Origin of the sequence: Paenibacillus sp. FSL R5-0908, from assembly GCF_038006245.1 — a bacterium.
GTDB lineage: Bacteria > Bacillota > Bacilli > Paenibacillales > Paenibacillaceae > Paenibacillus_AQ > Paenibacillus_AQ odorifer.
This window is the reverse complement of sequence record NZ_JBBOUV010000001.1, coordinates 3,286,767-3,748,139: the sequence shown is the minus strand read 5'-3', so window position 1 is coordinate 3,748,139 and position 461,373 is coordinate 3,286,767. Positions and strand designations below refer to the sequence as shown.

Annotated in this window: 499 protein-coding genes, 2 pseudogenes and 1 riboswitch (2 of these 502 running past the window's edge); of the genes and pseudogenes, 83 read left to right on the top strand and 418 right to left on the bottom strand. The window is 43.2% G+C overall.

Annotated features, from left to right (window positions below):
• The 10 genes from MKZ09_RS17125 to MKZ09_RS17080 all read right to left on the bottom strand — a co-directional run.
• Positions 1-1,680 carry the 5' portion of an ABC transporter ATP-binding protein gene (locus tag MKZ09_RS17125; RefSeq protein WP_076203927.1) on the bottom strand. The gene continues 60 nt to the left of window position 1, outside the view, so only the first 1,680 of its 1,740 coding nucleotides appear in the window; its start codon is at positions 1,678-1,680; its stop codon lies off the left edge, out of view.
• A gap of 18 nt (positions 1,681-1,698) precedes the next feature.
• Positions 1,699-2,184, bottom strand: a complete 486-nt coding sequence (locus tag MKZ09_RS17120; protein WP_076203931.1) for a nitroreductase family protein — start codon at positions 2,182-2,184, stop codon at positions 1,699-1,701.
• On the bottom strand, positions 2,171-2,563 hold the full coding sequence (locus MKZ09_RS17115) for a hypothetical protein (protein WP_232061351.1): 393 nt from the start codon (positions 2,561-2,563) through the stop codon (positions 2,171-2,173). The genes MKZ09_RS17120 and MKZ09_RS17115 overlap by 14 nt, the downstream gene beginning before the upstream one ends.
• 202 nt (positions 2,564-2,765) lie before the next feature.
• On the bottom strand, positions 2,766-4,370 hold the full coding sequence (locus tag MKZ09_RS17110; RefSeq protein ID WP_076203940.1) for a response regulator: 1,605 nt from the start codon (positions 4,368-4,370) through the stop codon (positions 2,766-2,768).
• On the bottom strand, positions 4,360-6,126 hold the full coding sequence (locus MKZ09_RS17105) for a cache domain-containing sensor histidine kinase (RefSeq protein ID WP_076203943.1): 1,767 nt from the start codon (positions 6,124-6,126) through the stop codon (positions 4,360-4,362). Before MKZ09_RS17105 ends, MKZ09_RS17110 begins: the two co-directional genes overlap by 11 nt.
• Positions 6,127-6,230: 104 nt before the next feature.
• The gene (locus MKZ09_RS17100; protein ID WP_076125690.1) at positions 6,231-7,070 is read right to left on the bottom strand and encodes a carbohydrate ABC transporter permease; all 840 of its coding nucleotides are present in this window, start codon (positions 7,068-7,070) and stop codon (positions 6,231-6,233) included.
• Entirely contained in the window at positions 7,070-7,969 is a 900-nt protein-coding gene (locus tag MKZ09_RS17095) for a carbohydrate ABC transporter permease (protein ID WP_076133366.1), read from the bottom strand. The genes MKZ09_RS17100 and MKZ09_RS17095 overlap by 1 nt, the downstream gene beginning before the upstream one ends.
• Before the next feature lie 58 nt (positions 7,970-8,027).
• On the bottom strand, positions 8,028-9,383 hold the full coding sequence (locus tag MKZ09_RS17090) for an ABC transporter substrate-binding protein (RefSeq protein WP_076133368.1): 1,356 nt from the start codon (positions 9,381-9,383) through the stop codon (positions 8,028-8,030).
• A gap of 219 nt (positions 9,384-9,602) precedes the next feature.
• The gene (locus MKZ09_RS17085; RefSeq protein ID WP_232061350.1) at positions 9,603-9,932 is read right to left on the bottom strand and encodes a hypothetical protein; all 330 of its coding nucleotides are present in this window, start codon (positions 9,930-9,932) and stop codon (positions 9,603-9,605) included.
• 42 nt (positions 9,933-9,974) lie between these two features.
• Positions 9,975-10,610, bottom strand: coding sequence for a formylglycine-generating enzyme family protein (locus tag MKZ09_RS17080; RefSeq protein WP_179089549.1), 636 nt, complete (start codon positions 10,608-10,610; stop codon positions 9,975-9,977).
• Between the two features lie 190 nt (positions 10,611-10,800).
• On the opposite strand from MKZ09_RS17080, the gene MKZ09_RS17075 reads away from it, so the two are divergent.
• Positions 10,801-11,247 carry an OsmC family protein gene (locus MKZ09_RS17075; RefSeq protein ID WP_076133374.1) on the top strand — a complete coding sequence of 149 codons (447 nt, stop codon included), beginning with the start codon at positions 10,801-10,803 and terminating at the stop codon, positions 11,245-11,247.
• A gap of 133 nt (positions 11,248-11,380) precedes the next feature.
• Positions 11,381-13,273, top strand: coding sequence for a squalene--hopene cyclase (shc, locus tag MKZ09_RS17070; protein WP_076203952.1), 1,893 nt, complete (start codon positions 11,381-11,383; stop codon positions 13,271-13,273).
• A gap of 1,090 nt (positions 13,274-14,363) precedes the next feature.
• Here shc and spoVB read toward each other — a convergent pair.
• A complete protein-coding gene (gene spoVB / locus MKZ09_RS17065; protein ID WP_076203956.1) occupies positions 14,364-15,920 on the bottom strand; it encodes a stage V sporulation protein B in 1,557 nt (518 codons plus the stop codon).
• Between the two features lie 471 nt (positions 15,921-16,391).
• Here spoVB and MKZ09_RS17060 point away from each other — a divergent pair, with 471 nt between their 5' ends.
• On the top strand, positions 16,392-19,871 hold the full coding sequence (locus tag MKZ09_RS17060; RefSeq protein ID WP_076203960.1) for a glycoside hydrolase family 2: 3,480 nt from the start codon (positions 16,392-16,394) through the stop codon (positions 19,869-19,871).
• 91 nt (positions 19,872-19,962) lie between these two features.
• On the opposite strand, the gene MKZ09_RS17055 is transcribed toward MKZ09_RS17060, so the two are convergent.
• The 8 genes from MKZ09_RS17055 to MKZ09_RS17020 all read right to left on the bottom strand — a co-directional run bounded on the left by MKZ09_RS17055 (position 19,963) and on the right by MKZ09_RS17020 (position 31,097).
• Positions 19,963-22,752 (bottom strand): glycoside hydrolase family 3 C-terminal domain-containing protein, encoded by a 2,790-nt coding sequence (locus MKZ09_RS17055; protein ID WP_076203964.1) that lies wholly within the window; start codon positions 22,750-22,752, stop codon positions 19,963-19,965.
• Between the two features lie 178 nt (positions 22,753-22,930).
• Complete coding sequence (locus tag MKZ09_RS17050; RefSeq protein ID WP_076203967.1) at positions 22,931-24,412, bottom strand: Lsa family ABC-F type ribosomal protection protein; 1,482 nt, start codon at positions 24,410-24,412, stop codon at positions 22,931-22,933.
• Between the two features lie 300 nt (positions 24,413-24,712).
• The gene (locus tag MKZ09_RS17045) at positions 24,713-25,621 is read right to left on the bottom strand and encodes an NAD(P)/FAD-dependent oxidoreductase (protein ID WP_076203972.1); all 909 of its coding nucleotides are present in this window, start codon (positions 25,619-25,621) and stop codon (positions 24,713-24,715) included.
• 275 nt (positions 25,622-25,896) lie between these two features.
• The gene (locus tag MKZ09_RS17040) at positions 25,897-26,409 is read right to left on the bottom strand and encodes a DinB family protein (RefSeq protein ID WP_076133392.1); all 513 of its coding nucleotides are present in this window, start codon (positions 26,407-26,409) and stop codon (positions 25,897-25,899) included.
• 363 nt (positions 26,410-26,772) lie between these two features.
• On the bottom strand, positions 26,773-27,318 hold the full coding sequence (locus tag MKZ09_RS17035) for a CueP family metal-binding protein (RefSeq protein WP_076203976.1): 546 nt from the start codon (positions 27,316-27,318) through the stop codon (positions 26,773-26,775).
• Between the two features lie 212 nt (positions 27,319-27,530).
• Positions 27,531-28,397, bottom strand: coding sequence for an SDR family oxidoreductase (locus MKZ09_RS17030; RefSeq protein ID WP_076203981.1), 867 nt, complete (start codon positions 28,395-28,397; stop codon positions 27,531-27,533).
• Between the two features lie 196 nt (positions 28,398-28,593).
• Positions 28,594-30,345 (bottom strand): sensor histidine kinase, encoded by a 1,752-nt coding sequence (locus MKZ09_RS17025; protein ID WP_076133400.1) that lies wholly within the window; start codon positions 30,343-30,345, stop codon positions 28,594-28,596.
• Positions 30,342-31,097, bottom strand: coding sequence for a response regulator transcription factor (locus MKZ09_RS17020; RefSeq protein ID WP_076133402.1), 756 nt, complete (start codon positions 31,095-31,097; stop codon positions 30,342-30,344). The genes MKZ09_RS17025 and MKZ09_RS17020 overlap by 4 nt, the downstream gene beginning before the upstream one ends.
• A 191-nt stretch (positions 31,098-31,288) precedes the next feature.
• Between MKZ09_RS17020 and MKZ09_RS17015 the strand changes: the two genes are divergently transcribed.
• Together MKZ09_RS17015 and MKZ09_RS17010 are read left to right on the top strand one after the other, a co-directional pair.
• Positions 31,289-32,326: a peptidoglycan DD-metalloendopeptidase family protein gene (locus tag MKZ09_RS17015; protein ID WP_076203985.1), complete on the top strand. Its 1,038-nt coding sequence runs from the start codon at positions 31,289-31,291 to the stop codon at positions 32,324-32,326.
• 194 nt (positions 32,327-32,520) lie between these two features.
• Positions 32,521-33,396 (top strand): deoxyribonuclease IV, encoded by an 876-nt coding sequence (locus MKZ09_RS17010; RefSeq protein WP_076203990.1) that lies wholly within the window; start codon positions 32,521-32,523, stop codon positions 33,394-33,396.
• A gap of 504 nt (positions 33,397-33,900) precedes the next feature.
• Here MKZ09_RS17010 and MKZ09_RS17005 read toward each other — a convergent pair.
• The 13 genes from MKZ09_RS17005 to MKZ09_RS16945 all read right to left on the bottom strand — a co-directional run bounded on the left by MKZ09_RS17005 (position 33,901) and on the right by MKZ09_RS16945 (position 48,541).
• Entirely contained in the window at positions 33,901-34,176 is a 276-nt protein-coding gene (locus tag MKZ09_RS17005) for a hypothetical protein (protein ID WP_341041079.1), read from the bottom strand.
• A gap of 92 nt (positions 34,177-34,268) precedes the next feature.
• Positions 34,269-34,913: a pentapeptide repeat-containing protein gene (locus MKZ09_RS17000; protein WP_076133412.1), complete on the bottom strand. Its 645-nt coding sequence runs from the start codon at positions 34,911-34,913 to the stop codon at positions 34,269-34,271.
• Between the two features lie 13 nt (positions 34,914-34,926).
• Complete coding sequence (locus MKZ09_RS16995) at positions 34,927-36,993, bottom strand: hypothetical protein (RefSeq protein WP_179089548.1); 2,067 nt, start codon at positions 36,991-36,993, stop codon at positions 34,927-34,929.
• A gap of 309 nt (positions 36,994-37,302) precedes the next feature.
• A complete protein-coding gene (locus MKZ09_RS16990; protein WP_076134909.1) occupies positions 37,303-37,623 on the bottom strand; it encodes a hypothetical protein in 321 nt (106 codons plus the stop codon).
• An 84-nt stretch (positions 37,624-37,707) separates the two neighbouring features.
• A complete protein-coding gene (locus MKZ09_RS16985; protein WP_076134910.1) occupies positions 37,708-38,928 on the bottom strand; it encodes a GNAT family N-acetyltransferase in 1,221 nt (406 codons plus the stop codon).
• Positions 38,929-39,021: 93 nt separating this feature from the next.
• Positions 39,022-40,389 carry a Na+/H+ antiporter NhaC gene (gene nhaC, locus MKZ09_RS16980; RefSeq protein WP_076203995.1) on the bottom strand — a complete coding sequence of 456 codons (1,368 nt, stop codon included), beginning with the start codon at positions 40,387-40,389 and terminating at the stop codon, positions 39,022-39,024.
• A gap of 237 nt (positions 40,390-40,626) precedes the next feature.
• A complete protein-coding gene (locus tag MKZ09_RS16975) occupies positions 40,627-41,238 on the bottom strand; it encodes an HAD family hydrolase (RefSeq protein WP_256719187.1) in 612 nt (203 codons plus the stop codon).
• Between the two features lie 55 nt (positions 41,239-41,293).
• Positions 41,294-42,778 (bottom strand): DUF4179 domain-containing protein, encoded by a 1,485-nt coding sequence (locus tag MKZ09_RS16970; protein ID WP_076204000.1) that lies wholly within the window; start codon positions 42,776-42,778, stop codon positions 41,294-41,296.
• 17 nt (positions 42,779-42,795) lie between these two features.
• Positions 42,796-43,293, bottom strand: coding sequence for an RNA polymerase sigma factor (locus tag MKZ09_RS16965; protein ID WP_036678355.1), 498 nt, complete (start codon positions 43,291-43,293; stop codon positions 42,796-42,798).
• A 167-nt stretch (positions 43,294-43,460) separates the two neighbouring features.
• Positions 43,461-45,845 (bottom strand): polyprenyl synthetase family protein, encoded by a 2,385-nt coding sequence (locus MKZ09_RS16960; RefSeq protein ID WP_076204004.1) that lies wholly within the window; start codon positions 45,843-45,845, stop codon positions 43,461-43,463.
• A gap of 76 nt (positions 45,846-45,921) precedes the next feature.
• Positions 45,922-46,764, bottom strand: coding sequence for a flavodoxin family protein (locus MKZ09_RS16955; protein WP_256719188.1), 843 nt, complete (start codon positions 46,762-46,764; stop codon positions 45,922-45,924).
• A gap of 95 nt (positions 46,765-46,859) precedes the next feature.
• A complete protein-coding gene (gene cysC / locus MKZ09_RS16950) occupies positions 46,860-47,426 on the bottom strand; it encodes an adenylyl-sulfate kinase (protein WP_076134916.1) in 567 nt (188 codons plus the stop codon).
• A 35-nt stretch (positions 47,427-47,461) separates the two neighbouring features.
• Positions 47,462-48,541 carry a saccharopine dehydrogenase family protein gene (locus MKZ09_RS16945; RefSeq protein ID WP_076204028.1) on the bottom strand — a complete coding sequence of 360 codons (1,080 nt, stop codon included), beginning with the start codon at positions 48,539-48,541 and terminating at the stop codon, positions 47,462-47,464.
• 128 nt (positions 48,542-48,669) lie between these two features.
• Between MKZ09_RS16945 and MKZ09_RS16940 the strand changes: the two genes are divergently transcribed.
• Positions 48,670-49,755 carry a helix-turn-helix transcriptional regulator gene (locus MKZ09_RS16940; RefSeq protein WP_076204031.1) on the top strand — a complete coding sequence of 362 codons (1,086 nt, stop codon included), beginning with the start codon at positions 48,670-48,672 and terminating at the stop codon, positions 49,753-49,755.
• A gap of 78 nt (positions 49,756-49,833) precedes the next feature.
• On the opposite strand, the gene MKZ09_RS16935 is transcribed toward MKZ09_RS16940, so the two are convergent.
• On the bottom strand, positions 49,834-51,357 hold the full coding sequence (locus MKZ09_RS16935) for an MDR family MFS transporter (protein WP_076134921.1): 1,524 nt from the start codon (positions 51,355-51,357) through the stop codon (positions 49,834-49,836).
• 276 nt (positions 51,358-51,633) lie between these two features.
• Between MKZ09_RS16935 and MKZ09_RS16930 the strand changes: the two genes are divergently transcribed.
• Complete coding sequence (locus MKZ09_RS16930; protein WP_370511170.1) at positions 51,634-52,056, top strand: MarR family winged helix-turn-helix transcriptional regulator; 423 nt, start codon at positions 51,634-51,636, stop codon at positions 52,054-52,056.
• 80 nt (positions 52,057-52,136) lie between these two features.
• Here the strand turns inward: MKZ09_RS16930 and MKZ09_RS16925 are convergent, their stop codons facing one another.
• The 6 genes from MKZ09_RS16925 to MKZ09_RS16900 form a co-directional block, all read right to left on the bottom strand.
• Complete coding sequence (locus tag MKZ09_RS16925; protein ID WP_076134925.1) at positions 52,137-52,478, bottom strand: DUF1801 domain-containing protein; 342 nt, start codon at positions 52,476-52,478, stop codon at positions 52,137-52,139.
• Between the two features lie 291 nt (positions 52,479-52,769).
• On the bottom strand, positions 52,770-56,294 hold the full coding sequence (locus tag MKZ09_RS16920; protein WP_076204034.1) for a discoidin domain-containing protein: 3,525 nt from the start codon (positions 56,292-56,294) through the stop codon (positions 52,770-52,772).
• Between the two features lie 290 nt (positions 56,295-56,584).
• Positions 56,585-56,944 carry a DMT family transporter gene (locus tag MKZ09_RS16915; protein WP_076204037.1) on the bottom strand — a complete coding sequence of 120 codons (360 nt, stop codon included), beginning with the start codon at positions 56,942-56,944 and terminating at the stop codon, positions 56,585-56,587.
• A gap of 17 nt (positions 56,945-56,961) precedes the next feature.
• Positions 56,962-57,288, bottom strand: coding sequence for a DMT family transporter (locus MKZ09_RS16910; protein ID WP_036677974.1), 327 nt, complete (start codon positions 57,286-57,288; stop codon positions 56,962-56,964).
• A 13-nt stretch (positions 57,289-57,301) separates the two neighbouring features.
• Complete coding sequence (locus tag MKZ09_RS16905) at positions 57,302-57,835, bottom strand: TetR/AcrR family transcriptional regulator (protein WP_111504005.1); 534 nt, start codon at positions 57,833-57,835, stop codon at positions 57,302-57,304.
• Between the two features lie 116 nt (positions 57,836-57,951).
• Positions 57,952-58,428, bottom strand: coding sequence for a GNAT family N-acetyltransferase (locus tag MKZ09_RS16900; RefSeq protein WP_076204040.1), 477 nt, complete (start codon positions 58,426-58,428; stop codon positions 57,952-57,954).
• A gap of 123 nt (positions 58,429-58,551) precedes the next feature.
• On the opposite strand from MKZ09_RS16900, the gene MKZ09_RS16895 reads away from it, so the two are divergent.
• Entirely contained in the window at positions 58,552-60,219 is a 1,668-nt protein-coding gene (locus MKZ09_RS16895; protein ID WP_256719189.1) for a ribonuclease J, read from the top strand.
• A 61-nt stretch (positions 60,220-60,280) separates the two neighbouring features.
• Here the strand turns inward: MKZ09_RS16895 and MKZ09_RS16890 are convergent, their stop codons facing one another.
• The 3 genes from MKZ09_RS16890 to MKZ09_RS16880 all read right to left on the bottom strand — a co-directional run bounded on the left by MKZ09_RS16890 (position 60,281) and on the right by MKZ09_RS16880 (position 63,062).
• Positions 60,281-60,844, bottom strand: coding sequence for a phosphotransferase (locus tag MKZ09_RS16890; RefSeq protein ID WP_445323463.1), 564 nt, complete (start codon positions 60,842-60,844; stop codon positions 60,281-60,283).
• Positions 60,845-60,970: 126 nt separating this feature from the next.
• Positions 60,971-61,396: a hypothetical protein gene (locus MKZ09_RS16885; protein WP_076204047.1), complete on the bottom strand. Its 426-nt coding sequence runs from the start codon at positions 61,394-61,396 to the stop codon at positions 60,971-60,973.
• Between the two features lie 109 nt (positions 61,397-61,505).
• Positions 61,506-63,062, bottom strand: coding sequence for an ABC-F family ATP-binding cassette domain-containing protein (locus tag MKZ09_RS16880; RefSeq protein WP_036677991.1), 1,557 nt, complete (start codon positions 63,060-63,062; stop codon positions 61,506-61,508).
• Positions 63,063-63,293: 231 nt separating this feature from the next.
• Here MKZ09_RS16880 and MKZ09_RS16875 point away from each other — a divergent pair, with 231 nt between their 5' ends.
• Positions 63,294-63,878: an AAA family ATPase gene (locus MKZ09_RS16875; protein WP_076204050.1), complete on the top strand. Its 585-nt coding sequence runs from the start codon at positions 63,294-63,296 to the stop codon at positions 63,876-63,878.
• A 291-nt stretch (positions 63,879-64,169) separates the two neighbouring features.
• Here MKZ09_RS16875 and MKZ09_RS16870 read toward each other — a convergent pair whose 3' ends face one another.
• From MKZ09_RS16870 to MKZ09_RS16840, 7 genes are all read right to left on the bottom strand, one after another.
• Positions 64,170-65,057: a DUF3298 and DUF4163 domain-containing protein gene (locus tag MKZ09_RS16870; protein WP_076134938.1), complete on the bottom strand. Its 888-nt coding sequence runs from the start codon at positions 65,055-65,057 to the stop codon at positions 64,170-64,172.
• 1 nt (position 65,058) lies between these two features.
• Complete coding sequence (locus MKZ09_RS16865; RefSeq protein WP_076125785.1) at positions 65,059-65,565, bottom strand: RNA polymerase sigma factor; 507 nt, start codon at positions 65,563-65,565, stop codon at positions 65,059-65,061.
• A gap of 90 nt (positions 65,566-65,655) precedes the next feature.
• Positions 65,656-67,521 carry an acyltransferase family protein gene (locus MKZ09_RS16860; protein ID WP_076204054.1) on the bottom strand — a complete coding sequence of 622 codons (1,866 nt, stop codon included), beginning with the start codon at positions 67,519-67,521 and terminating at the stop codon, positions 65,656-65,658.
• Between the two features lie 171 nt (positions 67,522-67,692).
• Positions 67,693-68,763, bottom strand: coding sequence for a stalk domain-containing protein (locus MKZ09_RS16855; protein ID WP_076204059.1), 1,071 nt, complete (start codon positions 68,761-68,763; stop codon positions 67,693-67,695).
• Between the two features lie 72 nt (positions 68,764-68,835).
• Complete coding sequence (locus tag MKZ09_RS16850) at positions 68,836-69,297, bottom strand: NUDIX hydrolase (protein WP_076204148.1); 462 nt, start codon at positions 69,295-69,297, stop codon at positions 68,836-68,838.
• 36 nt (positions 69,298-69,333) lie between these two features.
• The gene (locus MKZ09_RS16845; RefSeq protein WP_076204063.1) at positions 69,334-71,133 is read right to left on the bottom strand and encodes a vWA domain-containing protein; all 1,800 of its coding nucleotides are present in this window, start codon (positions 71,131-71,133) and stop codon (positions 69,334-69,336) included.
• 2 nt (positions 71,134-71,135) lie between these two features.
• Positions 71,136-72,197, bottom strand: coding sequence for an AAA family ATPase (locus MKZ09_RS16840; protein ID WP_076204067.1), 1,062 nt, complete (start codon positions 72,195-72,197; stop codon positions 71,136-71,138).
• A 268-nt stretch (positions 72,198-72,465) separates the two neighbouring features.
• Between MKZ09_RS16840 and MKZ09_RS16835 the strand changes: the two genes are divergently transcribed.
• Together MKZ09_RS16835 and MKZ09_RS16830 are read left to right on the top strand one after the other, a co-directional pair.
• Positions 72,466-72,894: a MarR family winged helix-turn-helix transcriptional regulator gene (locus MKZ09_RS16835; protein ID WP_111503997.1), complete on the top strand. Its 429-nt coding sequence runs from the start codon at positions 72,466-72,468 to the stop codon at positions 72,892-72,894.
• Positions 72,895-72,923: 29 nt separating this feature from the next.
• The gene (locus tag MKZ09_RS16830; RefSeq protein ID WP_076204071.1) at positions 72,924-74,558 is read left to right on the top strand and encodes an MDR family MFS transporter; all 1,635 of its coding nucleotides are present in this window, start codon (positions 72,924-72,926) and stop codon (positions 74,556-74,558) included.
• Positions 74,559-74,649: 91 nt separating this feature from the next.
• On the opposite strand, the gene MKZ09_RS16825 is transcribed toward MKZ09_RS16830, so the two are convergent.
• A complete protein-coding gene (locus tag MKZ09_RS16825) occupies positions 74,650-75,201 on the bottom strand; it encodes a YdhK family protein (RefSeq protein WP_076134947.1) in 552 nt (183 codons plus the stop codon).
• 224 nt (positions 75,202-75,425) lie between these two features.
• On the opposite strand from MKZ09_RS16825, the gene sleB reads away from it, so the two are divergent.
• Positions 75,426-76,019, top strand: a complete 594-nt coding sequence (sleB, locus tag MKZ09_RS16820; RefSeq protein ID WP_256715111.1) for a spore cortex-lytic enzyme — start codon at positions 75,426-75,428, stop codon at positions 76,017-76,019.
• Positions 76,020-76,090: 71 nt separating this feature from the next.
• On the opposite strand, the gene MKZ09_RS16815 is transcribed toward sleB, so the two are convergent.
• Positions 76,091-76,936 (bottom strand): GNAT family N-acetyltransferase, encoded by an 846-nt coding sequence (locus MKZ09_RS16815; protein ID WP_076204078.1) that lies wholly within the window; start codon positions 76,934-76,936, stop codon positions 76,091-76,093.
• A 17-nt stretch (positions 76,937-76,953) separates the two neighbouring features.
• Positions 76,954-77,505: a GNAT family N-acetyltransferase gene (locus MKZ09_RS16810; RefSeq protein ID WP_076204081.1), complete on the bottom strand. Its 552-nt coding sequence runs from the start codon at positions 77,503-77,505 to the stop codon at positions 76,954-76,956.
• A gap of 340 nt (positions 77,506-77,845) precedes the next feature.
• Here MKZ09_RS16810 and MKZ09_RS16805 point away from each other — a divergent pair, with 340 nt between their 5' ends.
• Positions 77,846-77,986 carry a hypothetical protein gene (locus MKZ09_RS16805; protein ID WP_162636736.1) on the top strand — a complete coding sequence of 47 codons (141 nt, stop codon included), beginning with the start codon at positions 77,846-77,848 and terminating at the stop codon, positions 77,984-77,986.
• A gap of 70 nt (positions 77,987-78,056) precedes the next feature.
• Here the strand turns inward: MKZ09_RS16805 and MKZ09_RS16800 are convergent, their stop codons facing one another.
• The 8 genes from MKZ09_RS16800 to MKZ09_RS16765 form a co-directional block, all read right to left on the bottom strand.
• Complete coding sequence (locus tag MKZ09_RS16800; protein WP_076134954.1) at positions 78,057-78,323, bottom strand: CD3324 family protein; 267 nt, start codon at positions 78,321-78,323, stop codon at positions 78,057-78,059.
• A gap of 187 nt (positions 78,324-78,510) precedes the next feature.
• Positions 78,511-79,905 carry a protoporphyrinogen oxidase gene (locus MKZ09_RS16795; protein ID WP_076204083.1) on the bottom strand — a complete coding sequence of 465 codons (1,395 nt, stop codon included), beginning with the start codon at positions 79,903-79,905 and terminating at the stop codon, positions 78,511-78,513.
• Between the two features lie 144 nt (positions 79,906-80,049).
• Positions 80,050-82,653: an ABC transporter permease gene (locus tag MKZ09_RS16790; RefSeq protein ID WP_076204087.1), complete on the bottom strand. Its 2,604-nt coding sequence runs from the start codon at positions 82,651-82,653 to the stop codon at positions 80,050-80,052.
• Positions 82,650-83,333, bottom strand: a complete 684-nt coding sequence (locus MKZ09_RS16785) for an ABC transporter ATP-binding protein (protein WP_076125806.1) — start codon at positions 83,331-83,333, stop codon at positions 82,650-82,652. Before MKZ09_RS16785 ends, MKZ09_RS16790 begins: the two co-directional genes overlap by 4 nt.
• A gap of 95 nt (positions 83,334-83,428) precedes the next feature.
• The gene (locus MKZ09_RS16780) at positions 83,429-84,430 is read right to left on the bottom strand and encodes a sensor histidine kinase (RefSeq protein ID WP_076204089.1); all 1,002 of its coding nucleotides are present in this window, start codon (positions 84,428-84,430) and stop codon (positions 83,429-83,431) included.
• Complete coding sequence (locus MKZ09_RS16775) at positions 84,431-85,114, bottom strand: response regulator transcription factor (protein WP_076125811.1); 684 nt, start codon at positions 85,112-85,114, stop codon at positions 84,431-84,433.
• Between the two features lie 34 nt (positions 85,115-85,148).
• On the bottom strand, positions 85,149-85,949 hold the full coding sequence (locus tag MKZ09_RS16770) for a GNAT family N-acetyltransferase (protein ID WP_076134961.1): 801 nt from the start codon (positions 85,947-85,949) through the stop codon (positions 85,149-85,151).
• A 211-nt stretch (positions 85,950-86,160) separates the two neighbouring features.
• The gene (locus MKZ09_RS16765; RefSeq protein WP_076204091.1) at positions 86,161-86,928 is read right to left on the bottom strand and encodes an SDR family NAD(P)-dependent oxidoreductase; all 768 of its coding nucleotides are present in this window, start codon (positions 86,926-86,928) and stop codon (positions 86,161-86,163) included.
• 257 nt (positions 86,929-87,185) lie between these two features.
• Between MKZ09_RS16765 and MKZ09_RS16760 the strand changes: the two genes are divergently transcribed.
• Positions 87,186-87,794: a TetR/AcrR family transcriptional regulator gene (locus MKZ09_RS16760; RefSeq protein ID WP_076134965.1), complete on the top strand. Its 609-nt coding sequence runs from the start codon at positions 87,186-87,188 to the stop codon at positions 87,792-87,794.
• A 102-nt stretch (positions 87,795-87,896) separates the two neighbouring features.
• Here the strand turns inward: MKZ09_RS16760 and MKZ09_RS16755 are convergent, their stop codons facing one another.
• From MKZ09_RS16755 to MKZ09_RS16725, 7 genes are all read right to left on the bottom strand, one after another.
• Positions 87,897-88,214: an iron-sulfur cluster biosynthesis family protein gene (locus tag MKZ09_RS16755; protein WP_076134966.1), complete on the bottom strand. Its 318-nt coding sequence runs from the start codon at positions 88,212-88,214 to the stop codon at positions 87,897-87,899.
• 121 nt (positions 88,215-88,335) lie between these two features.
• Complete coding sequence (locus MKZ09_RS16750; RefSeq protein WP_076125820.1) at positions 88,336-88,794, bottom strand: DMT family transporter; 459 nt, start codon at positions 88,792-88,794, stop codon at positions 88,336-88,338.
• Between the two features lie 31 nt (positions 88,795-88,825).
• Positions 88,826-89,251 carry a DMT family transporter gene (locus MKZ09_RS16745; RefSeq protein WP_076134967.1) on the bottom strand — a complete coding sequence of 142 codons (426 nt, stop codon included), beginning with the start codon at positions 89,249-89,251 and terminating at the stop codon, positions 88,826-88,828.
• A gap of 190 nt (positions 89,252-89,441) precedes the next feature.
• Complete coding sequence (locus tag MKZ09_RS16740; RefSeq protein WP_076204093.1) at positions 89,442-89,843, bottom strand: NUDIX hydrolase; 402 nt, start codon at positions 89,841-89,843, stop codon at positions 89,442-89,444.
• A gap of 56 nt (positions 89,844-89,899) precedes the next feature.
• Positions 89,900-90,475 carry an MFS transporter gene (locus tag MKZ09_RS16735; RefSeq protein ID WP_076134971.1) on the bottom strand — a complete coding sequence of 192 codons (576 nt, stop codon included), beginning with the start codon at positions 90,473-90,475 and terminating at the stop codon, positions 89,900-89,902.
• A gap of 105 nt (positions 90,476-90,580) precedes the next feature.
• Complete coding sequence (locus MKZ09_RS16730) at positions 90,581-92,344, bottom strand: ATP-binding cassette domain-containing protein (protein WP_076204095.1); 1,764 nt, start codon at positions 92,342-92,344, stop codon at positions 90,581-90,583.
• Positions 92,337-93,878: an ABC transporter ATP-binding protein gene (locus tag MKZ09_RS16725; protein WP_076204098.1), complete on the bottom strand. Its 1,542-nt coding sequence runs from the start codon at positions 93,876-93,878 to the stop codon at positions 92,337-92,339. The genes MKZ09_RS16730 and MKZ09_RS16725 overlap by 8 nt, the downstream gene beginning before the upstream one ends.
• 330 nt (positions 93,879-94,208) lie before the next feature.
• On the opposite strand from MKZ09_RS16725, the gene MKZ09_RS16720 reads away from it, so the two are divergent.
• Complete coding sequence (locus MKZ09_RS16720; RefSeq protein WP_076125834.1) at positions 94,209-95,009, top strand: polysaccharide deacetylase family protein; 801 nt, start codon at positions 94,209-94,211, stop codon at positions 95,007-95,009.
• A 74-nt stretch (positions 95,010-95,083) separates the two neighbouring features.
• Here the strand turns inward: MKZ09_RS16720 and MKZ09_RS16715 are convergent, their stop codons facing one another.
• The 17 genes and pseudogenes from MKZ09_RS16715 to MKZ09_RS16635 all read right to left on the bottom strand — a co-directional run bounded on the left by MKZ09_RS16715 (position 95,084) and on the right by MKZ09_RS16635 (position 115,718).
• A complete protein-coding gene (locus MKZ09_RS16715) occupies positions 95,084-96,226 on the bottom strand; it encodes a copper amine oxidase N-terminal domain-containing protein (protein ID WP_076204100.1) in 1,143 nt (380 codons plus the stop codon).
• A 68-nt stretch (positions 96,227-96,294) separates the two neighbouring features.
• On the bottom strand, positions 96,295-97,455 hold the full coding sequence (locus MKZ09_RS16710) for an alanyl-tRNA editing protein (protein WP_076204102.1): 1,161 nt from the start codon (positions 97,453-97,455) through the stop codon (positions 96,295-96,297).
• Between the two features lie 129 nt (positions 97,456-97,584).
• Complete coding sequence (locus MKZ09_RS16705; protein ID WP_036678084.1) at positions 97,585-97,812, bottom strand: hypothetical protein; 228 nt, start codon at positions 97,810-97,812, stop codon at positions 97,585-97,587.
• Between the two features lie 89 nt (positions 97,813-97,901).
• On the bottom strand, positions 97,902-99,527 hold the full coding sequence (locus MKZ09_RS16700) for a DUF4179 domain-containing protein (RefSeq protein WP_076204105.1): 1,626 nt from the start codon (positions 99,525-99,527) through the stop codon (positions 97,902-97,904).
• Positions 99,505-100,095, bottom strand: a complete 591-nt coding sequence (locus tag MKZ09_RS16695) for an RNA polymerase sigma factor (protein WP_076204109.1) — start codon at positions 100,093-100,095, stop codon at positions 99,505-99,507. Before MKZ09_RS16695 ends, MKZ09_RS16700 begins: the two co-directional genes overlap by 23 nt.
• A 111-nt stretch (positions 100,096-100,206) precedes the next feature.
• Entirely contained in the window at positions 100,207-100,722 is a 516-nt protein-coding gene (locus MKZ09_RS16690) for a GNAT family N-acetyltransferase (RefSeq protein ID WP_341041068.1), read from the bottom strand.
• 31 nt (positions 100,723-100,753) lie between these two features.
• The gene (locus MKZ09_RS16685) at positions 100,754-102,043 is read right to left on the bottom strand and encodes an amidase family protein (protein ID WP_076204115.1); all 1,290 of its coding nucleotides are present in this window, start codon (positions 102,041-102,043) and stop codon (positions 100,754-100,756) included.
• 95 nt (positions 102,044-102,138) lie between these two features.
• Positions 102,139-103,704: pseudogene (locus MKZ09_RS16680) on the bottom strand (ABC-F family ATP-binding cassette domain-containing protein).
• Between the two features lie 446 nt (positions 103,705-104,150).
• Entirely contained in the window at positions 104,151-105,461 is a 1,311-nt protein-coding gene (locus MKZ09_RS16675; protein ID WP_076204119.1) for a voltage-gated chloride channel family protein, read from the bottom strand.
• Between the two features lie 67 nt (positions 105,462-105,528).
• Positions 105,529-105,591, bottom strand: a riboswitch (Fluoride riboswitch).
• 7 nt (positions 105,592-105,598) lie between these two features.
• Complete coding sequence (locus tag MKZ09_RS16670; RefSeq protein WP_036678376.1) at positions 105,599-106,321, bottom strand: YebC/PmpR family DNA-binding transcriptional regulator; 723 nt, start codon at positions 106,319-106,321, stop codon at positions 105,599-105,601.
• 165 nt (positions 106,322-106,486) lie between these two features.
• Positions 106,487-107,614, bottom strand: a complete 1,128-nt coding sequence (locus MKZ09_RS16665; RefSeq protein WP_076204122.1) for a 5-methyltetrahydropteroyltriglutamate--homocysteine S-methyltransferase — start codon at positions 107,612-107,614, stop codon at positions 106,487-106,489.
• Positions 107,615-107,753: 139 nt separating this feature from the next.
• Complete coding sequence (locus MKZ09_RS16660; RefSeq protein WP_076134991.1) at positions 107,754-108,863, bottom strand: 5-methyltetrahydropteroyltriglutamate--homocysteine S-methyltransferase; 1,110 nt, start codon at positions 108,861-108,863, stop codon at positions 107,754-107,756.
• A 16-nt stretch (positions 108,864-108,879) separates the two neighbouring features.
• On the bottom strand, positions 108,880-109,812 hold the full coding sequence (locus MKZ09_RS16655) for a LysR family transcriptional regulator (RefSeq protein WP_076204126.1): 933 nt from the start codon (positions 109,810-109,812) through the stop codon (positions 108,880-108,882).
• 120 nt (positions 109,813-109,932) lie between these two features.
• Positions 109,933-111,060 carry a phosphodiester glycosidase family protein gene (locus MKZ09_RS16650; protein ID WP_076134994.1) on the bottom strand — a complete coding sequence of 376 codons (1,128 nt, stop codon included), beginning with the start codon at positions 111,058-111,060 and terminating at the stop codon, positions 109,933-109,935.
• Between the two features lie 174 nt (positions 111,061-111,234).
• A complete protein-coding gene (locus MKZ09_RS16645; protein ID WP_076204129.1) occupies positions 111,235-112,776 on the bottom strand; it encodes a TPM domain-containing protein in 1,542 nt (513 codons plus the stop codon).
• 874 nt (positions 112,777-113,650) lie between these two features.
• Complete coding sequence (cysK, locus tag MKZ09_RS16640) at positions 113,651-114,583, bottom strand: cysteine synthase A (RefSeq protein ID WP_076129370.1); 933 nt, start codon at positions 114,581-114,583, stop codon at positions 113,651-113,653.
• Positions 114,584-114,695: 112 nt separating this feature from the next.
• Positions 114,696-115,718, bottom strand: coding sequence for a LacI family DNA-binding transcriptional regulator (locus tag MKZ09_RS16635; protein WP_076204132.1), 1,023 nt, complete (start codon positions 115,716-115,718; stop codon positions 114,696-114,698).
• Positions 115,719-116,033: 315 nt separating this feature from the next.
• Between MKZ09_RS16635 and MKZ09_RS16630 the strand changes: the two genes are divergently transcribed.
• Positions 116,034-117,086: a 2,3-butanediol dehydrogenase gene (locus tag MKZ09_RS16630; RefSeq protein ID WP_076129368.1), complete on the top strand. Its 1,053-nt coding sequence runs from the start codon at positions 116,034-116,036 to the stop codon at positions 117,084-117,086.
• A gap of 688 nt (positions 117,087-117,774) precedes the next feature.
• Here the strand turns inward: MKZ09_RS16630 and MKZ09_RS16625 are convergent.
• Together MKZ09_RS16625 and MKZ09_RS16620 are read right to left on the bottom strand one after the other, a co-directional pair.
• A complete protein-coding gene (locus MKZ09_RS16625; RefSeq protein ID WP_076205979.1) occupies positions 117,775-118,371 on the bottom strand; it encodes a GNAT family N-acetyltransferase in 597 nt (198 codons plus the stop codon).
• Positions 118,368-119,048 (bottom strand): HAD family hydrolase, encoded by a 681-nt coding sequence (locus MKZ09_RS16620; RefSeq protein WP_076205976.1) that lies wholly within the window; start codon positions 119,046-119,048, stop codon positions 118,368-118,370. The genes MKZ09_RS16625 and MKZ09_RS16620 overlap by 4 nt, the downstream gene beginning before the upstream one ends.
• Positions 119,049-119,177: 129 nt before the next feature.
• On the opposite strand from MKZ09_RS16620, the gene MKZ09_RS16615 reads away from it, so the two are divergent.
• The gene (locus tag MKZ09_RS16615; protein WP_076205973.1) at positions 119,178-119,672 is read left to right on the top strand and encodes a DUF6803 family protein; all 495 of its coding nucleotides are present in this window, start codon (positions 119,178-119,180) and stop codon (positions 119,670-119,672) included.
• A gap of 78 nt (positions 119,673-119,750) precedes the next feature.
• On the opposite strand, the gene MKZ09_RS16610 is transcribed toward MKZ09_RS16615, so the two are convergent.
• Positions 119,751-121,199: an MDR family MFS transporter gene (locus tag MKZ09_RS16610; RefSeq protein WP_076205971.1), complete on the bottom strand. Its 1,449-nt coding sequence runs from the start codon at positions 121,197-121,199 to the stop codon at positions 119,751-119,753.
• A 152-nt stretch (positions 121,200-121,351) separates the two neighbouring features.
• Between MKZ09_RS16610 and MKZ09_RS16605 the strand changes: the two genes are divergently transcribed.
• Positions 121,352-121,900, top strand: a complete 549-nt coding sequence (locus MKZ09_RS16605; RefSeq protein WP_076135017.1) for a PadR family transcriptional regulator — start codon at positions 121,352-121,354, stop codon at positions 121,898-121,900.
• 63 nt (positions 121,901-121,963) lie between these two features.
• Here MKZ09_RS16605 and MKZ09_RS16600 read toward each other — a convergent pair whose 3' ends face one another.
• The 4 genes from MKZ09_RS16600 to msrA all read right to left on the bottom strand — a co-directional run bounded on the left by MKZ09_RS16600 (position 121,964) and on the right by msrA (position 126,036).
• Positions 121,964-123,361, bottom strand: a complete 1,398-nt coding sequence (locus MKZ09_RS16600) for a sensor histidine kinase (RefSeq protein WP_076205969.1) — start codon at positions 123,359-123,361, stop codon at positions 121,964-121,966.
• On the bottom strand, positions 123,358-124,065 hold the full coding sequence (locus MKZ09_RS16595) for a response regulator transcription factor (RefSeq protein ID WP_179089579.1): 708 nt from the start codon (positions 124,063-124,065) through the stop codon (positions 123,358-123,360). Before MKZ09_RS16595 ends, MKZ09_RS16600 begins: the two co-directional genes overlap by 4 nt.
• A 97-nt stretch (positions 124,066-124,162) precedes the next feature.
• Positions 124,163-125,353 (bottom strand): ArsR family transcriptional regulator, encoded by a 1,191-nt coding sequence (locus MKZ09_RS16590; RefSeq protein ID WP_076205967.1) that lies wholly within the window; start codon positions 125,351-125,353, stop codon positions 124,163-124,165.
• 170 nt (positions 125,354-125,523) lie between these two features.
• Entirely contained in the window at positions 125,524-126,036 is a 513-nt protein-coding gene (msrA, locus tag MKZ09_RS16585) for a peptide-methionine (S)-S-oxide reductase MsrA (RefSeq protein WP_076205965.1), read from the bottom strand.
• Between the two features lie 161 nt (positions 126,037-126,197).
• Here msrA and MKZ09_RS16580 point away from each other — a divergent pair, with 161 nt between their 5' ends.
• Complete coding sequence (locus tag MKZ09_RS16580) at positions 126,198-127,106, top strand: aldo/keto reductase (RefSeq protein ID WP_076205963.1); 909 nt, start codon at positions 126,198-126,200, stop codon at positions 127,104-127,106.
• Positions 127,107-127,440: 334 nt separating this feature from the next.
• Here MKZ09_RS16580 and MKZ09_RS16575 read toward each other — a convergent pair whose 3' ends face one another.
• From MKZ09_RS16575 to MKZ09_RS16475, 21 genes are all read right to left on the bottom strand, one after another.
• Positions 127,441-128,043 carry a class I SAM-dependent methyltransferase gene (locus MKZ09_RS16575; RefSeq protein WP_256719230.1) on the bottom strand — a complete coding sequence of 201 codons (603 nt, stop codon included), beginning with the start codon at positions 128,041-128,043 and terminating at the stop codon, positions 127,441-127,443.
• Positions 128,044-128,241: 198 nt separating this feature from the next.
• Positions 128,242-128,640, bottom strand: a complete 399-nt coding sequence (locus MKZ09_RS16570) for an RrF2 family transcriptional regulator (protein ID WP_076135029.1) — start codon at positions 128,638-128,640, stop codon at positions 128,242-128,244.
• Positions 128,641-128,748: 108 nt separating this feature from the next.
• Complete coding sequence (locus MKZ09_RS16565; RefSeq protein ID WP_256719229.1) at positions 128,749-129,831, bottom strand: CHAP domain-containing protein; 1,083 nt, start codon at positions 129,829-129,831, stop codon at positions 128,749-128,751.
• A 75-nt stretch (positions 129,832-129,906) separates the two neighbouring features.
• Positions 129,907-130,596, bottom strand: a complete 690-nt coding sequence (locus MKZ09_RS16560) for a hypothetical protein (protein WP_076205961.1) — start codon at positions 130,594-130,596, stop codon at positions 129,907-129,909.
• A 1-nt stretch (position 130,597) separates the two neighbouring features.
• Positions 130,598-131,986 (bottom strand): serine hydrolase domain-containing protein, encoded by a 1,389-nt coding sequence (locus tag MKZ09_RS16555; protein WP_076205959.1) that lies wholly within the window; start codon positions 131,984-131,986, stop codon positions 130,598-130,600.
• Positions 131,987-132,104: 118 nt separating this feature from the next.
• Positions 132,105-132,341, bottom strand: coding sequence for a DUF3977 family protein (locus MKZ09_RS16550; RefSeq protein ID WP_076135035.1), 237 nt, complete (start codon positions 132,339-132,341; stop codon positions 132,105-132,107).
• A gap of 29 nt (positions 132,342-132,370) precedes the next feature.
• A complete protein-coding gene (locus MKZ09_RS16545) occupies positions 132,371-132,886 on the bottom strand; it encodes a GNAT family N-acetyltransferase (protein ID WP_076135037.1) in 516 nt (171 codons plus the stop codon).
• Positions 132,887-133,034: 148 nt separating this feature from the next.
• Positions 133,035-133,691: a CatB-related O-acetyltransferase gene (locus tag MKZ09_RS16540; RefSeq protein ID WP_076205957.1), complete on the bottom strand. Its 657-nt coding sequence runs from the start codon at positions 133,689-133,691 to the stop codon at positions 133,035-133,037.
• A 184-nt stretch (positions 133,692-133,875) separates the two neighbouring features.
• The gene (locus MKZ09_RS16535; RefSeq protein WP_076135041.1) at positions 133,876-134,652 is read right to left on the bottom strand and encodes a DUF817 domain-containing protein; all 777 of its coding nucleotides are present in this window, start codon (positions 134,650-134,652) and stop codon (positions 133,876-133,878) included.
• A gap of 2 nt (positions 134,653-134,654) precedes the next feature.
• Positions 134,655-134,870: a helix-turn-helix domain-containing protein gene (locus tag MKZ09_RS16530; protein WP_076129351.1), complete on the bottom strand. Its 216-nt coding sequence runs from the start codon at positions 134,868-134,870 to the stop codon at positions 134,655-134,657.
• Positions 134,871-134,880: 10 nt separating this feature from the next.
• Positions 134,881-135,363, bottom strand: coding sequence for a DUF2975 domain-containing protein (locus MKZ09_RS16525; protein ID WP_036678158.1), 483 nt, complete (start codon positions 135,361-135,363; stop codon positions 134,881-134,883).
• Between the two features lie 208 nt (positions 135,364-135,571).
• Entirely contained in the window at positions 135,572-136,786 is a 1,215-nt protein-coding gene (locus MKZ09_RS16520) for a hypothetical protein (RefSeq protein ID WP_076205955.1), read from the bottom strand.
• A gap of 24 nt (positions 136,787-136,810) precedes the next feature.
• Positions 136,811-137,656, bottom strand: a complete 846-nt coding sequence (locus tag MKZ09_RS16515; RefSeq protein ID WP_076205954.1) for a hypothetical protein — start codon at positions 137,654-137,656, stop codon at positions 136,811-136,813.
• Positions 137,653-138,339 (bottom strand): ATP-binding cassette domain-containing protein, encoded by a 687-nt coding sequence (locus MKZ09_RS16510; protein WP_076205952.1) that lies wholly within the window; start codon positions 138,337-138,339, stop codon positions 137,653-137,655. Before MKZ09_RS16510 ends, MKZ09_RS16515 begins: the two co-directional genes overlap by 4 nt.
• Positions 138,336-138,752 (bottom strand): GntR family transcriptional regulator, encoded by a 417-nt coding sequence (locus MKZ09_RS16505; protein WP_076205950.1) that lies wholly within the window; start codon positions 138,750-138,752, stop codon positions 138,336-138,338. Before MKZ09_RS16505 ends, MKZ09_RS16510 begins: the two co-directional genes overlap by 4 nt.
• Positions 138,753-138,890: 138 nt before the next feature.
• On the bottom strand, positions 138,891-140,399 hold the full coding sequence (locus tag MKZ09_RS16500; RefSeq protein WP_076205948.1) for a malate:quinone oxidoreductase: 1,509 nt from the start codon (positions 140,397-140,399) through the stop codon (positions 138,891-138,893).
• 215 nt (positions 140,400-140,614) lie between these two features.
• A complete protein-coding gene (locus MKZ09_RS16495) occupies positions 140,615-141,655 on the bottom strand; it encodes a hypothetical protein (RefSeq protein WP_076205946.1) in 1,041 nt (346 codons plus the stop codon).
• Positions 141,656-141,896: 241 nt separating this feature from the next.
• Positions 141,897-142,895, bottom strand: a complete 999-nt coding sequence (locus MKZ09_RS16490) for a Gfo/Idh/MocA family protein (protein WP_076205944.1) — start codon at positions 142,893-142,895, stop codon at positions 141,897-141,899.
• Between the two features lie 30 nt (positions 142,896-142,925).
• Entirely contained in the window at positions 142,926-144,014 is a 1,089-nt protein-coding gene (locus MKZ09_RS16485) for a Gfo/Idh/MocA family protein (RefSeq protein WP_076205942.1), read from the bottom strand.
• A 30-nt stretch (positions 144,015-144,044) separates the two neighbouring features.
• Positions 144,045-144,806 carry a sugar phosphate isomerase/epimerase family protein gene (locus MKZ09_RS16480; protein WP_076205940.1) on the bottom strand — a complete coding sequence of 254 codons (762 nt, stop codon included), beginning with the start codon at positions 144,804-144,806 and terminating at the stop codon, positions 144,045-144,047.
• Positions 144,807-144,831: 25 nt separating this feature from the next.
• On the bottom strand, positions 144,832-145,995 hold the full coding sequence (locus MKZ09_RS16475) for a Gfo/Idh/MocA family protein (RefSeq protein WP_076205938.1): 1,164 nt from the start codon (positions 145,993-145,995) through the stop codon (positions 144,832-144,834).
• 154 nt (positions 145,996-146,149) lie between these two features.
• Between MKZ09_RS16475 and MKZ09_RS16470 the strand changes: the two genes are divergently transcribed.
• The 5 genes from MKZ09_RS16470 to MKZ09_RS16450 all read left to right on the top strand — a co-directional run bounded on the left by MKZ09_RS16470 (position 146,150) and on the right by MKZ09_RS16450 (position 150,764).
• Positions 146,150-146,986, top strand: a complete 837-nt coding sequence (locus tag MKZ09_RS16470) for an AraC family transcriptional regulator (protein ID WP_305953559.1) — start codon at positions 146,150-146,152, stop codon at positions 146,984-146,986.
• A gap of 25 nt (positions 146,987-147,011) precedes the next feature.
• On the top strand, positions 147,012-147,491 hold the full coding sequence (locus MKZ09_RS16465; RefSeq protein ID WP_256719228.1) for a GNAT family N-acetyltransferase: 480 nt from the start codon (positions 147,012-147,014) through the stop codon (positions 147,489-147,491).
• Between the two features lie 34 nt (positions 147,492-147,525).
• Positions 147,526-148,380 carry an SDR family oxidoreductase gene (locus tag MKZ09_RS16460; RefSeq protein ID WP_076205936.1) on the top strand — a complete coding sequence of 285 codons (855 nt, stop codon included), beginning with the start codon at positions 147,526-147,528 and terminating at the stop codon, positions 148,378-148,380.
• Between the two features lie 22 nt (positions 148,381-148,402).
• Positions 148,403-149,293 (top strand): LysR family transcriptional regulator, encoded by an 891-nt coding sequence (locus MKZ09_RS16455; RefSeq protein WP_076205934.1) that lies wholly within the window; start codon positions 148,403-148,405, stop codon positions 149,291-149,293.
• A gap of 310 nt (positions 149,294-149,603) precedes the next feature.
• Complete coding sequence (locus MKZ09_RS16450) at positions 149,604-150,764, top strand: asparaginase (protein ID WP_076135068.1); 1,161 nt, start codon at positions 149,604-149,606, stop codon at positions 150,762-150,764.
• A 71-nt stretch (positions 150,765-150,835) separates the two neighbouring features.
• On the opposite strand, the gene MKZ09_RS16445 is transcribed toward MKZ09_RS16450, so the two are convergent.
• From MKZ09_RS16445 to MKZ09_RS16405, 9 genes are all read right to left on the bottom strand, one after another.
• Entirely contained in the window at positions 150,836-151,528 is a 693-nt protein-coding gene (locus MKZ09_RS16445; protein ID WP_076135070.1) for an ABC transporter ATP-binding protein, read from the bottom strand.
• On the bottom strand, positions 151,525-152,643 hold the full coding sequence (locus tag MKZ09_RS16440) for an ABC transporter permease (protein ID WP_076205932.1): 1,119 nt from the start codon (positions 152,641-152,643) through the stop codon (positions 151,525-151,527). Before MKZ09_RS16440 ends, MKZ09_RS16445 begins: the two co-directional genes overlap by 4 nt.
• 69 nt (positions 152,644-152,712) lie before the next feature.
• Positions 152,713-154,089 carry a sensor histidine kinase gene (locus tag MKZ09_RS16435; protein ID WP_076205930.1) on the bottom strand — a complete coding sequence of 459 codons (1,377 nt, stop codon included), beginning with the start codon at positions 154,087-154,089 and terminating at the stop codon, positions 152,713-152,715.
• A complete protein-coding gene (locus MKZ09_RS16430; protein WP_076105601.1) occupies positions 154,086-154,763 on the bottom strand; it encodes a response regulator transcription factor in 678 nt (225 codons plus the stop codon). Before MKZ09_RS16430 ends, MKZ09_RS16435 begins: the two co-directional genes overlap by 4 nt.
• Before the next feature lie 71 nt (positions 154,764-154,834).
• Positions 154,835-155,641, bottom strand: a complete 807-nt coding sequence (locus MKZ09_RS16425; protein ID WP_076105600.1) for an NmrA family NAD(P)-binding protein — start codon at positions 155,639-155,641, stop codon at positions 154,835-154,837.
• Positions 155,642-155,658: 17 nt separating this feature from the next.
• Positions 155,659-156,108, bottom strand: a complete 450-nt coding sequence (locus tag MKZ09_RS16420) for a MarR family winged helix-turn-helix transcriptional regulator (protein WP_076135077.1) — start codon at positions 156,106-156,108, stop codon at positions 155,659-155,661.
• A gap of 140 nt (positions 156,109-156,248) precedes the next feature.
• Positions 156,249-157,442, bottom strand: a complete 1,194-nt coding sequence (locus MKZ09_RS16415) for a metallophosphoesterase (protein ID WP_076205928.1) — start codon at positions 157,440-157,442, stop codon at positions 156,249-156,251.
• Positions 157,443-157,594: 152 nt separating this feature from the next.
• Positions 157,595-158,005, bottom strand: coding sequence for a bacteriohemerythrin (locus tag MKZ09_RS16410; protein WP_051491008.1), 411 nt, complete (start codon positions 158,003-158,005; stop codon positions 157,595-157,597).
• A 135-nt stretch (positions 158,006-158,140) separates the two neighbouring features.
• Entirely contained in the window at positions 158,141-159,010 is an 870-nt protein-coding gene (locus tag MKZ09_RS16405) for a cation diffusion facilitator family transporter (RefSeq protein ID WP_076129330.1), read from the bottom strand.
• A 249-nt stretch (positions 159,011-159,259) separates the two neighbouring features.
• Here MKZ09_RS16405 and MKZ09_RS16400 point away from each other — a divergent pair, with 249 nt between their 5' ends.
• Positions 159,260-160,618 (top strand): outer membrane protein assembly factor BamB family protein, encoded by a 1,359-nt coding sequence (locus tag MKZ09_RS16400; RefSeq protein WP_076135081.1) that lies wholly within the window; start codon positions 159,260-159,262, stop codon positions 160,616-160,618.
• Positions 160,619-160,655: 37 nt separating this feature from the next.
• Here MKZ09_RS16400 and MKZ09_RS16395 read toward each other — a convergent pair whose 3' ends face one another.
• The gene (locus MKZ09_RS16395) at positions 160,656-161,159 is read right to left on the bottom strand and encodes a ferritin (RefSeq protein WP_036678216.1); all 504 of its coding nucleotides are present in this window, start codon (positions 161,157-161,159) and stop codon (positions 160,656-160,658) included.
• Positions 161,160-161,286: 127 nt separating this feature from the next.
• Here MKZ09_RS16395 and nagZ point away from each other — a divergent pair, with 127 nt between their 5' ends.
• Complete coding sequence (gene nagZ, locus MKZ09_RS16390) at positions 161,287-162,585, top strand: beta-N-acetylhexosaminidase (protein WP_076205926.1); 1,299 nt, start codon at positions 161,287-161,289, stop codon at positions 162,583-162,585.
• A gap of 19 nt (positions 162,586-162,604) precedes the next feature.
• Here nagZ and MKZ09_RS16385 read toward each other — a convergent pair whose 3' ends face one another.
• The 12 genes from MKZ09_RS16385 to MKZ09_RS16330 all read right to left on the bottom strand — a co-directional run bounded on the left by MKZ09_RS16385 (position 162,605) and on the right by MKZ09_RS16330 (position 179,039).
• Positions 162,605-163,693 carry an efflux RND transporter periplasmic adaptor subunit gene (locus MKZ09_RS16385; RefSeq protein WP_076129326.1) on the bottom strand — a complete coding sequence of 363 codons (1,089 nt, stop codon included), beginning with the start codon at positions 163,691-163,693 and terminating at the stop codon, positions 162,605-162,607.
• A 30-nt stretch (positions 163,694-163,723) separates the two neighbouring features.
• A complete protein-coding gene (locus MKZ09_RS16380) occupies positions 163,724-165,112 on the bottom strand; it encodes an ABC transporter permease (RefSeq protein ID WP_076135085.1) in 1,389 nt (462 codons plus the stop codon).
• Positions 165,099-165,821: an ABC transporter ATP-binding protein gene (locus MKZ09_RS16375; protein ID WP_076135087.1), complete on the bottom strand. Its 723-nt coding sequence runs from the start codon at positions 165,819-165,821 to the stop codon at positions 165,099-165,101. The genes MKZ09_RS16380 and MKZ09_RS16375 overlap by 14 nt, the downstream gene beginning before the upstream one ends.
• Before the next feature lie 39 nt (positions 165,822-165,860).
• On the bottom strand, positions 165,861-168,458 hold the full coding sequence (locus MKZ09_RS16370) for a hypothetical protein (RefSeq protein WP_081394301.1): 2,598 nt from the start codon (positions 168,456-168,458) through the stop codon (positions 165,861-165,863).
• A 132-nt stretch (positions 168,459-168,590) separates the two neighbouring features.
• A complete protein-coding gene (locus MKZ09_RS16365; RefSeq protein WP_076205923.1) occupies positions 168,591-169,919 on the bottom strand; it encodes a hypothetical protein in 1,329 nt (442 codons plus the stop codon).
• Positions 169,916-171,004 (bottom strand): DUF58 domain-containing protein, encoded by a 1,089-nt coding sequence (locus MKZ09_RS16360; RefSeq protein ID WP_076205921.1) that lies wholly within the window; start codon positions 171,002-171,004, stop codon positions 169,916-169,918. Before MKZ09_RS16360 ends, MKZ09_RS16365 begins: the two co-directional genes overlap by 4 nt.
• A 3-nt stretch (positions 171,005-171,007) precedes the next feature.
• Positions 171,008-171,985, bottom strand: coding sequence for an AAA family ATPase (locus tag MKZ09_RS16355; protein ID WP_076205918.1), 978 nt, complete (start codon positions 171,983-171,985; stop codon positions 171,008-171,010).
• A gap of 132 nt (positions 171,986-172,117) precedes the next feature.
• Positions 172,118-173,206, bottom strand: a complete 1,089-nt coding sequence (locus MKZ09_RS16350) for a GerAB/ArcD/ProY family transporter (protein WP_076205916.1) — start codon at positions 173,204-173,206, stop codon at positions 172,118-172,120.
• 21 nt (positions 173,207-173,227) lie between these two features.
• Positions 173,228-174,379, bottom strand: a complete 1,152-nt coding sequence (locus MKZ09_RS16345) for a Ger(x)C family spore germination protein (RefSeq protein WP_076135097.1) — start codon at positions 174,377-174,379, stop codon at positions 173,228-173,230.
• Positions 174,376-175,818: a spore germination protein gene (locus MKZ09_RS16340; RefSeq protein WP_076135099.1), complete on the bottom strand. Its 1,443-nt coding sequence runs from the start codon at positions 175,816-175,818 to the stop codon at positions 174,376-174,378. The genes MKZ09_RS16345 and MKZ09_RS16340 overlap by 4 nt, the downstream gene beginning before the upstream one ends.
• Positions 175,819-176,017: 199 nt before the next feature.
• Complete coding sequence (locus tag MKZ09_RS16335) at positions 176,018-177,319, bottom strand: right-handed parallel beta-helix repeat-containing protein (protein ID WP_232061525.1); 1,302 nt, start codon at positions 177,317-177,319, stop codon at positions 176,018-176,020.
• An 859-nt stretch (positions 177,320-178,178) separates the two neighbouring features.
• Positions 178,179-179,039 carry a DUF421 domain-containing protein gene (locus tag MKZ09_RS16330; RefSeq protein ID WP_076135101.1) on the bottom strand — a complete coding sequence of 287 codons (861 nt, stop codon included), beginning with the start codon at positions 179,037-179,039 and terminating at the stop codon, positions 178,179-178,181.
• 207 nt (positions 179,040-179,246) lie between these two features.
• Here MKZ09_RS16330 and MKZ09_RS16325 point away from each other — a divergent pair, with 207 nt between their 5' ends.
• Entirely contained in the window at positions 179,247-179,453 is a 207-nt protein-coding gene (locus MKZ09_RS16325) for a DUF1657 domain-containing protein (RefSeq protein WP_036678243.1), read from the top strand.
• A 49-nt stretch (positions 179,454-179,502) separates the two neighbouring features.
• Here the strand turns inward: MKZ09_RS16325 and MKZ09_RS16320 are convergent, their stop codons facing one another.
• The 9 genes from MKZ09_RS16320 to MKZ09_RS16280 all read right to left on the bottom strand — a co-directional run bounded on the left by MKZ09_RS16320 (position 179,503) and on the right by MKZ09_RS16280 (position 189,821).
• Entirely contained in the window at positions 179,503-181,284 is a 1,782-nt protein-coding gene (locus tag MKZ09_RS16320) for a sensor histidine kinase (RefSeq protein WP_076205914.1), read from the bottom strand.
• 16 nt (positions 181,285-181,300) lie between these two features.
• Positions 181,301-182,881 (bottom strand): response regulator, encoded by a 1,581-nt coding sequence (locus tag MKZ09_RS16315; protein ID WP_076135105.1) that lies wholly within the window; start codon positions 182,879-182,881, stop codon positions 181,301-181,303.
• Positions 182,882-183,052: 171 nt separating this feature from the next.
• Positions 183,053-184,738: an extracellular solute-binding protein gene (locus MKZ09_RS16310; RefSeq protein WP_172628815.1), complete on the bottom strand. Its 1,686-nt coding sequence runs from the start codon at positions 184,736-184,738 to the stop codon at positions 183,053-183,055.
• 72 nt (positions 184,739-184,810) lie between these two features.
• On the bottom strand, positions 184,811-185,707 hold the full coding sequence (locus tag MKZ09_RS16305; protein ID WP_036678249.1) for a carbohydrate ABC transporter permease: 897 nt from the start codon (positions 185,705-185,707) through the stop codon (positions 184,811-184,813).
• A 29-nt stretch (positions 185,708-185,736) separates the two neighbouring features.
• Positions 185,737-186,705: an ABC transporter permease gene (locus MKZ09_RS16300; protein WP_076129315.1), complete on the bottom strand. Its 969-nt coding sequence runs from the start codon at positions 186,703-186,705 to the stop codon at positions 185,737-185,739.
• A 244-nt stretch (positions 186,706-186,949) separates the two neighbouring features.
• A complete protein-coding gene (locus MKZ09_RS16295; RefSeq protein ID WP_076205912.1) occupies positions 186,950-188,170 on the bottom strand; it encodes an FAD-dependent oxidoreductase in 1,221 nt (406 codons plus the stop codon).
• An 84-nt stretch (positions 188,171-188,254) separates the two neighbouring features.
• On the bottom strand, positions 188,255-188,815 hold the full coding sequence (locus MKZ09_RS16290) for a YeeE/YedE thiosulfate transporter family protein (RefSeq protein WP_256719226.1): 561 nt from the start codon (positions 188,813-188,815) through the stop codon (positions 188,255-188,257).
• A 22-nt stretch (positions 188,816-188,837) separates the two neighbouring features.
• On the bottom strand, positions 188,838-189,065 hold the full coding sequence (locus tag MKZ09_RS16285) for a sulfurtransferase TusA family protein (protein WP_076135112.1): 228 nt from the start codon (positions 189,063-189,065) through the stop codon (positions 188,838-188,840).
• Positions 189,066-189,131: 66 nt separating this feature from the next.
• The gene (locus MKZ09_RS16280; protein WP_076135115.1) at positions 189,132-189,821 is read right to left on the bottom strand and encodes a YeeE/YedE thiosulfate transporter family protein; all 690 of its coding nucleotides are present in this window, start codon (positions 189,819-189,821) and stop codon (positions 189,132-189,134) included.
• A gap of 173 nt (positions 189,822-189,994) precedes the next feature.
• Here MKZ09_RS16280 and MKZ09_RS16275 point away from each other — a divergent pair, with 173 nt between their 5' ends.
• Positions 189,995-190,879, top strand: a complete 885-nt coding sequence (locus tag MKZ09_RS16275; protein ID WP_076135116.1) for a LysR family transcriptional regulator — start codon at positions 189,995-189,997, stop codon at positions 190,877-190,879.
• A 2-nt stretch (positions 190,880-190,881) separates the two neighbouring features.
• On the opposite strand, the gene MKZ09_RS16270 is transcribed toward MKZ09_RS16275, so the two are convergent.
• From MKZ09_RS16270 to MKZ09_RS16230, 9 genes are all read right to left on the bottom strand, one after another.
• Entirely contained in the window at positions 190,882-191,097 is a 216-nt protein-coding gene (locus MKZ09_RS16270; RefSeq protein ID WP_076105587.1) for a sulfurtransferase TusA family protein, read from the bottom strand.
• A 257-nt stretch (positions 191,098-191,354) separates the two neighbouring features.
• Positions 191,355-192,248 carry a PhzF family phenazine biosynthesis protein gene (locus tag MKZ09_RS16265; RefSeq protein ID WP_076205909.1) on the bottom strand — a complete coding sequence of 298 codons (894 nt, stop codon included), beginning with the start codon at positions 192,246-192,248 and terminating at the stop codon, positions 191,355-191,357.
• Positions 192,249-192,291: 43 nt separating this feature from the next.
• Positions 192,292-193,023 (bottom strand): DUF5071 domain-containing protein, encoded by a 732-nt coding sequence (locus tag MKZ09_RS16260; RefSeq protein WP_076205906.1) that lies wholly within the window; start codon positions 193,021-193,023, stop codon positions 192,292-192,294.
• 44 nt (positions 193,024-193,067) lie between these two features.
• Positions 193,068-193,508: a hypothetical protein gene (locus MKZ09_RS16255; RefSeq protein ID WP_179088899.1), complete on the bottom strand. Its 441-nt coding sequence runs from the start codon at positions 193,506-193,508 to the stop codon at positions 193,068-193,070.
• A gap of 168 nt (positions 193,509-193,676) precedes the next feature.
• Complete coding sequence (locus MKZ09_RS16250) at positions 193,677-194,192, bottom strand: TlpA family protein disulfide reductase (protein ID WP_051491011.1); 516 nt, start codon at positions 194,190-194,192, stop codon at positions 193,677-193,679.
• Between the two features lie 15 nt (positions 194,193-194,207).
• Positions 194,208-194,735, bottom strand: a complete 528-nt coding sequence (locus MKZ09_RS16245) for a ClbS/DfsB family four-helix bundle protein (protein WP_076135120.1) — start codon at positions 194,733-194,735, stop codon at positions 194,208-194,210.
• Positions 194,736-194,762: 27 nt separating this feature from the next.
• Positions 194,763-194,888: a hypothetical protein gene (locus MKZ09_RS16240; RefSeq protein WP_256719225.1), complete on the bottom strand. Its 126-nt coding sequence runs from the start codon at positions 194,886-194,888 to the stop codon at positions 194,763-194,765.
• A 31-nt stretch (positions 194,889-194,919) separates the two neighbouring features.
• On the bottom strand, positions 194,920-195,492 hold the full coding sequence (locus tag MKZ09_RS16235) for a DJ-1/PfpI family protein (protein WP_076135123.1): 573 nt from the start codon (positions 195,490-195,492) through the stop codon (positions 194,920-194,922).
• 17 nt (positions 195,493-195,509) lie between these two features.
• Positions 195,510-196,376, bottom strand: a complete 867-nt coding sequence (locus tag MKZ09_RS16230) for a S66 family peptidase (RefSeq protein ID WP_076205993.1) — start codon at positions 196,374-196,376, stop codon at positions 195,510-195,512.
• Positions 196,377-196,546: 170 nt separating this feature from the next.
• Between MKZ09_RS16230 and MKZ09_RS16225 the strand changes: the two genes are divergently transcribed.
• On the top strand, positions 196,547-197,041 hold the full coding sequence (locus MKZ09_RS16225) for a hypothetical protein (protein ID WP_076205903.1): 495 nt from the start codon (positions 196,547-196,549) through the stop codon (positions 197,039-197,041).
• 62 nt (positions 197,042-197,103) lie between these two features.
• Here the strand turns inward: MKZ09_RS16225 and MKZ09_RS16220 are convergent, their stop codons facing one another.
• The 3 genes from MKZ09_RS16220 to MKZ09_RS16210 are packed head-to-tail and all read right to left on the bottom strand — an operon-like array spanning position 197,104 to position 199,556.
• Positions 197,104-197,577, bottom strand: a complete 474-nt coding sequence (locus MKZ09_RS16220; protein ID WP_076205991.1) for a GNAT family N-acetyltransferase — start codon at positions 197,575-197,577, stop codon at positions 197,104-197,106.
• A 41-nt stretch (positions 197,578-197,618) separates the two neighbouring features.
• Positions 197,619-198,650: a Gfo/Idh/MocA family protein gene (locus MKZ09_RS16215; protein ID WP_076205901.1), complete on the bottom strand. Its 1,032-nt coding sequence runs from the start codon at positions 198,648-198,650 to the stop codon at positions 197,619-197,621.
• Positions 198,651-198,668: 18 nt separating this feature from the next.
• Entirely contained in the window at positions 198,669-199,556 is an 888-nt protein-coding gene (locus MKZ09_RS16210) for a sugar phosphate isomerase/epimerase family protein (RefSeq protein WP_076129303.1), read from the bottom strand.
• Positions 199,557-199,680: 124 nt separating this feature from the next.
• On the opposite strand from MKZ09_RS16210, the gene MKZ09_RS16205 reads away from it, so the two are divergent.
• On the top strand, positions 199,681-200,565 hold the full coding sequence (locus tag MKZ09_RS16205) for a helix-turn-helix domain-containing protein (protein ID WP_076135128.1): 885 nt from the start codon (positions 199,681-199,683) through the stop codon (positions 200,563-200,565).
• A gap of 27 nt (positions 200,566-200,592) precedes the next feature.
• Complete coding sequence (locus tag MKZ09_RS16200; protein ID WP_076205898.1) at positions 200,593-201,414, top strand: DUF2785 domain-containing protein; 822 nt, start codon at positions 200,593-200,595, stop codon at positions 201,412-201,414.
• A gap of 92 nt (positions 201,415-201,506) precedes the next feature.
• Here MKZ09_RS16200 and MKZ09_RS16195 read toward each other — a convergent pair whose 3' ends face one another.
• The 7 genes from MKZ09_RS16195 to MKZ09_RS16165 form a co-directional block, all read right to left on the bottom strand.
• A complete protein-coding gene (locus tag MKZ09_RS16195) occupies positions 201,507-202,301 on the bottom strand; it encodes a hypothetical protein (RefSeq protein ID WP_076205896.1) in 795 nt (264 codons plus the stop codon).
• A 75-nt stretch (positions 202,302-202,376) separates the two neighbouring features.
• Positions 202,377-203,480 (bottom strand): Gfo/Idh/MocA family protein, encoded by a 1,104-nt coding sequence (locus tag MKZ09_RS16190; RefSeq protein ID WP_076205894.1) that lies wholly within the window; start codon positions 203,478-203,480, stop codon positions 202,377-202,379.
• A gap of 20 nt (positions 203,481-203,500) precedes the next feature.
• Positions 203,501-204,223, bottom strand: coding sequence for a ThuA domain-containing protein (locus tag MKZ09_RS16185; protein WP_076205891.1), 723 nt, complete (start codon positions 204,221-204,223; stop codon positions 203,501-203,503).
• Between the two features lie 25 nt (positions 204,224-204,248).
• On the bottom strand, positions 204,249-205,409 hold the full coding sequence (locus MKZ09_RS16180) for a Gfo/Idh/MocA family protein (protein ID WP_076135137.1): 1,161 nt from the start codon (positions 205,407-205,409) through the stop codon (positions 204,249-204,251).
• Positions 205,410-205,419: 10 nt separating this feature from the next.
• The gene (locus MKZ09_RS16175; RefSeq protein ID WP_076205889.1) at positions 205,420-206,463 is read right to left on the bottom strand and encodes a LacI family DNA-binding transcriptional regulator; all 1,044 of its coding nucleotides are present in this window, start codon (positions 206,461-206,463) and stop codon (positions 205,420-205,422) included.
• Positions 206,464-206,651: 188 nt separating this feature from the next.
• Complete coding sequence (locus tag MKZ09_RS16170; protein WP_076205886.1) at positions 206,652-207,401, bottom strand: sulfite exporter TauE/SafE family protein; 750 nt, start codon at positions 207,399-207,401, stop codon at positions 206,652-206,654.
• A gap of 359 nt (positions 207,402-207,760) precedes the next feature.
• Positions 207,761-208,636, bottom strand: coding sequence for a LysR family transcriptional regulator (locus MKZ09_RS16165; protein WP_076135142.1), 876 nt, complete (start codon positions 208,634-208,636; stop codon positions 207,761-207,763).
• Between the two features lie 128 nt (positions 208,637-208,764).
• On the opposite strand from MKZ09_RS16165, the gene MKZ09_RS16160 reads away from it, so the two are divergent.
• Positions 208,765-209,658 carry a DMT family transporter gene (locus MKZ09_RS16160; RefSeq protein ID WP_076205884.1) on the top strand — a complete coding sequence of 298 codons (894 nt, stop codon included), beginning with the start codon at positions 208,765-208,767 and terminating at the stop codon, positions 209,656-209,658.
• Positions 209,659-209,729: 71 nt separating this feature from the next.
• Here the strand turns inward: MKZ09_RS16160 and MKZ09_RS16155 are convergent, their stop codons facing one another.
• The 6 genes from MKZ09_RS16155 to MKZ09_RS16130 form a co-directional block, all read right to left on the bottom strand.
• Entirely contained in the window at positions 209,730-211,229 is a 1,500-nt protein-coding gene (locus MKZ09_RS16155; RefSeq protein ID WP_076205881.1) for an MDR family MFS transporter, read from the bottom strand.
• Between the two features lie 247 nt (positions 211,230-211,476).
• Positions 211,477-212,217 carry a copper amine oxidase N-terminal domain-containing protein gene (locus MKZ09_RS16150; RefSeq protein ID WP_076135147.1) on the bottom strand — a complete coding sequence of 247 codons (741 nt, stop codon included), beginning with the start codon at positions 212,215-212,217 and terminating at the stop codon, positions 211,477-211,479.
• 131 nt (positions 212,218-212,348) lie between these two features.
• Complete coding sequence (locus tag MKZ09_RS16145; protein WP_197740346.1) at positions 212,349-213,113, bottom strand: M15 family metallopeptidase; 765 nt, start codon at positions 213,111-213,113, stop codon at positions 212,349-212,351.
• A 14-nt stretch (positions 213,114-213,127) separates the two neighbouring features.
• Positions 213,128-214,039: a hypothetical protein gene (locus MKZ09_RS16140; protein ID WP_076135149.1), complete on the bottom strand. Its 912-nt coding sequence runs from the start codon at positions 214,037-214,039 to the stop codon at positions 213,128-213,130.
• A gap of 59 nt (positions 214,040-214,098) precedes the next feature.
• On the bottom strand, positions 214,099-215,424 hold the full coding sequence (locus tag MKZ09_RS16135) for an FtsW/RodA/SpoVE family cell cycle protein (protein WP_081394300.1): 1,326 nt from the start codon (positions 215,422-215,424) through the stop codon (positions 214,099-214,101).
• Positions 215,421-215,753 carry a PadR family transcriptional regulator gene (locus tag MKZ09_RS16130; RefSeq protein WP_076099345.1) on the bottom strand — a complete coding sequence of 111 codons (333 nt, stop codon included), beginning with the start codon at positions 215,751-215,753 and terminating at the stop codon, positions 215,421-215,423. Before MKZ09_RS16130 ends, MKZ09_RS16135 begins: the two co-directional genes overlap by 4 nt.
• An 81-nt stretch (positions 215,754-215,834) precedes the next feature.
• Between MKZ09_RS16130 and MKZ09_RS16125 the strand changes: the two genes are divergently transcribed.
• The 4 genes from MKZ09_RS16125 to MKZ09_RS16110 all read left to right on the top strand — a co-directional run bounded on the left by MKZ09_RS16125 (position 215,835) and on the right by MKZ09_RS16110 (position 218,437).
• Positions 215,835-216,158 (top strand): hypothetical protein, encoded by a 324-nt coding sequence (locus tag MKZ09_RS16125; RefSeq protein ID WP_076205877.1) that lies wholly within the window; start codon positions 215,835-215,837, stop codon positions 216,156-216,158.
• 108 nt (positions 216,159-216,266) lie between these two features.
• Positions 216,267-216,761, top strand: a complete 495-nt coding sequence (locus tag MKZ09_RS16120) for a hypothetical protein (protein ID WP_076205875.1) — start codon at positions 216,267-216,269, stop codon at positions 216,759-216,761.
• A gap of 265 nt (positions 216,762-217,026) precedes the next feature.
• On the top strand, positions 217,027-217,560 hold the full coding sequence (locus MKZ09_RS16115; RefSeq protein WP_081394299.1) for a PadR family transcriptional regulator: 534 nt from the start codon (positions 217,027-217,029) through the stop codon (positions 217,558-217,560).
• 58 nt (positions 217,561-217,618) lie between these two features.
• Complete coding sequence (locus MKZ09_RS16110) at positions 217,619-218,437, top strand: SDR family oxidoreductase (protein WP_076205873.1); 819 nt, start codon at positions 217,619-217,621, stop codon at positions 218,435-218,437.
• A gap of 195 nt (positions 218,438-218,632) precedes the next feature.
• On the opposite strand, the gene MKZ09_RS16105 is transcribed toward MKZ09_RS16110, so the two are convergent.
• Entirely contained in the window at positions 218,633-220,087 is a 1,455-nt protein-coding gene (locus tag MKZ09_RS16105) for a DHA2 family efflux MFS transporter permease subunit (RefSeq protein ID WP_076205987.1), read from the bottom strand.
• 50 nt (positions 220,088-220,137) lie between these two features.
• A complete protein-coding gene (locus tag MKZ09_RS16100) occupies positions 220,138-220,707 on the bottom strand; it encodes a TetR/AcrR family transcriptional regulator (RefSeq protein ID WP_076135158.1) in 570 nt (189 codons plus the stop codon).
• A 911-nt stretch (positions 220,708-221,618) separates the two neighbouring features.
• On the opposite strand from MKZ09_RS16100, the gene MKZ09_RS16095 reads away from it, so the two are divergent.
• Positions 221,619-222,053 (top strand): DUF4395 domain-containing protein, encoded by a 435-nt coding sequence (locus MKZ09_RS16095; protein ID WP_076126204.1) that lies wholly within the window; start codon positions 221,619-221,621, stop codon positions 222,051-222,053.
• Between the two features lie 11 nt (positions 222,054-222,064).
• Here MKZ09_RS16095 and MKZ09_RS16090 read toward each other — a convergent pair whose 3' ends face one another.
• From MKZ09_RS16090 to mraY, 14 genes are all read right to left on the bottom strand, one after another.
• Positions 222,065-222,598 carry a hypothetical protein gene (locus MKZ09_RS16090; RefSeq protein ID WP_076205871.1) on the bottom strand — a complete coding sequence of 178 codons (534 nt, stop codon included), beginning with the start codon at positions 222,596-222,598 and terminating at the stop codon, positions 222,065-222,067.
• A gap of 69 nt (positions 222,599-222,667) precedes the next feature.
• The gene (locus MKZ09_RS16085; RefSeq protein ID WP_076205869.1) at positions 222,668-223,108 is read right to left on the bottom strand and encodes an NUDIX hydrolase; all 441 of its coding nucleotides are present in this window, start codon (positions 223,106-223,108) and stop codon (positions 222,668-222,670) included.
• Positions 223,109-223,134: 26 nt separating this feature from the next.
• The gene (locus MKZ09_RS16080) at positions 223,135-224,010 is read right to left on the bottom strand and encodes a serine/threonine protein kinase (protein ID WP_076205867.1); all 876 of its coding nucleotides are present in this window, start codon (positions 224,008-224,010) and stop codon (positions 223,135-223,137) included.
• 46 nt (positions 224,011-224,056) lie between these two features.
• Entirely contained in the window at positions 224,057-224,326 is a 270-nt protein-coding gene (locus tag MKZ09_RS16075; protein WP_076126195.1) for a PQ-loop domain-containing transporter, read from the bottom strand.
• Positions 224,327-224,406: 80 nt separating this feature from the next.
• Positions 224,407-225,396 carry an ROK family protein gene (locus tag MKZ09_RS16070; RefSeq protein ID WP_076135164.1) on the bottom strand — a complete coding sequence of 330 codons (990 nt, stop codon included), beginning with the start codon at positions 225,394-225,396 and terminating at the stop codon, positions 224,407-224,409.
• Between the two features lie 36 nt (positions 225,397-225,432).
• The gene (gene pdxR / locus MKZ09_RS16065) at positions 225,433-226,932 is read right to left on the bottom strand and encodes a MocR-like pyridoxine biosynthesis transcription factor PdxR (RefSeq protein ID WP_076205865.1); all 1,500 of its coding nucleotides are present in this window, start codon (positions 226,930-226,932) and stop codon (positions 225,433-225,435) included.
• A 31-nt stretch (positions 226,933-226,963) separates the two neighbouring features.
• A complete protein-coding gene (locus MKZ09_RS16060; protein WP_076205863.1) occupies positions 226,964-227,275 on the bottom strand; it encodes an AzlD domain-containing protein in 312 nt (103 codons plus the stop codon).
• Positions 227,272-227,988 carry an AzlC family ABC transporter permease gene (locus MKZ09_RS16055; protein WP_076205861.1) on the bottom strand — a complete coding sequence of 239 codons (717 nt, stop codon included), beginning with the start codon at positions 227,986-227,988 and terminating at the stop codon, positions 227,272-227,274. Before MKZ09_RS16055 ends, MKZ09_RS16060 begins: the two co-directional genes overlap by 4 nt.
• 146 nt (positions 227,989-228,134) lie before the next feature.
• Complete coding sequence (locus tag MKZ09_RS16050; protein ID WP_076205859.1) at positions 228,135-229,238, bottom strand: PRK06851 family protein; 1,104 nt, start codon at positions 229,236-229,238, stop codon at positions 228,135-228,137.
• Between the two features lie 103 nt (positions 229,239-229,341).
• Positions 229,342-229,785: an NUDIX hydrolase gene (locus tag MKZ09_RS16045; RefSeq protein ID WP_076205984.1), complete on the bottom strand. Its 444-nt coding sequence runs from the start codon at positions 229,783-229,785 to the stop codon at positions 229,342-229,344.
• Positions 229,786-229,852: 67 nt separating this feature from the next.
• Positions 229,853-230,473, bottom strand: coding sequence for a thermonuclease family protein (locus MKZ09_RS16040; RefSeq protein WP_076205857.1), 621 nt, complete (start codon positions 230,471-230,473; stop codon positions 229,853-229,855).
• 151 nt (positions 230,474-230,624) lie between these two features.
• Positions 230,625-231,794: an MFS transporter gene (locus tag MKZ09_RS16035; protein ID WP_076205855.1), complete on the bottom strand. Its 1,170-nt coding sequence runs from the start codon at positions 231,792-231,794 to the stop codon at positions 230,625-230,627.
• A gap of 81 nt (positions 231,795-231,875) precedes the next feature.
• Positions 231,876-232,187 carry an ArsR/SmtB family transcription factor gene (locus tag MKZ09_RS16030; protein WP_076135242.1) on the bottom strand — a complete coding sequence of 104 codons (312 nt, stop codon included), beginning with the start codon at positions 232,185-232,187 and terminating at the stop codon, positions 231,876-231,878.
• Positions 232,188-232,293: 106 nt separating this feature from the next.
• Complete coding sequence (gene mraY, locus MKZ09_RS16025) at positions 232,294-233,247, bottom strand: phospho-N-acetylmuramoyl-pentapeptide-transferase (RefSeq protein ID WP_076205853.1); 954 nt, start codon at positions 233,245-233,247, stop codon at positions 232,294-232,296.
• A 297-nt stretch (positions 233,248-233,544) separates the two neighbouring features.
• Here mraY and MKZ09_RS16020 point away from each other — a divergent pair, with 297 nt between their 5' ends.
• Both MKZ09_RS16020 and MKZ09_RS16015 read left to right on the top strand, forming a co-directional pair.
• Entirely contained in the window at positions 233,545-234,165 is a 621-nt protein-coding gene (locus MKZ09_RS16020) for a TetR/AcrR family transcriptional regulator (RefSeq protein WP_076205851.1), read from the top strand.
• 47 nt (positions 234,166-234,212) lie between these two features.
• Positions 234,213-236,516 carry an MMPL family transporter gene (locus MKZ09_RS16015; protein ID WP_076205849.1) on the top strand — a complete coding sequence of 768 codons (2,304 nt, stop codon included), beginning with the start codon at positions 234,213-234,215 and terminating at the stop codon, positions 236,514-236,516.
• Between the two features lie 101 nt (positions 236,517-236,617).
• On the opposite strand, the gene MKZ09_RS16010 is transcribed toward MKZ09_RS16015, so the two are convergent.
• The 6 genes from MKZ09_RS16010 to MKZ09_RS15985 all read right to left on the bottom strand — a co-directional run bounded on the left by MKZ09_RS16010 (position 236,618) and on the right by MKZ09_RS15985 (position 242,113).
• Positions 236,618-237,748 carry a GNAT family N-acetyltransferase gene (locus MKZ09_RS16010; protein WP_081394297.1) on the bottom strand — a complete coding sequence of 377 codons (1,131 nt, stop codon included), beginning with the start codon at positions 237,746-237,748 and terminating at the stop codon, positions 236,618-236,620.
• A 36-nt stretch (positions 237,749-237,784) separates the two neighbouring features.
• A complete protein-coding gene (locus tag MKZ09_RS16005; protein WP_076205847.1) occupies positions 237,785-238,414 on the bottom strand; it encodes a hypothetical protein in 630 nt (209 codons plus the stop codon).
• Positions 238,415-238,527: 113 nt separating this feature from the next.
• Complete coding sequence (locus MKZ09_RS16000; protein WP_036686696.1) at positions 238,528-239,313, bottom strand: ABC transporter permease; 786 nt, start codon at positions 239,311-239,313, stop codon at positions 238,528-238,530.
• A 6-nt stretch (positions 239,314-239,319) separates the two neighbouring features.
• The gene (locus MKZ09_RS15995) at positions 239,320-240,069 is read right to left on the bottom strand and encodes an ABC transporter permease (RefSeq protein ID WP_051491475.1); all 750 of its coding nucleotides are present in this window, start codon (positions 240,067-240,069) and stop codon (positions 239,320-239,322) included.
• 127 nt (positions 240,070-240,196) lie between these two features.
• The gene (locus tag MKZ09_RS15990; RefSeq protein WP_076126169.1) at positions 240,197-241,252 is read right to left on the bottom strand and encodes an ABC transporter ATP-binding protein; all 1,056 of its coding nucleotides are present in this window, start codon (positions 241,250-241,252) and stop codon (positions 240,197-240,199) included.
• Positions 241,253-241,330: 78 nt separating this feature from the next.
• Positions 241,331-242,113 carry a GTP cyclohydrolase II gene (locus MKZ09_RS15985; RefSeq protein ID WP_076205845.1) on the bottom strand — a complete coding sequence of 261 codons (783 nt, stop codon included), beginning with the start codon at positions 242,111-242,113 and terminating at the stop codon, positions 241,331-241,333.
• 194 nt (positions 242,114-242,307) lie between these two features.
• On the opposite strand from MKZ09_RS15985, the gene MKZ09_RS15980 reads away from it, so the two are divergent.
• Positions 242,308-242,634, top strand: coding sequence for a winged helix-turn-helix transcriptional regulator (locus MKZ09_RS15980; RefSeq protein WP_036686688.1), 327 nt, complete (start codon positions 242,308-242,310; stop codon positions 242,632-242,634).
• A 77-nt stretch (positions 242,635-242,711) separates the two neighbouring features.
• Here MKZ09_RS15980 and MKZ09_RS15975 read toward each other — a convergent pair whose 3' ends face one another.
• The 11 genes from MKZ09_RS15975 to MKZ09_RS15925 form a co-directional block, all read right to left on the bottom strand.
• On the bottom strand, positions 242,712-243,596 hold the full coding sequence (locus MKZ09_RS15975) for an ABC transporter permease (RefSeq protein ID WP_076205843.1): 885 nt from the start codon (positions 243,594-243,596) through the stop codon (positions 242,712-242,714).
• Positions 243,593-244,585 (bottom strand): ABC transporter ATP-binding protein, encoded by a 993-nt coding sequence (locus tag MKZ09_RS15970; RefSeq protein ID WP_076135189.1) that lies wholly within the window; start codon positions 244,583-244,585, stop codon positions 243,593-243,595. The genes MKZ09_RS15975 and MKZ09_RS15970 overlap by 4 nt, the downstream gene beginning before the upstream one ends.
• Complete coding sequence (locus MKZ09_RS15965) at positions 244,585-245,670, bottom strand: DUF4179 domain-containing protein (protein WP_076135191.1); 1,086 nt, start codon at positions 245,668-245,670, stop codon at positions 244,585-244,587. The genes MKZ09_RS15970 and MKZ09_RS15965 overlap by 1 nt, the downstream gene beginning before the upstream one ends.
• Positions 245,671-245,716: 46 nt before the next feature.
• The gene (locus MKZ09_RS15960; RefSeq protein WP_076135192.1) at positions 245,717-246,235 is read right to left on the bottom strand and encodes a sigma-70 family RNA polymerase sigma factor; all 519 of its coding nucleotides are present in this window, start codon (positions 246,233-246,235) and stop codon (positions 245,717-245,719) included.
• A 120-nt stretch (positions 246,236-246,355) separates the two neighbouring features.
• Positions 246,356-246,673, bottom strand: coding sequence for a hypothetical protein (locus MKZ09_RS15955; RefSeq protein ID WP_076135194.1), 318 nt, complete (start codon positions 246,671-246,673; stop codon positions 246,356-246,358).
• A gap of 144 nt (positions 246,674-246,817) precedes the next feature.
• A complete protein-coding gene (gene nagE, locus MKZ09_RS15950) occupies positions 246,818-248,272 on the bottom strand; it encodes an N-acetylglucosamine-specific PTS transporter subunit IIBC (RefSeq protein WP_076135196.1) in 1,455 nt (484 codons plus the stop codon).
• A 47-nt stretch (positions 248,273-248,319) separates the two neighbouring features.
• Positions 248,320-248,826 (bottom strand): PTS sugar transporter subunit IIA, encoded by a 507-nt coding sequence (locus tag MKZ09_RS15945; RefSeq protein WP_076126158.1) that lies wholly within the window; start codon positions 248,824-248,826, stop codon positions 248,320-248,322.
• Between the two features lie 22 nt (positions 248,827-248,848).
• Complete coding sequence (locus tag MKZ09_RS15940; protein WP_076126156.1) at positions 248,849-249,721, bottom strand: PRD domain-containing protein; 873 nt, start codon at positions 249,719-249,721, stop codon at positions 248,849-248,851.
• A 213-nt stretch (positions 249,722-249,934) separates the two neighbouring features.
• Positions 249,935-250,318, bottom strand: a complete 384-nt coding sequence (locus MKZ09_RS15935) for a DivIVA domain-containing protein (RefSeq protein WP_076135198.1) — start codon at positions 250,316-250,318, stop codon at positions 249,935-249,937.
• Between the two features lie 93 nt (positions 250,319-250,411).
• Complete coding sequence (locus MKZ09_RS15930; RefSeq protein WP_036686667.1) at positions 250,412-250,771, bottom strand: helix-turn-helix transcriptional regulator; 360 nt, start codon at positions 250,769-250,771, stop codon at positions 250,412-250,414.
• A gap of 668 nt (positions 250,772-251,439) precedes the next feature.
• Positions 251,440-252,009, bottom strand: coding sequence for a GNAT family N-acetyltransferase (locus tag MKZ09_RS15925; protein WP_076135199.1), 570 nt, complete (start codon positions 252,007-252,009; stop codon positions 251,440-251,442).
• A gap of 157 nt (positions 252,010-252,166) precedes the next feature.
• Between MKZ09_RS15925 and MKZ09_RS15920 the strand changes: the two genes are divergently transcribed.
• Positions 252,167-253,057 carry a GNAT family N-acetyltransferase gene (locus MKZ09_RS15920; protein ID WP_076135201.1) on the top strand — a complete coding sequence of 297 codons (891 nt, stop codon included), beginning with the start codon at positions 252,167-252,169 and terminating at the stop codon, positions 253,055-253,057.
• Between the two features lie 36 nt (positions 253,058-253,093).
• Here MKZ09_RS15920 and MKZ09_RS15915 read toward each other — a convergent pair whose 3' ends face one another.
• The 6 genes from MKZ09_RS15915 to aroC form a co-directional block, all read right to left on the bottom strand.
• Positions 253,094-254,032, bottom strand: coding sequence for a GNAT family N-acetyltransferase (locus MKZ09_RS15915; RefSeq protein WP_076205841.1), 939 nt, complete (start codon positions 254,030-254,032; stop codon positions 253,094-253,096).
• Between the two features lie 100 nt (positions 254,033-254,132).
• A complete protein-coding gene (locus tag MKZ09_RS15910) occupies positions 254,133-254,723 on the bottom strand; it encodes a LuxR C-terminal-related transcriptional regulator (RefSeq protein ID WP_341041893.1) in 591 nt (196 codons plus the stop codon).
• A gap of 202 nt (positions 254,724-254,925) precedes the next feature.
• Positions 254,926-255,264: a hypothetical protein gene (locus MKZ09_RS15905; RefSeq protein WP_179089577.1), complete on the bottom strand. Its 339-nt coding sequence runs from the start codon at positions 255,262-255,264 to the stop codon at positions 254,926-254,928.
• A 61-nt stretch (positions 255,265-255,325) separates the two neighbouring features.
• Positions 255,326-255,520, bottom strand: coding sequence for a hypothetical protein (locus MKZ09_RS15900; protein WP_076135207.1), 195 nt, complete (start codon positions 255,518-255,520; stop codon positions 255,326-255,328).
• A gap of 33 nt (positions 255,521-255,553) precedes the next feature.
• Positions 255,554-256,411, bottom strand: coding sequence for an NAD-dependent epimerase/dehydratase family protein (locus MKZ09_RS15895; protein ID WP_076135208.1), 858 nt, complete (start codon positions 256,409-256,411; stop codon positions 255,554-255,556).
• A gap of 160 nt (positions 256,412-256,571) precedes the next feature.
• Positions 256,572-257,627 carry a chorismate synthase gene (gene aroC, locus MKZ09_RS15890; protein ID WP_076205839.1) on the bottom strand — a complete coding sequence of 352 codons (1,056 nt, stop codon included), beginning with the start codon at positions 257,625-257,627 and terminating at the stop codon, positions 256,572-256,574.
• A gap of 104 nt (positions 257,628-257,731) precedes the next feature.
• Here aroC and MKZ09_RS15885 point away from each other — a divergent pair, with 104 nt between their 5' ends.
• Complete coding sequence (locus MKZ09_RS15885) at positions 257,732-258,631, top strand: LysR family transcriptional regulator (protein WP_256715110.1); 900 nt, start codon at positions 257,732-257,734, stop codon at positions 258,629-258,631.
• Positions 258,632-259,295: 664 nt separating this feature from the next.
• On the opposite strand, the gene MKZ09_RS15880 is transcribed toward MKZ09_RS15885, so the two are convergent.
• On the bottom strand, positions 259,296-259,880 hold the full coding sequence (locus MKZ09_RS15880) for a general stress protein (protein WP_076205837.1): 585 nt from the start codon (positions 259,878-259,880) through the stop codon (positions 259,296-259,298).
• A gap of 98 nt (positions 259,881-259,978) precedes the next feature.
• The gene (gene hrpB / locus MKZ09_RS15875; RefSeq protein ID WP_076205835.1) at positions 259,979-262,471 is read right to left on the bottom strand and encodes an ATP-dependent helicase HrpB; all 2,493 of its coding nucleotides are present in this window, start codon (positions 262,469-262,471) and stop codon (positions 259,979-259,981) included.
• A 139-nt stretch (positions 262,472-262,610) separates the two neighbouring features.
• Between hrpB and MKZ09_RS15870 the strand changes: the two genes are divergently transcribed.
• Positions 262,611-263,033, top strand: coding sequence for a GNAT family N-acetyltransferase (locus MKZ09_RS15870; RefSeq protein ID WP_076135214.1), 423 nt, complete (start codon positions 262,611-262,613; stop codon positions 263,031-263,033).
• A gap of 138 nt (positions 263,034-263,171) precedes the next feature.
• Here the strand turns inward: MKZ09_RS15870 and MKZ09_RS15865 are convergent, their stop codons facing one another.
• Positions 263,172-263,570 carry a DnaJ family domain-containing protein gene (locus MKZ09_RS15865; protein WP_076135216.1) on the bottom strand — a complete coding sequence of 133 codons (399 nt, stop codon included), beginning with the start codon at positions 263,568-263,570 and terminating at the stop codon, positions 263,172-263,174.
• Between the two features lie 1,931 nt (positions 263,571-265,501).
• On the opposite strand from MKZ09_RS15865, the gene MKZ09_RS15860 reads away from it, so the two are divergent.
• A complete protein-coding gene (locus MKZ09_RS15860) occupies positions 265,502-265,978 on the top strand; it encodes an SRPBCC family protein (protein ID WP_076208538.1) in 477 nt (158 codons plus the stop codon).
• Here the strand turns inward: MKZ09_RS15860 and MKZ09_RS15855 are convergent.
• The 4 genes from MKZ09_RS15855 to MKZ09_RS15840 form a co-directional block, all read right to left on the bottom strand.
• Complete coding sequence (locus tag MKZ09_RS15855; RefSeq protein WP_076138626.1) at positions 265,970-266,779, bottom strand: SDR family oxidoreductase; 810 nt, start codon at positions 266,777-266,779, stop codon at positions 265,970-265,972. The two genes, MKZ09_RS15860 and MKZ09_RS15855, sit on opposite strands and share 9 nt — an antisense overlap.
• Positions 266,780-267,009: 230 nt before the next feature.
• Positions 267,010-267,876 carry a transglutaminase family protein gene (locus tag MKZ09_RS15850; RefSeq protein ID WP_076126126.1) on the bottom strand — a complete coding sequence of 289 codons (867 nt, stop codon included), beginning with the start codon at positions 267,874-267,876 and terminating at the stop codon, positions 267,010-267,012.
• A complete protein-coding gene (locus MKZ09_RS15845; protein WP_076104260.1) occupies positions 267,873-268,826 on the bottom strand; it encodes an alpha-E domain-containing protein in 954 nt (317 codons plus the stop codon). Before MKZ09_RS15845 ends, MKZ09_RS15850 begins: the two co-directional genes overlap by 4 nt.
• Before the next feature lie 75 nt (positions 268,827-268,901).
• Positions 268,902-270,365 carry a circularly permuted type 2 ATP-grasp protein gene (locus MKZ09_RS15840; RefSeq protein ID WP_036686502.1) on the bottom strand — a complete coding sequence of 488 codons (1,464 nt, stop codon included), beginning with the start codon at positions 270,363-270,365 and terminating at the stop codon, positions 268,902-268,904.
• 354 nt (positions 270,366-270,719) lie between these two features.
• Between MKZ09_RS15840 and MKZ09_RS15835 the strand changes: the two genes are divergently transcribed.
• On the top strand, positions 270,720-271,598 hold the full coding sequence (locus tag MKZ09_RS15835) for a DUF1835 domain-containing protein (protein WP_076138628.1): 879 nt from the start codon (positions 270,720-270,722) through the stop codon (positions 271,596-271,598).
• 125 nt (positions 271,599-271,723) lie between these two features.
• Here the strand turns inward: MKZ09_RS15835 and ftsY are convergent, their stop codons facing one another.
• From ftsY to MKZ09_RS15775, 12 genes are all read right to left on the bottom strand, one after another.
• The gene (gene ftsY / locus MKZ09_RS15830; RefSeq protein ID WP_076138629.1) at positions 271,724-272,731 is read right to left on the bottom strand and encodes a signal recognition particle-docking protein FtsY; all 1,008 of its coding nucleotides are present in this window, start codon (positions 272,729-272,731) and stop codon (positions 271,724-271,726) included.
• 36 nt (positions 272,732-272,767) lie between these two features.
• Complete coding sequence (gene smc, locus MKZ09_RS15825) at positions 272,768-276,337, bottom strand: chromosome segregation protein SMC (RefSeq protein WP_076208539.1); 3,570 nt, start codon at positions 276,335-276,337, stop codon at positions 272,768-272,770.
• 281 nt (positions 276,338-276,618) lie between these two features.
• Positions 276,619-277,323: a ribonuclease III gene (gene rnc / locus MKZ09_RS15820; protein WP_038570606.1), complete on the bottom strand. Its 705-nt coding sequence runs from the start codon at positions 277,321-277,323 to the stop codon at positions 276,619-276,621.
• Between the two features lie 15 nt (positions 277,324-277,338).
• Positions 277,339-278,574: a beta-ketoacyl-ACP synthase II gene (fabF, locus tag MKZ09_RS15815; protein ID WP_076208540.1), complete on the bottom strand. Its 1,236-nt coding sequence runs from the start codon at positions 278,572-278,574 to the stop codon at positions 277,339-277,341.
• A 218-nt stretch (positions 278,575-278,792) separates the two neighbouring features.
• Complete coding sequence (locus MKZ09_RS15810) at positions 278,793-279,026, bottom strand: acyl carrier protein (protein WP_036686493.1); 234 nt, start codon at positions 279,024-279,026, stop codon at positions 278,793-278,795.
• 125 nt (positions 279,027-279,151) lie between these two features.
• Positions 279,152-279,901, bottom strand: coding sequence for a 3-oxoacyl-[acyl-carrier-protein] reductase (gene fabG / locus MKZ09_RS15805; protein ID WP_076138631.1), 750 nt, complete (start codon positions 279,899-279,901; stop codon positions 279,152-279,154).
• Positions 279,902-279,955: 54 nt separating this feature from the next.
• Positions 279,956-280,879 (bottom strand): ACP S-malonyltransferase, encoded by a 924-nt coding sequence (gene fabD / locus MKZ09_RS15800; protein ID WP_076138632.1) that lies wholly within the window; start codon positions 280,877-280,879, stop codon positions 279,956-279,958.
• Between the two features lie 21 nt (positions 280,880-280,900).
• Positions 280,901-281,890: a beta-ketoacyl-ACP synthase III gene (locus MKZ09_RS15795; RefSeq protein ID WP_139329841.1), complete on the bottom strand. Its 990-nt coding sequence runs from the start codon at positions 281,888-281,890 to the stop codon at positions 280,901-280,903.
• Positions 281,891-281,898: 8 nt separating this feature from the next.
• Entirely contained in the window at positions 281,899-282,888 is a 990-nt protein-coding gene (plsX, locus tag MKZ09_RS15790) for a phosphate acyltransferase PlsX (protein ID WP_076138633.1), read from the bottom strand.
• Positions 282,872-283,468: a transcription factor FapR gene (fapR, locus tag MKZ09_RS15785; RefSeq protein ID WP_036686484.1), complete on the bottom strand. Its 597-nt coding sequence runs from the start codon at positions 283,466-283,468 to the stop codon at positions 282,872-282,874. The genes plsX and fapR overlap by 17 nt, the downstream gene beginning before the upstream one ends.
• Positions 283,469-283,825: 357 nt before the next feature.
• Entirely contained in the window at positions 283,826-283,999 is a 174-nt protein-coding gene (gene rpmF, locus MKZ09_RS15780) for a 50S ribosomal protein L32 (protein ID WP_019911234.1), read from the bottom strand.
• 69 nt (positions 284,000-284,068) lie between these two features.
• Positions 284,069-284,581, bottom strand: coding sequence for a YceD family protein (locus tag MKZ09_RS15775; protein ID WP_076138634.1), 513 nt, complete (start codon positions 284,579-284,581; stop codon positions 284,069-284,071).
• 209 nt (positions 284,582-284,790) lie between these two features.
• On the opposite strand from MKZ09_RS15775, the gene MKZ09_RS15770 reads away from it, so the two are divergent.
• Positions 284,791-286,029, top strand: coding sequence for a nucleotidyltransferase (locus MKZ09_RS15770; RefSeq protein WP_076208541.1), 1,239 nt, complete (start codon positions 284,791-284,793; stop codon positions 286,027-286,029).
• Here MKZ09_RS15770 and MKZ09_RS15765 read toward each other — a convergent pair.
• The gene (locus MKZ09_RS15765) at positions 286,019-287,056 is read right to left on the bottom strand and encodes a SepM family pheromone-processing serine protease (RefSeq protein ID WP_076138636.1); all 1,038 of its coding nucleotides are present in this window, start codon (positions 287,054-287,056) and stop codon (positions 286,019-286,021) included. The two genes, MKZ09_RS15770 and MKZ09_RS15765, sit on opposite strands and share 11 nt — an antisense overlap.
• A 152-nt stretch (positions 287,057-287,208) precedes the next feature.
• On the opposite strand from MKZ09_RS15765, the gene MKZ09_RS15760 reads away from it, so the two are divergent.
• Positions 287,209-288,435 (top strand): nucleoside recognition domain-containing protein, encoded by a 1,227-nt coding sequence (locus tag MKZ09_RS15760; RefSeq protein WP_076208542.1) that lies wholly within the window; start codon positions 287,209-287,211, stop codon positions 288,433-288,435.
• On the opposite strand, the gene coaD is transcribed toward MKZ09_RS15760, so the two are convergent.
• From coaD to MKZ09_RS15745, 3 genes are all read right to left on the bottom strand, one after another.
• Entirely contained in the window at positions 288,413-288,925 is a 513-nt protein-coding gene (gene coaD / locus MKZ09_RS15755; RefSeq protein ID WP_076138638.1) for a pantetheine-phosphate adenylyltransferase, read from the bottom strand. The two genes, MKZ09_RS15760 and coaD, sit on opposite strands and share 23 nt — an antisense overlap.
• Entirely contained in the window at positions 288,909-289,517 is a 609-nt protein-coding gene (gene rsmD / locus MKZ09_RS15750) for a 16S rRNA (guanine(966)-N(2))-methyltransferase RsmD (protein ID WP_076138639.1), read from the bottom strand. The genes coaD and rsmD overlap by 17 nt, the downstream gene beginning before the upstream one ends.
• A gap of 412 nt (positions 289,518-289,929) precedes the next feature.
• A complete protein-coding gene (locus MKZ09_RS15745; RefSeq protein WP_076138640.1) occupies positions 289,930-290,169 on the bottom strand; it encodes a hypothetical protein in 240 nt (79 codons plus the stop codon).
• 240 nt (positions 290,170-290,409) lie between these two features.
• Here MKZ09_RS15745 and MKZ09_RS34465 point away from each other — a divergent pair, with 240 nt between their 5' ends.
• Positions 290,410-290,643, top strand: coding sequence for a helix-turn-helix domain-containing protein (locus tag MKZ09_RS34465; RefSeq protein ID WP_076138641.1), 234 nt, complete (start codon positions 290,410-290,412; stop codon positions 290,641-290,643).
• A gap of 211 nt (positions 290,644-290,854) precedes the next feature.
• Here MKZ09_RS34465 and MKZ09_RS15740 read toward each other — a convergent pair whose 3' ends face one another.
• From MKZ09_RS15740 to MKZ09_RS15715, 7 genes are all read right to left on the bottom strand, one after another.
• The gene (locus MKZ09_RS15740; protein WP_076138651.1) at positions 290,855-291,253 is read right to left on the bottom strand and encodes a LytTR family transcriptional regulator DNA-binding domain-containing protein; all 399 of its coding nucleotides are present in this window, start codon (positions 291,251-291,253) and stop codon (positions 290,855-290,857) included.
• 17 nt (positions 291,254-291,270) lie between these two features.
• On the bottom strand, positions 291,271-291,414 hold the full coding sequence (locus MKZ09_RS15735; protein ID WP_081389185.1) for a cyclic lactone autoinducer peptide: 144 nt from the start codon (positions 291,412-291,414) through the stop codon (positions 291,271-291,273).
• Positions 291,411-291,938 carry an accessory gene regulator ArgB-like protein gene (locus MKZ09_RS15730; protein ID WP_076208543.1) on the bottom strand — a complete coding sequence of 176 codons (528 nt, stop codon included), beginning with the start codon at positions 291,936-291,938 and terminating at the stop codon, positions 291,411-291,413. The genes MKZ09_RS15735 and MKZ09_RS15730 overlap by 4 nt, the downstream gene beginning before the upstream one ends.
• A complete protein-coding gene (locus MKZ09_RS15725) occupies positions 291,935-292,564 on the bottom strand; it encodes a hypothetical protein (protein WP_081389186.1) in 630 nt (209 codons plus the stop codon). Before MKZ09_RS15725 ends, MKZ09_RS15730 begins: the two co-directional genes overlap by 4 nt.
• 112 nt (positions 292,565-292,676) lie before the next feature.
• Positions 292,677-292,922, bottom strand: a complete 246-nt coding sequence (locus MKZ09_RS34460) for a DUF7667 family protein (protein ID WP_076138644.1) — start codon at positions 292,920-292,922, stop codon at positions 292,677-292,679.
• 119 nt (positions 292,923-293,041) lie between these two features.
• Positions 293,042-293,242, bottom strand: a complete 201-nt coding sequence (locus MKZ09_RS15720; RefSeq protein WP_076138645.1) for a hypothetical protein — start codon at positions 293,240-293,242, stop codon at positions 293,042-293,044.
• 34 nt (positions 293,243-293,276) lie between these two features.
• On the bottom strand, positions 293,277-293,480 hold the full coding sequence (locus MKZ09_RS15715; RefSeq protein ID WP_076138646.1) for a hypothetical protein: 204 nt from the start codon (positions 293,478-293,480) through the stop codon (positions 293,277-293,279).
• A 158-nt stretch (positions 293,481-293,638) separates the two neighbouring features.
• Between MKZ09_RS15715 and MKZ09_RS15710 the strand changes: the two genes are divergently transcribed.
• The 3 genes from MKZ09_RS15710 to MKZ09_RS15700 all read left to right on the top strand — a co-directional run bounded on the left by MKZ09_RS15710 (position 293,639) and on the right by MKZ09_RS15700 (position 294,833).
• Complete coding sequence (locus MKZ09_RS15710) at positions 293,639-293,806, top strand: ribbon-helix-helix domain-containing protein (protein WP_076138647.1); 168 nt, start codon at positions 293,639-293,641, stop codon at positions 293,804-293,806.
• Positions 293,807-293,910: 104 nt separating this feature from the next.
• Complete coding sequence (locus tag MKZ09_RS15705; protein WP_076138648.1) at positions 293,911-294,324, top strand: DUF6941 family protein; 414 nt, start codon at positions 293,911-293,913, stop codon at positions 294,322-294,324.
• Between the two features lie 2 nt (positions 294,325-294,326).
• A complete protein-coding gene (locus tag MKZ09_RS15700) occupies positions 294,327-294,833 on the top strand; it encodes a hypothetical protein (RefSeq protein ID WP_076138649.1) in 507 nt (168 codons plus the stop codon).
• Positions 294,834-295,093: 260 nt separating this feature from the next.
• Here the strand turns inward: MKZ09_RS15700 and MKZ09_RS15695 are convergent, their stop codons facing one another.
• Positions 295,094-296,020: a LysR family transcriptional regulator gene (locus tag MKZ09_RS15695; RefSeq protein ID WP_076104557.1), complete on the bottom strand. Its 927-nt coding sequence runs from the start codon at positions 296,018-296,020 to the stop codon at positions 295,094-295,096.
• A 129-nt stretch (positions 296,021-296,149) separates the two neighbouring features.
• Between MKZ09_RS15695 and MKZ09_RS15690 the strand changes: the two genes are divergently transcribed.
• Together MKZ09_RS15690 and MKZ09_RS15685 are read left to right on the top strand one after the other, a co-directional pair.
• The gene (locus MKZ09_RS15690; protein WP_076104556.1) at positions 296,150-297,034 is read left to right on the top strand and encodes an alpha/beta hydrolase fold domain-containing protein; all 885 of its coding nucleotides are present in this window, start codon (positions 296,150-296,152) and stop codon (positions 297,032-297,034) included.
• Positions 297,035-297,673: 639 nt separating this feature from the next.
• Positions 297,674-298,546 (top strand): TIR domain-containing protein, encoded by an 873-nt coding sequence (locus MKZ09_RS15685; protein ID WP_076208763.1) that lies wholly within the window; start codon positions 297,674-297,676, stop codon positions 298,544-298,546.
• Here the strand turns inward: MKZ09_RS15685 and MKZ09_RS15680 are convergent.
• The 27 genes from MKZ09_RS15680 to MKZ09_RS15550 all read right to left on the bottom strand — a co-directional run bounded on the left by MKZ09_RS15680 (position 298,541) and on the right by MKZ09_RS15550 (position 322,811).
• The gene (locus tag MKZ09_RS15680; RefSeq protein WP_076208762.1) at positions 298,541-298,762 is read right to left on the bottom strand and encodes a hypothetical protein; all 222 of its coding nucleotides are present in this window, start codon (positions 298,760-298,762) and stop codon (positions 298,541-298,543) included. The two genes, MKZ09_RS15685 and MKZ09_RS15680, sit on opposite strands and share 6 nt — an antisense overlap.
• Positions 298,763-298,946: 184 nt before the next feature.
• The gene (locus tag MKZ09_RS15675; protein ID WP_076208761.1) at positions 298,947-299,681 is read right to left on the bottom strand and encodes an N-acetylmuramoyl-L-alanine amidase; all 735 of its coding nucleotides are present in this window, start codon (positions 299,679-299,681) and stop codon (positions 298,947-298,949) included.
• Complete coding sequence (locus MKZ09_RS15670) at positions 299,681-300,139, bottom strand: phage holin family protein (RefSeq protein ID WP_076208760.1); 459 nt, start codon at positions 300,137-300,139, stop codon at positions 299,681-299,683. Before MKZ09_RS15670 ends, MKZ09_RS15675 begins: the two co-directional genes overlap by 1 nt.
• A gap of 17 nt (positions 300,140-300,156) precedes the next feature.
• Positions 300,157-300,369 (bottom strand): hypothetical protein, encoded by a 213-nt coding sequence (locus MKZ09_RS15665; RefSeq protein ID WP_076138788.1) that lies wholly within the window; start codon positions 300,367-300,369, stop codon positions 300,157-300,159.
• Positions 300,370-300,463: 94 nt separating this feature from the next.
• Positions 300,464-300,907 carry a hypothetical protein gene (locus tag MKZ09_RS15660; RefSeq protein ID WP_076138789.1) on the bottom strand — a complete coding sequence of 148 codons (444 nt, stop codon included), beginning with the start codon at positions 300,905-300,907 and terminating at the stop codon, positions 300,464-300,466.
• The gene (locus tag MKZ09_RS15655) at positions 300,904-301,482 is read right to left on the bottom strand and encodes a hypothetical protein (RefSeq protein ID WP_076138790.1); all 579 of its coding nucleotides are present in this window, start codon (positions 301,480-301,482) and stop codon (positions 300,904-300,906) included. The genes MKZ09_RS15660 and MKZ09_RS15655 overlap by 4 nt, the downstream gene beginning before the upstream one ends.
• Positions 301,483-301,555: 73 nt before the next feature.
• Entirely contained in the window at positions 301,556-303,763 is a 2,208-nt protein-coding gene (locus MKZ09_RS15650) for a phage tail protein (RefSeq protein WP_341041009.1), read from the bottom strand.
• A gap of 13 nt (positions 303,764-303,776) precedes the next feature.
• Positions 303,777-304,295 carry a phage distal tail protein gene (locus MKZ09_RS15645; protein ID WP_341041008.1) on the bottom strand — a complete coding sequence of 173 codons (519 nt, stop codon included), beginning with the start codon at positions 304,293-304,295 and terminating at the stop codon, positions 303,777-303,779.
• Positions 304,296-304,381: 86 nt separating this feature from the next.
• Positions 304,382-304,525, bottom strand: coding sequence for a hypothetical protein (locus MKZ09_RS15640; RefSeq protein ID WP_162636801.1), 144 nt, complete (start codon positions 304,523-304,525; stop codon positions 304,382-304,384).
• Positions 304,526-304,593: 68 nt separating this feature from the next.
• On the bottom strand, positions 304,594-305,130 hold the full coding sequence (locus MKZ09_RS15635) for a hypothetical protein (RefSeq protein ID WP_341041007.1): 537 nt from the start codon (positions 305,128-305,130) through the stop codon (positions 304,594-304,596).
• Between the two features lie 14 nt (positions 305,131-305,144).
• Positions 305,145-307,901 (bottom strand): hypothetical protein, encoded by a 2,757-nt coding sequence (locus tag MKZ09_RS15630; protein ID WP_341041006.1) that lies wholly within the window; start codon positions 307,899-307,901, stop codon positions 305,145-305,147.
• A gap of 29 nt (positions 307,902-307,930) precedes the next feature.
• On the bottom strand, positions 307,931-308,326 hold the full coding sequence (locus MKZ09_RS15625) for a phage tail fiber protein (protein ID WP_081394474.1): 396 nt from the start codon (positions 308,324-308,326) through the stop codon (positions 307,931-307,933).
• 18 nt (positions 308,327-308,344) lie between these two features.
• Positions 308,345-308,896 carry a phage tail domain-containing protein gene (locus tag MKZ09_RS15620; RefSeq protein WP_076138795.1) on the bottom strand — a complete coding sequence of 184 codons (552 nt, stop codon included), beginning with the start codon at positions 308,894-308,896 and terminating at the stop codon, positions 308,345-308,347.
• Positions 308,897-314,101 carry a phage tail tape measure protein gene (locus MKZ09_RS15615; RefSeq protein WP_179089659.1) on the bottom strand — a complete coding sequence of 1,735 codons (5,205 nt, stop codon included), beginning with the start codon at positions 314,099-314,101 and terminating at the stop codon, positions 308,897-308,899.
• Positions 314,102-314,475: 374 nt separating this feature from the next.
• Positions 314,476-314,808, bottom strand: coding sequence for a hypothetical protein (locus MKZ09_RS15610; RefSeq protein ID WP_256719334.1), 333 nt, complete (start codon positions 314,806-314,808; stop codon positions 314,476-314,478).
• Positions 314,809-314,878: 70 nt separating this feature from the next.
• Complete coding sequence (locus MKZ09_RS15605) at positions 314,879-315,661, bottom strand: hypothetical protein (RefSeq protein ID WP_076208604.1); 783 nt, start codon at positions 315,659-315,661, stop codon at positions 314,879-314,881.
• Positions 315,662-315,703: 42 nt separating this feature from the next.
• Positions 315,704-315,892: a hypothetical protein gene (locus MKZ09_RS15600; RefSeq protein WP_076208605.1), complete on the bottom strand. Its 189-nt coding sequence runs from the start codon at positions 315,890-315,892 to the stop codon at positions 315,704-315,706.
• A 73-nt stretch (positions 315,893-315,965) separates the two neighbouring features.
• Positions 315,966-316,400, bottom strand: a complete 435-nt coding sequence (locus MKZ09_RS15595; protein ID WP_076208606.1) for a hypothetical protein — start codon at positions 316,398-316,400, stop codon at positions 315,966-315,968.
• Positions 316,397-316,975: a hypothetical protein gene (locus tag MKZ09_RS15590; RefSeq protein WP_076208607.1), complete on the bottom strand. Its 579-nt coding sequence runs from the start codon at positions 316,973-316,975 to the stop codon at positions 316,397-316,399. Before MKZ09_RS15590 ends, MKZ09_RS15595 begins: the two co-directional genes overlap by 4 nt.
• Positions 316,972-317,541, bottom strand: a complete 570-nt coding sequence (locus MKZ09_RS15585; protein WP_076208608.1) for a hypothetical protein — start codon at positions 317,539-317,541, stop codon at positions 316,972-316,974. The genes MKZ09_RS15590 and MKZ09_RS15585 overlap by 4 nt, the downstream gene beginning before the upstream one ends.
• Positions 317,541-317,975 carry a hypothetical protein gene (locus MKZ09_RS15580; protein ID WP_076208609.1) on the bottom strand — a complete coding sequence of 145 codons (435 nt, stop codon included), beginning with the start codon at positions 317,973-317,975 and terminating at the stop codon, positions 317,541-317,543. Before MKZ09_RS15580 ends, MKZ09_RS15585 begins: the two co-directional genes overlap by 1 nt.
• Positions 317,965-318,354 carry a hypothetical protein gene (locus MKZ09_RS15575; RefSeq protein ID WP_076208610.1) on the bottom strand — a complete coding sequence of 130 codons (390 nt, stop codon included), beginning with the start codon at positions 318,352-318,354 and terminating at the stop codon, positions 317,965-317,967. The genes MKZ09_RS15580 and MKZ09_RS15575 overlap by 11 nt, the downstream gene beginning before the upstream one ends.
• Before the next feature lie 14 nt (positions 318,355-318,368).
• Positions 318,369-319,382, bottom strand: coding sequence for a major capsid protein (locus MKZ09_RS15570; protein WP_076208611.1), 1,014 nt, complete (start codon positions 319,380-319,382; stop codon positions 318,369-318,371).
• 15 nt (positions 319,383-319,397) lie between these two features.
• Complete coding sequence (locus tag MKZ09_RS15565) at positions 319,398-319,766, bottom strand: head decoration protein (protein WP_076208612.1); 369 nt, start codon at positions 319,764-319,766, stop codon at positions 319,398-319,400.
• Position 319,767: 1 nt separating this feature from the next.
• Complete coding sequence (locus MKZ09_RS15560) at positions 319,768-321,057, bottom strand: hypothetical protein (protein ID WP_076208613.1); 1,290 nt, start codon at positions 321,055-321,057, stop codon at positions 319,768-319,770.
• Between the two features lie 75 nt (positions 321,058-321,132).
• Positions 321,133-321,345: a hypothetical protein gene (locus MKZ09_RS15555; RefSeq protein WP_076208614.1), complete on the bottom strand. Its 213-nt coding sequence runs from the start codon at positions 321,343-321,345 to the stop codon at positions 321,133-321,135.
• 5 nt (positions 321,346-321,350) lie between these two features.
• A complete protein-coding gene (locus tag MKZ09_RS15550; RefSeq protein WP_076208615.1) occupies positions 321,351-322,811 on the bottom strand; it encodes a hypothetical protein in 1,461 nt (486 codons plus the stop codon).
• 102 nt (positions 322,812-322,913) lie between these two features.
• Here MKZ09_RS15550 and MKZ09_RS15545 point away from each other — a divergent pair, with 102 nt between their 5' ends.
• Positions 322,914-323,150, top strand: a complete 237-nt coding sequence (locus tag MKZ09_RS15545) for a DUF2188 domain-containing protein (RefSeq protein WP_076208616.1) — start codon at positions 322,914-322,916, stop codon at positions 323,148-323,150.
• A gap of 151 nt (positions 323,151-323,301) precedes the next feature.
• Here MKZ09_RS15545 and MKZ09_RS15540 read toward each other — a convergent pair whose 3' ends face one another.
• The 31 genes from MKZ09_RS15540 to MKZ09_RS15390 all read right to left on the bottom strand — a co-directional run bounded on the left by MKZ09_RS15540 (position 323,302) and on the right by MKZ09_RS15390 (position 338,655).
• Positions 323,302-324,216, bottom strand: coding sequence for an AbiTii domain-containing protein (locus tag MKZ09_RS15540; RefSeq protein WP_076208617.1), 915 nt, complete (start codon positions 324,214-324,216; stop codon positions 323,302-323,304).
• 173 nt (positions 324,217-324,389) lie between these two features.
• Complete coding sequence (locus tag MKZ09_RS15535; protein WP_076208618.1) at positions 324,390-324,821, bottom strand: hypothetical protein; 432 nt, start codon at positions 324,819-324,821, stop codon at positions 324,390-324,392.
• Between the two features lie 61 nt (positions 324,822-324,882).
• A complete protein-coding gene (locus MKZ09_RS15530; RefSeq protein WP_076208619.1) occupies positions 324,883-326,694 on the bottom strand; it encodes a terminase large subunit domain-containing protein in 1,812 nt (603 codons plus the stop codon).
• A 2-nt stretch (positions 326,695-326,696) separates the two neighbouring features.
• The gene (locus MKZ09_RS15525) at positions 326,697-327,371 is read right to left on the bottom strand and encodes a hypothetical protein (protein ID WP_076138813.1); all 675 of its coding nucleotides are present in this window, start codon (positions 327,369-327,371) and stop codon (positions 326,697-326,699) included.
• A 238-nt stretch (positions 327,372-327,609) separates the two neighbouring features.
• Positions 327,610-327,933: a hypothetical protein gene (locus tag MKZ09_RS15520; protein WP_076208620.1), complete on the bottom strand. Its 324-nt coding sequence runs from the start codon at positions 327,931-327,933 to the stop codon at positions 327,610-327,612.
• A 161-nt stretch (positions 327,934-328,094) separates the two neighbouring features.
• A complete protein-coding gene (locus MKZ09_RS15515) occupies positions 328,095-328,481 on the bottom strand; it encodes a hypothetical protein (RefSeq protein WP_076208621.1) in 387 nt (128 codons plus the stop codon).
• 310 nt (positions 328,482-328,791) lie between these two features.
• The gene (locus tag MKZ09_RS15510; protein WP_179088971.1) at positions 328,792-328,956 is read right to left on the bottom strand and encodes a hypothetical protein; all 165 of its coding nucleotides are present in this window, start codon (positions 328,954-328,956) and stop codon (positions 328,792-328,794) included.
• 203 nt (positions 328,957-329,159) lie between these two features.
• Positions 329,160-329,330: a DUF3797 domain-containing protein gene (locus tag MKZ09_RS15505; protein WP_076138816.1), complete on the bottom strand. Its 171-nt coding sequence runs from the start codon at positions 329,328-329,330 to the stop codon at positions 329,160-329,162.
• A gap of 746 nt (positions 329,331-330,076) precedes the next feature.
• On the bottom strand, positions 330,077-330,733 hold the full coding sequence (locus tag MKZ09_RS15500) for a hypothetical protein (RefSeq protein ID WP_081394452.1): 657 nt from the start codon (positions 330,731-330,733) through the stop codon (positions 330,077-330,079).
• Between the two features lie 26 nt (positions 330,734-330,759).
• Positions 330,760-330,912, bottom strand: a complete 153-nt coding sequence (locus MKZ09_RS15495; protein ID WP_179087475.1) for a hypothetical protein — start codon at positions 330,910-330,912, stop codon at positions 330,760-330,762.
• Entirely contained in the window at positions 330,899-331,150 is a 252-nt protein-coding gene (locus MKZ09_RS15490) for a hypothetical protein (RefSeq protein ID WP_076208622.1), read from the bottom strand. The genes MKZ09_RS15495 and MKZ09_RS15490 overlap by 14 nt, the downstream gene beginning before the upstream one ends.
• A gap of 95 nt (positions 331,151-331,245) precedes the next feature.
• Complete coding sequence (locus MKZ09_RS15485) at positions 331,246-331,422, bottom strand: hypothetical protein (protein ID WP_179089660.1); 177 nt, start codon at positions 331,420-331,422, stop codon at positions 331,246-331,248.
• A 15-nt stretch (positions 331,423-331,437) separates the two neighbouring features.
• Complete coding sequence (locus MKZ09_RS15480; protein ID WP_256719336.1) at positions 331,438-331,827, bottom strand: YopX family protein; 390 nt, start codon at positions 331,825-331,827, stop codon at positions 331,438-331,440.
• 34 nt (positions 331,828-331,861) lie between these two features.
• Complete coding sequence (locus tag MKZ09_RS15475) at positions 331,862-332,155, bottom strand: hypothetical protein (protein ID WP_076104513.1); 294 nt, start codon at positions 332,153-332,155, stop codon at positions 331,862-331,864.
• Between the two features lie 56 nt (positions 332,156-332,211).
• Complete coding sequence (locus MKZ09_RS15470; protein ID WP_076208623.1) at positions 332,212-332,589, bottom strand: BC1872 family protein; 378 nt, start codon at positions 332,587-332,589, stop codon at positions 332,212-332,214.
• Positions 332,586-332,735 carry a hypothetical protein gene (locus MKZ09_RS15465; RefSeq protein ID WP_179089661.1) on the bottom strand — a complete coding sequence of 50 codons (150 nt, stop codon included), beginning with the start codon at positions 332,733-332,735 and terminating at the stop codon, positions 332,586-332,588. Before MKZ09_RS15465 ends, MKZ09_RS15470 begins: the two co-directional genes overlap by 4 nt.
• Before the next feature lie 21 nt (positions 332,736-332,756).
• A complete protein-coding gene (locus MKZ09_RS15460) occupies positions 332,757-333,053 on the bottom strand; it encodes a hypothetical protein (protein WP_076208624.1) in 297 nt (98 codons plus the stop codon).
• Between the two features lie 3 nt (positions 333,054-333,056).
• Entirely contained in the window at positions 333,057-333,590 is a 534-nt protein-coding gene (locus MKZ09_RS15455; RefSeq protein ID WP_341040998.1) for a hypothetical protein, read from the bottom strand.
• Positions 333,587-333,748: a hypothetical protein gene (locus tag MKZ09_RS15450; RefSeq protein WP_341040852.1), complete on the bottom strand. Its 162-nt coding sequence runs from the start codon at positions 333,746-333,748 to the stop codon at positions 333,587-333,589. Before MKZ09_RS15450 ends, MKZ09_RS15455 begins: the two co-directional genes overlap by 4 nt.
• A 64-nt stretch (positions 333,749-333,812) precedes the next feature.
• Positions 333,813-333,980, bottom strand: a complete 168-nt coding sequence (locus MKZ09_RS15445) for a hypothetical protein (RefSeq protein ID WP_179088780.1) — start codon at positions 333,978-333,980, stop codon at positions 333,813-333,815.
• Positions 333,958-334,368: a hypothetical protein gene (locus tag MKZ09_RS15440; protein ID WP_341040996.1), complete on the bottom strand. Its 411-nt coding sequence runs from the start codon at positions 334,366-334,368 to the stop codon at positions 333,958-333,960. The genes MKZ09_RS15445 and MKZ09_RS15440 overlap by 23 nt, the downstream gene beginning before the upstream one ends.
• A complete protein-coding gene (locus tag MKZ09_RS15435) occupies positions 334,365-334,553 on the bottom strand; it encodes a hypothetical protein (RefSeq protein ID WP_076208772.1) in 189 nt (62 codons plus the stop codon). Before MKZ09_RS15435 ends, MKZ09_RS15440 begins: the two co-directional genes overlap by 4 nt.
• Positions 334,550-335,056, bottom strand: coding sequence for a hypothetical protein (locus MKZ09_RS15430; RefSeq protein WP_076208771.1), 507 nt, complete (start codon positions 335,054-335,056; stop codon positions 334,550-334,552). The genes MKZ09_RS15435 and MKZ09_RS15430 overlap by 4 nt, the downstream gene beginning before the upstream one ends.
• A complete protein-coding gene (locus MKZ09_RS15425) occupies positions 335,049-335,318 on the bottom strand; it encodes a hypothetical protein (RefSeq protein WP_076208770.1) in 270 nt (89 codons plus the stop codon). Before MKZ09_RS15425 ends, MKZ09_RS15430 begins: the two co-directional genes overlap by 8 nt.
• A 1-nt stretch (position 335,319) precedes the next feature.
• On the bottom strand, positions 335,320-335,916 hold the full coding sequence (locus MKZ09_RS15420; protein WP_076104503.1) for a dUTP diphosphatase: 597 nt from the start codon (positions 335,914-335,916) through the stop codon (positions 335,320-335,322).
• A gap of 5 nt (positions 335,917-335,921) precedes the next feature.
• Positions 335,922-336,269: an alpha/beta fold hydrolase gene (locus tag MKZ09_RS15415; RefSeq protein ID WP_076208769.1), complete on the bottom strand. Its 348-nt coding sequence runs from the start codon at positions 336,267-336,269 to the stop codon at positions 335,922-335,924.
• A 32-nt stretch (positions 336,270-336,301) separates the two neighbouring features.
• Complete coding sequence (locus MKZ09_RS15410; protein WP_076208768.1) at positions 336,302-336,805, bottom strand: hypothetical protein; 504 nt, start codon at positions 336,803-336,805, stop codon at positions 336,302-336,304.
• A 37-nt stretch (positions 336,806-336,842) separates the two neighbouring features.
• Entirely contained in the window at positions 336,843-337,109 is a 267-nt protein-coding gene (locus MKZ09_RS15405; RefSeq protein WP_036684298.1) for a hypothetical protein, read from the bottom strand.
• A gap of 33 nt (positions 337,110-337,142) precedes the next feature.
• Positions 337,143-337,775: a sigma-70 family RNA polymerase sigma factor gene (locus MKZ09_RS15400; protein WP_341040995.1), complete on the bottom strand. Its 633-nt coding sequence runs from the start codon at positions 337,773-337,775 to the stop codon at positions 337,143-337,145.
• Entirely contained in the window at positions 337,747-338,418 is a 672-nt protein-coding gene (locus MKZ09_RS15395; RefSeq protein ID WP_341040994.1) for an HNH endonuclease, read from the bottom strand. The genes MKZ09_RS15400 and MKZ09_RS15395 overlap by 29 nt, the downstream gene beginning before the upstream one ends.
• A gap of 63 nt (positions 338,419-338,481) precedes the next feature.
• Entirely contained in the window at positions 338,482-338,655 is a 174-nt protein-coding gene (locus MKZ09_RS15390) for a hypothetical protein (protein ID WP_179087519.1), read from the bottom strand.
• Positions 338,656-338,831: 176 nt separating this feature from the next.
• On the opposite strand from MKZ09_RS15390, the gene MKZ09_RS15385 reads away from it, so the two are divergent.
• Positions 338,832-339,035: a helix-turn-helix domain-containing protein gene (locus MKZ09_RS15385; protein WP_076202818.1), complete on the top strand. Its 204-nt coding sequence runs from the start codon at positions 338,832-338,834 to the stop codon at positions 339,033-339,035.
• 62 nt (positions 339,036-339,097) lie between these two features.
• On the opposite strand, the gene MKZ09_RS15380 is transcribed toward MKZ09_RS15385, so the two are convergent.
• From MKZ09_RS15380 to MKZ09_RS15320, 13 genes are all read right to left on the bottom strand, one after another.
• Entirely contained in the window at positions 339,098-339,277 is a 180-nt protein-coding gene (locus MKZ09_RS15380) for a hypothetical protein (protein WP_076202814.1), read from the bottom strand.
• Between the two features lie 3 nt (positions 339,278-339,280).
• Positions 339,281-340,390: a DNA polymerase III subunit beta gene (dnaN, locus tag MKZ09_RS15375; RefSeq protein WP_076202810.1), complete on the bottom strand. Its 1,110-nt coding sequence runs from the start codon at positions 340,388-340,390 to the stop codon at positions 339,281-339,283.
• A complete protein-coding gene (locus tag MKZ09_RS15370) occupies positions 340,387-341,244 on the bottom strand; it encodes an ATP-binding protein (protein ID WP_256719169.1) in 858 nt (285 codons plus the stop codon). The genes dnaN and MKZ09_RS15370 overlap by 4 nt, the downstream gene beginning before the upstream one ends.
• 129 nt (positions 341,245-341,373) lie before the next feature.
• Positions 341,374-342,441: a replication protein gene (locus tag MKZ09_RS15365; RefSeq protein WP_076202804.1), complete on the bottom strand. Its 1,068-nt coding sequence runs from the start codon at positions 342,439-342,441 to the stop codon at positions 341,374-341,376.
• A gap of 5 nt (positions 342,442-342,446) precedes the next feature.
• Positions 342,447-342,869: a hypothetical protein gene (locus MKZ09_RS15360; protein WP_076202801.1), complete on the bottom strand. Its 423-nt coding sequence runs from the start codon at positions 342,867-342,869 to the stop codon at positions 342,447-342,449.
• 16 nt (positions 342,870-342,885) lie between these two features.
• Entirely contained in the window at positions 342,886-343,362 is a 477-nt protein-coding gene (ssb, locus tag MKZ09_RS15355) for a single-stranded DNA-binding protein (protein WP_076202798.1), read from the bottom strand.
• Positions 343,363-345,189: an ATP-dependent helicase gene (locus tag MKZ09_RS15350; protein ID WP_076202795.1), complete on the bottom strand. Its 1,827-nt coding sequence runs from the start codon at positions 345,187-345,189 to the stop codon at positions 343,363-343,365.
• Positions 345,182-347,314: a hypothetical protein gene (locus MKZ09_RS15345; RefSeq protein ID WP_076202792.1), complete on the bottom strand. Its 2,133-nt coding sequence runs from the start codon at positions 347,312-347,314 to the stop codon at positions 345,182-345,184. Before MKZ09_RS15345 ends, MKZ09_RS15350 begins: the two co-directional genes overlap by 8 nt.
• The gene (locus MKZ09_RS15340; protein WP_076202789.1) at positions 347,314-348,174 is read right to left on the bottom strand and encodes a hypothetical protein; all 861 of its coding nucleotides are present in this window, start codon (positions 348,172-348,174) and stop codon (positions 347,314-347,316) included. The genes MKZ09_RS15345 and MKZ09_RS15340 overlap by 1 nt, the downstream gene beginning before the upstream one ends.
• A gap of 72 nt (positions 348,175-348,246) precedes the next feature.
• Positions 348,247-348,453, bottom strand: a complete 207-nt coding sequence (locus MKZ09_RS15335) for a hypothetical protein (protein WP_076202786.1) — start codon at positions 348,451-348,453, stop codon at positions 348,247-348,249.
• Between the two features lie 292 nt (positions 348,454-348,745).
• A complete protein-coding gene (locus tag MKZ09_RS15330) occupies positions 348,746-348,979 on the bottom strand; it encodes a KTSC domain-containing protein (protein WP_076202782.1) in 234 nt (77 codons plus the stop codon).
• Complete coding sequence (locus MKZ09_RS15325) at positions 348,976-349,392, bottom strand: ORF6C domain-containing protein (protein WP_076202778.1); 417 nt, start codon at positions 349,390-349,392, stop codon at positions 348,976-348,978. Before MKZ09_RS15325 ends, MKZ09_RS15330 begins: the two co-directional genes overlap by 4 nt.
• Positions 349,393-349,395: 3 nt before the next feature.
• Positions 349,396-350,508, bottom strand: coding sequence for a ParB N-terminal domain-containing protein (locus tag MKZ09_RS15320; protein WP_076202775.1), 1,113 nt, complete (start codon positions 350,506-350,508; stop codon positions 349,396-349,398).
• Between the two features lie 91 nt (positions 350,509-350,599).
• Between MKZ09_RS15320 and MKZ09_RS15315 the strand changes: the two genes are divergently transcribed.
• Positions 350,600-350,950: a hypothetical protein gene (locus MKZ09_RS15315; RefSeq protein ID WP_076135699.1), complete on the top strand. Its 351-nt coding sequence runs from the start codon at positions 350,600-350,602 to the stop codon at positions 350,948-350,950.
• Here the strand turns inward: MKZ09_RS15315 and MKZ09_RS15310 are convergent.
• Positions 350,947-351,198 carry a hypothetical protein gene (locus tag MKZ09_RS15310; protein ID WP_076135696.1) on the bottom strand — a complete coding sequence of 84 codons (252 nt, stop codon included), beginning with the start codon at positions 351,196-351,198 and terminating at the stop codon, positions 350,947-350,949. The two genes, MKZ09_RS15315 and MKZ09_RS15310, sit on opposite strands and share 4 nt — an antisense overlap.
• Before the next feature lie 16 nt (positions 351,199-351,214).
• Positions 351,215-351,421, bottom strand: a complete 207-nt coding sequence (locus MKZ09_RS15305; RefSeq protein WP_076135694.1) for a hypothetical protein — start codon at positions 351,419-351,421, stop codon at positions 351,215-351,217.
• Between the two features lie 93 nt (positions 351,422-351,514).
• Here MKZ09_RS15305 and MKZ09_RS15300 point away from each other — a divergent pair, with 93 nt between their 5' ends.
• Positions 351,515-351,730 (top strand): hypothetical protein, encoded by a 216-nt coding sequence (locus MKZ09_RS15300; protein WP_076135692.1) that lies wholly within the window; start codon positions 351,515-351,517, stop codon positions 351,728-351,730.
• On the opposite strand, the gene MKZ09_RS15295 is transcribed toward MKZ09_RS15300, so the two are convergent.
• The 3 genes from MKZ09_RS15295 to MKZ09_RS15285 are packed head-to-tail and all read right to left on the bottom strand — an operon-like array spanning position 351,702 to position 352,858.
• Positions 351,702-352,232 (bottom strand): hypothetical protein, encoded by a 531-nt coding sequence (locus tag MKZ09_RS15295; protein WP_076135690.1) that lies wholly within the window; start codon positions 352,230-352,232, stop codon positions 351,702-351,704. The genes MKZ09_RS15300 and MKZ09_RS15295 overlap by 29 nt on opposite strands.
• Before the next feature lie 38 nt (positions 352,233-352,270).
• Complete coding sequence (locus MKZ09_RS15290) at positions 352,271-352,597, bottom strand: helix-turn-helix domain-containing protein (protein ID WP_076135688.1); 327 nt, start codon at positions 352,595-352,597, stop codon at positions 352,271-352,273.
• A gap of 15 nt (positions 352,598-352,612) precedes the next feature.
• The gene (locus MKZ09_RS15285; protein ID WP_256715129.1) at positions 352,613-352,858 is read right to left on the bottom strand and encodes a helix-turn-helix domain-containing protein; all 246 of its coding nucleotides are present in this window, start codon (positions 352,856-352,858) and stop codon (positions 352,613-352,615) included.
• 181 nt (positions 352,859-353,039) lie between these two features.
• Between MKZ09_RS15285 and MKZ09_RS15280 the strand changes: the two genes are divergently transcribed.
• Both MKZ09_RS15280 and MKZ09_RS15275 read left to right on the top strand, forming a co-directional pair.
• On the top strand, positions 353,040-353,651 hold the full coding sequence (locus tag MKZ09_RS15280; RefSeq protein ID WP_143766310.1) for a LexA family protein: 612 nt from the start codon (positions 353,040-353,042) through the stop codon (positions 353,649-353,651).
• 38 nt (positions 353,652-353,689) lie between these two features.
• Positions 353,690-354,880, top strand: a complete 1,191-nt coding sequence (locus MKZ09_RS15275) for a site-specific integrase (protein ID WP_076135684.1) — start codon at positions 353,690-353,692, stop codon at positions 354,878-354,880.
• Between the two features lie 246 nt (positions 354,881-355,126).
• On the opposite strand, the gene MKZ09_RS15270 is transcribed toward MKZ09_RS15275, so the two are convergent.
• The 7 genes from MKZ09_RS15270 to MKZ09_RS15240 form a co-directional block, all read right to left on the bottom strand.
• Positions 355,127-355,537, bottom strand: coding sequence for an alpha/beta hydrolase (locus MKZ09_RS15270; RefSeq protein WP_305953762.1), 411 nt, complete (start codon positions 355,535-355,537; stop codon positions 355,127-355,129).
• Entirely contained in the window at positions 355,537-356,085 is a 549-nt protein-coding gene (locus tag MKZ09_RS15265; RefSeq protein WP_305953761.1) for an alpha/beta hydrolase, read from the bottom strand. Before MKZ09_RS15265 ends, MKZ09_RS15270 begins: the two co-directional genes overlap by 1 nt.
• A 227-nt stretch (positions 356,086-356,312) precedes the next feature.
• Positions 356,313-356,417, bottom strand: coding sequence for a sporulation protein YjcZ (locus MKZ09_RS15260; RefSeq protein ID WP_111503812.1), 105 nt, complete (start codon positions 356,415-356,417; stop codon positions 356,313-356,315).
• 123 nt (positions 356,418-356,540) lie between these two features.
• A complete protein-coding gene (locus MKZ09_RS15255) occupies positions 356,541-356,963 on the bottom strand; it encodes a hypothetical protein (RefSeq protein ID WP_076126105.1) in 423 nt (140 codons plus the stop codon).
• 112 nt (positions 356,964-357,075) lie between these two features.
• Positions 357,076-357,360: a holin gene (locus tag MKZ09_RS15250; RefSeq protein ID WP_076101776.1), complete on the bottom strand. Its 285-nt coding sequence runs from the start codon at positions 357,358-357,360 to the stop codon at positions 357,076-357,078.
• Between the two features lie 20 nt (positions 357,361-357,380).
• Positions 357,381-358,190: a glycoside hydrolase family 73 protein gene (locus MKZ09_RS15245; protein WP_076135682.1), complete on the bottom strand. Its 810-nt coding sequence runs from the start codon at positions 358,188-358,190 to the stop codon at positions 357,381-357,383.
• Between the two features lie 988 nt (positions 358,191-359,178).
• Positions 359,179-359,787: a pentapeptide repeat-containing protein gene (locus tag MKZ09_RS15240; RefSeq protein WP_076126101.1), complete on the bottom strand. Its 609-nt coding sequence runs from the start codon at positions 359,785-359,787 to the stop codon at positions 359,179-359,181.
• A 123-nt stretch (positions 359,788-359,910) separates the two neighbouring features.
• Between MKZ09_RS15240 and MKZ09_RS15235 the strand changes: the two genes are divergently transcribed.
• On the top strand, positions 359,911-360,291 hold the full coding sequence (locus MKZ09_RS15235) for a PilZ domain-containing protein (RefSeq protein WP_076183697.1): 381 nt from the start codon (positions 359,911-359,913) through the stop codon (positions 360,289-360,291).
• Positions 360,292-360,405: 114 nt separating this feature from the next.
• Here the strand turns inward: MKZ09_RS15235 and MKZ09_RS15230 are convergent, their stop codons facing one another.
• From MKZ09_RS15230 to MKZ09_RS15210, 5 genes are read right to left on the bottom strand one after another with little or no spacing between them, the layout of a single operon-like run.
• The gene (locus MKZ09_RS15230; RefSeq protein ID WP_076135678.1) at positions 360,406-361,134 is read right to left on the bottom strand and encodes a hypothetical protein; all 729 of its coding nucleotides are present in this window, start codon (positions 361,132-361,134) and stop codon (positions 360,406-360,408) included.
• A complete protein-coding gene (locus MKZ09_RS15225) occupies positions 361,128-361,829 on the bottom strand; it encodes an ABC transporter ATP-binding protein (protein WP_076202770.1) in 702 nt (233 codons plus the stop codon). Before MKZ09_RS15225 ends, MKZ09_RS15230 begins: the two co-directional genes overlap by 7 nt.
• A 13-nt stretch (positions 361,830-361,842) precedes the next feature.
• Positions 361,843-362,217: a GntR family transcriptional regulator gene (locus MKZ09_RS15220; RefSeq protein WP_076135674.1), complete on the bottom strand. Its 375-nt coding sequence runs from the start codon at positions 362,215-362,217 to the stop codon at positions 361,843-361,845.
• Between the two features lie 2 nt (positions 362,218-362,219).
• On the bottom strand, positions 362,220-362,966 hold the full coding sequence (locus MKZ09_RS15215; protein WP_076135673.1) for an ABC transporter permease: 747 nt from the start codon (positions 362,964-362,966) through the stop codon (positions 362,220-362,222).
• A complete protein-coding gene (locus MKZ09_RS15210; RefSeq protein ID WP_076202765.1) occupies positions 362,959-363,915 on the bottom strand; it encodes an ABC transporter ATP-binding protein in 957 nt (318 codons plus the stop codon). Before MKZ09_RS15210 ends, MKZ09_RS15215 begins: the two co-directional genes overlap by 8 nt.
• Before the next feature lie 193 nt (positions 363,916-364,108).
• Between MKZ09_RS15210 and MKZ09_RS15205 the strand changes: the two genes are divergently transcribed.
• The 3 genes from MKZ09_RS15205 to MKZ09_RS15195 all read left to right on the top strand — a co-directional run bounded on the left by MKZ09_RS15205 (position 364,109) and on the right by MKZ09_RS15195 (position 365,933).
• Positions 364,109-364,480: a hypothetical protein gene (locus MKZ09_RS15205; RefSeq protein WP_076202760.1), complete on the top strand. Its 372-nt coding sequence runs from the start codon at positions 364,109-364,111 to the stop codon at positions 364,478-364,480.
• Positions 364,481-364,623: 143 nt separating this feature from the next.
• Complete coding sequence (locus tag MKZ09_RS15200) at positions 364,624-364,995, top strand: hypothetical protein (RefSeq protein ID WP_076135669.1); 372 nt, start codon at positions 364,624-364,626, stop codon at positions 364,993-364,995.
• A gap of 101 nt (positions 364,996-365,096) precedes the next feature.
• Positions 365,097-365,933 (top strand): sulfurtransferase, encoded by an 837-nt coding sequence (locus MKZ09_RS15195; protein ID WP_076202757.1) that lies wholly within the window; start codon positions 365,097-365,099, stop codon positions 365,931-365,933.
• Positions 365,934-366,543: 610 nt separating this feature from the next.
• On the opposite strand, the gene MKZ09_RS15190 is transcribed toward MKZ09_RS15195, so the two are convergent.
• Positions 366,544-367,668 carry an S-layer homology domain-containing protein gene (locus MKZ09_RS15190; RefSeq protein ID WP_341040991.1) on the bottom strand — a complete coding sequence of 375 codons (1,125 nt, stop codon included), beginning with the start codon at positions 367,666-367,668 and terminating at the stop codon, positions 366,544-366,546.
• 483 nt (positions 367,669-368,151) lie between these two features.
• Between MKZ09_RS15190 and MKZ09_RS15185 the strand changes: the two are divergent.
• Positions 368,152-368,244, top strand: a pseudogene (locus tag MKZ09_RS15185) (sulfurtransferase); the annotation flags it as partial.
• A 210-nt stretch (positions 368,245-368,454) separates the two neighbouring features.
• On the opposite strand, the gene MKZ09_RS15180 reads toward MKZ09_RS15185, so the two are convergent.
• Entirely contained in the window at positions 368,455-369,147 is a 693-nt protein-coding gene (locus tag MKZ09_RS15180) for a Crp/Fnr family transcriptional regulator (RefSeq protein WP_076135665.1), read from the bottom strand.
• A 172-nt stretch (positions 369,148-369,319) separates the two neighbouring features.
• Here MKZ09_RS15180 and MKZ09_RS15175 point away from each other — a divergent pair, with 172 nt between their 5' ends.
• From MKZ09_RS15175 to MKZ09_RS15165, 3 genes are read left to right on the top strand one after another with little or no spacing between them, the layout of a single operon-like run.
• Positions 369,320-369,658 carry a cupin domain-containing protein gene (locus tag MKZ09_RS15175; protein ID WP_076202754.1) on the top strand — a complete coding sequence of 113 codons (339 nt, stop codon included), beginning with the start codon at positions 369,320-369,322 and terminating at the stop codon, positions 369,656-369,658.
• A gap of 16 nt (positions 369,659-369,674) precedes the next feature.
• On the top strand, positions 369,675-370,022 hold the full coding sequence (locus MKZ09_RS15170; RefSeq protein ID WP_076135662.1) for a cupin domain-containing protein: 348 nt from the start codon (positions 369,675-369,677) through the stop codon (positions 370,020-370,022).
• A gap of 13 nt (positions 370,023-370,035) precedes the next feature.
• Positions 370,036-370,791 (top strand): class I SAM-dependent methyltransferase, encoded by a 756-nt coding sequence (locus MKZ09_RS15165; protein ID WP_076202751.1) that lies wholly within the window; start codon positions 370,036-370,038, stop codon positions 370,789-370,791.
• A 390-nt stretch (positions 370,792-371,181) separates the two neighbouring features.
• Here the strand turns inward: MKZ09_RS15165 and MKZ09_RS15160 are convergent, their stop codons facing one another.
• Positions 371,182-371,649, bottom strand: coding sequence for a hypothetical protein (locus MKZ09_RS15160; protein ID WP_076135658.1), 468 nt, complete (start codon positions 371,647-371,649; stop codon positions 371,182-371,184).
• 84 nt (positions 371,650-371,733) lie between these two features.
• On the opposite strand from MKZ09_RS15160, the gene MKZ09_RS15155 reads away from it, so the two are divergent.
• Complete coding sequence (locus MKZ09_RS15155; RefSeq protein WP_076202748.1) at positions 371,734-372,114, top strand: hypothetical protein; 381 nt, start codon at positions 371,734-371,736, stop codon at positions 372,112-372,114.
• Here MKZ09_RS15155 and MKZ09_RS15150 read toward each other — a convergent pair whose 3' ends face one another.
• Both MKZ09_RS15150 and MKZ09_RS15145 read right to left on the bottom strand, forming a co-directional pair.
• Positions 372,115-372,573, bottom strand: coding sequence for a hypothetical protein (locus MKZ09_RS15150; protein ID WP_076202744.1), 459 nt, complete (start codon positions 372,571-372,573; stop codon positions 372,115-372,117).
• A gap of 113 nt (positions 372,574-372,686) precedes the next feature.
• The gene (locus MKZ09_RS15145; protein ID WP_076135654.1) at positions 372,687-372,872 is read right to left on the bottom strand and encodes a hypothetical protein; all 186 of its coding nucleotides are present in this window, start codon (positions 372,870-372,872) and stop codon (positions 372,687-372,689) included.
• A gap of 527 nt (positions 372,873-373,399) precedes the next feature.
• Here MKZ09_RS15145 and MKZ09_RS15140 point away from each other — a divergent pair.
• Entirely contained in the window at positions 373,400-375,463 is a 2,064-nt protein-coding gene (locus tag MKZ09_RS15140; protein ID WP_076202741.1) for a methyl-accepting chemotaxis protein, read from the top strand.
• A 136-nt stretch (positions 375,464-375,599) separates the two neighbouring features.
• Here the strand turns inward: MKZ09_RS15140 and MKZ09_RS15135 are convergent, their stop codons facing one another.
• The 5 genes from MKZ09_RS15135 to MKZ09_RS15115 all read right to left on the bottom strand — a co-directional run bounded on the left by MKZ09_RS15135 (position 375,600) and on the right by MKZ09_RS15115 (position 382,017).
• Entirely contained in the window at positions 375,600-377,765 is a 2,166-nt protein-coding gene (locus tag MKZ09_RS15135) for an FtsX-like permease family protein (RefSeq protein WP_341041889.1), read from the bottom strand.
• 115 nt (positions 377,766-377,880) lie between these two features.
• Complete coding sequence (locus MKZ09_RS15130; RefSeq protein WP_076202733.1) at positions 377,881-378,579, bottom strand: ABC transporter ATP-binding protein; 699 nt, start codon at positions 378,577-378,579, stop codon at positions 377,881-377,883.
• A complete protein-coding gene (locus MKZ09_RS15125) occupies positions 378,557-379,168 on the bottom strand; it encodes a TetR/AcrR family transcriptional regulator (protein ID WP_076202729.1) in 612 nt (203 codons plus the stop codon). Before MKZ09_RS15125 ends, MKZ09_RS15130 begins: the two co-directional genes overlap by 23 nt.
• Before the next feature lie 201 nt (positions 379,169-379,369).
• Positions 379,370-381,634 (bottom strand): M56 family metallopeptidase, encoded by a 2,265-nt coding sequence (locus tag MKZ09_RS15120; RefSeq protein ID WP_076202726.1) that lies wholly within the window; start codon positions 381,632-381,634, stop codon positions 379,370-379,372.
• 5 nt (positions 381,635-381,639) lie between these two features.
• Complete coding sequence (locus tag MKZ09_RS15115; protein WP_076135642.1) at positions 381,640-382,017, bottom strand: BlaI/MecI/CopY family transcriptional regulator; 378 nt, start codon at positions 382,015-382,017, stop codon at positions 381,640-381,642.
• 204 nt (positions 382,018-382,221) lie between these two features.
• On the opposite strand from MKZ09_RS15115, the gene MKZ09_RS15110 reads away from it, so the two are divergent.
• The 3 genes from MKZ09_RS15110 to MKZ09_RS15100 all read left to right on the top strand — a co-directional run bounded on the left by MKZ09_RS15110 (position 382,222) and on the right by MKZ09_RS15100 (position 385,034).
• On the top strand, positions 382,222-383,712 hold the full coding sequence (locus MKZ09_RS15110; RefSeq protein ID WP_076202892.1) for a 4-hydroxyphenylacetate 3-hydroxylase family protein: 1,491 nt from the start codon (positions 382,222-382,224) through the stop codon (positions 383,710-383,712).
• Positions 383,713-383,926: 214 nt separating this feature from the next.
• Positions 383,927-384,586, top strand: a complete 660-nt coding sequence (locus MKZ09_RS15105; RefSeq protein WP_076135640.1) for a response regulator transcription factor — start codon at positions 383,927-383,929, stop codon at positions 384,584-384,586.
• Between the two features lies 1 nt (position 384,587).
• A complete protein-coding gene (locus MKZ09_RS15100) occupies positions 384,588-385,034 on the top strand; it encodes a hypothetical protein (protein WP_341040987.1) in 447 nt (148 codons plus the stop codon).
• 55 nt (positions 385,035-385,089) lie between these two features.
• Here the strand turns inward: MKZ09_RS15100 and MKZ09_RS15095 are convergent, their stop codons facing one another.
• The 30 genes from MKZ09_RS15095 to MKZ09_RS14950 form a co-directional block, all read right to left on the bottom strand.
• Positions 385,090-385,299 carry a hypothetical protein gene (locus MKZ09_RS15095; protein WP_341040986.1) on the bottom strand — a complete coding sequence of 70 codons (210 nt, stop codon included), beginning with the start codon at positions 385,297-385,299 and terminating at the stop codon, positions 385,090-385,092.
• Between the two features lie 4 nt (positions 385,300-385,303).
• Positions 385,304-385,687, bottom strand: coding sequence for a hypothetical protein (locus tag MKZ09_RS15090; protein ID WP_341040985.1), 384 nt, complete (start codon positions 385,685-385,687; stop codon positions 385,304-385,306).
• Positions 385,684-385,935, bottom strand: a complete 252-nt coding sequence (locus MKZ09_RS15085; RefSeq protein ID WP_341040984.1) for a hypothetical protein — start codon at positions 385,933-385,935, stop codon at positions 385,684-385,686. The genes MKZ09_RS15090 and MKZ09_RS15085 overlap by 4 nt, the downstream gene beginning before the upstream one ends.
• A 599-nt stretch (positions 385,936-386,534) precedes the next feature.
• Positions 386,535-386,882 (bottom strand): hypothetical protein, encoded by a 348-nt coding sequence (locus MKZ09_RS15080; RefSeq protein WP_341040983.1) that lies wholly within the window; start codon positions 386,880-386,882, stop codon positions 386,535-386,537.
• A gap of 204 nt (positions 386,883-387,086) precedes the next feature.
• Positions 387,087-387,326 (bottom strand): hypothetical protein, encoded by a 240-nt coding sequence (locus MKZ09_RS15075; protein ID WP_341040982.1) that lies wholly within the window; start codon positions 387,324-387,326, stop codon positions 387,087-387,089.
• A 15-nt stretch (positions 387,327-387,341) separates the two neighbouring features.
• Positions 387,342-387,479 (bottom strand): hypothetical protein, encoded by a 138-nt coding sequence (locus MKZ09_RS15070; protein WP_341040981.1) that lies wholly within the window; start codon positions 387,477-387,479, stop codon positions 387,342-387,344.
• On the bottom strand, positions 387,479-387,706 hold the full coding sequence (locus tag MKZ09_RS15065) for a hypothetical protein (protein WP_341040980.1): 228 nt from the start codon (positions 387,704-387,706) through the stop codon (positions 387,479-387,481). Before MKZ09_RS15065 ends, MKZ09_RS15070 begins: the two co-directional genes overlap by 1 nt.
• Positions 387,707-387,772: 66 nt before the next feature.
• Positions 387,773-388,258, bottom strand: coding sequence for a hypothetical protein (locus tag MKZ09_RS15060; RefSeq protein WP_341040979.1), 486 nt, complete (start codon positions 388,256-388,258; stop codon positions 387,773-387,775).
• The gene (locus MKZ09_RS15055; RefSeq protein WP_341040977.1) at positions 388,248-388,571 is read right to left on the bottom strand and encodes a hypothetical protein; all 324 of its coding nucleotides are present in this window, start codon (positions 388,569-388,571) and stop codon (positions 388,248-388,250) included. The genes MKZ09_RS15060 and MKZ09_RS15055 overlap by 11 nt, the downstream gene beginning before the upstream one ends.
• A gap of 218 nt (positions 388,572-388,789) precedes the next feature.
• Entirely contained in the window at positions 388,790-389,296 is a 507-nt protein-coding gene (locus tag MKZ09_RS15050) for a hypothetical protein (RefSeq protein ID WP_341040975.1), read from the bottom strand.
• The gene (locus MKZ09_RS15045; RefSeq protein ID WP_341040974.1) at positions 389,283-389,891 is read right to left on the bottom strand and encodes a hypothetical protein; all 609 of its coding nucleotides are present in this window, start codon (positions 389,889-389,891) and stop codon (positions 389,283-389,285) included. The genes MKZ09_RS15050 and MKZ09_RS15045 overlap by 14 nt, the downstream gene beginning before the upstream one ends.
• A 30-nt stretch (positions 389,892-389,921) precedes the next feature.
• Positions 389,922-390,353, bottom strand: coding sequence for a hypothetical protein (locus MKZ09_RS15040; protein WP_341040973.1), 432 nt, complete (start codon positions 390,351-390,353; stop codon positions 389,922-389,924).
• 24 nt (positions 390,354-390,377) lie between these two features.
• Positions 390,378-390,857 (bottom strand): hypothetical protein, encoded by a 480-nt coding sequence (locus MKZ09_RS15035; RefSeq protein WP_341040972.1) that lies wholly within the window; start codon positions 390,855-390,857, stop codon positions 390,378-390,380.
• 12 nt (positions 390,858-390,869) lie between these two features.
• Positions 390,870-391,427: a hypothetical protein gene (locus MKZ09_RS15030; protein ID WP_341040970.1), complete on the bottom strand. Its 558-nt coding sequence runs from the start codon at positions 391,425-391,427 to the stop codon at positions 390,870-390,872.
• Positions 391,388-391,810 (bottom strand): hypothetical protein, encoded by a 423-nt coding sequence (locus MKZ09_RS15025; RefSeq protein ID WP_341040969.1) that lies wholly within the window; start codon positions 391,808-391,810, stop codon positions 391,388-391,390. Before MKZ09_RS15025 ends, MKZ09_RS15030 begins: the two co-directional genes overlap by 40 nt.
• Before the next feature lie 2 nt (positions 391,811-391,812).
• Positions 391,813-394,512 carry a DNA polymerase gene (locus MKZ09_RS15020; RefSeq protein WP_341040968.1) on the bottom strand — a complete coding sequence of 900 codons (2,700 nt, stop codon included), beginning with the start codon at positions 394,510-394,512 and terminating at the stop codon, positions 391,813-391,815.
• Between the two features lie 54 nt (positions 394,513-394,566).
• Positions 394,567-397,656: a DNA primase small subunit domain-containing protein gene (locus MKZ09_RS15015; RefSeq protein WP_341040966.1), complete on the bottom strand. Its 3,090-nt coding sequence runs from the start codon at positions 397,654-397,656 to the stop codon at positions 394,567-394,569.
• A 91-nt stretch (positions 397,657-397,747) separates the two neighbouring features.
• Positions 397,748-398,515 carry a hypothetical protein gene (locus MKZ09_RS15010; RefSeq protein WP_341040965.1) on the bottom strand — a complete coding sequence of 256 codons (768 nt, stop codon included), beginning with the start codon at positions 398,513-398,515 and terminating at the stop codon, positions 397,748-397,750.
• A gap of 93 nt (positions 398,516-398,608) precedes the next feature.
• Positions 398,609-400,342, bottom strand: a complete 1,734-nt coding sequence (locus MKZ09_RS15005) for a DEAD/DEAH box helicase (RefSeq protein ID WP_341040963.1) — start codon at positions 400,340-400,342, stop codon at positions 398,609-398,611.
• Complete coding sequence (locus MKZ09_RS15000; protein ID WP_341040961.1) at positions 400,324-400,827, bottom strand: hypothetical protein; 504 nt, start codon at positions 400,825-400,827, stop codon at positions 400,324-400,326. Before MKZ09_RS15000 ends, MKZ09_RS15005 begins: the two co-directional genes overlap by 19 nt.
• A complete protein-coding gene (locus MKZ09_RS14995; RefSeq protein WP_341040960.1) occupies positions 400,827-401,084 on the bottom strand; it encodes a hypothetical protein in 258 nt (85 codons plus the stop codon). The genes MKZ09_RS15000 and MKZ09_RS14995 overlap by 1 nt, the downstream gene beginning before the upstream one ends.
• Positions 401,056-401,262 carry a hypothetical protein gene (locus MKZ09_RS14990; protein ID WP_341040959.1) on the bottom strand — a complete coding sequence of 69 codons (207 nt, stop codon included), beginning with the start codon at positions 401,260-401,262 and terminating at the stop codon, positions 401,056-401,058. Before MKZ09_RS14990 ends, MKZ09_RS14995 begins: the two co-directional genes overlap by 29 nt.
• 5 nt (positions 401,263-401,267) lie before the next feature.
• Positions 401,268-401,849 (bottom strand): hypothetical protein, encoded by a 582-nt coding sequence (locus MKZ09_RS14985; protein ID WP_341040958.1) that lies wholly within the window; start codon positions 401,847-401,849, stop codon positions 401,268-401,270.
• A gap of 195 nt (positions 401,850-402,044) precedes the next feature.
• Positions 402,045-402,227 (bottom strand): hypothetical protein, encoded by a 183-nt coding sequence (locus MKZ09_RS14980; protein ID WP_341040957.1) that lies wholly within the window; start codon positions 402,225-402,227, stop codon positions 402,045-402,047.
• A gap of 17 nt (positions 402,228-402,244) precedes the next feature.
• Positions 402,245-403,243, bottom strand: coding sequence for a metallophosphoesterase family protein (locus MKZ09_RS14975; RefSeq protein WP_341040955.1), 999 nt, complete (start codon positions 403,241-403,243; stop codon positions 402,245-402,247).
• Positions 403,240-403,881, bottom strand: coding sequence for a chromosome partitioning protein ParA (locus MKZ09_RS14970; RefSeq protein WP_341040954.1), 642 nt, complete (start codon positions 403,879-403,881; stop codon positions 403,240-403,242). Before MKZ09_RS14970 ends, MKZ09_RS14975 begins: the two co-directional genes overlap by 4 nt.
• 12 nt (positions 403,882-403,893) lie before the next feature.
• Entirely contained in the window at positions 403,894-404,127 is a 234-nt protein-coding gene (locus tag MKZ09_RS14965) for a hypothetical protein (RefSeq protein WP_341040952.1), read from the bottom strand.
• A 33-nt stretch (positions 404,128-404,160) separates the two neighbouring features.
• Positions 404,161-405,618: a hypothetical protein gene (locus MKZ09_RS14960; RefSeq protein ID WP_341040951.1), complete on the bottom strand. Its 1,458-nt coding sequence runs from the start codon at positions 405,616-405,618 to the stop codon at positions 404,161-404,163.
• Positions 405,606-405,794 carry a hypothetical protein gene (locus MKZ09_RS14955; protein WP_341040949.1) on the bottom strand — a complete coding sequence of 63 codons (189 nt, stop codon included), beginning with the start codon at positions 405,792-405,794 and terminating at the stop codon, positions 405,606-405,608. Before MKZ09_RS14955 ends, MKZ09_RS14960 begins: the two co-directional genes overlap by 13 nt.
• Before the next feature lie 34 nt (positions 405,795-405,828).
• The gene (locus MKZ09_RS14950; protein WP_341040947.1) at positions 405,829-406,101 is read right to left on the bottom strand and encodes a hypothetical protein; all 273 of its coding nucleotides are present in this window, start codon (positions 406,099-406,101) and stop codon (positions 405,829-405,831) included.
• A 219-nt stretch (positions 406,102-406,320) separates the two neighbouring features.
• On the opposite strand from MKZ09_RS14950, the gene MKZ09_RS14945 reads away from it, so the two are divergent.
• Positions 406,321-407,130 (top strand): helix-turn-helix domain-containing protein, encoded by an 810-nt coding sequence (locus MKZ09_RS14945; protein WP_341040946.1) that lies wholly within the window; start codon positions 406,321-406,323, stop codon positions 407,128-407,130.
• 12 nt (positions 407,131-407,142) lie between these two features.
• On the top strand, positions 407,143-408,741 hold the full coding sequence (locus tag MKZ09_RS14940; protein WP_341040944.1) for a recombinase family protein: 1,599 nt from the start codon (positions 407,143-407,145) through the stop codon (positions 408,739-408,741).
• Positions 408,742-408,784: 43 nt separating this feature from the next.
• Here the strand turns inward: MKZ09_RS14940 and MKZ09_RS14935 are convergent, their stop codons facing one another.
• From MKZ09_RS14935 to MKZ09_RS14910, 6 genes are all read right to left on the bottom strand, one after another.
• Positions 408,785-409,537, bottom strand: coding sequence for a phosphoadenosine phosphosulfate reductase domain-containing protein (locus MKZ09_RS14935; RefSeq protein WP_341040942.1), 753 nt, complete (start codon positions 409,535-409,537; stop codon positions 408,785-408,787).
• Between the two features lie 85 nt (positions 409,538-409,622).
• On the bottom strand, positions 409,623-409,808 hold the full coding sequence (locus MKZ09_RS14930; RefSeq protein WP_341040940.1) for a hypothetical protein: 186 nt from the start codon (positions 409,806-409,808) through the stop codon (positions 409,623-409,625).
• A 27-nt stretch (positions 409,809-409,835) separates the two neighbouring features.
• The gene (locus tag MKZ09_RS14925; protein WP_341040939.1) at positions 409,836-410,006 is read right to left on the bottom strand and encodes a hypothetical protein; all 171 of its coding nucleotides are present in this window, start codon (positions 410,004-410,006) and stop codon (positions 409,836-409,838) included.
• A 131-nt stretch (positions 410,007-410,137) separates the two neighbouring features.
• Entirely contained in the window at positions 410,138-410,620 is a 483-nt protein-coding gene (locus MKZ09_RS14920; RefSeq protein WP_341040938.1) for a hypothetical protein, read from the bottom strand.
• 299 nt (positions 410,621-410,919) lie between these two features.
• On the bottom strand, positions 410,920-411,342 hold the full coding sequence (locus MKZ09_RS14915) for a hypothetical protein (protein ID WP_341040937.1): 423 nt from the start codon (positions 411,340-411,342) through the stop codon (positions 410,920-410,922).
• Positions 411,343-411,557: 215 nt separating this feature from the next.
• A complete protein-coding gene (locus tag MKZ09_RS14910) occupies positions 411,558-411,773 on the bottom strand; it encodes a helix-turn-helix transcriptional regulator (protein WP_341040936.1) in 216 nt (71 codons plus the stop codon).
• Between the two features lie 79 nt (positions 411,774-411,852).
• On the opposite strand from MKZ09_RS14910, the gene MKZ09_RS14905 reads away from it, so the two are divergent.
• Positions 411,853-412,167 carry a LytTR family DNA-binding domain-containing protein gene (locus tag MKZ09_RS14905; protein WP_341040935.1) on the top strand — a complete coding sequence of 105 codons (315 nt, stop codon included), beginning with the start codon at positions 411,853-411,855 and terminating at the stop codon, positions 412,165-412,167.
• Positions 412,168-412,283: 116 nt separating this feature from the next.
• Positions 412,284-412,442 (top strand): hypothetical protein, encoded by a 159-nt coding sequence (locus MKZ09_RS14900; RefSeq protein WP_341040934.1) that lies wholly within the window; start codon positions 412,284-412,286, stop codon positions 412,440-412,442.
• A 71-nt stretch (positions 412,443-412,513) separates the two neighbouring features.
• Here MKZ09_RS14900 and MKZ09_RS14895 read toward each other — a convergent pair whose 3' ends face one another.
• From MKZ09_RS14895 to MKZ09_RS14745, 31 genes are all read right to left on the bottom strand, one after another.
• On the bottom strand, positions 412,514-412,771 hold the full coding sequence (locus tag MKZ09_RS14895; protein WP_341040933.1) for a hypothetical protein: 258 nt from the start codon (positions 412,769-412,771) through the stop codon (positions 412,514-412,516).
• Between the two features lie 12 nt (positions 412,772-412,783).
• A complete protein-coding gene (locus tag MKZ09_RS14890; protein ID WP_341040932.1) occupies positions 412,784-413,455 on the bottom strand; it encodes a M15 family metallopeptidase in 672 nt (223 codons plus the stop codon).
• A gap of 55 nt (positions 413,456-413,510) precedes the next feature.
• On the bottom strand, positions 413,511-413,945 hold the full coding sequence (locus MKZ09_RS14885) for a hypothetical protein (RefSeq protein ID WP_341040930.1): 435 nt from the start codon (positions 413,943-413,945) through the stop codon (positions 413,511-413,513).
• A gap of 72 nt (positions 413,946-414,017) precedes the next feature.
• Positions 414,018-414,821: a hypothetical protein gene (locus tag MKZ09_RS14880; RefSeq protein ID WP_341040928.1), complete on the bottom strand. Its 804-nt coding sequence runs from the start codon at positions 414,819-414,821 to the stop codon at positions 414,018-414,020.
• Between the two features lie 15 nt (positions 414,822-414,836).
• Positions 414,837-418,742, bottom strand: coding sequence for a hypothetical protein (locus tag MKZ09_RS14875; protein ID WP_341040926.1), 3,906 nt, complete (start codon positions 418,740-418,742; stop codon positions 414,837-414,839).
• A gap of 11 nt (positions 418,743-418,753) precedes the next feature.
• On the bottom strand, positions 418,754-419,050 hold the full coding sequence (locus MKZ09_RS14870) for a hypothetical protein (RefSeq protein ID WP_341040924.1): 297 nt from the start codon (positions 419,048-419,050) through the stop codon (positions 418,754-418,756).
• Positions 419,050-419,877 (bottom strand): putative phage tail protein, encoded by an 828-nt coding sequence (locus MKZ09_RS14865; RefSeq protein WP_341040923.1) that lies wholly within the window; start codon positions 419,875-419,877, stop codon positions 419,050-419,052. The genes MKZ09_RS14870 and MKZ09_RS14865 overlap by 1 nt, the downstream gene beginning before the upstream one ends.
• Positions 419,874-421,016 carry a baseplate J/gp47 family protein gene (locus tag MKZ09_RS14860; RefSeq protein WP_341040922.1) on the bottom strand — a complete coding sequence of 381 codons (1,143 nt, stop codon included), beginning with the start codon at positions 421,014-421,016 and terminating at the stop codon, positions 419,874-419,876. Before MKZ09_RS14860 ends, MKZ09_RS14865 begins: the two co-directional genes overlap by 4 nt.
• Positions 421,009-421,437 carry a DUF2634 domain-containing protein gene (locus MKZ09_RS14855; RefSeq protein WP_341040920.1) on the bottom strand — a complete coding sequence of 143 codons (429 nt, stop codon included), beginning with the start codon at positions 421,435-421,437 and terminating at the stop codon, positions 421,009-421,011. The genes MKZ09_RS14860 and MKZ09_RS14855 overlap by 8 nt, the downstream gene beginning before the upstream one ends.
• A gap of 11 nt (positions 421,438-421,448) precedes the next feature.
• On the bottom strand, positions 421,449-421,943 hold the full coding sequence (locus tag MKZ09_RS14850) for a hypothetical protein (RefSeq protein ID WP_341040918.1): 495 nt from the start codon (positions 421,941-421,943) through the stop codon (positions 421,449-421,451).
• A gap of 14 nt (positions 421,944-421,957) precedes the next feature.
• Positions 421,958-423,079, bottom strand: a complete 1,122-nt coding sequence (locus MKZ09_RS14845; RefSeq protein WP_341040917.1) for an XkdQ/YqbQ family protein — start codon at positions 423,077-423,079, stop codon at positions 421,958-421,960.
• Complete coding sequence (locus MKZ09_RS14840; RefSeq protein WP_341040916.1) at positions 423,076-423,786, bottom strand: LysM peptidoglycan-binding domain-containing protein; 711 nt, start codon at positions 423,784-423,786, stop codon at positions 423,076-423,078. The genes MKZ09_RS14845 and MKZ09_RS14840 overlap by 4 nt, the downstream gene beginning before the upstream one ends.
• Entirely contained in the window at positions 423,786-427,211 is a 3,426-nt protein-coding gene (locus MKZ09_RS14835; RefSeq protein WP_341040915.1) for a tape measure protein, read from the bottom strand. The genes MKZ09_RS14840 and MKZ09_RS14835 overlap by 1 nt, the downstream gene beginning before the upstream one ends.
• A 175-nt stretch (positions 427,212-427,386) precedes the next feature.
• The gene (locus MKZ09_RS14830; RefSeq protein WP_341040914.1) at positions 427,387-427,845 is read right to left on the bottom strand and encodes a phage tail assembly chaperone; all 459 of its coding nucleotides are present in this window, start codon (positions 427,843-427,845) and stop codon (positions 427,387-427,389) included.
• Positions 427,846-427,939: 94 nt separating this feature from the next.
• Positions 427,940-428,362: a phage tail tube protein gene (locus tag MKZ09_RS14825; RefSeq protein WP_341040913.1), complete on the bottom strand. Its 423-nt coding sequence runs from the start codon at positions 428,360-428,362 to the stop codon at positions 427,940-427,942.
• 31 nt (positions 428,363-428,393) lie between these two features.
• On the bottom strand, positions 428,394-429,806 hold the full coding sequence (locus MKZ09_RS14820; protein ID WP_341040911.1) for a phage tail sheath C-terminal domain-containing protein: 1,413 nt from the start codon (positions 429,804-429,806) through the stop codon (positions 428,394-428,396).
• On the bottom strand, positions 429,806-430,003 hold the full coding sequence (locus tag MKZ09_RS14815; protein ID WP_341040910.1) for a hypothetical protein: 198 nt from the start codon (positions 430,001-430,003) through the stop codon (positions 429,806-429,808). The genes MKZ09_RS14820 and MKZ09_RS14815 overlap by 1 nt, the downstream gene beginning before the upstream one ends.
• A gap of 15 nt (positions 430,004-430,018) precedes the next feature.
• The gene (locus MKZ09_RS14810; protein WP_341040909.1) at positions 430,019-430,510 is read right to left on the bottom strand and encodes a hypothetical protein; all 492 of its coding nucleotides are present in this window, start codon (positions 430,508-430,510) and stop codon (positions 430,019-430,021) included.
• A gap of 12 nt (positions 430,511-430,522) precedes the next feature.
• A complete protein-coding gene (locus MKZ09_RS14805) occupies positions 430,523-431,029 on the bottom strand; it encodes an HK97 gp10 family phage protein (RefSeq protein ID WP_341040907.1) in 507 nt (168 codons plus the stop codon).
• Positions 431,029-431,412 carry a hypothetical protein gene (locus MKZ09_RS14800; RefSeq protein WP_341040905.1) on the bottom strand — a complete coding sequence of 128 codons (384 nt, stop codon included), beginning with the start codon at positions 431,410-431,412 and terminating at the stop codon, positions 431,029-431,031. The genes MKZ09_RS14805 and MKZ09_RS14800 overlap by 1 nt, the downstream gene beginning before the upstream one ends.
• A gap of 13 nt (positions 431,413-431,425) precedes the next feature.
• A complete protein-coding gene (locus MKZ09_RS14795) occupies positions 431,426-431,641 on the bottom strand; it encodes a hypothetical protein (protein ID WP_341040904.1) in 216 nt (71 codons plus the stop codon).
• Positions 431,642-431,863: 222 nt separating this feature from the next.
• A complete protein-coding gene (locus MKZ09_RS14790) occupies positions 431,864-432,874 on the bottom strand; it encodes a major capsid protein (RefSeq protein WP_341040903.1) in 1,011 nt (336 codons plus the stop codon).
• 78 nt (positions 432,875-432,952) lie between these two features.
• Positions 432,953-433,357, bottom strand: coding sequence for a hypothetical protein (locus tag MKZ09_RS14785; protein WP_341040901.1), 405 nt, complete (start codon positions 433,355-433,357; stop codon positions 432,953-432,955).
• A 27-nt stretch (positions 433,358-433,384) separates the two neighbouring features.
• Positions 433,385-434,164, bottom strand: a complete 780-nt coding sequence (locus MKZ09_RS14780) for a hypothetical protein (protein ID WP_341040900.1) — start codon at positions 434,162-434,164, stop codon at positions 433,385-433,387.
• Positions 434,165-434,468: 304 nt separating this feature from the next.
• Positions 434,469-435,545, bottom strand: a complete 1,077-nt coding sequence (locus tag MKZ09_RS14775; RefSeq protein ID WP_341040899.1) for a phage minor head protein — start codon at positions 435,543-435,545, stop codon at positions 434,469-434,471.
• A gap of 11 nt (positions 435,546-435,556) precedes the next feature.
• Positions 435,557-437,176 carry a phage portal protein gene (locus tag MKZ09_RS14770; RefSeq protein ID WP_341040898.1) on the bottom strand — a complete coding sequence of 540 codons (1,620 nt, stop codon included), beginning with the start codon at positions 437,174-437,176 and terminating at the stop codon, positions 435,557-435,559.
• A gap of 15 nt (positions 437,177-437,191) precedes the next feature.
• Positions 437,192-437,395: a hypothetical protein gene (locus MKZ09_RS14765; RefSeq protein ID WP_341040897.1), complete on the bottom strand. Its 204-nt coding sequence runs from the start codon at positions 437,393-437,395 to the stop codon at positions 437,192-437,194.
• Positions 437,396-437,402: 7 nt separating this feature from the next.
• Positions 437,403-439,103 (bottom strand): terminase, encoded by a 1,701-nt coding sequence (locus MKZ09_RS14760; protein WP_341040896.1) that lies wholly within the window; start codon positions 439,101-439,103, stop codon positions 437,403-437,405.
• Between the two features lie 52 nt (positions 439,104-439,155).
• Entirely contained in the window at positions 439,156-439,482 is a 327-nt protein-coding gene (locus MKZ09_RS14755) for a hypothetical protein (RefSeq protein WP_341040895.1), read from the bottom strand.
• Between the two features lie 158 nt (positions 439,483-439,640).
• Positions 439,641-440,543: a hypothetical protein gene (locus tag MKZ09_RS14750; RefSeq protein ID WP_341040894.1), complete on the bottom strand. Its 903-nt coding sequence runs from the start codon at positions 440,541-440,543 to the stop codon at positions 439,641-439,643.
• A 222-nt stretch (positions 440,544-440,765) separates the two neighbouring features.
• Complete coding sequence (locus MKZ09_RS14745; protein ID WP_341040893.1) at positions 440,766-441,161, bottom strand: hypothetical protein; 396 nt, start codon at positions 441,159-441,161, stop codon at positions 440,766-440,768.
• A 401-nt stretch (positions 441,162-441,562) separates the two neighbouring features.
• Between MKZ09_RS14745 and MKZ09_RS14740 the strand changes: the two genes are divergently transcribed.
• The 4 genes from MKZ09_RS14740 (at position 441,563) to MKZ09_RS14725 (ending at position 445,417) form a co-directional block, all read left to right on the top strand.
• Positions 441,563-443,071, top strand: a complete 1,509-nt coding sequence (locus MKZ09_RS14740; RefSeq protein WP_341040892.1) for a recombinase family protein — start codon at positions 441,563-441,565, stop codon at positions 443,069-443,071.
• 99 nt (positions 443,072-443,170) lie between these two features.
• Positions 443,171-444,088, top strand: a complete 918-nt coding sequence (locus tag MKZ09_RS14735; RefSeq protein ID WP_341040891.1) for a sensor histidine kinase — start codon at positions 443,171-443,173, stop codon at positions 444,086-444,088.
• 61 nt (positions 444,089-444,149) lie between these two features.
• Positions 444,150-444,959 carry a hypothetical protein gene (locus tag MKZ09_RS14730; protein WP_076202716.1) on the top strand — a complete coding sequence of 270 codons (810 nt, stop codon included), beginning with the start codon at positions 444,150-444,152 and terminating at the stop codon, positions 444,957-444,959.
• A gap of 80 nt (positions 444,960-445,039) precedes the next feature.
• The gene (locus MKZ09_RS14725) at positions 445,040-445,417 is read left to right on the top strand and encodes a PilZ domain-containing protein (RefSeq protein WP_036686410.1); all 378 of its coding nucleotides are present in this window, start codon (positions 445,040-445,042) and stop codon (positions 445,415-445,417) included.
• Positions 445,418-445,551: 134 nt separating this feature from the next.
• On the opposite strand, the gene mnhG is transcribed toward MKZ09_RS14725, so the two are convergent.
• The 7 genes from mnhG to MKZ09_RS14690 form a co-directional block, all read right to left on the bottom strand.
• Positions 445,552-445,950: a monovalent cation/H(+) antiporter subunit G gene (mnhG, locus tag MKZ09_RS14720; protein ID WP_036686408.1), complete on the bottom strand. Its 399-nt coding sequence runs from the start codon at positions 445,948-445,950 to the stop codon at positions 445,552-445,554.
• The gene (locus MKZ09_RS14715; RefSeq protein ID WP_076135632.1) at positions 445,925-446,218 is read right to left on the bottom strand and encodes a Na(+)/H(+) antiporter subunit F1; all 294 of its coding nucleotides are present in this window, start codon (positions 446,216-446,218) and stop codon (positions 445,925-445,927) included. Before MKZ09_RS14715 ends, mnhG begins: the two co-directional genes overlap by 26 nt.
• A complete protein-coding gene (locus MKZ09_RS14710) occupies positions 446,218-446,691 on the bottom strand; it encodes a Na+/H+ antiporter subunit E (RefSeq protein WP_076126047.1) in 474 nt (157 codons plus the stop codon). Before MKZ09_RS14710 ends, MKZ09_RS14715 begins: the two co-directional genes overlap by 1 nt.
• Positions 446,692-446,695: 4 nt before the next feature.
• Positions 446,696-448,174: a Na+/H+ antiporter subunit D gene (locus tag MKZ09_RS14705; protein ID WP_076135630.1), complete on the bottom strand. Its 1,479-nt coding sequence runs from the start codon at positions 448,172-448,174 to the stop codon at positions 446,696-446,698.
• Entirely contained in the window at positions 448,171-448,506 is a 336-nt protein-coding gene (locus tag MKZ09_RS14700) for a Na(+)/H(+) antiporter subunit C (protein WP_036686402.1), read from the bottom strand. Before MKZ09_RS14700 ends, MKZ09_RS14705 begins: the two co-directional genes overlap by 4 nt.
• The gene (locus MKZ09_RS14695; RefSeq protein ID WP_076135776.1) at positions 448,506-451,370 is read right to left on the bottom strand and encodes a Na+/H+ antiporter subunit A; all 2,865 of its coding nucleotides are present in this window, start codon (positions 451,368-451,370) and stop codon (positions 448,506-448,508) included. The genes MKZ09_RS14700 and MKZ09_RS14695 overlap by 1 nt, the downstream gene beginning before the upstream one ends.
• Positions 451,371-451,497: 127 nt before the next feature.
• The gene (locus MKZ09_RS14690; protein ID WP_232061321.1) at positions 451,498-452,136 is read right to left on the bottom strand and encodes a universal stress protein; all 639 of its coding nucleotides are present in this window, start codon (positions 452,134-452,136) and stop codon (positions 451,498-451,500) included.
• Positions 452,137-452,481: 345 nt separating this feature from the next.
• On the opposite strand from MKZ09_RS14690, the gene MKZ09_RS14685 reads away from it, so the two are divergent.
• Positions 452,482-452,814, top strand: coding sequence for an ArsR/SmtB family transcription factor (locus tag MKZ09_RS14685; RefSeq protein ID WP_076202713.1), 333 nt, complete (start codon positions 452,482-452,484; stop codon positions 452,812-452,814).
• 14 nt (positions 452,815-452,828) lie between these two features.
• On the top strand, positions 452,829-453,365 hold the full coding sequence (locus tag MKZ09_RS14680) for an SRPBCC domain-containing protein (protein WP_076135626.1): 537 nt from the start codon (positions 452,829-452,831) through the stop codon (positions 453,363-453,365).
• 63 nt (positions 453,366-453,428) lie between these two features.
• On the opposite strand, the gene MKZ09_RS14675 is transcribed toward MKZ09_RS14680, so the two are convergent.
• The 7 genes from MKZ09_RS14675 to MKZ09_RS14645 all read right to left on the bottom strand — a co-directional run bounded on the left by MKZ09_RS14675 (position 453,429) and on the right by MKZ09_RS14645 (position 459,128).
• On the bottom strand, positions 453,429-454,181 hold the full coding sequence (locus tag MKZ09_RS14675; protein WP_081394207.1) for an alpha/beta hydrolase: 753 nt from the start codon (positions 454,179-454,181) through the stop codon (positions 453,429-453,431).
• A gap of 11 nt (positions 454,182-454,192) precedes the next feature.
• The gene (locus MKZ09_RS14670; protein ID WP_076202709.1) at positions 454,193-454,993 is read right to left on the bottom strand and encodes an alpha/beta hydrolase; all 801 of its coding nucleotides are present in this window, start codon (positions 454,991-454,993) and stop codon (positions 454,193-454,195) included.
• Between the two features lie 19 nt (positions 454,994-455,012).
• Positions 455,013-456,017 (bottom strand): FecCD family ABC transporter permease, encoded by a 1,005-nt coding sequence (locus MKZ09_RS14665; protein WP_076202888.1) that lies wholly within the window; start codon positions 456,015-456,017, stop codon positions 455,013-455,015.
• Positions 456,018-456,042: 25 nt separating this feature from the next.
• Positions 456,043-457,050 (bottom strand): FecCD family ABC transporter permease, encoded by a 1,008-nt coding sequence (locus MKZ09_RS14660; RefSeq protein WP_370511160.1) that lies wholly within the window; start codon positions 457,048-457,050, stop codon positions 456,043-456,045.
• A gap of 22 nt (positions 457,051-457,072) precedes the next feature.
• Positions 457,073-458,089, bottom strand: a complete 1,017-nt coding sequence (locus MKZ09_RS14655; RefSeq protein WP_076135619.1) for an ABC transporter substrate-binding protein — start codon at positions 458,087-458,089, stop codon at positions 457,073-457,075.
• A 220-nt stretch (positions 458,090-458,309) separates the two neighbouring features.
• On the bottom strand, positions 458,310-458,762 hold the full coding sequence (locus MKZ09_RS14650) for a hypothetical protein (RefSeq protein ID WP_081394206.1): 453 nt from the start codon (positions 458,760-458,762) through the stop codon (positions 458,310-458,312).
• Positions 458,763-458,789: 27 nt separating this feature from the next.
• Positions 458,790-459,128, bottom strand: a complete 339-nt coding sequence (locus tag MKZ09_RS14645; protein ID WP_076135615.1) for a winged helix-turn-helix transcriptional regulator — start codon at positions 459,126-459,128, stop codon at positions 458,790-458,792.
• Between the two features lie 165 nt (positions 459,129-459,293).
• Between MKZ09_RS14645 and MKZ09_RS14640 the strand changes: the two genes are divergently transcribed.
• Entirely contained in the window at positions 459,294-460,022 is a 729-nt protein-coding gene (locus MKZ09_RS14640) for an SDR family oxidoreductase (RefSeq protein ID WP_076202699.1), read from the top strand.
• Between the two features lie 170 nt (positions 460,023-460,192).
• Here MKZ09_RS14640 and MKZ09_RS14635 read toward each other — a convergent pair whose 3' ends face one another.
• On the bottom strand, positions 460,193-461,373 hold the 3' portion of the coding sequence (locus tag MKZ09_RS14635; RefSeq protein ID WP_076202696.1) for an alpha/beta hydrolase. Its footprint extends 211 nt past the window's final position; 1,181 of the gene's 1,392 nt are visible here — the last part of the coding sequence; its start codon lies off the right edge, out of view; its stop codon occupies positions 460,193-460,195.

The window sequence follows — 461,373 nt, the reverse complement described above, 5'->3', positions numbered from 1 at the left end:
TATTTCACTGCTGTTCATAAGCCCATCATGTGTACCTTGTACAGCAATTCGGCCGTTTTCTAATACCAGAATACGATCAGCATCAATTACAGAGGTGACACGCTGAGCTATCAAAATATTCGTGCTGCTGCGCAGCCGTGTTTTTAACATCTGCCGGATTCGTGACTCTGTCGCTGCATCGAGCGCACTAGTGCTGTCATCCATAATGAGGATTGTTGGCTGAATTAAAAGTGCCCGTGCAATCGAAAGCCGCTGCTTTTGCCCACCGGACAGGTTAATGCCACGCTGGCCGAGCTCTGTATCGTAACCCTGTGGAAGTTCTAAAATGAAATTGTGAGCTTCAGCGGCGATTGCTGCTTCTTCCACATCCTCATCTGTGGCATCCGGTCTGCCATATCGGATATTATCGCGGATAGTACCGCTGAACAGAATAGCCTGCTGCATAACATATCCGATTCTGCTACGCAAATCTTCCAGAGCAATCATACGAGTGTCGGAGCCATCAATAGTGATAGATCCAGAGGACACTTCGTAAAACCGGGGAATGAGGCTGACCAATGATGATTTACCAGTACCGGTGGCACCAAGAATGGCCACTGTTTCTCCTGGCTCCGCAGTGAAATTAATACCGTCTAACACTAGATTTTCATCCGTAGGATCATAAGCAAAAGATACATTGTCAAATACGATCCGACCGTTGTGTATGGCATCTTTTTTAGCGTTGGTAACTTCTGTAATCTCACTAATGGTGGAAAATACTTCATTCTCCCGATCGGCAGAAACCTTGGCTCGTGAGAAGAAGGTCAACATATTGCTTAACATCAGCATTGACATCAACAATTGGGTTATATAGTTAATAAAAGCGATCAGCTGACCAACTGGCAGCCCACCGTTCCAGCTTTGCACTCCCCCAAACCATAGTACAGCAACAATACTGGCATTTAGTACAAGCATCATTAGCGGCATATTTAATGACATTAACCGTACCGCTTTTATCGCAATTTCTGTATAATCCTTGTTAGCTGTATTAAAGCGTTTCTGTTCATGGTTAGCGCGGACGAATGCTTTGACTACACGGATGCCCGATAAATTTTCCTGCAACACTGTGTTCACACCGTCTAATTTGACCTGCATTTTCTGAAACAAAGGAAAAGAAAGCCGGATTAATCCATATAATATTAAACTCAAGAGTGGCACGGCAACGGCTAGGATGAGGGTCAGCATAGGACTAATCCGGATCGCCATCACCAAGCTTCCGACTAATAGCAATGGAGATCGAATACTCCGTAAAATCATTTGCACAAAGGTTTGCAGCTGCACCACATCATTTGTTAACCGCGTAATCAGTGAGCCCGTCTTCAATTGATCCAGGTTCTTGTTAGAAAATTTCTGAATATGTTCAAACAAGCTAATCCGTAAATCATTACCAAAGTTTTGAGAAGCAATACTCGAAAAAATAGTGCAGCCCACCCCACCAATTAGACCGATAAACGCTACACCGAGCATGATCAGTCCGGTCGAGAAAATATGAGACAAATCTTTTGTCATAACACCCTTATCCACAATGCTCGCCATGAGCGTGGGCTGTAGTAAATCCATAGTCACTTCGACCAGCATCAGCAATGGTGCCAACACACACCAAATCCAATATGGCCTCAAATAATGCTTAAGCTTCCACATTCCGCCACCTTCAATTGTTTAAGATAAATACGTGATTTTAGAACTAATCGGTGTTCTGGGTTTCGCATTCGGCACTTCCTCCGGATACCCCATTCCAAATATCCCTATAACATCGTAATTTTCTTGAACAGTAAGAAGCTCACGATTATGAGGCAAAGCCCCCAACGAAGCCCAATACGTACCTACACCTGCTTCATGTGCAGCTAATAGGAAATTTTGTACGAAACAAGCAGCAGCCATAACATTCTCATCGCGTTCAAACGCAGTTGCGGCAGGCTTAGACAGAACTGCAAAAACAACAGGTGCGTTGCCAAAATCCGTCTTATGTTTTAATTTCGCTCTAGTATTGGGTCCGATGAAAAGAAGCTCCCAAGGTTCGGTCATACGATGATTAGGAGCGTAACTTGCAGCCTCCAGCCATGAATGTAACTCCTCTTCACGAATTGGAGTCTGTTTGAATTGTTTTGTACTTCTGCGGGTTTTAATGAGCTCAGTTATTTTCATCTTTTTCTTTACTCTCCTCTTTTTTAACATTTGATGTTGTATCTTCTGGAGCGATCTCATGAATCTGAAAGATTTGTTTAAACTCTTCAATGATCGCTTCCGTTGCTTTTAATTCACCGCTAACCACTTGTTTAATCGATTCAAGCTCTGGCTGATTTAACTGCCGCTGTAATGTAGCCCGGTTAACCATAAGCTTATCTAAAAAAGCGATGGCTCTGCCACGGCGAAAAGTTTGAGCACTTTTAGGATGTTGATCCATTGATTCCGTCATCCCATGTTTCATAAAGCCACGATCTCTGTGTTCACCACGTCCCTCACGATCTCTGTGCTCTCCATGCTCTCTATGACCGCCACGTTTGCCGACATGTCCTTCACGCATTTTATTTCCTCCTTTTGTAATGTATACATTTGTATACGAGATCTTCATGTATACAAATGTATACGATATAAACCATTTCTGTCAAGATCATTTTTCCATTTTGTAACATCATTATTGCTTACTTTATATCTGGAAAAACAATAAAAAAACCCGCATATAGTGCGGGCTTAAAGAGAAAAATCATCAAATTCAACGGAGTGATTTATAGGGAAAAACTATTTTTCTTATACTCCTGAACGGACACTCCCATTACTTTTTTAAAACAGTTACTGAAGTAAAATGGATCTTTAATGCCTACCTTCTCAGCAATTTGATAAGCTTTCCAATCCGTTTCATTCAGAAGCTTCACCGCTTTTTCCATTCTGCACTTGAGAAGATACTCCGTAAAGCTAACCCCTGTGTCCTGCTTAAAGATCCGGCTAAAGTAACTGGAATTCATGTGGAATTTATTCGATACATAGGATAAAGACATCTCCGGAATGTGCATCTCCTGTTGAATAAAGTCTTTAACTTCATGGATAATGTTATTGGTTTTTTTGCTTCGTGCCCGGGTTACTTGAGAGGTTACCTTTTCTGTGAGTTCTAGCAATGTCTGTTGCATTTCTGGCAGGCTATCAAGCTCAAAAATCCTTTTATATGGCGAAATATCGAAAGAAAGATTATTATCTAGTTTAACTCCCATTTCAGCGAGTGAATTGATTAATGTGGAGACAAATTGAGCGGAAACCAACCTAGCTCTTTCCACAGAAAAAGCCTTGGACTTCTCCAAATCCTGAAACATTTTCTCGATGGATTGCATAGCCTTGTCTAAGATACCAGCTTTTACAAAAAACAAAATTTCCTCAATTTCATTCGTCTTAACTTCCCAGGATCGGCCCCCGAAATGAATTTCATCATTAAAAAAATAGATGGCGTTACTGCCCTTTAACTTACCATATCTAACTGCCTCCAGCGCCTCTTTATAGGATTCTTTGATCCTATTGAAATCCGTACAGGTACTACCTACGCCAATGGATGCTTTATATTCAAGCTTTTCATGGAGCGATTGGGCCAGCCACTCTCCAATCTTCGTAAGATTCTGATTATCTTTTCTATTAAGAAGGACAATCCGTTGACTGTTATCAAAAAAAACTTCAATTCCCTCATACTCTTCAAGCGCGTAATCAATAAACCTCTTACAACGCAAAGACTGCAGGATTCGTTGTTCCTCCCCTTCTTCTAAGGGAATTTGAAGTTCAATGAGCATGATTGAAAACAAGCTGTTCGCTGAGTCAGGAAAAAAGTAATGGAATCGGCTAACCAGCTGATCGGGGTCCCAGAGGCCTGAAAGCAAATCATTTAGAAATTTTTCTTTTAGTTGAACGGCGTTTTCTTTTAACTGTCGATTCAGCTCCTGATATTCGTTCCACCGCTCTGTCTCTTCCCGGATTTTCCCATGAAGATCTACCACAACTCTTCGTACTTCCTCGGCTTGAAGCGGCTTCAAGATAAAATTTTGCACTCCAATCTCCAGGCTTTTTTTTGCATATTCGAATTCGGGATGTGCAGTGATGATTACAATTTTGACTAGCGGATACCTTTCTTTTATCAACCGGCTTAATTCCAGTCCATCCATAAAAGGCATACTGATATCTGTAAATACTACATCCGGTTTCATGGTTTCGATCAGATCTAACGCTTCGCTTCCATTCGAGGCCTCACCTACGAATCTGTAACCAACCGCTTGCCAATCTATAATGATGGGAACAATTTTTCTCGCATTCATTTCATCATCTACAACAATGGCTCTGAGCAGTTCAAGCTCCATGACTATTCCCCTCCTCAAGCGGTAGTTCCAATTCAATCCGAGTTCCTTCTCCCGGTGCACTGACCAAACTACAATTCATGTCCGCCCCATAGTACAGCTTCAGACGCATCAAAGTACCGCGCAACCCAAAACTGGACTCATTTTGCCCATAGGGCTCAGCTTGCATTTCCCGGCGTTTGTCTTCATTCATCCCCACACCATCATCTTCCACGACTAGCTTCAGTCGATTCCCCTGAATTCGGGCAAGGATGCGAATCTTACCACACTCCCCTAAAGGGCGAATACCATGATAAAGCGCATTTTCTACAAGCGGCTGAAGCGTCAATTTAGGTATACGAACATACTTAGCTTCTTCCGGCACATCAATTTCACTGGTGAAAATTTCTGGATAGCGAATATTTTGTATACTCAAATAACTTTTAGTGATCTCTACTTCTTCTCTTAACGTTACTACATCACTGCCCTTACTAAGACTCTGACGATAGAAGGCTGCAAGCTCAGAAATAATCTGGTACGCCTCATTATTATTTCCTGACAAAGTTAAATAGCCAGCTGATTCTAACGTGTTATATAAAAAATGTGGTTTAATTTGCTGCTGCAAAATATCCAATTCGAGTTTCCGAATCAATTTCTGCTCTTCTTTCTCCCGCTTCAGCGCTTGCTCAATGGTCATAATCATATTGTTATACCTATCTTTCAACTGGTTCAGCTCATCAGTTCTAGCCTCGTACCGAACCAAACTGAAATCTCCAATCTCCACTTTTTTCATGGATCGCAGCATATGTAAAATAGGTGTAGTAATGAATCTAGAAATCCAGACGGAACCTAAAAATATAGAAATGAAATTAAACAACATAATCATTAACAGCATCAGATTAAATTGACGATAGGGGCTTTCCCATTCCCCCAGAGGCTGAGCGCTAGTAAACCTCCAACCACGATCCATTGAAACCAGAGAAGAGATCAGATAATTATGATCTTTGATCTTTACGATTTTGCTACTGCCGAGCGGCACATCAAGCATAGAAGAGTTTGTATAAGTCGATAATTCAGGCCGTGTAAAATCAAGGAGTGACTCATATCCAGTTTCGATCATTAAATCAGGTTTATTATCGTTGATCGAACGTTCATAGCTTTTTTTCAGTTCCTGAACAGTAATGTTCACGACTAATACTCCTATTTTCTTGGAAGTGTTCATGTCGTTTACGATGCGAATCAGAGAAATATATTGTGGATCCTGCTGGGGTTCCTTCGTCTCAAAATTGAAGATACCTCCGGCATTTTTCCTCCAAATTGCTTTTCCGTCCAAGGCGACCGCCTCGGAGTACCATTCCGCTGACTCGATCCCATCCGTTCTGATCGGTTTTGCAGACTGCAAATCAATCGCAAACTTACGTCCTGCATTATCGAATAGATAAACAGAAGAGATAGAAGGCTCTGCGAGCATAAAATCTGACAGAGCCACCTCTAGCTTGTAAGTTAAAATCCCGATGTCGTTACCCGCCAGATCACTGCCCAAAATTTCCTGAACCGTATTGTTCGACACGATCATCTTAGAATAATTATTCGTGCTGTCAAGAAGTGATTCGATTCCGGAATTCATGGCGTTTAAGGTTTGAAGCGATACCTCACCTACCTTTTCCACGGTGAATTTCTCATTGATTCGTTGGTACATAATACCGCTTGCAATCATCGAAACCACTAATAAGGCCAAGTAGTAAAAAACGATTTGTGATCGGATACGTGCAAACCTCATCGGTAACCTCCTGGCCGACAATTAAGCGAATACGGACTTTTATTTATAGCTACTTCAATACGACACTAGTATAGCATTTTTCGAAGGATTCCTACCCCATTGCTTTAGCCCTTAACTGCCCCGGCAATAATGCTTTTTTGGACTTGGTTACTTAGGAACAAGTAGATAATGATCATGGGTAGTGTAGCCACAACCATTCCAGCGAACATAGGTCCGAATTCTGTGGCATAGGCACTTTTAAACGAATTGATGGCGACGGTAATTGTTGCTAAGTCAGGATCATTAATGAACGTATTGGCAAACATCAGTTCGTTCCAAGCGGATAAAAAAGTAAAGATGGAAGTGGTTACGATAGCCGGCTTTACAAGCGGAAGCATAATACGGAAAAAAACCTGATAAATATTGCAGCCGTCTACAACGCTGGCTTCTTCCAACTCCCCTGGCAGCGCTCTAAAAAAACCAATCATGATAAAGATTGTAGTAGGAAGTGCACTAACGGTATAAGGAATGATTAAGGCCCACGGCGTATTCAGCAAGCTTGTCATTTTTAACATCTGAAAGACAGGTAGCAGCGTAGCATGAACGGGAATCATCAATCCCAGCATGAAGAAAGTAAGCACCACATTATTAAGCTTCCACTTCATTCTTGCGACAGCAAAAGAAACCATTGCCGATAACAGAGCAGAAATAATGACAGTTACCGTTGTATACATAAGGCTGTTCAAAAAGTTACGTGCGATATTCGCCTTAAAAAGTGCGTAGTCGTAGTTCGCCCACCGCCACTCATTAGGCAAGCCCATCACATTTGAGCCTGTAATTTCTATGTTTGTTTTAAAGGAGGAAAATACAAGCCACACGAGCGGATACAGTTGAATAACGGCGAAAATTAGAAACGCAATTTGCAAAACAACCTTTGGCCAGCGGCGGTTATGTGTTGTTGTCATTAGCTCTCCTCCTTATCATCGTAGGTTCTGATCAGTTTTTGTAGAACTAAGTAGAAAAAGAGACATTCCACAACCATAAACACGGCCATCGCGCTGCCGTACCCATACATATTGCGATTAAAAATCGACGAATACATCAATGTACTTGGAACACTAGTTTCCGGTGTAGGGTAGCCATTGGTCATAATGAAGACTAAATCGAAAAACTTCAAAGATCCCAAAACAGCAAATATGACGCATACCTTCAGTATCGGTGAAATAAGTGGAATAGTGATAGAGAAGGCGGTTCTTATACTTGATGCTCCGTCAATTTTTGCAGCCTCGTACAAATCTTCAGGAATCCCTTTGATTGCAGCGTACATTAGCAGCATATGGTAGCCGATATATTGCCAAACGATTGGAATCATAACACTAATTAGTGCTGTTCCGCTTTCCGTCAACCAATCATGTGTCCAGGAGGACAAGCCTAATTGATTGAGTATCGTATTCAGCAAGCCATATTCAGGCTGATAGATTTTCAGAAACATAACCCCGATGACAGAGGAGGATACCAAGACTGGAATGAAATACAAAGTACGATACAGCTTTTCCCCCCAGACCCCTCTGGCAAGAACCAGAGCGAGCACCAGAGCTATCGGAAGTTGCATGAAAACAGAAAGAACTGCCAGATACAACGTATTAAGTATCGAATGATTAAAATCCATGCCGAACGTATCTGTAAAAAATAAATTCTTATAAGAAGCTAAACCGATAAATTTAGCCGGTTGAATTCCGTCCCAGTCCAGCAGACTGTAATACATGGACTGAAGGATCGGGAAAAAACCAACAAGAATGTATAAAATCAAAGCAGGAACAACAAATACGGCGATAGCCTTTTTGTTTCCGAATACTTGATGCATGCTTCACTCCACCTTTAAATCGAACAGGCGGCGAACAATTCTCACCGCCTGACGCAGATTATTGACCTTGATTGACCTTGCTCTGTAGTTCTTTCGTGTAGTCTTCAGGTGTTGTTTTTCCGGCGACGAATTTCATCAGCGATCCGAACATAGATTCAGTGTCATTACCATTCAGCATTTGATCCCACCAGTAGGAGAAACCTGTTGCAGAAGAAGACAACTCACCAATTTGCAGAGCCAGTGGATTCATTTGAGAAGTGTCACCTACATCAACTTTCCATGCTGAGGAGCCTGAACCAGCCAGGAATACTTCTTTAGACATGGTCTCAATAAAGAACTTGTATACTTCCCATATTCTTTCCTTGTTTTTCAGATCGGCATTGAGCACGAATGTTTCACCCGAACCTCCGAACCACTCGTCAGCATTTCCTTTTCCCCCTGGAATGGTTGGAAATTTAATCGGTACTACTTTACCTTTGACCAGAGAGTTATCATCTTCAATCTGTCCGTTGACCCAAGCACCCATGAACATCATCGCTGCTTTGCCGGATAGGAACATATTTGTCGCGTCATCATAAGAAGTTCCAACAAAATGTTTGCCGAAGGCGTCCGCATCAATCAATTGTTTGTATTTCGCAGCAGCTTCTGTGAATTCAGGTGTATCGAATGATCCTGTTTTCGTTAAAGCGGCATTTACAGCATCCACGCCTGCCATCCGGATGGCTAGAATCGCGTTCCATTGCATTGCTGGCCATCTGTCTTTAGCTCCAAGTGCAATCGGCTGAATGCCTTTTGCTTTTAGTGCTTCAATCGCAGCAACAAGCTCATCCCATGTTTCCGGAATTTTCGCTCCTGCTTGCTCGAATAGTTCTTTATTGACGTACATTTGAGCAGTAGCTATATTGATCGGCAGGCCGTAAAGCTTGCTATCGAAGATGAAATTGTCTGTCGTACCTGGTACGATTTGGTCCAGTGTTCCATCCTTTGCGAGATCATCAATGGACAAAATCCGGTTCCCCGCTATAAATGGCTCAGAGAATCCGCCACCCCAGGTGTAAAAAATGTCGGGCAGTTCATTGGCTGCTGAAGCCGCTTTCACTTTTGTTTTATAAGATTCGCCCCCAACACCCACATGCTCGATTTCTACATTAGGGAATTTAGCCTTGGTTGCCTCAAGTGCTTTATAAAAACCAACAAACCCGCCGTCTTTAGAATTTGGATCCGCGAATTGGGACCACATGGTAATCTTGAGCTTCTCTTCTGCCGCAGGTGTTTTTCCCGTATTGCCTGAGTTTGCATTAGCCTCAGAATTCACGTTATTCCCGTTGTTCCCACCACAAGCAGTGATAAGCATGGACATAGCCATCAACACTGTTAGAGTTAGGTTCATCCTTTTTTTGTTGACTTTTTTCATTCTTTTTCGCCCCCCATTTTTATATTGCTTACAGGACTAATTATATAAATCAATTTATCGAGTGAACATGAAAGCGTTTTACTTAATGATGTATTCTCTTTACATTAGGTATTTTTCTTTATTAGCTACACACAAAGAAGACCTCTGATTGCTTCAGAAGTCTTTTTTTTCATTCATATCAAAACTTAGGGAATGAACACCTCTATATACCTGAGTGGCTTAGGTTCTATCTTCTCTATTATCAGAAGTTATCTCATGAATCTGAAACATATGTATGAACTCATCGATGATCGCTTCCGTAGCTTTTAGTTCACCACTAATGACTTGTTTTGTCGTTTCAATCTCTGACTCTTTTAGCTGCTGCTGCAACGCTGAACGATTAATCATTAGCTTGTCCAAAAATGCGATAGCCCTAGCACGACGAAAGGTCTGAGCGCTTTTGTGAGAATGCTCCGAACCCTCCTTGACTCCATTTATATTCATTTCTCCATGCTCTCCGTATTCTCGATGCTCGTTATAACCGTGCTTATCTATGTGCCCTTCGCACATAATTATTCCCTCCTCTAATTCCACTTACAAATCCATAACCCGTTAATAAGACCGGGCGAGACGGAAGCCAAGATCATCTACGCTAAATGTTGGATGACTACGACGGCGGCATGTGGCTCCACATCCTCTGTCCTCTTCTGCCCAGCTGCCTCCGCGAAAAATTCGATAGGAGCCATACACTTCTTCATCATATAAATCCCAGCACCATTCCCATACATTTCCTAACATATCATAAAGTCCCCATGCATTGGGTTCCTTTTGTCCAATTTCATGGAGTTCGCCACCTGAATTTTGATTATACCAAGCGATATTATCCAATACTCCATATTGATAACCAGAAGTTCCTGCTTTACATGCATATTGCCACTCTGCTTCTGTTGAAAGTCGATAGCCGTCTGATTTCCTATCCCAAATAATGTGCTCACCATCTTCACCTATAGCATAAGCTTCTATCAATCCAACTTTCTGGGAAAGCAGATTGCAAAAAGAGATGGCTTCAAACCATGAAATATTCACAACAGGTTTTAGATCTCCATGAGATGAGTTATTAATTATAGCATTGAATAGATCCACAGTTACAGGATAGGGTGCAAGAAGAAATGGTTTTATTTCTGCTTTCCATTTACGCTTTATCCGATCGTCTCTTAATTCTATTTCTCCCCCTGGAATTGCAACCATTGGATAGTCCAAATCACTCTTAATTTTGATTGACACTCTATCTGCCTCCTAACAATATTTTAATCATGTATTGACGGGTATACAGAATAGAACTATAATCTATACAATTCCTAGTAAGATACTATGAATTATAAAAAAATAAGAAACATTAAATCATACTTGGTTTGTCCACAAGAAGGAGTGTAAACACATGCCAAATGTTCAAACTTTCAAAGCAACTGCTCATTTGCAAGACGGCGTTAAGGTTGTTACTAATGTAAGACAATTCGAGCTGGTCATCGACGAACCGGCAAGTCTAGGGGGGACAGATACAGGAATGAATCCTGTTGAAGCTTTGCTCGCTTCTTTGGGTGCCTGCCAATCCATTGTAGCTCGGGTCTACGCCTCTAAATTTGAGGTGGAGCTTGAAGATTTCAGAGTAGATGTGGAGGGTGACTTGGATCTCGACGGATTCTTCAACCGCTCTGAAGTACGTCCTGGCTATTCCGATATTCGGTATACATTCTACATAAAGACTCCATCCCCTGCTGAGAAGGTCGAACAGTTCGTACAATTTCTGGAGAGTAAATGCCCTGTAGGTGACACCATTGCTGCTCCGGTTAATCTCAAGCTAAATCGTATTGTGATTGAAAATTAACCGTTTTATAATGCTAAGAGGGAATGAAAAAAGGCTGCAAAGTTGCTTAAAAGCGACTAAGCAGCTCTTTTTCATGTCCTGTTCTCCGACTTCATATAATGTTAAAAATGATGCCTTCGGAGGAACCCAAAAAATGACGGATATACTAAGTAAAGTAGATGAAGAAATCGAATATTTGACAACGTTCTTACTACAACAGCAGAAGGATGACGGCTCATGGCATTTTTGTTTTGAGAACGGAATTGTGATCGATGCTTATATGATCATTCTCTTTAGGGTGTTGAACCTACAGAATGAAACGCTCATTCGGCAGCTACATGATCGCATTCTTGATGCACAACAGCGAGAGGGTTGCTGGCAGCTATATAAGGACGAAGAAGCTGGGAACTTATCCACATCAGTCGAAGCTTATTATGCCCTACTCTACTCTGGGTACAGTAAGATAACAGACGAGCCAATACTGCGGGCTAAGCGTTATATACTGTCTAAAGGTGGATTAGGTAAAGTTACAAGTATCTTAACTAGAGTCATACTCGCTGCAACGGGTCAAAGCAAGTGGCCTTTAGCAATTTCTTCGATTCCACTGGAGGTGCTTTTGTTTCCCTCTTACTTCCCTATTAACTATTTCGAATTCTCTGGCTACTCTAGGGTACACCTGACTCCTATGCTCATTATGGCCGATCGGCGATTTTCGGTCACTACAGCCCATGCTCCTGATCTGTCAGATCTTATGGAGACACGGTTGGATGCAGATGAATCGCCTACCCGTGGATACCAGGAGATGCAGGACGTTATTCAAATGGGTTTGAGCAGATTACTCGGAAGTCCACACTACATACATGAAGCTGCCAAAAACAAAGCAGAGCAATATATACTTCAGCGAATCGAATCCGACGGTACTTTTTACAGCTATGCCAGCAGTACAATTCTTATGGTTTTTGCCCTGCTTGCTCTCGATTATGATCGGCAGCATCCAATAATTACACAGGCCATTCAAGGTCTCACCGCACTGCAATGCCAATCAAATCATAATATTACAATTCAAAACTCTCCATCTACAATATGGGATACAGCGTTAATCTCCTATGCTTTACAAGAGGCTCATATTCCGGTTGATCACAAAGGAATAAAGCACGCTGCATCTTATCTTCTGGATAAACAGCATCATAAAACTGCTGATTGGAGCATCCATAATCCGGACACAGTTCCCGGTGGATGGGGATTCTCTGAGTCTAATACAATCAATCCGGACGTCGATGATACAACGGCAGCCTTGCGAGCCATCCGAAGCGTGTCAACAATTCACCCTTCATATTTGGAATCATGGAATCGCGGACTGAATTGGGTCCTAACGATGCAAAATAACGACGGTGGCTGGCCGGCATTCGAAAAAAACACCAATAAAGAAATGCTCACATGGCTCGCTATCGATGGTGCTAAATCTGCAGCCATTGATCCTTCGGAAGCAGATCTTACCGGACGAACTTTGGAGTTTCTCGGAAACTTCGCTGGTTTAAATACACAACACGAGTTCATTAAACGGGGTACGAAATGGCTGATTCAACATCAGGAGAAGGATGGTTCGTGGTACGGAAGATGGGGTGTTTGTTATATTTATGGCACTTGGGCATCATTAACAGGCCTGCAGGCTGTTGGGCTCCCTATAAATCATGATACATTGCAAAAAGGAGTAAAGTGGCTCCTAAGCATTCAGAACTCGGATGGCGGTTGGGGGGAGTCTTGTCACAGCGACCGGCTTCTACAATATGTTCCTTTAGGAGAAAGCACTCCTTCACAAACCGCCTGGGCACTTGATGCGATTATCGCCGTTCAGCCAGAGCCAACAGCTGCGGTGGAAAAAGGAATTCAAAGACTAATCACGTCTATTCATGAAGAGGATTGGAAAACTTCTTATCCCACTGGTGCTGGTCTTCCCGGTAATTTTTATTCCAATTATCATAGTTATCGCTATATCTGGCCACTACTCACACTGAGTCATTACAGAAAAAAATACGGCCAAGGATAATACTCGGTAATACTCAGTAATAACTAGCGTTGTTCTGTTCCACTTCTTAGCTGTCTCGAAAAAGCTTAAATCGCGCCCTATGCCGTCCTTTACGACAAACTGTTCTTAATAACTTGCTCCAGTACGTATTCATCTGTTCAAACTAAACTACATGTTTTCTTTCCATAAAGACCACTTTCTTTTTCTATCAGTAAAAAGCACCAGAGCAGCAATCATCCGTTATAGGAGAATCGTTGTTCTGCTGTTATGAACTAGGGGTTGAATGCTTTTGTCCGTTGCACCTACCTCTAAATCACCCAGTCTTGATCAAGCGTAGAGATTTTCGGACCCAGAAGACGCTATTTGCTTGTTTGTAGGCTTTTGAGTTAGATTACGGACTCCAGTGCAACTATTCCTTAAAAAGAGAGTCATTTTAGATGTTTTTCATAGTAATAACTGCGATGGGGTCCATTAAAATTCCAAATGTAAGCTAAATCTGCTCTTAAGGTCAGCTGAGTCCGATAGCAAATACGTGTGCGCAAAATGTTACCTAATCAATCCAACTTGCCATTTGGATCAGCCCTATAGGAATTACTTAAATTACTTATGAGATAGACTCCATTTTTGCTTTGAGTCAATTGAGCGTAGTTAACACATAGTCAATCAGGCAGCGATCTCCGATAATCAAGGATCGCTGCCTGATATTTTGGATCAGCGGCGTTTTGCCTGAGCAAATTATGACTGTAACTTCTAATATCCCCACTCCGTATATTTGTAGCGCAAGATTTTCACGCAATCTAATGAAATAACTGCATTTTATACACTTAATCCATATTGCTAGGGAATAACTTCGACTTTAACTACATTCTATACAATTAAAATCAAGAGAAATCACCTAGAAGCCTTAATCTCATGAGAATAGATGTATGAAATACAGCTATTTTTGATGCACAACTATTTTGAACGATTATAGCTGCACAAAATACAGTTAAACACCTCGCTGCTCCCCATCCATTACCTTCATCCGCCTCCATACGGGTACACAGAGGGTTGCATCATTACTCAGTTTACTTTTTGGAGCACGGTACCGGAATATCAGAAATATTCCCTTTCAAGAAACAGGTGTAATCGTTGGTGGTTTCGGTGCCCTCTCCCACGCATGGGTTACCTGCAATGTTGCTGCATAGGTAATTAACGAAACGAGCAACGCTCCGAACAGTTCAATGATCTGCCCCAGGTGCAATCGTTCCAGAATTCCGTGAGCCGCCAACCCGCTAAGCACCATGACAATTCCTCCTGCTCCCACCTTGAATACAATACGAAAGTCAAAATAAAACCCGATCGTTCCTGCCACGGATAAAAAATTCAACAGTGTCAGCAGCAAGAGCCCCAGTCCGAAACCCATGGCCACCCCTTCGATTCCAATATTAGAACCTAGAACAAAGATCGCAATCACTTCGAAAATATTCGTAAGAATATGATTCCACATAACAGTTGATGCTTTCCCCAAACCAAGTAAAATCGCTTGCAGCGGCGCTCCGAAATAATAAAGAAAAAATAAGGGTGCAATTAACCTTAGCAGCTCGCCCGCTTCTGGCGAATGATAGATCAAAGTTGTTAAGGGTACAGCCCATAAGTACAGGATGATTGTACATGGGAAACCTACTATAAGCGCGGATCGCATAGCCATATCCATCCGACTATGCATAAGCTTGCTATTGTTGCTCACACTTGCTTCGCTGATCGCCGGAATTAATGCAGTCGACAACGATTGTGTGAAGAAGCTGGGGAGAAACAACATGGGAAGAGCATAACCCGCCAGAAGTCCGAATTGCTTGGTTGCCATCTCAACACCTACACCAAATAGTACTAGACTTTTCGTAATCAGCAGTGGTAGAAAGGCATGATAGAGCGAATGAATAAAACCGCTGCCTGTCATCGGTAAGCCGATGCGCAGCAAATCTCTTAACGTACTATCTCCTTTAAGTGAAATTCTTGACGTTGGTGGTGGAGAGGTTTTGATCTTACCTCGATTAGCCCATTTGAAAACCGCAAACAAGTAGAGCAAACCAAAACCTTCCCCAACAACGGAGGCAGCCATTGCGCCAGCAGCTGCATAAGCAATACCGTAGGGCAACAAAACGTTGACCACACCGATAATGACAATGATTTGCGCCAGATTCTCAATAATATCGGAAAAGGCAAGTGGGTTCATGTTCTGTTTTCCACGGAAATAACCTTTCAGTACAGCAGACATCGCAATAATTGGAATGATCGGCGTAATAGCAACCATTGCATAATACGCCCGCTGATCGGCTAAAAAAATTGATGCGATCCATTTGGAGCCAAATAGAGCCACTAAAGTTAATATAATACTCAACGTACCCGTAATGCTTAAGGATACTTTGAGAATACGCCTTACCCGCGCTTCATCCTGATTAACCTCAGCTTCCGATACAAGCTTTGAAATCGCAACAGGAAGTCCCAGCTCTGTCAGCGTAATAAATAAGGGAAGCAGTGGATGAGCAATCATAAGCAGCCCTACTCCCTCTGCTCCCAAAAAACGTGCCAACAAGACTCCGTTCAAAAAACCAAGCCCTTTTGTGAAAAATGACGACACGGTTAATATGAACGTGCCACGAATAAAACTTTGTTTACGCATCCCCATTTATACGCATCTCCACCTATGGTTTGTCCTGTCCTTCTTTCTAACTTATTCGAACAAACACAAGTACATGCAGACAAGTATTTGTAAAGTATTTAATCAGCGATAAGCTCAACACATTTTAGTTGGTATACCAGGCAATTTTCCTCACTTTCATTAGCTTCTGAAGCAAAAACATTTTTCATAGATCAGAGATACTTCTTTGCATCGTTCATTAGTACTGTTTTTGTATAAATTTCAGCCACCTCAATAAAAGATATATTAAGAAATAAATAGATAATTTACCAATGGCATGTTATCATTTTGAATACGATTTCAATAGCTTTGTTATTACAGTTTTTTCACTCTTCTTCGTAAATGTCTTTTTGCAAAATCTTTGATATGATAAAAAAGAATACAAAAGGCTTTACGGAAATCATTCACATCGTTAATAACCACTTCTAAATTTTCCAAAGATAAAGGAGAACTTCATTCATGAGTCAGAAAACAAGATTAAATAATGACTGGTTATTCAGCAAACAGCCGCTTAAGTCTACTTTAGAATCGGTGATAGCAGCTGATTTGGAGTGGATCGACGTAACCTTACCCCATGACTGGCTAATTTTTGATACACATAATCTATATGAAAGCGGAGAAGGCTGGTACCGTAAAAGCATAGTTATAGATGAGAAAGTGCCAAATAGTCGTGTCTCGCTTCGTTTTGAAGGCGTATACATGGACTCCACTCTCTATGTGAACGGCCATATCGCAGGCGTCTGGAAAAATGGATACTCCACCTTTGAATTAGATATCACGCCATACATTATTGAAGGTATCAACGAAATCTATGTTCAAGTGGTTCATGAGTCTCCTAACTCACGCTGGTATTCCGGTGCGGGCATCTATCGGAGTGTATGGCTGAAGACGTATCCAGGGACACATATTGTGCCTGATGGTATTTATATCTCTACTCATAAAAAAGAGGATTCCTGGAATGTTGAGGTAGATACCGAAGTATTGTGCAATGATCTATTACAACCCGCAAAGCACTACATAATTCGTCACAGTATACTGGATGCTTCAGGTATCTGTATCTCTCATGCAGAAAATGAAAGTCCAGGACAAGTCGGGCCTGCTGTATCCAGCTCTGCCCTCTTATCCGTCAATAATCCAATGCTCTGGGATATTAACCAGCCTTACTGCTATTCCCTAAAAACGGAGCTGCTGGAGAATGATCAAGTAATTGAAGAAGAAATCCAAACCTTCGGATTCCGTACGATGGAGTTTGACAGCCAACAAGGTTTCTTTTTGAATGGCCGAAAGGTGAAGATTCATGGCGTATGCCAACATCATGATTTGGGATGTTTGGGGGCTGCGGTGAATAAGGTAGCTCTAAAAAGACAGATTATCCTCTTGCAGGAGATGGGCGTAAACGCTATTCGTACGGCCCACAATATGCCAGCCGTTGAACTGATGGAACTAGCGGATGAAATGGGCGTGCTCATAGTTTCCGAAGCATTCGATATGTGGGAACGGAGTAAAACTCCTTTTGACTACGCCAGATTTTATCCGGATTGGTGGAAACAAGATATTGCCAGTTGGGTACGCCGGGATAGAAATCGTCCCTCCATGCTCATGTGGAGTATCGGAAATGAAATATACGACACCCATGCCGATGAACGCGGCCAAGAGTTAACCATAGAATTACGTGATCTGGTGCAGGTTCATGACCCTAAAGGTAATGCAGTAGTTACTATCGGTTCCAACTATATGCCATGGGAGAATGCACAGAAATGCGCAGATCTAGTGAAGTTCGCAGGATATAACTATGCCGAAAAATACTATGACCAGCATCATGAGGAACATCCCGACTGGATTATTTATGGTAGTGAAACTTCGTCTACTGTACAGAGCAGAGGCATCTACCACTTCCCTTTTGCTCAGTCTGTATTGTCTGATGATGATGAACAATGCTCAGCCTTAGGGAACAGTTCTACTAGCTGGGGTGCCAAAAACACAGAAGCCTGCATTATCGCAGATCGTGATGCGACCTACTCACCGGGACAATTTATTTGGACTGGATTTGACTATATCGGGGAGCCAACTCCGTACTTCACTAAAAACTCGTATTTCGGTCAACTGGATACCGCAGGATTCAAAAAGGATTCCTATTATATTTATCAAGCAGAATGGACGGATTACAAGGTCGCCCCGATGATTCATATTTTTCCGTACTGGGATTTCTCTGAAGGGCAGCTTATTGATGTGCGAGTATGCTCCAACGCACCACAAATCGAATTGTTCTTTAATGATCAATCCATGGGCACGGTTAACATTGACCATAAACATGGTAAAAAGCTGCTTGGGGAATGGCAGCTCCCCTATAGCGAAGGTACTCTGCGAGCAGTCGCTTATGATGAACACGGAGTACAGATCGCTGAAGATACGGTAACTTCTTTCGAAGATTCGGCCACTGTGGTCATGAATCCTGATAAGGCACAGATCACTGCTGACGGATCGGACTTGGTATTTGTTGAGATCTCAACCCTCGATCAAGAAGGACGTCCCGTGGAGAATGCCAATAATCGTATTCAAATCTCTGTAGAAGGGCCGGGGCGTCTTGTTGGTTTAGATAATGGTGACAGCACTGACTACGATTCATATAAAGGAACAAGTCGCCGGATGTTCAGCGGCAAATTGCTTGCGGTCATTGCCTCTTCATTGGAGCCAGGTACAATCGTTGTACGTGCATCTTCCCATGGCTTACAGTCTGCTGAGCTTACACTGACTTCCGAAGCACGAGAGCTAGATCATTCTAAGGACGAAGAGCTTGTACTTTATCAGCATTCGTCACAATCACTATCGGATGTGAGCGAGTTATCCCAAGACTATTTATCAGATGAAATTCCCGTTCGCAAGCTGGAAATCATATGCCCACAAGGAAATCAACTAACGAAGGACACCCGAGCACTTCCGGTTCGTGTGCAAATTCATCCAGAGAACGCAACCTACCAGGAAATTGAATGGCGAGTTACGAATGCTGCCGGCATTGACGCCAATATAGCCGTTCTTGAGGCAAATGGGCATGAAGCAGTAATATCGGCTTTGGGAGACGGAGACGTCTATGTACGGTGTGCAACGAAAAACGGTGCAGATCAAGTGCGCCTGTACTCGCTTATGGAATTCCATATTCGAGATTTGGGAGCTGCCTTTTTGAATCCTTATGAGTTTGTTTCCGCTGGTTATCATAGCAATACGAGCCGGAACTTAACAAATGGGAATGAACGCGGAGTGGCTACTGCAAGAGAAGGAGAAAGCTGGATCTGTTTCGACAACATCGATTTCGGTGATTATGGAGCTACTGAACTTACCCTTCCTATCTTCGCGCTAGATAACGATAATTATACGATTGATATCTGGAAAGGTACTCCGGATGCTCCAAACGCAGCTCTGCTGACACAGGTAACCTATCAAAAACCTTCCATATGGAATGTATATCAAGAGGAAACCTACTCATTACCTGAGCGAATAAAAGGTGTCACCACCCTTTGTTTTGTTCTTCATAAAAAGATTCATCTCAAGGGCTTTCAGTTTAACAAACCTTTAAAAGCGTACGAACAACTTAACGTTCTGGAATACAATCAGATTTATGGGGATTCCTTTACGCTGGCAGATGGACAAATCAAAAATATTGGTAACAACGTCTCTCTCATCTTTAAAGATATGGACTTCGGTGATACTGGAAGCACTAAACTAACTTTATGCGGGCATTCGCCTATCGATAAAAATACTCTTCATATTCTATTTAGCGGACCAGAGGGTGAAAAGAGACAGCTTGTGGAGTTTACACAGTCAAGTGATTATTGCGAAAGAGAATTTGTGTTGGAGCGCGTAACCGGTCTGCAAACCGTCACCTTTATATTTCTACCAGGAAGCCAGTTTGACTTTAAGTGGTTCCAATTCCAAGCAGAATAAGGTAGTTTCAACTCTAAACTAATCGATTAGCAAAAGGAAAAACCCTGCGCATTAGCACAGGGTTTTTCCTTTAACTTATATTTAGAGCTGTTTAGTCGACTTTATTAAATTCGATCCAGTCGATCTGTAAACCTGGTTTAATGAATTCCAGTTTCATTTCATAAAGACCTGCTTCGAGTTCTACTTTCACAAGCTTTTGTCTAATCCATTGACCTTCTGTCCCGTTGGTTTGAATGGTTGTCATCAATTGATCATTCAAATTAACATTGCATGCACTTTGAGCCAGCTCAGGCTCTGTTGACATGATATGCACGAGGATCCGATATTGACCAGCTTGACCAACTTCAAAGAAAGTCGATCCTTCAACGGCTGGCTTAACCTGTGGATTTTGAGATAAGGATTGTACTTGTTCTGCAGTAAGTGAAGGATTAGCCTTAAAGGACTCAACTGTTTCAACAATTTGCTGTTTTCTCGAGAATACTGGAGCATGCATGATGAACTCACAAATATTCATTGCAGAACGTTGCAGCTCTCCTCTAGTCAAAGATCCATTTTCCAAGGATTCAATGGTGTTGTCATTCCATCCATTAATTTCGGCGCCATAGTTAGCAACAACCATGTACAGGTCATTTTGTGCACGGACCATCCAATTTGTAAATTTCCGGTCTGCAGCTCCACCGTTAACGACATCATTCATGATGGCCCACCAGTCTGTCATGACAATACCTTTGAAGCCCCATTCTCCGCGCAGAATTGTTGTGTTCAAATCGTAATTTGAAGCGGCCCAATGTCCATTAACAGGGTTATAGGAGGTCATAATTGAATTCGCTCCACCCTGCTTCACTGCAATTTCAAAACCTTTCAAATAAATCTCGCGAAGCGCACGTTCCGATACAACAGCGTCCACTTTACTGCGATGTTTCTCCTGATTATTGCAGGCAAAATGCTTCAGCGTGGCATTAGAGCCACCTTTCATAATCCCACGTGTACATGCAGCGGCAAACACCCCAGAGATCAAAGGATCTTCAGAAAAATACTCAAAGTTGCGGCCATTCAGCGGGCTGCGACGAATATTTAGACCTGGTCCAAGCAAGGTGTCTATGTTGTTTCTTACTAACTCTTGTCCTTCTAACACATACAGCTCTTCGACTAATTCGGCATTCCAAGTAGCAGCAAGAAGCGTTCCGATCGCAACCTGAGTCGCTTTTGCTCCACTATCCATACGAATTCCTGAAGGACCATCTGCTGTACATGCAACAGGGATTCCTAAGTTATATAGACTATCACTTACTCCTCCAAATGCAGAAGCTGTACCCGGTGTAACTAAAGGACTGCTCATGCCTTCACCTCGGACAATGGCAGCCAAATCATCGTCACTAAGCTGGGCAATAAAAGCTTCCATACTAACTTTTTGTTCAAATACATCTCTTAATTTATACCCTTGATTGCCTGTCTGGGAGATCGTTGTGGGTAGATTGCTCTCGATCCGTTCAGCTAACGAAATCTTGCGTATTGGAACCTCTACATAAACAAGTTCATACGAACCGTCTGCTTTTTGAACGCCAGGCTGCATTCTTGTAAAGCTTTGCGTGGGTGCAAGAGCTTCTTGTAACTGTTCCACAACTTGAAGTGTTTCCACGACATAGCCGCTATGCCCTTCAACTTTGACTTCCTCCACTTTTTTAACACTCGTTCCCACAAACATGCGGTACGTGCCTTCTTCTAGCACATAAGCGGAAGCATGCCCTGACACACCAGCATCATCATAGGAAGCCATTGAATGAACAGGGAAACTCACGGTAAGACGTTGGGCTTCGCCCGGCTGAAGGACTTCTGTTTTTGCGAATGCTGCCAAAGCTTTAGCAGGCTGTCCCAATTTCCCTTGTGGAGCTTCATAATAGACCTGAACAACCTCTTTTCCAGCAAAGGTAGTTCCTGTATTAGTTACGGTTACGCCAATTTCAACATTAAGTTCGCCAGCTTTATAAATAAGTTTAGCTTCTTCTGGCTCGAGCTTAAACGTGGTATACGATATTCCATAACCAAATTCATATTGAACCTTTTCTGGGCAAAATGTCTCGAAATAGCGATAACCAACATAGATATCTTCCTGATAAAGGTTTGTAAATTCATTGCCGTAGTTATGTGTTGACGGGTAATCGTTGATGGAATATGCGATCGTGTCAGTTAATTTACCGCTTGGAGTTACTTCTCCAGCCAGCACATCTGCAATTGCATTACCACCTTCCATTCCCCCCTGCCAAGAGTAGATGACAGACGAAATCGGATTTTTATAGCTTTCATCGTTCAGCCAGCTCATATCAATAATATTAGAGACGTTCAGTACAACAATCGTTTGCTCAAAATATGTAGTTACCTGCTTCAGCATCGCCTTTTCATCAGCTGTTAGTTGGTAGCTTCCTGAGCCATCGACATTATCCTGATCTTCTCCTGCTGTACGTCCGATTACAATGATTGCTTTGTTCGATTTATTTCTAGCCTCTGCTACCAATTCGTCGGATAAAAGCATTTCCTTCTGGTTCCATGGCTCTGCAGCCCAAACGCCGCCACCATTATCAAATGGATTTTGCTCAATCCACTTCTCATATACTGCTGCCAACTCTTCGTTGACCATAAGGTTCTTTTTACTGCGAAGACCGCCCAGCAGGTTGGTCGTATAAGTAACATGAACACTACCGCCCGAACCAGTACCACTGCGATAATAATTCACTTGAGTTCTGCCAAAAACAGCAACATTATCACCTTCACCAAGCGGAAGCACCTGATGATCATTTTTCAACAGTACCGCACCTTCTGCTGCTACCGTTCGGCTAAATTCTGCAAAACCTTCTAATGGAATTCCCACACTCTGTGTACTCAACTTGTTTCCTCCTGTTGTTCAATTCTATAGGTTGTTTCTTTAGGCATCAATTACATATCATAAAGTTTAACTATACCATTATAGTACATTGGATAACTGTAATATATATAATAATTATCTTAATTAATATAATAATATTGGTCTGTTAGAGTTGGAAATTTTCAATCAATGAAAAATGTCAGCTAAGTTCAATGATCTTCGTGGCAACATTATGGCAAAATTCGCGATCATGCTCCACAAAAACGAGTGTTGGGGTATATTCAAGCAATAGCTCTTCAATTTGCATACGTGAAATAACATCAATAAAATTAAGCGGTTCATCCCAAATATACAAATGAGCTTTTTCACTAAGACTTTTGGCGATCAGGACTTTTTTCTTTTGGCCGCCACTGTATGTGGATATATCCTTATCAAATTGGATTCTGGAGAAATCAAGCTTTCGCAGAATAGATTTAAAAAGACTTTCATCTATCCCATTCTCTCTAGCATAATCTGTTAAATCGCCCCGTAGATCTGAAGTGTCTTGTGATACGTAGGAAATGATAAGCTGGCTATCCTTAGTGAAGGTGCCGGTATAATCTATCTCCTCACCGCAGATCAATTTGATGATACTTGATTTTCCGGAACCATTTTTACCCGAGAGTGCAATTCTCTCCCCCTGCTCAATGGTAAAGCTTACTTCTGAACATACCCTTTTCTCTCCGTAAAAAACCGAAACATTATCCAGCTCCGCAAGATGACGTTTATGATAAGCAAGCTGCGTAATCTCTAAGTTCTCAGAATTTTCGATGTTTTTAAGAAGCTTAGACTTTTCGTTGATAGCAGATTGCTGTCTTTGCTCGATGGCTTTAGAGCGTTTCATCATTTTAGCGGCCTTGTGCCCAACATAACCTTTATCTAACTTAGATCCAGAATTTCTAGTTCCATTTTTAGTTTTTTCCACTTCATGTGACCAGTTACCTGTTCGTTTAGATGATGCTGACAAGCGTTTGATATCTCTTCTTAGTTTTTCGTCTTCCGCTAACTCAAAGTTATCTTGTCTGACTTTATTCTCCCACCAGCTAGAAAAATTACCCTTTTGAATCTCTATATTGGTTTTGTTGATTGACAAGATGTGGTCCACACAATTATCAAGAAAGGATCTGTCGTGAGAAACCAGAATATATCCACTTTTCGTATTGAGATAATCACTGACAAGCTTTCTTGCTGTCATATCCAAATGATTTGTAGGTTCATCAATCAACAGGAAGCTATTTTCCTTAATGAATAATGTGGCTAACAGCACTTTCGTTTGCTCTCCGTTAGACAATGAATCAAAGGGACGATATAACACATCCTCAGAAACCTGTAGCAAAGAAAGCTCACGCATTAACTTCCAATGAATATAATCCGGAAAAATCTCGCTGATCACATCTATGGTGTTAAGCTCCTTGTTATTCACCTGAAAAGGGAAATATTCAAAGCTGACATGAGCAGAAATATTACCGCTGTATTCATGCTTTCCAAGCAATAAGCTAAGAAATGTAGTCTTCCCTCGACCATTTCTCCCTGTGAAACCTAATTTCCAATCAGTATCGATTTGAAAGTTTACATTCTCAAATATGTTATCGTAGCTGCCTTCATAGGCAAAGGTTAGATTTGTGACATTTATTAATGACATAAAATAATCCTCCTGTATTCTAAAAAATAAAAGCCACAAGAAAGTTACTTTCTTGTGACTCAAATAAATACAGCAAATCCAGCCCCAAATGGAGTTAGATATGGATATATTTTCGAGTGAAAAGAAGTAGTAACTTTCTTGCATACAAAGAATAAAACAAACGAAATAAACCATTGTTGTTGTTTTATTCATCATGGGACGCAAGAATAATTACTACACTATACTTTTCAACTCCGATCATTAATTTGTAATTATGTTATCATGCATACTTATTATTTTCAACTTCCTACCCATAATTCGTTAAAAAAGTTCAAATTCTTCTTCTGTAAGATCCATATTTACACTCATAGCTGTCCGACTCCCGTCAGCCGCGGCAAACACTAACTGAGAAGGCATAAAATAAGAAACATCTCCAGCCGAATATAATCCTGGAATCGAGGTTCTCCCCGCACCATCTGTGCTAAACCCACCAGAATCATTCCGCTCTACAGCCAAATGATCTACGATGGATGACGTTTGGATCAAATTCGGAGAAATAAACCCTCCCGTTCTTAAGATCTCAGTACCATCTGCAAAGCGAACCGCCTGAAGTAGCCCATCATGACCCATAAAAGAGGAAATCAATTGTTCATTGACTACAACCCCCTTGGCCTCAAGACTTTTTTTCTGTTCATCTGAAAGGAATGTCTTGCCGTTCGTGCAGATAACCAAATCTTTACTCCAATTGAGCAGCATTTTTGCCATATGAAAAACATGTGGATTTTCGCAAACAACGACAAGGGGTTGATCTCGTAATTCCCAGCCGTCACAATACGGGCAATTAAACAGACTTTTTCCGTATAATGGTCGTAAACCCTCTATCTCAGGAAGGACTTCTTTTAACCCGGTCGCCAAAATCAATCTGCGAGCTTCAATGTGACGACCAAACGAATCATGTACCGCAAATCCCGAATCAATTTTGTTACTCGAAATAATCTCAGTCTGGATATGCTCAACTGACGGATAACGTAGTACCTCCTCATACGCAATGCGACGAAACTCGGCTGGTGTAACCCCGTCTCTTGTAATAAAACCATGTGAGGCATGGGTAACAGCATTCCTTGGCTGATTATTATCAATTAAAGCTACTTTTCGTCTTGCCCTACCAAGAACAAGGGCTGCGTTCAAGCCTGCGGGTCCACCACCAACAATAATGCAATCGTAAATCACATGAATCATCTCCTATATGCAGATATTAAAGACTCTTTTTATCTATTATTAAATTAAAAAAACGATACATCGTAGACTTAATGAATCCATAATATCTCCATATTAACTAAAGTGTCAACCCAAACTTCACGATGTTTCTAGGAGTTTATTTAGTGTAATGCTAGAAAAAAGCAAATAAGCCCATTACCGTATGTTTGGAAGTAACTTAATACTCCAATATATAAGGTAAGAGCTATATGTTGAATTTACTTGGCAGTGCAGGGCTTCCTCACTTATCAAGATTCACCGTTTGCTAATTCTAATTCATCAGCCGAGGGTCCGTAAAGACCAGGAACCGGCACGTCAAGCAGCCGCAAATAGACTCCAAGCTGTGCCCGGTGGTGAACCATGTGGTTCAATCCGATGGTACGAAGCGCAGCTGCCCGTGTCTGACGATGGATGATCTGCTCCCCGTTCCGCAAGGTCCACTCCGCGCCGAGCATCTCCACATTGCTTGCAGTAATTAATTCCTCAATCTCACGAGCTTTCAGGTCGAACTCTTGTAGAACCGCTTCGGGACTCTCCAGTGCTTCTCGTCGATATGCCACAGATGCCAAATCAAACTCCGAGTAAAGTAGAATTGCAGATTGCCAGCTCAGAAGGTTAACGAGGTGTGTGGCCAGCCCACCCAGGCTCATTGACTTAGAGTGTGGTTTCCATGTCATATTCTCTTGAGGCAGCTTCTCCAGTATCCGACGCGTACCAGCCAGCTCTTGCAAAACATCCCCAATGATCAGCTCTTTAACCATTCATCTCTCTCCTCTCTTCTGTAAAGCAATTTCTTTTAATCATCCGTGTGATACTTTTGATTTCTTTTCCCAAACAGTTTCTAACTCTCCGCTGGATCGGACCGAGGTGCACTTATTTCCCTAAATACACTCCAATTCTGCGCCATTACAAGTCAATAAGAGCTATGCAGTCCGATAAGTCTGGAAAATGCTGCGAAAATTTAAAATAGCTGCAATGGAGTCCGATACGATGGACATATGGCGAAAGTCCAATACAGAATACATCAGTAGCAAGATCTAGTTGGATTATGAATAACGACTTCGACATCGCTTAAGAAACATCCTCCTGAGCATTCGCTTTTCAAGTCTTCTCTCTGCAACTTTTTAGATACTTTCTGCCAATTGCATAGTGGTAACACATGTATTATCACTCTTAAAAGTGGAAAGCTCAGATTTTGCTGCTTTTCCATCCTGCTCAATGGTTACGTTATATTGTTTGTCCCGGGGCAACCAAAGATCAATAAATCCGTTAGATAGCGATTTCATTTCTTGATCCACAATCACATTGCCTTCGCTGTCTTCGATATATACTTTAAACTCATCATCTGTTAATTCCCCTTGGCAGCCAGTCAAGCTATGTGTTGTGCAAGGATGCGTATTCTCCACATATGGAGCTATAGAAACAAAAAACTCATCTTTAGGCAAGTCGTAAGTTTTCTCTTTATTGTTACTATCGGTTACAATAAGTTGCTCAGAAGTGATAGAAGCGGACAGGTTGTCCAGACTGCTTGAACTATATTCTTGCACTAATTGCTTAATGTCGGTTGTATCTTGTGCTGAAGGCTTATCCTTGTCGATACCTCCCAATAACAAATACGCACCTAATGCAACAACCGCCACTCCCGATACCACCAAGATATTTCTTTTCATTTGTAATCATCTCCTTCGCTTATTCGCCAGATTATGTATCCACTCAGAGTATCTTCCATTTCTTTTAGTATAACTAGTTAAACTAAACTAACACAATTATGAACAAGGCAAAATAGTGAAAAGTTATGTATTTGATTCACCCTCTATCAACACAAAAAAAGGCCTCCTCACTGGTTTTTCAACCTCGAGGAAGCCTTTTATCTTTTATATTATTATGCTTGTAAATTACCGACCATAACACGAATGACATCCACAAGAGGAGTAGCTGAACGTTTCAGCAGTTTCTCTAAATCGCTACTTTCAATATTAAGCCAACCTTCACGAATCCCACGTTGTATAGCTACAACTATTGGAAGCGCAGCTTCTGGGACACCCACCTCCGACATGGTCTTGGCATAAGCCTCATCGTCAACCTGGATTACTTTGATTTCTTTACCGATTACACTGCCTATGATCTCAGTCAATTCCTCTTGTGTTAAAGGGTTGCCAGACAATTCATACACTGTGTTCTCATGTCCGTCACCTGTCAGAACATTTGCTGCAGCTTCTGCATAATCTCCGCGTGTAGCCCAGCCAACTTTACCATTCCCTGCTGAAGTCACCCATGGGGCACCCGCTAGAGCACCTTGAATGGAGCCGATCTCATTCTCCAAATACCAGTTATTACGGAGGAAGCTGTAAGGAATGCCTGTTGTGCGAATAGCTTCTTCGGTGATGCGGTGAACTTCAGCAAGGAATAGTTCACTCTTGTCTGCTTGTCCTACACTTGTGTAGGCAATGAAGCCGACGCCTGCTTTTTCCGCAGCAGCAACAGCTGCTTTATGTTGACGAATCCGGGTTTCATTATCACCATCTGCAGATACAATTAATAATCGATCCACACCGGCAAATGCTGATTCCAGCGTCTCAGGTTGATCAAAATCACCATGACGGACTTCCACTCCACGAGCCTGAAGATCACTTGCTTTTTCTGGGTTCCGCACACTAACTACAAGATCACCTGCGGGTACAGTTTTAAGTAAAGCTTCTATCACCAATGATCCGAATTGACCTGTTGCTCCTGTTATTGCTATTTTCATTTTTACTTCCTCCTCAAATTGGGATGATAAATTTATTTTTAAGCACTACCTGTAACCATTGTAGTTACAATCAGTTTGAATGTCAACTTATTTATGATCCCAACTCTGGCTGGATAATAAACAGAAGAATTAAAAAATTCTTTTCACAACAAAAAAACCACCGTCAATTCCGTTAGGAAAAACGCTGGTTCTATGATCAGCTCCAACTCAACTTAATAATGGTTCCTTGTCCAGGGCTACTCTCAACAGCAATCCTGCCCTCCATACATTCGATTAATCCCTTGGAGATCGCCATGCCAAGGCCGGATCCGTTGGAGCTAGATCCCGTGTCCGTTCCTCGATAATATCGTTCAAATAGACGGTTAAGTGTGCCTTCATCCATTCCATCGCCATCATCGGAGAATTGAATAGTAAATCCACTGTCCTCATCATTCATAGTAAGCGAAACCGTTAAAATCGTATTAGAGGGGTTATGAAGTAAAGCATTCGCAGTCAAATTGTTGACCACCCGCTCTAGCCATGGAGTATACAATCGGGCTCTCACTTTGTTTGGTGCCGGCACAAATATAATTCGTTGCTTCCCGTATTCGGGATTTGCAGCAGCTTGATCAAGGGCTTGACGTAACCAAGAGTTCAATTCCACCTCCATCAGCTCTGGTGGCTTGATCCCTGTTTTTAGCCGATAGGTCATGGCAAGATCACTAATAAGCATGTCCATATGGGCTGATTTATCCAGTATCGTCCTTGTAAACTTGCGAACTTCCTCTTTCGACCAATCATACGAAGGCTCCGCCAGTAAATGGGCATAACCAGTTATAGAAGATAAAGGAGTTTTTAAATCATGTGTAACACCTGCGATCCATTCTTCCCTCAAATTCTCTGTTTGTTGCCGCAACGCCTGATCTCTCTGCAAATTAGCAGATAATTTCTCTATGGATACCATAACATCAGAAAAAACCCGGTATCTCCGCCTCCATTTACCTACTTGTGTTCGACTACGACGATTTCCTTTACGGTCCATAGGCTCTGTATATATAGCATTTCCAATGGAATCGAGCCATACAAGCATATGCAGCATTGGCGCTCCAAACCTATGAGCTTGCCATAAAGAAAGCAATATAAATGCAAGCAATAAAGCCGCGAGCATTGCTAATGAGCCTTTAATGACAATTTTAACCTCTTCAGGTACCCATACCTTTTGTCCTGTATCTGCACCCTTTACGTTTGGTTGTCCAACGATCCATGTTTGGCCCGTTTGTTTATCAAAAGAAGATCGGACATGATAGCCGTAACGTTCACTGTAGAGAGTGCGTAGTGCTAGCTCTGGCACTGAGTATTTGGTGGGAATCATCTTTGGCCTATTATAGGAGAGCAGCTCCGTACCTGATGAATCAATGAGTTGAACAAAAGCCTGTGATGATTTAATTTCTCTTTCAATCGAATCAGGCAGAACCAGATCTCCATCTACTGCATCAAATGTACCTTCGCTCATTTTTTTTAACAGAGGATCTAGTATATTTGGCGCGCCATAAAGAAGCGTGAATTGTCTCCCGTTTTTCTCTTGAATCCATACAGCCAGAGTATACGGAAAAGGCTGAGTCCCTGTCCAATAGGCGACTACTTCACCCGGTCCATATTGAATTGGGACATCTTTTGGAGTGTTGTAGGCACTTTCAACTTTTCCATTTTCATCGATGTTTTGCAGCCAGCCCTTATTCTTCTTCACTTGCTCCAGCAAGCTTGGGGAAAATTGAATGCCCTTCTCATCGATTTTGGAGGATTCAACCAGTTGCTCTAAGCCAACATTCGCAAAATCACGCGTAATACTGATATCGAGAAAACGCAACAGCATCCAAGTAAACGTTACTGCTGCAATAGCGAGAACAACCATTCCCGTAATTGCTAGCTGTAGAACGAACCTTAACGTTAACCGACGTTTGATATTCATGGCATGGACAACTCCTGGCGGTCTACCTTTACCAGCTTATAACCAAGACCCCTAACGTTAACAATAAATTTTGGATCGGACGGGTCTGCTTCGATACGTTCTCTAATTCGATGAATATGAACCATGACCGTATTATCATCACTCAGTGCTTCATCGCCCCATACTTTCTCATATAACTCACTTTTGCTGAAAATCTGATTGGGATGTTTGCATAAGAAGACCAGCAGTTGAAATACAAGTGCCGGACAAGCAACAGACTGACCCTCTACCAGGAGTTCTCCCGCTGTCTCATCTAGCTTAAACCTTCCGTAATCATATACATTTGCAGATTTATGGGGGACTATTTCTACACTCTTGCCAGTAGCCTGTTGGTTAACAGAAGCAAAATATCTCCGCAGTTGTGCTCTTATACGAGCCACCACTTCAAGCGGGTTAAAGGGCTTGGTAATATAATCATCTCCGCCTATAGCAAAGCCCGTTAATTTATCGAAATCAGACGTCCGCGCAGTCAGAAAAAGAATAGGGGCATCCGTCGTTTGCCGGATAAAAGGGCAGATTTCGATGCCACTACGTCCGGGCAGCATTACATCCAGCACAATTAAATCATATTTTTTGGATTCACAGGCACTTACTGCTTCTTCACCTGTTTGCACTGTATCTATATTGACGTAACCTTCCTTACGAAGCACTGTCTCCATAATGTCTAAAAGCGATACCTCATCATCAACCAATAAAATTGAAGCCTCATTCATATAAATTTTCCCTTTCACAATAGACGTTTTTATCATCATAGCATGATTTTTTTGGCTAGCAATCTTACTAATCTTAACGGAAGCTTAATTCGTATTCATTAAATAGCTAGTAAATTATGTAAGTGTTAATATAGAATTTCAGAAGAGCTAAGGATAGACTGCTACAATCGTAATACTGGGAGGCGATATATATGAACAAAAAACCTAAAAAAATCATTCATAAAGTTATTTTGAATACAAGAACTGCCTTAGCTGTAGGGTCACTGTCTTTATTAATGGCTGCCTGTGGAGGAGAGAATGCAGATGTGCCGACTACTGAAAAGGCGGAGCAGACAACAAGCCCGGTCACAGCTGCCATTCTGAGCGGATTTGCTCCAGATGAACTATCAAAGATTCTACTGGACGGGAAGTACAAGGAGTTGTATGCCCGCTTTAACCAGACTTTAAAAGATGAAATAAGTGAAGCAGAATTAACCGAGACAGGAAAAGAATTCACTAAGGGTATCCATACATTGGAAAAGGCATCGACCATGCAGCTTAATGGATTTGATCGACGCACATGGGTTAGTGATGCTGGCAATAAGGGGCTTGTCGGGATGTTTGATCCGGATGGGACGATTACATTAATTCAAGTTCAAGAGCTAACCCCTTCTCCTGAAACCGACAATGTACTAAGCAAACATGAATATGCACTGCCGTTTGAGGGAGATTGGTATGTATTTTGGGGTGGTGAGAATGTGCTTGTAAATTATCATTATGAGTTAGAAATCCAGCGTTACGCTTACGATTTTATACAAACCAAAGATAACTATTCCTATAAAGGAGATCCACTAAAAAATGAAAGCTATTATGCCTTTGGCAAAAACATCCTCGCTCCTGCGGACGGCACCGTTGTATCGGTTGTGAATGACATTAAAGACAATGAGCCAGTTGGGGTCATGAATCCGAATCAAGCTACAGGAAATATCGTTGTCATTGATCATGGCGGGGAATATAGTCATTTGGCGCATCTCAAACAAGGGTCAGTTACTGTAAAACCGGGGGATAAAGTCGAAAAAGGTGAAGTTATTGGCTTAACAGGTAATTCTGGTAATACGAGCGAGGCCCATCTACACTTCCAAATCTCAGATGGAGCTGATCTATTCACTTCCCGGGCAATCAGAGTTAAATGGGAGCAAAATTTAAAACCAATTCAAGGTGAGACTATTTCCGCCGCTAATTATCGCTAAATTCCGGGTCGCTAAGGTTGTCTCTCATAAATAATAAATCAGATGAGACAACCTTGATCTTCCCTAAAAAAATTCCTACTTTCTTGTAATACCAATACATATAATCCGGGTAATTCACTAATATTAATAGCCATATAGGATATATAGTGACTAAAACTTGCTCTCTTTTCAGAGGAAAGGAAGTGTCAACCCCAATGTCTTTACTCCTAGGCTCTCATGTGTCTATGACCGGAACAAAAATGCTCCTTCGAGCTAGTGAAGAGGCAGCATCTTATGGAGCGACCACCTTCCTTTTTTATACCGGAGCCCCACAAAATACATGCCGCAAACCCATTGAAGCTTTGAATATTGAAGCTGGACATGCTCATATGAGAGATAACGGTATTTCTAATATTATTGTTCACGCTCCATTTATTGTTAACTTAGGAAATACACTTTCGGCACAGGTCTTTGAGCATAGTATAGAGTTTCTTCAAGCAGAAATCATAAGAACAGAAGCTTTGGGTTCAACCCAAATCGTCCTACATCCTGGCTCCCATGTTGGTGCTGGCTCTCAAGCCGGCATCTCTCGGATCGTGGAAGGCTTAAACGAAGTGCTAACAGATAAACGAAATGTTCAGGTTTCATTAGAAACTATGGCTGGAAAAGGTAGTGAATGTGGAGTCTCTTTTGAAGAACTTGCAGCTATTATTGATGGAGTGACCCATAATGAGCGTCTGTCGATTTGTTTGGATACTTGCCATATCCATGATGCCGGTTATAACGTTAAAGAAAATTTTGATGGCATATTGAATAAATTTGATCGATTGATCGGAATAGAGCGCCTAAAAGTCATTCACGTCAATGATTCAAAGAATATTATGGGCTCACGTAAAGACAGGCACGAAAATATAGGACACGGATATATCGGTCTTCAGGCGCTTCGATATGTGGTCCACCATCCTCAACTATCAACCATTCCCAAACTCCTAGAGACTCCCTCCATCGGTGAAAAGAAATATGTAAACGCACCCTATAAGCATGAGATTTCCTTGTTAAGGGGAGAAACAGATGAGCTGGTAAGAAAATAAGTTAATATGGTGGTTTTGAGCATAATCAATCTGTTAGACTACAGCTATTGGACTAGTTATTTATAAATAACTCCTTTGAAATACCTTTGATTTTTTTACAAGACATAGAAATTCGTTCTCAATCATGGTTCAAGGATTCTTTAATTATAACCCAACATTTTCCTTATATATTAGCTGTTCGCCCCACAAAATTGTCTTCCTACATCGTATTTATTGCTATAATGTTCAATTAAGTTGCAAATGTTTCAAGAAAAATCAAGTAAATGAACATAACAAAAAACAGGTCAATCATGGGGATATCTAACCATAATCGACCTGTTTATTGTACCGCTTTAGAGATAATTAGGTTGTACTTTCCGAGTATTTGTGCATGTACAAACGAAATAATTATATCTTATATCCGAATATTACATATAGTTAAGTGTATGATTAGTTCACTCGGCACGGCACTAGCCACAAACTATTAAGAGTCTTCACATTCCTTTTCACATATAAGCCAAATAATTACTCAGTGTTTATTTCTAAATGTGGACAATAGATATGACCATTAGGGTCGATAATATATTTAACAGTTGCTTCATTATCTGAAATAACAATTGTGTATTCATTTTCCGCAAAAAAATCATTTGGTTCTATACTTACTCTGACTAACCAAACTGAACCATTAATACTGTCGAATTCACTATAAAATTTTATGTCACGCTCCAAATTATCTGAAATCTCACCTGACAACTCATATTTATTTTTATATTCTCGGGCAATGCTCAAAGCTATTCCCAAATTTAAATTGGTATCCATTCTATATTATTTAATAAACTTCCCTATAACTTTAATCAGAGCTTCTAATCCTTGATAAAAGTTTCCAAGTCAACCTAATCTAATTCTTTATTCGGTTTTCCAGTATTGCTAAAATCTAAAAGAGACTTCATCTCATGGCTTGATATGCCAACTAGCAATTCTCCATGTATTGTAATGCTTGAATTCACAAAATGTATTTCATCAAAACCAGTGATATTTAGGAATTTCGTATTTTCAAAGTGACAATTAAGGAATTTCACATTTTTAAAAGTAGAATTATTAAATGTTGATGATGAAAATCTAGTGTTTTTAAATTCAACTTCAGAAAAGGTTGAATCATCCATATATGTTAGTTCAAGTTGTGCATTTGAAATTTCCACATCAAAAAACTTCGATTCATAAAAGGTTGTTCTAAAAGAATCTAAGTTTTTGAAGACTGTTGAACTAAACCTCGTATCGTCCGCCTTACCTTTCCTGAATATATTATCTGAAAATTCACACCTATTAAAGTTACTACCGCAGAGAGATGCTCCACTTAAATACACGTTTGAAAAGTCACACTCGTTGAATACTACTTCTAAAAAACTACTATTGTTTAAATCATATCCTGTAAACACTATCCCATCAAAAGAAGTATCTTGATAATTAAGTTCGCATACTTCTTTTGAAAGCCCCATTGAAAACTCAGTGTATTTCTTTAGTTTTGTAAATAAATCCATTTAATAACACCTCCTAAGGCCATGTAACAACTTTATCTATAAAACCTTGAATTGATATTTCATGCAAAAGTTCTGCTTTGTTTTCGATACTTAAATTAGTGACATCTAGTATCACATTTTCACCTTCGCTTAGAGATTTATTAATTGATCTCATAGCGCTCGAAAGTTTGTAACCTCCCTTTTTAGGCGGATAATTTGAATTAAAGGACTTGACATCCCAAGCTTGCCCTTTTGCATCTATAAATTCTGCTTTTCCAGATGGATCTCTAGCTATAGGTCCATCTAGTTTTTTCATTTCCTCAAGTTCTAACCCAACCCTTGCCTCATGTTTTCCTTTTTCAATATCAATCTGCCTTGTGGAACCTGCATGAGCTGGATCATGTGCCAAAGCGTCAATCTCAGATTGTGTTCTTTTGCCAATAAAATTCTCAGCTTCGTCAAATTGGTCAACAAGTCTATGATCTGTCTGACCTTTACCCGTCCCCTCAATCTTACCACCTTTCACATCCCCAAACCCATTCATCTCATTTAAATAATGCTCCTGCACAAATGTTTTGGGCAGTGGATTTGAATCCAGGGGAATCTTTCCTATACTGAAAGGCACACCTTCTGGCGTGCTTAAAAACGGCTTGAATTTCGGGAGTTCAGCCAAGTGACCGGAATTCTGAATGACTTTATTGAGGTCCTTCACGCCTTCCATCGCTTTAGTGGCAAAATCTTGTACCCCATCGGCCACTTTTCCTACCTTTGTACCCTTTGTCACAGATAGCCCCGGTACCAATACAGAAGCAGCTGCACCCAGCATGGAAGCTTTTTCCTCCGGCGTTCCCTCATTAAAGTTATGATACATCTTCTTTGCTGCTTCTGCCAATACTTCTGGATGTTCCATGATATAAGATGCTGTATCTGCCATTTCCTGTGTCGTCTTCTCCGGGTCTATGACAAAATGGAATGTAAACGTCACTGTATCCACTACACCCATAACGGTTTCCTCGATAAGAGATCCTACAAATGCCCGCGTAACCGCATCCGCTTGAACCACTTTTTTCCGCCATTCGGTCATTCCGTAGGTTGATTCCAACCACGAATAATATACCGATAACGAATTGGTTTCGTTAGGTTTTAATACATGCGCATTAAAATAGTTGAGGGTTATCTCATTCCTATTGTTATATGCGGTAATTGGTGTCCCATCTGGAAGCTCCATCGGCGGAATATTCAGTCGTTCTCCTACGAGTTGGCGCTTGGCCCAGGCTCCCTGTTCTCCCGTTTCCATCGCCATACGAAGCATCAGCAGATACGATTCATTCTGAACTAATGGTACGCTGCTGGTAGTAATCGACGGATCATAATCACACGCCTTAACCACTGGCTTCTTGAAATAACCACTTAGATCCTTACCTGCTTGGTAATGGACTTCGTCTATGCCTAGATATTTCAGCTTTTGGCGTGCGTCTTCCGCCAGCTTATGCATTGCTTCCATTTGAGTCTTGTTTCCAAACGCTTGATATACTTTATATGCGGTCTGCGCTTTTGCAATTTGATCCCGTGCCTGGTAGATATCCTTCAGCTTGCTTTGGGCTGTAATGGAGTCGATCGTTCCCAGTCCGGAATTCTTAACTGTTATTTGGAGTTTCTGCACCAAAGGATCGCTATTCAACTCATCCCGCCCCATTAAAGCGGCAACCGAGGTGATCAGATTCTTGACCATCTTTTGGGCATTCGTTGGGATCGGAAACTGCCCACTTGCATTGCCTCCCCCAAGTTTTCCGAACATCCCTCCAAGAGTACTAAACTGCTGAAAAAGTTGATCAGCCTTCCTCTTGTTCTCATCCTGTGCACCTTGAACCCCTTTTACTGCAAGACGAATAATATCTTCAAGCTTTTCAGCTTCTACCGTCAGTTCATTGATAAGTGTCTGAGCTCGTATCAAATCTGAACCCAGCGGAATCCCACCCCAGTTATTGGTCTGACCTCTCAGCTGCAAGTACAGCCGGTTGGTATCTTGGCTTACCAGTCTGATTTTTGTCTGCAGGCGTTCAACTTCATCTTCTTTAAATACCATTTTGTCCAATGCCATTTATGACCTCCAGTTCTTACACTTAGACCATCCAATGCACTACTTTTTTCGACCCCTCAGGTCTTTATGTACTACTTCATATTTAAAAACTTGAGTATTTGGAGCGCACACCTAACCTATATATCGGCGTAACTTCCCATTATTTTACTTTAAATCCTTTCTTTTAATTTTTATTTCTAATCACTGCTGTAAGTATAAGTAGACAGCAAAAAAAACAGGTTGATTATAGTGGTAGCCCCTATAATCAACCTGTTAACTGAACGCTATAGCGTTATTTACGTTATTCTTTTCTAGCGTCTAAATGATCGATTATCCTTTAGTAGGATCACTGGTCACTATAGATGCATTTACCTGGAGTTTTTTTAACGAGTTTTTCTTTGCTGTTAATTCTTTGGAAAGATCAGCTTGCAGGCGATTCATGTTCTTAATTTCATCGTTAAGCTTTTTGATTCGCGTCATTTTACTGCTCAAATCTGTGTGAGACTTGCTAAATTTCATATCCTGTTCTAATTGATTAATTTTGAATTTGGATTTTTCCTTTTTGTTCTTCACGTTTTTGAGCTTGCTCTCTACCTCTATGATTTCTTGTTCTAACCTTTGGATCATTGGTTTGGTGAAATTAATCGCCATTCTTACACCCCATATCATTTAGTGTTGCCGAGAATCAATTCTACTATAAAAGAACAAAAAAGCACACTCATTAGAGTATGCTTTTTAAAAATAATCAGAGAAATAAGGATGTTCTGGCCTGATTAACCCTTCCAGGAATTGAACTGTAGCTTCATCTGCCTGGATCCGACCGATCCTAGCCAAATAGGTAGGTCGCTTATAGCCCATTAACATCGTGGTTAAAGTAGGAATGTCAATCAACAAGGAAGGGTTAATCCCTCCTGCGTGCAAAACACCTGTTCCATCTTTATCCACATTAAGCGTAAATGTACCCCGGTTCCATTCCAGCATCGGATCACTCAAGGTGAAGATAAGGCAACCCTCTTTATCCTGTTTTTTAAACGGATACTGTTCGATAAATAATTGTACATCCACTATCCGGGCCATAAAATAAGGAGCAATGGTTTCCTTGATGTCACCATCATCTAAAACGAAGGAAAGCGGCTCTCCTTTATAAATATCCCCTTTGACAAGAGTAATCATCGAAAAATGTGCACTTATAAAGTTCCATAATCCCACGCGAGCTTCTTCGTTAATATAAACCATTTCTTTGATATAAAAGATCTCCTCGGCAACCCAATACAACAGATACCCTGTGGGCAAATCATCATTGTTATAATAGATGCCTACCGTCATTTCATCCAGATCCCAGCGTAAATATTCTTCCCAAGCCAACTTATTTCGAAGCATAGCTCCATGATGCTGCATGGAGAACTGATCATATATCTCCTTGATATCTGGATGTTCAATAGTTACCCGCTCCACGTTCCCAGGAACTTTTTTAGTTTTCGGCAGCTGGGTATCCGGAACTTCAAATGAGATTTTATCGGTAATGATCTCCCAGCCTTTCCGCCTATAATATGGAATAGAATACGGAAATAGATAAGAAATTGATTGCTTGCGGCCCCGCATTTTAGTTAATGCATGGAGCATTAGTTTATTCATTAAACCTAAATTAGCATATTCCGGATAGGTTCCCACACCCGTCAGGCCACCCATCTCATAAATTCGCCCAAAAATATTTACTTGAAATGGGTATACTGCTAACTGTGAAATCAATTTATCACCATCAAACCAACCGACTACATCAGCATACTTTAGAACTGGCAGCTTCGCTTGGGTGATTTCGCGATTTTCCCAACCAAAGATTTGTAAATCACGATTCGTCACTTGAAATACATAACGTAATAAATTATTAAATTGCTCTGCATGTTTAGTCTCGACATTTGCTAACCTGATCCTGTCCTGCAATTTATTGCGACTCACTACAATACCCCCGCTGAATTCCCCAGATATAAATCAGAAATCACTCTTATTATTCTTTATATCCGTTCAATAAATACATTCTTTCAGAGAAGGTTAGCCTAGCGAATTCTTTTGCAGCTTCGGGATCAAAGCATACGCAAACGTGATGAATGGGCTTAACCACAGAAGGGTGGCATAAGGTATATATTCAATTACCGGCACACCTAGTGTAGCAGCGAAAAAAGCACCGCTAACTCCCCAAGGAATTAAAGGATTAACAAGGGTTCCACAATCCTCTAACGTACGGGATAGTGTCTTTGCTGGAATGCCTCGGCGATTATATTCATCTTTGAACATTTGACCGGGCAACAGAATAGAAAGATACTGTTCACCAGTCATCCCATTAACCGCAATGGATGATGCGCCGCTCATAAGCACGATACTGCTTTTATTTTTGAGCGGTTGAATGATTTTGCGAAAAAAAGCCTCTATGACACCACAATGTTGGATTAGTCCGCCTAATGATAAAGCAATCAAGATAAGTGAAACGGAACTCATCATTGATTGCATTCCACCTCGGTTAACGATAGAAGCAACGGATTCATTGGCAATAGTACTTTCGTATCCATTCTGCATCACACTGAACCAGACACCGATTTCTGCCTGCTGCTGAATAATAGCGGTCACTAGAAGACCAGTGACAATACCAACCATCAGTGTAGGGAGAATTGGAATTCGTTTGATTGAGCAAATAATAACGGCAAGTGGTGAGATCAACGTTAACCAGTGAATATGAAATCCATCTTGTAGAGCAAACTTAATCCCCTGAATCGACGATAAATCAATCGCATCAGCTTTTGGTGCGAACAAGAAAAAGACAGTAGTTATTATAAGCGCCGGAATCGTTGTGTACATCATATTACGAATATGTGTGAACAAGGATATACCTACCACTGCAGGTGCGAAATTTGTAGTATCAGATAAAGGTGACATTTTATCACCAAAACAAGCTCCGCAAATGATTGCTCCAGCAGCAAGTGTTGGCGAAATCCCTGTCGTCAAAGCAATACCCATCAAAGCTACACCGATCGTGCTAACGGTGGTGAACGAGCTTCCAGTAAACATAGAGACGACAATTGTGACATATAACGCGCTTACTGCAAAGTAGTTCGGATTAATATAATCCATACCATAAAATAAAAGTGTAGGCACCGTTCCACTCATCATCCATACAGCGATCAATACTCCGATCAGCATGAGGATAAGAATGGGCATTATAGCTGTTTGGATGCCTTTAATGATAGCTGCCTCAATATCTTTCCATGACACGCCAAATAAACCCAATAAGACTGCTGTGCCAACTGTGGTTGCGAGAAGGGGGATATGAGGTTCTGCTTTTAATAGGAAAATAGATACAAAAAGAAGTGCAAAAATAAAAGCGATGATAATCATACTTTTCGAAAAACTAAGCTGACGGTCCATAACGATAGTGCTCCTTAACATTGTGATTGGGATAAAATTCGGAGATTGCGGCGCTTCCTTACTTTTAAGCTTTTAAGCTTTTAGGCTTTTGGGCAATGAAGCACAGAGGTAATATTAACGATAAGATAGAGAAGAGTCAATGTTAAGAACATACAATGAAGGTTTTTCCATTAAAAAAACAGAGGGCAAAATGCCGCTCTGCTTTATATTCATCCTATTCACTTTACAATTGCAGCTTTAAAATATCCTGCGGAGTTTCAAATTTATATTTCGCGGGAATATGCTCATGCTGCTTACATCCCCATAAGCTAATCCAAAATCGACACCAGCATCTCGTGCACATTCATAATCATAAATCGTGTCCCCTATGTAAATAGATGATTCAGGGTTTGCTTTTGATAATCTAATAAATTCTAGCAAGGGGTCTGGATGCGGCTTATGCTTTGCTGTATCTTCTGCGATAACGGTATATGATAAATATTTAGTTAAGCCAAATGGAGCGAAATCGTCATTTAGCTCATCTCTTGTCTTGGAAGTCACAATTCCTTGAACGATCTCTTTTGACTGTAATGAACTCATTACATCTACAATTCCGTCAAAAATGTTAATAGTATCATAGAAATCTTTCATGAAAACATTCCATCTCTCATTGCCCTCATGGATATCTTCAATCCCAAGTTGTGGTAATGAAGCTGAACCGGGAATACCTAACACAAAATAGAGCTCTGACAATTCATACTCTTTGTTGTGATCCACCTTTAACATCTTTTGCAGAGAACTCAAAACAGCAATTTCTGTATCAATTAAGGTTCCATCCACATCAAAGATTACAGTGTTATATTTACGCATAACTACCTCCTATAGGATTACAACAAATACAAGATTATTAATCGTTAAGCTTAATCTATGACTTAGAAAATAACTCTACGGCTTGCGTATCCATAATCGGATGGATATATTTCTCTAGCGTAATCGTTAGGGGTTGAGGATAATCTTTCGCTCCCTTTCCAAAAGTATAACGCATTTCATCCACGGCTGTACCCTCCTTTGAAGTCATGTAGCCACCGAAGTTTCCTGCCGAAGTTGTTTTGATTGCTCTTTTATGCACATTTCCTTCCGCATCAGTAAAAGTATCAGCAAGTCTAGTGTAGTATTTTAAATATTCGGCATCAGTAATTGTATGCCGCAACAAGATCTCTCCTTCATCTGCATAATTCTCTTGCGTTGGAGCAACAAGCTCAAGGCCGCTTCCCGGTGCTTCAATGATTTGCTGCTTATTGAGATCGACAACAATTTTCATTTTATTCTTTTCCACTGCCGAGATACCAAAGGTTTTTAATGAAACAGTGTCTAGCTGACGGTTTAGGCCGCTCTGACTGTTCCTGAACACCAGCGTGAACTTGGAGTTGTCCGAATAGACTTCAGAATTGTCAGAGTTGACGATGTCGGGGTAAAATAATTTCTCGGTAGCTCCCCCATTTGTACTAATCAGAACTGGATTAATCAATTGGAAAATTTGTTTAACATTGTTCAGATCATACTCCAAATCTACATAGGTACTAAGCGGTGTATATTGCACTAGATTCACTTTAATCTTTTGCCCGTCAACTGTCAGCATTTTATCCGTTTTTAGAATTTTTTCCTGTGCTTTGAGCATATCAGGATTAAGTTCGAACGCAACATCCAGATTAGTCCGGTATTTATTACTACTGGATTGTAGCGCCTTATCTGAAGTTTCAGTGAGAATGACATTATAGTTTACTTCCTTTGGATATTTAACCGTTGGTGAAAGACTAGTGGTGTATATAAAATCCTTAGACTCGCCTGGTTGAATTCGGTTATCGCTGGCAAGCATACTTAGTGCAGCACCTTTATGTAGATTCGACTCCTGTATGCCTTCATATTGAAGCGCAAAATCCGCATGTATAACTTCTTTGTCTGTATTGTTCTGAACACTATATAGAATATAAACCTTCCTTCCATCTGTTACTGCACCAGTTACATCCACACGGTACCCCTTGTTTTCCGCGCTCTGACCCACCGGCATCACGAGATTCTGTTCCAGAGCACTAGCAAGCGCTGGTTCTAACCTTGAAAATGAACGATAAGCTGCAAAATCATCTGTATTTTTAGGGCTGGCGGTTTGAACTGAAGGTTGAGCCACTTCCTTGGCCGGTAATCCGATTGAAGAGTATGTAAATAATAGGGCTACGGCTGCAGCTGCGATCACTCCCATACCTGCGGTATAAAAGCGGCGTTTCTCACGTTTTTTTCCTTCCATAATTCCCTTTCGCATCGCGTTATATATTTTCATTTCCTGTAAAGTTTCAGTATTCTGATTCATTTCATCAACATTTTTCTGCAAAATACGATCTTCTTTATCTGTCACTCCGTTCACCTCCCATATCACTTAAGCACATTACGAAGCTGTTTAAGTCCCTCACGTAACCAGGTTTTGATTGTACCTTCAGGTTTTTTTAGCACTTTTGCAATTTCGATTGTAGTCATGTCATTGTAATATTTAAGAAGTACCACATGCCGATATTTGGGCTTTAACCGGTTCATAGCACGTTCCAGATCAATCCGGTCGTTGCTTTTCATTTCCTGAGTTGCAACCTCTGCCAGCTTCTCCGTAGGAATCACTCGTTTTTTTCGTCGTAGTTCATCCATACAGCAATTGATCGTAATTCGAATCAACCAAGGTGTAAATGACTGTTCATCTTTAAGCTTCTTACGTTTCATCCAAGCTCGACATGAAGCCTCTTGTACAACTTCTAACGCGTCCGCTTCTGTCCGTAGATAACTATAAGCGACGGTGTACATTTTCCGATGCTCCACATACAGGCGTTTAAAGAAAACTTCCTCATCCATTCGGGCAAAATCAACCATTCTGACCTCGTCCATCGTCCTATCCACCACTCACCACACCCCCTCTTTTTTTTGTCAGTGTCGGTATTAGGATAAAGTCATCGTTCTGATGTTCTTATAAGTAAGACGGAGTTGAACGTAAAAACGATTGATTTTTTTCATAAAAAAGTGCTGGCAAAGATGCCAACACTCCATTTTCATATTTATCGATCACGATTAACCATATAATTCAATAGATGTTTTAAAAAATTGATATTGCGGGGGATCTCTTTTAGCGCCTCCATGGCAAGACAATAGTGCTCCCACATCTCTTTTCTAGCGCCTTCTGAACCCAGAATGGAGACAAACGTTGCATTGTTATTCTCAACATCCTGACCTGTGGGCTTACCCAGTAATTGTAAATCCCCTTCCAAGTCGAGTAAATCATCTTTAATCTGAAAAGCAATCCCCGCATGATAAGCGAATTTCTTCAATGCTTCAATTTCTGTCTCCTTAACCTGTGCAAGAATCGCTGGCATAACTAGTGAAGCTTCGAACGCAATGCCCGTCTTATAGAAACAAATCATATTTAATTGCTCTAGCGTCAATGCTTTTCCTTTAGAATTCAAATCCATCGCTTGCCCCATGCAGGTATCTTCCGCCTTTTGAGCTGAATATTGCATTAAAGCAATTACGGATGTAGCATCGAATGTATGAAGGGATGCCTGTTCCTCAATCGACTTCTGAATTAGAAAGAGGCCTGTCAATTCCGCCGTTGCGCTATTATACACCTCATGTAGAGTTGAACGGCCTCTTCGAGTGGGAGCATTATCCTGAGAGGGCAAATCATCGAAAATTAAGGATGCAGTATGCATATATTCCAGAGACCTCAAAAGCGGCACAATTGCCGCGCTGTCTAATCCGTATTCGTTCACACCCATAACCCAAGTCAGGATAGGTCGTATTCGCTTGCCATCACCCTCTAAACTATAATTGGCTGCATCAATTAACATTTCTTTCATAGCTGGTGTCCCAACAGGTTTATTAATTGGCAATTGATTGTTGATTTCACCACGAACCTTTTGAATCGTATTGTGAAAATCCACCTTTTCCTGCTTGTTGTTTTTTAAATTCGTAAGCATCTGATCTCTTAGTAGTTTGTCAAAAAAATCCACATCATCAGCTTTCAACACCATTTGCTGCACGAGACGATTAAATTCGGGTTGACCCGAAGCAAAGATCTCCATAATCTCTTTATACTTTTCAGTACCCAGACGTTCTTTACAACGCTTCAAACCGTTAATTGCTCGATCTAGAATCACTTCACGGGTTTTGGCATCGGATTGATATACGGTATGGATTAGGTGAGAGATGACGGTCCAGTATAATTCAAAAGGGTTTATCAAATCTGAACGTTGATCACGGTATTTCAGAAAATAGGTATACGGCGTTACCGCTCCCTCTTTCATATCGTCAAACATATCTGCAAAATCATCAGCCAGTTGATTGTAAAGACCATAATAAAAAGTACGTTGATCAAATCCATCATCTGTAGGTGCACTAATGACGGATCGGACAATTAAACGGGAAGAAGAGGATTTTAAGATAATGGGGATATAAAGCTCTTCATTGGTGTATTTAGCGTTGGAAAGTTCCTTAACACGGTCCAGCTCCTGAGATTGAAAAAACACAAAGGATTGCTCGAAAAATATGTTCTGCATTTCTGGACGTTGATAGCTTTTAATATATTCGAAAGCTTCACTAAGCTCCGAATGTACGTATCGAATGAATTCCATGTTATCTCCGGACCATTCTCCAAGCTCAGGCACAGATCTAGTAAGGATAGCGTCGCGTATCATAAGGGAATATTGCTCTTTTTCTTGAACCGTTAAGACACTGGAATCGAGAAGATCATCAATAAAAGGATAAGTCAGCCCATAAGAATAACCAAGTCTAATGGCTTCACTAAGCTTCTTAGAACGTTCCAAAGGTGGGGTACTCTCCCCCATTTCCTCCATTACATGCAGAATGACCCCGATAATGATCTTAATTAACTTACGCTGCGCTTGTTCGGCATTCATTTCCTGCGGAATATGGGTTGATACGTTCTTTAGCTTGTCGATCACCCAGATGGTGGCGGTCTCGACGCCTTCGTTCTGCGCCCAGCGATATACTCCTGCCAAGCTCATAAATTCCGATTGATCTCTTATCGTTGTTGAATCGTCTGGGATCAATTGAGATCTAATGTCAGCAACCATTCGCTTAATCCTCTTTTGTGTATCAGTAGAATTCAAGGCTTTGCCCAGATCCCTCATATATAAATAGGACACGCTGCGATCTAAATAATCATCCAATTTACCGTTAAGATTCAGCCAGCCTATATACCTATGATAATCCTGAGAATCAGGTTTCCTTTTCCCTCTAGAGAAAAATGACAACCATGAGCGGCGATGAATATGATGTTTTTTCCATAATTGAATGTCTTCAGTCAGAGTGGATACATAAGTTTTTTCTTTGAACTGCATGTGCAGTGAAACAAAATACTGAGCCGCCCTCTGCTCGGCTAGCGAATAGGCTGAATCGGCATGATCGGTTACATTCACATTCATAGGTGGATTACCTCAACTTCTCTTTTGGTTAATTGTCGGTCATGTTCATATCTTATACGGAGAAGTGTCTTTATGGTTACGAATTCTTAGCCATTCGTTTCCCAATAAAGTCAAAGATCAGACCCGCTGTCCTTTTTATAGGACCCAATGAAACAGGATAATAATAACCCGACTCAAACCAGCCTTGTTCTTTGTAATAACGATAATCCCTGGAATGATCATCAAGCATTGTTTTTATACTTGTACGTGACATTCGAAACAGCATTAATCTGAGAAAAGAAGGAACTGGGGTCTTGGGCGATATAAGGTCCTTATAGAATCTTTCGGAGGCTTTCTTTATTTCTCTCGTCATTTTTTTCTGCGCAACTTCTGTTCTTGGCTCCAAAGTAGTCAAAACACAGCCTTTTGTAACTTGAAATCCGAAATTCTCGCCCATATTGCTAAGGTATTTTACAATTTTGTTGCCTCCAAAGATCCCCTGATTGACAATAGCCGTGAAGGTTTTCCCGAAGAAACGAGGTCTATGAAATACAAAAGCAAGCCGATCCAAGAGGTTCTTCATCGGTGCCGATACATGAAATGCATAATTAGGCGTGGCGAAAATAATTCCGTCAGAATGGATCATTTTCTCCATCAATACATCGCGATCATCCTTTAGTGGACAATATTCCTCACCTTTATTGAAACATATCTTACAGCCCCGGCAATATTCAAGCCGATAATCTTTTAGAAAGACATACTCAAATTCAATATCACCATATGCTTTTAAATTATTGCCAAATTCACAAACCGCTTCAAAGGTCGCATGCTTTTGTTGATTCCCAATAAATGCAGTAACTTTTTTCATTTGAACCCCTCCATATATGCATATTTTGATTAATACCTGTAAAAATGAATGAATTATATTTTGTTCATTCATATTGTAGCACCTTGATCCCTTTTATGCGATAAAATTCCATTTGAGAATGCAAAAAAACAGAAGCCCTACTTGAGCAGGCTTCTGTTAACTTCCCTCTATATCTTTTTAGCGTAATTATGTGTAACAAAATCAACTAGCAGATTCACACTGCTCTCCATATCGTAAATCTCTGTGTTAACTGTCAATTCGGCAAGTTCAGGGGCTTCATAAATAGCATCAATACCTGTAAACTCACGAATTTCACCTTTTCTAGCTTTCTTATACAGCCCTTTAGGATCACGTTGTTCGCAGGTTTCTAATGAACATTGCACATAAATCTCTGCAAACTCGCCAGACTGAAAACGATATCTAATCGCTTCTCTTGCAGCTGAAGAAGGTGAAATCATCGGGACAAGCACTATAAAGCCTAGATCCAAAAACATAGATGCTACTTCGGCTGCGCGCCGCATATTTTCTTTACGATCCTCTTCTGAAAAGCCTAAATCAATATTCAAACCTTTTCTTAGCTGGTCGCCGTCGATCACAGCACATCGGATGCCTTGCTTAAACAATTCTTTTTCAGCTTGTTGTGCTAGTGTACTTTTTCCTGAACCTGATAATCCTGTGAACCAAAACACGCCCGCTTTATGACCGTTCAACAGCTCCCAATCTTTTCTATTCATTCTAAGACGCCCCTTTCTATATGATTAATATTATACTAGTTTACCGCAGTCTTGAGAGAAATGGCTGATCCTAATTCCTTCTGTATATACGTCATATCAGTCATCTGCTCAATATGGTAAACTCCGCCTGGGGGTGGTGAATCATATAGATGTTTTGCTACTGCCGCTGTTACTTTTGCCGTAATGATAGATTGATTCTTTCCTTGTAATAAAAAATCCGCATGAAGTAATTTACCTACTGAATTTCTTCCACGTGCCTCAACCTTAATAGCGAACCCATCATCCCCCAAATGCAGCCGCCCCATAACACGAACAATTGAATTCTTCAGCCAGCCAATTTGCAGTAAGCGAACGGCTCCAGTTCTTTTCGTTATTGCCAGTATTTTAGTAACTACAGCTGAATCAAGACAAAATCGTGTAGAGATAGACGATGATTTCAGTGTTCTGCTAAGTGTCTGTTGATCTGAGAATGGAAAACGGTAAGCATATCGGTTACCCATCTCATCACCAAAATGATACAACCTTCTGTCTGTAAAGCTCTCCACCTCAACCTGTTGATTATCCTGCTTCACTTCGAACTTAGCTGCTAAACTGTCGACTGTCCATTCTAGCGCCGCTTTGCCATGAGAATCACCTAATCCGAGCATAATGGCAATTTCTATCTCCTCGATCTGATCCATCTGCCGCTCTGCTTCAAGGGCCAGGAGATTAGTGATGCCGGGAGCAAGTCCTACACTTAAGACAGCACTTGACCCATTGTCTTCAGCCTCTCTCTTGAATTTCTCAATTTCATTCAAAAACAAACCGTTCGCAGATACATCCACATAATGAATACCGCTTCGAAACACAGCTCTTATAAAATCCGTATCCGTTTGATCTAAGCACATAATGATTAATTTCACTCGTTCTAACTTATCAGTAGGTAAAGGTTTATTAATATCCAACTGCATCGGCTTAATTTTCCCATCAGTTGTTTGACTGAATTGCTTTGCTTTTACAAGGCTTCGCCCTGCAGCATATACTTTTCCAGGATATTTTTTCTCTAAGATTTCACAAATGGTACGCCCTACATGGCCATATCCGCCGACGACTACAATATCTTCTTTTCTCTGCATTTTATCACCGCATCCTATATAATAGAAATAATTAAGAACCATTCTCAATTATACGGATATGCTTTATATTCACTATCCCATAAATGTGGGATACCTATTTTTATACTCCAAGACTAGAGGGCTTACCTATGAAAACCATAAGACAACTTAATCATATTAAACAACAAATCAGAAGGTTAGGTGCTATTTCTGATTCTTCACATAGCTACCGTACTTCATTACTGTCGATTTTACGCGAGGCTGTACCCTTTGATGCTGCCTGCTGTACCCATGTTGATCCACTGACACTACTCTCGACAGGTGCGGTGACAGAAGATAACGTGGAATCCATTCATCATCACTTGTTCCAGATCGAATACGGTGAAGAGGATATTAATCCCTATGAGCAAATGGTTCATAGTAAAGTGCACGTAGCTACTTTATATGAAGCAACCGAAGGGCAGCCAGATTTGAGTGCTCGCTATCAAAAAGTACTGTCTCCGGCAGGTTTTGAGGATGAATTACGCGCTGTACTTGTTCACGGAGATGCGTGTTGGGGGTATCTGACACTTTACAGAAAATCGGGTCAGCCTGTATTTTCACGGGAAGATTGTGAGTGGATAGCCTTAATGCTTCCTGAGATTGCCGCAAGAATGCGGGCTTACAGTCTTGACTTGCCTGAGAGAAATCAGACTTGGCTGGAAGAAGATTACGGTTCCGGAATTGCCGTCCTTTCTGATCAACTAGTGCTCCTCTCCTCCAATCCTACAGCAGACCGCTGGTTAGAGAAACTTCGTTCATTAGAAAAAATTGATCACCATATCCTGCCACGACCAATTCGGGCGGTGAGCACACAAGCAATCAATAGTCCCTTTGAATCTTCGGGGATGGCTAAGTCCTGTATCCGGATGTCAGACGGACCTTATTTAGTGATCCGGGCTAGCCGGCTTCACGCATACGACGGTCAGACGCAAATTGCTATTTCATTCGAGCCTGCACGTCCAGCAGATATGCTTCCTATCATTGCAGAAGCGTATGATCTGACGAAACGGGAACAGCATTTACTTGAAGGAGTAATTCGCGGATTATCTACTAAAGAATTGGCTGCTGAGCTACATATTTCTGCTTACACGGTTCAGGATCATTTAAAATCCATTTTCGCTAAAGCAGGTGTCAGCAGCCGTAGAGAGCTTATCTGGCATTTACATTCTCGATATAGCATTTCAGAGAAATAGGATCGCCGAGCTTCTTATCAAAAAAGCCCAAGCCCTTATTAACAAAGGACTTGGGCTTTTATTTTATCTTTCATTTCCTTAATGCGATGCCGTAAATTCTTCCAGCTCAGAAGCAGGATCAAACTTCTCCCTGCTCATCACAAATGCTGCCATTAGAGCTATAACTGATGGAATAATCGCCCAAGCAAAGGTATGAACAAGAGAGGAAGATAATCCTTCGGTGATTTTATCAAGAACCTCAGAGGGAATTTTGTCCCGTGTGTCGGGAGTCAAAATTGTACTTGGATCACTTAGATTAACACTTTCTGGTGCCGCTCCTCCCTTACTGAACATGGAAGTTAATTTATTCGAAAAAATGTGACTTTGAATAATACCAAATACCGTAATACCAAGTGTCATTCCCAGCTCCCGTGTGAAGCTAAGTGTCGAACTTGCCGAACCCCGTTGTCTTGCTGTAAATCCATGAATCGCTGCATTGCTTAAAACAGAAAATGATGAACCTATGCCAAGACCCACCAGAAACATAAAAATAGTGACCATGAACCGGGAGGAGTCTGGTGTTAGTGTGGTAAGCAGAGCAATACCTGCAACAAGGAGTACTAACGTAGAAATCATGATCGTGCGATAATTAAATTTAGAGAGCAAGAATCCTCCGCCAGCAGCAGTGATAACAGAACCAATCATCATAGGAAGTAGAACAAGCCCCGAATTTGTAGCAGACCCGCCAAGAACCCCTTGAATATAAATTGGAATGTACACCGAGGCTGTAATAAATGCCGCTCCGCTAAATATCGCCATAACATTACTCGTAGAATAGAGACGATTCTTGAACATGCCAAAGGTAATGATAGGCTCTTCTGCACGACGTTCGATAACAATAAAACCAATTAAAAACACAACAAAAGCCATAAACAATCCCAGAATCATTGTCGAGTCCCAAGCATATTTCTTACCCCCGAGCTCAATCGCAAACATGAGACAAAGGATTGAAGCTACAAGTGTAAAAGCCCCAAGATAATCAATTTTCTCTTTGGAATGCTCAACAGATTCTTTGTAGAAGAAAGCGATCATAAAGAATGCAATAACACCAATGGGTAAATTGATATAAAAGACCCAAGACCAATGAATATAATCCGCTATATAAGCGCCAATAAGGGGACCAAAAATACTGGAAATACCATAGGCAGCACCGAATAACCCACCGATTTTCCCCCGTTTTTCTGGGGCCACTACATCGAACATAATCGTGAATGCAATAGGAACGAGTGCGCCTCCACCAATACCCTGAATCGCCCGATAAATACTAAGCTGGACAATAGAATTTGCCGTACCACATAAAGCTGAACCAATCATAAAGACAATAATACCGAAAATAAAAAATCGCTTACGCCCATACATATCCGATAATTTACCGAAAATCGGCATTCCCGCCATCTCAGCTATCATATAAGCGGACGTAACCCACATCAATTTGTCAAAGCCGCCAAGGTCACCTACAATGGTTCCCATTGCGGTTGCAAGTATAGTATTATCCATTGATGCCATAAGTGTAGCCAACAATAGAGCTACTATAATAACCCCAACTTTATTTTTCTTTTCCATGCTCCTTTTTCTCCTCCACTTTTCCCAAATGTTTAGTTCTACTCTAATTGTTAAAGGATTGTGCACAGGCTTCATTCCAAACCACGTGATGTTATACCCTTTGCAAATTAGTGAATAATTCGATAAAATCAAGACAATTAATTAGATGTTCATCAAGCATCTTGTTTATTAATTATCTTGATTATCAAGATATAAACATTTTAAAAGGAGGGTCCTCTTTTGTCAAGAGATCGGCACAATCAAGTTACAATTCAGCAGGAAGACTTAACTTTACGCATGCGGGGCCTAGGCAGCCGAACGGTTTTGTATCAGCAAAAAGTAGCAACTTCTTTAGGGTTATACAATAACGATTTTCTATCTATAGATATCCTTCATGAAAAAGGTCCTATCACCGCCGGCGAGCTATCCAAATTAACTGGACTTACTACAGGCAGCATTACCACATTAGTTGATCGACTTGAAAAAAATGCTTTTGTTCGCAGAGAACATGACCCCAAAGACCGTCGTAAGGTGATCATTGTTCCTTTATATGAGAATAGCGAGGTTGGAAATGCCTACCTTCCTTTGCACACTAAGATGGTTAAACTGGCGTCTTCCTTTACTGAACAGGAGCTTGAGTTGATAACAACATTTTTAGGCAAAGCAAGTACCATCCTGGAAGAGCAGATTCACTATCTCAGCACTACAACGAGTAACTAAAACAGTATAATCGTCAAAAAGGACGATATCCCATGAAGTCAAATGACTTTGAGATATCGTCCTTTTAATATAAGTATGGATCAAAGAGAAGCTGAAGCTTGAGCAACTAAAGAGACCAACTGTGCAGAATCAAATGTGTCTCCTTTTCGAAGCTTCAGGGTTTTCCTTTCAGGTGGTCCCTCAAATGCTCCCTCTGGAAGCGTTAGCTCGGTTGTATTAAAGATTACAAAGCTGACTGCGTCTTTTGATATCGAGATGGCCGCAGCGTATTTTCCATTTTTCAAAAAATGAGGTTTCTTATACTGAATACGTTCCTGCACATCCGGTATAGCCTGATGAACAACCTCACGTAGTGAGGTGGACAACTCCACCTGCCATGATTCTTTTAGCGCTTCAATAAAATCGATTACTTCCTGATTCATTTTTCATCTCTCCCTTTAAGTAATTAAATGGTTTGCCTGAATAAGCGCAGTAAGTTGTTTTAACAAAATCAGGAGGTCCTTTGAGATCCGACGCATCTGCTATGACGAACTTAAGATGATGAAATCAACACATTTGCAAAAGATTTTCAAAATTTAATAGTTTAAATTCCCCATATATTAATTTCTTGGTCATGTAGTCATTATCCTTCTGGAAAATTAGAGATATCCAGCTCGTTACAAGCTAAAAGGGAAAAGCTCCTAAGAGCTTCTCCCTTAACCTCGTACATAAAATTAATGAATCGTTAGATTAAAACCGCTCTGAATATAATTCAGATTCGGATAAGCAATGTTGGAAGTTGTCAGGTTATTAAAGGTTGCCGCACCATTGCCCGTATAGGTGTAAATAGCTGCACCTTTATGTGGACCTGAGAACCGTGAAGTTGTTATTTCATCAAGTCCTGTACCGTTAATGTTGATGTTGTTGAACACGATGTTCTCGAATCCACCACCATATCCAAATTGAATCGCATCACGCTGGGTATTAATGATGTCTATGTTGTTAAATGTAACGTTCTTGATAGCATCATTTGATGCTTCAAGATCAATTGCGCCACGTTCACCCCCATAAAGATCTTTACTCGTGCCACTGTTAATAATGGTTGTGTCTGAGAAAACTACACCCGTATTATTCTGGAAATGATAACCTGGAAAAACGGTATTCATACGTATGCCGGAACCACCAACTGTATCAATGATATAGTTATGATTAGCCTTATGACCACTTCCTCCAAAGAAAGCAATCGCTGCCGCACGCCAGTTATTCTCAATGGTGTTATACGAGAAGGTATTATTCACACCAGCAGGTGCACCATTGGTGTTACTGGTCCATACTGCAAGACCATCGTCACCATTATTTCGCACACTGCTATTGCGTACAATTGAATTGCTAGTTCCTTGCGAGAAGTTGATGCCGTCTGCAAGATTGTTCCGAATCCGACTGTTTTCAACTACCAGCCCGGTAGCATAAATCGCAGGTGTATGAGCGTAGTCGCCTACCCACATTCCGCATTCAAAATGCTCTACCCAGACATCATGGATAATAGAGTTGGTTCCAAAGTTATCCATAAAACCTTTGTAAATTGCATTTTGTCCATAACGTGAGCGCAAATTAGAATTCATATAAACATTGCTGAAATCTAGCTTACCTGAAATACGGAGTGAAATACCCCCGCCCGCAGCATTAGGATTGGTGAACTGAATATTGGTGTGCCAGAGACCAGCACCAGTAATAGTGAGGTTATTGATCATATTACTAGCAGAACCAATCTCCCACATACTGCTAAGATTAAAGGTTCCTGCTGGAATATAAATAGACTTTCCGCTTGCCACGGCTGCATTTACAGTAGCTTTAAAAGCTGCCAGATCATCTTGTCCGTCGTTTGCCACAGCACCGTAATCTGTTACAGATACGGAGTTAGCTGGGCGGGCAATTGCTGTTGGAACAGATTCAATTTCAATGAAATCCACACCATATTCCAAGCTATCTCCATTGTTCTTCTGGATTCGAATCTTGTCCCCAGGTTGGAGGGGTGTATCCATCTTCCAGTGAACTTCATCAAAACGAAATAGGGGACGTCCTGCACTAGGTGTATCGCCAGGCATATCACCTGAGAAATACTGCCAGCTGTAGTATGAGGTTAAAGAAACTGTTTTTACTTTCGCTCCATTCACATACACATCCAGTGAACCATTCAACCCCATCCCATCTGCAGAGTCAGGCATTGTAAATCTCATCGTTACACCTGCGCCGCCTTGACCCTGTCTGACCGTCCACTCTAAGTTCGAACCATTCGAAGGAAGAGCTATATAACGCTGGCCAGAAGCTTCAGAAGCGAGTAATGCTTGATCAAAGGTTGGCGCCGATTTCAAGGTCGCGCCACCCCCGAGAGTAGCATCCTCGGTATCATATCGACTATACGGCATGCTTGCACCACGCGCAGCATAGACAACGAGATTAGAAACACTTACATTATTCGCTTGCTTGGCAGCTATCTCATTAGCATCCACTTCAACAGTAGAGGTGACTGTGTAGTTACCATTAATCGCTGTCCAAGTCCCTGGAATCGCAACATTAACTGATGCCCCCGCTGCTAAGGCACCGTTATAAGATCCATTATAGGTTTGAACAGTGGAACCCGCAGAGTTTTTTAGAACAACGCTTATACCATGTGAACCACTTGCAGAGGCAATGGTTCCTTGATTCTTAAGATTTACATTGAACGCTACATTGTTATTAGCAACAGGATTACTTGGTGTCCATGTAACAGTTCCCACTAAGTCAGAGCTGGACACTGGAGCGATAATAAGTGACGCTGGGTTCGTGTAGCTGTTATTCGCTTCATTTTGTTCGATAACTAGGTTGTCTTCATCAACTTTGGCACTAACTGAATACGTTGCGGCAGGCTTAACTCCTGCGGTAAGTGTCATCGATGCTGTTGTCGATGCTCCAGTTGCTAGTACACCTACCGGAGCTGAGCCTACAAGCTCATTATTTAAATAGAAATTAACAGTAGTAGCTGGAGAGCTGGCATTGCCGATATTCTTTACGATTGCGTTCAGCGTAATCGCATTAGACTCGACCGGATTCGTTGGTGACCAGGACATGCCAGTAATCACCAAATCCGGATTCGGAGCTGGAGTACCGTATACTTCAAATTCGGCGATCTGTCCAGCTGGAGCACCCGAGTTGGCAGTAATATTAAGCTGTAGACGTTTGACAGTTGCGGTAACAGGAATGGTTACTGTATTTCCTGAAGCTGGATTAAACGAATACGATTGTGCTGACACCAGATTCCCAAATGTCGTTGTGTTTTGATTGTGACCGAGCACTTGAATCGTCTGGGTACGTGCTCCCCATGCAGCGGCTGGATTTAACTTTAGAACGATTGAGGAAACATTGTAGTTTGACCCCAGGTCAAGTATCAATGAACTAGGATTACTGCCACCTTCCCAGTATGTGTTGGTGTTGTTGTCATTAGCATTTGCTGCCACAAATGATTGCGTATTAGAGGATGCGGTAATCGATTTGCCAACCGCGATATTACTGCCCGTAACAGGTGTTGGTGTGACTGTTGGCGTTACTGTCGCTGTTGGCGTTGGTGTGGCCGTTGGCGTTGCAGTCGGCGTGGCTGTTGGTGTTGGTGTTGGTGTTGCTGTAGGCGTTGGCGTTGCTGTCGGTGTGACTGTTGGCGTTGGTGTGGCTGTTGGCGTTGGTGTGACTGTTGGCGTCGGTATTGGTGTGCTAGCTCCATAAATTTCGAATTCAGATACTTGCGCTGCCGGCCAACCCGTATTGCCTGTTACATTCAGGCGTACATAACGAGTGCTGATTGCTGAAAAATCAAGCTTAACGGTGTTCCCTCCTGCTGAAGGATTGAACACATAATCAGCTGAACCAACAATGTCAGTGAATGTAGATCCATTTGTACTACCTTGAACGGCGAGTGTTTGCGTACGCGTCTCCCAGCCCGTTGGCAGCTTCAATACGATTTGGTCAATACTTGTCTCTGTACCGAGATCAACTTGGATCCATTGTGGAAATGCATTATTGCTGCTTTCCCAATACGTCTCTTGATTGCTGTCTTTCACATTGTTTGGACTATACGTTTGTGATTGACCACTAGCCGTTATAGTTTTGCCCAGCGTCAGATTCGCGCCACCAGAGGCACTAACAAATGTGAACGGACCCGCTGCCAGGTATAAACTTGAAATCAATAGGGTTACTACAAGCGACCATACGACGTACTTGTTGCGCATTATAATCCTCCTCTTAATGTAGATACTCACTAACGTGTCGCCCTATCGGAGTGCTCAAATGATAGCGTTTACAATCCGATTCATCTCAGAGCACATTAAATAACAACCGATCCTCCTTTCAATGTGAGACACTCTCATTATAGAGAAAGAGAGGATCAAGCTATAAGATGTAATTCTACGGAAAAGATATGTGATACCAATATCGCGAAACTACCCTATATATGGAATCTATTAACATCATGCCAATCAAATAAAGGCCTGATTTCTCAGGCCCTAGTTTTTTATGAAGATTAACTTGTGGATTTAAGTTCTTTTTCATTAACTGAATCTGGAGCGTTTAATAACACCACACCTCCAACTATTAATACTATGCCTGCAAGTGTAAGCACACTAAATGGATCCCCCCATATTACGATACCAACGATTGCGGTTAGAACTGTACCTACACCTGCCCAAATCGCATAAGCTAGGCTTAAAGGTAAAACTCTGAGACTTATGGACAAACTATAAAATGCGATTATAAAACCAATAATAACACCTATAGTAGGCAATATTTGTGTGAACCCTTCTGACATTTTCAGCATAGTTGTACCTATTACTTCGCTTATAATAGCTACCCCTAGTACCCAAAAACCCTTATTCTTGTTCATAACATTTCCTCCAAGCTCTAATGAGATCCACCAGAAAGTTTCATAATGACTACTCCACCAATGATAAGAATCAGGCCGAGTAATTTCTTCAGATTGAAGTTTTCTTTATAAATGATGACTCCAATTAACGCAGTTAAAGCCGTACCTACCCCCGACCAAATAGCATAAGCCGTCCCTAGTGGAATCGTTGAAAGCGCTAAAGAAAGACAATAAAAAGCTGAACCCATGCCGAGTACGACTCCTATTGAAGGTAAAATCTTTTTAAACCCGTTAGAAACCTTAAGCATGGAGCTACCAAATACCTCGCAGATAATCGCTGTTGCCAGTAACACATATGAATTCAACAATAGCCCCTCCTTACTCCGTCATGTTTATTAATTCTTGAATTACTTTATCTCGTAAATCCTTATCTAAAGCTCCTAATCCGAACATTTCTGAATACCATAAACCGTCCGCTGCCAGCCTGACAATTGTGGAACGTACAGGATCTATTCCATCGTTCTCTATATTGTTTTGCCATACTGAGTATTGGTCTTGAAATTTCTTAAGGATATCCGGATTCGTAAAAAGAGCAGCCGAAAGCGCTGTGCTAATCTCTTGCTCTTCCTTAAGATCGTCGTCAATCGCCTGAACAAACGCTCGTCCCCACTTCCCCGTTTCTCTAGATGCATTACCTACTCTTTCTTGAACATTACTGAAAAAATCGCTTGTTAACTCTTCCACCATACTTTTTATTAATGCTTCCTTATTCGGAAAATGGTGCAGCAGTCCACCTTTACTGACCCCGGCTTCTTTGGCAACGGCTTCAAGCGTAAGCTTCTCCACCCCATTATTTTTAACCACAATAGAAGCTGCTAATAAAATACTACTTCGTTTTGAATTACTGTTCACAATAATCACCTCTGTTATTTACTATACCGTCTGGACGGTTTTATTGTCAAATAAAAAATCTTTACCTTCGATCAAAAAAAGCCTGGTAATCCAGGCCTCCAACATTTTTAAAGCAATTACCTTAAATTTTTAATATACCACGCATCACAAGCAAAATGCTCCGACCCAGCCAGCGGTTCATCCAAAAGCTCAAATCCATTTTTCATATAGAAACGGTTAGCTGCGTGCATGTTTTGAAGTGTCTCCAAATAACATTGGTTGTAATGAAGCTTAGCAAAGTCCAGCGCTGTATTTAAAAGTTCTTTGGCTATCCCGTTACCTCTAATCGACTGAGATAAATACATTTTTTGCAACTCACATATTTTGTCATCATTCCCGAAAGGAGCAATTCCACAACCTCCTAATACTTCCCCTCCCTCTTCAATAACCCAATAAGCCCGATTCTCACTATAATTATAATAATCTGATAAATGATGCAGGCTGTCATCCTCCCAGGCTAGACCCGCGCGATTCCCGCCAAACTCAATTAGGCAGTACCTGATGACCTTTTCAATGGAGCTATTATCTTTCATTTGTAATAGTCGGATATTCATGAGTAACGTTCTCCTATCTTTCGATTAGCTTTCTTCAGTTATTATATTGTATCAAGCTTCAGAATGGATAATTATAATGGGTTTCAAACATAATAAAGAGAAATTTATTTAGGAGGAGCTTCAATGAAAATGGCAGCTAAGCAACTCTCGATTGCAGCATTAGGTGGGGTTCATGAGATTGGTAAAAATATGTATATCCTGCAATACGCAGATGATATTGTTGTCATTGATTGCGGCTCTAAATTCCCAGATGAAAGTCTCTTAGGGATTGACCTGATTATTCCTGATGTTTCGTATTTATTAAATAATATTGATAAGGTACAAGCGTTGGTGGTGACTCACGGACATGAGGATCATATCGGTGGGATTCCTTACCTGCTTAAACAGTTAAATATCCCAATATATGCTTCCCGTTTAACCTTAGGATTAATCGAAAATAAACTTAGGGAACATGGAATTTTACGACAAACGAAACTCCATTGTATTAATTCAGAATCCACTTTAACCCTGGGAGCCATTACTACAACATTTTTTAATACAAATCATAGTATTCCAGATTGCCTTGGCGTAGTATTCAATACACCTGAAGGTACCGTAGTTCATACGGGAGACTTCAAGTTTGACATGACGCCCGTCAACAAGCAGTATCCAGATATACATAAAATGGCCGATATTGGGAAAAACGGAGTAAAGATCTTGCTGTCAGAAAGCACTAATGCTGAGCGTCCTGGCTTCACCCCTTCTGAAAAACTTGTTGGCGCTCATATAGAAGAAGCCTTTTTAAAAGCAGAACGTAGAATTTTTATTTCTACCTTCGCCTCAAATGTACATCGTCTACAGCAGATCATTGATGCTTCTCATTTAACTGAACGTAAATTGACCTTACTTGGCAGAAGTATGGTAAATGTAGTCAGAGTGGCCCAAGAGCTCGGTTATTTGAACATTCCGGACGATATGCTGATCGAACCTGCAGAAGCTGCTAAGCTCCCTCCGGCACAGGTAACTGTTTTATGTACAGGCAGTCAAGGAGAGCCCATGGCCGCACTATCCCGCTTAGCGAACTCAAGCCATCGATTGATGGAGATCCAGGCTGGGGACACGGTGCTGCTCGCAGCCAATCCCATCCCGGGAAATGAACGGAATGTTTCAAGGATTGTCGATAATTTATATATGCTGGGTGCTAAAGTCATCTATGGTTCACGCAGTGAGCTTCACGTCTCCGGGCATGGTAGCCAAGAGGAGCTTAAGCTAATGCTGACTCTAATGAAACCTGAATACTTTATTCCGATTCATGGTGAATACCGTATGCTGCATCATCACAGCTTGTTAGCGGAGGCGGTAGGCGTCAAACCGGAAAATATCTTTATTCTAAAAAATGGAGACATCGTCGAGTCTAAGTCTGGTGTTGTCCGCCAATCCGGTCGAGTGACTGCTGGGCAAATTCTAGTGGATGGCCTTGGGATCGGTGATATTGGAAATGTTGTGCTTCGCGATCGTCGCCAGCTGTCAGCAGACGGCATCCTGATTACAGTGATTACACTGAGCCAAACCGATGGACGTCTATTAAACGAGCCAGACACTATTTCCAGGGGATTCGTTTATATCCGTAACTCCGATAATTTAATGGACGAGATCAACCAGCATGTAACATCGACCCTTAAAAAAATGAACGAAACGGATCTCGGCCAATGGAATATCATCAAGCAGACCATCAAAGAATCATTAAGTAAGTTCCTATACGAGAAAACGAAACGACGGCCAATGATTCTTCCAATCATCATTGAGGTTTAGTAAAAAGGAGCTCCCGTGGGGAACTCCTTTTCTTTTCGTATCCAGTTGTAGAGGATAGATTTTAACTAAATTGCGCCCATATATTCATCTTGATACATTCTGTCGCCATATTCCGTTGAATATTAATAATTTGCTCCAATTGGGAAACTCGATCTTGAAGCTTTAGGTTAGTTGGATCCGTTTTTAACTGTGCGGCCAATGAAAAGTATTGAGGCACTTCCCAGACACTACGTAAAGCAGTGCCTAAACAATAACCATATCTTGCAAGGGACTCGTCCCCCTGCCATCCTGTATCTTTTAATCCCTTCATATAGTTTTGGAATAGAGACTCTTTATATTCCTCGTAGCGGTGATTAGGAAAAACTCCTAAGCTCATATTTACGCCAAACATTTTGCCAAGGTCTTCGCCTATCCCCGATATACTCATAAATTGCCAGTCAATTAATATTAGCCGTTCGCCGTCCGTATCACTTTGAGTTAGCAGCATATTCATTTGACTGAGGTCTTGGTGTGCAAGCACTCGCGGCAAGCTATTCAAAGAACGTAAGCTTCTGTCAATCTGGTCTGTGAAGTCTTGGAACCATGTCCAGATACTACGTTCATTATCATTATGTAATTGATTTATATATTTTGCTGGATTAGGAGCGTAGATTTTACTCGAGGTCGTCCATGATTTGAGCCAGTTTTTGCAAATCCACTTCTCATCAGGAATTTTCTTTCCTGTCAGATAAGTTCCATTGAAACGACCTAACTACTCAGCGATATAATTAAACTGTTCCTTTGTATAGGCATATTCCCCATCAATTCGTTCCATCCATAACCATACGGTACCATCTGCTTGTTCCTCAACAAGATAACACTTAGCTGCCTTGATTGAGCTAGGAAGCTCTTCGAGAATCTTGGATTCAAAGACTAGGGCTTCTCGTCGCCAGTAATTGTGATGCTGAAGATTATCTTTCTCCGCACTATCTGGCTTGATTATCTTTAATATAATTGACCATGGAAGCTGCTTATGATTAATAGATGCAAAACCGCTTAGACGAAAGATACCCGCTGTTGTAAAATTAGGTGTTTTATAATCTAAATCTTCACATGTAAAATTGACTATCTTTGCTTCGGATTCTTCAAAAATCCGCTGAATACAGGTGTTAAGCTGATCCATTTTATTCTCTAACACATAGCCCCTCCCTGTCTCTGTTTAGATCCCGTTCTATTCCACTAAAAAAGCCTATGGAGCGTAACAGATTCGTTATCACTCATAGGCTTGTTCATCAAAGACTTGCTTATTAGAATACTTTCGTTGTCCAATCTTCGCAATTCCAGATATCGGTTACGATGTCCTGATAAAAATCGGGTTCGTGAGAAATCATAAGAATGCTTCCTTTGTATGCTTTTAGAGCGCGTTTCAGTTCATCTTTGGCATCGATATCCAAATGGTTCGTAGGCTCATCTAATACGAGAATATTAGTTTCGCTATTAATGAGCTTACATAGACGCACTTTAGCTTTTTCCCCACCACTTAGTACAGCAATCTTACTCTCAATATGCTTCGTGGTTAATCCGCATTTAGCAAGGGCAGCACGTACTTCGAATTGTGACAGAGACGGGAATGTATCCCAGATTTCCTCAATACAAGTCTTGTAATTGCCTTCCTTCATCTCTTGCTCAAAATAACCAATCTCCTGATGGTATCCACGTTCTACCGAACCGGACAAAGCAGAGATTTCACCTAAAATACTGCGCAGCAATGTTGTTTTACCAATTCCGTTTGCCCCAACCAACGCGATCTTCTGTCCACGCTCCATCAACAAATTAAGCGGTCTGGACAATGGAGAGTCGTAGCCGATAACCAATTCTTTTGCTTCGAAAATCATCTTGCCGGCAGTTTTACCTTCTTTAAAGTTAAACTGTGGTTTCGGTTTCTCCTTGGCAATCTCGATGATCTCCATCTTGTCGAGCTTCTTCTGTCTGGACATCGCCATGTTACGGGTAGCCACGCTGGCTTTGTTACGAGCTACGAAATCCTTCAGCTCTGCTATTTCTTGCTTTTGGCGATTATAAGCAGATTCAAGCTGTTGTTTTCTCATTTCGTAGACTTGTTGGAACTGCTCATAATCACCCACATAACGGGTCAGCTTTTGATTTTCCATATGGTAGATCAGGTTGATAACACTGTTCAAGAATGGCATATCGTGTGAGATCAGAATAAAAGCATTATCATACTCTTGAAGGTAACGTCTCAGCCATTCAATATGCTGCTCATCCAGATAGTTCGTAGGCTCATCGAGGAGCAAAATATCTGGTTTTTCAAGCAATAGCTTAGCAAGCAAGATTTTGGTACGTTGACCACCACTAAGATCCGCTACGTCGCGATCCAATCCAATATCAGTGATCCCTAGTCCACGCGCGGTTTCTTGTACTTTCGCATCAATCATGTAAAAATCTTGATTTGTAAGTGTATCTTGGATGGTACCTACTTCTTCCAGCAGCTTTTCCAGCTCTTCAGGTGAAACGTCACCCATTCTGCCGTACATATCGTTCATCTCTTGCTCAAGATCAAACAGGTATTGAAAAGCACTTCTGAGTACGTCTTGAATCGTCATTCCTTTGGTCAGCACTGCATGCTGATCGAGGTAGCCAACACGCACCCGCTTGGACCATTCGACTTTACCTTCATCAGGTTGCAGTTTGCCTGTAACAATATTCATAAAAGTGGATTTTCCTTCGCCGTTAGCGCCGAATAATCCGATATGCTCGCCTTTTAGGAGACGGAATGAAACATCCTTAAAGATCGCACGATCTCCAAAGCCATGACTTAATCCTTCAACATTTAATATGCTCATTTATGGACACCTTTTTCTTATTTTTCTCGCTATATTATAAGCAGGATTAACTAAAAACTCAATGGAGAAGCAAAAAAATATCATTTTATGGACTAATTTGCGAGCAAATTTAGTTTTGAGAACCGTCACTTACCGAGAATGGGATTACGCTGGCGATTGCTCGTCATCTTTTATATGATAGTATGCATAGATACACATTAGAGTTGACTTGAGAACTAAGGAGAATTAAAAATGAATAAACTTGTATTTTTTCTTGGTCCAGCTGGTGCAGGCAAAACAACGTTAGCTAAAGCGATTGCTTCACGGCGCAAAATACCTTTTTTCGATATGGATATCCTACTACGGCCTGCTGCTGACGCGATAATGACTTTACACGGACTGGATCCGGCAGATAGAGACTCAGCAGAGTACAAAAGGTTATGCCGCGATTTAGGTTATCGAATCACTATGGATGCTGCGCTGGATAATATAAGCTTGGACGTCGATGCTTTTGTAGTGGGTCCCTTTACCAAAGAGGCGGCCAATCCTGACTGGATCAGCCATGAGTTAGCTCGGATCGGGCGTTCCCTTCAAGATGTTGAGGTCAAGGTTGTCTTGGTAGGGTTAGCCAACGAGGAATTGTACCGGGAACGAATTCAAGACAGACAATCACCACTAGATGAATGGAAGTTCCAGCATTGGAATGAATTCCGCACTTCTCTTGGCAACCGTACGGTAGAATGGCCGCTCCCGGCTGAAAATATTGCGTTGATCGACAATTCTAATCCGGATATTACTGCTACTACTGCGGCAGTAGAGCAATTTATTTACGGCTAGACTTTCGGACCCAGATGACGTTATTTCCACTTTTATCACCTTTTGTGCAGGGTTTCGGACCCCAGTGCAGCTATTCGTTAGAAAAGTGCGCTTAGGGAGTTTTTTTCGTGCCAATAGCGACGATGCGGTCCGATAGAATTGCAAAAGTGCGATAATGCTGCGTTTAGAGTCAGCTGAGTCCGATAGCTGCTGCGTCCCCCGTAAAATAATGACATCAAACGATGTTTGAGGCTTGGACGAAGAGTTTTGGTTAGACTATCGGACCCAGTTGACGTTATTCCCAGAATTCTTTTATTGAATATACTTCTGACTGACTAAATCATCAGCAAGCACCGCGGTGGGTATCACAAATTCAACTGAGCCCATATAACCCGGTGCGACATCGTATTTATTAAACACAATCACAAGCTTACCTTCGGTATTGATATAAAAGCTTTGATCCTTCGTAATGGAGGTAAACTGATCCGTTGGCACATCATCGCCATACTCAGGGATCCAGTAAACTTTCTCAGAGTCTGCTTTCATTTGAGCAATCATCTGTTCTTTAATATTTTCGCTGATGCGTTCAATGTATTGATCATCTTTAAATAGCATTGGCAATGTAATAAGGATCTGGTTCACTTTGTCTATCGTATCAAAAGTAACTTCCATTGAAGATGAACCAGCGGTTTCCTCAACATATCTGCCAATGGAGAAAATGCGCTCATTATCCGTTTTCACTTCATAACCTACATCCAGCCCCAAATGGCCCCCACCTTGTTCCTTCAACGCTTCGATCTCCGCTTGGAACTTTTCGTATAGTGCTTTATTCTCACTTAAATATTTGCTGTTCAATCCAAGCTCCAGTTCTTTGTTTTCCATATCCGTAACGGCTGGAACCTTGATATTTGCATCGTAGTTCTCTTCTTCTACAACGTATTCTTTAATAGTCAGCACTTTTATTATCCGATCAACGCCTGGAATGGAAGATAATGCACTAGCTACGGTTGTACTGGTGTTTATGGCTACTAGAAAAATAACTGCGGCCGCACCAACACTAGCCACCCACTTAGTTGTCGTGTGTTTTTTTCTGTTGGCTTTAAGTGACTGCTTTATAGAACGGTTTACAATCAAATCAAGTTCTTCCGGAATGGGAATATCGGTATACTCTTTATGTAATTCTTGTATTCTTTCGTCCATCTTACTTTATCTCCTTTAAGGCTTCATCATTCAGCTTCACCCGCAATAACTGAAGGGCCTGATACAGCCTTGTCTTTATTGTATTGGTGTTCTCGTTAAGAACTTCAGCCACTTCATTAATCTTCATATCCTCAAAATATCTAAGCACAATCACACTTCGGTATTTCGCCGGCAGCTCTTCCAGTGTTCTTTTCAAATCCATATCTGTATAGCTATCCTCAACAGCCGGACTATAGGTTTCTATTATCTCTGGCTCCATCGTCTGAACTTTCTTGTTTCTGCGCAAAAAGTCTAAGGAAGTATTCACGACAATCCTGTAAAACCAGCTTTTCACAGCATCGTGATCCTTTAGCAAATCCATTCGTGTCATCGCTTTATAAATAGAATCCTGCACAATGTCGAGGGCATCCTCTTTGTTTTTCACATAACTGTAAGCAAGCCGGTATACATTTTCTTTGTTTTCTTTGATACATCGCGTCAATATTTTCTCGGTTTTCCTATTCAACATGGTCGATTATCCTTCTCTGTTTATGATCTGGTGTTGTAACAGGAGTAAGACGATTGGTGAGTATAAAAAAGTTTGGAAATTTCAAATAAATTATTTATTATCTTTTTCCAAAGCTTTAATTAGAATTGATGCATAATACTTGGCACCCTCGCGTTTCAAATGAACACCATCTTTGTAGAAGTAGTCGTCTTTTCCTTCACTAGCTGAGTACCAGTCTACTATGGTCGTATTCCTGAATTCACTGGAAACTTTTGAAAGGGTGGAATTCACAGTCTGCTCCCACTTTCTCGGCACACGTGTATTGACCAAAATAATCTGCTCCACATCGCTTAACGAGTTTAGTAGTTTACGTAATTGCTTGGAGTTAAAAGCTCCATTCGTCCCCAGCTCTATGATCATCCGCTTCCCTAACCGCCCTTGTGCTCTAAGCTGATCAACTACCTCCTGTGCCTGCATCATCTGTCTGCCAACCTTTCCATCGATGACAATACCAGGGAGACTTTCTACTAAAAACGGTGCTGCATCCAAAATGACAGAATCACCAATGGCCGTAATATTCTTTCCGGTTTGATTTTTCTCGGTTACCGCTATGTTTCCTTCTGGTTCAACTTGTTTTTCTTCAGTGTCAGGGTTGGGCTTCTCTACATCAGTGGTATCTTTTTCTACGGGTGGTGCTAATAAGTTGTAGTCTATTGGATCTTGCCCTGTTCCCTCTTGCTGTACATTCTGCTTATCTGCAACTTCGATTGTAGGCGTGTCAGATTCAGCATTGGATAAATATCCATTGCAGGCAATCGGAATAAGAATCAAAAAGATCATGGTCATAAGAAAGACTGGGCGGTAGCTGCGGCGTTGTTTTGCACTCCAATGGTTCCAAATGTTTTTTAATGATCCCCGCCGGAGCGGCTCCTCCACATATTTGTATGATAAGGCTGCCAGTAGAAAACTTCCTGCTAACTGAAGGATAATACGAAGCACGCCGCTCTCATCTGGATTCCCATTAGGGCTGGTAAGAATAATTACGGGATAATGCCAAAGGTATAAGCTATATGAACGTACACCTATCCATCGCAAAGGTTTGCAGCCCATTTTCCGGCCAAGAGAACTGGCAGGATGAGCAAGCACGGCAATCACTACTGCAGTAATGATAGAGATGATCAAAAATCCACCACGATATAGTGATTCATCAAACTCGTTAATCCGGTAAACTAGCACCATTAATACCAGCAGTCCCAGAGCACCAATAATATCAAACATATAGCGAGATCTTTCTGTGACTGTATTTTTAAGTTTCTGACTAGGCCATGCAACGGCAAGCGCCGCTCCAATTAGAAGTGCAAATATACGAGTATCTGTTCCATAATAGACCCTGCTTGGATCTGTGCCCGGTACATAGAACATAGCCATGGCTAAAGCTGAGACAGCAGCACAAGCCAGAATCCAGGCAATAAGTTCACCTCGACGAGGTATGATCTTTAGTCCTAATACGAGCAGCAGCGGCCATAGAATATAAAACTGTTCTTCAATAGAAAGTGACCATAAATGTCCGATCGGTGAAGGAGGTCCAAAGCTTTCGAAGTACGAAACATCATGAAATATTAACCACCAGTTATTAACGTAAAATAGTGATGACATAAAATCTCCTGTCAGCCCATTTAATCTCGTAGGATCTATGATTAAGAGCCATATGGTGACAACGATCAGCATGACTATCGTCGCAGGCAGCAACCTCCGTGCTCTACGTATCCAAAAGTCCAGAAGGTCCAATCTTCGATGACGCTCCCATTGGTTAATGATTTGGTCTGTGATGAGATAACCCGAGATCACAAAAAAGATTCCCACTCCCAGCAGTCCACCCCCAGCCCATTTCAAATTCAAATGATAGGCCATGACAGCGAGTACGGAAAAAGCTCTTAGTCCATCAATACCAGGCATATAACGCTTGTTGTCATTCATTCTGTTTCAGTCCTTACCCTTTATTTGTTGTTCATAGGCAGGACGCAGGAGCAGCTCAAAAAGTTCTTTAAACTGGCTAATCTGTTATCAAAAGTAAAAAAACACCCGCGCAAGAATTACCCTGCGGGATGTTTTTAATAATTCCAACTACTTTTACAAACTTCTAAAAGGTTATTTCTGAACTTCAACCTGTAGAATTTCTGATACAAATTGAACAGGTACATAGGTTTTGTTATCTTGCAGAACAGGTGCAGCACCTAAAGCTTTAGGAGTCATTTTTGCGAAAAAGTATGAATCTTTGTTAAGCGTAACACTTGTCCACTGTGCTCCTTTCATCAACTCAGCGGTTTTGGTAGACTGATTCCATTTCAATTCATAGTTTAGTTGACTGGCTACATCACGAAGCGATACCATGAGCACGCCTTTCTTATTCGTGAAAGTAGCTACTTTTTTCAAATCTAGCTTAGTTGTATCCGTTGAACTATGATTTAAGCTGAACCGAAACTCTGGTGAACCTACATAACCTGGCGCAATGCTGTATTTAGGGAATACGATGACTAAGTTACCTTTATCGATATAGAACGACTGCTCAGTTGAAGTTCCTGTGTACTCTTCTAAGAAATATTTATCTGAATCCTTTTTAATCGCTGCCAGAATGTCTGCATCGAGCTTCTCTTTGTAGTTAGCTCCCAGTAGATCCGTTAGTGCAACAGGTTCTGCCTCAGCTATATTTTTCACATTATAAGTATCGATCCGCGGCATGCTTGTTCCACCTTCAGAACCTTCAGTAGTAACAGTCAAGGAGATAACGCCTGCTGGAGAACCTGTTCCATCTGATTTCAGATCATAAGTAATGTAAAGAGTATAAGGATGAAATTCCATTTGATCAGCCTGTGCTTTTTTGCCCATTTCTGCGGCGTCTTTCTCCCACTGTGCCAGATCCTTTTCAGCATGAGAAAGGATAATATCGTTCAGTTCATCTTGATAATGAGTATCCAGCATTCCTGTTAGCTGTGGTACTTTTAAATCTGCAATCAGGTATTTACTTGTTGTGTTAAGTAATTTTTCTTGTACTTTAATGCCAGCAAGGGCTGGTGTCTTGGACGGTAAAGCCGCAGAAACATTAGCTGTTACTTGTGTGGAAACCATAGCATGAACCGGTAAAGAAGCTGCACTCACTCCCATAATGGCTACACATCCAACTGCACTCATTTTAATTAGATTTTTTGTTCTTTTGTTCATATCTCGTCATCCTCCATCTCTATTTATAAGTGCCTTCCGATGACACTCATTAGCTAGGACGCAGGAGGACCTCTAAAAAGTTTGCTGGTTTTCTAATTTAAATATAATTTCTTCAACTTCTGTACCCCGTAACTCTACGTAAAAAGGCTGCACCTTATCATTTAGACAATACTCCAGCCGCAGTCTGAGGTTTTTCCATGTGACAATTTCCAATGCTTGTTCTATCGAAAAAAAACCAACTTCTAAGCTCTCGGAACTAGTAGCAGGTTCGCCGCCGATGGCTTTCCCTAGAAATAGGTTAGTACAAATAGATCGATCAACATTTTGAAAAACTCCGCAGAACTTATTTATCTCTATATCAATGCCCGATTCTTCTTTGGCTTCCCTGATTGCTGCTTCTATAAGGGACTCCTCCTCTTCAACCTGTCCGCCTGGCATCTCCCAGCCTCTACGTGGACCTTTTATTAATAAGATTTCTTCTTGATCATTGAATACAACTGTAGCTGCTGAAAGAATATGTTTTGGGGGATTCATATCCATTGTTACCTCGCTTTAAATTTATTCTAAGCCCTAATTAATTCTGAATACAGGTCCTTTGGGTGAGAAAGGCAAGTCATTTCCCTTGGGCAAAATATAAGCATGGTCTCTTTTAATGGTCAGCTTGTCACAATAACCATCTGTAATAATTAGAATCGGTCCTTTTTTCGGAAAATCCTCAGCTTGTTGAATCAAATCAATAGCTGGTTGTAAGATCGTTCCCCCTCTTCCCTTCACTTGTACCCGATCCGCGATAGCCTCGGGGGGCATGTAACCTGCATCATAAGGACAAGCATCACAAAAGATAATCCGCGCAAAAGGAACATCACGGGCCTGCGCATAACTTGAAATGGCCCCTAATGCTTTGGCCAGAAGCTTTTTATCCATTGAGCCTGAGGTATCTAAAATAACTCCAAAAGTACGGCCATCATCTGCAGCACCGCTATGAACCCACTGTGGTCGAGGGATATCAGGCGTAGAAGATTGACGTCTGCTAATTCGTGAATAAGATCTGGTCTTCTCAAGTGGTGAAAAATAATGATCAAACCACCGAGCAAGCTCTACATCCCATTTTATAGGCGGCTGGCCTAGCGCTCTAATCTCTTCAACTAGGCCTGATGGCAAAAGACCGCGGCTTTGCTCTTCATGATACATCAGTCCTTGTTGCATAGCATTTTTACAGAAATCATCTAACGTCTGTCCTTCTCTCGCATCCCAAAAACTTGATGAACCGTTATCTAAAATGTCACCAAGTCCATTTCCTCTCAAGGTTGCCAGTTTCTTATAAGTGCGGATATCTCCGACCATACGATCATAAATCGTTTCAGCAGATAAACCTTTAAGCTCAGGATCTAATAAGAGTCCAATTCGCGGATACTCCCCTACACTCATTTCTACTAGCCATAGATTTATTACGTAGTCACAAGCTACATTCCAAAGATAATGATCCCGGCCAAGACACCGCTCGTGATGCTGAAGCCCCGCATGCAGAAGCTCATGCGCCATCACGAAAATACACTCCTCGTCGTTAAGTCCGGCTGCAGGGTTCATAAATATTTTGCGATCAATAACGTCAATGGCAGCTATGGAAATATCAAATCGCCGACATATTGCTGGATCTTCTATAATCTCAAAGCCGGCGGCAAGCGCACCTAATAAAGGATATCTGTCCATAAACCATCGTTTTGCACGTTGTGGAGCTGTTAATGAAAGTGCAGGGTCACTAATAGTATTAGCATGGCCTCCAGCAACACTTACTGCATTCGTCACAGCATTAGATAACCCATAAGCAAAATAGGCTTCCCAATCCGGTGGTTTTCCCCAGTATCTTTTGGTGGTTTCTCTAACATTCATATCCAGTTTTGAAACACCCGCAGTCCCAAAATATCTGGAGGTGTCCGGAATTCCTTTTATCATAAACTGCTCGTAAAGCTGTTGTTCATCTTTAATTGTAAGATCAATTCGCGACTCCATATCTGCGGGTACTTTCCCAAACTTCAAGTCATTTAAAAACTTTGCTATGTACACATCACATGCAACGTTCCACGCCACTTGATTCTCTTTAATCTTTAAATGTCCAAGACCTAAATGAAGAAAACAATGTGCCAAAACGTACATCCATTCAGCAACCTCGCCACGCCGTTTAGGATGAGTGTAAATATAACCGTTATTAGTGACAATTGCCCAGCCGTCTTCAGGATAGGGACTATTTTCATTATGAATAATCGAAGCTCGAACAGATAACGGCGCAAAAATAGGATGATCCGCGAGTAACGAACATGCTTCATTAAAATTTTTCAAAGCGGGATTATCTGGAGTTGTTTTTTTAGCCATATTTACCCCCGCTCTTTTATTGCAAGACGTGGTAAATCACGTACAATTTCAACCATTAACCAATCTGGAATATTATCACTTTGCTCCTGCTTAGCAACTACTAGCTGTGCAATTTCAAAGCTAATGACGGACAGGTCTTTAATCAGCTTTTTAACAGTGTGTGCAAATTGGCGATGTCCATCTCGTACGTTATCTTTAATCGGAGGGAGTTCTTTGATAATCTGGGCACGCAAGGATTGCGCCAGGAAATACAGTAGATCCCGATCTTCTGGAGCCGTTGGAAATGAGGATTTACCATCTATAATTTGATTAAGTTCATATTTTCCAGTTAGATTTTTATAAAAAGCCCTGAATTGTGTGGCGTGAGAAGGTGTCAGTGAACCATTCGCTAAAATCCCCACGGTATCCACATTTATATCATCGCCAAACTCATGTAGTGCATCACTAAGCATATGCCAAGAGCGTGGCGTGGAGAAAGGCTCTTCAGTCTTTGGAGGTGCACTCCACAAATGATCGGGACGCAATTCCAGATATTCAATAACCATAGGATGAATGTTATGCTCATATGCCCAAGAGATCCAATTCTGAAAAGATACATTTAACTGTATATGGAACATCCGATTGATAAGCGCGGAGGACATAGGTTTAACAATTGCACTATCTTGAGCACGGTTACCAGCTCCTATTACTATAGAGCCCTCAGGTAGGTGATAATCGCCGATGCGGCGTTCGTGGATGAGACTATAAAAAGCTTTTTGCACTTCTTGAGAACAGGCATTAAGCTCGTCCAGGAACAAACAATAAGGTTCATCCCGAGCAATCATTTTTGGAGGACAGAATTGGCTCTTACCGTTAACGATTTGCGGGACTCCAATGATGTCTTCAGGTGCTAATTGAGAACCTAATAGAGACACGCAAGGAAGACCCACCTGATCAGCAAAAGCTTCTACTAGCGAAGATTTCCCAATACCAGGCGCCCCCCAGATAAAAACAGGGCGAATCACAGAAACGTTAAGAAGTACTTGCATAAGTTGAATAGGTGTTACAGGAGTTGCTAGATTCAAATAAATGCTCCTTTTTTAAAGTAATGATAATAACGATAACTATACACAGTATAACAAATAATTCATTAGCTCAGGAACGAACCTCAACAACAATATTATCAACCCACTCTATTTCATTCAAAAAAACAAACCTTTGCTTGACGAGATATAAAAAAGGATGATATATTGTTTCACGCTTTAATAATTAAGTGGTTAATCATTTAGTTGTTATCTAAAATTTAATGGAATTACTTATTCCGCCCTATTTCAAAACTTTAGGAGGCGTGATTTGCCTAATAATGAAGATTTTCTTCAGATTTCTACTATGTTCAAATCCTTTTTAAAAGGAATCTCTCAAGATTGGAACAAACAAGACTACCCCCTAAATATTACACAGTTCAAAACCCTCAGGACTTTATCTAAGAACGGTCCACAAAACGTATCACAGATTGCTGCAGCTCTTGGTATTACCTCAGCAGCAATTACAGGCGTAACAGACCAATTAATCGCTGAAGATTACGTAAATAAGGAACGAGCCAAGGATGATCGAAGGGTGGTACACATCACCATTACGCAGAAAGGAGAAGCAACGATTAAAGAGGTGCAGGAACGCCATCAAGAACTTATGGAATCTTACTTTAAGATACTGCCCGATGAAGATATTGAGCATTTAAGAAGAATTTTCGCAGTAATAATTTCTGATTTAGACAAGAGATAAAATTTAAAAAGTGGCGGGGAAACAATCGAATGGAACATTTATCCAGTAAACGAAAACTTAGTATTATGATAGCTATTATGGCTGCAATGCTGTTCGCAGCGATTAATCAGACAATTACAAGTACTGCTATGCCGCGTATAATCGCAATTCTTGATGGCATGGATTACTATACTTGGACTATTAACATTTATTTATTAACATCAACAATAGCAACCGTTCTTGTCGGTAAGTTATCTGATATGTTCGGACGTAAACCCTTTCTATTAGCAGGTATTCTATTATTTATGGTTGGGGCTTTCCTGACAGGAACATCTTCCGATGTTTATCAGTTTATCATTTATCGTGGGATTCAAGGGATAGGTGCAGGTATTATTCAGTCCACCGCATTTACTGCTGTAGGTGACTTATTCCCTCCGCGTGAACGTGGTAAATGGATGGGTTTGATGATGGCCGTATTCGGCTTCTCCAGTGTGCTTGGACCAACGCTTGGAGGCTTTTTGATCGATAATATGGATTGGCATTGGCTGTTCTGGATCTTCCTACCGCTTGGTGTAGTAGCCTTCGTAATGATTCTTACCTTATTTCCTAAAGGGAAACGCGGGGAGTCAACCAGCATTGACTATTTAGGTTCCTTGCTAATGACAACTACCATCGTGCCTCTACTGCTTGCCTTCACCTGGGCAGGTACAGAATATGATTGGGGTTCTTCGCAAATTCTCGGCCTGTTGGCGGGAACGGTCGTTTCAGCACTACTCTTTATTTTTGTCGAATCCAAAGCTAAAAATCCAATACTCCCGCTTCATCTATTTAAGAATAGTGTAGTTACCATATCTAATATTATTGGTTTTATTATGAACTTCGGTATGATGGGGGCTATGATCTATCTTTCCTTCTTCGTACAAGGTGTTCTGGGGATCTCCGCAACCTATGCAGGGTATGTTACTATGCCAATGTCGATCGTTATGGTTGTAGCCAGTGCCCTTACCGGACAAAAGATGGCCAAGAAAGGGAAGTATAAACGTTACGCATTAATTGGAATCCCGATTATGATTGCTGGTATGACAATTATGGTATTTATGAATAATGTACCGATGGCTGTCCTAAGTATGATTGTGTTTGGTCTTGGGTTGGGATTGGGGATGCCAGTATTCTCACTAGCTACTCAAAATGCGGTTTCACACACAGAACTGGGTGTAGTAACGGCCTCCTCACAATTATTCCGTAATTTAGGCGGTACGATCGGTATCGCAGTCATGGGTACCGTTATGTCAAATAGTCTTACGAAAAACTTGAAGGAAGCTCTACAATCGTCATCAGCACCGGATTTCACACAGATAGATCCAAAACTTGCTGAGCAAATGCTCTCCTTCGCTAATCCACAGGCATTAATGAACAAACCATTGCTTGAACAGACTCAAGCTAGTCTGCCAGCCGATGTACAGCCTGTCTTCTTACAAATGATTGAGGGTATCCGTGACGCTTTAGGACAGACATTGTCATCCGTGTTCTTAACCGGGACCATTGTGCTTGTTGTAGCTTTCGTGCTTGTCTTCTTCCTGAAGGAGCTTCCACTTCGTACTTCTAACCAAATGCCAGTTCCAGAAGAAGCTGAACAGGACGTGTCAAACATGAAATCTTCAAAACTTGCAGTGGATAAAGCCTAACCGCAAATTACTTTGAAGCTGACTATAAAACAACAAAAACTGCAACGTACTCATGTGTAACTGAGTAAGTTGCAGTTTTTGTGTTGATCTATTATTTTACAGGTGAAAGCTCATCTTCTGTTACCCACTTATGATTTTTCACTTCATCTCCACCCGTAGTAGGTTTGTAATTAATCATATAGACAGTTGTTTTTTCTGCTGAGTTAATCTGAGCCGTTGCACCCTTCATATCCTTCATATGATCAGATTCCATAATAACCTCTGAGCCTGGTTGATAGGATATATCATCTGCTTCTTTTATTTCTTCATGAATAATCCACTTATGATTTGTGACCGGTTGACCTCCTGTAGTAGGTCTATAGGAAACATTATATGCTGTCGTCTCATAAGCTCCCACAATTGTCGCAATGGCTCCCTTCATCCCTTCCATATGGTCAGTTTGGATCACAGCTTCACTTCCTACTATGTAAGTAGGATTCTCCGCTACCCTCAGATCTTTTGGAACTTCACCTGAACTTGAATGTGAGTTATGTTCCATTTGTGTATCGTTAGAAGACATTTGATTGCCATAGCTATTGTCATTACTACAAGCACTTAAGCTGAAAGCAGCTGCGACGACTAGTAGAAATAATTGCTTTTTCATATAAAAGACCTCCGAAATTTTATCTGCCTATAAATATTATTTTACCCATTTCAGAAAATCACAAACGGAACTAAGGATTCACAGTTCGTAAAACAGTGATTTATTTTCCATTAAATGAGTGTTGTCTCAATGCTTAAACTATATTTATAATGTTTTCTGAAAGGAGGCTACTATAAATGAAGACTAAAATATTCACTTTGTTGCTTCTTTTGGGTCTGGTGAGCATGGCTACTATGATCGGTTCTGCTAATGCAGCTCCGGTATTAACCATAGGAAGTTCTTCAGGAGATGTATGGGATCTACAATATAGATTAAAAACCCTTGATTTCTATACTGAGCCCTTAGATGGGGTATACGGATCACAAACGAAAGCAGCGGTTGCTAAATTTCAAAAGGCTTATGGAATAAGCGCTGATGGAATTTCGGGGACAAAAACTTGGAATGTTTTAAAAAAACACACGCTTAATATTAATGAAATGGATATTTTGGCTAAAGTTATCTACAGTGAGTCTCGCGGTGAGCCTTATGTTGGACAAGTTGCAGTGGGTGCAGTAGTCATGAATCGTATACAATCTAGTCAATTTCCTGACAATATTAAAGAAGTTGTATTCCAAAAAGGAGCTTTCACAGCCGTATCTGACGGCCAGTATTGGCTTACACCCAATCAGACAGCTTATTTAGCTGCTCTTGATGCTGTTCGAGGTTGGGACCCGACAAACAATTCAATCTATTATTTCAATCCCGATACAGCAACTAGTGCATGGATTTGGTCACGTCCGCAAAACTTAAAAATTGGTAAGCATATATTTGCGAGTTAAACGCTTCAAATAGTTAAGATCAATAAAAGCCAATCTAACTACGACAGTTAGATCGGCTTTTATTATTAAACCTATTCGGTTGTGTTAGAATCCATTCCAAGTACTAAAGCCATATTAATCTGCCCTACTTCATCCTTATGGATATACCCCAATTTATTATAGATTCTGATCGCATTTCGATTTTCATTATCAGCTGCTAGAAAACTCCGCTTAACGCCGTTATTATTCCCCCAGCGCATACCTTCAACAGCTAGCTTATAACCAATACCTTGGTTATGATACTGTGGATCTACAGCTAATTCTCTAAGCCACAACACAGGTCCCTTTTCACTTTCAAATCCGTAGATTTTCAATAAACATACTCCAACAATGCTTTTATTCAATTCTGCTACAAGAATACAAGAATGATCCGATTCATTCCATGTTTGTATGAAATCCCACTCTTCACCATAGAAACCTCTTGAAAGATTTATACATGCTTTGGTGATGATACTAACCTGTAAATAGTCTTTAGGCTCAATGTTTCTAATGAATGATGATACTGCTTGATCGGTGACCTTCTTTGAGATATCCTCATTCCAGAAATCAATAAATTGACTAACTACTTTGAACCCCAAAGACTCCATAACTGGCATGAGATCTGGATGTATAAATTCGATATACAATCTATGCGTTCCATCCACAGGTACTTGTATAAACTTGCTGGTCAGATCTATTAGTACAGTCCTAAATAATTCTATAGACTCTGCAGCCCAATAAATATTATGACCCTCATCAACCGATTTACATAATATAAACACACCCGGTTCATCAATTAGAATATCCTCAGACGCCTGTTGCTCCAGCTCTTCAACATCCAAATATTGCAGTGAATTGTACTTATAAGCTTTCGCTTTTAGGAATGAATTCTTAAACATAACTTCGAAATCCCCTTTTATGGATTCGATAATTCTGATTGCTTATTGAATGTAAAAATCATCTTTAATTCACCATCATATGACTTCCCGCATTCCTCTAAATAACTATCACCAGTGTATTCTTTTAAAGTTTTCCTCCAAAAATACTGTGCTCTCCTATTTGTATCCGTGGGATTCGTTTGCAGCTCCCAGTTACCCAAATGAAGCTTAAAGACTTCTTTAGCCGCATATTCAGCGATCCCCTTACCACGGTAGGGCCGTAGAATAAAAAATTCATTCAAATAGAATTCACAAGCAGATGGTGTGTATGGTGGTGTAGCAACTAATGCAAAACCTACTGGAATATCATTTTCTTTTATTAAATAAGGATACAGAATGCCAGCTTTCTCCCACCAAATGTCGAAGACTTTATTCTGTTCCTGCAGTGTCTGTGTCTCGTCCTCCTCGAATACCCCATATCGATTAGGAATCGTCCCCCATATTTCTGATAGATCGTGTAAGTATAGTGGGTAAAGGTTGTTAATAATAAACTTCGAGGCTCTGTCAGTTAAGGTGATTGTGATATTCATGTCGTTCCCTCCCTACCTTCTGTCGAATTCCTAAATATATTTATCGAGATCACTTAAAATAATTACTTCTTTTCTCAGTATAATTACGACCTCGCTCTAGTTATATGCCATATTCGATTAGAATTAATTTTTATATAGTGTCACCATTTATATTTGATAATTAAGTTAAGCGTACCTACTGTACTTCTATATACTCGTCTTAACTTTTGCGGATATCGTACAAACCTCACGCATATATTATCGATGCATTTGAAGCCTCTTTGAATATGAATAAACAAATCGTATAGCGTTACATGAAATCTATTTAAAAGCGATTAAGTTGCAATTAGAAGCAATGACAATGATGAAAGAAGCACTATACAAAACAAAGGTTTCTAGTACAGCTATTAATGCCGCAAATAAAAAGATGGATGAAGGCGTGAAGTATGAAGGACAGTTCGTAGATGGGATCAATAAATATCGGAAAAAGTATGGTATTTAAGATTAAATTATTATTAAATTCCAAAAACCACGTCAGAGTTTCCTCTAACGTGGTTTTTTTGGATGATAAGCTATTTTTTTGAATAAACAATTTTCTTAATACTATCCCTAGATAGGCAATATTCATCTGAAAGCTGGTCAACCGTTGCACCCACAGCAAACCTTAGACAGATTTCGATGTTTCTAGATCTTAAGTATTTTCTGCTCCCTGACTTTTCGCCCCATTTTACATGCGATTCTTCAGGCTTAGGGATATAAATCATACCCCCGTTGATATATTTCTGAATTTCCTCTAATAATTCTTTTGGGAAAATCGTATCTGCATTTACATATTTCATAATCGCTCTGCTCCTTAAACTTTTTATGAGTTTGAAGGTAGCAAAGTCTATTCTTTAAACAACCCATGCACACTGCACTAGCGGTAAAATCAATTTTTCGCTCTATACAAACAACCGCCGTTGTTTATAAGTCTAGACTTTGCATAGAGCTGATCGCTAATCTTCTCACGATTGTACACCCTCCTTTTTAATGTGTAATTACTTGTTCCAAAATACGCTCTGCTGTTTTTTCTCCATTCGCAATACAATCTGGAATGCCTACACCATAATAGGAGCATCCAGCAAGGATAACATTAGGATACCTGTCTGTCATCTTCTTCTCTAAGGATACTACAATTTGATGATGAAGTTTATGGTAATTTGGCATTACATCATGCCATTTGGTCACATCGTAGGTAGCTGGCTGTCCTGTTATCCCGAGACTGGTCTGTATATCTTTCAAAGCCACCTTCAATAGTTCCTCTTCAGATAGCTTGATCAACGAATCATAATGAGGGTTTGAGCTTTTATAAAAGAGTCTGACAAGCAGACGCTGTTGTCCTGACGTATGCTCCCACTTGCGGCTTGTCCACGTACACGCATTACATAGAACATCATCGCTGTTGGCAGTGATGAACCCTGTGCCATTCGCAGGCAGCTGACTGTCGGGGATATCAAATCCTAAATATACACTAATCATAGAACTATTATATAACTGATTGAAATCTTCATTTAGTTCTTCGTCTTGAAGTAGCGCTTGTGCAGTAGAATGCATCGTTCCAAGTACGACAACATCGGAGTCTATGATTCGTCCATCGGCCAAAGTTACCCGGCACTGCTCTCCACGCTTCTCAATTCTCTCGGCACGAATCCCTTTGATGATCTCCGAATTAGAAAGATGTTCTTCCATAGAGTCGATCAAGGCAGATACACCTCCCTTGAATGACATGAACTTCTTATCGCCATTTCCTTGAAATTTGGCTTTATTAGCGGATAAGCCCTGAATAATACTGCCGTATTCATTCTTATAATCAATCAAATAAGGCAGCGTCGAGGCAATTGTAAGTTCGCTTAGCTTCCCGGAATATACACCTGAAAGAACAGGTGAAATTTGCTTCTCGACAAGTTCTTTTCCAAAGAAAGCTTCTAGAAAATCACCCACGGAATCGTTTTTCGTAAACTTATTATTGGGAGTGTAGAAATCTTTGAGTGCTTCAACCTTTCCTTCAGCTGAGATCAGTTCTGTTGTAGCAAGCGACTCCATACTGAGCGGAATGCCAAAGACTGCATCTTTAGGAATTTGCTTCAGTTTTCCTTCGGTATAAATAAAGGATATTCCTGTCGCGTTATATACAACCTCATTTTCTATACCCAACTCTTCAATCAGAGGTGCAACATTCGTTTTGCGGGTGACAATAGAATCTGCCCCAGACTCCATAATGAAGTCTTCTTGTTTTAGTGTTCTGATTTTGCCGCCCAGTCTATCGCTGGCTTCAACCAAAATGATTTTTACATCTAGCTTATTATGCTCTATAGATTTTTGTAAATAGTAAGCGGTGGACAATCCAGTAATTCCCCCGCCAATCACGACAACTGTTCTCAATTCGTTGACACCTACCTCGTGGTTATAATCTGTATCAATTCAATTGTGTACATTATATCATAGGAATTTATAAGAATTTACATACCAACGTGTCAGATATGACACAAAAAAGCCGCGTTAAACGCGGCAATGATGGGCTAATAGTTATATATTTTCCTGTTTCAATGCATCGATAATGTTCTCTTTTTTCACTTTTGAGCTTGAATATAACATGGCTGCGCTAACGATGATAAACACTGCCAAAATGACACACAAGATACTCATCCACGGAAGTGTGAATCCATAAGAGAAGCTGCTCATCATTGATCTATAGATCAAGTACATAATAACGATACTAATCGGAAGCCCATATAGTAGTGACTTTATTCCATAAAAAACACTTTCGTAATTAATCATTTTATTAAAACCATTTGGTGTCATCCCCACAGACTTCAGCATTGCGAACTCTCTTTTACGAAGGGATATGCTGGTTGATATCGTATTAAAAATATTCGCAATTGATATTAAAGTAATCAAAGCAATAAAACCATAGGTGAAAATAGACATTAACATGATCATCTGCTCACTATTTTGTCTATTTTGATACACATTTTGAACATAGATATTCCGCTCTTTCATTTCCTCTATGGCTTGTTGTGTCGCTAATGGGTTTGTGCTGTTCAAGTTAAGCCGGCTTTGAATATCTTTACTCATCGCATCATTTGTTAGTTTATCGAAAACTTGTTCAGAAACGATGATGTTAATTCCACCAACCATTGCTGAATGTACTCCCATTGGACGTTTATCAGTTAGAGCGACAATTTTTACAGGCGATAAATCCGTCTCTTTTTTGGTATCCCAATCCGTATAAATAAGCTCAAGCTTTTGGCCGACTTCAGAGTGAAACGCTTTGGTCTCAACAATTTTTTTGGCTTTCTCATCCTCAAAGGTAACCGTATCATTCACAATAGCAGTCATCTGATCAAGCTTCGTTAGTTGTTCATAATTTGTACCGACCGTTTCTGCATAGGTTTTCAAACTCTGTTCATTTAGTGCATAGATCTGAATATAGTAAGGATATTTCCCGTTCTTTAGAACACTCTTATCCACCTGCACAATCTCTTGCAATTCTTTTGCCATATTTTTCTCATCAATCCATGAACTCACACTAAGTTCTCTAGTCACATTATATTCCGTAATATTAGGTAATTTGGATATCGAGTTCGTCAACCGGTCCACTTTTTGAGCGTCCTCAGTCCCCATATATACTTGAATATCATAGTTCAAACCATCCTGTGAGAGTTCTACCGACCTTCTCATATTAGAAGTGAACGCTGATACAGATAAAAACAAAACAATACTAATGACAAGTGAGAACACGGTTGCTTGGTACCTGCGTTTATTTCTCTTTAAATTCTTTAAACCAATTTCTGCTTCAATACCAAACAATTTGCGCACGAACTTGGATGTTTTCACCGCTTTACCTGAGAGCTTAACATCGGTTGTTTGTCTGATCGCATCAATTGCCGAGATCTTTGAAGCCTTTCGGGCTGGAAGATAGGTGGATATAAAAATTGTCAGTATTGAAACTAAACAAGCGGTTAGTAGAGACAGAGGTGTAACAACCAACGTTAATCTTTCTGTTATCCCTAATACATCTTGAATCATCGAATTGATAAACATAAAAGTGATCCCGATGCCTGCTATTCCGCAAATGATCCCAATGGGAATACTAATTAAACCGATTATCATTCCTTCAAAAAATACTGAATTCTGCTTCTGCCACTTTGTAGCCCCTACACTGGAGAGCATCCCTAAATGACGTGCACGCTCCGAGACAGAGATCGCAAAAGCATTATAGATTAAAGAAACGGAACCAATGATAATCACAACCATAATAATTACTGACAATGAAAGAAGTGTGTTACGTAAGCCATCGTTATTCGTCACACCATAATAGCGGAGCAGACTATTATTATAAGAGATCGACTCGATCTTATTTTCTTTTGCCAATTCCTCTGCATGCTTGTATATGGAGCTGTCCACCTTTTTTAATACAACCGTCGCTGTGGTTTTTTCAGCTGCTCCAATCATGCTTTCATCCACATAACTTAAGGCAGTATAACCCGGAGACCATGTTGGTTCCCAAGTAGGACGTTTTATCACTCCCACAATCGTATAGTTCATTGATTTATTATGAATAATCTTTTCAAGCAGGGTATCCTCTTCAGTCCGTAATCGTTCATTCTGAGATAGGGGTTGGCCACTATTTTCATCATCGCTAGTGACACGTTCACCCACATCAAGCGTTAAAGTTTCACCAATCTTGTAAGAGACTTTTGCATTCTTTGCAATCTCCTCAGAAATGACTACTTCGTGGTTTGTCCTCGGGAGTCTACCTTCCAGCAGTTCAATCGGAAATTGTTTAAAACCAGCTGCATTATATTCCTTGATATACCAATAGGGTTTATTCTCATTCTTCCCACCCTCTAAAGGGGCGTAGCCACGATCGTTGGAGATCACTAGGGCTTTTGTCGCATCATCTGTTTCTATCGCTTTGAGCTGAGCTTTAGTAACATTTCTATATTGGACATGCCATTCTCCATTTGTAGAGATACTTTGCTTCTTCATTAATTCCATAAAAGAAAAACCTAACGTCGCCACAGCCGTTACCATAGCTACTGAAATGATGACTCCAATGATAGTAACCAATGTTCTTCGCTTATTCTGTTTCAAATGTCTTATAGTTAATTTGTTTACGATATTCACGGACGAATCACCTCATCTTTAGCGATCCTTCCGTCTTCAATAGTAATGACCCGATCTGCTTGCAAGGCAATACGTTCATCGTGAGTAATCACAATCAGTGTTTGATTATACGTTTTATTAAACATTTTTAATAATTCAATAATTTCACTGCTATTCTTGCTGTCTAGATTACCAGTTGGCTCATCTGCCAGCATAATTGCAGGGTTACTAATTAACGCTCTGCCTATGGATACCCGCTGCTGCTGTCCGCCTGATAGCTGATTCGGCAGATGGTTTAAGCGATTTTCCAAATTTAACGCCTTCACGGTATCTGCAAATTGCTTCTTATCCACTTTATGCTGATCGAGCAGCAACGGAAGTGTAATATTCTCTTCAACCGTCAGCACGGGTATAAGATTATAAAACTGATAAATCAGACCAATTTGTCTGCGCCTGAAGATCGCCAGCTGTGTTTCATTCAAATCATAAATATCCGTGTTATCTACAAATACTTTACCGCTTGTCGGTCTATCCACCCCACCTAATAAATGCAGAATAGTTGATTTTCCTGAGCCGGATGGTCCAATAATCGCTACGAATTCACCTTTTTTAATTGAAAAAGATACGTCATCCAGAGCCTTTACTGCGGTCTCGCCTTTACCATATGTTTTAGACAGATGTTCAATCTTTAAAATATCCATTGTTAGACCTCCGTTTGTTGATGAGATCAGTATATCTGTCTACAATGACTCTCCAGTGACTCTTAAGTGACATTCTAGTCACTAAGCCTTAAGTGTTAAATCACTTGCTTGTAAAATTTGATCCGAAATTGTGTACCCTTTCCTACTTCACTCACCACATCAATCGTTCCGTTTTGTTCAGTGATAATACTTTGCGCCAAGGCAAGTCCAATTCCAACGCTGTCTTCGTTTGCATTTGTACCCTTGTAGAATCGTTTGAAAATATAGGGGATCTCTGCCTTAGGAATTCCTTTGCCATTATCAGTAATGACAATTTCCGTGAACAGCGTGTTTTCTGCAAAAGAAATCGTAATCTCTCCCCCGGCAGGTGTATGCTCTACACAGTTTTTCAGAATATTAATCATCGCCTCAGTTGTCCAATTGTAATCGCCTATGAATGAGGTAGCGTCTTCACCTTCGATTAGGATCCGTTGCTCCTTAATATCCATTGGAATCAGTATGGGCTCCATAGATTTCTGAACAAGCTTCTTTACTTTTATTGAATCTTTTTTAAATTGAATGGTTCCGGCATCGATCTTTGAGAACTTTAATAATGAAGAAACCAGCCATCCAATCCGATCGAGCTGAAGGCTGATTTTCCGCGTAAATTCTATTCTTTTCTCAACGTCCAGTTCAGGGTCGCTTAATAAATCTGCCATCACGGTCATGGAGGTAAGTGGTGTTTTGAGCTGATGAGAGATGTCGGAGATCGCATTGGTAAGCTTTATTTTATCCTCCTGTAAAAGCAAACGCTGTTCCGATAACATCAATGTCACCTTATAAATATCATTTTTCAGGATACTAAGCTCGCCTTCCTGATTATCACGAACATCGAGCGTATAATTACCGCTACTAATTTGACGAAGATACCCTGAAAGCTTCTCAATTTCGCGGTATCTCCAGCGGGTAAATAATAAACAACAACCTATTAGCAGAACTGAAGTTACCGCCGTGATCCACATCGCCCCTGATGAAATAAATCCCGTTACTATAGTCGCTAGAAGGCTGATCGTAGTCATCGTTAGTAATAACCATCTAAATTCTCTGTTTCGTAACATCTAATCACCAACCTTATACCCTAAACCGCGTACTGTTTTGATCAATGTGGGCTCTTGCGGGTTATCCTCTAACTTTTCCCTTAAGCGTTTAATATACACAGACAATGTATTATCATTTACAAATTCTCCTGCGACATCCCAAATCCGCTCTAACAGCTGATTTCTGGAAAGGACTTGTCCCACATGATTAGCAAATATCAGAAGCAGACGATATTCTAATGCTGTTAGCAGAACTTCATCGCCGTTCTTATAAACTTTTCCTTCAAGCGTATTAATCCGTATATTCTCTAGTTCAAAATTAGATGGAGTCTGAGCCTGCTTGTTATATCTCCTTAACACCGATTTAATGCGTGATAACAGCTCACGAATCCGAAATGGCTTAGTTATGTAATCGTCTGCTCCCATATCAAGTCCCATCACTACATTAACCTCATCATCAATCGCAGTTAAAAAGATAACCGGAATATCACTCCGCTCCTTCACGATCTTACACAGATCATATCCGCTGCCATCCGGTAGAGAGAGATCAAAAATGCAAAGTGTTACTTCAGATAACCGCTCCGCTAACACCCTCCTAGCAGAGGTTGCATCATAACATAAAATAGTTTCAAAATGATCCTGCTGCAAGGAATATTCAAGTCCTGAAGCAATCGTTCTATCGTCCTCTACGAGCAATATTCTCATAATGTTCATCCTAACCTTTTAATTTGCGAAACCGTCATATTGAAAAAGCACTACACTTATATTGATGAATTTGCTGAAATCCTAAACGGAGAGCTAATTTTCGGGAAGCTTCATTATCTGATGAACAGTCCCAGTAAGGTGTAAAACCATTTGTAAGTATATCCTCCGCTACTAAGGCCGCTAAATGAGTCCCCACTCCTCTATTCTGATACTTGGAGAGAGTTTCAATTCCGATAGCATGAGTATCCTCCGTAACGAAACTAGAATAACACACACCCATAATCTCAGTTCCCTCAACAGCAGCATATCCATAGCCTTTTGCCCTAAAGTCTTCTTTCGATGACCAGAATAAATCAATATTGTCATGTACAAATTCTATATTCTTTAGATCTAAGTCCTCCCAGTCCAGCATTTTAAGATTTATAATTCTAATCGTATTATTAAGGGACTCAACGGGCTTGTGGAATAACTTGAACACCATTTGTTCAAAAGGATACAGCTTCCTAGAAGGAAACATCAATGCCAGATTCCATCCATTGTGTTGACCTGAGACTTCAAAATACTCCAGCCCAAGCTCTTTCATCCTCGGTGCAATATGACTGGATACATAACTATCTAAGCTTTTAATAAATAACTCATTGGTGTGATCGCCTATAATATAAAAGCCTTGCATCCCCTTACTCCATACCAACGCGCTTTTTGGTGTTACAAGTTGATCTACAAAGATCCAGCCCGGATTATTCCCCTCGATAATGGAGAGAATTTCAGGATGAATAGGAGCACCTGTAAGTAACGGTTTCACTTCATTAAAATCCTTTTGAGATAATTCAAGCATATGAACACTCCTCGCCAACAATTTATCTAAATAACTGATCAATACTTAAAAAGATTAAATCCCCTTTGTATATTCTATAAGATAATTCAGCAGATTGCTTATTATAAAATCCAATCCGGGTATCCTAAATAAAAAAGAATTGGACCCAATGCTTGACGCACAGGCCCAATCCTTTATTTGAAGTATCCTTAATGATCGAAATCAGCTTGCATTATTGACCTATCATACCACCGTCGACTGTATATAGAGAACCCGTTACGAATGAAGCCTCATCCGACAGAAGGAAGTTCATCACAGCGGCAACCTCTTGCGGTTCTCCGTAGCGTCCCATAGGTGTTGCAGCTTCGTTAGCTGCCTTGTATTCTTCTGCGCTTCCGAAATTATTCTCAATTTTACGCATCATTTGTGTATTGATCGTTCCTGGGAGTACCGCATTAACACGAATGCCTAGTGGTGCAAGCTCATTTGCAGCTACACGAGTCAGACCAATTACAGCATGCTTAGACATAATGTAAGGGGCCATGCCTGGTGCACCCATGAGTCCTGCCAGAGAAGAAGTGTTCAGAATAGCGCCTGAGTTTTGTTTTTTCATCACAGGAATTACATAATGTAGTCCAAGAAATACACCACGTACATTGACGTTATATACAAGATCAAGTGCTTTAACGTTAAGCTCTTCGATTTGACCTGCTGGACCTTCAATTCCGGCATTGTTTGCAAAATAATCAATGGTTCCAAATTTTTCTACCGCTTTATTAACATAATTCTGAACGTCTTCTTCATTAGAGACATCCGCAGCTACAGCTAAAGCGTTAGAGTCATTTAAGCCTAAATCTTGGATGACATTTTTTATCGCTTCTTCATTCAGATCGACAAGTACAAGATTCAGCTTACGATCAGAGAATCGACGGGCAAGCTCTTTACCGATTCCACCTGCAGCTCCAGTAATTACAGCAGTTTTTACATTTGATTCACTCATTGTATGTTCGCATCCTTTGTTATGAATTGGCTATATATTATAGTCTTAGGAGAAGGGATAACCTATCTCTATTACTAGAGTACACCCCATTAGTTAACCTATTCAATAATCAGAATTTTAAGTAATGTCGCCTAACCAACATACTTGCTCTCCGTGTTTACTTATGTCTAAATCTTGAACATTAGCTGATCTTTTGTTACTTTTAAAGTAAGAACTATAAATGAACGATAAAAAGATCATAGCTGGAGGTAGTTTTTTTGATACAGGAAGAACATGAAGACAGAAGAACCAGAAGAACACGCCAAGCTCTGAAATCTGCATTCGTCGAGCTAATATTGGAAAATAGTTATGATTCAGTTACGATATTAGACGTGACCAATCGAGCGGATTACAATCGAGGGACTTTTTATAAGCATTTTGAGAGTAAAGAGGCTTTGCTTAAGGAAATACATGATGAATTTCTACAGGGTATAGGTGAGGCGCTATTAGACCCTTATGAGGGATTGGAACGTATTGAGGCAACGGAGGTCTTCCCTTCCATTCTGCAGCTGTTCGAATATATTGAGGGGCATAAAGCGGAGTTTTTAGCCTTATCCGCAGTGGAACGAGGGAAAATGACTGTTGAACTGTTCGACCGTTTACGGGAATCCATGCGTGAGGATATGCGAATTGAGATAGAAGCTGATGCTGCTCCTGTGGATTATGAAATTATGTTGAGTTACCAAATGTCTGCTACAGTAGGTGTCATTATGCACTGGGCTGAAGTCAATTTCAAATATTCGGCGAGCTATATGGCAGAACAGTTAATTACACTGGTGAACAGCAAAATAGACCATATAGCTTTTATGAAAAAAACCAATGGGTAAGAAACGAATTGCAAGTGCCATATATAGGAACGAAATTTAAAAAAACCAGCGCATTGAGAGATGATCTCAAATGCTCTGGTTTTTAGTGTAGCAGTGCTCTACTCAGCGAATATCTTTTACTCGAATATTATTTCCTAACAGACTGGCATCACTACTTAATTTAAATGTAGGGTAATTCTCATCTGCTTCAAGTCGCATCTGTTCATCAAATAAAGATTCCTGTTGACGGTCCACAAAAAAAGTAAAAGGCTCTTTCTGAACTTCAATATCAGTAGCAAGGGGTTCACTAATGATCTGAATTACGATCACACCATTACAACCACAGCCCTCTGTATCGAAGAATAATTTAAAATAACCGGGTCGTTCCCCAAGGTTTTCATTCAACTTTTCTGTAGTTAGAGAGTTCAATTGTATGAACATTGGACGATTTGCTCCTTATTTATAATTGAATTTCTACTTTCACAAAGTATAGATTGATTTGCTTTCACCCTCGTGTGACTGCCATCACTTCTATTTTGACAAACATGAGTCTGAGAATAAATTAAGCCGACTTTTGAGTCTCACGGGCACCACCTAGCTTAAACACTAGAATACCACCAACAATCACGAGTACTCCGACCAACTGCTTCCAGGTGAAAGGAACCTTTTCAAGCCCTAACCAGCCTAGGGAATCCCACAATAAAGCAAACCCAAGCTGAGAGATTAATACGATCGAGATCGCATAGGTTGGCCCAAGACGTTTGGTGCCTTGCACGAGACAGATTACTACACCCACCCCGATCAATCCGCTGATCCAGTACCAAGGCTCCATATTTCGCAAAGTAAATATCCGGCCGCCTTCAAAGATAAGACTCATAATAAAGGAAGCCAGAAAACCCAACCCTAATACTAACGTCGTTGTGGCCCAAGATCCCACCTTTTGATTAACCTTCGTATTGAAAATATTTTGTAAACTAACGAATGAACCCGCGACAAGCGCTAATATTAACCCTAAAATCATAACGTAACTCCTCCAGTTGTTGATTGTATTCTCAGAATTTCAAAATCACTACTCCAGCAATCATCAACCCTATTCCAATAAACTGTGGGAGTCTCATTTGTCGTTTTTCCATCCCAAACCAGCCTTTAATATCAATTAAAAAGGTCAAGCATAGCTGTGCAATGAGCAATGTCGATATAGTAAAAGTAACGCCAATCTGTTGAATGGCAGTGACTTCACTGAAAATAACGACTGCGGCAAAAGATCCGCCAAATAGATATAATGGTTTTACTTCTTTTAATCCTTGCCATTTTCCATCTCTAACAAATAAGAGGATTAGTAAAGACATGATAAATCCTGTTAACTGTGTAATTGTCGCAGCTTGCCAAGTCCCAATATCTTGACTAATTCGAGCATTAGATACTCCTTGCAGAGTGATACAAGCCCCCGCTAAAAACGCAAATATAATTCCTCTCATTTCTCTCTCTCCTCAACTTCGATCTCTTACATATTAAAAAGCAATTCAGGCCTTTAAAAAAGGACATCTGTCCTAAACCAAAATAAACGATGTTGTTGCCCCTATAAGCCTTTGGTATATTTTCAAAAAAAAGACCGCCTCAAGCCATCTCTTAGGCTTAAAACGGGCTTTCAGAACTTTAAATTGTAGATTAGGAAAGTAATTTATGCTCATGCAATTGATCAAAAATGATCTGTGTAACAACTGAAACACGATTTCGATCCTTATAAGATAACCAGGATAACTCCTCAATTTCCGACGCAGGACTGAGTGTACCTTCAAAATCCGCGATATAACATGTCATTTTAACTATGACGCCTTCAGCTTTACCGTGAGCTTCCGCTTCAAAGGTTCCAAAATAGGAGATGGTTTCTGGTTTAATACGAACAGAGATCTCTTCCTCGATTTCACGCACGAGCGTCTCCTCGTCTGTTTCTCCAGCTTCTCTTTTTCCTCCAGGCAAATAATAGGTATCTTTCCCTTTGGAACGCGCACACAAAACTTGTCCATTCTGAATATGAATCCATGCAACTTTATCAATGATTGTAGTCATACAGTTCTCCCCATATTTTTTTCTAATCATTATATCATACAGCCAAGACCATCTATTTATACAACGTCTATATTTGATTTTTGTATGTGCAGCTTAGCTTTGGCCTGAGGTACATGATGAAGCAAATAGTACGCAGCAAGAGAAAGAAGTGTTACTCCCCCTGCAACCTCATACATCATTCGGTAATCCGTATAAGAAGCAATTAAACCCATGAAATACGAGCCCGCTCCATAACCCAAATCAAATAACAAGAAAAAGGTCCCATTCGCACTACCTCTACGATCTTTAGCCGCTAATTTAAGCGCAAGAGTCTGGAAACATGGCATAAGTGCACCATATCCAATTCCCATAATGACACCAGACATCATTAACATCAAACCAGACCGAGCTTGACTTAAACTAAGCAATCCAACGGCGAAGATTAGAATTCCGGGATAGATGAGAATATGCTCATTATATTTATCGAATACTTTACCTATAACCGGGCGAAACAATACAATCATAATTGCAAAAGCCACAAAAAAATAACCAGTAAGCTGTGATTGATGAATTTCTTTCGTAAAAGAAGCTATAAATCCAGACAATGAGCTATAGGAAAAAGCAAGTGTAAATCCGACAAGTGAAATCGGCAAGGCTTTTGGCTCGATTACGTCTCTCCAGCGGAGCCCTTTTCGCGTCTTCGCAGGTTCCTTATCAGCTTCAATAACGTTAGCCGGAAACTACTATGCTATGCATTTTTAGTTATACCAAGATGATTGTAAAGCGTACATATCTGCATAAATCCCTTTATTATTTATTAAGTCTTGATGCTGCCCCACTTCAGCTATACTTCCATTATCAATAACATAGATCGTATCCACATTTTTCGCCCAGCCCAGTCTATGTGAAATGAAGATCGCAGCTTTATCTTGGCAGATATCTAATAATTGTGTATAGATCTGCATCTCAGCATTCGGATCAATCGCAGAAGTAGGTTCGTCAAACACTATAAGATCCGCATCATTATATAATGCACGCGCTATCGCCAGCTTTTGCCACTGTCCGCCTGAGAGCTGCCTGCTTCCTTCAAGCATTTGACCTAACCTTACATCTAGTCCTCCTAATTCGTAAAACAAATCTATCAGCTCACATTTTTCTAGAATACTTAGTATTTTCACATCGTCCGGCGAAGATTTGGCATCACCCAACAGGATGTTTTCTCTTAGTGTCATTTCGAATTTAATAGAATGCTGGTACACGACGGATACTTTACCTTGAGGTTCTGGACTGTCTTTCCAGTATATAGATCCAGAACTAGCAGTGTACTGCCCTAATAACAATTTGATCAAGGTAGACTTTCCTGCTCCATTTTCTCCAACGATGGCTATTTTCTCACCGGGCTTTATGACCATATTGATGTTAGATAAAACATACTTACTGGATTTGGCGTATTTAAAATAAACATTTGAAACGGTAATCGGAAGCATAGCTTCAGAGCTGTTATTGATATTATTTTTTCGGAAATCTCTATTTTTATAGGTAAGCACTTCATTTAAGTCATATAATTTACTGCTGCTGATGTAAAGCTTGCTTAGCGGCCAGGTCAAACTCATGATTTTACCACCACAAGTTAACAATGCCAGAAATAATACTGAGATTGTCCCCACAGTAACTGTATTTGACTCCCCCATTTTACTTAACAGATAGACCAATACGATAAAAATAGCACTCGTCTGAACCATAGCCACAATCATCCCTGTTTTGATTTCGAATTTCCTCGCACTATACCTTTTATCATGCTGCTTCTTCATAAGCTTTGCCCAGAGATCCGTAAAATAGGAGATAGAGTTATAGATTCGCATTTCCCTAATCGCATTAGGATCTTCCAAAGTTACAGCTAGATAATCCCCCATTCTTCCGTCAAAAGTAAGCTCTCGCCCTGTTCTTCTAACTTTAATCTCAGTAAACATTCGAAAAGATAAAGTAGATACGATCATTAAACCCACCACCAGTGTGACTAAAAAAAATCCACTTGTAGCCGATAACCAGATGATACTTATAAGTCCTGAGATATTCCCTACACTGGACACCAAAAAACCAGTAATTCCCTCTAAATCTTCTCCAACTATTGTTTTAGCTCTTTGCAGCTTGTTCCCAAACTCTTCATCATCAAAATCCTCAAAGTCAACTTGGTTTGCAATATCTATCAGCTCGGATTGGAAAGCGAGAGTTAGTTCCGCGTTCATTCGACTTTTCATTATGTTGGTTATACTCAATGAACAGGCTTGTACTCCATGAATTAAAACAAACCATAGAATCGGAAGAAAGGTTATCGCACCAGCAGCTACTGCATTAATGATATGAACTTGAACAGAATACGAGTAAAAAGTTAATAATCCATTGATTATAGGAACTATGATCGTTATTGTTGAGATTACGGGACTTTTTCCAATCATCCGTGCCAGTATCGTTAAAATATTCTTAAGGTCTCTTCTCAGCAGAATCTCTCCTTTCTCAGCCATATAAAGAGGACTGGCGGTTAAACATTCCCCTGTACTTACCATCCAACTTCATTAATTCTTCATGTGTTCCACTTTCAACGATTTCTCCACGCTCAAACAGAAAAATTCTATCAACGAATTTGGACATATATAGCCGATGTGTCACAATAATAGAGGTCTGCTGCTCTGCTAATTTCATAAAGGTTTCAAACGCCTGCTGTTCCGCGTAAGGATCGAGGGCTGCAGTAGGTTCATCAAAAATCGTAAGCGAGCCGTTGTTGAGGTAAGCACGTGCAATCGCAAGTCTTTGCCATTGTCCACCAGACAGATCGATCCCCCCAAACTGTGGACCTACTAAAGTGTCCAACGCAACACCATAAGAATCGGCTTCTGCTTTTCTCATCGCAGCTAATAATCTTGAATCGTCATACATGGCAGCAATATTCCCCATGGCTATGTTTTCTCGAATTGGTCTATGTAATTTAGTGAAATCCTGAAATACAACTCTCACACCCTTTGTGACGTTATGAGCCAGAACTTCCTGCTCTCCATTAAACCACTGGATGTTTCCCGCTGTTGGATGATATAACCCTGCTATTAGCTTGATGAGCGTGGATTTTCCTGAACCATTCTCACCTACAAAAGCAACTCGTTCACCACGTTTGAGGGTCATGTTTATATTTTTAAGCGTGTCCTGTGCATTGGTTGCATAACGATAATTCAACTGCTGAATTGTGATCTGCATCGCATCGGTATTCCTTATGGAATCTTCCGGATCTCTTTGAACTTGCTCTTCAAGTTCCAAATACGCACTATACTCATTGAAGCGCAAGCGACTTTTGGTCAGATCAGAATACATCCTTGTTAGTGCAGGAATGACAATAAATAATTGACTAGATATCTGAAGTAATAATACGAAAAGTCCGGCGCTCTGCCCGCTACCTCCAAGCGTAATTGCTAAAATAGCAATCGTAAGCCCGTTTAATAAAGTCATTATTATACTTTGGGAGAAGCTTAAGATCTCAGATAAAATAACTTTTCGGTGCATTTGTTTGAAATTTCCATTGAAGATCTCTTTCATTGTGGTAACCAAGTAGGAGGACATTCCGTACATTCTTACTTCCGGGAGGGTATTTCTACTAACCAGCAAATCAACGATATAATTAATCATTCGTACAGAGGAGGTTTGATTCGCTGAAATGGCCTCTACTTTCCGAGACATCCATCTAATGAGGTAAAGCTGCAGAATTTGTACAACTAAAATGAACACTGCCAAGATATAAAAGCCATAACAGGATAGGACTACGATTAGTGCGATTAATGTTATAAAGTGGATTGTCACTCCGGTCCATTGATCTAATAAATCGATCAGGGAAAGCCGTTTTGCTTTTTCTCTAATCGTTTTTGTTGCAGGGTCTTCCAAGGAAGCCGTCGATAATTTAGAGGTCTTAGCCAAAATACTATGTTCCAGTTCATAAATACTGGTTGCCGTTAAATTGGTTACAGAAATGGCTCGAAGAGAACCATTGATGCCAGCCAGATATAAAATTAACATCAGTGAACTTACCAATAGTAAGATATGTAGGTAGGCGTTAGGCGTGAAGTTCTGAATGAGGTCAACCACATATTTTGTTATGAATAGCTCTGCAAATAGAATTGGTGGGCTCAGCAGGTTAGTGATAAAATATAAAAGTGAGTTTCTTTTGTCTTTTACATAGAGTAGTTTTACAACGTAGAGAAAGTCAGGCAGATAGCATCTCTCCTTAAGTGTATATTTTTCACTGAAAACTCTTTCATTTTTAGACGTGGAATCTGATTATAACGTTAATTGTTTATAATTGGAAGAAGTAATTTCGAGATTACCAAATTATAGGAGTGTGAATTCATGAAACTTCAATTCAACTTATTCCCAGGCGGATTATCTAAGGCGCTCACTATGAGCTATGATGACGGCCAGAAACACGATATCCGCTTGGCTGGTATTTTTGATCAATATGGAATCAAAGGGACCTTCCATTTAAATAGTGCAATGATCAATGCACCTGGGTTCTTATCGCCCGCTGATGTTAAGCATTCGCTCAGGAATCATGAAGTGTCCGCCCATTCCGTTACTCACCCACATCTAGAGCGTCTTCCTTTACCGATGGTAATTGAAGAGCTGTTCGAAGACCGTAAACGACTGGAAAAGCTGGTGGATTATCCAGTGCGAGGCATGTCCTATCCCTACGGTACATACTCACAGGAGATAATTGCACCACTTCAGTCCGTTGGAATTGAATACAGCCGCACTGTTCACTCTACCAAACAATTTGATATGCCACTTAATTTCATGGAATGGCATCCAACCTGCCACCATATTGAAGATCTGCATCAGGTTTGGGAGCGATTCACAATGGAAGGACCCTCCCAGAAACTAAGACTCTGTTATGTTTGGGGCCATAGCTATGAGTTCGCACAGCAGAACAATTGGGAGCTAATCGAAACCTTTTGCCAACAAGCAGGTGGACATTCAGATATTTGGTACGCAACTAATATTGAGATTTATGATTATGTCACTGCCCTCTATTCACTGAAATTAAGTGCCGACAAAACGATTATCCGCAACAATTCTGCCATAGATGTTTGGGTATCTATAAATGATCAACCCGTTCAGATTAAGGGTGGAAGTATGATGACAACGAAATAATCATAAATACATAAAAAAGAGCGATGTTCAACATCGCTCTTTTTTTGTACTAATTATATTGATGTGATTCCGAATTATTTCGCTTGAAGTGTATATGTCACTGTTTTTGCTTTTTCCTCAAGGATTGGCGTATAGGTGAATGTCAGCACATTCCCCTTACGGCTTTTCATCCCTAACATTCTGCTCAGAATGTATTGATCTCTGCCATCATTTACTTTATCCCATTCTTTACGATCCTCACTAGTAATCAGTTGTTCACTGAGATTGACGATTTCTCCTGTACTGCTGTAGACAATATATAATTGAGTTGTATCTAATAAGCGAACGAGTGCCACATCCTCCGCGGCGTACGCCACTATGAAATCACCGGTTGCCCCGGTTAATTTCTCCATCTCAAACAGCTTGCCCAAACCGCCATCCTTAGTAATATACTGAACGTTCTTCCCATCGGTCATATACACCTGAGTGGAGGGCACTTGAGGCGCATGAGGATAAGCAGAGATCATATAATGATAATCCATTTGCTTAATTATTGTACCTGCTTGAACTAGTACCTGATAGCTGTTGCTGAAATCATTAAACATTGCATAGTGATTGTCCGTTAACTGGAGTAAGTCCGTGCCATTTCCAAGTTTTTTAATCTCAAATCCATGATTGTAAGCTGACTCCTTAAGGGGTAGTTGGCCAATAATTACTGGTTTCCCAGCTGCCGTAGCCCTGTAATATAAATTAGCGTTTTTTTGAGATATCCAATAGGATCTACCTTCTACAGAAGCAGCAACAAATCTAGATTCATCTACGATTTGGATAACCCCATCCGTTTTATTAAGCGCGGTTTTACCCCCAAGTACACTGACTGCAGAGACCAAGGGCATGTACAATGAACCTTTTATGATACGCGGAGATTTTGTTAATGCCATCGCTGCCCCATTCACTTTTGACGTTGCAGCACCCGCGGTGAAGATGACTTCACGCTCTGGACGTACCAGCTTGGCCATTTTGGACTTTTGATCCCACGATAACGTATAACCCATAGCATCTGCAAGTGATTTCAAGGGTACAAAAGTTGTATTCTCCGCGATGACTTGTTTACTGCTGATTCCAATTTCTTTATAGTTAAATTGAATTTGCTTGTCTGCTTGCGCAGATACCGGTCCATATCCAGTACTTAAAATCAAAACGGCAAAGATCCCTAGTGTTACCTTCCATTTATTCATTTCTATCCGTCTCCTTCGACATTATAATCATATGTTATTAGACGGAAGATAATGGAAAAAGTTTCATCTCACCCTCTAGCAAACTCATAAAATGCCAAAGCATCCTCCCAAGTTGGGAATCCTGCTTGCGCCAGTTTATCGCTGCCCCCGCCTTTACCATTATAGCTGCCTAGATGAGCTTTGAAAAAAGCTCCACAGGAAATCTCCGTGCTCCCATTCTGCGCAAACACAACCTTATTCTCCGCAGAAGTAGCTAATAATACAGTAAGATCACATTTCGAAGTCAGCTTATTAGCTAAGCTCTGTAGATCTTTTAGCGATTTATCCTCAAAAACTTGTGCGATCATCTTTCCCCCTTGCTCATTTAAAAGCTCTTGCACAACATAATCATCATTTTTTTCTTTAAGCAGATTAATTTCAGCTTGCAGCAGCTTTTGTTCATTTTCCCATTTTTCAATTCGATCAATAATCTCATCTTTGCCTGTGTTGAATTTGGAAGATAGTGTACCAAGGATTCGCTGACTAGTATTAAATTCCTCTAAAGCACGATATCCACATTTAAAATAAATCCGCGTGTTCGCTTTTATTTTCTCAGCTTTCAAAAGCTTAATCATTCCAATTTCACCCGTTGAGGACACATGTGTCCCCCCACAAGCGTTGTATTCAACATCTTTGATCTCAACAATCCGGATGTTCTCTGTCACTTTTGGCTGTTTAACCAATTTAAGCTGTGAAGCCTCTTCCCCTGTTACGAAATAGCTGAGAATATTGTGATTTAAGTAAATCTGCCGATTAACTTCTCTCTCTATGGAGTACAGTTGATCAGCAGACAGTTCTGGCACTTCTATATCAACAGTGCAATAGTCCTCACCTAGATGAAAGCTTAAGGTCATAAAGTTATGTTTTTCTAGACAAACCGCTGAGAGCAAATGCTGGCCACTATGCTGCTGCATATGGTCAAATCTTCTATTCCAATCGATCTGACAAGTTACCGACTCCCCATTAGGTAAACGTTCCAGCTTATGCAGTACAAGCTCTTCCTCACTGATTACATCAAGCACAGGAATTCCCTGAATAGCTCCAAGATCACAGGGTTGTCCACCACCATGCGGATAAAAAGCCGTCTCCTCTAAAAGAACATAAAGACCATCTTCTCGTTCTATGGTTTCAGTCACACGGGTTTGCCAATCAGTCAGGTATGTAGAATTGTAGTATAGTTTGTTGGTCATAAATGGTTTCCTCTCTTTTTTACGTTATCGACATATTAAGTTTATAGTATCATAACGGATAGTGTGAATCTTATTATTTCAAAAAAACCAGCTCCACGCAAAAACTGCGTAGAACTGGTATTAGGATAATTAACAAGAACAAGTAGCATCTTTTAAATTTCTAATGGCAATTGCATTTAGTCGAAGCGCTTCTACTATTGAGTCTCTTACTGCTAACAATTCAAATCTTTCACGACTGCCAATAGGCAACCTGCAAAGAATGGCTTCAATTCTTTTAAGACTTTCTTTCAGAATCACTCTTTGCTTACGCAATGCGTTCAAAGCTCTTTGAATTTTTCTCTTCTCTGCAGCAGTCATAAACTACCACCTCTTTTCGATTGTGATAGTATATGAGATGCTTATTCCCCCTTATTTGCTTGTACAATCCGGAAACCAAATAACTATATTTACTCTTTTTTGCTAGCTTCCATGATAGGAACGGACCAGTCTACATTAGTATACATTCGATTGTTTATCGTGCGCACTAATTGAAGCTGCTCGGGAATTTGTGTAAGGCCATCGGCACGGAATTGGAAATATTTCTTTTGATTATTTGACTGAGACTCGATAAATTCAATATAACCATCTTTCCATCCTGCCCCTTTGGTAGTAAGAGCTCCTTGTCCAGTGAGTTTGTACTCCTTGCCATCTAGTGTCTTAAATATCCATTCACTATTTATAAACTCATTTCTCAATCTTCCTCTAAAATGTAATACCCCCTCCTTCGCTGATACATTGTTATCGGGAGACGATTCCACTGTAAAATCATTTAACATCAGTTTATCCCCGTCAAATGCAAAGGGAATCGGATGTTCTTTCAACTTGGCAGGCTCAAATTGCACACTAGAACCATCCTTCTCTGGGATGAAATATCCATCCAATACGAAAGTATAAGGCGTATCCTGCGGTAAATATTTAAAAGTATAGCTCCAGTGCATAAGTCCCTTTGTTGCCCCGGGAAGGTTAGAGTAGGACATAACGCTATTCTTATTAGGAAACTTTCTAGCATTAACACTGTGAATCTCTTCGCCTGCTATATCCTCGAAATGGAATTTCAAGCCCTGTTGCTTCCATAGTTCGCCTGGAGAACGGGTCATTGCCTCTTCACTCAATTGCGTATCAAACTCAAAACGAACACCTTGCACCATATGAGTTAATTTTTTCAAGGTCACAGTTAAACCGTCCGGGGAGGTGTAGCTACCCGTTAGTGGCATGGAGGTCGTTTGTTTATTCGCTTCTGTCATATCCATCGAAAAATTGAAATTCCAATCGCCTTTAAGAGTAGGGATATTCTTGCGTTCACTTCCCAATTCAGTAATATGACCTTCGACCGTAATTCGATCAGTTTGCAGAGGTTCTGTGAAATTAGCGATCAAATAGTAAAAGTCACTGGTAAATCCTATATCGTATAACTCCCCAACAACCTTCCCTTGATCATCCTTAATCGCAATACTGTTCCCATCATTAAGGACCAAGCGTTTTTTATCATGCTTTCCATCCGGTCCAAACAACTGTAACGCAACAATTACCCGTGTAGGATCTGCCACCGCTTCATCTATTTTGATAGTGTAGCCCTTATTCTTCACCTTAATATTAGGATGTTCTACTAACCCAAATTCTTGTGCTCGTAGAAGGCCAATGTCCATGTTGTTTTTTACAAAAAGAGAACGTAAAGTCTCTGCCAGTGTAGGAACGGAATATAAGATCACGGCACTTAGCACAACCAGTAACAACGCCGCACCCATAAATAATCTCAGCAACTTATTGCGCTTCGGATGCTTGCGATTCCTTTGTGTTGGAGTAAATTCCTCTAGCTCTACTTGTTCCAAAGAAGCCATTACTTGAGCAGTAAATGAATCTGGTAAGCGCTCTTCATACATAGCCTGCGACCATTCTGCTTGTTCTTCAAGCTCTGCTTCGTAGATCATATTACATTGCGTACAAGCTGCCATATGTTCAGCTACGGCTTGATCTCGTAAGATAGATTTGCTTAAAATATATTCTTCGATCTCATAGGAATTTAAGCACCTCATCGGTCTTCACCTCCTGGAGTGTAATTAGCTGCTTCAAACGCTGTTTAGCCCGGTATAAATCATTTTGAATCTTGCTTAATGGAACATCTAGAACCATACACATTTCTTCATAGCTTAAATCATTGGTATAACGAAGCAGTAAAGCCGTACGATAATTAGAAGGGAGCTTCTGCATCAGGTGTTGCAGCTCTGTGCGATACTCCGATCGCATTAATTCTTCTTCTGGATTATCCGAAAGAGAATGCTCGGCATTGTCGTCCGGCAAACTCGCTGTCGGTCGGTCTTTTTTCCACAAATCCTTCAGTAAATTAGTCGCGATAGCATATAGCCACGCCGCAAAATTCTTATCCAAATCATGTGAGGCCAGCTTGCGGTAAGCTTTAATAAACGTCTCCTGCGTTATGTCTTGTGCATCTTGATGATTGGCCCCCATTCCTCGCAAAAGCCCATAAATTTTATTCTTATATCGATTTACAAGATACGAATAGTCTTCTTTATGTCCATCGAGAACATTTTGGATCCATAGCCTCTCATCCTCTTTTTCAACTTTCGGTACATGTCCCTTCACCTTGAAGCCTCCTTGAAGCACGATACTATATAGACGGTCCCTATTTAAAAAACTCTCACTTTATACAAAAAAAAGTAGATCTTCAAATAAAACGAAGACCTACTGTGTAATCTACCGATTGCGTTTTAGAACAAAATACAACAATTGATCACGAAGTTCAGCGTCCTGCTCAAACCCTAATCGTTCTAGCAGCATTATGGATCTAACATTCTCTGGCTCAACTGTAGCGTCAATACTAGTAAACCCCAATTTCAAGAATCCCAAATCAATAATCTCTTTCATCACTTCGTACATGTAGCCTTTGCCCCAGAACGCTCTGGATAAGTCATAGCCTACCTCTGCTGTAAATTCATTACCTACTCTTCTTAAATAATGATATCCGCAGGTGCCGATAAACTCATTATTCGCTTTTTCAAACATACCCCATCTACAACCCAAATCCTCCAAATGATACTGAATGATTTCTTCAGCTTCTATGAGGTCTTTGCAGGGCTCAATGTCCATATATCTAGTTACTTCTTCATCAGAAAAATGTCTAAATACTACATTTGCATCCTCTAGATTTAAAATCCGCAATTCAATTCTTGCTGTATGCAACGCAGGAAACACAACACTTTGATTGTTCAACTTAACACCTTCTAGTTCTAAAGCCATAGAATCATTGAAGCGCTAAAGAAACCACTTTACTCCAATAAATTAACTCTTCATCTCTACCATATGCCCCGATACATTGAAAACCTAAAGGCATGTTATTTATAGAGGCAGCTGGAATACTCACCGCAGGCGCTCCAGCATATGACCAAATGGCCGTCATTCCGGTCCATCCGGTTCGTGAACCCCACAGCGGAGCTGTTCCTGCCTGAGCCGGCGAAACCCACAGATCAATCCCCTGTGACTTCTGCACATCTAATAGATCATTTCTGAGCTTGATTTGTCCGCTACGGTATCCTTCCAGTTCTTCCTCAGTGATGGTTCGTCCAGATAAAATAGCCTGCCGTACGGTATCATCATAAAGATCTTTATAAATATCAAATAGTGAATGATGGACTTGCGCCATTTCTCCGTAAACAAACCGCACCATAGCCTCTCCGTAGATAAAGCTATCTTCCCACGGCATTGCAACTGTTTTTATGCTGAACCCTGCTTCCTCAAGCTTCTTAAGCTGCTTCTGAAAGGTTATCTTGGTGTCATCCTCCAATAATGTCATGTATACACCTTCGGGTATCCCTAGTACAGGTTTACGAGCTTCATTAAATGGTTTCCATTCTGTTACTAGCTCCGCGGCGAGAAAGTCCATACCCTCCATATCCTGAGTGAAAAATCCAAACGTATCAAAAGATGGCGACAGCAATCGGACACCATCTATAGGGATACGCGCATAGCCGGGTTTAAAGCCGACCACTCCGCAAAATGAAGCAGGTGCCATAACAGAACGCAAGGTTTGTGTACCTATCGCAAATGGACAGATGCCCGCGGCAACCGCAGCAGCAGAGCCTGCACTAGAGCCGCCAGGCGTATGATCCAGCTGATGAGGATTACGGGTCGTGATAGGTCCGGCATAAGCAAATTCCTCCGTCACTGTTTTGCCGGTGAACCAAACCCCTTTTTGCCGAAGCTTTTGAATAAAACTGCCCTCAGACTTCGTCAAAGCTTGTGGGGGGAGGTTCGACCCTGCACAGGTAGGCAACCCGTCTAAGTGAATTAAATCTTTGATTCCAACAGGTATTCCATATAGCGATGGTTTAGGAAATTCCGAATACTTCTCTCTTACCCTAGACACTTCATTTTTTATTCTATCTGCTCGGTTCTCCTCTGGCACAAAAGCACGCACGTGTGGTTCTACCTTATCGTAAAGATCTAAATATTGAGTAAGATATCTATCCATGGTCACATCTGAGGTCTTATTGCCCTGAGCAAACTGAGCTAATGAAGATTTATTAATGTACATGTCTGATTGGAGCCCTCCTTAATATTCACCTAAACCAGGAAACCTTTCGAAGAATATTGTATTAATTTGGAACATCTTCATGTTACTAGTTAATCTTATCTATGGCTATACTTTAGTTCTCTATTTCTATTTTCATCCACAATATTGATTACACGATCCACCCACCCTTGATAAAATTGCTCCTCATGAGAAACTAGAATCACTGTACCTTTAAATTGGATTAAAGCATTCTGTAAAGCATCTTTTGTTTCGGCATCTAAGTGATTGGTGGGCTCGTCTAAGATTAAGAAATTACATGCTGTAAGCAATAAAAGACACAGCTTAACTTTGGATTGTTCGCCACCGCTGAGTGTACGGATAGGCTGTGTAACGTGACTATCTTTTACAACACATAATGCTAGATGACGACGTATTTCCTTAATAGTCAATTTTGGATAAAACGATGAGACGATTTCTATAGGTGTCATGTTATCGTTTTCCCAAATTAAATCTTGCTCATAGTAACCAATAGAGACTTGTTCGGCAAAGCGGAACGCTCCGGCAACACAGGGGATTTGGCCAACTAATGTTTTCAGCAATGTTGATTTTCCGATCCCGTTAAAGCCTGTTATGACTATCTTTTGTCCTCCTCATATCGAAAATGTTAATTTTGGCAGCAGCGGCTTATCGTAACCAACCACAAGATGGTCTACTCTAAGCGCAACTTGTGCATTAACAGAAAGCTCTTGAAAACGGATAGATGCTTTAGTGACAAACGTCGGTGCAGCGATTCTCTCCATACGATCCAGCTGCTTCTGACGGCCACGGGCAATTCTAGAATTAACACCAGCACCATTTTTCCGGATATATTGCTCAGTGGCTTCAATTTTTTTCTGCTGTGCATGGTACTGCCGGATATGGCTCTCGCGAAAATGCTCCTTCTGTCTCAAAAAATCAGCATATTTGCCATGATATTTTTTAATCGTTTCCCCTTCAATATCGCAAATGCTTGTTGATATTTTATCGAGAAAAGTATAGTTATGAGAGACCACAATGAAGGCTTGATCGAACGCTATCAGATATTCAGCAAGCCAGTTAATATGCGTGGTGTCGAGATAATTGGTGGGCTCGTCGAGCAATAACACATCAGGTTGTTCAAGCAACAGCTTTGCCAATATAACTTTGGTTCGCTGCCCCCCACTAAGCTGATCAATAGGACGGTCCATCCCCATTGCATTTAATCCTAGCCCCGTAACCACTTTACTGATATTGCTCTCGATAGAATAATAGTCGAGCGCCTCAAGTCGTTCCTGAAGGTCTGCTGCCTTCTGCAAAAGCACTTCATTGCCAGTAACAGCACATTCCGCATAAAGTGCATTCATCTTTTCTTCCATTTCGTATAATTCAGTGAACGCTCTCCTTAAATAACTTTGAACGGTACTTGACCCATCAATAACCGCGTATTGATCAAGATGACCTATTTTGATATTAGGCTGCCATTTAATCGTTCCACCATCAGGAATCACCTCGCCCGTCAGAATACCAATCAATGTGCTTTTCCCTGTTCCATTCTGACCCACTACACCTACATGCTCCCCTTTGTAGACTTCCAAAGCAACCTGTTTATACAGCACTTTATCTCCAAAAGCATGTGATAAATTAGAAACCTCAAGTAAACTCATTTGCTTTCCTCTTTTCTATAATTGTTTTTAAGCACAAAAAAAAGCAGAAGACACCGCGCCCTTGGGCGCAAGCCTTCTGCTTATTAGTGCACGAATAGACGGCACAAATAGATAATTGTCAGTTTAGAAACTGAACATTATAAACACAAAAGGCTGTAGACGAAAATTGTCTACAGCCTCTTAATCATTAACATCGGAAGATGGCGTAATCAAATAAGCATGAATAATCATACTAAAATGACCTAGCTATCTTTCGATGATATAAAAAGCGATCCGCTTTTCGATTAAGCTCCGGACAACGTTTCATCGTTTGTATCCGATTGTTCGGAGCAGCTTCTGGTATATAATTTTTCAGTTTCCACATGAATCATGTTGAACCATCCCTTCGTTTGGCTACATTTTAAATCGTGTACCCGCACTTGTCAACCATCATCCGAGAGGTCCTCTTATTTTTTGCGGGTGCGATTGACCGTACCGATCCTAGTCCCTTGAGGAATTGTAATAAACTGGCTCTTCGATACACCAATAAGCTGTGAAGTATAAATACTACTATGTCCGGAGAATAAATAACTCACCACACAAGCGATAAACATGTATATGGCTCCTTCCGAACCAAACAGCTCGATCCCCATTAAAAAGCAAGCGATAGGCGTGCTAGTAGCTCCACAGAAGACAGCAATAAAACCAAGGGCAGCTAAAAAGGGTCCATACACATGTAATATTCCAGCCAAAGCATTGCCTAGTGTGCCACCAATCGCAAATAACGGAGTAACCTCACCACCCTGAAATCCTGTTCCTAAGGTAAAGGCAGTAAAGACCAACTTCCATAAAAAGGCAAACGGTGAGACATTTCCCTCAAAAGAATCCTTGATTAATGGAATTCCGAGGCCTAAGTAATCACGAGACCCTACAAGGAATACTAAGGCAATGATAATTAATCCACCTACTGCACCTTTTATCATTGGATTGCTTATCATGGCGGTGAAGATTCTTTTTAGAAAATGAGTCAGTTCACTGAAAAGCATACTCACGAGACCAAAAATTACAGAGGCCAATACCACTTTTAGAATAATCATTAAACTTAAGGCTGGAAATTCATTCACTACATAGTGCGTATGATGAACACCCCACAATCGAGTGGTGACCAGATCACCAACAAAACTAGCCACAAAACATGGAAGTAATGCCTGTTGACTAATAAGTCCAATGGTTACTACCTCTAGACCAAACAAAGTTCCTGCTAGTGGAGTGCCGAATATAGATCCAAAACCACCGCTAATTCCGCACATTAACAATATTTTGCGATCCATAGGACTGATTTTAATCAGCTTTCCGAACCATTCCGCAAGGCTTCCGCCCATTTGAACAGCTGTCCCTTCACGCCCAGCGGATCCACCGAATAAGTGGGTTACTAATGTTCCGAACAACACCAATGGAGCCATTCTCAAAGGTATAGTCTCTTGGCCGTCTTGAATTTGTTCTATAATAAGGTTATTACCTTTAGCGCTGTTTTTTCCGTAACGCATATATAAGAAACTAACGAGTACTCCCCCAAGAGGCAACAAATAAAGTAGCCACGGATGCTCTAAACGTACATCTGTAACGTAATCCAAGCTTTTCAGAAAAAAAGCAGAGGCAGTGCCGGATAAAATGCCAACCACACTACCAAGCACAATCCATTTGATAAAAGTACTCCAAAGTGCAAAATAACTTCGCTTCTTAGTGATTTCAAACCATCGGGCAGACCATGGATTCATCTCGACAGCTCCTAAGGACAAAATAAATTAGTCACAACAATAAAACAGACCCCTACCAGGGAAGCTCACACTGGTAGGAGTCATTAGTCTCAGAGAGACAGTTATGGCGAACTCCATCGCCCTTTATAAAACTTAAATTATTCTTCTTCTGAATCTACGTTATGATACACTTGTTGAACATCTTCCAGGTCTTCCAAAGCATCAATCAATTTCTCGAATTGAGCTTGAGCATCTTCTGGGAGTGCCACATAGTTTTGTGGAAGCATGTTTAACTCAGCAACAGTAAATTCAGTGATGCCTGCATTTTTGAATACTTCTTGCACTGCATTGAACTGATCAGGCTCTGCATAAACAATAACTGCATCATCCTCTTCCAGCACATCGCGTACATCAAGTTCTGCATCAAACATCATTTCAATTACTTCATCAGCAGTTTTACCTTCCACACCTATAACGGCCGTAGAGTCAAACATGTAAGCTACTGATCCGCTGACACCCATATTTCCGCCATTCTTACTGAAGGTTGAACGGATTAATGGAGCTGTCCGATTAACGTTATTTGTGAGCGCATCAACGATGATCATTGAACCGCTAGGTCCAAATCCTTCATAACGAAGCTCTTCATAATTTTCTTCAGCGCTGCCTTTAGCTTTATCAAGCGCACGGTCAATGATCGCTTTTGGTACATTGTAAGTTTTTGCACGTTCTAATACAACTTTCAGAGCCCGGTTCGCTTCTGGATCGGGTTCACCCTTCTTTGCTGCTACATAAATCTCAACACCAAACTTTGCATAAACACGACTTGTGTTTGCGTCTTTGGAAGCTTTCTTTTCTTTAATATTATTCCACTTACGACCCATATTGTTCCCGCTCTCTTTCAACATGAATTAAAAACAATTGTTACTTATTATACCCTTCTTCGATAGCTCTAGTAAAGTGCAGTAGTAGGTTAATCCTCCAAGCTGTCACAATACGAATAGAAAAAGGCTTCTGATTCAATCAGGAGCCTGCTAATTTTTTATAGATTACTGCCATATTTCATCTGCAATCTCTTTAATAAACTGCAGTTTGTCCCATTGCTGTTGATCTGTCAGATGGTTTCCTTCTTCCGTAGAGGCAAAACCACATTGTGGGCTGAGGCACAACTGATTGATATCCACATATTGCGAAGCTTCTTTAATTCGTCCTATGATTTCTTCTTTATTCTCAAGCTCACCTGACTTCGAACTGAACAAACCTAAAACCACTTGTTGATCTTTAATAAATCTAAGGGGTGAAAAATCTCCGGCCCGATCCGTATCGAACTCCAGATAGAAACCATCTACATCCACCGTTCCGAATAACACTTCTGCGATAGGCTCGTATCCGCCGGATGTTGCCCAAGTGGACGCATAGTTTCCACGGCATACATGCATCGTAATTACCATATCTGCTGGATGATCTTTTATCGCTTCGTTATTTACAAATGCGTATAGCTTAGCGATTTCGTTAACATCTACACCCTCTTTTTGACGAGCTTCCCAATATCCTTTATCACAGAGCATCCCCCATGTGCAGTCGTCCAATTGCAGATTACGGCAACCTGCCTCATAGAAGTCGCGAATAACTTCACGATAAGCTGCAGCAATATCAGCCACTAGTTCATCCTGGTTGTTGTAAACCGCTACAGTAGTCTTTTGATTGCGCTGAAGTTCAGCAAGGAACTGCGCTGGCGAAGGAATCGTTTGGCGAGCTACTACATCATTTCCCGCTATGCTAACCAATTGTCTGTAGTCAGCGATCATCGGATGGTTAGTCCCACGGATTTTTCCGGATAATTCTGCAGTTTCCGCTCTGGTCTCTACACCATTAAACAGGTAGCCCACTGGGCTGACTTTCTTTGTTACCCCTTCAAGGCCCCACATAAAATCTAAATGCCACCAGGAGCGGCGGAACTCTCCATCCGTTACACCTTTTAATCCGACCGCTTTTTGTCTTTTCACGACTCTGGCAATCTCTGTATCTTCAACCTTGCGCAATTCATCAGCGGAGATTTCATTATTTTGATATTGGACACGAGCTCTCTTAATCGTTTCCGGACGTAAGAAGCTGCCAACGATATCTACTCTGAATGGCACTTCAGTTCTTTGTTTTCCTTTTTGGATAGTACTCATAGGGGTTCGTCCTCCTTCATTGTCTGTGCTTTTCTGTTGAATTCACTATAGCACTGTACAATCAGGACAGGGTAACTCCTAAAAACTATGGCCTACCATAAGCTTACGCTATAGCAGGCCACCGAATTAGCTTATTTAGTTATAACCAGACCTCTCGGGCGGTTTCGATCACAAGGCGTATTTTATCCCACTGCTCTTCTTCAGTTAGAATATTTCCTTCCTCCGTAGAAGCAAATCCACACTGAGGACTTAGGCACAGCTTCTCAATATCTACATATTGCGCGGCTTCTTCGATCCTTGCCTTAAGCTGCTCTTTACTCTCCAGACCGCCATGTTTGGTTGTCACTAATCCCAACACTACAAATTGGTCTTTAATAAATCGTAAAGGCTCGAAATCACCAGCTCGTTCATTATCATATTCCAGGAAAAAGGCATCAACTTTTGTATGGGAAAAAAGCACCTCGGCAACAGGCTCATAACCACCAGCTGCGAACCATGTGGAGCGGAAATTACCTCGGCATACGTGAAGCGCGATCGTCATATCATCTGGACGATTGGCAATGCTCTCGTTAATCAGCCTAACGTAATCCTTAGCCAATTGATCTGGATCTGTACCTCTACTTCGTAAATGCGCCCGATGTCTACCACTACACAGCGTTCCCCAAGTTGTATCGTCTAACTGGAGGTAACGGCAGCCTGCATCATAGAACGCTTGGATTGCAGTTCGGTAAACTGCAATAATATCTTGAAATAGGGTTTCTTGATCCGGGTAAACTTCATTCCCGTTAAAATCCTCCACAAAGTGAAATAAAGCGGGTGAAGGGATCGTCATTTTCGGAATTCTGTCTCCGGCCATTTGTTTCAAAGCGATAAATTGCTCGATCATTGGATGATCTTCAAAGGCAATTCGGTCCACAATTCGAAAAGATTCCGCGCGCTGAACCGCTTCCGCTCTTCCTTGATTTAAGTTAATCTTCTCAGTTCCTTTAATCCCTACAAAGAAATCGAGATGCCACCAGGAACGGCGAAATTCTCCGTCAGTGACCGCCAATAAACCCACATCTTTTTGCAGATCCAGTAATTTGGCGATTTCAATATTCTCAATTTCATGAAGCTGACTGCCCGTGATTTCACCATTGTCATATTGGAGGCGGGCTGCTTTAATCTCATCCGTTCGTAAGAAGCTGCCAACGATATCGTAGCGAAAGGGTGGAGCATTTCTCTGGGTGCCAATTACGGGTCTAATCATACCGATCCTCCTACTGCTATAGTAAAAAATGATTTAGATCAAAATAACTTCCTGAAACCAGGTCATTCAAAATCTCGATATACTTAGATGCCATTACACTCGGTCTGCGATCTTTATGCGCTATCCAGCCAACCGTAAATACTTCATTGCTCTCAAAAGGAATCGTCTTCAGTCCATCACCATTTAGATCAGACGCCAGAATTCCTGTGCCTACCGTATAGCAATCCGTACCCATTAATAAATTGGTCAGTGTCGCTCGGTCATTCACCTTAATATTCTTCTCAATTTGTGAAAAGCTTAACATTTCCTCTGAGAAGTGCAGAGAATTGTTCTCACCCTGTTCAAAAGTGATATAAGGGAACGGCACAATATCATCCTGAGTAATAACTTCTTTACGAGCCAGCGGATGTCCAGTTCGAACATAAAGATGCGGATCGGTATTAAAAAGTGGTGTGAATTTCAGATTGCCATCACTAAACAGTTTATTCATATGCTTATAGTTACTCTCGTTAATATAAAGAATTCCTAAATCACTACGCAAGGTACGTACATCTTCGATAATCTCGTAGGTTTGCGTCTCTCTCAAGCTAAAATTGTATTCTGAGACGTCATTGTGCTTCATGAGATTTACAAAGGCATCAACCACAAAGGCGTAGTGCTGCGTAGAGATAGAAAAATAGATCGGACTACGCTTTTTCCCAGTATAACGATTCTCCATAAGCTCCGTCTGTTCAATAATTTGGCGGGCATAACCCAGGAATTCCATTCCCTCAACGGAAATACTGATTCCACGGTTGGTCCGCTCAAAAATCGTAATCCCCAGTTCACTTTCTAACTCTTTAATGGCATTGGACAGGCTCGGTTGAGAAACAAAGAGCTTCTTTGCCGCCTCATTCATGGAGCCACTATTTGCAATTTCGATAGCGTAGCGGAGTTGTTGCAACGTCACTCCTATTCCCCCTGTTCCAGACCTGTTAGTTCTGTATTCTGTTTCATGCTAGGTGATATCGTAGCATAAATACACATCTCATTCCAAGATAATCCTTATTATGTGCTTAATAATGCATACTTATTGTGATCTCTTTTTCCCAGCATCAATCATGGCAGGATCTAGTCCCTTCCAAATATTCGGCATATCGACTTGCTCAGGGTGCTCAAATACAAGAAAAGCCGTAGGTAAATATCGTTCCCCATATTGAGAGGACGGCTTGTTCATAATCTCGTTGTCTTTTACCAGTACGGTAGAAGAACCTCCATCCAAATTGGCGGCAATCACTGCTCCATGCTTAAGAAGGATTTGCTGTACATCGTATAGATTTGCCCCAATACTATAAGTAGGTTGTCTTCCATCAATAACAACAAATATAATCGCTCCGTCAGCTCGCTGGCCCATCGCTGTTCTAGGTGCAATTCCCCAACCTTCCGCTGCATTCTTAATCAATCCTTTGCCATTGACGATTAGCCGTGGGCTAAAAGTAACTGCCTCCTGAACACCCATTTTACTAATCTCATCTAGTGTATAATTCCCGGCAACCATCTTCCCTTGTTTATCAAGACCAACGATTTGCGTGGATTTCTTGCCACCGAGACCGTTGTAATATAACTTACCTTGTGAGATCACAATACCGATAGGTTTAAATCCGTTACCTTTCCAGTTTGGATCAGCGAACCCACCACCGTTAACTCCAGCGATAGCGCCTGTACGTTTCACCATACTGGTTACTTTTTCACCTGAACCAATCTTATTAGGTATTCCTAGCCGGACTTTGGTTGGATCATTAACAATCATTACATATCCTGTATACCCACTGCCTGAGACATTTTCAATCTCGACAAGTGGTTTCTCAACCACCTCAGGTTCGGGAGCGATCGTATGTGTATCTATTTCGTCCCCCATCTCTTCAAAACGGGCGGTATATTCTGTTACCCGGTCCTTCAGTTGATCTTCCCCTATAATATATTTAGCCATATAGCGATGTTGTGTTGTTATTAGCGTGTCTGCGATTGTATAACGTAAGTTCTGAGCCGAGGGTGCAAAATAAAGCCATCCACCAGCAGCGATCATTAAGAATAAGCAGAATAAAAAAACTTTGGATAAGGTGCGAAAAAAACTCCGTTTCTTCCGCTTTTTCATTGGTTTCTTTACAGGTTTCTTATTGCGTGCATTGGAACGTTGAGGTAATGATGAAGTGCTCACTTCTGAGTATTCCTCCCTAAATATTACTAATTTGATAATATGTACAACTCGTCCTTATCATAGACGATGATTTTCGTTAAAAGTTTCTATTTGAGTAATAGTCATCATTTCAAAAACAAAAAAGAGCAGGTTTCCAAAGTTTTGGCTACCTGCTCACATATAGCTAATCAAATTCTAATGTCTTCCTACTCCACCGCCGCCGCTAGCGCTACCGCCGCCACCTGATGAGCCACCACCGCCGGAATAACCTCCTCCACCAGAAGAGCCACTATCATTGTTAGATCTGCTGCTGCTTGAAGAGCTGGAAGAATGTCTTCCTGCTCCTCCACCACTGCTGGAACCTCCACCACCATGGTTCTCGTTGCTTGAGGAATACCTTCCTGCACCGCCACCGTTAGTAGAGCCTCCGCCACCACTGTTTCCCCAGAAGCTTGACTGTGAGTTATTGGATGGTGTATTTCTATGATGATTATGATGGTGATGATAATAACGTCTGTGCCAGCGTCTGCCATAACCGTAATCCGCTTGACCATGCCAAGGACCATAACGGCGTATATTCCTTTGACTATATGGATTAAATGGCAAACCATACATTTCTATATATCTATTGCGTCGTGAAGCAGTAAATCCAAATAAGATGAGCGAACCAAAAATCGCTGAGAAAATTAGAAAAGCCTTGCTTTTACTAACCGCCTCACCTCCACTTGTAGCTGTAGTAGAGGAAGTACCAGAATTCGTTGTAGTTCCAGAATTAACATTGTTTCCGTTGTTTCCAGTGACTCCTTGCGGATGATCCGCTCTCGCTAACAAGAAACTGTAGAACGAATTAACTGTCGTTGTAGCTCCCGTTCCGTAATCTTTTTTCACAAATTGGGGTTCAAGCACGGTATTTAAAATATTACTAATAACCTCATTGGTTAAAACCTTGTCGATATCCTTGCCTTGTAGAACATGATAGTTGTCTCCGCTTATGTCCAATACAAGCATAACATCCTTAGGACCAGCACCTACCGAAGCAAACTTCATATAGGTATAGTCCTGCAATGTTTTATCTCCAGCATTTTTTACGGTGACTACATAAATTCCACTTCCGGTTGTTGTTTTATATCTGTTGCTGGAATCGTTCAGATAGTCTTTAGTTACTTTTTTGAGCACACCCGCATTATCGGATACGTAATTTTTGGTGCCAACATTTTCTGCCCAAGTGCCACCCATAGCTTGAATGAAAGCTCCATACGTCTTCCTAGCACCATTACTGTATGTTTTAGCTGCGAAATCCGGCTCAAGATATTGTGAAAGAATCTCTTTAATCTTACTGTTAGGCAATGATTCCTCTATACCTTTACCTTGTACCGCCCAGTAATCATCATCTTTTATAGAAAGGAGCAGCAGCAGACCGTTATTTTTATCCGCAGCCCCCACACCCCAGCTATTGAAAAGCGATTTTGCATACTCTTCCATCGAAACCCCTTCAGTAGAGTCGACAGTTACAAGCACAACTTGAGCTCCAGTAGCCTGATGTAAGCGAATACCGTAGTTCACCATGTAATTTTCTGCTTTCTCGTCAATCACATTCGCAAAATCATTCACATAAAATGACCCTGTATGCTTAGGTACAGCAGTTTTAGCTAAACTTACAGCCGGCAAAAGCAATACACTTAATAATAAGGCAGCAAGTGTGGTATGTAGCAGTATTTTTAGAGTTCTCGTGTTCATATGTACCTCCTGATCTATCATTATCTCTCTTATTTATCGGTTACGCGCGGTTAGCGGAATAGTTCCATTTTATTCTAAACTGGAAATTACACAACAGGAAAAACGGTTAGAGTTTGTTAGGCGGGTGATTTGAGGCGTGCAAGTCGCTTTAGGGGCAATCATCGTGTTGTGTTGATGGATCAAACTCAAGAGCATTGGAGTTTTGGAATCCTCCTACTGAGATAACATACTTTTCGCCGATAGATCGGACTCAGGAGACGTTATTTTGTTCATTTGCGGGTTTGCGGCAGGCTATCGGACTCAGTTGCAGCTATTTACTCAAAACCACACTGTTTATCCACAAATGTTGGCCAATAAGTGCTATACAGTCCGATACCTCGGCAAAATGAGCTTAAAAGGCGAAATAGGTGCAATACGGTCCGTAACACACTGAACTTCCTTGGCCACTTGAGATAATGGGAGGCTTGGAATCCTCCTACTGGATAACATACTTTTCGCCGATGCATCGGACTCAGGAGACGTTATTTTGTTCATTTGCGGGTTTGCGGCAGGCTATCGGACTCAGTTGCAGCTATTTACTTAAAACCACACCACTTATCCATAAATGTTGGCCAATAAGTGCTATACAGTCCGATAACGCAGCAAAATGAGCTTAAAAGGCGCAATAGCTGCAATACGGTCCGTAACACACTGAACTTCCTTGGCTACTATACAAAATTGGAGTTTTGGATTCCTCTTAAACTTCTTAGTTACTTGAGTACCCGTTATCTGGAAATATACAGCCAATACTCCAACAACAAAAAGGCTCAGCCTATAGCTGAACCTTTTGCTTGCTTTTTAAAGCCAATTAGTTGGAGCTAGCGCTCATGTTCCGTTAAAAATCAAACAGCGTAGTGGTTAAGTAACGTTCACCGGTATCCGGCAGAATCACCACGATGGTCTTGTCCTTATTCTCAGGACGCTTAGCGATTTGTGTAGCTGCGTAAACAGCTGCTCCGGAGGAGATACCCACCAGCAATCCTTCTGTTCGCGCAAGAGCACGTGATACGCTATAGGCATCATCATTTTTTACCTGAAAAATCTCATCCACTACTTCATTATCGTAATTCTCAGGAATAAAGTTTGCTCCAATGCCCTGAATCCCATGTCCCTTAGGACGGCCCCCTGATAAAACAGGGGAGTCAAACGGCTCGATGGCGACAATTTGGACTGCGGGGTTCTTTTCTTTCAACGCTTTCCCAACACCCGAAATAGTGCCTCCAGAACCAACACCCGCTATGAAAATATCAACATCTCCATCGGTATCCCGCCAAATTTCCTCTGCTGTAGTCGTTCTGTGTATTTCCGGGTTCGCAGGATTGCTGAATTGTTGAGGAATAAATGAATTTGGAATTTCCGCAGCTAATTGTTCTGCCTTTCTTACAGCTCCGCTCATTCCTTCAGTTCCCGGTGTTAACACAAGCTCAGCACCTAATGCCAGCATTAATTTACGGCGTTCAATACTAAATGTATCTGGTAGGACGATGATCAGTGAATACCCTAAGCTAGCAGCTGCAAAAGCAAGTCCTATCCCAGTGTTTCCACTAGTAGGCTCAATAATGACAGAATCTTTATTAATGAGACCTCTCTCTTCCGCGTCTTTGATCATTGCATACCCAATACGATCTTTAACACTACCTGCAGGATTAAAAGATTCCAGCTTGGCAAGAACCCTTGCTTCTACGTTTTGGGTTTTACTATACTTTGAAATCTCTAATAACGGTGTATTTCCGATCAGATCGGTTAAGCTCTTATAAATATTAGCCATAATGATCCGCACCTCATTTCTTAATTTCCAATCAAATTACTCTGTATTAAGTCTAGCAGGATTTAAAGGATTTACAACCTATTCATTCTTAGTAGTCGCAAACTTGAGGCCTTTAATTCGTACTACGTCTAACCGAAACACTTGACTCTCGCACGATTAATCGCGGATCAAGCTGCACCCTTTGATACTCCCCGGTAATATTATCCTGTATACGTTGCAAAAGAAGCTGTGTGGCTAATCGTGCCACTTCATTCCCCATGATGGAAACTGAACTAATCTGAGGCGTTGTGATAGTTGTCCATGCGTTATTATCTACCCCAACCACCGCCACATCTTCTGGAACACGAACGCCTAATTCTTTAAATCGATTCACAATACCTATGGCCACCATGTCATTCACTGCATAAATAGCGTCCGGCATATGCGTCAGGCTGTAGAAATAGTCAGCGGCTTGTAGTCCAGTTTGCAAGGAAAAGTCTTCGCCAAAATAAACAAGCGAAATATCCACTTGATTTAAAGCTTGCTGATAAGCAAGATAACGATCTTCAATAAGATCTTTTTGTACCCCTGCATATGCAATTCTAGAACGACCGATATTGATTAAATGCTCCATCACTAATTGTCCTTCAAAACGTGACAAACTAACGACGTCAGCTTTCACATTTTCTGTGATTCTTTTCCCGTAGTTAATGATGGAGACCGGAACACTCGATTTATTAATTAACTCTACCATGGTCTTTGGATAAGCGAGAGGCATGATAATGAGTCCATCTACATGTAATTTTTTGACCTCACGAATCGTTTCGAGCTCAGTGCGCGGGTTGCCAGAAGTATTAATTTGAATTACCCGATAGCTATGTTGTTTGGCGGCTTGCTCTACGGACCAGGCGATATCCGGAATAATTGCGTTGCGAATGTCAGGAACGGCCAGAGCAATCTGCTTCGTTTGGCGGATTTTGAGGCTTTGCGCAGAGGTATTTGGAGTGAAACCCATCTCCTCAATCACTTGCAGTACCAGCGCCTTAGTCTTGGAACTAATTCCCTCTGAATTATTAATGGCTCTTGAGACAGTAGCAATACCTACCCCCGCCCGTTTCGCTACATCCTCTATGGTTACTTTGTTTTTATTAGCCACTCTGATAGTCCCCTTATTTCCGGAATCGTTTTCGTATTGATCTCTATTCCACACATCTAAAATCAAAATTCCCATGTAAAGATTATAACATAATAGTACATAGAAGAATACTTATCTCAGCGACTACTGCGAGCCTAAAGGCTTGATATAACTCTATTTTAGTGAAATATTTCACTAATTTTCGATATTAATATTTTCATTATTTAAATTTGACAATATGAAAATTATGTGACATATTTGTTCTCGGAAACGTTTCCTCTTTTACAGAAATAAAATACTATTTATTATCAATTATTAATCTAGGAGATGAATGATATGCAAGCATTAAGATGGCATAACGTCAAAGATCTACGGTTAGAAACGATTGAAGAACCAGCAGCCCTTGAAGGAAAAGTGAAAATCAAAATCGAATGGTGCGGAATTTGTGGCAGCGATCTTCACGAATATGTAGCCGGCCCTATTTTCATTCCCCAAGGAACAGATCATCCCCTTACTGGTGAAAAAGCTCCAGTCGTAATGGGACATGAATTCTCTGGACAAATCGTAGAAGTAGGTCAAGGCGTTAGCAAGTTTAATGTTGGTGATCGCGTCGTCGTCGAGCCTGTTTTTGCATGTGGTGAATGTGTGGCTTGTCGACAAGGTAAATATAATCTTTGTGAAAAAATGGGCTTCCTAGGTTTGGCTGGTGGTGGCGGTGGATTCTCAGAATACGTCGCAGCAGACCAACATATGGTGCACAAAATTCCAGACAGCTTATCCTATGAACAAGGTGCTCTGGTGGAACCTTCTGCCGTTGCTCTACACGCTGTTCGTTCCAGTCAACTGAAGGTTGGAGATAAAGCTGTAGTATTCGGTGCTGGCCCAATCGGTTTGCTGGTCATTGAAGCTTTGAAAGCATCCGGCGCAGCTGAAATCTATGTGGTAGAACTTTCCGAGGAACGTAAGAGTAAAGCTGAAGAACTTGGTGGTATTGTAATCGATCCTAAACAATATGATGTGGTCGAAGAAATTCAAAAACGTACCGATGGTGGCGTAGATGTTGCGTTTGAAGTGACAGGTGTACCTCCCGTTCTAACCCAAGCCATTAATTCCACTAAATTGAGTGGACAAATCATGATCGTTAGTATTTTCGAAAAAGATGCTACGATTACTCCAAACAATATCGTACTTAAAGAACGCAACTTAACTGGTATCATTGGTTACCGTGATGTTTTCCCCGCTGTAATTAGCTTGATGGAACAAGGGTACTTCCCTGCTGAAAAACTTGTTACTAAGAGAATTAAACTGAATGAAGTGATTGATCACGGGTTTGAGGCTCTTTTGAAAGAAAAAAATCAAGTGAAAATCCTTGTAAGTCCTAAACAATAACCATAAGCAGCCTATTGGCTGAATCATAAAAGAAGGCGCTGCCCCAAGCAGCTCTTTTTAGAATTTGTAGCGGTCTATGTTATTAAAAAAACAACCAGGCAGCGATTCTCCGGGAATTGGAGTATCACTGCCTGGTATTTTTGATCTGTTGGGGGCTTAAGCAAATCTATGGGCAAATCCTTATACACTCTGACGTAACTCGCTTAATCATCCGCTGATCTACCAAAGTATATTTATCCTCACTAAGCAGGAGTTGCAAGTCTGATGCCTTGAAGAAATCCTTTCAGACAGAACGTAGCTTCCGGTGCATTCCCTCTTGGTATACTTCTGGTACCGAAATTAAAGGATTCGAATGAGATAATGGAGAGTGATATAGGGTAAATGTGAAATAACTGCATTCTGTACACTTATTCCGTATGCAAAAGTAACTATTCTTGTTTTAATTGTATTCTGTACAATTAAAACCCTGAAAATCCACCTATAAGGAATTAAATGAGGAATATAGATGTACTAAATACAGTTATATCTATGCCCCGATCAATTAAGGAATTATAGTTGTACAAAATACAATTAAACGCTCACTCTGCTTTAACAAATTGCTTCCGTCACCACTCTGATTCCTCAATTATAGATGAAGTGTAGCTCCCTATGGAACGGCCCCTAGCCCGTTTGTTTGCTTCATCTATACTTATGCGTATTTATCATTTATCAAATAATGCAGCTTCTCTTTTACAGCAGGCCATTCGGTATCCAATATGCTAAAAACCACATTATCATGAATCGATCCGTCAGACTTGATTCTATGCTTGCGCAGAACCCCTTCTTTAACCGCCCCTATTCGTTCTACTGCTCTTTGTGACCTCAAGTTGTTCGCGACCACTGTAAATTCTACGCGGATCAGCTTTAGTTCTTCAAAACAATAGTGTAGCAGCAGCGACTTGCCTTCTGTGTTCACACTAGTTCTCCAATAGTCTGGTGAGATCCAGGTACATCCAATTTCAGCGTTACGATGAACCAAATCCGGATGCATAATACGAGTGGTTCCGATAATTCGCTCCGTTGCTTTATCAATGATAGTAAAGGTAATTTGTGAACCGTTCTTTTGATTCGCTAAAGCTGTTGAGATTAATCCTTGCACCTGCTCGTCCGACGTTATTTTTCGCCAGGTAAATTCCCAGATGTCTGGATTTCTTAACACTTTCGCCAATCCTTCTGCATGACTTTCATCTATTGGAACCAGCTTAATCGATTTCCCGTCAAGTATTACAGTATTCATAACACTCATTTGGTGCACCGTTCTCTCAATGAAATATGCTGAATGATATCTGCAATTTCTTCCACACGAAAGGCGATATGGTCTGCTCCGGCTTGTTCAAGCTCCTCCTTGGGACCATAACCAAAAGTCACTCCAATAGATTCGACACCACAGCCAATAGCACCGATGATATCATGCTTACGATCTCCTATCATTACCGCTTCCTCTGGATGTATGTCATTCTCATCAAGCACGTACTGAATAACCTCTTGCTTCTTAGAACGGGTACCGTCCAGATTACTTCCTCCGATATGTTTGAAATAATGATCGAGCTTATAATGCTCAAGAATCTGTGCTGCAAAAACAGTCGGTTTGGAGGTTGCTACATACAATGAGTATCCATTCGTCTTAAGTCCCTCCAGCAATTGGGGTATACCTTCAATCACCATATTCTCAAATAATCCCGTGGCACTGTAACGCTCCCGGTAAAAAGCAACCGCTTGAAGCGCTTGTTCCTCAGTGAAATGGTGCAGCTCGATAAATGAATCATATAACGGAGGACCTATGTAAGGAAGAAGCTCATCCAAATGTTCGATCTGTATATCAAATTTGTTCAAAGCATATTCTACGCTTTTGGTGATGCCTTCTTTGGGGTCTGTTAAAGTACCATCTAAATCAAATAAAATGTTTTGTAATCCACTTCCCACGGTTGTCTTGCTCCCCTCGACTGTTATTATTGCATATATTTATCATACCTTCGTTTCCACATACTTTCCACATACTTCTCGAATACGATAAGTAACCGAAGCTATTACATATTATCGGAGGAGTATCTTATGAACATGACGCATTACATGTCTTTGCTAGCGGACAACCAGCCTTGGAACTTGATTATATTCATGGCAATCCCCGTGATTTTCGCTGAGACGATTACCATTACAGAGTTTATTATTTTGTTCACCAAGAATCTAACAGGCCCGCTACGATCCTTCAACAAAGTCTGCAGCATACTCGCAGGGATATATTTCACAGGTGTATTCCTCTACTTGTTCCTAACTGCGTTTATTCCTTTGTCTGTGAATGGGGATTGGCACACATGGGTTGATATCGTAGCCGTGGGCTTCTATTTAAGCGGAGTACTCTTCTTATTGCCACTAGCTTTGTTAGATCTTGGTCTGATTGCCCGTAAACGATCGGAAGAGCACAAGATGAAGCTGCATTTTCTGCTTATTAGTGGATTCTTGGTCGTGGCGCATATCGCGATGATATTCGGGATGATTAATCCGGAAATTGTGGGCAGTATGAGTGGGATGGGCGATATGATGCATTAAAGTTTATTAACATAACGTAATCTAAGTCAAAAAGCAGATCAAGGATAAACCCTTGATCTGCTTTTTTTATCGCACCGGTCATCCCGCGTTTTGTACAGTTACCACAGTACGCTTCTTGCGTAATAAAAACATCAGTGGAAATCCAAACAACACAATAATGGAACCCACCACAAAAACATCATTCACCCCCATCGTGAACGATAGCAAACGTATCGAATCTGTATTACTTGCACCGGAGCTGATCAACTCTTTAGAGTGGAGTAAGGATCTACTCGACAGCAGGGAGGTGAATACTGCAATCCCAAGTGAGCTTAACACATTGCGGACCCAGTTGTTGATCGACGTAGCATGCCCAGACCATTCGACAGGAATTTCCTCCATTGAGGCTGTACTGCTTGGAACATTGGCTAGTCCAATGCCGAGATTACGAACGACCATCGCCCACATAATAAAGCTATAAGATATGTTCGTTTGCAGTCGACTAAGCATGAATAAACCGATGAATATAAATAAAATACCCGCAGAAATCAACTTCACAGGTCCGAACTTTGGATACAGCTTACCTACGACTGGACTCAGCAAGGCAAGGAGGATCGAGGACGGCAATAAAATCAGCCCTGTTTTAAGCGTTGTAGCCCCTTCTACCGTTTGTAAGAACAAAGGGGTTAAGTAAGTTCCGGCATACATCGCAATCGTAACCAAACTATAGATACTTAGCATGGCGGTAAAACGGCGATTACGGAATACACGCAAATTCAGCAGAGGTACCTCCGCCTTCAGCTCGCGCAAAACAAACAAAACTAACAACACAACCCCCAAAAGGATTAATGATAAGGTTTTCCATGAAGTCCATCCCCAGCTATTGCCTTGGCTAAATGCAGTTAATAATGATAAACTACCGAGGACAACCGTAAGGAAACCAGGAATATCAAATGACTTCGGAATATTCATTCGATAATATGGAATTAACGTTAGGGTTAGAATAACAGCTATGATTCCAATAGGGATGTTAATTAAGAATAACCAATGCCAGCTGGCATATTGGAGCAGCCACCCGCTAAACGTTGGTCCTATGGCTGGCGCGACCATCGCGGATAACGACCAGAGGCTTACTGCAAAAGGTCTGCGTTCTCCCGGTACTACTTGAAATATGATGGTCATCGTACAAGCCATGATGAGACCGCTGCACGAACCCTGAAGCATCCGAAATACAATTAACGATGTTGGATCCCATGCCAAAGCACAAAGCAAAGAGAACATGGTGAATCCCATCAAGGCGAAAAGATAAAGCTTTTTGTAGCTGAATCTTCCTCCAAGATATCCGGCGAGTGGTGCGGTTACTCCTGTCGCCAGCATAAAACCCGTGACCATCCATTGCATGGTGTTCAGACTCGTATTGAAATGATCCATTAAAAGAGGAACAGCAATGTTGATCGTCGTTGTACTTAAGACAGAGACGAAGTTTCCGAAGAATATGGCAATCATGATCGGCCAAAAATGTATTTTGCTTGCTTGATTTTCTTCCATGCTTCCCCTCCTCATTATTTTTATATGTCTACTTTTACATATATAAGGTGACTTGAATAATGTTATAATCGTATGATCAATATGTCAATGATGACATATCCCCGAAAAATTCAATGAAAACGGATTTATAATAACTGGAGGGCTTTATAGTAATGAATACACTGTCTTATGGACTTCTAGCTTTACTTAGCGCTAACTCATTGTCTGGATATGAATTAACTCAGAATATCAAGCCGCTCTGGCGTGCTGGACATAGTCAAATCTACCCTCTATTAATGAGCATGGAGCAGCAAGGTTATATCACCTTTAAGCTCATTGAACAGACCGACAAACCGGATAAAAAAGAATACTCCATTACGGAAGCAGGACTGGAGCAATTGCGGCAATGGGTGGAAACTACTGCAGAGCCACCGGTGCTCCGGGATGAACTGCATTTTAAGCTGTATAGCTTATGGCTATCCAACCCGGATGAAGCCAAGGACCTATTGCTAAAACGTGCAGAGTTTTGTAAAAGTGAGCTGGAGCGATACAAGGTTTTGCTCAAAGCAAACGAAGTCTTGCGTGATGAACGCGGTGAGACTCGTGAGTTAAAAGCCACCACTTTTGGACGTTATTTATTGATCCGCAAACGTGTGCTTGATATGGAGTGCTCTATACAATTTTGCGAATGGGCACTTGAAGAGCTTGAGTCGAATAAATAACATTATAAACAAGCAAAAAAGAGACCTCATTTTGTATATGATGAAGTCTCTTTTTACTTACACTTATTCGGATTTAGATAGATTCAATAGTTGCACCTCGCAACGAGTACCCGCTCCAGGCTGACTTATCATTCGAATCTTGCCTCCATGCAATTCCACCAGCTTTTTAACAATGGAAAGTCCCAGACCTGAACCGCCGTATTGTCTTGAACGTGATTTCTCTACCCGGTAGAAACGCTCGAAGATATAGGGAAGCTCTTCCTCAGGAATACCTATTCCTGTATCTTCAACAATTAGAGTTGCAGCATCCGCTGCGAATTCCATATGAACTATAATCTCGCCTTCATCTGTATAACGAATTGCATTCTCCAGAAGGTTCATAATAATCTGTTCCATACGTTTTTGATCTCCACGGATCATATACGCATCTCCGCTAAGCTGAAGCTTCAGCAGTAACCCCTTCTCCTTTGCTTTCAGTTCAACTCTGCGCACGGCTTGTTCCGCTAGCTGACTGAGATCGATCCACTCTTGGGTAAGAGTAACCTTTCCTTCCTCCATTTTTGCCAGTTCAAATAAATCATCCACCAGATGCTGGAGCCGATGTGCTTCCTGATGAATGATGTCCAGGTATAGATCTCTTTCCCCTTCGGTCTCGTAAAGTCCCTCTTTTATAACCTTGGTGTACCCCTCCAAATATGTAATGGGCGTTCTCAGCTCATGTGAGATATTTGCCAGAAATTCCTGCCGTGTATCTCTGTATCGTTGCAGATCGACAGCCAGATCATTTATGGCCGCAGCCAAAAAACCAATCTCATCGTTACTACGTATAGAAAGTCTCGTTTCCAGCTCGCCAGCCGCGATTTTCCGGGTTGCCTTTTGCATCTTGATCAAAGGTCTGGACAAAATCATGGCGATCACACCAGTGATCCCTAAAGCCAATATAAAAGCCCCGAAGCCTGCAATCAGCAGCAGGTTCCGGATGGAAGCCAAAGATTGCTTCATACTTTCTGTAGAGGACATTACATAAAGTGCAGACTGAGTTGTATCCCCCTCCATTATTGGTTTTCCAGTGATAAAATAAGAATGTCCGGCAGGATCTTTATACTCAAAATCAACACTTTTCCCAGCGAAAATCCGGCTAACATCCGAAGCATGGATAAATGAACGATCTGTACGATCATGTACACCCGAGTGGAGTATCATATTGCCATCCTTCGAGATATTAAAGATACTGACATCCGAAAATTCTGCAAAAGTACTCATCATCTGCTCATTTGAACTATCCTGCGATTCCGCCATTCCAATAAAATGTGAGGTGAGTTCCTCCGTCTCTTTTTGCATCTCGTTGTAATAGAAGCTTGTAAACATCCGGTCTATAGTAACTCCAAGGACAAGTAAAACAACTACAAAAACAGATATAATAACAAAACCAAGCTTAAGTCCGATGATGTTATTTTTCATACCTGATTACCGGGAGCATGAAATTTATATCCTAATCCCCACACCGTTTGAACCGGATTATAGGCTAGGCCTGCTTTATGTAATTTCTCACGGATATTCTTAATATGGGTGTCGATAACACGATTCTCCCCCTCATAATTATTCCCCCATAATCGCTCCACCAGTTCTTCTCTCGTAAAAACACGGGTAGTGTTTTGCGCCAAAGTGGCCAGTAGATCAAACTCCTTGAGAGTGAATTCAATGGATGTATCTTGAATATATACCTCCCTAGTTTCTGGGTATATTTTAAAATCAGGGTATATGAGCACCCTTTCCTGAGGTTGCCAGGCAAATGTAAGTGTTGAACGCCGCAGCAGAGAATAAATCCTAGCCACTAATTCTTCCGGCTCAAACGGTTTAGTAAGATAATCATCTGCTCCTATACCAAGACCAAGGACCTTATCCTTGGTTTCAGAACGTGCGGTTAGCATTAGAATGGGGATAGAGCTTGTCTCCCTCACCAGCTTGCAGACCTGCCAACCATCCATATCCGGCATCATCACATCCAACAAGATTAGGTCAAAGCTGTGTTGTTTCAACAGTTGGAGTGCCTCATGGCCCGTTGACGCCTCTTGGGTAGACATCCCTTCTTTACTTAAATAAATCCGCAATAAATTCCGCATGTTCCATTCATCATCTACGATCAGTATCTGTAGCTTATTCAAGCCGTTCACCCTCTTTATGACCTAGTTCTTCTCATTATACAAAAAAACACAGAACAAGCCGACATCATCCCTAAATGATGCCAGCCTGTGATTATGGTTAGTGGCCGGAATGGGGATTGCCTCCTGCAGCAGGTGAGATTTCTAGCATGTCATCGATTTCACTTTGTGCTCGCTCATTTATTGCAAGATTATCTCCAGTTATCCAAGCATGATTGTAAGGACCTTCCGCTGGTGAATCTTGAAATTTAGGTTGAAGCTCCATCATATACTCCATTACTGAATCTGGTAGCCCGTCTTTTTCCGTAAAAATAAGCGGCGCATGTTTCCCCAAATGGGAAAAAGGCGCAGCGGCGATAGCGAGCATCGTTGAATCCGTGGTTAATAAAGACAGGTTATGACCGGGTGTAGTGATTCCCCAGCCGAATCCGTTATTGGCATCCTTAAAACTTGCAAAAGCTATAGCGTTCTTAAAAACATCTTCTCCAGCTATACGGGTAACTGTTCCGTATTCTTTTAATTGCTTTTCTACATCTGCTGAGACAATGTCTTCTGGTCCTAGGATGTAAATGGTTGCGCTACCTCCACGTTCTTTTAAAGCCTCGACCGTTGAGTTTGGAATTTCGTCTTTGGTTACATAGAGTAGAGGTTCCGGCATATGTGCGATCCAATTCACTGCTGGCAACGTGTACTCAAAGCTATCCATAGAACCAATTATAACCGACTTTGGAAGTTCACCCGCTGCTTTGGCGTAATAAGTATCTATAGCCTGAGCTACTGCCGCTGGCTCATCCCCTTCTATCCGGTCTACTTTTAAATCAATGCCCTTTAATTGTTGTCCGACATTGGATGCCATAGGCCCAACAAGCACTACCTGAACCCCTTTATTGCCTTCAGCACCTATTGGATTCAGTCGCTTAAGTTCTGCGAGAGTAATCTCAGGAACCCCTTCTTTTGTGGTATACAGTACAGGGCCATTACTGGGATGATGAATCAAATCCGCACTAACTGCGGCAATCTGCCAATTACTCACATCCGTCAAAACTACACTTGAGGGTCTATTATTCTTTGTTTGCGCAGTCCATAAAGTCTGAGAAACTAACACTGCGGCTTGAATCGGATCTGAAGTGTTAATGCGAGTAGTATTCTTCGTAGCTATCCAAGGTTGCTCCACCGTTGCAGAACTAGCTTGCGAATTAACCTTAGATGGATCATTATTGCCTGATTGGCAGCTTGTTATCACTGTACTCAAAAGCAAACTAACGGCAACAAATGGTATGATTTTTTTCATCCTAAACCCTCCTGTGTGATGTTCTCGCTTAATTTAGAGTAGTTTAGGCTACAAATGTGTGGAAAGTATGTAGAATTTAAAATAAATAAAATTTGTATATAATGCAAAAAGAGCATCCCGTAAGCCATGAATGACTCAGGATGCTCTTGGTTTAAATTTTTTTTCAACACTTACCAGTGTTTAGCGATAAAAGTATCCCGACCGGATAGCTCCCGATCTTCTTTGTAGTGCTTGGGATTCTTATGATGATAATCCTGATGATACTCTTCTGCACGATAAAAAGTTGGCGCCGGAAGGATTTCCGTAACGACTGGACCGGAGAATCTGCCACTGCCCGCAACCTCTTCCTTCGAGGCAAGAGCTGCTAAACGCTGTTCTTCATTATAATAGAAGATCGCTGTCCGGTACTGAGTTCCTCGATCCTGGAATTGCCCACCATCATCGGTAGGGTCAATCTGAGGCCAATATAATTCAAGCAGTTTCTCGTATGAAAAAAGCGCTGGATCAAACGTAATCTGCACAACCTCGTAATGCCCCGTTGTTCCGGTTTTGACTTCTTCATAGGTTGGATTCTTGGTTAACCCTCCCGCATAGCCCGATACAATTCCATGAATGCCTGGTAATTCCTCAAACGGTGTCACCATGCACCAAAAACATCCGCCTGCAAACATCGCTTGTTCCATATGTTCAAATCTCTCCCTATCTATCTTCATCTAATAAATAATATATGCTATGACGATAAAGCCAAAAGATCATAAAGTCAATGGAAGCCCGAAGCACCATTAGAATTCAATTCTCCAAAACGTTATAATATAACAACAACAGAAGTAGAAAGGAATGCGCTATGAGAAAAAATCGTTTAGGACAATCCGATTTGTATGTAAGTGAGATAGGACTTGGCTGTATGTCTTTGGGTACGGATGAGGCGAAAGCCATTTCCATTGTTCATGAAGCACTCGATCAAGGAATCAATTTTGTTGATACAGCAGATCTTTATGATGAGGGCCGTAATGAAGAGATCATTGGCAAAGCCATTCGTCAACGTCGACAGGATGTAATCCTGACCACAAAAGTTGGCAACCGCAGAATTCCCGGCCAAGATGGCTGGAGCTGGGATCCTTCAAAAGCCTATATTAAAAATGCAGTAAAAGATAGTCTCAAACGGCTGCAAACCGATTACATCGATCTATACCAGCTGCATGGTGGCACTATTGAAGATCCAATTGACGAAACGATTGAAGCTTTTGAAGAACTTAAGCAAGAGGGTCTTATCCGCTATTATGGGATCTCTTCTATTCGTCCTAATGTAATTAGAGAATATGTGAAAAAATCAAATATCGTAAGTGTTATGAGCCAATATAGCATTTTAGATCGACGTCCTGAGGAAGAAATCCTTCCTCTGCTAGCTAAGCAGGGAATTAGCATGATCGCACGCGGACCTTTAGCAGGGGGCATTCTATCAGAGCGTGGTCGCAGCAAGGCGGAGAAGAATTACTTAGATTACAGTAGTGAGGAACTTCTGAATTTACATGATCAGCTTTCGCAGGAAACTAGTGACTCTCGCAATCTTGCACAAACAGCGCTTCATTATCCACTAGCTAATCCATCTGTAGCCGTTATTATTCCTGGGGCAAGCAGTCTGGAGCAATTAAAAAGCAATGTAATGGCTGCTGATGTAGCTCCACTCACTTCGGAGGAACTTGCAGACATTCAGCGGATGAGCAAAGCAAATCGTTACAAGCTTCATGTATAGATTAGTCACTTTCGTTAAGAGCAATGGGGTGTCCATAGCCATACAATGGCTGTTGGGCACCCTTACTTCTTGTGCCTAACTGATCTCTGATCTAATCCTTGAACTTGGTTTGATTCGATATTTTTTACACGAACGAAGTCGCTATAGGACACAGTTGACCTTATACGCTACTTTTTCCTATATTAAGGGTGCTCGCGGACTCCATAGCCGCTATGAGCTTGATAATCACCATATATCATCCTCTATTTAAGGAATAGCAGCACTGAAGTCCGAAATCATGCTCCAAAGGCTAAATATATGCAAATAACGTCATCTGGGTCCGAAAGTATTCAAGTCACTCCGCGTGACACATCCAGCCTGCCATAATTCCAGTAGAATAAAATCGAGTGATTCTCGTGAAGCCTGATTCTTTCAATAACTCTTCAATTTGTTTTTCGGGAAGGAAAGAAATTTTCGTAATATTGTTACTTACATTATCAAACGCTTCGGGAGATTCATACCCTGCAACCCAAAAGCTTTTCCATACGTTTATTCTGTGGTGGAGTTCAGGATCATCCAAATCTCCATATGCACTTACGAGAACAAATGGAGCACCCGGTTTCAGATTATCCTTTATGGAGCGAAGCAATTTCAATTTTTCTTGAACATCATGGATGAAATGAAGGACCAAAATACAACTTGCCACATCGAACTTTGAGTCCTGCTGAGGAAGATCATCGATTGTCCCAGGAATCAGACTGACACGGCTCTCTAAGCCCAGTTCATCTATCTTTAATTTCGCGATCTTAAGCATATCTTCCGAAGGATCCACTCCCGTAAATGTCCAGTTTGGGTTAGAAGGCCCCCATGCCGAAAATTCATTTCCTCCCCCCGCACCGACCACGAGCATAGATACAGGGATGTCACCTAATTCGAAACGAAAATAAGATTGGATCATGGAAAATAATGAATCATAAGAGGGAATCGAAATATGAGTGGTTTTTTCATAGGTCGCCCTCTTGGCATTTAATTTTTACTCTTCAGTCATTGTAATCATCCTCCATTGTTTTAAACTTCACATTTTAGTATCAAAACCCCTATTAAAGTCATTACGGATTTATATTATCTCTAATAACCCCGAAAAAAGAACGGATCTTTACTCCGTCTTCATCGTTTTTGCCAGATCTGCAATTTTCGTGTTCTCTAAGTACTGCTCCATCTGTCGCTCAGCGTCAATCACAACCTGTTGAATCAGACATTCACTTCCGTGATCTAGACTGCATTCAAAAAAGGAAGCCGTTCCTTCGATTGCATGGATAATATCCAAAAAAGAGATTTCTTCCGACTTGCGTCTGAGACGATAACCACCATTAGCACCAGGTGCAGATTGAATCAATCCAGCCTTCACTAGCTTAGTCATCATTTTGGACAGATAGGTTTGGGAAACACCTAACTTCTCAGCAAGCATTTGAACACCCACCGGTTTATCAGACGCCACTGTTACCATATAGAGCATTGCATGAAGTGCATAATCTGTCGCTTGGGAATATTTCATTCAGCACCTCCATTAACGACTTTAGAAATCTATGATAACTCTAACATTTTTAAAAGGCAAGTATATAATTCCTACACTCGCCCATTAAGCAATCTTCTTCATCCTCAACTATAATGGAGTATACTCTCCATTAAACTCAAATTCATAGTCATTAGCGATACGGATATAGCCATATACGCAATGCCAGCGATCTCTGTAAAAAACACTGGAATAATTCTGATTATCCCTATTTCCTTCAGCAACTAAGATCTCTTTGTCATCACATGCTAAAACAATACCTGTATGATCGTGAGGGTCATTAGTTAGCAATTTTTCATAAATCACAATATCACCACGTTGAGGAGTAAACCCCTCTTGCCCGTCAAAATAAAAAAATTGGGTCTCAGGTAGTTGCGCCCACTCTAACCAAGCCCCTACGCCAGCTAATCGAAAATCAGCATTCGGATATCGAATCGGCAGCAGAAATCCAGCTTGCATACAGCAGTAATATACAAATGCTGCGCACCAATTGTTTTGTAATACTTTATAAATCCGTTGGTCAGGCCAATATTTACAGATTTCTCGATATCGTTCATTTCCTGGTATTCCAACAATGTTTTCTTTTCCAAATGCTTCAGCAATATTAGCTAACTTACCTCGTTTATCTGTAGGCTGGTGAACTTCAGCCCCGCTACTGTAATCTACCTCTGCCAAAAAGTCCTCTGGAATCGTCATTTGACGAAGTACATTCCGAAGCCTATTCGTGTCCTGCTGTGTTACATTACATCCCCTATTCTGCAAGTGTAATTGTAGAACTTGAGCATCCTTTAGAATCTCTTCATAGGGACCCTGAACTTTATTCCTGTCCCCTTGATGGAAGATCGCCTTTAGAATTTGAATCAGCTCTTCTTTGGTAAACATATTCAAGTCTCTTAATAAAGGCCTTACGGTATCTGCACTGTTGGGACCTGGAAATTCCTTGACTCCGGTTTTGAAGAAATAATAATTATGAAGCAGTCCTATAATGGCTGCCAATTCCTGATATTGTTCTCTTTTCATGGCAAGGAATGAAGCGAAGCTAGACACTCCGTACAAAAGAACACACGCTTCCTGTTTCCGTTGTTCGCTACCTATAGACATGATCATTTCTTGAACCAGCACACGCACACTATCGAGGCGCTGGTTCACTTTTGTTATCAGTCGTTGAGTCACTGGAAACCTTCCCTTCCGTTACTACTCAGCTATAATAATATCAAAGCTAATACTGACATGAATCTTTTTATTAATTCAGTCCCTAATGACTTCCTTTTTATGTCCATCCTTGACGAACTCCACACCAAAATAATCGGTATTACCGTTCGCCCTGAATTCAGCAATCCGAGCGTCAGGCTTACTCTCAAAGTGAATGTTATGTTTAATATTAGATCTTGGTAACAAGGTAATCTCTTGCGGCTGAACCTCTGCGAATGACCAGATCCCTTGAGGATTACCGTACTCTCGAAAGATTGGACGGATCATAACGGTTTCATTTTGCCCGCCATAGTTGATTAGCCTGATTGTACATTGAACCTGCACAATATCCTCTTGAGTACCGTACATACAGTGCGAATCTTTCTTCAGAAAATCCACAACTTCAATTCCTTCATTGTTCATATTCACAATATAATACAATCGTTCTGTTAGAAATGGATATAAATAATAAAAAATGATAAAAAAAAGAATAACCGTTCTGCCTACATATTTTTTATAGCGCTGCTTAAAGTGCATAATAGTTAAATTCCCACTGACGATTAACATAATGATCCCGAATATTGCTGAGTAATGTAAACCATGGTTTGTCGCAGGCTCGCTCCAAGGTGGTATTCCAATAGTTCTGAAGAGGTAATCCCCAAACATAGTTCCCTGATGTGTGATTCCCACAAAAACTAAAGAAGACAGCAAAAATAAAACAGCCATCCATCCTTTACCCTTGATCATTTCATCCCTCCCAACCAATAACAGTTATGTCTTCTCTATCCTCCAAGGAAAGATTCCTATGCATATGCAATTCAATTTTTTTACCGCTAAAGCTCAAGGTGTAATCAACTACGTAAGGGGTTTCAATGTAATATACCGTGAGGATTAATTTGGAATCATCATATTGCCAGCTTGCAGATGTACAAACTTCCTGCTCACTAAGGGATAAGTCTTTAATAAATAAACTCTTTGCATGGGTAGGCCTTGAAAAATCGAACGGAAATTCATCTAAATGATCGTCGTAAAGTAAAGAAAAACTAAAGTGCTCATCTTCAAACTTCAGTGTTAATTCTTTGATTTTATGCTTATTTACTTCAAAGATATAAATTCCACTGTAAGATCTATAATCTACTTTAACTATCCTTTCTACTAAGGAGGTAAAGGTAGGAGGTTTAATAATGTTAGATGCAACCGTTGGCCAATCAAGGTTCAGTAAATTTGCATATATGATATCTAAAAAATCCTGTAACTTCTTCATCTCGGTAAAACTTGAAGTTGCAGCAATCACAATCTCTTGACTCGGATCAATGAAACACAATTGACCAAAAGCTCCATTCCCCATCTTACATCCATTCCTGCACATAAAGAACTGATAACCATATCCGTTTGACCAGTCAGCCTTATTTTGTCCCCAACGATTATCGCTTTGTTCATTTAGCGCCAGCTTTAAATAATCTTCAGAAACAATTCTACGGCTATTATAAACCCCTTGATTGAGGAGCATCTGGCCAAATTTCGCAATTCCATCTGTTGGTATGCTTAGTCCCATTCCACCAGCAACCATTCCTAACGGGCAAGTCTCCCAATCTGGTCTTCCTATGTCCAATGGGGCAAATAATCTTGGCATTAGAAAATCAACAAGATTTTCTCCAGTCGTCTTTTCGATAATAGCCGAAACCATATAAGTGGCGTGTGTATTGTAATTGTAATAACTTCCCGGTTCATCTTCTACGTCCAAAGCTAAAAAGGCACGAACCCAATCATTTTGCTTGGCTATCGCACCATATATATTATTGTTATGTCCCGTATTCATGGAAAGAAGATGATGTATCGTCATCTTAGCCAAATTAGGTGAAATTGAGCTAGGAAGCTGATCCGGGAAAAAAGAAACTACTTTATCCGTTAATTCAAAATAACCGTTATCCCATGCTATGCCTGCTGCAATAGATGTAAAGCTCTTACTTAGAGAAAATAAAACCTGGGGAACGTTTTTGCGGTACGGTTGACGGTAAAAGTCAGTAATAACTTCTCCCTTTCGCAATAGCATAAAAGTATTAACCGGTAAATTAGTTCGTTCAAGTTCTTCATAAAATTTAGACAGCGCTTGGGTTAAAATCTCTGGATTATCCATTTAAACCTCGCTTGTCGTTATATTTTTGAGTTTTTTAATAATTCTCAGGTGGACTGCTAAGTCTCGTGTCAGGTCTCCTCCATTTGTTCATTTAGACGGCAACCTTGTCATGCTAAACCTAAAGACTTGTTATACCAAAAATAATCTTCAACGTTTTACGACTCTTCTTACTTATTTTCAAGCCTTGTTTTAAGTCTAGAATGATTACGGTTTTGCCAATCCAAATCCTGAAATATAACGAGCGGAACTTTACCGGTTTCACTATGCCTTTTTCTTCATATTCCGTTCCATCCTCTAACTCCGTTTCAGTTCTAATAAGCCACGTATTACCGAGACCAAATTCGATATACTTCAGAATCTATCTCCCCCGTACAAGAGCTGCTTCTATTGCTCAATAGTTTTTATAAGATAAAGGCAGAGATCATCGTCCACACAAACATGTGCCCCAGGCTCAACAGGCTTATTATCGTACATGATTCCCCGCCCATCAGGGATAAAACCACGCTTTATATACAGCCGTTGTGCAGTTCCATAGTCAGCGTATAATCCAAAACCAATACCAATAGTATTAGAAATAGTAAAAGCATCTTTTTCAAGAGCCTCAATTAATACACTTCCTACCCCACGTTTCCTAAATGGCGGGATGACGTCAAAGTTTTGAATTTCAGGTATATTATTTTTTGCAAAATAAGGGTATTCCGACTTGTATACCACATGTCCCCATCCAACAAACTCATTTTCACAAAAAGCTAAAAGTGTAACTCGCTTTTCATTTTGATTTTCTTCCCAACAACGTTGCACATAGTCAAGAGGTTGGCTTACATCATGCTCAGATAACCCCGTATGTATAATATCAATATCATTTTGTGTCATTCGACGGATTTGTAAAGGTAAGGCCATAATATAATTTCCTCCTAACTTATTAAATGAGTCCATTCCTATATTAACATACTAATTAGGATTAATCTGGTAAAAAACAATTATTGTTAAACTACCCATCAGTTAAAAAAACAGGCTGCAGAATATACTGGCAGCCTGTTCTGATTTGTTATTTTTTTATTTCTTTAAGGTAAAATTCATATAATTGATCAACAGATGAACTTGAAAAGATAGACGTGGCTTGCTCAATTTTCTCACGTTTCCAATCGAACCAGCGCATTTCCTTTAACTTTTTGATTTCTAGATCTGTAAACCGTTGCTTGATCACTTTAGCAGGATTGCCGCCTACTATCGTATACGGTGGGACATCCTTTACAACAACCGATCCTGCCGCCACAATAGCACCTTCGCCTATTTTCACACCGGGCATAATCATTGCATTCATCCCAATCCAGGCATCACTAGCAATGATTGTATCCCCTTTGGATTCGTAAGAGTTTGCAATCTGATCTACAAAAGGATATACGGTGATCCATTCAGGATGATGATTGTGATTCCCACCCAAGAGAATAATTACACCACTAGCAATACAAACATAATTTCCTATAATCAATTTATCTAAATGCCAACCATAATCTTCACTGGGATTAAACAACTTTCTTGATTGTTCATCACCCCAAAGGTATCTAACACACCCATCTTCAAAATTAAGATTATCGTAATAACCAGAGTAGTAAGAGTATTCTCCTACCTCAATCATTGGGTTGGTGACAATATCCTTCAAATACTTAATTTCAGACCAATGGCGAAACTGATGTTGTTTCATTTTCTTTCCCTCGCTTCTAAGTAATGTAATTCATTTATACTTAGAAGCTTGATGCAGTAGCAACATTCTTAAACCGTTTCAAACGACGAACCATCGTCCTCATCCTTTTCCTAATTGATGCCGTCATTGTAACAAACGATTGATTTATTCGTCAAATCAACCCTATTGTCCGAACTCAGCACAATTATGAATTTATCGGATTACGGCTAGCCTTAACATGTTTAAGCTGGGCAACTATAATGACGCTAATAATCACTAGAAGGAACCACGAACTGATCTTACTGAAACTAACCAGTTGCCACGTTTGATATTGATCAGGATATTTCCATGCATTAAAAAATGTAGCGATATTTTCAGCTAACCAGATAAAAAATCCCACAATAAAAAAGGCCAGTGTCAAGGGCATTCGATAGGTAACCGTCCGTACCCTATAAATGATCCATGTTTTCCAGAAGACAACAACCACAAGCGCTGTCAGCCACCAACGAAAATCAGGAATAAAATGATGTGTGAAAAAATTTAAATAGATGGCTCCTCCCAATAATCCCGCTGAAGCAAGCCCCGGCCAACCGGTCATATCCATTTTCAATCTTCGCCATATCTGGCACATAAAGCTTGCGACACTTGCATACATAAATCCACTATAGAGGGGTACACCAAACACCTTCGTAAACCCTGGCTCAGGGTATGCCCATGAACCCATCTTCACCTTATAGATTTCCAGCAATAAACCAATAACGTGAAACACACAGATTACTTTTATTTCATCCAGTGTCTCTAATCCAGTACGGTACATGAGGTACTGCACTGTAAGCAGTATTAGAAGAATGGCATCATAACGGTAAAGAAAAGGCATTTCTATTATGTTAGAAAGAGCTAAAGTCCCAAAAATCGCAACTGGAAATATGCAACTCATCGCCTGATGATATCCGAAATGCAGTAATTGTGTTATTGACTTCATTCTTATGTTTCCTCATCATTTTTGTATTCTAATAGATCTCCAGGCTGGCATTCCAAAGCCTTACAAATTGCCTCTAACGTTGATAATCGCACCGCTTTTGCTTTTCCATTTTTCAATATAGAAAGATTAGCCATTGTTATTCCAACTCTCTCCGAAAGCTCAGTAACACTCATTTTTCTTTTAGCCAGCATCACGTCTATATTAATTATAATCGCCATTGTTTTCACCTCAGACAGTTAAGTCATTTTCTGATTTTATATCAATAGCTTCTTTTAAAAGCTTTTGTAGAACTGCAGCAAAAACGGCAATCACCATAGAGGCAAAAATGATAATCAAGCCGATGACTATAATCCCTGGGGCATCATCTTTCTCCGCCATAAGGTAAAAGAGTGGCATACCAACTACATACAAGCAACTGATGATGATTGCACAATATTTTATTTTCTTTAAAACCTGCACAGACATTTCCGAGAAAGCATTGTTTTTGTCAATATAGCCTAACAGTTTAAAAGCTTGATACAGTGCAAAGTAAAAAGGTATCGCCGAGGCATACAAATCAATGGCAAGGAGATATTTCAATAAACTATAATCCGGATACAGTTCTGCTGCGAAACTTGCTATTTCCGGCACCACAAATATGCACAAAGCAAGCACCGGGATACCAATAAGAATAACCGCTGCCCTTAAAAAAAGTGTTGAACCTCTTTCCATAAAAAACACACCTCACAGATTTATTGTGAATTGAATTTATCACATTATTTATCGTTTTACAATATATTTTAATCGATATACAGTGATTATTGATTGTTTTATAACTTTCGACTAAAAAGCCGAGCTAATTGACTTTAGAAGTCACTAGCTCGGCTTATTTCACCTTTTCATATCTCTTTATCTCTATTTTTCTATTCTACAAGTAATTCTAATACTGACCGAGATCGATAAAATTTAAATCCATGTTAGCTTCATCTTCAGCCTGATTTGTAACCTCTGTTGATACTGCTTTTCCTTCGTATTCAAGGTTACCGCTTGTCAAATTGAATACATATAGACGATTACCTTTGAAGTACCTATTACCCATATTCTTATAACCCACAATATAGAGATAGTCTTGTTTAAAATCATAGGTAATGTTTTCACTTAAATCTATATTTGTATTCTTCAAAGTAGTCTCATATTCTTTACTCACGAGATCGTAAGAAATAACAGTAAATCCTATATTCTCCTTACCCGATACAGCTTTTTGCAGGAAATAAATTTTCTGCCCATACGCATTCATAATATTATTCAATAACATTTCATGTCCTTGGAACGCGAGCGGCGAGATTTGTCCTGTTGCAACATCTACTTGATATGCCTTTTTATGATTATCTTTACTAACCGTTAAAATCCATTGATCCGAGTGATCCAGATTTTGATTGGCTAACCTAACGAATTGATTATCTCCATTTGCAGCTTCAGATTTAGCTCCTGGTAACACGAGCGGCTCATTCGTAATCTCCTTTGTTGTTAGATTAACACGGATAATCTGCGGTTCAGATACATAACCTTTGGCGCTGTGATTCAAAAACACCATTGCAACAAGCTCTTGATCAACAAGCTGTACATTTTGTACATACATATCTGAAATATCATGATCTACATTGATATCGGATCTGATTTCCAGCGTATTGTTCTTCTGCTTGTTAAGCACAGAAATACTGAGTCTAGCATTTTTCTTCGCTGATGGATCATTTGATTGCTGCTTATCTACGGTCCAATTCACGTAAGCAAGCATATCCTGATTTTCATAGAACCCAGCTAAGTTCTTCTTTCCACGCATGAACTGACGATGTTGATCCCTCCATTTATCCAATTGTGTGTTCACTGGTCTTCGGTTTAAGCTTTGGCTGATCGTTAACTTTTCATCTGGATAATCTGTACCATTTGTAGTGATATTAGCTCGTTTGATGCCAAAAACACTATCCTTAGTCAAATAATTTCCGTATAAGGCTATACCTTCAACGAGGGAAGCATCCCCTTGAACCATCGTCAGCTTATAATTAGGTAGTGTCTCTTGTGAGGCCTGTACATAATACGTCCCGATTGTAACAACCGAGAACACTACAAGAACGGCGGTAACCATATATTTTCTCATTCCCTAACCTCCATACCCCTTCAATTATACCGATATTTTCTTACGCAATAGATACAAGCTGTACCAAAGCGAACCTCCAGCAATAATCACTATTAATCCGAGACAAGCACCTATGATTTCTCCGGGATAGAAGTAGCTATCATATCTGCTATAACCCATAAGATAGGGTATTGAGGCTAATCCAGCTAGAACCGCTAAGTATAATATGATAAAGCCGATCCCTTTCAGTCTGTAGCTCCGCTCCATTAGAATCGCTGTGAACAAGACGATCAAACCCGTAATGCCCAGTCCATAATATAGAACAAACTCAGAAAAGTAGGGCGGAACCAGAACTTTAAGCACCGTAGGATACTTCAAATAATCAAATACCGAGATGTTTCGATATAGTTCAGCAGGAAGAATCGACTGTGCTATCAAACGCTCCAGTGGCACAAGCACAATTTGCAGGGCAACAAGTCCAAATGCGAATAGTAAGATCGTAACCAGCTTGGCAAAATACAAATTCGCCCGATTGGATGGCAAGGTGAGCAGGCGATATACTATCGTATTTTTACCTCTCCAGTCACGGTACCAGATGAAGCAGCTATATATTAGCAACACTGTTATGCTCAAAAATATGGGTCCGAAATATAGAAGTCCATTATAGCGAGCATACATCATACTGTTTAGCTGAATATATCCAGTCACATTGTGATATTGCTCAAGCGTCCATTGATTCACTCTCATTGCCTCATTCGCAGAGTCCAGCCAATGATTAGCACCGATGGTGACTGCTGCAAGCTGCAAGACAACTGTCAGCACCATGAGTCCAATATATATTTTGGCAAATCGGTTCATTTCAAAATTCAACAGCTTCACAAAAGCTCTCATTTCATGTACACCTCTCTCATTACGTCCGTAATGGACTTACCTTCCTGCTCGCGAACCTCTTCACAGTAGAATTCACGTTCTACCTTCCCGTGCTGTAGCAAGACCGCTTTATCAATTAAATGCTCAATATCGTTAATTTCATGAGTTGTAATAATCACACCACGATCCTCGATCAATTCACTCGTGAACACATCAGTAATTTGCTCGCGGCTGAACATATCAATTCCCGAGAATGGCTCGTCCATTAGGATGTAATCACAATCCAAGGCAAGTCCCAGCAACAAATTCACCTTCGCAGCCATCCCCTTCGACAATGAGGATACGCGATCTGAAGAGCTCAGTTGGAAGAACTTAAGCAGTTCCTTTGTACGTTCAGCGTTCCAATTCCGATAAAAGTCAGCCATAAAGCTCAAGCAATCAGCAATTCGCATATTAGAGGGCATCGTTAACGAATCTGGAATGAAAGTGATTTTCTCATACATCGCAGGTGTTAGTGATGCATTATCGATTAATACTTCCCCTTTGAATGGTGTCAGTCCCATGATGGACTTCAGCACTGTTGACTTCCCGGCACCATTGATTCCGATCAGGCAGGTAATCTCTCCCTTGGCAGCAGTGAAGCTGACACCATTTAGTACCTTCTTGAATCCATAATTCTTCACCATCTGATTCACTTGGATCATCTTGTGTCACCACCCTCTGGAGATAACTTGCGCTCGGATGTATATTTTGTCTTTATGATCTCTACCAGTTCTTCAACTGGAATTTGAATATTCTGAATGGAGCTGATGAATATTTCCACTGCACTTTCAATTAATTCAGCTCGAATCGAGTTTAGTATTTGCTGATCCTGTGTAATTCGGCTCGGGGAATTCCCTTCTGTTACGATCAAACCCTGTTCCTCCATTTCCTTATATGCCTTCTGCGCCGTGTTCGCATTAATTTTCATTACTGATGCCAGTTCACGCCGTGAAGGAATTTTGTCTCCCGCTCCGATTTGCCCTGTGGCGATCTGTTCCTTGAAATGACGCACAACTTGAATATATACCGGTTCACGAATATTAAAGCTGACGCCTGATTTCTGTTCTTCTGTCATACAACCAACTCCATATACTAAGTGTGTGTACTAAGTGGTTCATACATCTTATTTATGTACTATACGTGTAATACACTTTTGTGTCAATAGTTCAGACTTGAGCAGAAAAAAAGCTGCCTCTCGGCAGCCCTTTTATTACTAAAACACCTTTTGATTAAAAACCTGTTCTTTACCACCTAAACCCAGTGTATCTGCTGTTGTAGTGTGTATTTTCTGCAGAAGCACGGGATTATCCATTAGCGACAAGCCATAAGAAGGAATCATTTCTTTTATTTTGGGTTCCCATTCTTTTATATATTGAGGGAAACATTTGTTAAGCACTTCAAGCATCACGTGAACAGCCGTAGAAGCTCCAGGGGAAGCCCCTAACAATGCTGCGACCGAACCATCAGCGGCACTAATAACCTCCGTACCAAATTGAAGTGTGCCTTTGCCAGCTTCTGTATCTTTGATAACTTGCACACGCTGGCCAGCTACAACAAGATCCCAATCTTCAATTTTGGCATTGGGGATAAACTCTTTCAGTTCTTCCAGACGTTTTTCTTTCGATAATAGCACTTGTTCGATCAGGTATTTTGTTAATGACATGTTTTTAGCACCTGCCGACAGCATTGTTATGAGGTTATCCGGTTTCACAGAAGTTATTAAATCAAACATTGAGCCCGTTTTTAAGAATTTAGGTGAGAAGCCGGCAAATGGTCCAAATAGCAGTGATTTTTTATTGTCGATAAATCTTGTGTCTAAGTGTGGTACGGACATTGGAGGGGCTCCAACTTTAGCTTTGCCGTATACTTTGGCATGATGCTGCGCAATAACTTCCGGATTATTACACACCATAAAAATACCGCTTACTGGGAATCCGCCGATATGTTTCCCTTCAGGAATACCGGATTTCTGCAGTAAGTGCAGGCTTCCTCCCCCGCCACCAATAAACACAAATTTCGCTGTATGTTGTTCAATGTTACCGCTGGCATTTCTGATTTTTAGATCCCATAAGCCAGCACTGTTGCGCTTCATACTATTGACACTATGTTTGTAGTGGAGATCGACGTTTTTACTCTTTAAATGCTCAAATAAGATACGCGTTAAAGCACCAAAGTTAACATCCGTTCCAGAGTCAATTTTTGTAGCTGCAATGGATTCATTCGCTGGACGATTTTTTATAATAAGCGGAATCCATTCCATCAGTTCTTTAGCATCAGCAGAAAATTCCATCCCTTGGAATAAAGGATTCTTTGAGAGCGCTTCAAATCTTTTCTTTAAAAAAGCTATATCCTTCTCCCCTTGCACCAAGCTCATATGAGGTAACGGCATAATAAAGTCTTGGGGATTATGTATCAGCTTGCGATTTACAAGATAAGACCAAAACTGCATCGAAAGCTGAAACTGTTCATTAATCTGAATAGCTTTGCTAATATCTATAGATCCGTCTGGCTTTTCAACAGTATAATTAAGCTCACAGAGCGCCGCATGTCCGGTTCCTGCATTATTCCATTCATTAGAGCTTTCTTCCCCTGCTTTTTCAAGCTTTTCAAATACTTTAATTTTCCATTCCGGTACTAATTCCTTCAAAAGTGTTCCTAAAGTCGCACTCATGATTCCGGCACCAATTAAAATGACGTCTGTATCAGTTGCACTTTTGCCCATTATTACCATCCTTATCCCCTGAATTTTGCAGAAAGGATGTGGGCGCTCCTTCTTAGGCGTCACACCTTTTCTGTATCAATTATAACCTTATCATGGTGTATTACAATTATTTATAAATTTAATATCTACTATTATATGAAAAAAATAAAATATTTAAAAGCTTGTAAAAAAGATAGAAATAAGTCCTCAAGATTTATGGAACAAAAAAGGCTGCATCATGCCCTGTTCTCATTATTGACAATTCCATTTTGATAGCCTAACCCCACTATTGTTTTTTGAATTTCCTGATCTACTTTTCTTTTAAAAGTTGCAAACTCTAATGTGGTTAGGCCGATTGGAAGCTCTTGTTCTATAAATGAATCAAAATCGATCGCCGTTTTGAAAATACGAAGCTTGTGCAGAAAAGGTAATTGCTCTATCCCCGTCAAATGAGCCAATGTTTTGCAATTCATAATGGTTAGCTCTTCCAGTGCCTTCATCTGCTGATCAAAGTTAATCTCACGTAGCTGGATTTGATCTTCAATCACAAGCTTTTTTAACGCACGAAAAACCGTAATATTACTCAGATCATGAAAGCCACGGACTCTACAGATTTCCAGGCTCTCGATCTCATTCTCTTCGATGTCCTGAATATGTTCTCTGCCTCCAAGTAAAATGCGAAGTTCTTTCAATTTCTTTAGCCGATTAATAAAATGTAAGGGTTTGTTGCTGATGGAGTGCAGCGCGAGATAGGTAAGATCCTCCAGATCTCCAATAGCATCAAGGTTTTTAACTTTACCTATTACATGCAACTGTTCTAGACGAGAGAATTCTTTTAGGTATTCCAGATTAAGCGTCTTTTTCTCCGAACTAATATTTAAAATGCTTAAAGAGCGCAATGTATCTATACTCAGAATCTCCGGATTCTCAAGCTCATAAATACCCACGCTCAGACTATACAGGTTATTCAGCTTAGCCAATACGTTCGTGTTATGTGCCTGGCGAAGACAATTCAGCAGCAGCATTTTAACATTTGGAATCTGCAGGAGTGTCTCACAATCAAAGGATACAGAATAATGGCCATAAAAACGCACTCCAAAATTTTCATCAAAACACGCGCAAAGCTCATTTACTTCATCCAGAATCGAACCATAGGTCGATGGATCAGAGAACTGAACAATCACTTGGTTGCCGCTGTACAAGTCTTGCTGAATCTGAACTGGATCTAGTGAAATAGGATCATTGATCAGAATCCTTCTTTTCCATGCAACACTCATTCCTAACCCCTCCTACCTGCCGTTAATCATCATTTTATATTTATTGTAAATCTACAAATTACTTACCCAAGAACATAATTACATAAATCAACCCCATGGACAAGCTACCAAGGAAGGTTATAGATTATTTAGAGTTCCGTTGATTTAGGAAGATTGAGAATAAGTGATTCACATTAAAAATACAATAAGCTGTATCATTCGTAGATCAATCTACTTTTGATACAGCTTTTTTATTATTTATTCAGCCTTCCTGCGATGAACTATAAATCCCCGCCACCAACTCCAGCGCTTTTATCCCTTCAGCACCATCCAACCAAAACTTTTGACCCCTGGCGACATGCTCATAGAAGTCCTCAATCAGTCTCTTATGCCCGGTGCCCCAATAGGATTTACCTTCCGTAGCACTGAATCTAGGTTCGCACAGCAAGGTTTCCTTTCCATCCTTCCAAAGATATAAATGATCTCTGCGGAGGTTGATAGTACCTTCTTCAAAAACTAGCTCCAGCTCCACTGGAGAATTCTCCAGATAGGTATTTGTACCATAAAAGAGCCCTCTGACATTACTAGTGAAATCGATGCAGGCATGGGCGGTATCCTCTACCTCTATGACCCCATCTAGCACATCCGTGGTAATACTCCCTTTCACCGATGCTACCTCTCCACCAAACCACTGAAGTAAATCCAGTGTATGAATGGTTTGGTTAATTAGCAGACCTCCACCTTCCGTAGACCAGCGTCCTCTCCAGTTACTATCACTATAATAACTTTCGCTGCGGTGCCAGGTCACGATTCCTTTCATACAGAGCAGCTTCCCATATATTTCTGAGTCAATAACCCGCTTAATATACATGGAGGCATCATTATAACGGTTCTGGAACACCACACCAAGCTGACCTGTACTTTGCTGTGCGGCTTCAAGTATTCGTCTGGCTGAAAGGAGATCTGCCGCCAGAGGCTTTTCGGTAAGGACATGTTTTCCTGCTCGTAACAACTCCGTAGCCATTTCTGCATGTAAATAATGAGGCGTACAGAGATGTACAACATGAATACGGTCATCCTTTAAAATTTCTCTATAATCATTAGTGGCTTGGCAGTCATATTCATTAGACGTCTGCAATGCTTTGTCAGCATCAATATCTGCAACCGCAAGTAATCTCACACCATCGATGCCTGTTAATGTTTTTGCATGAAGAGGGAAAATGGCTCCGCATCCAATAATGGCTGCTCCAAGTTCTTTCATCTATATTACCCTCCGTTCATCATTCAATCGTTATCTGAGTATTGCTGGGGTTAGATTGATCGCTTGTTCTTGAGCCTTCAGACATAGCTCGGCAGCTTTGAACACATGGTTCTGTGTCATCGCCAGCTCTGTCCGATTCAAACAGTCAAGGATTAGCTCACCAAAGAAAGGAAAACCAACCTTCCCAGCTACATGCTCATAATGTTCCCCTTCCCCATTGACCCAGTACACATGATCCGGTGTATTTGAACGACCTATATCAGTATATTTACGCAGTTCAATGTATCCCTCAGTACCCATAATCATCGTGCGCCCGTCTCCCCAAGTGCCCAGCCCATCAGGGGTAAACCAATCCACGCGAAAATATTGTGTTGCCCCATTGTCCCCTACAAGAGTAGCATCACCAAAATCCTCTAATTCGGGATAAGTCGGATGGTTGTAATTGGCCACTTTACTATGAATAACCGAAGCATCCTGACAATCGGCATAATACAAAAATTGTTCTATTTGATGACTGCCTATGTCACACAGAATCCCACCATATTTCTCCCTTTGGAAAAACCATTCCGGCCGGTTAGGAGCATTTAGACGATGTGGCCCTAATCCAATGACTTGCAGGACACGGCCAATAGCGCCTTGTTGAATCAGCTGCCCCGCATAGATAGCGCTTTCAACGTGAAGACGTTCACTATAGTAGACCATATATTTCTTATTGGTTGCAGCTGCCATTGCTCTAGCGGATTCAAGCTGTTCCAGGGTTGTAAAGGGGGCTTTATCCGTAAAATAGTCCTTTCCGTGAGCCATTACTCTATTGCCTAAAGGTCCTCGTTCAGATGGAATTGCGGCCGCTGCAATTAATTGTACATCGGGATCTTCCAGAACTTCTTCCATTGATCCGACAGCTTTGACACCGGGATATTTACTAATAAAATTTCTGACCTTTTCCTCGTCCGGATCATATACCCATTTCAGCTCTGCCCCTGCCTCAACCAGTCCGTTACACATCCCGTAAATATGACCGTGATCTAGGGCAATAGCGGCAATGATGAATTCCCCCGGCTTCACTACGGGTTTGGATTCATACGTTGGTGCATAGGTCATCCCATTTTTTCGATTCATAGAAACCCTCCTAATCAGTATTACTTCATTCTATAACGTATTAAGAAGATAACGCAGACTGATCTCCAAGCTTTCAAAAGGATCACGGCGGCAAACATCCTGCTCTACTACAAACCATTCAACACCCGTTTCGCGACAGACATTGATAATCTCTTTATAGTTCATATTCCCTTCACCGACTTCAGCAAAGATCTGTTTTCTATTAACAATCGCCATATCTTTTAAATGCACTACCTGCATTCGACCTGCAACTTTGCGTATCCATTCGGCTGGACTCCCTCCGCCCGCTTGAACCCAATATAAATCCAGCTCAAAACCAACGGCAGGATCAGACTCAGTGAGCAGAATTTCCATGCCAGTCAATCCATCAAACCGTTCAAATTCAAAATCGTGATTATGATAAACAAATTGCAGATCATGTTGTTCTTTTAGTGTAACTGCAATGCCCGACATCAGCTTAGCGAATTCACGGTAACCTTCTTGCCCCGTACGGAATTTTTCCGGTAAACTTCCTAGTCCAATATTTTTGCAGTTCCACAGCTTATGTTCAGCGGCTAAAGCATCCAAATCGTTCGTTAGCCGATCCCAAGACACATGAGTTGCACATATTGCCAAACCTGCTTCATCTGCATACTCTTTTACGAGCTTCGGATCGATTGGCCCGATGCCTGAAATCTGAATAGCTTCATAACCCATAGCAGAGACCTTTTGAAAAGTGGATCTCAAATCCTCCGCAGTTTTAGTAAAATCACGTAATGTGTACATTTGAGCAGCAATGGTTGAACGATTCATAGGATCTTTCCTTTCTGATTAGAATTTAATGAGTTCCCTTAACATCATAGGTTTGGGCGGCTGTGGTTTCCTTGTTAAAGTTAGAATTCTCTACCTTTTCCATGAGCTTCTCATAAAATAAATCTTCATCAATCGGTAACTCCACCCAATCGTCGGTCCAAGCCGATAAATACATTCCATTAGATAGTGTTAGACCGTGAATGCCTTCCTCACCCGGAGCTAACAATTTCTCCTCATGTAGAATAGCATTCGTAAAGTTCCGCAAAATTCCTTTATGCTGCTCCCCGCCACCCTCTTCTACAGGAATCTCACATCTCCAACACTCTGGACTGCCGAATCCTCCCGTAAACTCTGCATTGAATTGCGGCTCCGGCGTGCGTAGACGCCAAAAGGTTAGCTTCCCGTCTTCCACTACGATTTTTCCATGATCACCAGTAATTTCGAAACGGTTAGTTCCCGGTGCTTCACCTGTTGTGGTGATAAAAAGCCCTGTCGCACCATTTTCATATTCCACATAAGCGGTTACATCATCTTCAACCTCAATATTGCGGTATTTACCAAAATGACAAAACGCTCTGATCCGCTTAGGCATCATACCTGTCGTCCACTGCCATAAATCTAGTTGATGAGGATCTTGATTCAGCAGCACCCCACCACCTTCGCCTGCCCATGTTGCCCGCCAACCACCGGAATTATAGTAACTTTGTGATCTGTACCAGTTGGTGATGATCCAATTTGTGCGGCGGATTTCGCCTAGTTCACCAGATTGAATGAGATCCCTAAGCTTTTGATATAAAGGATTCGTCCGCTGGTTATACATGATTCCAAATTTGCGATCAGACTTTGCTGCAGCTTCGTTCATCTGCTTAACAGCTTTGGTATAGACCCCAGCCGGTTTCTCTACCAATACATGATAACCATATTGAAAAGCCTCGATAGCTAAAGTTGGATGATCATAATGTGGAGTACAGATTAATACTGCATCTATGAGATGAGACTCATATAACTCTTGGGGTGTTGCGAATTTCTGTACACTTTCCGGTAAATGCTCTTCTGCCCATTTCAAACGTTCTACCCTTACATCACATACAGCTGTAAGCTCAGCATCTTTAATTTGATTCAACAGACTTTGTGCATGTGCACTCCCCATATTCCCAATTCCAATAATGCCATACCGTACTTTATTCAATCAGATCACTTCCCTATTTGAGGTTATGTTATGAGAATATACTTAATTAATAGACATGAACATGAGCGAAACTAAGCATTATTTGCATAATAATAAGATGATTTAGTTAAATAAATTCGTTATAATAAGGATAATCAAGTCATAGAGGAGCTAGATGATGAATAATCCAGGTAACCTTACGGGCAGATTCCTCCAGAATCTTACCGTAAAAGTGACCCATGCCCAACTTAGAAGCGGATATAGCGGGTGGAATCGTACGCTGGAAACTCCAACATTTAATCGGCTGTATTTTATTGACCGCGGCGAGGGAAAAGTTATCATTAACGGTGTTACTTATTATCCGAGAGCAGGTCAACTAATGATCATGCCCGCAGGAAGCACTCAAACTACAGAAACGTCAATGAATGATCCCTATACACGCTATTTCTGCCATTTTGATGCTGATATTGGGGAGTGGCCCTTATTCCATTCGGCAAACAAACTGTTTATCTGTGATGCGCCCAACCCAGATTCGGTACGGGTTATTTTCACAGAAATGATCGAACAGTTTCAAAAAGATGATGTATTGTCCATTCTGCGTACTCAGGCGAACGTCCTCAATCTAATTGCTACTTGTCTTGAATCGAACGAGAATATCAAAACAGACTTTATGCAAGAATTTATACATACGGGGGATCAGGGAAAGCTCGCCTATGTTCTTCAATATATTGATGAGCGGCTGGATAAACCCATAGAAATAGAAGAGTTAGCAGAAATTGTCCACTTACATCCGAACTATTTCATCCCCTACTTCAAGAAATTTATAGGGGTTCCCCCCATGCATTATGTACAATTGAAAAGAATGGAGCATGCTAAAAGACAGCTTTCTTATAGCAATTTCAGCATTTCAGATATCGCGGAGCAAGTAAGTATGGAATTAGCCCATTTCTCTAAATATTTCAAAAAGACAATAGGAATCTCCCCTTCTGCCTATCGTAACAGCACTAAGTAAATTTATTAGGGAATGTTTAAAACATATGATGAACTATAATAAAAAGGCTCTAACCTACAATTTTGAGGTGGTGAACGATATTCTTATCAGAACAGCATCTATAAGCGACATCCAAGAGATAGCAAGACTCTCAAGCCAGCTTGGATATCCTTTGAATATCGAACAATTAGGAGAAAGACTACAAGAAATCGGAACACACAAAGATCATACTGTATATGTAGCTGAATCAGATCACCAATTGGTAGGATGGATACATGCGACCGTTCGAATCTTACTTGAATCTCCTTCATTTGTTGAAATCGGAGGTCTAGTTGTTGATCAGACTTGCCGCGGAGAAGGAATTGGCCGACAGCTTGTAGAAACCTGTGAACGATGGGCAATCCAAACAGGGTTTAGCAAAATTAGAGTACGGACCAATCAAACCAGAGAAGATGCTGTACAGTTCTATAATCATATAGGATTTTCGCAAAAAAAATCACAACACGTACTTGATAAGGAACTTTAATCACACTCAGGACTTTTAGGGAGGCTCAATGGTTATGCTAGAATTAACTTTGCATCCAACATTAGAAGGAAAAATCGCTGTGATTACCGGAGGAGCCGGTGTATTATGCCGGGTTATGGCGCTAGAGTTAGGTCGGCAAGGAGCTAAAGTCGCGATTCTAAATCGTACCGCAGCTAAGCGAGATTTGGTTGCCGCTGAAATTACAGCCGCTGGAGGTCAAGCCATTTCACTTTCCTGTGATGTTACAGATCAACATAGTGTTATGAAAGCCGCAGAAGCTGTTAAGAATCACTGGGGTCCTTGCGATCTATTAATTAACGGCGCTGGCGGAAATGACTCCTCAGCAAATACGACCCAAGAGATTTTCAAAAATGATGACCTGGAGAACCCGGACATATTTACTTTTTTTGACCTTAGTGTAGATGGATTTCGCAATGTGATGGACCTTAATCTGATTGGAACATTGATCCCAACCCAAGTTTTTGCCAAGCAGATGCTCGGCAGAACGGGCACATCTGTTATTAATATTTCATCCATGAGCGCACCTTCTCCAATGACCAAAGTACCTGCCTACAGCGCTGCCAAAGCAGGAATTAATAATCTCACCCAGTGGCTCTCCGTTCATTTCGCTGAGTCTGGTATACGTGTGAATGCCATTGCCCCTGGCTTTTTCCTTACTAAACAAAATGAGAAGCTGTTGGTTCGTGAAGATGGCGAGCTTACAGACCGTTCCCAAAAAATCATCTCTCATACTCCAATGCGCCGCTTTGGACAGCCGGAGGATCTGCTTGGTACACTACTCTGGTTAGCAGATGAAGCAATGTCCAGCTTTGTGACCGGAGTTACCGTCCCCGTTGACGGTGGATTCTTGGCTTATTCGGGAGTATAGACTAATCTAATGAGGGATTACAATGATTGTAGATCCATTACGCGTATTCGTTACTGTAGCTGAACTGAGTCATTTTTCCAAAGCAGGAGAAGCGCTGAATTTATCTCAACCCGGTGTCAGTCTGCATATCCGGAATCTTGAGAATGAGCTCGGTGCTAAACTCCTGCATCGTTCTTCTAAACAGGTTAGATTAACAGAAGCCGGCAGTATTCTTTATAAACACGCCAAACAAATATTGGCTCATTTCGATGAAGCAAGTCAGGAAATCCATATGCTTCAGGACGAAGTCACTGGGAGTATACATATCGGCGCTAGTTTTACTATTGGTGAATATATTTTGCCGGCAAGACTTGCTGATTTTGCCAATCAATATCCGCAGGTCAAGCTGCAAGTGACGATAGGCAATACTGAGGAGATTATTGGAGGCGTTAAATCCAACGAACTGGACATAGGGTTTATTGAAGGTGAGGTCCATGAGAATGATCTGAATGTCACTCCTTATATGAAAGACGAGATGATTATGGTCGCTCCTGCTACCCACCCTCTGTCAAAAGCGATTTCTGTGGAGCAGAGTATGTTGCAGGATCAGGTTTGGGTGCTTCGCGAACACGGCTCAGGTACACGAGCTTTCAGTGATCATTTCCTACAGGAGGAAGGTATTTCTGCTAAAAGATCCTATGTCTTCAACAGCTCTCAAGGTGTTAAAGAAGCTGTGGCCTCCGGCCTCGGAATCGCCATGCTCTCCAGATGGATTGTACGGAAGGAACTAGAAAGCGGTGAAATCAAAGAGCTGCCAATCAGGCAACATCATCTGGAAAGGCAATTCTCAATCATCCGACATCAAGAATGTTCTTCTTCCTTAGCTACCGATGTCTTTATAAAAAAGCTACTTGTCTATAGAAAAGACAAGTAGTCAGGCTGCCGAGAAAGTCTCGGCAGCCTTTTTATATGAAATAAGGAAGCCAAAGATAATTCTAAAAGATATGTAACTAAACATAACATACATACGGGATTTCACTTTAAAAATAATATAATAAAATTCATAGAATACGTAAGAAAATAGTCGATATTCTATAGAAACAATACATTTAAGCGCTTTATCTACATGTTAGTATACTTGTCACGATATAATATACATAGATATAATCCAATCATGAATCACTAATATGTTATATAACATCACATATTTGTGAAAGCAGCTAATCAAATGGGAGGTTACATCTATGAATGGATTACAAACAAAGCTCGCCAAAACTACTGTTGCCGCAGGACTCACTTTTACTCTACTCTTCTCCGCTACACCCATGCTTCCCGTTTCTACCACTTACGCTGCTGAGGTCACCCAAACGATTGAAGGAACGGTTAAGCTTCCAAAGGTCCAAGTCATAGCGACCGGTGGTACTATTGCCGGTAAATCTGTGGATGAGACCAGCTTCCAGAACTATAAAGCCGGGACTTTGTTAATGGAAGATATGGTTAAGGCGCTGCCTAACCTTAAAAAGTTCGCTGATGTAACTAGCTATCAATTTGGGAATTCAGGCTCTGGCTCGTACACTATGCAACAACTATATGATCTCTCCTTAAAAGTAGATAATGCACTCGAAACTCAAGATGGCATCGTTGTAACTACAGGTACAGATACAATGGAGGAAATTGCTTATTTCCTTGATCTCACGGTGCGTAGCTCCAAACCTGTCGTAGTAACTGGCTCCATGCGTCCATGGACTGTTATCGGAAGTGATGCTCAGGCCAATCTATTTAACGCTATTAAACTAGCTGCTAGTGGAAAAACGAAATATTATGGTACTGTGCTCATGTTAAATGACGAGATTCATACGGCTAGAGAGGTTACAAAGACCAATGCTTATCGAACAGACACTTTTGAAAGTCCACAACTAGGAATCCTCGGATATATCGATGAAAATAATATAAGAATATATCGTGCAAATTCCAGAGCACTCCTGACCGCTGACAAATGGGCAACACCATTCGATCTTACTAAGATTAAAAGCAGCGATATGCCTAAGGTAGAGATTGCTTATGCCTACCAAGATGCTGGTTCCGGAGCAATTACAGGGTTTGTCCAAGACGGTGCAAAAGGCATTGTTACTTCAGGTACAGGGGCTGGTGGTCTATCCAAAGCGATGGGGGAAGCTCGCACGAAAGCAATTAAGGAAAACGGGGTGATCTTCGTGTCTACCACACGTACGGGTTCCGGTTCCAACTATGCATCAGGTGACGGCATCATTGCCGGAGACAATCTGAACGCAGCACATGCCCGAATTCTACTAGAACTGGCACTCTCATTCAGTAGCGATTTCAACACTATTAAAGGTTGGTTTGACACCTATGGCTCAGGCCAAGTCACCATAGCTGACAAATAAGTGAAACCCATGTTCACACAAGAAAACGATTCATGCCATCAATGGCATGAATCGTTTTCTTGTTTTCTTTACTAAATTTTGCTTAACTCATGTTCAACCAAATGCCCGTCTTCCAGATGCAGAACGCGGTCACACCATTCGAGCATCCGTTCATCATGAGTGACCATAACCGCTGCTTTACCTTCATTCTTCACCTCATCAGCGATCATCCGCACAACTTCTCTTCCGCGTTTGAAGTCCAGACTGGCTGTCGGCTCATCTGCAAAGAGAATCGCTGGTTTATTCATCCATGCTCTTGCGATAGCTACACGCTGCTTCTCCCCACCGGATAGCTGCTCCGGATAGTGATTACGCCGTTTCCAGATATCCAAACGTTTCATCAAATCGGCAGCCCGTTCCTTCGCTTCCTTAGCACTCATTTTCCCCTGCTTAGCTACAAAAAGGAGTTGCTCCTCTACCTTCAAATAAGGCAATAGTTGAGCGCTTTGGAACATGAAGCCTATCTTCTCTAAACGAAGCTCTGTCAGCTCACTTTTACTTTTATCTGTAAGTGATTCCCCATCTATAAAAATCTCACCGCTAGTAGGTGTTAGAAGCGCACCAGCCGCTGAAAGGAATGTACTTTTCCCTGTACCCGAAGGTCCTAGGACGGCAACGAACTCCCCTTCATTCACGATTAGATTCAAATTGTTCAGCACAGACACCGTTGTATCGCCATCACCGTAGTTTTTGGTTACTTGCTTCATAATTAGTTTTGCACTCATGCTCCAGCCCTCCCAATAGCTTCTAATGCATCTACTTTTGCCACTTTAGCGACAGAAATTAGTGATCCTAAAAGAGACATCCCAACGAATAAACAGCTGGTTAAAAGAATGGTGGAAGGCTCCAGTTGGAATGGCATCGAATCAGGTAGAACCTTATTCATCCCAAAGGTAAGCAGTAAGCTAATGCAAAGACTTGAAATAGCTAAAATCATAACCTGCCCTACCACACTCCAAGCCAAGTAAGACATTTTGGTACCCATCGCCTTCAGAATACCAAACTGGCTAGTTTTCTGAATCGTAATGACATAGAAAAATACTGCCAGAACAAACGCTGCGATCACAAACAGGAAAACAATCATCATAAGCAGTGAACCCTGCTCAGCCGAGTAGCCCGGAACATTAGATATAGCTACTTTTTGCGTAATGACCTCTACATCTTTTACATTCGTTGAAATCTTATCTACTTGATCAGCATTCGCATTAAGGGCAATCACATTAAACGGTACCGACGAAGAGTTTTCTTCTCCTTGGTTAACCCCCTGCTTCATAGCTTGCCAATCCTGATTGTTGATATAAACTACTGGGGTATGGCTGTAAGAGCTATCCTCAACAAAACCTGCGACAGTAAATTCCATCCCGGTTGCCTGATCACGAATGATACTGCCAAGTTTGATTCCTGACTGTTCCAGGTCACGATCAACAAGGACTTTACCATTTGTCTCATTTGTAATCTTGTCACCTTCAACTACTTTAGGAGCTAATAACCCAGTCATATCTACTGCAAAAAAAGTAATATCTGCTTTTACGTCTGCATCGTTAGCAGTGACAGTGCTCATCTGCATTGCAAGCGAAGACGCATTATTGTCTCCAACTACTGCACGTACATTCTGGAGCTCCGCATCTGTTAACTGAGAACGTCTAAAGGTCTGATCCGCATCACCTTGTACTACAAAATAATTCGCCGGCATGTTCTCTACTGCAGAGATATTTGCATAAGCTAATCCTCTGGCTAGTCCCGTGACGAAAAGTACAAGAAAGGAAACCAATAACATGATAACCATAATTAATAGGTATCTGGCTTTAGAATGTCGCATTTCCCTTAAGGCTAAAAACATATTACCACTCCTTCTAATCTGTATAGTCACAGTTTAGAAGATGAAAATGAACGGAGTATGAATAATGAATTACAAAAGCGGAAGTGTAACTGTAAAGGTAGTCCCTTCACCCAAAGTACTGGTTACTTCAATGGTTCCGTTATGCGCTTCTACGATTTTTCGAGAAATCGCAAGTCCAAGTCCGCTGCTATGGGTTTCATGCGTTCGTGCTCGATCTACTTTATAGAAACGATCGAAGATTAACGGTAACTCCTCGGCTGAAATACCTTCACCAGTATCAGACACAGAAACAATACAGTTCTGTTCCACAAGCTTCGCGGAAATCATAATGGAACCCTCAGCAGGTGTGTATTTTATGGCATTGGAGAGCAGGTTCATCCATACCTGGAACAATAGATTTGAATCCCCTAGAACGCTGATGTCAGCAAGATTCAAACGCACGGCCAGTTGTTTCTCTGTTAATCTCCATTCCATGATTTGTACGACCTGTCTTAGTTGTGCACGCAAGTCTGTCGACTTTTTCTGTATGGAATTAGGATCATAATCAAGCGAAGACAAGGTAAGCAGCTGTTTGCTTAGCAAGGAAAGGCGATGGCTTTCTTGGTCAATAATATTGAGATACTGTAACCGTTCATCCTCAGGTAAGGTTGAATCTTGTAACGCTTGGGCAAATCCCTGAATAGATGTTAATGGCGACTCAATTTCATGCGATACATTAGCGACAAATTCCTGACGTGCCCGATTTGTTCGTTCCAGCTCCCGGCTCATAATCATAAAATGGGAAGCTAACTGACCAATCTCATCACGCCGCCACGTATTCAATTTGATATCGTATCTGCCTTTTGAGATCCGTTTAGTGGCCGTCGTCAAACGTGTAATAGGTCTAACTACATGCAGTACGCTAATCATTACAAAGCCTAAGCTAAACAACACGGTGAACCCAATGATCACAGCGAAAAAGACGCGGAGCTCACCGAACTGTACTTCAGCATCCGGACGCATAAACAAAGCATACGTCTCATTGTTTACTTTTACAGGAACACCAATTGAATTACGCAGTTGATTATCAAAAAATCCGGTAATAAATGCACTGTCCGGGAAATCCGCGACCCCATGATAAATTTGCCCATTCAGAACCTTCTCTAGTTGCTGCTCATCCAAATCTTCTTTTCTAAAGGGCTTACCGTAGAATCTTGATTCCTCTTCAGCATCTGTTAAATAGATTTTATAACCCAGCTTGGCTATACTCCGCAAATAATCCTCCATCGTTTCCGGATGTGATTCTGCGAATTGTTGAACCTCGATAGCCATTCCGGTAAGTTTGGCATCGTTCTGAGATTTAATCTGGGCTTGATAGTAGATATTAGACACCAAAAATCCAAGAAGGCTACTTACCACAATTACTGAACAGAAGACAATACACATCCGGACATACAAGGATCTCATACGTTAACCATCTCCAATTTATAGCCAATGCCTCGAACGGTTCGGATCACAAAATCCTCCTGATAATCTATGAAGCGTTGACGCAAACGTTTGATATGTACATCGACTGTTCGCTCATCACCTTCATAATCCATGCCCCATACCAGTTCAATTAACTCACTACGTGTATATAACCTGCCTGGATATTGTGCGAGTTGGGCCAGAAGCTCAAACTCTTTTACCGGCAGCAGCAGAACCTCATCACCATCGGTTATTTCATAATTTTTGCGGTCAATGACTAGAGAATTTAATCGAATCCGATCATCTGAAGCAATGGAATAGCGGCGAAATAACGCTTTGATCCGGAACAGCAGCTCTTCAGGCTCAAAAGGTTTCGTTACATAATCATCCGTCCCCCGTAAATAACCTTGCTCTTTATCACTCAGCTGCTGGCGTGCTGTCAATAAAATGATCGGAATATCATACGTTTCTCTAATATGCTGACATAGCTCTAACCCATCTACATGTGGCATCATTACATCTACGACCGCTAAATCCGCAATACTGTCCTGCAATTTATGTATCGCATCTCGGCCATCACTGGCTTCCATCACCTGATATCCTTCCCTTGTTAGTACATGTTTTAATAATGTTCGAATATTCACATCGTCATCTGCTACTAAAATCTTCTTCATCATTTACACTCCCTGAATAATGGATGAACTCATAGTAACAACTTTATAACGATAGAACAACTAAAGTCAGATCAAACAAAAAGCTTGATACTCTCTCTAAGTGTGGTAACCTTCCGCTCCATCAGCCTTTCCAGATCTTTTGATGTAGAAGCAGTATCTGTCTTCGCAAGAAACGAATATATCCAATGCTGAATACTTGAATCCTGGCGATACGTAATTCTTTTCCCAGATAACTCTGATAATACATCAACTAAGTCATTAAAGTCCCAAACGTTAGGTGCGGCTAGTTCGTAGACTTGGTTCTCATGTCCACTCGTTGTAAGAACCTTTGCCGTAGCTAAAGCGAGGTCCTCACGAGTGACAGAATTAAACTGCCAGTTCCCTGGATAAGTGGGTAGCTCGCCGCTTTCCATCGCTTCCTTCAACCCAAGCACACCCACAAAATCTATATACAAAGCGTTACGCAGAAACGTATAAGCTATCCCTGATTCAAGAATCAACTGCTCAGTTAGTAAATGAATATGATAAGAAGGAATCGGACCTTTGGGGGGAAAGGCAAATCCAGTATAAAGCAGATGTTTCACATCGGCTTTTTTTGCTGCATGAATGACCTGAGCATGCTGATTTAATCTGATCTTATCATCGGTATGAGAGCTGGAGATTAAAAGTAATGTTGTGACCCCTGTAAAAGCTTCAATTAACGAATCCAACTGGTCATAATCGCCAAAACGGACTTCGAACCCTTTTTCTAAATAATTAGCAGCTTTCTCTCGCTGACGAACACAAGCAATAACTTGACTAGCCGGAACATACTTCTCAAGGTTCTCCATAATTAAGCTGCCTAATTGACCTGTGGCTCCTGTAACCATAATTGACATACATAACACCCTTTCTGTTATTCGAATGTACTGAGTTTTTGTAATAAAAAGATAAGTTGGTGTAGCTCCTGATCATTCAGATTTTGCATTCTCTCTGCGACAGCCTGACGATTCTCTGGAAGATGCTCCAGAAGTAATTGCTGGCCTTCACTTGTAATCGAAATGACGCTTTTTCTGCCATCCTTTGTATCATTCGAACGGGTTATTAATCCATCTCGCTCCAATGGTGTTAACAGCATGCTTATATTAGCTTTGGTAACTCCAATAATTTGAGCCAATGTAGAAGGTAAAATCGCACCTCCATGTTTAGAGATCTCCACCAAGATACGAATTCTTGCTCCGTTCAATCCTTTCGACTGCCAATATTTCTCAGAAACAGAAACTAAATTTGCAGTAGCTTCAACTAATGTAAAAAATGCTTTGGTATGCAATGGCTGATTCAGCACAAACTGTTGTAAATGATCCATATTCTATAATTCAGCTCCAATATAGTTAAGTCCTTAACTAATTTTAAACATACTATAATCCCCATGAGTTGTCAAAAAAAAGAAGCCGCCTCACCTAGCAGATAAATCTGCTGATGAAACAGCCTCTAAATAAACTCACCTTAGATTAACACCGTTTTTGTGGAAACAGGCTCTTCACTGTATTTTTTAGAACCCTTCAGCATAACCTCCAGCTTAATGATCTCCGACCGGCTAGCTAAACGAATTGGGGGTCCCCATGTTCCATATCCTGACGACACCACTACATGCAAATTGTCCTTACGAAGATATCCCCAGTCCAGCTCGAACAAACGTTTAGTGATCCAGTGATTAGGAGCAATCTGTCCTCGGTGCGTATGACCAGAGAGTAGAACGTCTACCCCAGCTTGAGCGGCTACGTCGAATCCTGTAGGCTGATGATCCATCATAATCACAGGACGTGTAAGATCAAGTCCTTCGAGCAAGGTGCTTACACTTTGTCTGCCACCAGCTTCCATCGCCTCGGCTGTCTTGTCTTTTCGGCCTACAATATAGGTTCCTGCGACTTCTTCAACCTCATCTTGCAGGACCTTGATCCCAATACTACTCATCAAATCGGTATATTCCTTAATGGATCCACCATAATATTCGTGATTACCCAGTACTGCGTAGACACCATAACGAGCTTTTAACTGTTTAATCTGTTCACTCATACTATTGCGGATAAAAGGTTCAATGCTGTCATCCAAGACATCTCCAGCCAGCAAAATCACATCGGGTTGCATAGCGTTCATTTGTGACACCATTTTTTTGAGATGACGATTGCCCACGATATTCCCTAAGTGCAGGTCTGAAGCAACCGCGATCGTTAACGGCGTGCTGGTGCCAATAGATTTATCAATAGGAATGGAATGTGTGCGGATCACGGTACTCCAGGCGTTGATTGAACCCCAGACCAGAAAAACTGCCAGTAATATCAGAATTGTCCCGCCCGCTTCTGCGATGTAATAGGTACGATCGATTCCCGACCATCCCAGTATCACATATAATAGGTCTGCCAAAGGTAACGTAATGATAGCAAATTCCATACAGGCTAGATAATACGATCCAATCACTTTAAAGAATCTGGCGATCGGTTTAACCGACTTTGGCCATGGGATCATTCCAATGACATACGCAAAAGCGATAAGCATAAATAATGTCCAGAATACTGCTGACGAAACACCTGAAAACCATTCATGAATAAGTAACCAGCCGTGATAGCCAATGTAGAAATTAACAAGACCCAGAATGAGCAGCATAGCAAATCCTGAAGCTAACATTCGTAATGTTTTCATCGTTTCTCTCCCCTTTACCTTACTACTTCTCTACTTCTTATCTCAAATCATAACACAAACCGTTAACCCAGTATAAACTGCAATGCGGTGTTCGGAAAACATCGGAACTAAAAAAAGAAAATGCCCATCGGCATCTTCTTTGGAAGTTTATCTTATATCGCTTTATCACGTGTGGCCATACATTGACCAATCAGCTTATCACATTTATTGATGTGATTTATCAGCCAGTCTGTTAACGTTCGATTAAGCTTGATGGTTGAGAGTACGGATACTCCCTTTGTTTTGACCGTTTCTTCCAATTCGAGAACAGCCTTCACGAAATCAGCATGCGTCTGACGATGTTCAGCTAGTTCAGGGAAGTTGATCTCCTCCATCAGTTGCTCTTCATTACTGAAATGTTCAATCGTGTATTCTTTTAAGAATTTCAGCGTTTCCTCGATCTTTTCTTTCCCTTGCTGATTACTGCATGCTTCAAAAAACTCGTTCAATTTCGCTAGCAACTGTCTGTGCTGGCAGTCAATTTTCTCTACACCGATATCATATGAATCTTTCCAAGCGATCATGAAATCACCATTCCGTTTCTTGAAAATTACATTTCAATTTTATTTTCCACCTTTCTCCACAAAAGAACTATTAACAACATCACAGGTGCCTATATTCAACCTTTAGCAGTACATATGGCACCAACTGATTAATTTCTACTTCATCACGGGTTCGATATGTACAAGTACATTGGAAACTTGGTGCCGGTCTTTTAACTGCTCTTCAATTTCTTCCGTAATATCATGGCTCTGCACCACACTTAGCTGAGAATCCACTAGCACAGTTGTGTCAACTAATACGTTATTCCCATGGATACGGGCTTTGATATCTTTTATGGATTGTACACCATCGATTTCTGCCACAGTTTCTTTCATATGTTCAAGCTCTTCCGCATCAAATCCGTCCGTTAGATCATGCGTAGCTTTGCTAAAGATATCCCATGCCGTCTTACAAATGATTAGTCCGACAATGATGGCTGTAAGCGGGTCAAGCCAAGGAACGCCCAAGGAGGAAGCCACAATTCCGATAAAAGCGCCCACGCTAACTATAGCATCTGATCGATTATCCAGTGCTACTGCCCGCATTGCGTTACTGTTAATGGCACGGGCCAGCCTAATATTATACATATAGACAGCCATCATAACTACAGCACAGCCCACTGCCGTCCACGCCGCTATGAGATCAGGACTTTCCAGTGCTGGTTGAATAAATTTGTTCACAGCTTGGTACAAAACTTGAAGCCCTACCGCAATCATAATGAATGAAGCAATTAATGAAGCCACGGTCTCCGCTCTAAAATGCCCGTAGCTGTGGTTCGAATCCGGCGGTCTTCTGGAAATCTTCAGGCCAATTAGTACCGCGATAGAAGCAATAATATCTGTACTGTTATTCAATCCATCTGCAAGCAACGCTTGAGATCCTGAGACCGTACCTATGAACAGCTTGATAGCTGATAAAAAGATATATGCAACGATGCTTAGCCAAGCTCCTTTTTCGCCTTGTTTAATGTCGTTATAAGTTTCCAAAAAAAGAACCCCCAAAGAATAGTATTGTTCTATACTACACTTTGAGAATCGGGTGGGTCTAGAGAAACAGTGTTGCTACGGGGCGCAATAGTTCCCTCTGTCAAATATAGTTGCAAGGTCATAACTGTTTTGCAGGACGTAACATAGTTTGCCCTCGTTCAACTTTGCTTCCATTCTTCTCGAATAGTAACTTTTTGCTATTTTTATTGTCTAATTATAGTAATGACAAATTCAAAGGAGCGTGGAGTGATGATTCAGTCTTTGCCGAAAAAAATTGTTACATGTTTAGCTATAGGCAGTATTTTAATTCCAATAACAAACAGTGGATCAATGTCAGTCATTTCCGCAGAAAAAGCAGTTGTAAGCCTAAGTAACACTTATTACAGTGAAGTCACAGCCCCGATCCTAAAACCTGTTTGGTCAGCACAACTCGCCATTTTAAAAAAAGATAGAATCACCGGACAGGACATTACAGCACTCGCGGAAAACGGGAAGATCTTTGCGTTGCAGCGCAATGAAAAATTAACTGCAATGAATGCGGCAACAGGCAAAAAATTATGGGAGTTCGGAAGTGGATTAGCGCCACTATTCACATACAGCAATGGATTTATCTACGGTCTGACCCAAAGCGGCTCCCTATATGCCGTTAATGAGGCAGGTAAAAAAGCATGGTCGGCTTCCATAACACTCCCGAAAGCTACAAATATACAACGTTTAGGATCTACTATATATGTTACTCAAGAGGAACAATTAGCAGCAGTTGACGCCGTAACCGGAAAGATCAAATGGAAGGCTGTAGAGAAAAGCAATAACTTTACAGGCTTATCAGAGGTCATGGAATCAGATGGGGTCATTATTCGCAGCTATCTGTCTCAAGGAGCCTTAACAACTGCTGGACTGGCTGCTTATGACAGTCTGACTGGAAAAAAGCTATGGGACCAGACCCGGCAAGCGATGCCGTTAGCAGTGAAGGATGGGCTCCTCTACTCTATCACGAATACATTTATGATGGATGATGACCCGGTAAATCGAAAAGTCAAAGTATCCGTGTTCAACATAAAGACAGGTGAATTAAAAGGAGAACGTTTATATACATGGACAGATACCGAGAATAAAGATGGTGTGTATAGTTATAATGGGATGAATGGAAACGCGTTTTTGGATGGAAAGGACTTTTACATCTTTCAGGGCAGTAAGTTTGTGAAATATGATTTCTGGAATTATTCTGCAGAGGGTAAACCGGTGCAAACCTGGGCCTCGATGGTTAAAGAAAAAGACTTTCCATTGAACCAAGTTTATCAACAAAGAATGTTATTTCAAAATCAAGATAAAGGTACTTTATCCGCACTTAAGTTAGGAACCGGACAGCTTGTCGACCTCAATATTGGAGAGAATCCGGTGGTACAGACGGATCTGTTCGGAAACGTGGTTTATAGTGGACAATCTGATGGCCTATTTCACGCTTATGACATGTTAACACTAAAGCCTATTTTCACTGTGAACACAGGCTCTCGTAACTTTTCCCCTTCCCTTAAAACTGGAGGGATGCTGATGATTCGGACGGATAATAAGCTGCTCGCGATTAAGCTTCCTGCATCTATAAAATAAAAAAGCCTGATTTCTCAGGCTTTTGGGCTTCAATAACTTATTCAGCCGGAGCTGTAAAAGTACGTGCAGCAAACTCGGCATCCAGCATGTAGAAGGCGTTGCTATCTTTATCAATTCGTTTCAGTTTACTGATGATGTTGCTAAAGAGTGCCTCTTCTTCTACTTGCTCGTCAATAAACCATTTCAAGAAATAAATCGTCGCGTGTTCACGCTCATCCAGAGCAAGGTCAGCCAAATGATAGAAGCGTTTAGTGTTCTGCTGTTCATGCGCGAAGGCATGTTCAAAAGCATCTAACATCGAGTTATATTCGTTCTTCGGCTCTGGTAGTGCTTCTAGCGTAGCACGGTTATCCCGGTCGTTAAGGAATTTATAAATCTTCATGGCATGGAACCGTTCTTCTTCGGCTTGAATTAGAAAAAAGTTTGCAAAACCATCCAGACTTTCGCCGGAACAATAAGCAGCCATCGCTAGATAAACATGAGCGGAATAAAACTCGAAATTCATCTGTTCATTAAGTGCTTGTACTAATCCATCTTTCATTGGACCGTCACCTCATTATTCAAATTTAATATGTAAATATTTAAGTTTATCTTATCACCGTGCTTCTAAGTCAGCAAGGATTCCTCTCCCAATATCTAATTTAGCTAACGAAAGGACGACTATTCAGATGATTAGATTCACCCGTCACAGCCTAAAGCCTAAAATTTCCGGTACACTCTTCATTATTGCAGCTATGGTGTCACTGTTCCTCATAGCTGGCTGTTCTAATAGCAGCAATAATTCACAGTCCGAAGCTACCGATTCACCGGCCTCCCAATCCACACCTGCACCAACCACCAGCTTGGCTCCCACCCCCTCAGCAGTCAGCGATCCAATTGCTCTTCAGGTTGCTGAGATGACTTTGGAAGAAAAAATCGGACAAATGCTCCTAGTTGGAATTGATGGAACTGTCCTTGATGAGCAAGCTAAAAAGATGATTACCGAAGACAAAATAGGTGGAATCATCCTCTATAAGGACAATATTAAAAGTCTGAAAGGGATGATCAGTCTTATCAATTCTATGAAAAAGAGTAACACTGGCAACCCTTCCCCACTATTCATGAGTGTTGATCAGGAGGGTGGAAAAGTCAGCAGGATGCCTAAAGAATATGCTACATTCCCTTCTAACGGAATAGTGGGTGCAAGTAATGATCCTGCCGCTGCCGAGAAAATGGGAAAGCTGCTCGCAAGAGAAGTACGTTCAGCAGGATTTAATATGAACTTCGCTCCCGTTCTCGATATCAATAGCAATCCAGACAATCCAGTCATCGGAGACCGGTCGTTCGGCAATGCTGCTGGCCAAATCATTGAACTAGGGATTGCCGAAATGAAGGGAATTGAGAGTGAAGGTGTCATTCCTGTTGTCAAGCATTTTCCAGGACATGGAGATACTTCTGTCGACTCCCATCTGGATCTGCCGATTGTGAACAAAACAGCCGGTCAGCTAGCCGAATTAGAATGGCTCCCCTTCCAAGCAGCCATTAAAGAGGGGACGGACGCCGTAATGGTCGCTCATATTTTGTTTCCAAAATTAGATCCAGACAAACCCGCATCCTTATCGCGTACCATTATTGGTGAACAGCTTCGAGATGAAATGGGCTACCAAGGAATCGTAATTACTGATGATCTAACCATGGGAGCCATTATGAAGAACTACGATCTGGCCACAGCAGCAGTAGATACTGTGAATGCAGGTAGTGATATTCTCCTTGTCGCTCATGGCTATGATAATAAAAAACGGGTCATGGAGTCCCTCCTACAAAACGTAAAAAACGGTAAGATTCAAGAAACACGGATTGATGAAAGCGTCTATCGGATCTTAGCCTTAAAAGCCAAATATAACCTTTCCGATGAGCAAATCCCGGTTCCTGATCTTACCGATCTTAATAAAGATATTAACGTTTGGCGTCAAACGATTAAGAAGTAACTCTAAGCGTTAGTCATTTTTACTGAAGAACAACAACATCTCCAACCTTCAACCCAGAGAGAACCTCTGTTTTGTCCGTTGTTTCCAGACCCACTTCGATGTCTTTTCGTTCATATTGCCCGTCCCCTTTATCCAGCATAACGTAGGAGAGGTCTCCTTCATGCATTACAGCTATGCTGGATACAACGGTGGCATTTTCTTTGCGAACTGTTTCAATTTCTCCGTTTAAGCTTAAGCCACCGATCAAATGCTCGTCAGGCTGCAGCGTGATAACCACTTCGAATTGAGGAACAGAACTGGCAGTGGCATTCTGACCTGAAGCAGTCTTCGCAAATTTCGCTACCTTCGTAACTTCTCCAGATAACTTCAAATCTTTTATAGCTGTCATTTTTACGTCGACCTTCATGCCTGTCTTTATACGGAAAACGTCTTGTTCACCTACAAGAGCAATGAATTCTAGCTTGTTCATATCTACTATTTTTCCGATATATTGATTATCTGTCACTGTTTGCGGAATTTCGCTTGCACTGTCAAATAAGAAAATGCCAGTTGCCGGAGCATAATAAAGTGCAGTTTTGAGTTTGGCTTTTTTCTCTGTTAATTCGCGTGCCTGTATTTCGGCATTGACCTGATTAAGCTCGTCCCCTAGCCGTGTTGCTTCTTGGGCTGTAAGTGCTTTAATCCGTTCTGCTTCAGTCGCACCAAGGGCTGCATTCTCCTCGTCTTGCTGGCTCACAAATGCATTCAGCTCTGCTTCAAGCTTTGCCTTACGGATGGTCGCCTCTTGTGTAGCAATCTCATTCTTCAAGGCTTCCTGATCGAGAGTAAACAGTAAATCACCTTTTTTGACCTGTCCACCATTTTCAACCTTCCACTTTGTCACCTTTGAAGCATATGGAGCATAAACAAGCGTTTCTTTCTCATAATTAGAATTACCTTTAACCTGTATGGAATTGGTAATGGTCTCCTGTGTGACCTCAAAAGTTATGGCTTGTGGGGGTTCAACAGGCTCTAACTGCGCTTCAGGCTTATACATCTTACTATATAGAAAATAACCTGCTGCAATTATAATCAGTACCAATACAATCCACTTGATTCTCCTCTTCATCACTTTGGCTTCCTTTCAACTTAAAAATAGCTAATCCCGTTTAATCGCCGTGAGTGCATTCGTTCTGGATGCACTGATCGCCGGATAAATACCCGATAATACACCTGTCATTACCGCAAATGCGATCCCAACCGGAAGAGTCATCAGAGGAATATAAATCACCAAAGGCTCGCCTCCACCCATTCCTGAAGAGTTACCGATGAGCTTATTAATTCCTAATACAATCAAGTATGAAAAGGCTATGCCGAGCAATCCGCCCAACATCCCGAGCAATGCCGCTTCTGTAATGAACATATTGCGGATCTGGCCCATATTGGCGCCTAACACTTTCATAATACCGATCTGCCGTCGTCGTTGATGAGTGGACATAGTCATCGCAACGATAATGGAGATCGAAGCAATAATCAGAATAAATACACCTATACCGAGAGCCGCTTTCTTGACCATGCTGAAGGTATCAGCGAGTGCCTCTTTTTGATACAAATTTGTGCTTGTTGTTAAGGTAAGTTTCTGAATAAGCTTCTCTAGTTCCACGATATTCTCAGTGCTGTCTACCTTTACAATTGCTGAGTTATAGACACCCTTTTGCCCAGCGGTTCCACTCGATAGCTTCATTTGTTCTACAAGCCGCTCGCCAGTCTCTAGAGACACATAGATCTTCTTGTCGTACATAGCCATATTCTCGTTCGTTCCACTCGGGTTGTCGAGGATTCCCACCACTTGAATCGGTGAGCTAACTAACATCCCTCCGGTTTGAGAGGCGGGATCAAAAGATTGTAATTGAACCTGTTGCTTATACATATCTGTTGGTAGCATGCTTAAGCTGTTGTACTGTTCCATCAACTTATTGTTATATGGATCTGTACTCAATTGTTCAAAAAGACGCTGCCGGGTTTCATTATCAATCAGTCCAACGGTTGCACCATAGTTCAGTACAGCCATTCCTACCAAATCAGAAGGTCCGCCTTGTTTGAATTTCTTATCATATTTCGTTAACAAGCGTAGATCCGTTCCAATAAGCTGTACATCCGTTATTTTATTATCGATAGTCAACATCTGTATGTACCCTAGCTCTTGAAAGGGAGCTGCTGCAGTTACATGCCGCAAGCCTTTAATAATTTCCAGCTTCTGCGCCGTCAGCCTGCCGGGATCAAGCTTTTCATTGGCCGCAGACGATCCGCTGCCACCGCTGCCTCCTCCTTGGGAGGGTATACCTCCGTTGGGAGACACCGTAATTTCATCCATTTTGAAATTGCGGTTGATTTCCCGCTCCGTGTAGCTCTGTGCGGAGTCTCCTATACTTAATGCAACTATGATTGCAGCACATCCAATGGATATGCCAGCCATACAAAGACCTGTGACAACTTTCCGCCGTTTGACCTGTTCCCAAGCCAAGCGAGAAATATCACTTATCCTCAATGAGTATACCCCCTTCGAGTTCAGTATTCGAAGAAGTTTGGTTTTCAGTAATCATATATCCGTCCCGAAGCGTGAATATCCGCTGCATTTGCTCCGCGACTTTTAGCTCGTGAGTTACAACTATGAAGGTGGTCTTCATCTTCTTGTTCAGGTTAAGCAGGATATTGATAATTTCTTCTTCTGTCTTCGAATCTAGGTTTCCGGTTGGTTCATCTGCAAAAATAACAGATGGTTCCGTAATCAAGGAGCGTGCAATACTGACACGCTGCTGCTGTCCGCCAGACAGCTGGGAAGGGAACAAGTCGGCTTTATCAGGAATGCCGACTCCTTCCAACAATTCTAAAGCTTTTTGTTTACGTATAGAGGGTGCAACGGATTGAAAAACCAGCGGCAGCTCTACATTTTCACGGACTGTCATGCTAGTAATCAGCTCATAAGCTTGAAAGATAAACCCGATATTTTTTCTGCGAAATTCCGATAGCTTATTCTCACTCATCTTCACGATATCTTGATCGGCAATATAAATATGGCCTTCAGTAGGTTTCATTAGTCCTGCCATCAGATTGAGCATCGTTGACTTACCGGAACCCGAGCTCCCCAGCAGTGCCACCATCTCCCCCTCTTTCACAGAAAAGTCAATTTGATGAAGCACTGCTGTAGTTTCATTACCGTTTTTATAAGAATGCGTTACATTTTCCACTCGCAACATTGGAGCTGCTCCTCTTCGTACAATAATAGATATGAAATGCTATTTCTCAGTTACAACTGCTCTATCAATCTTGATGTTATAAGCTTGACTAGCCAGCTCGATCCGTTCGCCTTGGAATTCATCGTACAGCGTGATCCGGTAGGTTCCTCCTGACAAATTCTTATACATATTATTGCTAAAGCTTGCTGTATACGAGTTGTTGGTCCCTTCAAGAATATCGGTGCCAATGTTCAAGCTTCGTTCCTGAGATAGACCATATGGATCCGTCATTTTGAGAACCAGCTTATGCGTGAAGGTTCCCATATCATAGCTGCTGTCACGAAGAAGATTGTAATTCATAACTATATTTATAGAGTCACTGCCTTGTAGTGAGCGTCCTTCCGAACTTAGAACGGACATGGTATACGGATAAATAGCCACCTTCGTCAAGTTCTTCTCAGGTGGTGTGATGACCGGATTTAATGACAGTGAAGCCATATTAATAAATCCAGTGGATTCCTGACCGGGTTCCGTCAGTTTATTCCCAGTAATCCCTGGCCCAAGGAACAGGCTTACATCCGAAGCATTAACAGCCTTGGGAACCTTCGCCCAGAAGGTGATTAATTGCTTACCGCCTGGAGTAGCAGACGTATCCGGCTGATTGGCTGTAGCTTCGAATAGCTGACCATCTCCCGTTTTGTAATAAGCTTGGAGGCGAGCCATTTTGCTTTGTCTTTTCTCTTCACTGCTCAGAAGCAGCTCTGTGTATACGAGATTGGAGTTAAGGCCTTCATAAATAATGGTTTTGTTCTCTTGCACTTTAGCGTTTTTGCCTTTACCAGAGATAACATAACTTCCTCCAGTTTCAATAGAAGCTACAGCGTTCATCATGCTGTTCGTAGTAACGGACAGGAACGAGCTTTTCTCTTCTTTTACCATAGAATAAAGATTTAATTTTAATTTATCGAACTCTTGTGTATAAGGAATTTTGGCAAACACATAGATTTCAGCGTTTTTACCGGGCCCAATCGTTGAAGTTTCCTTATCCATAAACAATTCCGTTGAAGATGACATGTCCTCATTGTCTACCTGAACAGCTCCCTTTAATTCCGGCAGAGACAAGGCAACCGATTGGGTATTCGTAATATTTAATCTGGCAACAACGATATCATCGTCTTTCCATGGAAAACGCTGCAAGGAAACTAAACTATAAGTAAACGTCCCATATTCATTTGTTGCTCTATATTCCATACCTTTCTGTATCTCAGGACGCAAGGTATAGGAGATCGTAAAGTAAGCAACCGGAACCGTTAGTTTAGCTGTGTTGCTCGTAACGACATTAGTTCCACCAGTGCTTCCAGTTGCTGCACCTTCTCCAGTAGTTCCCGTTTCACTATTATCTGGAGCAGAAACAGCCTCAATCATCTGCAATTGCAGTGAATTCTGTTCTACTTCAAGGGGTACCTGTGCGGTAAGCGGGATGATTTTTTCCTCCAGCGGTTTTATGGTTAATCCGCTCAAGCCCTTAGAATTGATCGGAAAGGTTGTCCCAGTTGAGGATTTGACGGCAAGCTCATAAGAAGGTAACGTAACGGCTGACTTCCCTGTATTCTTCACTCGCAGCTGAAAAGTCCAGAATCCCTTATTGTTCTCTGCGTATACGGTTGCGTTATTTAATTGGGTTTCAACCGTATTGTTATTGATGGTAATTTTCTTGATTACACCTTTGCCAACTACTAGATTTGGTGTAGTAGCCGCAGGCAGCTTGTACGAGGATTTGGCAATCTCCAACTTCAGCGCCTCATCCTTTTGGGTGAATTGCAGTTTCATATTCTCCGTCTTCATATACGAAGGAATTTCTGTAAGATAATAAATGGTCTTTTTCTCTTGGGGCTGAATTTTATAACTAAGCTGAGAACGGTCAAGGGCTAATTCATATGAGCTTCCCCCTGCCGAGACCAAATATGCTGCGTAACCAGGATCACTTAATACTTTGCTGCCTTTATTGGTCAAGCTTATGCCCACCTTGGCATAAACCTTTCCGCTGTATTTGTAGAGCTCCAAGGATTCACTTTTAGCAACAACCGGAATGTCATTCATTGTAGTGCTTACATTTTTACCGTTTACAGCGGTTGGCGAATAGTTGGCGGGTATATTAAAAGTTCCTACTTGCTTGAGATACCCCTTGGTTTTGGAATCCCAAACGTACATTGGAATCTTGATACTTTTTAACGAATTTACCTGACCGACATTAACATAATAAGTAACGCGCAAGCTTTCGTTAGAACCCACTTTTTTCTTAGTAGCGTCCGCACTTAGTGGATTCCCTGGAATGACAGAGCCGCCAGAGGTCATAACTCTCGAAAAATAATACAGTAGGCTAGCACTTTTATTGCTGCCATTCGAATAGTTAATTGTATAAGTTAAAATATTGCCTCCAGGCTGTGACCAAATATTCACATCTTCCAGTGTAGCTTTGATATTAGCTCCTAAAGAAACGGAACCCAGATTACTAGGAGCTGTTACAGTTGCAGCAGCTACCGCAGATTTTGGCTGAACAGAACTAACTGCTGCAGCCGAAGCGGTATGCCCTGTCAACTGGCTTATGACAAAGGTGCTTAAGAGTAAAACAACATATGTACTGCTATGCTTTCTCATTGACTTCCCTCCACGAGTATTTTACTAGAATTATTATAGTGGTTAGCGCAGTTCCAATTGTATCCATGTTGTAACTCTTATAGATCTTTTGTAACCTATTTGTTCCAATTTGCATGTATTCTGAAAATGATTCTATAATTTCAGTTGATTTTTCAAAGCTGCAATATCAGAAGCGGGAGGCTGGTCTTCTCCGTATCTAACTTTTTCATATACTTCAATCAATTGGTCTGCTGCTAAAGAATCTTCATCACCCTTACGTTTATGCTTGCTACGATCTCCCCATAGCAAAACATCCCTTTTTGTTTCCTGCGGCGTAAGATAACTTTTCATTTCATAACCGTTTTCGCGCTTTATATTAAGCCACCGCCGATAAAGCCATCGGACACGTTCCTGCTCGCCATTCATCTGATCCCAGCGATCCTTACGATGTTTTGAAGGAAGAAGGGAGCTCCAGAAATCCTTTAACCCTCGAACGGTTTGTTCCCAAGTAAAGACGCTTTTCTCCTCGTCAAGATATGCTGTATTATTCTTAGGGGTATGTTCCCTACGTAACATCGATAACAATGCATCTATGGCTTTCCGCCATTTTTCTCCTGCATTTCTGTACAACCAGCGAAGTGCATAATAGGCTACAAATCCCAATAATACCGCCGCCAAAATATAAAACCCGTATTCTAGTATAATAGCTAGCCAGCCACGCTTTTGCTCGCCAACAGGTGGTAACATCGGAGTTGCTGGCGGCAATTCAGCTGGCGGAGGCTCTGGTTCTTTTGTGCCAGAAAATAACTGATTAATAAAACTGAAAAATGAGCGTAAGAGTCTCCATACCAATGATCCTATAGCTTTACCGACACCTGCCGCTAGTACAGCTGCAATAACTCCAATCACAATGACATATATACGATTATTCCGTTGTATACCTTTGGGCAGTGTTTCATTCTCTTCAGTGAGTGCGCTGTATCGTATATAGCTGCTATTAGAAATAAGTAACGTCAGTATTAAATACAGACTGCCACACCAGGTCAATAACGGCACACTTGGCTCCAATTCAGGAACTCTATGAAACGCTATAGTAGCTACAAAATAGATTATTATACCTATCCAAAACATTCTGAATCTATTATTTCTAGAGTCTACCGTCATCCCTAAGAATGTACATATAAATCCAGCCACCCCTAAGGGAAGGCTTTCGATGGATAATCTCCCTGAAGCCGCACCTAATAATGCCCCGAGGATTAAGGCGGCAAGCAATTGCTTCCATCTTACATTGCAAAAATTGCGCAAAAGAATGCCCGCTAAAGCTAGTATAGGCAGCGCAATCAACCATATTTGCTCATCTTGTTGGGGCAACAAATAAATCTGAAATAGAACCCAAACCGGTAGAAATAGCAACAATTCAATAATAGACCACAACCAGAGTTTCACTGTTTCCCTTACATAGCCAGACAACGTAAGCTTCATGCGCTCTCTCTCCCTTGTTCCGGAATATCCAGCCATTCCACACCATTGCCTTGCTGCATTAAGAGATCCGTCGCCTTTTGCAATTCTGCTCCCCTATGGCAGCTTATGATTAGAAAGTCTGTGTCACTAATTCCACTCTCAACCTGCAATTCCAATAGTCGACTCATAGGAAGTGTTCTATCCAGCTTCAGCCTTGCCAGCAGCTCTAACATATCTTCGAGCTGAGCCATCGGCTCTGCTTCAATTGGATCTCTTTCGCCAGCATCGTCCAATCTGCCATTACAGATTAATCCGGTCTCAATTCCATGCTGCATTGCGTATTCAGCTATAGTCGCTGCATATCTTATTCCTTGCTCGATTCGTTCGACATCAGTCACCGTTCTCCACATGGAATCACTGTCTTCTATATTCAGACAGATGACGAGCCGGGAATCAGCAGTATAATCTTTTTTATGAACCTGCATAACACCAGTACGTGCTGTAGCCTTCCAGTTTACCAATCCCATAGAATCTCCTGAGCTATACTCACGAATGCCAGCAGTCAGAAAAGGGTCTTCAACGATCCATCTTTTCACAGGAAGCCCACCCAGCCAGCTATGAATGGGCAATGGAAGCTCGTCTAGATTCAGCAGAACAGGATAGATCAACAACTCTAATTCGAGTGGATACGTTTTGTTTTTTCGAGTCAAACCAAATGGATCTCCCGTTGTCATAGTCACGGATTCCAAACGATATAAACCACGGCGCTCACATGTCACTTGATGCCGTCTTTTAATATGGCGATAAGATTTTAAATAGAATAAACTAATATGATTCTGAGAGATTTCACCCGTACTAATCCCAAGATTATCCTGACTTCCAAATTCCAGACCTCTCGCAATACTAGACTCCAATCGGAGCCACGGCAAAGGAAGAAGCTTCGCATTAACGATCTCCTCGATCATCTCAATACGTTCTCCTTCATAAGCAGTCTTACGTGAAAAATAGCGAGAATAACTAAGCGCTTTCAGGCCATTCCGTTTATAAATGTCAGCAAGTAGTAACACCAACGCCACTGTAATGAAAATGAACCAAGGCAAAGCCATAGGTCATTCCACCTTTCCGCCTCTTAAGGGCGTCACGGGTTCAGCCGGTACCTCAACTTCACGAAGCACTTGCAATACAATATCCGCGGCTTGTCCCTCTTTTGAGCCTAATCCCCGATGAAGCAGCAGACGATGTGCAAGCACGGAAACAGCCACGGCTTTGATATCATCCGGTGTTACATAGGATCTGCCTTGAATAAGTGCATATCCCTGAGCGGATCTAAGCAACGCGCCACTAGCCCGTGGACTTGCACCCAGTTTTACTGCCGTAGATTTGCGGGTAGCTTCCGTTATACGTACGATATAACCTAATAAATCATCACTGATACTTACCGATGCGGCTAAACGCTGTGCGGCTTGAATATCTTGTGCCGTTGCTACTGGAAAAGACTCTTCGAGCGGATTATTCTCACGAAAACGCTGCAAAATATGTATCCCTTCATCGAAGGTAGGATAACCCGTAGTAATCCGCATCAAAAATCGATCTAATTGAGCCTCAGGCAGTGGGAAGGTCCCTTGGTTGTCTATCGGATTCTGAGTAGCAATGACAAGAAACGGTGCTTCTAATCCGTGCGTTACCCCATCGATAGTAATTTGCCGCTCCTCCATACACTCCAGTAGGCTGGATTGGGTTCTAGGGGTTGCACGATTAATTTCGTCAGCCAGCAGTATATTAGCAAATACCGGACCTGGTCTGAACTGAAACTCTCCTGTCTTCTGATTGTAATAGTTGATCCCGCTTAAATCGGAAGGCAATAAATCCGGTGTAAATTGTATGCGCTTAAATGAACAATCCAATGATTTGGCAAGAACCTTTGCCAGCAAGGTTTTACCCGTACCAGGTACATCTTCCAGCAAGACATGTCCATTCGCAAGTAATGCGGTCAGCAGCAGGTCTACTCCCTCCTCTTTTCCTACAATGACTTTGGCAAGATTGGCCCTAATAGATTTGATAAGTTCAGTTACTTCTTGAAGATTCATGTGAATACACCATCCAATCTGAGGATAATTATGTAATAAGTGCTTTAATCATAACAGAAAGCGTACCCGATTTATAATTCACAAAAAAAGGCACTGTCCATAATTAGACAGCACCCGTCTTCCATTCGATTTTCATTTCGCCGTCTTATGCCGATATCGAAAGAAAGCTACAATCCCGTAATAAATGGGTATGCTTTCAACGATTAGCCAAATGATCACAATGGCAAAGCTTTTGTAGTGTTCGTAATATCTGCCGACGTCGCGTGAATATAAGTACGCTATTGTCACTGAAGCCAGTGTTAAAAGGGGAACGTAAATTTTTTTACTATTAGTATTAAACAAACTTGCTACACATTTTGAAGCTACATAGATAAGGAAAGCGCTGTGAATAAACATCGAAGACGACCATATTCCAATCAAAAGCGGGTCTGTATTACCTAATAAATTATCTTCTTTCGAACTACGCACCATCTCAAGAAAAGGATATTGGAGTTGCTGGCCTAAATGTGGACCAAAACTCATCATTGTCAATAACCATCCTATTAAGACCGTAATTGAAACATAGAACTGCACAAATACTAATCTTTTCATCATTTTCGCTTCAATTTTTAAATCAGGTGCAATGAACAAAAGGACAATCCATTCTCCAAACCATGACATGACCACAATAGAATCTTTCAGGGCGATTCCAGGATCATGATAATGAAAGAAAGCAGGTACCATACTAAAGTCCGCATTCGGAAGGAACAAATTAAATAAAATGATCACGGTAATAAAGAAAATAATAAATAATCCATCGGCCATATATGTAATTGTTGCAAATCCTAGACTTGCCGTGTACATGATCACCAGACCAACGACACACTGGATAAATAGAGGTGGAGTTCCTCTTAAATAATTCGAGCCAAAAAATAGTACGAAATTCTCTATATCGAAAGAAACATAATAAACACACCAGCATAGTAGGAGCAGAATCATAAATTTATGTGGCCATTTGCCAATGATCTCTTTTCCAAAGTGAACCCAAGCTTGATTAGGTCGCAGCTTACCAACATAGATTGTAAACCACAATAATATCAATCCTAATAAGGAGCCAACGATTAATGCAATCCAGCCTTGATAAGAGGAAGTAGCAATAATAGCTGGTATCAAAAAAATGGTGGTTTGTGAGCTAAAAAAAATGGTGATAAACCGGAACAGCTGCCACTTTGTTGTACGCATAACTTCTCCTTCCTCAGTTCTTTATTTTGCTGTTCCAAAATCTACAATCCGAAAGTCCGTCTTCACCTTAATATCCGCCTCATGAGCGTAGTAATTATCCCAACGTTCTCTTAATTGCTTCCAAAGTTTCGGATCATTCCATTCCAGTAACATGCCGAGCTGTAGAACATCCGCACCTGCTTGTTGAGATAAACGTATAGCTTCGGTCAGATTAGCAGTTACTTTACCGCTTAGTTTCTCTGTAATGATATTACTGATCTCTTCTAGATTTCTATTCTTAGGATCCCTTAAATAAATCACACTAGCTTTTCCCTTTAATTTCACTGTAAAAACTGGACCCTCATCCGTTATTTTTACTTTTTTTGACGATTTGGTGCTAACAAATACAACACTTGCTGCACTTTCTCCACCATCCCAGGTAACAGAATAAACCGACAGCTTAAGCTTGCCTGCGGCCCATGCCAATGCCCTTCCCTCTTTAAGCTTTAGTATTCCCTTCATTTTCTCATTCTGAAACAACATAGCGCCTTGAATGCCTGCCCAATATTGTGGTTTGCCTTCTTTTGTAGTTTCTTCTTTTTTACCAAATGAAAGATTATTTATAGCAAATCCAACGCCCGATGCCTCAGCGAATATGCAGTCCTTAATTGTAGTCGAAAACATATATTTTTCTGTTCCAAAGCTCCTCAGTACATCAGAAGGCAATTGTTCATAAATAGGTGTTAATGTATTCATCTCTTTTGCACTGCCGGGACTAGCCATGACATAGGTTCCAAGGGGGAGACTTGGCTCTCTTCTAATCCATAATAGGAGTTCGCCGATCCCTTGTTCTGCATAAGCTTTCCCTAAGACAATTATTTTTAATTGGGAAAGACTAAGTTGACGTGTCAGATCTTTTTGAACTAGTAACATGGCGTCTGCGATCGTATCTGCGGTCTTAGAAACTGTAGAATAACTATTCCCATCACCGCCACCACTTGAGGGCTGGCTTCCCGAGTTAAGACGATTAGGCAAAGGAGAGTTAATCGTAATTTCAACGGTGCCTGCTTCTTTGCCTACATCTATAAATAAGCCGTACACAAAGGTTAATTCGTCCAGTTCCACCTTGGACGACCAACAGCCTGTTAAATTTAGGAGTAGAAGTATAACCACTCCTATCTTTAGAGTTCTCATTTTTGATTCTGTCTCCTTAGATTCCTGTTGCTATAAAGTTTGCTGCGTTTCTTCATATAGTTAGAGGGAAATCGAGATAAAGTGTCCTTCCAATCTTCTAACACCAAAGGGGCAACGGGTTGTAAATACGGTGAGCCTAACGGTCTAAGATTAGCTAAATGCCCGTAAATCAAAAACGCTGTAATATATACCCCGAGCAATCCCATTGTTCCCCCCATAATCAATAAAGGGAAACGAAGTAAGCGAAAAGTCAGACCGAGCTCATAATGAGGAATAATGTAGGTGGCAATTCCGGTAATGGAAACAACAATAACCATTGGAGCGGATACAATTCCCGCTTGTACCGCAGCCTGACCGATGACTATCCCCCCAATAATAGAAACGGTCTGGCCCACAGGCTTTGGTATTCGGGTTCCAGCTTCTCTAAGAGCTTCGAAGGTAAGCTCCATAATCAAAGCCTCAGTCAATGCTGAGAAAGGAATGTTCTCTCTGGCAGATGCTATCGTAATTAACAGGTTTGAGGGAATGATCTGAGGATGAAAGGTTGTAATCGCAACATAAAGCGATGGAAGAATCATCGATATGATGGAGAATACAAATCGAACCATTCGAATCCAGCTTGCGGCATAGAAGCTTTGATAATAATCCTCAGAGGATTGTAGCATTGTAAAAAAAGATGTAGGTGCAATCATTGCAGTGGGTGTGCCATCCTGTAATATTCCGATCCGGCCTTCCATTAAAGAAGCTGCCACCGAGTCGGGGCGTTCCGTATATTGAAATACCGGAAATGGAGTCAAGTTCCCCTTCCGCAATTGTTCCGATATATAACTAATGCCCAATATGCCATCAATATCTATTTCATTTAGTTGCTTTTCAATTTCAGCAAGAACTTCTTTTTTATATAGTCCTTCAATATATACAACATACACATCAGTTTTTGTATATTTACCAATCGTATAATGAATAGTCTTTAGATCCGGATGTTTAATTTTGTGTCGGAGCAGGGACAGATTTGTTTCAATATCTTCAATAAATGCTTCTTGTGGTCCAATCACCACAAGTTCATTTTGTGATTCCGTAACCGATCTTTTCTGATATTGCGTGATCTCAAAATAATAAACATAAGGAAGCTCTTCAAAACAAAGCACTGCTTTTCCAGCGACAATCAAATCCACAACCTTGTTTATGTCAAACTCCTTAAGATACGGGATGGGAAAAACAGCTCCTCGATCCAGTCGTTCTAAAAAATCCGGCCATTTGTGCTCTGAATTTGCTTCATTTTTTAGCGGCAATGCAATATCTTTATGAAGACTCAGAGAATTCACGATGAATGGGATATAGATCAAGTCACAGGAATGCCCATGAAGGCGAATGTTTTGAAAAACTGCATCACTAGATCCTTCCAGTTGTTCTTTTATTGTTTCAATAATTCCAGACATCTGCAGACTACCTCCAAAATTGTGACTTGTTAATCTGGTTTAGTTTGCCAACGTGATGGAAGGTTTATACTTAAAACAAACCAAAAAGGCACAAATCCGGTATAGTTCCGGACTCATGCCCATCAAAATATTGAATAAAATGACCTATCTAATCCTACAGAGTCACTTTAATAAGGAGCTCAAACCCCTAGCTTTCAAATCACGGAAAAGTTGCACCAATATTAGTTCCGCTAGGTGTTCCAGATCCGATTAGATCACTACCCCCAGTTAATTTGAGGAAACTGCCCAGACTAAAAGAACCATCTGCACTTCGCACCACTGAAGGCGTAAGACTTACAAAATCAGCGGCACTGGCTATCAAACCCTTGGCATTGGCACTTGCATTACCTTTCCACCACACATTAGTACTTAGAATATCGGTTCCACTTGTTTTGTCACTCGAGCCTCCAGCAAAAGACAAGTTGTTCGTAAATTGGTGAGTACCGGCATCAAAAGCAAAGTTACTCTGTCCGTTACTCCAAGAAGTATTATTTGTTAACTGAATGGAACCTGGATTACTATTGTAAGTGAATCCGTGTTTTTTATTTTGAAACGCTATGCTATTCAGCACAATGTGGTTTACTGAAATCTTTTCACCACCTAGTTTGAATCCATTCCCATCACTGTTTGCCGTTGAATTTCCATCTGAGGTCTGTCCGTTCTTATAGGAGATACTATTCTTGATCGTCACCACTCCGATGGGACCTGTTTCTGATTTACTGTAAAGATCCCAGCCATCATCTGTATTCCATGCAGCTATACATTTATCGAATACGTTACCAGGACCTATGGTCAGCTTAGCAGCAAAACCATCAGCGTCTTCCCCGTTATCCGGATCATAATTATCATGAGAATACACTCCAATGATCTGATTATAGCTCGGCCATTGACTCATGCTGGTCAGTGATGAAGCATAACGGCTGATTTGCAGTCCTGAATCCCGATTATGGTGGGTTTCAACATTCTCAATAATGTTATAGTTCCCGCCAATAAAGATCCCATTGTCTCCTGAGCCTCTTATCTCTAATCCTTTTACCTTCCAGTAGTTACCGTATATCTGCAAACCACGTTGAGCTGGGTCAAATGGCTGGGCGTAAAAATCCAATATAGGCTTCTCAGTCCCATATGCAGTGATGTTCTTTCGTAAGTTAGAGCTTCCGCTATTATCTTGTCCAACAATTATTGTTGAAGAATACGTGTAAACCCCTCCACGCATATAGATGGTTTCCCCGGGGGCTACCTTCGCAATCGCTGAGACCAGAGTGGTTGGACTTCCAATTGTTCCTGCGTTGCTGTCCAGACCATTAGGAGCTACATAAATTGAGCCTGCAACTGGTGTTGCTGTTGGTGTTGCTGTTGGTGTTGCAGTTGGAGTGGCGGTTGGAGTTACTGTCGCAGTGGGGGTTGCGCTTGCTATTGGAGTAGCCGTAGGAGCTACCGTTGGTGCAATTGTTGGAGCTATAGTAGGCGTTGGTGTCGGGGTGCCCGTTGTGATATCGGAGACATTGATATTGTCGAACTTCGCTGCTGTCTTATAAGCTACAAGTCCAATACCTCCTGAAGTTAAAATATTATCGTGTGCATTCAACTGCAAAACATCATTAATATACATTTTAAGCGAATCTCCACTAAGCTCTAGCCTAACTGTATAGGCAGTCCCAGTAGTTACAAGAAAATCCGTTTTACTAGCCAGTGTTGAACTTGAACCATTCACTTTTTTTCGTATTTCAAGCGTCCCGCCATTACTGTTGGACAGAGATGCAGCATAATAGTTATTTCCGTCAACATAGCGCCCGCACACATAAGTTCGATTAGTCCCATTGAAATTATCAATCTTCACATCTGCTTGAACGCTGTAATCTGTCCACGTGTTGCTACCGGAGAACGAACGTCCTTCGTTTGGACTGGATTGGTAATACACATGATTGCCACCTTCTTCAACTACAGACCAAGTTCCTGTTGTACTCGTCCAATTGTCGGCATTTCCATTCTCAAAATCATTACTGAAGATATTTGCTGCCTGTGCGGTAGGGTTACTCCATACCAAATTACCTAGAACCAGCGAAGTTGTAAGCGTAACCATAATTCCGAATGAAAATCTTCCTTTTAGTTTCACGTGAACATCTTCCTCCTTGTTTTCTGATTTAAATAAAAAGCGAGGGCATTCCTCCAATCTTATGTCATCTATAACTCCAGCCTAATCTCAACTATAATTAATATTTTGAAGTTGTACAGCTACTTTATGCCCATATTATTACATTTATTTAAATTAATATAAAAAACACCCTCGATCTTACTCGAGAGTGCCTTTATCTTTACTCTTAGCTTTGAATTAACGGTTTCAATACCTTCAGTGAAGCTTGCAATTGCTCCGAACATTGTTCATACATTTTTTTAGCTTTTTCGTTATCTGTTGATAAACTGAACATCTCTAAATCAGCTTCACACTTTTTCAGCAAAGCATATAATTGAGGCTTATCCTGCGGCTGTGGGACTTTAAAGTTATCTGCATACAAATCGACCGTCAGCTCACCATAAGAATCAACTTGTCCAAGAAAAACATTTTCAACCGTAAAACCCATTTTCTCAAGGGCTCCATCCAACCAGCTTCGTGTCAGGTTTAGGGTGTCTAATGGTTTGTCGAGCACTTTACCATCCATAATGACAACTTGCGACTCTTTCTCCGGGGCAACCTTTATCCCCAATTGCTTAGGGGTTACCGGTTGATTTTCACTCTTGAGTAAAACATTTATGGCTCCATCAGATTCCATAATCGCAAATTCTACTTCCGATATATTGAAAACGTCTTTTTTGCGTAGTTCCTCCAGCAGCTCATCTGTGGTTAAACGTTCTTTTTTCATGTGATCTTCGAGTATTTTTCCGTCCTTAATTAGTACGGTGGACTTGAAATCAATAAAGTCTCTTGCTTTTTTACTCTTCATTTGAAGATATTCGATCCCTAAGGAACAAGCCACCCATACAATCAGTGCAATGAGCCCTAAATGCCATAACTTATCCGTATCCAAAGAAATGTAAGCGGCTAAGCTGCCGACGGTTATCCCCGTAATATACTCGAAGAACGAGAGCTGCGATACTTGTCTCTTTCCCAGTAATTTTGTTAAAAAGAAAAGTACAACCACAGCAAAGAGCGTTCGAACTACAACCTCTAACCACTCCGGCATTACAATTACCCTCCTTTTGAATCAAAGCTTGTTTACTAACACTCATTATTTGTCAATAAAGTCACATTCAATCCGGAATTTCACTACTTATTTATGGAAAATCATCTATTACTACAAGTATGAATTTTTTTCCTGCATAACGACAGATGCATTTGAGGACAATAGCAATCGTCATGCTAATAATCCAACACAGAGGAGAGAAACTCAATGACAGTAGCCTCACAAGTAAAAACATGTTTATCTTCTTTAAAAGGTGCTCAAGCCAGTCTTGAACAATTTGCATTAGAAACACAAAACGAGAGTGCAAAAACCTTGTTCACAAACGCAGCGGAGCAAACACAACAAATCGTAACTCAAGTAGAGAACCGGGTAACCGAATTAGAGTCCGAAGAGCCTCAATATAAAGGATTCTAATTAAAATTAAAGGGGTCTTAGGCTAGAAATACTAGCTTTAAGACCCCTTTTAATCAGGTACAACATTCGAACGAATGCCACGCTTACCCTTATTAGCAGGGATTAGTATCTGAACAGAAGTGCCAATTCCAACACGGCTAAAAATAGTTACGCCGTACTCAGATCCATATTGCAGTTTAATCCGCTGATCCACATTACGGACCCCATAGCCTGTATTCGTGTGGCCCTTTGGATCAAAAATTTGATCAATACGTTCCTGTCTCATGCCGATTCCATCATCAATGATGCGGAATAGAATATCTTTGCCCTCTTTACGCCCAACAATGCGTAAATGAATGTGATCACCACACCAGGCGTGCTTCAGCACGTTCTCGATAAATGGTTGTAGAATGAGCTTTATGGTCTCATAAGGCCAGATTTCTGTATCAAAATCAAACATAACTTCCAGACGATCACCGTATTTAATTTTCTGAATTTCTAAATAAGCGTTTGCCTGCTCAATTTCAGTCGGGACCGGAATCATGGTACGTCCTTCATTAAGTGTCAGGCGATAAAACTTCGCTAATTCAAGCACCATCTGCTGCAGCTTCTCATTTTGACCAAACTTGGCTAATTGAATAATAGATGACAACGTATTATATAGGAAATGAGGATTGATTTGTGATTGCAGAATTTCAAGCTCTGCTTCCTTCTTCTGGAGCTGCGTCAAATATACCTCTTTAATCAACATATCGATATTTTCGCCCATATCATTTAATGCGGTTGCAATCTGAGAGAATTCATCCTTGCCCCGATAGGAAATACGCTTGTGAAGATCACCCTCCCGATAGGCATTCAGCACGTATACGAACTTATTAATCCGAATTGAAAAATATCGGGATATAAATATGCCGACAAAACTAAAAACCACACAACAGATGAGACACATCAAAATAATAAACAGTCGTACCTTCACTGCATCCTGTTCAAGAATCGTAATTGGAACTAATGCGTTTAATTGCCATACTTGGTTAGAAACCGTAACGGTTTCACTAATTGTCAGATAATCCTTATTAAGTTCGGCTTCATTGGTATAGTCCTCTGGTAGTTCTCCCGATTGGTACATCGTTCTTCCGAACTCGTTTTTTAAAATTAGAATACTTCCTTTTCCTATCTTTGTATAATTCACACTATTAAACAGATCTGGAATGCCTACATTAATCCGCAGGAAGCCAATCTCCTTAGGCACGAGAGGGTCATATGTATCTATTAATCTACGTAGCAACGAGATACGATTATTTTCTACATCGCGCTCAATCTGCCACCATTTCATAGTCTCTGCATATTTCTCGGTTGGAAAATCATAATACCAGGATTTCCCTTCAATCCGTTTCATATGGTAGAGATGATAGAAGCTGCTATTATCCAGATAGCCCTCTAGTGAATTCGAATAGATCTCAGGAATGGATTCATTCTTTAAAAATAACGACATCCCAATCCTCATACCCGTTGATTGAATAGCTACGTCCAGCTTTGGAAGCACCTTCATAGACATCCGGTCATAATTTTCCCAGCCTTCTTCATAGCTTCGAAGATTCCGATAGAAATCATAATCACTATATAATTGTGTTGATATCCGGGTAACTTCCCCCATTTTATAGTCAATATTATCGCGAATCTGCAACAACGTACCTTTAATATTCGAGCTTGTATGCTCGCGTAATGAATCATTGTACATAGAATGAGAGACAAAACCAATCACAGATACTGGGATAATAATGAAAAAAATATATGTCAGCATTAATTTATACCCTATCGGCACATATTTATGTTTACTTCTTGGTTGTTTCATGCAACATCATCCCCCATCACTTCTCCCGCTTACGATACTCCATAGGTGTCATACCATAGGCTTCTTTGAACTGTCTGCTAAAGTAAGGAAGATAACGGTAACCTACCTGGCTCGCGATTTCATAGATTTTGCACTTCGGATCTTTCAAAAGCTTGCCTGCTTGTTCCATTCGCAGCTGAATGAGTACTTCGCTGAACGTTTTCCCAGTTTCCTCTTTAAATAGATATCCCAAATAGTTGGGTGAGAAAGAGAACTGCTGTGCAATATCCTTTAACGTAAAATTCTCGCTCATCTTATCCTTCATCATTTGCATAATTTCTCTAATCAGTTTATTGTTCACTGACTCTGTTTTGCTGCGTAGGTACTCGGATATCTCAAACGTTTTGAGTACAAGCCAAGAGCGTATATCACTGATCGTATCGAATTGAAGCAAAATATCTAAACTATGTAACTCCATACCTAAGATTTCAAATAAATCCTCACTAACCTCCTTCAACTGCTGATCCAGCTTCCATATAATATACATGGCTAGATTATGAATCGTGAATTTAGATCTTAAACTACTCACGGATCTGAACAGCTTATCGATCTCGTCATAAATAAGGACTAACTCATATTCTTTCATTGCTTTAAAAAGCGTATCCATACGGGCATCCAACGTACGGGCATCGATCATTCCAGGTTCGCTGCTAACCGTTTCATACATAATAAGTTTGCCTTTGCCGAGAAACATCTTTCCGTCAACGGCTTCCATAGCTTGCCGATAGGAGGTGTGAACCTGGTCCATAGCAAATGTAGGCTTCCCTACACCTACGGTCATAGTGACAGGAAATTTTGTGCGAATCGACTCATAAATTTCTTCAATAAACCTCTCCATCTCCTGTTCGTTAATCAACAACGCGATTCGATAAGAAGATACCTTATAGCAATGTGGCATACCGTGCTTCTGAGCAATAGTATTCACTTCATACAGAAAGTCCTTGGACATTAGATGTTTAGTTAGACTATCCTGTTCTTGAAACCAGTTGAAATAATCCAGCTCCAAAACCGCCACACGTATAGGCCATTCCAGCTTATCCAGACCGTAGGACTTCATAAGCTTTAACATTCCAGCTTGAGTGTCCCCCTCCCATTCCCCTTCAAATAAGCGGATCAACAAATCATTTTTGGCCATAGGAATCATATGCTGATAAGCTTCTTCAACGTCACGCCGTTTACTTTCATCATCTAAATCCTGCTTTACTTTCTGTAGTGCAGCAATAAGTTCCTTGTCATCCATTGGCTTAAGGACATAGCTATATGCTTTTAGCGAAAGTGCCTGTTTCACATAGCTAAAATCCTGGTAACCGCTTACAAAAATTACACGTATATCGTTTTTTCGCTCTATGGCAATCCGAGCCAGCTCTAGACCCGACATATTCGGCATATTCACATCACTAACAATAATATCAATAACATGCTGTTCTAAAATATCGCATGCCGTAAACGCGTTATTCGCTGCCTCCACGACCTGCATACCCAGTTCATTCCAAGGAATGAATTGTCTCATGCCTTCAAGATCAAGCATCTCATCGTCTACTAATAATACGTTGTACATCAACACAATCCCCCTTTGAAATGTTTTTAAACCAACTGCTGAATTCTACTAACCAATCTTTTTCAGTATACCATTCATTCTCTTCCCTAACAGCTTATAAAGCAATGAGCACTGGAAATGGGACGTAAAAACGAAGGCTCGCTAAATAGCAAACCTTCGTATTACAAATTATTATTTACCTAAAGCTTTCTTATTTTCTGTCCATACTTTAGTTACATAATCAAGGAATTTCTCGTAGCCAACCTTGATAGAATCTTCATGTGCTTTATCAAGAATTGCTAATGCTTCTGCATCAGTCTTCGCATACATCGATTTTGCTCTTGCTGTTAACCAGATATCTCTGACACTTTGTCTGATAATCCCTTCTTCACTGTCCGGAGCCGGATCCCAATTCAGGAACTCCGTAAAGTCACCTTGTGAAGCCCAAGTAACTTCCATCTGCCAACGGTTACTAAAGTCAATCTTGTCAGCTGGAAGGGTTTGCAACATCATTTTCTTTGTATTATCCAAGAAAACTGTATTACCTACCCATACCAAGTCACCGGCTTTTCCGCTAATTTCGGACAGAGCTTCTGGCTCATTCAGATACTTATCTTTATTAAATTTAGGAGTAAGTCCATCTGCTTCAAATCCATCCCAATAACCATCTGGTCCTGGAGGACCCCAGTTAAGAACCATAGAACCTTCTGGTCCTGTCATCCAGTCAAGCATAGCGAATACAGCCTCTGGATTTTTAGCGTTTTTAGTGATTGTAGCAACGTTCCAACCTAACTGATTGTACGTTCCTGGAGTAATCTTACTTTGATCCAAACCAGCTTTGTAAATCGGTTTAATAAACATATAACCAGCTTCCGGATCCGTCTTCTTCATCTCTTCATCAGCAGTGGCGAGCAATTTCATTGGATCAAAAGTCGCAATAACAGCAAACTTGCCATTCATCGCTTTCTCTCTAATTTGATCTTCTGTTTGAGTATTCGCATCCTGCGTCATTAGCTTCTCACGCATTAATTTAGCAGCAAATACAACAGACTCACGGAATCCTTCATCCTTGTATATCGAACCCATTTTGTCCCCATCAGGTACGGCGTATATTCTAGTATACGACAGATTACTCTCTTTAAAAGAGGAGAATAACTGGTCAATTCCGTTACCATCTCTCGCTAAACCCGTCTCGAACGGAATAACGTCAGGGAACTTCGCCTTAACAGCATTTAAATAAGCATACAAATCATCTGTCGTTTCAAGCTTAGGAGAACCAAGCTCTTTGTAAATCTTCTTATTAATAGCATAACCGGCATTTCCGTTTGGTTGAGTTGTATAATAATTCGGCAGCTGATAGATCTTCCCATCAGGGGAACGAAGCAATTCCAAATGTCCAGCTGTTAAGTATTTCTTAAAGTTTGGATATTTATCAATATATTCATCCAAAGGAACTAGCATATCCGCTTGGCGAAGACGTTCTACGTCAGCACCTTTCTCGGTCCACACAATATCCGGCAGCTCATTACCAACGATCATTGTTTGCAGCTTTTGAGCGTTATTACCACCAGAGCTAATTCCTGTGACATTGATCTTCAGATTATCTAAAATCCATTTAGAAGCAGCATCTTTGCCCCATTTCGGCATTTGATACCAGCCGTAATTTCCGTAGAATGAGACTTCAAGCGGTTCTTTTCCTAATTCATACAAATCAGCCGCAGGAGCTTCAGTTGCTGTGTTAACCGCTGTTCCTCCCTCTTTCTCTGGTTCAGCAGTTGCCGCCGGAGCGCTTGAATTGTTGCCACCACAACCCGCCACCAAAGTCGTTAATAGCAAGGTAGACATCATACCGAGAAGCATCTTTCTCTTAGTCTTCAATGTATTTTCCCCTTTCAATTTGTAATCTATGTTCAAAGCAATACGCTCTAAACCCAATCTCATTCTATCATCCTACTCTTTCAATGATCCGACCAAGACCCCTTTAACGAAGAATCTTTGTAGGAATGGATACACACATACAATCGGAATGGTTGCAACCATGATCGTAGCCATCGTTAAAGACTTCGAGGTAATTTTCTTAGCCGAGTTAATATGAGCAATGGAGCTTGCATCTACATTTGACAGCTGTTCTGAAGCAATATTAGAGAACAATATCTGTCTTAAGATGGTCTGAATCGGCATTAACTCCTCTTTCGTAATGTAAATACTCGCTACGAACCACTCATTCCAGTGATTTACTGCTGTGAACAAAGATAATGTTGCTATAACTGGTCCCGACAAAGGAAGTACGATGCGGACAAAAGTCCCCCAATATCCGCAACCGTCAATCTTTGCTGACTCCTCTAAACCTTGTGGAAGACCTTGAAAGAAGGTCCGGAATATGATCATATTCCATACACTGACCAGTGCAGGAATTATAAACACCCAAAATGAGTTGAAGAGACCTAAACTTCTAATAAGCATGTATGACGGAATGAGTCCCCCACCGAAATACATAGTAATGATACACATAATCATGTAGTATTTGCGACCCATCAGTTCACGCTTCGACATTCCATAAGCGAATATCGAAGTGGCCAGTATCGCTGTTACTGTACCGATTACTGTCCGCAATGTAGCAATGACGAATCCACCCATTAGACGAGAATCTTCAAAAACAATCTTATAATTCTCAAGCGTGAACTCACGGACCCAGAAAGTAACTCCACCTTTCGAAGTATCCATCCCCTCATTAAAGGAAATAACAAGTGAGTTCCAAAATGGATAAAAAGCGGAAAATGCCAGTAAGGTCAAGAATACATATATGAACCCTATAAATATTCGATCTCCTATATTAATACGTTTCATAGTTTGGTCCCCCTATATTGAGTAATTCATTACCACAAGCTGTTCCCTGCTCTTCTGGCAATGAAGTTGGCAAAGGTAAGTAATGTCACGCTGATCACGGCCTTGAACAATCCGATAGCAGTCGCATAGGAGTACCTGAAATTGTCTATACCGACACGTACAACATATACATCAACTGAATCTGACACTTCTCGCAGAGCTGGATTGGAAGCTAGGATCAAAATATCTTCGAATCCTGCATTCACCAGATTACCGATTGCCAAAATCATAAAGATGATTACAACTGGCATAATTGAAGGCAACGTAATCAAATATATCTGTTTAAACCGACTTGCACCATCCATCGAAGCCGCTTCGTATAAATGCGGGTCAATACCAGCAATGGCAGCTAAGTAGACGATTGAAGCAAATCCAATTTCTTTCCATACATTGGTTGTAACTAAAATGCCCCAGAAATATTCTGTCATGGAAAGGAAGTTGATCGGTTCATCAATGAATTTCAATTTCTCAAGCAGCATATTTATGCTACCGTTATCTACGGATAACATCGACGTAACCATCGAGCCGATAACTACCCAAGATAAGAAGTGAGGCAAGTAAGTAACGGTCTGAATAACCCGTTTAAAGAACATTTTACGGACTTCGTTCAGCATTAACGCCAAAATAATCGGTGCAGGAAATCCAAAACAAAACTTCAGTAAGCTGATGATGATTGTATTTTTCATAACCACTTCAAATTCAGGAGCATTAAAGAAGTAAATAAAGTGCTTTAAGCCAACCCAGTCACTGCTAATAAAGCTATTTCCTAACTTGTAATCCTGAAATGCAATTAGAATCCCGTACATGGGGATATAGGCAAAAATAAAAACTAGAACAAGTGCTGGTAATACCATAAGCTGTAGATCTATTTGCTTAAAAAAGCGTCTGATCCCGCTAGTTCGTTGCTTGTTGAGATTCGGTCCGGATCTCTTGTCTGGTGCGACGCTTGCGTTCGCCATAGGTGAATCCTCCTTGTGATGATTTTAAAGATATGTACAGATAATTAATGTCCTTTCTCCCTCCGCTATAGTTGCAACATTTATAAAATAATCATAAGGTTTAAGCGCTTTCAAAAATATATGACAAAACAACTATTATTGATACTTTGACACTCTCTTGCATTAGCTCGTCCCACATTCCTTAAGCTTGAATAAAAAAAGACACCTACAGAGATAACATCTGCATGTGTCTTTGACTTTCTCCTTAATTAGCAAGAGTACTCAGTATTTCTTCATTTATCTTTTGAGTAATTACTTTTTGAACCTTCCCATTATCCAGATAAACAATAGAAGGAACTGAATCTATTCCCAGCTTGGCAGCAAGTCCGGGTGACTTATATACATCTACCTTTGTGACCCTGACATCCGAATGGGATTGCTCAAATCCTTCGATTAGAGGCAATAACTCCCGACAGGAAGGATCTGTGGCATTCCATAAATAAACAACAGATGCTTTGCCTTGATTCAGAATTTGATGCTCATACACCTCACATTCAGATATATACTTCTCTGCACCATAGCCTGCAATGGCACCATCGCCAACAGCGGTAGCAACTTGTTTTAGAAACTTATCGCACACATCTCCTGCTGCAAAAACCCCAGGTATATTCGTTTCCATTTTCTCATTAATACGTACATATCCATTACGATTCAACTCTACTACACCTGATAAGATTTCTGTGTTCGGGGTGTATCCAATAAATAAGAAACATGAATCGACCTTTACGTTTTGCAGTTCATTAGCTTTTAAATTTTTCAGGACGACGGAATTTAAACGTTCCTCACCTTCGAAAGAACTCACCACCGTATTCCACATGAATTCCATTTTAGGGTTTTCTAGTGCCTGCGTTTTGGCAATTTCATTACAATCCATTTTCCCATGATCATGCATGACAGATACGATCACTTTATCTGCAAACTTAGTCAGAAACATCCCTTCCTCAATAGCTGCATCACCACTGCCAACGACCATAACTGTTTTCCCCGTATTTGCCGCAGCGTCACAGGTTGCACAGAAGGAAATCCCTTTATCATATAAGAACATATCTTCATTAGCTGCACCTGTAATTCTTGGTTTTCCTCCACTGGCTATGATAATGACTTTACATTCATATCGAACCCGAAAGGTTTCCACTACTTTAATCTCTTCCGCTACCGAGACAGATTTGACATCTGTCATTTTGAAATCAACACCAAATTTTTTGGCTTGTTTATGAAATAATCCCATAAGATCTGTTCCGGTCGTTCCTTCAGGAAAACCAGGATAATTTTCTATTTCATTAGTATAAGTCGCAAGACCGCCTACCAGCGATTTTTCCAAAAGGAGTGTCTTCAATTTGGCACGTCCACAATAGATCCCTGCTGTTAATCCAGCAGCCCCGCCACCGATAATGACGACATCATACTGTTCTGTCTTCTTTTCCATTTCAATTGTCCCTCCTGTGTAAACTATGACTTCAATAAAATAGGCTGACTCTCGTCAGCACTATAAGCTCAGCCTATTTCACTTTTACATAAAGAATTTGGCTAATAATTTACTGCCTATAAATGCACCAACCAGCAGGAACAATCCAAAAATCCAGCCTGAAAGCGATAAAGAAGCTATAGCCGTAAATAATGCACCTATATTACATCCATTAGCCAGTCTAGCTCCGTACCCCATGAGCAACCCACCAAGTACTGCCGCCACTACTTGCTTTTTGGACTTGATTTTCTTCAGCTTGAACTCGGAAGCAAACAATGTCGCCGCTAATGCACCTAAGATAATCCCAACATTTCGAATGGACCCACCATCATTTAAAAATCCGGAAGATAATGTTTTTTGAGCTTTCTCCGTACTAAAGTAAGCCCAGTTATCTACATTTCCTCCTACCAGTCGATACGCCCAAGCTCCCCAGTCCGCGAAGGCGCTGGTTACTCCCCATCCTTTTGTGAAAACAGCCAGATGTGCTGTAGCGAACACAGCGAGAAGTACAGCTCCAGTTACATAAGTAAACGGTTCTTTGAGCAATTGCTTGTAAAAGCGGTTAGACGATATCTTCAACCAGAATTCGTTCACCGTTTCATTCACCGTCCTTTCCTACTCAGCGATCCTATTTTACCTTCTCAATAACAACTTCCCACTCGCCATCATCGACCTCTTCGATTTCCACATGATGTCCCTGTTTTCTCGCCCATTCTGGTACGTTTTTCATTGCGCAGCTATGATCAATAGCAACAACTAGAACGTCTCCAACATTTAGTTCAGTCATCTTCTTTTCTGTTCTCATTAACGGTACCGGACAAGCTTCTCCCATGCAATCAAGTGTAAATTCAGCCATCTTAAAAACCACCTTTTATATTTTTTGGAATTCCCAATAGTGAAAATATTCACGTAATAACTTAAACTAATCTGCGCTTCCCATCTTTTTCTCTTGCCATTTAACTGCAGCGATGTACAACAGAAGAATGATCAGGAACTGAACAACTAGTGCTCCAAGCCAACCAAAGACGTCTGGTAAAAATACTGTTGGTGCATCCTTTATAACGTTAGCTCTCCACCAACCCATATCATGTGATCCCCAAAGTGAACCAATGACAAAAAACACAAGTGACAACATCTGCATCGTGAATCCTTCACCTACACGCATCAATGTACCCGAAGCGCAACCCCCTGCAATAACCATGCCAATTCCGAATAATACTGCGCCAATTATCAAAGCAAAACTGATTTGACCCACATTGTCCATCCCAGGAATCGGTTTACCTTCCAGAAACGCTGGATACTTTATGGCTGTAAATCCGATCGTAGCAAGAGAAAATGCTATCAGTACAGCTCTTGTTACCGATGTGCTGCCTGTAATACATGGATCTCTAAGTGATGCAGTAAAACAGAAACGTGATCGTTGCAAAATAACCCCAAACGAAATACCAAAAAGCAGGTAGACAACCATTTTATCGTGGGAATGGTCTAGGAAAAAACCAAACCCAATAATGAGAACTGTGACCAGCAACGCGATGGGCAACTGACTCTTTTTAGGTTTTCTAGGAGCTCTGGTTCGGGTTGATTTCGTTTCGGGACTTACGGTTTGCCCCATAGTCTAACACCTCCATCGTTTTATGTAATTGACTATGTGAAAATAGTAACATACTTATTTATGCTGTGGTTATCTGCTTTCTTTATGCTGTATAAGTGTTACTAATGGCACAGATGGAGCGTAATCAAGTATGCTATAGTTTGCACTAACAGCGGGCAACAGGAGGAATAAGTATGAATATGGAAACGCTTAAATTATTTTTAGATATTGCTTCGTTAAAAAGTATATCTAAAGCCGCTCAGAAATCTCATATCACCCAATCCGCACTAAGTCAGCAGTTGAAATCCTGGGAGAATACCTTAGGTTCTGAGCTTTTTGTGAGAAGTAATAAAGGGGCCAGCCTAACCGAAGCAGGGATTATAGCGGAGAAGTATGCGGAGCAAATCTGTAAGTTGTATGATGATATGGTCACAGAGATCAATCATTTACAGCCAACACAACATGAGCTGTCTATTTATGCGATTCCAGAAGTCTGTAATTATGCACTGCCATGTACCTTATATGAGGTAAAAAAGCATTTTCCCAATTGCCATATCACTCTAAACGAAGGGGCATCGTCACTAGTAGAAGAACGTTTGCTTCTTGAAGAAGGTGATGTTGGCTTTATTTCCGGGCCTTCCCCGAAATCTGAATTAAGCTCCAATATGGTGTTTTCTGATCAAGTTATGCTAGTGGCAAGCAGTACGACCGTTTGTCCTGATAAAATCACACTGAATGAGCTCCCTAAATATCCGTTAATCTGGTCCTCACAGCTTCATTGTGTGCAAAGGGCTTTGAACAACATATCTGCAGGGGAGCTTAAACTAAATATACTGTTTAATCTGGACTCCCTTGAGGCGGTAAAGCTTGCAGCAATTAGAGGACATGGTGTCGCCTTTCTGCCTTATATGTCCATAAAAAAAGAGTTGTATAGTAAACAACTCAAGATTATTCATATTGATCAGTTCCAGGTAAATAACGATGTCTACATGGTAAAAAAACATAATCAGCGTTGTGACAATGATACGAAACAATTAATTCGTTATATAGAAAAGACATTGATTGATACATTATGTTGAACTTATAGCTCAATCGTAATCTCCCATACCCCATTAATGACTTCTTGAATGGTACATTTCAAATTTGAACCACGACAGTAATCCGTGATGGAAACTTTTGCGCAGCTATGATCAGTAACGAGCATTACCTTTTCGCCATTTTGAATGGCTTTTTGATGTTTTTTTAACATCATTACTGGTACTGGACAGATTTCTCCCAGACAATCAATTTCAATCATGAAGTTACCTCCATTCCATAGATCATTAAAATTCTAATAATGACCCAGCATTATTTTCTTCATAAAAGGGATTATAGCAAGATTGTTTAATTGTTTGATTTCTATCCATTGTGCCCCATCAGTCTTGTCCGTCACCATCAGCCTTAAGCTCAAAGTTCACATCTAATAATAAAACATTATATATGATCCCTATATGGTGTAACTCTTCTAACTGGGTATCACTAAGACTCCGTACACTCCAAGCTGAGAATATTTTATCATTTCCCTAAATCTACCTCTCCCACAAACACCGCAGTTCCAGAAATAAAAACATCCATTTCACCGGATTCATTTCGGTATACTTCTACATTTACTTTCCCATCTCTACCGATTTCTTGCCCTTGTTCTACATCAAATTGGATTGAGTCCATGTGCGAATCAATATATCTTAAATAATAAGCCCCCATAACTCCCGATGCTGTACCTGTTACTGGATCTTCAACGGTTCCCGAAAAAGGAGATGAGAAATGTCTGGCATGCATTAAAGCGTGCGGATCAAGCGTGTGGAGCGAAAAGGGGTGTACAGATGCTTTTGGAAGCTGCGTTAAAATCTCCGGAAACAACGAGTTTAACGGTTTCATTCTACTAAAACTATCAATATCCTTAATAGGAACTAATAACGTCCATGCCCCAGTAGAACCATATACCATCGGCATATCCCCATCTAACTCTTCAACTGATAAGCCAATTGCGTGTGCAAGCTTCCCTCTATCACCGTCAAATTCAATAAACTCGGGATGATCTTGCTTCATTTTTATTAGTAAGTGATTATTGTTGTCCATACTAAATTGAATGGGTAGCACTCCCACGTTTGTTTCGATCTTTACCGAGCTAGCCTCTCCAAGGATGCCTTTTGTTTTTAAAGCGAATAAAGATGCCATTGTAGCATGTCCACAAAGATTGATCTCATGGCCTGGCGTAAAATACTTAAGCCTTAAATCAGCTACATCTGATGAGACTACAAAAACTGTTTCGTTAAAACCAACCTTATGAGCTATCGATTGCATGTCACTTTCGCTCAAATGAGCCGCATCTAATACTACACCAGCTGGATTTCCTTTGTTCGGATAGGGCGAAAAAGCATCATAATGAAGCACTTTGATGTTGTTCACTGGTAAGTCTCCTTTCAATTTATTTCAGTAAAGCTTGATAACTTCATGAAGTGAGAAACTCAGCTGTAAAAATTTCTATTTCTCTTAAAACTTCTTGGCGGTTAGATATCGCATTACATATATAAAACCGGTCTTTATTGTGCTCATGAAATTGTTTAATTACATTAGGCTGCTGATTTAAGAATTCTTTATGAAGAGCTTCGCAATCAATTTCAGGATGAGGATCATGAAGTTCCTTGAGTTCAAATACAAGGACATCTTTTTTGCGCTGGATTATTTCATAGACCACATCTTTTGCGTATATACCGTGAGTTAATAAGATTCTTAATGCCGATAGGTCATTGGCTTTTTCCTGTGAAATCTTAATTAATTCTGCTTGTATCTGTAGGACTTGTACCGTATTCCAATGATTAATTAATACTTCAAAAATCCAGTACACCCATTCTTGATCATCGCTGTGTTGATTTAGTACATCTTTAACATATGGAATCATCGGATCACCTATTTCAAGTAAAAAATCAGCTATTTCCCGCGAACCTGGCCAATTTAAATCTTGTATCCATTCAAGCAAACCCGGCAATATGCTTTTCACACGTGGATATCCTAAACGTATGACTGTTTCAGCCGCTCCATCCCAATAGTCTTTTGATATAGGCTGCAGTAACAAATGAAGATCTTCGTCCTCTATATGTTGTAACTTCTTTATTGCATCTTCCTTTTCCTCTTCGCGTGTGTGCCATGATAACTTTTTGATTAAATTTGATACTTCATCCACTAGATTCACCCTTCGAGTTTGAATAATTTACCACGCCGTTCTAGCTACAACACTGCTTTCTTCCGCTTCATTATCCAAATTATTAATAAGACGATAACCGATGTCCCCAATAAGAAATACATCCAAATCGTTTTTTTAACCAATTCATCATTGGGATAATGGCCTTTATTATAAGCTTTTACAAAGATACCCTCTTGGGTCTTAATAGCAATGTAATCTTTTGGATCGGTATTGATAATTGAATAGTAGGGCGTACCTTTAGGATAAATATTCGAGAAATTCCCCCTGTACGTTCCTTCCTCATCGGAATATTTAGTTACATGCCCTATCTCCTTATCGATTTCTTCCGAGGGGATGAGTTCATCGTCTGATATTTCGTAGATGTCACCTGAATAAACAACAAACGAACCGGCCCAATCCGCGGAGACCGCATGTAATGGCAATACAGCAATTATGGCTAGAATTACAATAATGAATTTCTTCATCTCAACCTCCTAGCTTTGGGATTCGATTGGTCTTTTAAATCTTCGAAGAACTCAGTAACTCTCTCCCTCGATTGTTCGAAATCGTTCAAAAGTATCGTTGTTGTGAGAAGCAAAAATGAAAGAAATGCGAAGATGATTATGGGTTTCTTTGATTTCATATATCTCACACTAATCATAGTTTTTAATGAAAATCTTAAACGAGCTCTCAATTGCGTCAAAATCAGTCGAGCCAATAATTTGATCCATAACCTTGCCATCAGAGTTTATAAAAAACAACGCAGGAAAAGCTTGTTCACCAAATTGTTTATGGAGATCACCTGTTTCATCTAGGAGAACGGGATACTTAATGTTGTAATTCGCCACGTATTGTTCTACATCAGAAAGATCATCTTGATAAAGCAAATTGATTCCGTATATGTTCACTCTATTTTTATATTTCTCATACAATGAGACAATCTTAGGAGCGTCGTCATTACAATATGGACACCATGAGGTGAAAAATACGAATACAGTGGGTTTCTTCGAGAAGTCCACTTGTATTTTGTTTCCATTCGCCAACTCTTTTAGTTCAATGTTCTCAGGACTTTTAATGGGTTTTGCAGAGTTGTTTACCACGACAAATATAATCGAGCTTAATGCAATCAAAAATATAAATGTACTTACAATAATAGATATTTTCTTCAAAAATAATCCGTCCTTTTATACTTCCTTAGTTACATTAAGCTTTTTCCATTTTCGAATCTTAGAACGAAAAGTCTTAAACGGTGCTACTGAATTAATATGAATCCATTTGACCATAGGCCATCTTGGATTGTTTCCTGTCCATTTCCGCACGCCTTGCGTAAAAAGTTCTTCATCACTTAAAGAATCAATCCAGTTCTGCCACTGATGTTCTGTCTCTTGAAATAAAGATCTTAACTCGTCTAATGAGTAGGCAGCATATGTATGATAAAACGATTGATATAATCCGCCAAGTTGATTCCATTTATAATCCGGGGAAGGTGTAATAACGGTTAACCCTGCTTTTTCATCCTTATCCCATTTCATAACAAGATTCAACCAGCCCAATTGATAAGCAATGATTTCTGCTGGGGTACGATCAACCCCTTCCATACGATTGTCTCTTTGGGAGTTCTCAATGCCATCAAATTCTTGATCAAGAGACTGATAGGCCATATGAATCGCATCTTTCAATTCTTCTTTTGATAGATAATCGGTTGACATCATACCCCTCCTTTAAATCACTTTATTAAATTACTTTACAAATGTATTATGTACTCGCTCATAAAGACCGATTTGTACAAGAATCAACCATCCCCCAAGTCCTGATACCCCTAATGGTTTATAATCATTTTTCTTCTCGTTTAAATTAGTTTCCACGTCAACTCTCCCTGTTTATCATCTATCACTGCTATTTATCCATAATATCCCTAAAAAATTGTTCTTTTTCTTCATCTAGATCCTGATAAATCCCTAAATAATCAAAGATTTCAAATGAAAAATCAACAAATGCACGGCCTTTAGCAGTAATGATATGTTCATCTCTAACTACTCTCTTATCAACATAATTGTCTCTTGGAAATGGATCATCTACATTAAGTTTACTGATTCTTTCCACTGAACACGAAGTAGTGAATTTACAATGGTCTAAAATGCCCGCTCGTCCTAAATACTGTGGTCCATGACATATGGCTGCCAGCATCTTCTCTTCTCGATCAAGATGGTTTATCAGATCAGTTAAATCCTGTTTTTGATGTACAATCGGACCTCCGGGAATAATTAGCCCTTCAATATCATTAAGCTTAACTGCTTCTTTGAGGACCAAATCAGGTTGATAAGTCAGACCAGATTCGCTAACTACAGATTCATAACTGTATCCTACGGATAACACTTCTTTTTTTCCAACATTTCTAATCTTATGTAGTGCCAAGGTAATCTCAAAATCCGCAAAATCATCAGATATGAAGCAAAGAATTTTGCCCATCGCACACTCCACCTTTTTTACAAAGTGATTTTATCGCCCACAACAATACACTTACTGTTACTGCCATGCCCAATCTCAGCTGTCTTTATGATAGGAATGGAGGCGGAATGGCTAATTTCCTTCACGTACTCTTCTACTATCGGGAATTCATTAAAATTCTCTAGTTCTGAAAATGACCCTAGAATCAATCCAGCACAAGCATCAAAATATTTCAATTGCTGGAGCTGAGCAAAAAAGGAGACTATTTTGTTAGCTCTGCCACTTAAACTCTCCAACAATAATATTTTGTCCGAAGGATCCGGAAAATAGCTTGTCCCTGCCAGCTTTAAAAAACAGCGAATATTCCCCCCGATTACTATCCCGCTCATCTGGTTACCACGAACCCAATGATACCGGAAATCGTAAAGATCGTTTTGACCCTCGAAGAATGTCCGATAAAAAGCCCATTGCTGCTCCGCCCCATCAGAAGACACTAAATTCATCAGCTGATAATGATAGGATTTCGAATTATTTTGCGTAAATAAAGCGTTCAAAATAACGGACAAATCACTCATTCCAAAAAAGGGTTTGGGGTTCATTCGGATACTTTCATAGTCTATGTACTCTAAGATCTGATTGGCAGAATCCCCACCTGAAATATCGAATATCGCGCTAATTTCAGTATTTTTAAATAGTTGATTCAGCTCCGCTGCTCTTTCCTGGGGATTGCCACTGAAATAACCCTCTTTTCTAAACAAAGTATTAGCCACCACTACATGGAGTCCAAATGAATGCAAAACTCTTTTTAATTCCTCTACTTTAGCTAGGTTTTCTACTCTCACACCATCTGAACAAGCAATCAGTCCTACTTTATTCCCGTGAGTAAATTTTAAGGTTGTGTTCATTTTAATAATCCTTTCGATGCTACTTTTTAGTTTAATCTCCTCAAATTTACGATCATATTTACACCATACCATATTTAGGGATTTGAATCATTTTCTTCTTGAAATTATGAAACCACAACATGGTAATACAAGTATAATAATGCAAGATCAAATACATTGGGGGTGTACTAATGCGTAAATCGCCGTTGATATTAAGCATGATATTAATATCCCTGGCGTTAATTATGGGATGTAGTTCAGAAGTAGATGATGCTACTAAAGCCGCAGAGAAATATAAAAATGTAGAATATACCGTCAAGGCTTCTGAGGATTTAATGTCTGATGAATCCATTCTTGCGCGAAATGAAGAGATGAAACCGTATTTTACAGAATACTTTTCCGAAAAGGCTATAGCGAACCGAATTACAACTATCCCATTTAAAATCGCTGATACACAAAAGCTTTCTTTAAAACCGGAAAACCTAAAATTCAACCTTTCCGAACAAAAAAAAGATATTATCGAGTTAAAATATACGGTGGATCTTGTTTTATTGGATAAGGATGACAAAGAAAGTAAACGTGTGCCTTTGGAAGGTATATTGACTCTCTTTGATGTGGACGGTAAATGGTTAGTGCAAGGGGATCGATTTGATACTGTAGCATTAATGAACTTGATTGATGGGTGAATCTGAATATCCTTCTTATCATAAAAAGCAGAATGCTCTAATGAGCAACCTGCTTTTTTGAATTACATTATTTTTTTGCTCATCCTATAATTGACCAACAGAATACCTTTTCGCTCTACACTTTGTTTCGCAATAACCTGGTATCCCAGTCGTTCAAAAAAAGGTTTAGCAGTGATGCTTGCTTCGGTATCCATTTCATAAAGACTCTGTTCTTTTGCTTTCAATTCAAGCTTATTCACCAATGCAGAGGCTACACCTTGCCCTTGGTAATCTTTGTGAACATATAATCGATCCAAATGTCCTTCTGCTGTCATATCAGAAAAGCCCACAATAATATTATCAATTTCGGCTACATAAGTGATATTTTGAGGTAAAGAAGCTCTCCAAGTATTAAGCTTAAGTGCCTCTTCCTCTTTAGGTGCCCAAGCATCCAGCTGTTCCTGTGAGTAGTCTTGTTTGTTTACGTAATGAACTGTTTCGTAGAACAATGAGACAATTTGACTAAGATCCGATTCTCGGTAAGCTCTAATATTCATTTTGATCTCCTTGTTGGCGATTGTAGTAACAGAAGTCAATCTCAGAACTCCATTAGATCGATTTTCCGGCCAGATTCAGCACTTTCCAGCGCTCCGAACACCATTGCCATACTATACCGATTATCTCTACAATTCGTCTCTGCAGGACGTTGCTCTGCCAATGACAAGAACATCTCATCCAAACACCCGTGATGGAATGTTTTACTCATCTCAACGTTTTCACCATTTACACGCTTTACGTCACGAATGAACTTATCGCTCTGATCTCCTGCAGCAACTACCTCAGCATATGGCAGCTCATGACCATCCCAGATTGCGGTTCCTTTCTCCCCGTTAACCCGCCAAGAAGCTTCCCATGACGTGGATGCACCTTCTGCACACCAAGATCCCTGATAGGTAAATATTGAACCGTCGGACATCTCGAAAATGCACACTGCCGAAGCATTCCCTTCATACCATGAACCGGGAGGATTAAACTCCTGGCAATATACGGACACAGGGTTCGCACCACTAATATACCGGGCCTGGTCGAAGGTATGAATCGCCATGTCCAGCAGCAACGGACTTTTCATAACATCACGGAATCCCCCGAAATGAGCCCCAAGGAAAAAGCTTGCACCGATAAATCCTGTTCTACCAATCATTCCTGATTCTATGATTTTTCTTAAAGAACGAATACGAGGATCATAACGGCGGTTCTGCATCACAGCATGAGCATTTCCAGTCCGTTCCGAGATCTCAACTATCTTATTACATTCCTCCATAGTCTCAGCTAACGGTTTCTCACTAAACACATTACACCCAAGTTCCAATGCAGTGCTAGAAATATTGAAATGACTTCCGGGAACGGTAACGTCAAAGACGAGATTTGCTGCGGTCTCCTGAATCGCCTGCTTAATATCCGTAAACGTCAGACATGAAATCCCATGCTTCGCAGCCATCGCCTCAGCCGATTCCAACCTTATATCTACTAGAGCAACGATCTTAGTATCTGGACGCAATAAAGCGTATTCAATCCATGCGTTAGCCATTCCTCCGCAACCTGCAACCGCTACACGGTACTCTGCTGTCATATTTCTCCCCCTGACTTATTAAAGCGGATTAGGCACAAAGCTGCCCCCGCGGCATTGTTTTAAATGGTTCAAGGCATGTACTTGACCCATCATTTCCAGTTCATCCCGATAGACAGGATCATGCCAACCTTCAATATCAATGGTGCCTTTATAACCAGCCTGACGCAAAATGGAGATAACATCCGTCCAGTTCGTATCACCAAAACCCGGAGTACGGTGCCATACATAAGGTTTCGGGCCGTGGATTCCATATTCTTTTACAATATCCCAAGCGATGGTGGCATCCTTGCCGTGTACATGGAAGATCTTATCTGTCCATTTGCGCAGCTGTGGAATCGGATCAATCAGCTGCACCATCTGATGGCAGGGCTCCCATTCGAGTCCCATATTGTCAGCAGGTACAGCGTTAAACATCTTTTCCCAGGCTATTGGATGATGAGCGATATTCCAGTCCCCTGATGTCCAATTGCCATCCATGGAACAGTTCTCAAAAGCAATTCTTACTCCGCGATCTGCTGCTCTTTTGGTCAGCTCACCAAATACCTCGGCAAACTTCGGAATCGATTCATCAATGGACACTCCTGGTAGTCGTCCCGTGAATCCTGATACCATATCAGTACCAAATACATGAGCATGATCAATAAGCCGCTCCCAGCTCGCTAATGCATCGGAATTGTCACCCGTATTCGTCAAAGGATTGCCAAAGATGCCAACCGATGAAATCACAAAATCATGTTTTGCCGCAAGTTCTTGCACACGCTTACCAGTTTCCACAAGATCTGTTTCACCTGTAGTCTGCCAGAAGGTTAAGCTAAAAGATTCGAAGCCATGACCTACGATTTGCGGAATTACTCTAACAGCATCTCCGCCACCAACTAATGTGCCTATACGCATTGTATCCTTCATCTTGTGTACCACTCCAATATTGGTTTATAGTAAGTTCTATAACCCGAGTATATACTGCATTTGAGCTTAAAACTCTTATTATATTGTGTTTATATAGTCGTATATTGTGGGAGTTGAATAAATATTGAGCTATCCTAATGATCTTAAAGAATACCCTCAATTAGAAGGAAACACCTATCCGTTTCGATTGTTTTTTAATGAATGCAGACATGCGAAAATCGGCCAGAATATTCTTTTTCTACACTGGCATGAGCATTTCGAAATCATTATCATGCAAGCAGGCAGCGCCATTTTCCACATCGACAGCAAACCTTACGAACTGCATCCCGGAGAGGTTTTGTTTGTTCCTTCTGGAGGTTTGCACGTTGGATATAGTCTGCAGGATGATCATGTCCGATTTATATCCGTCGTATTTCACAGTTCTTTATTTAAAGATTGGAAGCAAGATCCTCAACATGAACAATTCGTAGCTCCCTATTTGGAGAATCGATATCAGCTACCAGTTAAACCAGCGGCACTAGTTCCAACCTGTTCTACTTATTACTCTCTTCTGGACACTATCGTGGATGAAGTGCATCAGAAAGGTCCTGCATTTCAGCTGATCATCAAAAATCAACTTCATCTGCTTTTTGTATTGCTCTCCCGTACCTTTTTGCCTGAGCAGGTTTCTGGCAGAACAAATGAACGTCAATCCTTCAATCGTGAGCGTTTTAAGCCACTGCTGGAGTACATGGAGAACCATTTTGATGAGAAAATGACCATTGAAAGCGCCGCGAGATCCGTTAATCTAAATCCATACCATTTCTGCAAAACCTTTAAGAAGCTCACCGGACGAACCTTCATCGATTATGTTAATCTTTGCCGCGTAAATGAAGCAGAACGACTGCTGCTGGAGACAGATTTTACTGTAACGGAGATTGCTGGACGAGTGGGCTGCGACAATCCTAATTATTTTACCAAGCTGTTTAAGCAATATAAAGGAACTACACCATCCGGTATTAGAAAATAATTCACACTGGAAATAGGAGCATATGAAATGAATTTAAAAGAAACATTGATATGTATAAAAGAAAATGATTACGAAGCACCTCCCGATACCTTCCAGTTGGTACTAGAAATGATAAATAACATTGGTTCTGTAGATGCCCAACTACGGGATGAGCTAATTTATACAACCTTATCACATTGGATCCCAGGTAATTCTCTAACTACAAACGAACTGGAACAACTTATACCCGTTATCTTGGATAAAAACCATTTGCATTTTAAGCTTGGTGAAACCAATACAGACTCTGTCTTTACCAGATCTTTCTCTATGCTAGTTATCCCACTCCTCTTCATGAGGCATAAAGAATCACCATTTCTCTCAAGAGAGCAAATTCATCAGATAAAGGAGAAGGTATTTTGCAGTGTGCAAAATGAGCGGGATTACCGGGGGTATGACGAAGAAAAAGGCTGGGCTCATGCTATAGCCCATGCAGCAGATACTTTAGATGAATTGGCTCAATGCTCCGAACTGGATAAAAATGACCTCATAACTATCCTCAATTTGGTTTACGAAAAGATGACCATAACAGATCGAATATACTCCGATGGGGAAGATGAGCGAATGGTAAGATCCATAATGAGTGTTTTAGATAGAAAAATGCTTAGTCAGACTTATGTAGAGCAATGGATTCGAAGTTTTGGTGCTGTGGAGAAAAATCCAGAATTTCTTCCTGCCTTTAAACAAAAAAATAATATAAAGAACTTTTTGAAAAGTTTATATTTCCGAGTTAAATATTACAAAGTAGATGCCAATCTCTGTCCAACAATCGAGCATACATTATATAAAGTAGAAAAAGTATACTATACCTAATTAAGAAAAAAAGTGAGGGTTAGAGCACCCTCACTTTCCATCTACAGTTCAAATGCGTGGAGCACTTGCTACCTGTTGACGGGTCTATTAGATTATTCAGTAACTGCTAGCTCCATCCTCCGCACACTCGCAAGCGCGGGAAAAGATTCCAGCACCATCCCTGTATTCCATAACTTAACCTGCTGTCCAACCTGCAAATCCTTAAAGCTGATGGTCTCTCCAGCTTCATTAAACATTTCAGATTTCGCATTGAAAGTGAACCAGTAAGATGGATCTTCGTTACCAGGTTCAAGGATTAGAATCCGCTTCGCCTGTTTAGTATCGATATCAACGATTGTACCTACTACATGCGGATCACCAATTTCTGAAATATCATAGGTCAACATCTTTGGATCGATCCACTTCTCAATTTCAAGCTTAGCTGCTTCCGCATCATCAGACGGAATGGTAATAGTTACTTTATTACCAATCGTATCTACACTAGAGCCGTAGAGATTCAGTTTCTGGTATAGTTCTTGTTCATGCAACAATTCTTGAGCAGCTAATAACTCTTGCATCGTATATTTCACATCATGAAGCTCATAAGTACCAGCAGTGAAAGTCTGAGCAAGGCTTTGCTCAATCTCCGAGTTCAAACCTACAATATTAATATGAACCTTGTTATCTTGCAGATAAATATCTCCGTTAGGAATCTTCTGAGCTGATAAGAAAGTCTTAACCGCGCCTGGATCATCCATTGCGGGGTTCGTAGAAGCTAAAATTTGTGGTTCTGAACTAATCACAGGAGTTGGAACCGGCTCCTTATTCGCTTGTTGAGCCTCTGAACAGCCACTGATTAACAAAATAACAACGGGAATCCATATCCAACCAATAATTATCTTACGCATCCTATTAACACCTCCACTCTTCATCTTCTCAAACGAAGACCGGAAGTGATAGGTTGCAGATTCAGGAAGAATTCTCTAATCCAAAGTGTAAGGAGCAAGACCGATTGGAAGTGCCGCAGGACGAGTGCAGGTGCTTTCCATTTCGTAGAATGAATGAGCATCAGAAGAATCATGGAAAGCCCACATTGCTTCTAATACGTGATAAGCCAGTTCTCCACTGGCACGATGCCCTCTACCCGTCCGAATGGCGTAAGCCATATCTGCTGGTCCAATCCCGCGGGTATTCTGATCATACCCTGACAACAACGGCTGTTCCGTCCACTCATTTTCACCCATAAGCCGGAGTTTCACGGGACCCCCAAAGTTATTCGGGTCTGGAACTTGAATCGTTCCTAGCGTTCCGTAGATTTCTATATGCGGCAGGTTGCTCCCGCCAAAGATATCAAAGCTTGTAATCAACGTTGCAATGGCACCATTTTCAAATCGTAAGGTTCCGGCTACGTGAGTTGGAATTTGGACAGGAATTATATTCCCAAATTTCTTCTCACTTGTAATCGTACGTTCTTCCAGCGCTTTCCCAGTCATTCCACTAACCGTATGAATAGGACCCAGCAGCTGCACCAAAGCCGTCAAATAGTAAGGACCCATATCGAACATTGGACCTCCACCAGCGGCATAATAAAATTCCGGATCTGGATGCCAATGCTCATGTCCACGGCCCATCATAAACGAAGTAGCTGCAACGGGTGCGCCAATTACTCCTTCATCTATCAGCTTCAATACCGTTTGAATTCCCGCTCCGAAGAACGTCTCCGGTGCACTGCCCACAAGTACTCCCTTTTCCCGCGCCGCAGTCAGAACTTTGCGTCCTTCTTCTCTCGTCACAGCTAGAGGTTTCTCAACGTATACATGTTTACCCGCTTCAATAGCTTTCAGGCATACTTCCGCATGAACTGCTGGTATCGTTAAGTTGATTACGATTTCTATCTCTGGATCGTTCAGTAATTGTTCTGTGGTATAGACGTTTGGAATATTGTATTTATCCGCTTGTTCTTGTGCTCTCACCAAATCCAAATCCGCACATGCAACTAGATCAAGGATCTCGAACTTTTGACAGTTCTCCATATAGATACTACTGATTTTACCGCATCCAATAATACCAACTTTAACTTTATCCATTCGCTGATCGCTCCCAGAATTTATTGACTGTCTGCCATTCCACTATAGCTATTCCTAACCCCCGAAACATTGGATAATGCTTGCGCTTTACCTTCAGCTGCCCATATTAATCCTCTGCGCATCATTTCACGCACTTGCGGCTGATCTACAATGTCCGCATGATGCCCGAGTGAATTATAATAAACTCTGCCCAAGCCCCAACGTTTTGTCCAAGCTACTGGCATATCAACAGCCTTATTATACGAATGAGGCCCTTCAACTACAGGAAAACGAGTCGTAGCAAGAACTTCAACAGCTGGATCTACATGCAGATAATATTGCTCTGAGCAAACGCTGAAATCTTCTAATCCTTCTACCAGAGGACTTGAGCTTTGACAAATCTCTACGGTATAGTTAACACCGTCATTACCAGGATGAGCTACCCATTGTCCACCCGTCATAAACTGCCAATCTACATTATTACGAAAAGAATCACACATCCCGCCATGGCAACCGGCAAGACCTGTCCCATGCTGTACAGCTGCGGAGACATTATTCACAAAATCCTGCTCGATTGTACCCATCGTCCATACCGGAACGATCAAATCTAGTCCAAGAAGCTTATCTGCATCAGCAAAAGCCTCCAGTGTATTCGATACTTCAACTTCAAACTGTTCCTCTTGCAGCATTTTAGCGAATATATCAGCTACCTGCTCAGGCTCATGACCCTCCCAACCGCCCCATACAATCAATGCTTTTCTCATCTTCAGCACTCCTTCTAAGGTTAGATTACATCTCGGATAAATCGACCCAACGGCGTTCATCAATAGAACGTTCTACAGCCTCTAACACCGCTTGGCATTTCACTCCATCATTGAAATTTGGTTCTGGCTGACGACCTTCTTCAATTGCGTTAGAAAGCTCCAGCATTTCGTGAATAAACGTATGTTCAAAACCAATCGTATGACCAGGCGGCCACCAAGCCTCTGCATACTCATGAGCAGGATCGGTCGCCAGCACACGGCGAAAACCTTGTACATCCTCGGCATCCGAGGTCAAATAAACTTCTAATTCATTCATACGTTCGAAGTCGAATTTCACACTGCCCAGACTTCCATTGATCTCAAAAGAATTGGTAGAGCGATGACCCGCTGCGAATCTTGTAGCTTCAAAGCTGCCCAGAGCACCATTATCAAAACGGGCTAAAAACAAGGTGGCATCGTCAACGGTAACCTTACCCTTGGGTGCATTTTTATCTCCTTTAGCGCTTAAACCAGTCATTTCAGCGGCGAGCGGACGCTCTTTTATGAAGGTCTCGCTCATGCCGATTACTTCCTTCATATCACCTACTAAGAAATGAGCTAAATCTATAAGATGCGCCCCCAGATCTCCATGCGAACCTGAACCGGCGATATCCTTCTGCAGTCTCCATACTAAAGGAAAATCTGGATCTATTATCCAATCTTGTAGAAACCAAGCCCGAAAATGATAAATTTTTCCTAGCCGCCCACTCTCTATGAGCTTCTTAGCCAGTCGAACTGCCGGAGAAAAGCGATAATTAAAACCAACCATATGTGTAACTCCCGCGTCTTCAGCAGCTTGCAGCATTTCACGGGAATCCGCCAAGGTCAGCGCAAGTGGTTTTTCACAAAAAATATGTTTACCTGCTTTGGCTGCTGCCAAAGCTATCTCCTTGTGCGCATTGCTGGGAGCATTAATATCTATAAGATCAATATCCTCTCGAGCGATCAGATCCTTCCAATCTGTAACACAATCCGCCCAGCCTAACTGCGATGCAGCTTCTTCAAGCGCTTCACAGTTACGTCCACAGATTACAGACATTTCTGGTTTAAGCGCTTTCGGGAAAAACATAGGCAAACTGCGATAAGCATTACTGTGGGCTTTACCCATAAATTTATAACCGATCATTCCAATGCGAAGCTGTTTCATCTTATTCCTCCTAAGTGTTGATAGATTTAGATGAAGCTCGTATAACTAGTTCTGTCGGTAATTTGATCTGTACGGCTGGTGCGGGTACTTCTGCCAGATTGTTTCCCAGCAATTCAATGATTTGGGCTGCGGCAAGTTCACCTAGTTCGTAAAAGGGAACCCGCACACTGCTTAATGCAGGTGTGGTAAGCTCCGCAGCTTCCGAATCATCATAACCCACAATAGCTGGCAGGCGATCCCTTGGTATTCCTAGCTCCTGCAGCCCTTGCTGCAAACCAATGGCCATCCGATCATTGGCGGCCATAATCGCATCAATCTCATTCAGCAAAGGCAACATTTCTTTGGCAGCTATAATCCCGCTTTTCCGGCTGAAGTTACCTTCGAACAAAAGTGAAGAATCTACAGAAAGATTCACCTCTGCCAAAGCGCGGGCATACCCCGTTAAACGATCTCGGCTGTTGGAATAAGATTCAGGCCCATTTAGAAAAGCAATCCTCGTAAAGCCTTGTTTCAGTAAGTGTTTAGCCGCTTGCCAGCTTCCTTCGACATGATCGGCATCCACCTCGTGAAAAGCTTCCCCAGCAAAATGCTGATTAATCAGACAAAAAGGATGGTCTTCTTCCTTCAAACGGCGGAGTGAGGCTAGCTCACCTGGCTCTTCTTTAGCGCCAAGCACAATGCAAGCATCGATCTTCCGCATCTTAAACAACTCGTTATAATCCATTGGCTCTTCGGCATTTCGAAACAGCATTAACAGATCATAACCCTCTTCTCGCGCCTTGCTCCCTATTCCACTTAATATTTCTGAAAAATAATAAGTGGAGAACAAGCGGGCTTTCGGCAAATAAGGCATCACTACACCCAAGTTCCCGCTCCTTCTACGTGCAAAGCTCTGTGCGAGTGAACTAGGGGTATAGCCTAGCTTCAGAGCAGCTGCCAACACACGTTCCTTCGTTTCTTCCTTAATCGGACCAACGTTATTTAACACGCGAGATACTGTGGCTTCTGAGACACCTGCAAGCTCGGCAACCTCTTTACGGCTGGCGATATAAATTCCTCCTTCTCATAGGTTATGAACAGTGACATTTAGCCTCGTTCAATACGCTATTCGAAAACGCATTCATTTAATGTACGCGCGTACATTTTCTCATGAACAAGGCTCTTAGTCAACCCTAAGATTGGATAAATTTAAAAGACGTTCATATACACTAAGGAGAAGAACGTCTTTCTATTTCTTTTCAACTATCCGCGAGGTACTAGCAATAGAACACCAAGTAAAATGATAATCAGAAATAAGTAACTCTCAAATTTTTTAGCAGGAATACGTTTATTTACATATACCCCAAACACCGTAGCTAAGAGAATCGCTGGTAAAGAATATCCATAAAGAACAAGAGCATCCACCGTCCACAATCCCCCGATAGCATGACCCGCTACAACGAGTACACCAGAAATAAGAAAATGAGCTTGCAACGTACCCCGAAAGCGATCAGGATTCCACTGTCGTAAAGTACCATAGATCACGACCGGGACACCATTAAAGTTATAAGCACCGCCAAGTACACCCGAAGCGAATCCGAAGGGATACACCCAACCTTTTGCCTTAAGCAAGGGACGATCGATCGTCTTAAATATTCTCTTCTTAATCACCGAATAAACTCCATAAACAATCAAAAATATACCAAGTCCAGTCATCATTACACTTGCAGGTGCTAAATAAAGCATGATTAGTCCTACAGGAATTCCTATCACTGTGGAGAGTGCTAATCGAATCAGAATAGGTCGTTCTATATGCCGCCACCCACTCACAACTGTAAGTGAAGCAACCGTGAGGCCTGCCAATCCAATCAAAGAAACTGAGGTATGTATAGGTATCGGGAGCAGTGCAAGCAGTGGCATGCTCACAATCGCTTCACCAAAACCAAACACGGTTCTCATTAAGGCACCTATAAATACTGCTACTACGACTAGTGTAATTATTGTAACGCTCAATCGTTTAATCCTCCTCCTAATCTCATCCATCTGTAATTGTGCATAAAGTCCTCACATTTCCAGAACATCTGAATACATTCCTTATTTCCACTCTTCTAATTATAACATATTAATTATTATAAAACAGATATCAATAGAGGAAATACACGTAATTTAACACCCCTTAAATCCCCTATAACAACGTTAAAACTATATGATAATGGAGATATACATATATTTAGACAAAATCCCTTAAAATCGATTACAGCAGCATATATGTAGTTTCTGTTTTCTGAAAAACTAGCTGAAGTACTAAACAAAAAAACTGATCCCCCTTAACTTTGATGAGGTATCAGTTTCTTATTTTCTGACGTATTCATTTAGGTGTTATCTTTCAGCCACACTTGCACATGCTTTAGAAATTTTTTGGTGACGGGAGAAGCGTATTTCATAGAGTGGACAGCAATTCCTAACGATCTGAAACTACGTTCCTCCAATTCTAGCATGGCCACATTATAATTTTGCCGGGTTAAGACAAGCTCTGGCAAAATACTTATGCCAAGACCTTTCTCCACCATCGACATAATGGCATAGTCATCACCTGCTGAGAATTTAACATTAGGTTTAATACCCGCCTTATCCAGTACACGTCTAACATCATAATCCGAGCCTGCTTTCGGGATAATGAAATCCTCCTTAGCAATTTGTGATAAGGAAAGAAAGGGTTCTGCACTAAGCGGATTCTCTTTAGATACAATCCCTAACATCCGGTCTTTTTTTAAAGGAATTACGTCAAACTTCTCACGTGTAGGCAGTGAAATAAAACCGCAGTCGATCACTCCAGCCTCTATCCATTGTTCAACCTCCAAATAACCGCCTTCCATCAGCTTAATTTCTATATATGGGTATTCACTGCGAAATTGCTTAATCATCCCTGGCAGCCAATGCACAGACACACTGGTGAACGTACCGATGGTGATCGTGCCAATCTCTAGCCCGTGGATGTCCGCTACCTCCTGCTTCAATTTCTCGTTCCATTTCAAGATTTCACGGATAGGCTGCAGAACCTGTTCCCCGTTTACCGTCAATTTCACACCGGATCTATTTCTAATTAATAACGCGAACCCAAACTCCATCTCCAAGCTACTGATGGTGTGACTAATTCCGGATTGCGTAAAACCCAGCATATCTGCTGCTTTTGTTAAGCTGCCTAGCTCTACAACTTTCAGAAAAATCTCATATTTATTAATGCTCAACCTCTGTTCCCACCCTTATCAATTACATAAGTTTTACTCATGTATCCTATGATAAACATTCAGTTACCTTATGTATAGAGCCGTATTATACTATATTGAGTTGAAAATGAAGAAGGATGGATGAAGAGATGAAACCGCTCAAAGCTGAGCTGCTGCTGTTAGTTGTAACATTATTTTGGGGCTCCTCCTACATATTTATGAAAATGGGATTAGGTACATTAGGTGAATTCAATCTGATTGCACTCCGCTTCGGACTTGCTTTTATATTAGCCGCTATGATATTCCATAAACGATTAAGACGAGTAGACATGAGAACATTAAAATATGGTGCTCTCCTCGGATTCCTCCTGCTCGGCGTATTCACATGTATAACCTTCGGACTTCAAACAACCACCACCTCAAACGCAGGATTTTTAGTTGCATTGACGGTTATTTTTGTACCGATCTTGGATCGAGTTATTTTCAAAAAAAGAGTTGCACCTCCGCAAGTGTTCGGCTCCGTCCTCGCCATAGCCGGGATTGGACTTCTTACCTTAAATGCAACCTTAACTATTCAACCGGGTGACTTTCTGTGTATCCTTTCAGCAGTGTTCTATGCGGTACAGATCTTATTTACAGGCAAGGCAGTAAAAGAATGTGATTCCCTGAATATTGGAATCTTGCAGTTAGGATTTGCCGGAGGGTTGGCCTTAGTGTTGTCCGCAATCTTCGAGACACCTTCGCTACCCTCAACTTTGCCAGGTTGGACAGCAATTCTAGCGCTTGGTATCCTATGCAGTGCCTGTGGCTTCATCCTACAACCTATTGCTCAAAAATATACTTCACCAACCCGCACCGGACTAATCTTCTCCCTTGAGCCGGTCTTCGCTGCGATGTTTGGTTATTGGTTCGCTGCTGAGAAGTTATCGATGCAAGGCTATGCTGGCGCAGCGCTTGTTCTGCTTGGAATCGTGGCTTCTGAGCTGCTTGGTAAAGCAAGTCTCCCCGCATCGTGGGCTCAGAAGAAACCAGAGCATTTATAACAATAAAGGCGTCGTTCAACTATACAAGCTGAACGACGCCTTTTCTATATTACCTATGTTTATGGGTTCAATTAATGCCCCATCATCATCGCCGCATCTGCCTTCTGTCCCTCTCCAGAGGAAGGATCTCCAGTGGAAAGCTTAGGCTTGCGCAAAATAATACTCATCAATACACCTACCACACCTATGCAGCCAGACAGGAAGAATACATCATCAAAACCACTAACTGCGGCTGTCAAAGGATTACTTCCCGCTTTCAGTGCTCCCATATGAACAGCGATCTGACTAGTCAGGTAACCTGTCATTCCAGCTATAGCAAATGAAACAACGACTTGTTGAGCAGCAGCAGTAAGTGAAGTTACACTTCCCACCCATTCACGTGGAGCAGCATTCAAAACATGAGTATTCAAAGGCATCATCGTTAGACCCATACCAAAACCTAAGAAACCCAGGTATGTCATAATTAACGGTAAATTTGTTGAAACACTAATTCCGGATAACAGGAACAAGGTGACCGTAATGATACTAAGTCCAACAAACGCCAGCGGACGAGCCCCGATCTTATCAAACAATCTGCCGCCAATCGGCATTCCGATTGCTGAAGCTAAAGCCTGCGGAAGTAGAATCAGGCCGGTCTCCAGCGGGGTATAGCTTCGAATCTGCTGCAAGTAAAGGGGCACAAATAACATGGACCCAAACAAAGCGGCTTGCATAATCCAAGTTAAAATAATACCCCGAGTGAAATCCGACGAACGGAAAACTCGCAGTTGTAAAAGCGGATTTTTGTGAAGCAGCTCCACAATGACAAGAAGGATCAATGCAACCCCTCCAACAGATAAGCCAACAATAGCGGGAGTAGACGACCAGCTTGTTCCACCGCCTTCATTCACCCCATAAGCCAACATAGAGAAGGCAATTGGGGCAAGGATAATGCCTAGGATATCGAGTCTACCTTTGCTCTTTTTTTCAGACTTCGGCAAATATTTAACACCAAGAATAATGCCAACGATTCCAATAGGTACATTAATCAGAAAGATCCAGTGCCAGCTTACGTACTCCACCAGCCAACCGGATAAGACTGGACCGAGTGCCGGAGCTAAGAGCATTGGAATACCAAGCATCCCCATAATAGAACCTCGACGTTCTACTGGAGCTAATTTAAAAACCATCGCCATCCCAATGGGAGCAACCATCCCCCCGCCAAGACCTTGAATGACTCGAAAAATAATGAGCTGAGATGAGCTTTGTGCAACCGAACATAACATAGAGCCAAGAATAAACATCGTAAGAGTTGTCAGAAAAACTTGTTTCGATCCAAAACGATCGGTCATCCAGCCCGCGAGTGGGATTACAGCCGCTAGAGCTAAAGTATAACCCGTAATTGCCCACTGAATCGTTTTGAGATCGGAAGCAAAATAATCAACCAGCTTGGGAACGGCCACATTCACAACAGTACCATCCAGAATAACCATAATCATACCGACAATAATAGCAAGAAGCGGGGGGATGATTGCTTTTAATGAAAAGGGTTGCTCTTCTGCAGTACTCATTCCAGTCATTGTTTTTGTCATCCAGTACTCCACTCATTTCTCTAATTTAATTAAATGCTTTATTGATTATTTCAAATTTTAATTTACAATCGATGAATCTGGAAGTCAACAAATAAAACCATTTTTTACATTAAAAACACATCAGGTTTACGATCCCCTTCAGAAATGATCTCGAAATGTATATTAGAACAGCAAAAAGACTATGCATAATCCCCTAAAATCTTCTCGCTTGGGAAATGTGCATAGTCATCATGGAATCATTTTCCGATTAGAGCGTCTCTCTTAATTCTATAATTTTGCCCGATGTGTTCAATATAATTTCAAGTGGAATCTCTGTCTCTGCAAAATCCAATACACAGCGGATAGAAAATTGACCCTCGTTATAGCTACTTTTTGTAGATTTAATCCCATGATAATTCCCGGCTTTTACCGTAATTTGCTTCCAGTCTCCCAGTAATCCATTTGAGCTTGGTTTATTTACGACCACATCATAATGATATCGCTCCGATAATTCATTATATTTACCACCGACCAGTAACCCCGCTATAACACTCGCTGTCACTTCAGGGGTATACACTTCAACTTGATTGGACTCCCCATCATATGAGGTTACTAAACCAATTGTCTTAAAAAAGGAGATTGGAACATAGATATGACCCTCTCTGAATTCGAAATCATCTTTAAAAAACAATTCTTGTGCATCATTAATGCTAACCTGATGTTCGTTAAGCTTCCATTTAATTATTTCATTTATCCTTGTTAGTGTTATAGTTTCTGAACTTTTTTGATAAGTTGTTGTATATTTAAGTGCATTGGAAGCCTCTCTGAGCGGAATCATGACCGTGGAGCCCTTATTGTAGGCTGAATGGGGATTAGTTTCCAGTAGTTTACCATTCAAAATTACGCTAACCTTGCCGGAGTCTGCCCATACTGTTGGAGCGGCAAATCCACCAAATCCATTAGTTAAAAATAGAACACCTAACACAACAACCGCTGCCATTTTGATCATCCGCTCGAAACCTCCCTTTAGTTATTACAAGTATTATGTGCGTTTCCAGCATGTGCTAATCCTAAGGATAATCAAGACAAGCAAAAAAAAGAAGCCGTTCAACATTATGTTGAGCCGCTTCTTTTAAATAACTATTCCACTTTGAAGTCAAAATACTGCTTAGGAAAAGGTTCTTTTATCAGCGTAAAATGCCACCATTCCTTACTATAAGGTTTAAAGCCTTGCTTCACCATAACCTCTTTGAGAATTGCACGATTTGCTTTCTGAGTCTTGGTGATTAACGATGTATCATAAAAAGAGATATCTCCGAAAAAATCAAACGGGCTGCCCATATCTACATCTACACCGGTCTCTTTATTGACGATCGTTAAATCGATGGTACTGCCACGGGAATGTCCTGATTTTTTCGCTATAAATCCGAGTTTGAATAAATTACGTTTATCCAGTAGCGGGTAATATTGCTGCTTCATCTTAGTATCCGCGGAATTCTGAGACCATCTTACAAAATGATTCACCGCGGTCTGCGGACGATAAGCATCATAGATTTTTAGGATATATCCTTTTTTGGCTAAATCCTCACTTACTGCCTTCAAGGCTGTAGCTGCAGTCTGTGAAAAGATCGCTAAAGGAGCCTTATATCCATCAATCCGCTTCCCTACAAAATTATTATCTCCGTAATAACGAATTTCAAATTGGGCAGTAGGAATCACTTCATCCAAATAGACAAATCCTTGCGGCAGACTGTTTTTCTTCTCCAACTGCATTTGCTGAAGTACATTGTCTGTAGATGATCCAACGTAAGCTGCATCTGCACTGCCCATAACAATAGTGTTTGTCCATAACAACAGCACAAATGCGAAAACTATGATTTTTGTTCCTCTAAATCCGGTTCTCAATAGATCCCGCCTCTTCATTTCGAATTAACCGTTTGATTCAGAAATTTTTCCACTTCAGGTGTGAGTTTATTATTCGTGGAATCAAGTAACTGCAGTAATTTTTCTAAAATCATTAGGATTCTGGTGTCGCCTTTGTTTCCTTTTAATGCATTCTCATACGCCTTTTTCACTTCAGGTTTGATTACTTGCTCATCATAGTCATATGCTGGTGTGTTGCTTGACCCATATAATAAGCGTGAAGTTGCATTAAGCAGCTCTTTTTGTAAAACGGTTGACCGATTGGAAGCTGGATATTTCGTCACAAAATCCTCCAGTGCTAGCGCCCTGTTCGTTAACTCTGTCCAACTAATCACAATAGCTGCATCAAATACACTTGGTTGATTCGATTCAGTGGCCATGATGTCAATGTAAGCTGCGATGTCCTTCGTGACATACGGCTTAAAGCTTTTGAAGCCCTCATAATGCATCACTGGATAGTACATGCCCTCACTAGTCTCCAGCTTATATCCCTTATCCCGTCCTTCAATTAACATATTGCGCACATTAGCATCTTTGATCGCATTAAGGAGTGTGCTGTAGGTTAGATTTTTGCTTTTGGAAAAAGCATTATTTATCTCTTTCTGAACATTCTCCGGAAAAACCTTCGCAGAGTACACAGGTAAATATGCCTTCTGTGCATTTTCGAGCTGGAGTGTCATCTGAGTTGCTGTCCAGGTATCCACTTCTTTGATATGGTTAATCAAATAATTCCGGGCGTTAGCCAGAGATGCCGGCTTCTGTACATATTGTTGGAATTGATTATAGACTTTTGCAGATTCTTTCACAGTTGCGGCAGCTACAGTATCTGTTGTATGTATACTCCCAAACCCTCCCATAGAGCCTAGGGCAAAGGCAACACTTAACAAGCCTGTTTTTTTCCATCCCATTAAAAGACCTCCCTTAAGTATTCATACTTAATAATTAGACATACGAGAGGATCCTGAATCTAACTCAGTACAGTATTATCCTGGACGGTTCCAATGTCCTTCCTACGATAAATGCCCATCAAAAGTCCAATAGCCGCATATTCAAACCACACATGACTCCCATAGCTCAGGAAAGGGAAAGGGATAGAAGTCAGTATCATTCCGCCGCTCAAAATAGCAAGACCATAGGTTAGTCTTATCGCTAGCAAAAATGCCAAACCCAGCACTAAAGCTTGTCCATAGGGCTCACGAATCGCTCGTATCGTAGATAGAAGCTTGATAAAGAACCAGGAGATAACTCCAAGCAAAAGCAGCGCCCCCGCCCAACCAAAACAATGAATAAGATAGACAGGCAACATATCTGAGTAGACATACGGCAGCTTTTGTTCTACTGCTCCGAATCCGTGCCCCCACCAACCCGCTGAACTAATAACTTCACGCATTACTTGATATATATAGCCATAACCTTCTGGATCTAAAGATGGATTTATTGCACTAATGATTCTGGCCATCAGGTAGTCGCTATTGAAGATAAACATTAGTCCAACTATTATAAAGGACCCTAATAATACTACACTCTTTTTCCAATCGTGAGTAATCCATACATATAATACTAGTGAAGAGATTAGATACACCACAAGCTCTGGAAGAGAGTTTAGAGAGGTAAGAAGCAATGCAGGTGCTAACAGAAGGCTTATGTCGAACAACCCACTCCGCCAAGTTTTCTTTTTAGCCGATTCCTTACGATTCACTAAAATCCCTGCTAACGCGACTATCAAAACATAAGGGCGATAGGATGTCATATCAGGTAAGATCAAAAAAATCCTAGGACCATAATTCGCTCCATTTATTGTTATCCCCCAGAATATACTCGACAGAATTCCGGCTATTGATGTTCCGTATAATACCCACGAGAAGCTTTTCAGCTTTCTGAAATCGATAAAATACAATCCAAACATCAATACAATTCCAATGAGTATATTTATCGCTTGGCGTCTAAACGCATTATCCAAAAAAGCACCCTTAACAATATCACTGTAGCCTACATCCACAGAACTCATTCCGATCAGACTGATCGCGGATAATAAAGCTACAACTCCAAACAATCCCCAAGGTACATGTGGTTTATGTATTAGATGAAGTTCCTTCCCTAACGTTTGCGGGTTCCCCATTTGTGCGATCGCCCAAGTAATGGCTTCTTCCCGTGATACACCGTCGGCTTCTTTTTCACAAATTAAATCCTCTAGATGACTAGCTAATTCTTGACGTATCTCTGGGTGAGTTATTTTCGCTTTAATCTCTGCACACACTTCATCCAAAAATAGCTGCTGCCTCTCTTTCATCATACACCCCCCTCTCCCAGAACGGAGTCAACTGCACCTTTAAACATAACCCATTCTGCTTTTTTCTCCTTGAGTTTCTCTTTACCTTCCTCCAGAATTCTATAGTACTTACGCTTCCTTCCCTCTACCTCCATCCAGTAAGCCTCTACCCAGCGCTCACTTTCCATCGCATGCAGAATTGGATACAAGGTTCCTTCTTTTAATGAAAAGACACCCTGTGATCTCAGCTCCAGCGCTTTGATTAACTCATAACCATATAATGGCTTCTCCAGTAAAAGAGTCAGAATTAACGTTCCCGTACTGCCCTTCAGCATCTCTTTACTTACTTTCAACGGCTAACACCTCCTAAATTCTAACTTTACAATTGGCGTGGGACCGAATTCGGCTTATTCTACGGGATTTATACCGTTGATTTGCTGCTTCGGTCCGGATTCGGCTTATTCTACGGGATATATACCGTTGATTTGCTTCCTCGGACCGAATTCGGCTCATTCTACGGGATTTATACCGTTGATTTGCTGCTTCGGTCCGGATTCGGCTCATTCTACGGGATTTATACCGTTGATTTGCTGCTTCGGACCGAATTCGGCTCATTCTACGGGATTTATACCGTTGATTTGCTGCTTCGGACCGGATTCGGCTCATTCTACGGGATATCTACCGTTGATTTGCTTCCCCTTCTAATGACTAATATCTGTATATCACGAATATTAGTTATCCTTTTATACCTAGGATAACTATACATAGTAAATCTATGTATGTAAAGTTTCTATTAAGAAATCCCTTATTCCCTCCTCATTCATGTATAATAATGGTAATACAAGCAGCATGTTGAGGAGTCAACGATGAGAAAAACAACAATAACAATCTTGAGTTTTACCGTTCTTTTCCTATTTATTTTCGTTGGATATATGCTCCGTAACAATTCGATAAACTATTATGAGACGTGGAAGATAAATTGGGGCATATCGCTCTCTAAACCCACAGAGTCAAAGGTGATATTTGAAAGTCCACCCAGTTTCCATGGGGATGGCGAAAGCTTTTACGTATTAGATTATGACGAAAAGCAATTCAAAGAAATCAAAGACGCAGCATTTTGGCATCCCCTCTATGTTGAATCCATTGCCCCCATAAAAGAGAGAATATCAAGTTTCAAAGACTCTGTGATAGCCATTCATCCTAATGAAAAAGAAAAATACGAAAAATTATTTCAGGCGAACCCTATAGAACTCGAAGAAAGAGGATTGTATTACTATAAGAAAAAAGATGATGGTAGCTACTGTATCGTGATCCTTAACGTGGAGTTACAACGAATATATATGCTGGAATGGACACAATGAAAATTAAATAAGTGAAAATTAAATGACGATCGCTCCCCGGTATTCTGCCAGGTAGCGATCGTCATTTTTTCGTGATGCCTCTTAATTATTATAATCCTCATACTTGTGATCCTCATTCTACTGCCACTGTATTTTCATTTCAGACAAATGAATACATAAAAATAACCTCAAGTATCTACCCAATATATATTGACTCAATATATATTGGTCTGATATATTATGATAACGATATACAAATATTTCAAAACTTAAAGGAGGCCCTATTTTGAACAGTCAGGATGTTATTTTAGGTATGCTTATGAAAAAATCGTTGACTGGATACGAAATAAAGCAGTTATTGGAGGAAATATTCTCTAATTTCTATAGTTCTAGTTATGGAACGATTTACCCTACACTTGCTCGCATGGAAAAGGAGGGTCTGATTACTAAGGAAAACATACTTCAGGAAGGTAAGCCTAATAAAAATCTTTTAAACATCACGGATAAAGGAAGAGATAGTTTTAATGCCTATTTACTAGCCCCACTAGAGGCTGACAGTATTAAAAAATCTGATTTTATGATGAGACTTTATTTTGGTGAATTTGTCGGGTATGAGAAGGTGATTATTTGGTTGAAGCAAGCTCAAGAGGAATCACAACATAGGTTAGATCAATTACTCGCTCAATATTCGCTTTATAAAGATGAAATGCATCCAGCACAGATCATCTGCATTCAAATTGGCATAGAAGAATATAAGGCTAAACTAACAACCATTGCTGAGGGATTGTTAAACATGGAGAAGTTAGTACTTACGAAGTGAGTTTAATACCAACCAGGTTAAGATGTACCACTCATAAAACTTTTAGGAGGAATTGAAAATGAAAACAATTTTTATAACGGGTGCTTCTTCTGGTATCGGTAGAACTACAGCAAAATATTTTGCTGAAAGAGGCTGGAATGTGGTAGCCACGATGCGTTCACCTGAACAGGAAAGTGAATTCACTACACTTGATAATGTGTTGGTGTTACGGCTCGATGTTGAGAAAGCAGACACGATTCAACCTGCGTTAGAGAAGGCAATTAAGCGGTTCGGTAAAATTGACGTTCTACTCAATAATGCTGGTTATGGAACAATGGGTCTTATAGAAGTAGCTACAGATGAGCAGATCAGAAGGCAGTTTGAAGTCAACGTTTTTGGTCTTATCAGTATGACTAGAGCCATGCTGCCACATTTTAGAGCTAACCAAGATGGTTTGCTGATCAATATCTCTTCTATGGGTGGGAAAGTAACCTTTCCTACAATGTCTCTGTATCATTCAACGAAATTCGCTGTAGAAGGTTTTACTGAATCCGTATCTTATGAATTAGCATCACAAAACATCAAAGTAAAGTTAATTGAACCTGGTGCCATTCAGACGGACTTTGGTGGTAGATCGATGGAGTTCTTTTTTAATGATGCATTAAAGGAATATAAGCCTTTTACTACTGCATTTTTGGGTAAATTGGGAGAGATGGAAAAACAACCTGCCTATGCTTCGCCTCCAGAAATTGTTGCGGAAACAATTTATCAAGCCGCCACAGATGGGACAAGTCAATTCCGATATGTTGTTGGTGAAGATGCAAAAATGCTTATTCAAATGAAAGAAAATACGGCCGAAGAAGAATATCTGACTAATATATCCCAGCATTTTTCTTAAAAAAGAAAGCGTTAAGTGGAGTCGCTTTTCGGTATTCTACCGAGGAGTGGTCCTCTTTCGTATTGCGAACAAAAAAATCCCCTTCGATCAACAGTGTTAAGTCCATGAGATCATGAACTTTTTTTCACTGTCTATCCTAAGGGGATTTTACAAACTAACCTATTCGAACACTTTTTCGTGCGTCAAATTTATTTATTAATGCATCGTGGTATTCATTTTATGATTTACAACTACTCTTTTTATGAAGAAAGCAAGAATTAGTCCTACAATCGCCATACTCATTCCGAAAATAAAAGCATTTTGTACACCATTCGTGAACGCAGGTAACATATTAGCTGGATCTGCTGGGTTCTCCACAGTTTTCATGTAGCTTTTTGAACCCGCCGTCATAATGCTGACTGCTAATGCAGTACCAATGGCACCAGCAACCTGCTGCAGTGTATTCATAATAGCTGTACCATCTGGATAAAGTTCTAGTGGCAACTGGTTAATACCATTCGTTTGTGCCGGCATAAATACCATTGAAATACCAATCATAAGCGTACTGTGAAGTACGATTACGAACACAACCGTAGAAGCTACAGTAATACTGGAGAAAAACCACAGGGCTACTGCTGCAATAATCAGACCTGGAATAACGAGCCATTTCGGACCGTATTTATCAAACATACGACCCATAATTGGAGACATCAATCCGTTTATAATACCGCCTGGAAGCAGCAACAGACCTGCTTTGAAAGCTGTATAGCCTTGTCCTTGTTGAAGGTACATCGGAAGAATCAACATGGAGGACAGAATAACCATCATACAGATAAATACCATAGCTACACCAATAGCGAACATTGGATATTTAAAAGCACGCAGATTAATCATTGGCTCCTTCATCTTCATTTGGCGAAGACCAAACAATAACAGTGCTACTACTCCTACGATGATCGCAATGATCACTTTCGGACTTCCCCAGCCCGCTTCTTCACCGGCGCTGCTGAAACCAAACACGATACCGCCAAATCCGAGTGAAGATAACACAATGGAGAGGATATCAATCTTCGGTTTCGTCACCTTTGTTACATTCTGCATAAACAGAATCCCGAATATCAATGCAATCACTAAGAATGGCAATGACAACCAGAAGATCCAGTGCCAGCTGAGGCTTTCAATTAGCAGTCCAGCAATGGTAGGCCCAATCGCCGGAGCAACCATGATAACTAGGCCAATCATCCCCATTGCTGCACCCCGTTTTTCAGGAGCAATGATGATAAGGATTGTATTAAACATCAGTGGTAACAGAAGCGCTGTTCCCATAGCTTGAACCACTCTTGCTGTAAGTAAGAACTCAAAGTTAGGTGATACTGCCGCTAGGAATGTTCCTAGGATTGAAAAACATAAAGCCGCTATAAACAGTTGTCTCGTCGAGAACCATTGAAGCAGCATCCCCGAAATTGGTACTAATATACCCAGTGTAAGCAGATAAGCTGTTGTCAACCATTGAGCTGTTGCTGGGGTAATTTGTAGGACATTCATAAGATCACTTAAGGCAACGTTTAATGCCGTTTCACTGAACATTCCGATAAAGCCTGCTAGTAATAAAGAGACAAGAATTGGAATAGTCTTAAACTTCTTGACCTCTTTTTGTTGATTCCCTTGCATAGTTGCTTCCACCCTTAATCCTCCTGATAATCTTGTCTATTTGTCTGTATCTAACCAAGTATTACTGGGATAAACTTTGCCGCCGCGAGAAGCGGTTGTTCATCCCGAAAAGTCAGCGTCTGGAGAAGCGCCCCTTCAAATAAAGAGATTACCACTGAAGCCATATCGGCCGCGGGCTTGTTCTCTACGCCTTCATCCAAAAGACGTTTCTTGATCACATCCTGCAAGTCCATAAACACAGATTTACATGCAGTCCGCAGCTCCTCACTAATACAGGATGTCTCCGCCGCCAACCAAAAACTAAACGGAACAATCCCTTCGTATGAGGATTCCACAGCATCTTTAGCCATTCCTAGAATGAAATCCTCCATTGCCTCAGACGCACTCTTGCTGTTCTCCATATGATGTCTAAGCTTCTGAGCGACAACTTCACTAGTCCGGTTAATACATGTTAAAGCCAGTTCTTCTTTACCGTGAGGAAAGTAGTAATAAAGTGACCCCTTCGGTGAATCGCTGTCTTTAATGATCTGATTCAGTCCTGTTGCATGATATCCCTGAGAAAAAAACAATTTCGAAGCTGTGTCCAAAATCGCCTCACGCGTATTCGGCTTGTTCGACAAGCTGACACTTCCTTTGCATTATAACAATTGGTCTACATAATAAAACCATATTTCAAAGAGATATGTCAACACATAAATTACTTAAATTCAAAGTAATTTCGGTGGAAGATCGTGGGGGTTGGGTTAGCTCCTCCCTCCCTATCGGACTCAGATGCAGCTATTTGCGCTAAATCATGTCTTTTCACAATTTATCGGACCTCACCGTCGCTATTCCACTCAAACCGAACTGTTTTCATCCCTTTTTGTGCTCATAGCTGCAATGGAGTCCGATAATGACTCAAAAGGTTACTTTTCCAGCATATAAGGACTCTGGGGTCCGATAGCTCCTAGCTTCGAGCATCCTTTTACAACATTTACTTTTCATCGAGCTATTAGCTTCATTAGTTCTTACACTTGTCCCACACTATTTCCGCGCATGCATTTATCTGCGCACTCCCTTGCCTCACACTTACTCCCACACTTTTATTTTCCATGTACTCCCCTTGCTCTCAAGCTAACATTTCTATCGGACTCAGATGCAACTATTTATGCTAAAAAAGCCTTTTGGACACATTTTCGGACCTCACCGTCGCTATTCCACTCAAAACGGACTGTTTTCATCCCTTTTTGTGCTCATAGCTGCAATGGAGTCCGTTAATCTTTCAATAGGTTACATTTCGAGCAAATAAGGACTCTGGAGTCCGATGGAGTGAAGCAGAAGAGGTGAAGGAGAGAAGACCCAATGTGCTGTGGAGAGGAGATGAGGACGTAATGTGCTTAATGGGTGGGATGCTATTAAAGCCCATCCCCTCCAGCTAACTCCATACCTTCTCCATCCCTCACTAATCCACTCTCGCTCGAAATTATCTACTTCCCATTCCCCCAATCCCAGCGTATACTATAATTATTCCAATGAGAAAGGTGTGAATAAAATGCAAAACGTGCCCAAAGGAATTCCCCGGCCATTAGTAAAAACTAATCAGGCGTTTATCGTCATTTCTGTAATATTAACATGGCTAACAGGACAACACTGGATACTAGCGCTGCCCTTGTTTGCCGGATTACTCGGTCTTTTGTTCGGTTATAATCCCATCATTAAGCTAGCTGCCAGGTTTCTGACAAAAGAGCGTTCCCACTATGTACTCGAAGACTGGTCACAACAACAGTTTAATCAAAGCATAGCTGTCTTCTGCCTCGCTGGGGGTTTGATCAGCTTCATCGTTGGCTGGACGATCGCAGCTTACATTTTCACAGCGCTCGTTGCGGTGGCCGCCACTGTGGCAATCCTAGGTTTTTGTATCGGATGTTTTATCCATTATCAATGGAGAATGTACAATTACAGACGTAAACAAAGCAGCACAAATTAAATTTGTTAATCTTAATCTCTCTCTTCTCCAATAACATCCCAACGATGGCGAAATTTTAGTAACCGTGGATGCAGTGATGAAGGTGCAGCTGGCAACAATAACCGAATCTTTACTATCCACTCTTCAAAAGAAGAATAAGACGCAAACTGATTCGCCACCTCAGGCGTTAAATACAGAAAAATTGGCGAAGGATAGATCTCCAAAAGATGCCGCAGCGCTGAATCAAGCGGAGTATACTTCTTTCGGTTCCCTTCCAAACTCTCTACCGTAATAAAGCTACGCCCTTGCTCCCTTTTCCATTCATGCAGCCGGTCCTCTCGCTTATAATAAGCGCTCACCGGCTCTTTGGTCATCCGTCGCACCGTTTCCTCATGAAGTGGATATAACACCAGTTTGGTGAAACGCCGGTCTGCTGCAGTTTTTGCCGCCACTTCAAGCTCTTGATCTGTTATATGTTCAAAAGAATCGTAAAACACTAAAGTCCCTTTACGTTGCTCAACTGGTGGCTCATAGCCATAGGGTACATGCTGAATGTCTCTTTTCAATGAAATCCCTCCTGTTTGTTCTACTTATTAATCATATCATGTGACAACAGCAGGGCTATCATTCTTATCCTACAGAACAGCTGAAGATGAATGGTTAATGAAATCCTGAACTTTTGAAATCAAAGCACGGTAAATCAAGGGGTACGTCAGCTCTTTTGGTATCTCAGTAAATCCTCTGATCTCAGCCATCTCATAAGGAGGAAGTTCTGCGAACTGTTCCACATTTGCAAAATATAACTTACCATAATTTTCTGGAGCGTCGATACTAGTGACCCTATAAATAGCTATTGGAAAAAGTGAGAATTGTTCCGCACCCGTTTCTTCATATAATTCTCTGGCAACAGCCTGCTCCGGGATTTCGCCAACCTCTATATGCCCTCCGGCAAACTCCCACGTCGAACGGTCCTGATGTCTCGCTAAGATCCATTCTTCACCATGTTTAACCATAATAACAACGTACTTCAGGTCAACTTCTTTTTCCTTATCCAAATCAAAAAAGTTTACCTGCAATTATATCCCTCGCCTTCCCACCAGCCTCAAACATTCTTTGCCACATCCCATGCCAATTTAAATTCTGCTACATTCCGATACCGCTGCTCCCTCACCGCACTGACGGCCCGTAAAGCTACCTCGTAGAGGGCTTGACTGGTTTCCCATTTTACAAACGATCGATCGGATGCTCCTCCTAATAAAACAAATGCTGTGGCGCCCATATTAAATACATTCGTAACTTCATCAATCGGCGCATCCAAGCTAAACTCTTCCGGTGACTTGAATCTGGATGAACCCCAGAAGTTCTCTCCCAGATCATTTACAGTAGGCTTACGTCTATAATAATCAATATCACAAATTTTAGTTCCATCGTTTACAAAGTCATATAGAATACTTCCATCATAAAAATCAACAGCCACATAACCCTGTAACTCCACATGTTCATGAAACGAAATGATTACATCTAATGAAGACAGACGTTTTTCAACGGATAATTGCTTATAACGAAAAAAAGGCGACTCCGGGTGACTCAGCTTCGCTTCTCCCGCAAACAGCCAATGCGAATGTAAACATTCACCTGCAAACCAATCAAAAACTGCTACATACCCCGACTCAACTTCAAAATGCGACAGTAGCGGGATCAGCGTATCATATCTAAGTTCGTGATATAACGGAATAGCTTCAATTAAACGGTTAACAGCATCCTGAGGATTCCCGGCATAAGTCAAAGGTCTCGCCCCAGCAAATTTCACAAAATACTTCTTCCCATGCTGCTCCACAGCAAAAGAAAGATTTCCGGAGTCTTGCTGATCGAATACTTTAAACACTTTTCCCAGCTTAGTTAACCAAGTAAAATCACAGGCTTCCTGCAATTGAAAAGTTACGGCATCGATTTCATATGTATAATTTTTTTCGCGCAAATTAACCTCCTGCATTCACTTTCTAGATTAAATTTATAAGCTTCATTCATGGTCTTGTTCGATATTTAATCACTAGAATAATAACCAGCAATACAACACATAAAGACATCGTATTCGTAATCAAAAAAGCTAATCCAACCCCCGTAACCGCCAAACTGATCGCATAAGCTTCCATTAGACTAATCCCGAGCAGCATAAGTAAATACGATTTGAGATTTAAATCGGCTACGGATTTTGATTTGAGGATTTGAACAATCTGCGGGATCCATCCCAAAGAAAGAATCACTCCACCTATTAATTGCATGATTGCAAACATAAGAGCACCTCCACGGTTTTATACAGTTGTATTCCGGGTGGCTCAATCTGGTTCCATTTCATGTAAAAAAACAAATAACACTAAGCAAAGTTTAATTTCCCTGCATCTTGCAGCTTACTATACGCATAAGAGGCCGCACCTATAGTTCCTGCTCGACTCCCAAGCTCTGCTTGAACAATTTCACACTTCCTGCTTGATAGCTTCAACGCATGCTGATGTACAGTCTCTCTTACAGATTGGAGCAATTTATCTCCCGCAGCTGCCATTCCCCCACCTACAATAATAAGATCCGGGTTGAGGATATTCACAACATTCGCTAATCCAAATCCAAGTATAGTTCCAGTCTCCTGCATTACTTCCATAGAGAGAGCGTCTCCAAGTTCGTAAGCCTCAGATATCATTAACGCGGTAATTTGCTCATCTTGATCCTTAGTCCAAGTCTGAATAACACTTGTTCGTCCTTCTTTCAGCTTCTCTTTAAAAGTATTCACCATGCCAATCGCGGATACATAACGCCCCAAACAACCGGAGCTTCCACATTTGCAGGGACGCCCGTTCCTGTACATATTCATATGCCCAATTTCACCAGCGCTATAAGATGTACCGTAGATCACTTTTCCATCGTTCACAATACCCGACCCTAATCCCGTTCCCAAGGTAATCAGAACCAGATTGTTATACCCTCTCCCTGCACCTTGTTGCCATTCACCATAAAGATTAACCCTAACATCGTTATCAATAAAAGTAGGAAAGTCATAGAATTTTTTCATCTCATCTACAACATGTACATGCTCCCAATCCGGAAAATTCGGTGAGAAAAAAGAAATTCCCGTTACTGGATCCAGTAATCCCGGCACTCCGATCCCCATTCCTTCTACCAAATCCAATGCAATATTCGCTTCATCCGTGATTAAACGTACAGCTTCTCTAATCCGTCCCAACACATGGGCTGGGCCCTTAGCAGCCTCTGTTGGTATAGATCTTTCTTTTACAGCTATAAAATCAGTATCGTAAATCCCTGCTTTAATATTGGTTCCGCCAAGATCAATCCCTAACATATACCGTTTCATAAAAACCTCCAGAATTAGATATTCTATTGCTTTCGATTAAGTTCTAGTACTAACTGCCGCTTCCGTTTCAGCTAACATCAAGCGGTTCACACCCATCTTAATCTGATTCTCGGTGAGATTAGAATAACCAAGTAGAAAGACAGGACCTTGAGGTTTACTGCCCACAAAATAAGAAGACGCAGGATAGACCCGAACTCCATATCGTAACGCCAATTCAGCTATGCGATGCTCTTCGGCATTGGATTCCAGCTCAATCAATAAATGAAGACCCGCCTCTTCCCCATAATAGCGGACACGACTGCCAAATTCAGCATCCAAACTTTTTACTAGACAAGCCCTGCGGGCAGCATAAAGTTTCCCCATCTGCGTAACATGCCTTGCATAATGTCCATTCTGAATAAATTCCGCCAACGCTTCCTGATCCAGAGCAGAAGACATACGATCTGTTATCCATTTGACCGCCAAAAAAGGTTGAATCAGAGTCGGAGGCAATACAACATAACCTATGCGCAGAGAAGGAAATAACACTTTACTAAAACTGCCTACATAAATTACTCTACCGTCCACATCTAGTCCAGCAAGTGATGATAGCTTCGAACCCTCGTACCTGTATTCACTATCATAATCATCTTCAATAATAAAAGCTTGATTGGCTTTGGCCCATTCCAGTAACTGCACTCTTCGTTTCATCGACAGGGTCACCCCAAAAGGAAACTGATGCGAAGGAGTGACATAAGCTAGTTTTGGTTTTTTATGAGGACCATCTTTGATGTGATCACACCTTGCTTGGAGCTCATCTACAGAGATACCCTCTAGGTCAACTCTGATGGGTGTAACCACCGCTCCAGCGAACGAAAAAATCTCCCGCACAACGTTATGTGATGGATCTTCAACAATAACATGATCACCTTTTGAAACAAAAATTCTCGATAATATATCCAATGCCTGCGTTGCCCCGGATGTAATCACAATTTGCTCCGGAACCACGGGCATCGAACGTGTGGACCGTAATAAACGTGCAATCTCTTGGCGTAGTCCCAAAGAGCCCTCGACCGGGCCGTAACCCAAAGTATCAGGAGATGCACGACGGCAGGCATTCATTAATGCTTTTTGCCACTGATCCATTGGAAAAGCGTCCCATGCAGGTACACCGTGCCGAAAATTACATAATACTGTGTTCAAGTCGTTTTCTATAATAGAAGTAGGATTGAGTGTAAGGAAATCAGGACCTTTCGTTATAAAATTGTAAGGGTTCTCAGAATTCTGGGGATCTTTCTCCTTTACCGGCAGTCCCGCTATATAGGTTCCTGCCCCTTTTCTCATCTCCAGATAACCCTCTGCTTGAAGTAGCTCGTAGGATTGAAGAATTACACTTCTGGATACTTCCAGTTGATTAGCCAAAGTCCTTGATGGAGGCAGTGAATCCCCCCCACTTAAAGCTCCTGAATGGATAGCATTACGAATCTGCTCATAAATTTGACGGCTTAATGGAATGGGTCTTTGTTTATCGAGAGTAATCAGCAATTCATGCTTCATAAGATTTCCTACCCTTCTAATCCGGGTTTTCTTAATGGTACATAGTAAGGATTTTTACAATTAGTGCTGCAGAAACAGCACCTAAGATCACGAGTAACAGCGGGATTTTCCTAATTAATACCAGTATAACAGCGACTATACCCGAAGCGATACCTACAAGATTGTCATCTGCGTCCACCTGAAATATCCCAGGAACCGTTAAAGCACTAAGAACCGCGATAGGCAAATATTCCAACAAAGCTTGGACTTTGGAAGAGCCATTCGTATGCTTTGTCAGCAGCAAAGGTACAAAACGAAATGAAAATGTAAGGATTGCCATCCCGATAATGATCAGAATAGTCATACGGATACCTCCTTTTCTACTTCAGCTTGCTCTCGAAATAAGGAGCCTACTGCCATACCCATTAACATAGCTGCAATTATCGAGGAGTTTCCAAGTACGGGATGTAGGAGCCATGAAGAACCCGCCGCTGCTAAACATATGGCCAAATTCCGAAGGCTTCCCTTTAGTTGTGGCACTACTAGTGCTATCAGTAAGGCATATAATGAGGTGTTCAAAGCAGGTAAGTATATAGCCGGAATGTAGGATGCCAGCGATATTCCCGCAGCTGTTGCCAACAAATTTGCTATATACGGAGGAATTTGTAGACCCAGCAAATATGGAAGAGTTATATTTTCTTTTGAATGATTGCGGGGGATCATACTAACAGCGTACACTTCTTCTGTTAAACTGAATCCAATCCAGACTTTTGCCAGTGGATTGATTGTACGGTCAAGCTGACCCCCAAAAGATAGGCTGATAAACAAATATCTTAAATTAATGATCAACGTAAGCAGCAAGATCATTGGAGCGGCGGCCCCAGCGGCAAGCATTTTTACGCCAATAAATTGGCTGGCTCCCGCAAATACGAGCGCTGACAATAAGAACACTTCCAGACTCCCCAGGCCTAATCCCTTACCGACCAATCCAAACGTAAAACAAGCAGGAATAAATCCTGCAACAATAGCTACAGAATCCTTAAGACCCGTTCTAAACATCACTTTCTGATCACTCATAAGTTTCTCTCTCCCTTATCGTTGTCCCTAGAGAGAGCATACTTGAATACAATTCTGGTGGAAATAACCGCACGGGTGCGTATGTACCCTACCAATTTCTTGACATAGAAAAAGACCGCCCGCTAAGAGAGCGATCTTTAAGAAGGTTAAACCTCCTGAGGACTTTCCACAATCCCGCTGATTTCTTGTTGAATTTGGGATTTAATCTGATCTACATGGTCAAAATCTGTAGCTGCGGCATAGATTGTCTTTAACTCATCCAAAAATACTTTGGCATCTGTCAGATGTTGAATGGATTGTTTCATGGTGCTGGAATATCGCTCTTTAATACCTGCGATGGCTTCGGCAAAAGCTTCATCCGTACCTGGCTGTATGCACCGTGAATACATATCAACAATCTCGTCAGAGGCACAGTCAGGGAAATACTCATGCGGAGCTGTACTGTCAAAAATAGCAAACCCAAGCTCGCGTACGATAATCATATCAAGACTGTTCGGATCAAAACCACAGTGGTAAATCTCAACATTGACACCACGTTTTATTCCTTCAGCCGCCAATTTTTTTAAAAGTGTAGATTTACCGGAACCCGCGCGACCTTTTACGAGATATCTTTTTAGGCCTACGGTTAAATTAGGTACAAAATCCACGGCACCCTTAGGCGTAGCTGCACCTAAAAAACGGTGATCCACCCGGCTTGCTTTTTCGAAGTTCTGATCACCATACAGAAGTTGAATATACTCCTGAGTCAGCTCATCAGCGGCTTGGAAATTCATTGTCGCAATATAAATCGCTTCCCATTCGTCATGAATGCGGAGTGCTTCAGCAAAGCCTGAATAAGCGAGTTCATGCTCTTCCGTGTACTGATCAACTAAGCTGTCGATCTCAACACAACGCTGGCTTAACTGGAGCGTATCGACGGCCTGCTCCAAATTCACATGTACGATGGCCTCTTCAGGCACTTCTGGCTTAATAACCCGTGGAGCCGTACCATCTATAATTCCTACTTTTAATTCAGGAATAACCACTCCGTCGAGTGAATCATTATCTGACGCTGTGTGAATTAACCAGATCTCATAACCTTGTTGAACCAGGAGATCTCCGATTTCTCGAATGATTCTAGTTTTCCCCGTACCGGGGCCTCCTTTTAAAACAAACAAACGTGTTAAACCTTGCAATGACGACTCATAGAGGTTAGAGAAGCCGTGAGCTGTGTTGCCGCCAGCAAAGAAATTCAGGATTGTTCCGTCCATAATCGCACACCTTTCCGGGCTGATGTCATGTTTCATTGTTCATCTTATTAACATACCCAGGGAAAGGTGACGCTTTGAGTGAGATGTGGTTTCGTTAGCCGGTTCAGTTACAAATAAAACGATCCAAAAACCTCTTAATGACGGGAACATCAGGAGGAGACAGCTCGCTTGGCAATTCTTCATAATTAAAAAAACGCAATTCTTGCACTTCAATTCCATCTACTTTTAGCTCTCCATCAAAGTCTATGCATAGATATGCAGCCACAACATTATATACTTCATCACCGTGCGGATATTTATAATAAAGATCTTTTCCAGAGAACATGTCGAACAATTCAAGACCTTTGGCTGTTAAGCCTGTTTCCTCAAAAAGCTCCCTCTTAGCGACCTCTTCTAAAGTCTCCCCAAGCTCCATCGAGCCACCTGGCAGACCCCAGCATCCGTTGTCCATTCTACGTTGCAATAATAATTGATGATTGCTGCACAGTAAAACACAGGCACCTGCCATTATAAGCGGTCTGGTACCTACCAGCTTTCTTAACTCCATAATATAATCGCTCAATAAACTATCCCCTGTCTTCTAATAGGCTCAAATACCCTACGTTAATAGAAGTTCATTTCTTTTTCTGCACATGAAAACCTTTGTCTTGCGCGTAATTTTCAATGCTCCAAATACCTATTCCCCGCTCTCGCGCCTTATCCTGAATCGCTCGAAATTGATCTACGTATTTTGTATTAGGTGCAAATACATAGGCTACACGTGCATAACCCTGCTCTAGCAGAATCTCATTGAACATTTTCCCATCTATATAGAGGTAACAAAGTAGGCGGCCATATTTGTCGCGCTCCGATACATCTAGTTCAATTTGTACATCTTTATCCGTAAGCATCTTTTTGGCGAAATCAGAAGCTTCTAGCGAAAATGGCTGTGGTTCAGGGATATTCGGATTCACTGACTCTGGAGTATCGACCAGCAATAAACGAATGGTTTCCTTTTTGCCGCCTATAGTCAGCTTCATGGTGTCACCATCGACTACTCGTGTTACCATTGCATCTATTAAACGTTTGTTGTCCTCTGTTGTATTCTCTGGCGTAGGCTTCAAACCAGAACTGGAATCAGCCGTAATCGTCGGAACTGGTTCTAAAGTAATCTGCTCGGCTAAGTTGCAGGCAGTTGTTGTTCCAAGTAAGAGTGTGATGGATAAAAAGCTTTTTACAAGATAAATCTTATTCATTGTTAACCTCTTTCTTATACACGTATGTAATTTCATGGGGTCTATTAAAAGTAAATTAAAACACTTAAAAACACAAGACTGTACTACCAATCATAGAAATAGCGACAACCATGTACCAGAAAAAAGATACTTGGCTATCGCTGTTTCGCCTTTACTCTACTTCCACCACGTTTAATTTGGAAATCTTTATTTTGATAATGATCGATAAGAAAGCAAGCAGAGAAAACACAATTCCGATCCAGATGAGTTGATGTATTCCTGCATGAGAAATAAACCAACCACCGAAAGCAGTCCCTATAGTAATTCCAAGGTTGGAAAATGAGATAAACAAGCTGTTACCGAATTCGGGAGCTTCTTTCGCTTCGGTCGTTAACCATGCTTGACTGACTATCAATCCGCCGGAATGCACTGCCCCCCAAATGATTATAATAACAACCATCGGAAGGAAATAAGAACCTAGATAATACACGAACAAGTAAGTTCCCGCATATAACAGTGGAAACATAATAACGGTTTTTGTAATACCATTATGCAAAAGGCTTCCAAATAAAAAATTCCCAAAAATCATGATTATCCCAAAGGCCATCAACATGATACTAATCCATGACCCGTTCATATGTGTTACCTGCCCAAGATATTCAGCAAAGTAACTGTACACAGAAAACATAGCTGCAAAGATAAAAATAACTGCCACAATATTTAACCACAATAGGGGTTTGCGTAAAATGCTAAGTTGTTTACCATATGACATTTTTTCTTTAACTGGCATGGAAGGAAGCCAAGCTAGTATTCCTAAAAAGGCAATTATACTTACAAAAGCTCCAAACAGAAAAGCGACTTCTAACGAAATTTTGTCTGCGAGATAAGAAGTCAAAGGCACACCAAAAGCAAACCCCACCGTTATTCCGGCGAAAACCTTTGTCACCGCTTTGGTGCTCTTTTCCGGAGGGACAAGTTGGGCAGCGGTAACAAGTGCAACTGAAAAAAACACGGGATGAAAAATAGCAGGGATAATACGGAAAATCAGCATTACTTCAAACATGGTCGTATACGCATAAACAATATTTGAAATTGCAAAAATAAGCACAGCAGTTAATAGAATTACTTTACGATTAATTCCAGAAGCCAATAAGGTCAGAAATGGACCTGAAATAGCAACAACTAAAGCAAATACACTTACAAGCCATCCAGACTGAGAAGTTGATATATTAAATTTTTGAGTTACCTGTGGCAGAACACCTATAATCCCCATTTCCGTTGTAATAATGCCAAATACGCCTAAAGCCAAAATAATAATAAGTAAAGGGTTAACCTTTTTCATTTTAAAATAATCCTCCATTTATATTTACATATTTAGATTTGTAGATATGTAATATCAAAAAAAAGCCCTTCCTCCTCTCTCCTATAGTTTCTCTTTAATATAATCGGAAAATTCTTGAATTGTCTTTTCGTTTCGACGATAATACGTCCACTTCCCAATTCGCTCAGATTCCAGCAAACCAGCTTTTTGCATGGTCAATAGATAGCTCGAAATAACCGACTGTGCAAGCCCCGCTTTAGCTTGAATATCTCCCACGCAAATCCCGATTCGAAAATTTAGGCCTTGTTGTAAATAAGGCTTTTCATCAAAAAATTCCTCGGGAGTTTTTAGCCACATCATAATTTGACTACGAGTCTCGTTAGACAACGCTTTGAATATCAATAAAGGTTCCATGTGTTCCATTATATCTATTTTTATAGATTTGTAAATACAAAAGATGCCGATCTCTCGTTGTTGCAATATTATTATGTAGATTCATGTTTCGTATCGAATTGTTCGTTTAGTGTATTAAATATTTCCAAAACAACCAGCAAAGTAGTACGGATACCCACGAAATGAAACCAAAAATCATCACGATTTTGTTCTCACTCCATCCGTATTTTAAGCTGAAATGGTAATGGATCGGAGCCATCCGGAATAGCCGCAGCTTCGTCCGTTTGTAGTACCAAACTTGTAAAATGACCGACAACTGCTCCGCAAAATAAACGAAAAACAAAATCGGAAGCAAAAGCTCAACCTTTTCAATGACAGCCAGAACGGAAAGGGAGCCACCGATCGCCAGTGATCCAGTATCGCCCATAAACGCTCTTGCTGGATAAATATTGTAAAGCAAAAGCCCTAGCAGACAACCGATCATAACAAGTGAAAATGTCTGCACTTCAGGTTTGTCCGAAATCATGAAAAAGAAAAAATACGATGGTATGGCAACATTGATCAGTAGCCCATCGAGACCATCTGTAAAATTGATGGCATTCGCGGAGCCGACCACAAACAGCAAAATGATGGCCACATAAAGGTACACAGGCAACTGCAGATTTTGCCCTTTAAATAACTCGATATCACTCGTCAAACCGAACGATTGGAACAACACATATATTATAATTCCAGTAAAAAGAAATTGAAGCACTAGTTTTGAGCGACCACTGATGCCGGATGGATTTTGCCAAAAAGCCTTTTTGAAATCATCCAAAAATCCGACTGAACTAAACAACAAAAACGTAACGCATAAGAGTAACATTAGAGGCCCGGGTTGAAACTGCAGCGAAATCGCTATCCCGATAAGCAGGATCAACCCTGCCATTAGTGGTGTACCCCGTTTGGCCTGATGCTCTGGTGGAAGCTCGGCACGAATCGGCTGCGTTAACCTCAGTCTATGCAGCGTCCAGATTAATAGAGGCGTAAACACCGCCACCAGAAGAAAAGACAGGCCGGAAACAGCCAGAATCCCATACATATAACGAACTCCCCTCTTTGAAAAAGATCAGTTTTATAATTCTCACAAAATATTTCTAGAGTTAATGAGGTCGTCTGTAATTATGTACTCTTTTCATCTGTTGATAAAGAGAAATTATTCTATTTTTATTTCCTGTTTTCTGGTGTGTAACAGCTGAGAGTTTTCTATAAGCAGATCTCAAAGCATAAACTTGCTCAATGAGAAAGTTTGCACTTTGGGCAAGTTTACATTAGTATATAGTCATTAATCCTAATCTTCACCACAATTACAGCTATATGGGAGGTGTATACATAAATTATGATTAAACAAACGTTGAGAGATTTCAAAAAAGAAGCCACAGAAAAAGCGCTAGCTGAAGCGGCATTCGAACTTGCACTTGAACATGGGTTGGACGGTTTTGTTGTTGAAGATATCGTGCAAAAAGCCGGCTACTCCAGAAGAACTTTCGCAAACTATTTCACATGCAAGGAAGAGGCAGTTGCGAGGGGAGCAGTTACCGTACGGAACACGAATGAGTATGAGGAATTGCTCACCAAAATCCCTGAAAATGCCTCCTTGCTTGACACCCTATATCAGCTAATAAAGATGCAACTTACAGCTGAGCTTATAGGGAGGTTACGTGAGCTTTCATTACTATCCCGAAAATTTCCAGCTCTCGAGCCCCATTATCTAAGAGCAATACACCTTACGCAAACTGGAGCACAAAAAACATTGTTGCACTTGTCAAATGGTAAGTATGACGAGGTCTATACTTATCTGCTTATAAATTCGGTTTACGGAACTGTACTTCCCTTAATTGACGGAAAACTTAATGTGCTGCTTCCGGGACAAACGACGAGCGACGATCCAAGTCCTGAAACGCTTACGTTCGATCAATTTTTGGAAACTATTTACGGATATTTACGCAACGGATTCTAATAGGCTAACCATCAGTTTTCATCATCGAGGGAGTGTAAAATAGATACATGTCAACATTATTGTACAGAGTGGGAAAAACCGCTTATCGCAAACCTGGGTACTTCATTTTAGGTTGGATTTTAATTTTAGGAATTGTCATCTCTATGATCAGCATGAATGGTATTCATATCAGTTCGGAAATGAAGATTGAAGGCACAGAATCGCAAAAGATTTTGGATCAATTAGCAACAGAACTTCCGGCTGCATCTGGTGGACAAGGGAGTGTCGTGTTCAAAGCACCTCAAAACGAGCGATTGGATACGCCAGAACGTTTGGCAGCGATCACTAAGGGTGTTAATGAGGTTTACGGTATAAACGAAGTGATTAATCCTGCAGATTATGCAGCGGAAGCAAGTAGTTCAACTACTGAGGCAACTCAGGCTGCCAGTATGGATCAGTCTGCAGCAGCCACAGCACCCCTTTCCTATGGTCCTCTGATGGCAGATGGCGTTCCAGTACCTGGAGTTATTCTTTCCGCAGACGGTAGAATTGCATTGTTCCAATTCCAGTTTACTATTGAGCAATCTGCTATCTCTCAAGATATTTTCGATTCTGTAATTGATACCGTCAAGAATGTCGAGAAAGATACTAACATTACTGTACTGCCAGGCGAGACACTTAAATCAGTATCTATCGGTGTAGGATCAGCTGAGATTGTCGGACTTGTCATTGCTGCAATTGTTTTGCTGGTGACGCTTGGCTCTGTCGTTGCAGCAGGTCTGCCCCTTATAACTGCACTGCTTGGAGTCGGCATCGGTGTGGGTGGAGCATTTTCTATTTCCAAATTCATTGAAATGCCTAGTGTCACTTCCGTCTTGGCGCTTATGATTGGATTAGCCGTCGGAATCGATTATGCTCTTTTCATTGTAAATCGCCAACGCCGGATGATTATTGATCAAGGATTAAGCGCACAAGAAGCTGCGGCTAGAGCTATTGGCACATCCGGCAGCGCCGTATTTTTCGCCGGTTTGACGGTTATTATCGCTCTCTGCGGTATGCTTGTAATCGGGCTCACTTTCTTATCTACGATGGCGTTAGTAGCAGCAGCTACCGTCCTCATCAACGTATTTGTTGCCTTAACCCTATTGCCGGCATTGCTCGGATTGGTGGGTGAACGCATCTGTTCGCCTAAAGCTCGCAAGAAAAACAAGGATCATCATAAAACGGGTAACCGCGGTATAGCGGATAGATGGGTTAAATTCATCATCAAGTATCGTTGGGTCACTATTGTTGCCATCGTCGTGGTACTTGGCGTAGCAGCAACCCCCATAGCGAAAATGGAAATGGGCATTCCCGGAGCTGCCTCAGCGAATTTGGACACGGTAGCAAGACAAAGTTATGATGCTATATCCGAGGGTTTTGGAGAGGGGTTTAACGGACCACTTATTCTGGTTGCAGAACCAAAGAATTCTTCCACTCCAGTCACTCCGGAGCTTCTGGGAAATCTTGTAAAAGAGCTCCAAGCTCAAAAGAATGTCGCGCAGGTGACTCCTCTGGGCATGACTAAGGATTTAGCTATCTTCAGTCTGATTCCAGAAACGGGTCCTAGCGATATAACAACCAAAAATCTGGTGAATGATTTACGGGCTGCGGAATCTAGTATCGCTCAAAGTAATGATGTTAAACTCGGGGTTACCGGCTTTACCGCTGTTAACATCGATATGTCGGCCAAACTGGCAGATGTATTTCCCATTTATGTAGGAATCATCATTCTCCTATCGCTCATTATTCTTCTGTTGGTATTTCGTTCGATTATCGTTCCTATCAAAGCTACGATCGGCTTTCTGCTTAGCATACTCGCTACCTTCGGGATCACCACAGCCGTGTTCCAATGGGGCTGGCTCCATTCTCTCTTCGGTTTTGACACCGGTGGACCATTGCTAAGCTTTATGCCAATCATCGTTACGGGTATCCTGTATGGGCTCGCGATGGACTATCAGGTTTTCCTTGTCAGTTCCATGCGTGAATCGTACGTTCATGGTCATGAGGGATCAGAGTCCGTTGTTCATGGATACAACCAGGTGAGTCGTGTCGTAGTAGGCGCTGCTATAATTATGATCTCCGTTTTTGCAGGGTTTATTTTTACGGATGATGTCATGATTAAACAAATTGGCTTTACACTGGCCGTAGGGATCTTAATCGATGCCTTCATCATTCGTATGGGATTAGTCCCTGCTGTAATGTCTATTTTCGGCAACAAAGCTTGGGCACTTCCAAAATGGCTCGACCGTATTCTGCCAAACCTGGATGTCGAAGGCGAGAAACTGATTGCTACACTCAATGCTAAAGACAAATCTAATTCCATGAAATAGAAACAATAATAAACAGCCTGAGTCCTGTATTCCTAGGGGTTCAGGCTGTTTTGTTTCTGTAGTTAGATTCGCTTCCCATGAAACGATGTTGGAGATAGAGCTTAATAATTAAGGATTATAGCGGGGCGTACACCGTAACAAGCTAAGTTTACATGTCCGTAACTGCGAATACTGCTACGAGTACCTACAAAATACGCACGTGAAGAAATCGCAGGTTGAGTTCTCAGCCACCACCATGAGCAGCCAAACTCTTCATCCTTCTCAAGGATATAATCAGCTTTGACTTTTTTATCATACACATATAATTTACATCCATCGTTCTTTTTCACTTTGGAGAATCCCGTTCCTATCGCCCTACGCTTCGCACGTAAAGTATCTTCACCAAGTTTAAAGGTCCATTCATTCGCCTCCGAAACACTGAGCAGAAAAATCTTATCTTCCGTGTTTATACTTCCCTCTCCGTTATCTGTGCATTGGGTAGTCTTGATGAGCCTGTGCTCGGAGTCATTAAAAGCGGCATTATAAAACTCATCGTTCAACCACTTTCGCAAATCGGAGTCATGCCATGTAACATCAACATATTCACCGTGATACCGCCTGCAGTCCAAAATGTACTCGCTCAAAATGAACAGCTCTCTACCTGAATTTTGCAGCACCCGCCACTTTATCGGCATTTTGTCTGCTCCGTCCGCCATTTGCGGATAAGAGCCAATAGTAATTATTTCGCCGGGTTTTGCCCGCTCGTACATGGGAGTAAGATTAGCATTTTCATTACAAATCATAATAATAAATTCTGTAGTTCCTTTAACGATTTCAGCTTCCCGGCTAAATCCTTGTTTTTCATACAAGCGTATCGCTCTATCGTTGAACTTCGCCACTGTCAGCCGCTTTGGTTTTTCCTCGAATCTCTCATTAATATAGTTAAGGACTGTTGTGAAAAATAGAGTCCCATTCCCCTGTCCGGTTAACTCTGGCTTCATTCCTAAACCCACATCTATAAAATCCTGAGAATATGTATATTTATCATTTGGAACCTGTGCCGGACTTCCTACACAGAAGAATCCGATCAATTGTTTATTTGCATCAAGTACAGAAAAAAATGCTTCCTCTAGCATTTCACTTATAGCTTCAGGAGTTGTTTCATTATTGTAAAAATCATAGGGTGGATCATATTTCCAGCTTAAAATATCCCTAGCAGCATCAGCATTCAGCTTTTCCACGTAAAGTTCCATTTCACATCCCCCTTTGTTTTCAAAATCGATAAGTCCCTAAGTATCTAGCTCCGCTAACCCCTGAAGAATTGTCTCTACATCACCATCAGGATTTAACGCTTTGATCATCTCTTTTGTAATGGCTGCCCCCTCATAAACTTGTGCAACAACCTCTAAAGGGAGTGTGAGTTCAAAATAACCTTCGGCAAATTCCACAAAATCCTCAGCTGTGCGGAAAATAGTCCCTAGCAAAAAGTCCGAACCATCTTCTACCTCCGCTGGAATTTCTACCTTCCCCTTCTGCCACGTCAAGTCGTTATTTTCACGCCAAAAACAAAAAGTAACATCATCCTTAGCTATCGCCTCATCTTCCAGTAAAGACAATAGCGAGGTTGGGACCTCTTCATAGATTCCTGGCCAAACTTCATGTTCGTCACGCGCATATGGACTTACTTCGGACTCATGATCAAAACCTTTAATTATCGTTCCTTGAGGTGTAAAAATAATAAACAAATTATCACCTGAGCCATTATCGATCGATGCTAGAGAAACATTCTTATCAAATATAGAATCAAAACTATGATAGCGAAGCCAGTCCTCTGGACATAAGACAATATTTAGAGAAGCAAGTATTTTCATAAGTTTTTTTAAGTTTTCGGGTGCTGGTAAAATATCTAACACATTCATCTATGATTCCTCCCCAATGTAGATATTAATGATTTTAGCATATTCATGAATTCCGGGTAAAAAAAAGACTACCCGAAGGTAGCCTTTCCAACTTAACAAAACACTAGCTTAACTTAAGAGCCCGCACCTTTATATCTTCGTACGCCATAACTCCAGGCTAACAAACCAATCCCCAGGAATATAGCGCCTACTACAGGTGTCATCAGAGCAAGGCTGGTCATCTCCTCCCGCTGTAGAAATAGCGCGGCTGGATACACTCCGACGAATGCAAATGGAATGATCCAAGTAAGCAATACCTGTATAGCACGATTGTAAATCGTTACCGGGTAACGGCCATAAGTCTGAATGTTGTACATTAACGGAAGAATGCCAGTAGGAGCATCCGAATAGAAAGACAATGAAGTCAACGTTGTGTAAATCCCCGTATAGATGGCGACCGCACTTAACGTTAGAATGATCAGAGCCGGTATCGTCCACCATTCAAAGGGAAGACCCAGATTGCTGCCACTGATGGCCATAATAATAATACCTATGAATGAGCCCATAAGTGCTGGTGGATCAACATTTTCCAAAAAGATCTGGAACAAATTATGAGCTGGGCGTGTCAAAATACGGTCCATCTCACCTTTAACGATGTAACGTTCACTAAATCCCCATAGATTCACAAAACAACTAAACACCCCAAAAGGCACCATAAAGAATCCATAAACGAACACTACTTCATTCTGATTCCAGCCGCCCAGGCTATCTGTATGCATAAAAATCACGAGAATAAAGATAAAGTTGGTAGCTTGAAAAAGTAAGTCTGAAATGACCTCTACCCAAAAGTCAGCGCGATAGGTGAGCCGGCTCTTCATATAGTTTTTGATATATTCAATTAATAATCCCAGGTAATACATGTTTCCTCAACCTCCCTGCACGAAGAGACGCTGCCGCGCCGCATGATATAACCAGACAATTGGAATCAGTAATACCAGGAACCAAATAATTTGTATCCCTAATACATTCCATATTCCAACCCCTTGCACCCGTCCCGTAAACACTGAACCTGGCAAGTAGGTAATCGCCTGAAACGGCAGCACCTCAAGTACGGAAGATAACCAGTTAGGAAACAGACTGATCGGTACGATTAAGCCGGAGAATAAGTCTACAATCACCCGCTTCATTCGCATCATGCCTTCATTATTTTCCACGAAAAATGCCGAGAGCCCTGTAATGATATTGATCTGTGAATTAATTAAAAAGCTGAAAAAGAGCATCACCAGAAACCCTGCCCAAGCAGATGGCGCTGTTGGCAATTGTACCGGGAACAGCAACATCGCTATGGCCATGCCGGGAATCATAAATAAGAGGAAGCGGAACATTCCCTCTCCAAGACCTTGCATCATTTTGACTAAGACATAGTTATAGGGCCTTATAAACTGGATAGCGATACTTCCATCACGGATATCCGTAGAGATCTCGCGGTCTAGGTTATTAAAATAAAAGGCTCTAGCCATCCACGACACAGCAACATATGATGTCATTTGCGTTGCAGTAAAACCACCCAATGAATCCCCATTGCCATAGATGGCCATCCAAGTGAAATAGTTAACCCCAATATTCAGTGAATAGATAAGAATACCTGAGTAGTAGTTAATCCGATAAGCAAGCATGGTAAGGAAACGGATGCGTATAAAATCTAAGTAAGCCCCGAATAGTAATTTACGGCTATTCTCCTGAGGACCGCCAGAAGATGAACCTCCTGAGGTGGAAGACATAGCTGTTGCAGGATTAAGCTTATCAGACATGTAAAGCCTCTCTTTCATCCTTCAGAGCGGCAGCCATTTCATCAGGCTTGTCTGCAGACCCGGATTGATAAATACTGCGAACAATATCGTCCGTATTGGTCTCAATGATTTTGATATCAGTAATGTCTGCTTTTCCCACTACTCTTCCTAATACATCCGATACATTTAGCTCTAGCGGTATCCAGACAGACGCCCCTAGATCGTTCTCCGCAGACCAAGTAACAGGCAATCCCTCTGTCCATAACTCAAGTTGCTGACGTTTCGTAGCATTTCCAAATTGAAATTGAACCTCACGTCCGGTTCCCCAGCGCTGCTTCAGGTCTTCCAGTCCTCCGTCATAAATGATACGGCCATCATCAAGCATTATCACTCGGGAGCAAAGCGCCTCAATATCTTGCAGGTCATGTGTTGTCAGCAGTATGGTTGTCCCATGCTCGCGGTTCATATCTTTTAGGAATTCACGGATCTCTGACTTCACCACAATATCTAAGCCAATAGTCGGCTCATCCAGAAATACAATCGACGGATTATGAAGCAATGCTGCTACTAATTCACAACGCATCCGCTGACCTAGACTAAGCTTACGAACCGGACGATTCAGCAGTTCTTGCAGCTGCAGCCGTTCGACCAATTCATCCAGCCGTTTCTTGAAATCTTGTTCAGACACCCGGTAAACCTTGCGTAGGAGCTGGAACGACTCAATCACGCCAATGTCCCACCATAGCTGACTGCGTTGCCCGAATACCACGCCGATATTTTTCACGAATTTCTCGCGCTCCAAATACGGAACATACCCACCTACTGTCAGGTTTCCGGAAGTCGGCACGAGAATACCTGTGAGCATTTTGATCGTGGTCGATTTCCCAGCACCGTTCTCGCCGATATAACCACAGATCTCCCCTTCAGGAATGGAAAAGGAAATGTCCTTCACCGCAGTCACTTCCGTATATTCCCTTTTAAACAAATCAGCGAAGGCCCCTTTGAGACCCTCGCGGTTTTTTTGTACTTTAAATGTTTTGCGTAAGTCTTGTACTTGAATAGCAGTCATATTGTACCTCACTAAGCTTAGAGTTGGTTCCCAGTACCCCATTATAATAGAAGAAGCGCAAAAGCACTACTTCAATCTTTACTTAGCCAGTCTTTCATTTAGTGAATGGGTGTCCTTCACAGCTTCTAAATGCCCTGAGCGAGCGACTTTAGTCCGCAAATATTTCTCGTTAAAAGAAGATACATCTCCCCATAACGCTACTCTCTTCACAGCATTCATCCCTGCAGCCTTGAGCGCATCCAATTTTTTCGGATTATTCGTGATCAGTGTCACTGGTTTGTGACGTAAAGTTTGCAGAACACTAATTGCTTCTTCGTAGTTTCTGGAATCGTCAGCAAATCCCAACTCTAAATTAGCCTCAACTGTATCGTATCCTTCTTCCTGTAAAAGATACGCTAAAGATTTGCTGAACAGGCCAATGCCTCTTCCTTCATGATTCGCGAGATAAAATAATGCCCCAGAGCCATGCTCAACAATCATTTTCATGGATTGATGCAGCTGGAATCCGCAATCGCAACGTTTACTGCCAAAAATATCGCCAGTATGGCAGATGCTATGCATCCGGATCAATGCATCCTCAGACCCTTCGAAATCGCCATATACCAACACACTGGATTGTTGTCCTTCTGCTAAGTTCATGGATGGCAAACGTGAAATTAAAGCTGCCGTTGCTTTACTGCTATCCTCTTGAAGAAGCTCTGCATCCGTTGTATTCAGCCAGTTGTACCATTTAAAAACAACGGTCTCGCCGTCTAAATTCACCGGTAACGTGATGGGTCCAACCAATATATTTGTGGAATTTGCTAAAGGAATTCGCATGATTTTATTCTGTAAAATAGAAGTGATTTCTGGTTTAATCATAATTACACCTTCCTCATTGTTCATCAATGCTTAGATAGAGCTAAGCATAAGGATAAAATATTAGTTAAATTATAAGTAACTATTTGTAAGTAAGTTTATCATTGTAATATAACTTCGTCAAGTTATAATATATCTTTAAATATTTATAATTACTTTATGTAAGTTTATGATATAATGAATGTCGAGGTGATATTATGAATGATTTCAACATGTGTCCTCGCTTTGAAAAAGCGGTAGACTTGCTAAGTAAACGTTGGGTCGCGCTTATTGTTTTCGTGCTTATGCCAGGACCACGCCGTTTTGGTGAAATTGAGAGCTGTCTGTCCAATCTCAGTGGCAAGGTGTTATCTGACCGATTGAAGGAAATGGAAACCGAAGGCATTATAGAGCGAACTGTATATCCCGAAATGCCAGTACGTATTGAGTACTCTCTAACTCCAAAAGGCACAGCGCTTGCTCCTATACTTGGTGAAATTGGAAACTGGTCTACCGAATGGATTGAGCTTGGTATTAAGAAATGATTCCCGCTACACAACTCAAAGAGCCCTAAATGTCCCGATCAGGAGACAAGAGGGCTCTTTTTGGATTAACATCCCCTTTATAAGTCTTTTCGCTCGAAGCGAAGTAGACCTATAACAAAAGCTAACAGGGTATATCCTATCGCATAAAAAATAAACATATTTGACGGAACCGTATTAAAATCCAGCAATCCATTCATGCTGCCGAACAATCCCATCATTCCACTCATTTCATTAGCGCTGAACAGGACGGCGGTCATTTTCCGCTGTAAACCATCCACTGGCATAAGCAGTGCCATCATTCCTGACAAATTATTTAATGTGTCAAGAACATCGGGTTCTAATCTCAGCGATCCTCCGATCTTATCAATCATCCCGCCTAACCAGCCTGCCCCATATAACATTGTCATAAAGACACCATTCCCCACTGCTGAGAAGAATCCAGAACCCAGCATAGAAATCGTAATTAGCAAAGGCACTACAGAGGAGAATAACAAAAATGATTTCAATAGGACTACGGCATCTCTAGGAACGGTGGCATGGATCTCAGTAATCCATAAAATAGAAATAAATAAAATCAGGGCATAACCGGTCCCAAGCGTCACATATCCAAGCCAGCGACCTGTGTACCATTTCCACCGCGGCAGCGGTCTTGGCAGTAAAGCCTGCATAACCCCTTGTTCCGCTTCACCTGCAATAGCTGAGAAGGAACTGAAGATCGCCAAAAAGGCGAGTACAAACGCGCCAAAAAAGAATCCAAGTGATAATATAAAAGCACCATTTGTAAAATTAGCTAAGAGATGCTCGCCACTGCTAATATCTGTTCTGTTCGGTATTCCACTTTGTCCGATCGTATTTGCCACAAACCAAAATCCTATAAGAAAGACAATGGTCATTAGCAATGTTAATACCATTACTCGTTTTCGCAGCAATTCCTTCCAGGTCATTCCTATGATTATTCTCATTCGTGTTCACCTCTGTGACTTAAGCCGGATACAGCACTCATAAACCAGTCTTCCAGACGTTCTCGCTTCCGTGAGACTTCATATAATGTCATACCCTGTTCAATAATTAACGTGTTCAGCCAGCCTACTTGCTCCTCATTCTCCAGTTCCGCTTCCAGCCAAACTGTGCTACTCTCCAATGTAGCTGGGATTGAAGCGCCTTTTTCAGATTGAGCTCCGATATCCGCTGAAACTTTGATCTGAAGTTCAGTGCTATCCTGTAACCAAGACAACAAAATAGGCGTAAAACCGCCCACTTTAAAATGCCAGCTTGTTCGCTTATTTAAGATCTCAGATACTTTCCCATGCCGCAGTATAACTCCGTTATTCAGCAGTGCCATCCGGTCGCAGAGGAGTTCAACATCCTCCAGTAGATGAGAGTTAAGAAAAATTGTAACTCCCTTCTCTTTTAGCCTCTGCAAAATATTCCGAACTTCCTGACGTCCAATCGGGTCTAGCGCCGATGAGGGCTCATCCAGAAAAACGATGGCCGGATTGTTTACAAGAGCGCAAGCAAGCCCTAATCTCTGCTGCATCCCTTTGGAATAATGTTTCACACGATCCCGTCCACGGTTTCCAATTCCAACTTCTGCTAGAAGCTCTGGAATTCTTTTGTCGGCTACAGATCGCTCTACACGGCAGAGCTTGGCATGCAGTCTTACTACTTCTTCCCCCGTAAGCCATTCTTGATAACGATATAATTCCGGTAAATATCCGATTTGGGACTTGGCTTCAAGTGAACCGATCTTATGGCCAAATAGAGTAGCACTACCCTTCGATGGACGAATGAGACCTACCAGCATTTTGACAAAGGTACTTTTCCCCGCACCATTAGGGCCGAGGAAGCCAAAGGCTTCCCCTTTCCCAACAGTAATCGTTACATCACGGCAACCACGTCCGTTATCATATTCTTTGGTCAAAGACTTCGCTTCTATTGCGGCCGCCGTCATTATTCAATCAACTCCCCTAGCTTCTCTAGAAATACAGCTTTATCTGTATACACGCTTCCTCCGTTGAAATCAAACAGTTGTCCGTTCTGTACCCAAACGGCCGAGTACACAATCCCTTGACTATATTCATTCTGATTCAGTAGAACCGTAGTATCTTTAATCTTTATTTGATCGGTATTCAGGCCTTTTACCAGTGGCAGAGGAATTTCACCCGATAAAATGCGGCTCTGCTTTAAGCTGGATTTCAGATAATCTGGCAGCAATGGAAAATCGATTATAGCTTCCAAAGCTTCATCAACCTTTATAGTTGGATCTACCGTAATTAAAGGAGTCTTCGTCTGTGTAAGATTAGCCCATTTATCATTATCCATCGAAAGATCATAATTCACGATCTCCGAAAGATCTAGTTTAATTTCTTTCCCATCTATGGCCTCTGGAAGAAGCTGTTTTGCACCCAATCTTTTCATTGCTTTATTAACTGCTTCAATATTAAGCTTCAAGGTTATTTCTTGTGAATTGGTTATATATGCGCTCTTCACATTCTCGAGCAAAGTTCCGCTTGGAAGTGTAAAACCTAGAGTCTCTTCCACCTGATCTAGCGGAATAATCCCTTTATTTGAACCAAAGGAACTTGTAAACACACCAAATTTGTTCATAGCTTCATTCATGGATTGACTTTCATTTACCTGATAAAAAATATCCCGGATATCATTTTCATTCACCACTGTAACTTCTTCCATCCGAAACTGATTCAGCAGCGATGCCATAGCCGTATTTCCTACTGGAGTTCCAAGTATAACCGCAAAGATAGCGGCACCTGCCACTGCTACTCCCCACTTACGCCGACGATTCATGCGAAGACGTTTGGATGGGCGATTTGCTGTTGGATTGTCATCCGCAGATTGAGGCTGGTCTATTTGCGGATCTGTTTTATCATCATCTTTCATATCATCCACAGACAACTGCTGACTCCACACAGACCATTTGGGACTTACAGGCTCAGACGCTAACTTGTTTTGCAATTTGACCCAGGCTTCATCTGTATGTTGATTATTATGATCTTGATTTAGCGGTTGTTTAGTCATTAGTAAACCCTCCTAAATAATTTGGAGCTTCGCTTATCTCGTTTTGTTATTCCGTCTGAGACAGTGATTTTGCTGCATTTTGTCTTAACCTCTGGGTTGCACGGTGCAGTAATGTCCCTACTACGGGAGGTCTTAGACCAAGCTCGCCTGCTATTTCCGCATAACTATAACCAGAGTATCTAAGCAGAAGCGCTTGTCTATCCCTGTCAGGCAGTTCGTTCAACCATTCATGAACATCCTCCTGATCCAGCTTACTGATTAAGACTTCCTCTCCTGAAGGAGGTGATTCCCCCACTTCGTATAGCTGTTCTTGTTTATTTTGCAGCCGCCGTTCCCTTGCTTTTTTGTCCAGATAATCATATCCAATACGAGTAAGGACTCTATGAAGCCAGGCACCGAGCGCTGCTGGATCATCTGGGGGGTTACGATACAATCTCAGAAAAACTTCTTGTGCCAAATCATCTGCTGCCGACTCATCACGAACCAAAGCGGTCAGCTTACGTCTGACAATAGGATAATGTTCATAGAATATTGCTTTAAAAATTTCAGATTCCGGAATTTCCATCTTGTAAATCCTCCTTATCAGCTGCAGCTATAAGTAAGACGACTTTCAATGCATTTTTGTATCAAGATTACGTAAAAAAAAGACAGCCCCTAAATTAATAAGGAAACTGCCTTCTAGTGTTTACCTAATTCGAATGTAACGATTAAGAATCTTTTTAGATAAAATACTCCGTTCCAGCCTAAGCTCCCAGAGCTGCTCTTTCCACTGAAACTGTTGTTCTGAATGTTCATTCTCCCGTAGCTTCTCAAACAGCTTCATGATCATTATGTTAATGGCATCAAACCTTGACCAAAGTTCTATTACACTTGCTTCTTGTGTCTGAGGACTTTCCGCTGCTGCACTAAGATTTTTTAAGCGCTCAATGATGTCAGCCTGCCACTGCCCATCTTTAATCGCCTTGGCGTAATTTAAAAGATCCAGATAATCATCGACTGACATGTGTACCGACTCCTTTGCTTACTTATACCAAGTATTATACTAGGCATTATCTATAAAGCAACCCTTTATCTCTGGACACAGCAAAAAAAACAGGACTGGTATGAGAACCAGCCCTGTTTAATGATTTCAACATGGTTAATTTAGTTATAACAGTTTTTGAATATCATCTTTAATTTGCTCTGATTTTGGACCAAATACGATCTGCACAGCCCCTTGACCCAGTCTCATGACACCGGAAGCTCCGAGCTGTTTCAATGCGGAATCTTTCACGGCTTTTTCGTCATTAACAATCAGACGAAGACGTGTGATACATGCATCGATATTGCGGATGTTTGATGGACCGCCGATGTTCTCAAGAATTTGAGCAGCTTTAGAAGATGATGAAGGCGTTCCATTACCTCCAGGTGGTGCTAACAGGCTTTCTTCCTCATCATCTTCACGTCCAGGTGTTTTTAGCTTGAACAATGAGATAATAAAGCGGAATAGTACATAATACAAGACGAAGAATCCAAGACCCACAGGAATAAGTATCCATGCATTAGTAGACAGTTTCAGGTTTACAAGATAATCGATCAAACCTGCGGAGAAACCAAAACCAAGCTTAACATCTAAAATGTACATCAAGGCCATGGAGAATCCTGTTAATAAAGCATGAACTCCGTACAAGAGTGGTGCTACGAACATAAAGGAGAACTCAAGTGGTTCAGTGATCCCTGTTAAGAAAGAAGCAATGGCAGAACCGATGAAGATGGAAGCAACCATTTTACGTTTTTCCGGTTTAGCTGTATGAATAAATGCAAGTGCTGCCCCTGGAAGCGCAAACATCATAATTGGGAAGAATCCAGTCATAAACATCCCAGCAGTTTTATCTCCAGCGAAGAAGCGATACAAGTCACCATGCACCAGTTCACCAGCTGCATTCGTAAAATCACCAATTTGGAACCAAGCAATCGTATTAAGCACGTGGTGAAGACCGAACGGAATCAGCAAGCGGTTAGCTGTACCGAAGATGAATGCTCCAACAGCCCCCAGTGACACAACCCAGTTCCCGAAGTCACTGATAACATCTTGTATCGGACTCCAGATCATACCCACAAATACAGCAAGAACCATCATAGAAGCTGCCGTAATGATTGGAACAAAACGTTTACCTGCAAAAAATCCAAGCCAATCAGGCATTTTTATATTGTGATATCTCTTGTATAAGAACGCTGCCCAAGCACCGGCAAAAATACCACCAAGCACACCCATGTTCAATACAACATCATCATTGATGAAAGAGAATTGAAGCGGTACGATAAGCAGAATCTTAGTCAGTACCATGTACGATATTACAGCTGACAAAGCTGCTACGGCGTCACCGGCAAATCCAATGGCAACCCCTACCGCGAAGATTAAGGCTAGGTTACCGAAGATCGCATTCGCTCCGGCGTTTAGAAATGGAGCAAAGTATTGATTTAGAAATCCACCAATGGTCGCTCCTAGCGGAATATCTTTTTCGTAGTTAAGCAAACCAAACCCTTGAAGAATAGCTGCCGCCGGCATGGTTGCAACAGGAAGCATTAACGACTTACCTAATTTTTGTAGAAAAGCCAACATTTAAAATCATCCTTTCGGTTCAATAGTAGTAGTGCTCTATAAACCAATTACTTTGAAGCCACGGTAAGAATCAGATCCTGTCCTGCTGTAACCTGACCATAATGTCCGCTTACTTGAGGTGGATTCTCCTCTGTACTGGTCACGATTACAGGCGAAATTGTGTCACAACCTGCCGCGCGAATTACGTCCAGATCAAATTCGATTAGAGTTTGACCTGCTTTTACTTGATCTCCAGAGGTTATATGACTGACAAAACCGTTGCCCTTGAGGCTGACAGTATCGATTCCGATATGTAATAGCAATTGCATACCGGAGGAATGTTCCAGAATGACTGCATGACTCGATTTCACGATATGAGCAACCCTACCGTCAAAAGGCGCTTTCAAAATTCCTTCAGATGGTTTTATTGCAATTCCGTTACCCATATGACCGCCAGCAAAGGTTTCATCCGGAACCTGTGCTAGTGGAACTGACTCCCCGCTGATTGGTGCCATGATTTCGATGGTATGTTCAGTATGTTTCTCTTCTTTTTTTGATTTCCATTTGGAAAACATATGCTCCACTCCTCTTAAGATGTTAATTTGATTTCACTAAGGTCTGAAATAACCGGTGCAAATGCATGGCTAGAAAACATAGTTCTTCTTCCGGAATTTCGACCTCAAGCGACCTTTGCATTACTTTACCGAGCTTTTTAGCCAGCTTGTATTCCTCTTTGTATTCTTTCTTAATATGTTTCACAAAGGGATTATCTATTAGTGATCCTTTTAAAATACGTTCCAGCGAAAAACGCAAGTGGATCATTAACCGGATATGATTCATACTGCCGTGCTCAAAAGTTATCTTTCGTTCTTGCTGAATCATGTCTAGAAGCTCATTGACAATATTAGAGGCCTTGACTAACTGACCAACCGATACATTATTGACTGCTGAATACACATGATAAGTAAGAAATCCAATCTCATCTTCGGGGATTTGCACTTGAAATTCAGCATTGATTTTCTCCGATGCCTTGTAAGCGATCTCAAATTCCTTCGGAAATGACATTTTGGTTTCTTGCAAAAACGGATTAATAATATCCATCCCGTTGCGCAGACGGTAGATGGTGAACTGTATGTGGCTCGGGAGTGCCAGATAAATCTTGTCGTTTAACTTGTCAGGAAATTGACTTTGGATATCTGCAATTATCTCATCAGTTATTTTCATTACCTTAGGATCTATATCTTCCAGCAAAACTTGATATTGGCTCCAGGCTTCGCGATCTTCTAGACGAAACAACTTCTCAATCCGAGCATCATTCCCTTCGATCACACCAGAACCCTTCACTGCAAATCCAATACCTTTGCCAATGATGACATATTCCTTCCCGTTTTTGCTTCCCTGAACCATTACAACGTTATTCCCAATTACACGCTGTACTTGAAATTGCTCGATCTCTCGCGACAAGCTCATCACTCCTCTCCCTAATTATCGTCAAATTGGAACAAAAAAAGCCAAGAATTGTCTAATGGAAATAAAGACAATTCTTGGCTCATGCCCTTAACGGTAACACGCCACTAAAATATAAATGATCATTTATGAACATATCATAATTCATGAACTGCTAACTCGTCAATGGTAAATTTAGAAATGTCAAGCGGAGCTCCCATTATCCCAAACAGCGCCTTATAAAAACTCTTCCATGCGAGGAAGCTTATCTTTAAGCTGGCGGACGTTAGTTTCAAGCCTCAGAATAACCTCTTCCAATTCTTTTGGATCAATGCCTCGGGAAACAGGAACCTGGATAATCTCTGTTTTTGTTTCTGCCTTTAATTCCCGCATTTCCAGCTGCTGCTCTTGCCATTTATCCATCAGATCAGCTATCGTCGCATAGAAACGTTCGTAATCTTTGATTACGCTGTCCAGAAATGTATCTACTTCCTCCGCATCGTAGCCACGCAGCTTCATGCTGAATTCTTTTTCATGTATGGTTAGAGCGTCTAATGTGATGCCTAGTTGACTGAACAGCTTCCGCTGTTTGTCTAACCGGCGTTTCATATGTTCATCCATCTTTTGCTACCTCCAAGTATATACTGCAATCATCCGGCAGTAACCATTATAACAGGGTGAGAGCATCCTGAAAATATTACTATAGTTGCAGTTCTAATAGTTGTCCACAACAGCTTTATTCAAAATGCCTAAGCAGCGGTCAAGATCCGTCTTTACCTGCTTTTTATATAACTTTGCTTTCTCTTCTCCATCTGAGGTGAAATGGTAAAGTACGATTTCTTGAAAATCCACTTTAGGATCATTGCCTTTCAGCTGCTTGGTTCGATATAAAATCCCTTGCTGCACCAGCTCATGCAGGGCGCGATAGATTTCACTCTGTGGAGGGGAATAACCATGGGCTTTGAAATCCCGACGTAAATCCTCCAGCATTTGATATCCGTAACCGCGGTGTTGTTCTACCATTGTTATAAGATACACTTTGATAAACGCTCGTTGAGCAATCATAAACGCCATATAAACCCTCCTCATGTTGTAAATGTTGTTGGCTAATCTTTCCTTCTATTACTCTAGTATAAGCACTATTTTCCAACTTTCACAACCTGAAATTTGGTAGAGGGTTCACTTATTCCGTTGTTTATAGATATTTGGTGGTATGTAGGATGATTTATGTTGATGTGAGTAGGGAGAGTGTGGTTTTTGTGGTTTTCTATTGTGAATTTTTCATATGATGAAAGTACGGAATAAATGGTTGTACATCGTTGATTTCGTAGAATGATCCTCGAAGAAGTAGGCCCACATACTTCTGCATGATACAAACTCCTTCTGGACCCACATGCTTCTGCACGCCCTCCCATTTTTTGTTTAATTTGATCAGTTTAGTTTGATCAAGTTTACTCGTTCGAGCCACTATCGGACCCAGTTGACCCTATTCGCTGCTTTTCCCCACTTTTCCTGTCCTATCGGACCCCATGGATGCTATTGGCATAAAAAGTAACATATATACAGCGATTCTTGAGGAATAGCTGCACTGGTGTCCGAAACTACTCTGAAAAAGCAAAAAATATGCAAATAGCGTCTTCTGGGTCCGCAAGCTTCAATAGAACATCGATCCACAAAACAAAACACAAAAAAGCGATCCTCCATGTATTGAAGAATCGCTTTCCAAGTAACCTCTCTAATCACTATTTCATAGCGTTTTTCTCCATAAATTCATCCTTCGTCAATCCAAACAACAGTAAGTCTAAATACTGTCCATTTGTATAAATTACTTTCCGGCGCACGCCTTCTTGGACACAGCCCACTTTTCTAAGCATAGCTGTTGAGGGTTCGTTACCTTCGAGCGCACATTCGTTAAACTTGTTTAGTCTAAGCTCCAAAAAAGCATACTTCAACAGGATGTTGATAGCTCTTGTCCCATACCCCTTACCTCGATGGTCTCTATCCACTTGCACGCCTATACTGAACGTACCATTTTTCTCGTCTATGCTATTAAGATTTACTCCACCCACATATTCACCATTCAGATTTTCGATCGTAAACATCAGCCGCTGTGATGAGAATTCTGCAAATGTTTCTACAAATTTTCGAGATTCAGCAATGGTAGGTGGTAGTTCAACAGTACACTCTAAAAGTCGCCGCGCTGGTGTATCGAAACGGTTGATGTAATGACCTTCCCAATCCTCTTCCTGAACGGATCTTAGTCTTATTTTCTCATCCTGCCAAAAATAATGACTGTAATCTATCTCTCTCATCTTATACCTCCGAGTTAATAATTTAGAGATTATGATAACACATCTACAGGATTATATTGGTATAGTATTTTTAAAATCAACTTTACGGTTAAAAAGCATAGTATTATATATTCATAAAATGCGAATTCCAAAATCATCTGAAATAGAGGTATATTCTATGAATGAATATCAATTGATTAGCGATTATAAACACATCGATAAATATAAGCTTAGCTTCAATTCTTTAGCCCATTCGATCTTTGGCATTGATTTTAAACCTTGGTATGAACATGGGGGCTGGAATGACAAATATATTTGTTATTCCTTTATCGATGAAGATCATGTCATTGCGAATGCATCTATTAATAAAATGACTATTCTCATCAACAAAAAAGAATACAACGCCATCCAAATTGGGACGGTGATGACACATCCTGATTATCGTATGCAAGGTTTATCCCGAAAATTAATAGACCACATTATCGCTAAGTACGAACATGAATACGACTTCCTCTACTTATTTGCTAATGAGCGCGCTTTGGATTTTTATCCTAAATTCGGGTTTGAACGCATGCAAGAAAGCAGCTTTTCACTTAACGTTGCTCATCTTAGCAATCAGCCAACTACAACCTACTCTGTGCGGCCTTTATCTATAGGTAACCCCGTTGATTTTAGCATGATCAAAAATTTTGCAGTCAAAAGAACACCAGTATCCTCCGCGCTAAGTGTGATAAATAATGAACATCAGCTGCTGTTTTATTTTATTCTTCCTTTTCATGATTCCTTTTATTATATTAAAGAGGCTGACGTTATTGTGATCTTTAAACATGAGGATCATCAGCTTCATATTTTTGATATTATCAGTACAACAAGTTTTGATATCAACACAGTATTGAAAAGCATTATTTCTCCGGAAACTGAGGTTATACATTTTTATTTCACACCAGATTATCCAATCGATCAAGTTAAGGCAGAATTAATTTCACAGAGTGAAGATACCTTATTTATACGTCCGCTATTAAAAGAACTCCCTCAACATTTCATGTTTCCTATTACCTCTCATGCCTAGTTAACGAATAAAAAGGCTGCCACCTGGCAGCCTTTCTTAATCGTGCATAGGAATATACATACTCTGTATCTCTTGTACTCCAGGGACAAATCCTAGATTTAAATAAACAGAATCCGCGTCATTACCTTCCATGACATATAACCTTAGGATCGGATACTTATCCTTCAGGAGATTAAGTCCTCTTTTCAACATCCGTGTAGCAATCCCTTTTCCTCTGTAAGCAGGTATTACACCAATACTGTAAACTGCTGCGTAATCATCTTGTAAACCCAAGAGACAATTCGCAATTAGCTGTCCCGATTTCTTATCATACACAAGCGTGGACGCTGTAAGTAATACTTCATTTGTATAATTTGGTTCTTCACTTGGGATAAAATCTTCATAAGAGAATTTCTTTCTCCTTGTTGCCTCAAGACTTCCATCAAAGCTCGCATAGTTACATTCGGCGATCTGTTCTTCAAGAATAAATCGTTTAGCGCCCATACCATTATCATCGATCTGAGGACTTTCAATCCTTAACTCTTCGTTCCATTCGACCTCAAAATGATCTGTAGGACGGTGCATCCAACGGCATCTGAACTCATCAGGCCAAAACCCTGCCCGCGCAAATAATTGAACCTGGTCTGGCAGAACCTCGAAGGTTTTTATAGGTTTTGTTCTATCTGACCAATAAATCAAAAGCTTTTTTAATAGCTTCAGCACCACAAATGTATCATTAAAAGGTGGGATAACAAATAAATGATATATCCGATTAGGCGACATCCTTACTCCACCTATTTTAGACTCGCCTTTATAGATCCAAAAAGCGTTTCTTTGGGCAGAATTGAACCTTTCTTCTTTAAAAAAACCATTATATTGCATATTATAATAAATGGAACAATACAGTCCCCATTCTTCCGACTCTGCCTTACGAATAGAATAATCATTATTTAAGTCATATGAAATCTCGTAATCAGACCATGCCATTAATTGCATTTACATTTCCCCCTCAAGTCCTATCACCTTCTGTATTCCATAGTATCACTTCTTAAAGTAAATGTTTGGTAATAAACTGTTACATTAATCTTTTGCCGATTTAAAGCCAATGCTTTTCTTTTATCTTAGAAACGGCTTGTACCCGGTTTTTAACCTCTAACTTTTGATAAATATCGTGAATATATCTTTTAACAGTTCCCGGAGAAAGGAATAATTGACGAGCAATCTGATCATTTGAAAGTCCATCGATGATGTGATGCATGAGTTCTAGTTCTCTTTTTGTAAAATGAATATTTATAGTATTGACGTTATCTATCTGCTCGCTCTGATAAGACTGAATCAATTGACTTACATAATCATGTCCGGAAGCTGCTCTCTTGGCAGTTAACCAGTGTTGTAGTAATCGTATAAGTGGTTGTCCTTCATCAAGAAAAATACGGATATAACCCTCTGGCTCAGCGAGTTCAAGGGCCTGTTCTAGAACCTCGTAGGCTTGATTATCTTTTCTGAGAATTTCATAAGATATAGCAAGTAGTAACAAGATCTCCATCTGGCTGCCAATTCGATCCGTTCGTCTAGCCTCACTCAGCAGTTTGTTCAACCAAGGTATTACCTCACTAAAAGCTTGACGTACCACCAGCATACGCGCGAGTGTGATTTGTTCGTATTCCCGGTGAACAAAATGGCTTATTTATCCGCTAAAGTATCTACCTCAGAAGTAAGAAGAACGTTGCTTCATTTTGCGTTACAAGGACATGGTTTTGTATTTTTGGCGGATCTTTTCTATGAACGGAATCATCTTAAAGATGCAAACGTGCAACTGGACAAAGCGCTTGTCATGTGTAATTCCTCGAAGCGTGTGGGTGCCAGGGGTTGTTTTGCAAGCTAAAATGTTAAAAGCAATGGGGTATGTGGAAGATGCAGCGGAGGTTTTCCAGTGACAACCATGCAACCTCATCGGAATGAGTGCGAGCCCATTTAGCTGCAAGTGTCGTTTTTCCGAATCCAGCTGAGGCGGCAATAAGCATCAATTTGGCGCGATTTTCATCCATGAGTTTAGATATTAATCTTATGCGCTGAACATAATAAGGAGCCTGCTTTGAAATGGTGACCGAGAGGCTACTATGGATTGTTGAGAATAAGTGAACACATGTTGGTTCGGTGTAGAAGAATTCATTGGAAGCTTCCTCTTTTAAAAATTCAATTTTTAACCATCTATTAAGCAATAACATAACATTCTAGCTTTCTGACGTCCAATATCCAAAAAAAAGACCGCCAATGGGCAGCCTTTTTCTAATATATTCTCGAGTATAACCAAAAAGCTGAACCCACTGCGATAATGCCTGCCATAGATACAAACAGGACATACCCTTTCTTTGTTCTTGTAACGGTGTGTTTATCATAAAACTCTGGTTTTCGAACGATTCCAAACCATAGATCAGCAATCAAATTCACGACTACTAAAGAAAAATTCTTTAATTTACTCATGTCATCTCTCCTTGTACATGTTTGGATTCATCGCTAACCTTTCAAGCTCTGAGCAAAACCTGACCTCCATGATGGGTATGATGGACTCCATCCGTAATCCATTCGAGCTTTTGTATTGGACGCCCCCCGTTCCCAGCCTTCTCTGCCCATATGCAAAGGAGGTTTAGGAACTCCCAAGGTTTCAGAAAAAACAGGCACCCAATCTATTCCTCGCGCAGGTTCATTGTCCACAATATTAACTGGACCAGAAGGCCAGTTTAGAGCAAGAACCGCCGCTTTAGCTGCATCCTCCACATGAAGGAATGACGTAACTGCTTCTGTTGCAGTCAGTCTCCCTTGTCGAATTTCTTCTGTCATTAATCCCGCAGTATCATACCACGTCCCTTGGCCGTACAACATTCCGTATCGCAAAATCACATGATTAGGAATTTCTGCAACTGCTTTTTCAAGGGAGCGAATACCGTCAATGGTTCTCATCCGGGATTCAGAAGCATTAGTATCTAATGGAGTATTCTCCGTGGCAGGTCCCTCACCAGCTTCATAAGCCCAAGAGATACTTTGGGCAATAATCTGTTTAACACCGGTTGCCATCGAAGCATCGACAATATTTCGTGTTCCTTCTATTCTTATCCTTGAATTATCTGCAAAATTCCGCTGACTTAGTGAAGTCAGCTGATGAATTACCACTTCAGGTTGAGCTGCATAAATAGCCGCAAATATAGACTCACGCTCATACACATCCGCGATTACCGCTTGTGCCCCTATGCTCTCAAGGATTCTTTTGTTTTCTTCTTTATGGGTCAGACCGATAACCTCATGCCCCGCTTGTAGTAACTTAGGAAGCAATGACCGTCCAATCACACCTGCAGCACCTGCAACAAAGATTCTCATCTATTCCCTCCATTTCGCTGTACTGTAACTATGGCATAGCTAGAGATAAAGCATAATTTGAATGATTATCCATATGATACCACATATGCAAAAAAGACTGCACCTCACAGCTTATTGCAAAGAGGTGCAGTCTTTAAGTTGTTTCATTTTAAATAGTGTTTCATCCAAAAATAGCAGCTTGTCTTTTATAAAGATCTTCTAATACTAAGCAAGCCATTGCTTCAACAACCGGCACGATTCTCGGACAAATACATGGATCATGTCTGCCCTCCGTTTTAATCTCTACTTCTTCACCATTCGTGTTTATGGTCTGTTGAGTAACAGAAATCGAGGATGTAGGCTTTACACTTATTCGAAAAATAATCTCTTCTCCTGTGCTAATTCCGCCTATAATCCCACCGGAATGGTTACTAAGAAATCCTCCCTTATTCATCGCGTCATTATGTTCACTTCCAAGCATAGAGGCCGCTTCGAATCCAGCTCCAAACTCTATTCCTTTTACAGCACCAATAGATAACATCGCTTTAGCTAACTCTGCATCCAATTTATCAAATACGGGTTCTCCAAGACCCGGAATAACCCCCCTAATCCGACACTCCACGATACCTCCGCAGCTGTCTCCAATCGAAGCTAAGTGTTCAATTTTTTTTATCATTTCAGCTCCAGCCTTAGCATCACAGGCGCGGACTGCATTTTGCTCAATAACATCTTCATCAAAGGTTTGACACTTAATCCCGCCGACCTCTTGCGTGTAGGCCAGTACCTCAACCCCTCTTCTTTCGAGCAGTTTCCGAGCGATCGCTCCGCCAGCTACTCTTGCCGCTGTTTCCCTGCCAGATGCCCTCCCACTGCCTCTATGATCGCGAATTCCGTATTTCTGCAAAAAAGTAAAATCCGCATGGCCGGGTCTAAATGAATGCTGAATATCGTTATAGGCTTCCGGTTTCATATCTTTATTGTACAGGACTACGAAGAGTGGAGTTCCGGTTGTTTTCCCTTCGAATACTCCTGATTGTATTTGCACCACATCATATTCCTTACGCGGTGAAGTTACTGAGGACTGTCCTGGTTTCCTTCTATCCATCTGTTTCTGAATATATGCTTCATCAATTTCAACATTAGGTGTAACCCCATCCACTATGACCCCAACCGCTGCACCATGTGACTCTCCAAAGGTAGTAATCTTGAATACTTCTCCAAATGTGTTACCTGCCATAATATTCAAACCTCCATTGCCGACTCTTTTATTATTTATATATCCAAATTATAATAAGATTGTTGCAATTAATGAAATCACATTTTCAATAGACTGTCATAGAGGTGATCTATATCAAATTCTTTAACCTTGAATGGTATCGCATTTTTTTATATACGGCTCGTTACAAAAATCTAACTAAAGCTGCAAATGAATTGCATATTACACAGCCATCCGTAAGTTATGCCATTAAACAAATGGAGGATTCTTTAGGTCTCAAATTATTTCATCGTTTATCTAAAGGTGTAGAGCTAACTGAGGAAGGACGGGCGTTATTGGAATATGTTGAGCCCTCTTTAGTCATGCTGGATTCTGCACAAAAGCATCTTCACAATCTAAAGCAGTTAAATGAGGGAGAGGTTCGGATCGGAGCGAGTGATTCCCTCATAAAAAATCTTTTGCTGCCGCAATTGAACGCATTCCACAAACAATATCCCGGCATACGAATTCGGCTATCACACGGAAAAACGCATGAGATCACCAAACGTTTGAAAGAAGGCGAAATAGACTGTGCGCTCGTCCATATGCCTATTGACGATCCACAATTGAATATTCAGACGCTTGCCACCCTTGAGGATTGTTTTGTAGTGGGACGAGCCTTTCAGGAACTGGCAAACCGTTCACTTACGGCAAAAGAACTTGCAGAGTTACCTTTTATTTTATTATCCCCAGAAAGCAGCACCAGACTGTTTGTTGATCATTGGTTTGCTAGTAAGGGATTGTCCGTTAAACCAGATATAGAGCTGGGCAGCATCGATTTACTCTCTGAATTCGCAAGACTTGGTTACGGGGTAGCCTTTATTAGCCGTTCTTTTGTAATTGATGAGATTCAAAAAGGAGAACTTTTCGAGTTGCAATTAGATGATCCCCCTCCCCCCCGGAATATAGGTTTCGCAATCCATCGCGATATGAGGTTATCCGTAGCAGCTGATTCTTTCGTCCGCATGCTTCGCATCCTTGATTAAGATCGTGCAGGTAGCAGCACATAAGGACACTCCGGAACGGGGCATGTGCTTAGCAACCATAAGGGCGCTGTGAACGGGGGGATTTCGTAGCAGCAAAACCGTGGGCTTATGCTCAGTAGGATAAGGACACAGAGTTCGGGTGCGCTTACGTAGCAATATAAGAACATAGTGGAACGATGCACGTATGTAATAGCAAAAGGACTCTAGGGAACGGTGCATGTACGTCAGCGGAACGATGCACCTCTAGCATAAGGACACAGTGATCAGGTACGCATACATTGCAGTACAAAGACAGCACGTGCGTAGCAGCATAAGGACACTGCGTAGCGATGCAGGTACATAGTAGCAAAGGACACAGGGGACCTTAAACGCAATATTATTCAATATTTGGAACCCTATCGGACCCCATTGCAGCTATTGGCAAAAAAAACAGCAAATTAGAGCCTCATTCTATAGAATAGCGTCCATGGAGTCCGAAATCCTGCTGCAAAGAGCAAAAATTAGCAAATAGCGTCATCTGGGTCCGTACCCCTCAGAAGAGTATGAGAAAAGGGGGATTACGGGAGGCGCGATGGACTATAAATACAAAAGGAGCGATTCTCCATTAATCGGAGAATCGCTCCTTGTAACCTTTTACCGCTTTTAAAGCAGGTTATGATAATGTTTATATTTTATCGCGGTTGTAGACATCAGCCGTCCGATCCGCTCTGTTAGCCATCGAATTTCCTAGTCTAGTGTCTTCGTTATAGATGCCTTCGTAACGCTGAGTATTCAGTGAGCGGTTACCGCGGAACACATCATGCGCTTGATAGCCGCGTCCATTATCATCGACTAGTACAAGGATTTTGCCGCTTTCCACATAACCTTCATACTCTTTAGCCTCATCCTCCGGAATACCGAGTCCGATCAAGCCGCCGACTAATCCACCTGCGCCCGCACCAACTGCTGCACCTGTAAGTGTTGCAACTATAGGCCCTGCCGCCAGGATCGGTCCAATCCCCGGAATCGCCAATGCTCCGATCCCTGCTAATAGTCCGGCAACGCCGCCAACTACACCACCTGTAGCAGCGCCTGTTGCTACTCCTTCTGGAGCTTTTGTGCCTGTATCCTCTGAGATGTTTCTAAGCTCATCACGATCACGTGTGATTACTGATATTTCATCATTACTAAATCCTTGATTGTGAAGTCCTTCAATTGCTCTGGTTGCTTCTTGTTCTGTGTCGAAAATACCTACGATTTTTTTAGTCACTTGAAGCCCTCCTTAGTAATTGTCTTCGCTAGTAATTACCCTTTAAACGGGAGACCAAACATCTAAGGAAAAATTTCAAGAGCATATGTAACCATAAATTATTTTACGGGACGTGTACGATTAGTCGGAATAGCCTGTAATGGGTCATCTGGCCAATAGTGCTTCGGGTACCGTCCTTTCAGATCTTTTTTGACCTCAAAATAGGTCCCCCGCCAAAAACTTGCTAGATCAGAGGTTACCTGCACAGGCCGTCTAGCTGGTGACAAAAGATGCAGCAATACCGGCACCTTTCCCCCTCCAATTCGAGGTGTGTCCAGCTGTCCAAACATCTCTTGCAATCTTACTGCCAATACCGGGGCAGCAGAATTAGTATAATCTACGGGCACACGCGAACCACTGGGAACAGATATATGTGTAGGTGCTTCCTTTTCCAGCATCTGTCGCTGATTCCAGTCCAACATCCCCTCAAGCGCCCGTGCTAACGGTACACGCTGAAGGTCACGGAGGTTCCTCATACCTTGCAGATATGGCAAAAGCCATTCCTCCAACGTAGCAATTAAAGCAACATCTGATACATCCGGCCAATCTGAACGTAAGGCATGCATAAACATCAAGCGTTCGCGAAGCTGTAAGGTTCCCTTCTCCCACGGTAGAGTTTCAATGCCATCTGTAGCGATGACACTTAACAGTACGTTTGCCGTTTCTTCCGCGGAGGGTCTTTCATGTGAAGTTTCTTTTAAGACCAACGCGCCGAGCATTGAGCGACGACGTTTCTTCACACTCCCACTTTCTTTATCCCAATACACATCCGCTTCTTCTGTAATGCGGTCTGCATGATAGGTAAGCAGTTGTCCTTCTTCTATCTCAGCTGCCAGCATAATTGCCCCCTGTGTAGCGCGATCATCGATCGAAGCAGCTACGATAAAAGATGACCGGGCCAGCGGTTGTCCTTCCCGCATGGCCGCCCCCCGACCGGAGGAGAGCAGAAACGCGCCATCGCCGCGTTTCTGCCCGATCCGGTCGGGATAGGCGAACGACAGAAGCAGCCCGCAGCGGCTGATGTCGTTCAAGTTCTCGCCCGGCGCGGCTTGCAGCTGCGCCAGGAAATGGCGGCTCTCGCGTTGCACAGCGCGCAGAGCCGCCGGGTCCGCTCCGCCGCTATCAGCGGAGCGCTCGAACCGGAGCAGCGCCTCAACGCGGAGCGTGAGGTCGCAATCTAGGGCCGCGGGACCCTTGAAAAGGTCCCGCTCTTGCAGCAGCGCCGCCAGCCGGCAGGCGAGCGGTGCTGCGCCAAGCTCTGCCGCGCGCAGCAGCATATGTGCGGCTCGCGGGTGCGCGCCAAGCGCGGCCATGCTGTGGCCGTGCGGCGTAATGGCGCCGCCGGCGTCCAGCGCGCCGAGCTGGCGCAGCAGCGCGGTGCCCTGTGCATAAGGCGCAGCGGGCGGCGCGTCAAGCCAAGATAGCGCGGCAGGATCGCGCACGCCCCACAGCGCCAGCTCCAAAGCGAGCTGCGCAAGGTCCGTCTGCATAATCTCCGGCACATTGTCATCCGGAAGTCGATTATGCTCCTCCTGACTCCACAGCCTGTAGCACACGCCTGGGGCTGTCCGTCCCGCACGTCCCCGCCGTTGATCCGCGGAGGCTATCGATACCGGGACCGTCGTAAGACTTGGCATTCCTGTGCGTGGTGAGAATACCTGTGTACGGCGTTGCCCTGTATCAATCACCGTTCGCACGCCTTCAATCGTTAGACTTGTCTCAGCGATAGAAGTCGCGAGCACTACTTTTCGTTTACCTTGCACAGATGCAGCCACGGCTGCATCTTGGATATTTTGTGGCAGCTGACCATATAAAGGGCGAATAATTGCCGGAACTGGCAAGCTCCCATTTTCCAACTCACTTTGAGTTCTGCGTATTTCTCTTTCCCCCGGTAAAAAGACGAGAATATCTCCGGGTTGTTCAGCAAGCGCACGTCTCACAGCAGCTGCAGCAGTTTTTTCCAGTGGAAGATTCCCAGTAGTTGGCACATAAATTGTTTCTACAGGATAGGTTCTGCCCGGACAATTTACTACAGGCGCATCCCCTAGTAAAGCAGACACCCGCTCACTGTCCAAGGTAGCTGACATGATAAGAATCCTTAGATCCTCCCGCAGCACAGCCTGTGCTTCCAGTGCAAGGGCAAGTCCCAAATCCGCATGAAGACTGCGCTCATGGAACTCATCAAAAATAACTAAACTCACATCACCCAAAGAAGGATCGCTTTGCAGCATTCTCGTTAATACTCCTTCAGTGACTACAACAATCCGCGTATTTTTGCCTACTTTAGTGTCATTCCGCATCCGATACCCTACCGTCTGTCCAACACTTTCTCCAAGGCAGGATGCCATGTAAGTGGCGGCAGATCTAGCAGCAAGCCTTCTAGGCTCTAACATTAAAATGCTTTTACCCGCCATCCAAGGCTCGTCCAAAAACGCCGGAGGCGTTCCTGTTGTTTTGCCTGCACCCGGTTCAGCGATAAGTACTGCTGCCTGCGCAGTGTTAAGTATATTTTTCAAGTCAGGAAGCACCTGTATAATCGGAAGCTGTTTCATTCTATCTCTCCATCGTCTATAATCATATGTTATAATTTTCCTTGAAGTTATCTTAGATCATCTTCATCATGTGTGAAAAAACCTTAAAGATCAAGACTTACCATTCATACCCTATATAATATTAATAAGGAGACATACTATGATATTCGTAACAAAAGCTACAATTTCAGATCTACCCATGCTCACCAAAATAGACAGCAAGATCATTGGCAATGAAAGCCGCAAATCGAAGATTGAAAAATATATCAATCATGAGCAGTGTTACGTAGCATCGCATAATGGAACGCTTGTAGGATTTGCTTGCTACGACACCACCTTTTTCGAATGTTGTTTTATTCAGCTGGTCATTGTGGATCCTGAGTTCAGACGCCTAGGCATAGCCAAAACACTCCTTAGCTACATCGAGGAACAATGCCCAACCCCCAAGCTTTTCACCTCCACCAATGAATCCAATACGATCATGCAGCAGCTATGTCTTTCTCAAGGGTTTGTTAAAAGCGGAGTCATTGAGAATTTAGATGATGGCGATCCGGAATGGGTATATTTTAAACAAATTAGATGAGCATACATGTTTAGTTACTCATAACAAGCAAAAAGGCAGCTCTTCTGTCTAAAACGACCAAGAGATGCCTTTTTATTTTACACTATTTATTCTGATGTCCAAATGACTGTAGGCATTTAGGCAGTAACGTAACCAGCATTATTCCTCTTCCTTTATCATCTGTTCGTGTATTTGAGCACTGTATTGTATAAAAGCAGGGTTACTATCCAAGCCGCGTTCACGCAATAACTCCTGTAGACGCAGTCTTTTCATAGACAGTTTTGACCGCAAAGCCTTGCCCTCATTGGTTTCTACACTTCCGCTATTATGACACGCCGCTAGCAATCCTTCCAACGTAACACATTCAGCTCGCAGAGAGATTTCCTCAGGCACCAGTCCGGAGTTCTTCATGATTTTAAAAGACATACGCAATTCTTCCGGCACACCCGATAAATCCTCGAGCTCCAGCGGCTTGCCATGCCCAGGTAAATCTCGAAATTCCCCGTTACGCATAGACTCCTGAATCCGCTGCTCAGCTAACCAAGACATCATCCCCATATACGCAGCCTCCTTCACCAATGCCACACTATTAACTACCCTGCCTAAGCAAAAGTATATTTTACGGAATTGCGTTAATTTTAGCATAAAAGACTTAGGATTTGCATCAAGGTGCTGGAATGCTTTCTCAGACCTTGCCTATGCCGTTAACTATAGTTGTGGTGAGCTATTGCTCAAATGCCCCTTGTCCCACGTCACACAGTTGAATAACTCGAACTCCGTAACTATCCTATCGTACACAATGTATATTCAAAGTCCATAACCGCAACGTCAGCACACACTGGCCACCGTGAAACGTTTGGAACCACGAGCTCTTGCTCGTATACTACATCCTTTACTACACATTCATTACATCTTCGTCGCCATAGATCGTTCGGACCCAGCAGCCCTTATTTCACAAATTCAGACCTTTTTATTCTGCTTTCGGACTCACTTGAAGCTATTCGCTCAAACACACCCTACTTTTCTTCAAAATCACGGCAATAAGTGCTATGCGGTCCGATACTTCGAATAAACACACGAAAAATACCAAATAGCTGCAATACAGTCCGCAACTCTGATGTTTCCTCACCACCATGTAACGTTCGGACTCAGATGACCTTATTTCACAAATTCAGACCTTTTTATTCTGCTTTCGGACTCACTTGAAGCTATTCGCTCAAACACACCCTACTTTTGTTCAAAATCACAGCGATATGCTCTATGCGGTCCGATACTTCGAATAAACACACGAAAAATACCAAATAGCTGCAATACAGTCCGCAACTCTTATGCATCCTCACCACCATGAAACGTTCGGACCCAGCAGCCCTTATTTCACAAATTCAAGCCTTTTTTCACTGCTTTCGGACTCAGTTGCAGCTATTCGCTCAAGCACACCCTACTTTTGTTCAAAATCGCGGCAATAAGTGCTATGAGGTCCGAAAAGATCAAAAATCAAACCAAAAACTCAAAATAGCTGCAATACAGTCCGCAACGCCGATGTTTCCTCACCACCATGTAACGTTCGGACTCAGATGGCCTTATTTCACAAATTCAAGCCTTTTTTCTCTGCTTTCGGACTCAGTTGCAGCTATTCGCTCAAGCACACCCTACTTTTGTTCAAAATCACAGCGATAAGAGCTATGCGGTCCGATACGATCAAAAATCAAACCAAAAACTCCAAATAGCTGCAATACAGTCCGCAACTCTTATGCATCCTCACCACCATGAAACGTTCGGACCCAGCAGCCCTTATTTCACAAATTCAAGCCTTTTTTCACTGCTTTCGGACTCAGTTGCAGCTATTCGCTCAAACACACCCTACTTTTGTTCAAAATCACAGCGATAAGAGCTATGCGGTCCGATACGATCAAAAATCAAACCAAAAACTCAAAATAGCTGCAATACAGTCCGCAACGCCGATGTTTCCTCACCACCATGTAACGTTCGGACTCAGATGGCCTTATTTCACAAATTCAAGCCTTTTTTCTCTGCTTTCGGACTCAGTTGCAGCTATTCGCTCAAACACACCCTACTTTTGTTCAAAATCACAGCGATAAGAGCTATGCGGTCCGATACGATCAAAAATCAAACCAAAAACTCAAAATAGCTGCAATACAGTCCGCAACGCCGATGTTTCCTCACCACCGTAGATGCTACTATTTACTTCCGCCATTCATCAGTCATTTATCCCTGTCCACACTCCCTTCCCACCCTCATCACGCACTTATCCCTATCTTCACTCGCTTTTCCCCGCCGTACGCAAATCGAGCTCGTGGACTGCATGTGACCTTATTTCTCCCACTATTTCATCGCCCTCTATACCCTATAAGTTAATCTTCAGTCACACAGCCGGATCGTGCAATTAACGCAGGCGATTGCTATACTCTTTCTTATGAGCCTCAACTCAACAAAAAAGGACTACCACAGTAGTCCAAAGGAGAATATAAATGTTAGCTAACATCCAAAAAGAAGATCAACATTATGTCGCTCGTTTTGAACGCCAGTTAAAGCATTCCGCAACTGAGATTTGGTCCTATTTGACCGAAAATGAGAAGCTCGCCTTATGGTTCTCTGAATTAAAAATCGAGGACCTGCGTGAAGGCGGACTTATAAAGTTTGATATGCAAAACGGAATGTTTGTGGATATGGAAATTACCGTTCTGCAGCATCAATCTATTTTTGAGTTTACTTGGGCTGAGGATCTTGTTCGTTTTGAGTTGTACCCTAATTCAGAAGGCTGTTTACTCATCTTGAACGAAACACTACAAACGCTTACCCCGCATACACCACGAGATCTTGCTGGCTGGCATGTTTGTCTAGAAGTGATCCAGCATCTTTTGGAAGGCACGACGCTGGAGTCACGGAAAGACGAATGGAATAAATGGTACGAGCAATACCGGGAAGCGATCTCGAAATTAGGATAACAAGGACTCCGCGCCGTCAATCACGATTTGCGCACCTGTAATATGGATAGATTCATCCGAAGCCAGAAAAGCAACGAGATCAGCCACATTATCCGGCTTGCCCGGTCCATCCGCCAAGGGTTGCGCTCCATCAGGGAATTCAATCGGAATGACGATTGCTTCAACATCCTCGCTCATTTCAGTGGTTTCATCTATATTCGTAGCAATAGCTCCAGGGCAGATCACATTTACACGAATCTTAAACTTAGCAAGCTCGAGAGCTGCCATTTTGGCAAAAGCCACCTGTCCAGCTTTGGTAGTGCTATAAGTAGACCACCCAAAGCTGGCAAATCTAGTGTTCCCATTAATGGAACTAGTAATAATAATACTGCCCTTCCCTTTATCTTTCAGATGAGGAATAGTATATTTCAGAGTCAAAAAAGTCCCCGTCAAGTTCACCGACATCGTACGCTCCCAGTCGCTCAAGCTTAGTTCTTCTATCGGGCCCACAGCGCCATTAATTCCCGCGTTAGCAAATACTACATCCACCCCTCCGAATTGTTCCACCGTACAACGTACGGCTTCCTCCATCTTTTTCTCATCCGAAGTATCTACCTCTATGGCCAGCGCGCAATCCTTTCGAAACTTATTAAGCTTTTCTGCCAAGGAAGAGGTTCTTTCAAGATTTAAATCGAACAATGCTACACTTGCACCTTCCCGCGCCAGTTTGATAGCGGTAGCACGGCCAATTCCCGAGCCCGCTCCGGTTATTATCGCTGTTTTTCCAATAAATCTTTGTTTCTTAGATATGTTTGGGCTCATATGTAATCTCTCCTCTAATGTCTGTAAGATACGTACTATGGATCAAGATTACCCAAATAGACCTGCAATGGAATCATCTCGTTCATAAATCTTCAGAATTTAGGCACACCACACAAAAAATCTCTCCATTCAATAAGATGAGCGGAGAGTTTGTTTCGAATATTTTGATTATTTTGATTTTTTCGATGTTCGATGTTCGATGTTCGGTTCGATGTTTCAATTATTTCAATTCAGTTATCCAGCTTGCGTACGTCCACTTTTACAGTTAGTGTGCCTGCTCCGCCGCGATATACCCCTTTTACAGGTACTATATCTTTATAATCCCGTCCATGACCCAGCTTGATATAACGCCAGTTCACTTCAACATTATTCGTCGGATCAAAACCAAGCCAGCCCGTGCCCGGAATATGGGTCTCCACCCAAGCATGTGAAGCCTGCTCGAAATTAGCATTACTGCTCTGTAGATCACCGACAAAATGATATCCACTAACATATCTAGAAGGCAGACCCACACTGCGGCAGACAGCGATCATAAGATGAGCATAATCCTGACAGACCCCCCGCTTAAGCTTCAGGGCTTTTTTTACCGTTGTATTTACGCTTGTTGCCTCAGGATCATAGGTGAACTGTTCATAAATTGTCGAAGATAACTTCAAAATCCATTCATACATATCCTCAGCTTCACTAAAAGGGTACTGAGAGGCGAACTCCACTAATTCAGGAGTCACCTCGGTATAACGGGTAGGCAAAATAAACTCAATATAACGGTTCTGAAACTTTTCATCATTTAATAGTTTAACTTGCTCTTCAAGGCTGGTTCGCGGAAGATCGGTACCCTGGGCTTTATCCAGCGTTACTACAGTAGCTTTAGTATGAATGACCATTTCCGTATGCGGCTTATTAACCGAATAGGCATGCACACGATTACCGAAGAAGTCCTCATACGTTAATAGATTAGCTGCCGGGGATACTTCAACCTCATGGTGATAACAGGATTGCCGATAGTTGGTGCGTGGGGTAAGCCTGATTTCATTGACACTGTCCGTAACCGGCTCTGGATAACTGTATGTGGTGGTGTGATTGATTTGAATCTTCATACAGATACTCCTTCTCGCCGAAAAAAGGCGCCCTCCATCGTTTTGCCCAGTCTCTGGCAAGATATTACGAGTGATTGGAGCACATCTTCCACCAGTTCACCGGACATTTCCTCTTTCTCCATATAATCCAGCTCTGCCTTCAGCTTTCCTGCTTGACGGATGACCTTCTCATGACCTGAGCCTTTTTCTGAGGAATCTAATTCAAGCCTAGCTAAATGTTCTTCCAGCTGATGAAAAGAAAAGCGGATCGAACGTGGGAACTTGGGATTTGCGATCAAAAAATCTAAAATGCTCTCCGGTGACATAGCATCTGCATAATAACGGCGAAACGCCTGATAACCACTTACCGATTTCAGCACAGCCTGTAACTGAATATAAATTGCATTAAGCTCTTTAAAACGGCAAGAGGCAATAACTGCCTGCAAAATACGCGTCGTATTCTCAGCACGTTCCAGAAAACGGCCGCTCTCTATAAAATGCCATTCATTTCCCCTAAGCATTACGGATTGTTCTGCTCCTAGAAACATAGCTGCACGTTCCTTCACCTGCTGGTAGAAATGATGTGGGCCACTCATAATATCAGCGACTGACCTCTCCCCAAGCCATAGATTAAAGCTGTTGACGATATCCCATAACTCACTTGGAAGATGCTGGCGCAGTGTGCGAAGATTATTTCTAGCATGATGTACGCAAGAGAATAATGAGTTCGAATTGCCTAAATCAAGTGTAATAAAGGATAACACGTCCTGTTCAGAAAAGGTTTCGAACTGCTGCAAATATTCACTTCGAACTCCTAATGCATCGATAAGCCTCGACCATTTATGTCCTTCTTCTTGAAAATCCTCTTCCTGCTGGATATGATAATGTACATTGATTAGCCGCGCATGATTCTCTGCCCTTTCAATATATCGGCCGATCCAGAATAAAGCCTCCGCATTTCGATTCAGCATCTTTAGCCACTCCTTTATCCTCCAAATTGATGCTGCATATTTTTGATTCACAATCAAGGCTTACAAGATAATAGATCAAGCCATAACCCAAGTATCCTTTACGCCACCGCCTTGCGAGGAATTCACAACTAGTGAACCTTCTTTCATAGCCACTCGTGTTAATCCACCAGGTATAACATGCGGCTTCCGGTCTGCGCCCATTAATACAAAAGCCCGAAGATCGATATGCCGGGGTGCCATAGTGCCTCCCGACAATACGGGTGCTCTGGACAAGGACATAATTGGCTGTGCCACATAACGGTCCGGATCGGCAATAATTTTCATTCGGAACTCCGCTAATTCTTCTTTGGTCGCCTCACTTCCGATCAACATCCCATATCCTCCGGATAACGAGGTTTCTTTAACAACCATTTCGGATAGGTTCTCAAGAACATACAGGCGTTCATCAGGTCTGGACAACAAATACGTCGGCACATTACCAAGGATCGGCTCTTCATTCAGATAATAACGAATCATATCCGGTACATAGACATACATCGCTTTATCATCTGCAACACCGGTTCCCGGAGCATTAGCAATCGCTATGTTGCCTGCCCTATACGCATTCATAAGTCCTGCCACACCCAGTAAAGAATCAGGTTGAAAGGCTAGCGGATCAATGTAATCATCATCCAACCGACGATACAGCACATCCACGCGACGTAGTCCGTTCATTTCTTTCAAATATATTTTGTGATCCTTTGTTACCAAATCTCGTCCTTCGACCAAATGTATACCCATCTGCTGTGCCAAAAAAGCATGTTCATAATATGCAGAATTGTACTCTCCAGGCGTTAGGAGTGCTATAACCGGATCTGACCTTCTTGAAGGAGATAGACTACGAAGCACGGATAAGAAGCGATTTAAGCTATGATCTACATCTCGGATGGAGCTGGCAAAGGATAATTCAGGAAACAATTGATTCATAAGGGTTCTGCCTTTAAAAAGATAGGAAAAGCCGGAGGGTGTTCGCAGGTTGTCTTCAAGTACATAATAATGCCCATCGTGGTGGCGGATAAGATCGATTCCTGAGGTGGTGATATAAGCTCCACCGGGCACTCGCAGACCTGACATTTCTGGCCGGAAGTAACAGTTGGAAATAATCATACGCCTAGGGACGATGCCATCTTTAACAATGTATTGCTCATGGTAAATGTCATGAATGAATAAATTCAAAGCTGTGATACGCTGAATAATTCCAGCTTCTAGCCTCTCCCACTCATTCTTAGGGATTATACGTGGAATCATATCGAAGGGGATCGTTCGCTCCATAGGATGATCCTGAGCCGGATTGTAAAGCGTAAAGGTAATCCCTTCTTCCATCATCCTACGCTGCATTAAATTTTGCTTCCCTTGCAGCTCTTCGGAGCTCATACCGGAAAACATGCGGTTCACATGTCTGTAGTGCGGTCGGACATTCCTCTTATCAGCATACATTTCATCGAAAAAATGCTGTAATGGATACGGAGACAGACCTGGCAGAGGATCTAATTTGGACATGAGTCCGACTCCTTTCGATAGATGTAATCTTTGTTAACAACTTATACTTTCATTTCAGAAAACATCCATGAAAATATTGGTTTATATTCTCATAATACGTAAATCCACTCGTTCATGTCAACATATATAACAGAGAAATGTGATTCCGTTGATATTTGTATTTTTTGGAATCGCTTCCTTTCTCTCTTATATAGGTTGCCGGAGATGAAATGTAGATTCATCATTGAATTGTATGCAGGAAGTGTGACAAGCATTACTGTTATGAATTTTTCATATAATGTATTTTTTATATAGTTGCCTGAGGATGTGAATTCATTGAGTATGGTATAATTTTTTGCGATGGGAGAGTGACCTATGGAGCACAAATATACTATGTCAATGGAGCAGGAAGAGACTAGGCGGAATCACATTTATCTGTTATTTGGCCTGTCTGAAGCGGGATCAATGAAGGTAGCCCTTAGTCATTTGGGTTGTCGTCACTTAATACGAGTACTTTCATTTAATGAGACGTTCTCTGCTGGACCGTTGCGTGGATTACATAATAATGAAGGCTATCATACCCGTGAGTTATGGTTTCAGGAACGATTTCCGGATCAGGGTTATCATCTCAATCCCCAGCATAAACTGGCAGCTATGATTCAGACCTTAAAAGAAATTCCCGAGGACAAAAAAATTACTATTTGGTGCGGAGATAACTCCCATGATCAAACGGGTTTACGATTTGCACTTTCTATTCTTAGTGAGAGGACGCAACCTATTCATGTTATTGATCCAGTCAAGGCTTATAGGGAGATTGCTGCTCCATTTGAAATCGGCTTATATCCCAGAGCACTTAGTCAGCTCCCAAATGAAGCTCTGCAAAAAATTATAAAAATTACCGAAAATACATCCCCTATCACCACCGCTCAAAGAAAACAGTATGAACTAGAATGGCAAAAAATCAGCAACACCGAAGAAATGCTTAGAGTTTGGGCTGAGAGCCAGCTTATGAATGTTACCGAGAGTTACTATGACGAAGAAATTCTTTCTTTAATTCTGCAACTTCAACAGTATGAGGATCGAGATGGCTACGTAAATGCAGGTCTGATTGTAGGCACAATTATAGGGCAATGGAATTTGTATCTCAGTACCTCATTCATAGAATATCGTTTCTGGAGGCTAATTAGTGAGGGAAAGCTGTTATTTAAAGGGATACCTTACGCGATGCATTTATACTTCCTAAAAGTCGCTTAGCAGTTGCTACAAAATGACGGACAAACCCTTTATAAAAAAGAAAAGGAATGCCCTCCTAAACTAAATATAGCTTCGAGGGCATTCCTTGTAAATATGACTTCTTTATGATTATATTGTGCTGCTGATTACACTTGCTCTTCCGCTTCTTCTGACTCTTCTTCCTCAGCAATTAATCCGGCAAAAAGAGCATGTACGAACTGCTGCGAATCAAATGGCTGCAAGTCTTCCATTTTTTCTCCAAGACCTACAAACTTCACCGGCAAATTCATTTCCTGACGAATCGCTACAACGATTCCGCCTTTAGCCGTACCGTCCAGCTTAGTCAAGACCAAGCCAGTGACGCCACTCTTTTCACCAAATAACTTGGCTTGTGTAAGTGCATTTTGACCTGTCGTAGCATCTAGCACCATCAGTACCTCATGTGGAGCACTTGGGATTTCTCTTTGAATGACACGGAAGATTTTGTTGAGCTCTTCCATCAGATTGCTTTTATTCTGCAGTCTGCCAGCAGTATCGCAGATTAAGATATCCACATTGCGCTGTTTAGCCGCTTGCACCGCATCGTACATTACAGCCGCCGGGTCAGAGCCTGCTTGTTGTTTAATGACATCTACGCCTGCGCGTTGGCCCCAAACCTCAAGCTGCTCAATCGCTCCGGCACGGAACGTATCCCCTGCAGCCAAAAGAACTTTTTTACCTTCTTGTTTGTAACGATGAGCCAGCTTGCCGATGGTAGTCGTCTTGCCCACGCCATTAACCCCAACGAACAAAATAACTGTAATTCCATTCGGATTTTCCTTCAGGCTGTTATCATCATCTCCGCGCAGCAGCTCCATAAGCTTACGGGACAAAATCGGCTTCAGCTCGGCAGCATCTTCAATCCGATTTTGCTTCACTTCGGCACGCAAATCCTCGACAAGAGTCATAACAGTGTTGACACCCACGTCTGCACCAATCAAAATCTCTTCCAGCTCTTCGTAGAACTCTTCATCTATCTTTTTGCGGCGGATGATAAGGTCGGAGACCTTCTCTACAAAACCTTTACGGGTTTTCTCTAATCCGTCGCGGAATTGTTTCGTTACACTTTCCGTTTTGCCGGAAATGCTTTCTTTTAATTTTCTAAAAAAGCTCATTTGGTTCCTCCTAAAAGTTTCTCTTCTTTGATGGATTTAAGCAATCTCAGCTTCTTCATCCTCTAAACGTACTGAGACGAGCTTGGAGACGCCGCCCTCTTCCATCGTTACTCCGTATAACACGTCCGCCTCTTCCATCGTTCCTTTGCGGTGCGTAACGACGATGAACTGAGTTTGTTCAGAGAACTCGCGTAAATACTGTGCAAAACGAACAACGTTTGCTTCGTCGAGCGCAGCCTCAACCTCATCCAATACACAGAACGGAACTGGCTTCACTTGCAAAATAGCGAACAATAATGCCATCGCAGTTAGAGCGCGTTCACCGCCGGATAAAAGCTGCAGATTTTGCAATTTTTTACCTGGTGGTTGGGCTACGATATCTATACCTGTTTCCAGCATATGTTCTGGATCCAGGAGCATGAGATCCGCTCGCCCGCCTCCGAACAGCTTTGAGAACACAGTCCCGAACTGTTTGCGGATCGCATCAAAGGTCTGTTTGAAACGTTTTGACATTTCATCTTCCATCTCGCGGATTACTTGATACAGGGTAGTCTTAGCTTCGACTAGATCATCTTTTTGTCCACTGAGGAACGTATACCGTTCATGGACCCGCTGATATTCTTCGATCGCCCCTAAGTTAACCTCTCCTAGCGCAGAAATACTGCGCTTCAAACGCTGTACATCGGCTTGTGCGGCAGGTACATCCTCAGGTACTGGGTATCTCTGTTTTGCTAATTCATAACTTAGCTCGTAGTCATCACTCAGCTTGCGGAGAATATTATCCAGCTCCACATCGAGTCGACCGACAGAAACTTCAGTGGCACGCAGCTTGTCCTCGACTACTTTAAGGGCCTGACGTTGATCTTTAGTCTTGCCTTCCTCAAGTTCCAGCTTACGGGTTAACGCTGTACGCTCAGCACGGGCAAAATCCAAAGTTCCAGTCGTCTCTTCCTTCTTCAAGCGGTAACTGTTCAAATCTTCCTTCTGCTTCACAGCTTCCAAAGCATTGTTAGCCAGATCCTGTTCAATCGTATGTAACAGATTTCGATTCTGGCGCAGCTCCTTGTCCTGTGAACCCACATCTTGTCTTAGGCGACGTAACTGCTCCTCCAGGGAGAATATCTCCTGATCGAGCTTGCCTTCCGAGACTTTCATACTGGTCAGTTTGCCTTGCAGCTCTTCCTTAGCTGATTCATTCGCTTTACGCGCTGATTCAGCGTTACGGATGCCCTCATGGGCTTCCTTTTCTTCCTTTTCAAGGCGTTCAAGCTCAGCAGTGGCTTGTTTCCGCGCCTCTTCAAGCGCACGTACTTCACTCTCAAAGCCGCTGCGTTCCGCACCAGTGCTCTCCACTTGCTCCTGCACATGCCGAAGCTCATGCTCGAGCTGCTTCAAATCACCGGAGACTCTTTGCTCTTCCAGTCTTTTCTCATCGCCATCACGGCGCAGGTCTTCCAGCTTCACGCTAGCGTTCTCCTGCTCTTCACGAAGTTTGGCAATGCCTTGCTTCAGCTTCACTATTTGACGTTCGCTTTCTTCAATCTCACTGCTTAATTGATCCAGCTGACGTTTGCGGCTGAGCAAGCTATTGTTCTTCTTATGCTGGCTACCCCCGGTCATTGAACCACCGGCATTAACTACATCGCCTTCCAATGTAACTACCCGATAACGATATTGGCATCTAGCGGCGATACGGTTCGCTTGCTCCAAGCTCTCCGCAATAACCACATTGCCGAGCAAACTGCCAATAATGCTAGTATATTTATCATCGTAACCAACGAGTTCGGAACCAATTCCAACAAATCCGTCAGCATCACCCACCATACCACGGTCACTGCCAGAAATCTGGCGCGGCCGGATAACATCTAGCGGAAGAAAGGTAGCTCGTCCCAGCTGACGCTGCTTCAGAAATGATATCGCTTGGCGGGACACAGTCTCATTATCCATGACCACATGCTGAAGTGATGCGCCTAGAGCAGTCTCAATCGCCATTTCGAGCTTCTCCGGAACAGAGATCAGCTCCGCAACCGCACCCTGCACACCGTTGAGCTGTCCTTTGCGCGCACCCTTGAGCACTTCTTTAACCCCAAGCATGAAGCCGTCGAAATCATCCTGCATCTCTTTCATGGTCTCATGACGAGAGACTTGCGCTTCCCGCTTCTGTTCCCATTTCCGAAGACCGGACTGTGTTTCTTCGATCAGCTTCTGACGTTTACTGAGCTGCTCACTTTCAGTGATATAAGCCCCGCGAAGATTACTAAGCTCCTTCCCCAGCTGGGCAATCTTATCCTTCAGCCCTTTCTGGTTGGCAGACAACTCTTCATGCCGGGCTGTCCATTTGCCGCTTTCTTCTTCACTGCGGCTCATACGACGTTCCAGATTCTCCTTTTGTTGATCCGCGTAACGAATTTCGTTACGTGCATTCGCCATAAGGTTCATTAGCTCCAAAAGAGCACTTTTGAGCTTTTCTTCCTGACTCTGGCTAATCCCGTCTGCCACACCTTCAAGCCTTGCCTCTTCATCTTCGATCTGTTTCCGAAGATCCACAAGCTTAAGCCGCGATTGCTCAAGCTTAAGCTCCAGATCCACGACTTCACGCTGACGATCTGCAGAACGCTCGCCAACCGAACCTAACGTAAGCATTAACTGCTCCCGATTACTTTCCAGATTGCGCTTGCGTTCCCTCAGCACTTCACCGTAACCTTCGCTCTTCTCAAATGCTTCGCTATAACGCAGCAATTGCTCCTGCTGCTTCTCGATCTGTGCTTCGATTGTGCGCAGTTCAGAGCGCCCGCTCTCCAGCTTGGCATCATGAGCCGAAACCACAGTAGACAGCTCCAGCTGCTCGTCCTTCAACGTTTCAAGCTTAGCGTTACCTTCCTGCCAAGCGGTATGAATGCCTTCAATCTGGTGTACGTATACTGAAATTTCCTGATGTTTTAATTGTTCGCGAAGTTCCTTAAAGCGGATAGCTTTCTCGGACTGATCCTTAAGTGGACCAATCTGATCCTCAAGCTCACTGATCAAATCATGAATACGAAGCAGGTTCTGCTCGGTATCATCCAGCTTTCGACTTGCGTCTTTCTTGCGCGATTTATATTTTACAATACCTGATGCTTCTTCAAAGATGCCTCGCCGATCTTCGGAACGAGTACTTAGAATTTCTTCAATCCTACCCTGCCCGATAATCGAATACGCTTCACGTCCGATACCGGTATCCATAAACAGCTCTGTGATATCCTTCAGACGGCAGGACTGCTTATTAATTAAATATTCACTATCTCCACTGCGGTGGACTCTCCGAGTCACTGTAACTTCGCTGAAATCCAGCGGAAGTGTGTGATCTTCATTATCAAGCGTAAGTGATACTTCGCCATAATTCACAGCTTTACGCGCATCACTTCCAGCAAAAATGATATCCTCCATCTTGCCGCCACGCAGTGATTTAGCACTCTGTTCGCCGAGTACCCAGCGTATGCCGTCAGAAATATTACTTTTGCCGCTTCCGTTCGGGCCAACTACAGCCGTTATACCGCGCACAAACTCCATTTCTGTTTTGTCGGCAAATGATTTAAAACCAGCTAATTCTATCCGTTTCAAAAACATACTTGCCAATCACCTCTGACCCATTATACCATAGCGTTTGTACCCTAAAAAACCATTAAGATCTACCTTATCCTTATTCTATCCTTCACGCTTAAACGCCTTCCGCTTACCTTCTCTATTAGGACGGCAAATGTTTAAACGAGAAATAGAAGGATACTTTGTAACGCGGAACATATAAGTTCTTATATTGTCGAAAAAGAGCAGCAACGGTCTGAGCTCCGCCTAAACGCCGGTATTCAGACCTTTGCTGCTCTCCTCCGCTTGTCCCCTTGATGCAAAACTCAGGCACCGTCCTCTTTCAGATGCAAAAGTGCTGCTGCTGCCGCCTGCTGCTCCGCTTCCTTCTTGGACCGGCCGCTTCCTTTACCAAGTGAACGGTTAGCCATATACACCTCTGAGACGAATTCACGCTCATGTGCGGGTCCCCGTTCTTCTATAATTCGATATTCCAATGTACCCATATTGTGCTGCTGAATTAGCTCTTGCAGTTCCGTCTTATAATCGGTCATCTGCATTTGCAATTTCCCATCCGTCTCCACAAGAGGAAATACGTGATTATCAAGAAAACTCCGCACCGTTTCCAGTCCTTGGTCGAGATAAAGCGCTCCCACGAAGGATTCGAATACATCAGCCAGCAGGGCCGGGCGAGTACGTCCGCCCGTAAGTTCTTCCCCTTTGCCCAACAGTACATAACGGCCAAAACCTAAACTCTCCGCAAATTTGACCAGTGAAGGCTCGCATACAATAGCGGCCCGCAGCTTGGTCAACTCTCCCTCAGGTCGGTCTGGCAATAGATTGTACAAATATTCAGAAACCGTTAACTCCAGAACTGCATCCCCAAGAAATTCGAGACGCTCATTGTCCTGATGCTGATTGAAACGGTGTTCATTCACATAGGATGCATGGGTAAAGGCCTGCTTCAGAAGCACAGAATCGTGAAATTGGATTTGAAGTTGCTGTTGTAACTGCTTCAGTTCTCCTTTCACCGCACTGTCCCCTTACTAATTATATTTTTTTAGAATAACTGTTGCGTTATGTCCCCCGAAGCCGAATGAATTCGACATTACAATATCAAGATCAGCTTTACGAGGCACATTTGGTACATAATCCAAATCACATTCCGGGTCTTGGTTGTCCAAATTAATCGTTGGCGCAATCGTCCCTTTTTGCAAAGAAAGGCCACAGATAATAGCTTCTACTCCACCAGCAGCACCCAGAAGGTGACCTGTCATGGATTTCGTCGAACTAATTGCCACTTTATAGGCATGGTCACCCAATGCTTTCTTAACAGCAGCAGTTTCTGATCTATCTCCTACAGGCGTTGAAGTACCATGAGCATTGATGTAATCAATATCTTCAGGAGAGATACCAGCATCCCGGATTGCCATCTTCATGCAGCGAGCTGCACCATCTGGATCAGGCTCAGTCATATGATGAGCATCTGCGCTTAGACCATAACCGATAACCTCAGCATAGATCTTCGCTCCACGTTTCTCAGCATGTTCGAGTGATTCCAGAATAAGAATCCCGGCACCTTCACCCATAACAAAACCATCGCGATCCACATCAAACGGACGACTTGCCTTCTCAGGCTCATCATTGCGAGTGGACATTGCTCTCATAGCACAAAAACCAGCCATACCTGTTGGACGAATGGTCGCTTCAGAACCACCGCAGATCATTGCATCTGCGTCTCCACGTTGAATCAAGCGGAAGGATTCCCCAATGGAGTGACTTCCTGTAGCACAAGCAGTTACTGTCGTCGTATTAGGACCCTTTGCACCAAGGTTAATGGACAACTGCCCAGAACCCATGTTAGCGATCATCATCGGAATGAAGAACGGGCTAACCCGCTTCGGTCCTTTTTCAAGCAACAAGTTATGATTGTCTTCCCAAGTTCCAAGACCGCCAATACCTGATCCTACAGATACCCCTATTCTTTCGGCATCAATATCTTCACCGATCTTAAGTCCGCTATCTCGCAATGCGTCCTCACCGGCAGCCACTGCAAATTGTACAAAACGGTCCATTTTGCGGGCTTCCTTACGACCAAAAAGTGCCTCTGGATCGAAATCTTTAACAGAGGATGCTATTTGCGTAGTATACTCACTGACATCAAAGGTCTCAACCTGTGAAACACCGGATTTGCCGCTCATAAGATTATCCCAGAACGTCTCCAAATCCTTGCCCAATGATGTAACTACGCCCATCCCGGTAACAACCACTCTATGACTCAAACACAATCACCCCATCTATAGGTTGTATACATTATATTCAGAACTTATATACTTTCAATTGCTACTATATGAACAGCGATAACCGCATCATTAACCATCCTGCGGTTCTGTTATATCCCTTATATAGTTGCTCAAGGCAACTTTTGATTCATCTTTAGTGCTCTATAAATGAGGAGAAGTCCCGCCCTAGCAGGAACGGGACTCTCAATCATATGACTCTAGGTATGAGATTGTATGTACTTCACAACTTCACCCACGGTCGTAATCGTCTCTGCATCTTCATCAGAGATTTCCATATCGAATTCATCTTCCAATTCCATAACCAATTCTACTACATCAAGAGAATCAGCACCTAAATCATCTTTGAAAGACGCTTCTAATGTTACCTCAGCTTCATCGGCACCTAAGCGGTCGATGACAATGCGTTTTACACGCTCTAATACATCGGACATCCGGTTCACCTCCTCTTTTGGTATTATACGAGATATGAGTTCAAAATACCATAGAGCGTCAAAAACGCTTTCTTTATCCCTCACATTTCAGCATTAAAACAGTGTAATTTCTCCTTGACGGAGAGTTACATATACATCCCGCCATCCACGTGTAGTGTCTGGCCGGTCATATACGCAGCGCCTTCAGAGGCCAGGAAGACTACAGCCATAGCAATCTCTTCAGGACGCCCCAGACGAGCAAGTGGAATGCCCTTCTCAAGCTCACTGCGCACTTCCTCAGAGAGCTCACGCGTCATATCTGTATCAATGAAGCCAGGAGCGATACAGTTCACCGTGATCCCCCGTGAGGAAAGCTCACGAGCCGATGCCTTCGTTAAACCGATGACACCTGCCTTAGCTGCGGAGTAATTAGCTTGTCCAGGATTTCCTGTTACACCTACTACGGAAGAAATATTGATAATTCGCCCGTAGCGTTGCTTCATCATAGGGCGTGTAGCTGCCTTTAGGCAGTTAAACACCCCTTTTAGATTCGTTTCGATCACTTGATCGAACTCTTCTTCTTTCATGCGCATAATCAGGTTGTCCCTGGTAATGCCGGCATTATTGACAACAATGTCAATACGTCCCCAGGTATTCAGAACCTCTTTGACAAGGTTCTCGGCCTGTTCACTATTGCCGACATCGCCACGAACGGCAATACCCTCCGAGCCAAGCTCGACAATCCGAGCCACGGTCTCTTGTGCGGCTGCTTCACTGCCCGCATAGTTCACGGCCACCTTCACGCCATGTTCCGCGAGAGCAAGTGCAATACTGCGGCCGATGCCGCGAGAGCCACCAGTTACAAGGGCCGTTTGACCCCGCAATGCTGAGAACATCATTTATTCCCCTTTCGATCATATTGCTATTGATAAACAATGTTTGAACGTATCTTACAAGACAGCTTGCACACTTTCAAGCGTGTTAATGTTGATTACTTTGACCGTTTTGTCTATTTTGCGGATCAGACCTGCCAGAACACTGCCAGAACCAATTTCCACAAAAGTATCCACACCATCAGCAATCAGCCATTCAATACTATCTTGCCAGAGCACAGGGGAGTACACCTGGCGAACAAGCAGTTCACGGATTTCTTCAGGATCCGTTACAGGTGCTGCGGTAACATTGACAATAACAGGTACAGCCGGAGCATTAAAAGTAACACTCTTCAGCTCGTCTGCCAAGCGGTCTGCCGCAGCCTTCATCATCGAAGAGTGAAAAGGTCCACTTACTTCCAGCGGAATAGCCCGCTTTCCGCCTGCTTCCTTAACACGCTGCACAACACCGTTAACCCCGGCCTGTGAACCAGAAACAACAATCTGTCCCGGGCAGTTCACATTCGCCAGTTCTACCACGCCGCTCTCCTCGGATACGCTCCGGCATAATTCTGCCAGAGCATCCCGCTCCGCACCAAGCACTGCAGCCATAGCTCCCTGTCCACCTGGAACAGCTTCCTCCATAAAACGACCGCGTAAACGCACGAGTCTTACAGCATCTTCATAGGACAATACGCCTGCCGCAACCAGTGCGCTGTATTCTCCTAGGCTATGACCAGCTACATAATCCGGCTTCATCCCTTGATCACGTAATGCTTCCAGATAAGCCACACTTGCTGTTAGCAGAGCTGGTTGCGTATTTACGGTCTGTTTCAAATCACTGTCAGGTCCTTCAAAAATCAGCTGGCTCAGTGGAAATCCGAGCACCTCATCACCTTTTTCGAATACCGCGCGGCTGTGCGGAAGAGCTTCATATACATCTCTACCCATTCCAACTGCCTGTGCACCCTGACCGGGAAAGACAAATGCGATTTTACTCATAAGTAAGAACTCCTTCCTCTATTACCAGATCAATACGGACGCGCCCCAAGTCAAGCCACCGCCGAATCCAACCATCAGAACCGTGTCGCCTTCCTTCATGCGTCCTTCTTCCGCCGCTTCCACTAGAGCTAGAGGAATAGAAGCTGCTGATGTATTAGCATATTTATCAACATTGATTACACATTTCTCCGGTGGCAGGTCAAGCCGCTGCATAGCAGATTGAATGATACGAATATTCGCTTGATGCGGTACGAACAAATCAATATCTTCTTTACCTAATCCGGCTTTAGTTAGCACACGTTCTGTAGCTGAGCCCATAACACGAACAGCAAACTTAAACACTTCACGGCCATTCATATAAATGAAATGTTTCTTGTCTTCAACCGTCTGCTGAGATGCAGGCAAGCGCGAGCCCCCAGCTTCCAGCTTAAGCAAGTTCCCTCCAGAACCTTCAGCACCAAGATCGAAGGATTGGAAACCGCGTCCCTCTGGAACTTCACCGATGATTACTGCTCCTGCACCATCGCCAAACAGTACACAGGTGTTACGATCCGTATAATCAGTGATGCGGGATAAAGTGTCCGCACCAATTATGAGTGCATTATTGTACATTCCGTTCTGAATAAAGCCAACCGCAGTAGCTAGGCTGTATACAAAACCAGAGCAGGCTGCTGACAAGTCAAATGCCGCAGCACCTTTAGCTCCAAGTTTATCCTGCAAAATGCAGGCTGTGGAAGGGAAGGAGCTATCAGGGGTTACCGTTGCAATAATAATAAGATCCAAATCTTCGGCTTTCATGCCTGCAGAATCCAAAGCTTTAAGTGCAGCTTCATAGGCTAAATCAGAAGTTGCCTCATGTGGTGCAGCGATATGTCTTTCACGGATCCCTGTCCGACTGACGATCCATTCATCGTTAGTCTCCACTATTTTTTCTAGATCACTGTTTGTTAAAATTTTCTCAGGTACATATTTACCCGTACCGATAATCCCAACCGGCCGCAATTGTTTCATTTCGTCACTCACTTCCCGCTAATTTCCTTGGATATACTTGGCACAAGATCGGCTTGCAGAGCAATCCGCGCTTGTCTTACCGCATTTTTAACCGCATTTCCGTCTGAAGATCCGTGCCCTTTAACTACCAACCCGCTAAGACCAAGCAGCGGTGCACCGCCATGCTCTTTGTAATCCATCTTGCCCTTCAGGGCTCTAAGCTCCGGCATCAGCATAGCCGCTCCAAGCTTAGTCTTCAGAGAACGGCTGAATTGCTCCTTCAGTAAAGCGAACAATGCACCCGCTGTACCCTCAAGCGACTTCAACAGGATATTACCAGCAAATCCATCGCAGACAAGCACATCGCAGTTTCCTGTCAGTACGTCGCGTGCCTCAACATTACCGATAAAATGAATGCCCGGCAAGTTCTCCAGCAGTGGATAGGCTTCTTTGGTCAGTTCGTTGCCTTTCCCAGGCTCCGTCCCTACATTTAGAAGTCCAACCCGCGGCTTAGCAATGCCATGCACTTTATTCCGATAAATGCTGCCCATCAGCGCATATTGCACCAGATGTTCAGGCTTCGCATCCATGTTAGCGCCAAGATCAAGCGCAAGCACGCCAACATCATCCAGCGTCGGAATCATAGGTGCCAGCGCTGGACGTTCAATCCCCTGCATACGGCCTACTACTAGTAACCCTGTAGTCATAAGCGCCCCCGTGTTACCTGACGAAATCATAGCATCTGCTTCGCCCTCACGCACCATACGTCCAGCTACAACCATGGATGAATCTTTTTTGCGGCGAACCGCCTTAACCGGCTCTTCATCAGAACCAATAACATCTCCTGCATGCCGCACACTCAGGTTGGATGGCTTGTCCTTCAGCAGTGGCTCTAGTCTGGCTTCGTCACCTACGAGCACAATCTGCGTATCTTTCCATTCCGCGGCCGCGGACAACGCCCCCTCGACATTACATTCAGGAGCGTTGTCCCCGCCCATGGCATCAATGGCGATCAGCACTACGGTTACCCCCTTCACTATACTCTTCATTAGCGGAACGATACACTATAAAGTGGCCTTGAAATACCAATTCTTCTCCGACATAGGTGAATACGTCCACCTCTGCTTTGCCGCCTCTGCCTGCAAGTGACCGCACTTGAGCTTTAGCAATGCACTTCTCACCAAGCAGAACCATACGAACAAACCGTATGTCGGCTGAAGCAGTCAAGGCAATTTCATCGTTAATCACAGCAACCGCAAGCGAGTTGGCTTGAGCAAACACGTAGTGGCCACGGGCGATCCCATTTCTGGAAAAGACATGATCCTCACGAATTTCAAAGATCGAAATCCCGCTCTTATCGAGCTGTAAATCCACAATATCTCCGATCACTTCATCCGCAGGCAAAGAACGCACCTGATCATAGGAATGCTCTGCCATTTGTTTCATTCTTTCACGCAGTTCTGGTATTCCCAGCTCCATCCGGTCTAACCGAATCGTCTGAATGCTCACCTTCAGCTGACGGGTCAACTCCCGATCAGTTACAAAAGGATTGCCTGCAATTATATGTAGCAGCTGTTGCTGACGTTCTTTCTTGGACATCCGCTCGATAGCGGCTCACCTCCTGGCACATGCCAAGCGTAAACGCCTTCGTCGCCCTAATAAGGACGGTAAGCGTTTAAGCGAGAAATATAAGACATAAAGTATAGGTGTATAACTTATACTTCCTTATATTTTAAAGAAAGCATCCGGCCGCTTGAATGGCCGCTGTTATATTAGGTCAAACAATCATAAACATTATTTAGAACCAGGTACTAATATGTAGTATAAAGCATGCCGCAGCAAAAATAAAGCATTGACTTCTGAGCGGAACATAAAGTATAGGTACAAACCCTATCTTTATTAGATTTGGACAAAAAAATAGTACCTCACCGAAGTGAAGTACTACTTATTTTGAAACTATTGTTTGATGATTTCTCTTGCTTTGTAAGTTCCGCAAACTTTGCATACGTGGTGAGCTAGTTTCAACTCTCCGCATTGTTCACATTTCACCATGCCCGGCACAACCAACTTAAAGTGGGTGCGACGTTTGTCACGGCGTGTTTTAGACGTTCTACGTTGTGGTACTGCCATGTGTTCCACCTCCTCGTGATATTTCTGTCAGCCTGCTCCTCAGAGCAGGATGTGTTTTGTTGTAATGTTTCATTTGAAAAAGTCTTTCAACCCAGCGAGTCGAGGATCGATCACTGTGTTGTCGCAACTGCAGGTGCCTTCGTTCAAGTTCTGTCCGCATTTCTGACAAAGACCAAGACAGTCTGCCTTGCACAATACCGAATCCGGTAAGTGCAGTACGAAATTTTCTTCCACATACGGGATAAGATCCACAACCTCATCCTTGACGTAAATGAGTTCCTCATCTTCGTCATCATCTGGAAGAACTGGCTGCTTAAGCCACTTGAAAGTCTCAGCAAAAGGAATGTTCAAATCACTTTTGACCTCCGTGAGACAACGTGAACATAACATGTCCACATCTCCACTCAGTTTCCCCACCACGTTCACACAATCGGTTCCCGCGGGCAGCGCTTTAAGGTCTACTGAGAGCGGAGCAACAGTTAGAATATCCTTGCGCCCTTTGACTACCTCGCTGACATCCACAACATCGTGAATATGTAACGGTTCGTCGGCATTCGCTAATTTGCGAAAGTGAATCTGCATACTTATCACTCCCAAACAAACAAAATTTATTATACCTAGTATTCTATACCTTTGTCAACCATTTTCCCTTTATATTGTTTCAGAAAATGCGGTGAATTATGATATAACTATTAGTGTAAATCAAAAGATCAGCTTGTGCTAACAGTATCTCTAGAAATCTACCCTACTAAACTCAATAAATATACCTTACTTATCGGAGGGAAGCCACAGTGACAACGGTTGGAATCATCGCAGAATACAATCCCTTACATAACGGACACGTGCATCACTTCACGGAAGCCAAAAGACTTTCCGGCGCAGAGCGCACCATCATCGTCATGAGTGGTCCCTTTACCCAGCGCGGCGAGCCGGCGGCGGTAAGCAAGCAAGCCCGGACAGAGATGGCGCTGCATATGGGCGCCGACCTCGTCATTGAGCTGCCGGTGGCTTATGCCGTCCAGCCAGCCGAGTGGTTCGCGTTCGGAGCAGTTGCACTGCTGGAAGCGACCGGGGTCGTGGACAGCTTGTGCTTCGGCTCCGAAGCCGGCACTTTGGGCTCGCTGCTCCCGCTGGCCAGATATCTGGCTGAGGAAAGCAGCGAGCTTCAGAGTGAGATCCGCCGCCGCATGGCGCTCGGAGCGAGCTTCCCCGCCGCGTACAGCGCAGCGGCGGCGTTGGCCTTTGAAGGGACTCTCCCGGAAACGGAGAGTCCCGGAGATGCAGGCGAGCTGCTGCGCCAGCCGAATAACAGCCTTGGTCTGCATTATCTTATCGCCTTGCAGCGGCTGCACAGCAAGATAATGCCACTAACCGTTCCGCGCACAGCAGCAGGCTTCCATGACCCATTACAAGTCGACTCTTCTATTGCAAGTGCGACGGCCATCCGCAAGCTGCTGCAAGAAGGCGGATCTCCTGCTGCTTATATGCCGGATTATAGCGTGTCCATTTTGGAAAGAGAGCATGCAGCCGGAAGGGGCCCTCTGAGCTTGGAGAGCTTCAGTATCCCGCTTCGCCATCTGCTGACCACCCATACTGCTGCCGAGTTACAAACGATCCATGATATGAATGAAGGCTTGGAGAACCGAATACTGCGGCTTTTGCCTGAGTTGGAGCAATTCTCTGTTTCAGGCCTGCTTCACGCCCTTAAGAGCAAGCGCTACACGCATACACGGTTACAGCGTCTGCTGCTACATGTTCTGTTAAATCATTCTAAAAAAGAAATGACCCCTTCCATACTAGCAGAGGGGCCCGGATATATCCGCATTCTTGGTTTTAGAGAAAGTGGACGAGCACTGCTTAAAGAGATGAAACAAAAAGCTACGTTGCCCATCGTCACGCGCCCGTCCCTTTGTTCCCATCCGCAGCTTGAGCGAGATCTTCAAGCCGCTTCCGCTTTCACGGGAGCTTTTAAGGAACCCCGCAGACTGGATATGTACCGCGATTATTTGGAACCTCCGGTCATGGTTTGACCGGCAGTTCCTCCATATACTTCAGCGCCTCATCCAGCGTAGATACAGGCACCAGCTTCATAGATGTGCCGATTTTATCAGCTTTTGCTTTGGCTTCGTCATAATTCTTAACAGGCACGAAAAAAATCTCCGCCCCTTCTCGATCCGCAGCCACGATCTTGTGTTTCACTCCACCGATAGCACCTACCACACCCTCAGCGTTAATCGTACCCGTCCCTGCAACTCTATGGCCTTTAGTTAAATCACCAGAAGTAAGGCGATTGTAAATTTCCATAGTGAACATTAGCCCTGCTGAAGGTCCGCCAACATTTGTATCTACAAAGCTGACAGCTTTCCCTGCTTCTTTTGGTTTTACTTTTTGAACAGCGGCAATAGTGACTCCAAAGCCAGGTCGAACGGCAGCGCCCTCTTTATCCTTTATTTCAACCAGCGTCACTTGTTCTTTTACTTCCTTGCCATTTCTTTGCAAAACAACAGCGACTTGATCTCCGATTTTTTTAGAGGAGAGCAGTTTAGACAGTGCTTCAGGATCGGGCACTTTTTGTCCCTCTACGCTAATGATTTTATCACCCGGCAGAAATTGTCCTTTATTACTTTCTACAGGAACCGAAAAAACGTAGAGATAATCCACTACATCCTCATATGGAATTCCCGCCGCATGATAAGCGGCCTGAACAGAATAAGACTGTGAGCTATTCATATAAAAAACCTGCTCCGCAGCATATTCGTCTTCTGATTTATCCCCTAGCCGGGTTTCTTTTCGCACAACCTCTGAATTGGAATTAAAAGCAGAGGCGACCAATAAGGCCACATTAGCATAACTAGCAGACACCGTAGTCATCATAAACGTTCCTTCTTCAGCCGGATCGGCATTCTCCACCTTAATCATAGGGGCAACTTCAGATGCACTGCCTGGCTGATATACAATGTACGGGGTGTTCATAAAGACAAATACATACGCGATAACTACAAACGTAAACAGATAAGCTGTGGCGCGGAAACCCGGCCGATGCTTCAGTTGCTTCACTGCTCTTCCCTTCTTTCCCGCGGCACATTTAGGATATGAATGATCGAACTTCATTACCGCTTCGACTAGTGGTTTGGCATGATGGTTGTCTACTCTGCATAAATTGATAACACATCGTCCATGCCTTAAGTTATGAAGAGGTGATCTGAGAAATGAAAAATATTCAAATACGCCGACTAGCTACACGCTCCACACCATTTATACCCGGGATTATGGCAATCCTGACCGCCATTGCGATTATTATCTCACCGGAAAGCTCCTTTGAGGCTTCACTCCAAGGATTGAAGCTTTGGTGGACACTCGTATTCCCTGCCCTGCTTCCCTTCCTGATGCTGTCAGAAATGCTTACTGCTTCGGGCTTCGTTCATGGTTTTGGAGTACTTCTGGAGCCATTAATGAAAAAGGTCTTTCGTCTGCCTGGTGCCAGCGGCTGGACCTTGGCACTCGGAATCACAGCCGGATTCCCCGGTGGAGCTGGAGGGGTCATGCAGCTACATAAGCAGAACAGCATCTCTGACAAGGAAGCCGCCCGGCTTGCTGCACTTACACACTTCGCCAGCCCGGTAACCATGCTTATAGTAATTGGCATAGCTTTTCTACACAGTACTTCAGCAGGTTATTTCCTGCTGGCTATCCACTGGATCTCTGGACTTCTAGCCAGCTACACCGATGCTATATTAAAGGGGCGGTCAGCGAACACGAAACCAGTTGATAAGATCTCCGCGGACACCAAACAGTCTTCTTTATATAGTCGCGTTCAGCTTGCAGCAACAGATGCCAGAGCAAAAGACGGACGCAGCTTCGGCAAGCTTCTCGGCGAGTCCGTCGCTAATGCCGTGCAAAGTCTGATGGTCGTGGGCGGTTACATGATTATGTTCGCTGTAGTCATCAATATTATCACTACTGTGCTTCCCGCATTGCCAGCTGCTCTGCCTGCAAGCTTGCTGGAAATTCATTTAGGTGCCGACGCAATCAGCAAAGGGCTAGCAAGCATAGGAACAGGACCTTCTAGTATGCTTGGGATAGCTTTATTGTCTGCTGCACTGGGCTGGAGCGGACTCTGTGCGCAACTACAGGTGCTGACCATGCTCAAACAAGCCAGAGTCAGATTTCTACCCTACGCTACGGTTCGTCTGATGCATGGATTTTATGCTTTTCTGTTAACTTTATTGCTCTGGAAACCATTGCTGGCTATCCCTAAAGCTACTTTACCAGCACTTGCAGACTCACGCCCGACTCCAAGCGGGACCATTAATGTAACGGATATATGGAGCTCTTTTCCACAGCTGCTAAGTCTGCAAGCCCTTCTGCTCATCATCCTGTTGGGATTATCTGCTGGAACTTATCTGGTAAGTACTATTCGCCACCGGCTCGGTTAAATTTACGCTTCATCGCTTGTTCAACCTCAGGCGTCACAAAATCAGTCACATTCCCGCCGAAATGGGCGATTTCTTTAACAACACTGGAACTTAAGTAGGAATATTTCGGATTAGTCATCATAAAAATCGTTTCCGCATCGGGATCCAGGCTATGGTTGATCGATGCGTTTTGCAGCTCATATTCAAAGTCTGTAACGGTACGGATACCCCGAACTATGACCTGAGCATCTTTTTGGCGAACATAATTCACTAACAGATCACGGAAGCTGTCAATTTCCACATTGGGAATATCAGCAGTCGCCTGTCTTAATAGCTCTGTCCGTTCATCAACAGTAAACAGCGGGTTTTTACTCAAATTATTAAGCACCGTTACAATCAAACGGTCGAATTGCTTGGATGCGCGCCGAATAATATCCATATGTCCCATAGTCACGGGATCAAAGGTACCTGGATAAATGGCAACACGTTCTTTTCTAATTTGCTGACTCATTCTCTACCTCCTCACCAGCTTCACTTTCCTCTGCAGGATTAGCTTCATACTGGTAAATAGAAATTGTCGTTTCTCCGTATACGGCCTGACGCAGCCTATAAAATCCTGGAATGTCTTCAGGATAGGCATAACTTGATTCATGCTCCAGAACAATAATTGCGTCCTCTTGCAGCATTCCTTTTTCAACCATCATAAGCATAAGCTCATCCCCGTGCTTCAAGCGATAGGGAGGATCCAAAAAGACCAAATCAAAAATTTTCCCCCGCTTCTCCAACGCACTTAGCGCCCTTCCAGCTTCATTACGGTACACCTGTGCCTGTTCTTCCAGCTTGGTAGCCTTCAGATTGGCGCGGATCGTGTCGATACTTTTAGGCTCCATATCAACAAATACGCCGCTTTCCATCCCTCTGCTTAAGGCTTCGATCCCCAAACCGCCAGTACCGGCGAACAAATCCAGCACCGCTCCACCTTCGAAATATGGGCCTATCATGCTAAATACAGCTTCCTTCACCTTATCGGTCGTAGGCCTTGTCCCACTTCCCGGAACACTCTTCAGTGGCCTTCCTTTTGCACTTCCCGATACCACTCTCACTGTTATTCACCCGCTCTATATCTCTGTTTGTTATGCCCAAAAGGGCATAAGTCCACGCCTATCGTAACACATTTGCGCGATGAAATAAAAAATTTGTCTAGATGTGAAATAAGAAGGCGAAACAGCTTATTCAGAGAAATAAGTTATCTTAATGTATAAGATTGGACTTCCAGGGACATCATGTAATTATCGACACCACAAATGTCGTAGACAACCGCGGAGCAGGCTTACGTTTCCCCATAAGCTCTTCGTCCGGTTTCTCCTCTCCCATGAAAGGGGCCCTAGAGATAGGGCCCCGAATTTATGTTCATGAATCCTTATAGATAAAGGATTTCCTGATTGATATCATTCTTATTAACTACTTAAAAAGATCTACTGTTGACGAATTGTTGACGTTTTTTTTATTTCTACTTCATAATAAATGTCTTAAAGCCGATGCTTCAGTTACTCCACTTCTATAAGAAGTTTTTACTGCTTCCAGTACACTATTTAAAAAATAGTTTTCCAATTCATTACGTAGGACTGGTTCTACTGATTGAAGAAGCATAACAAACTGTTGATAGTCATCATTCGTTTCACCTTTTAAAACTACCTCCACGATCTCTTCGGTTCTCTTTTCAATAACTGGCTCTAAAAATTCTATGATATCCATTAAGTTCATCCTCTCAGATTTACATGCTGCATTTCTGGTGTTTTATCTTTGTCAATAACTTTTCGAAAAGAGAATCAAGTATAATAATTGTTATTTAATTGTGCTATGCTATTAGTGAAAATTGATTTTTTAAGATTAGGGGGTGTCTGCCAGGACCCGCCCTTTATCTTTTTTATGTAACTGTGATATAATTCCAACGATATTCATCACCTCTCTTTGATAACAAAATAGGAGGTTGTTATGGCGCTTCTGATTCAAGGGAAGTGCCTACTGCGTACGCTCCGAGAATCTGCTCGACTAACACAAGCGGATTTGTCTAAAAATCTCAGAACGTTTTACGGAGTATCCATTTCAGTTAGTCACTTATCGCGTATCGAACGAAGCGAACGGCCAATGAACACAATACAAATGCGTGCCGTTTGCTTAGCTCTTAAATGTGAAGAAGCTGAACTCTATGAATGGATATTGCAGTAGGTCGGAGTGATTCATGCTCCTCCCGAACGAAGAAATAGCCCATAGCACGCAACCAAGTAAAAGGTCAATACTGTTTCATAGCGCGAATATACTTATATTAAAAACCAAATTGTGTATTTTGTATATTGCAAATGGCTGGACAGATTGCATATACGAACATGAGTTTTTAACTTTACATTTTATGAATATTGTGGTAATAAAAAAAGAGCCTTTAATAAAGACTCTCACTTGCCGTAATAATTATATTAGGATTGACTAACATCAAACTTTCTGCAACTTCTTTAAAGCGGTATCTTGCAATCATACAGCGTTTTGATTTACTCGTGAAATCTTTTTCGAAATACGCTATTTTTAAAGTTTTATCTAGCACTTCTATTTTTTCCAAATTCACACAATTACTTCTGTCAGCAATTCCAAATCTGTACCCACTGTTATTTAAAGTTTTATTCCAATATTTTAGAGTTCCTACTGTAAAATAAATTTCCTCTGCAGTATGGACAGCGACTTTATCTGAACTCATAGCAAAATCCAACATTAGTATACTATCAACATCTATATTGTTTAATCCAGATTCTCCCTCTGGATCACGAGTTACGGATAGTTTCAGCACACCTATCACCTACTTCTCTATTTTAGCAACTCCTCCGGCACTTCTCCATTATACACGTACCAAGCACTTGCCGTGCTTACTGAAGATAAAGCTACAATTCCAAGAAGAGCAGCCACGTTTACCAGCGCCTTACGTTTAACACTTGCCATTATTTTTTTCATTTGTTATCACCTCCTTTCATGCGAATTAAAGAGATACTTTGCGCGAGGAATGCAGCGCCGATTACTGGTGAAGCTATTAAAAAATTAGACGATACGATCATCAATGATACAATCTTTAAAGCAGGATAGTAATTTTTAGGGATTCGGGATTGTTTCTCGATATTCGACGGCGCAAATAACCCCACAAGAATAAAGCTTACAATACCCAATGTCATGATCGTCCAATATTCAAAGTCAGCAAGGGAAATTGAAGTAATCAATACAGTCGAAAACAGAACACATTTCATTCCGGACCGCATGTGATACCCACCAGACGCCTGTCGTAAGAAAGGAAAAACAGTAAGTGCTATCGTTACCTCTAGTGTTCTTCCCGTTAATGTTGATATCAGTAACGATAGGACGATTATCATTAACGCATTTATAATGATTGAAAGTGCATATTTCATCACAGTAATTGTAATAGGGCTATCGGGGACACTCTTCTTTATTCCTTGAGCGATTCTCAAGGAGAGAAAATCAATCATTTATCCTTCTCCTTTTTAACTGCGTAATAAGCGAAGAAGATAAATGCGATGGATACAGAGATAACATCAATTAATGTGTTGCCTCTGTATAGAAGCCAGATCGTTAGTAATAGTGCACAGCCGATAAGTGTGTATACATAGATAGCCTCACGTTTTAGTCTTAACTTTTCAAAGTCAAAAGTGAACCCTCCACCTAGCATATAAAAAACACGAGCTCCACCTATGCCTAATACACTGCTGATTGTTTGCAACAAATACCCTTTTTCGGGATGTAATGTCAATTCATTTACGGATAAATATCCAAATGATACTTGGACTAGAGCGACTTGCAGGAGTACGTAAGCAAAATAACCCATTACAGATATAACAGCAGACCAGACCAGTGGGATTCGCATCACAACTGTAAATAGCAAGACAAACAGTAGAATATTGATAAAGGGTACAATTGCGGTTAACTGTAGGTCTTCTCTAAAAAAGAAACTCTGTAAATCCATTAACAAGATTATGAATAATGCTGGGAATATGATTTCCGTTGGTTTCAATCTAAATAAAGCACAAATAATAAAATAGATAGCTATAAACTCTAATGTTGAGAAAAACACAAACCCCACTGGCTCCCACGACAAAACACAACACCGCCTGTCATAATTTTCATTCATTAGGTTAATTATATAACCCTACCAGGTACTGAGTATACTACTTATTTACTACGTAATAGGTCTATCAGGCGGCATTATCTTAATACCCTTTCACCAACCTTCCTGAGCGTCTAAGCCAATCCATCTTAACCAGAAGATCCATTTCCCAATTAGTATCATGTGTAGATCTAGCTTGGATAAGTTGATTATTGAGAGTATTGTAATCCCAACAATACTTTGCGTTCTCATGGAGACAATGCTGCAACTCTATAGCTAGTTCCTCACTTAATGGTCCCTTCAAGTTCTCATGAAAAATTTCAGCTAATCTTTGGTGAGCTGCCAACATATCTATCACTCCTATGCATGTGAGGACGCGCGCTGCCCTCTTATGACGGATACCGCGACCATCCCGGCATAATTGATCCGGTAGGTTTCGACCAGTCCCGCAGCTGATCCAAGGCGCTCTCAGCGCTCATCAGGCGGATATTGTATGAGTTCGTTGTGAAGTGTATCAAGTGCATCCAAGACGATTTTCACATTTCTTATTTTAGAAAATGGTGAATGTTTGGCATGAATTTCATTTCGTATAATTCCTATTGCAGTTGCATAATGAGATCCGTCTGATTCTCGCAAAAACTTGAGTACAAAGTTAGGGTCAATTTTCATGTCAGTCCTCCTATATAGGGGTAGTATCCCCGCGTTATTTGCCTACCAGCACACCCAGCGCTTTCAGCTGCCGCCGATATCCGTTACCGCGACCAACCAGGTCGATAACATCAGCATCCAGTTCCGTCTTTCCTGCTGCCTTGTAACGAGCAGCCAATTCCATGCAGTTCGTAAAGAGTTCCAGCAGTAGTGCGATTTCGCGACCATTTAACTCTTGTTCAGTGCGAGTTTGCTTCATCCCTTATCCCTCCCGCGTATACCCGCCGGAAATGTCGTTGTTCTTGTTCTATATGTTAAATATACATTCAACTACATTCAATTGCAAGATGTTTTTTTGAAATCAATTGCATTCAATTGCATTTTACTCTAATATGTTATGAAAGGAGTTGTTTTTATATGGACAAGCCAGGAAACCGAGGGCTAGTGAATAGGAAAGCCTTCTCGAATTCATTAAGAAATGATCTTTCTCAAGCTTTTAACGAACTTCATAAAGAAACCGAGATACCAAAGTCGAAATTGTTGGATCAGGCAATTGAATTGTTGCTGGAAAAGTATTCAAAGTAGTTTGATTTCATCAAAATTGAATAACAGTTTGGAAGGACTTTGAAGAACAGTGTAGAATAAGTCCCTTGAGCAGAATATACTTAGAATGATGAGGGTAGCATATTATGGATAAATCCAAACCACTTCTTAATTATTTGATCCTTTGTGAAGATGTATCAATCGGAAGAAACCTGTTAGGAGAGGATAAATTAACAATTATCCAACCTCTTAGCAACATCTTGACAGACAACCTTCCTTTAGTAGTTACTTTAGGAATTGTTTTCTCGGTATCTAATTTACTTCCCAGATCTAAATACAACGTTCAGATGAGGATTGTTAATGAACGTGGAACAGAGCTTTCTAGTCAAAGTTATGAAATGCCGGCTGAAATTAATGGTAGCGAAACATCGAGCATTACTTCCGCAGGTGGTATAAAAGACATGGAGTTTGAAGGACCGGGTTTCTACAAATTTGAACTATCATTAGATGGAAACTTTATTGGTGAACAAGTGCTGGAAATAAAAAAGAGGCTCAATTAAATATGGGTAGTTTAATCGATTTCAAAACCCTATCTCAAAATAAAAACAATGAGGCTAATAGTCACTTAATAACATGGAATAATAATTTAAATACACAGGAACATTCATCAAAAGGCGGTGATCATATGGATGAGTCCACAAAACATTTAATCGATCGCATAGACCGTGATTTGAGAGATCACAAACAAGAGGTTCGGGATAGAGATGCTCGTCTTCAAAGTGAGATGCAAGAACGTGAAAACAGATACAGAGAAGACTTATTAGAACAAGAGAAACGGTTTAGACAAGAATCAAAAGAAAGAGAAGAGCGATTCATGTCTGCTATCGAAGGTATGAGGACTGATCTAAAAAGTGACTTCAAGGAAGTGAAGGACGAAGTATCGAGCAATGTCAAACATGTTCAAAGCCTTGTTCGTCAAAATTTCTGGGGGAATATTTCAGCTATATTGGCTATCCTCGGGATTTCCGCCACTATTTGTTTTACTGTTTGGGCAGCTCTTAACGGATAACTATAAAAAGCCTCGTCAGTATAATACTGACGAGGCTTTGTTTATCTAGTAACATCAATAATATCACCTATCTTTATCCATTCCCAATCATCATCACAACGAAACTTAATCTGTCCGAGCTGACGATCCACCCTCATAAGCGTCAAACCGTGTAAGGGTGATCCGTGGATTGTGCTAGTATCTTTATATCTCGTTCACTCAATAAATCCTGTGCACTATGTCTGGCATTACCATACCTCGAAAAAAATTACCAACCAAAACTAACATTTGTTCTCATCTCCAAGTCTACTTTGAGTTCCTATAAATAACTCAATTAAACGGGCTGTGAACTCCTCAGCCATCCTCGTAGCACGTTCTTGTTTTCTAGTAATCCGCCCTAAAACTACTGGCTCGGAATTGTACTGTTTCAACGGAACAGTTACAATCTGTTTTTGATAACTTGAAGGTAAAGAGTGAATGATAAAATCAGGTCCTATCGTAATGGTATCTCCTTTGACAACCATTTGATATAAGGCATCCATATTATTGGTAGTTAGCGCAATTCGATTAGTAGGATGTGCAGATATCAAATTATGAGCAATTGATTCAATATATTCATCTCTATATAGGACAAACACTTCATTTCTTAAATCCTCAGCAGTTACTGCGTTTAAAAACCGTAATGAGGAATTCTTGTTCACGATCAGTACAGCCTTGCCTTGTATCATTGGCATCCAATCAAAAGAAGTTTCCTGTTGCTCAGAACTGTAAGAAATTAAACCCATACTTGCATACCCTTGATTAACGTGATTTAGTACTGTCTGCGTATCTCCCTCTAACATTTGGACATTAAGTAAAGGATATCTTTTAGCGAATTCAATAGTTGTTTGGACAACCTGTGGAACCATTCCTGGTATCGTGGAAATGATAATATTTTCTGAAGCTTCTTCTTTTAAAAAAGATAGTTCTCGTTTCATCATCTCCACACTTTTGAGAATGGATGCAGAATGTTGAAGTATAAGATATCCTTCTTTCGTAGGTGCGATGCCTTTCTTCGTGCGATGAAAGATAACTGTATCTAATTCATCCTCCAGTTGACGTACCGATTGACTAATCGTAGGTACTGTCACATGATGCACACTAGCAGCCTTAGTAAAAGTTCCATGACTGGCAGCTGCAATTAAATACTGTAATTGTGCGATATACATAATTCCCATCCTTAAATATTTTTTTATAAATCTTAATTATTTTTAAATATATTTTATCATAGTGAATTGGTATTATACATATATCAGTTGAACATTTTCAAATGCTATCGTCAATGGAGGTCATGAGGAATGAGGAGTTGGCAGAGTTTTCTTGTCGAACGATTATTTTTACTAAATAAAAAAAAGACCGACACATCCAATTATATTGAACAAAAAAGAATAGCTAATGACACCTCTTATGTAATACCAGCTAAGCTACGGCAAAAATATAATATACTGAAAGATACAAGCTATTTCCGAGACACATTTATTTTAAAATCTGCTTCTCAACCAGAAACACGACAAATTCTATATTTGCATGGTGGAGGATATATCGAACAACCACTATCATGGCATTGGCGTTTTTTATATAAATTAATCCAAAATTTGAATGGAACAATATGTGTTCCTGTGTATCCTAAAGCCCCAAATCATGATTACAAAGAAGCCTTTAAAAAGGTTCTTCCTATTTATAAAGACTTATTAACCAAGGTTCCGCCTGAAAATATTGTACTGATGGGTGACTCCGCAGGTGGCGGCTTTGCACTAGCCCTAGCACAATTTTTATTGAAAAATGATATTTCGCAGCCAGGCAATATTATACTCCTTTCCCCATGGCTAGACATCACACTCAGTCATCCGGATATAGCAACAATGGCGAGAAAGGAACCTATGCTTGATGCAAAACTTTTGATCGAGGTCGGTAAAATTTATGCCGGGGAAGCAGAAACTAGTAATTATTTATTAAGTCCGATGAATGGACCTATACAAGGCTTAGGTAAAATTTCCTTATTTGTAGGTACTCATGAATTATTCCTACCCGATGCTCGAAAATTTAAGGGATTAGCCGAAAAAGAAAAGGTAAAAATCAACTATTTTGAGTATCCCCAAATGAATCACGTGTTCCCTGTATTTCCTATTCCAGAAGCAAAGAAGTCTATGCAACAAATGATAAACATAATAAAGGATACGTAAATTCTACTAGGTAGGATTAACCTCAGAACTCAAACAAATCCCCACCTACCATTTAAGGTTGACGGGGTATTTGTTTATATAAATGCTTATGCCAAAACCATCCTAAACTCAAACTCATTTCTCATGTAATAAGCATCTGCAATTTTAATGCTCACTGGACTCCATTTCTGTACTGAACCCTCACAATCAATTATGCAGCTAGCTAGATCACCACGGCGTTCAAGTATATCCACTTTAGATTGTTTAAGGGCAGCTGTTAGAAATCCAGAGTTTGTCTATAGGCCTTTGTATACATTACTCAACAAGATCCTCCTATGTAATAAATACCTGGCCTCATTTTCTCTGCTTTAAGTATCTCTTAATCAAATAAAACAATACACATCCCAGTAGCACCAAGCCAAATATAGAGATCCATAGAATTGCTGGTTTCCCCACAAAAAAGTATGTATCTCTATACTGATAGTTTTCATTATCCATAAGTATAGATTAATTCATTTGGAACATTATGTATATGTACTCTATATCACTGAAAAAAATGTCTAACTGCAGTTTAATCCTTTAAAAATTTTGTTTCCTCTTGAAGATTCTTCAAAAAAATAGTAGAAATATAATAGACTCAATAATTAGGAGGACAATCAGATGTCGATTAGTATGATTAATTCAAACATAAACCGGACAAACAAAGATATAGCAGATCTACAAAAGAAAATTGCTGATGAGAAGAAAACCGAAGCTCAATTACATACAAAAATAGTCCAAGTTGAAAAGAGTATTAACAAAAATACATCAGCAAGCATGTACAAAAGTAAAATGGATCAGATTTCAAGACACAGTAATGATATTGCTCGCAGCAGTAGTAAACAGGCTGATTGGTCCAAGAAACTAGCGTCGAAACAAGCGGATCTTAATAAGTATACCGAGCAACTTTCCCGCGAGCAAGCTGAGGAAAACAAAAAACAAATGGATGCACAAAAGAAAATTCAGAAAGAGCAGCTAGAATATCAAAAAAACATCACTAAAGAATTGGAAGCTCAGAAGAAAGCTATTCAGGAATCAAATACTCTAACAAGAATCGCACCTGTAATTGAGTCTCGTGAGGAAGAGCAAGTTAAATACGATGTTTTTATATCACATGCAAGCGAAGACAAGGAGGATTTTGTTCGTCCTCTCGCTGATGAATTAGTTAAGTTAGGGGTTAACGTTTGGTATGATGAGTTTTCGATGAAATGGGGAGACAGTCTAAGGAGATCAATTGATATGGGTCTAGCTAATTCTAAGTATGGAGTGATTGTCCTATCCACTTCATTCATCAACAAAAGATGGCCGGCGTATGAAGTGGATGGGCTAGTGGCTAGAGAGATTGAAGGCGAAAAAGTAATACTTCCTATTTGGCATAAAGTAACTAAATCTGAAGTCATGAGATACAGTCCCACACTTGCTGACAAGATTGCTATGAATTCTTCTATCGATGAAATTTCTGATATTGCAGCACAGTTAAAATCGATGTTATAGAACTCCTTTTTTCAAGAGCAAATCTAGTATCCGATAGTAATCTAAGCCATTACCAACTGGGGATTCAAACGCACCACTTTCCTCAGCTGCCTGTAAAGCTTTTTCCGCCCAAACAGGGACCGATTTCATGGAAACTACAGACTGAAGAGCTTTATTTTGATATTTTATTTTTATCATTTCCGCTTCTAATTTTCTCAATCTTTCTTCTACATTCATAATTAAACCTCCCTTCTATGTAGAATGCCCCTACGGAACACATTGTTCCCAGGGGCATCATTATTTCTATTATAGTTCCTCGCTTCAAAGCAAAGACTGTTTTCGGGATGATTTCGGGATGATTTCGGGATGATTTTGGGATGATTTTGGGTAGTCTACCAACCGAGTCATGTGGGCATAATCTTCACTTGATGATATTAACAGTATTAGTCTTAGCATCATACACCACAGAAGCCCCTAGAGCCTCCGCTACAGCTCTTGCAGGTGTATAGGTAGTACCATTCTCAAGTACTCCGTTAGCTACTTTCTTGCCGTTTACGAGTACTACCACTTTATTGTCCTTGTTCACCTGGTTCCCTTCTTTCTTCTTCAGATCCAAATACTTTGCAATCCCAGTCACATGACCGTCAATAATCGCTTGGATAACCGCATCCTTTTTGAGTTTGGCAGCGTCAGTTGCAACATCCAAAAATAAATTCTCCGTCAGTACTGCTGGCATCTTGCTTTCTCTTACCATGTGCAGGTTATCTGATTTCTGACCTCGATTAATCACGCCAACCGCAACCTTATTGAGCGTGTCCATAATCGCTGTATGCAGGACGTTTTGCAGTGTTACTGATGCGGCTGAGGCTTTTGTATATCTAAAAGTTTCAAAGCCACCGGAGCCACCCCCAGCATTACAATGGACGGATACAGTGACGTCAACTCCTGCTTTGTTGGCTATATCTGTACGTTCCTTTAATTCCAAAAACACATCCGAGCTACGGGATAGCAACACCTGCACTCCGTCATAATTTCCCTCAAGTCTCTTTTTAATCTCTAAAGCCACTGACAGTACGATGTCTTTCTCCTTTAAACTGTTTGCGACAGCGCCCGGGTCTTTTCCACCATGTCCTGCATCGATCAAAACCTTTTTCATTACTCTTCATCTCCTTTTCTACTTGCAGCCCTTTTTACCTTTTTATCTAGCTCACTACCTACCCACTTGAGTACTACATCTAAGACCGGCAAAGGAAGCGAATCACCCCACCCTGCCCGAATTGAATTAGCAGTCATGCTCTGTAAAACGTGATATAGGGTACCAATGGATAGCGCTCCAAAAATCGCACCTGGTAGCCCGAATACCATATCCAGCAAATGTCCGCCCGCTGGAAGCAGCAACATAAAGAATGTCCGGAAGACCCCATCAATTCCGTATTTACTGGCATAGGTGTTGTCTTTCTTGGCGGCTCTAATACCAGATAACCAATCCATGATAATAAAAAATAAAAGTGCGACCATGATGGTTACGACAGCGTCCGCCTCCCCGTATAAAAAATCAAATGTTGGAATAAGCACAGCGCCTACTGTTGACGCAGCAATTTGAGATTTAGTCATTACAATTCGCCCCCTTTCTATTGTTTTTCCGAATGTACTGCTGGTTCTAATTTTGAATTTTCTTTTGGTTGCAATGCGCCTAACATTTCACCGACTTTATGATCAACTTGCTGCAAAATCTCAAATTGTCGCCCGGGGTAAAATTCTAATACTGTTATAATCGCTTCAATCAACTCTTCAGCTGGTCTCGTTAGATCAAGTGCTAATTCAAGTTTTTTTATAATTACCAATTCTGTTCCTCCTTCCGGACAAAAGTAAAAGCCCCTCCAAAATATTGGAGAGGCTTTCTTAGTTATAGAATATATTTGTTTATATACTGTAGTACTACGGTTTATTTGTCTTCAAACCTTCAAGATAACTAAAGAATGATGTGATTGCTTCATTAGCTGTTTTTATATCTTCTTTTTCTTTACTGTCTTTAGAACTGATGAATAAATAGTAACTTGTCTCTAATACAACAATCTTTGAATATATACTTTCTTGTTCACCACTCAACCTAGGATTCCTTGAGTAATTGTTATAGTAGTCATTTAATATGGTTTCTTCATCCTCGGTTAATGGAAGAAGATCTTTTGACTTTTCATCGTAAATCCGGACAATTTCGAACGTCTCCTTTTCGAAAAGCTCCACTGAAGATGTTGGGACTGGTTTACTCATTGCTCTTTCATATGCACTTTTCTTAGGATCATTTGTTAAATGGTCTATCACTAAAAATGCGATAAGCAACGCAATTACAGTAGAAGTTAGAATTATGATCTTTTTCTTCATTTCTTACTTGTGCCTTCGAGATCTTTTATTTGAGTTTGTAGTTTCTCTATATCTGCTTTCGCTTGATCAATTAGTTTTTGCTGTTCTGCAATGTGTGCTTTACTTTCCTTAATTCGTTGTTCAATACTAGATATTACCAAAGCGCTTTCTGGTGTTCCGTTGTCGGAAATCTTTGCCTTAACTAAATTTTCCTCTGCAGGTTTTATTTCATTTTCTTGTGTTCCTTTGATATTGAATTCATACCACGCAATATTCTCTTTTAATGTATTAATTTCGCCTGTAATTTTAATTTTAAGATCATACTCCACTCCATCAATCATAACTGAGGAACTTAAATTACCCATGATTATTTTCTTCCCTTCAACAGTCAACTTTGTACCTGTTGCCTCTGCCAACGCTCTAACTGGAGCATAAGCCGATCCGTTAATAACGACAGCTTCGGCTATTTTATTCCCACTCTTCTCGATCGAAAATATACCTTGGACTTTTTGACCCACCAAACCACTTGAAGCAAGTGCAGGCACTGCACCGAATATCAATCCTCCGATAATTATTCCTGAGATGAACTTTTTCAACTAAAACACCCCTTATTAGTAAATATTTCTTATCTGTATTATCGCAATAAAGGGTTAGAAGTTTCAATATAGTTTATGAGGGAATGTTTACTTGTGCAAGAAGAGCTCCTGTGTTGCTAAACATCTTTAAGTTACGACTTGTATTGTCAAATGCAAGATTATATCCCGCTTGACTCTTTTCAGCCTTACTGCCTAACGCAATTTGTAATCCATCTAAAGTTGACTGGAGGTTTTCTATACTGGGAATTTTAAGCCCATATACATTGGCACTTGAAAAATCAACTGAACCAGCAAAGAACACCCGATCTCCAAAGGAAAGAATTTGAAGTGGTCCCTGAGCATATAGAAAGGAAAGATATTCTTCAGCATACATTCCCGCTCTCTCTATTCCACTCGGCGACCAAAAACCAATACCTGAATATTTGTGTAAACCATCGTTTGAGATCGTTACACGCTTAACTCCATTGGAGTCATAGGATCTTAATCCTCCTGAACTCATCTCTACTCTTTCTCCGATCGCACTTGTTCTCAGAAGAGCACCTGTAATAATCCCCCCAACGATTTCTCCACCTGCATAGATTGTCCCTTCAAAACTTCCACCTTTAGCATTAATGGTTCCTTGGAAGGTTCCATCAGCTGCATAAACACTGCCCGAGGAATTAACTACAAATTTGCCATTGCCTACATTGATGGATGACCCTACAATAGCCCCACCAGAAAAGTTAGAATTCGCTATTGAGGCATAGTTTGCTGTCAATTTATTAGCTACCAAGTTGCCAGCCATATCTACTCGAAAAGGCGCTTCGGTGAAGTTTGCGTGTCCTGCTGCTATACCATTAGTATTAATTTGAGTAACGGCATTTCCAGTTCCGATCAACATTGAAACAAAGCTACCAAACTGTCCAATCACAGTTTCAGCTAAGACACCGCCTGCTGTTACAGCAGAACGCACAGTTTGCCATCCATCCGTTGAGATGCCCAATCCCGCCGATGTAAGGCGAACTTGTCGTAATGGATTTGTTTTTTCCCTTGCCAATATCCCGCCATCTTCTGGATAGATAAGTTCAGTTTTCGAGTTATTAATATCTGTAATTACTTGCTTGGCCCCAGCTTCAAAAAGCTCTGTTCGGATGCGTCCGTTAGAATATAAGTTATCTACTAGCTTCTTGCTTTTATCAAGGTCAGCTATGATATCGTCATAGTCTCTTAACATCACATTTGCTATGGTTGCTTGGGCGTGTTTCTCTTTAGTGAAAGGATATTCTGTGAGTTCAGTTATTCTAGCCTTTAAATTCTTCATTTCCATATCTGGATCATAGCAATAGGCGGTATCTCCAAGATTGGGTTTAGGCTCTTCTTTATCAATCTTAAATAAATCCGCACCATCAGCAGTGACTTCAAATGTCGGGATTTCCTTTTCTCTTAAAGTCTTTCGTGATACTTCCAGAAGATCCGAGACACTTTCTATATCTTGTTCGATAATTTCACCATCAAAGTATGGAACTGAATTGCTCGCCCAGGTGGAAGCATAAGGAGAAATTAAATAATTCACTTGTAACACGCCATTAACAATTGCCCCAGGCACAACCTCTAGTAGTGCCCTCTCCTCATTTGTTAAGATAGATGCTGATTCACCTATCCATGTTCTACCATCTTTCATTTGACAAAATAAGCGCGTTACAAGCGAACTTGAATCATCCTTAAATTGATCTGAAATAATGTTCTTCTTGATGCGATATTGGAGACCGTTATCTCTGCCGATTCTTTTCTTAAGGTGGATTACAAAGTTATCCGGCTCAATTTCGCATCCATACATCTCCACGATCTTATTTAGTGCTTGAAGACAATTTCCTTGTCCAAAATCTTTTACGTCATGAAGATCGAAAGTATCATCAATTGAAAAGGTGAATCTTCCACCAGTTGCCTCAGTAATTAGATTGGTCAGTCGAGAAATAGGAACACCGTAAGCCTCATCAATATATAAGGAATATGGAAACTTGAAATCTGTTAGTTTAAACATCACATGTGTACACATGATTGAGGCAGTTAATTTACGATCTTCTCTTACTCTGGATCTGCTATTGACAACGTAAAATTGACCCCGTTCGTCCTTAACGTGACCCTTAATTAATAATTTTTCTTGGTAATCCTCTGAATTCATGGGCACCAAGAAAGATATCTCGTAATCCGAATTGATCCGTCTCTTCCGTTGGATATCATATGAATCATTTAAAATCCCCACACGCTTCAAGTTCTTATCATAAGACTGAAGGTAGTCCAAAAGTGCACCTCCTTTAATATAGGTATTTATCTCGATGAGTAACGCGCGCAAGTACAGATCTAGTTATTTCTTGATCGGTATATGTGATCTTGTTTTCTCCAAATACGAGATCGAAAAAGTCACCATCCATCAAGTGAAGTGCGTTTTGCCCATTCTTGGTTATTTTCATTTTTTTGGTATCAATAACTATTCGCTCACCTGGTGCGAACCCACCCGTAAAAATGATTTCATCGGTATGTGTATATTTCACAGTTGCCTGAACCTCAAGCGCAAGTTCGAATAAAGCATTATAAGACTGTTCTCTAACCATAGTTGTTTCAAAATTAAACATAGTCTCAAACTCTGCTCCAAATGATTGTTCACGTATCATTTCAGAATTGAATTCTGTTATAAATTCAACTACTACAGGAATAGCCATCTCTAGGTTAAGCTTAGACTCAACTTCAGTGATGATGTCGAAATTAACTGAGAAAGATAGTTCCTGTTGAAATGGTCTATCAAAAGGTAATCGATTAAACGCACCCCCGAACATAACCCCTCTCCTTTCTGGTCAGGAAAATTTTCCATACGTAAAAAACGCCCCCGAAAACTTCGAGGGCTTGTGGTGACTAACAATATTTATTCTTCTATTTTTAACGGCGTGCCATTCTCGTCATATCCAAGAGTCGCAAGCCGCGTCTTTACAGCAGCTTTGGAGCCAGTTGGAACTTGAGCAATTGTAATATCTCCATAGATAATGAGCGATGCCATAACGATAATCATTTGTATTCCACCTCCTTTCTCAGACTTTAGTAGCAGCCATAATAAAAGGCGGCTGATGACGTTCACCGTCATTCACCGCCTAACAGGATAGAGTAAATTTCAAAAAGTGCATTTTTGTTTTCCCTATCTTTGTCTTCTATTAACTTTTTTAAGGATTCATTTTCAAGCTTCAGCTTTTCAACTTCCGTATGCTCACCGGGCTTGGTCAACTCCGCAATCTCTTCTGGTGTTAAGCCTTCGACCCAAAGGTTATCAGGCTGTGCAGGAGGTGTGTAAACTGGCTCAGGACCTTGTTTCTCGCCCTCCGCCCATTGCTCCCGCCAATCATGCAGCTCGTCGGCATAGTCGCTCTGTGCCTCTAGGACAACGTCCTGCCACGTATTCCACGCAACTAAATCAAAGTGTGGCTTATATAGTCCAGCAGGTACAGGTACAGCCACACGATAGCCGACAAGCACTGGCTCCGGTGTTTCGTGTGCTGGCGTGTCGTGATCGTACTCGGACGTCGGAATCTCATAAAGCTGCGTGACACCGAACTCAGCATCAGAGACAATCGTCACGTCTGTGTATAGCCCATTAATATCTGTTATGATTGCTTCTTTCATCGTTTCATGCCTCCTTAATTGACCGCCAAGAACGGCGGTATGTTATCGAGACTTAGCCATGTTGTGCCTCCAGAATATGGGGTTACACGGCCTTTATAGTCCACCTCGACATTGCCGATTAAAATACCACTGCCGTTATTAGATACGGATATTGACTCGATGCCGGCTGTTGCTGATGGGCGATATCCAGGAGGTAACGTCAAGATTGGCGACCCGTTGACCCCGCTCTTAACCATGCCCCTGATATGCACAAATCCAAGCGTGTCTTTGTAATAGTAAGGTGCGTTGCTGCTGCTATACGTCTCCCATCCATTAAGCAATGTCGGTGTTATCTGCGCCGGTACGTCCTTCTCCGCTTTCTTGGCTTCAACAACAGATACTCTCGCCAGCGCTTCCGTCACCCCATCGGTCAGATCACGTAACTGTCCCTTCTCAGAGGCTGCGTAAAAGCCAGTAACTCCCGGTACAGGGGATTTATCCAGTTTGATATAAGAGACGCTGTATGAGGCGGATGGATCAAACGCCGTTGCTATTACCCGTACCAGCCCGAACGCATCCGTCATACTCTTAAACCAAGATTGATCTAGTAGTCCGTTTTTATATACAGCCAATATGTCCGCCGCTTTGTTCTTTAATCGAGTAATCTCAAATCCAGAAAACGAGGAGTTAATATACGTCGATCCGCCTGCGCTTAATGGATTCGCTCGCTCCCGCGACACATATCCGCTACCCACCTCGATAAAGTTATCGCCTTCAAGTAATGATAGGCTACCATCCTCTTGTACTGTTTCTGTAGTTACGGATGCAAGGCGGTATAGGAGTTGGTACGAAGTGACTGATGTAGCCTTTGCAGTCGGTAGTGTATTTACACCTCCAGTAGATCTATCAACCGGAGTAAACCATTTTCCCAACCCGTCCGTTCTGTTATATACGCCGCCACCGTCTGGATTGGTGTTAACATCATACATCTTCCACCCGTTGAAGTAAGCTTTAATCTCGTCAGCACTCGGTGTATAGGAGTCTCCCCAACCGGAGTCTGAGGAAGCTATATTGAGATAAAAATTCGCATCTGACGTTAGTTGCCTGTAAGTATCCGCACCAGCAGCAAACACATTTACACTTGAAGGAGTATTTACTAGGCTTATACCGTTGTACTTAGTTACAAAACCAATTAATCTGTTATCTCCTGCAAAAGTTGCAGCAAGCTTCGGCAGCTTGACAACTTTATAACCTGTAGCAGTCCCATGATATTCCCACGGCAAAGTTCCATCCGCAATCAACTCACGCCATAACCTCGTTACCTCATACCGCCCGTTAACCTCACGCAGTATATCCGGTTCGCTGCCATCCGTTGGGTTAGCGTGTAACTCTACTCCACCAAAGGCGATAAGGCTGTCTTCACGCGGTTGGAATGGCGTGGCTGCGTTGCCGAGTTCGAGTTGCCAGTTTTTAAACGTAAATGTGCCAGCTATATCACACGATAATCTAACATATATCTCCGTTGTCGTTGAGTCTGTCGTGAATGAAACTACAGAATCCGAAGCGTAGGAACCACTTCGATATGTTACCGACCCATCGCTTTTGCGTATTACGACAATAGAGTTACCGGATGAAGCGCTTGTTGTGACCCTGAATCTATACAGTGTGTTTGGCAGTACAGGAATAATCATTTCGGCTGACTGAGAGGCTGCCGTAGCCACAAGCGTCATATCATACGGTCCATTAACCCGCGCATTAGCATGCAACGTATCCGGCTTATCCGGCAGCAAATTACGTCCATATCTCCGTACATACAGCCCATCTACTCCATTAATACCAGGAGGTACATAAGGTAAAAGACGGTCTATAGCTTCACCTGTGATTGTGGTTCCAATAGCTGCGTAGTCTGCTGCGGATACGGCGCATAGGCGAAGTTCGTCAAAATACATCGTGTTGACTTGCGTAGAGATTGCCCCAATTAGAAGCCTGAAACCCGATCCAACTAGTGTGTTGTTAGTAGGTATTTTTATGAAAAATGGCTGCCAACTGCCAACAGGAATGGATGATCCGAATTGTACTGTATATTTTGATGTAAACGTCCCAACATCACGAAGGCTTACCTCTTGATTACCGGATGTGTACGATTCGACATACACCCATCCTACAAGTACGTACTGTTTCGTTGGATCTAATGGGCTTGTGAAGTCCCTGTATATGTGACTAGACTTCGTGCCATCATTCGCAGGCTTAAACGATGAATTTCCGGACCGTTTTTGCGTGGTTGATAAAGCCACAGGCTGGTTACCATTTTGTGTCCACCCCGTTAAACTCTCTCCACTCCCAGCCCCACCAAATAAATCTATAATACTCCTACCCTGTACCTTTAATCCTTGTAGTCTAGCGTTCTTTGTTGCGTTCAAGATTTGCTGACCAGCTGATAGGACGATATCAGTTGTTGATTCCGAGGTTACTCCGGAAAGGTCCGTCAGGTTTTTGCGGAATGCTTCGTGATCGTAGGCGGTGTAGTAACGGGCAACGCGTGAAGCTACCGCCCATCCTTTTGCTGTTGTTCCTCCAAATCCGCGTGTACAACCGATTAGACTATTTCCACTCTTGGACGTATAGAGAACGGTCTCTGACGTTTCATCTACACCAATCGTAATGATATTAGGACCTTCTGGTAAAACACTCCCGGTTACAACGGGTATAGTCGTAACTGCTGCCGTTATTGCCGCGGATAATTCCGTGCCCGGCGAATTGGCTATCGCAGAATACATTTGCTGTTGTGCCATTAATTAGCCTCCTTCCTTATTGACCTTAGTTATTGTGCGAAACGAATTAGAGTTGATCCTGCATAAAATCTAGGTTTATCTCCTATCAAAGCAGACCGCGGAATGATGGCTTGAGAGCATAATAAATTCCCTCCTGTTAAAGCCGTTCTCAATCCGACATGTGTCACCAATCCCCAATCCGCCGTAGCTATTGGAAATTCCACATCAGTAGACGACCTAACCGTCATTTTCCCATTCTCCAATGAGGCTACAGCAAAGGTGATCGCTTTTCGCACATATGATCCACCAGATACTTCTGTCCCTGTGTCAGCCTGTGTAGGATCAGAAGTATATAAAGCTAGATAGACTGTTGATGGTTGGGAAAAAGCCACATTTCGAAAAGCAGCATTTAAAAGTGCCGCTGATAGCCAGTTAGATATTTGCATTGCCATTTTTCTCAGCTCCTATAGTTCGTATTCGTTAATGATTTTAAAACCCTGAATAGTATTTAATCCGGTATTGGTCAGAACGATCAATGGTGTGGCCCTTTCGTCACCATCAGAAACAATTTTTAGTGTCTGCGGAGATTGTGTAATGGTTGTCTCATAAACTTTTTCATCTGATTCTGGAAAAGGGTTCTCAGACATGGTGATGGGAATCGTTAATTCTCCATCAAAGATAATCTTCTGGATATCCATTGTTCCTGCATATCGTCCGATATATCGCTTCCCTGGTCTATCCGAAAATGTAAATACAATATCTCCTTTTCGAATATTAAAAAGAGCCGCCACTTGGGCGACTCTGTTGTGATAATCTATAGTTGAATCATCAGCCATAACGATGCATTCGAGGTTAAATGTTCGTGGTCCATAGGTACTGCCAAAGTCTAACGCTCCATCTCGATCTGCTAGTTCTAGTGTATTATCTTTTGTTGGGGGTAAAACAGGAATGTTATGAGATTTCAAACCTAACCCAATAGATGATAGTGGAACACCGTCTGCTGTAGCTACAATCAATTATTTCACCCCTGTTCTGGATTGCGCTCTGCGAACAAAATTATCTCTTTCGTTCCAATACACGCGTGCTGTGGACGAATCTTCAATATAAGTATCCCCTGAGAATGTTACGCTGGTCGTACTTGTATGCTGCGGATTCGAAGACCCTGACGCTGCTGGCATTGAAAATTGAGGCAGTGAATAGTTTATTGAAGGCATTTTAAATTCTGGCATCTTAAAAAGATTGTCATGCTGCTGTTCAGTGTAAAATCTCTCACCAACCTTAGCCTTTACAATAACTTCTTGCCCTTTGAAATCACCTTTGACTACACCACCGGTATGGAATGATTGCAATTTCCCAGTATCCTTTGTTATTCCATACAATTTACGTAATTCTTCATTTCTTGCCGTTAGCTTAGCCGCCTCCGTTGTATTTCCTGACGACTGCGCAGCTGTCCAAGCATCCTTATTGGCGTTGTACTCAATTAAATCTAAATCCTTCTTAGATGTACCCACTACTGATAAAGAGGCTGTGGATCCGCTCACAGTAGGTGTTAGTGCAGTAATAGAGCTCATCTTTGATTGATAGTCAGCAATAAACTGATCCAACTGAGCTAATATCTCAGCATTCTTCTCGGATTCCTTCAGTACTTGGATGTTTTTCATCAATTCCGCTCGATTGGCAGTATCGGAAGAAAAGTCCTCAAGTGCTTGGAGCAACTCATCGTAATGTGTTTTAGTAGCTTCGATGTCCTTGTCATAGGCTTCCTTCTTAGCGTCCTTTTCATCTTGAAGGGCTTGCTTCTGCTCTTCCAGGCTTCTCTTAGCTAAGGTGCGCTCATGATCGAGTTGCAACTTTTCAATGTCTTTTTGAACCTGTTTCCGTTCTGCGATTCCATCCGGTCCTACGGCTGAGGCAAGCAAAGCTAATCTAGCTTGCTTTTCTGATAGTGCACTCTCGTAGTCTTGGTCTTCATTTAATTCCTGTTGCTTACTAAGTAAATCATCAATAGCTTGGATCTCAGCATCCTTCGCAGCAACATAAGCATCCCGTTCTTCCTCTATTGCTTTAATAGCTGCGTTTTTAGAGGCTTCGATGCTCGTTTTATAATTTTTCGCCAACGTCTCAACGGCCTTAGTTTCGTCTTCAATCAGCTTCTGACGTAGTGCATAGACTTGTTCGTCCGCTTCCATCCGTTGATCTGTACCAACACGATAAATAGCCTGAATTTTCAACCAGTCCTGCAATTCACTTTCGGTAGTAGTCTGACCCATAGCCTTTCTATGGTTCAAATCCTTTTGAAAGTCAGAATATTGTTGCTCAAGCAAGCTTTTCTTTTGCTCGTAAATCAGCTTTTCTAACGCAAAGCTCTGCTCGGCAGTTCGATTTTTATCTTTTGCCATGCGTTCATAGGCTTGTAGTTCCATGGTGATGATATTAATCTTACTTTTTCCAGCCATCTCCATCTTAGTGGCTTCTTTATCAATCCATGTCTGGGAATTTTGGTAACGAAGCTCATTATATTTCACCGCCAGATCAAATACTTGTTTTTGAGCTTCCGCTTTCTGTTCTGTAGTTAAATAAGACTTCGACAACTCTTTATTATAAAAATTAAGTGATGTCTTCACCATTTCGATTTCTTGGAGATTTGCCTGTCTCATTTTTTCGATTTTTTTCTCAAGAATCGAAACATCTTCGTTGTACCTACTATCATTAAGTGCCTGAATGTCTCTAGTCCATTCTTTTAAGGCATCTTTATCTTCGGCGAGGTATTGCTTATGACGATTCTTAAGCCGCTCGTAACCAGAAATCTGTTGTTCTATGGACCAACCTTGCCGTTCTGCTACATACTGGAAGTTATCCATTTCCTCATCATATGCTTCCTTGCGTGCAGCAGCCGCTTCTTTTGCTGCCTTTTCTGCCTTTTCTGCATTTGATGATTTTGATTTATCCTTACTGCCACTTTTATCTTTAGAATTTTTACTAGAAGATACACCAAAGGATGGATCTTGATACATACTGCTAAGTGCAGCTATCTTATCATCGTAAACTTTAGCCGCTGTATCGTAATCATCAATAATGCTCTGAATTTCCGCTTCTGCTGCTGCTTGAGCAATACCCGCTTCTCTAAACTGTGATTTAAAGTATTTGAGATCGTCTCCAGTTTGAGTAACGTTATCTCCTGTGATAGCCTTACTACCATTTAACTGAGCCTTTAGCTGTGCCAAGCTCTTAATAGCATCTGCTTCAATTTGATAAGCAGATAATCTTTCGTCGGTAGCTACTTTTGTATTAAATGCTGACGATTTCTCAGAATTTAAGTCATCAATAGCTTTCTGGATTTTCATTTTCCGTAGATTGTTAACCGCATCCGTCTCAAATGACCATCCATCTGCAGTTTTATAAATCGCTGATGCAAGTTCAGGATATTTGTTAATTAGATCTGTAGCGTTTGAAGCATTTAAGGACTGACCTTTTGCCAGTTCATCTAGTACTCCGTTTAGTTCCGAAACCGTTTGACTATTTCCTTTGACTGTTGATGCCCATTCTTCTTGCGCTTTTATGAGGGCTTTAACTTCATCAGATAGTTCTTCTGTTGATGAGGAGGCAGAGTCCGTTGAATCTGAGTAACTCTCCATTGAATCCGCTGAATCTGCTGCAGCTGTGGCCAATCTACTATTCGCTGCTACACTTGCCTCTGTGACACCATTAAGGGCATCAATAGCTGATTTACTTGCATGGATTTTTTGCTCTTCTTGGGACAGTTCTGTTCCCAAAGAAATCATCTCATTGCCCCACATTTCCCGTAGGGTTTGCACTGTTTTTCCTAATACCTTATCAACTAAACTCAGGTCGCTCTCTGAAGCGTTTTTAATAGCGAGGTCAGTATAGGCAATCTCCTGCTCTAACTCTGCTTTTCGCTTCGTGGCAGCATCCAGATTCGCTTGTTCGACGATTTTGATACTCTCAGAATATCGCGTCTTCCATTCTTCAATTTTTAGAATATCCAGCTCTTTCGCATTACCAAGTTCATCCCATTGTGATACAAGACCAGGCATCGTGGCACTGAGTCGATCCATTACATTCGCCAGTTCTGATTTCGCAGCAGAAACTTCTTTGTCAGATTTAGTGTTATCGTCAACGATAGATTTCAGTTCGTCGTATCTAGCAACTAATTCAGCTGTTTTTCGATTCTGTTGCAGAGTCTCATCACTCACTTGACTTTGTGTACCTTTATAATAAGCCCATGCTGTTGTAGCAGCACCTATGACAACTGCAAGTCCTGCTAAAGCAGCACCTATTGGCGTGGCAATAAAAGCCTTTTGTGATACGTTAGCTGCATCGGTTGCAACCTTCATCCCAAGCATCCCTTTAGCCGCGGCAGCGACTCCTGTAACCAAAGAAACCAGAGTTTGTCCAGTCAGAATCCTGGCTCCCGTGTTTAAAACCGTAATCGCTCCACCTAACAAAAGAATCGATGTGACAGTATTTTTGATGGGCCCTGGTAGATGGTTAAACCCATCTAGTAAGATAGTGGCTTGGCCTACAATTAACTTTAATCCCCCAAGTAACCCGCTATCACCAATAGATATAATCAACTCATCCCAAGAAGCGCGTAATTGCTCAGATTGCTTTGTCAGTGTAGTCATTGTGAGGTTGTTTTCTCTTTGTGCTGATCCAAATGATTCCTCTGATACTTTAGCTACATCCATAACCTTACTATAGTTATTCATCAGAGCGATAAATCTAGACGCTTGATCCCCCCGAGCGATGGCTTGTGTAATCTCGCTACGTTCAACATCTGAGAGGTTATCCCACTGAGCTGCAATCTTACTAAGTAATTCTGGGAACTTCATCATATCGCCATTAGCTTGTCTCATCACTCCAACATACTTTTCTAGCTTGTCTACTGCTATAGGTCTACTGGAGAAGCTAATAAAGGATTTTATAGCATTACCAGCTACAGAACCAGAAAAACCAGCTTGATTCAGTGTAGTCAAATATCCGATAAGTTCGTCAATGTCCACTCCAGCGTTTTTAGCTGTAGCACCCACTCGGTTTATACCTTCTAAGAGCTTCTTAGATGTTGTTGGAAAGTTGTTGGAAACTTCATTGAGTTTATCAAGCAACTTTTCGGAGTCTTCAGCAGCCATCCCGTAGTTGAGAATTGCTCCTGTCATTAATTCTTGAGCCTGGGATGCACTTTGGAAGGATTGTTCAACGTTTTTAGCCATAAGTGCTGTTCTGGCCAGTTGTTCAGTTTGCTTCTCGTCAAAACCGTTCTGAGCGATGAGTGTATAAACACTCGCGACTTCTCGAAGTGCATACCCATATTCCTTGGCGCTGGATATCATGGAATCTTTGACATATCCAACGTCCGCGGATTCGCCCATGACCCGCTGCACGTTAACTAGTTCATATTCAAAGTCTTTGAGGAGACTGATTGCCTCAGTGGCTCCTCTCGTAAAGGCATAGTACAAAGTTCCTGTCATAGCAAACTGTGCGGCTGTACTCGTAATTCCGTTGATCTGAGTCTGTGTCTGAGTCAACGAACGGCGAATACGCTGTTCTTCTTGTAATGCCTTTTCGCGAACCTGTGTTTCTTTACGTTCTCTAGCCTGCAATGCATTCAACCAAAACTTCTCGTAGTTCGCTGCATATTTCTGAGATTGTTGACTTTCTCTCTCAGCTAATTGAGCTATTTTTTGCCGGATCGCTTGTTCCTGCATTAATACACGTTCTCGTGTACTATCTGTTCCTGTAGATGACGAACTTCCTGTTGTTAATTTGAGAGCACTAGCGGTGGCTTTATTCTGTAATGTTTCCATCCGTTTTTGATGTTCTCGCTCTTGTTGCTCAATAGCATCATATCTTTTTCTAATGATAGCTTCTTGTGCAGCCATTTTAGCATCAACTAATTTATTAGCTTGTTCCATCTGGATCTTCTTTGTCTGTATCAGCTCGGTTTGAGCTGTTCGTTGTTTAACAAGAGCTTCCGACTCAGCCATGATCTTCTTTCGCCGTTCCTCAGAAGTGAGGGCAAGTTTATTAGAAGCCGTTGCTAACGCTGTATAGTTTTTAGTGGTTACCGTAATTTCCTGATTTAGCACTTTAAAGGTTTCTGCGTTCCCTTTTACGCCTTGGTCAATCGCCTTAAATGCTGGGATCATTTTAGATGTATCTAAACTTATTCGAGCACCAACTACATCTTTGTTGTCTGCCATTGCCATCACCCCTTGATTGTTAAGGAAAATTTTCCTTTGCTACTGACACGTCTACATACAGAAAAAGAGGTCCCCGGCATCATGCGGAGACCTCTTTTTATTTTGGAAAGATACCTAAATCAGATAAATACTTTGCTTTCTTCGGCTTTTTGGTGATTTCTCCACCGTGAAGAGCAATTTGGAACTCTTGATTCCTCTTTCTAATTCTTTTGAGAGCGTATATTTTAGGGAAAGTCATGTTTTCCCATTCGCTATCTGGAATGCCTAGAGTTACACATAAGGCCCATGCATCAAGTAGTGTTTGTTCTCTTCCCTCTTCCGTCCCTTCGCTCTCGCTTTCTTCCTCAGCGTCCGGATCAGGAGGGAACGATTCCTCATAGAAATCGGGTAATGAGTTTTTCCAACTCCTCGATACCTTCGAAATCTACCTGATCATATTCTTCATCTGGCAGACTGCCTTCAAGAATAAGATTGAAAGATTCGCGATAGGCAGCTTCCATCTTCGGCCAGTCCACAGCTTCTCCTAGATCGGTTTCGACCCATGGTTCCCGGCCAATAGATACAGAAAATTGATAAGGTATGTTCTTCATAATTTTCCGAACCTGTCGTATAGTTCCAATAGTTCCAATTTTCACATTCTTAACAAGTCCTTCAGCCAGTCTGACTTCTGAACCTATATTTAATGTTTCATCGATTTGCTTTTGCACTGTTATTCCTCCTCAAAATAGATAATCCCCCGCTATAACAGCGAGGGACCGTCATTGTTAATTGTTGCTTCTAGTCTACGAAGATAATCGTTGCTGCAATACCTTCTGGATTATCTGGAGTGACATCTGGTTCCAAAACCTCCAGATTAAGAGTGCTTGTGCTAGGAGTCTTACGGGCAGCTCCAACATTCAGCGTACCGCCGCCTACAGCTTTGTATACCGTCAACTGCACCTGCACCGGTTGACCTGTTCGGTCATTTATCAATTCAAAACGGTGAACAAACTTAAATGGTTTAGGACGCCGTGTTCCTTTGAAGTTGCTGGATGTTCCTTGTTTGGACCATTTATAGGTCACAATCACATTTTTGTTCAAATTCCCTGTTGCAGATGTAATAACACCGTCCGCCGAAATTGCATATTGCTCAATGGTTGGTGTTGAAGCCACTCTTTCAAGCTTACTTAGCGTTCCATCTACCGCTTTAAGATAGACCTCGTCGCTATCCTTAACAAACGTACCACCAAAAGCTTCAATTCCTTCGATGGCATATCCAGTAGCACCGAGAATGCCCTCTTCGTTCTCATCGATTTCAACAGGACCTGTTTTTGTCTCTGCCCCTTGAGAAATCTCAGCAATTACAGCAGAATAACGCGGCAGCTCAATCGTGAGCACATCTTGCAAATCTTGTGCGGTCAAGTGAAATGCATAGCCGGACTGTCCACCAAATACCTTCGTCCAAGAGAACTGCGGTGCGAACATCACGCTGTTAATTTTTTCATCAATGTATCTTAGAGTCCCATCGTAATCTCTCATCCATATCTTACCGACTCCATCAAATACTAATGGTTCCTTCATTCGTGTATCCCTCCTTGGGTAATAAAAAAGGAACTGATCAGTTTATTTGATCAGTTCCCATAGTTTTAAATCAATTTCTTGAATTCGTTTGTAATCGTTCGTTTCTTTATATCCTTCAATCGGTTGCGTACCTCGCTCCATTAGTCCGAGCTTTTTAGCCAGCTTAACTTTTTCTTTCACAAGTTCCTCAAGCTCTGTCGGCTCTTTCTTAAGTTCGGGTTTCTCTGTCACCGTATCACCCCTTTTCCTTATTTCTATATTACTTCAATTACACTTTACAATCACGTTCATGCTTTATCCCTGCTTAATTAATACGGATATAGTCGATATCGTATATACCTTTATAACCCTTAACACCACTGATTCCTGTTGCAAAGTCGCCATCGTAGGCTAACACGCACAAAAATGAATGAAACTTAGGTTGAACAATCCGCCTATCATGCAAAAGTTCAAATGACCGCTCGAATAATAGCTTCGCCTCATAGCCAGTCTTACCGTAAAAGTCGATACAAAACTTACCTTGAAATACGAGTGGGTTTCGTCCGTATTGCCCCGGCATAATGTACTGGCAGATATGCGGTAAGGTTTCCTTTGTCACTACTATTTCAGGCTCTACACCTTTTGTGAAGCGAGTTGACATCTGTTCGCCATTAGCAGTTGGCGTAAGCTTGAGCATAGTCATGAACGCCGTGTCAGCCTTATGCGTGTTCTGAATAGCATCAATCAGATGAAGGCTCATGTCTTATCCTCCAAAAAGTACTTGTGGTATGGAAAGTTTTCAATTACCTCCGCAATCCCTTGTAGGATTCGGTTGCGGTTGGATTGTAATGCGATCCGTAGAAAATAGGTCGGTGGTGTTGGCTTAAACTTCGGGTCAATATCTCCGCGTTCTGCTAGCTCCTCCAGATCCACTCCAGCGTAGCCACCGCCTGAGAAACGCATCGTACCATCAATGCTTTTGTAATTACCCTGTCCACGCCCTACAACCACCTTACTGCTGCGTGATCTTAGTCGATTCCACGCATCAGAATTCATGTAAGTAACTAAACCGGGGTTTTGTGAGGCATCCGCCATTAAAGATCCCTTACCAAACTGTTCAAGCCATGCCTGCCAGTAATCTGCTGTAATATCTCCTGAAATCATCTGATTAGCGAGTACGAACATTTCCATTTGAAGTTTATCTCTTACTGCTGGATAGTATCGTATACCACCTTTGGCAGTCAGTAGGACAATCTTTGTTAACCCGGTAATTTGGAGAGACAGCTTGTGTTCTAAATCCTTAGACGCCCTTGTAGCATCATATCCGGTGATCATCGCACACTGTCCGATAACTGCACATGCAGTAGATTGGGGTATTTAACTACATCAACGACATCCACCTGATAAGCCTTGCCGTGGAGAATAACCTGATCTGGATGGATGGCGTCTTGAGGGTCTTTTATATCAACCGTTGTTTGTAATTGCAACGTGTATGTTGTGGAGGGCAGTAAGCCTGGATCGTCCTGACGTAGCAGCGCCGTGACGTATTGAGCAAACGCAATCACATTTTCTGCAATAGGTCTGTACTCTTCATCACCGATTTGATTGTCATTCTCGTCATATTCTCCGGAGTAACGATTGACTGTTATCGCTGCATTAGTCTTGATCAATGAGCAATATCGATCTTTCTCCGTGGTCAAACGTAAGGTTTGAACTAAGAAGGTATCGCCGTTTTCAATTAGGTCTCCCGGCTTAATCGACGAGGTTGGAGCAAACACTCCGTTGTACATGTATTCCTTACCGACAATCGTTGTTGCTCGGGTATCCCTGGAAAGTATAACCACATCCGGTTCTCCATTCACTGTACAAGGCGAATGGCGGTGAGCAAATTGTTTGAACATTAACAACGCCGCCTTTCCTTGTATCGTGTTGGACCAGCAACACCGAATATTGGTGCATCTGCTCCATGTATTGCCGTGGATATCAGATCAATTAATGCATAAGCATCGTCAATCAATTGGATACCGAATGCACGCCAGTCCACAACTTGATTCTCAATAGAGAAATCGAAGTCTTTCTTGGACTTGGCAATTCTGGCCGTCATGGATGGAGCTAGCATAGCAGCGACCATGCTTACAGCCGCTGCATATACATAGTTCCTATCATCATCAATCAGTTCAGCATAATCCGGAACTGCTGTAATAACCTTCGCTTCAGCTATGGGTAAAACAGAAAGAGCGTCTATGTCAGCATCGGATAATACATCCTCACCGACTCCTAGACGCCCTCTTATTTCCTCATGATACGTTTCCGTAGTGAGGATCTTATTTGCCATCACCGTCACCACCAGCAGCGCTGATAGCCTCTTTAAGCTCATCAGCATCCATTTTGGTGTAACCAGGAATCTTCAATTCCTTAGCAGCAGCTTTAAGTTCTTTGAACTCTCCATCTGCTTGGATCATTGCAATTTGTTCTTGTAGCTCCGCTTCTCGTGCTTTAGATTCTTCAAGTTGGACCTGAAGCTCTAGTTCGCGTTTGGAAGGATTATCACTGACAATTTCATTGCTATTTACGAAAATAGCCAGCAATTCACCCGTTGCTGCGTTCCGAACTTGTCTCTTTACAATATCAACAAGACCTTCGGGGGCATCAGTTACGATGTCCCCAGCATTATATTCCCCTACAGCATCAACCAACACTTTTACGATTGTCATGGTATGCCCCTCCCTTACGCCACTGTAGCAAAGATATGCCAGTTGACGTATTTCAGACGCGGTAGAACCGTTGCGCCGTTGATCACTTGCCACTGGTCAGGGTCACCCTTAATCAGTTTTGCCAGTGCAAACTTACCGGGATGTCCAGTGAAGATGTCTTCATAGTTATTAGGGCTGGTTACAAGATCCATCATGGAACCCGTCATGCCTTGTCCGATGATAATGCAAGCATTGTCCGGGATGAATGGATAAAAATTACCTGATTCGTCAATATAACCGCCATCGTAGACTTCGTATTGAAGGCCGTTCAATTGTTGGCCGATAATATCTGACAGCAATCCTGCTGTCACTACTTCTTTACCATAAGTGAACTTGATCAACTCACGAATTTTAGCATTTGCCTTCAGATAAATATCGATTTGTTTGTTGACTACGATCTTTACTGGCCGCGCCCCACTGCCACGGAACTTGAGAACCCAAAGATCAATGTCAGCAAGTGGATCAGCTGTGGCCACATTGCTCCAGAGCACAGCTGCAGTCGGCTTGTTATTGGACGGTACTCCATAATTAATAGTTCGTGCTGGCATTGTTGCCGTCGCTGGCACTACAAGGCTCCCAGTGAGCGACTGCCACCGCATCCATTCGAAACGTGTTTCAAGACGTTGATTAAGATTGACCATTCGTTCAACCATATAATCTTCGCCCCACGTTTGTTCCAAGCTTGTCCCTGGCTTACGGAGAATCGCAATTTTTTCACGATCGATAATAGCTTTTTCGCGCCATTCCTGGTTAGTAAAGCTCATATGTTTCACAACAGGTGCCGCGTGAATAGGTGATGGATCGTTGAGCCCGGTTGGTGGTGTCATGCCAGTGTCGTCATACGTGATATCATATTCGATTGTTAAACCAAGTTCCGGCTTGAAATCAACGCCATTGGTCAGGATCTGAGCTCCTCGGAAACTATTGATATCTGTCCGGATGTTTTGAACGACTTCGGTTAGGAAGTATGGATCAAGTACGTTTGCCATTAATGTTGTTCCCCCTTATACAAAGTAGCAAAGTTTCAGCGCTGTTTTAGCCGCTGCATCAATGCCGGTCAATTTGGATGATACGAAAATCCCTGCAATCCAAGCAGAAGCGCCGATATCGGTTATCGTTGTGTCTTGATCATTATCCAAGATGCACACAGCCGCTTGAGATCCGTCTGTTGCAGAAGAAACATAGGGAATATACTTCCCCGTGGCCGTTACCTTGCCAAGCACAGTTCCCTTTTTAATCACTCCGTTGCCTTGAGCCAGCAGTACACCACCCGGAAGTTTTGCTTGGAGATCCGTGGAAGCAAGTACCTCAGTGAATTCCTGAGTATAAATCGTGCCTGGACCCGGAGCACCATTATATTGTGCTGGATTCATATTAATTGTCCTCCTTCAGCAGATTGCCTCTGCCAGTGTTTTTGAGGGCTGCAATTGCAGCTGTTTTAGCTGCTTCTTTCTCAGCTGCCTGAAGTTGCTCTGGTGTCTTTTGAGCCGCTGCTTGCGCATTGGCAGGTGGTGTTCCATTGGCTGCACCGGCAGGAAGATCAGGGTTATCACCTTCGGTATGTCGTCCACCACCGCCCAATGCTGCCTGAGCCTGCGCTTCATAGGTTGCATTGATCTTTTCGATTTCAGATACCGGCAAGTGAGACAGCATAGCTTTCATGGTTTCAGTATTAAATGCTTCGCCCAGCGCCCTGACACCAGCGCCACAGGCCTGTTCTGTTACTTTAACTTTGTACGCCGCGCCATCAGCAGCTTGAGCACTCAAAGCCGTCAGTTTCGCCGGGATATCAGCGTCATTTTCAACACCCAATGCTGCTCGGACTTGTCCGAGTACACCATTTGCAGCCGCAAGTGCAGTTGCTTGTGTTTGTGATGCTGCCAAAGCAGCTTTTTGTTCATCTGTCACAGTGTCATCTCCTTTGGCCTGTGTTTCAGGCTCATTGTTTTTTTCTTGCTTGATTACAAATCCATCAAGCCCAGATTTTCCGCTAAAAGAATAAAAGACGCGTCCGCCACTTGGTAGTGACTTCGCATCTTCAGATAAAGATTCCCATTTGACACTTGATTGAGTTTCTGAGGTATTACTCATCCCTACTACTCCAGCACCAGGATAAGCTCCGTCAAAGACGAGTGAATTCTCCATGAGATCTCCGTCATTGATATCAACGGTACAAAGTTTAGTATCATACTCTCTACCACGAATGTGAGGACAATTCCCACCGAAATACTCCTGACCACAGATCGAACACGTCTGGCTGCTTACCGTGAAGCCAATTGAAGTATCAAAGATAGTTCCGGCATCAATACCATCTGCTATTTGGTCAATCTTGATATCTCCGACTTCTTGGCCGAGTTTCATGTAATGATCTGCGTACAGCGCCAGTTCATCCCCATCCGTCTGCAATCGACTTTCAAAGGTTCTTCCTATTGGAACTGTTAGAATACCAAGGTTAGCCCATGAGTGATCCAACAATAGTGATACGCCTGCTTTAGCTTGGACTGCCATTTTCCGCAAAAAGTTAGGAGTAAGGCGATAAAAACGATTAGGGATCATTTGATCACCTACAAGTTTTGCGGGAAAGACATAAGTTTCATCTTCCGTGAGTGGAACACGGGCAAGTTGATTGATTAATGCTAATTGCTCAGTTGTCGGTTTAGCCATTTACTAATTCTCACCTCCCTCTCGTAATGAACAATTAGATATTAGATCACCTCCGCGCTCATTAGCGCATCAGAATTATACTCTTTGTGGCCAATCCCATTTACCTCCATCTTGTCCTTGAACAACGTTTTGGTTGAAGAACATTCCCGTTGGATTAAGCACACACAAATCAACGCACGTTGCGTTATGAACCTGAGTAATGATCGCCGCTCTTGGTTCGCTTTTGTACTCACCACCTGGCGTACCATAACTAAAATAGTGAACCATACGTCCTACTGTTGGTTGCATATTGGTTATTCACCTCCATTCGGCGGAATCTGTTGATTCGGATCAGGCTTATACTTCTTTTCAAGGTCAGCAATCAGTTCAGGTGGAATTTTAGGATTAAGACCCATTATCCAACGAGCTTCCGTTGCTGCCTCTATAGTGGTGATGTAACGCTCTTTTTCAGCCAGCACGTAGTTATTAAGCTTCGCTCTCAGATCTCGCTCTCGCTCCATATCAGAACGCAAATCAATTGGAGCATAATCAGCTTCAACCTGTGTTTGCACTCCACGCACTCTTACTGCCATAGAAAAAGCCCGCTTCCAGAAACGTTTAGTTACGCTCCGGGCGGACTCTACAGACTTGATATATATTTGGGTATCCACTGAGCTGTATGTCTCTGTGGAACCTTGATGCCGGGATAACAGGGTGAGCAGCGTTTTAAGGCCTGTTGCCATTTGGGTATCAATGATGTCTATTAACTTCTTAATGTCGATCATCGGACCACTGTTTCCGCCCTTGAGGTATTCAATCTTTACACTATCCCAGTGGACTAAGGCGTCATCTGGATTGAGTGAGTTGAAATGGGTAAGCATCTCGTCCATTCGTTCCTTAAGCCACGCCTGTTGCGCTTTTGGGTCGTTCTTGATGCTTGAAGGTATATTCTTCAACATGATTTCCTCAAGCATTGAAATATCCAAGCGTGGATATCCTTGATTGTGAACGACTGCCTTGAGGTCTTGTAGTACCTGAAGGTGGAAGAATACAACTTGCAGTACCGGCAGGAATGGTGTTCGGCCATATGGATCATCAACCATTGGATCAAACTCTTCATAAATGAATGTCGGAGTATCGATCTTCTTGTACTGTCCAAACCATTCTTCACCGGTCTGCCTGCTGCCCGGGTTCTTGACGTATTGCCACGGTACCAGTCTGTTCGTGACCGGCTCCCTGCGGAACCAGATCAGTGCCGGATCAACCGGAACAATATCAATGACATCATTACATCGTTCATTCAGGACAACTTCGCCGGCACACGCCCCACGAACCATGATCATCATGCGTTGAATAGTGTCTAGCTTATCCAGGGACCGTCCGTGCTGGTAGCCAGGTGACGGCAATGGCGTTTCAAGCATTTCCTTAATTTCATCCAACGCCCTTTGTCCGGTCTTATCGTCGCTCCCCGACTTCTTCTTAGCTGTGAAGGTTAGCTCAGTGTCACCCATTCTGAGATAGGTGTATAACGCATGCGAAATGTCCGGGTGAACAGAGATAAGCAGCTCAAGCAGTTCTTCTGCTGTATGATTCTGTAATTTGGTCAAATCGATGTTATGGACGTTCTGGTACTTCTTCGGTAACCAGTTGAAGATACCCCAATTGTTTGAGTTACTGGTTACTGTTGATCTGCCTACACCCATCATCTGACGCTTTACGGATGCCGGAAGAACTGAATTTGCAAATGAATATATGACTTTATGATACCATTTCAAGTTTTCACCTCCTATAAATATATGAATTTAATTCAATTTATTGGAACAATAGATTTTGTTCATCGTATTACTGTTTATTCCAAATGAAAGAAGGTAAACAAAATGACAAAAGACAAGAAACCTCCAGTCCACACTGTACCCAATCCCGAAGGAGGTTGGGACAATAAGCAAGGTGGTAAGACTGTAAGCCACGGTGATACAAAGGCGGAAACAGAAAAGGCTGGTCGAGATAAAGCCAAGAAAGATTCTACTGAACACCGTATCCATAACAGAGATGGTAAAATTGCCAAATCTAATAGTTATGGTAACGACCCCAATCCGCCAAAGGATAAAAAATGAATCATTAAGCCGTCTACGATATTGTAGGCAGTTTTTATTTAGAGAAGCAAAAATAGAAGGCAGGAAAAGTTTCCTGACCTTCTGTATTCGTTCATACTTCTATGGATTAATAATATCATTGGTTTTATTCGGTGTTACTACGGAAATCACACTACAAGAGCGTAGCAAGAAAGGCTGTGATTTTCCCTTGTAATACAGAAGCCAGTAAACTTCCAGTTACACCTTCCGCTATGTTTCTGATAGACTTAAGCGCTTCTTTAATAATTCCTTGTTTTGGTTTTGGTGATTTAGCTTGTGATTCAAGAACTTCAATGTCAGATGCTAATTCATCTTTAATGGCTTGATCTTTTATTTCTTCAAGAAGTTTTTTTACATCTTCAATCACAGTCCCGAGTTCCAGTTGAATGACCTCTGACTGTATTACTTGTGACTGAGTCGATTCAATTGCCTTTTGTTGAAGTTGAGAATTAGTCATACTACCAATATTGTTAATAATAGTGTCGCCTGCTTTTGCTGCTCTATCTTTTTCTTCACTGTTGAACGTCATTCCTTCGCCCATTACCCCTGCCCCCTCAAGATCTAAAGTCCATTCTAAAATAATATTACGAACCTTATCTATTATTTTTTGAAATTGTGCAGTGGTCACATGGAGTGAAAATTGCAATTCTACCCCAGTTAATCTCATTAACTCAGACTGTATTTGAGGCGGATAATTAAAAAGTAGTACTTGGCTTTTTTTGCTATTTGCCATATTTACTTGGTCTTCGATTTCTGTGATAGGTATATCCAGCACTCTTTGTGTTATCAGTTCGTTGATTGACTGATTAAATACAGTTGGAATATACCCACTATAAGGATTGAAACCTTTAACCTCTCCGTAAACTTTTCGGTATTCTGGTACCGCAACACCTTCTTGATAATATCCATTTAGTTCAAGAGTAGCCCACTTATCTAACTCAGTTACTTGTAACTTTTTCGCAAGTGTGTAAGCTTTCCTCAATAAGATTGAAACTGATGTTTTTTGTTCATACGCTTCACGCTGTAATTCCAGCACCATTGACGACATCAATCTTCCTCCCACAAATGTGTTTTCTTTAATTCCTCTTTATTGTAACACCTCCAATACTAGGAAGCATCAGATTCCGGATTTAGTTTTTGGATACAAAAACAGAAAGTGAATATAAAAATCACCTTCTGTCCTTTTTGTTTTTTTGTCTTCTTCGTGTTTCCTCACGAGCCCTATATGCTGAGGATATCATCTAACTTTTTACTAAGAGCCATTTTTGCCATTCGATCTTTAAAAACTCCAAGTCCATAGACTTCCTGTAAATCATCAGTAACAATAGCTACATGCAAGAACTTAGAAGTACTGGCTATGGCTTTAAATGCTGGAATAGTGACTTCCCCTAAAGGAATTAGTATATTAAGTATCTTGTCTTGAGTTAAACCTCGCAATTCGACACCAATAATATTATGTTTCCCTTCGACATGAAACGCCATTGAACCTAAAGAATCACTTTCTCGTATGCTACTTCTAAATTCCTCGAAAAAAGTACGTTTTTGTTTTACAACGACCATTAATTGTTCTGCGTCAGCATCATATAATACCTTGCTGTTGCCTGTTTCAATGTCAACTGCTTGTTCTTTAAAGAAGTCCTCGTAAGTTTGCATATAATTCTCCTTTATTAGTGATTTTAGGATTATATCAAATAGTAAGTTTTCCCACTATGTGTTATGTCCTTTTTAAAGTTATGGCTCCTATGCTCGGGATCATAACATGTTTATTACTTGGTGGACGGCGTAATCTCATTTGATGGGCTATACCGTAGCCTAAGACTCTATCGTCCTTACAGCCTCCTAATGTCCCCTTGCCCATAGCTTGCGGCTTACCCGCTCTATTTCGGACAAATGTCTTCATTTCGCTGATTAGGTTAGCATCATTGATACGCCATACTCCCTCACGGATGCCTTCAATCATTGCATCCACTAGAATAGGGCGAGTAACTGTTGTTGTCGGCCATCCCGGTTTATTCTCATTCGTTCCAGCTTCAGCATTATAAGAATCGTGGTGGTACAGGTTCGGATAGAATGTCACGTTCAACAGCGTGTTAATGACACTGTGGCCCACGTTATTGGTTTCCACGCCAAGCAGCGCATCGCCATACATGCGGCCGACATAGTCCAATTGTTTTGCGTAGATATCCAGATCCATTTGTCCGTAGACTGCCGCAACATCCTCGCCGGTATCTGCATCTATTATATAGGCTGCTGAAGCATCGCCGCCTTCAAGACCTTCTGCAACGTCAGCTCCGATGCAATATTCTCTTTCAGGATCGAATTCGCTGAACATTTCGAATTCTCCGCGCTCGTCTTCAATGAACTTAACAGATGTCCAATCGTAACCTGTGCCTTCAATCGCTGGAGGAATAACAACAGAGTATTTGATTCCTTTTCTGGTATGCTTGGTCATCGCATCCAGTTTGTCTTGGTTAAATACTGTGCGACCTGTAACCAAGAACGCCTCTTCTGGTGTGGAAGGATACTCCTGACGAAACAGCTTCTCATCGCCTTCAAAGTCATTCCGGATTGTGTAGCGACGCCATTCTAATTGTTCATCATCGAGGCTGAACTTGGTTTTAAGCTTAATCTCTTCTTTTGTGAGAACGAAGTCAGCCGGTACCTTCATACGGTAATCTGGCATGTCAAACCATGGGAAGAACAGAGGGGTATAGTCGTTCTTCTCAGCTACTGCATTTTCCCACATCTCTTTATAAACTTCGATGCCATTAGCTGTAGATTCGATAATACCAACAGTGCGCGGTTCTTTTGACAACGCAGCAAACAGTGATGCCAGGTGTTTCTTTTTTCGATTCTCCGGCCAGAACGCCAACTCTGATATATGAAGGTAATGAATGGTCTCTGAACGGGCTAGAACGCGGTTCTCTGCTGACTGCACTGTAATCTTAGATTTAAGCCCCGGTTCCTTCTTACGATCAATGTCCTTCATTGCCGGGCTTTCAAACGTCAGGCGGCGGCTGTTATTCCGTTTCCGCATTGGTTTGATATGCTCGGGGATGTAGTCATAGTAAAGCCGGAACATGTCATAAAGGTTTTCCGATGCACTGGAGTCCTGGGCTACGATGAACGCGTTCTTAGCTTCTTGCAGCGAAGACAGATAGTAAATTATGGCTTCCGTGGTCGTGGAGAACCCCATCTGCCGCGCCTTCAAGATGATGATTCGCACCGGCTTGTTCATTTTAATCTGATCGAAGACAGTCTTTGCAAGCTTTTTCTGAGCTTCATTCATTGTGAGAGGTATAATTTCACCTTTCTTTGTCTTAATCCGTAGGAACTCAAAACAAAAGGCCTCAAAGTCGTCAAGGGAAACCTTGAGTTCTTTAAGGCCTGCTGGGTTATCTCTATATTCTGCTGACATCTTACGCTTCAGTTCTCCAGCTAGATCAATGTACATTAGGTCAGATACTTTTGCATCTCCAATAGATTCAGCTGCTTTACGGATCTGTTCATGCAGTTTAGCCAGCACATTTATTCACCGCCGCCTGTATAGAGCTTTTGCTGATCAATTAGTTGCTTCATACGTGGGTTGGCAGATATACGAATGATAGAACGGTCATAAGCTCCATCACTAGACTCCTCCTGGAATATTTCCATGAAAATGTTAATGTACTCTTGTACCAGCTCGAATTGGAACGCCTTCTCCCTTAATGCAACAAGGAATTTCATATTCTCGCGTACCTCACGGTTAAGCGATACAATTTCAACTACCTTTCGACGCAACTCCACTTCAAATGAATTCTGCCAGCCTTCAATAAAGCTCACGTAGTTGAACTCCTCACCGTCTTCCATGAGTTTATTAATGAGTTCATCCATCTCTTCTCTGAACAACTTCGGTAGATCGTCCACCAGTTCAAAACGATCAATGAGCCGTTTCGTCGCATCAAGGTTGGTTTGGATGATATCGATCTCCTGGTGGACAGTTTTAATCACTCGCCGCCGATCAGCTACGATAGCATCTTTCTTCTTGGCTTGTTCTGCTGTCCCCTTCTCTTTGACATACTTCGCTACAGCTGTATGTGAGACTTGCTCATTCGCCCATTCAGAACATTCTTCAGCGATCGCTCGTACAGTCTTACCGTTCCGCACGCCAGCCCACACAATTTCCTGACACCCTAATGTTTCAATCTTCGATGGTTTTGCCACTTAACATCCCCCTTTTCTTTTCTTGTAACGTTTGTAACGCGTTGTAACGCTTGTAATGGCATTTTGTAACGTTTGTGGCGTTACAGGTTTGAACGCATATAATGAAGCGCCTTATTCTATAAGGATTTATCTTGTAATTCTTGTAACGTTACAGAAGGCTTACAAGCAAACAATCGGTTAAGGAAAATTTTCCTGAACAAATAAAAAAACGCCCTTCATTGGCGCTGTCGGTTGTTGCCTATATGATTAGCTGTCCTTCATTGATCTGGAAGTTATCCAGGGTTATTCGATCATCATGTCTCCTTGCCCATGCCAACGCCCTTGGAACATCGAAATGACTGTTTCCATAGCAAGTGATCAGCACAACCTTTCCTTCGCGAATAGTGAATATCCACCAGGCATCATAGATTTTGATGAAATCTCCATCTCGTCTGTAGTCCCCTGCTGCTAATTGTTCACGTCCGGTATCCCGAATCTCTTCAAATGTCGCTGGTCCTACCCTCTCAGTGAATTGCTCGTGTGCATGAATAGTTAGCTCTAATCGCAATCCATTTAGTATCATTGTTATCTCTCCTTAAGTATAATTTTTTTTCATAGAAATAGAAAAAGCGCCCAAAGAGGCGCTACTTGATGAAGATATACTGGTTGTATGTACAATGTAACATGAATTTAATTCGAATTTACTACGTCAAAAGTCTATGAAAAGATAACTTTGCGATTTTCCTATTGATTATCGTAAGCCTGAATGAATCTCTCCCAATACTCTCGTTCAACAATATGTGTCCGCCCCTCAACCATAACACTCCGTTTCTTACGGTCAACTCCTCGCACTCGCCGAAGGTTGATATGTAGTTTATTGGATATACGTTGCATATCTGCTTTCTCCAATTCCTTAGGCATTAGCATTGCTGCTACACAATCTTCGTTTAGTATGCGGTAATTCCCATTTGCTGTAACAGCTAAAATCGTGTCGCTTGCTCCTCGCATCACCTTATTAATATCTTTTCCTTTGATTATTATGATTTGATCACTCCCAGTGGGAATAGCAAATATCTGTTCTTGCTTCTTAAGCCATCCTTTCATTACCTTCAGTAATGGATCAGAATTCATAGTTATTCCTCCGCTGATGTTTCAGAGAGTCTTCTATGCACAGCGGGAGTTATCCTCTTGGTAATTTATTCCTATGTACATTAAAAAGCGGTATCCCATCCAATGCCTCCAGGACATTGTCAGCATACCGCTCGTTTGTTTTGATGTAGGCAAGGATTCGCACCTTGCATGGTAAATTTAGCGGTATCTCGTTTCTGCCCGATATTGCTGAAGCTTCAGCGTCCTTTTACCGAAGGCCATTAGCTACACCGCTACATTGCGTCTACCTATTCCGTTACCACATCAATAAAAAAAGCACCCTAAGGTGCATTTATCTATCCAATATATTTTTTTTAATCTTTTCAACGTCATACTCAATGTTTTCTAGCGATTTTTTAAAAGCGTGAAGATTATCAGAGTTATTTTCAATGTTTTTCAGTCTGCTGTTTATTTCGGATAAATACTGAAGCATCTCTTCCGCCTGTCTTTCATTCACTTTCTCACCCCCGTTCTAATATGAAAGTTCGGCGTGAGAAAGCATTTCCCTTTTTTGGCAAGGAAACTTTTCCTGCTTTGCGAGCAGTACAACCATTTCCCCGAATTACCAGGTATTTAACAACCAATATCCCATATACAGGAATATCACTTTACAGATCAGCACGTTTTAGGCAAATTGCTTTACACGCAAAATGTAAAGCACTATGAATTCTGTTCATCCTTCACCGTTTTGCTCCAGCCACACTTACAGGTGCGTTCAAATGAGTTTTCATCAATGTTGATTGTTCCTTCACCTGCTCCAATATTTCCATTCCCACACTTTGGGCACTCAGCATACTTCTTTGAAAGCCTAATCGCCTCTGCGAACTTCATAGATATTACCTCCAAATTGCCAAACGCTTGGTAATATGAAAAAGCAACCGATGGCGCATATCTACAAGCCCATGTTCCAGAGCTTCCCTTAGCGTTTACCCTTAAAAAGGCCATCAATTGCCACTAAATAACGCTCATACAAACCGTGAGACGGATACGGTGATTTGCGCTCTTTACTGAGTCCAGCAGTTACGCTGAAAAGCTGAACCGCTAACGATTCGACCTCATACATAATATACCATATTCAAAACATAAAAACAGCCGATGGTGTTCAGACCTCCGGCTTCTCAGGCCATCCCCTTCACACATACCCCCTAGGCGGATCATCGACTGTTTTTATGGTGCGCCCATTTATCCGTGAGCACAAACGGTTTATTGTTGGGCGGTAATTTATAATATGCGGATACCGCTAATCCGCCATGCCCCGGCTTGGGTAACAATGTGCACCTTTAATGCTTCGGGGTATTCCCCTCTGTGCACTGTTCTCATAGGTTTGTCCGGTATTTATTGACGTATCCGGTTCACGTTCTCGATCCATATCTTTAGCCGCTGAGATCACGGTTGCCCAGGAGGTGTTCGGGTATGAGCTGCGGTGTGATGTCCCGTCACAGATTGCCGCAACCAGAAATGGAGTAGTACGGAAGCTCTCGCCTCGGTATCTTTATTATATTTGGGGCTTGTTGCTGATACGCTACGGAATTTAACCTTTATTATGATGATAGGTAAAAAAATACCGCTCAAGGTATCTACCCTTCGCGGCTGTTAAGCTGTCTCAATCCTATTTCACCTTCTTTATTTCTGCCAAGTCCATAATCGATTGTTACATAATCCAGAGTTCCGTTGAACAGCAGCGTGTTCGCAAGGGATGCAATAACCTTTCGTCTCTTTTCTGCAAATGTAGTAGCTTCTATCCCATAGGCAACGGTTTTATAACCCCTCCGCATGTACTCGACAGCATCTTTATATCGATATTTTCTTTCCCCTACAAATAGCAGTTGTACGATCTTATTTTCATGAGGATCAATAACGTTATTAGATGCGTGTGCTACTGCTTCCGTAACTCGTTTATAGAGTAGATAATTATTATGACGTGCTTCTTTAGCTATAAGTACGTTAGCTGGTAAATTAGACACTGGATCGCTAGTACTAAGACGTTTTACAGCTCCTTCTACTCCTGACATATCGAATTCATTCAATCCATTCTGAGATTTTTGGTTTAGTACAAATTCATAACTATCCACCAATCCCTTGATGGTTCGATAGATATTCAGTAACCAGATTGTTTTTCTAATATCTTCTGTATCTGCATCTTCAAAGAATTGTACTTGATAAACTTTAGAGATCAATTCAACATCATTTCTTGGATTAAACTCACTCTCTATTGCTGGTAATACCTCAATCATGGAAAATTCTCCTCTCTACGGCCGTCTTATATATTTACTGTCAGTATAGAGTGGATTTCATACGGTGTTACTACGGATAATTGGTCTTCTGTTATTCCGTAAGCTTCCCTGCCTCGGCGCTGGAATTCTTCAAAGTCTTCATCGAACAAGTTAAAATCACTAATATCATCGTTTGGCATTCTTCTTCACTTCCTTATGTTCATATGATGGTTGCAGAGTATAAATGCGACCGTCCATTTCGATTACTGTTGGAATGCCTTTCTTGCTCTTGATGGTCGTTATCTTCGCTTGATATACGTCCCCTAGTTTATTCTCAAAGGCGCCTTCCTCAATCAATCGCTCTAGTACCGGCTTAAGATAGCTCTGTTGTTGATCTCCGATCCAAGCTAGGAGTTTATTCGAATCTATTAGTCTCATAGTGTCTTGTTCCTCTCTTTATGGGGAGCAGATTATGTAAACCTGTATCGGCCCCCACTATGTTAGGTAATTCGGTCGAATCGGAGCCCTCCGGCCTATGATGTAGGTCTGATCTTCATACCGTTCTTTGACACCATGCCCCACACCCAATCAATGCAATGCTCGGCTGCTTCATTTCGTGTAATGGAATCCACTCCAGAATCCGCGATCATCTCCATAATTTCGCCCAACTTCTTAGCTTGTTCTTTACCGATTTCTACTGTTTGGCTCATATCCTCTTCTCCCCCTTATACCTCTAGTAGTTCTGGATTCTCGTAGATGTTGCCGATGATTTCGGTGTGTAACAGCTTTCCATCTGACTCCAAATGATGATATTTACTCGGATTTTTGGTGAACACCATGTACGCACAATGCTCCTGAACCCACTCTATTTCCCCTATACCAGTTGGATCACGCGGGATGTCTCCTGGGTAAATCTCCCGTTCGTTCTTGTCCTTTAATCCGGTATACTCCATTAGTTCGAAGTCCGACATCCTCAGTACGTGGTATCCCTTTCCGTCCATTTCCATGTATACGCCCAATACTTTAGTGTCGAAGTTGATCATTACCAGATTTTCGGGTTCGATCATAACGCCTTTCGGCTTATACCATGCTCTGTATTTCGGTACTCTGCTCAATCGGATCGTCTCCTTTGATTGGGGTCTCAGCCCCCTAAATGTCACCTGTATCAACGAATCTTTGCAGTATTTTGATTATTTCTTTAGCCTGATCCTGATTAATGTGCATCCTTGTACTCAGCAATACGCCCTCCGGTAAGGCATACGGAACCCAGCCCGTTCCACCTTGTGGTGTTTGACTTGCCATGATTTGCGGATTGGCATCACTGACTCCGATCCATATAGCATCCTCTGTAGCCAAGGAAGATTTCTGTATTGAGCATTTGTCTCCGTATAAATCCTCGAATTCTATAATGGCGAATCCTCTGTTTGTTTTTCCCGTTTGCATTGTCTCAGCCCCCTTATAAGTTCAGTACAGCCACCAGAGCTGCTTTACAGATTTCTTTACACATCAGTTGCCCATTCTATGGCGTCTAGGTTGGCAATGAGGGCAGATTTGCAGACCGCCTCAGGCACACCTTTGCTAACTGCTTGCCCACGTCCAATACGCACCTCGACTTCTTTCGCCAAATTGTTCATCTTCATATCCCACGACCAACCTGAGTCTTGCATGTGTTCCAGCACTTCCCATGCTGCGGATATGTCGGATGAATATAAAGGGACATCTCTATGAATTGTTCTGTCGTATTCCGGTAGGTAGTATCTAGGAAGTTGTAGTTGTGTATCTTCCACTAGATCCATACCAATTACTTTATCAGCCACTAGAGCATCCAGTTCCCGTCCCGGCTCCATCGCCAGTATCTCTTCCCTTGTGAGTGTCATTGGTTGTCACCGTCTTTATAAGTAATGACAACCTTATCGCCTTGGATTTCTACACTCACTAACTCGGCATTTGTGTCGATCCCGTTTTCATCCAGGAACAACGGTATGGGCACTATTACTTGCTGCTTGGTAAAGTTAAATTTCATTGGTTATCTCCTTCCTCAACCTCAAAGTAGTGCGTGATCAACTATCACGAGCGAATTATTTGGTATTACCTTGAACATTTCCTTAGCTTCGTTAAAGCTTTTGCCTTCTAAGCATTTGGCGAACAGGTGCAATGCTTCATCTTCGTGTACATGTCTGCCTTTGGCTGCGCGTAATTTCATGGAGTCTGTAAACCCTGCCAACTCAGCGATGTTCTTTTCATACACCGGCACAGCAGTTAGCTCTATAGGCGCATCACTGTGATTGATGAGTTCACCCTTAATCAAAGCATAGTAAGGTTCGTTGAATTCGTGATACATGATCTATTCGCCCTCCTTGGTTTTCAAATCCGGTCTGCACTCTGAACACCATTCATACCCTTTAACTGGCTTATTTCTCCCACAACGGGCACAAGACTCTTCGTTAAGCCAGTCTATCCCTTCCTTGGGTGCTGGGGTATCTGGGTAAAGGGTGCGTAACAGATTACTTACAGAAATGTACGCCGCGTTATCATCCGGTTCTAGAACTTCTTCGAAATCACCAAAGTTCATGTATGCCCGACCTTCTTCTAGGTCGTATCTGAACATATACACCATAAGTTCTAGTGCCTCTTTCAGCCGTTGTTCACGCGCTTCTGCTGCGTCTGCGCGCTCTATCTCACGGTATTTTGCTAAGGTTAACTCTCTTATTTCTTCCTGTTGCTGCTCCACTGCTTTGTAGCAGTCAGAAAGTTCTCCTTGATAGAATTTGGCTTCTTGGAGCCAGTAAAGCATCGGTTCTGTCCAAGCAGGAAATGCATCGTGCTTAATAGTGCCCTGAACCAAGTCCATATCCTTTTGCCAGTCCCTTTGTGTCATTGAGCTTCCTCCCCGACATGCGTTTGATCGTAACACCACACGCTGATTTTACCGTTCAAGTTTTTTTGTGTGGCGCTGGTTATGACTCCACTTTCCTTCATATCTCGTAGTACCTTTTTCCATTCCGTTTCTTTAGCTTCGACTTCAAATCTATTCATCTCTTATATCCTCCTTGTGGGAGAGGAGAGATACTCCTACTCCCTGATATCGTCGTATGGCATACTACTGAATCTGTTTTGGATACTCCAACACATCACATTCTTTTTGCGCTTCAAGTTTGCTGCCGAATTTCAAAGCTTCGTTAAGGTCGGTTGTATACTCCTCTGAAAGTGAATTGATTACTTTTTTCAGATACTCGCCTTGTAAATTAACGATAACCCACTGTTCCATTCAAATCCTCCTTGCTAATGGATAGCGTGATATATGCCGCCTCTGCCCTCTCTCGGGGGCTGGCGTTGAGTAATACAGCGATATCGTTATTAGTCCATTCCATATCCCCAGATATCCTATCTCTTACAATCCAAGCTAAACGATTTATAAAATTACTAGCATCTACCTCTATAGCCTTTGCCTGTACCTCTAGGCTGGCAGCAGGGTCAGAACAGTAGTCAGGAGCCCATGTCCATGCATACACTTCTGATGGCAACCTGCTAATTTCAATGCCATCCTTCAGCAATTGGTGCAGTCCCATCCACTTCATGTCAACGACTGTGTACCCCATCAACTCCGCCAGCGCCCGGTTAAGCTGCTGGTCTGTCTTATCCTTTACCTGTGTCATGACTTACCCTCCCCGATCCAATTCGTTACAGCCTCATACACATCGTAAGGTAGGTTATTTCCCATTTGAGCACTGACCATTTGTACACGAGTGCAATTCAATTTGGCTGCCAATTCAGAAAAATTCAGCCGTTCTATCTGTCTCTTTCGATACAATGCTTCTTTTTGCTCTACGGTCAATTTCATGCCTTGTCGCTCCCTTCCTCCAACAAATCACGTGCTTTACTTCCTCTGTCGCTCGTAACCTTTGATTGGCCTCTACCGAAGCTTGGCAGCTCCCAATGTTCTTGATTAGCATAGAACTCCAGTACCTCCCGTTGTCGGGCTATGGTCTGCTGTGCCTCTACTAACTCAGTGTCGCGTCCCTTTAACTTCTCATTAGCACGCTTTTGAGTATCCTCGCGGTTGAATTCAAGTGACTTAACATACAGTTCGAGTTTCCCAATACGTTGTTGTGACTCTTCTAGAGCAGCCAGCAGCCGCTCTACCTCATCCCATGCAGCATCGTATCCGACATTCATAAGATTGAATTCACTCAGGATATCTTCAAGCTGTTCTCCGTCTTCTGCATGCGCTAGTTCGCATATTTTGTCGTATAAATCGTTAATTTTCTCCTCCGGCATCCGTGAAACTGTCACCGCTATTTGTTTCTTCTCTTCTATCCATTCTGGTGTCATAGGATTAGTCATCGTCCGTGTCATCTTCCTCGTTATATAGATTGTCTGGGTGTTGGCGGCTGTGGCGTATGTCCTCAAGCATACAAAGGATTGTCGCGTGCTCGGATAGCATGCCAGCGCGCCCGGAGTATTTGAGCCTATTCAGTTCGTTTCCACCACCGCGCCGCGGATTCGTACCATGCTTCTCAATCCTACGGAGCTTCCGACGTAGATACTGCCGCCGCTTATCCATACCTTGCAAGAGCAGTTCAAGTGTTTCTTCAGCAGATCTCATTCTAATATCCATTGGATTGACGATCATGGTTTACTTTGTTCTTTGCTGTATAGGCTTCAGTGATCTGTTCAAATGAGAAGCCAAGGCGTTGCTCACCAAGCGAGTAAAAGCAAGCCAGTGCTCCCCGGAAAAAGTGACATTGCTGATCTTTGAATCTTTCGTATCCTCCGACCAAAAATTCGCTCCCAACGATCATTCCGACATTGTGTAAAATCTCCGTGAATAGAACAACCGTTTCTAATTCCGCTACATCATCCGGGATGTATAAGCGATACGCCGGAAGGTCGAGCTGTCGTGCGATACTCAGGAAGAAGTGTAGGCAGTCTACGTATTCTTCGAGTAGAGGATTGTAAGCTTCTCCGCGCTCGACACCAATATCATCTGCGCCCAAGCTCCGCACGGCACGAGTACGCGGTTTCTGATTCTTGCTCCAATGCTTGAATCCGCGCCATTCATTCGCCAGTTCTCCGATTTCTACCTGAAGAGCTAATATCGTATTAGGCAGCAGGTCAATGCCTTCAAGCCCCTTTTCTTTGATGATTCGTGCATCCAATACTTTCTGCATTTCATACATTTGATCGAGTGTTAATGTGCTCATACTGGTTATGCCTCCCCTGAAATGGATTTTTTAAAGCGCTCGACTCCGGCTAGTCTCCCAAAAATAAACTCTTGATCAAGCGGCGGCGTATATGGATTTTCGTCTTCTTGTGTACGATAGAGGTAGGCTGCTATGCTGGATGCCTTGTATCTTTCCATAGCCAGTTTATAATCAAGGATCAAGTTGGCAATCTCTTCTGGGCTCTCCTTAACCAGCGCATGTCCGGCACCGGGAATCGTGACATCGGTATAGACTTTGTAAGTTCTAAACACTACATCTACCGGAATGAATACAGGCGTTTCACTTGCGATATCTCCGCGCCCATTTAGAAGTACTTCTGTGAGTTTTATCATGCTTATCAGCTCCTTAATAGGAAAGAGGGCAGTTAACCCTCTTCCTTCTCCGTTTTGAATAGCGACCAGTGCCGTTCTCCGGTTAGGATGTTATATGGAATGTCCTCTTCGGTTTCTTCGTCATATCCCTCTGTCCATGGATTGCTGTTTACCGAAGTCTGATTCCAGCACACCGCAAGCATTTCATCATCGCTCAGAATCTCCTTTTCGATGATTTCTGCCTGTTCCAACAGCGAACTGTCTGGAAAATGCTTGTCGTACTCTTTGAACGCTTCCAGCAAGGATGGGATATTCTCCTTTTTCACAATCACATCATCGAAGGTAGACTTCATCACGACATTTTCAAAATCGAGAAGTTTCCCGGTGTCGGCCATCTTCCATAATTGATTGAATCCAGAAAACAGTCCTCCAGATACTCCGTACTTTTCAGAAAGCTTATCCCAGACGTGCATTGCTCCACGCCACGCGTTCCTAGTCTCGTTCACAAATACAACCTCGCCGTCTTTCGTTGCTCCATAGATTTCTGTATAACTCATCGTTTATCTCTCCTTATGGGCTATGCCCGAATTTGTTTTAAACTCCCAGCTCCCGCATTTCTGCATCCTCTGTAGCATCTAACGTGATTGAAGGCATGCCATCCCATAACTCTCGAATCTCATTAGCCTTAGCAATTACTGCTGCTTTTTGCTTTGGTGTTAATACGATATCCATAGCCTCTTGATAATGGTTTTCTGCCTTGGTATAGGCTCGGGTATGCAGTACATTCATGTACCGCCAAAACTTATCGTTACTCAGGGATTTAATCCGCTGGAAGTGTCTACGCTGTTCTGTTTCAGTCATTCCACTAATCACCTCACGTTGTTATACGAATTATTAGGATACATATAAGAGGTACTTTTTCCGAATTCTAACTTTTATGTTGGAAACCGTATTTCGGCATATTTTTAGTGCTGCGGCTGTTTCGCCATTGCTGTATCCATCCATGGTCATGTTAACTATAGTTCTTTCAGTTTCTTTCAAGGAACTAATGAATTCCTCAATCTCAATGAAACTTAGGTCTTGTTTTGTAGGTACAAGATTAGAAAAATCTAAATCATCATTGTCTGATCCTTTTATCTTACTATCTAATGACAACACTAGCTTAGGTGGTACTTTACTATGCGATGGCGTCCTTATTGCATTTACCTTACTTTCCAAATATCTAATGATGAACCCTTGAATGTAGGGATAAGCAAATGTTGAAAATTTCAAGCCTGATTTCTCGTCGAACCTATCATAAGCCATTAATAATGCATAGTTCCCTTCGCTAATTAGATCCTCAATATCTATAGCACCGAAGGTTCTAGTTTCGTAATGATTCGCTATCTTCAAAACTAATTTCCGGTGTTCCTTTACACATTGCTCTTTAGTGCCTAGTGAAGGGTGGCTATCTCTTATGCGAGATATATCCATGGCTTTTCTACCCATCTTTATCCTCCTAATCTTCAAAACGTTCCCCATATCCATAAACTACTGGCTCCTGTATAGCTCCTAGAGCGTCTGCCATCATAGTTGCGAATGTTTCCATATCCTTGTCCTGGAATGACTGTAACAGGTGTATCTCCTTTGCTTTAAGATTGCGTCCTGCGGCTGCGGTCAGTAAATCTACAACTGGCTTAATCTTATTTTGTCGTTCTTGCTTCTCACGATCTTTCTGCTGCTGGATATTCTGTTTGTGGTTGAATTCTTCCCAATCCTTTTCGTCAAACCAGAATCGATCCCCGTATTTGTCTCGAAAAACAGATATCCAGTATTGTAAAGCCTCTTCGTTAGTTTGAACGGCATCGTGGCAAGGCCAACACAATCTTAATCCATTAGTTTTAACGCCACGTCCCTTCCGACCTCTAGGCATTACGTGATGTGTAGTATCTGAATTAGCACTCTTACATATTGGGCAAATCCCACTTGATTCTGCAATGATTTCAGCAAGTACATCGTCATTAAACTCTCCACGATCTTTTGAACTTTTGCCTTTTTGGTGATGAGCAAGGATACCCTTTTTCCATTCTGGAACTTCCTTCTTAGCTTTTGTCTTTTGCTGATGTAAGCTGCTGTAGGATTTCTTTTCTTTAACTTGCTTTTCAGGCTTCCAAAAGGTCTGATGTGCCATTGCTCATTCTCACCTCCTATATCTCGATTTTAGTTCTTGGCTAATACGGTAACACTGCGGATATTATCTGATTCGTTCTAAATAACCAGCTTGTTCAAGTGTTCTGTAATGCTGTTCTCGTTCAGCTGCTGTGAAGTGAATCGGTAACACGGTATGAGATGTATAAAAGGCTATTGCCTCTCTGATTTCTTGTGGTTGATCATCTAGTTCTGCAAGATCAAGCTTTTTCTTATCCATAAATAGCCCTCCAGTATCCTAAGGAAAGTTTTCCTTATCGACATTTAATTACTTATATTCGTATTTACGTTATTCATGATATGAGTATACACCAGTCACATAATCTTGTAAATACGTATATTCGTAATTGCGATAATTTATTATTCATGTTATCTTTTAGACAGGAGGGTTGCATTATGAAAATTAGAGTTAAGTTGGATGAAGTTTTAAAAGCTAAAGGTATGACTCAAAAAGAACTTTCTGAATTGACAAAAATCAGACCAGCATCTATAAGTGACTTAAGTAATAACGTCCGTACTGCTATCAACAGAGATCACTTATGCGCCGTTGCTGAAGCTTTGAAAATAACAGATATTCGTGATCTAGTAGATTTCGAGTGAGGGAGCAAGAGGAATCTCCTCTATGCTCCTTTTTCACTTCTTATTAACTGAGTTATATTTTATTAATTCATCTCCGGTGATATCAGTTGATGATCTACGATATCCATTTTCAGTTGATTAGGATCATTCTCAATAGTTTTTAATTGCTCAATTTTCCAAAGCAACCCCGATAGCAAACTCTTCTCGTGCTCGTCCAGATACCTTTCAATGTCTTCACTTTCTAGAATCACTTGTCCTAACATGTCTTACACCTCCGTTGTTCGATATGGGAGTACAATCCTATAATTGCGTTCATCATCAGCATCTTTTATTAAAATTGGTGAGGATTGTCCAGAAAATCCGATAATCAGTTCTTTAGAATTAATTGACTCGGCAGCCTCCAAAACGTACTCGCCATTAAAAGCGACTTTAAACCCTTCACCATCAAGGGAGATAACATCCACAAATTCGTTTGCTTTTCCTACCCCTTCAGCTTTTGCCTTAAGTTCGATGTTCTCATCTACAAACATTCTGGTGAGCTTAGATTTTTCATCTTTAACTATAATCTTCACACTCTGTAGGGCTTCCATAAATTCTTCTCTGTTAACTCTTAGAGTTGATAAGTAACTGCTGGGAACTATTCGGTCAACATCTGGATAAGCTCCCTCTAATACTCTAGTACAGAATATAAAATCTTTTGTTTTAACCATGAATTTTGATTGCACCAGCTTTATTGAGATCTTCTCTTCAGACGTTATTAAGTTCATCAGGTCTTTCATGGTCCTTGCACCAACTACAATTTGCATATCCTGTAGATTCTCAGATGTCTTTACTGAAGAAGATAATCTGTGACGGTCTGTACTAGTGATATTGATTGTGTTGTCATGGAGTTTTAATCGAAGTCCTGTCAGGATCGGAGTGGATTCATTGTCAGATGCAGCATACGCCGTCTCCTTCACTAAAACTTTGAGTGCCTTTCCCTCAAGTTCTACTGTTTCACCTTCAATATTTTCATCCATAAACTCTGGATACTCCTCAGGGTCCAAACTTGGGAGATCGTATTTTTTTCTACCACTTAAAATTTCCGTTTCGCTCCCCTTTGTCTCTATATCGATAACACCTTTCATAACTTTCACAATCTCAGCGATCCGTTTACCTGGAATAGTTGCTGAACCTGGCTTGATCAACTGATAATCGTCAAATTCAATCTTTGATTGTAGGAATTGAGTTCCGTTTCCACCGGTGATATACAATCCATCATGTTTCGCTTCGAAAAGCAGTTCAGCCAATATCGGAATAACATTTTTTGATGGTAGGAACTTAGCCGCTTGTTCTAACGGCTTGATAAGAATATGCTTATCAATTGATATTTTCATAGCTTTCCTCCTGTGTTACGAGAATTATCCCTACGTCGATTCCGCCCACCTACATGCAGCACTTCAGCAAATGGTTCTATCCTTTCTAAGATTCTCTCAGCCTTCTTTTCATGCTGGCGCTGATCCATAGTTTTGGCGGCATCTTTGACGTTTATCAAGTGTTGCCGCAATTCTTTGATCGTTAGGTTCGACGTGTAAATTGTGACTAATCGCTCCATACGGCGTTGTAGAATGGGTCCCAATATTTCGTCCCGCGTCCATGTAGTCAGGTACTCAGCGCCTATATCATCCAAGATGAGCACTGTAACGTTCTGTAGGGCCTCTAGTTTTGACAACACTGTTTCTGTCTTAGATCCAATGGCATCCTTTGCCTCAGACATAAAGTCCGGTACATAAACCATTGCAACATCTACTCCTTGAGAAGCTAATTCCTGAGCAATCGCACCGGAGATCAAGCTTTTGCCTACACCCATTTGACCATATAAATAAAGCCCTTTTTTGCTCTTTCCAACTTCGAAGTTCTCACATAGGTCCATAGCCTTTATGATTGCAGCAGATCTATGGGGGTCAAGATCAATGCTCTCAAAAGTCGCATTCACAACGTGATCAGGAATAAAATGACTTTTAATCTTTCCCATTACCCTTTGCTGTTTCTCGTGAGAAAGGAGCAAAGGGCATTTTTGGAGCCTATAAATCAATCCCTTATTGTCATCCGGATTTTCCTCTACAATGCTACAGTGACCTTTGTGGTCGTTCTGACAACCAACTAAGTCTTTGCAGCCTCTACAGTTATCAAAACTAACAAGGTGTCGTGATAACGAACCGTAATTTGTCGGATGAGTCAAATTGTCCACTCGATCAGGAAAAGTTTCCTTGATTCTTTTCGTTTCAGGATGTTCTTCTAGCCGTGTTATTACTGCTGCTTTTCGCTCGGCAAATCCCTTTGGGATAAGTTTTTTCAGTTCATCACCTAAGTTTCCCAATCACACCACAGCCTCACGCTTGGCTTTCAGCCGCTCAAGCTTTTTTTGATATTCTTCTTGATCATATTCCGGTTCAGCCTTAGTTTCAGAATCTATGACTGTATTAATTTTCTGTTCTTCTATTTTTTCAACTTGCTCGGATAATAAATTATAAATGCGTCCTTCGCAGTACTTGAGGCTTTTGATCTCGTCACGTTTATGTTTAGGATTAAATTTGTCGAAGGAAAGATTTATGCCGTCAATGGCAACGGAGATCGGAACTCCGTCTGCAATGAGTTGATCTAAAAACAACTCGTCATTAGCCGTAAGATCAAGTCCTTTTGCTCTGCGTTTGAGATAAAGGTCTGTGACCTGTTTTCGATAATCAAATTCAGCAGCTTTCCGGTTGGAGTCGGCATCCCCGGCAGGAACGGCATCCTGGCTATCTGATTTGATTTCGTTTTGAACTTCTTGATTCATATTAACGTCCTCCTTTAAACAACAACTATTATTACTGTCTTTAATACTGTCTTTAAAAGAACTGTCTTTAAGGGGCTCTTCCGCCTTACAGCCGCGAGGGTTTGAGACGCCTTCATCTTTACGTTTTGTGAAGTTTTTTTCGTCAAAAACTTCATGTTTTGTGAAGTCTACCTTCATGTTTTGTGAAGTTTCACCTTCTGGAACATCTTCTTGAGATTCTGAAAAGTTCACGTTTTGTGAAGTTTTTCGTTTCAAATTCAGGTGAATCAACTCATTAAAGCGCTCAGTTTCCCATCCCATTACCGGAGTAATTTGCCAGTAATCATAATCTTTATTAATAGAGAAAAGCTTCTCTTTCTTATCCCAAATGATTACTTTTGCGTTCTCCAAATGTTTAAGCTCATTCTTTATGTGAGTTGCCGGAACTCCGCAAATCTCAAAATCTTTTGATTTTGGAATGTATGCTTCCTTGAGATTGCAGCCATAAGACATTCTCCAAACGAACAACAAAATGTCTTTTTGACGTTTCGTGAAGTTCCGGCGTATCAGTTCCTTCCACAAATCATTGGCTAGCCTGACAAAGCCTTTCTCTGGTTGTGTATCTGCCAATCACCTCACCTCTGATAACTATTGCTGTACATCGTCCCATCAGCAAAATTAACTTTCATTTTCAGCTTGAGGGTGTGAATGTTCTCCTGAAGACTTTTAAATTCGTTACGCCATTTCATTGAGCGACCATAGGATTCTGCTTCAAGCACTCTAATTTCTCTTGTAGCCAACTCTGCACGCTCCTTCTTAGGTGCTTTAGCAGAAATATATGCTTCTGCATAGTCCATGTCACGCTGGACGTGAATGCGTTTATAGAGCCTGTCGCATTCACTCGATATTTCTCCAGACAGTTCATGACACCGTGTTAGCAGCTCAATCTTTTCTTGTAATGATGCCGGATTGTTCTCAGGCAATGTGTTAGCCTGTCTCTTCATTAAATCTACTTGTTCTATATAAGCCTCAAGTTCAAACTCGTTTTCTTCCTCCATGCTTACAACTCCGTTCTCAGAATGGAAGATCGTCATCGCTTATGTCTATGGGTTTGCCATCGCCAGTGAATGGATCACCATAACCTCCGTTTTGACCGCTTGAACTTCTATTTTGACTGCTACTACCAGTTCCATTACTACTTGATGAATGACTACCACCCTGATCATTGCTTCTGTTGGACTCCAGGAATCGCACATTATCTGCAATGACTTCAGTGACGTAAATACGCTTCCCTTCGTTATTCTCATAGTTGCGGACCTGAATACGTCCCTCTACCGCTGTCAGCCGGCCTTTGCGCAAATAGTTCGCGCATGTCTCTGCCAACTGCCGCCAGGTAACTACTGGAATGAAGTCCGCTTCCTTCTCTCCATTCTGTCCGGTAAAGTTGCGATCTACGGCAAGCGTAAATTGAGTTACGGCAACACCAGCAGGAGTATAGCGAAGTTCAGGATCACGGGTCAGTCTACCGATCAAAATAATTCTATTGAGCATTCATAGCACCCCGCCATTTAGAAATTTCATTTCATCAATAAATCTGCTTGGTGCAGACGGAATGACTTTTCCCCAACTACTATGTGATTTAGTAGTAGTAATAATAAGTTCATTTTCAGCCCGGGTTACAGCCACATACGCCAACCTGCGTTCTTCTTCAATATCTCTGGTGTTCTGGCTTGGAAACAATCCTTCATTCATCCCAATCAAGAAGACTGTCGGGAATTCAAGCCCCTTGCTGCCGTGTATGGTCATGAGTTTTACAGAATCTCGGTCTTCCATAAGCTTCTCTTGGATATCTCGGATCATGACCCATTTGAGGAATGACGTGGGGCTGTGGTCTTCTCCAGCCTTCTGCTGACGCTCAACCCAATACATGATGTAGGTCTGAGCTTGATCAAGATCCTCTAGCCGGTTGTTCAGATACCGCTCTGTATAGCGTTCTCTCAGCTTTAAGTTTTGGGAAAGAACGTCTATTGCATCATAAGCAGAGACGCATTCTCTAACCACCTCAGCCACGCCTTGGAGGGTACTGGCATACTTAGCAACCCGTTCTTCATTCGATTCCACCAACGCTTCCCACAATGGGATTGACTTGTCTATGGCTATCTGTTCGGCAACCTGAAGTTGCATATCAGTAAGTGACCGCTCGGGAAACTTAATGACCCGCTTGAAGTTTGTTTCGTCCTGCGGATTGAAAATCCATGCTAGATAATTGAGCAGTGATTTAACATCAGGCTTCTTAAGTGGATCGTCTGAAGAACTCAATACAGTACAAGGAATGCCCTCCCTCCGCAGCGCTTGATGGAAATTATCAATCTGTGCATTAGTCCGCGCAAGGATTGCAAAACCAGAATATCCGGTAACTGACTCTTTCTCTTTGATCTGGTCAACCACATACTTCATCTCGGCTTCATCATCCGCCAGTTCCAAAATGTTCACGGCTATGCCATCCTTTGAAGCAATAAGGCACTCTCCTACTTTGATTTCACTATGAGAGATTAGGTTATTTGCCGCTTCTACAATAGAAAGCGATGATCGATAGTTCCGATTCAGCTCAATGATTGCCGCTGCTGGATACTGGTCCTGAAACTCAAGAATGTTTCTAACCCGCGCTCCGCGCCATCCATAGATAGATTGTCTCCAATCACCTATACAGAAAAGGTGTTCTGGATTCAGCAATCGGATAAATTCAATCTGCTGCTGGTCTGTATCCTGAAACTCATCCACGAACAGGTACCTCCACTGCTTCCGGTAGTACTCAGCGACATCAGGATGATTGCTGAACAATGTGTCCACCTTCGAAATCAAGGCATCCAGATCCACGGCATTGTATCTGCGCAATTGATAGTTGTATTCGTCCCAAACCGCCTGTTCCTCAAGATCCTTTATTCGCAAATGTGCTGTCTTTAGTACTTTACTAACACTGGTTCTGTAGCCCATCGTATTAATAATGGCCTTCATGACTTCTTCACGATCCTCTTGAGAGTAAATTGTGAATCGCTTATCCAGGTTGATTCGATGCCCCCACTCTTGCAAAATCCTAACGGCTAATGCATGGAACGTACAACAGGTAATCCGCTTTGACTCATACTCCCCAATTAAGGGGAGCAATCTGTCCTTCATTTCCTTTGCGGCGGCCCGCGTGAAGGTTATTGCAACAATGCTTGAAGCACCAACACGCTGATTTAGATTGAGATGTGCGATCCGATGGGTCAGGGTTCGAGTTTTACCCGTACCTGCTCCAGCCCTCATTAAAATTTCATCCGACTCAGACAAAACGGCTGACGCCTGCTCCTCATTCAATCCGGCAGTGAGATTAACCACGCGCTGCCTCCCCCTCTGGTGTTAAATCCCATATGGTCCAGCCCTCAGCCTCAGTGATTTCCACTACACCGGCAATCAAGATGTTGTCTAGCTTATGGGATAGAGCATTCAAGCCTTTCAGGACGCCGCTCAGGTTCTTCTTGTCCAGGTTGTTGATGTCGTCCAGGGCCAGCACTTTAAGAGGCGGATTCGCGCGCTCAAGCAGTGTGACGAGGAACGCAGACAGGAACATCAGCTTTTCACCGGTGGAGAGAACATCAAAGTTTGTCTTGCGTTCATTCTTGATCCATCCGAATTGAAAGACTTCCTTGCCTGTTTCAGACTCTGTGCTGAAGAACATAGGATACCGAATACCCATCAGTCGCAGGTTATCATTGATAGAGTCTTCGATAGGACCGAGAGCGCCTTTGACTAGCTCCCCTTGAATCCCTTTGGCTCCCAGTGCCTCTGCCAAGCTCTTGCAGGCGGTGAAGTAATATTGTGCCTTACTCGCTGAGATCATGGCTGTCTGAGCGTTAGAAAGTGTGATCTTGGCTTTCTCCTTCTCCTCGATCACTCGTTCCAATTCATCAATTTGCCGGGCCAACGCCGTTAACTGAGGTTCCAGTATTTCCAGTGGAGCAAAGGTAGGCTGCTTATCACTCAAGAGACGTTCTTGCTCCTGCTGTAAGTTAATGATTTTGTTCTGTGTATCCTGGTGACGGCGAATTTCTTCTTGTTCGTCCTTACGTATTATTTCAATCCGTGAACGGATGCGGTCATTAGCAGTGTTTTCATCGTTCGCAGATTTATAAAGCGCCTGCTTCGATTGTTCAAGGGTACCCTCTTGTTCGCGTAGTGACTTGATTTCCAGCCTCAACTCATTCTGTATTTGGAGTAGATCATCAATATTTTTCTGCAGACTAGGATCTCTTTCAGAGGTGTAATTAGTAAATTTTGAAAAGTCCTTGTCGCATCCGATAGATGAGTGAAGCACACATACCTTAGCTCCTTTATCCTGGATACCTTGTAACACTCTTCTCATTTCATTGAGTTCTAAGTTAAGTTTATCGGCCCTCTGCTTAGCATCCATACCCTCTGTGATCTTGGATTCTCTCAATACCACCAGTGCATCAATCTGCTCTTGTATGACTTTCGCTTCAGCACTGACGTTAGTTTGCTTTATTGAGTCCTGAAGGACTTTGATCTCACTCTTAAAGTCACGGTCAGATGTGACGGCAAGCCCCGCTTTCATCTTTTCAATTTCTACTTTTAAAGATTCAAGACGGTCCTTCTTTTGATCCCATTGCCGCTTAATCTCATAGCCAGCTTTGATCTGCCCATGTATATCCGTGTGCTGCTGCCGGAAGTCTTTCAGTTCTTCTTTCTTGGTTGTAATATCTCGGTCAGTCTCTTCAAGCTTATTCTTCATGTCAGCCAACTCGCGAACCGCTCCGGTGGCATCGTTCTGTTTTTTGTTCCAGTGTTTCTGTTGAGATTCTATCCAAGATGTCATTGCCTGAAGGCCAGAAGAAAGATCATAGTTAGCAGGCCATTCATCCAAACAATCATTAATCAATTCTTGTGATGCTTCGTACAGATCAGGATTTGTCTCCTTGAGCCCTTGGGTCAGCAACTTTTGTACTAAATGAGCCGAAATCTTTTCCTTATCCCATTTCTCACTGGATATGGGAGACAAACTATAAATAAATTCCCGCCGTTTGGCATCAGACATATCAAGGAACTGCTGGAAGTCAAAGACCATCGGAAAGTTTCCTGTCTCAGCTGAGATCCGCGCATTCATTTGGGTGGTGTTCTTCTCGCCTTTACTAGGTGACACGGTGATCGATTCGCTATACTTGACCTCTTTGGCACCAGTACCCTTCAATTTCTCAGTTCGAACTATTGAACGATCGAACGAGAATGTATCCAACTGCAGCCCCGCCGTCATTTCATCCCCAGAACTCAGCTTGAATGTCTCGGGATTGGTCTTTTTTCCAGGAATGTACCCCAGCATCGCCAGTTGTACCGCCTGGAGTCGTGTTGACTTGCCGGATCCATTAGGCCCGACAAAGACATCCCTACCAGTCAACTCCTGATCGAAGGTATTGCCCTTTATGTTTCTTGTGCGGATAGTTTTTATCATTAGAAACGTGGACCTCCTTTAGTTGAAAGGAAACTTTCCTCTGCTTCAACAGATTCTTCTGAAGCATTGATCATCTCTTCTAGAACTTCAGCACCAGCAACTGAACCTGTCTGCTGATATTCAGTAACGATCTCGTGCAACTTTGATTCATCGAAAGTGTCTTTGTATCCGATAACCAGAACGTCTGCTACGCCGTTGTATGCCTTTAACTTTGCTGATGGCATACTCGGTTGCTGCTTAATTGAAGCCTTCCACGCAAGTGTCTGGACGATCTTGTCACCGTGTTCCTTGTTGTTAATGAGGTTTTGAATAACACGAATGACATCGATATTTTCATGTCGGCCATATACCCCAAGCTTACCCTGGAAGGCCATAAAGATTCCGGAACGAAGCTCTTCTTCAGTAAGCGTACCTTCCATGCAAAGCTTGCCAGCATCCCGGTTCTCTTCAATCTTTTGCATGAGCTCCTTAACGAACCTTACGCGGATATCAAATAGTACAGTGGCAGAACTAACAACCGGCTTATAAGAAGGCGACATGCCTACCGTGATCTTTTGCGACCAAAACTTATCTGCTGTCCCCGTTTCAGGATCAAACTCAATATATGGATTACTTACCTCGCGTCCATCAGCAAGGCGAATTGTTTCGGGTGTTATTGTGGAAATTCTAGCGACTAAATTACAGGCGCGGTATCCTTCGGCACTAATGCCCCATTCACCGTCATCAAACTGGATAAGGTGACCATCGGCATTCGACAGGCGAACAACACCTACTATGTTTTCCGCACTAGTAAAGAGGTTTCCAGCGCGAGAATTCACTGCTTTCCACTGCTCAGGATATTGAATAGATAATTCTTGCATTTGCAAATCCTCCAATTCATGTTAATATGGAGGCGAAAACAGCGTCTCGTAAACATGTTTTCGCCAATTGATTCAACTACTCAAATGGCTCTGCTCCCCAGCAGAGTCATTTTTCTGTTCCGCCAACGTTAAGGCGGTATCCAAGTCATCCAAAACTGATTGGAATTCATGTCCGAAGAACCATCCAGCTCGTTCCAACGCCGCTCCGATTGATACATTCGTTGTCTCTTCTTGCATTTTCTTAAGCTTGTGTATGGCATGCTTGAGATGATGTTTCACATGTGCAGCCCCCTTTGCAAGTAGATACTGGATAAGCATCATTTAACAAATCACGGATCGCTAGTATGTTCTTCAATCCAGTTACCTTTAGAGAAGGATCTTCTCCATCTAATTTGTAGACTATTAGAGCGTGAAGTTCATTTTCTACGAATACGACATCCTCGGATTCTAACTTTATAGTCATAGCTGGTATGCCATTAATCATGAATTTTCACCACCGAAGGAAAATTCCTCAAAATGATTTCGTACTGGAGTTTGTTACTTTTCCAACGTTCAGCCAACTCCTGTATAGTCATGACTGATCACCTACAACAGCAGTGCCAGGGTAAGTCTTCTTGATGTTTCGTGCATAATAGCTTCCGATTGATTCAGCAGCCATCATAATTTCATAGGTTAAGCGCGGTACACCAGAATGTTCATACACTGTGTCGCGCCCCTTGAATTGAACAAAGAATGTTTGTGTTTCTTTATCGTAACCAACAGCAGCAATATTTGAAGATACAACAGGCTCAAGTTTAGGTCTCATAGGTAATCCTCCGGTCTGAATGTTTTAATGAACTCAATAGCATCGTCAAAATCAATCCGACGAATATGAGAATACTTAGCTACCTCAAAACGCTCTTTAAGTTTTGACCAAATGCTTCTACGGTGCCTCCCGACGATATCTTTAAACTTTTCATCGGTTTCTTTATAACGGTCTTTGGTTAACTGCGCTGATTTCATCCGAACCCCATATTGTAGTTGATAGCACTCTGCATCTGTCAAAGTCACGCTGTCTCTGACCTCTTGCACCATCATCTGAACTTCTTCCTTGTGTTCGATGATTTCAGCTTTGAAAGCATTCATACCTTCAAACATCATCCTGAGTGCCGTACCTTGTTGTTCAGTCATTTTGAGTTGCTGACCAACAACAGTTAACAATTGATCTGTATTCTCCATCACCTACACCACCTTTCTGCTATTAACAGCCGGTCTTACCTGATCAATAAAAGTTTGAAGCATATCTAGGCTTTCATTGAGTCGTTTTTTCTCACTGCTGCTGGCATTGCCAATAAATCCAACCATCAAAGCAGTAACTCCGGCTTCCTGTAAGAATTTCTTGACCTTGATATTGAATTGAACGGTATTGATGTCTGATTCGTAACGAAGCTTTTTCAACTGTATCTCTGATTGCTTTTCATCAAATTCATCAGGGTTGCTGATCTTCAACGCCTCATTCTCATCTTTCAGCCGTTGATAACCCGACTTCAATTGCTCAATCTTCAAGCGTTCATTGTCCAAATCTTCTTTGTTTTTTGTTTTCCAGTAATCGTCTCGCTGTTTGAGTTGAGCTTCAGCTTCCCTCTCCTTCTGCTTAAGGTAAACAGTCTGTTCTTCATCATGCTGTTCAAGTGCCGCCGAGACAGCCTCTTGTACTTGATAAGCCGGTACAACGTCTTTGTATTTCTTTTGAAGTTCTTCCTTCTCATACTCCGCTTGTTCAGCTCGATCTTCGGCTTCGCGAACAGCAGCTTCGAGACGTTCCTTGGTTTCAGTAAAAGCTTTATGAGTGCTGATAATATTGGCGTCTAACTGCTGGATAATTTCCGGCGTGGCATTCTCCTTAATGAATTTCATCTTGTCGAACTGACGGCCTGACACTCCAAGTTGTTCTCCTACAATGTCGCGGACCTGACCAGATTCATGCTCAGGTAAATTTTCCTTACCTGCTTGCATTCGTTCTTTGGCTCTGATCCGTTCCAGTTCCTCAATTTTCTTCCCGTAAGCGACCCGTTCAGAGAATGTAAAGTCTTTCCGGTGTTCGTTCTCGCTTATCTCTAGTTGTAGTTGATGAGCATAATCGCGAACCTCAGTAACTCTTACTTCTACCTGTTCTCTCCCCAAATGCATGTGTGCTCTCAACCGTCGTTCTCCAGCGATCAATTGATAATCGGGTGTTACAACGATTGGATTGATTAAGCCGTTCTCAGCGATGTCCTGAGCCAATTCTTCGATGCCCGAAAAATCTTGGCGAATACGATCCGTTACTTTGATTTTGCTAATATCAATGAGCAATGTGATTCTCCTTCCTAAAATCATTTCCTCTCTGTGATAAGATGGGGATTGTCCAGATCCACCAAAACATCCAAGGAGGGAGGTGTAAAAAATGGTTATTATTAATTTCCTTGATGGAACACATTTAGAAATACTGGCCGACACCGTGCTTAATGGTTACAAAAATGATTCGACAGAAGATATTTTTTACTTAAAGAATGTCTTTGAAGACTCTATTGATGGTCGAAATAATACTGAAGGCAAGGCATCGAAACTGTTTGCTGGTGACTACAAAGTCGGTGTAATGGGGTTTATTTTATCAGTTGATTGTTTCTCGGTTGGCTTAGATACGATCAACAATGCTGTTTATTTATCTACAGCGGTCAAATCGGTCGAAAACCAACAAGAAAAACATGTAATGCAGCCGACTATCGGTTCTGTAAGTGTTCCAAGAGCTAATTAAGGCGTATATTCATCTTGCAGAAGTGTGCATTTTCTCAGAGCTTCTTTTGAACGTTCGAGAATATATAAGGCTGCTTCATAAGTCACGCTTTTTTTACCAATAAGGCTGAGTACTTCCGAAACAATTTCTGCATACACCGGATCGATATTTCCTAAAGCCTCTCTCACTGAGACGAGGCTTTTCCATTCGGGAGTGTCCTTTACTTCACTCTGGACCTTTTGATTCACTGCCCCTACACTTTCTCCCATTATCTTTCCTCCTCCCTCACAAACTTGGTAAGCAATAATTCTCAACACGGTTAAGCGTTACTCTTAGGGGCTTTACCTCACGCTGCTGAAGCATTGTCTTTAACTCCAAGGTTTTAGCCCGAGCAAGACCTGCTTCTCTTAAAGCGATTTTGTCTCCAGTAGCTAATGCAGTTACTGTTACTCTTGATAGAGCCTCATAAGCTGTTTGTAAATCTTCTTTCATTGAGATAACTCCTTCACTTCGACATTCGTTCTCTTGTAATAAAATGGATATTGTTCGGATTAACAACCCCACTAAGAAAAGAGGTAATTACATGTGTCTAAACCAAATGTTGATGAAATCGCCGCAGCACTATTTGAAAAACTTCAGCCACTTTATATTAAAGATGGATTGGAACTTACCCAGGAACTTCAAAATGACGGGAAACCAATTCAAGAAGCTATTCGGCAAGCTGATTTAGCAGCATTGAAACTCCACAACGAGAGATTTACGATTGAACTTATCAAAGGCGTCCTTGATGCTTTAGAATAAGTTTTGAACGTTCTTCCCAATATTCTCTTGCAAGATCAGTTGTAATGGATTCTGATCTAACAAGAATTTTCGCATTTGTTACGTCCTTTTCATGTTCGGTATCAGTAGCCGCCGTTCCAGCGGTGGTTTCTTTGCTTTCCAACGCATTAAAAAGTTTGCTGGTCAACTCTGCTAGTTTGTCTAATTCAAAGCCGATTCCAGAGTCTTTGAAAACCCCCAGTTCAACCGCTTTGCAATCAAGGCTGGATACCACTGTAACTAATTCATTTCCAATCAAGGCTAGTTTCTTCTTCAGTTCGTGTACTCCATCTTCAATTGGTGTTTTGGTGACTGTTCTTCCGCCGAACCTTTTAACCAATTCAGAGTCATTCCAAAATGCTTCTGCGTCTGTTGGAGTAGCAATTGTTACTGTAGCTCCATTGATAAATACATCGCCTTTAGGGGTGATCTGGAACGCTTCTGCAATCATTCCTAGTACTTCCTGTTTGTCTTCTTCTTTCATTGATTTATATCTCCTTTTTGAGTCAATCTTTAAGGATTTTAAGCTCGACTATCCCATGTTGGGCAATTTAAACGTTCTTGTTGCCGTATCCATTCTTCCAAAGAACGTATACTGAACATCATTTTCGGTCTACGTGAACCAGGCATTCCTGTTTTCACATGTGGGATTTGTTTTTGACTACAGAGACGATAAATCAAATCTTTAGAGACGCCTAATATTTCAGCAGCTTTTTCAGCTTCAACCATTTTATCCTCACTTATGGGAATGCTCTCTTCAATTTTCTTTAAAACAGTTGGTAAAATCTTGGATGCGACTTTTTCAGCAATAGCATCCAAAAAATCAGATGCAACATGTTCTTCTTTCATTTAACCTCCTCCTAATTACGATATAATCGCATAAACTTTGATATTTCCGATTAAATCGGATTCCCTGCCAAAAAAAATTATTTCCGCTGGCACTTTGTAGAGTTTTAGTAACTCATTTGTTAAGGCCCAGGGTATATCAGTCGAATCTTTCTCATACCTCCGGATGAGATCCATATTTTTTTTGGTTATTTCGGAGACTTCTTTTAAAGTGTAACCTGCATTTACTCTGGCGGCTCTCCAAGTAATTTTGTAATCGTCCATTGCCTCACCTCCCAAACCAATATTATTCCGATTAAATCGGATTGTCAACATCAAAACTCCAAATTTAACTTTTAATATCTGATTAAATCGGATATAATAAATATTATTTCTATATAACCGGAAAAAAACGGAGGTTTTCAAAGTGGCGCGGAAAAAGTTCACTGATTACGAGGTTAATCTTATGAAAGAAATATCTATTAACTTAAAAAAAGTCTTAATGCTAAAAGGAATTACTCAACTAGAATTAAGTGAACGAACAGGAGTAGCCTCGAGCACTATTTCTGATTATGTTAATGGTAGAACACTAATGTCTATGGGAAATCTACAAATAATCTCAGATACCTTGAAAATTGCAAAGTCAGATATTTTTCCCGACCTATTTGAGCAACATCCGCGATTTAGAGAAATACCATTACTCGGAACAATCTGTGCTGGAAATGGTCTTCTTGCTGATCAAAATATTGAGGAATACATCCATTATCCTTTTCCCAACAAAAAACAACCGGATTATGCATTACGCGTCAAAGGTGACTCAATGATAAATATTGGAATTACGGATGGAGATATTGTTTATATGCGTCATGCTCAATGGGCAGAACATAATGGTCAATTAGTTGCCGCACTTGTAAATGACAGTGAGGAAGGATTCCTGAAACGCATACATTGGTCTGAAAATGATTCCCAAATCAAATTATCCCCAGAGAATGATGATTATGAAGCAAAATTTTATGTCCCGAATCAAATACAGATTTGTGGAATATATATGGGTCATTTCAAAATTTCTGATATTTGAAAATACATAAACCATAGTAAATTTTCGAGGTGATCTGAATGGCGAGTATTCAAAAGAGAGGTAAAAGTTCTTGGTTATTTACAGTTGAAACGGGGTCGGGAACAAAGCGCGGTCGAGAAACGATGACTTATCGAGTTGAAGATACTGCATTACTAAAAACAACAAAAAAACTCAAAGATCACTTAGAATCAGAATGGAATAAATTCAAAATAGAAGTTGAATCCGGAAATTATTTCAGACCTGAAAAAATGACATTTAGAGAATTCACTGGTTTATGGAGCGATAAATTTGTAGATAAAAATTTAGCTGAAACAAGTGCTTTCAATTACAAATACCACTCTACGACAAAACTCACTCCTATTTTAGGTGATATACAAATGGATAAAATTAAGACTTTAGATATTGTCACCCTGTTGGACGAGCTATCAAAAAAAACTGGTGAAGCCTCAGTGGTTTATTGCTTCAGAGTACTTCGAAGTATATTCAGCAAAGCGGTGTCTTGGAAAGTTATCAAAGTAAATCCAATGGATGGGATTGATAAACCCAAAGAGGCCCCAAAGGAGATGAGTTTTTATAACGAACAAGAAGTAGCTGAGCTTCTAAAGTCCCTCCAAAAAGAAACTATTAAATTCAAAACATTTGTTACTTTAGCTCTCACTACAGGAATGCGCCGCGGAGAACTTTTGGGTCTTGAATGGAGACATATTAATTTAGAAAAAGGTAGTATCCTTATACATCAAACTATTCCAATGTTTAAAGATGGTATGCCTGTAATCAAGGGTCCTAAACGTGGTACAGGAAGAACAATAACGTTGCCTTCTTCCGTAGTAAAAGAACTTGTAGAATATCAAAAGCATATGATGAGGGTTCGCACTGAGCTTAAAGTTCCATGGGAAGGTGGAGAATACTCATTTTTATTCGCTCACGACAATGGACGTCCTAAATTCCCAAAAAATTGGGGAGACTACTGGCGCGAATTCCACGCTAGAAATCCACAATTAAGATACATTAGATTTCATGATCTACGTCATACTTCTGCCACTCTTTTAATCAGCAGTGGTGTTCATGCTAAAATCATCTCTAGTAGACTAGGGCACACTAAGATATCAACTACAATGAATATCTATGGTCATATTATTGAAGCTGCAGATCAATCAGCAGCTGACGTTTTCAATGCCTTTCTCCAACCTTCAAAGATTGTTAAACGAGCTAGGAAAACAAAGGCATAGTTGTTGTCGCGTTGTTGACAACTTGTTGACGAACTCTATTTAAAACTAACATTTACAACTTGTTGTAGCGATTAATTAAACAAATACAGCCTATTGTATCAACTAAATCGGAAATAACAATAAAATATAATACTGTGATTCTATCATCTCCCATGAAAGGGGCCCTAGAGATAGGGCCCCGAATTTATGTTTAACGGTATTATAAACACGAAAAGACTACCCTTTCGGCAGCCTTTTCAGCAACAACTATTTCACAAATCTTCCGATAAACTCAGTAACTACGCTCTCATACTTAACCGGGTCCATGCGAAAAGCTTCTCCGTGACCCGCATTAGGAACGATGTAAAGCTCCTTCTCGACCGGACTATTTTCATATAAGGTATGAACCATTTCCGTAGGAACAAAAGTATCATTATCACCATGAATAAACAGGGTTGGCGTTATAGATTTCTTCACCTGTTCTAGAGCCGAGGCTTCACCAAAGGAATAAGCTGCCTGAATCTTTGTTAGCATACTGGTCGTATCTACAATTGGGAAGGCGGGTAGATGGTACATTCTTTTTAATTGAAAGGTAAGCTCGTCCTTCACAGAGGTATAACCGCAATCTTCCACAATTGCTTTTACATTAACCGGTAAATGCTCACCGCTTGTCATCATTACGGTAGCCCCCCCATGGAAACACCGTGCAGTATGATCTGTGTATCCTCACCGTTTGCTTTCAGAACGTTCTCTATCCACTTCAAGTAATCCTTACGTTCTGGCCATCCAAATCCGATGTAGTTACCATCACTTTCCCCATGTCCTCTGGCATCCGGCAGCAAAATATTATATCCAAGTCTCTCATAATACATTCTGGCATATCCACTCATTTGAGTTGCATTTCCAGCATACCCATGAGCAATAATCACTGTCTTATCGGAATGTTCAGGAGCAGCAGCTAAATAGTACGCTTTAAGCTGTATTCCGTCATCAGAATCCATCTCCCATCTATCAAAGCTCTGGGCATCCCACCACTCTTGGTCTGCCTTTGAGGTATCTTTAGATTGTTCTACCTCTGGACTGGACTGCAGGTCAGGGCTTTCATTTAAGAAATCCTTTGAAGCACGTGCAATAGCAACATGATAGAAATAAAAGCTTCCCACAGTTACAACAATGATTAAAAGTACAATAACAGAAGAAATTCCGATCATCATTCTTTTCTTCAAACTAGCTCTCTCCTAAATAAAATTTAACAGTATTAATCGATGTTATCAGATTAAGATAACATGTATATTTGAATATTCAAAATCCTAGTATTGCAAACTCATACCATTTACTATGTGATTATTATTCTTTTAACTTATCATTTTATATAATCTTATGTACAAAAAATCTACAAAAAAAAGCCCCATGTCGGCAAAATGCCAACACGGAGCTCTGCTATTTTAGTGATTTAGAATATGCATGCGCTTGTAATAATTACTAATAAGATGAACAAAACTAAGATTGCGCCTGTAGAAGTAAAAGCACCACCAACATGACCATATTCAGCACCCATGAGAAGACCTCCTCCGTATTTAGAATACATCATAAGATATGTAATTATCCCCTTAGAAGATTGGGCGTTCAGTTAAAAAAAAAGACCTCTACTGGGCTACCAGCGAGGTTAAGGGCTCTACAATTAATCAGAAACTAAAATACCGTCAAAGCTTTCTGGGCCCACACGTACTGTACCGAGAAGATTAGAAGAAACAAATGCTGTATAAGTGAGCTGAGGTGTGATGGCTGGTAAGAAATCCGCCGCTGAAAAGGTTATTACTTGTGGAGCCAGAATGCTAAGAGCAAAAGTTGAAGTAGCAGAATACACTTTTGGATCAGTAGCCAAGGTTCCTCTTACAATCGTAATTGTGATGCCCACTAACGCTAGCGGAAGCGTCACTGATATTGTTCCTTTAAGGAGAACACGTGGATTGGTGGTCACTCCAGCCGTTAACAATCCAATCTGTCCAAAAAGCTGCGGCGTGTTAAGTACCGTAATAGGAATAGATATAGAGTTGGCGAGGCTGGCATTTTGAGATGTTCTTGCATCAAGGTAAGTTCCCATCGTTGCACCCCCTTTATAAATTGGCATACCATAATATATTAGTGTTCTCAATAGAATGCATAGCCACATTACCAGTGTGAAACGATTGTTTTATAAAACTCATAGATAAAATCTATTTATCATCTTTTTTCGTCCCATCCCTTTTATTAAACGCCAGTTCAAACAAACCGGTCGCTGATAGTCCCGCAAGCCCCCCCGCCCAGAGTCGCAGAATCAGATTCATATCAGTGAACGGATAGGCAACTGCTCCAACCAGCAAGCCAATAGCCAACCCCACTACTGGCACAATGTTCCGCGGAAGTTCAATGCTATTCTTCACAAGCTGTACAAGTGCCATTACAAAAACAGCTAGGACTGAAGCAAAGGCAAGCACACTGTTGAGAGCATCGTTATACATGGTATTTAATCCTCCTTATTTTATTTTTTACTTCCTGTTACAAGTAAACCCGCACGGTTCAGCACCGTTAATATGCGATAGAAATCGTAGCTGCCACCCGATGGAGTATCGAGAAGTCCTGCCGCAGTCGCTGCTTTCACAGCCGCCTCAGCCCATGCAGGGACATTCATGACTGCCCGATTTTCAATAAATATCACCCGATCCGTAAGCTTATTAATCGCCTGCCCCTGTTCTTGCACACCTGTTTTCAGCGTATCCCTGCTATCAGTAAGAGCTGCTATAAGAGCACGCAGTTCCTTTACTTCCGATTCTAGACTAACAAGCTTTTGCTTATCCTCTGCTGACATCTCATCATCTCCTCCCATGGATTTGTCGTCATATTGATACAGATTATAAGTATTCATAATTTGAATCAGCTTAGCTGCATAGTTCGGATCAGTAGCGTAACCAGCTGCGGCAATCTCTTGTGCGGCCACCTTGCCACTTGCACCTAGAACCTTGCTGTAAAGGTTGCGATTCCATGAGACTCCATTCACAATCAAGTCGGAGTGATCCGCGATAGATTCTCCCCAATTGTTATAGGCTCGAAAAGGGGCATTAACTTTAACAGCTTTACCGTTAATATATTCAGTAGTTTGTACAGTAATGCTGCCAGCAGGTCCACTTCCTTTGATCCCAAACAAATTATTCGCTTTCACAGTCAATCCACTGCTGCCCCAGCCTGACTCCAGAGCCGCTTGAGCAATGGTTAACGAAGCAGGGACCTTAGTGAGCTGCATGTCCTTTACAGCAAAATTCGCAATCTTCGCTATAAACTCGCCTTCTGTCATCTCATCACATCCTCTCCATTTATTAAATGCGAGGCATCATAAAATGACTGTGCTTATCCCCTACTAACATTGTGTTTTTACTAGATTTGAATCCAACTCGGCAACAAATAAGGCCATCCCATTCCATGAAATGAATGCTGGAGTAGCCTCAATGATCTAAACATCTAACTTCCTAATTACATCTCAATCGCTAACGAATTCTCTAATCGACTCAGCTGACCTTAGTACGCGGCTTTAGCTCACATTTGGAATGTTAACGGACCCCATAGACGTAATTAGCACCAAAAACACTCAATATCAAGCTCTTCATATGGAATAATGTCTCTGAGGTCCGAAACCTCGCTCAAAAGGTTAAAAAATGCTAATAACGTCATCCGGGTCCTTAAGCTACAGTAGACTGAATATGACTCGGCGGTGTAAAAGCAGCCAAACAACGATCCAAAAAAAGGAGTAGTAGTTCTCCTATTATTAGAGAACTACTACTCCTTTGACTTTTCATGACATCGACATCTGCTATCCACTATGACGTAGAGCGTTTATGTAAAATAGAGAGATGCACTTCTCGGTAGCTCAAGCGGTGCCTTAGGTCCTGCATAATGCATCCTCAATTCCTTTCACCCGGACAATATGTAATTATTAGTAAATTTAGCTTGTGAATCCCGTAGAATTAGCGTAATATATAGTAATAATTTACTATATAGGAGGGTCTAACAGACTATGCCTTCATATTATTTTAAAGAAGTATGGACACCCTTACGCTGGGTAGGTATAAAGTTTTTTCGTGATGATGATGGATTCTTATGGATTAAATGGTGGGCAAAACCCAGAAAACGGTTACGTTAACGCATACTATTACATATGCAATAATACATAGGTTTAGCAGTTAGAATACTCATAATAATCTGCGCTGCCAGCCCCTCCGCTTCAAGCATTGATTTGCTAGCGGAGGTCTTTATGATCCACGCTAGCAACTAATGCCGTCAGTTTACTAATTCCCTACTTTTGCCCCAAATGAACGTGCCAAGAGTACCGCCTGTTCAATATCCATCCGCACTCCCTGCAGATCCAGACTCTTTAAATCAATTCCTTCAACAATCGCTTCCCGCATATCCGCTCCCTTAAGCTTGCATTGAGACAATTGTACACGGCTCAAATCCGCTCCGCGCAAGTCACTTTTTTGCAAATTACAGCCCATTAAATCCGCTTCTGTAAATCGAATCCCCCGCAGATCCTGTCTGCTTAGATTAGTATGTCTTAGGTTCGTATACGACCAGTCCCCTCCGAGCAGGGAGATCCCGTCCAAATATGCATTTGAGAAATCCGATCCTACCATCTTGCAATCTTCAAATTTAGATACAAACAGGTTCGCTCCCGTAAATTTACAATTGGTAAAAGCTGAACCTTTATGGTGAGACGCATTAAGCATGGCTCCTGTAAAATCACAATCAATAAATCGGCAGCCAATAGAGTTCATCTCTTCCATAGAAGTGCCTTTGAAGGAGCATTGCTCGAATGTGCAGTTATTTAACTCACCATCCTGCAAGCTTCCTTGATCAAAATTGTGATTACGGAACGTTTCATTAAGGTATTGGTACATATAAATCTCATCACCTTCATTAGTATTAAAAAAATTAATTCTTAATTAAAAATAGCACTTTAGTAGATTGTTCTCAACATTCCCTTTCGATATAATAGCAAATAAACAATGAGGAGGAAAATTATGGATGCGTCCAGCAGGAAAGAACCATTCCGTTATGTTATGAACCATCCACTTGAATGCTGGATTGAAGTTCCGCTTAATAATTCCGGTCCAGGTGCTGGAAAGTTAACAGAGGCTGTATTACTCGATCTTAGCCGTTCGGGTTGTAAAGTACGCACTCCTTTGAATCTTCGATTCACTGCAAGAGATACTAGGCTTATTATTCATCTTCAATTAAATGAAGAGAAGCTTCAGCTCTTATGCAGCGTCCGGTGGGGTTGGATGTTTGGGCTTGGCCAATATCAATATGGAGTTAAATTCCGCTTGGACGAAAACGAGGAAGAACGCCTAATAAGAGAGCTTGAAACATGGACCGCCACCCTTCGGGTTGAAGGTCTGTAGAACTTACCATAACAGATGCCCTTCACTTAGAAGGACGTCTTTTTTTTGCACAAAAACGAAGACAAAGCTAAATCGCTCTGTCTCCGTTCTAAAAACTATTCCGCCAAGTTGTGGCTAGACGTCCACTCTTTTATTAACGAGCTTGATGATGACCGCTATAAGAAGAACTGCTATCACCCCTTCAAACAAAAGAGGAGCTAGATTCAAATGACCCTGTATAAGCTGCATCCCATTTGCGGTATCCGTCTCATCTATGACCTCGAACTGGAATACACTTTCCCAAGCAGTGAAGTTACTTTTGAAAATAAAATACTCCAAATAGAAGATTCCATTTTGTAACAAATATGCAGTGGCCAGCCCAATCCATACTCGCCCCTTAAATTTCACACTACGTGCAACCGTAATGGAGACCATCAAGGTAAGCATAATATAACCGGCAAACCAATACGCCTGCAAGAGAACTAACAATCCTACTTTCCAGAAATTCTCCGGAAGAAATGATGAGGAATACATTGAAAGATAAACGCCAAAATGGATCAAAGCTATTAAAATAATTCCCAGCAGTAGAGCTAAATAGAGCACTAACGGAGAAAGGACTGTGTTCAGGGTTCTCACGGGTACTAGGCGACGATTATAGGAATTTAAATTGTTAAAAAAGGTTCTTGCTGCCATGACAAGAAAGATCAGTCCTGCAATAACATAAGCTATTCCGTTCAAAGTAAACCTTTCATAGTCATGTAATTTGGTGAACCCCAACCCGATCTGTGCCAGGATTATGATTACAAAAACCGCAAGGAACTTATCCCTATCTCGTCTAAAATCGTACTTCACTAGCTTTAGCATTCTGCGTACACCTCTCTGAACAGTTCGTCTATGCTTTTGCCTTGGCGAAGCCGGATATCCTCTACCGCAGTATGCATCAGAATTTCTCCCTCTTTTATAAAAATCACATCATCAAAGATCCGCTCAATATCCGATACTAAATGGGTTGATAAGAGAATAGTACTGTCCTCTTCATAAAACTCTACCAACGCGTTAAGAATTTTTGTTCTAGCTACCGGATCTACACCACCAATGGGTTCATCCAGCAAATAAAGGCTAGCTCGGCGTGATAGAGCAAGTGTAAGCTGTAAACGTTCATTCATCCCTTTGGACAGATCCTTTACCTTATCTTGCACTCTTAGCTTCATAAACTCCAGCATTCGCGAGGCTTTAGTCTGATCAAAATCCGGATAGAAGTCAGTTTGGAATTTTAGAGCATCAGAAACACTCATCCAGGATTCTGTAAGCGGCTTATCAGGCATAAACGATACCACCGCTTTACTCTCTGTTCCTACAGAACCCCCAATGACTGATACACGACCGGTCGTAGGCTGTGACAGCCCGGCGATGATTTTCATAAGTGTACTTTTACCGCTGCCGTTACTGCCTAGCAGTCCCGTGATCTTACCCGCACTCAGATTAAAAGATACCTTGCGGAGGGCATGCTTGGATCTATATTTTTTTGTAACTTCATGAACCTCAAGTATATTTCCCAACTTGTTTATCCCCCTATTCTTTATCCTTGTCACGGATATTCTCCGCCACCGCCGCTAAAATATCTTCGCCTTGAAAGCCAAGATCCTGCATACCACGAATGAACCGATCTAGCACATCTTTGGCCATTTCTTTTTTGATGGTCAGGATAGTACCTTCATTACTTGTGACGTATCTTCCCATTCCACGCCGGGTTTCCACGATTTCTTCACGCTCCAGTTCCTGAAAAGTTCTTTGCACCGTATTCGGATTAATCTGCAGTTCACTGGCAAGTTCTCGTACCGAGAGTATTTTATCCCCCGGTTTCAGCTTACCTGTGACGATTTCCCCTTTGATGTAATTCATGATCTGTATATAAATCGGCAGGTTGTTATCGAATTCGATTGTCATGATTAAGCAACATCCCTTCGTCTAAAGACGGAGAAACCTATGAGAAGAAAGACAACTGTGTATAAGACAAGCATCACGATGGAAAAGGTCAGTGTCATTCCAGGCATAGGTGCTCCTCCACCTTCATAAGCAGATAAATTTAAGTTTGGAAACAGAACATATTTGTAAAAATCACGAGAGATAATCAATTTGTCTATCATTAACGCAAACATAGTAGCCCCAATCGTTACCCCCGTTGAAGTGGTCAATATCCCCAGCATAAAAGCAAGTGTTCCATACACAACTGTACTCACGAGATTATACAATAGGTTTGTAAGCATCTCACTCATACCCGCTTCTCCACCACTTAGTCCAAACCACAAAGCCCCCGTTCCAAAAACGGCAATACCTCCGATGACAGTCAAAGTCAAAGCATACAACAGTACAACCACATATTTGGATGCGAGGATTGCTGTACGGCTTCTGGCACGGATAAGCAGGAACTTAATGGTTCCTTGACTATACTCTTTTGAGACAATACCTGCTGTTCCGATGATCGCAAGAATTGTAATCACTTGCCCAATCCCTTGGGAAAGCAGCATCATAGCTGAAAAATCATAAGCTGATTCAAACATGTCAGGGGAGACAGAATGAACTATATAACCTAACAGCAGGGATAATAGAATTAATATCAGATATGGCATAAAAAATGTGCGTTTTTTTGAGAGTTTGAGCCATTCATTCACAATCAGATTATTAAAGTTACGCAATGCGGTTTCCTCCTGTCCATTTCAAGAAATCTTCCTCAAGACTTTGTTTATTCTCCGTAATCCGGAAAATCCCTACACCTTCATCACTAAAAGTAGATACAAGCTCAGGTACTCTGCTGTCAAGGAGACTTACTGTCACTTCTGATCGCGCGCTATCCATAGAGGTCAATTCCGCATAATCCAAGCGCTCCAAGATATTTATCGCCGATTCGATTGATCCTACACGGATTGTGAGCTTCACTTGTGCGGTTGCTTCCTGCGCCTCACCAATCGTAGTTACGGTCACCAGCTTACCATTCTGGATCACAATAGCCCGATGGCATATTTGTTCAATTTCAGTAAGTAAATGGCTGGAAATCAGAATAGAAATACCTTCCACTTCGGCGATGGTACGCATATAATCACGCATTTCCCGTATTCCAGCCGGATCAAGTCCGTTCGTAGGCTCATCTAAAATCAATAACTTCGGCCGATTGAGAAGCGCTTGAGCAATCCCAAGACGTTGGCGCATCCCCAGCGAATAAGCCTTTACTTTTTTATTCATCGCTTCTTGAAGTCCTACCAGTTCTACAACCTCATCTATTCTGCCAGCCTCAATGTTATCCGTCATTCTTTGGTACTGCTTCAGATTATCAAGTCCAGTCATATAGGGATAAAACTCTGGATTTTCAATTATCGCACCGATATGGCCAATCGCCTGCTTAAAATCCTTTTTCACACTGTGGCCTTGGATAATCACATCGCCTTCGCTCATCCGTATTAAACCCGTCATCATTCGAATCGTTGTGGTCTTTCCTGCACCGTTTGGACCTAACAATCCCACAATTTCACCCTTACGGATATCAAATGTCAGCTTATCCACAATCGGTCTTCCTTTGATGATCTTACTTACCTCATTCATTTGCAGAACAATTGAATCTTGCATTTCTACACCACTCCCCTGTTTCATGCGAATCCTCCCTGCCAACTAATGTATTGTTCATTTTATATTGTATCAGTGTCATAGTTAAATAGTACACTAATATGTTGTTGGAGTAAAGCCCAAAATAATAAGTTAATGCAAATAAGGGCTTTCTATTAGACTATCAGCCAAGCCAAAAATTTATACGAACATAGATTAGATAACAAAGGAGGAATTACAAATGAAAAAAGAAGTTCATATTTCTCAGACTTACCCTCGCTTGACCGTGTACGATGAAGAAAACTTCAATGGACGCCGTAGAGTATATACTGGCAACCTGGGGATCCGTAATACGGACAACATCCTCGATGGTATTGAGAGCCTTCGGTTCTTCTCTACTAGCAGTAATGCTACACTGGTACTCTTCACAAGAACCCGGTTTAGAGGAAATTTCCGTGTTCTTCGCGGGAACCGCAACATTAGGGATCTGGATGATTTCATTTCAGGCAATGACGTGGAATCCATTATTTCTACTAACCAACGCCTAACCCTCGAACAAATCCGTAATATCCGCAGCAGCGGTAACTTGCCTTCGGGATATCGTTTGATCTAGCAACTGCTTACAACAAAAAGGAGTAATCCGGAGCCTAGTGCCCAGGTCACTCCTTTTTCTAGTCGAAATACCGCATTAATTAATGGTAAATCTGACGGGTTGTCGAAACGACAGTTCGTTAATCGAACAGGGAGGGATTAACCATGATTACAAAAAAGGCAACATCTGTAATATATCCTAGGCTAAGAGTGTTTAGTGAGGAGAACTTTCGGGGGCTTCGCAGAACTCTTCGCGGCAACCTGGGGATTGCAGATATAGATTCAGTTCTTACAGGAATAGAAAGCTTGCGCTTTTTCTCCACAAATCCGAACGCTACGCTTGTGTTATTCGATCGATCTGCCTTCCGCGATAATTTCGTTATTTTGCGTGGCAACCGCAGCATTCGAGAACTGGACGACTTTCTGCGAAGAGGAGATGTCGAATCGCTCATTTCAAGTAATCAACGGCTGACCCCGGCGCAGGTTCGCACCATTCAACGTACCGGCAGCTTGCCATCAGGCTATCGTTTGATCTAATTCTTAGAGGACGCAGTTTAAGCCATAAGCTTAAGGTGCGCCCTCTTTTATTTTCCGCTATAATGACTCCATACATATTAAACAGGAAAGAAGGCTACTTTATGGAACCGATCGTTTCTACTCGATGGCTGCTTGCTCGGTTATACGAGCCTGAACTTGTTATAGTTGATTGCCGTTTTTTACTTACGGATCCGGAAGCTGGACGTAAAGCCTATACAGAAGATCATATTCCCGGAGCAGTTTATCTACATCTTGAAGAACAGCTCTCCGCTCCAGTAAGCTCACACGGGGGGCGCCACCCCCTACCAGAAATCTCAAAGCTAACCGCCGCACTTAGTAAGGCCGGCATTAACAGAGATAGCATTGTCGTTGCTTATGATGATCAAGGTGGAGCTTACGCTTCCCGTTTATGGTGGATACTCAGTTATTTAGGGCATGAACGTGTGTATGTAATGGATCAAGGTTACTCAACATGGAAAAATGCCTCCTTTCCAGTGAGTGATCACCAAGCCGTGCGAATTCCTAGCCAGTATGAAGCAGATGTTCAGAAGGACATGCTTGTTAGCATGGAAGATGTGCACAACGTGGTTAGAAACGGTGGCGCACTATTGATTGATTCACGGGAATCCCGCCGCTATGAAGGACTTGAAGAACCCATTGATCCGAAGGCAGGTCATATTCCCGGAGCGATCAATAAGTTCTGGAAGGATGTACTGGATGAGCAAGGGCGCTGGAAATCAACTGAGGTGCTGAAAGAGCATTATGAGGGTATTGATCCTGAGCAAGAAATTATCGTGTACTGCGGTTCAGGTGTAAGTGCCTGCCCTAATGTGCTCGCGCTAGGCAAAACCGGGTACAAGAATGTGAAGCTGTATGCAGGAAGCTGGAGTGATTGGATTAGTTATGAGGAGAATCCGGTGGCTACTGGAGTAGAGTAAAATACGAGAGCCCGCGTCCGACGCGGGCTCTTTGTGCTGGGATTGTACCTTTGTTGGATTCGTACAGAGTAATGGGAATATTTCCAATAGCGCAGGATTCTACATCGTGGAATGTATGGCTACTGTTATGCGGCCAGATGTACGAGTGACTTAGACTTTGCCGATCCCTAAGACGGACGAGTAGGAGTCATACAGCTTGTTACAGCATGCCGATGTAAGCTGAAAAGGCGAGGCTCTTTCTCCCTTTACCATGGGTATTCGTGCACTTCGACTTCTAATTCAGATCTGAGGTAAGAGGTATAATTCTTAGCAATCCCCTTTTTGTATTATGAGATTTAGAGGTGCCCTTAAATGTTTGAACCCATTACAAAATCCAGCGAAAGTCAGTCGTTTGTCTGTTGTTATTGTCCTTGGCTTATGAATCCCCCCTCTCAGAATGGGTACAAAATAGCCGCCAAAGGATGGCGGCAACAAACCTATACATAAAATATGATTTTAAAATCTATAAATCCAAACGGACAAGATATAGATAAATTTATTTAGGGCATCATTACTTCGTTTAGAACTTTCGGTGTATCCAGATCAAGAGATAGGACAATTCGGTAATAGCTCATTGTCCGGACACAACGGCATCGATGTTAAACGTCGGTTCAGGCATTAGTGTTGGTTCTTGCGTTGGTTCTTGTGTTGGTCCTTGTGTTGGTTCTTGTGTTGGTTCTTGCGTTGGTTCTTGTGTTGGTTCTTGTGTTGGTTCAGGCGTCGGTGCTGGTGTTGGTGCTGGTGTTGGTGTTGGTGTTGGTTCTGGCGTCGGTGTTGGTGTTGGTGTTGGTGTTGGTGTTGGTGTTGGTGTTGGTGTTGGTGTTGGTGTTGGTGTTGGTGTTGGTGTTGGTGTTGGTGTTGGTGTTGGTTCTGGCGTCGGTGCTGGTGTTGGTGTTGGTGTTGGTGTTGGTTCTGGCGTCGGTGCTGGTGTTGGTGTTGGTGTTGGTGTTGGTGTTGGTGTTGGTGTTGGTTCTGGCGTCGGTGCTGGTGTTGGTGTTGGTGTTGGTGTTGGTTCTGGCGTCGGTGCTGGTGTTGGTGTTGGTGTTGGTGTTGTCAGCGCCACATACTGTTGTTTGGCTTCATACGCTCCTGTAAGGAGCAGATCGCGCGTTGCATTCGTTTGTCCGCCGAAAATTCCATTAGTACCTGCAGGTAACAATTTCAATAATAATGCCTCTGCGACATAACCTTGTGCCCAATTGGATACCGTTACATCGGTTCCTGTTAGGGCCTTTGCCTCTGTATCTTTTCCTAACATTCTAACCAAGAATGTAGCTAATTGTTCTTTTGTCACCTTGCCGGCCGGATCGAATATACCTTCTCCATAGCCATCTGTAATTCCGGATTTTCTAAGTGCTTCTATGTAAGGTAGTGCATATCCATTGGCGGCGTCATCAGCTTTAACATCTAAGAAACTGGACGTCTTCAACGAAGTCTCGACTTTAAAACCCGTGATCAACGCGGCAACCTTGGCAAACTGTGCACGGTTCATTTCATCTTTTATCCCGAATGTCGTATCGGTTACGCCGTCAAATATGCCTGCCGAAATCATGGCATCGAATTTGGCTTTCGTCGCAGCATCCAGATCCTTTAGGTCAGTAAAATCGGCAGAGGTCTTCACCGCCGTTTGCGCAAGGCTAATAGAACTGTTTAAACATAGGATTAAAGCGATCGCAGTACTAACAATTTTCTTCATTTCTTCTACCACTCCCTTTTTTGGACTTATTAGACTCTTAATTCATAATTGCATAATATACCAAAAAAATTTTAAATAAAGAAGAAAAAATTTTAAACAATAAAAAAGGCATTTTATCTACATATTAAGGATAAATCAGTATACACTTAATCTTTTTAGTAAATTAAATGGTATCTCTTCAACATGGCTTACAGCAAGTCCTTCCCGAACATGCACTCTTTATTGTTCAGTCTCCTAAGCTCATATAAATGCATCGAAACGCCGGGTATCAGAGATTGTGCCTATCGAAACGAAGCTTCATTTACCTCGCATGTCAGTATGCACGAAGCTTACTAGATCAGATTTTTATAGCTTTCTTCCCCCGCCTACGGTTGAACGTCGTTAGTACCGAAGCATCCCGTAGTTTCAGCGAAAATCCCAAATGATTCGAAGCCGATTATAAGGCTCGACATGTGTTACGGTCAGAATGAGACCCTCGACAAGAAGACCGGGTACAAAAAAGTTCGACTGTATGCAGGAAGCTGGAGTGATTGGATATCATATGAGGAGAATCCGGTGGCTACTGGAGGAGAGTAAAATACAAGAGCCCGCGTCCGACGCGGGCTCTTGTATTTATGAGTAACTACGATAGATAGCTAAAATCAACAAATCAAAACTCAAGTCAACAGTTAGCTGAACTTCAACTACCTCTTTTGCACTTTTTAGATCGGTCAAATCCTTTCCCAATGCGTTTTCTAGCTGATTATTCCCTCTGTTTGCTTCTTTTCAATGTTTGGAGAAATCATTCTAAAAATCGCTGATCCGCAGCTGATTCTCCGCGTCCAACAGCTCGAATTGATTTCGATTAAACCGGATCAGCCCGTCCTGCGCCATCCGCTGCAGCTCTCTGGACAAGGCGCTGCGGTCAACAGTCAAATAATCAGCCAGGTCGCTGCGGGTAAACGGAATTTCAAAACAGGCGGAATTGTTTTTTTTGGTCTGGAGGGCTAAATAATGCAGGATACGGTCCCGCAGCGATTTGTGGGAGACCAGATCCAGCTTTTGATAGATAGACCGGTTGTTCTCAAGCAGCAGGGCCAACATATTCTCTATGATCCGGCCCCTTAAATGGCAAGTGTCCTGGCCGGGCCGGACGATTTTATTTATTTTGATAAACAGAATCCGGCATTCCGATCCCGCCACCGCTTCATACCCGCTGTGCTCTTGGACAAGGCGAAGCGCCGTTTCGCCAAAGATTTCTCCATCCCCGAGTTCCGAGAAAATAAATCTCATACCTGAGATATTATCTTTGCATAACAAAACATTGCCATGGATAATAATGCCCACTGAATCCAGAATATCGTCTTTTTTAAAAACAACCTCCTTCCGCGCAAAATCCTTGATTGTGCCCTGCAGACAGCTCAGCGCTTGCTGCACCTCCCGGTCCGCGAATCCCTTAAACAAAGTGGTGCTCTGTATCCTGCTCAGATATTTCTGCAATTTTCTCAGCCTCCTGTTGCCATGGCAACAGAGTCATGATGAATACTCTGCTACAATAAAATAAATGAGAATAGTTCTCATTAATCATTCTCATTATATCAAATTGTAGGAATCATTCAATCAAGCAATTTGGAAATAAACAAAATACTGTACTTTGAACAGGGGGGATCGTATGAGTGGAATTACAGCAGGCAAGGTATTTTTCTTAACAGATATGATCAGCGTCAAGCCGCACCGGATTGCGAGCCGAGCGCTGGCATTGCCCGTAGCTGCAGCCGAAATAACGGCACAACCGGAATGGGTATTGTATGCCATGGATCAGGAGGAGACCATCAGTTCGGAGACCTCCCCCAAAACTAAAATCATCCATGTGCTGGAAGGCGAGCTTCATCTGCTGGTGGCGGAAGAGCCCTATCAATTGACAGCCGGCGCATCCGTTATCGTCCCAGCGGGCACATGGCATGATTATTCCGCCCGCAGCAGCTGCAAATTTTTGCAAATCAGTATATAAAACGGAGGTATTCAAAATGGAAACAGGTTTATTTATTAAAAAACTGCCGCAATCCGCAGTCATAGATTTGAAAGACATCATCACAATAGAAGAACAGCAGGTTTCCAGTCTGACTCTTGTACAGCGGCCAAATTTGGCAATGACCCTTCTTTCGCTGGACAAAGGCTCGTCAATTGGGGGACATTCTTCCCCGGGCGATGCCATGGTCAACATTTTATCCGGGCAAGCAGAGATTACAATTGGAGAAGACAAGTACACAGTTCATGCCGGGGAGACCCTCGTTATGCCGGCCAATATTCCGCATGCCCTACACGCAACAGAGCCGTTTCAGATGCTTCTGGTTGTAGTCAAGCCGGATAAGTAATGGGGTGAATGCGATGAAAAAGGAAGTAGGCCATAATTTTTTGGCGCGGCTGGGAAAAAAACGTTTGCGGCCCGGCGGCGTTGCAGCAACCAACTGGCTGATCCAGCAAGCCAATCTGAGTACGGACAGCCAGGTATTGGAGGTAGCCTGCAATATGTGCACCACCTCCATTCAATTAGCCGGGAAATACCACTGTCAAATTACCGGCATTGATATGGACCCGCGGGCGCTGGAAAAAGCAAACCGAAATATCAAAAATGCCAATCTAGAAAACTATATCCGTGTTCGGCAAGGCAATGCGATGAAGCTACCTTTTGAGAATGAGAGCTTTGACGTTGTCATTAATGAAGCCATGCTCACTATGCTTAACCAGCCTGCGAAGGAAAAGGCAGTCGCCGAATACTATCGGGTACTGAAGCCTGGCGGCATTCTGCTAACCCATGATATTACCTTCGCCAAAGAAAATATGGAAGAACGTCTAGCCGAGCTGCGCCGCACCATTCACATTAATGTCGAGCCACTGACCGTTGGGCATTGGGCGGGATTGTTCCACTCCGCAGGTTTTAAGCAAGTGGACAATGCTACCGGACCCATGTCCTTGATGAGTATCAATGGACTCATTCGCGATGAAGGGGTTATCGGAGCGCTGCGTATTGTGAAAAACGGGCTCAAGAAAGAGAACCGGGAACAGTTCAAAATGATGTATAGCTTTTTTAATACGACAGGTAAAGATCTGAATTATATTGCCGTTTGCAGCAGCAAAAAATAGTTGGGCGCAGGCCTATCATGTCTTATAATAGGTTTTTATTTTCACCAACGTTGAGAATGATTATCAACAAAACCCATCCATATTCCCGCCAAGAAGTCAAAATAACCGCTTGTAAGGAACTCACGGTGAAAGCTAAATCTGTTTATGCTTTGTGCCTCAGTTTACTGTTAAGTTTATCTTTTGTGTTAGTGCCTGTTCGCAACAAAAAAATGAAAGTTCGCTCAAATCCGCTGCTTCCTCCGAAATTCTGGAGCAGCTGCTGACGGCACAGTAATTGCCTAAATGATGCAGAGCATTTCAAAAACAGGTATATAGAAAACGCGAGTCCGGGCGGCACTGCCCTGAACTCGCGTTTTTGTGCTAAGTGATTCGGGTATGTATTTCTATCGCTTATTTTGCCGGATATCGCTTCAACTGCTGCTCAAACACAGTATTGTAGTAAAATTTTCGCGGATAGGTATCCTCCTTCAACACCTTGTAAAGCACGGATTGACCTTCTTCATAACGGACCGCAAATTCACATTCATCATAAAAACGCCGGGACAGCTCACGGATATTGTCTTTCACGGACGAACAGCGCCATCCGAAATAAATCATATCTAGCTGGTCCAGCGGATCACGGTAAGTGTCGAGGACAATACAAGCGTTTGGCTGCTCTGGATTGCTGTAAACGAGCACATGTCCGGTGTGAACAGGGTTGGCAAAAAAATGTTCATAAATCTCCGCAACAGGTACTGTAATACCCAGTTGATCCATGATGATCTGAAAATTCGGGTGCGGAATATAGGTATCACTCTGCTCATCCGGGTACTCCACCAATTCTGTAATGGATGCCATGACCCCAAATTCATACTTCATATGAACATCCTCCCTGTTGATTGCTTGAAAAATATCCCTATGCTTGCTATGATAACAAAATTATTAGGATGAGAGGCGATTTTTATGAAAAAAAAGCTGCGTTCTATCACGCTCAGGGAACTGGAATACAGCTATATATTGGGCATGAGAATCCATGACGAACGGAGTCAGCTTGAATTAAAGATTTATCATAAAAATGTAAAGCTCCACCCCCTCCGCATCCAAATCCTAACATGGGATGATCCTATTGCCGGTTGTCCGCTAAATACAGGCTATCTGCTGCAAAACCATAAAAAGGGTTTTGATGATGTTTATAATCTAAATCATCCACAGCGTATCCGCGAATGGATCGAATATGGAACGGCTAAAGGCTGGGACGGCACCCGGACAATAGAGATCATAAATGGATTGGATGCTATGCAGGAAATGGGCTATGATATTACTTCATTACGCACTTCTATATAATCAGTCAAAAACCTGTTCCAGTGCTTGTGGATCATAAGGGCTGATAATTTTATAGGCATTCAAGTGAGGATTGCTTAAATCATTATCATAAATGATCATATGCTGTCTGCTTTTTAAAATAATATCAAATCGTTGCTTGCAGTCAGCCTGAACTATTGTAATATAATAGCTAAAGTTTTTGTCAGAACTGACATTTCTGGCCGATTTCATTAATTGAACATGTGAGAAATCAGCAAAAATCCGCTCAATAACAGCAGGATCAGTAATAATGATGTCTTTCTTTTCACCGGGAACTGAAGACAATCGCGAGATTTCTAGAGAGGCGATTTCTTCCAAACGGATGGTATTGGCTACGATTCGTTTAAACGAAGTATAGCGGCTTGCTGTATAGGCCATCAAAGAGACACCTACCCCTGTCAGAAGTGCACCGACAAGCATGTATTTTCTGTTTTTATCCATTTCCCCATTCCTCCCAGTAATACGATTCAGTAAGCTACAATTATAAAACTATATAGACACCGGTGCAAATTCAGAAACATAAAGTTCAAACGGTACAAAAGGGCGGCGAGCTCCTAATCCTCCAGCTCGTCCAGCTTCGCTTCCAGTTCAGCCAGCTTACGATTTGCTTGTTCCAATATTTCCTGTAGCTCTGCAGCTTCTGCTCGTTTTATTTCTTTTTTAACGGTTTCAATCTGCTGTTCCAAATAGAGAATATCGGCTTCATTTCCTGAGTTGTTCCAGATCTGTGAGTAAGTCATAGTCAGCCTCCGTTTATCTATGTCCACGATTCAATCATAACCCGCATTCCACTTCTTCAGATTAATCGATGCTACTCTTAGAGTCTAGCTAATCAACAAAAAACAATGACCGATTACTTTTCTATATTCAACACTCTTAACTTTATAAACAAAATAAAGAAGCAGTGAGTTACTCCACTGCTTCTTTGTTGCCTCATAGGAAGTATAATTGATAATCATTATCAACTGCAAGAGCTGGAAGCAATCTACAAACAAGATGTCCGATAAAGGCAGTTAAGCATCACCTAAAAAAATAACAATTCGCCTCTAATAAGTAGCTGCAATGTGCCAAGCTAACAGGCTAATTGTTAGGATCTCCCTCGCCACCCACCATCTTGAAACTCCGCACCAGTCAAGGGTTTATCCTGTGTGTTATCCATTTTAATTTAATTTTTTTATTCTCAAAATTGCTATTTCGAAAATCTCACTATCTTCCGATATGTTCTTATGAGCTATTTGCTCAGAAACAACTTGGGGGAGATGGTAGCATGTTACAACAACTAAAAAAAAGGCGGTTTGGTTCATCAAGCATAGCAAATACTTTGTCCATTGTACTTTTAGTTATTATTGTTGTCGTCTTCTCAATCTTGGGAACCTTTATGTTTTCCAGCACTCGCAGCATACTTGTGAAACAACAAGAATCTATGCTTCAGACCAAAACACAGGCACTTGTCAGTCAATTTGATGCACTATTTAAGGAAAAGGGTTCACTAGTCAAGCAAATGTCAACGAATAACTTATTCAAACAATACATCGAAACCACCGAAGCTCCTGAAATGGCCAAGACTTCTCCGCATGCCGCTGAAGTTGCAAAGACACTAGCTGCCATTGTAAAGGTGGAACCCACTTTTGCAGATGCATGGATTGCTAGTACTGCCGGCAAAGGTTTTTACATCCTCAACAATGGTACGACATCAGATGCTGCTTTTAACATAAAAGAACGGCCGTATTATATGCCAGCAATCGAAGCAGACGGCCTGTACTACTCTGATCCTTATATTGACATCACTACAGGCGATATGCTGATGGGTATTTTTTATCCAATAAAAAATGACAACAATACCTTAATCGGTTTTGTCGCGGTTGATATAGCCTCTAAAAATATCCCTGAGATAATGGAAAGCTATAAGCTAGGCAGCACAGGTTATTCCATTCTCGCCTCCAAAACAGGTGATATTCTGTATCACCCAGACCAGTCTAAGGTCACAAAGGAAAAGATTAATGAGCAGCCAGGTGATCTTGGGGGGATCGGCAAGAAAATGATCGCTGGTGAATCCGGAGTACATCTGATTAATGACAACGGAGAACGCCGTTACATCGGCTATGCTACAAGTAAAGATACCGGCTGGTCCGTAGGTTTAACTATTTCAGAGCGTGAAGTGCTCTCCGAATTAAAAAAATTCACCTGGATTACGATTGGCGGTTTTGTTGCAGCGGCGATTCTGCTCGTTCTATTTTCGTATATCACGCTCCGTTACCTGCTCAGATCTATACCGAAGCTGCTTACCAAAATCAAACGGGTGGAAAATGGGGATTTGACGGTTCAATTTGATGCCTATTCCAACAACGAAATTGGACAGATCTCCAACGGAATATTCAACATGGTCCAGAAAATTCAAGGAATGCTCCAAATAGTGGGTACCTCCGCTCAGGTATTAAACCAATCCTCAAAGGATCTGCAATCTATTTCTTCCCGTACAGCTATAACGATGAACGATACAGCAACGGCCATTAATGAGATTGCGAATGCAACCAACTATCAGTCGATCGAAACGGATACCATTTTGCAAAAAACCGGATCATTATCTGGTCAAATTGACGAAATCGCAAATGATGCCATAGCCATAGAGACGATGGTGCAGGCTTCTGCCGACCAGAGCGAACTGGGATTGGGTGTGTTGGATCAGTTATCAAAATGGGCAGAAGAAAATCACAACTCCACTCATTCGATATCGTCTGCCATCCATGATATTGATCAAAGCCGTCATGAAATTTCGAGCATCGTGGACACGGTACATCAAATTGCTACGCAAACCAATCTACTGGCGCTAAATGCTTCCATAGAAGCAGCACGTGCGGGAGAACAGGGACGCGGATTTGCCGTTGTTGCCGGAGAGGTTCGCAAGTTGGCAGAGCAGACTGCACAGGCCACACAGGAGATTGGCAGAAAGGTTCATGAAATCGAAGAGAAAACCAGAGCATCTGTGGAATACACAGCCCAAGGACTTGAAATTGCCGAAGAAAATGCAAAATCCGTGCAGGCTACGAAACAGGTATTCTTTAGCATCAACAGCGATTTGGAGGCTTTGAGATTACGTATGATTCAAATCAGCAGCAACACCTCCAAAGTCCATAAACACAAAGATGAAATCCTACAGGCACTCGAAATCATATCTTCAACTACAGAAGAGAATTCCGCTTCAACGGAAGAAGTTAGCGCGAGTACGCAGGAACAATTGGACAGCATTGAACAGGTTGCCGAGCTATCCCTGCAGCTCAATCAGTTGTCCAAAAAGCTTCAGGACGAATTAAACCAATTCCAGGTCGAATAGTCCTTTAGTCATCCGTAAGTTTCACAGTCGTAAGACTGTCCTACCTTATAAAAAAATTAAGCAGCCAATGCATGCCGATAATCTATCGGTGCGTACTGGCTGCTTTTAGTTTCAAAGAAATTGTACCAAAACTTTTTTATAATAACCCGGACAGGCTGTCATCTCTACTTTCTCTCCGTAGCTTACGCTTGAATATACGCATAACCAGCATATATTGCAGCAAAATGAGAGCTAGCGGAAAAATCAGCAGCCAAATATTCAGGTTTAATGGCATATAATCGCCTGTCTGCAATGATAGAATCCGCAAAATTTGTTCTGTAATAAACACTGCAACCGGAAGTGTAATTATATAGAGCAACACTAGCAATGGTCTGTATACATCAATCAGTAACCGGCTAATTTCAGCAGATTTGTAGCCAAGCAGTCTGAGTATTCTCATATCCCGGGTACTATCCTGAAAGTTAAGCAGGAGAATCAGATATATAAGCAGGAAACCCATTACAATGCCGATTATTTGATTAATGACAGCACTGGAACGATTGGATACGGCGCTGCTCTCCAGCGCAGCTCTTTTATCCGCGGTAGTAACCACTTTAACGTTGGTCGATGTATTTATTTCATTGCTAAATTCGCCAGTGTGCAGTGAACTGTCCGTATTCATCCATCCGGCCAGATTAGCTTTGGATGTATATATCGTATTCGCATCTCCGTTTTGGCTAATAGCTTGGACCATAACTTTCACAGTTTGCCGATTCAATATAAGGTTAAGAGAATCCCCTTTCTCGATGCCATACAACCAGCTGAACGAGCGACTGACAATGACTCCTCTCAGATTATCAATCTCAAGTCTGTTATGATGGGTATCGAGCAGTGTGAATAGACTCCCACTGCTGTCGAGTCCCAGCATTTGTGCTGAGATAACACCGCCGTTCTTTTGCGCCAGCTGCACGGGTTGCTGGAGATAATACATCCGGGAGGACCTGGTATTCTCAATATCATTCTGAGATTGCGGATAAGTAATGTCATAGGTATATTCTATACCCGACATTTGGGTATCCACGACTGCACCACTGGATTGATATAAAGAATAGCTCAGTATGAACAACAATGTAGTCAGAAGAATCGCACAAGCACTTAAGATTAAGGTATTCCATTTACGGAGAGCAACACGGAAAGACAACCGGTACTTCTCCGGCAATCGATTTACTACACGGTTGGCGGCCCGCAAAACCCCTTTGATCGGGCGGGGCTGTGCTGAAATTGAAATGTTTAACAAATCATGAGTCTCTTGCTTCATAAACGGAAACACAGCACATAACGTTATAAGCAGTGCTCCCCCGACTGGAATTAAGATACCGTTAACAACAGATCCGAAATAAATCCCCCGTTCAAAATATGGAAAGGAATAAGTACTTTCCAGCATCCCCATAAGTACGTTGGAGCCAAGATACCCAAGCCCCATCCCCAAGAGACAACCCGTGATCGCAATCCCTAAGGTGAACTTTGCCATTACAAAAGCTATTTGCCTTCTAGTAAAGCCTAACGCCATAAAACAGCCAAAATCTTGCTTATGTAGTGCCATGAAGCGCTTAAAGAACATATAAAAGATGAACAAAGATATCAATCCCAGCACTATCAAAAAAGACTGTGCCAGACCTTTGTTTGATTCCAACGCCTTTTGCAGTTCCGTATCACTATCTATCTCGGAAGCGGACGCTACATATGAGAAAGTTGAATCTGCCCGCAAACTTTCCGTTGTAACAACATTTTTGTCCTCACGCAATGTTGCCGCATAATATTGACTCTCTTGCCCCTTCAGACTATCATAGGCTTCCGGTAATACAAGAACGAACGTGGCGCCAGCATAATTCTGCTGAACCTCGCCAAAGGGTACAAATGTTAAGTAATCCGGCAAATACATTGAACCACTAATCGTAAAGCTTGTTGCTCCAATTACCCAGGAATCGCCAACAAGCAGTTTATTTTGCTGTAAAAATTGCGGCAATACCGCAATTTCATTTGCTTGCTCTGGCAGTCTCCCCTCTACGATATAGGGTAAATTCAGCCGCCGAGATTCGTTCAGCAGGAAATAAGTCTTGTTCTCCTCCTTCACTTTTTTAATGCTGCGTTCTTCGGTAACCAGTTGCGTTTCTAACCCCTTTAAAGCTTGCTTAATATCTGCTGAGTCCTTTAATTGAAATCTAAAATCTTCCTGTTTTTGAGTGGTTAAGTAATCTTCCAAATTCATTACATTCCGATCAATCGAAAATTGCACAAAAAAATACATAAAAGAGGTTAGCATTATAATCAATAGCAACACTGCAGCATAAGTACGATTTTGCTTCAAAAGGCAATATATTTGTTTTTTTAAATAGTACAAACCAATTCCGCCCCATTTCCCATAAGTCTGTCCTGTGCTAATCCCAACTTATTTGGTCCACGGGGATTGGATTCTTGTGAGGAATATCTTTCACTACCCCCCCGTCCTTAATCGTAATAACACGATCAGCGGTGCTGGCAATTTCGTTATTGTGGGTGATAAAAAGTACAGTTACACCATATTTAGCACAGATTTGATGCAACAAAGATATAACCTTTCGGCTGTTTTTTTCATCCAGAGCCCCGGTTGCCTCATCACAGAACAACATCCTTGGCTTCTTGATCAATGCTCTGGCAATGGCTACCCGCTGTTGCTGGCCTCCCGACAATTGCCCTGGATATTGGTCCAGAACGTCAGCTATATCTAGCAGTTCTGCCAGCTCTTGCACAGAAAACGCTCCACCCGATCCAGGCACCCCAAGCCTGATGTTCTCTTCCGCGGTGAGATGTGACAGCAGCAAATATTGCTGGAAAATTTGACCGATATCCAGTCTGCGGAAATTTGCAAGCTCATGTTCATTAAATCGGGTAATGTCACTGTCTCCGAAAAAAACACTACCTCTGCTCGGCTTTTGTAATCCGGACATGATGTTGAGCAAGGTTGATTTGCCTGAGCCGCTTGGGCCAATGATTACAGTGAAGCTGCCTTCCTCTATTTCCAGTGAAACCTCTTTAAGAATAAGCTCATTACTCCTATATTGCTTCGTTACTTTGTTAACAGAGAGGATTGTTTTCATAAGGGGGATTGCCTCCGAACAGAGTATTTTGAAACCATTTGAACTGCTCTTCCAGAAATTCATCTGTAAGATCGACGGATAAACCCAACACCCGCAGCCCCTCTAAAAAAATTAATAACTGATTTGCAGCCGCATCAGGAGAATCCACTGAGGACTCTTTCCGTTCATTGCCGTACTGGATCAGCCGACTGAGAAAAGCCGCCGATTGTATGTATTGCTGCTGTAAGAACTCTCTATCCTGTTTGCTTTTGTGCGAAAGAAAAAACTCATATGCCGCAGTCATCATACTATTATTTATCTGGCTGAGCTCCGCCCTTTGCCCGGACAAAAATAGCTCCATGATCTCCCGGTAAGGCTGCCCCGCCTCCATCATAATTTCAAAGATCTCTTGCGTGTGTACCGCATTTGCACGTAACAGCTCGCGGAATATATCATCCGTAGAACTGAAGTAACGGTATAAACCACCGCGACTGATCTGGCATTCCTCCACAATATCGCTCATCGTCACAGCATGAAATCCTTTGCGAATGAATAACTCTAGTGCTTTGCTTAGAATCAATTGTCTTTTTTCCACTGATTTCTTGGCCATATTCATACCTCCAACTTCCTAAAAGAAACTCCATTACAAAAGCGACAACATTGTCGCTTTTGTAATTTTATGACACTGATGTCGTTTTTGTCAATGCACGAAGGTAAACTGGAGTGATTGGATTTTGTATGAGAGAAATCTGAGGATTGCTAAAAGTGAGGAATAATACTAAAAGCCCGCGCTGAAGCGCGGGCTTAGTTGTTATTGTGTGGTTCTGAAACTAGACGATTGATACGGGTCAGGAATTTCCTCCCACTGACCAGTAAAGACATCTACTTTAATCGTGAATTCCCTGCTTCCTTGCCTAACATCACTGAACAAATAACCATCCCCGATAAACCCTGAAATCCAGTCCGTACCTGTTGGCTTGAAACCCTCTGTATCAAAGATAGGTTGGAGTAACTTATACAGTTCCTTCTGGTATTCTGTACCGTTAGAGATGTTCCACAGATCTATCGCTTCACGGTTTACAAGACTTCTCAGTGGACTGCCAGAAGTTACGTCATGAACCGTTCCGGTAAGCGGATTTATTTTATAGCTATTGCCTTCCCCTACGCCATTCAGTGGATCTATATCCACCCTATACTGATCTCCGTCTTTGCTAAAGGTCCAACCAGTTGCCGGAAGCTGTTTTTCCATCATGGACTTGATATCCTGTTCACTGAGTGGTGGAGATATAAACGATCCATAGTACATCTGTGCGCTCTCAATGGTCAGATTCTTCCCGTAAACGGCAATAACTTCGAGCGGAAACTCAGACATAGACGCCGCACCGGACAAATGGGCTACAATTTGGTCATCTATCAGCTCGTATGAAACTATAGAGCCAAATCCGACCTTCTCTCCCCAAGCTCCCTCAGTGTAATCATACACTTTGGTCAAATGCTTTCCGTCCAGTTCAGCAGATACATAAGTTTGGTTATTTCGATGTGTAATGGATGATTTCAGCTTCTGATTCAACGTTTCGATCGGATCTTCGACTACAAGCTCTTCCAAGCTAGCAGGCTTGAGCACATGAATCTCACTCATAGAAAGTCCGGTACCCGTACCAGTCGTAATTCGTATGAAAATTTCTTTAGTTCCATCTCCGTTCACATCTGCTTCTTCAATCAATGGAGGCCGAGTTTCATCTTCTCCTGCATTCCACAAGAACGTACGGCTTACTTCACCACGCACATCTACCGTGACTTTATGCAAAAGTGTATTCTCAGCAGTGGGATTAGCAGATACCGTGATTCCGTTTTTTTCCGCCAATAGAGTGCCTTTAACGCCGGAAGCCGTTGTATTTTTATCCTGCACTTCTGCCTGAAAAGTAGCAGGAGCGCTCATTGCCGGAGCTGATGCAGAATTTAGCTTTGCTCCTGTAAGGGTACAGCCACTTAAGATCATAATTACAGCTAGGCCCAGCAGTGAGCTTTTTGCCGTAATTTTTTTGTGTCTGGTGATCATAATAATCCTTCTTTCCATTTCCTTTTTACTGCTCGAAATGCCAGCTGTACCTGCCAAACGGATCGGATCGGGTAAGGTTTCTAACAATTTGAGAAGTGTCAAGGCATAACCTCTGTGGCACGCTGGTTCAAGATGCTTCAAGGCCAGAGCATCACAGGCAACCTCTTGATCCTCTTTCATTTGGCGTACGGCATACCACAACAACGGATTAAACCAATGCATGACCAGCAGCAGACCTGTCAGCAGATTTAGCAAAATGTCATGGCGCTTCACATGCGCCAGCTCATGAAGGAATATATGACGGAGCCCGTTCGTCTCCAGAGTGTGTAACGTGGAGGTGGGCAGCAGCAACTTGGGCCGCATAACGCCAAGTAGTGTCGGTACAGCAATCTGCTTCGTCCCGATCAGCTTGACTGGGCGACGCACCTGCATCTCCTGCTTACAGGATTCGAACAACCGTTGGATTTCTGAGGAATGGATCTCCGTTTCCTGTCGAACCCGTGCGGTAAATCGCAGTTGCGCTCGAACCGACAAGCCCAGCACCACCGCCGCTCCGCCAAACCACACCACAACCAGTACATGTATCGGTTCCCATCCTGAATTGGTCACCTCGGAAGAACTGTCTATTTGCGGATTGATTTGTGCCACATCATCCGATGTAGATGCTCCCGGCAAAAGTCCAGTTTCTTCAATTCCAGTAACTGACGTCGGTTCCTCTACCCCTCCAGTCAACTCTGGTACATAAGTAAAGCCAACTTCCGATTGCGCTGACGGAATAAAGGGACTCTGCGCCGTATCTTTCTCCAGCGGCAACAGATTAAAAATGCTAAATGTGCTTTCTGGTGCCCAAGGTAGAGCCAGCCTTACGATCAAGGGTATCCACAGAAGATACGTCCAGGTAGGTTTCAGACGATCCTTGAACAGGAAGCGGGTCAATAAGATCAGCAGAGCCAGCACGCTCGCCATGGCAGACAGCGACAATACCTTAACGAACAGATTGTATGCAGCTTCCAGCAAGCGGCTCAGTCCTTTCGTTCATCCAAAATTCTCTTCAGTTCTTCAATATCTTCCCGGGACAACTTTTCATCCTGCAAAAAATTGACCAACATCGGGCGCAAAGTTCCACCGTAAATCCGCTTCAGAAAGGATCGTGTCTCCGATTGGACACATTCCTCTTCCCGTACCAGCGGATAATAGGAATACACCCTACCTGTCTGGTTATAACCAATAGCCCGTTTCTCTGTCAGACGCTTAATCAACGTCCGTACCGTCTTTGGGTTCCAGTCCCTGCTGCCTTCTAGTGCTTCAACAATCTCACCTGCAGTGCGTGGGGCACTTGCCCACAGCACCTTCATTACTTCCCACTCGGCATCCGAGATCTTTGGTGTTTCCGAAGACATCATCCTATCCGCCTTTCTTTCCTTTGTATGACTACACTTGTAATCCAATATCCAAAATATACAAGTCAGCATCGTTTATGTCAACCCTAAACTCCCTGCCCACACACGGTACATGGACAATGTACACGGAGATTCATGATTACGTACATTAATAGCAATAATACGGCTTTATTAGTCAAAGATGACTTCAAAGAGGTGGAACCTATGCCTATAAAAACAGGTAATCAATACATCGAACGAATCGACCGGCAAAAGATCAATATCTGGTACAAAGGAACACGTGTTGAAGGTCCTTTATCCAAACACCCTGCCTTTCAGGGTCTCATACAAACACAAGCCGAAATGTATAACATGCAGTGTGATGAACGTTATTTGGCTCAGATGACCTATCCCTCACCTGATACTGGAGATCCGGTTGGTTTATCTTTTCTTCCACCCAAAAATGCTGAAGATTTAGAACGCCGGAGAAAAATGATTGAACTCTGGTCCAACAGACATCACGGATTTTTAGGACGTTCGCCCGATTATATGAATACGGCCATCATGTCTCTGTTCACAGCTGCAGATATCCTTGAGGATCATAATCCGAAATATGCTGAGAACCTCAGAAAATACTATGCCTACTGTCGAGATCATGACATTACATTATCCCATGCCTTCATCCAGCCTCAAGCCAGCAAAATATCCGGCCAGATTGATGCTACAGAGGATTCTATTGCTGCAAAAGTCGTAGAAATCAATGATCAAGGGATGTTTATTACCGGTGCTTTTATGATGGCAACACAGGGAGCTACCTGCGATGAAATGCTTGTATTCCCGACTCCCTCACCCTCACTTGTGGATGATGATAATCCCTTTGCATTTGCCTTCGCGGTGCCTAATGATCTGACTGGGATGACTTTTTTTTGCCGTGAAAGCTACGCTGCCTCATCCACCTACGACCATCCGTTAAGTTCAAGATATGAAGAAATGGATACCCTTGTTATCTTTGACCGCGTACTGATCCCTCATGATCGTATATTTTATTATGGCGATGAGTTGTACTGTTCCCGATTATTCGGCGAGAGTAACTTTCATACGCATATGGCCCACCAAATTATCACCCGCTATATTGCAAAGACCGAGTTTTTTCTTGGTATGCTAGAGTCTTTGGCGGCAGAACAAAATGCTGTCCTTGAGGCCTACACGATTTTGCCTATTTCCAGAATATTAACTTATTTAGAAACTTTCAAAGCCTTAAGACTTGCAGCGGAAATTGGGGCTTCGCTCGACAAATTTGGATATCTCGTTCCAGATAAAGGGCCACTGTTGGCTTCAACCATTCACTTTTCAGAGTTTTATCCAGAGATGGTTGAAATGGTTCAAAACCTCAGTTCAAGCGGTCTTATCATGATCCCCTCTGAAGCCGACTTTACATCAAGCGCCGGTTCGTATCTTTATGAGTATTTGAAGGGAACTGACTCGGATGCGTGGTATCGAAATGCCTTATTCCGGCTAGCTTGGGAACTAGGAGCTGGTGCATTCGGAGGTCGTCAAACCCAGTTTGAGCGGTTATTTTTCGGCAACTCCCAAACGATGGCCTGGCGTATGTACAACAGCTATGATAATCACGAATATTTTCGTCAAATCGTTCACGAATTTATTGCCCCCGATGCCACCTTATCTAAGTCAACAACAGATGGAATTTCCAATTAATCAAGAGTTGCGAAGGTTTATAATGATGTTTTTCAGGATTGATTAAGAGACTGCTACCGCTCTCTTTTTCAGTCCTTTTTGAGCTTTATCAACAAACCAAATTATGAAGAATTAGATGCTTTTTCATACCTGCACTGGACAATTCTGTAATAAGTTGTTTATAGTTTATTAGCATTAGGAAGTGATTTGCTAGCTTAGGAGGGAACAATGAACTATGGGCCATATCATAGTCGTAGAAGATGAACGTGCAATCAGTGACTTAATTACTATGAACCTAAAATTAGTCGGACATACCTATAGCAAGGCTTATCGCGGGCTGGAGGTTATTGAACTGCTGGAACGTGAAAAGGCCGATTTAATTCTGCTTGATATAATGCTGCCCGAACTGGATGGTTTTGAGATCATGCAGCGGATTGCTCACTTACAAATTCCGGTGATTCTGATTACCGCAAAAGATTCACTGGCTGATCGCATCAAAGGCTTTGAGCTGGGCGCCGATGATTATATCATTAAACCTTTTGAAATCCTTGAATTGTTGGCAAGAATCAATGTGGTGTTACGCAGGAGCGAAAAAGGTATTTCCAATTTTCTCTGTGAAAACGTTGAGGTACGGTATCTTGAGAGGCTTGTCATGGTGGATCAGATACCCGTAGATTTAACCGCTAGAGAATTTGAGCTGCTTGAGGTCCTTATCCGCAACAGAAATATTGCTTTATCAAGGGAAAAGTTGCTGGAATTAGCCTGGGGCTATGATTTTGAAGGAGATACCCGTACCGTAGATGTTCACATCAGGCAGCTGCGCAAAAAGCTAGGCTGGGAAGAACGAATTAAAACCGTATTTAAGCTTGGTTACCGCTTGGAAGTTCAGGTCTAGTATGAGATTCTGGCATAAAATTCTGCTGTCAGTCCTCGCTTTCTTCATCGTCGCCCTAGATGTAAGTGTAATCATGATTATGAAAAAAAGCTGGCAGCTAAACATGGACAGCGAAATGCAGCGTGCTTCAAGCGAACAGCTATTAATTGCAAACAACATTTATGAAAATCTTGAATCGATTCAGACCCGTGGGGCCACACTTACCTCTACTTTAATCTCCAGCGTGGCTCAATCCTATGGTGAATTTTATCATAAGCAGGGAATCGGACTACAGCTCTGGGAGAATGACCAGCTGGTTTATCCGAATGCTGGAGTCCCATCAGTCTCAACACCGGAGTCACATTCTATTCAACTCTCTACTGAGCTCCCTGCTCCCTATCAAGCTTTGACGATCGTTTATCAACGTGACATCAATGGCCCATCCGTAAAAGCCACAAAACTAACATAAAGGATTTAGCCTACCCCGTACCCTTATTCCACGTACTATAAAACGAATTTCACACTCATTCATCCTGTGGATTAAATTTGTAAAAGTTCTTCATATACGCCTTATTGGCTGCTTGTAGCGCTTCTTCTGACGGTCGGTTCTTCACTGTAGCCGTAATGTTGTAGCCATGACTCCGATACTTTAAAACCTTCTGTCCCAGATCATTGTAAGATATCTCTGCGGAAGAAATTGTACTTTCGGCTTGTCCCTTCGCTTTATCCTCCACATGTTCAACCCCTATTCATCCTGCGCAGGTGTTCCTTAAACACGGACGTCTGCATGCCGCCGGAATAGCCTACCTGGTCGATATGGCCCAGCATGCGCATGTCCAGCGTAGTACGGTATCCGATCCGATCACCTAAAGCGGCAACCTGTCCAGGATCAGCACGTAGGTTACCGGCTACATTCTCAATGCTGGCGGCATTGAATACCGACACCAGTAGCAGGGCGTCGTCGTGGCTGTGCGCGACCCCGATCACCAGGTCCTGGTATTCTGGTATTCCGTCGCTGTTCCCTATGCTGGACAGGCGCAGCCGGACTTCGTAGCGCGGTAGGTTCCCCCTAGTGACATTCTCAATAACCAGGTCAAGCGTCTGCGGGTGGCCTGTGTTCATTGTTCGCCCTTCCTCCATTCTGCGCCCCGGTGCAGGCGGCCCTTATCGTCAGTGTACGGATAATAGGTTTTACTGCAGCGGGCTTGCCTGCAGTATAAATGCCGGACTGTACCGCCGTTCGGGTTGATCCGGCGCATAGCCAGGCGGCCGGTCTTTAGTACAAAAGCGACCTCATTCCCGATGTACACATAGGCGCGGAGGGGTTCCCCACATTCGCAGACCGGCGGGCTGTACGCTGGCTTCCTCATCCCTGGCCGCCCCCTTGCCATTCGCCGCACCGGTTACAGCGCAGTCCTGGGTGAACGCCGTGAATACAATAGCCGGGCGGGTATTCCGGGGACCGATCCGTAGGACTGTACCAGCGGCAGGTCGGCCGGTGATTGCCTGCCGTACAGCCACAGTCCTGGACCTGAACAGCTGGGGGTTGCGGCTTTTGGCGCTCTACCGAATCCATGGGCCGGTAATCCATGAAGCCCGGCATAGGGTCGCCGGTGATCTTGCCGTCCGGCAGGAGATACTGGCCATTACACAAGAAGTGGCCGTGATGTTGGGGCGGTAGTTTTGGTATTTCGGGCAGCTTGGCCCGCAGCACGTAGGCGTCTACCAGTTCCACGCTGGCCGTGATCTCCGTCCCTGGGTGTACCGGATGTGAGGATATCTCTTTCAGCCTGCACCTAACATCCTGTTCAATCTGCTGTAGCAAGGCTTTCAGCTGGACCCCCGACAGTTCCGAATACTTTGCACATTCTGCCGGTAACAGCGGCATATCCATAGCCGCGCGAATGACGATTCTCATAATAAACCCGCGTCCTTCCTGCATTTTATAAGTTTTACCTTCTTACCATCTTTACTTCTTTACTTGTGTTTTTACCCACTCCAGCGCCTGGTCCCAGGTCTGAAAATCCGGGGCTTCGGTCTTATCTATAAAAGACCCGTAGGCCTTAATAGGGAATGGCTTCCAGTGTTCATAATGCCGGAATGTGATGCCCTGGAACTGCCCGTACAACCGGGCTTTTTGCTCTGCCCTGGCATCCCGGGAAGGCGGGGCCTTCGGCCCGAACCCCCCGCGCTTGTAACGCTGTAGAGCGCGTTCCAGGGTCCAGCGGGCTAAGTGCGTCGCGGGGTATCTCTCCCTGCGACGATCTCCATTACATAGCGCAGCAATCGCGGTCAGGGTATCGGGCTGGTCGGTCATTGGGCCGGTTCGCCTGCCTTCCGTGGACACCAGCGTTTTATGGTCTTAAGTGTTAGCGGGCTGGGGTAGGACATATCCCCGAAACCGACGAAGGTGTTTTCCGTGGCCTGGCTGGCTTCGGGATGCTCACAGTAGTATTTCTTACGGCCCAGGCGGTTCTGCTGGGTCTGCATCCGGCCGTGCTGCTTACAGTGATTGCAATACTTACACTGCATCCAGTTCACCGGCTTTCGGGTAGCGCATGGACCGGGCGGCTACGTCTACGGTTACGCCGTCATAGTCCCGTTTCACGCGGTACATAGAATACCGGCTGCCCTTGTAAACCCGGATAACGATCCCGGACCAGGGCGTCCCTTGTGGCGGTGTAGGTGTTACCCTGTCGCCGTATTGGGTCTGCCAGCTTTTTAAGATAACGGCCTTACCTTCTGCGGGCCTAATGCTCATTACCTACCATCCCCTTTACTGTTTATCAAACCAGGCTTTCCACTCAGCCCGCAGGCTCTCTACCTCGCTAGGTGCTAACTTAGTAAATTCGTCTTGACTCATGCCCTTACCAACAATCAGCCACTCAAAGAAAAAATAGTTTTCCTCATTCATTACTTACCGGCTCCCTTCAAATAGTTTTCCCCGGCTTCGGTCAGTACCAGGAACGTGTCCTGGACGCCTGGAGCTGTCTCGCGCAGTTCGTGGGCCAGGAATCCGGCCTTATGTAACTGCTGCAGGTATTCGTCCAGCGTCGTGTGCAGGACGCCCTGGGCAGCCCCTGCTTCACGGAATACGTAAAGCAAGGACAGCACCTGCTTGCGGGTTGGCGTGGCCGCCATTACAGCGGCCTGGTCGCTACGATGTGCAGCGCCTGCTGGGCATTGAAGCCCTCCTGGATCAGTGCGTCATACTTCGCTTTCAGGATACGGGCGTCGATATTTGCCTGGCGTACAATTACGGGTAGCAGGCTTTCCTGGTAGTCTTGCGCTATTTCCATTTCGGCGCGGCTCATGCGACCGTTTGGCTTGTCTGAATTGCTCATAGCTTCGTTTGCTCCTTCCCAGCTGGTTACGCCAGCGGTCGAATCGTGATTTTAGATAACCCTGCTCATTCGGTCGCCAGCTGCGGTAAGGCGGGCGCGGATCGTGCGGTTGTGCGAATAACTCGGCCAGGCTCAGAGCGTCCGGCGGTTCCCACATTCCCCGCATAATGGCAACTAATGCGTCATGGTCTGCAGCCTGCACGGCTCGGGCAATGGCTGCAATGTCAGGCCGTATAACAGGTAGACCTATTACATACATGTAATGCGATTCCCAAGCCTTGATATCAGCTATGATCTGCTCCCGGGTCGGCCTGTCCTGTTCATCCGGTGGCCATTGGTCACTGCTCATACGGCACGTACCTCCCTTCGGACCAGGTAAAGCCGTGCATAGCTTCCACGGCTGCCAGTGCGAAGGAATCACCCAGCCGATAATCCCGAACCAGGTCGCGGGCTTGATCCATGAGATCAGCCATAGAAGCACCGGTAAGCTCTCCCAGGGTTATCAGCCGGTTAGCGTAATCAGCCTGGACCGGGATCGGAGTCCCTACAGCCGGGAAACGCTGCAGGGGCTGCTTAATGCTGGTCAGCTTATCCAAGTTAGAAAGTGTACGGTGAATCTCGTCCAGCCGGTCCCGGGCGTCTTGCAGCTGTAGGCGTAGCACGTTGCACTCGTCACAAGGGGCTGGCTTCGTCCGGGATTGCAGCAGGTGGTACAAGAAGTGCAGCTGATACAGAATCCAGCTGTGCGGCTTCGGGACTTCGATCCCCAAGCCCCGGAGCTTGGCCATTAGGTCAGCGCGTTCAGCCGTTGCTTTCTTCGTTGCCTGGCGGTCCTTGTCCGGGTCGCTGGGTTGGTTCTGTTCATAGCGCGGCTGGTGCTTCATAGGCCTGGCCCGCCGTCTTGCTGGTCAGCGGTGCGGATATGGACTGCCATATCACCGGCCATTAAGGATAGGGGCTGCTTTGGATACAGCAGGTTCATGTAATAATTCTCGGTTTCCTCGGCCCGCCGATCAAGGCTGATTAACGCCCAGGCAAAGGCTTCGACGGCGTTTTCCATTTTGACGTATTGATCGTAATTGCCGTCGTTCTTACCAGTTTCGCGTGTGATCCCGGCCAGCAGAATATGGCCTAATTCATGTACCAGGCCCTGTTCCATATCCAAAGGCTGGGGAATTGTGGGGCTGTAGTCTATCGTATTGCCTAACCATATTTTCGCGTTCTTCATAGTCTCCTGGTAGAAGACCTTCGCGTCGCCGTCTATGTCCTTCATCCGGCATACCTCGACGACGATATCCCAGTCCTGCAGATTCAGCTTGTGCTGCCAGTAGCGCAGCCGTTCTTCGGCTTGCTCCTGGGTCAGTAAGACTTCTTTACTGCTTATCATCCCATAGCCCCCTTATCGCTTGGCCGGTCCTTTCGGCCGGTGAATATGCCGCCGGTGTGGCTTGCTCGGCGTAGTCCATCAGATATTCCACGGCGTCCTGCTGCGAATTGATAGCGATCTGCGGCGGTATTACGATAATCGCCCCCATGCCTGCCTGGTGCAGGGCGGCCTGCGTAACCTCGCCCAGTTTGCCCGGGTCCAGCACATCGAAGGCGGGCTGCCCGTTGATCTGATTAGGCAGCGCGTAGCAGCAGCCGCGAAGTTCCAGGTAGATTATCTGCACTACCAGGCGGTTACCTAAGTACGTTGTGTCCAGGTCCATCCATACCGGAAGTTCAGGGCTGGATGACTGGCCGAATAGTTCGACCTGCAGGTCTTCCGGCGGGCTGGCAACCTCCCAGACGTCGATCCCCAGTACCGTACTACGATCTGTTATATAAATCGTGCGGTCGGGTAGAATCAGCGTTACGTCCGGCTTATCAAAAGAATAAATGCCCATTTGTAGCCAGGTGAAGCCTTCGGCCACGGTCGTACACTTTGGTGGCAGTGTGATTTCGTAACGCTGGAAGGTCGTTACTATATTCGCGCATATCATTTTTGACGTCTCCCCCATCCTATTAAGCGATCAGAATAGCCAGTACCCCAGGATAATACCCAGGGGCAGACATACGCCGATTAAGAAACCGCGCCGGGCGGCTTTAAACGATAGTTCGGCTGCTGCTTCGGGCCAGTAAAGCTTCACGCGGTTCACTTCGGCCGCCAGGTCCTGGCTTTCCTGTAGGGCTTCTTCATATCTTCTCTTGTAGTAATCTCGGGCTGCTTCAATCTGCAGCAGAGCCAGGTCCAGCCGTCCCTGCTTCTCAATGGTTGTCTGTTCCTCTTTGATCTGCTGACCGGCCCGGCGGCTGCTTGTTGGGAACTGCTTAACCTTATTGTCGTCGCACATTGTCCGGTTCTCCTTCCTTAGTTGACCCAGCGCCAGCTTAAGATTATCGCGCTGCCGGTCGTTTTCACGGCGGCGGTAACCTTTCCCCCAGCCGTGTTTCTTCTTTGCCATACAATCGCCCCCAGCGATTAGAATTTAAAACGGTAATCCGGTCATTTGCTCCCGCAGCAAGGCCGGAAGCACCTTGTCTGCTTTGTCGATTAACCCCTGGATCACCAGGAATTCTACCCAGTAGTCCGGCCCACGCCGGGCCATCTTCCCGAAGTTATCGACGGTCAACCAGGCCAGCGGATCACGGCCGTATTCTTTTGACTCCAGATAAATCTTGTACTGAATGGAGTAGATAAACAGGTCGATCACGCTATCCAGGACGCCTTCGTTTCTAACCTGCAGGTCGCCGCGCTGTATCCACATTCTGCAGCGGTTAAGCTTCTTTTCGACCTCCCAGGCCCAGATTGTCCGGGAAGCTTCATAACCTCGGTCGTTTCCGAATTTAATCAGTGAGCGCATAAACATGCTATCGTAGTCCGTGTTCTTAGCTACGAATAAATCCTGGGATTCGCCCAGGAAGTGAATCCAATGGTGGTCCAGGTGTGGGGTTTTTTCGGCGGGCATCGTCATTCCTCCTTATGGTGTGACCAGGCTGTCCACGGCGTCGTGTGAAGCTTTGCGCGGTTCGGCTTCCCGGCGCAGCGCCCGGGCTAATCCCAGCCGGTGCGCGTTGCCGTCCTGCATGAATGTGGTCAGGTCGTCGCGTTCCTGAAAGCCAGCCAGCACAGATTCATACTCTTTCATACGTTTAGCTCCCAGGCCGTAGATAATGGCCACAGCGTCCCGGATGTGGTCCAGGGCTACCTTGTAGCTCTCTATATTCATGAGCTGCGCAGCCTTCCGTGGAAAGACATAAGTAGCGTCGAACGCTGCAGAGCTGGCAGCCATTTCCGGCTTGTGGGTGATATTCTCCCCGATGCCGTCGGCCCGCTGTATCGTGTGCAACTTTTCCTGGAACCGTTCGACACGGGTCGGGCCGATCCCGAACAAGGCGGCAGCCGCGTCCAGTGCGTGGCCTACACCGATTTCATACGCCAGGTAGTTCCCCCGGATAATCTCTACCTGGACAAAGGTCTGCCGGGCGGTCCAGGCTTCTATTTCGCGGTTTCGGCGTTTTCGTTCTGCCCTATCCATAGCGCAATACTCCTTTCGTTGTAATAAAGCAATGCTGTATCCCTCTGACTCTGTGCCAAGTTAATAGAGTCCATATATGCGTGGGCTTTCTGCGCGGCTTCTATATGATCTTTGGCGGCAATTCCGTGAAACTGGGCGTAACTCCGATGCTCTCCATATTGACGCGCATTATATTGAAGTACATACACAAGGTCGGGCGGCTTCGGAGCTTTCAAAGCACCGGTACGTTTGTCCTTCCTGTACTTACTAACAACCCAGGCGATATTCCATTCCTTGGATATCCAACCGGCAAAGTACCCTGTTTCTTTTGCCCGGCGCTCCGGTGCTTCCTTTGGTGTTGCAGCTAATCGCACCTCTCGGCCGTTATTTCGTTTATCAATCATTCTTAAGCCCCCCGCTTTTCTTGCGCCCATTCGCGGGCGTCGCGTTTCTCGCCCCAGGCATAGCCTACGCTGCCCTCGGCTTCGATTCTTACCGGGAAGTCCGGCAGCGGCGGCCGTTCCATGCGGGCCTTAACAAAGGTGTGCAGGGCGTCCACTACGTCGGCGTCTTCGTCGGCTTCGAATATGATTTCGTCGTGTATTTGGGCTATCATATCCGTGCTGCCGTGGCTCAGAGGGTGGGCCTTGCATGCTGCTGTAAGGTCCAGCAGTCCCATGCGATCCGCGTCGGAAGCTTCGGCCTGGTCGTACCGGATAGCTGTACCCCGGCCGATCTCGTCGTAGACGTCGTTCTGTACGTCCTTCATGACGTCCGCAGCTGTTCCCTGGATCGGCGTGTTACCGGCTTGACGTCCGGCTGATCCGCGCTCATAGCTGTTCGGGCTATTGATCCCAGGCAGCAGACGCTTATACCCGTAGATCGTTTCTGAATATCCGGTGTCCCTGGCCAGCGTTACTATGTCAACCTGGTATTTAGGGATACCAGGGTAAGCAGCTTTTACTGCAGCGACCATCTTCGCGCATTCCTCCAGCGTCTTACGGACGCCGTAGTCGGTTTTGAATGTGGTCTGCAGACTGTGTTCCGTACCGCCGTAACTGATCCCGAAGTTTGCGGGCTTGGCGTCGGTACGCTCTTTCTTTGTGATTTCCTCGCGGCCGGTCATACTCTGCGCGGTGCGCTTGTGCATATCCCCGCCGGTGTTAAACAGTTCGATCATGGTCCCGTCGTTAGACTTCCAGGCCATGATCCGCAGTTCGAAGCCCGAAAAGTCGATAAAGAACAGGATTTTGCCCGGACCGGCTATATAGAAATTACGGATTTTATAGACGTCGTTATCCGTCCGGGGTACGTTCTGGCCGTTCGGGTGGAAGCTGTTCAGGCGGGCCGTCTCTGTCCAGGGCGTGTACTGCGCATGAATGCGGCCGCTCACGGGGTTAAGGTGTTTCTCCCGGCCGTCTATGTGGCTGGAAAGCAAGGTCGCGGCCTTCTGAATGGCCTTCATGAGCTGCATTAACTTCATGCCCTGTTCCCGGAATGGGTGCGGTTCGCGCTTGGCGATCCGTATCGCCATTCGTTCGTCCTTGGATAGCTCCGGGTCCGTGTCCGGGTCAATCTGCTCCCAGCCTTCCGGCAGGGGAATAGCCAGATACTTTTCTTCCTTCAAGTCTTCCAGCTTGTGCAGTAGCATGAATTCCATGTCAATTAGGGCTTCTTCGTCCAGGCTCGGCAGGCGTACTCCCTTTTTTGTGGGGTCGCCCAGTTTGGCTATCGGTAGCCTCATAAGGTCGAAAATAACAGACCTTACTTCCCCGGTCTTTCCGCCCTTGCCTACGTTGACCTCCAGGGGCCTATTGTCGTCGCCTGTTAGGCATCCCCGTATGATCTCCCGGATAGACTCTGCGGCTGCTGCTTGGGCAGCTATGGCTTCCTTCCGCTTGGTTTCGGCCAGCTCGGGGTCCCACTTCATGCCCCAGTATTCCATAAGGCCGATCACTCGGCCGAACGGCATTTCAATATTATTCAGCCAGTCTTCATACCGTGGTATCTGCTTGGCGATCTCCATCCAATACAGGTCATGCTGGACAGCGTAGTCGGCATCCTCTGCAGAGTATTCCAGGCCTTCGCCCCGATCTGCGGCGATTTCGTCAAAGAAGTCCGCGCCGTGCTTTTGCAGCAGCTCCGTAAAGTTCCCCATTTGGACCCCGAATACGTCCAGGGTCGTCGGCTTAAGCCCCCATCCGCTGGCTGGTTTCTTCGGGTCCTTGATCTTCTCCGGGGCTACCAGCTGCATGCACCGGACCCAGGCGACCAGCGGATCAGCTGCTGGCTTTTGGATATACTTCGCGTACTTGGCTGCGTATTTGGTTTCAAAGGAAAGGTTAACGGCGATCTTCCGAACGTTCTCATTACGGAATATTTTCCGGTCCAGCATGTCCAGGAACAGCTTCCGGGCAGCGTCGCGGGTCAACATCGGTTCAAATACCTTGCCCTGCTTATGGCTGATAGGCACGACGCGGACTCGGTGCGGCTCGGGGCAAAGGCTGGCGGTACAGATATCCCCGCGCCACGGATCAAGCGGCGTTTTCAGGTAGATAGCCCGCTGGAAATCGTATTCCTTCTGCAGCTCGGCCGCTTTGGCTTCCCAGATTTTCGCGGTCTTTTCAGCGGCCTTGTGTCGGCGCTTCTCTTCGGTAGCCCGCTGCTTCTCGGTCAACGTATCCAGGCCTTCCAGGTCAATCGTCATAGCTTCGTCAGCTACAGCCAGGTAATGCGCCCGGCGGCCCTCCAGGTCGAAGTCCTTTTCCCATTGGGTCCAGGCTGCCCGGGTTTCTTCATTGGCTGCCGTCTCCCAGTCAAAACCGCATGTGCCGGTTTCAATACACCGGTCCAGCCATTCTTCCAGCTCGGCAGCCGTCAGGATTGGCGCATAGTCTTTCAATTGCTGGGGCTTGATTTTCGGCCAAGCAATATCAAACTGACCAGGCTTTAATTTCTTAGCTCTTGCGGCCGCCATATGGGATAGGTTCACCGGTGGGGCTTCGCCCACTTCCGGCCCAGCAACGGCTGCAGGACTCAGCGGCTTTTTCTTTGGCGGCACTTGTGCTAATGCTTTAGGCTGGCCAAACAATCCTCCTAATTTCATGATGTCGCCCTCCTTGTGCCGTTACTTACATGTAACAGCATGTGTAAAATTTTTTTAGAATTCGTCTTCGTCTTCCAGGCTATCAAATACCCCATGTTCAAACAGCTTCCCTATGTAGCTGTTAAACTTGGCGGTCTTGCGATACCCGCCGGACGTTTCTTGTATCATTTGCATTTTCGTGAGCATAGCCGCTATGGATTTCGCTTCTTCTCGGTCAATGGCCAGCATGTTTTCGATGCTGGACTGCCGCACATAATTCTGCTGTGCAAAGAGCTTTACGAAAGCAAAAAACTTCGTATCGCTCTGCAGTGTAGTAACTACCTTCCGCAGCGTGGCGGTGATCTTCTCATAACGGGAATCGTCTATCGCGTCTTCTTTAATAGCCAGGCGGGCGTAATAGTTCAGGCCACAGCCTGGAGCATTATACAGCTCTTTCAGGTAAGCACCTATAAACTCTACATGCCCCGGCCATACGACAATCCGTTCGCCGGATTCGTCTACACTATGCGTCAGCGACGCCAGCGCTACCGCCAGCCGGGCTATCTTATTTCGCTGGTCGGACGGCGATACCAGGGGAACGTCAGAAGCATTACCGTATATCTTGGATAATTCGGTACTGACTTCCAGGATTCGGTCCGTTGCGTCATTTGTAAATAGCACATGCTCCGGCTTCCGGCTCCAAGCAAACAAAATACTATTTTTCAGAATCTCCGGCGTAACCATCTTGGGAAAGGTCGGCAGCTGGGCGTTATACTTCTCCGGGGGAACGTCACCCGATTTCATAAAGACAGCAAAGTCGAAGCGCCGAATATCCTCATTATTGAAGATATCCCTTAACGATTGGACGCCTTGGCCGTAATTGGACAGCCGTTTCCCGCCTGGTACATTACCGGACATGATGCCCCGTACCCGGCAAGGTGTTTCTGCTGTTACCGCCCGTTTAACTTCCAGGCGACCGTCGGAACGTGCCAGCGTCATTTCGCCGTAAGCGTCCTTATCAATACCGGTATCTTCGTCGATCCATATCAGTTCCTTGTCAGCCAGCGGCCAAGCTCCCCAGACGATGTACCAGGCTCCGCTGGTTCCGCTTTGTTCCATCTTGTACGTTAAGCCGGTCCGGCTCGTACTCTCAGCATTTACCCGGCTGCCTAATCCGACATACCGCTGTATTTTACTTATTAGCTCGGATTTCCCTGTCGCTGTGTCACCTACTACTTTCAGTTCCACCCAGCCCCGGATCGGGTCCGAAGCCCACGGAACAGAGAAGCGAAGAACTGAATGGTAGGTAAGAAGCACGGCCAGCAGTGTTTCGTCCCTTTCCACAATTTGCGTTACGTTGTAGGTCAGGTCCGTACAGAGTGCGGCCAGCTTCTCTTCGATATCCTTGGCCGTGTACTCTGCTGGCTGCAGGGTGGCCAGCTGCAGCTTAATATCGTCGTTAATCTTAAAGCTGTCCACGACGTCCTGCAGGGGCTTGGCATCCTTAATCATAATTGTGGCTTCCATCGTCTTCGGATGGGCAAACACATAACCCGAAAGCTCATAATACTTGTTTTCAGACACTGGAAGACCGCCGACGGCGTAGACCTTCCGAAGCACGTAACCCCCTGCCTTCTCTTCAAGCTCCTGCTTGCTGTTCTCGGCCATTGGAATAACCAGCATTTCTTCGACGTTCGTCGTTTCTGAAATATCTGTTGTGTACTTATTGCAGGCTGGAATGCCGGATAAGGTCCGTAGAATCCCCGTAATATTGTCGTCATTGGTGCCGGTCATTTGGATTAACTCCCGATCCATGACCCCCAGATCCCGGTAATAGGTGTGACTGGTTATGTCATAAAGCGGGCAATGCGTTTTCTTACAGCCTTCGCGCCCCCAGCAGTAATATTCAATCTTGGAAGGAACAATATATGGCGTATGACGCTTACCGGCTACCATGACGCGGGTTTTAATCAGCTTGCCGGTTAATTCGGCGTCGCCGGTTTGGGATAAGTGAAGTGTCTCCGCAGTTTCTGCAGATTGTTCGCCCTTTTTAATGCAGGGGCAAAGACTTCCGGCACATGCTACCTTATCGTATTCCTTACTACCTGGGCGCTTCTCACCGTGAAGACTGCGAATAAAGGCACAGCCGAAACGGTAGTTATTTTCCTTGTCATAAACCGCTTCTACGACGCTGCGGGTATTGGCTGCGCGTTGCTCTACATCGTACCGACTGTCCGCGCTGGTGTGCTTCTTAACCCATTCGTCGAGAATCCTTACTGCTTCTTCCTTGCTATGACCGGCTTCCTTGTAGTACGCGGCCAGTTGCACCGTAGCCTGGTTCCGGTCACCGTCTTTCTTCCACCCAGATTCCATAATGTCCATAACGCACACCGGCGGGCGGTCTTTGCGGAAATTGAATTCCTCTTTCGCGTACCGGTCGCTGGACGTTGCCATAGCTTCGTTCCACTCTTGTTCCTTGGCCGCGTAAAACGCTGCAGCATCTACACGAAGCGCTAAATTATCGGCTCTTACTTTGGGATCAATTACCGGCTGAATACGGGGCATGCTGGCTTTATTTTTGATATCCTCCAGCGTGAGGGTCCGTAGTTCCTCCAGGCTTAATTCAATTTTGAATTTCTTCGTTCCACTGTGTACCGAATTCGGTAGTCGCAGCATGCGGTGATGGGTATAGACCGCCAAGTCCAGCGAACGCAATTCCAGGCGGTGAATAAGATACCCGGCTATATGCTTGTAAATCTTATGCAGGTCAGCTCCAGGCTTGATTCCAAAGGCTTGATAATTAATTAGAGCATGGAAACCCTTGGACCCGGAGAAGTAAAGACTTATATCGGTTTCCTGGACGCCCAGCTCATTCATGAAGAATTCAACCAGTTTAATTACATCCGATTGGCTGACCGCCGGATCAGTCTTGTAATCCAGATCAAAGTACAACGGGGCTATGAATACTTCCCCTTTGGCTCCCTTTTGCTTTGAAGCAAAACGCTGAACCGTACAAAAGCAGTTATAATTATTTGCCACTTCCTGCTGGTAGGTCAGTACACCTTCTGGATACTTAACCCGCGTCCAGCCGACCGCCCGACCGTCTTCATTTGTGTGCCAGGCGTCAACATATTCATATTCTGTGTGCTGTGGTTCTCTTGCCATGTATTGCCCGCCTTCCCTTATAAACCCACTATTTTAGGCTGTAGAATAGGGCCAGGCATTGCCCGGCCCTGCTGTCTATTCCGTCGGTCGTTTACTCTACTTCAATGCCATAGTCTGCAGCACTGAACATTCCCAGGCATTCAAACTTAAGACCCAGGTACGTATCCTTCGTTCCCTTACGGTCACGTTCCTCAGTCCGCATACGGGTTACGACTTTATTCGCTCCAGTACGGGCTGGTACTCCGGCCGCCTTTGCTTTCCCATCGAACAATCCCATAGCGTAGTTACCGAAGCCGTAGGTATCGCCCTGCGGGAAGGACATAAGGTACACGGTAGGTGCTTGATCCGGTCCCAGGGTAGGTTCGCCATTCAGGGATACCGGAACAAGGAAAGCGGTCAGGCGCAGCTGAATGTCCCTTGTGCTGTATCGCTCCTGTGCTTCTGGGTTCTGCATCAGCCATTCTTCCAACGCCCTATCTGCGTCCTCTTCGATTGGCTCAGATACAATTAATACACCATCTTCCGGGCTGTCCTCTTCTCCCCAGAGTGTGTACCGCTTCTGGGCCTGGGCAATCACAACGTCCAGCACATCCCCGAAAGTGACCGATTCGTCCCGGGCTTCCTGGAAATTGCCCTTCTTGTTAATCTTGATGTACTGCCCCATACGGACATAATCCAGGTCCAAACCTTCGTTAGCTTCCAGGAAGTCTTCCTGCTTATTTTTGATAGCAAGGGCGATATAGTTCGCATTGGTAACTGTAACTACTGCGGTTTCTGCTGCAGATTGGACTGCGACCTCGGTAGTCGTACCCTCAGTTTCTTGTCCTGCTGCTTGTCCTTCGGTTCCTGTAGTTTTCATTGTGTTGGCTCCTTCTCAAATTATAATTTTATATAGTAAAGGCTTAAGCCTAGTACCACCATTACATACATGTAACGATACTGTTAAAAAAATTTACAGGGGAAGGCTGCCGAAGTTCAGAAAGTCACCTTTCAGAAAGTCATTGACTTTATCCCTATGACTCTTTTTCTTCTTCGGCACAACCAGCCCCAAGCGCTTGTAAACACTGCGACGGCTGTAGTATTGATCCTGAAATATGCCGACATTAAAGTCTACATAGTCGTACCATACGGCGACCTTGTTCGGATTCTGCGGATCGGGGCGCTGTATTCGGCCTATGGACTGCTCCACACTGGCCCCGTTGCTGCTTATCCTCGCGTCTCCCCGGGACGGGGTTACCAGGTGACCCCGGGACAGGTGCGGCATGTCCAGGCCTTCCCTGGCCAGTGCGCCGGTAGCAAAGATAATATCAATCTTCCGGCTGTAGGCTGCGGCCATGATCTCCTTGCGATCCGTGCCGGTAACCTTCCAGTCTTCCATTTCTTGATCGGTATACTGCTCGACCTTGATCTGCCAGCCGTGGGTCGCATGATCGCGGGCATCTACTGCCCCAGGATTTGCGTCCAGTATAGCTTCCCTGCTCTTACCGTAGCCCCTGGCAGCCTTCTTCCAGGTGTATTGGCTTATGCCGCCGTGAACAACGGCCATACGGGGAATCACGCCCCCCAAGCGCGGCCCGGCAATCTCGGTCACCAGGTCCCGCAGCTTGAACAAGTACCGAATACTGTCAGCCAGGACAATAACCGCACCGCCCTGGGGCGAAGCTTCGATACAGCTTTCCAGAATGTTTTCCGCGACCAGCGCAGCGCGGGTATCGTCGGCCACAAGGTCCTGAATCAGTTCGTTATACCGGATATCTTCGCCGCCTGCGTCTACGTTATCTTCGGCGTTTTCGTCAGTAGGTCGCTGGTGTTCGGTGTAAACAAACCGTAATTCTGGAAGGACAAGGTTACCAGCTTCGTGCAGTGCTGCACGTTCAACTTCATAACATGCTGGGCCGATCCCGTTATACATATAAAATTCCATGAAGTCCTTGCGTTTTGGGGTCGCTGTGACGCCCAGGAAATACTTAGCATTGAATTTACCGGCTGTCTCAATAAACTGAATCGCCGGGAAGTGATGGGCTTCGTCTATGACAAGCGCCCCGATCAAACTATTAAGCGTAGCGACCAAAGTCGGATTTGACGCCAGGGTCTGGACCGTGGCCACAAAGACCTTTCCGTCGCCCCATTCAATCTTACCGTCTCCAATGATCCCCACCCGGCCCACGCCAGGCATATACTTCTTGGCAGCTTCTGCAGACTGCTTAAGCAGTTCCAGCGTGTGCGTCAGCCATAAGGCCGGAACGCCCCAAGCGTGGACCACACTCCAGGCCATCATGGTTTTACCCGAACCTGCGGGGCTTATCAGCACCCCGGCTTTTTCAATGGCTGCAGCAATGGCGGGTACTTGGTAATCCCGGGGAATTACCTCCGGGTTCCAGGGGCCGAAGTCTACCGGACGCCCTTCATTCACGTTCCAGGTGATTACCTTGTCCGGGTTCGTCCCATGTCGCCGGATAATCTCCTGCAGTTCATGTGCGAATCCTCTCGGGACAACCAGGTCGCCCAGTTCATGCGTGTAAAGACTCAGTTTCGCGTCCAGGCCGTAAATGTTCCGACCCCTGTTCTTTTTCTTGGCTTCAATATACGCCGGATTCGGCACAGTCAGGGCGTCCGTTACGGCCGCCCGTAGGGGAACGCTGGCCCCCCGAATGCGGATATTATTGCTTATAGTGACCTGCAGCAAGCTATCAACTCCCCTAAATCATATGTGGGCTTCTCTGCGCCCTGCAGGCGGGGCAGCCTGGCGCAGGGCAGCGCCTTATGTGCAAGTTCGGCCGCTGTAATGTATACCCGGCTTTTCCGCTGCATGTAGCGCATGGCGGTAATGAACCGGAAGGCGTAGGCATCATCCCGGCCGGTATTCGGGTCATTGAAGGATACACACACCAAACCATAATTGCGGGCGATCACACGGTCAAAGTTCAGCAGCCCCGTTACCTGGTCAGCTCTCAGGAATCCCAGTTCGAAGCGATCCCCTTCGGTGCGCTTATGCTCCAGCAGCAGGTTAAGGTCTTCCAGCAGGACCAATTCGTCGGCTGGCTCCGTACTGCCCCCGCCATCCTTTAAACGCTTGCGCCAGCAGCCCTTCACCAGCGCCCAGCTACGGCGCATTTCGTCCTGGAATTCCTGACCGCGCTGCTGGCGTTCCTTTTGTAGGTTCCTGGCCATTAGTCGCAGTGATTGCCGGTCTGCCAGGATAGCCGGTACTGGAACGGCTCGGACATGTCTTCCACGCGGCGCGCTCCATAAATACCGTGGCCCATTGGATGGTATCCCAGCTTTGCGCTTACCGCGTCCACCAGCGCGTGGTGTTGATCCGGTGTTACAGTCGCATCCAGGGTTACGTCAGCGATGTGCTGGAGAAGGCCTGCGGTCCGGGATTTGTGGTTCTCAACCTTAACAATTTTCGGCAGTGTTTCGCTCATTACTATCAGCTCCTTCTGGTTTCTCTGAATAAGCTAAAGACGCAAAATATTCCAGCTTGGCCAGAATCTCGTCTGGGGTTTTTCTTGTGTAAGGCTCCCGGGTACCGATCAATCCAATGGCCACGATCAGCAGTTTCCCTTCCGGGGTACTATCGTCAATCTCATTAAACTCTTTCATGTAATCTACTGACCCCCAGCCAGGAACGCCAGCAGGCGGGCCTGCAGTTCCCCTCTTATGCGGACTTGACTTGCATTCTGGACAGCAATTTCCCAGGCGTCCTTCGCCTTGTAAGACTCAATGTCAAGCGCGGCCAGCTGTCCTTCTACCTCTGCAAGTCGCTTACGGCTCTCTTTGCTCACAGTACGCCGAAAAGCGTCACGTGACGTGTCATTATTGAATGGATACTTTACACCTTCCCAGGTAATAAATTTAGGGTCTTCACCGCCGTTCATAATTGCGGCTGCTTCTTCGGCTTTGATCCGATTTTCCAGGTCCCACTTCTCTTTCAGCAGGTCGCCCTTATTTCCGTATGCGGATTCTTTGTTTTGTCCGGTAGCAAGGATATCGTCAATGCTTGCGTCCAAAGTGTAGGCGGTCTGTTCCAGGGCTTCCGGGGAAAGCAGGCGGGAATACTCGGCGGGCAGCTGGCGCGTGACCGTTAAATGCCCCAGAAGGGCTTCTGCTGCAGTCTTTAATTCGTCATGGCCATAGGTCGCCTTAAGGGCGTCCAGGCTCTGCTTAAGCTTATCAGCTGTTTCTGACATTCGGTTTTTTCCTCCTTATGGTGTTACGAGTTCGTATTACTAAAAATTCGCCCCTTTTGAACGTACTGTCATAAGCTCGCTGCATTGTGACAGATCGGCAGTGTGGGCAGGTGACGCTGCTTGCTGTAGGACCCAGCCATTTAAAGGCGGCGGCTAAGTCAAAGGTTCCGCAGCAGTTACCACAGTTGACCGGGTTCATTGTTCTTCATACACTGCGTCTTTAGCCTGCTGCAGCTCTTTCTGCGTAGCTTGCAGGACGGATTCCAGCGCTTGGCGGGAAAAGCTCCCTGCTGGTAAATCCTCCACAGTACGACTAAGGTCAGTTACTTTGTCTTGCAGTTCATTAATTTCACAAGCAATCGTATAGCCAGTCTTCATTCTGAATCAGCTCCTTTCTAACCGGCTGCCCGCACTTCTTCGATCTTGGCCAGGGCCAAGTCGCGGACAGCTGCCGGTATATTATTTTGTTCGGCTATGGTGTCAACAATGGTAGGGATATCAAGCAGCACCCTTTCGCCGGTGCTGGTCTGTACCAATGCCGCGAAAGATTCCATAGCATACTGCCGCTTTTGGTCCGCTTCGATCTTTGACCGGTCCAGGACCTCTTCCCCTGGGGCTGCGCACTGCAGGGGCAGCAGCTTGATTTCGCCGTACATCTTGCCCGTTCTGCTGCCTTCCTTGGGCTTGATCTCGATCAGGGCGACCTGTATCGTGCGGCTTAACTCGGACTGACTGGCTGACAAGCGTGTAAGGCTACCAGGGTTACAAAAGACCTTACCGTCACCCCGGCGGTAAACCCCGTACCCTGTGTGATCATGACCGGTCAGAACCATGTCTGCTTCGGTCTTTACTTCTTGGACCAGGGTAAACTTGTCAAAGGGCGGCGTATGGTCTAACAGCATACCGTGGGATACGTGGACCTTGTAACGGTGTTCGTCTTCTTTAAAGACCTCCGGGCTGTAGCCCCAGCCGTCTACGTCCATCTGTCCGCAGTACGGGGTGAAGGTTAGCATGACTTCATTGTCCGTCCCGAAGTAGATCGGGGCGTCGTCATTGATTACGTGAAACCGGGGTACGATCCGTTCCAGCATCCGAAGGCTGGTATTCCGGTAAGCCTGGATGTTGTAACCTGGGATATCGTGATTCCCGGCCGTTGTGTAGATCGGGACTGGACATTCCTCCAGCAGGTCAGCCAGATCATTTATGACGCTGTTCGCTACGTCCGGCAGGTCGAAGGTATCACCTGCCAGAATCAGCGCTGCCGCGTCATGATCCCGGCACAGCTTAAAGGTTTCCAGCAGCTTGGCTTCCAGGGCTGCCTTGTAATCGTCCTTACGGTTCCTGGGGTTCGTTCCCCTGGCGTGGGGGTCACCGCCGAAAATAAACCGGATCATATTGCCTTCACCTCACTTATCCCTTTGCTGTTCTGCGATACCCTAAGTGAATAGTCCCCGACCGCTGCCAGGTGGTCATTATGCGTGATAAGAATTACCTGGCGGCCCAGCTGTTCGCTGTATTGTTTCAGGAAATAGGCAACATTCGGCGCGTATTCCGCGCTTACGTGCTTCCCTACTTCGTCCATAAGTAGGGGGCCGTCAATCTGCTCCAGCTCGGCCAATGCCAGGCGAAGGGCAAGCGTAACAACGTCTACAGCTCCCCCACCGCGTCCATAGTCAGGACCTACCATCTGGCGCATAACGCCTTCACTATAAAGCCAATACTCTGCGACAGGCTGCAGGCCCTTGACGTCCAGGACAATGTGGAATTGATAACCGCGCTCCGGGAATACGATCTGCAGCGCTTGGGTTACTATCTCTTCCACCCGTCCCTTTACCTGCTGCCGGGCGAATTCGCTGGACTTCTGCAGCAATATTTGCACCTGGTCATTGACCCCTAGCTGCCGGGCTGCCTCAAGGCTGCGTATTTGTGCCTGGTCACGCTCTTGAAGGATCAAGTCCCGTTGTCCGATCCGGGCGGCCAGCTTTTCGCGGGCAGCCCGGATATCGGACTTGATTGCATTTAATCGGATCATGAAGGAACCTCCTTATACCGCCGGTATCAGTGATTCGACTTTATCCAGGTCGGCGGCAATCTTCGCTTCCAGCTTCGCAATTTCTCCGGCAATTGTTTCGGGAGTTACGCCCAATTCCGTCATTTTCACGGTGACTTCTTGTTTTTGCTGCTCTGCAGCCTGCAGCTGTGTTTCTGCAACTGCTTGCGCTCTCTTAGCTTTTTCGATACGGCTTTTGGCTTGTTCGATCCGGGTTTTAATATCCATAGATGGGAATCCCCTTTAACTGGTTTTTAGTTTTCAATGAACATGGTTACCGACAGGCTGTTCACATAGCGGACAAATGCCGCCGGAATCCTGCCAGGCCGCGTTTAACTCTTCATCAGCTAACGCGATTTCTTGGCCCGCTTTATCCAGGTCGGCCTGCGCCCTATCCCTGGTTATTTCTTTCACGCTATATATCTGCCGCATTTCTTTAAGTGGCTGCAGCCGGTCATACTCGGCTGTCAAAGTAGTCAGTACATTGCTTGCCGTGTCGATGCTGGCCAGGTATTCTACGTTTACAACTGCTGCAGTACGCCGGGTTTCAATCTCCCTGTACAAACTCAGCGTCCCGGACATTTCAAGCTGTTTATTCAGCAGCTCGGCAGTATCTGGCAGCAATGATTCGGCCAGGTCCAGGTCCTTCGTTTTCCCTAAAATTTCCTTTGCAGTCTTTACGCGGTCTTCCTGGCTGTGGTATTCTTGCCCTAATAAATAAATAGATGATTGCCGGGCCGCTGCGGTCGCTACTTGTTGTAGTAACCAGTCAGCTGATTCTAAGCCGTCATACTCTTTAATCTGTTGGGTAAGGTTCTCTACTGTGGCGGTAGCCCTTCCCAGCTGGCCGTACAAGTCCAGAAGCGTGTCGTAGCGCTGCTGGGCTTTTTCTATTGCCTTTAAATCTTCTTCCAGGCTTGGCAGTTCTGAAAGCTTGTCCAGCGTTGCAGCGGCTTCGCCTAATTGGTTGTTCGCCCGGTCCAGCTGCAGACGCAGCGCCAGCATATCGCTTTTTGCCTCCAGGTCTTTTTCTATCTGGCCAGTGATCCATTCAACCGCTTCAATCTGTTTGCTTAGGTCCTCCAGGTCTTGATAGTCCAGCAGCTGCATTACCTTGCGTTCATATTCCTTGTCGGCGGCGGCCTTCTCGTTTCGCGCAGCGTATGTATCCTTCGCTACCGACTTGAGCGCCTGGTCTATTGCTTCTGTTCCGGCCAACTTCCCTAATACCTTTGCCCCTACGCTGCCGGGCTGACTGATAATAAAAGGTGGGTCCAACTGATAAGCAAAATTTAAGTCAAAATCCAGTTCCGGCTTCCCTTGTGCATCCCTGCCGTAAATAGTGCTTCTGATGCCCAGCGCTTCCTTCACAGCTTCCGGGACTTCGGCTTTTTCAAATGGTTCATCGTATCCGGTTACCCAGTATTTCGTCTTGCCCTTTCGGCGGGTCTTCGTGATCTCAACGCCATTGTCCAGCGTTACCCTTACCCCGGCTTCCTCTGCCTGCTGGAGTATTTCACCAGCAGAATTTCGGATCGTGTGCAGGAATTCTTCGCCTGACGGTTCACCTTTAGCCAACCAGCGAAAGGCCCGGAGTGTCCCCGAAGTTTTACCGCCGTCCGAAGGTCCCGTTATTACTGTAAGGCCCGGGGCCAGCTCGTACTGGGTCGATACATGCGATTCAAACCCCCATACTTCTACGGCCGTTATCTTCGGCATACGGTTATTCCCTCCGATTCTTTTAAGATGCGCTGTTCAGTTTCTCGGCTGTTCTCCTGCGCCTTGAAACTCTGAACAGCCTGGGCAACTTCCCAGCCCTTCATAAGTCGGCTTGCATAGAACATTCTACTTTGACCAGTAGGGTGCTTTGCTAACTCACTGCCTTTACCGCTCATTTGCTTTTTCACCTCCTTTCATGCCTGGCGGTTCTTATTCCTCACCTACAGCTGCGGCCGTTGCTTCCTTCTCAGAAATGAATTCTTCAAAATCCAGCTCGTTATCTTTGCAATATTCACGAAGCTTTCCCATGAATACTAATCCGGCTTTACTTTCAGACTTGTTTAACAGCCGGTGCAAATTCGACGCCGGGACACCAAGTTTTCGCGCCAGCTCCCGGTAACCTTCTGAATTCTTTCGAGGATGCTCGGTGCTTTCTCGTGTAGCATCCAATAGTTTCCACAACCTATCTTTATTCAGGTCCATTCTGCAATCACTTCCTCCCCCGGCTTAGTAATCGTTAACTGTATGTAACGTTGCCGCATTCAAAATTTAGCACATCCGTTACATGCAGTCAACAATTTCCGGCAAAATATTTATACTGTTATCTGGGTGTAACAATTTCTTTACGTATAACTGTTGCCTACATGTAACAATATGTGTATAATCGTTATCAGAATGTAACAGTGAAGGAGTGGCCAATACGTGTCAGGATATGATAAGGATAAGTTTGCAGAATTACTTAAGCAGGCTATAGGAAAGCGATCTATGAATAAGTACGCAGAAGCTGCGGGGGTATCCAATGCTCACGTTTCCCGCTTATTGCGGGGATTGCTTGATAAAGCCCCAGAGCCTGAAACAATCCGAAAGCTGGCAGCAGCCGCACACAATGAGGTTACATATGACGCCCTAATGGAAGCAGCCGGTCATTTTTCCACTGAATCACTACAGAAACGTCTAGCTGCAATGAAACAATTACAGAATGAAATGCTTGAAGCAGATATTCAGGCCCAACATAAAGCACAGGATGTACAAAAAGCTGCTAGTGACCTTTCAGATGCAGAAGCCGAATTAAGAGTGCTTGAAGCACTTGAAGCCGCCGGTGCCGATCCTGTTACAAGTTTTATTCGTGTACCGGTTCTTGGTAGCATTGCTGCCGGACAGCCTATCCTAGCCCATGACCATGTATTGCAATATGATGTGATTCCAAACCCAGGATATAAAGATGGTGAACTGTTTTTCTTAATCGTTAAAGGAGACAGCATGATCGGTTCGCGGATATATGAAGGCGATAAAGTGCTTGTACGGGTACAGCAAGAAGTCGAAGACGGGCAGATTGCCGTGGTTAATGTAGACGGAGAAACGGCAACATTGAAGCGCGTAAAGCGAATGGACGGGAAGTATTTACTTTTAGCTGATAACCCGAAGTACGAACCCCTACTGATTAATTCAGACAAAGCGCGGGTATGCGGAAAGGTTATCCAGGTTGTTTTCGATCCAAACAAAAGATTTTAAGGGGGAACGGCTGTGGTAGTTGTTAATATGGACATCCAGCCCATTGTAGACTATTTCAACACTGGCCAAACCGTCTATTATTTCAAAGGCACAGTCAAACCGCAGACCGGCTTTCGTGTAGCTATTTATATTCGTGTATCAACAAAGCTGCAGGAACATAAATTCTCGTTACGGGCGCAAATACAAGAGCTTACCCGCTATGCGGATCAAACAGGCTGGGATACCATAGCTATTTACCGCGACGTCGATAGTGGCGGCAAGTTGGATAAAAAAGGCCTTAGCCAGATGCTTGACGATGTTGAAGACGGCACTGTAGACGTTGTACTGTGCATTGAGCAAGACCGCCTTTCCCGCCTGGATACCGTAGCCTGGGAATACCTTAAAAGCCAGCTGCGCGAAAACAACGTCAAAATTGCAGAACCCGGAAGCATTACAGACTTAACGAATGAAGACGACGAATTCATAAGTGATATCAAAAACCTAATAGCCAAAAGAGGAAAACGCGCAGTAGTAAAGACTATGATGCGGGGTAAACGGCAAAGAACACGCGAAGGTAAAGGCTGGGGGAAGTGTCCCTGGGAATATACATACGATAAGAACACCGGCCGCTATTCAATTAATGAAACCTGGTCCTGGGTTATTGGCTTTATTGATAACCTTTATATCAACGGGGATGAACAAGGAAATAGACTGAATGATACTCAAATTGCTGCCAGGCTATCGGCCAAAGAAAAAACGCCCTCCGGTAAAGATTGGGGGCCACATCATATTCGCCAACGTTTAACCTCAAAAGCCTATCACGGCATATTTGAAAAAGCTTTCGCCAATGGTGAGACTGTAACGAAGCCCGATATTTACCCGAAGTTGCGGACTGAACTGACTTGGGAAAAAATTCAAACTATACGTAATAAGAAGCAAAAAGACAGCCCAGCTACTGTGCCGCATATCCTACGTAATATAAATACGACTTGCGGATACTGCGGAAGACAGCTTTCCATAAAACAAAGCCGCGCTACAGGCAGTAATCCCCAATTCTATTTCCAGCATGAGCATAAGCTTACACCTGCCTGCAGCTTCACTATGAACAGTATCCGAATAGACTTTAATCTGGATCGGGCTTTTAACAACATACTGCATAGCGCAGATTCAGCTGCTCAGTATATCCGATTCGATTACCCGGCGGCAGACATAGAGAAGGCAGCCACAGAGCTGGCCGCATTAAATGAGCTACTGCAAAACACCCAGGATAAACTGGATAACCTGCTGGCGCTGTACATTGATCCAGATAACGCATTTTCCAAGGACGCATTAAATAACATGAAATCTGGACTACAAGCCGAACGTACCGCACAGCAGGCCCGTAAAACGCAACTGGAAAGCTTAATAGCAGCCGGTTCTGCTCCACTGCTAAATCATGAAGCCGTCCATAACTACCTATCTGCAAATGTCCCAGACGATTTACAGGGGTATGAAAGAATGGAACGCATTACCCGCCTATTTTCGTCAGGGGTATTGTATGAAAATAAGTATGTGCTGCTGGGGCATGTTGAAAGCAGCCCCTTACAGATATCCATCCCTGTTTCCCCCAACCCCTTCGGTAATAAAAAATAAAGGTGCAGCTAGGGTATCCCCGCTGCACCTTTATTTTATGGGCTTAACAACTTATTCCAGTATATGCTTCCAACCCGACCGGCTGCCCTCCCTTTTGAAACATGGTATGCCCTATCTGCTTTTCCAGCTCCACATACGTTTTATACAGCTTCGGATTCTTCTCCGCTCCATGCCGCAGATCGTTAAGGCTCCCCATAATACAGAACACACAAGATAGGCGTTCATTCCGTTCATAGGTCCAGAAGGGCTTCTGGCCAGCTGCTTCAATCTCCCTGAATACTTCTTCGGTTGATAGGTCGAAGATCGGCAGCCAATCGTATACCGTCCGTTTTACCCGGCCGTCTACGGTTTCCCTCTTATTGACGGTCAGCGCCTGCTTCTTTGCTCGGGCTTTGGATTCAGCTGCCCGGATTCCGGTACAGTTTACCGCAATAGACGCACCCCGGGCTTTCAGATCGGCCCGGATAAATTTCATGATCGGATCACGCTTAAGGTCACTGGTGCATTGTCTGCAGCTGCTTGACGGCCACATACCCCGGGATTCGACCATGCCCAGAAACGTCTTAGCTGCCCGGACGATATGCACCGGATGCCGGACGTTATCCCGGATATGCTTCTGGATGCCTGGCCACTCTACCCAGCCCAGGTCTGCATGGACCACTACCAGGCGATCAGCAGGCAGAACGTCCTGTAACCGGGCGTACATAGCCTGGGAATCCTTCCCGGCAGAATGAGAAACGTAGAAGACGGCTCCCCGGTCAATCAGATCGGCTATAGCTTGCGGTAGTGTATACATGGCAATTCCTCCAGTTGTAGATTTACGGATATCCGCGACGCTTCACAGCGTTTCGGCCGGTGTCCCTCCGGCCATCGTCAGGCGGTTAAGTTAATGCGGCTTCTAATGCGTTCTTCTGAATTTGTTCAGCTACTTGTATAACCCATGTATAGTGTCCGCTCACAATAACCTCGTCTGGCGCTTCTTCGTCCTCCACGGCCATTCTTAGTTCATGCTGCCCCTTACTGAATGCAATGTAAAAGTAATCTTGCCCAATATAAAAGTTGTCCATTTTTCCTCCCAGGTTAAAGCCCTTCGGCTAAATTTTATGTGGCTCAATACTGATAACTGCCAGGTAACCCGGTTCATTCTGATAAGCCTGCTCTGCGATAAATAAAGCTTCCTGCTGTGTTTTGCCTTTCTGTGTGATTTCACGGTTCGGCTCATTTCTAAAATGCACTTCAAATTCGTAATTGTTCAATTCTTCCATTCTGAACCCTCCTAAAAAGCATCGTTACTTCCATGTAACAATAATATCAAATCGTTACATAGAAGTAAAGACTTATTTTACATCTAAACAACAAAATAGAACCCGCCAGTAATGGCGGGCAGTAGCATATGTCAGTTTGCAAAAACAGCCTTCCGGCAGTACCGGCACTTCTTGCAGTCTACAGCGTCAGGGCTTTGCTCTCCTATGGTATCCGGGTCAATAGCGCCTGCAAGGCTGCAGCCGGTCCCGTTCTTTCTGCCGGGTTCGTATAGGTGGACCTGGGGCCGACCTATGTACCGCACGGTTTGAACCAGGCGCGGCTGCTCCACCTGTTCGACGACTACCGGCGCGGCTGCTGGCGTAATCTCCAGGTAAGCACTGACAGCCGCCACTGCCTGCGGATCAACCAGGCTCAAAAGCTCCAGCGCCTTCGCTGCTCTCTCAGGATAAGCAGCTATATAAGCCTTGTGCATTTCCTCCAGCAGCTCCCGCTGCCCTGTCTTAGGCCCCAGCACCATAGCCTGCGCCCCCAGCAGTAACTTGAATGTGGGCAGTATCTTCGTGCTGTAAACCTCCGCTTTTTCACCTGGAACCAGGCGTACACCTTTTGCCATTATAGGTCAGCTCCCTTGCTGTTGTTTATATGTAATGTTGATTATATGTAACAGTATAAGCTGCGAAAGTAAAGAAGTAAATACTTCGGATGAAATAAAATATATAAGAATCGCCCAAATTGCAGCAGGGGTATTATCTACATGTAACGACAACCAAACCCAGAAAAGAAAAAAGTACCCCCTTAACAAAAAGGAGTACTCTTATATATTTAATACCTATAACAACTATATAATATAAAACTATTATTATTATTTTTATTATATATAGTATTATTATTTTCTTTTAAGTTACCATTTAATTACAAAAGAGCTGACAACTCTTTAAACTCGTCGTCAGTACATCGAACGTGAACGCTGTAAGGCTGCTCTTTAACCGTCACAGCTAAAACCGCTGTAGATGTATCTTTGCGGCGGCCGCCAAGCGCTGCACCGGCTATGGTCCCGATCCCTGGAGCTAAGACGGTTCCGACAATCGCACCGGCGGCGGCTTTGCCAGCGCTCCGCTGTCCTGACTCTTGCCAGTCAACCCCCTGCAGTTGTACTTCCTTGCCGTTAATCTTCGTTTCCCCTGTCTGCATATTCCGGCTGAATTTTATTTCTTTGCCTTTTACTCCTGGCATCCCGCCGATATACTCCAGCTTAATGTCTTTCGTATATGCCGCGCCTTTAGCCTTTGCTATATCCTTGCTATGTTGTTCCTTCACTCGATCCCAAAACCCCATAAAAGCAGCCCCCTTATTGTATAGCAGTCTTATACGTTATTTTATTCCACATAGTTCCAGACAGCAATAGAAAGGTAAAAAGTCTTTACTACTAATGACACTTGAAACGATATGAATAGACATATAGAATTCAGGGAATAAAATATTCTACGGGAACGTAGAATCACGGCCAGAGAAACCCGGTATACACCTGGTTTACTCGCTTGCGCTTACTCTTATAACAGGGGGCCATTTTTATAAAGGGATTGTACTGTGCAGCCAAGGGCATTGGATACAATGATTGCATTTTTCAGTGACATAGCCCGTTCATCATTAGCCCAAAAGGAGATTTGGCGGAAATCTATCCCTGTTTCGCCTGCCAGGTCTTGGTGATTCCATCCGCGTTCCTTCAACCTGTCATTGAGTAAGCAGCGGCCTAATTCACCGTTCATGCTGCGTTACTCCCTATTAAAGTTTATAGTTTAAACAGGCTTCATTGTAACATACTTCATGGGAAAGGATGGTAGTAAAATGAAAGGATTTTCGGCCTTAGATTCGCACGATAAGCCGTTCTGGGTTCCGACGGACGGCATAGTAACAATACAGCTGAAAGGTCATGTCTTTTCTGTACAGAGTGTAAACAAGAATGGACTACTCCCGAAAAATTTATATGAAATGGTTATGGTGCTTCCTGACAACCTGGTTCGGATCAATAAAAATACGATTATCAACCTAAATTATGTAAAAGAATTCAGAAAGCCGAATGTAGTTCTAATTACAGGGGATATCCATACAGTTTCACGGCGCAATTTAGCTAATTTTCGACAAAGATTTGCTAATTTATGACATGATTGACCGGATAAAAACTTTAACGGTACTACATTCCCGCGCACATTCGACAGACTTCACATTCCGCTAGTAGTATATTAGGCTTATTCAACTTAGGAATGGAGACATGCACAATGCCCGCAACTAAAGCACTTATTACGATTCTTGAATCTGTTATGGAGTACGCCGGGGAAACGCAAGAATTAACGGAAAGTGAAAAGGGGACGATTGTAAAAAATCTGCATGAGGTATGCGCAATTATGGACAGGTATACATACGGATTGACAAAATAAAAAAGCCCGCCAGCAAGAGCTGACGGGAATCGAAGGGATAACCTGGCATTAGGGCTTCGCCTGCCGCCAGGTTATTTTTTTATGTTATCTACTTTCTCGGGGTCGGTAGAATCGAACGTGCTGTAAACCCCGGCAATGCCCAGGATATAGCAGACGATATCCACATACAGCTGGTAGTCTCCTGCTTCCGGTGCTACTCCGAAGTTCTGCAGCGCCCGGTACAGCAGGGCAGCGATAGCCGCCAGGAAGACCGGATTTACCAGGCGTTTCTTCACCTTGTCCCACTTGCTAACGACGACAACCTGCTTTGTTACGATTTTCTTGGTCACGGTAATTCCTCCTTATTGTTTTTCCATACCGGCAGCGACGCGGGCAGCGTTTGCCAGCTGGTTCTGCCAGTTCCGCAGGTTCAGCTGCTTATCGGCTTCGGCTTTGTCCCCTTTGGCCAGTGCGGCCTTGTACGCATCGTTATGTTTGTTCCAGGCGGGGCTTAAATAGCTGTCAATGATTGTCTGGGCGAAGGGTTTAAACTGTGCTTGCGCTGATTCAAGTTTTGCCATGTCTTCGTCTTCCTCCTTTTTGGTGGTCAGGATCGGATTCAGTACCGGCACGAATGCCGGATTAAGCTTCTTATCCAGGCCGTAGCCGGTGTACGGGTATTCCAGGTGCGGCTTGTCTACCAGGGTCTTCCACTCCCCGCCCCACTTGAAACCCAGCCGCTTCGCTTCCGCAATCGCCTTGACGATATCCGCCCGGGCATAAGCGTTGTAATCCGTTGCTGTGCCGGTGACCGGTACAAAATCCAGCGCCTGGCCGACCAGGTGATAACTGCGCAGCGTTTGACTGGCTCCTTTGGCTACGTTTGCCTTCTGTGTGGCCAGGTCCCGGATCGTCTCCGTGATAAGTAGTTCAGCTCCGATGGCTTCGCAATACTCATACCAGGCAAGCGCGGCCCGCTGCGTGTTTGGTGCAAGCTTGGCCAACGCTTCCCGGTTCCGTTTGTCGTATTTCATGGCTTTTCCCCTTTTCTTGCCGGTTTCAATACGTCCCGGCCTGGTTATGTTTGATTTATAATCCTTTGGTTGTCAGGTATAGGATAAGCGCCCCCAGCGTTGCACCTATAACGTACTTACCGAAGTTAAGCCAGGCGGTTTGCGCTTGGCTTCTTTCTTTTGTACCGGCCTGCCGCTCCTGGCTCTGCCCCTTTGTGATCTGCTGCAGCAGGTGGGCGCTGTCCTTTGTCATTTGCTGGACCATCGTAAAAAGGCGGCTGTTCAGCCCCTCCAGGCTTGTATGCAGCTGGAGAACCAGCGTTTTCGTTTCGGTCTGCTGGGTGGTCAAGGCTTGATAATTCAGCTCCAGCCGTTCAATCTGCTTTGCATGCCATTCCAGCTGTTGCTTCGCGTAGACACTTTCCGCATTCAGCCGGGCGATATGTTCCCCGTATTCCTCCGGCAACGGGATACGCGGCCCAGCGTTAACGTCTGTAATTATCTCCGGCATTGTCGTTAGCCCCTTCCCAGGCATAAAAATAGGCCCCGCAGGTGTACGGGGCCTTTCTCTATTTATATTTGACTACGCCAAAAGTCCGAAGGCGTAAACCTCTCGATAACTTTCAGCGGTATTCGTGAAGCGTACATACACGGCATCCGAAGCAGCGGTCAGCTTTACCTGGCCGTCGGCTACGGGGATCATGTTCGCGGCCGTGGCCCCGACCTCTACCGTAACGCCGTCCTGGGCTTCCAGGTACAGCCGGACAATACCTGCCGACTTGCCTAGCGGCAGCTTGACCGTCCGGCACATGCCGCCGGGATGTATGGCCAGCAGGCCGTCTCCCAGGTTCGCCGCGTGGTCGGCCAGCTCTACTGCGAAGCTCTCCAGGGCAAAGTCTTCGTCATAGTACGCCAGGTCCAGCCCTGGATAGGCCTTCTTGATGCTGGAAAGCTTGGCGGCCTGCAGTTCCTGGTACGTGAACAGGCTCGGCTGCTCCGCGAAGTTAACCTGGTACTGTTCGACGTTCGGTTCCAGGACCGGTTCCAGGTCCTCCCACTCGGTAGCGATCCGGGTAGTATTGCTCATAGGGACCTTACCTTCGTCTGTTACCAGGGTATATTCCTGGGTGACCTCTTCCCAGGCTGTGACGATCCGGTCGGTAGTGACTTCGTTCACCGTTTCGCTTCCGTCTTCCTCCAGGATCGGCTTGCCATAGTACAGCAGCTGGCCGTCTTCGTTCGTCTTCTGCTTCTCCCCGTTTACCCAGGGCAGCAGCTTGGTTACTGTGACCGGAAACGGAAGGGCCAGGCTATATTCCGCAGGACCGGCCGGGCGGTTAAGCCCGGTTACCGTGTGATCTTGGCGGCTGAATATTACGTTATCCATATGCGTCAATCCTCCTTATAGTTTGACAAGTGGACGACCTGGAAGCCGGAAGAATACATGGACTGTGCCGCCCCCGATACCTACACTTGCCAGCTGTGACCGTTTCCGCAGCGCGATCCGCAGCACCAGTTCCCCGTTATACTGCTGCAGGACTGGCCAGCCGGATAAAAATTCCGCAGCCTTTGCCGCCCAGGCTGGAATGCCGTCAGTGTACTGTGCATCTACGCGCCCGGTGACCAGAGCAGTATCAGCCGCAACATACCGTATTTGCGGCGTTGCGCCCCCGCCCGTAGTGTAAGGCAGCGTACCGATTAAGCTTTGCGGGTCAACCTTGTAATTAAGATCATCCCCGGGACCCAGTAACCGGCTGATAGCGTTCAAGTAGTAATTAAGGCCGCCATCTGTGCCAGCATTCGTACCCGCCGTAGTGATAAAGCCATGGATTCCGGTCAGTACATTAGTTGCCCCGGATAGCGTGGCCGATGCCTGTATCGCGAATTCTTGGGTAGGCAGGTACTCCCCGATAACTACAATGCCGTTATCTTCGTCATTGCCCCAGAATAGGCTTTCCACTTCGCGGGTTACCTTTCGGACATAGAGCACACCGCCCAGGCCAGCGTCGCGCCGGGTGTTTTCTGGGGTTAGCACATCGTAACCAGCCCGGGAAACAACTTCAAAAGATACCGTTATATGATCCACATACAGGACCGAAGGCGTAGTACCATCGGACGCGGCGGTCGTCGCCAGGAAATAGACGAAACCGTCGTTATTTATGCAGGTAGTCATATCAGTCCAGGGGCCGTTAATTTGGGCTATTGCGTTCGCCGGGTTAGAAGACCGCAATACCCAGGCAGCCGTATTCCACTGGTACAGGGCGGCAGAATTGCCCGCTGGACCGCTGCCATACGCCGACACACTGCAGGTTACTTTGCTGTGATTCGACCGCAGCCAGCTTACCTTCTCAGCCGTTGTATACGCTCCGGGAATCTTTCCGTACTTATCTTCATAAGCGCGGATAACGTCTATAGCTATGAAGGCTGTAGCCTGCTGACCATTCACCGAAGTTGTAATAACTTTCAGGGAATTATCCAGTTGCTTTACAGCGTCGTAATCTCCCTGAGAAAACTCCGTGCCGGGTGCGCCGATAGTGGCCGCTGTTCCGTTAGTCGCTGCATAAAGCTTATGCGGGTTAACCGTGGTACTTCCTGCGATCTTCCCGACAAAATCGTCAGTTAGGGCTACCAGGCTAGGTGTCAGCTTTTTGCCGTTCGCTTCACCGGTCAACACGGACGTATATACCTGGTAAAGACCGCCCTGTCCTGCAGCCATGTTAAGGCTGTATTCGATTATGATATCCTGGGCCGCCAGGCCGCCAGGTAAAGTTCCCAGGGTGACTTCGGCTTCATTCTTCGCTAGGCCTGTCCAAGTTCCCGAAACTGTCGTCGATACTCCGGCAATTATAGCCCGAACTACAGGGCTGGAAGTGCTGGCTGTAATCTCGTACAAAGACTGGTTTGCATACCTGTTAACCGTCATAACACTACTCACAGTTATAGTATTTGTAGCGGCATCTATAGCCGTTACCGTTGTACTCTCAAAATCCCCAAAACCAGAAGAATCACGGAAATATACAGCATCAGAAACGGCTAGGCCAGCTACTGAATCTAAAGTTAATTGATTCGTGGTGTTACTTAGTATTTTAGCCCGCGCAGTGTCCGCATCCGTGATCCCACTGATAGTTTCCCCAGCCAGTCCCTTAACTTTGATTTTGTCTCCCGCTTCCCACGCTGCCGTATTTGTGCCGGACCCCTTGGTGACCGTGATCCCGGATTCCTGGGTCGCGTTCTTTACCTTGGCCGACGCGTAGGTTTTCTGGCTCGTCTGGGCGTCGGAATTGACCCGACGTTGATAATTAAAGGCTGGTGTAATATCCGCGTAACCTTGGCTAAAATCGGCCGGTAATGTGGCAAAGACCGCGCCCCGGTCTACCTTACTGATAGCGACGTCTGAATATATAAAATAAGCACTCGGATAAGTTTCATTGCCAGAAGACCCTTCAATCCCGGCGATAGATCGGGTAAGGCCGATCTTAGTAGCAGCCCGGACCAGCGTATGAGTTAAGGTAAGCATTAGGTTACCGTCAATGTACAGGTTAATCGTGCCGTTATTGTAAGTTAGTCGAAAGTGCGCCCGCTTTGATGCTTTGTTTTTAGCTGGCGTATTTACCGAAGTTGTAGTGCCATAGGCGGCTGTAGCTGTAACGGTTTGAATCTGAACCGTGTCGAAGGTGGTCGGATTGCATAGTAAGCGTAGCAGCCCCAGGTTATTTGTATCCCGGATTTCTGCGATTGTTCGGGCATCCGAAGCAATGGCAGGTCCTTGGCTCAGGTCCAGGAAGAATTCCAGCGTGAAGACCGTACCCAGGCCGCTTGTCGGTATCAGATCGGTATACTGCGCCGCTGCAGCCGATGGGGTTCTATAACCGGCTCCAGTAGGCATAGGCTGAAATCCACTACCATTCTGACCCATAGGGACGGTTGTCAGGGTTCCTACTTCAGCAGTAACCGTGCTATCCATCGAAGCATAAAAAATATGATTTGCGTCTAAAGGCGTTTTCTTGATCCCTACATATGTCTTTCGCATAGCCAGGGGCCGTTCAACCTGGTTAGCGCCCCGCAGTACCTGGTCCAGGCCGTCGATCAGCAGCTGATCGTAGGAAGGGGCCGCCAGATAGGTTTTATGCCGCAAATCGGTGATATCCCGGAAGCTTACGATATTAGAGAAAAGACCGTCCGGGCGGTCACTTTTAGATAGTATCCAGGTCTGTCCAGTTACCCCCACCTGGAAACTGCCGGTGTTATTTGAGGACTCTTTCACGGTTACCAGCGTTGCGCTGTCAACGGACACTACATCCAGCGTAAAGGATGTACTGCCCTGGCGGGCCAGAACATCGCCTACCCTCATACCGGCCGTGCTTGGCACAGAAACCTGTCTAACCTCTTTCGGATTGAAGGAACCGCTGGCGCCGGTCAGTGTGGTAGTTAACACCTGGTAGAAGTCACGCGCCCCGTTCGGGTTATTCACGCTGTAGCCGCCCGAATTACGGCGGTTAATCTTGGCTAGTGGAATCGCATAGACAAAACCGTCATACGTTTTCAGGGCGCTTTTACTGGTATCAGACCCTGTTCCAGCAACCCATAGGCCCATATCAATAATCGGCGCGGTACTTTGGTAGTTAGCACCGTAGGATGGCCGGAATACATTAATCAGCAGGTTTGCGGAACTAATCGAACCGACAACGGCCGGGATCGGTTCGGTTAGGCCGCCCTGCGGTGTGATATTCGTGTGATTCGTGTTATCACTCCAGCCAGTATAATCCACGCTTGCATAGGTCTTACTAAAGTCAACCCCGGCTACAGCTCTTACCCTGCATTTCCAGGCTTGTGTCGCTTGATCCTTCCAGGCTTCCAATAGTAGCAGATCGTCGCGGGACCCTTCCGTAGGTGGGTCGGGTAATACGATCTTATGCAGGCCAGCAGATACCCCTGTAAATGGGACAAAGTTTTCGCTATCCTTGCTGAATCGAACGACGTTACCGGCAATCAAAAAGCTATTCGGCATCCGTGATCCTGGCATTGCTATAGCATTGATCCCCATGTAGTACCAAACGGCGGCCGGGACCTGCAGCTGCCCTCCGGGTATTGTTGCACTGTCGGAAAACGTGGAATTGATTGCTGGGGTATCTAACACGCCGCTGTAAGCCGACACTGCGCCCAGGTCGCTAGGTGTTACGGCCAGGGCATTTGCCAGGCCTTCTTCGATATGGTTCATGTTCTGCGCATTCAGGGGCGTACCCTGCTGCACTACGGCCCCGCTACCGTCTACGATATGATCCAGCCAGGCCTTCTTCGTGTATGGCATGTCTTTGCCCCCTATACTCTTGTGAGTGTGTATTTAAAAGTTATCAACAGCCCATTAAGTGCGGGCTTAGTGATGCTGTCCGGCTGGTCGTCCCAGACCGCGCCGTCCTTGTCGATCACCTGGACCCTGGTCATTGTGCCGCTGACCGTCTCAGCCAGGTAAAACTGCAGCGTGATTACGTCGCCGGTTAGCGTCAGCGTATACGGCTGGACCGTGATATTCTGACCGCCGATTGTAATAAAAGCGTGTGAGATCATGCCCTGGAACCAGGCTTTTGTCTTGTTATGGGCGCTTGTGGTTAAGGCCATTACGTTTCCCCCGTTCCTGCGTTAATTGTGCCAGTCAGCTTGAACGCTGCCTGCTGTGTAATGCTGTAGGTCGCGCCGATCTGCTCCCCGCCGGAATAAGTGACTGCCTGGTTATCCGGCCGGATCGTAACCGGTGCGGCCAGTCCTCCAGCGTACAATGCGCCGGTGATCGGGAAGCCGCCCTGCAGGACCCGTTCGAAGGTCTGCGCGATCCGCTCCCCGCTGGCGTATACCGGCGGCGTGGGCAGGTTGATTACCTTCGGACCGTCATACGGAACGCCGCAGTAAAGCGTATTGCTGGCGAAGGCCTGGAACGGGTAAGAAATGGCCGTGTAACTCCAGCCGATGTTAATCCCGCTTTCGTAGACCCAGGCGGCCCGATATTTAACGCCCAGGTGGGCGTGGATAATATTGTCGATAGCAGCGAACAGCTGCGGGCTGGTATTCGTTTCCCGATCCATAACGATTACTACCTGCATGTTCTCCCGGTCGAATTGCACTTGGACCGGCCGCTCGGTGTATATCTCGGCTACTCCCTTAATCATTGCAGCAGAAAAAGGTGCTTTGCTCCGTATGCGGGCCAGCACCTTTTTGCGGCGTAGATCGTAGGTATTGCCTTCGTCGATTGTCAGGCCGTAACGGGCTTCCCAGAGTGATAACCCCCAGGTCGCGGTCGTGGCTCTCAGCTGCAGCTGTAGGTCGTCTGTAGCAGCGTCCAGGCGGTCCAGCTCATCGGCTATAGCTTGCTGTATGCTGCCATAGGTCTGGCTCTCTTGGTAGTAGCCCGGGGCGCTGTCGATCATGCGCTGGGCGCGTACCGTGGTCATGTCAGGGTCACCGTCCCAGCGACGGCGGCCTGCGCATCTCCTACCGATATGTCCACGGTCCCGCCGTTCAGCGTTAAGGACGTCCAGTTCATGACGCCCGGTGTCGTAATCAGTGTAGCCGCGACCTGGTTATAGGCGACCAGGTAAGGCTGGCCGGTACTCTCGTCCACTTCGAACGCCTGGTCTTTCAGATACGCAACCAGGGACGCCAGGAAGGACGTCCGCACCTGGGAAAGCGTGTAGCCAGTCTTTAGGACGACGCTGGCCACGACGTTAATCGGCAGGTTTCCAGCAGCTTCGACGGTGACCGCTGCCCCGAAGGGGGCGCGACCTTCGCCCAGCCCTTGGCTGCCTGGGTCCAGGTAGGCCTGGAGATTGTTGACCACGGTCGGAGTCGCGCCGGTGAAGTCCGCGCCCAGGATCACGACTTTAACCGTGCCGTTACCGTTCCAGCGCGGGATGCACTTCGCTTTCCCTACGCCCTCGTAGTCTTCGGCCCAGCGCACGTAATCGTTTTTGTTCCCGCCGGTGTCTTCGTTCGATACCTTGAACAGATACCGGTCCCAGGCTTCGGCATCCGTTTCCGTGTCCCGCCCTGGGATCGTAACCCCGGCGTCTACAATGCTGCGCACTCCTGGAATCGGCGGCAGCAGAATGAACTGGGTCCCGGTGGCCACGTTCGTAAGCAGCCCGGCCGTTGTGCTGGTCACCGCTACAGAAGCCGTACCGGCGGTATCGAAGGCGGCCACGTTGTCCACGGTGAATTCCAGGGGGTTCCCGTTGTCGTCCAGGATCACTACGCTGGCCGTATGACCGGCGGGGATCACTACCCCGGCGTCTGCTGTGATTGTCAGCAGGCGCTGGTTAGGTGTGGCCGCGATCCTGGCCAGGCCGATTTCCTCCAGGTGGCCGTCCATATACTCCCCTTCCGCGTATTGCGGGAAGGCATTTTTTAGGATCGTATCCTGGCCGATCTGCAGCAGCTGTACTTCCGGTGCAGCCGGGACCACGGTATCGAATACAAAGTCGCCCGGCTCCTTGCGCCACTCTGTTAAGTTCGGATTCGCCAGAAGGCGGGCCTTTATGACGGCTTCGTCTTCTTCAAAGACGGCCGCGTAATCTTCCCGGGTGTTAGCCATTGGATATGTCAACCCCCTCTATCGTCGTCGTGCCATATATGTGCAATACCGTACAGCTGCAGAAGTAAGCCAGTTCGCCCGTATCGGGGGCCTTGTCTTGAATGATTTCAAGGTCCGTTACGTCTGTGATCCAGGGGTCATATACCAGCGCTTCGTATATGTTCCGCTTAAGCTCGCTTATTCTGGCCACTTCCGGCATTTGTTTTATTAAGGTCCACTGGGCATCATTCCCGTATTTATGGTCCAGCTGCGGGTCCTCCAGGTTGGCATAGATGGCGTACAGCCCCCGGATTGTCTGGGTAGCCTTAAGCACAATCTGTTCCACGGCATCCCGGCCGGTGGCGGTAACTACGCCGCATTGTAAGTCTGTAGCAAAATCGCCGGTGATCCAATCGAATACCGGCGTTTTTTCGTCGGCCATGTTGCCGCCCCCTAGTAGTTATTTAAGATCACGTATTTAATGACTTCGCCGTCTTGCATCGGCGCTATGCTTACCCGGTCGCCGGATCGTAAAGACCTGGAGACGCCGCCGCTGCCGTCCGTGTTTAGGACTCCTGCAGGTAAGACCAGCCGGTCAGCTCCATAGGTTCCGGGCATGCCGTCTATCTTTAGGCTGCTGGCGCTCTGCATCGTGGCCAGCGTCACACCGCCGTTTACTTTGGCCAGCAGCGCCCAGCGTCCGGTATTGCCTACGGGAAGGGCCAGGAGTTGGTCTCCGACGCGCAGAGGGTGCAGGGCGGCCGGAACGTCGAATAGGTCCAGGTCCAGCGCCAGGGCCGTGCCGGTCAGGACCAGGGTCACTTCGTCCGGCTCCGTCGTCTTGATCTGCGCAATCTGCAGCCCCGGGCTGCTACCGGCTCCGGCTTCCTTACCCAGGGCTGCCAGCAGCGCCAGCAGGGGCAGCGTCTTGTCCGTCGATTTCCCCATATTCTTCCCCCCTCCTATGTGCCGTATTTCGCTATTGCCGCTTTCATTTCGGGGCTGTAATTCCCCGCGCTGCCTTCGGCGTCCTTGTCCTTCGACTTGTCTTTCGCCTTCTTCGCTTTGGCCTTTTTGTCTTTCTCCTTCTGGGCCGCGTCGTCGAATTGAACCGTCGGAATGTCCGGGGCGTCCTGCAGCTCAAAAGACATTTGTATATCCTGGCTACTCTGTACGGTTTGGGTCACGGCCCGGATATGGTAAGCGCCGAACAGTTGCGTCATGTCCTCTTCGACAAAGATAACGTCGCCGCTATAGAACTGCGGCATAGCTAGTTTGGCGTTGAATCCCTCCATGCTGGCCGTGGTCTTAATCTTCTTTTTCTCAGCCAGCAATGCCGCCGCGTCCCGCTCCATCGTAGCAGCCGCGTCCTTGTCTACTTCTTCAAAAAAGGTCCGCATACCGTAGGCTGCCGCCAGGGCTGCGTCCTTCTTGGTAACCGTCTTGCCGGTATCCCGGTTGACCAGCCGGACCATGTTGTAGTGATCTTCCAGGCTTTCGGTAAAGCTTGCGCCGATCATGTTCACGCCGCGCTGGAAGGCCCACAACTGGGACGGTACGGTCCGTTCAAAGATAGTAGCCCCGAAGCCGGGGCCGTCTACCGGATTGAAACGAAGCCAGTATTTCTTCCCGGTAGCCTGGTACGTTCTGGCCAGCGCGTCGATTATGGCTTTATCTCCGTCGGCTTTCTGCAGCAGCTTTGGGGCTAGGACTGCGCCAGTATTGGCCAGCGATCCGGTTTTAACGCCGACCGACTTAAGCACCTGGGCTATCATTTGAGTAGCCGTCTGATTTTTGAAGTAGTAATCCCGGGGGTTCTTCTTCAAAAAGTACAACGGGTCATAAACTTTATAGGTGACCTGGCCGTTAGCTTCCCAGCCCCGCGTCTCCATAAAGCCATAGAACCAGCGATCCTTCCCCAGGTATAGGTGGACCGCCTGGCCCAGGTAATTCACCAGGCCGTCGGCAGCCTGGACCGTGAAGTCCAATGACCGGCATACGCCGTTAATATCGTCCGATATGCTGGGGAACGACGATAGCAGCGGTGATATGTCTTGCTTGTTAATCAGCAGCTGTATCGTCATACCTTTAGTACCATACCGACCTGGAGTTTATCCGGGTTCGGCCCGATCACCTTTTTATTCGGTGTGTACAGCTTGGCCTTCCACGGCGTCAGGCCTAGCTTCTTCGCTATGCCGGTGATCGTGTCACCCGCCTTCACCTTGTACGTACCTCCAGCCTTCGTACTCTCGGCCGCCTTCTTGGATGTAGCAGGGGCAGCCGTCCGGCTGGCTGGCTGTTTGGCCAGCGATACCGGCGCACCGCCTGGCGTGAGCTTCTTCGGCGCGATCTCCTTAAGCTCCCGGAATGTGACAGTGTAATAAATGTCACCGACCCCATTCGGGGCTTGCCAGGTGAAGGCTTTCAGGTAGACGCGCTTATTGATCCCGGCCAGGGGCCATACCAGCTGTAGGGGCGTTCCCGCGTCCTTCCAACTGGAAAAGCGATTCCGGTAGACCAGGGGGTCCTTAAGGGCGTCTGCCGTGATATCGCAGATACTTGGATCGTGATCCCCAGGGAAAAAACTCTGCCAGCTGATTTCGTCCAGGTCTGACCCGCTCGGAATTTCGACCGTTCCCACATCCAGGATATTAATGGCCGTGGTCAGCTTTTCGCCGTCGGTATACTGGGTGCTGTCTTCTATCGGCCGGACCGGCAGGCCGTGCGGTGTATCGGTATTCGTGTCGATTATGATAATGGCCAGTTTCTCCCGGCCGGTCGTGATTCCCACTATAGCAGCCCCTCCAGTCCGGCTACGCTCAGGACTTCCTTAGCGTCCTGGGCTTTGCGGTAGAATACTTCCATGAATTTTTCGTACAGTGCTTCGCCATCGTCACCCGGGGCAGCCATGATCTGCACCGTGTCTACCAGCTTTTCGATAGTAACCTGGGCGGCTGGTTTAGCCGTCGGCGGCGGCCCCTGTGTGCCTTGTAGCGCCGTTTCATATCTGGCGGCATTATCGCCGCTGCTTTCCGGTTCAAGAGCGCCAGCGAAGCGCTGTACCGGAATCTGGGCCTGTACGTTGTACGTTATGGCTTGCGTCTGCTGTTGGACTTCCTGGGAAGGAATAGCAGCGGTTATCATCTTGGCCAGCTGCCGTGTATCCAGCATAGGCTGCTGAATGCCAGCCGTAGGGTCGTACCGGCGGGACTCTGCAGCCGTTAGGACCCGTTCGTCTCGGTGCAGCGTGGCCGTGTATCCGTCGAACGGTACGCGTGTTATGCCGGTCGCGTGGCTGCCGTCTGTTTCCGGCGCGACGTCTGGGATATGGGGAATGCTGATAGCGAATTCCTTGCCGCCTAACCAGTCCGGCAGCTTGATATCCAGAGCGCTATTGATTTTGTCAATCATGCCGTTAAGGATATCGACGATAAACTGGACGCCGGTCGTAAAGCCGGACTTAATGCCATTCCATGCTGTATCTAGGCCGGTAACCAGGCCGTCCCATATGCCCTTAATAAAGTCACCTACAAAAGTAAAGACCGCGACGGCGGTATCCTTCGTACCGTTCCAGCTGTCAGCCATCCAGTTAACGACTGCGCCGACGGCGGTCGTAATGGCATTCCATATGATCCCGCCCCAGGTGACAAAGAAGTCGCCTATAGCGCCGAAAAAGCTAATAGCCGCGTCCCGGATAATGCCCCAGATATTCAGCAGCCAGGCACTTACTGTGTCCCAGTTTTTAACCAGCAAGATAATGCCTGCGATCAGCAAGCCTATGCCAACCAGGATCAGATAAATCGGGTTTACAGACATAACAGCCGTCCAAGCCACTTGCGCGGCTGTCCATATTGCTGTTGCTGCTGCTGATAACTTGGTCCAAAGTACAATTGCTTTAAGATACAGGTAATAACTTCCGAAGGATATCGCCAAACCTTCAACAATCGGACCAATCAATGACCAGTTATCTATAATGAAACTAGCTGCATCGTAAGCCACTTCCCCTATATCCTCAATTACCTCCTGCACCGGACCCCAGTTGTCTACCATCCAGGCAGCCGCGTCAATAGCAGCCACACCGACCGCGACCAGGGCGTCCTGCACTAATGGCAGCCCCGTATCTATAAGCCATTGAAGGACCGGCTGGGCAGCGTCCCGAAAGTCGTTAAACGATGTGACCAGGGCCGATCCGATGGTCTGCGCCGTGGTCATGGCTTTACCTCCGGCCTGCTCTGCGATTGAATCAAATATCCACTTGATCCATCCGTAGGCTGTCCGTACTCCGGCGCTTACTACCCGGAAGGCGGCGACAATGAAGCCACCAGCTGCAGAGATAGCCCGCCAGGCTACCCCAGCATAGCGTTGGACTCTTGCCATCCATTCGGCCAGCTGCCCGTTATCCTGGATTTTTTGTGTCCAGGTAAGCAGTTCGCCCAGACCTACCTTCATTTTGTCAAACAGGGGTTTCCCCATTTCGCGGGCCATTGTTCCCACGAAGTCCTTGGCGTTTGACATCATGCCTTTGAATGTCTTGGCCTGCATTTCCATACCGCCGCCGTACCGCTGTTCCATCAAGCTAAATAGCGCCGCATTAAAGGCCGTTTGATCCGTGATCTGGCCTTTACTGTTCAGCAGCTTTGATCCCATCTTAGCGCCCTGGGCTTCGATCATAGATTTGGTGATACCGAATTCTTTCAGGCGCTCCAGCTCTCCAGTCTGTGCGTCGGCAATCGCTTCGACCGCCTGGTCCAGCGATTTACCCATGACAGAAGCCATATCACCGGTAACGCCCAGCACCTTCTGGGCTTCGATCCCATAGGCTGCCATCTTGGTTGTCGCTTCCACAACCTCCGGGATTTCAAACGGCGTAGTCGCCGCGAAGGTGCTGGCCCATTTCAGCGTCTGGGCTGCCTTGTCTTGGTCCTTAAGGATAACCGCCAGCGTGTTCTGATAGGTTTCCATATCAGCATTAGCGCCGACCAGGCCGTCCCAGAGTCCCTTCACCGCGAAGCCGCCGCCCATCAGCGCCCCGATCCCCATAATCTGGGAACGAAGGCCGCCCATACTTCGGGTGGCTGATTCTCCCCGAACGCGGACCCGATCCAGCTCCTGCTGCAGGCGGCGAATAGCGTCGTCGTCTATTCGGGGGTTAATTACAAAGTCATGCGATAGCAGCGCCGCCCTAATCCGGGCAATCTCATGTGGGGGAATATCCAGCCGCAGGTCTATTGCCCCTATGTTGGCCGATATCTGCCCCTGCAAGTTCGGCAGGATCGTCGGAGCATCCAGCCGGATTTCGATGCTGCCCAGGCGGGACTGTATCTGCGAATGCAGCCGGGCGATCTGAACGGCGTCTACGTCCAGGTTAATATCAACCTGTAGCCCGCCCAGCTGGGACCTTAATCGGGCAATAGCGTCACCGTCTACCCCCAGGTCGATGTTAACCGGACTCAGACCCGCCAGCTGTGTGCGAAGGCTGGCTACGACGCCGCCGTCCAGGTTTAGGTCAATGCCTAACGGGCTTAAGGCGTTCAGCTGGGTACGTAGCGCGGCAATGACCCCGCCGTCCAGGTCCGTTGTAATGCTGACCGGGCTTAAGCCCTGCAGCTGCGTCCTGGCGACGGCAATCGCTCCGCTGTCTATGGTCAGGTTAACGTCTACGCTGGCCAGCGACGCCCGAAGCTCGGACCGTATCTGCTGGATAGTCGCCTGGGCGACCTGCAGGGGAACGTCCAGGCCGTTCAGCTGGTCACGTAACCGGCTTTCCGTATCATTGATACTGGACTGGGTGGCGGTTATGTCCAGGTTCAGGCTCGGGCGTATAGCTTCCAGCTGCGTGTTAATCCGGCCGACGGCCCCCGGGTCGATTGTGGCGTCTACATTGACGTTAGACGTCAGGGCCGCGAACTGCTCCCCGATCCGGGTAACCGCGCTGGAATCCAGCACAGCGTCCAGGGTAAGCACCGGCCGGATAGCGTCCACTTGTGACTGTATCCGCGCCACGGTCGCCGCGTCCATGCTGGCGTCAACCTGGATAGATGTACTCTGCAGACCCTGCAGGGCTGTCCGGCTGGCGCTGGATAATCGCTGCAGCGATTCTTCGGCTGCTTCGACCGTGGACCGGAATCGCTCCGTAGCCTGCAGCGCCGGGGATATCCCGGGAAAGAACTGGTCATTAAGCGCCAGCTTAACGCCCATCACGAATTCCCTGGCCATACCTTCCCCCCTCTCTATTTTTTATTCGCGGCTTCTTCTCTTGCTTCGATCTGAATCAGCGCGGCCTGGTAGCAGAATTCCCGTTCCAATGGCGGCAGGTTGTAAATATCCCCCGGCAGTTTCCCCGTTTCCAGGAAGATAAAAGCCAGCAGGGACGCTTCGCCATTGGTTTTTATTAGTTTTTTATGTCGTCAGCCACTTCGTCCTGGGACTCCGAAGAAAAGCCGCTGGCATCCTGGATTTCAATCGCCCAGTTATGAATCTCACCTGGATTGACCAGGAGTTCCAGGGCTTGTTCTGCAGAGATTACGCCCAGCTTGTCAAGCAGCTGCTTGTTTGCAAAAGAAAAGTCGGACCGCTTGTCCTTGTCAACGGCCGTGATAATCAGCCGGACCTTCATTTTGTCGTCGTCGAATTCCATGTCTTGCGCTTGCCCACGCTTGCCCTTTTTGATATGCAGGCAGCCCTTCTTCGCGTCCTTGTACTCCGGCTGCGTTATGGCTGTCCAGGGAATAGACCCGCCCAGCTTTGCTACCGGAAATTCGCCGGTTTCCAGCTTGGACAGTTCGGCAGTATCACGGCCCAGGATATCGGCCAGGTTCAAAAAGCTTGTCTTTTCGGATTGTTTTGTCATTGTTTTTAGGTTCCCTTCGGATTGGAATTAAAAATAGGGACCGCAGCGCGGCCCCTTTCTCTAGTCTTACGTTTATGTTGTCTTTACTTCTTACCTAACCGATAGTCGATTTGTACTCGTAATCGTCAGCCGTAAAGTTAATGTCAACCTCTACGATTTCGTTCGTCTTATAGGACATGATCGGATTAGAGTCAAAGGACACGCCCCGGATCAGTACGGCTTCTTCGCCGTCAGAGTTAGGGTCGGCCAGCTTGCCGATATAGTTAAACTTGACTGTCGGATCGGCCGCAATCTTCTGCTGCAGGCGGGAGTCGATTTTTGAAAACTTGATTTTACCGGTGATCTTGCCGCCCATAACCTTGTGCTTAGAGTGGAAGTCGCCTGGGAATCGCATTTCCTTCTTTTCGTACTCGTCCTTAACTTCAAATTCGGACGTCGTATCCATTTCCCGGCCGTCTTCGTCGTATAAGAAGCCATACGTGCCGTTAATGACCTTATTTGCGTCAACATTGGACATTTAGCTCTATTCCCCTTTCGGGTGCAGCTTCTTAGAACTGCACCAGGTATTTGTTATAAATCTTCTCCATGCTATCGACCGGCTGGTAGGTTCCCAGGAAGAACGCTTCGTCAAGCTTGGCAGCTTGTGCTGGGTTCTCGCCGTGATAGTCCGGATTCTCCACGTAGCTATAATCCGGCTGAATGGCTTCCATTCGGGCCAGGCCTGAAAAGAATGTGTCTTCGACGGTAGCCGCATAGGTTTGGCGGGCAGTTTGCGTATTGCTCTTGGACTGCTTGTACTTATTGCCGAAGGCCTCCAGGCTGCCGGTGATGTAGTCCAGGACATTGTTAACCCGAATCTTGCCCATCGGGGCCACTTCGTCGCCTACTGGCGAAGTCAAGGTATTCACACCTTCGTCGATCAGCACCTGGCCGCCCTCCATCGTAAACAGCAGTGTACCGCTGTTCTTGGCTGCGATCCGGTTACCACGTGTCAGCTGGGACTTGACGTTTACCTCCGTGAACGGGGTCACCAGGTCCGTGATTCCAGCATTCAAGGCTGTAGAACAAACCAGGGACGCTACATAGACCGCAGCTTCTCCGGCGGTATAGCCGTCTACGCCGTTGCCGACGTTGATAATGCCCCGGTAATTCAGGACCAGGGACGCCGCGTTCGCCGTTGTAAGCGAACTATCCCAGGCTGTAGGACCGCCCTGGACCGCTGTGATGTACAGACCTTCATCCCGTACCCGGCGTACCCATGTAGACAGTACAGCCAGGATTGCGCTGTCTGTCGTACCATCCAGGGCGATACCGTTCGCGGTGTGATCCGCTTCGACCTCGGCCAGGAATGCGCCGTATTCGGTTGCGGTCACGGTCGCGCCGTTATTGCCGCCGGTGAAGGCGACACTGGCGACGTTTGTCGGAAGCGCAGCACCTGCAGCCGTTACCTTTACGATACCGGACGCGTTAATCTTGGCGGTCAGACCAGCGACCGTGGTATCCTCCACGGCCAGCAGCAGTACGCCCGCTTCGGTGATTTGTACCGCTGTCGATCCGTTAGCAACGCCAGCCTTAACCGTGGCCACAAAGGCACGATCAGAGGGGTAGACCGTCTGCAAAGTCCAGCCGGTGGCTAAAGTAGCCGAACCAGGGGCCGCGCTGCTGGTCGCCATGCGGTAGCCTAATACCTGGGAAGGGGTCGCCTTGAATGCAAGCGCACGGATCTTCTGGGCGCTTGTAGCGCTGCCGATCCCGTTCAACCCTTCCTTAGTACCGTATTGGGTATCGAATTCCGTAGCCCGCCCCAGCGTCTGCAGCTTATTGACTGGCCCCCAGGTAGCCGTGAAAGGCACGGCCAGGACGCCCCGCGTACTGCCGGACACGCTGGACAGTACAGCCTTGATAAGGGAATAGACGCCGGATAAAACCTGCGATTGACCTTCTTGATATGATCCTGCCATTAGTTGCCTACCTCCTTGTTTAGGAATTCGTCAAGCTTTTGCGCTGCCGCGTCCCGGGTCAGTTCCTCGGTTACACCGTACAGCGCACCGGCCATAAGCTCCGGCGTAGTGCCGAAGATATAGGCGGCCTGGATCAAGTCGCCCGGGGCGTGGGTTACTTCCACCGGCGCGGCTTCTTTGTTCTTGTCTGCTGCCATGATCGTTTCCCCTTTCTATGGCAAAAGCCCCGGCATCACTACTTTGGTAAAGACCTCAGTAGGTGGCGGGGCTATTGTTTGATTGCGTCTATAGGTCACTTCGTATTCGACACGCATAGGCGTGTCCATGCTTTCCCCGTTGCCGAAGATAATGTACACTTCGCGCAGCTGACCGATTATTACAGCATCCGCTCCGGTATGCTCGTAGACCGGCAGCTGGTTAATGTATTTCCCTCGGGTCCGGTCTTCTTCTGACAGGTCCATGCCCAGCAGGTCCTGCAGGTCTATCAGCTGGTCCAGCTTGGTTACGTACAGCTTGCCGTATTGCTTGACCTTGTTCACATATTGCCAGCGTGACAGGTTCCGGTCCTGGGATCGGTCCGGGGCTTCCCAGACAATAGCAGGCCGGGCAATCTTCGGCGGCGCTTCGGCTAGTCGATAGCTCTTTAGACTGGCTACCGACCATATCCAGCGCTGGAGTGCGTCCAGCTCTTGCTGGTAACTCATGTTCAGCCCCTCCTAAAACAGCCGATCAAACAGCCGTTTGAATTCGACTTCCAGCAGTTCCGGCATGTCCTCTTCCAAACGGTCCATAGCTTTTTCAAACATATGAGCGCCGGGAATGATTTGTCCGGTTAGGACCATGCCGCCGATCCCCTGGGCCTTTGCTTCTTCATACGGGACATAGATAAAATTCCCGCGTTTCCAATAGCCCGGGACGTACCGGCCGCGCTTCTGGGTATAGCCATCATTGACGGCCCCCGCGTAGCTTACCGCTGTGCCGACGAATACGTGAGTAGTCCGGCCGACCTCAATCTGAAAGACGTTCTGCGGGTGGCCCAGCTGCATAGACTCCCGCAGCCATCCGGTGCGGACCGGCGTCAGATCGTCCAGGCTCTCCAGCAGCAGCATACCCGCCTTTCGGGTAATCCTGTCCTTCGTGGCGTCCATTTCGGGACCGCTGGCCAGCTCTGCCAGCCATTGCTGCCACTTCTCCAGGTTGTCGATTCGGAATTCCGCAGCCATTACCTGCCGCCCAGGAAGCTAAACCCATAATCGCTAACTTCGGCGTTCTCGCGGGCGTAGGCGTTTTTATAGGGCAGCAGCATCTTGTCCACGTTTTTCAGGGGATTAGGCGCTGTGCCTGGCCTGGTTGGCGCGGCTTCGGTCACGTTTCCGCTAACCTGGTCCACTTCGGCGGTTTCACCTTCTACCAGGATTTCAAAGGCAGCAGCTACAATCCCCTTAAGATTTACGAATAAAGTGTCCCAGGGCAGGATCGGCGGTTCGCCGCCTATCTCACCCAAGCAATAAGCATTCGCCCGGGCTAAATAAGTCATGCGATCCGCTTCGGTCATATTCGTAGCCGGTATAAAATAGCTTGGTAGTTCGGTATCAGAAAGAATCATGAAGCCCGCCCCCTTATCGGATCAGCAGCGCAGCCTTGCCCTGGGCCAGGATTGCGTCGATAATCGTATCCTTCTTTGCGTCGAACCCGAATTCTACGCCTGCAGCCAGAGCTGCTTCCTTAAGCCCTGGCTTAGTACCGCCGCCCTCCAGATTGTACTGGTCGTTCAGCGCCTTGCGCTGCTTCTCCACCTCAGCTGCTGCAGCAGCGTCTGGGTCTGCCTCTGGCACGTTTACCGGCGCTTCCCCGATCTCTCCGACCGGCTTGTCCTGGTCGTCTACCTGGCGGCCCTTGCGCTCATTCAGCAGCGCGTTATAAGACAGCTCCCCCAGTTCGATTACCGTACCAGGCTTAACGTCGGAACCTTGGAAGGATACGCCTGCCGCGTCAATAAAAATTCTAGGCATTTCAGTTACCCCTTTCGATATGCAGCATAGGCTGCGTTTATTTTATTAGGCCAGCAATGTGCAAGGTTGAATATATTGGCTGCCGGTGACTTTAGGGAAGGACGACGCCACAACCTGGATGATATCCCGCATAGGCAGTTCCATGTGGATAGTCCGGGCATAAATGCCTGGGTTCATTTGGTTTTCAATTGTAGGACCCATAAGCTGGTCACCGATTGCACCGCCCTCTTTGAGGAATACACCCTTTTTAGCATCCAGCAAGCGCTGGGAAACGCGGGTCCCGCCTGTATCGACGTCGCGGTAGGTGACCGAAGCGTCGAAGGACTCCATTTTCGCCATTTGACGGCCGGACAGGAAGGTATTCAGTTCGCCCAGCTCCAGCAGCTTGTCAGAATAGCCGGTTACGGCCTTGCGGACTGCAGGATCGTTAAGCACGGTACGGATAGCCGCGATAGACGTTACAAACGTGTCCGCGCCTTCTCCTGTGCGGTCCTGGTACTCCTGGTTCCAAGTTTCGTAATCCGTAATGATCGTCGCACCGGTATCGTTCCAGCGTGTTGCTGCCGTCTTGAACTGGCCAGCTTCCAGGCCGAAACCTACAGTCATATAAATGCCGTTCTTGGCATAAACCAGCTGACCGTTACCCAGGGCCTGCCAGCCCATCCATTCGATACGGGCGTCCACATTCCCCTTAATAGCCGCGCCCTTCTTAAGTAGCTGCGTTTCGGTCAGCTTACGGCGCTGCGGGTTGCCCTTGTCCATGAGTGCGCCCAGTTCTTCCTTGGTTACGACGTAACCCTGGGAAATGTCCGCAATCTCACCGGATACGGCTTTCATAGGATCACGGTCGGTCAAAGGTACTTCGGCCAGCCCGGATACGATGTTCGCCATGTCAGCCTGGCGTACTACCTGTGCGTCGTAAAATTTGGTTTCAAACGTTTCTACGCGCGGAAGGAAACGCTGTGCAATATATCCTTTCTTGATCGGCACTTCCTTGATCGTGTCGGTAAACAAAGGATTCGCAAAAAACGGGCTATACTGGTCTAATCCTGCCATTGTTGTTTCCCCTTTCGGTCTGTCTGTTAGTTTTTGGGCATAAAAAAAGCAGCCCGAAGGCTGCATGTTATTTAGGTGCTACAGAATGCGGATTGCTCCCGCCACGGAATCCTGGAATTTCTGGGTCCAGCCGATCAGCATCCCCTTATAGACGTCCGCACGGACCAGGACCTGGCCGACAATGCGGTCCGCATTGGCTCCGGCGTCGGTCAGTTCAAACTTAACCGACTGGTCCAGGATCACCGGGTTAGACTTCCCGACTGGGAAGGTTCCAGCGGTCGCTTCCGCGTACTTTTCATACTTGCCGGAAGTGTTATCCTTCACCAGGCATTGACCCTCCAGGACCAATTCCCCCGCAGCAAACTTGCTGCCGTCCAACGTAATACCATTCGTGATGTACGAATACGTCGGGCTTGCCTTGATCTCGCGGCCGCCCAATACAGCTACATGTCTAATCTGGCCGTCATAGTTACCTACTGGCATGATTCGTTTCCCCTTTCGCTCTCTTACTTATTTTTGGTCGGTCGTAATACCCATACGGCGAAGCGCATCGGCCTTCATTTCGTCAGCCTTGTTTTTCCCGCCACTTCCACCAGCGCCGCCAGAACCTCCTGGCGGTTTGCTTCTGAATTCGCCGCCCTGGCTGTCTTCTTCTTGGTCTTCTTCTTCCTCGGTTGTACCTGTGCCGGGCGTTTTGAATAGGTTCGGCTCCGCTTTGGCCAGCTTAGAGATTACAGACGTAATGCTCTTGGCTGTAGGCAAGCCGGTTTCGTCGTCGTAGTCGATAAGGTCCGCGTAATCGTTAAGCGCACGGACAACCTGGGACGGATTATGCGGCTGGTGCTTGCCGACTGATTTCAGCACGGCATTCTCCAGCGCTAGCTCCTTCGCCTGGGCTTCCAGCGTCTTTACCTTGGCGGCATCCTTGCGCAGCTGCGCGATCTCCTGTTCTGTCGCGGTTGCGCCCTTACCGTCCGATTCCTTGCCGACCTTAGCCAGCTGTACTACGGCTGCCACAAGACCCTTATTGTCGGCGTCGATATCAAGCCCCTGCTTTTTCAGCTCCTGGCGAAGTGTGCGGCGGGCCACATTATGGGCCATGCTTTGCATATCGCTTTCGGAGTAGATCAGCTTTTCGCCGTCGTCCTTCGGATCAAACAGCAGCGCGGCGTCGTATTCGGCCTGGTCCAGGTCCTGGTCTTCCAGCAACTCCTTGACTTTGGCTTCGTACTTCTCCTTCGTCAGCTTTCCGGCCTTGTACTTCTCCTGCAAAATCTTAAGCATGTCCATTCGTTACCTAACCTTTCCCGCAGTTAAAGGGCTGCTACCCCCTGCGCCCCGTTGTTCTTGCGATACGGGTAAAACGCTTATTGGCAAAGGAAGCACACCAGGAAGCAGTGCAGCTTAACCTTTTTGTATATCCTGGACAGCCCTGCCCTGGCTGCTCTTATCAAGTTTCGGCGGCTTTTGGCGTATGTCGGTTATGCGCCCCCAGGGGTCATACCCATATGCGGCCTACTGTTCGCTGTTTTATTCAATCCAGCGGGGTCCAGGATATGCAAAAAGGTAAGAAGTCTTTACTTCTTACCTTCTGTCAGGAAGCTTTCTCGCCCCTGCGTAGATATTTCTTAGGGTTATCCTTGGCCAGCCGCTCGTCCAGGTCCGGCAAGCCGCGTTCCTTGGCGTATTCGCGGTACGTCTGGGCCTTGGTGTAGTACCGCTGGCCGTAATTGTCCAGGGTATCACCGTCGCCCCTGGCGATCCGCTCCCGGATTTTCTTGCTCATGCCGTCCACTACTGGCGAATACTTGCACCGGCAATTAGGATGATTAGGAATCCGCTGCCCTGGAGTACCGGGCATTTCCGGCGTATCGTATGCCACATCGTAGATTTTACCGTCGTTATCGGCATCCTTCGGCGCGGTCCGTATGTCCAGGGTAGCTACCCAGCGCTTCCCGCCCAGGATATCCGAATTCTGAATGAACGAATGGCTGGAAGCCAGGCTGGCCGCCCGGTTCATTTCGGTACGGGCCAAGGTCAGCGCTCGGTCGTAACTCTCCCCGGCTTCGTCCCGTACCTTCCGGGCCGTTTTTGGCAAGTCCCAGCCCTGGGTCGTAGCCTGCAGGATCGTTTCGTCCATTTTCAAGGCCAGATTTGCGGTATTCGCACGAATCCGGTCGCTGTAGGTCTTACCATCCGGCAGCCAAGGGTTAGCAATGACCCCCATAACCTGAGGATAGGTCAGGACCGGCGTAGCGACCGTTATATTCGTGGCCTGCTCCAGCGCCCAGGTATTGAAGTTCACGCTGTCCACGTAGGTAAAGGCTATATGATTCTCCAGCAGATCGGCCTGGCCCTCCAGCGTTCGGATCATGCCCAGGGCCATCCTCTGCAGCTCCTGCAGACGGGCCGCTTCAGTCAGTTTAGCGCCCATTAGCTTACCGTCTGGGCCTGCGTACTTCGCGTACAGCTCCTTGATTGACGCCAGCAGCCCCGTTTCTACCTTGCGCCAGGTCGGCAGGATCAGCTTGCCGTAGTCGATAGACCGCTTATCCAGGATAGCCTGGTGCTTGGCCAGCGTTTCTTCCAGCATATCGTCCATTTGGTTCGCCATGTTCCAGGCTTTATACTCCGATGTGCCGGGCCGGTATGGATTTTTACGGTCAGCCATAGCCTAGCCCCCTATTCCGTCGGTTGCGTGTCTTCTGGGTTCGTCGTGGTAGTCGTCGAAGCCGTAGACCCGAAGCTGCTGCCCATTCCCAGAACGGAAAGACTGGTTTCCGTGGCCCGCTTGGCCGCGTCGTCCTTCTGCTTCTTCATCTCGTCCAGAGCAGCCTGCGGGTCGGGAATAAACCATAGCAATTCATACAGGTACGAATCCGGGACTTTATCAGCCAGGGCCTGCACAATTTGGGCGACTTCCAGGAAGTTCTGCGGCATATTCCGGTTCAGGGTGAATTCTACCCACTCGCTGGAGTACAGGCCGTTCCCGGCGGGGTCCTTAAGCTTGGCCTGGTAGTCGTCCGGCAAGGAACCGGAAGCGCCTGCCAGTTTTCGGGCGTTTATGAAGTCGGTTAGCACGGCCAGCAGCGTTTTTATCGTGCTGCGGAAGTAGGTTTCCTTCTTTCCGGCTTTAATGTCCAGGCCCGCGTACTTGACTTTAATTTCGGTCGCTGTAGCGCCGGACAGATCATCCAGTTTCGGGATATACGCCACTGAATGGATCGTATCCCGCAGCCGGTCCAGGAAGTTTTCGATTGCCTTGTCCTCCTGGCCCGGCTGAATGAACTGAGCTGCTGAATCCTTGTTTTTCAAGGCCAGCGCCCGCGCCTTTCGCATGGCCATTACTTCGGCTTCGCCCTCTTTCTGGGTCGCGCCCATTTGGACGCCGGTCATAAGCAGCAGCTGGTCCTGCATCCGGTCCACGGCGTTCGATTTATCGCTTATACCGTGTGCGAATTCCAGCAGCATAGACATGATCCCGCCCGCCAGGTCGGATACTCCGGCCTTTTTCTGGCGGGTCTTGTAGCTGGCCGGGGTCCCGTTCAGGAAAACGGAAACCGGAATCCGGCCTGCCTTATGGTCTATGACGTTCGGGGCCTCGTCCTTGTCCAGGGTGAAGGATTCGCCGTCTTCGTCGCCTATGGCATACGTAACGTATTTGCTGTCGTAAATCTCTGCTTTATAGCGTAGGTCTTCTTCGTCAGCGTCCGGCTCGGCCACATTGACCTGGTAAAATCGCACCACCAGCTTAAGCCGCCCCCGGCCATCGTAGACCGGCACAACCTCCTGGATCGGGAATTCCTCGTAGTCGATCCCGCCGTTTTCGTCTACCCAGCAGAGAATGAAGGACATGCCCCCGATCCCGCCCTGGGTCAGAGTCTCCCGCAGGACCCGCTGGGCATCTTCCGTCTCCAGCAGTGCCAGCAGCTCCTTCCGGTACTCGCCCATAACGGCCGCCGTGGTCCCTGCTTCCTTGGGGTCCTTGAATGCCCATACGATGGGCTTGCCCAGCATGTAATCGACCGGCGTATCCACTATGAGCTGCGCCAGGCTGGCGAATACCTTGTGGTTAACGTCGTCGCCCCGGCTCTTGTCCCGCAGCTCTATTTCCTCCAGCTCTCCGTCATAGGTCGCCTGGTGCAATTCGACCTTTTGATCCAGCAGCAGCGCCTGGTGATCCTTCAAAAGCTTGGCCAGCCAGGCGCTGTTCTGTGTCAGCCATCCGGGTGCGGCTGTCTTCGCGGCTGCCAGGTCTGCAGAAGCGTCCAGCAGCGCCGGTATTCGGTTTACTACGGCCATATCCGGCCCCCCTCCCTACGTTTCGATCATGTCGGCCACGTTGTCCAGCCATTCCTGGCGGTCCTCCGGGCTTGCTTTGGCCAGCTGCCGCAGCATTTCAACGGCAATACAGGCGTCAGCCCCAGAAGGGCAGCTGCCGTCCTGCTGTTTCGGGCATAGTGGGCAAATATCATTTGTCCAGCGCCCCCGGAGCTTATCAAAACTGATTATCTCGACCATTGGCACGTTAACCCCCTATCTCTTTGCGATTGAAGGACGTTGCCCGCCATTTATCCGGGTCTTTCATTCCCCAGGCTGCACGGATCAACATAAACAGGGCCATTGCCTTATCATCATGCGGCACATGCCCCGGTTTTCTTGGCTTGGCGTTACGGGGAACATGGAAATTGATTTTCTGGGCCTTTTTCGCTTCCCGTACCAGATTTTCAAGTTGCCATTTGGCTTCTTCCCACTGGTCGCCCTGCTGCATGTCGTTTATGGGTCGGCGCGGCATGCAAAAAAGACCTGCATGCACATAGCTGTAGGCCAGATACCCTAATTTGCTTTTGTTTTCGTCGCCCTCGGCCCGGAATTTATACGGTTCTATCAGCATGTCGTCCAGCTGTTCAATTAACCAGTATGCCAAGGGTTCACCGATCCCCGTAGCGTCAACTACACCGCCCAGTGTTCGCCAGTGCCGCAGTATGGTTTTTATCTGGATACGCTGTTCCGTGTGTGGCCGCCCGATCCACTGATAGAAGCACACAGGGGCGATTACCCCGTTATCGTGTAATTCCCCGATCACCAGGTCCGTTGCGTCCCGCTTGTGCATCCCAGCTTCGATATCCTCCCCTGTGCCTGTGGGATTCTCTTCTTGGCCCGCTACGTCAATCGAAAAGACGTATTTGCTGCCAGGCTTCGGGCCTTGTCGCATGGTGTACGTACCTGTAGCACTGAAAATGCGCTCTATTTGTTCTAAATCAAAGAAGCGCCCTATGCTGTCAACGAAGTTAAGCAGATACTGGGTCTGGATAGCGATATGCTTAACGCCCAGCCGCGCTACCTGGTTTTCAAAGGCCTTCCGGTAGTTGTCGTTTCCCGAAGCTATAACCCGGTGCGCGTCAATCTTATAAACTAGCTTGGGGCGGTAGCCCAATTCCTTCTCCAGACGTAACTCCATAGCGTAGGACTGCTGCATAGCCGCATAAATATGGGATTCCTTGGTCCAGGCCACGCCCCAGAATACGGTGGTCGCATTGTTAAACGCCCCCATAGGCTGCGCGTCACGTTCCCACTTCGCAGTATCTATGTCCTGGGCTTCGTCACCCTCCAGCAGCGTGTATGCCGTCTGTGATGCGATATTAGCCGCCGGGTTGATAGACAAAAAGGCCCACTTATTGGAATCTCGGGGCCGCCCTATATGGTATTTATAACCGTCTGATTTCCGGTATGTCTTCTTGGTCAAGGCACTGCCTGCCAAGCCGCCAGCGTCCGGGGCGTCGGCCCCCTCCAGGCGGTCCATACTGGCCTGCACCTGGGGCTTATGCACTGGTGCAAATTTAACGCCGGATATCTTGGTCCCATGATACCAGCCATACAGCAGCAGGTACTGTTCGATAAACGCCGATTCTTCGTTCTTCCCGGATTGCCGGGTCTGCATGACCGTGAACTGCCAACCCAGGCCCGCAAGACACGAATAGATTATGGCGTCACATACCTCCAGCTGGTAGTCAAAAGGGTCATTTCGACGAAGCAGCCGCCATGCTTCCCGCAGATTCTCCCGTAGGAACACTTCCCCCAGGTCAGCGATTGTATTGTACGGTACGCCTGCCCTGGCATCCTGAACGGTGCGGGGTACGGCTGTAATAGTGGGTGCGCCGCTTATGGGGTCCGTTTCGTCCTGGTAATCATATTCGACAAGCTTGTAGGCGCTGCTTCCGTCAATCATGGCCCTTTCTCCTTCCCTGAAAAGTAAAAAACCGCCCATAGGCGGCTTTCTCTTAAATGTGCTTCCATGTTTCCCTATTTAGAATCATGTCAATAGTGCGATAGTGTACCCCGTACTGCTTGGCCATAGCCTTACTGCCCGTACCCCGTTTACCAGGTACGTACTGCGCCCGTATAGCTAATACCTGGGCTTCTGTTAGGACAGATGTACGGCTCTTTTCCCCCTGCTTGGCTGCAGAACGTTTGCGCCGTATTTCGCCTTCCCGGGCGACTATGTACGCTTCCAGGTCTGCGTATTGTTCGGGCAGATACGGCCCTGGCTCCTGGCGGTTCATCTTCCGGGCGATATGCCCCTGCAATTCTTCGGCAATGTGTTCCATAGGTCCACCCCTAAATATCGTTATTTACATGTAACGATAATATCAGAACCATTACACACAGTCAACACTATAGTCACAGTTAACCCTTCCGCAGTGTATCTTTATGCTAATAAACATATTTTTTGCAAAACGCATAAAAATACAATCGGCTGAAACCTTTATACTTCGGGCTTTTCGGCGCTTCTGCTCTGTGCTTTCCCGCCCCAGCTGACCGTAACTTTGCCTTGACTGGCTTGCTGCAATTCCTTGTTTATCGCAGTTAACAAGTCGTCGCCTGAATCCTGTGTAAGTCTTGCATGCTTCTCTATAAGCCTGCTTAAGGTGTTAAGCGCTCTATCCAGGGTTCGATCCTCTAAGCTTCCAGCGTGGTAATAGCTCCGGCCGCCTTTTTCACCTTCGGAGAAATAGACCTTTGTCTGCCAGTCTGCATATTCCTCTGCTTCTATAGCTGTTCGTTGTGCTACCCAGCGTTCAACCTCTTTAAGCCGTTTCTCGCCGCAGTTGCGGGCTGGGCAATACCCTAGCTTGCCTTCAAGTTCGCCCCGCACATGCACAGCCCCACAATCCGGGTTAGTGCATTTATACTTCACGTACTTTTCATTCAGTTTCAGCTTATAGTACCGATCCCACTTACGCCGCCACCCTGTAAGATACGTCAGGATTTTCGCCTTTTGCATATAAATTTCATGCTGCAGCCCTAAGTCCTGTATCTCCAGCTGTTCTTCGTAGGCTTCGCGTTCTTCTGGGCTTATTGCCTTGCTGTAGAATCCATGCTTTCTTGCATTCTGGCTAACTACCGCCTTACCTTCTGGAGTCTTTGGCCCAGTGTTTCGGCCGCCGCAAAACTTACAGCGTCCCCAGCCTGGGTGATCCGTACCCATACCGGCATACTGGCGGCAATAGCCTTCACTCTTCTTTTTCCTTGCCCCGCATGTAAGAAACGGCAGCCCCCGGCGAATCTCAACCCGATTCATTTTATCGGCCTTTTCATGTACAAGTCGCTTGGCTTCTTCGTTTAGCGGGTCCAGCGAAGCAGCCGGTTTCTCTGGCTCCTTGGACATTACAGCGCCCCCTTTGGTTCGTGAAAATAAAAAAGCCAGCCCAGAAGGCCAGCCGAATTTAAAAGTAAAGACTTCTTTACTTCTATGAATTTTGTTTCGTAAAGTCAGGACCCGGAAACTGGAAGCGTCCTTTTTCCGGCCGATTTTCGCCTTAAGCTTGTGCTTACCTGTAAGCACAAGTAAAGCAGCTTAGTTAAAATTTACGATTTAGACGGCAATCTGTCAACCCCCTCTGATTCGTGTGTACAGCGCCACAATTCCAGCAGCCCGGCCATTCACGTTTATATATAGCTGTTCGACGGCCAGGTCACAGCGCTGATAGTACACATCCTTCGATACATGCAGCAGCTGCAGAGCATCCTTAACCGGCAGCTGCCGCGTCCAGCGGCACTTAACCACGGCCTGCATCCAGGGCGATAACTGCCCTATAGCGTCGTCCAGCATGATCTTGTTTAACCGGCCCCCATTCACACCGTCGTAGGCCTTCGGCCCGCCGTTGACCGGCATGTCGTCCGGGTTGGGCAGTTGGTCACCGTTCTCCAGCGTGTGGTAGTTGACTAATAGCCTGCGGATATTTTTCTTTGATACGAACCCTTCAATACCTGGTATTGTGCTCAATACAAAACCCCCTAAATTATGTAAATGCGCTTTTCTAAAATAAACACTATATATAATAAAAATATAAATAATAAATAATTAAATATAATTTATTAAGTAATATGTATTTAGTGTTTATTAACTCTTTAATATATAACAGCTGTAGTATTTTGGTGGGGGGTCATTTTCGTGTTTCGGTTTGCGGCGTTTCTGTTTTTGCTTAAGGACCCCTACCTCAAAGCTGCGGGAAATTATATAATGTCGCGGCGGTCGTTGTCCTCTGCCCATACTCCGCATCCATAAAAGACGCTTATCAGACCGCGAACTCCGATAGATGTTTTTAATCCCCCTGTCCGGCCCCTATCTTAATAATTATACCATAGGTATAGTTGTGCTATAACATGTGAATGAGGTGGCACAGCATGGCAAGAGAAGAATTTATAATTAGATATGTGGCGCTCTACCTCCGAAAGAGTCGGGGCGAAGAAGATGCCGATTTAGAGAAACACCGCTATATCTTAAGGGAGATATGCGTTAAGCATGGTTGGAAATACGTTGAATATGTGGAGATAGCCAGTTCAGAAACCATTGAATACCGGCCGAAGTTCCAGAAACTCCTTGCTGACGTTGAAGAAGGCATTTACGACGCCGTGCTGGTCGTGGACTATCAACGCCTGGGCCGGGGCGAACTGGAAGACCAGGGCAAGATTAAGCGCATATTCCGGGACAGCGAAACGTACATAGTTACCCCTGACAAGATTTACAATCTCGTAGACGATACGGACGACTTGCTGGTAGATGTACGCGGGCTTCTTGCCCGCCAGGAATACAAGACGATCACCCGAAACTTACAGCGTGGTAAGAAGATCGGGGCGCGGCTTGGTAACTGGACTAACGGCACCCCGCCCTATCCGTATGTCTATGTGGCCGAAAGAAAGGGGCTGGTCGTCGAGACTTCCAAAAATAGTATCTACCAGGAGTTAAAGGAAGCTGTACTGGAAGGACAGCACCTGGCACCTTTGGGCTATGCATTAAACATACGGGGGATACCAGGACCAAAAGGTGGGATGTGGCACGGGAATACGATTCGCCGCCTTCTCTTGGACGAAACACACCTGGGCCGGATCATTAGCGGCAAGACTAAAGGGTCAGGTCACAAGCATAAGAAAACACAGCCCCTGGTCCACCTCCCCCGGGAAGATTGGACTGTTGTCGAGAATTGCCATGAAGCCGTGAAAACAGAAGAAGAACATTTGAGACTGATTTCCATCCTGGAGTCGAACCGGAGTGTTCCGAAGAAAGCCAGGGCGGGTACGTACCCATTGACCGGTCTTGTATTTTGCGGCAAGTGCGGCAGAATGATTCGATACAGTGTACGGACAGACGGCTACCCCACTTCATCCCTTAAAAATTGTGACGCTAGAAATAGTTTCGGCGTGAAGTGTGATAACCCCGGCTTGCGCCTGAGTGTGCTTCATGAATTTATTGCTGCAGAACTGAAAGAGTATGAGCAGAAAATAATTGATTCTGAGGCATACATTAACGAAGGTTACCTGGAGCGCTTAACGCAGAAGATCGGGGAAAAGGAATCCCAACTTCTGAAATTTAAAAAGGCCTTGGCCAAAATCAAGGAAATGTACGAGCTTGACGAATACTCTCGGGAAGAATACGAGGAAAGACGCGACAAGCGCCAGAAGGAAATTGCTATACTTGAAACAGAATTGATAGCACACCGTCATGAAATGAATTACGATTCCATCGAGAAAAACAAACAGCGTAAGGTATTAATTAAATCGTTCCGCGATATATGGGAATCTGAACAAGCTACAGACAAGGATAAGAACGATATTGCAAGGCAAGTAATCTCTCGGATTGAATACAGCATGGATAAGGAGACCATAGACATTTCGCTGTCCATTGAATTCAATTGATAAATCAACTATTGTGAATTATTCATATCTTGTGGCTTTTACGGATATGGCACCAGTGACCTGTATGCTAAGCAGCGTGAGCTGAACCGTTTTTTTGTAATGATTAACTGGATTATCGGTCCAATTCTGCTCCTATTACTCTACTTGCTGATCCGGCAGCTGACCAAACCACTTAAACAGCTTTCAAAGACTACAAAAACGATCGCTGAAGGTAAATATACCGAGCGCGTACAGTTGCGCAGTAAAGATGAATTTGGTGAGTTAGCCCTGAACTTTAACCGAATGGCAAACGCAGTGGAGCAACACGTGATCGAACTGTCTAATATGGCCGATGAAAAGCAGAGAATGGTCGATAACCTCGCCCACGAACTGCGCACACCTTTAACCAGTATGCAGGGATTTGCTGAATTTCTGACTTCCGCAAATATAGGACAGGAAGAACAGCAGATGGCTGGTCAATATATCCTTAGTGAAACCTTACGCCTGAAGAATTTAGCCTTCAAACTGCTGGATTTGTCTGTCCTACGGCATCATCCTCTGACTCTGAAACAGGTAGATATCTCAGATTTGTTCAAATCGGTTAAACAGATTGAGCAGCTTAAATTGGACGAAGCAGGCATCAAGCTAGAAATGGATTATTCCATCCCTGCGGTTTGGGGTGATCATGATCTGCTAGCTTCCTTCTTGGTTAACCTTGTCGAGAATTCCATTCATGCATCCCCGCAAGGGAGCACCATCCGCATGCTTGCCTATGTATTACATGATGAAGCCATATTGGAAGTATGTGATTCGGGATTTGGGATGACCCCGGAACAGAGCGTGCGTGTTTTTGAACCCTTTTATCGAGGTGAAAAATCGCGTACACGCGAATACGGGGGTGCGGGTCTTGGTTTATCTTTATGCAAGCAAATCGCAGATGCACATCAAGCCAGAGTTTCACTGAATTCTACTTTAGGTCAAGGGACAAGTATCCGCATCTTTTTACAACTCCATAACATCTGTTCACTTACTCTATAACATCTATAGTTTAAGGTTTAGGAAGATTCAGTATCATCCGAAGTAAATGGAGGTTATTCAAGTGAATAACAAAAAATTCCCCACTACTTTAGCTATACTCCTGTTCTCGGGGAGTCTGCTAATCGTCAGTGCTGTCATTCAAAACACCACCCATTTAGCTTTAACCAGAACCAAAACCCCTGGGGTGAAGTTGGAAGCACTAACGCCGGTGCCCACAGAGAATGACGATCTACAACCGCAGATGAGTCCTAAAGAAATACAACCCATTAACAATTTCATAGATATGGCGGGTCATGAGACTTCTGAATCCAAACGGACCACTGTCACACCGCCTGCTGCAGGGAATTTGAGTCAGACTGATGCCCTTATTCTTGCTGCTACAAGCGTTCGAAAATTATACGATGTCGACATTGTCAAGCTACAGATGCGGGTTATTCTGAGTGATACCCAAACCTCGCCGCCGTGGACATGGGTTGTACATTTCAGTCCATATAACGCCAAGACCCTAGAAGGGCAAGGGAAGGAATTCTGGGAATATGATGTACTAATTGATCCCATAAACGGTATGGTAGTGAATACGACCGCGATTAATAATGCTCTGAAAAGAACACCAATTAGCGCTTCTGCTGCCAGCACTATCTATAAAGATGCACGTTGGATCAATGCGGCCATTACTATCCTTACAGATAAACAAAAAGAAAGCCGGAAAATTGCTACAGCAGCACTGATCAACACTGAAACCAATGATAAACGCGGCATGGTCGCTGTTCAGATGATGCTGGAAGATGGCAGCAGCTACACGGCAGAAATGCGTTATCCTGATCAAAGTCTGCGCTGCCTTACCTACGAGCCTGCTAAAGTAGTGAAATAAATCAAAAATAGAATCAGCTCTTCACTAATCCTACTTTTATGTCGATAATTTATATGACATGGAAAAGTATGGAGGAGCATATGAACACTAATCGCAGAACCGAACCTTTTCGATATACCCTTAAAGAACCTGTAACATTTGATCTTCATATTCTTACAATTAACGGAATCCAGGTTCCTTCCAAGCCTGTAAGGGCTGTATTGTTCGACATCAGTCGATCGGGTTGCCATTTATCGTTACCCCTCAATATCAACCCAGAAAATAACCTAGTACGCATTGGCATGGAAATGAATCTTACGGATGAATCTATGTACATAGAAGGAATATTGAAATGGAACAAAGAACAGCAAGGCAGTTTCCACTACGGCATTCAATTGGACATCCCTGAGAATGACGGTGAACGACTCCCAAGGGTACTTCGCATCCTTGCTGGAGAAGGCAAAATATTAGTTCGTTAAGATAACAAAAAAAGAGTAGTTTTAATCTAAAAAAGCAACAACCCCGCGTTTTCATGCAGGGTTGTTGCTTTTTAGCTATTACGATCCAAACTTATTGTTGTAATCCGAAATTACAGACTAACATTTCCTGAATTTTATTCTTGAGGCACATCCCGTTCAGGGGATGCTGCTACAGCTTTTTCTTTCTCCAGTACCTCTCTTAAATCATCCTGAATTCTGCGATTCCATAAGGGAACCCCTGAGCGATAAGCAGCTCTACCTGTCAAATGCGCAGATAAAGGTGAGGTCATAAATACAAAGACAATCCCCAGTAGCAGCTTAGCACTTATATGATCTAGAAAAAATGCAAAATATAGAAAGGCCCCGCTCAGAACACATAAAACACCAAGGGTGGCACTTTTAGCAGCGGCATGCGATCTCAGATAAACATCAGGCAGCCGAATCAGTCCATAAGCACTTACAGCACTAAGCAATGCCCCCATCAGAATTAACAAAGCAAACAGCAATTCACCGACTGTCTTGATCGTTTCCATGTTCTAGCACCACTCCCCTTTCGATGTATCTGGCAAATGCCGTCGTGCCGATAAAGGAAAGAATGCCTATTAACAAAATAATTTCGATAAAAGCCTGCGTTCGGAGTAAAACCGAAAGAACGGCTACCATGGCTAACAGATTAATTCCAATCGTATCCAGTGCCGCTACCCGGTCGGGCAAAGAAGGTCCCTTCAACAACCGCCAAGCACATACACCAATCGCCAGCGCCATAATCGTAAGCGAGAGCATAAGAATAAATTGGATCATTAACGGGTCACCTCCAATATCGCACGCTCAAAGGTGTCACGGATATTCGCTCTGAACTGTGCGGGATCCTCAACATCCATGGCATGAATATACAAAGTCCGGTTATCATCCGATACTTCAAGTACCACAGATCCGGGAGTAAGGCAGAGCAATGTGATCAAAGTAGCCACTTCCCAATCCGATTTCAGCTCTGTAGTATATTTCAAGATTGCTGGACGTATATTAAGCTCCGGTCTCAGAACGGCTTTTACCACTACATAACTTGAAACGACCAGTTCCCGCAGCAGCAACAGGATTAGCTTAATAATTGCCCACACTTTTCCTAGATATAATCTGGGCCAAAAACGTCGCATTCCGAGCAGAATGAGGATACCGATCAAGAAACCAATGACGAAACGTGGCCCAGTCCAGTCATTGTGCAGGAACATCCACAGGAATGCTATCATGAAATTCAATAATAGTTGAAAAGCCATAGTATCACTCCTTCATGACAGCGTTAATGTATAGTGCTGGATCAGCCAGTACAGCTCCGGCTTGGCTGACAAGTCCGTTTACCGTCTCCGCACCCACACCCATCAGAATTACAATCGCGAACAGAACAGCTGCCGGTGCCATCATAGCTTTATAATGAAGCGGTTTGACCTGTTCCTCCCTTTTCTCCCCACCCCAGAACACTTGCTGGAATACCTTGATCAAGGAATATAACACTACGAAGCTTGACGCAAGTGCAATCAGCGCCAGAGCCACGTGATTCTCGCCAAATCCACTCCGCACCATCATCACTTTTCCAGCGAAACCACTAAGGGGTGGAACACCAACCAATGCCAAAGTCAATACAAAAAACATCCAGCCGGTCCACGGATAACGTCGGATTAAACCACCCATTTCTCTTAAGCGGTCAGTGCCTGAAGCTGAGATAATCATCCCACCCAGGAAGAATAATAATGCTTTGGCAACCATGTCATGCATTAAATAAAACACTACACCATTTAACGAATCCTGAGTCGCGACAGAGATCCCAAAAGCAATAAATCCTACACTGATGATGATATTATAATTAAATATTCGGCCCAGATCGTTGTAAGCCAATGCCCCGATTGCCCCAAGTATCATCGTCGCCCCCGCCATCCAAGCAATCAATGTATGGGTAAGTCCCGGTTCTTGAATAAAAATCAAAGTAAAGGTACGAGTAATTGCATACAATCCGACCTTGGTTAGCAAAGCCCCAAACAGGGCTCTAACAGCCAATGGCGGTGCACTATAAGAATCGGGAAGCCAGAAAAAGAGCAGTAAACCTGCCTTAATCGAAAATACAATTAGCAGCAGGACCGCAATGACGTTCATTACTCCGCCTTGTCCCGCCTCTGCTACACGCATAGATAGATGCGCCATATTCAGTGTTCCTGTCGCGGCATATAAATAAGCAATCGTCGCCACAAACAAGGAAGAGGAAATCACATTAATTAATACATACTTTAATGTCTCTCGCAGTTGACCCTTGGACCCACCAAGTACGATCAAAGCGTAAGAGGCAACTAACAGCACCTCAAAACAGACAAACAAGTTAAACAGGTCCCCGGTGAGGAAAGAACCAAACACCCCGGTTAATAAAAAATGGAAAAACGGATAGTAATAAAACCGTTCTCTGTCTTCCCCAATGCTAGCGAAGGAAAAAAACAGACAAGCCGCGCCAACAATGGCCGCAGTCAACACTAGCAATGCCGAAAACATATCGGCAACAAACACAATGCCATAAGGTGGACGCCATCCCCCCATATATAAGGTCTGGATACCGTTTGTATTTACCTGATACACAATGAATCCTGCAACAAAGATATTTAAAAACACACTGACGGCACTTATGATTCGTTGCAGACGTACTCGTTCTTTCAGAAAAATGAGTATAACTGCCGTAATGGCCGGAATCAGCAGAGGCAGCACTAACAAGTTGTTCATCGTCTCTCCTCCTTGGTTCCTTCCACATCATCGGTACCCGTCGAGCGGTAAGTCCGGTATGCCAAAACAATAAAAAATGCTGTTACTCCAAAGCTAATTACAATAGAGGTCAAAATGAGCGCCTGCGGCAAAGGATCGACATAAGCTTCCGCTTCCTCACCCAGCAATGGTGCAGCACCTGTCTTGAGGCCAGACATTGTCAGTAACAACAAATGAACGCCGTGCGTTATTAAAGTGGTTCCCAGAAGGATGCGCAGCAAGCTTTTGGAAAGAACTAGATAAACACCTACGGAAAACAGTACACCGATCGCCAGGGCAATAATAAGCTCCATTAGCTATCCCTCCCGATCGTAAATATGATATTCATAGTGACACCAATAACAGCTAAGAAAACACCAAGATCAAAGAACATTGCTGTGGTCAGTTCTGTTTTTCCCATAAGTGGCAGTTGGAAATAGCCAAACGCTTGGCTCAGAAAAGGTACATCGAATAAAAACGAACCTATTCCTGTAAGAAAAGCTACAGATACCCCAACCGCGATTAACTTACGATAGTCGATAGGCAATACCTTCTCAACCATATCAATCCCAAAAGTAATGGCGAGCAGTACCAATGCGGCTGATGCCATCAAAGCCCCAATAAATCCGCCTCCCGGATTATTATGTCCGGCGAAAAACAGATAAAGCGAAAATATTAGTATCATAACGAAGGCTACTTTAGCTACCGCTTGTAGTAACACATCATCACTTACAGAAGAACGTGGTTTATTATCCTTCTCAGCCCGCTTCAGTGGGGCAATGTTTCCATCCGTATCCAGTTGCAGTTTGATCATGGAATAAATAGCAAGTGAGGCAAGGCCAAGCACTGTAATTTCAAACATGGTATCAAAGCCGCGGAAATCAACGAGCAGAACATTAACAATATTTTTACCGCCACCCAAGGTATAGCTATTCTCCACATAATATTTCGAGATGGATTCGAACGGACTACTGCCTAAAGCAGCAAGTGCAACCAATGTCATCGTTATTCCCATCCCAATGGAAATAATTAGTTTAGGCAAGCGGGACCGAAGTTTGAGCGGTTCTTTCTCCAGCTTAGGCAAATGCCGAAAACATAGCAGGAACAATGTAACGGATACTACTTCGACAATCATCTGCGTAAGCGCCAGATCAGGTGCCCGGAACAGAACAAAGAGTAAAGTAACCATATAACCAACCATTCCTGTTAACAAAATAGCTGTAATTCTGGAACGTATAAATGGGATAGCCAAAGCGCCCACAAGCATAACCATAACAACAATAACTTCAAACAAAGAAAACGGAGCATATTCAGTTGTCCCAAGCGTTATTCCATCGGTATACCACACGGCTCCACCAATGGCTACGATCAGGAAAGCGAAGATATACATCAAGTAATGGCGCATGGAACCTGTCATATAGGTGCCAGTCAACGCCTTAGACGATTTCTCGACCAGCCGGATTACTCCGTCATAGACTTGATTTAAAGTGTAGCCACTGCCCCATTCTTTATCGACCAGACTCCAGCGGCCATAGATTCGGTAAACAATCATACCAAGAATCACAACACCAAGTGTCATCCATATTTCTGGTGTAAAGCCGTGCCAGAAATGAATATTCACAACAAAGGGTTCTCCGGTCTGCAAGATTGGGTGAATAGCATTCATTGCAGGGATAATAAGTGTTTTGGATAATATATTCGGGAAAAAACCGATAAATATAGACAGCACTGCTAGCAGGCACGGGGCAAGCAGAAGTCCAAATGGGGCTTCATGCGGTTTTTTGTCCAGCTTCTCAGGCTGATATTTTCCGAAAAAGGTGTGGAAAACCAAAATCATACTGTATGCAAAAGTAAACACGCTGGCAATCCAGGCCAAAACCGGGAAGAGCGTAAACAACGAGGGAATAGACAATATATCCAGGTTTCGGATATTCAGAACAGCCGTAAAAAACATCTCTTTACTTAAAAACCCGGAAAATGGCGGCAAACCAGCCATCGAGAAACTGCCGATCATCGCTACCGTAAAGGTAACCGGCATAATGGAAATCAGTCCGCCCAGCTTTCGCAGGTCTCGGGTACCCGTCTCATGGTCAACTATACCGACCATCATAAACAAAGAGCCTTTAAAGATGGCATGGTTAATAAGGTGAAAGATAGCCGCTGTTGTTGCAGCAGTATAAAAGACTGAATCTTCCCCTACATAAAATGCCGCTGCCGATCCCATTCCCAGCAATCCCATAATTAGTCCAAGTTGACTAATCGTTGAATAGGCTAATAGAGCCTTCAGGTCCGTCTGCTTCATCGCCTGGATGGAGCCATAAATCAAGGTGATCAAACCGACGCCTGACACAACCCAGAACCACTCATATTGCCCCGCAAAAACAGGGCTGAAACGGGCGACAAGATACAATCCAGCTTTAACCATCGTTGCCGAGTGCAGATAGGCGCTGACGGGTGTCGGTGCCTCCATGGCATCCGGCAGCCAGATATGAAAGGGGAACTGCGCTGATTTGGTGAAGGCGCCTAAGAGAATTAGCAGCATCGCCGGAATAAATAAAGCATGCCCGCTAATATCGCCAACCTCACTCCAAATTTCCCGGATACTAAAGGTGCCTGTCATTACATAAAGCATTAAAAAGCCGGCAAACATCGCTAAACCACCAAATACGGTAATCAACATAGATTTGAGAGCACCATACCGCGATTTTTGCCGCCGATGCCAAAAGGCAATTAACAGAAATGACGAAACACTTGTTAATTCCCAAAAGCCGTATAACACCATCAAGTTATCCGAGAGCACAACGCCAAGCATCGCCCCCATAAATAACATTAGATAGATATAAAAAGGGGTTAACGCTTCTTTTCGCCGGTCCAGATAATAAATTGAGTAAATAATCACAAGACTACCCATCCCAGTGATTAGCAAAGCAAACAACAAACTTAATCCATCCAGATGGAACACCAAATCAATTCCTAGTGAAGGAATCCATGAAATGGTTTCATATCCCAAATCCCCACCCCTAATAACGGGAATCCGGGTTAAGAAATAAACAAACAAAACGAGTGAACCAGGGAAAACAAGCCATCCTCTATGAAGGTTGGGTGCTCTCTTGGACAAAAGTGCGATTACTAAGGCCATTAGAAACGGAACAAGTATGATTACATGCAGCAAAGGCAGTCCTCCTTTTCCACTTGAGCTTATCAAGTTGTGAACTTTAGTACTTACTTTTTTACCAAAAGCCAAAGATCATATGATTGGTAGGGCCTTATATACAAGGCCCCAATGTTGATAAGGGCAAGCCTGATTATAAAGAATCAGTCAATGTGCCATCACAAATATGCAGATATCTAGCCTTTCCATCTTCTTGCTCAATTCTGAATAAACCGTTCTCAAATTCTGTGTGTAGTTCGTGGAAGAACTTTCCCTTAAGCGAATACTCTCCCTGAGGTTCATCACTGAGCTGATACTCAGCCCCGTTTTTGACCAGGTAGGCGATAACGCCTTCCTCATGGGTTTCTTCCAGTCCGGCACGCATCCTCTGCACAGCCACGACATGCAGATCCATCATTTTCATTTTACCAATGAGTTCATTGATGAAATTACGTTTGGTAAGCTCCTGCCACCGAGTTTGAGCAGATTGTCCAATGACGATCTGTGTAACCTCATTCTCTTCAGCAACTTCTACAATAATATCTGTTGTTTTTCGGCCTTCACGTTTCCGAATGATAAACTCTGCGCCAGCTTCATCGGCAAGACGTTTCCAGACCGTCATATACATTTCTTTGCTCTGATTATATTCATCAATATCCGAACTATCGACATTTAATACAAACAATGGCGCCCCTATAATTTCAGATAGTTGGACACCACGCCGGATTAAACGCTCCCCATGCGGACCATAATGAACACAAACCATAATCTTTTCATTGTGTATGACCTTCACCCTCCTGTAACATGGCCAAGAAATACAAAAGGAGCCCACTGGCGTTAGGCCCCTTGCGTAATTCTAAAACCCGATAAGTTATACTTAATTATATCTATTCCTATGTTTTTTGTAAAGTTTGATGGTTATCATGGAACATATTTCTTTTTAATGCTTGTATCATGCCCTTCTCTAGCAGTTGTCATACAAAGCTTATTATATATTCCTTTACAGGAATATTCCCTTCATGGTATATTATCATCACAAACAGGAAATACCAAAAAGGAGACGCTATAGAGCCGCTCAACCACATTACGTCATAATAGAGATACGAATGAATTTAATGAATCGAAGTGATCCTTGTTTATGAATACTAACGTTATGAGTGCCTTAGCTGAGCCACACCGCATGCAGATCGTGGAACTATTACGCGAGAATCCTCTAACCGTTGGGGAGATTGCAAAAAGTCTTCAGCTACGGCAGCCTCAAGCGTCCAAGCATTTGCGCGTCCTTAGTGAAGTGGGCTTAATTGAAGTTCAAGCTGTTGCTAACAAGCGCATTTGCAAGCTCCGTCCTGATCCATTTAAGGAAATAGACGATTGGTTAGACTCCTACCGCCATATATGGGAAGATCGATACGATCGACTGGATGATTATTTGCAAAAGCTACAGAGCAATGAAAACAATAAAAAATCTTGAGGAGGATCTATCCCATGACAAATTCTAACCCGTCTAACCAAGTGGTATCCAAAGTTGTTGATGGCAACACATTAGTATTAGAGCGCGTATTCCAAGCTCCACGTGAGCTAGTATTCAAGGCTTTTTCTGAGGCTGAGCATTTGAAGCACTGGTGGGGTCCAAAAGGTTGGACGCTTCCCGTATGTAATATCGATTTCCGTCCAGGGGGTACTTGGCATTATTGCATGAAGTGCGTGGATAAGAATCAAGGTGATTTCTACGGTATGGAATCTTGGGGCAAGGCGTTGTATAAGGAAATCACAGTCCCAGAACAAGTCATTTATACAGATGGGTTCTCAGATGCAGAGGGGAATATTTCAAAAGATTTGCCTGAGACGCTTGTCCAACTAGATTTTATCGACCTGGAGGGTCAGACGAAGCTGGTGAATATCGGTAAATACTCTTCTCCGGATGCCTTGCAACAAGTTATAGATATGGGGATGTTAGAGGGGATTTCCCAAACCTTCGACAATTTGGATGCCCATCTTGAGAATTTACAGAAGAATAACTAGAGCAGCTATCACACGATAAATAGGACGATGCAAGGATACTCTCTCCTGATCGTCCTTTTATGTTTATTTTGCAGGAAATAAGAACCTGATACTTTTCGGAAAATATTGCAGGAAAAACGTGTCATTATGCGTGCCCAGCGGATCCGTCTCAAACTTCACACGCTGATCCGCTCCATCAATCTTCTCTTTTAAAATATCATAAGCACGTTTGCTGTTAGGTACCATGTCCTTCTGGGCATTTGTCTTGTGGATCCCTTCCTGCTCACCAACATACATATAAATTCTGCATTCCCTATCTAGTCTTGAAGTCTCCATGAAATGAATGAAATCTTTAAACCATACAGACGCAGATATGAATATAAAATTCCCAACAATAGCTTCAGTCTTGTACATCGCGTACAGACTTATTAATCCACCTAGTGAAACACCACCCAAAGCTAATTTCTCCGGCTCGTTGGAGATGCGATAGGAGCTTTTGATATAGGGTACAAGATCCTGATAGACATAATTCAAATAATTATCGCCCTTGCCCCCAAAGGACCAATCCTTAAAAAGAGCAGGCATTTCCCAAGGGGTATATTCATCATTCCGCAGCTGAGAATCAATCCCTATAAAAATAACAGGCTCTGTTACTCCCTCTTCCACATCTTTCGCTATAGCTGTAATCGCCTCTTTGAACAAAAAATCTCCATCCTGTAAGAAAACCGCTGGGAATATCCGCTCCGGAATTAGATGATATTCTTTCGGTAAATATACGGTAATCTGACGATCCATATGTTCAAAAAGCACAAGCTCGCCTGCCCTCATTTGCGTCATATCCCCACTCCTTAACAGTTCAGTACTCGAAACGCTCTACTCATAATCGTTGGTACTACAGAAGCGTGATTTTCATTGGGTGCGACATAGTGCTCAACCTCTAAATTAGGCAAAGCATACTCGTTCAATTTTGAAAATAAACCTGCTGCGTCATCGACCATAAACGACTCTTCACTCCCTACGGTAATCAATAACTTTTGTTTATCGGTCATCTTCACTTGACCATTGTTATAGAACCGCTCCGCATACGTCAGGATTTCATGATCATTCCACCAAATGGATGGACTAGAGGCCAAATAATACTGGAATAGCTTCGCACGAGTGAATAGCGTCCAGAGGATAAATAAACCGCTGAGGGAGTGACCAAACAAGGCTTGTTTATGCTGATCCACATTATATTTCTTGTTAATTGCTGGCATTAACTCTAATTCTAAAAAAGCCAAAAACTTCTCAGCCCCACCATGTGGTCCAATGTCAGCATTTTTCAATCGATCCGGATATACATACTGCTTCGCAGGAGGTGTGAAATCATAAAATCTTCTTTTAGAGACCTCTTCATCTGAACCATAATGTCCAATACCAATCACAATTGCTGGTGCAATAAAAGTTTTTGGGGCATTTCTTGACTGCAATTTCACAACATCCCGACCCAATTGAAAATATGAATTACCATCGAGCATGTAATACACGGGAAAGCCCTTTTCTGGTGCTGCTTCTCTGGGAAGAGAAACCTTTATATCGTACATGTAACCCATATACTGAGATTCTAGTTTCCATGATTCTGTGTGTTCGAGCTCTACTTGTGTTGACATTTTATCTGTACACTCTCCCTTACACTCTTGACTTTGCTAATAAATATAAGAAATAAGGAATACCAATAATCGAAACGACTATACCCACGGGTAACTCTGCCGGCTGAAATATTGTTTTGGCAAAATAATCCGAGATCACCAGCAAAAACATCCCAATCACTGCACTGGATAACATAATATAGCGGTGATTAATCCCTACTAATCTTCTGGCGATATGAGGCGCCATCAAGCCTATAAAACTTATAGAACCGGATACAGATACACAAACACTTACAATCCCCACACTGCATAACAGAAAGATCAGCTTTTCTTTTTCTACGGAGATCCCTAAACTCTTTGTACTGGAATCCTCCAATTGAAAATAATTGAGTAAATAGCTTTTACGATACATTACAAATCCTAAAATAAGCACCCAAGGTGCGATCATAATGATATAAGTCCAGTTCGCGCTGTAAATACTTCCGACACTCCAAACCGCAGCCATCTCATAATCACTTGCATTCATTTTCAGAGAAATATACAACGACAACGCACCAAAACCACTGCTAATCGCGATCCCTGTCAAAATCAAGCGTTGCATATCGAGTGCACCATTCCGCCATGAGAAAATAAAGATAATCACAACTGCGGCAAGCCCACCTACAAAACCAAACAGCGGCATGGCTAGTATCGAGAACCAGCTTTCTTTGAAAAAAGTAACTCCCGACATCTGAAAGAAAAACATAAACGCAACGATGGCAGCTCCTGCGCCTGCATTAATCCCAAGGATACCTGGATCCGCCAGCCCGTTACGGGTAATCCCTTGAATGACTGTTCCCGCCATCCCCAGACCTATTCCTACTAATGAGGCAATAATGATCCGTGGTAACCGAAACTGAAAAATAACCAGGTCAAATTTAGTATTAGGATCTATTCGCAGCAGTGTTTTAATCACATCCATTACAGACATATCAAACACGCCATTCGTAAGATGAAAATACCCCGCCACAAGGGTTAACAGGATAAAAACTATAAGCGTCAGCATATAGCGGCTAAACTGTACTTTACTTCTATCCACGCTGCTCTCCCCCTTTAACCCGAATTAAATAAAGGAAGAACGGGATGCCAATAAAGGCTGTTACAACACCAATCGGCGTCTCAAACGGAAAGTTAACATAACGGCTTAAGACATCGCAAAACGCTAAAAAAACAGCTCCAATCACTGCTGAGCAAGGAATGATAAAGCGATAGTCTATACCTACGATAAAACGTGTAATATGAGGAATGATTAGACCCACAAAGGCTATCTTGCCGACTAAAGCTACTGCTGTCCCGGTCAGACATATAACAGATATAATACTGACAATTTTCACCCATTTTGTTCGTTGACCCAAACTAATCGCCGTTTCATCCCCCAGGGAAGCAACCATTACTGACTTAGAAATACTAACCGCCAAGAGCAGTCCAACGATAATAAAAGGAACTGATAATATTAGCATATCTGGATTAACGGTATGTATTTTCGAGCTATACCAAACGCTAACATTTTGTGAGACTTGAAAAAACATCGCTACTGCTGAGGCGATACTACTTAAAAAGGTACCAATTACAGTTCCAATAATGGCTAACCTGACTGGAGATAAGCCGTTTTTAACCAATGAACCAAATCCGAAAACCAAACCCGCTCCGATGGCTGAACCCACCATGGATAAAATAATCATCTGAACATTCGATAATCCCGGATAAAACACCATAGCCAACGTAATAACAAATGCCGATCCGTCATTTACTCCCATAATCGAGGGTGATGCAAGATAGTTACGTGTAACCCCCTGCATTAACGCCCCTGAAACAGCCAGAGCCGCTCCAACTAATAAAGCGGCGATTACACGCGGAAATCTAGATGTCATAATAATGTTGTGGTCCACATTATTAGCATCGAAGTGTGTAATCGCCTGCCATATTGTCGATATTCCAATATCTTTAACACCATATAAGACGGATACAACAATTGCTAATACGATGAATAATGGAGAAGTTGATAGGATCAAAATAACTTTCCAATTTTTTGTATTCATCTTATTCATCGCACCTTCGGTTTTACTTCAACAAGTTTTCAATTGCTGCATCCAGGAATCTTACTTTAGACCAAGCCGTTCCACCTTGTGCCAACGGATCAATTGCATTTACAAACACATGATTATTTTTGACAGCAGTAACGCTTTTGAAGATCGGATTCTTGAGCAAATCATCAAGTGCTGTTGCATTATCAGTATTCTCGCTAGTCTCAAACTGCAAGAAAATATAGTCCGGATTAATATCTGCCAAAGCTTCTAATGAAAGCTCTGCTTGTGCCTCTGTAGAGGAGATCACCTCAGGAATGGCAGCACCCAGATCTTCATAAATAACCGGATTCAAATAAACGCCAGCAGGATACACACACATACTGCCTTGACGAATACGAATGACTAGAATGGATTGATCTTTCAGCTTTTCTCCAATTTCAGCCTTTGCACCCGCAGCTTTGGATTCATAATCACTAATAATTTTTTCTGCATCTGTGGTCTTACCGGATAATTGGCCTAATAAGAGCAAATTATCTTTCCAGTTTGTTGAAATATGTGAATAAGGAATCATCGTTTGAATTTTATTAAGTGCGCCAGCCACATCTTCCCCAAACTTGGAAGACCCTAAGATAACATCTGGATCCAGTTGCAGAATCGCTTCATTACTTGGAGCAAATTTATCCCCCACTAACGATGCACCCGCTAGCTCTGTTGACAGATAACCTGGAATGGCATCTGCTATTGCAAGTACACCTACAGGTTTCACTCCCAGTATGGCAGCATCTTCCATAGATTCGAGACTTGCTGCTACAATATTATTAATCTCTGCAGGCACGACATAATCCTTGCCCAAATATGTAACGGTTTGTTCAGTGGCAACGGCCTCCTGAGCCGCATTTCCTTTGTTATTTGCAGTTCCTTCTGCTGCTACTGCAGCATTATTTGTGCTTTTTTCTGAAGCTGTCTTATCCTTTTCATTGTTACCGCAAGCTGCCAAACTCAAAGCTAAAACTGCTGATACCCCTGCTAATAAATATTTTTTCTGATTCATATTCAATCTCCCCATCTATATTTTATTTATCATTCTTCAAATTAAAGTAATGATAATGAGAATCGTTATCATATTAAATCATATGAGAATAATTATCAATACTTTTCTTTGATTATATGAAACCTTGTAATTTAACAGTTGCGTTGAATTATTAGTGAACACGCAGAAGAACCCGCACCAAATGCGGGTTCTTCTACACTATAAATATGAGTCCGTTTTTTTAATCAGCGTTATAAAACTCAGATAAGTCACGGAACAACAATCCGCACCCCTCTAGTCTATTAAGTTCCTCATCCACATCAGTGATCAAATTGCTTTCTCTCTCATGGGCTGTATTGATTAGCCACGGTTGTCCCTGCTTTAGAAAACAAAGATCATCAGGCAGTCTGGTCTGTACCCACGAGTACAAGCTGGTGGAACAGGATAAAAGAATATTGACCGCTTCAGGTGAACAATGAAAAAAATAAACATCTGCATAATGCCCCATAAGCCGAGTCCCCGGCCAATAGTCATCTTTTATGACCTTTTTGAGAAAAGGTTGCAGCTGTTCAAGCAGTTTAAATCCTTCTGGCTCCAACTCCATCTGATCACGTTTTACTAGAATAAATTCATCACATACTTCCATAGCTACCTGTACCAGCGTCTTGTAGGTCTGACCCGTTGGTTCCTGCAAAATAGTATGAATAATAATGTACCCCCTCTACTTCTTTGTATTATTCAAATATTCTTTATGCATCCTACCCCAGCCACACATGCTATCCAACACTGTAATTAGCGATTTGCCATGTTCTGAAATACTATATTCCACCCTCAAAGGAAGCTCATGATAACTCACCCGGTCGATAAGCTGATCCTCTTCAAGCTCCCGTAATTGTTTAGCTAACGTACCTTGGGAGACATCAGGGATGATCCGTCTAAGTTCACCAAATCGTTTTGTACCATCTATCAATAAAATAAATAAAATGAGCGGCTTCCACTTTCCACCGATCTTTTCAAGTGTTGTAAGAACCCCAGTCAATCTCGGCTCCAGCAAATCCATGTGATCCCCTCTTTCGATAGTTATATAACTATATGTTCGAACCAGCTAGTACGAAAAATCGTACCTAGTACGAAAAAAGTGCGTACTGTGCAGGTTATATTTTATAGCTAATAATAAAAAACAGATCTTAATAAGTCCAATTAACTATGAACGGAGAAGATAAATATGTCCACTATTTCATTAAAAAACCAGCGCATCGTCATTATCGGAGGAAGCTCCGGAATAGGGCTAGCGACTGCCAAACAAGCGGTTGAACAAGGCGCAGCTGTCATAATCGCTGGGCGTTCACAAGATAAATTAGAGAAAGCTCAAATGCTTCTAGGATTCGATTCTGTTGAAATTCATTCACTAGATAATCAAAATGAACAGAACTTGAAAGCTTTCTTTGAAAAAATCGGCGCATTTGACCATCTGTTCACTCCGGGAGCCTCCTATGTTAGAGGACCCATTACTTCTAGCTTGGAGATTGCACACAGTTGCTTTAATGCAAAGTTCTGGCCGCAATATAATGCTGTAAAGCATGCCATCCCTTTTATCAACCCTACAGGCTCCATTGTTCTTATGTCCGGCGCATTCAGCCAACGTCCACTTGCAGACGGTGCCTCCTATGCAGCTTGTAACGGCGCGATTGAAAGTCTGGGAAAAGCATTAGCAGTAGAATTGGCACCGATTCGGGTAAATGTCATCTCCCCCGGAACCATTCATACCAACTTTAATTGGGAAGGTGCAGAACAGGAAACTAGAGACAAGGCTTACGACGAATATACGAATATCAATCTCCTTGGCAGGGTTGGCCATGCCGACGAAGCAGCACATACAACGATTTATTTGATGACCAATAACTATACAACAGGAAGTACTTTATTTCCGGACGGGGGATATATTTTGCGATAAAAAACGCTGAGTCAATAGGTAGGAAACGCTACTTATTGACTCAGCTTCTTTTAGTTTAAAGTATCAGGGATTAATTCCTGGTTATCAGCCAGGGGATCATTTTCCCTTAGTTACGATCATAGTAATTCCAAGTAAGGCGAATAACCTCATTTGATTATGAACTCCAATGACTACTTCGTATTAAAGATTATACTTATGGAATCCTCCTGAATCTCCTTAATTGTATATATACCAATTTTTTCAGCAGCACTCACTAGCGCTGAGATATACTCAGGAGTTGAATTTAATTTCCGAGCAGAGGGCTTCAGGTTAATGGAGAACTTCTCCCCATGCTCGTCAACATCAAGATATTTCACATAAACTTTAAATACCTTTACATAATGCTCATAGTTAACCAAATGTTCTTCAGTAACACCTTGAAATGAAACATTTACTTTCAAGGATTCCGGCTTCAGGAAGCTCACGTTACCTGCATTGTCTACCTGACCTACTTCAGGATTCAACACTTGATATTCAACTCCGTCAAGGATTGTAAAATCCATCCCATTATCCATAGTAACTAGTAAATTAAGACGCACATCGATAGCTTCTGGTCCGATTAATGTCAGATAGTCGCTTACTTCATGCTTGGTCGTTTGTTCAGCCTCTTTCCCGGCGAACATAATCAATGGACTATGTACACGTCTATTCCATGACTTCTCTTCATGTGTACCCAAAGGGTCCATCTGAAAGAATAGGTCCTTCCCTAATACAAATCCCTTCGACTTTAGTACAGTCACAAGCGGATCAATTGGCATTCCTTCGGTTACGCCCATGTCGAGCCAAATCTTTAAGGCAGGCTTCCCGGACTCTTTCGCCAACTCCTCCAACATGCGCCCATTGCCTACCCAAGTAGCAGGGGATAAAGCTCCTATCGACGAAAAAGTCTCAGGATGTTGATATCCCATCCATAATGCCTGAACAGCACCGAATGACGATCCCATAATCATCCGGTGATCCCGATCGGGAATGGTCCGGTAAGCACCATCCACATAGGGAATAACTGTATTGATAAAATATTGGGTAAATTCGGCTGCACTCGCTCCATCCGAAGGAATAGACTGATCCGGAAATGGAACATACTCCATTCCCCGTTCTGATCCATCACTTGAAGCGACTCCTATCACGATAACCTTCTCCATGGTTCCATCAGCAACAAGCTGATCAATGATCTCCTCAACTCTCCATTCTTTGCCTAAAGAGCTGGTATTTGTGTTAAAAACATTCTGCCCATCGTGCATATACACAACAGGATAACGCTCGCTGTCAGCTTCATACCCTGCAGGTAAATAAACAAATATTCTCCGCTCAC

Bases quoted from the DNA above. Each gene is read 5' to 3' on its own strand.
- MKZ09_RS15140 (WP_076202741.1), top strand. From the start codon at position 373,400: ATGTTACAACAACTAAAAAAAAGGCGGTTTGGTTCATCAAGCATAGCA.
- MKZ09_RS16730 (WP_076204095.1), bottom strand. From the start codon at position 92,344: ATGGCTGAGAAAGGAGAGATTCTGCTGAGAAGAGACCTTAAGAATATT.
- MKZ09_RS14880 (WP_341040928.1), bottom strand. From the start codon at position 414,821: ATGGATAACGTAATATTCAGCCGCCAAGATCACACGGTAACCGGGCTT.
- MKZ09_RS14845 (WP_341040917.1), bottom strand. From the start codon at position 423,079: ATGACGATACAGCTGCTGATTAACAAGCAAGACATATCACCGCTGCTA.
- MKZ09_RS16645 (WP_076204129.1), bottom strand. From the start codon at position 112,776: ATGAACACGAGAACTCTAAAAATACTGCTACATACCACACTTGCTGCC.
- MKZ09_RS16940 (WP_076204031.1), top strand. From the start codon at position 48,670: ATGAAAACCATAAGACAACTTAATCATATTAAACAACAAATCAGAAGG.
- MKZ09_RS15030 (WP_341040970.1), bottom strand. From the start codon at position 391,427: ATGGATAGGGCAGAACGAAAACGCCGAAACCGCGAAATAGAAGCCTGG.
- MKZ09_RS16010 (WP_081394297.1), bottom strand. From the start codon at position 237,748: ATGGAACTTTACGTGGAAAAGCTGAATGCTGATGCTGCTAGGGATATT.
- MKZ09_RS14890 (WP_341040932.1), bottom strand. From the start codon at position 413,455: ATGAAATACGACAAACGGAACCGGGAAGCGTTGGCCAAGCTTGCACCA.
- MKZ09_RS16705 (WP_036678084.1), bottom strand. From the start codon at position 97,812: ATGACTGCTGCAGAGAAGAGAAAAATTCAAAGAGCTTTGAACGCATTG.
- MKZ09_RS14680 (WP_076135626.1), top strand. From the start codon at position 452,829: ATGACAAATTCTAACCCGTCTAACCAAGTGGTATCCAAAGTTGTTGAT.
- MKZ09_RS16490 (WP_076205944.1), bottom strand. From the start codon at position 142,895: ATGAAAGAACTTGGAGCAGCCATTATTGGATGCGGAGCCATTTTCCCT.
- MKZ09_RS15840 (WP_036686502.1), bottom strand. From the start codon at position 270,365: ATGTCCAAATTAGATCCTCTGCCAGGTCTGTCTCCGTATCCATTACAG.
- MKZ09_RS16275 (WP_076135116.1), top strand. From the start codon at position 189,995: ATGAATATGGAAACGCTTAAATTATTTTTAGATATTGCTTCGTTAAAA.
- MKZ09_RS15490 (WP_076208622.1), bottom strand. From the start codon at position 331,150: ATGAGACTAATAGATTCGAATAAACTCCTAGCTTGGATCGGAGATCAA.
- MKZ09_RS16935 (WP_076134921.1), bottom strand. From the start codon at position 51,357: ATGGAAAAGAAAAATAAAGTTGGGGTTATTATAGTAGCTCTATTGTTG.
- MKZ09_RS14655 (WP_076135619.1), bottom strand. From the start codon at position 458,089: ATGAATCAGAAAAAATATTTATTAGCAGGGGTATCAGCAGTTTTAGCT.
- MKZ09_RS14685 (WP_076202713.1), top strand. From the start codon at position 452,482: ATGAATACTAACGTTATGAGTGCCTTAGCTGAGCCACACCGCATGCAG.
- MKZ09_RS16815 (WP_076204078.1), bottom strand. From the start codon at position 76,936: ATGTTTAAGAATTCATTCCTAAAAGCGAAAGCTTATAAGTACAATTCA.
- MKZ09_RS16660 (WP_076134991.1), bottom strand. From the start codon at position 108,863: ATGATTAGACCCGTAATTGGCACCCAGAGAAATGCTCCACCCTTTCGC.
- MKZ09_RS15695 (WP_076104557.1), bottom strand. From the start codon at position 296,020: ATGTATATCGCACAATTACAGTATTTAATTGCAGCTGCCAGTCATGGA.
- fabD (WP_076138632.1), bottom strand. From the start codon at position 280,879: ATGAGTAAAATCGCATTTGTCTTTCCCGGTCAGGGTGCACAGGCAGTT.
- MKZ09_RS15135 (WP_341041889.1), bottom strand. From the start codon at position 377,765: ATGCTAACCTCTTTTATGTATTTTTTTGTGCAATTTTCGATTGATCGG.
- MKZ09_RS15625 (WP_081394474.1), bottom strand. From the start codon at position 308,326: ATGCAAATATCTAACTGGCTATCAGCGGCACTTTTAAATGCTGCTTTT.
- MKZ09_RS14910 (WP_341040936.1), bottom strand. From the start codon at position 411,773: ATGAACGGTGAATTAGGCCGCTGCTTACTCAATGACAGGTTGAAGGAA.
- MKZ09_RS16710 (WP_076204102.1), bottom strand. From the start codon at position 97,455: ATGACCAACAAACTATACTACAATTCTACATACCTGACTGATTGGCAA.
- MKZ09_RS16035 (WP_076205855.1), bottom strand. From the start codon at position 231,794: ATGAAAAAGGTTAACCCTTTACTTATTATTATTTTGGCTTTAGGCGTA.
- MKZ09_RS17085 (WP_232061350.1), bottom strand. From the start codon at position 9,932: ATGTGCGAAGGGCACATAGATAAGCACGGTTATAACGAGCATCGAGAA.
- MKZ09_RS14915 (WP_341040937.1), bottom strand. From the start codon at position 411,342: ATGGGGTTTTGGGATCGAGTGAAGGAACAACATAGCAAGGATATAGCA.
- MKZ09_RS15200 (WP_076135669.1), top strand. From the start codon at position 364,624: ATGATTACAAAAAAGGCAACATCTGTAATATATCCTAGGCTAAGAGTG.
- MKZ09_RS16055 (WP_076205861.1), bottom strand. From the start codon at position 227,988: ATGAGTGATCAGAAAGTGATGTTTAGAACGGGTCTTAAGGATTCTGTA.
- MKZ09_RS14725 (WP_036686410.1), top strand. From the start codon at position 445,040: ATGAACACTAATCGCAGAACCGAACCTTTTCGATATACCCTTAAAGAA.
- MKZ09_RS15420 (WP_076104503.1), bottom strand. From the start codon at position 335,916: ATGAGCACATTAACACTCGATCAAATGTATGAAATGCAGAAAGTATTG.
- MKZ09_RS16375 (WP_076135087.1), bottom strand. From the start codon at position 165,821: ATGTTGCGAGTGGAAAATGTAACGCATTCTTATAAAAACGGTAATGAA.
- MKZ09_RS14930 (WP_341040940.1), bottom strand. From the start codon at position 409,808: ATGGACAACTTTTATATTGGGCAAGATTACTTTTACATTGCATTCAGT.
- ssb (WP_076202798.1), bottom strand. From the start codon at position 343,362: ATGCTCAATAGAATTATTTTGATCGGTAGACTGACCCGTGATCCTGAA.
- MKZ09_RS17100 (WP_076125690.1), bottom strand. From the start codon at position 7,070: ATGACAACAACACATAACCGCCGCTGGCCAAAGGTTGTTTTGCAAATT.
- MKZ09_RS16625 (WP_076205979.1), bottom strand. From the start codon at position 118,371: ATGAGTGTTATGAATACTGTAATACTTGACGGGAAATCGATTAAGCTG.
- MKZ09_RS16215 (WP_076205901.1), bottom strand. From the start codon at position 198,650: ATGACAGCAGAGTACCGTGTAGCGGTTGCAGGTTGCGGAGGAATGGCT.
- MKZ09_RS15125 (WP_076202729.1), bottom strand. From the start codon at position 379,168: ATGGCCAAGAAATCAGTGGAAAAAAGACAATTGATTCTAAGCAAAGCA.
- MKZ09_RS15460 (WP_076208624.1), bottom strand. From the start codon at position 333,053: ATGTATCACGAATTCAACGAACCTTACTATGCTTTGATTAAGGGTGAA.
- MKZ09_RS15735 (WP_081389185.1), bottom strand. From the start codon at position 291,414: ATGAAAAAAATAATGGCAAGTGTTAAACGTAAGGCGCTGGTAAACGTG.
- MKZ09_RS14975 (WP_341040955.1), bottom strand. From the start codon at position 403,243: ATGATCCGGTTTATTTTCGGCGGTGACCCCCACGCCAGGGGAACGAAC.
- MKZ09_RS34460 (WP_076138644.1), bottom strand. From the start codon at position 292,922: ATGTTGGCAGCTCACCAAAGATTAGCTGAAATTTTTCATGAGAACTTG.
- MKZ09_RS17015 (WP_076203985.1), top strand. From the start codon at position 31,289: ATGAACAAAAAACCTAAAAAAATCATTCATAAAGTTATTTTGAATACA.
- MKZ09_RS15220 (WP_076135674.1), bottom strand. From the start codon at position 362,217: ATGACAATCGAATTCGATAACAACCTGCCGATTTATATACAGATCATG.
- MKZ09_RS16535 (WP_076135041.1), bottom strand. From the start codon at position 134,652: ATGAAGTCAATAACACAATTACTGCATTTCGGATATCATCAGGCGATG.
- MKZ09_RS16385 (WP_076129326.1), bottom strand. From the start codon at position 163,693: ATGAAGAGGAGAATCAAGTGGATTGTATTGGTACTGATTATAATTGCA.
- MKZ09_RS16870 (WP_076134938.1), bottom strand. From the start codon at position 65,057: ATGGACGAAAGAATACAAGAATTACATAAAGAGTATACCGATATTCCC.
- MKZ09_RS16925 (WP_076134925.1), bottom strand. From the start codon at position 52,478: ATGAATCAGGAAGTAATCGATTTTATTGAAGCGCTAAAAGAATCATGG.
- MKZ09_RS16295 (WP_076205912.1), bottom strand. From the start codon at position 188,170: ATGGAAAAGAAGACAGAACAGTATGATGTCGTCATTATCGGTGGCGGG.
- MKZ09_RS15260 (WP_111503812.1), bottom strand. From the start codon at position 356,417: ATGGGTGCTGAATATGGTCATGTTGGTGGTGCTTTTACTTCTACAGGC.
- MKZ09_RS15175 (WP_076202754.1), top strand. From the start codon at position 369,320: ATGAGTGGAATTACAGCAGGCAAGGTATTTTTCTTAACAGATATGATC.
- MKZ09_RS15435 (WP_076208772.1), bottom strand. From the start codon at position 334,553: ATGAAATTGACCGTAGAGCAAAAAGAAGCATTGTATCGAAAGAGACAG.
- MKZ09_RS15380 (WP_076202814.1), bottom strand. From the start codon at position 339,277: ATGTTAGGACAAGTGATTCTAGAAAGTGAAGACATTGAAAGGTATCTG.
- MKZ09_RS16365 (WP_076205923.1), bottom strand. From the start codon at position 169,919: ATGAAGCTTACGTTGTCTGGCTATGTAAGGGAAACAGTGAAACTCTGG.
- MKZ09_RS16020 (WP_076205851.1), top strand. From the start codon at position 233,545: ATGATTAAACAAACGTTGAGAGATTTCAAAAAAGAAGCCACAGAAAAA.
- MKZ09_RS14735 (WP_341040891.1), top strand. From the start codon at position 443,171: ATGATTAACTGGATTATCGGTCCAATTCTGCTCCTATTACTCTACTTG.
- MKZ09_RS15675 (WP_076208761.1), bottom strand. From the start codon at position 299,681: ATGAAAAAGGTTTTGATCGATGCAGGACATGGTGGAAAAGACCCGGGC.
- MKZ09_RS14905 (WP_341040935.1), top strand. From the start codon at position 411,853: ATGAAAGGATTTTCGGCCTTAGATTCGCACGATAAGCCGTTCTGGGTT.
- MKZ09_RS15065 (WP_341040980.1), bottom strand. From the start codon at position 387,706: ATGGCGGCCACGCCAACCCGCAAGCAGGTGCTGTCCTTGCTTTACGTA.
- MKZ09_RS16060 (WP_076205863.1), bottom strand. From the start codon at position 227,275: ATGACTATTCTGATCATTATCGGGATGGCAATCCTTACATTTTCATTT.
- MKZ09_RS16830 (WP_076204071.1), top strand. From the start codon at position 72,924: ATGGAACATTTATCCAGTAAACGAAAACTTAGTATTATGATAGCTATT.
- MKZ09_RS15440 (WP_341040996.1), bottom strand. From the start codon at position 334,368: ATGACACAGGTAAAGGATAAGACAGACCAGCAGCTTAACCGGGCGCTG.
- MKZ09_RS15040 (WP_341040973.1), bottom strand. From the start codon at position 390,353: ATGGCAAAGAAGAAACACGGCTGGGGGAAAGGTTACCGCCGCCGTGAA.
- MKZ09_RS16360 (WP_076205921.1), bottom strand. From the start codon at position 171,004: ATGGCTTTGCCTTGGTTCATTTTCATTACAGTGGCGTTGGTGTTACTA.
- mraY (WP_076205853.1), bottom strand. From the start codon at position 233,247: ATGTATGGGATTCTGGCTGTTTCCGGCCTGTCTTTTCTTCTGGTGGCG.
- MKZ09_RS16605 (WP_076135017.1), top strand. From the start codon at position 121,352: ATGAATACACTGTCTTATGGACTTCTAGCTTTACTTAGCGCTAACTCA.
- MKZ09_RS16075 (WP_076126195.1), bottom strand. From the start codon at position 224,326: ATGTTTGCAATCATGCAATTAATAGGTGGAGTGATTCTTTCTTTGGGA.
- MKZ09_RS15270 (WP_305953762.1), bottom strand. From the start codon at position 355,537: ATGATGACAAGCGGTGAGCATTTACCGGTTAATGTAAAAGCAATTGTG.
- MKZ09_RS15495 (WP_179087475.1), bottom strand. From the start codon at position 330,912: ATGCCAAACGATGATATTAGTGATTTTAACTTGTTCGATGAAGACTTT.
- MKZ09_RS15795 (WP_139329841.1), bottom strand. From the start codon at position 281,890: ATGAAACAATTGCGGCCGGTTGGGATTATCGGTACGGGTAAATATGTA.
- nhaC (WP_076203995.1), bottom strand. From the start codon at position 40,389: ATGGACCGTCAGCTTAGTTTTTCGAAAAGTATGATTATCATCGCTTTT.
- MKZ09_RS16070 (WP_076135164.1), bottom strand. From the start codon at position 225,396: ATGAAACGGTATATGTTAGGGATTGATCTTGGCGGAACCAATATTAAA.
- MKZ09_RS15130 (WP_076202733.1), bottom strand. From the start codon at position 378,579: ATGAAAACAATCCTCTCTGTTAACAAAGTAACGAAGCAATATAGGAGT.
- MKZ09_RS14970 (WP_341040954.1), bottom strand. From the start codon at position 403,881: ATGATCCGATTAAATGCAATCAAGTCCGATATCCGGGCTGCCCGCGAA.
- MKZ09_RS15520 (WP_076208620.1), bottom strand. From the start codon at position 327,933: ATGATACTAAATGGATTGCGATTAGAGCTAACTATTCATGCACACGAG.
- MKZ09_RS14740 (WP_341040892.1), top strand. From the start codon at position 441,563: ATGGCAAGAGAAGAATTTATAATTAGATATGTGGCGCTCTACCTCCGA.
- MKZ09_RS15855 (WP_076138626.1), bottom strand. From the start codon at position 266,779: ATGAGCCCAAACATATCTAAGAAACAAAGATTTATTGGAAAAACAGCG.
- MKZ09_RS15980 (WP_036686688.1), top strand. From the start codon at position 242,308: ATGAATGATTTCAACATGTGTCCTCGCTTTGAAAAAGCGGTAGACTTG.
- MKZ09_RS16155 (WP_076205881.1), bottom strand. From the start codon at position 211,229: ATGACAAAAACAATGACTGGAATGAGTACTGCAGAAGAGCAACCCTTT.
- MKZ09_RS15080 (WP_341040983.1), bottom strand. From the start codon at position 386,882: ATGACCGACCAGCCCGATACCCTGACCGCGATTGCTGCGCTATGTAAT.
- MKZ09_RS16575 (WP_256719230.1), bottom strand. From the start codon at position 128,043: ATGATCCAATCTTATTTTCGTTTCGAATTAGGTGACATCCCTGTATCT.
- MKZ09_RS15345 (WP_076202792.1), bottom strand. From the start codon at position 347,314: ATGATAAAAACTATCCGCACAAGAAACATAAAGGGCAATACCTTCGAT.
- smc (WP_076208539.1), bottom strand. From the start codon at position 276,337: ATGTTTTTGAAACGGATAGAATTAGCTGGTTTTAAATCATTTGCCGAC.
- MKZ09_RS16015 (WP_076205849.1), top strand. From the start codon at position 234,213: ATGTCAACATTATTGTACAGAGTGGGAAAAACCGCTTATCGCAAACCT.
- MKZ09_RS15845 (WP_076104260.1), bottom strand. From the start codon at position 268,826: ATGCTGAATCGAAATGCGGAGGCTTTATTCTGGATCGGCCGATATATT.
- MKZ09_RS17010 (WP_076203990.1), top strand. From the start codon at position 32,521: ATGTCTTTACTCCTAGGCTCTCATGTGTCTATGACCGGAACAAAAATG.
- MKZ09_RS15025 (WP_341040969.1), bottom strand. From the start codon at position 391,810: ATGATTGATAAACGAAATAACGGCCGAGAGGTGCGATTAGCTGCAACA.
- MKZ09_RS14935 (WP_341040942.1), bottom strand. From the start codon at position 409,537: ATGTATACACTACCGCAAGCTATAGCCGATCTGATTGACCGGGGAGCC.
- MKZ09_RS14960 (WP_341040951.1), bottom strand. From the start codon at position 405,618: ATGCCGAAGATAACGGCCGTAGAAGTATGGGGGTTTGAATCGCATGTA.
- dnaN (WP_076202810.1), bottom strand. From the start codon at position 340,390: ATGAAAATATCAATTGATAAGCATATTCTTATCAAGCCGTTAGAACAA.
- fapR (WP_036686484.1), bottom strand. From the start codon at position 283,468: ATGTCCAAGAAAGAACGTCAGCAACAGCTGCTACATATAATTGCAGGC.
- MKZ09_RS15045 (WP_341040974.1), bottom strand. From the start codon at position 389,891: ATGATATGCGCGAATATAGTAACGACCTTCCAGCGTTACGAAATCACA.
- MKZ09_RS15115 (WP_076135642.1), bottom strand. From the start codon at position 382,017: ATGTCTTCGGAAACACCAAAGATCTCGGATGCCGAGTGGGAAGTAATG.
- shc (WP_076203952.1), top strand. From the start codon at position 11,381: ATGACGGATATACTAAGTAAAGTAGATGAAGAAATCGAATATTTGACA.
- MKZ09_RS15110 (WP_076202892.1), top strand. From the start codon at position 382,222: ATGCCTATAAAAACAGGTAATCAATACATCGAACGAATCGACCGGCAA.
- MKZ09_RS16740 (WP_076204093.1), bottom strand. From the start codon at position 89,843: ATGACTACAATCATTGATAAAGTTGCATGGATTCATATTCAGAATGGA.
- MKZ09_RS15570 (WP_076208611.1), bottom strand. From the start codon at position 319,382: ATGGCAAACGTACTTGATCCATACTTCCTAACCGAAGTCGTTCAAAAC.
- MKZ09_RS16040 (WP_076205857.1), bottom strand. From the start codon at position 230,473: ATGAATAAGATTTATCTTGTAAAAAGCTTTTTATCCATCACACTCTTA.
- MKZ09_RS17060 (WP_076203960.1), top strand. From the start codon at position 16,392: ATGAGTCAGAAAACAAGATTAAATAATGACTGGTTATTCAGCAAACAG.
- MKZ09_RS16105 (WP_076205987.1), bottom strand. From the start codon at position 220,087: ATGCAAGGGAATCAACAAAAAGAGGTCAAGAAGTTTAAGACTATTCCA.
- MKZ09_RS16670 (WP_036678376.1), bottom strand. From the start codon at position 106,321: ATGGGTCGTAAGTGGAATAATATTAAAGAAAAGAAAGCTTCCAAAGAC.
- MKZ09_RS15680 (WP_076208762.1), bottom strand. From the start codon at position 298,762: ATGAATGTAGAAGAAAGATTGAGAAAATTAGAAGCGGAAATGATAAAA.
- nagZ (WP_076205926.1), top strand. From the start codon at position 161,287: ATGATTAGATTCACCCGTCACAGCCTAAAGCCTAAAATTTCCGGTACA.
- MKZ09_RS14715 (WP_076135632.1), bottom strand. From the start codon at position 446,218: ATGATCCAATTTATTCTTATGCTCTCGCTTACGATTATGGCGCTGGCG.
- MKZ09_RS16675 (WP_076204119.1), bottom strand. From the start codon at position 105,461: ATGAATCCATGGTCTGCCCGATGGTTTGAAATCACTAAGAAGCGAAGT.
- MKZ09_RS15565 (WP_076208612.1), bottom strand. From the start codon at position 319,766: ATGAATCCAGCACAATATAATGGTGCTCCGGGTCCAGGCACGATTTAT.
- MKZ09_RS16805 (WP_162636736.1), top strand. From the start codon at position 77,846: ATGATGAAAGAAGCACTATACAAAACAAAGGTTTCTAGTACAGCTATT.
- MKZ09_RS15590 (WP_076208607.1), bottom strand. From the start codon at position 316,975: ATGATCACCGGATATGATGCTACAAGGGCGTCTAAGGATTTAGAACAC.
- MKZ09_RS16315 (WP_076135105.1), bottom strand. From the start codon at position 182,881: ATGTACAACGTATTATTAGTAGACGATGAGATGCTTGATCTTGAAGGC.
- MKZ09_RS15020 (WP_341040968.1), bottom strand. From the start codon at position 394,512: ATGAAATTAGGAGGATTGTTTGGCCAGCCTAAAGCATTAGCACAAGTG.
- MKZ09_RS17020 (WP_076133402.1), bottom strand. From the start codon at position 31,097: ATGAATGAGGCTTCAATTTTATTGGTTGATGATGAGGTATCGCTTTTA.
- MKZ09_RS15075 (WP_341040982.1), bottom strand. From the start codon at position 387,326: ATGAGCATTAGGCCCGCAGAAGGTAAGGCCGTTATCTTAAAAAGCTGG.
- MKZ09_RS16510 (WP_076205952.1), bottom strand. From the start codon at position 138,339: ATGATCCAAGTGAATCAGATGGTGAAGAATTATGGATTCAAGAAGGTA.
- MKZ09_RS15515 (WP_076208621.1), bottom strand. From the start codon at position 328,481: ATGAATTCTGATCCATTACTGAAGGTAATGAAAGGATGGCTTAAGAAG.
- MKZ09_RS14755 (WP_341040895.1), bottom strand. From the start codon at position 439,482: ATGGAACACATTGCCGAAGAATTGCAGGGGCATATCGCCCGGAAGATG.
- MKZ09_RS16200 (WP_076205898.1), top strand. From the start codon at position 200,593: ATGAATTTAAAAGAAACATTGATATGTATAAAAGAAAATGATTACGAA.
- MKZ09_RS15015 (WP_341040966.1), bottom strand. From the start codon at position 397,656: ATGGCAAGAGAACCACAGCACACAGAATATGAATATGTTGACGCCTGG.
- MKZ09_RS16685 (WP_076204115.1), bottom strand. From the start codon at position 102,043: ATGTACATTAATAAATCTTCATTAGCTCAGTTTGCTCAGGGCAATAAG.
- MKZ09_RS14950 (WP_341040947.1), bottom strand. From the start codon at position 406,101: ATGGACCTGAATAAAGATAGGTTGTGGAAACTATTGGATGCTACACGA.
- MKZ09_RS16800 (WP_076134954.1), bottom strand. From the start codon at position 78,323: ATGAAATATGTAAATGCAGATACGATTTTCCCAAAAGAATTATTAGAG.
- MKZ09_RS15315 (WP_076135699.1), top strand. From the start codon at position 350,600: ATGGTTATTATTAATTTCCTTGATGGAACACATTTAGAAATACTGGCC.
- MKZ09_RS17030 (WP_076203981.1), bottom strand. From the start codon at position 28,397: ATGAAAATAGCAATAACAGGAGCAACAGGTCAATTCGGATCATTGGTG.
- MKZ09_RS14855 (WP_341040920.1), bottom strand. From the start codon at position 421,437: ATGGCCGACGAAAAAACGCCGGTATTCGATTGGATCACCGGCGATTTT.
- MKZ09_RS15535 (WP_076208618.1), bottom strand. From the start codon at position 324,821: ATGCAAACTTACGAGGACTTCTTTAAAGAACAAGCAGTTGACATTGAA.
- MKZ09_RS15070 (WP_341040981.1), bottom strand. From the start codon at position 387,479: ATGAATGAGGAAAACTATTTTTTCTTTGAGTGGCTGATTGTTGGTAAG.
- sleB (WP_256715111.1), top strand. From the start codon at position 75,426: ATGGCTACTATGATCGGTTCTGCTAATGCAGCTCCGGTATTAACCATA.
- MKZ09_RS16050 (WP_076205859.1), bottom strand. From the start codon at position 229,238: ATGGACGGAACAATCCTGAATTTCTTTGCTGGCGGCAACACAGCTCAC.
- MKZ09_RS15100 (WP_341040987.1), top strand. From the start codon at position 384,588: ATGAGATTCTGGCATAAAATTCTGCTGTCAGTCCTCGCTTTCTTCATC.
- MKZ09_RS15470 (WP_076208623.1), bottom strand. From the start codon at position 332,589: ATGACACTCACAAGGGAAGAGATACTGGCGATGGAGCCGGGACGGGAA.
- MKZ09_RS15210 (WP_076202765.1), bottom strand. From the start codon at position 363,915: ATGAAACAGGGGAGTGGTGTAGAAATGCAAGATTCAATTGTTCTGCAA.
- MKZ09_RS14850 (WP_341040918.1), bottom strand. From the start codon at position 421,943: ATGGGGAAATCGACGGACAAGACGCTGCCCCTGCTGGCGCTGCTGGCA.
- cysC (WP_076134916.1), bottom strand. From the start codon at position 47,426: ATGAATAGAAAAGATTGGGAGCTGTTGAACGGTCATAAAGCGGGCGTG.
- MKZ09_RS16995 (WP_179089548.1), bottom strand. From the start codon at position 36,993: ATGGCATTGGACAAAATGGTATTTAAAGAAGATGAAGTTGAACGCCTG.
- MKZ09_RS16320 (WP_076205914.1), bottom strand. From the start codon at position 181,284: ATGAAACAACCAAGAAGTAAACATAAATATGTGCCGATAGGGTATAAA.
- MKZ09_RS14865 (WP_341040923.1), bottom strand. From the start codon at position 419,877: ATGACCACGGTACGCGCCCAGCGCATGATCGACAGCGCCCCGGGCTAC.
- MKZ09_RS15685 (WP_076208763.1), top strand. From the start codon at position 297,674: ATGTCGATTAGTATGATTAATTCAAACATAAACCGGACAAACAAAGAT.
- MKZ09_RS15540 (WP_076208617.1), bottom strand. From the start codon at position 324,216: ATGTCGTCAATGGTGCTGGAATTACAGCGTGAAGCGTATGAACAAAAA.
- MKZ09_RS14670 (WP_076202709.1), bottom strand. From the start codon at position 454,993: ATGTCAACACAAGTAGAGCTCGAACACACAGAATCATGGAAACTAGAA.
- MKZ09_RS16110 (WP_076205873.1), top strand. From the start codon at position 217,619: ATGAAAACAATTTTTATAACGGGTGCTTCTTCTGGTATCGGTAGAACT.
- MKZ09_RS16425 (WP_076105600.1), bottom strand. From the start codon at position 155,641: ATGTCAATTATGGTTACAGGAGCCACAGGTCAATTAGGCAGCTTAATT.
- MKZ09_RS16725 (WP_076204098.1), bottom strand. From the start codon at position 93,878: ATGTTAATTTTATATCTGGCTGGCATCAATGGTTCTCTTCGAGCCATT.
- MKZ09_RS16745 (WP_076134967.1), bottom strand. From the start codon at position 89,251: ATGAGAGGAATTATATTTGCGTTTTTAGCGGGGGCTTGTATCACTCTG.
- msrA (WP_076205965.1), bottom strand. From the start codon at position 126,036: ATGGAACAAGCGATGTTTGCAGGCGGATGTTTTTGGTGCATGGTGACA.
- MKZ09_RS15255 (WP_076126105.1), bottom strand. From the start codon at position 356,963: ATGGGAACTTACCTTGATGCAAGAACATCTCAAAATGCCAGCCTCGCC.
- coaD (WP_076138638.1), bottom strand. From the start codon at position 288,925: ATGAGTCAGCAAATTAGAAAAGAACGTGTTGCCATTTATCCAGGTACC.
- MKZ09_RS14885 (WP_341040930.1), bottom strand. From the start codon at position 413,945: ATGCCGGAGATAATTACAGACGTTAACGCTGGGCCGCGTATCCCGTTG.
- cysK (WP_076129370.1), bottom strand. From the start codon at position 114,583: ATGGCTAATATTTATAAGAGCTTAACCGATCTGATCGGAAATACACCG.
- MKZ09_RS17035 (WP_076203976.1), bottom strand. From the start codon at position 27,318: ATGAAAAGAAATATCTTGGTGGTATCGGGAGTGGCGGTTGTTGCATTA.
- MKZ09_RS14810 (WP_341040909.1), bottom strand. From the start codon at position 430,510: ATGAGTTACCAGCAAGAGCTGGACGCACTCCAGCGCTGGATATGGTCG.
- MKZ09_RS14775 (WP_341040899.1), bottom strand. From the start codon at position 435,545: ATGGCTGACCGTAAAAATCCATACCGGCCCGGCACATCGGAGTATAAA.
- MKZ09_RS16785 (WP_076125806.1), bottom strand. From the start codon at position 83,333: ATGGATATTTTAAAGATTGAACATCTGTCTAAAACATATGGTAAAGGC.
- MKZ09_RS15870 (WP_076135214.1), top strand. From the start codon at position 262,611: ATGATATTCGTAACAAAAGCTACAATTTCAGATCTACCCATGCTCACC.
- MKZ09_RS15285 (WP_256715129.1), bottom strand. From the start codon at position 352,858: ATGGACGATTACAAAATTACTTGGAGAGCCGCCAGAGTAAATGCAGGT.
- MKZ09_RS15010 (WP_341040965.1), bottom strand. From the start codon at position 398,515: ATGAAAACTACAGGAACCGAAGGACAAGCAGCAGGACAAGAAACTGAG.
- MKZ09_RS16715 (WP_076204100.1), bottom strand. From the start codon at position 96,226: ATGAATAAATGGAAGGTAACACTAGGGATCTTTGCCGTTTTGATTTTA.
- MKZ09_RS15580 (WP_076208609.1), bottom strand. From the start codon at position 317,975: ATGGCAAATAAGATCCTCACTACGGAAACGTATCATGAGGAAATAAGA.
- MKZ09_RS16400 (WP_076135081.1), top strand. From the start codon at position 159,260: ATGATTCAGTCTTTGCCGAAAAAAATTGTTACATGTTTAGCTATAGGC.
- MKZ09_RS15670 (WP_076208760.1), bottom strand. From the start codon at position 300,139: ATGACTAAATCTCAAATTGCTGCGTCAACAGTAGGCGCTGTGCTTATT.
- MKZ09_RS14925 (WP_341040939.1), bottom strand. From the start codon at position 410,006: ATGGAAGAATTGAACAATTACGAATTTGAAGTGCATTTTAGAAATGAG.
- MKZ09_RS14815 (WP_341040910.1), bottom strand. From the start codon at position 430,003: ATGGCAGCAGACAAGAACAAAGAAGCCGCGCCGGTGGAAGTAACCCAC.
- MKZ09_RS15985 (WP_076205845.1), bottom strand. From the start codon at position 242,113: ATGATTAAACCAGAAATCACTTCTATTTTACAGAATAAAATCATGCGA.
- MKZ09_RS17000 (WP_076133412.1), bottom strand. From the start codon at position 34,913: ATGGATTTATTTACAAAACTAAAGAAATACACTGAGTTTTCAATGGGG.
- MKZ09_RS15160 (WP_076135658.1), bottom strand. From the start codon at position 371,649: ATGAAGTATGAATTTGGGGTCATGGCATCCATTACAGAATTGGTGGAG.
- MKZ09_RS15195 (WP_076202757.1), top strand. From the start codon at position 365,097: ATGGAACCGATCGTTTCTACTCGATGGCTGCTTGCTCGGTTATACGAG.
- MKZ09_RS15920 (WP_076135201.1), top strand. From the start codon at position 252,167: ATGAATGAATATCAATTGATTAGCGATTATAAACACATCGATAAATAT.
- MKZ09_RS16945 (WP_076204028.1), bottom strand. From the start codon at position 48,541: ATGCAGAGAAAAGAAGATATTGTAGTCGTCGGCGGATATGGCCATGTA.
- MKZ09_RS14760 (WP_341040896.1), bottom strand. From the start codon at position 439,103: ATGATTGACGGAAGCAGCGCCTACAAGCTTGTCGAATATGATTACCAG.
- fabG (WP_076138631.1), bottom strand. From the start codon at position 279,901: ATGTTCTCAGCATTGCGGGGTCAAACGGCCCTTGTAACTGGTGGCTCT.
- MKZ09_RS15400 (WP_341040995.1), bottom strand. From the start codon at position 337,775: ATGGATATGGGGAACGTTTTGAAGATTAGGAGGATAAAGATGGGTAGA.
- MKZ09_RS15865 (WP_076135216.1), bottom strand. From the start codon at position 263,570: ATGGGGATGATGTCTTGGTTAGCTGAGCAGCGGATTCAGGAGTCTATG.
- hrpB (WP_076205835.1), bottom strand. From the start codon at position 262,471: ATGAAACAGCTTCCGATTATACAGGTGCTTCCTGACTTGAAAAATATA.
- MKZ09_RS16495 (WP_076205946.1), bottom strand. From the start codon at position 141,655: ATGAGTGTTGCATGGAAAAGAAGGATTCTGATCAATGATCCTATTTCA.
- MKZ09_RS15240 (WP_076126101.1), bottom strand. From the start codon at position 359,787: ATGTACCAATACCTTAATGAAACGTTCCGTAATCACAATTTTGATCAA.
- MKZ09_RS15700 (WP_076138649.1), top strand. From the start codon at position 294,327: ATGGGTAGTTTAATCGATTTCAAAACCCTATCTCAAAATAAAAACAAT.
- MKZ09_RS14710 (WP_076126047.1), bottom strand. From the start codon at position 446,691: ATGGCTTTTCAACTATTATTGAATTTCATGATAGCATTCCTGTGGATG.
- MKZ09_RS15330 (WP_076202782.1), bottom strand. From the start codon at position 348,979: ATGAGACCTAAACTTGAGCCTGTTGTATCTTCAAATATTGCTGCTGTT.
- MKZ09_RS15925 (WP_076135199.1), bottom strand. From the start codon at position 252,009: ATGAGAGAGATAGATTACAGTCATTATTTTTGGCAGGATGAGAAAATA.
- MKZ09_RS15660 (WP_076138789.1), bottom strand. From the start codon at position 300,907: ATGAAGAAAAAGATCATAATTCTAACTTCTACTGTAATTGCGTTGCTT.
- MKZ09_RS17025 (WP_076133400.1), bottom strand. From the start codon at position 30,345: ATGAATATCAAACGTCGGTTAACGTTAAGGTTCGTTCTACAGCTAGCA.
- MKZ09_RS15960 (WP_076135192.1), bottom strand. From the start codon at position 246,235: ATGGAAATTCCGGAATCTGAAATTTTTAAAGCAATATTCTATGAACAT.
- MKZ09_RS15155 (WP_076202748.1), top strand. From the start codon at position 371,734: ATGAAAAAAAAGCTGCGTTCTATCACGCTCAGGGAACTGGAATACAGC.
- MKZ09_RS34465 (WP_076138641.1), top strand. From the start codon at position 290,410: ATGGCGCTTCTGATTCAAGGGAAGTGCCTACTGCGTACGCTCCGAGAA.
- MKZ09_RS15970 (WP_076135189.1), bottom strand. From the start codon at position 244,585: ATGACGGCGGCCGCAATAGAAGCGAAGTCTTTGACCAAAGAATATGAT.
- MKZ09_RS14875 (WP_341040926.1), bottom strand. From the start codon at position 418,742: ATGCCATACACGAAGAAGGCCTGGCTGGATCATATCGTAGACGGTAGC.
- MKZ09_RS15850 (WP_076126126.1), bottom strand. From the start codon at position 267,876: ATGAAGATTCAAATCAATCACACCACCACATACAGTTATCCAGAGCCG.
- MKZ09_RS16770 (WP_076134961.1), bottom strand. From the start codon at position 85,949: ATGCTTGAATTATCTCAAAAGGATTTTAATGAAGTGAAACCGTTACTT.
- MKZ09_RS14985 (WP_341040958.1), bottom strand. From the start codon at position 401,849: ATGTCAGAAACAGCTGATAAGCTTAAGCAGAGCCTGGACGCCCTTAAG.
- MKZ09_RS16045 (WP_076205984.1), bottom strand. From the start codon at position 229,785: ATGGAGTTAAGAAAGCTGGTAGGTACCAGACCGCTTATAATGGCAGGT.
- ftsY (WP_076138629.1), bottom strand. From the start codon at position 272,731: ATGAGCTTTTTTAGAAAATTAAAAGAAAGCATTTCCGGCAAAACGGAA.
- aroC (WP_076205839.1), bottom strand. From the start codon at position 257,627: ATGGCAGGTAACACATTTGGAGAAGTATTCAAGATTACTACCTTTGGA.
- MKZ09_RS16895 (WP_256719189.1), top strand. From the start codon at position 58,552: ATGAAAATGGCAGCTAAGCAACTCTCGATTGCAGCATTAGGTGGGGTT.
- MKZ09_RS15465 (WP_179089661.1), bottom strand. From the start codon at position 332,735: ATGAAATTTAACTTTACCAAGCAGCAAGTAATAGTGCCCATACCGTTG.
- MKZ09_RS14805 (WP_341040907.1), bottom strand. From the start codon at position 431,029: ATGGCTGCGGAATTCCGAATCGACAACCTGGAGAAGTGGCAGCAATGG.
- MKZ09_RS16845 (WP_076204063.1), bottom strand. From the start codon at position 71,133: ATGGCTAAAAAAACAACTCCAGATAATCCCGCTTTGAAAAATTTTAAT.
- MKZ09_RS16775 (WP_076125811.1), bottom strand. From the start codon at position 85,114: ATGAGAATATTGCTCGTAGAGGACGATAGAACGATTGCTTCAGGACTT.
- MKZ09_RS14820 (WP_341040911.1), bottom strand. From the start codon at position 429,806: ATGGCAGGATCATATCAAGAAGGTCAATCGCAGGTTTTATCCGGCGTC.
- MKZ09_RS14990 (WP_341040959.1), bottom strand. From the start codon at position 401,262: ATGAAAGAGTTTAATGAGATTGACGATAGTACCCCGGAAGGGAAACTG.
- MKZ09_RS14640 (WP_076202699.1), top strand. From the start codon at position 459,294: ATGTCCACTATTTCATTAAAAAACCAGCGCATCGTCATTATCGGAGGA.
- MKZ09_RS15945 (WP_076126158.1), bottom strand. From the start codon at position 248,826: ATGTTTTCCAAATGGAAATCAAAAAAAGAAGAGAAACATACTGAACAT.
- MKZ09_RS16580 (WP_076205963.1), top strand. From the start codon at position 126,198: ATGAGAAAAAATCGTTTAGGACAATCCGATTTGTATGTAAGTGAGATA.
- MKZ09_RS15250 (WP_076101776.1), bottom strand. From the start codon at position 357,360: ATGTATAACGATGCTCTCAACAGTGTGCTTGCCTTTGCTTCAGTCCTA.
- MKZ09_RS16900 (WP_076204040.1), bottom strand. From the start codon at position 58,428: ATGAATATCCGACTATTACAAATGAAAGATAATAGCTCCATTGAAAAG.
- MKZ09_RS16095 (WP_076126204.1), top strand. From the start codon at position 221,619: ATGCAAAACGTGCCCAAAGGAATTCCCCGGCCATTAGTAAAAACTAAT.
- MKZ09_RS15385 (WP_076202818.1), top strand. From the start codon at position 338,832: ATGAAAATTAGAGTTAAGTTGGATGAAGTTTTAAAAGCTAAAGGTATG.
- MKZ09_RS15940 (WP_076126156.1), bottom strand. From the start codon at position 249,721: ATGAGCTTGTCGCGAGAGATCGAGCAATTTCAAGTACAGCGTGTAATT.
- MKZ09_RS14780 (WP_341040900.1), bottom strand. From the start codon at position 434,164: ATGGACATGCTTAAGATTTTGCAGGAGAAGTACAAGGCCGGAAAGCTG.
- MKZ09_RS16990 (WP_076134909.1), bottom strand. From the start codon at position 37,623: ATGGCGATTAATTTCACCAAACCAATGATCCAAAGGTTAGAACAAGAA.
- MKZ09_RS15000 (WP_341040961.1), bottom strand. From the start codon at position 400,827: ATGGCCAGGAACCTACAAAAGGAACGCCAGCAGCGCGGTCAGGAATTC.
- MKZ09_RS16440 (WP_076205932.1), bottom strand. From the start codon at position 152,643: ATGTTTTTAGCCTTAAGGGAAATGCGACATTCTAAAGCCAGATACCTA.
- MKZ09_RS16185 (WP_076205891.1), bottom strand. From the start codon at position 204,223: ATGAGAAAAGCATTGATTGTATGGGGCGGTTGGGAGGGTCATGAGCCT.
- MKZ09_RS14750 (WP_341040894.1), bottom strand. From the start codon at position 440,543: ATGTCCAAGGAGCCAGAGAAACCGGCTGCTTCGCTGGACCCGCTAAAC.
- MKZ09_RS16150 (WP_076135147.1), bottom strand. From the start codon at position 212,217: ATGATCAAAATGGCAGCGGTTGTTGTGTTAGGTGTTCTATTTTTAACT.
- MKZ09_RS16850 (WP_076204148.1), bottom strand. From the start codon at position 69,297: ATGAATCCCCCAAAACATATTCTTTCAGCAGCTACAGTTGTATTCAAT.
- pdxR (WP_076205865.1), bottom strand. From the start codon at position 226,932: ATGAAGCATGAATTGCTGATTACTCTCGATAAACAAAGACCCATTCCA.
- MKZ09_RS15035 (WP_341040972.1), bottom strand. From the start codon at position 390,857: ATGCCCGCCGAAAAAACCCCACACCTGGACCACCATTGGATTCACTTC.
- MKZ09_RS16930 (WP_370511170.1), top strand. From the start codon at position 51,634: ATGCGGGGCCTAGGCAGCCGAACGGTTTTGTATCAGCAAAAAGTAGCA.
- MKZ09_RS15230 (WP_076135678.1), bottom strand. From the start codon at position 361,134: ATGCTAAAGCTAGTGAAGTACGATTTTAGACGAGATAGGGATAAGTTC.
- MKZ09_RS15760 (WP_076208542.1), top strand. From the start codon at position 287,209: ATGAAAAATATTCAAATACGCCGACTAGCTACACGCTCCACACCATTT.
- MKZ09_RS16415 (WP_076205928.1), bottom strand. From the start codon at position 157,442: ATGAAAACATTACGAATGTTAGCTTCAGGATTTGCTATGCTGCTCATT.
- MKZ09_RS15560 (WP_076208613.1), bottom strand. From the start codon at position 321,057: ATGGCTAAACCGACAACTGAGCAATTAGCATTAATCAATCAACTTGCC.
- spoVB (WP_076203956.1), bottom strand. From the start codon at position 15,920: ATGGGGATGCGTAAACAAAGTTTTATTCGTGGCACGTTCATATTAACC.
- MKZ09_RS14765 (WP_341040897.1), bottom strand. From the start codon at position 437,395: ATGGTCGAGATAATCAGTTTTGATAAGCTCCGGGGGCGCTGGACAAAT.
- MKZ09_RS15975 (WP_076205843.1), bottom strand. From the start codon at position 243,596: ATGAGAATAATCATAGGAATGACCTGGAAGGAATTGCTGCGAAAACGA.
- MKZ09_RS14800 (WP_341040905.1), bottom strand. From the start codon at position 431,412: ATGATTCTTTCTGATACCGAACTACCAAGCTATTTTATACCGGCTACG.
- MKZ09_RS17075 (WP_076133374.1), top strand. From the start codon at position 10,801: ATGCCAAATGTTCAAACTTTCAAAGCAACTGCTCATTTGCAAGACGGC.
- MKZ09_RS15710 (WP_076138647.1), top strand. From the start codon at position 293,639: ATGGACAAGCCAGGAAACCGAGGGCTAGTGAATAGGAAAGCCTTCTCG.
- MKZ09_RS16340 (WP_076135099.1), bottom strand. From the start codon at position 175,818: ATGTCTGGAATTATTGAAACAATAAAAGAACAACTGGAAGGATCTAGT.
- MKZ09_RS16325 (WP_036678243.1), top strand. From the start codon at position 179,247: ATGACAGTAGCCTCACAAGTAAAAACATGTTTATCTTCTTTAAAAGGT.
- MKZ09_RS14770 (WP_341040898.1), bottom strand. From the start codon at position 437,176: ATGGCCGTAGTAAACCGAATACCGGCGCTGCTGGACGCTTCTGCAGAC.
- MKZ09_RS16825 (WP_076134947.1), bottom strand. From the start codon at position 75,201: ATGAAAAAGCAATTATTTCTACTAGTCGTCGCAGCTGCTTTCAGCTTA.
- MKZ09_RS15915 (WP_076205841.1), bottom strand. From the start codon at position 254,032: ATGCAATTAATGGCATGGTCTGATTACGAGATTTCATATGACTTAAAT.
- MKZ09_RS16140 (WP_076135149.1), bottom strand. From the start codon at position 214,039: ATGGGATGGAAAAAAACAGGCTTGTTAAGTGTTGCCTTTGCCCTAGGC.
- MKZ09_RS16435 (WP_076205930.1), bottom strand. From the start codon at position 154,089: ATGAGATCCTTGTATGTCCGGATGTGTATTGTCTTCTGTTCAGTAATT.
- MKZ09_RS16330 (WP_076135101.1), bottom strand. From the start codon at position 179,039: ATGCCGGAGTGGTTAGAGGTTGTAGTTCGAACGCTCTTTGCTGTGGTT.
- MKZ09_RS15060 (WP_341040979.1), bottom strand. From the start codon at position 388,258: ATGAGCAGTGACCAATGGCCACCGGATGAACAGGACAGGCCGACCCGG.
- MKZ09_RS15645 (WP_341041008.1), bottom strand. From the start codon at position 304,295: ATGTTCGGGGGTGCGTTTAATCGATTACCTTTTGATAGACCATTTCAA.
- MKZ09_RS15955 (WP_076135194.1), bottom strand. From the start codon at position 246,673: ATGTCAGTCGATGATTATCTGGATCTTTTAAATTACGCCAAGGCGATT.
- MKZ09_RS15810 (WP_036686493.1), bottom strand. From the start codon at position 279,026: ATGTCCGATGTATTAGAGCGTGTAAAACGCATTGTCATCGACCGCTTA.
- MKZ09_RS14785 (WP_341040901.1), bottom strand. From the start codon at position 433,357: ATGCCAGTAGGTAACTATGACGGCCAGATTAGACATGTAGCTGTATTG.
- MKZ09_RS16450 (WP_076135068.1), top strand. From the start codon at position 149,604: ATGAATGGATTACAAACAAAGCTCGCCAAAACTACTGTTGCCGCAGGA.
- MKZ09_RS15205 (WP_076202760.1), top strand. From the start codon at position 364,109: ATGAAAAAAGAAGTTCATATTTCTCAGACTTACCCTCGCTTGACCGTG.
- MKZ09_RS16135 (WP_081394300.1), bottom strand. From the start codon at position 215,424: ATGATGAAAGAGAGGCAGCAGCTATTTTTGGATGAAGTGTGTGCAGAG.
- MKZ09_RS14980 (WP_341040957.1), bottom strand. From the start codon at position 402,227: ATGAAGACTGGCTATACGATTGCTTGTGAAATTAATGAACTGCAAGAC.
- MKZ09_RS17095 (WP_076133366.1), bottom strand. From the start codon at position 7,969: ATGCATCAAGTATTCGGAAACAAAAAGGCTATCGCCGTATTTGTTGTT.
- MKZ09_RS16720 (WP_076125834.1), top strand. From the start codon at position 94,209: ATGAAACTTCAATTCAACTTATTCCCAGGCGGATTATCTAAGGCGCTC.
- MKZ09_RS15995 (WP_051491475.1), bottom strand. From the start codon at position 240,069: ATGCTTGCTTATCGGATTAACTACTACTCAGGTATTCTTATCTATTCA.
- MKZ09_RS16515 (WP_076205954.1), bottom strand. From the start codon at position 137,656: ATGAGAGCTTTTGTGAAGCTGTTGAATTTTGAAATGAACCGATTTGCC.
- MKZ09_RS15340 (WP_076202789.1), bottom strand. From the start codon at position 348,174: ATGCAAGAATTATCTATTCAATATCCTGAGCAGTGGAAAGCAGTGAAT.
- MKZ09_RS15930 (WP_036686667.1), bottom strand. From the start codon at position 250,771: ATGGCGTTTATGATTGCTCAACGAGCGTTTATCAAAGTGTATCTTATA.
- MKZ09_RS15935 (WP_076135198.1), bottom strand. From the start codon at position 250,318: ATGGATGAACATATGAAACGCCGGTTAGACAAACAGCGGAAGCTGTTC.
- MKZ09_RS17105 (WP_076203943.1), bottom strand. From the start codon at position 6,126: ATGAGGTTTGCACGTATCCGATCACAAATCGTTTTTTACTACTTGGCC.
- MKZ09_RS16195 (WP_076205896.1), bottom strand. From the start codon at position 202,301: ATGCGTAAGATAATTATTGGTTGGATATGGATTCCCGTTGTTATTTTG.
- MKZ09_RS14645 (WP_076135615.1), bottom strand. From the start codon at position 459,128: ATGGATTTGCTGGAGCCGAGATTGACTGGGGTTCTTACAACACTTGAA.
- MKZ09_RS15745 (WP_076138640.1), bottom strand. From the start codon at position 290,169: ATGGATATCATAGAATTTTTAGAGCCAGTTATTGAAAAGAGAACCGAA.
- MKZ09_RS15720 (WP_076138645.1), bottom strand. From the start codon at position 293,242: ATGAAAATTGACCCTAACTTTGTACTCAAGTTTTTGCGAGAATCAGAC.
- MKZ09_RS14700 (WP_036686402.1), bottom strand. From the start codon at position 448,506: ATGGAGCTTATTATTGCCCTGGCGATCGGTGTACTGTTTTCCGTAGGT.
- MKZ09_RS16555 (WP_076205959.1), bottom strand. From the start codon at position 131,986: ATGGATAATCCAGAGATTTTAACCCAAGCGCTGTCTAAATTTTATGAA.
- MKZ09_RS16600 (WP_076205969.1), bottom strand. From the start codon at position 123,361: ATGAAAAATAACATCATCGGACTTAAGCTTGGTTTTGTTATTATATCT.
- MKZ09_RS16860 (WP_076204054.1), bottom strand. From the start codon at position 67,521: ATGAATGACAACAAGCGTTATATGCCTGGTATTGATGGACTAAGAGCT.
- MKZ09_RS14835 (WP_341040915.1), bottom strand. From the start codon at position 427,211: ATGGCCAGGGAATTCGTGATGGGCGTTAAGCTGGCGCTTAATGACCAG.
- MKZ09_RS15390 (WP_179087519.1), bottom strand. From the start codon at position 338,655: ATGGATAAGAAAAAGCTTGATCTTGCAGAACTAGATGATCAACCACAA.
- MKZ09_RS15505 (WP_076138816.1), bottom strand. From the start codon at position 329,330: ATGAAGTTCGCAGAGGCGATTAGGCTTTCAAAGAAGTATGCTGAGTGC.
- MKZ09_RS16220 (WP_076205991.1), bottom strand. From the start codon at position 197,577: ATGAATATTAGAGCTTACCGAGAATCGGATCTTAGTCAAATTGTCTCA.
- MKZ09_RS16765 (WP_076204091.1), bottom strand. From the start codon at position 86,928: ATGAGTGAATCAAATGTAAAAACTGCTGTAATTACTGGAGCTGCAGGT.
- nagE (WP_076135196.1), bottom strand. From the start codon at position 248,272: ATGTTGGCTTTTCTACAAAAATTAGGTAAGTCGTTAATGCTTCCTGTT.
- MKZ09_RS16465 (WP_256719228.1), top strand. From the start codon at position 147,012: ATGATGAACTATAATAAAAAGGCTCTAACCTACAATTTTGAGGTGGTG.
- MKZ09_RS15860 (WP_076208538.1), top strand. From the start codon at position 265,502: ATGTTAGCTAACATCCAAAAAGAAGATCAACATTATGTCGCTCGTTTT.
- MKZ09_RS14675 (WP_081394207.1), bottom strand. From the start codon at position 454,181: ATGACGCAAATGAGGGCAGGCGAGCTTGTGCTTTTTGAACATATGGAT.
- MKZ09_RS14665 (WP_076202888.1), bottom strand. From the start codon at position 456,017: ATGCTGACGCTTATAGTTTTTATCCTGTTAACCCTTGTGGCGGGGTAT.
- MKZ09_RS15835 (WP_076138628.1), top strand. From the start codon at position 270,720: ATGGAGCACAAATATACTATGTCAATGGAGCAGGAAGAGACTAGGCGG.
- MKZ09_RS16780 (WP_076204089.1), bottom strand. From the start codon at position 84,430: ATGTTACGAAACAGAGAATTTAGATGGTTATTACTAACGATGACTACG.
- MKZ09_RS16880 (WP_036677991.1), bottom strand. From the start codon at position 63,062: ATGAGCATATTAAATGTTGAAGGATTAAGTCATGGCTTTGGAGATCGT.
- MKZ09_RS15615 (WP_179089659.1), bottom strand. From the start codon at position 314,101: ATGGCAGACAACAAAGATGTAGTTGGTGCTCGAATAAGTTTAGATACA.
- MKZ09_RS17120 (WP_076203931.1), bottom strand. From the start codon at position 2,184: ATGAAAATAACTGAGCTCATTAAAACCCGCAGAAGTACAAAACAATTC.
- MKZ09_RS15640 (WP_162636801.1), bottom strand. From the start codon at position 304,525: ATGATTATCGTTATGGCATCGCTCATTATCTATGGAGATATTACAATT.
- MKZ09_RS15990 (WP_076126169.1), bottom strand. From the start codon at position 241,252: ATGACTGCTATTCAAGTACAAGACTTACGCAAAACATTTAAAGTACAA.
- MKZ09_RS16570 (WP_076135029.1), bottom strand. From the start codon at position 128,640: ATGAAATATTCCCAAGCGACAGATTATGCACTTCATGCAATGCTCTAT.
- MKZ09_RS16285 (WP_076135112.1), bottom strand. From the start codon at position 189,065: ATGGCTGAATTTACACTTGATTGCATGGGAGAAGCTTGTCCGGTACCG.
- MKZ09_RS15235 (WP_076183697.1), top strand. From the start codon at position 359,911: ATGGATGCGTCCAGCAGGAAAGAACCATTCCGTTATGTTATGAACCAT.
- MKZ09_RS15690 (WP_076104556.1), top strand. From the start codon at position 296,150: ATGAGGAGTTGGCAGAGTTTTCTTGTCGAACGATTATTTTTACTAAAT.
- MKZ09_RS16755 (WP_076134966.1), bottom strand. From the start codon at position 88,214: ATGTTCATACAATTGAACTCTCTAACTACAGAAAAGTTGAATGAAAAC.
- MKZ09_RS16445 (WP_076135070.1), bottom strand. From the start codon at position 151,528: ATGAGTGCAAAACTAATTATGAAGCAAGTAACCAAAAACTACGGTGAT.
- MKZ09_RS16485 (WP_076205942.1), bottom strand. From the start codon at position 144,014: ATGAATCGAAAAAATGGGATGACCTATGCACCAACGTATGAATCCAAA.
- MKZ09_RS16665 (WP_076204122.1), bottom strand. From the start codon at position 107,614: ATGAGTACTATCCAAAAAGGAAAACAAAGAACTGAAGTGCCATTCAGA.
- MKZ09_RS14705 (WP_076135630.1), bottom strand. From the start codon at position 448,174: ATGAACAACTTGTTAGTGCTGCCTCTGCTGATTCCGGCCATTACGGCA.
- MKZ09_RS16920 (WP_076204034.1), bottom strand. From the start codon at position 56,294: ATGCGCAACAAGTACGTCGTATGGTCGCTTGTAGTAACCCTATTGATT.
- MKZ09_RS15395 (WP_341040994.1), bottom strand. From the start codon at position 338,418: ATGGCACATCAGACCTTTTGGAAGCCTGAAAAGCAAGTTAAAGAAAAG.
- MKZ09_RS17080 (WP_179089549.1), bottom strand. From the start codon at position 10,610: ATGGTTGCAATTCCAGGGGGAGAAATAGAATTAAGAGACGATCGGATA.
- MKZ09_RS16540 (WP_076205957.1), bottom strand. From the start codon at position 133,691: ATGAAACAACATCAGTTTCGCCATTGGTCTGAAATTAAGTATTTGAAG.
- MKZ09_RS15090 (WP_341040985.1), bottom strand. From the start codon at position 385,687: ATGAACACAGGCCACCCGCAGACGCTTGACCTGGTTATTGAGAATGTC.
- MKZ09_RS15900 (WP_076135207.1), bottom strand. From the start codon at position 255,520: ATGAGTAAATTAAAGAATTTTTCTTTAGTAGTCGTGAATTTGATTGCT.
- MKZ09_RS14830 (WP_341040914.1), bottom strand. From the start codon at position 427,845: ATGACAAAACAATCCGAAAAGACAAGCTTTTTGAACCTGGCCGATATC.
- MKZ09_RS15190 (WP_341040991.1), bottom strand. From the start codon at position 367,668: ATGAAGAAAATTGTTAGTACTGCGATCGCTTTAATCCTATGTTTAAAC.
- rpmF (WP_019911234.1), bottom strand. From the start codon at position 283,999: ATGGCAGTACCACAACGTAGAACGTCTAAAACACGCCGTGACAAACGT.
- MKZ09_RS15445 (WP_179088780.1), bottom strand. From the start codon at position 333,980: ATGGAACAGTGGGTTATCGTTAATTTACAAGGCGAGTATCTGAAAAAA.
- MKZ09_RS15325 (WP_076202778.1), bottom strand. From the start codon at position 349,392: ATGGAGAATACAGATCAATTGTTAACTGTTGTTGGTCAGCAACTCAAA.
- MKZ09_RS16500 (WP_076205948.1), bottom strand. From the start codon at position 140,399: ATGGGCAAAAGTGCAACTGATACAGACGTCATTTTAATTGGTGCCGGA.
- MKZ09_RS16960 (WP_076204004.1), bottom strand. From the start codon at position 45,845: ATGAATGTGAATGTAACCGATCATGCCGATTCAGCCTATTCGCTAGCC.
- MKZ09_RS16160 (WP_076205884.1), top strand. From the start codon at position 208,765: ATGAAACCGCTCAAAGCTGAGCTGCTGCTGTTAGTTGTAACATTATTT.
- MKZ09_RS15775 (WP_076138634.1), bottom strand. From the start codon at position 284,581: ATGCAGATTCACTTTCGCAAATTAGCGAATGCCGACGAACCGTTACAT.
- MKZ09_RS15545 (WP_076208616.1), top strand. From the start codon at position 322,914: ATGACAAAAGACAAGAAACCTCCAGTCCACACTGTACCCAATCCCGAA.
- MKZ09_RS15485 (WP_179089660.1), bottom strand. From the start codon at position 331,422: ATGAGCCAAACAGTAGAAATCGGTAAAGAACAAGCTAAGAAGTTGGGC.
- MKZ09_RS15360 (WP_076202801.1), bottom strand. From the start codon at position 342,869: ATGGAGGAAGAAAACGAGTTTGAACTTGAGGCTTATATAGAACAAGTA.
- MKZ09_RS14900 (WP_341040934.1), top strand. From the start codon at position 412,284: ATGCCCGCAACTAAAGCACTTATTACGATTCTTGAATCTGTTATGGAG.
- MKZ09_RS16210 (WP_076129303.1), bottom strand. From the start codon at position 199,556: ATGAAGGATACAATGCGTATAGGCACATTAGTTGGTGGCGGAGATGCT.
- MKZ09_RS15410 (WP_076208768.1), bottom strand. From the start codon at position 336,805: ATGAGTTATACAGAAATCTATGGAGCAACGAAAGACGGCGAGGTTGTA.
- MKZ09_RS16280 (WP_076135115.1), bottom strand. From the start codon at position 189,821: ATGGGGCAAACCGTAAGTCCCGAAACGAAATCAACCCGAACCAGAGCT.
- MKZ09_RS14995 (WP_341040960.1), bottom strand. From the start codon at position 401,084: ATGAGCGAAACACTGCCGAAAATTGTTAAGGTTGAGAACCACAAATCC.
- MKZ09_RS14965 (WP_341040952.1), bottom strand. From the start codon at position 404,127: ATGGATATTAAAACCCGGATCGAACAAGCCAAAAGCCGTATCGAAAAA.
- MKZ09_RS16470 (WP_305953559.1), top strand. From the start codon at position 146,150: ATGATGAATAATCCAGGTAACCTTACGGGCAGATTCCTCCAGAATCTT.
- MKZ09_RS15575 (WP_076208610.1), bottom strand. From the start codon at position 318,354: ATGACAATCGTAAAAGTGTTGGTTGATGCTGTAGGGGAATATAATGCT.
- MKZ09_RS16965 (WP_036678355.1), bottom strand. From the start codon at position 43,293: ATGGACGAGGTCAGAATGGTTGATTTTGCCCGAATGGATGAGGAAGTT.
- MKZ09_RS15295 (WP_076135690.1), bottom strand. From the start codon at position 352,232: ATGAAAGAAGAAGACAAACAGGAAGTACTAGGAATGATTGCAGAAGCG.
- MKZ09_RS15150 (WP_076202744.1), bottom strand. From the start codon at position 372,573: ATGGATAAAAACAGAAAATACATGCTTGTCGGTGCACTTCTGACAGGG.
- MKZ09_RS16245 (WP_076135120.1), bottom strand. From the start codon at position 194,735: ATGATGTCAACCGATTATCTATCAAAAGAAGAATTGAAAGATGCGATT.
- mnhG (WP_036686408.1), bottom strand. From the start codon at position 445,950: ATGGAAACGATCAAGACAGTCGGTGAATTGCTGTTTGCTTTGTTAATT.
- MKZ09_RS16420 (WP_076135077.1), bottom strand. From the start codon at position 156,108: ATGGATCATTTACAACAGTTTGTGCTGAATCAGCCATTGCATACCAAA.
- MKZ09_RS16355 (WP_076205918.1), bottom strand. From the start codon at position 171,985: ATGAATCTTCAAGAAGTAACTGAACTTATCAAATCTATTAGGGCCAAT.
- MKZ09_RS16480 (WP_076205940.1), bottom strand. From the start codon at position 144,806: ATGAATCGTTCAACCATTGCTGCTCAAATGTACACATTACGTGATTTT.
- MKZ09_RS16225 (WP_076205903.1), top strand. From the start codon at position 196,547: ATGCGTAAATCGCCGTTGATATTAAGCATGATATTAATATCCCTGGCG.
- MKZ09_RS16530 (WP_076129351.1), bottom strand. From the start codon at position 134,870: ATGGCGATTATAATTAATATAGACGTGATGCTGGCTAAAAGAAAAATG.
- MKZ09_RS15290 (WP_076135688.1), bottom strand. From the start codon at position 352,597: ATGAAAGAAGAACATGTTGCATCTGATTTTTTGGATGCTATTGCTGAA.
- MKZ09_RS17110 (WP_076203940.1), bottom strand. From the start codon at position 4,370: ATGGAGCTTGAACTGCTCAGAGCCATTGTTGTAGATGATGAAATGAAT.
- MKZ09_RS16030 (WP_076135242.1), bottom strand. From the start codon at position 232,187: ATGGAACCTTTATTGATATTCAAAGCGTTGTCTAACGAGACTCGTAGT.
- MKZ09_RS17050 (WP_076203967.1), bottom strand. From the start codon at position 24,412: ATGTCATTAATAAATGTCACAAATCTAACCTTTGCCTATGAAGGCAGC.
- MKZ09_RS16370 (WP_081394301.1), bottom strand. From the start codon at position 168,458: ATGAGAAAGCATAGCAGTACATATGTTGTTTTACTCTTAAGCACCTTT.
- MKZ09_RS16270 (WP_076105587.1), bottom strand. From the start codon at position 191,097: ATGATTGAAATTGATTGTCTGGGAGAAATCTGTCCAGTACCAGTAATG.
- MKZ09_RS16520 (WP_076205955.1), bottom strand. From the start codon at position 136,786: ATGAGAAAATATATGGTTACCGCCGTTCTTGTAGTGTTCTCGGTTGTT.
- MKZ09_RS16700 (WP_076204105.1), bottom strand. From the start codon at position 99,527: ATGAGGTGCTTAAATTCCTATGAGATCGAAGAATATATTTTAAGCAAA.
- MKZ09_RS15245 (WP_076135682.1), bottom strand. From the start codon at position 358,190: ATGACAGAAGGCGAGTTTATAGCGAAGATTGCGAATTTTGCTGTAAAG.
- MKZ09_RS15170 (WP_076135662.1), top strand. From the start codon at position 369,675: ATGGAAACAGGTTTATTTATTAAAAAACTGCCGCAATCCGCAGTCATA.
- MKZ09_RS15475 (WP_076104513.1), bottom strand. From the start codon at position 332,155: ATGCAAACGGGAAAAACAAACAGAGGATTCGCCATTATAGAATTCGAG.
- MKZ09_RS15455 (WP_341040998.1), bottom strand. From the start codon at position 333,590: ATGACACAAAGGGACTGGCAAAAGGATATGGACTTGGTTCAGGGCACT.
- MKZ09_RS15085 (WP_341040984.1), bottom strand. From the start codon at position 385,935: ATGAGGAAGCCAGCGTACAGCCCGCCGGTCTGCGAATGTGGGGAACCC.
- MKZ09_RS16410 (WP_051491008.1), bottom strand. From the start codon at position 158,005: ATGATCGCTTGGAAAGATTCATATGATATCGGTGTAGAGAAAATTGAC.
- MKZ09_RS16005 (WP_076205847.1), bottom strand. From the start codon at position 238,414: ATGAATGTGTTAGATATTTTACCAGCACCCGAAAACTTAAAAAAACTT.
- MKZ09_RS15105 (WP_076135640.1), top strand. From the start codon at position 383,927: ATGGGCCATATCATAGTCGTAGAAGATGAACGTGCAATCAGTGACTTA.
- MKZ09_RS15500 (WP_081394452.1), bottom strand. From the start codon at position 330,733: ATGATTGAGGTATTACCAGCAATAGAGAGTGAGTTTAATCCAAGAAAT.
- MKZ09_RS16610 (WP_076205971.1), bottom strand. From the start codon at position 121,199: ATGGAAGAAAATCAAGCAAGCAAAATACATTTTTGGCCGATCATGATT.
- MKZ09_RS16180 (WP_076135137.1), bottom strand. From the start codon at position 205,409: ATGAAACAGCTTCGCATTGGAATGATCGGTTATAAATTTATGGGTAAA.
- MKZ09_RS15405 (WP_036684298.1), bottom strand. From the start codon at position 337,109: ATGACTGAAACAGAACAGCGTAGACACTTCCAGCGGATTAAATCCCTG.
- MKZ09_RS15905 (WP_179089577.1), bottom strand. From the start codon at position 255,264: ATGTTATTGCTTAATAGATGGTTAAAAATTGAATTTTTAAAAGAGGAA.
- MKZ09_RS16235 (WP_076135123.1), bottom strand. From the start codon at position 195,492: ATGGGCAAAATTCTTTGCTTCATATCTGATGATTTTGCGGATTTTGAG.
- MKZ09_RS16875 (WP_076204050.1), top strand. From the start codon at position 63,294: ATGAATAAACTTGTATTTTTTCTTGGTCCAGCTGGTGCAGGCAAAACA.
- MKZ09_RS16395 (WP_036678216.1), bottom strand. From the start codon at position 161,159: ATGAAAGATGGATTAGTACAAGCACTTAATGAACAGATGAATTTCGAG.
- MKZ09_RS15425 (WP_076208770.1), bottom strand. From the start codon at position 335,318: ATGAGATCTGCTGAAGAAACACTTGAACTGCTCTTGCAAGGTATGGAT.
- MKZ09_RS16525 (WP_036678158.1), bottom strand. From the start codon at position 135,363: ATGGAAAGAGGTTCAACACTTTTTTTAAGGGCAGCGGTTATTCTTATT.
- MKZ09_RS16590 (WP_076205967.1), bottom strand. From the start codon at position 125,353: ATGAAAAAAATCATACCATTTGTTGCCGTTAGTTTGCTTTTGAGTACA.
- MKZ09_RS14790 (WP_341040903.1), bottom strand. From the start codon at position 432,874: ATGGCAGGATTAGACCAGTATAGCCCGTTTTTTGCGAATCCTTTGTTT.
- MKZ09_RS15555 (WP_076208614.1), bottom strand. From the start codon at position 321,345: ATGCAACCAACAGTAGGACGTATGGTTCACTATTTTAGTTATGGTACG.
- MKZ09_RS16190 (WP_076205894.1), bottom strand. From the start codon at position 203,480: ATGGATAAAGTTAAAGTTGGTATTATTGGATGCGGTAAAATCAGTAGT.
- MKZ09_RS15895 (WP_076135208.1), bottom strand. From the start codon at position 256,411: ATGAGAATCTTTGTTGCAGGTGCTGCAGGTGTGATTGGACGGTCATTG.
- MKZ09_RS14660 (WP_370511160.1), bottom strand. From the start codon at position 457,050: ATGAATACAAAAAATTGGAAAGTTATTTTGATCCTATCAACTTCTCCA.
- MKZ09_RS15275 (WP_076135684.1), top strand. From the start codon at position 353,690: ATGGCGAGTATTCAAAAGAGAGGTAAAAGTTCTTGGTTATTTACAGTT.
- MKZ09_RS14920 (WP_341040938.1), bottom strand. From the start codon at position 410,620: ATGGCAAAAGGTGTACGCCTGGTTCCAGGTGAAAAAGCGGAGGTTTAC.
- MKZ09_RS16855 (WP_076204059.1), bottom strand. From the start codon at position 68,763: ATGAACAAAAGAACAAAAAATCTAATTAAAATGAGTGCAGTTGGATGT.
- MKZ09_RS14825 (WP_341040913.1), bottom strand. From the start codon at position 428,362: ATGTCCAATGTTGACGCAAATAAGGTCATTAACGGCACGTATGGCTTC.
- MKZ09_RS16975 (WP_256719187.1), bottom strand. From the start codon at position 41,238: ATGCGTAAATATAACACTGTAATCTTTGATGTGGATGGAACCTTAATT.
- MKZ09_RS16430 (WP_076105601.1), bottom strand. From the start codon at position 154,763: ATGAAGAAGATTTTAGTAGCAGATGACGATGTGAATATTCGAACATTA.
- MKZ09_RS15430 (WP_076208771.1), bottom strand. From the start codon at position 335,056: ATGACTAATCCTATGACACCAGAATGGATAGAAGAGAAGAAACAAATA.
- MKZ09_RS15635 (WP_341041007.1), bottom strand. From the start codon at position 305,130: ATGAAAGAAGCAATCATAACAGATATTAATGGGCTATACACAGACGTG.
- MKZ09_RS16545 (WP_076135037.1), bottom strand. From the start codon at position 132,886: ATGGCCTTACCTTTACAAATCCGTCGAATGACACAAAATGATATTGAT.
- MKZ09_RS15595 (WP_076208606.1), bottom strand. From the start codon at position 316,400: ATGAGCCTTCATCTGATTGATGCTATTCAGAACACGCATAAGGCTGAC.
- MKZ09_RS15450 (WP_341040852.1), bottom strand. From the start codon at position 333,748: ATGAATAGATTTGAAGTCGAAGCTAAAGAAACGGAATGGAAAAAGGTA.
- MKZ09_RS15305 (WP_076135694.1), bottom strand. From the start codon at position 351,421: ATGAAAGAAGATTTACAAACAGCTTATGAGGCTCTATCAAGAGTAACA.
- MKZ09_RS16915 (WP_076204037.1), bottom strand. From the start codon at position 56,944: ATGAACAAGAATAAGGGTTTTTGGGTACTAGGGGTAGCTATTATAAGC.
- MKZ09_RS15310 (WP_076135696.1), bottom strand. From the start codon at position 351,198: ATGGGAGAAAGTGTAGGGGCAGTGAATCAAAAGGTCCAGAGTGAAGTA.
- MKZ09_RS16630 (WP_076129368.1), top strand. From the start codon at position 116,034: ATGCAAGCATTAAGATGGCATAACGTCAAAGATCTACGGTTAGAAACG.
- MKZ09_RS15415 (WP_076208769.1), bottom strand. From the start codon at position 336,269: ATGATAAAACTCACAGAAGTACTTCTAAATGGGCGCGGAGATATCGCA.
- MKZ09_RS15280 (WP_143766310.1), top strand. From the start codon at position 353,040: ATGAAAGAAATATCTATTAACTTAAAAAAAGTCTTAATGCTAAAAGGA.
- MKZ09_RS16505 (WP_076205950.1), bottom strand. From the start codon at position 138,752: ATGACAGAAGAACAGAAATCAGGCGTCAGCTTTAATATTCGTGAACCG.
- MKZ09_RS14870 (WP_341040924.1), bottom strand. From the start codon at position 419,050: ATGGCCTTAACCACAAGCGCCCATAACAAGACAAAAGCCTGGTTCCAG.
- MKZ09_RS16560 (WP_076205961.1), bottom strand. From the start codon at position 130,596: ATGATCAAGGGTAAAGGATGGATGGCTGTTTTATTTTTGCTGTCTTCT.
- MKZ09_RS14955 (WP_341040949.1), bottom strand. From the start codon at position 405,794: ATGAGCGGTAAAGGCAGTGAGTTAGCAAAGCACCCTACTGGTCAAAGT.
- MKZ09_RS16955 (WP_256719188.1), bottom strand. From the start codon at position 46,764: ATGAATGAACAAAATATAATTCATTCATTTTTACAGGTATTAATCAAA.
- MKZ09_RS15050 (WP_341040975.1), bottom strand. From the start codon at position 389,296: ATGATAAGCAGTAAAGAAGTCTTACTGACCCAGGAGCAAGCCGAAGAA.
- MKZ09_RS15605 (WP_076208604.1), bottom strand. From the start codon at position 315,661: ATGAAGGAACCATTAGTATTTGATGGAGTCGGTAAGATATGGATGAGA.
- MKZ09_RS16000 (WP_036686696.1), bottom strand. From the start codon at position 239,313: ATGTATTACCTGGGATTATTAATTGAATATATCAAAAACTATATGAAG.
- MKZ09_RS16120 (WP_076205875.1), top strand. From the start codon at position 216,267: ATGAGAAAAACAACAATAACAATCTTGAGTTTTACCGTTCTTTTCCTA.
- MKZ09_RS17040 (WP_076133392.1), bottom strand. From the start codon at position 26,409: ATGGTTAAAGAGCTGATCATTGGGGATGTTTTGCAAGAGCTGGCTGGT.
- MKZ09_RS16460 (WP_076205936.1), top strand. From the start codon at position 147,526: ATGCTAGAATTAACTTTGCATCCAACATTAGAAGGAAAAATCGCTGTG.
- MKZ09_RS16305 (WP_036678249.1), bottom strand. From the start codon at position 185,707: ATGAAACGTATTAATATAGGAGATCGAATATTTATAGGGTTCATATAT.
- MKZ09_RS17115 (WP_232061351.1), bottom strand. From the start codon at position 2,563: ATGCGTGAAGGACATGTCGGCAAACGTGGCGGTCATAGAGAGCATGGA.
- MKZ09_RS16455 (WP_076205934.1), top strand. From the start codon at position 148,403: ATGATTGTAGATCCATTACGCGTATTCGTTACTGTAGCTGAACTGAGT.
- MKZ09_RS15585 (WP_076208608.1), bottom strand. From the start codon at position 317,541: ATGTTCAAACAATTTGCTCACCGCCATTCGCCTTGTACAGTGAATGGA.
- MKZ09_RS14860 (WP_341040922.1), bottom strand. From the start codon at position 421,016: ATGGCTAACACCCGGGAAGATTACGCGGCCGTCTTTGAAGAAGACGAA.
- MKZ09_RS15705 (WP_076138648.1), top strand. From the start codon at position 293,911: ATGGATAAATCCAAACCACTTCTTAATTATTTGATCCTTTGTGAAGAT.
- MKZ09_RS17090 (WP_076133368.1), bottom strand. From the start codon at position 9,383: ATGAAAAAAGTCAACAAAAAAAGGATGAACCTAACTCTAACAGTGTTG.
- MKZ09_RS15965 (WP_076135191.1), bottom strand. From the start codon at position 245,670: ATGACTAAACAACCGCTAAATCAAGATCATAATAATCAACATACAGAT.
- MKZ09_RS16865 (WP_076125785.1), bottom strand. From the start codon at position 65,565: ATGTTGAATAGGAAAACCGAGAAAATATTGACGCGATGTATCAAAGAA.
- MKZ09_RS16350 (WP_076205916.1), bottom strand. From the start codon at position 173,206: ATGCGTACAACAAAGTGGCAGCTGTTCCGGTTTATCACCATTTTTTTT.
- MKZ09_RS16230 (WP_076205993.1), bottom strand. From the start codon at position 196,376: ATGAACACAACCTTAAAATTTACTCACGGGAATAAAGTAGGACTGATT.
- MKZ09_RS16750 (WP_076125820.1), bottom strand. From the start codon at position 88,794: ATGATTTTAGGGTTAATATTAGCGCTTGTCGCGGGTTCATTCGTTAGT.
- MKZ09_RS15145 (WP_076135654.1), bottom strand. From the start codon at position 372,872: ATGACTTACTCACAGATCTGGAACAACTCAGGAAATGAAGCCGATATT.
- MKZ09_RS15715 (WP_076138646.1), bottom strand. From the start codon at position 293,480: ATGAAGCAAACTCGCACTGAACAAGAGTTAAATGGTCGCGAAATCGCA.
- MKZ09_RS15630 (WP_341041006.1), bottom strand. From the start codon at position 307,901: ATGGCACAACAGCAAATGTATTCTGCGATAGCCAATTCGCCGGGCACG.
- MKZ09_RS16255 (WP_179088899.1), bottom strand. From the start codon at position 193,508: ATGAAGAAATTCATTATTGTAATTCTAGCCATAATTGCTGTATTGCCA.
- MKZ09_RS16300 (WP_076129315.1), bottom strand. From the start codon at position 186,705: ATGGCGAACGCAAGCGTCGCACCAGACAAGAGATCCGGACCGAATCTC.
- MKZ09_RS16810 (WP_076204081.1), bottom strand. From the start codon at position 77,505: ATGAATATCACAATCACCTTAACTGACAGAGCCTCGAAGTTTATTATT.
- MKZ09_RS15730 (WP_076208543.1), bottom strand. From the start codon at position 291,938: ATGATTGATTTTCTCTCCTTGAGAATCGCTCAAGGAATAAAGAAGAGT.
- MKZ09_RS16615 (WP_076205973.1), top strand. From the start codon at position 119,178: ATGAACATGACGCATTACATGTCTTTGCTAGCGGACAACCAGCCTTGG.
- MKZ09_RS15165 (WP_076202751.1), top strand. From the start codon at position 370,036: ATGAAAAAGGAAGTAGGCCATAATTTTTTGGCGCGGCTGGGAAAAAAA.
- MKZ09_RS16345 (WP_076135097.1), bottom strand. From the start codon at position 174,379: ATGAGAACTCTAAAGATAGGAGTGGTTATACTTCTACTCCTAAATTTA.